This is a genomic window from Notoacmeibacter marinus (genome assembly GCF_002238045.1).
Classification (GTDB): domain Bacteria; phylum Pseudomonadota; class Alphaproteobacteria; order Rhizobiales; family Rhizobiaceae; genus Notoacmeibacter; species Notoacmeibacter marinus.
Genome location: NZ_NBYO01000002.1, coordinates 283,355 through 735,327, shown reverse-complemented (window position 1 = coordinate 735,327; position 451,973 = coordinate 283,355). Strand labels below are relative to the sequence as shown.

Sequence of the window (451,973 nt, the reverse complement as noted above, 5' to 3'; positions counted from 1 at the left end):
CGCTTCGCCGAAATCGGGATGGGGAACGCCGATGACGGCGCTTTCGACCACGCCATCGATCGCGTCGATCGCAAGCTCGATCTCCTTGGGATAGACGTTGTAGCCGCCTGTTATAATGAGATCCTTGCCGCGCCCGACAATGGAGACGTAGCCGTCCTTGTCGATCTCCCCGAGATCGCCGGTGATGAAGAACCCATCGTCGCGGAACTCCGAGGCGGTTTTCTCCGGCATGCGCCAATAGCCCTTGAAGACGTTCGGCCCCTTCACCTCGATCATGCCGATCTCGCCATCCGGCAGTCGGTTTCCGCTATCGGGATCGGTGATGCGCAGTTCGACATCCGGTAGCGGGAAGCCGACCGTGCCGGCGCGGCGCTCGCCGTCATAGGGGTTCGAGGTGTTCATGTTGGTCTCGGTCATGCCGTAGCGTTCGAGAATGCGTTGGCCGGTCCGCTCCTCGAAGGCGCGGTGGGTCTCCGCCAGAAGCGGGGCCGAACCGGATGTGAAGAGCCGCATATGGGCGGTGGCGTCACCCGTAAGGCGTTCATCGTCCAGCATGCGCGTATAGAAGGTCGGCACACCCATCATCGATGTCGCATCCGGCAGATGCGCGAAAACCGCATCCAGATCGAATTTCGGCAGGACGATCATCGATCCACCGGCGACCATCAGCGTGTTCGTCGCGACGAACAGGCCGTGCGTATGGAAGATCGGCAGGGCGTGGAGCAGAACATCGCGCTCCGTGAAGCGCCAGAAATCGGCCAGCATGATCGCGTTCGACAGGAGATTGTCATGCGTCAGCATCGCGCCTTTGGAACGACCGGTCGTGCCGGATGTGTAAAGGATCGCGGCCAGATCGTCCGGATCGCGCGCCACCGTTTCGAACCGTTCGGACGCGCATGCCGCCTTTTGCGCCAGCGATCCGTCGACGTGCCCTTCATTGCTGCCGACGCCAAGCGTCTCGACAATCGCGCCAGCCTCTGTAGCGACGGCCGAAAGCGTGTTGTCCTTCCCCGGCGCGCAGACGAAGAGGCGCGGTTCGGCATCGCCCAGAAAGTAGCCGATCTCGGCGGCGGTATAGGCCGTGTTGAGGGGCAGAAACACGCCGCCCGCCCGGATCGTCGCCAGATAGAGGATCAGCGCGTCGACGGACTTGTCCACTTGCGCGGCCACCCGATCGCCTGGTTCCAGTCCAAGGCCGATCAGCGCATTGGCATAGCGGGCAGCCGCCGCTTCCGTATCGCCGTAGCTCAACGAAAGGCCGCAGGCCGTTCTGACGAAATTGCGTTGCGGTTTTGCCAGTCCCGGCCCGGTCAGCCCGTTGAACAGATGGTTCGTCATTTCATACCCCTCGCATCGCCCGGTTGCCGAAGGCGGCGTCGGACGCAAAGGGTTACGATCGCAGGTCGTCTGTCAATGACGGACCGTCGGCGGCACGCGCATGCAAGGGGCTCTTGGCAATGGGGCGGGTGGAAAGGCCGGCGGACCGGCCTTCCCGAACCCGATCAGCTCATCTTCAGCACGTCTTCGGCGGTGGTGCTCGGCCCGTCGACCGATTCGATCACAGCCGGATGGGTCAGCTTGCCGTCGGCGACATTGAGGCCGGCCCGCAAATGCGCATTGGCGCGCAGCGCGTCCTTCCAGCCGAGATCGGCAATGGAAAGGGCGTGCGGCAGGGTGACGTTGTTCAGCGCATAGGTGCTGGTGCGCGCCACCGCGCCGGGCATGTTGGCCACGCAATAATGGACTACACCGTCGACCGTGAAGGTCGGGTCTTCATGGGTGGTCGCCTTGGAGGTTTCGAAGCAGCCGCCCTGATCGATGGCGACGTCGACCAGCACCGCGCCGCTCTTCATCGTGGAGAGGTGCTGGCGGGTGACGAGCTTGGGCGCGGCAGCGCCCGGAATGAGCACCGCGCCGATGACGAGATCCGCCTGGACCAGCTCGGCTTCCAGATTCATGCGGCTGGCGAAGCTGGTGGCGGCGCGCGATTCGAAATGCGAGGCGAGGCGCTCCAGCACGTCGGGGTTGCGATCGAGGATGGTGACGCGCGCGCCAAGGCCGGTCGCCATCTGCGCGGCGTTGAAGCCGACTACGCCGCCGCCGATGATCAGGACGCGCGCCGGCAGCACGCCGGGCACGCCGCCGAGCAGCACGCCGCGGCCGCCATTGGGCGTCTCGAGCGCCGTGGCGCCGGCCTGCACGGAAAGGCGGCCCGCCACCTGGCTCATCGGTTTCAGCAGCGGCAACCCGCCGCCGGGGCCGGTCACGGTCTCATAGGCGATGCAGGCGGCGCCCGAGGCCATCAGGTCTTTCGCCTGTTCGGGGTCCGGAGCCAGATGCAGATAGGTGTAGAGGATCTGGCCCTCGCGCAGCATCTTGCGCTCGTTCGCCTGCGGCTCCTTGACCTTCACGATCATATCGGCGGACGCGAAGATCTCGTCGGGCGTATCGGCGATCGTCGCGCCGGCTGTTCGGTAATCGTCGTCGGTCGCGCCGATGCCCATGCCCGCATTGGCCTGCACCGTGACCTGATGGCCGTGGCGCACGCATTCGGCGGCGCTCTCGGGCGTCAGGCCGACGCGGTATTCGTGGTTCTTGATTTCCTTCGGAACGCCAATGCGCATCGCCATCCTCCATCTGATGCATCGCAACTGAGGGTAAGAGTACGATAACACGGCCTGAAAGGGTTTGCTTTTTCTGCGTCAATCTGCCTTTGTATCGGAAAATCTTGCGTTATTTACGTTGAAGCGCAAAGAAGATGCAGATCGACCGGATCGACACGAAATTGTTGCGCATCTTGCAGACCGACAGCCAGCCGGGCATGCAGGAGCTGGGCGAGGCGGTCGGGCTCAGCGCGTCGGCCTGCCACCGCCGCATCAAGGCGATGGAGCGGGCGGGGATCATCGACGGCTATCGCGCGATGCTGAGCGCATCGGCGCTCGGCTTTTCGCTGATCTTCTTCGTCGAGGTGAGCCTGACGACACAGAGCGAAGCGGGCCTGCGCCAGTTCGAAGAGGCGGTGCGCAACGCGCCGGAGATCCTCGAATGCTTTCTGATGGCCGGCTCGGCCGATTACGTGCTGCGGATCGTGGCGCGCGATGCGGAGGATTTCGAGCGGGTGCACCGGAAGGTGCTGTCGAGCCTGCCAGGCGTGACGCGCCTGCAATCCAACATGATCATCCGCACGGTGAAGACCGATCCCGGCCTGCCGCTGTGACGGGCGGGCCGCCTGTGACGAGCGGAGGAGCCGCTTTGCGTTCAGCGTAAGCGAGTCCAGCCACCTTCGTTCATTACCTCCGCAAAGTTCATGCGGCCATCAACCGAATAAATTGATCGTCACCTGCCTTAGCATCAACAATTTTGCTTGAGACGGATGCAACTAAGCCCCTGTAATCGCCCAAGTCCTCCGTTTTAACTGCAAATCTATGCGGCGGATGCTCAATGTTTCTAAAGTCCTGAAATCTCATTACCACGCTTCCAACAGAAGCGTGATGCTTACGAATCGTTTCAAATACCGCTCTCGTGCCAGCGGACGACACTAGAACAGAAACCCTCCATCCTCGGCTTTGGCCAATAACATGGGCGTCCCGCTCAACCCTTGCATTGTCATAAACCTTCACCAAACGATGATAGAGGCGGTCACGGGATTCCTCAAAAGCTCTTTCAGATGCGCTGAGAATAGTCTTATCGACCGCCTGCTTTGAACAATTGGCAACGACCGTAATAGCGCGCGAAAGCGTTTCCGCCGTGGCTCGTGCCATGAACATTTCGCGACCATCAAATCCTATTCCTGCCTCGGCAGCCAACCCCTCGGCTTCTGATCTGAATTGTCGCTCAGTCCCCATCATCTCAGCTTCGTGGTACGCTCCACCTCGATCACTCACGAAAAACACATCGTTTTGCGAAGTGAGTTCCACGTTCACCGCAGCGCCGCTGGGGTACATTATTGGAATCGATACAATGGACCCGGCACGAAAATGCTCTGCGCGGAAAAGCCTTGATAGCGCCGCGTCTACATGTCCCGATATGTCTCTGCCAATAATATCAATCATTTGAACTTTGCCAGAACGCAGAGGCCTTAATCTCCGGCGGGAAAAGCCTCCAACCATCGAGAATCATACATGTATCTGATGCTAAAGCAAAGAAATCCGACAATACTCCAGGGTCAGGGTCAATATGGTAAGCGCAAGGTAAATTGCCGCCACGCATTCGCCCTTCGCTACTGAGAAAGTTCGCTTCGAATGGATGGAAGTGAGAGCCATAGATTTCCGCTGGGCCCTCACAACATGGCCTATTCAAGTGGAACCCAAAAGGCCGCCACTCCAATCTGATGAGTGGAATGCGAGAGCGCCGTGATTGGCCAAATTCCAATTGCACCAATGCGTCTCGATCAATGTGATCCTTCGATACCTTTACGCGCAAATAAAGCCCGCCCACAGTTATTCCGTCCACATCAAGGACCGGACAAACTGTCGCATACCTGGGATCAGAGTCGTAATCCCAAGGCGGCAGGTTTTGAATTGATTTGGGCTGTCCAACAAGGTCAGCAATGTTCTGCGGAAGAGGCTTTGCGTCGGCCATTTCCGCATTGGGCCTCAAAAAACGAGGTTGCGCAAGGGTATGGGAGGGACTCTCGAACCCTCGACCATCCCTTTAGCAGAGGGGTGCTCCGTCCAACTGAGCTACCATCGCATGCGGCATCAATCTCCCGATGCCAGCGAGGAAAACGTGAGGCGTAAAAATACATGGGTCAAGTGATTTGCCCCCTACTTGCTTGAGATGAACGCGAAACGCCGCGCTATTTCGTGCCGCGCTAGGGGCAAAGCCCCTCATTCGACTGCGACAAGCCGCCTCAGCCGGTAAGGGCGGCGAGGCCATGCTGTTCGAAACGGTCGAGCTGGTCCATCTCCGCTTCGGTCAGCGCGATGCCCTCTGCCAGCGATTTGGCGCGGGCGGCGAAGCGGCGCTGGGAGGGCAGGCGCGCGCCCTGCGCGCCGAAGGCGGTGAGCAGCTTCTCGCCCTCGGCCAGCGGATCGCGACCGCTGCGCGCGGCGAAGGTCGCCGGATCGAAGGCGACGATCAGCGCGCCATGGCGCGGCAGAAGCGCGCCGCCGCCCATGAAATCGAGCGCCTCCCTGCTCATGAATTCGCCCAGCATGGCGCCGGCCAGCAATTCGATCATGGTGGAGATGGCCGAGCCCTTATGGGCGCCAAAGGGCAGCATCGCGCCGGTGAGCGCGGCGTCCGGATCGGTGGTCGGCGCGCCGTCTTTATCGACGGCCCACCCTTCGGGAATGGGGGTGCCGGCGCGGCGGTGCAGCTCGATCTCACCGCGCGCGGCGACGGATGTTGCGAAATCGAAGACGTAAGGGTTTTGGCCCGGACGCGGCCAGCCGAAGGCCAGCGGATTGGTGCCGAGCAGCGGCTCCTTGCCGCCGGCGGGCGCGACGAACGCATAGCTCGGACATAGGGAGAGCGAGGCCAGGCCCATCTCCGCCAGGGCCTCCACATCGTGCCACAGCGCCGAGAAATGCAGGCAGTCGCGGATGACAAGGGCGGCAAGGCCGCTCTGCCGGGCGCGCTCGGCCAGCGCCGCCTTGCCCGCCTCGAAGGCCGGGTTGGAAAAGCCGCTGCCGGCGTCGACCTCGATCACCGCCTTGCCGCTATCGTGGAGCTGCGGCACCGCATCGGGCGAGACCTTGCCGGCAGCGAGCACCCGCAGGCAGCCTTCGATGCGGTAGATGCCGTGCGATTTGCAATGGTCGCGTTCGCCGGCGACGATGGTGCGCGCCACCGCCTCGGCGCTTTGCAGCCGCACGCCCGCCTTTTCGAAGATGTTGCGGACGCGCTCGAACAGCGCCTCGACGGAGAGGGTGGTCTCCTCGGTCATGGCTGCGGCTCCTTCGTTCCCAGATCGGTATAGGTGCAGGCCCAGAAGATCTTCGTTTCGGTGTCGTCGAGCGCCCGCAGCCCGTGTTTCAGCGTGCTGTCGAAATAGGCGCAATCGCCCGGCTCCAGCGTCACCGGCGCGTAGTGCTCGACCACCAGTTCGACGCGGCCGGTGAGGACATAGAGCGTCTCTTCGCCGTCATGGGCTTCCAGATCGGCTGGGATCAGCGGCGCGCGGCGTTCGACGAGGGTGACGAGCGGGATGATCTTCTTGTCCGCCAGCGCGTTGCACAGCACCTCATATTCGAAGTTGCGCGAGCGGACGATGCGGCCCTCGCCCGCTTTCGTCACCGTCATGCGGGTGGTCTGCGGGCTCTCATGATCGGCGGAAAAGAGGCGCTCCATGCCGATCTCATAGGCGCGGGCGATGCGCACCAGATTCTCATAGCTCGGCGAAACGCGCCCGTTCTCGATCTTGTGGATGGTGGAGAGGGCCAGGCCCGAGCGCTGCGCGGCCGCCTCCAGCGTCAGGCCGGCGGCTTGGCGCTCCGCCTTCATGCGGCCGCCCAGATCGGCGCGCAGCCGCTGGCGCTCGCTCTGCCAATCGGCGTCGGGGTGCCCGTCCCGCAAGTTTTCTGGCTGCGCCATATTTTTCTTTTCTTACCAATTTTCTTTCTTTAAGCATAGGTGCGATCAGGAGACAAGCTGCCTGGCCGGGCTCATGGCTCGAACGGAGCGATTGTCGCGCAGGGAGAAATCGCAATGAACAGGGACGTCTTCTTCGGCACCATTCCGGCGCTTCTTACGCCGTGCACGGCGGATCGCCAGCCCGATTTCGACGCTCTGGTGAGCAAGGGTCGGGAACTGGTGGATGCCGGCATGTCCGGCGTGGTCTATTGCGGCTCGTGCGGCGACTGGCCGCTTCTGTCGGATGCGCAGCGGATGGAGGGCGTGGAGCGGCTGACGAAAGCCGGCGTGCCGGTCGTGGTCGGCACTGGCGCGATCAACACCGCCTCCGCCGTCGCCCATGCCGCCCATGCCGAAAAGGTCGGCGCGGCGGGGCTGATGGTCATTCCGCGCGTCCTGTCGCGGGGGCTCTCCGCCGCCGCCCAGCGCAACCATTTCACGGCGATCCTCGACGCCGCGCCGAATGTACCGGCGATCATCTATAACAGCCCCTATTACGGCTATACGACGCGGGCCGATCTCTTCTTCGCGCTGCGCGATGCGCACCCCAATCTGGTCGGGTTCAAGGAGTTCGGCGGCAGCGCCGATCTCAGCTACGCGGCGGAGCACATCACCTCGCGCGACGATGAGGTGATCCTGATGGTCGGCGTCGACACCGAGGTCTATCACGGCTTCGTGCGCTGCGGCGCGGCTGGCGCGATTACCGGCATCGGCTCGATCTTCCCGAAGGAAACGCTGCTGCAGGTGGCGCTGTCGAAACGCGCGGCGGAAGGCTGCCCCGAAGCGGATCTGCGCGCCCGCGAACTGGCCGACGCCTTCTCTGTGCTCGCGAAATTCGACGAGGGCGTCGATCTGGTGCTCTATTTCAAACATCTCATGGTGCTGAAGGGCGAAGAGGAATACCGCCTCAACATCAACGAGACGGACGAGCTCTCGGCCTCGCAGGCACGGTTCTGCGAGGCGCAGTTCCACCGCTTCATCCGGTGGTTCGCTAACTGGTCGAAGCAGGGCGGGGTCATCGCCGAATGCATGTGATCGACAGCCATACGGGCGGTGAGCCGACGCGCGTCATCCTCGATGGCGGGCCGGATCTCGGCTCCGGCCCTCTGGCGAAGCGCGCGGCGCGGCTCGCGAGCGATCATCTGGAGTTCTGCCGCTCGGTGGTGCTGGAGCCGCGCGGACAGGTGGCGATGGTCTGCGCGCTTGTCGTCGAGCCGGTCGATCCGGACTGCGCGGCGGGCGTCATCCATTTCGATGCCGGCGCGGTGCTCGGCATGTGCGGCCACGGCACGATCGGCCTTGCGGTGACGCTGCACCGTCTCAGACGTATCGGCCTCGGTCGGCACCGGATCGAAACCCCCGCCGGCATCGTGACCGTCGATCTGCTGGACGCCAACACCGTCACCGTCACCAATATCGAAAGCCGGCGCATCGCGGCTGGCGTGACAGTGGAGATCGCCGGGGTCGGCACGGTTTCGGGCGATGTCGCCTATGGCGGCAACGCCTTCTTCATCGTCGATCCGAGCCCGGTTCCGGTGACGCCCTCGAACACCCATCAACTGACCGAAACCGCCATGGCGATCCGCGAGGCGGTTCTGGCGGCGGGCCACGACATCGATCACGTGATGCTGTGCGGCCCGGCCGACGACCCGGCGAACCATGGCCGCAATTTCGTTCTGTGCCCCGACGACGCCTATGACCGCTCGCCGTGCGGTACGGGCTGTTCGGCGCGGCTGGCCTGCCTCGCCGCAGACGGCCGGCTCGCCGAGGGCGAAGAGATCGTGCAGGAAAGCGTGATCGGCAGCACCTATCGGCTGCGCTACCGGAAGGGCGACCATGGCGGCGTGATCCCCTCCATCACCGGCAGTGCGTGGGTGATGGCCGAGAGCACGCTGATCTTCGACGAGAGCGACCCCTACCGGCGCGGCATCGCCGTCTGATCCGTCGCGCTGTGCGGCGTGTCGTCGCAGCAGAACGGCGTGTTTGTCCGCCCAGCCAGGAGGTTCGCCATGGCGCAACCGAAATCGAACGAGATCGTCGTCATCGGGGCCGGCATTATCGGCGTCACCGCGGCGCTTGCGCTGCAGGCGGAGGGCCTCACGGTCCGCATCGTGGACCGTGAGGGCGTGGCGGCGGAAACCTCCTTCGGCAATGCGGGCGCCTTTGCCTTTCCGGAGATCGAGCCGCTGGCGACGCCCGGGATCATGCGCAAGGCGCCGAAATGGCTGCTCGACCCGCTGGGGCCACTGTCGATTCCACCGGCCTATGCGCTTCGGATCGCGCCCTGGATGCTGCGTTTCTGGCGGGCGAGCCGGAAGGATCGCTACGTGGCTGCGGTGCAGGCGCAGTCCGATCTGATGCGGCTGTCGCAGGCGGCGCTGGAACGGTTGATCGCCAGGGTCGACGGCGAGCCCTTCATGCGGCGCGAAGGCCAATTGCAGCTCTATGAGGGGGAGGCCAGCTTCAAGGCCAGCCTGCCGTCATGGGAGGAAAGGCGGCGTCATGGGATCGCATTCGACCTTCTGGATAGCCGCGACGCCATTGCCGACATTCAACCGGGCCTCGATTGCCGCTTCACCCATGCGGGCTTCACGCCCGGCTGGATCAACACAGTCGATCCGGCCCGATGGACGGACCATCTCGCGGGGCGATTCACCGCAGCCGGCGGCGCGATCGAGACAATGGACGTTCGCGCCCTGCGACCCGTGGAAGGCGGCGTCGAGGTCGAAACGGGCAGGGGCGTGCTTCATGCAGGGCAGGTGGTCGTGGCCGCCGGGGCGTGGTCGCACCGTCTGGCCGCGACGCTGGGCGAGCGAATCCCGCTGGAGACCGAGCGCGGCTACAATACGACCTTTCCGCAAGCCGGTTTCGACCTGAGGACCCATCTGACCTTTAGCGATCACGGTTTCGTGGTGACGCGAATCGGCGAGGGGCTGCGTGTCGGCGGCGCGGTCGAACTCGGCGGGCTGTCCCTGCCGCCCAATTACAGGCGCGCCGATGTGCTTGTCCGCAAGGCCGCGCGCTTCCTGAACGGGTTCGAGCCGACGAGCGGGACGCGATGGATGGGGTTCCGTCCCTCGCTGCCCGACAGCCTGCCCGTCATCGGTCGCTCGTCCGCAGCGGATCGCGTGATCTACGCCTTCGGTCACGGCCATCTCGGACTGACGCAGTCGGCGGGCACGGCGGAACTGGTGGCGGCGCTTGCGGCGGGTCGCCCTCCGGCCGTGACGGTGACGGCGTTCGATCCAGGGCGATTCTGACAGCAGAAACGACGCCGGCCGTGGTTCGGGCGGCGCGATTTTGGCAGATCGGTCAGTCGTGGGGAACGGATGGTGGGCGTGACAGGGATTGAACCTGTGACCCCTTCGATGTCAACGAAGTGCTCTCCCGCTGAGCTACACGCCCATCCGTGAGGGCGGCATTAATCATGCCCGCCCGGAATCGTCAATGGCTAATCGCGCCGGTTTTTCCACCGATGCAGGGTGCGAAAGCCTCAGGCCGCCTGAAGCATTTTCTCCACCTCGTCGACGAGGTCGCGCAGATGGAACGGCTTGGACAGCACCTTGGCATCCTTCGGCGCGTTCGAATCGGGGTTCAGCGCGACGGCGGCGAAGCCGGTGATGAACATGACCTTCAGGTCGGGGTCGATCTCGGTGGCCTTGCGGGCCAGTTCGATCCCGTCCATTTCCGGCATCACGATATCGGTCAGCAGCAGATTGAACGGCTCTTCGCGCAAAATATCGTATGCGCTGGCGCCATTGTCGAAATCGATGACCGCATAGCCGGCCCGCTCGAGCGCGCGAACCAGGAAGCGGCGCATGTCGTTATCGTCTTCGGCGAGGAGAATTCGCTTCATCGCTTGTTCCAAAGCTGTGGCGGGCGAAAGCGCCCGGTGGAGGTTCCGACTTTGTTAACCATATGGATGGAACCGGGTAAAGAAGAGGTAAACGGTATGGCTGGACTGGACCTTTCGTCCATGACATTGTTCCGCGATCTGTTGAAGACAGTGGGTTCATGAGCGTTCATTCCGATTTCGAAACCGTGGTACCCTTTTCGGTTCGCATACCGGCCACGCAGACCATTCCTTTCCTCTTCAACTCGCCGCATAGCGGACGTCATTATCCGCGACGCTTCATCGCATCCAGCCGCCTCGACGCCAATGGGGTTCGTCGCAGCGAAGACGTTTTTGTGGATGAGCTGTTCACAAATGTCGTCGCGCTCGGCGCGCCGCTCATGATGGCGCATTTTCCGCGCGCCTATCTGGATGTAAATCGCGAGCCGTTCGAACTGGACCCGCGGATGTTTTCCGGCGATCTGCCGGCGGGCATCAACAGCCGCTCGCCGCGCGTGGCCGGCGGGCTCGGCACGGTGCCGCGCATCGTTGCAGAAGGGCAGCCGATCTATCGGGAAAAGCTGCCGGCCAGCGAGGCGCTGGAGCGGATCGAAGCGCTCTACATGCCCTATCACGATTGTCTGTCGGCGCTGATCGAAGAGACCTTCGACCGGTTCGGCCAAGCCATTCTCGTCGACTGTCATTCCATGCCCTCGACGACACGCTTTGCCGATGCCGGGCCGACGCCGGACATCATTGTGGGCGACCGCTTCGGCACGGCATGCCATCCGGCCCTTTCCGAACAAGCGATCCGGCTGCTGCGCGATGCCGGTTTCCGCGTGGCGCATAACCGGCCCTATGCCGGCGGCTTCATCACCGAGCGTTACGGCCGGCCGGCACATATGCGCCACGCCCTGCAGATCGAGATCAATCGCGCGCTCTATCTGGATGAGAAGACCTATCAGAGGACACGGGATTTCGATGCGCTCTGCGGGACCCTTACGGTGTTCGTGGAAGAATTGAGCCGCTTGCCAGCGGAATGGATGCGCGCTACGCCCGCCGCTGCCGAATAAACCGACACTTGCAGGCCCTTCCGATGAACAATGCGACCGATCCTGCTGAAATGGCAGCGTTTCTGCGTGAGCTGGCGCAGTGCGCCGCGCGCGAGACACTGCCGCGTTTTCGCGAGCCGATCGCCGTGGACAACAAGGAGCATGCGGCGTTCGATCCGGTCACGGAAGCGGACCGGGCGGCCGAGCGCGCCATCCGCCAAGCTATCGAAGAGCGTTTCCCGGATGACGGCATCGAGGGCGAAGAGTTCGGCACGGTCCGTGCCGATGCAGCCCGCCAATGGGTGATCGATCCGGTCGACGGCACGCGGTCCTTCATTTGCGGGGTACCGCTCTGGGGCACATTGGTCGGGCTGGTGGAGGATGGCACCGCCGTTGCGGGCCTTCTGGCGCAGCCCTATCTCGGCGAGACCTTCATCGCCGATGGCGAGCGCGCCTTCGTCGAAAGTCGATTCGGATCGCGCGATCTTCGCGTCAGCGATTGCCGGACACTTTCGGCCGCGCGTCTGTTCACCACCGATCCGCATCTTTGGCGCGGCGACGAGGCGGTGGGTTTCGAACGTCTGCTCGGAAGTATCAAGCTGCATCGCTATGGCGCGGATTGCTACGGTTTCGCCATGCTGGCGTCGGGGCAGGCCGATCTCGTGGTCGAACCGGGGCTGAACAGCTACGACATCATGGCGCTCATCCCGCTTGTCCGGCAGGCCGGCGGCACGATCGGACGCGCCGATGGCGGCCCGGCCGAAGACGCCGGCACGATCGTCGCAGCTGCAACCCCCGATTTATACGATGCGGCCTGCGAGCGTTTGCGCGGCGGCTAAGTCTGGCCGCGCGTCTCAATCGTCACGGAAGAAGGCGTCGATAGCGGCGAGAGCCTGCTCGCGGAACAGATCGGCTTCCTGAAGCAATTCGTGTTTCGCGCCGTCCACCGTGACCGACGCGGCAGAACGCATGACGCCCGCCAGCCGCGCGCCGGCCGGCGCGGACACCACGCGGTCGGAACCGGCGATCACGAACAGCGTCGGCGTCTTGATATGCGAATAATGAGATGGTGCATTGACCCTGGCAATGGCCCGGGCCGCGGCATCGACCCAGGCGACCGTCGGCCCACCCAGCGTCAGGTCGGGGCGCTCTTCGGCGATCTTTCTGTTTCGCGCATAGCGCGCCGCATCCGATGTCAGGCGATTGGTAACGAACGGTTTGGCGGCGTCGGGTTTGGCCTTGCCCCACATCGTGATCGAACCGAGACCGAGCGCGACCAGCCAGTGTGCGATGCGCCCCACCCAGTTCGGCGGCAGCGGCAGAGGCCCGAAACCGACAAATGGCGACAGCAGGACCATGCGTGAGACCCGTGTCAGGAGGTTCGGCCCGGCATAAAGGGCGGCGAGCGCGCCGGAGGAATGGGCGAGCAGATAGTAGGGGCCACGGCAGTCCGGCAGCACGACCTGCCGGAAGATCGCCTCGATGTCGTCCCGCCAGGTGTCGAAACTGTCCAGATAGCCCTTGTTCGGGTTGCGTAGCAGACGCGATGAGCCGCCCTGGCCACGCCAATCGAATGTCACGACATCGAAGCCAAAACCGCCCAGATCATTGATCGTTTCGAACAGCTTTTCGATGGTTTCGTTGCGGCCGCTCAACAGAACGATTGTGCCGCGTTTGGGCGCTTTGCGCGCCGCAAACCGAGCATAGCGAATGTGCTGATCGTCTTCGACCTGCAGATGACCGGCGTCGATCAGGGGCGGCATCGGGTTGCCATCCATCTGGAATAGAACGCCCTCGGGTCCGGCGTCCAGCAAGGGCCGTTCCTCGTGCCGATGTCGAAGCTCTGCCTGCGAGGCCATAGGTGCGTTCCGTCTTTCCTTGGTGCTCAAGGCATAATGACCCCATTCACGCAAGGCAACGCGTGAACGGGGTCGCAGAGGTCATCACTTAAAAAGAAGAAGGAGCCGGGCGGATCGGAGAAGGGACGGATCCGTCCACCCGGCGGCTCCGGTCCCTTCCGAGAGCCGAAGCTTGACCGGTTGTAACGGGGCCCGGTTGAACCCAGCCCGAAGAGAGCGTTCAGGCGGCATTCAGAGTTGCGGCGCAAATAAGGCAGGGTGTTTCGCACTATCATTTGAAAGTCTTGAACCGGAAAATTCGACTTCCCACATATGGTCCGCAGCCGCCCGAATTGGGGTTGCAATCGTCCTTCCCGCACGCCGGCCACCGGGTGCGCAAAGAAGGGCAGAACACGCAAACCATGTCGCTTTATGAAAGGACACAACCATGCGTCATGTCGATTTTTCCCCTCTCTACCGTTCCACGGTCGGCTTCGACCGTATGTTCACGCTGCTGGACAGTCTTGCTCAGCCGGAGAACACACCGTCCTACCCGCCTTATAATATCGAGCGGACGGCAGAAGATGCCTATCGGATCACGATGGCGGTCGCCGGCTTCGAAGAAGACGAACTGTCCGTCGAGGCGCATCGCAATGTGCTGACGGTCAAGGCTGCGAAGGCCGAGGATGAGGACGGCGAAGAGCGCCAGTTCCTGCATCGCGGTATCGCGACCCGCGCGTTCGAGCGCCGCTTCCAGCTGGCCGATCACGTCGAAGTCACGGCGGCCGGCCTGAAGAACGGCCTTCTGCATATCGATCTGAAGCGGAACGTGCCGGAAGAGATGAAGCCGCGCCGTATCGCAATCGGCTCCGCCAAGGAGACCGCGGCGCCGCAGATCGAAGGTCAGGCCGAATAAGCGTCTGAAACAACTGCATTCTGAAGGGGCGGCGCCATTTTGCGCCGCCCTTTTTGTTTGTCGCCCGCGTAGCCTTGCCTATGCCGGCGCTTGAAGCTGTCACGCAATTGTGCGATAAATTCAAATAGGACAGCAATGCTGTCTTATCCGACGGGGGTTCTGACGACCGGCTGGCGCGATTTTCCGGCCGGTTTTTTCGCGACAACGCCCAGATTCAGGGCGGTCGATGAAAAAGCCTTCGCTTGGTCTAATATATGGTGATATTCGCCCAGTATGCGGGCATGACGGAGGTAGGGCGATGACGGAACGGAGCAACGCAGCACATATAGCGGCTCTTCCGAAAACGGGTCTGCCTTCCCCGCGCGGTCTTTATGATCCGCGCAACGAACATGATGCATGCGGCGTCGGCTTCGTTGCCGACATGAAGAACCGCCATAGCCATCAGATGGTCAAGGATGGACTTTTCATTCTTGAGAACCTCACCCATCGCGGCGCCGTCGGCGCCGATCCGTTGATGGGCGACGGCGCTGGCATGCTGGTGCAGATACCCCATCGTTTCTTCCAGGAGGTCATGGCGGAAACCGGCGTCGATCTGCCGGATGCCGGACAGTACGGCGTTGGCCATTTCTTCATGCCGCAGGATGCCGATCTGCGCGCCCATATCGAGGACATCATCCGCGCCGCCGCGCATAGCGAGAACGTTCCGTTTCTCGGCTTCCGCGACGTGCCGGTCGACAATTCATCACTTTCGAAGGCGCCGGACATCGTCGCCTCCGAGCCTATTCACCGGCAGGCCTTCTTCGGCCGGCCCGAAGGGCTCGACAGCGACGACGAGTATGAGCGCCGGCTCTATATTCTGCGCAAGGTCGTCAGCCAGCGCATCCATGCCGAGACGGCTGGCCGCGACAATGGGTGGTATCCGGTTTCGCTCTCCAGCCGCACCATCGTCTATAAGGGCATGTTCCTGGCCTATCAGCTCGGTCGCTATTACAAGGATCTTGCCGATGAGCGCTTCGAAAGCGCTCTCGCGCTCGTCCATCAGCGCTTTTCGACCAACACCTTTCCGAGCTGGAAGCTCAGCCATCCCTACCGGCTGGTCGCCCATAATGGCGAGATCAACACGCTGCGCGGCAATGTGAACTGGATGGCGGCGCGGCAGGCTTCGGTCTCGTCCGACCTGTTCGGCGACGATATCCAGAAGCTGTGGCCCATTTCCTATGAAGGGCAGTCGGATACGGCCTGCTTCGACAATGCGCTCGAATTTCTCATGCAGGGCGGCTATTCGCTCACCCACGCCATGATGATGCTGATCCCGGAAGCCTGGGCCGGCAACAAGCTCATGGAAGAGGACCGCAAGGCCTTCTACGAATATCACGCCGCGCTGATGGAGCCTTGGGATGGGCCGGCCGCCGTGGCCTTCACCGATGGGCGCATTATCGGCGCGACGCTGGACCGCAACGGCCTGCGGCCGGCGCGCTATATCGTGACCAAGGACGACCGCGTCATCATGGCATCGGAAGCCGGCACGCTGCCGGTCGCCGATGAGGAGATCGTCACCAAATGGCGGCTCCAGCCCGGCAAGATGCTGATGATCGACCTTGGCAAGGGGCGGATCGTTTCCGATGCCGAGGTCAAGAGCGAACTGGCCGAACTGCACCCCTATCGCGAATGGCTGGACGGTACGCAGATCATTCTGGAAGACCAGGCGCCGGTGGAGCCGCGCGCCCTCCGCAAGGATGTCTCGCTCCTCGATCGCCAGCAGGCCTTCGGTTACAGCCAGGAGGACGTGCGCCTGCTGATGGCGCCGATGGCGACGACCGGTCAGGAAGCCATCGGCTCGATGGGCACCGATACGCCGATCAGCGCGATGAGCGACAAGTCCAAGCTGCTCTACACCTATTTCAAGCAGAACTTCGCGCAGGTGACGAACCCGCCGATCGACCCGATCCGCGAGGAGCTGGTGATGAGCCTCGTCTCGTTCATCGGGCCGCGGCCGAACCTGCTCGACCATGAGGGCGCGTCCAAGCGCAAGCGGCTGGAAGTGCGCCAGCCGATCCTGACCAATGCGGATCTGGAGAAGATCCGCAACATCGGCCATACGGACGACCGTTTCGACACCAAGACCCTCGACATCACCTATGATGGTCGGCAGGGCGCGGGCGGGCTGCCGGGTGCGGTTTCGCGGCTCTGCGAGATCGCCGAAAAGGCCGTTCATAACGGTTACAACATCATTATCCTGTCGGATCGTCAGATCGGGCCGGACCGGATCGCTATTCCCGCGCTACTGGCGACGGCCGCGGTTCATCATCACCTGATCCGCAAGGGGCTGCGGACCTCCGCCGGTCTGGTCGTGGAATCGGGCGAGCCGCGCGAAGTGCATCACTTCTGCTGCCTTGCCGGCTTCGGCGCCGAAGCGATCAACCCCTATCTCGCCTTCGACACGCTGCTGGACGAGCACAAGAACAGCGCCTTCCCGCCGGAGGTCGATGCGAGCGAGGTCGTCACACGCTACATCAAGGCCATCGGCAAGGGCATTTTGAAGGTCATGTCCAAAATGGGCATTTCGACCTACCAGTCCTATTGCGGCGCGCAGATCTTCGATGCGGTCGGTTTATCGACCGATTTCGTCGAGAAATACTTTACCGGTACGGCCACGACGATTGAAGGCGTCGGTATCGCCCAGATCGCCGAAGAGACAGCCATGCGCCACTATCTGGCGTTTTCCGACGATCCGGTGCTGCGCCGCAATCTCGATGTCGGCGGCGAATACGCCTATCGGATGCGCGGTGAAAAGCATGTCTGGACGCCCGATTCGGTGGCCTCGCTGCAACATGCGGTCCGTACATCAAGTTACGAGACATTCCGCGAGTTTTCCGAACAGGTGAACGAGGCGGCGAACGCCGCGCAGACCATTCGCGGGCTGTTCCAGATCAGAACCGCGGAAGAAGACGGCCGCGAGCCGGTCGACATTTCCGAGGTCGAGCCGGCCAGCGAACTGGTCAAACGCTTCTCCACGGGCGCGATGAGCTTCGGCTCGATCAGCCGCGAGGCGCATACCACGCTGGCGCGGGCCATGAACCAGATGGGCGGCAAGTCCAATACCGGCGAAGGTGGTGAAGAGCCCGATCGCTACAACCCGCTCGCCACGGGCGGGATGAACCCGGAGCGCTCGGCCATCAAGCAGGTGGCGTCGGGACGGTTCGGCGTGACGGCCGAATATCTGGTCAATTCCGACATGATGCAGATCAAGGTCGCGCAGGGCGCCAAGCCCGGCGAGGGCGGGCAGTTGCCCGGTCACAAGGTGGACGCGACCATCGCCAAGGTGCGCCATTCGACGCCGGGCGTCGGGCTGATCTCGCCGCCACCGCATCACGACATCTATTCGATCGAGGATCTGGCGCAGCTCATCTACGATCTGAAGAACGTCAATCCAGAGGCCGACGTGTCGGTCAAGCTGGTCTCGGAAGTCGGTGTCGGCACGGTGGCTGCCGGCGTCGCCAAGGCGCGCGCCGATCACATCACCATTTCCGGCTATGATGGCGGCACGGGCGCGTCGCCGCTCACCTCGCTGAAACATGCCGGCAGCCCGTGGGAGATGGGGCTTGCGGAAACGCATCAGACGCTGGTTCTGAACAATCTGCGTTCGCGCATTGCCCTGCAGGTCGATGGCGGATTGCGAACGGGCCGCGACGTGATCGTGGGCGCGTTGCTCGGCGCCGACGAGTTCGGCTTCTCGACCGCGCCGCTGATCGCCGCAGGCTGTATCATGATGCGCAAGTGCCACCTCAACACCTGCCCGGTGGGTGTCGCCACGCAGGACCCCGTGCTGCGCAAGCGCTTCAAGGGTGCGCCGGAGCATGTCGTCAATTACTTCTTCTATGTCGCCGAAGAGGTGCGTGAACTCATGGCCGCCATGGGCTTCCGCAAGCTCGACGAGATGATCGGGCGTTCCGATCTGCTCGGCAAGAAGGAGATGATCGACAGCTGGAAGGCCCAAGGCCTGGATTTCTCCAAGGTCTTCTTCAAGCCGCACGCCGCGCCGGAACAGATCCGCTGGACGGAACGGCAGGATCATCCGATCCACGAGATTCTGGATCGCAAGCTGATCGAAGAAGCCGAGCCGGCGCTGACCTCGCGCCAGCAGGTGCGGATCGAGACGGATATCCGTAATGTCGACCGCTCGGCGGGCGCCATGTTGTCGGGCCGGGTGGCCAAGGCGTTCGGCCATAAGGGTCTCGCCGACGATACGATCCACGTCACCCTGCGCGGCACGGCGGGCCAGAGCTTCGCGGCGTTTCTCGCCAAGGGCGTGACGTTCGACCTGATCGGCGACGGCAACGACTATGTCGGCAAGGGCCTGTCGGGCGGCCGGATCATCATCCGTCCGCCGGAAAACGCCGCCATCGAACCGTCGAAATCGATCATCGTCGGCAACACCGTTCTCTACGGCGCGATCGAGGGCGAATGTTATTTCCGCGGCGTTGCCGGCGAGCGTTTCGCGGTCCGCAATTCCGGCGCTGTCGCTGTGGTCGAAGGCGTCGGCGATCATGGCTGCGAATACATGACCGGCGGGGTCGTGGTGGTTCTGGGCGAAACGGGCCGCAACTTCGCGGCCGGCATGAGCGGTGGCGTCGCCTATGTTCTGGACGAGGACGACAGCTTCGCCGCGCGCTGCAACATGGCGATGGTCGAGCTGGAGCCGGTGCCGGAAGAGGACGACATGTTGGAGAAGCTGCACCATCACGGCGGCGATCTGATGCACAAGGGCCTCGTCGACGTGCTGGACGACATGACCAGCCATGACGAGGAGCGGCTCTATCAGCTCATCGCCAATCACAAGCGTCACACCGGCTCCGACCGGGCGGCGACCATTCTGGACAATTGGGTCGATTACCGGCCGAAATTCCGAAAGGTCATGCCGGTCGAATATCGACGCGCGCTGGAAGAGATGGAGCGCAACAAGATGGGAGTGGCCGCGGAATGATCATCACGACCACACCTAATGTCGAAGGCCGCCGCATCGTCGCCTATCACGGCGTCGTGACGGGCGAAGCCATTCTCGGCACCAATGTCTTCCGCGACTTCTTTGCATCGATCCGCGATATTGTGGGCGGGCGGTCTGGCTCCTACGAGAAGAGCCTGCGACAGGGCCGCGAACTGGCGCTTGGCGAAATGGGCGACGAGGCGCAGCGCCTCGGCGGCAATGCCGTCGTCGGCGTCGATCTGGATTATGAGAACATCACCTCGGGCAATGGGTCGTCTTCCATGCTGATGGTGGTGGCGTCGGGCACGGCGGTGACGCTGGAATAGTCGTCTCTCTTGCGGGGGCAAAGCCGCTTTCGCGACATTGAAGAACGATGATGGTGTGCGCTACAAGGCGCGCGAGCGCGGATGGCGCGCGGAAGACAGGGGTTGGATACCTATGGGCAAGGTCACGGGGTTCCTTGAGATCGACCGGCAGGAGCCGAAATATCAGCCGGCATCCGACCGCATTCGCCATTTCAAGGAATTCACCATTCCGATGGAAGAGGGCGAGGTGCGCAAGCAGGCCGCCCGCTGCATGGATTGCGGCATTCCCTTCTGCCACGGCCCGACCGGCTGTCCGATCCACAACCAGATCCCGGACTGGAACGATCTGATCTATAACGAGCAGTGGGAAGAGGCGATCGTCAATCTCTTCTCCACCAACAATTTTCCGGAGTTCACCGGTCGCATCTGCCCGGCGCCCTGCGAGGAAGCCTGCACGCTCAACCTCGAAGACGTGCCGGTCGCCATCAAGACGATCGAGCAGGCCATTGCCGACAAGGCCTATGAGACCGGCTATATCCGCCCGCGTCCGGCTGAGAAGCAGACCGGCAAGCGCGTTGCCATTATCGGTTCCGGCCCGGCGGGGCTCTCCGCCGCCCAGCAGCTTGCGCGTGCTGGCCACAAGGTCGATCTGTTCGAACGCGAGAGCAAGCCGGGCGGGCTGCTGCGCTACGGCATTCCCGACTTCAAGATGGAAAAGCATCTGATCGACCGGCGCGTGACCCAGATGGAAGGCGAAGGCGTGACCTTCCACTGCGATGTGGAGGTGGGCGTTGACCGCTCCGTCGATTCGCTGATCGAAGAATACGATTCCGTTCTGTTCTGCGGTGGATCCGAAACGCCGCGCGCAGCAGGCATTCCGGGCGCCGATTTCGATGGCGTCTACGATGCCATGCCGTTTCTGGTTCAACAGAACCGCCGCGTCGGCCGGGAAGACCCGCAATCGGTCGCCTGGGCGCTCGATCATGAAGTCAGCGCGGGCGGCAAGCGTGTCGTCGTCGTGGGTGGCGGCGATACGGCGTCGGATTGCGTCGGCACATCCTTCCGCCAGGGCGCCACGCGCGTCACCCAGCTCGATATCCGCCCGCAGCCGCCGGAGAAGGAAGACAAGCTGACCGTCTGGCCCTATTGGGCGACGAAGATGCGGACCTCCTCCAGCCAGGCCGAAGGCGCCGAGCGGGAGTTTCAGGTGGCGACGATCTCCTTCGTGGGCGAGGATGGCCGCCTGACCGGCGTCAAGGTCGCCAAGGTCGATGAAAAGCGCAACCCGATCGAGGGCACCGAGTTCGTTATTCCGGCCGATCTCGCCTTCATTGCCATCGGTTTCGCCGGCCCGTCGCAGCAGGGCGTCCTATCCGATCTCGGCGAGCGTCTGACGACCAACACCGACCGGCGCGGTTCGGTCAACGTGGTCGGCAACGATCGCGACTATCGCACCAATATCGACAAGCTCTTCGTTGCCGGTGACGTTCGCCGCGGCCAGAGCCTGGTCGTTTGGGCGATCCGCGAAGGTCGGCAGGCGGCGCGGGCTATCGATGAATCGTTGATGGGCGAAAGTCTCCTGCCGCGCTAAGGCGCAGCGCTCTCGATCACGATTGGATTATCAGAAATCGTCGTAGGGATATGTGCGGGAGGGCAGAGGTAGAGAGAGAAAGTTCCGGGACCTTGCATCTGTTAACGGAACCTGGAATGCCAGCAGAAATAGGCATTCCCGATCGACCAGACCGGAATTTCGCCGCGCCGCTCGAACCCTCGCAACTCCCAGATTGTCTTGATCTTCAAAATGCCGAACCCGAGATGAATGCGTCTGGCCATGTCGTTCGTAACCTCGGTTATTCTTCGGTTAAATAGGACATCTCGAATCTTACGTTACGTAAATCAATGAATAGACCAAGTCACGCAACCCAAGATTACATAAGAATATTCTTAAATCGGCGTTAAAGGGTTGTATTGCTGGTTTAGTTGGCTGAAACCGCCTCAGTCGAGGAACCGGTCGGGCCAAGGCTCGGTCGTACCGATACCTGTTGATCGGCCCCGTCGGCACGGCCTTCGTCCGGTAGTCTGGTTATCCCGCCGAAATCGGCCGCACGGCCATTTGGTGAGCGGGGCGGCAAGCCGCTCGTTACCGGCAGATCGTCATCTTCGCCATCGGCGACGACAGGAATGTCGAACAGGGCGTCCGCACCGTCCAGCTCGGGATCGTCGATCTTATAGACGGGAGTCCGCGTCAGCGATGTCACCTCGGGCAGGGCCAGTCCCTCGCTCGGAGCGGTGACGAGGGCCGGCTCTCCGGAAATCAGGCCGCCAAGCGCCTCATCCAGCGCCTTCTCCGTATAGAATGCCAGCTTCTCGTCGCCGGCGGCAGTCATGTTGATGCCGTCGCTGGCGCGCAGGCGCACCATCTGGCCCTTCACATCCGGGCCGGTGAAAACGAAATTGCCATCTTCGTCGACGAAACCCGACCAGACATCGACGAAGCGGTCCTGCTGCGCTTCGACCACGGTGCGGTAGGTCTCGTTGAAGGCCAGCATATCGGTGTTCATCGAACTGAATTTGTAGGAGGGCTGACCGACCCAGATGAGCGGAATGTCCGCCGTACCGGCAATGTCAGCGATGGCCTGCACACGCTCGCGATATTCAGCGTTCCATTCGCTCGAACGCACTTGCCGCGCACGTCCATCGACGCGCATGGCCTGGCGGTCATTCGCACCGACCATGACGATTAGAACGTCCGGCTTCTCTTCACCGACGATCCGGACCAGTTGCGTCGGCCAGTCGTAGTAATCGTCACGGACCAGGCCCGACGAGCCATTATCGCGGGCGACCATGAGAATGTCGGGGTTGTCGGAAAAGCGTTCGGAAAGGCCATCGGCCAGATTGCCTGCCATGAAATCCCCGACGACGAGAACTTTCTTGGCGTCTTGCGCCTTCTGTACGGTCTGCCGCTGCGGCTTTGCAGGTTTCTTGGCGATGACCGGTTTGCGCTTTTTCGGAACGGCCTTGCGCCGCTTTACGGCACGCGGTTTGGCGCGCTGAACCCGTTTCTTGCGAAGGGTCTGCCGGGTCTGGGCAGCGTTCTTGTCCTTGTCCCGGCCGAAGATTTTGGAAAAGAAGTTCTGCGCCTGCGCATCACCGGGCAAGAGCAGGCCATCGCCGCCAATGACGAAGGCCAGTCCCAGAAGGCCCGCCATCAGAAGGCGGGCGATCGGTGATATGGACCGGCGGATCGGCGCGGGCTTCATCGGCTCCTCCTATCCGCCAACCACGAGGTCAGCGGCGCAGTTTGTTCAGCACTTCCATGGAAGGGAAGCCGTTGACCGTCAAGCCAGTACGCGACTGAAAGGCGGTGATCGCCCCCATCGTGCCGCCGCCGATCTTGCCGTCGATCGCGCCATCGTAAAGCCCATGGCGGGCCAGATGCGACTGCAATTCGCGCTTCTCGCGCGAGTTAAGCGGCTCGAACGGCCGGTTCCAATCGGCATAGAGTTCGTCGTAGCCAGCGAGGCGATCGGACAGGATCGCGACCGAAAGCGCGTATTTGTCGGCGTTGTTGTAGCGTTTGAGAACCTGGAAGTTCTTGACTGCAAGGAATGCCGGCCCGTTGCGGCCGTCCGGCACCTTCAACGTGGCTTTGTCATTGATCGTGAACTGGCGGCCATGTGTACGCCGAATGCCAGCCTGTTCCCAGGCCCGCAGAGACTGCCAACCGCCGTAGAACTTCTTGCCGTTCTTCGGCAGCACGACCTCGTAGCCCCAGGTCCGACCGGTTTCCCAGCCATTGCGCTTGAGCAGATTGGCGGCGGTGGCAAGGGCATCGGGCACGCTGTTCCAGATGTCCTTTCTGCCGTCGCCGTCGAAATCGACGGCATAGGCGAGGTAGGAGGTCGGGATGAACTGGGTGTGGCCCATCGCGCCGGCCCAGGAGGACGCCAGATGGCGGCGGTCGATGTTGCCGGACTGAAGGATCTTCAGCGCGCCAATAAGCTGACCGCGCGCGAATTTGGCGCGGCGGCGGTCGGCGTAGGCCAGGGTTGCCAGTGCCTGCGGCGCGTAGTGCAGCCGGTCGGTCTTCTTCAGATACTCGCCGTACTGGCTCTCGATCGACCAGATGGCCAGAACGACTTCAGCCGGCACGCCGAAACGCTTTTCGATCCGGCTCAGGACCGAGCCGTATTTGCGTTTCATCGCCTTGCCCATGGCGATCGTGTCTTCATTGACCTGATTGTCGATATACTGCCAGATCGGAGCCTTGAACTCGGCCTGATTGTTGGCTTTGCGCAGAACCTCGCGATCCGGATCGGTCACGCCGCGAAACGCGAGATCATAGGTCGCGGGACGAATACCGTTGCGGAGCGCAACGGAGCGGAAATCCTTGATCCAGCGCTGAAAGCCTGCATCCGCATAACTTGGCGCGGAGACGAGAACCGGCACTGCGGCAATCGCGAGAACGGACAGGCCGCGCGCGAGGCGGCTGGCAAATCGGCGGAACGGCATCGGCATTACCCTCAAGTCGATTTCAATCATCCCCATATTGGGTCGCTACACTTAAGGAACCGTTTACCATCGATCCGCGCAGTCCAACCCGTATGCAAATTTGCATACCCTTAGAAAACGGCATGAAAATGGCCCGCCGCTGTGGCGCTTATGCGACTGTCAATGCTGAAGACGCAGGCCGAGGAAGGCGCTGTTGGCTCGGTAATCGCGACCGGGCAGGGTGCTTGTCTGGCGCTCATGGGCCAGCCTGCCGATAATGGCTGCCGACCGGTTCATCCAGTAGGTCGCACCGATTTCGGCCGAAAGGATCGTATCCTCATCGTCCGTGGCCACATAGTCACGCCGTTCTGCTGTCAATTCGGCGGAGAGCTCCAGATCGGCCCGCAAACGGCGCGATACTGTCAGGTCAACGCCGCGCAGAAGCGAGCCGGACGCGCCGAGTGTCGTCGCGCCTTCCACATCGGTCCGCAGACCAAGGGTGATGTCAGTGCCGCGCATGGGCGACCATGCGACCTGTCCCTCGACGCTCCAGCCGTCGACATCGGCCAGCCTGCTATCGTCGGGCCGCTCGGTCAGATAGCCCACCGCGATCTCGCCGCTCAGCTTGTCCGACAGGTCGAACCGGACGCCGCCGCGCAGCGCATACCGGTCCGCCGAATGCTCGAAACCATCAGCATCCACTTCATTGTCGTAGAAGCGGCGACCGACTTCCAGTTCCGCGAAGGGTATAAGAGCCGGCGAAATTTCATAACCGCCGCGCAGCCGAAGATTCAGCAAAGACGAGTTGCGGTCGTCCTGGGAAACCGTTCCGGTGGCAGTGTCGACATCGGAGTAGACGGTTCTGTCCGCTTCGCCGGTGATCGAGTAGCGAAGGGGCCCGGCATATTTCTCGATGCCGAGCGTACTGCCAAAGCTGTGTTCGAAACTGGATTCGGTAAAAGAGACGCCGGGTGAATAGGGAGCTTCGGCCCCTTCATAATCGCCCGCGTAGCGCACACTGCCATTGAGGCGCAGTTCCCGCGTCAGATTGTAGCTCGCTACCGCCTCTACGCCGCCTTCCGGTTCGGAGAGATCGGGACCCGATAGCGCTTTTTCATAGGTCAGAAAACCATCGATGGTCGCGATGCTTTCCGCGCCGTCCGCCTCAGCTTCGAGGCGTAGCGTCGTTTCGGACAGAACGGCGCTTTCCTTCTGCGGCGTCAGGTCGACATTGTCGGTAACGCGGATGCCGGTCTCGACGGAGGGGCGCAAAATGAGATTGCCGAACCGGATGCCCTCGGCCTCGTAAGGGTCGGTTTCGTCGCGGCGCTCACCTGCCGATTGCGCCAGCGCCGCACCAACCGGTTGGGCGCGCTCATAGTCCTCGGCGTCCGGCGTAAGGGTGCTTCCCTGACGAATGCCGCCTGTGGAAAGGGCTTCCTGCTCACGTTCGCGCTCTTCCTGGACGAGGCGTTCCTCTTCGTCCCGGCGCTCCTCGGCGTTGCGCTGGCGCGAGACGGCTGGATCTGCAGCTCTCGAAGGGCGGGCGGGCCGCGCCGATTGCTGCGCATCTGTCGGCCGCGATCGAAAGGAAGGGCGTTCCGGGCGGGCTTCGGTTTCACGTCCCGCAGCGATCGCACCTTCATCCGGCGTCGAGGTCCTGTCTTCACCAGTCGAACCGAATACGGGGCGGCGTCGCGGTGTCGGCACACCCGCGGGATCGAACAGCTCGGACTGGGTCCGTTGCTGCCGCTCGGCTTCGGCAATCGGATCGGGCAGAGGATCGCTGGCCAGGAGGTTCCGGTCGATAAGCTGCTGCTGCTCGTCCAGAAGATCGCGAAGCGAGCCGCGCGGTTCGACCTGCGCCAGGAGCCGATCGTTCGCCGTCTGCGGCCATGCATGCGTCGGCAGCGCAAGCGCGCCGATGAGCGACAGCACGAAGGCGGCATGACGGCGCAATATTGATGGACGCTTCGTGCGCACGCTGTCGGCACTCCATAGGCGGCAACCGGCCCAAGCCGGCCAATGGTGAACGAACCGTAAGCGCCTATGGTTAAGAAAGATTTGCCGCCGCTGCCGAAGGTGGTTGCGGTATCATGCCGCTTCGACGGTCAGATGGCCCTCAGCGGCGCTTAGAATGCGCACCTTGGCGCCAGCGGGCAGATCCGGTCCGGCCACCCGCCAGGAACTATCGTCGATCCGTGCGCGGCCATGACCGTTGACGATCGGCTCGATCAGCGTTGCCGTCCGTCCGACCAGCGCATCACCGCGACGATTGAGCGTTTCGCTTGCCTTGTCGCCCGGAGCGTTGGCGTAGCGGCGTCCCGTGATCGTAAAGACCGCGGAAAGGACCAGAAAGATCGCCACCTGCACCTGCCAGACCAGCCAGTCGGCGGCGGGCCCGATAGCGACAAGCGCAATAGCGCCGGTGGCCAGCGCCGCCAGACCGATCCAGAGCAGAAACACACCGGGAATCAGCAGTTCCAGCAGAAGCAGAACGAAACCGCCGATGATCCAGAGCCAGACGCCAAGCTGTTCGATCAGAAAACTCATTGCGTCATGTTAGCCGATTGGTCGCCCGGCCGCCATCAGGCTTCGTCCTGCGAACGGCCCGAGCGCGGCACGCGAAACCGCGGCGGCTGACTGGACGGCGCCGGCGCTTCCGAGGGTGGCGTTACCGGCGTATCGCCGAAGACTTCGCGCGCCAGTTGCCCGATGCCGCCGAGCGAGCCGATCAGCGAAGAGGCCTCCAGCGGCATCAGGATCAGTTTGGAATTGGGTGCGCTGCCGATATTCGTGACGGCCTCGGTGTATTTCTGCGCCACGAAATAGTTGAGCGCGGCGACATCGCCATTGGCGACGGCGACGGAAACCAGTTCGGTCGCCTTCGCTTCGGCTTCGGCGGAGCGCTCCCGCGCCTCGGCATCGAGGAAGGCGGCGTCGCGACGGCCCTGCGCCTGCAGAACCTCGGCCTGCTTGCGGCCCTCCGCCTCGAGAACGGCGCTCTGCTTGCGGCCTTCCGATTCCAGGATTTCTGCGCGCTTCAGGCGCTCGGCCTTCATCTGCCGGCCCATCGCCTCGACCAGATCGGTTGGCGGCGAGATGTCCTTGATCTCGATCCGCGTCATCTTCACGCCCCATGGCGAAGTCGCTTCGTCCACCACACGCAGCAGCTGGTCGTTGATGACGTCGCGATTGGAGAGAAGCTGATCGAGATCCATATTGCCCATGACCGAGCGGATATTGGTCATGGTCAGGTTCAGGATCGCATTTTCCAGCCCCGCCACCTCGTAGGACGCGGCGCTGGCGTTCAGCACCTGGTAGAAGGCCACCGCATCGACCATCACCGTCGCATTGTCGCGGGTGATGACTTCCTGGCTCGGAATGTCGAGCACCTGCTCCATCATGTTCATGCGGGAGCCGATCCGCTCGATATAGGGCGTCACCAGCGACAGGCCCGGCGAGAGGGTGCGAGTGTACCGCCCGAAGCGCTCCACCGTGTAGTTGTAGCCCTGCGGCACGATCGTCACCGCCATGTAAAGCGTCAGCAAGACAAGGACGGCCAGGACGATCAGCGCAATATCGAGAGGGGACATGATGGAGTTCCGATTTGAAAAAACTATCGAGCGAAGATCGTTAGATGCGCGTGGCTTTGCAAGGGCGAATTAAACGACCAACGCCCTCACGGAAAAATGGCATAAACTTCGTAATTTCCCAGCGGTATCAATTTTACTATTAGCCTAATTTAGCTCCTCTCGATGATTTAAAAATAACTTGAAAATTGGTAAAATCTTGTAAATATTTGGACGTGGGGGACGGCAATGAAAAAATTTTTATCACTAGCGCTTCTAATTTCTTTCTCCTCTTTGATCGGCGGTTGCGTCGGCAGTCAGCAATATAGGAAATATATATCATATAACTTATCGGATTGTTATTTCTATCTTAATTATGCTCCGACCTCGAAGGAGAATAGCACATCAAGACATTGTTCTATCCAGAAGAATATTATGCCGAACAGGGCTACAGGACCTGTCCGTGACCGTTACTACCTCTCATTTATCGAGATCGATGAAAATCCCAGTCGATTATTCGATTCGAAGCAGGTTGAATCTACGATTGATCTTATAAATTCTAAAAATAACGTCTTTGTTATCGTATATATTCATGGCTGGCGACACAATGCAGATGTGGCGGATAGTGACATTCAGAAATTTCGAACACTGCTTGCGTACTCGCGCGAGTTTTTAAATCAACGACCTGGTATTGATGGTTCTGAGACTGAGTTGATCGGTATTTACGTTGGGTGGCGTGGACGAACGCAAAGTAAGCTTCTCAATAGTGTTCTGTTCGCCCCGACCGTTTGGTCACGGAAGACGAAGTCTGATGAGCACGCTTCCCTACTTATCGACACCTTACGGCAGATTGAATCAACCACGATTACCAGAAGCGATAAGTCCGCTCACAGAAAAATGCTAACCTATGGGCATTCTTTCGGCGGTAACATGCTTCTGACGGGCTTATTGAATGAAGAGAAGGTTATTTCGCAAATTGCCGATCACAGCCATGGAAGGCAGTTTCCCCGGACACTCGGTGACCTTGTTCTCCTCATTAATCCGGCTTCCGAAGCTTCAAAGTGGATTGCTATTCAAGAAGCCATGAATGAGCGTGTGGATGCTGAACTATCGAGAGGGCGTTCAGAAAGGTTGGCGAGGCGTCGCTTGTTTCCGCTTGAACAAAAGCCGCGAATGATCGCAATGACGGCAACTTGCGATTGGTCTGAGGGGGAGTTGAAAAGAAAAAAATCCGCGCGATGCGACTCTGCCACTGATTTTTTCTTTCCGATGGCGTGGTTCTTTAAAAATAAGAGAGACAAAACCGCGGTAGGTCACTATAAGCCAAATTATGAACCTGGAGAAATATATTCTAGAACTGATCCTTATGGTGCGTCGCACGAGATAATACTAAATTATTCTGCGGGAAAACAAACGTCTTTATCCAACGTTAATAAGAAGGATTTGACGAAGTGCGACGTGGCTAACGGTTGGCTTCTTCGTGCCCGCGAAATCCCCGAATTGTGGGACAGCGGCTCGAACAAGAGAGTGCAATTCCGGCGCGGTCTTTCATTGCCGGGTGGGGGGGGCGGTACCAAGCGTTCGATCGTTCCTTACAACTCGCCGTTTTGGAATGCTCGTGTGCTGAACGCGGTCGAAAATCATGGCGACTATGTCAGCTACCCCACTTGGTGTGCGGTTAATCAACTGGTCCTGGATGATGTGACGGCGAAATGAACGCCTCCGCCACCTAGCCCTTCAAATCTCGCGCCGGACCAATTCTTCGATCACGGCCATGCCTTCGGGCGAATCGTTCAGGCACGGAATGTGCGAGAACTTCTCGCCACCGTGCTCGTGGAAGATTTCGCCGGCTTCGCCTGCGATCTCTTCCAGCGTTTCCAGGCAGTCGGCGACGAAACCGGGATTGAGAACGGCGATCCGTTTGATCCCATCATTCGCCAGCTTCTCGACCGTCTTGTCGGTATAGGGCTGGAGCCATTCCTCCGGGCCGAAACGGCTCTGGAAGCAGGTCATCAGCCGCCCCTTGTCCCAGCCAAGCCGCTGTTCGAGCAGGCGTGAGGTCTTCTGGCAATGGCAGTGATAGGGATCGCCATTCCGAAAATAGCTCTGCGGAATGCCATGATAGGAGGCAATCACCCTTTCCGGCTCCCAGTCGAGCGAAGCCAGATGCTGCTCGATGGAACGGGCCAGCGCCTCGATATAGACCGGTTCGTCATGCCAGGGGCCGATGGTCGTTATGGAGGGCAGCCAGCGCAACTTCATCAGCGCGCGGAAGAAATCGTCCTGCACAGTCGCCGTGGTCGACGCCGAATATTGCGGATAGAGCGGCATCATCACGATCTTCTGGCAGCCCTGCTCGAGAAGCCGGTTGGTCACGTCTTCGATGGAGGGCTGGCCATAGCGCATCGCCCAGTCGACGACGATATGCGGCTCGCCCGCCAGGGCTTCGGAAAGCTTTTCGCCCTGGCTGCGAGTGATGGTCCGCAGAGGGCTTTCGTTGCGCTCTGTGTTCCAGATGGAGGCATAGGCCGCGCCGCTCTTCTTCGGCCGCGTGTTCAGCACGATGCCGTAAAGGATCGGATACCAGAGCGCGCGCGGCCATTCGATGACCCTCTTGTCGGAGAGGAACTGACGCAGATAGCGCCGCATCGGCCAGTAGTCGGTACCGTCCGGCGTGCCCAGATTGACGAGAAGGACGCCTGTCTTCTTCGGTTTGACCGGCGGATGATCGGCTGGCAACGGGCCGATCTTCAGCGCTTCGTCGCGATCGAGCGGCGTATCGAGCAGATGGGCAGTGGGCGCGGCGGGAGTCATTGCATCCATGATAGGTCCGGTTGTCGGATTGGTGTTCGTCCTGCCGGTTCATGTAGGGACCGAAGATGCGAATGGGAGGGCCGATCTTTCGGTCTAGCCGCCTATGTGCCTGCGGCCGGCCCGTTCCGCCAGTTCCATCTGCCTTTGCCGCTGCCGATAGCGGGCACGGTCCGCTTCGGTCCGCACATCGATGCAATGCGGACAGGAGACACCCTCTTCATAGGTGGGTTCGGCGCGCTCCTCAGGCGTCAGGGGGTGGCGACAGGCGCGGCAGAGCGTTGCGTCCGACGGCGCGAGGCCGTGGCCGACAGCCACGCGCTCGTCGAAGACGAAGCAATCGCCCTGCCAGCGGCTCTCTTTCTCCGGCACCTCTTCCAGATAGGCCAGAATGCCGCCCTTGAGGTGATAGACCTCCTCATGGCCAAGCGCCTTCATATAGGCGGTGGCCTTTTCGCAGCGTATGCCGCCGGTGCAGAACATGGCCAGCTTCCTGCCGCGCAGCTCATTGTCGTGACGCGCTGCCCACTCCGGAAACTCACGGAATGTCGCGGTCGCGGGATCGATGGCCTTGTCGAAAGTGCCGAGCGCGGTCTCGTAATCGTTGCGGGTATCGATCACGACAGTTTCGGGATCGGCGAGCAGGGCGTTCCATTCCGCTGGCGACAGATGCGTGCCGGCGCCGTGAACGGGATCGAGATCGTCGACGCCCATCGTTACGATCTCCTTTTTCAGACGCACCTTGAGCCGATGAAACGGCATCGTCGCCTCCCGTGCGAACTTTATCTCGGCGCGCGAAAAATCAAGCGCGTCGTCCAGTTCCGCGAGAAGCGCATCGATGGCGTCGTCCGCTCCCGCGACCGTACCGTTGACGCCTTCCTTTGCGATGAGAAGCGTGCCGCGAATGCCCTGCGCCTCGCACAGCTTCAGAAGGCGTTCGCGCAGGATGGGCGCATCCTCCACCCTGGTGAAACAGTAGAGCGCGCAGATGCGAACGGGCAGCTCGGTGTCGTGTGTCATGGCGGCTGCTCTATCGAAAAACCGATAGCTTTTCCACGCTTCTCTCGAGCCACCGACAATGACCCCTCTTTACTGAAGAAGGATAGTACGATGGCTGTGCCGACATTGGAACCGTCGCTTCGTGATGCAATCGAGAAAGAGGCCAGGCGGCTGGACGTCCCGCCGGCCGCGCTCGCGGCGGTCGTCGCGGTGGAGAGCGGCGGTCGGCTTTCGGCGCAAATCGGCGGACGCGACGAGCCGCTGATCCGGTTCGAAGGCCATTATTTCGACCGGCGGCTGGCGGGGCGCGCCCGAACAATCGCCAGAGAGGCCGGTCTCGCCGATCCGCGCGCAGGGCGCATCAAAAACCCGCGCGGACAGGCGGCGCGTTGGGCAATGCTGAAGCGCGCCGCCGCGATCCATCATGTCGCGGCGCATGAAAGCTGCTCCTGGGGCTGTGGCCAGGTGATGGGATCGCACTGGCGCTGGCTCGGCTACCCCTCGGTCGATGCCCTGGTCGCGGATGCGCGAAACGGGCCCGGCGGGCAGGTCCGCCTGATGGGACGCTTTATCGAGAAGACCCGGCTGGATGAAGCGCTCAGGGCCCCAGATTTCCGGGCGTTTGCCAAAGGGTATAATGGGCCGGCCTATGCGAAGAACGCCTATGACCGCAAAATGGCGGACGCCTTTGCGGTCTATGACCCTCTCTTCGGCGGAACGCTTTCGTGTAAAGCGGTCCCGATCCTTCTGCGCATTGGCGCGAAAGGCGAGGCGGTTCGCCGATTGCAGGCCGACCTTACGAAACTCGGACACGATCTACAGATCGACGGCATTTTCGGTTCGCGGACCGAAACGGTCGTCCGACGCTTTCAGAACGATTGGGGTCTTCCGATAGATGGCGTCGCCGGGCAGCGAACGCGAGCGAAATTGACGCAGGTTCTAGCTGCGCGGAAGCAAAGCCCGACGAAAAACGACGCGCCGGGACAGGCTGCCACGGGCCGCTCTTCCGTCGGCTGGGCGTTTCTCACGCTCCTCTACGCCATTCTTCAAAGGGTTTTCGGTCGGGTTCGGTTGGACTGACGTAACGAAGACGAGTAAGTCGTTGGACGGAATCGACGAAAAGGGACGGTCGCAACGATGAAGATGCAGCAGAAGAACGAAGCGCTGTCGAAAGTGCTCAGAGGCCAGCCGGTCATTCCCGTCGTGCAAATCGCCAATCTGGCGCATGCCGTGCCGATGGCGAAGGCGCTTGTCGCGGGCGGCCTTCCTGCCATCGAGATCACCTTGCGGACGAACGATGCGCTCGATGCGATCCGTCTCGTGGCGAGCGAGGTGGAGGGCGCGATCGTCGGCGCCGGCACGGTCCTCAATCCCAAACAGTTCAAGGAAGCCGAAGCCGCAGGCTCGCAGTTCATCGTGTCGCCCGGAACGACCGTCGAACTGCTGAACGAAGCCAAGGATCATATGGTGCCCTATCTGCCGGGCGCGACCACGCCATCGGAGATTATGAGCATGGTCGAGGAAGGCTATTCGATTCTGAAATTCTTTCCGGCCGAGCAGAGCGGCGGCATTTCCTTTCTGAAATCGCTTTCCAGCCCAATATCGGGTGTCGCCTTTTGTCCGACCGGCGGCATTACGCCGCAAAGCGCGCCGGACTATCTGTCCTTGCCGAATGTCTTGTGCGTTGGCGGGTCCTGGATCACACCGAACGATCTGATGGATGCCGAAGACTGGGACGGGATCGAGCGGCTGGCGCGCGAGGCTCACGGTTTGGCAACTGTCTGACGGAATTCGGGCGCTTTTTTCAATCGCAAGACGTCGAACAACGCCTGCTGCGTTGACGATACTGTCTGCCTGCCAGCGTGATCGACGAAAACGCCCGCCAACGGGGTGCGTGGCGAGCGTCTAACGTTCTTGGTTCCCGATTGCGATGCTCAGCGTTCGAAGCGGGCCACGGTCTGGAAGTTGATCGCATTGCCGGCGAAAGCATCGGGTCGCTTGTTCTGCGGCTCCTGCGTGAAGGCCGTGATGACCATCTGCCGTGGCGGCGTGCGCAGTGAGCGGGTGGCTTCCGCTGTCTTCCGCTCGATCTTCGGCGATCCAATCTTGATGGCCCAGCGCGCCTGATCGATATCGTTCAGCCGGATCAGCGCTTCCCTGCGCTGCGCTTCGAGAGCGGCGACATCGGCCTTGCCGGGACGGTCGGCCGTGGCGGTCGTTCCTGTGACCGAGGGAGAGATCATATCGGCACGGATCCGCCGGCTTGTCGGAATATCCGTCATGGCCAGTTCGGTTGCGCCGCCATTGCTCAAGCGTCCGCCTCTCAGGCTACCGGTCGCACTTGCAAACGTCACAGCCTGGGGCTTTGGCGCGTCAGAAAGGGACAACGGATCTGACGGCGCGGACGCCACCTCGGTCCGGCGCGTCGGAAGGATTGGCGTGGGAACGTCGGGGCGCGAGCTGTCCAGTGCAGCCAGCAATGCGTTGGCGTCGCTCTGCGGACGTCTGACCGGAAGTGGGACAGCCATGCCTGCATTGGCTACGGCGTTGGCGGCTTCCAGCCCGCCATTGGAAGCGCCAGGCTCGGAAGCGAGCGCCAGAAGCGTCGACGAGGGTTCATCCACGCGCGGGCGAGCGGCGGGAAGCGGCACTTCCGCAGCGGCGATCAGCGCACCAACCTCGTCATTGCCATCGATCGGCGCTGCTGGAACTGCCACCGGCGCCGTTGGAACCGTTGCCGAGCCGGGAGCCGGCGCGGCCGGAATATCGGCTGGCGGTGTCGGTGCGCCTACGCGGCGCGGCGACACGAGAGGAAGCGGCACCGACGATGCGGGCAGCGCGGCAAGCAACTGGCCGGGGGTCGGCTCCGGTGCGCTGACAACGGCCTGCGGTACGGGGTTGGAGCGGCGGGCCGGCGCGCGGGCAACCGCGATTTCAGCGTTGTCCTCCGCCTCGTCATTGCCGCCACCGAAGAGCGCGGCAAGGAAGCCTCCGCCACCGCCGCCACCGGATGACTTGCTGCCGCCGGCATAGGCGATGCCCTTGGACTTGCGCTTCTTATAGGCCGACATCGCCGTCTGGTAGCCAGGCAGGGGTTTGCCGTCGGCAGGCAGGTGCAGCGTGTTGCCTTTCGGGAAAACGCGCGCCAGTTCCTTGCGGCTCATGCGCGGCCATGCGCGAACATTGCCGGTATCGAAATGAACGAAAGGCGAGCCGGAGCGCGGATAATAGCCGACGCCGCCGCCCTGCAGCTTGAAGCCGATTTCCCGCAGCTTCGACAGCTTGACGCCCGGAATGTAGAAATCCATGGCCTTGCCGAGCATGTGCTGGCTTTTCTTGGCCTGTCCGCCACGGGTGCGGCGAAGCATGGAGTTGGTCTTGGGCGACCGGTAACCGGAAATGATGTGGATGTGCTTGCGCGACCCCGTCTGACGGTATGCTTCCCAGACGATATCCAGAAGCTGCGGGTCCATTTTGGTCGGCTCGTTGCGGCGCCAGTCGCGCAGCATGTGGCTTATCTTGCGCAAGCCCTTGGAGTCATAGCGTCCGTTCCGCTTGTAGACGATCTCCGCCTTTTCCTTGGTATGGACATTGAAGAGCTTCAAAGAACGGTTGGCTGCTTCGGCATGGGTGGATGAGATCAGAAGGGCTGCGAAAACCGCCAGGACCGGCAGGCCGACCCGCAGAAGAGATGGCATCCGATGAAATTCGCCGATCAAACGGCGTAGACCCAGTCGATCATTCACGTTGCACCCGCCATTTTACTGGCGCCCCTGTCCCCTACCAATCCGACACGACAACGGCGTTTACTTTCCGTTCATCCTAAGGACAGACTGGTTAATGGGTGCTTAGTGCTGTGTAAATGCGGTGACAGTTTGACAATTTGGCGCTTCGGCGTTGCAAAGGCGAGAGCATGGTAAACAGAGAGTTAAGGGCCACCCCTGCCTTTCAGGCAGCCGCTCTCACCCTGCTTCGCGCATGGCGTCGGGGTCAATGCCATATTCCTTGAGTTTGCGATAGAGCGTCGATCGGCCGATGCCGAGACGTCGGGCCACTTCGCTCATCTGTCCGCCATAATGGTCGATCGCCAGCCGGATCATCTCTTCCTCGATCTCGGTAAGCGGTCGGATATGATCGTCACTGTCCAGTGCGGCCAGAAAGCCGTCCATCAACGCGTCGGACGCCGGGTCCGAGGTCGGATGCTGTTCGGCCTGGCGAAGGGCCGCGGCAGCGCGACGCAGCCCGCTCAGTTCGTTCGCGGCTTCGTCTGTCGGCGCGCGGCGGTCTTCCCGATCGGAAAGGTGCCGTTCGTGACCGGCCACAGGCGTGCCGAGCTGGGTTGCGATCTGTGGAAAATCGTTCTGCGTGAGCTGCGGCCCGTCGGCCAGGACCACGGCCCGGAAAATCGTGTTCTCCAACTGGCGGATATTGCCCGGCCAGTCGTAACGCATGAGAAGGTTCAGCGCGCTGCGGTCGATCCCCTTGATGTGGCCGGCATTCTCGCTGCGTGCGAAATTGCGCGTGAACTGCTCGGCCAGCGGCACGATGTCGTCGCGGCGCTCGCGTAGCGGCGGCATACGGATGGGAAAGACAGAGAGCCGGTAGAACAAATCCTCGCGAAAATGGCCAGCCTGAACCGCGGCCAGCAAATCGTGATGGGTGGCGGAGATGAAGCGCACATCGACCTGGCGGGTCTGGCGAGCGCCGACCGGATCGACCTCGCCCTCCTGCACGGCGCGCAGAAGCTTGACCTGGGCGTCCAACGGCAGATCGCCGATCTCGTCGAGAAACAGCGTACCGCCGTCCGCTTCGACGAACTTTCCGGTCTGCCGTTCGGTTGCACCGGTAAACGCGCCTTTTTCGTGCCCGAAGAGGATGCTTTCGACGAGATCCTTCGGGATCGCGCCGCAATTGACGGTGACGAATTTCTTGCGGGCGCGGTCGGACGCATTGGCGATGGCGCGCGCCAGCTTTTCCTTGCCGACGCCGCTCTCGCCTTCGATGATGATCGGAATGTTGGAAGCGGCGGCCTTCTTCGCCATCGTGATCACACGGGCCATTGCCTCGGACCGGCCGATGAGGTTGTCGAAGCTGATCGAGGCGTTCGAAGCACTGCCCTTGCGACGACGTGGGGTCTCGACCCTTTCCTTCACCTTGAGCGCGTCATGGACGGCGGCCCGCAGCCGCTCCGGCGCAACGGGTTTGACAACGTAGTCGAAAGCGCCGGCGCGCATGGCCGCGATGACGCTTTCCATGCCGCCCTTTGCCGTCAGCACGACGACCGGCTGGTCGAACTCCTTTTGCCGCATCACTTCCAGCGTCTCGAGACCGTCCATGCCCGGCATCATCAGATCGAGCAGGACGAGATCGATCGGACCGGCGCTTTCGTCGGAGAGAATGCGAAGCGCCGCTTCGCCATGTTCCGCCTCCACCACGCGGTAGCCGGCACGGGTCAGCGTTTCATTGGCCAGTCGGCGCTGGACGGGTTCGTCATCGACAGTCAAAATCGTGATCGGCATGGACCGGCTCGGACCTTCGCTTCGGGCAAACGTGGACCATCATCACGCAAGCCCCTAAATGGCACCCCAAGAAACGCGGTTAACAGGAGGTGATCGCCCGAGCCCGGCGATCGCCCTTCACAGAAATGATTGGATCAGCCTGATGCGTAACGCCCTTCAGCCGGCGCAATCCCAGCAAACGCCTGCCGCAGAGCCGGAGTCGTCGGCTCTCGGCGAATTGCCCGAATGGGACCTTTCCGACCTTTATTCGGGACCGGAGGATAAGGCACTGACGGCCGATGTCGCACGGTCGGCCGATCTGGCGAAGGCGTTTCAGGAGCGTTGGGCCGGCACTTTGGCGGAGGCGGCCGAAAAGACCGGCGATGACGGGCTGGGCGCGGCCATCGAAGCCTATGAGGCGATCGAGGAGCTGATGGGCCGGATCATGAGCTTTGCCGGCCTTCACTATTACGGCGATACGTCTGATGAAGCGCGCGGCAAGCTTTATGGCGATCTGGCCAGCAGGATCACCGACGCTTCATCGCATCTGCTGTTCTTTTCGCTGGAGATGAACCGGATCGACGAAACGATGATGGCGGAGGCGATGGAACGCGACGACCGGCTCGCTCACTACCGGCCCTGGGTTGAGGATCTGCGCAAGGACCGGCCGTTTCAGCTCGAAGACAGGCTGGAGCAGCTCTTCCTCGAAAAGAGCCAGACGGCAGCGGGCGCCTGGAGCCGCCTCTACGACGAAACGCTGACGCATATGCGTTTCGATGCAGGGCAGGGCGAGCCATTGCCGCTGGAGCCGGCGCTGAACCTTCTGATGGACGGCGATCCGCAGGTGCGCGCCGATGCGGCCGCCGGGCTCACGGGCGGTTTTCGGGCGCACATCCGCACCTTCACGCTCATCACCAACACGCTGGCCAAGGATCTGGAAATCTCCCAGCGCTGGCGCGGCTTCGAGGACATCGCCGATGGCCGCCATCTCGCCAACCGCGTCGAGAAGGAGGTGGTCGATGCGCTGGAAGAAGCGGTGGTCAACGCCTATCCGCGCCTGTCGTACCGCTATTACGCAATGAAGGCCAAATGGCTCGGCATGGACAGGCTGAACCATTGGGACCGCAACGCGCCGCTGCCGACCGCCTCGCGCGAAATCATCGGCTGGGAGACGGCGCGGCAGACCGTGCTCGACGCCTATGGCGGGTTCGATCCGCGCATGGCGGAAATCGCCAGCGATTTCTTCGACAAGAACTGGATCGATGCGCCGAGCCGGGCCGGCAAGGCGTCCGGCGCGTTTTCGCACCCGACCGTGCCGAGCGCCCATCCCTACGTTCTGCTCAACTATCAGGGCCGGCCGCGCGACGTGATGGTGCTGGCGCATGAGTTGGGCCACGGCGTCCATCAGGTGCTCGCCGCCAGGCAGGGCGCGCTGATGGCCGATACGCCACTGACGCTGGCTGAAACGGCCTCCGTCTTCGGCGAGATGCTGACCTTCCGCTCGCTGCTCGACCGAACGAGCGATCCGGCGCAGCGCAAGGCGATGCTGGCTGGCAAGGTCGAAGACATGATCAACACGGTCATCCGCCAGATCACCTTCTACCGCTTCGAGCGGAAGGTGCATACGGCGCGGCGCGAGGGTGAACTGACCAGCGATCAGATCGGCCGGTTCTGGATGGAGGTGCAGGCCGAGAGCCTCGGCCCGGCGGTGCAGCTGAACGAAGGCTATGAGGCCTGGTGGGCCTATGTGAAGCACTTCATCGCCTCGCCCTTCTATGTCTACGCCTATGCGTTCGGCGACTGCCTGGTGAACTCGCTCTATGCGGTCTATCAGAACGCTTCGGACGGCTTCGCCGACCGCTATCTCGACATGCTGGCCGCCGGCGGCACGAAGCACCATTCGGAACTGCTCGCGCCGTTCGGGCTCGATGCGTCCGATCCCGCCTTCTGGACCAAGGGGCTATCCATGCTGGAAGGGCTGATCGACGAGCTGGAGGCGGCGGATCGGGAGGCGTGAGCGCCCTACTGGGTTCGCAAACGGTCGATGGCGCCGCCTATGCCCTCGCGGATGGCGTCGTCGAAACTGACTTCATCAACGTGCCAGGCTTCGTCGTCGTCGAGCCGCCATGCGGCGTTCCAGTCGGCGCCATCGGCGTTGAGCGTCAACGTCCCGTATAGCGTCGGCATTGCGCCTTTCTTCCCGATCTGGCCGGTTTCGACGAACCTTGCGATGTCGCGGGCTTCACTTGCATGGTCTTCGTCGGTCGGCAGTCGGATGGGAAGACCGCGCTTAGTGGCGGTGTCGATCAGCGCGAGGCGTTGGCCGTAACCGTCCGCGCCCTCTCTCCGGACGATGTAGGCGGCGTTCGGGGTCTCGACGGCCAGGACGATCCGAACTTCCGGTCGCGGTTCCGGCCAGACATCGGAACCGGAGGCCCGCAGGAGGGCAGCCATTTTGTCCCGGTCGAAGCACACGCGCAGGAAATGCGGACGCTCGCGCGTGCCCTGCTCATCATGGACCGGAATGCCCTTCATCCGATCTTCCAGTTCGATGCGTTCGATGAGGGCAGCTGGGCCGTCGGGCGGTTCGGCGATCCGGTTTGAGGCAACGCCTTCTTCGTCGCCGCTCATCTTGACGGCCACCTCTTCGAACACTTCGACGATGCCGCGCGAGCGTTCCGGGTCTTCGGTGCCGGTGATGATGGTCGTCGCGCAGTTCAGCCCGATAAAGTCTTCCGGTGCAGCCATGGCGGGACCGGCTGAAATGGCCACGAGTACAGCCAAGAATAAAACGCGTTTCAGGCGAGGCAGAAGATGGCTGCGGTCAACGATCGTCGGCACGGCGCACAGGATGTTCATGGCTCCGCCTCCTTCCTGCGCGAACATAACCGATCGGCTCTTTCGGTTACAGATCGTTCAAAAGCAAAGCGTAGGCCTGCCTACCGATCCCGCTCGCGCAGCAGGCGCGTCAGTTCCTGCAACTCGGCGCGCATGGCCTTGACCTCTTCGGCCATCGCCGCCTGATTATCCTGCAGCGTATGGCGCTCCTCGGCGGCTTCGCCTTCATGCTCGGCCTGCATGGCCGACACGATGATGCCGATGAAGAGGTTCAGCACGGTAAAGGTCGTGCTCATGATGAAGGCGATGAAGAATATCCACGCCCAGGAATGCGCTTCCATGACCGGGCGGACGATGCCCATCGACCAGCTTTCCAGCGTCATGATCTGGAACAGCGAATAGGCGGACGCGCCGAGCCCACCGAACCAGTCGGGAAAGGTCTCACCGAACAGGCCGGTCGCCATGACCGAGAAGACGTAGAAGACCAGCGCCATCAGGACGACGATGGAGCCCATGCCGGGCAAGGCGGTGACGAGGCCGGTCACGACCTTTCTCAACGACGGAATGACTGAGATGAGGCGCAGAATCCGCAAGACGCGCAGCGCACGCAGCACTGCCAGGTCGCCGCTTGTCGGCACCAGCGCGATGCCAACGACGAAGAGGTCGAACACCCGCCAGCCATCATGAAAGAAACGGGCGCGGTGAACGAAGGCGCGCAGCGCCAGCTCCACGACGAAGACGGCGAGGATCGTTTTATCCAATGCCTTCAGAACCGGCCCGACCGCGCCCATCACGGTTGTGCTCGTTTCCAGACCGAGGATGATCGCATTCAGTACGACCAGGACGATAACCGTCCATTCGAACCGTTTGCTGGAGATGAGCCGCGCTGCGCGGGCGCGAAACGAGCGGTCGTGCGGCGGGAATCGGTCGAACGCCCAGCCCGAGCGATTCCCGTTCTCGTCAGATCGATCGTCGTCGGCTGTCGTTGTCTTCTGATCCATGATGCGGTTGATCTAGAGATGGGCGCGGCAAGGTTCAACAGAGATTTGCTCCGCTCTAACCCTTGTCGAGTTTGTCCTGCGTCTTCTTGTCGAAATCGTCCGCGGAATGGCGTTCGCGCAGCTGATATTTCGGATCGCCATTGACGTTGTTGACCATGCGTCCGCGCGAGACGGCGGCACGGGCATCGATCGCCTTGGCCCAGCGCATGACGTTTTCATATTCGTACACAGCCAGAAATTCGGCGGCGTCGTAGGCGCGCCCGAGGACAAGCTGTCCATACCAGGGCCAGGCGATGATGTCGGCGATGGTGTAATCGTCGCCGGCCAAATACGCCTTGTCCGCCAGTTCGCGATCCAGAACGTCGAGCTGGCGCTTAACCTCCATGGCGTAGCGGTTGATGGGGTATTCGTATTTCTCCGGCGCATAGGCGTAGAAATGGCCGAAACCGCCGCCGAGGAAGGGCGTCGCGCCCATCTGCCAGAACACCCAGTTCAGCACTTCGGTGCGGCCGGCGCGGTCGGTCGGCAGGAACGCGCCGAATTTTTCCGCCAGATACAACACGATGGCGCCGCTTTCGAACACGCGCTGCGGCGGGTTTTCGCTCCGGTCCAGCAGAGCCGGGATCTTCGAATTGGGATTGATGTCCACGAAGCCCGATCCGAACTGGTCGCCCTCGCCAATATCCATCAGCCAGGCGTCGTACTCAGCGTCCGAATGACCCGCTTCCAGCAGTTCCTCGAACATGACGGTGACCTTCACGCCGTTCGGCGTCGCCAGCGAATAGAGCTGGAAGGGATGGTCGCCGACCGGCAGGTCCTTATCGTGCGTCGGTCCTGCAATCGGCCGGTTGATGCTGGCGAAGCGGCCGCCGCTTTCCTTTTCCCAGGTCCAGACCTTCGGCAGGGTGTATTCATTGCTCATCGTGATGTCCCATCTGGTTTCGAAACGGGCACATAGGACAGCGATCGGCGGCGTCCCGTTTCCGATGCGCAAAACCCGTTCTTGATCCGTCGAAGAATGTGCTAGTTGCGCCAGAGAGGAACCGCGACAGCGCCGAGCAGTAGGAGACAAACGCCCATGGCCGAGCAGAACTGGCCCGTTCACGCCAAGATCACCGGACCCGTCATCATGATCGGTTTCGGCTCCATCGGCCGCGGCACGCTGCCGCTGATCGAACGGCATTTCGACTACGACAAGAGCCGGTTCAGGGTGATCGACCCGAAGGTGGCGGACGCCGACAAGTCTCTTCTGGCCGAGCGCGGCGTTCCACTGATCGAAGAGGCGGTGACGAAGGAAAACTATATCGACCTTCTGACGCCGCTGCTGACGGAAGGCGAGGGGCAGGGCTTCTGCGTCAATCTGTCGGTGGATACGTCCTCGCTCGCTCTGATGAAGCTATGCCGCGAACTCGGCGTTCTTTATATCGATACGGTGGTGGAGCCGTGGCTCGGCTATTATTTCGACGACAGTCTCGGCAATGCGGCGCGCACCAATTACGCGCTGCGCGAGACGGTGCGTTCGGAGAAGCGCGCCAATCCCGGCGGAACGACCGCCGTTTCGTGCTGCGGCGCCAATCCTGGCATGGTGTCCTGGTTCGTCAAGCAGGCACTGGTGAACGTTGCGAACGATATGGGCATGGATTTCGACGAACCGGCGGTCGACGACCGCGAAGGCTGGGCGCGGCTGATGCGCGATGCCGGTGTCAAGGGCGTCCACATCGCCGAGCGCGATACGCAGCGGACGAAGAATCCCAAGCCGATGGGCGAGTTCTGGAACACATGGAGCGTCGAGGGCTTCGTCGCCGAAGGTCTGCAGCCGGCGGAACTGGGCTGGGGCACGCATGAAAAATGGATGCCGGAAAACGCGAAAACCCAGGCCGATGGATCGGGCTGCCAGTCGGCGATCTTTCTGGAACAGCCGGGCGCCAATACGCGGGTGCGGACCTGGTGTCCAACGCCCGGCCCGCAATATGGCTATCTCGTCACCCATAATGAGAGCGTGTCGATCTCCGATTTCTTCACCATCGGCGAGGGGTTGAAGCCCGAATACCGACCGACGGTGCATTACGCCTATCACCCCGCCGACGATGCGGTGCTGTCGCTACACGAAATGTTCGGCAATGGCGGGCATATGCAGCCGAACTATCACGTGCTCGACGAGGACGAGATTGTGGACGGCGTCGATGAACTCGGCGTCCTGCTCTACGGTCATGACAAGAACGCCTACTGGTACGGATCGCGCCTGTCCATCGAGGAAACCCGCGACATCGCGCCCTATCAGAATGCGACAGGTCTGCAGGTCACATCCGCCGTGCTGGCCGGCATGGCCTGGGCTTTGGAGAACCCGGAGGCTGGGATCGTCGAGGCCGACGAGATGGACTACAGGCGCTGCCTCGAAATCCAGAACCCATATCTCGGCCCGGTCGAGGGTCATTACACGGACTGGACGCCGCTCCAGGATCGCAACAAATATTTCGTCGAAGCCATCGACGAGAGCGACCCATGGCAATTCCGCAACGTTCTGGTCGCATTTTAGCGCAATCCAGCATAAACTGAAGCGACGATAATCTATGTGCTTGTTGCGGCGGGCCGGACGGGCAAGACTGGCGCCGGTCGGCCTATGTCGGCGTGTTGCATTCGAAACGGGGGTTCCATTCATGCATTACCGTGCATTCACACTGTTGCTGGCTGCGGCGGCAATTGCCGGCTGCACCACCGGGCCCGGGTCCTCGGACCGCGCCTCCCTCAAGCCGTCCTCGCGTGTGGCGGGCCAATGGATGGCGACGGATGGCGTGGCGATGTCGAGCTTCAGCAATAGCGGACGGTTCTCGACCACGCTGCGGGCAACGGGCGAGACCGTGACCGAGGGCACCTATGTGGAATCAGGCGACCGGGTCGCGCTCGACTTCTACTCGGTTCGGCAGCAGCGCCAATCCAAGGCGACCTGCAACTTTGCCGGCCGCGGCCAGCTCAATTGCGTCAGCGATACGGGCGCGCAATTCACGCTCGTCCGCAACGCGGTCGGCTGAGACGGCGCAGTTCGGCGAGTGGGTATGGCATCCCATTTCATCGGGTGACAGCTCCAAAGGCGGGCGATAGTTTGCGATCATGCTCACGCGCCGCCCCACTCGCCGCACCGTTCTGGCCGGACTAACCGGCCTGACATTGTTCGGTCTGCAAACGCCGGTCCATGCCAAGTGGAACGGGCCGCTCGTCTTTGCCGCCGCTTCCATGACCGACGCTCTGAACGCGGTGGCCGAGCGATATCTCGCCGCTGGCGGGACGGCCCCGCGCTTTTCCTTTGCGGCATCCTCCATCCTTGCCAAGCAGATCGCGCAGGGCGCGCCGGCCGATCTGTTCGTATCCGCCAGCGCACAATGGATGGACTGGCTGGAAGAGAAGAACGCGATCGAGACCGATAGCCGGACCGACATCGCCCGCACCGATCTTGTCATTGCCGGTCCCGCCGACGCGGGAACAGCAGCGACAGCTGCCGCAGCGCTCGGCGAGAGCCGCTTCGCAATGGGCGATCCGGGCCATGTGCCGGCGGGGATCTACGCGCGCCAGGCGTTGGAGAATGCCGGGCTCTGGTCCGATCTTACGTCGCGCGCCGTCCTCGGTGAAAATGCGCGGATCGCGCTCGAACTGGTGCGGCGCGGCGAGGTGGCGCGCGCCATCGTCTACGCGTCCGATCTGGCTTCTGCGCCCGAACTTGCGGCGCTTTACACTTTCCCGCCGGCAAGCCACGATCCCATCGCCTATCCCGCCGCGCTGACCGGCACGGGGCAGGACGAAGACGGTGCGCGCGCTTTCCTCGATTTTCTCGTCGGACCGGAAGGGCAGACGGCCATGCAGAGCGCGGGCTTCCAACCCATCAAGCGCGGCCATGCGGACGGATGAGCGAGACTGAAATCCAGATCGTTCTGCTGTCGCTGCGGGTGGCCGGCATGGCGATCCTCGTTGCGCTGCCGCTGGCCTTCGCCGTAGCCTGGCTGTTTGCGCGGCATGATTTTCCCGGCAAATCCTTTGCGCAGGCGCTCGTCATGCTGCCGCTGGTCGTGCCGCCGGTCGTCACCGGCTACGGGCTTCTGGTACTGTTCGGCACGCAGGGGCCAATCGGCGGGCCGCTGCGCGAATGGCTCGGTTTCACCTTCGCCTTCCGCTGGACCGGCGCGGCGCTGGCCGCCGGCGTCATGGCGTTTCCGCTTCTCGTGCGGCCCATTCGCCTGTCGCTCGAGGCCATCGATCCGTCGCTGTCCGAGATGGCGCGAACGCTGGGTGTCGGGCGCCTGCGCCGGTTCCTGACGATCACGCTGCCGCTCGGCTTGCCCGGCCTCATCGCCGGCGGCATTCTGGGCTTCGCCAAGGCGCTCGGTGAGTTCGGCGCCACCATCACCTTCGTTTCCAACGTGCCGGGTGAAACGCAAACGCTCTCGCTGGCCATCTATTCGCTGCTGCAAAGCCCACAGGGCGACGCCGCGGCTTTGCGGCTGATCGGCTTTTCCGTGGTGCTGGCGCTTGGCGCGGTGATCGTATCCGAACTGGTGCAGCGGCGACTGGGTGCCGGGGCCGCTGGCCGATGAGCGAGATGCTGCATGTCGACATCGTCGTTCGTCAGGGCGCGTTCGAGACCGAATGCCGCTTCGATGCGGAGGCGGGCGTCACCGCACTCTTCGGCCCGTCCGGGGCGGGCAAGACCACGGCGCTGCGTGCGATTGCCGGGCTCGTTCCCGGCGCGAGTGGGACGATCCGACTGGGTGAGCGCATCCTCCTCGACAGCGCACGCGGCATCGGCGTTCCGGCGGAGAAGCGGCGGGTCGGTTTCGTCTTCCAGGAAGGGCGGCTTCTGCCGCATCTGACTGTCGCGTCCAATCTCACCTATGGCCGTCATGGCGGGCGGGGGCCGACCGATGAAGCGTTGCGGCACATGGCGGGCTTTCTCGGCATCGGGCATCTGCTAGACCGCAAACCGCGCACCCTTTCCGGCGGCGAGCGCCAGCGCGTCGCCATCGGGCGGGCGCTCCTGTCCGATCCGGCGCTGCTGTTGATGGACGAGCCGCTGGCCTCACTCGATCCGGCCCGGCGGGCGGAACTGCTGCCCATGATCGAGAGGGTGCGCGACGAAACCGATATTCCCATCGTCTTCGTCAGCCACAATGTCGGCGAGGTGGCGCGGCTAGCCGAGACGCTTGTCGTCATGGACGGTGGCAGAACGCTGGCGGCGGGGCCGGCGCTCGACATCTTTCCGCGCTTCGAGACTGATGCCGCGCTGGGCCAGGGGGAAGCCGGCGCGCTGGTCGAGGGCAAGGTGACGGCTATCGACTCCCAATTCGGTATCGCCACCGTCGATCTCGGCGGCGAAGCGCTGGAACTGACCCAGGGCGGGTTTTCCGTTGGGCAGATCGTGCGGCTGCGCATTCTGGCCGGCGATGTCAGCCTTGCGGTCGGCGATGCGGGCGCGATGGAGGGGCTGTCGATCCGAAACCGGCTCGTCACGACGATTGCGGCTATCGCGCCAGATCGTACAGGGCCATACGCTGAACTTCTTCTGGGGCTCGGACAGGTCAGGTTGCGCGCGCGCGTGACCCGCAAGAGTCTCTTCGAGATGGGACTGCATGAAGGCCAGCGCGTTACCGCCATGATCAAGGCGGTTTCCGTCGAGCGACGCCGCTAAATCACAACCAGAACCGTTCCTCGTGCGGCCCGGCTTGAAACTTGCGGCGATCTTGATACGTCCATGAAAGCGTGGACCGGCCGGTGGCTGCCGTCGGTTCGGGTGAGGGCGGTCCACCCTCCGCCATTCCATGGAGGTTTCATGCGTTTTACTGCCATCGCCATCGGACTGTTCGGCCTTATCCTGTCCGGTTGCGGCGGCGCGACGCTGTTGAACGCCGTGACCACCGAGAAGGGCCTGACCGTTGAGCGAGGCATCGCTTACGGGCAGCAGAAACGCCACCGCTACGATCTCTACCGACCGGCAGAGGCCGAACCGCAAGCGCTCGTCATTTTCTATTACGGCGGAAGCTGGAACAGCGGCCATCGCGGTATGTATGAATTCGTTGGCGCGGCTCTGGCGAGGGAAGGGTTCGCCGTCGCCATTCCCGATTACCGGCTGCATCCGAAGGTGCAATTTCCGACCTTCGTGGAGGATGCAGCGCTGGCCTTTTCGACGATCAAAAGGGATGCGGCGGGCGACCTGCCAATCTTCGTGATGGGCCATAGCGCCGGCGCGCACATTGGCGGTCTCGTCACCTTCGACGAACGTTATCTGCGCCCGCACGGGATCGATCCCTGCGGGACCGTTGCCGGCTTCATCGGCTTGGCGGGTCCGTACAATTTCGACATCACCAACAAATGGAAACCGGTCTTTCCGCCGCAAACGCGTGGCAGAAGCCAGGTCATCGATTTTGCCGACGGCCGCCATCCGCCGGCGCTTCTCGTGCACGGGCTGGACGACAGCACCGTTCACGCGCTGGACACGCGGCAAATGGATGAGGCGCTTCGCCGTGCTGGCAACCCGGTGACGATCGAACTTCTCGAAGGTGTCGGCCATATCGACATCGTGGCCGCTTTGTCGTGGCCGTTGCGCAAGGCGGCGCCGACCCTGGCCGTGGTGACGGACTTCGTACGTAAAAACAGCAAGATGGCACCGCGATGTGGCGCGTAAAAGGTAAGATGTCCGGGCGTATTACTTCGCTTGCAGCCGTCTTGCGCAAGCAATCGAGCGGCACGACTTGCGCGTTAAGACTTTTTTTACCAGTTTAACCCAGTATTGCTCCTACCAGCACATATCCTCCTCCCAAGGCTGGTCTCTAAAGGGCGCTCGAACTCCTCCCGAGCGCCCTCTCTTTTTGCGCTACCATGACAGGATTTCGGTTGAGATCGGGGGGCTATACTCCTACCGCGCTATGGTCTTTGTAGAGGACCATCCATCGTGACCGATGACAGCCTTGCCGATTGGACAGCCCGACCGTTCCCCGACCCCTCCCGGCTCGAGGGCGAACTGGTCACCCTGACCGCATTCGATACGGATCGCGACAGCCATGTGCTCTGGCAGGCGTTCGGAGAAACCGGCTTCAACCGGCTGGCGCGCTATTTCCCCATCGTCGATTTCGATGACGAGGCCGCGTTCCGCGAATGGCTCGTCAGCCATCAGGGCCAGTGGCACACGATGGTTTTCCGAGACCGGAGCAGCGGCGAACCGCTCGGCATGGCCTCTTATATGCGGATCGATGCTGCCAACGGTTCCTGCGAAACCGGCTCGGTGATGCATGCGATCTCGGCACAGCGAAGCGCTGCCGTCACCGAAGCCCATTTTTTGATGGCCCGGCACGTCTTCGACGATCTCGGATATCGGCGTTTCGAATGGAAGCTCGACAATCGCAATGCCGCCAGTCACGCCGCCGCCAAGCGCCTCGGCTTCACCTTCGAGGGCGTGTTCCGCAACCACATGGTTTCGCGAGGGCGGAACCGCGACACGGCATGGTATGCAATGATCGACCAGGACTGGCCGGCGATCAGGCGCGGGTTTGAACTCTGGCTGGATCCAGCGAATTTCAATGCGAACGGTCAGCAGAAATCATCGTTGGCCGATCTGCGGTCCGCCCCGCTCGTCGAGCGCTCGTGACGGTTCGAAGCGCGGGGCGTGTGGCCGGACGCAGCAAATGAATGCGGGCGCTCAAGGCTTGCTTCCGCCTGCCGCTTCGTGTGAAAGCCTGCGCATGACAAAAGAGACACGCCGGACGGCCCTGGCCGCCGCTGCCATTTTCCTGCTTTTTCTGGTCGGCTGGATCTTCATTCCCGGCCTGGTGCTTGCGGCGGCCGAGATCTCACCCTGGCTCGGCGTGGTCGTCGCGGCGCTCTTCGTCCTTACCTTCCCGGCGATCTTCTGGCTGCGCAGCCGGCACAATCGCCGCATCGAAGACAAGGTCGACTGAACGGGTCAGGCTGTGGCCAGCGCTCCAGCCAGAAGGACCATGCCAAGAACCACGATCAGGCCGGCGCCGAGCAGTTCGATGGCCAACTGAACCTGTCCTGCCAGGCGACTGCCGGGGCCGCCCGCGAACCGAACGGCGATGTTCTTGGCGGAAACGGCCAGCGTCGCCAGCGTCGCCACCGTGATGGCGGTGCCGAACGCCATAGCGAGCGCCGAACCGATACCCGCCAGCACCATGCCGTTGAGAAAGGCGAAGGTGAGAATGATCAGCGCGCCGGAACAGGGGCGCATACCCACGGCAGCAACCGCCGAGATCGCTTCCCTGGCGCGAAACCGCTCGCCGGAGAGGCGTTCTGGGCCCGGCATATGGGCGTGGCCACAGCTTGAGCAGACCTCGCCGGATGCGTGATCGTGGCCGTGGCCGTGATGGGGGGTGTGGATATGGACGTGCGCTTCGTGATGGTGGGCGTTGCGGGGATGCATATCCGGGCCGACAAGAGCGGCCACGCCACCGCCATTCACGGTCATCGCTGCCATGGCCGGCTGCCGCCGGAGGGCCGACCGCAGAAGCGGAACGAGTTTTCTTGTCAGGAGCCAGAGGCCGAAACCAGTCAGAAAGGCGTAGGACAGGACTTCAAGCGTAAACACCGTATCGGTCTGCGAGATCGCCGTGCCCCGTAAGATCAGGAACACCGCACTGATGACGACAATAGCCATGATTGCCTGGAGAAGCGCGGACACGAAGGCAAGCATAACACCGCGCCGCAGGGCGATTTCGTTGGCCACCATATAGGTCGAGATGACGGCCTTGCCGTGGCCCGGTCCGGCGGCGTGCAATATGCCGTAGAGAAACGACAGGCCGGCAAGCGTCCAGCCTGCCGTGGGGTTCTCGCGCATGGCGCGCAGAGCATCTGTCATGAGGGCGTAGAAGCGCCGCTGTTCCTCGAAAATATAACGGCTCATCTCGCCGAACAGGCCGCCCGAGACCGGCGACGCCGCCGGCTCGGCTGCGCCAATGCCAAGAGAGGATTGCGCTAGCGCGACATCACTTGCCGTCAGAAACGCGGCCACCCAGCAGAAAATGAGCGCGAGCGTGGGAGAATATCGAAACCGATCCATCATCCTTCGGCCTTGCTGCAGTTCAGTTCGAGGCGAGTGGCGAAAAGACCGTTCGGATCGGTCGTGTCGGTGGTGTCGTAGAAGAACTGATCGAGATTGTCGGCATAGTCCGCCATCAGCTGATCGGGATCGGGGCGAATGACGGAACGCTTGCAATGGGTCGGCAGTGCCTCGCTCACCATATCCTCGTCGCGCTGGAAATCGATAGCGGTATAGAATGTGGGATCGAACACACCGAAACTGAGTTTGCCGGTGAGCGGCATGGGCGGCATGGAACGGCTTTCGAAGAAGACCAGAAGACGACCGTCCTGCAGATCAGTCTGGATGACCGGCGGCGGCATCATCGGCGCGGCTTCGTCATTTTTCGTGACGCTCTGGAAATAGCCGAATTCGGCGGTGGATTCGCGGATCACGCTGCCGACCTCTTCCAGTTCATCGGAGTCGAGCGTGTTATCGGTGTTCCTGTCGAACTCCAGAATCACCGTGGCGGTAAAAATATCGTCGAACCGCCAGACATGCCGCAGTGCGGTCACGGCGTTGCCTTCGATCACCACCTCCATGCGCGCTTCGGCCCAGACATGGGGGTGAGCGTAAGCCGCTGCCGTTCCGCCCAGCGCGAACGCCAGCGTCGCAAGAGATCGTATCACTGCATATTTCAAAACGAATCCCGCCCTTTACCGAACGATGATCCCTTGGACGGTCAAGATGGCGTGAGTTTGGCGACCGGTTCGCCGTCAGGATTCGGCGCCATTCCGTTTGTGCCAGTCGGCCAGAAAATCGACGAGGGCGCGGACCCGCGCAGGCAGATAGCGACGGTGGGGATAGACGGCGTAAATGCCGCCGTCGCGCGCCATATAATCGTCCATAACCGAGACGAGCCGACCTGCGGACAGATCCTCGCGCACGGCAAATCGCGGTAGCATGCCAAAGCCCAGATGTTCGACCAGCGCTTTTCGGGCGACGACCGGGCTGTTGACCTCGATCGGGCCGGAGACCGGCACGGAGATCGTCTCTTCGTTGGGGCCGTAAAAGGGCCAATTGTTCCGCCAGCGGCCGTTCGTGTCGCAGATGCAGGGCTTCTTCGATAGATCTTCCGGTCGCTCCGGCAGGCCGAAGCGCTCGATCGCTTCGGGTGAGGCGCAAACGGTGAGCGTGAAATCGGCAAGCCGGCGCGCGATCATCGAAGAATCTTCGAGCCGCGCTATGCGGATCGCAAGGTCGAAGCCCTCCTCCACGAGATCGACGAAGCGGTCGTCCAGATGAACGTCGAGCCGGACATCGGGATAGGCCTTGGCAAAAGCGATCAAAGGCTCGCCGATCACCGCGTCGGCATAGGAGCGCGGGGCAGTGAGGCGGAGGCGACCGCCGATCTCACCGGATGCGTCGCGCACCGAATCGCGCAGGGAATCGATATCGCGGATGATTTCGAGCGCCCGACCATAATAGGCATGGCCGGCTTCCGTGAGCGAAAACTGGCGCGTCGTGCGGTTCAGCAAAAGCGCGCCGACCTCGTCTTCCAGTTCACGGACATATTTGCTGAGCAGCGCCTTCGATCGGCCGATCTTGCGCGCGGCGGCCGAAAAACCCTCCGCATCGACCACGTCGATAAAGGCGCGCATGCGGGTCAGTGTGTCCATGGCGGCTGGCGTCCCTCGATGCTGGTCCGGTCGCAAATGAGGCCGGACGATGAAAGTTCAAGCGATTGGCGCTTTTTGGCTTGCATTGGTGAGCTATCCTATCTATATCGCCGCTGCCCAAAGTCGCACGTGCCTGTGGGCGTCCGCCGAGCCCCCGTATGGTGGGGGCTACGGTAAGGTACCTGGAACTAACCGCTCCAGTCGTATCTCCGGCCTACCGGATTGATGCGAGGACGTCTTGAAGCAACGACACTAGCGGGCCTTTTCGATCTCTCCCGGCGTCCAAAACCGGGGTTCTAAGAGGCACATTACTGCGTTGCTCGATGTGCGGCGGGTTCATCCCTCCAAGCTGACGGCAAGACAAAGCGAACGAAAGCCGGCGCCGGTGCGTTGGTATTGCGTTCATCGCCGTAGATCGGCGTTACGCCGGATCCAGGGTCTCCAAAGGCTGGGTCTGGCATCGCCGATCTGCACTTTGTCGTCGGGTCGTATCCGCAAATGGTTGGCGGAACGGCGCGCAAAGCCGAAAGACCGGTCCTGCCGGCATATGGGGATGATGATGACCACCCAGCGTATTCACGATTTCTTCGCCACCCGACGTCCAGACGGTCCCTGCCTCGTCGTGGATACCGAAGTCGTTCGCGACAATTTCAATGCGTTCAAGCACGCGCTGCCGGACAGCCGCATCTTCTATGCTGTGAAGGCCAACCCGGCGCCGGAAATCCTGCGCCTGCTGGCCTCGCTCGGCTCGTCCTTCGACTGCGCGTCCGTCGCCGAAGTCGAAATGGCGCTCGAAGCCGGCGCGACCGCAGACCGCATTTCCTACGGCAACACGATCAAGAAGGAACGCGACATTGCCCGCGCCCGGGCGCTTGGCATCGATCTTTTCGCCGTGGACTGCCACGAGGAGGTGGACAAAATTTCGCGCGCCGCGCCGGGCGCTCGTGTGTTCTGCCGCGTGCTGACCGATGGCGAGGGCGCCGAATGGCCGCTGTCGCGCAAGTTCGGCTGCGTGCCGGTCATGGCCGTCGATGTGCTCGAGCATGCCGTCAATAACGGGCTCGAAGCCTATGGCGTGTCTTTTCATGTCGGCAGCCAGCAGACCGATCTGGACGCCTGGGACCGGGCGCTGGCCGACGCCAACGCGGTGTTCCGCGCCATGGCGGAGAAGGGCGTGACACTGCAGATGGTCAATATGGGCGGCGGTTTCCCGACCCGGTACCTGAAGGACGTGCCGGCGGCCGAAGCCTATGGCCGCGCCATCTTCTCGGCGCTGCGCAAGCATTTCGGCAACCGGCTGCCCGAGACGATCATCGAGCCGGGCCGCGGCATGGTCGGCAATGCAGGCGTCATCAAGAGCGAAGTCGTGCTGATCTCGCGCAAGAGCGCCGAGGACAAGACCCGCTGGGTCTATCTCGACATCGGCAAGTTCGGCGGTCTGGCCGAGACGATGGACGAATCCATCCGCTATCCGATCACCACGCCGCGCGACGGCGACGAGACCGAACCCTGCGTGCTGGCCGGCCCGACCTGCGACAGCGCCGATGTGATGTATGAGAAGAAGCCCTATCCGCTGCCGATCACGCTGACCATCGGCGACGAGGTTCTGATCGAAGGCACGGGCGCTTATACCACGACCTATGCTTCGGTCGCGTTCAATGGGTTCGAACCGCTCCGATCCTACGTCATCTGACGGACGGCTACCGCCCGTCAGTTCGAAACGCCGCCGGCTTGCCATGCGAGCCGGCGGGCTTCTGACGTTCGCCCTTTGGAAGACAGGGTTTGCCCATGCTCCCCATCGCCCCCCTGAATAGAACGGTTGCTCCCGTTGCTCTTGCGCCGGCCAATGACCGCGCGCCGATGCTTTATGCGATCACCGACGAACGGCCAGGCGATGTGCGCGCCCGCGAAGCATTGCTCGACCGGGCCATGGGGCCGCACCGCAGGCGCAAGAGTTCGGAGGCGATCCGCCGCGGTCGGTTGCCGGCGGACGGCTTGTCCTTCGTCGCGCGCTCGCTATCGGGCGCGGTCATCGGCACGGTGCGGCTCTGGCATGTCGATGCGGACGGTGCGGCTGCGTTGCTGCTCGGGCCGCTGGCCGTTGCGCCGGATGCCAAGGGCAGCGGCACCGGCTCGGCATTGATGATCCATGCCATCGACGCCGCAGAACGGCTCGGCCACAAGGCAATTTTCCTTGTTGGAGACGCGCCCTATTACGAACGGTTCGGCTTCGAGCCGGCGCCGGCCACACTCGCCATGCCCGGCCCGTTCGACCGTGAAAGGTTCCTCGCACTCACCCTGGAACCCGGCGCGCTGGACGGCGCTGCCGACATTCTGCGGCCGAGCGGCGCGAAGTGTTCGCGCATCCCGGCCATGCGAGCGCTCGCTGCCTAAGGTGGCTTGAAGCGCCCAACAGAAAGGCCCGCGACGCACGGGGCGTCGCGGGCCTTTCCTCAATGTCCCGGCGGCGAACGATCAGAACAGCTGCTGCAGCTTCATGGCCACGCTCATGTCGCCGTCGACCTTGAGCTTGCCGGACATGAAGGCCTGCGTGGCATCGAGATCGCCGGAAATCATGTCTTCCAGATCGCTCTTTTCCATGGTGATAGTGCAATCGGCCGGCTTGTCCTCCGTGCTGACCTCATTGCCGTCGATGACCATGACGCCGTCCGAACCGCAGTCGAACTTCACGGAGTCGGAGAAATCGCTCTCCTTGACGGCGGGGCGGATTTTCTCGGCAATATCGTCCATAGCCATAGTGCTGTCCTCTTCTGCTAGGCATTGGATTGTCTATAGCGCCTAGCCTTGCCTTTGATTGACGTAAACGTCAACAGTGTGATTTCTCTGTTGCAGAGGTGCCGCAGTTGCCTGAGGAAAGCGGCGCGTGCAAGCTGGTTGCGCGGGGATGGCCTTCGCTGCGCCGCAAATAGGCCGCAAGCATAGGATCGTTGCGGACGAGGGGTCTCCGAGCCGGGCCGGCGACCGGGGTTTTTGGAAGGTGGGAATGGGGCGTTACATCCGAATCGCGTTTGCCGGCGTTCTCTCGGCGGTTATCGGTGTGGCTGTTTCACCGCCTGCCGAGGCCATTACGCTGTTCGGTAAAACCTTCTTCGAGAAGGAGCCGCCCGAGATCATCGGCGAGCCTTGGCCGTATGAGGTGACATTCGACTATTCGGGAGATCCCGAACTGGAAGACGTGGCGCGGAACGTCAGCAGCCTGTGGAAAGGTCGCGACGAGCCGGCGAACGGTGTCTCCGGTTTGATCGTTACGGCGCGGGGCGATTACAAATCCATTCTCGGCGCTTTCTATAATCGCGGCTATTACGGGCCGGTGATCCGGATCACCATCGACGGGCGCGAAGTCTCCGATCTGCCGCCGGACGCCAGCCTTTCCAATCCGGCTCAGGTCCTGGTCTCGGTCGAAAGCGGACCGGTCTTCAACTTCTCCCGCGCGGAAATCCGCAATCAGGCGCCGCCGCCGCAGAGCCGTCGCGACGAAGTCGACGATCCGGCCGATGAGGGATTCGCCAGTGGCGAGGTCGCCAAGGCGGGCGTCATCAAGCAGGCCGGCGCGCTGGCGGTCGAAGCCTGGCGACAGCAGGGTTATGCCAAGGCGGAGGTGGTCGATCGGGTGCTGACGGCCGACCACGCCACCCAAACCTTCGATGCCACGATCGATGTCGATCCGGGCCGCTTCGCGGTCTATGGCGAAACGAGCGTCCGCGGCGTTCGCGACATCGATCCCGAATGGCTGGCCTTCATGGTCGGATTGCCGCGCGGCCAGGAGTTCGATCCTGACGATCTGGATCGGGCGACCGAACGGCTCGGCCGGCTGGACGTCTTCAAATCCTACTCGATCCGGGAAGGCGATGAGATCGGCCCTGGCGGCCTGCTGCCGATCACCGCCATCGTCAAGGAGAAGCCGAAGCGCCGGATCGGTTTCGGCACCACCTATTCGACCACGAATGGTTTTGGCGCGTCGGCATACTGGGTTCACCGCAACCTATGGGGCCGGGCTGAGCGCCTGCGTCTCGATGCGTCGGTCGAGGGCATCGACGGCACGGAATATCGCGATTTCGACTATCTGCTCGGCGCGGAATTCACCAAGCCCGGTATCTTGACGCCCGATACCAATTTCAACGCTGCTCTCAAGGCGCAACGGCAGGTCAATGACAGCTACGCCATCAATGAGGTGGAAGCATCAGCCGGTATCACCCAGATCGTGACTGAGGATTTGGAGCTGTCCTTCGGGTTCACCGGCTCGCTTGCGCAAACCGAGGACGATGTCTTCGGAGAGCGGGAGTTCGCAACCATCGGCGCTTACATCAGAGCGGTGTTCGATACGCGCGACGACCCCGCCGATGCGACGGAAGGTTTCTATGTCGATGGCCGGATCGCGCCCTATCAGGAATTTCTCTACGGCAACACCTTTGTGCGCGGTGTGCTCGATGCGCGCACCTATTTCGGACTGGCCGACGACCGCGTCGTTCTGGCTGGCCGGGTGAAGCTGGGCACGGTTCTCGATCCGCCCATCGAAGAGACGTCGCCCGATCTGTTGTTTTTCGCCGGTGGCGGTGGGTCCGTTCGCGGCTACGATTACCAGTCCATCGGTGTGGAGACGGCCTCCGGCACGATCGGCGGCCGCTCGCTGGCCGAGGCTTCCGGCGAAGTTCGTCTGCGCGTAACCGACGCCATCGGTTTGGTAGCGTTTGCCGATATCGCATCCGTGACCGCCGAATCCTATCCGAAATTTCAGGACTACCAGATCGGTGCAGGCGCCGGTCTGCGATACCGCACACCCATCGGTCCCATCCGTCTCGACTTCGCCGTTCCGATCAATAAGCGCGAAGGCGATCCGAATTTTGCGATCTATGCCGGCATAGGGCAGGCTTTCTGATGCGAACGATCCTGCGCCGTCTCTGTCTCGCTTTTCTGCTGCTGGCTGCACTGGCAGTGCCTGCCTACGCCCAGCTTTTCGGCATCTTCGGCGATTCCGATGCCTCGGCGGAAGACGAGAAGGGCGCGTTTCTAAGTTATGTGGAAGACAAGCTTTCCACGCCCAACCGCCGCATTTCCATCAGCAACATCAACGGCGTTCTGTCCAGCAAGGCGTCTATCGACCAGATCACCATTTCCGACGAGAAGGGCGTGTGGCTGACGGTCACAAATGCCGCTATCGACTGGAACCGCTCCGCGCTTCTTCGGGCTCGCCTGGAAATCGAGTCGCTCAGCGCCGAATCCATCGTCATGACGCGCAAGCCCGCTCCGGCGGAAGATACGGTTGACGCCGAAGCGACCCCGTTCGCACTGCCTGAACTGCCGGTAGCCGTGCGGATCGGCGAACTGGCTGTCCAGCGCGCCGAATTCGACGAAAGCGTTTTCGGGCTGGAATCGGTGCTCTCGCTGCAAGGCGCCCTGGCGTTGGAAGACGGTGCGCTCGATACGTCACTGCAAATTCAGCGGCTTGACGGCCCAGGCGGCGAGCTGGTGCTTCAGGCGGCCTATTCCAATCAAAACCGCCAGTTGGATGTCGACCTGCAACTCGACGAGCCGGAGAACGGCATCGTCGCCAACCTTCTGAACATCGAGGGCAAGCCGCCGGTGAGTCTGGCGCTGCAGGGCGCTGGCCCGCTATCCGATCTGACGCTGCAGCTGACCCTCGATGCCGACCGCGAGCGGGTTCTTTCGGGTACGTTCAATCTGGACGAGACCGAAGAGGGGCTCGCCTATCGCGCCAATCTGGAAGGGCCGCTCGGGCGGTTGGTCCCGGTGCAGTTCCGCGCCTTCTTCTCCGGGCAAAGCACGCTGCGACTGCGCGGTTCGGTGCCTGACGAGGGCGGCACGGTGGTCGATGAGCTTGCGCTGAGGTCCGGTCCCTTGCAACTCGAAGGCCGCGCGCGTGTTCTGTCCGGCGGGTTCTTGCGCACCCTTGTTCTCGATGGGCGGATCGACAGCGGCGATGGCAGGCCAGTTGTTCTTCCGGTGCCGGGCGGCGAAACCTCAGTCCGCCGCGCATCGATCGACATCGAATATGGCGTCGACGATTCCGGTCCCTGGAACGGGCGGATTCTACTGCAAGATCTCAACACCGGCACTTTCGCTGCCGAAAGCGTCCGTTTCGATCTCGGCGGTCGGATGACGGCGCTCGACGATGCTCAGCAACGCGCCGTCAGCTTCGATGTCGATGGCATTGCGGAAGGGATCACGGCAACACGTGCGGCGGTGGCCGATGCGTTGGGCGACCGGTTGGCCTTCACGCTCTCGGGCAAGACCGAAGCTGGCGAACCCATCACTATCGAGACGCTGAAGCTCGACGGCAAATCCGTCGATATCGCCACCAGCGGCACGCTCGACGGCGCGGTCTATCGCGGCAAAGCCAGTGTAGCGACGGCAAGCCTTGCGCCGTTTTCGACGATGGCGGGCCAGAAACTGACCGGTGCGCTGGACATCAGCGCCGACGGATCGGTGACGCTGAACTCCGGCGCATTCGACCTTACCGTCGATGGTTCGGCGACCAATATCTCGCTGGAGAATCCCACGCTTACCGGCCTTCTGGCCGGTGAAACCACGCTTTCGGGCGGTATCGCACGCGGTGAACAGGGCATCACCGCGAACGATTTCAAACTGGAAAACCCGCAGCTTCGCCTTGCGGCGAACGGTTCCTATGGCGGTGACAATACCGATATGAAGCTGAAAGGGCGATTATCGGATCTTGCCGCAGTGACCGATGAGGTTTCCGGCGCTGTAGAATTCGATGCTTCGCTCATCGGCGAAAACGATGCAATCTCCGTCAAGTCGACTCTCGCCATCGCGCAGGGCCGGTTGCAGGGCCGCAATCTTACCGATTTGGCGCTCGAACTGGTCGGTACGCTCGGAGACGGATTGTTCTCCGGACAGGTGAACGGTGAAGGCTTCTTCTCCGGCGAACGTCTGCTCATCGAATCCGATGCCGTCTACGGCGAAGGCGCGATCCGTCTGTCCGAACTCAATCTGGCCGTCGGCGGCAACCGCGTCGAGGGCGATTTCGAGCGCGACGAAAACGGGCTTCTGGCCGGCGATCTTTCCGTCGTCGCCCGCAATCTGAAGCTTATCGGCGCACTTGCATTGCAGGACATCGCCGGCGCGATCGATGCCGAGCTGGCCTTTTCGAACCTGAACGGCCGCCAGGACGCCACGGTCAAAGGCACGGTTTCCGGCTTCCAGTACGACACGGACACGCGGATCGGCGAGGCCACGCTCGACATCGCCGCGACCGATCTCTTCGGTGTGCCGCAGGCCAGCGGTTCGATCGATGGACGCACCATCAGCGCCGGGGGCGTCAGCTTCACCATTCTCAGCCTGACAGCCGAACGGCAGGAAAATGCCACCGACTTCGTGCTGACCGGCAAGTTGGAGCAAGGGACAGACATCGCTGCCGAAGGCACGCTGGCCCGTGTTCCGGATACCGATGTCGACCCTGCTTTCGATCTGGCGTTGCGCGAATTGTCCATCGTGGAGTCCGGTCGCCGCGCGCGTCTCGAAGCACCGACCGAAATTCGTGTCCGTGGCCAGGCCATCGCCATCGACGCGACGACGCTGTCCATCGGCGATGGAACGCTTCGCCTTCAGGGCGAGGTGGCGGAGCAGATCAATCTTTCAGTGGTTGCCGATGATGTTTCTCTCGATATCGCCAATGCGGTTCGGCCCGATCTCGCCGCGGCGGGCACGATCTCCGGCACAGCCGAGATTACCGGCCCGCGTTCGGCGCCGAGTGTCGCCTTCGACATCACCGGCGACGGACTGACCGTCGCGCAATTGCGCGACGCCGGCATCGCGCCGCTCGCCGTCCGGGCGCGCGGGCAGACCGATGGCCGGTCACTGGACGTCGATGCCGAACTCACCAACAGCCAGGGCGTGAACGCCACTATTGACGGGACGGTGCCGCTGGGCAGCGAAGGCCGGCTTAACCTGAAGGTCGATCTGAACGCCGTTCCGCTGGAACTGGCCAACACGGTGCGGCCGGACCTGGAGGCCGATGGCACCATCTCGGGAACCGCTACCGTGACCGGCGATCTGTCCAGTCCGAATGTGAATTTTCGACTAAGCGGCGACGCGATCACGGTGGCCCAATTGCGCCAGAACGGCATTGCGCCGCTGTCTCTCCGGGCGGATGGCGAAACGAACGGCCAGACGCTGACCATCGACGCCAATGCAACGAACAGTCAGGGTGTGCGCCTGGCGGCGAATGGCACCGTGCCGCTCGGCGAAGGCGGCAACCTTTCGGTCAATATCGATGTGAACGCGGTCCCGTTGTCGCTGGCCAATTCGGTTCGGCCCGATCTGGGCCTTTCCGGCACGCTCACGGGTTCGGCGCGCGTCACTGGATCGCTCTCTTCGCCGAATGCGGATTTCCAGCTGTCCGTTCCCAATCTCTATGCTGCGGCGTTGCAAGGGGTCGGGCCGCTCTCTGTCGATGCGCAGGGGCGTTTCTCCAACCAGGCCATACAGCTCAACCGCCTGAATATCGGCGGTCGGGACGGTATCGCGCTTTCGGCCTTTGGCACGATCCCGCTCTCCGGCAGCGGGCTCAACGTCGCGTTCGACGGCTCGGCGCCGCTTTCGGTCGTGAACCGCTTTCTCGGTTCTCGCGGTACGACGCTTGCCGGATCGGTTCGGTTTGCCGGAAGCGCGACCGGCGCTCTGGCCGATCCGAATATCGCCGTGTCGGTCGATACCGATAGCGCCAGTCTCTTCGACCCGCAGACCAATACGCGGCTGACGAATATCGACATCTCGGCGACGGCCACCCGCCAGCAGGTCGTCCTGCAAGGCGCGAGCGCCAGCCTTGCTGGCGGCGGATCGATTTCGGCATCCGGCACGATCGGCCTGACGAACGGTATTCCCGCCGATATCGCGATCCGTCTCAACCAGGCACGCTATGCCGATGGCGAGTTCATCGCCGCGACGGTGAACGGCACGATCACCATTACGGGATCGCTGACCAACGATCCACTGATCGCCGGCAATATCGATGTGGTTCGCGCGGAAATTACCGTGCCGGACAGTTTCGGCGCATCTGTCGATATTCAGGCGGTCAACCACATCAATGCGCCGGCAGATGTGCGCGCCACGCTGGCGCGGGCGTTCCCCGGGAGCGGCGGGCGTATTCCCGAGCCGGCGGCCCGTCCGTCGGTGCCGCGCCTCGACATAACCCTGAGCGCGCCGAACCAGATTTTCGTGCGCGGCCGCGGGCTGGACGCGGAACTTGGCGGGCGGCTTCGTCTGACGGGCAATACGCGTGACATTCAGCCTGTCGGCGGTTTCGAACTCATTCGCGGTCGGCTGGCCATCCTCGGCAAGCGGATCACCTTCGAGCGTGGCACCATCACCTTCGTCGGTGATCTCAACCCTTATCTGAATTTCGTCGCCAGCAGCAATGCGGACGGCACCACGATCTTCATCCGCGTGCAGGGCACGGTGGACGATCTCGACATTTCATTCTCGTCCGATTCACAATTGCCGGAAGACGAAGCGCTGGCCCTTCTGATCTTCGGCCGGGGTCTCGATCAGCTGTCGCCGCTGCAGCTTGCGCAATTGGCAGCGGCTGCCGCCGAACTGGCGGGCAACGGGCCGTCTGTCCTTTCCGGAGTACGGCAAGCGGCCGGGCTGGACAATCTGGACATCGTCACCGATAGCGACGGCAATGTCGCTGCCCGCGCCGGCACCTATGTGTCCGAAAACGTTTATGTCGGTGTGGAAGCCGGCAGCGAGAGCAAGGTCACGATCAATCTCGACGTGACGGACGAGATTACGGTGCGCGGCGCAGTCGGCACCGAGAGCAGCGTCGGCGTCTTCTACGAGAAGGATTACTGAGCCGTCGTCTTCGAGCGGCTCAGTCTTCCACTGCCCAATACAGTTCCACCATCGGATCGAACACGGTGACCGGTCCCGCGCCGGTTTCGACCGCCGGCGGATAGGCGACAGGTTCATCGCGTTTCGTCAGGGTGATGGTCTCCTCATTGACCGGAAGGCCGTACCAGTCTGCGCCATGGCGGGAGGCGAACCCTTCCAGCTGGCCGAGCGCGCCTTCCTCCTCGAAGACATGGGCCAGGCAGCTCATCGTGTTCGGCGCGGTGAAGATACCGGCACAGCCGCATGCGCTCTCCTTGGCGTCGGTCGGGTGTGGCGCGCTGTCGGTGCCGAGGAAGAAGCGCGGATCGCCCGAAATCGCAGCCTGCCGCAGTGCCAGCCGATGGCGTTCGCGCTTGGCGACCGGCAGGCAGTAATAATGCGGGCGGATGCCACCAGCGAGAATGGCATTGCGGTTGATCATCAGATGATGGGTGGTGATCGATGCGGCGATGTTGTCGTCGGCACCGGTGACATAATCGACGCCGTTCTTGGTGGTGATATGCTCCATCGTGACCCGAAGCTCCGGCAGGCGCTGGCGCAGCGGATCGAGCACCTCCTCGATGAAGACCGCCTCGCGGTCGAAAATGTCGACCTCAGGGTCCGTGACCTCGCCATGGACGCAGAGCGTCATGCCGATCTCGGCCATACGCTCCAGAACGCCCATCACCTTGTCAAGATCGCGGACGCCCGATTGCGAGTTGGTCGTCGCGCCGGCGGGATAGAGCTTGACGGCAAGGGCGACCTTCTCCTCGAACGCCGCGGCCACGTCTGCGGCGTCGGTCTCTTCCGTCAGATAGAGCGTCATCATTGGTTGGAAGCGGGACCCTGCCGGAAGAGCAGCCAAGATCCGCTCGCGGTACGCAACGGCATCGGCCTTCGTCACGACCGGCGGCACCAGATTGGGCATGACGATCGCGCGGCCGAAGTGCCGGGCGCTCTCCGGCGCAACGCCTTTCAGCATCTCGCCGTCGCGCAAATGGAGGTGCCAGTCGTCGGGGCGGATTATTGCAAGCTCTGTCGTCATCCCGTCGCTCACCTTTCGGACAGTCGGCGTTGCTTAGGTAAGAATAACAGGCTGCACAAGGCCCTGCCGGTTATCCGAGCGGTCGTATCGGCGGAACAAATGGGCCCGCTCGAGTAAGACAAGGTCTCCAGTCCATATTTTAGACTTAACTTAAATTTGGTGCGCGAGCCTGAACCATCGCCTCCGCCTTCCGTTGGGAACCTGTCGCTATCATTCTGTTGAGAGGTAATTACATGAACATTTTTGCGCGCTATGCACTTTCGACCGCGCTCGCCACTGTCCTCGTGGTGCCGGCCGTTGTCGCGCAGGACGCACCAGCCGACCCGAACAATGAAACCGAGGCGCCGACCACGAGCGAAGCCGCACCGAACGATGCGGAGGCCAGCCGTGCGGTCGTCGAGACCGGCGATGGCAAGGTGATTGTGGATCAGGCATCACCCGATGTAACGGTGACGCAGGACGATCCGCAGGTTTCTGTCGACCAGGCTGCGCCCGAAGTGACAGTCGAGCAGCCCCAGCCCCAGGTTACAGTGCGTCAAGCCAAGCCAACGGTAAACGTCAAACAGCAGGCGCCGATCATCACGGTGGAACAGGCGCAGCCGGAAGTCATCGTGAACATACCGCAGCCGATCGTTACGGTCAGGATGCCCGAGCCCGATGTCAACGTCGATGTCAGCCAGCCCGAGGTCCGGGTCGAGCAGCCGGAGCCGCAGATTCGGTTTGTCCGTCCGGAGCCGAAAATCGTCTTTGAGCGCGCGGAAGAAGCGCAGGTTGAGGTCGAGGAGGCGGAAGCGCAGGTCAATGTAACCTCCGCGGACGGGAACGCCGATGTCACCATTGAACAGGCCGATCCGGAGGTCGAAGTCGAGCAGGCTGGTGAAGCCGAAGTGAACGTAAGCCAGGCCGAAGCAGAGGTTCAGGTCAAGGAAAGCGAGGCCGCGGACGTCCAGGTCAACCAGAAAGAGGCTGCGGTGCGTGTCGAGGATGCTGAAGCGGGCGATACCGAACAGCAACCGGCGATGGCGGCTGACGCCAATGCCAATGCCGATAGCGACCAGGCGGCCTATTCGGAGACCGTCAGTCAGAGCCCGTTCTACGCAATGGCCGTCTCCGATTTGATCGGCGCTGAAGTTTTCGGCTCGGAGGGCGAAGAAATCGGCAATGTCGAGGATGTCGTTCGTCGGGGCGAGCGTCTTTACGCCGTCATGGGTGTCGGCGGTTTTCTCGGAATAGGCGAACGGACGATCGCCATGCCGTTCGAGAACCTCAGCCTTCAGGGCGACGATGTCTACGCCAAGAACGCCACCGCCGAAGAGCTGACCAATATGGAGCCGTACGATGATGACGGCGAACCGCTGGCGCGCGAAGGCACCGTTCAGCAGAGCTTCGAAGCACAGTAATCGGAACTGACGATCGATCAATAAAAACGGGGCGATGTGAAAACATCGCCCCGTTTCCTATCGATGATCGGGTGGTACGGTCAGCCCTGTTGCAGCGGCACCAGTTTGATCTCCACGCGGCGATTCTGAGCGCGGCCGCTTTCTGTGGCGTTGCTGGCGATCGGCTGGCTTTCGCCGAAGCCGACCGAATAGAAGCGCCGCGAATCCAGTCCCTGCGCCGTCAGATAACGCGTGACCGAATCCGCCCGACGGTTGGACAGGTCCAGATTGTAGGAATCGCCGCCCGTCGAATCGGTGTGACCGTAAACGTCGACCAGCGTGCGATTGAACTCCCGCAGCACCAGCGCGACGGAGTTCAGCGTCGAATAGAAGCTCGGCTGAATATCGGACTGATCGACGGCGAAGGTGATATTGGACGGCATGTTGAGAATGATCTCGTCGCCGTTTCGCGTCACGGAGACGCCGGTCCCACGAAGCTGCGCGCGCAGCTTGTCTTCCTGGCGGTCCATGTAAAGGCCGACGCCCCCGCCCGCCAGTGTGCCAAGGCCCGCGCCGAGCAGGATGGCCTTGCGGCGGTCGCTCCCGGAATCGCCAGCGGAGGCGATTGCGCCGATCAGCGCGCCGCCAGCTGCGCCGATGCCGGCGCCGCCCGCCGTGTTGGAAATACGCTGCTCACCGGTAAACGGATCGGTCGTGCAGCCCACCAGCACGAAAGCGCCGAGTGTCGACGCGATCACAAATTTCTTCATCTTCCCTCACTTGCCGGAGCCGAGTTCCGGTCTCTGTCGAATCGAAGCGGTCCCTCACATCAATTCGCCATTATGCACCGATCACGGCCAAAATCCGGCATTGCGGCGCGTTGCACAACTCTGCCGCGCGCCGCGGGATGTCCTCAGTTTTTGTCGGCCGGTTTGCCGGAAAGGCAATCGGCCAGCGATTGCGCGTTTGCGACCATAAGCGCTTCATACGCTCCGGCGCCCGGTTCGACGATGGCGCCGGCTGGGTCGAGTTCGGCGATCTGCGCGCCGGTCTGTTCTGCAAGGGTCTGCGAAAGCTTCGGCGAGAATTGCGGTTCGACCAGAATGCAGGCGACCTTATGGCTCGTCATCTCGTCGGCAAGTTCCTTGAGGCGCTTGGCGCCTGGCGCGATTTCCGGCGAAATCGTCAGCGAACCGAGACCGTTCAGACCGAACGCGTGTTCGAAATATTGAAAAGCGTCGTGAAAGGTCACGAAGGACTTCTCCTTGACCGGTCCGAGCGATTCTTCGATCCGGGCTTCCATATCGTCGATGGAGCGAATGGTCGCCTCAGCATTTTCGCGGTAGCGGTCGGCGTGATCGGGATCGACTGCAGCCAGATCACCGGCGATCGCGTTCACTATCGCTTTGGCATTGTCGGGGTCGAGCCAAATATGCGGGTCTTCGGGACCATGGTCGTGGTCGTGGTGGCCGGACGCTTCGCCGGCGTCATGAGCATCGCCATCATCATGAGCGTGTTCGTGACCATCCTCGCGAGCGTGATCGTGACCGTCTTCATGGCCTGCTTCTTTGTCATCATGATCTTCATGATCGTCGTGGCCGTCCTGATCCTTGTGATCATGGTCGTGATCCTCGGCATCGTCGAACAGGCCGGCTTTTCGTGTCGGAAGATGTTCGACACCTTCCGCCTCCATTAGATCCAGTATTCTGGCGTCGTCACCGAGGGTTGCAATCGGCTTGTCGAGAAAGCTCTCCAGTTCCGGGCCGATACGGATGATAAGGTCGGCTTCCTGCATGGAGCCGGCCTGGCTCGGTTTGAGTGCAAACCCGTGAGGCGAAGCGCTTGGCGGCACCAACAATTCCGGTTCTCCCACGCCATCCATGATCGAGGCGGCAAGAGAATGGATCGGCGTGAAGGAAACGATCACCTTCGGTCCTTCTTCGGCTATCGCCGATTGTGATGACAGGCCGAGGGCAGCTACGAGGGCGGCAACGGATATGGACGACAGGAAACTATGGGACGACATGAGAGCTCGCTTGTATAAGAGGGACACGGGAACCTTCGAAACGGGGTCTTGAAATCTGTTATAATGTAACATAACCCTTGTCGAGCCCATAAGGACACGATTTTTACCATGCTCGATCTGCCGCAACATTCGCCGCGCCGCTCCGCTGTCGGGCGCGAACCGCGGGCGCTGGCCCGAATGCGCCGTGCCGGCCTTTACGCGAACGGGCGCTGGCTGGTGCGTGGTATCGACCTTGCCATCGCACCCGGCGAGATCGTGACGCTGGTCGGGCCGAACGGCTCGGGTAAGTCGACAACCGTCAAACTGCTATTAGGCCTGGAACGTCCTAGCGAAGGGCAGGTGGCGCGCGCCCGCGACCTTCGTGTCGGTTACGTGCCGCAGCGTCTTGCCATCGATTCCAACCTGCCGCTCAAAGTGGCGCGCTTCATGCGGTTGACCCGTGCGCTTTCCCATTCCGACATGGTTGCGGCGCTTGACGAAACGGGTGTGGCCCACCTGACTGAAGCACCGATGCGCGCGCTTTCTGGCGGTGAAATGCAACGCGTCCTGATCGCCCGCGCCTTGTCTCTCAAGCCGCAATTGCTTGTCCTCGACGAGCCGGCCCAGGGGGTCGATATGGCGGGTGCGATCGCCATTTACGATCTCATCGCCGCTGCACGCCAGCGCCTCGGTTGCGGGGTGCTTCTCATCAGTCACGATCTTCACCTCGTCATGGCGCAGACCGATCGTGTCCTGTGCCTCAACGGCCATGTCTGTTGCGAGGGTACGCCGGAAGCCGTGAGTGAAATGCCGGCCTATCGCACACTGTTCGGCGGCGAGGCTCCGTCCGGCCTTGCGGTGTATCGTCACCAACACGATCACCGCCATCTGCCCGACGGTCGGGTTCTGCATAGCGATGGGACCGTTACCCAGACATGCGATACGCATGAATGCAGCCATCATCATCACGATCATGATTGTGCTCACCATCACGCGGATGATCAACAAGCTGGCAAGGTGCGGTGATGCTGGACGATTTTCTGGTCCGAGCGCTTATTGGCGGTTTGCTGGTCGCGGTCCTGGCGGCGCCGCTCGGCTGTGTGGTCGTCTGGCGGCGGCTGGCCTATTTCGGCGACACGCTTTCACACGCCGCCCTGTTGGGTATCGCTGTCGGTACGCTTTTGTCGATCTCGCTTCCGCTTGCCATTCTGCTGGTTTGCGTAGCGGTTGCGCTGATCCTCTTTGCACTGCGCAAGCATGGCGATCTGGCGAGCGACGCAATTCTCGGTCTTCTGGCGCATGGCAGCCTGGCCCTGGGCCTTGTCGCCATCGCGCTAGCTGGTCAGCGCATCGATCTGAATGGCCTGCTGTTCGGCGATATCTTCGCGATCAGCCGGTCGGACCTCTTCATTATGGGAGGCGGGGCGATCATCATTCTTCTGACGCTGGGCTCGATCTGGAACGATCTTCTGGCAGCGACGGTTTCACCGGAAATCGCAGCGGCAGAGGATGCCCGTCCGCAACGCGCCGAGATGATCTTCCTTCTGCTTCTGGCGCTGACCGTCGCCGTTGCGATCAAGGTCGTCGGCGTTCTACTCATCACCGCCATGCTGATCATTCCGGCCATCACCGCGCGCCGCTTCGCCGGCGGGCCAGAAACCATGGCCGTTCTCGCAATCGTGGCGGGGGGCGGAGCGATCTGCCTGGGTCTCTACGGCTCCTTCGTGTTCGATACGCCGGCGGGGCCATCCATCGTCGTCGGCGCGTGCGCCCTGTTCCTTCTGGCCAGGATCATCCCATATGGAGGACGGAGGCCCAATTCATGACGGTATGCTGCGATCACCATCCGCCGGAAGAGACACTGACCCGTAATCAGCGGCTCGTTCTGGAGACGCTGCGTTCGGAAGACAAGCCGCTGACCGCCTACAATCTTCTCGACCGGCTGCGGGACGATGGGCTGCGCGCTCCTCCCCAGATCTACCGTGCGCTCGACCGGCTGGTGAACGTAGGCGTGGTGCACCGGCTCGACCGGCTGAACGCCTTTATCAGCTGCAATCACAACCACTGCGGCGGGCAGGGCGTTCTGTTCGCGGTCTGCGACGCATGCGGATCGGTGGAAGAACTGAAGGCCGATACCGTCGAGAGCGCAATTCTTCCGACGACCGAAGCGATCGGCTTTCATGCGGTTCAGCTTGTCGGTGAGGTGCGCGGTCTTTGCGGGCCGTGCGAGCGGAAGAAAACGGACGGCTGATGCGCGTTGTCCTCGGCGGTCTCGGCCATGGCCACCTCCATGTTGTCGCGCATGCGCGGCAATTGGTCGAGGCCGGGGCGGAAGTCGTTCTCATCGACGACGGCGTCTTTCGCTACTCGTCCCTTGCTGCCGGCATTCTCGGCGGCCAATATTCGGCCGAGCAGGGGATGCTGGATTCCGGCGCTCTCGCTGCCGTATGCGGTGTCCGTCATATCGCGGCGACCATCGACCACGTCGACCCTGCGGACCGTAATGTTCATCTTCGAGATGGCGACCCGCTTTCCTATGACGTCATTTCCCTCAATCTCGGCTCGACCGTCATTGCGCCATTCCCTGTTGCCGAGGGCGCATCAGTGTTCCACGCCAAACCGCTCTCGCAACTGACGGCGCTGCGCGACGCGCTGTGTGCAATGATCGGCGCGCGCCAGACGCCCCGCCTCATCGTTGTCGGCGGCGGCCATTCCGGCTGCGAACTGGCGGCGAACGCCATGGCACTCGCACGGCGTCACGGCGCGGCGATAGATGTGACGCTGATTGCCCCGGAAGAACGCATCCTGGCCGATGGGCCAATGGCAGCCTCAGAAACGCTCTCCGTCATTCTCGACAGGCAAGGCATCGCGATACGTACGGGTGTCGCTTGTAAGAGCGTCGGCAAGACGGCTCTGGCTCTTTCGGATGGGTCCGACCTGCCTTTCGACCACGTTATCCTGGCGACGGGGTTGAAACCGTCTTCCGCCGCGATGCTTCCCGGGCTCGGTTTCAATCCGGCCGGCGGCCTGTGTGTCGGGCCCACCCTTCAGTCGGTTGACGACGAGCGGGTCTTCGCCATCGGCGATTGCGCGCATCTGGTCGATGATCCCCGGCCCAATGTCGGGGTCTTCGGCGTGCGTGCCGGCTCCATTCTTACACATAATCTGCTGGCGTCGGTAAAGAACGGGGCCATGAAGAGCTACGAGCCGCAGAAGCACTGGTTCGCCGCGCTCAATCTGGGTGACGGCACCGGGCTCGGTCTTTGGCGCGGCTATCACTGGCACGGTCGGTCCGCGCTTTTCGCCAAGGACTGGATCGACAAGCGGTTCATGGAAAGCTACCGCCGACTGTACGGTCGACAGCCGGTACGGACAGCGCCCGGTCTCGTCAGTCCGGACTAGTTCCGGGCTTACAGCCCGCCATTCTCTTTCAGCCAGGTCACGATTTCACCTGTTCCCTCGCCATGGCGCAGATCGGTGAAGACCGTCGGACGGTCGCCACGCGAGGCCTTCGCATCGGCCTTCATCCGCTCCAGGTCGGCGCCGACATGGGGCGCCAGATCGGCCTTGTTGACGATGAGCAGATCGGAGCGCGTGATGGCCGGCCCGCCCTTTCGCGGAATGTCGTCGCCCTGGCAGACGCTGATGACGTAAATCGTCAGATCGGCGAGGTCGGGTGAGAAGGTCGCCGCCAGATTGTCGCCGCCGCTTTCGATCAGCACGAGATCGAGATCGGCCTGCCGTTCGCGGAGGCGCTCGATGGCGCGCAGATTGATCGAGGCGTCCTCGCGGATCGCCGTATGCGGGCAGCCGCCTGTCTCGACGCCCTCGATCCGGTCGGAGGAGAGCGCCTGCATCCGCACCAGCGCATCGGCATCCTCGCGGGTATAAATATCATTCGTTACGACGCCGATGCTTATCTCATCGCGCAGCGCTTCGCAGAGCCGCGCCGTTAGCGTGGTCTTGCCGGAGCCGACGGGCCCGCCAATGCCGAGCCGCAAGGGGCCGTTGGGTGAGCGCGTGGTTTTGGTCTGCCGTTCGAGGGGGGCGTGTTCGGTCATGAAAGGAAAAGCCGTCCGGGAAGTGTTTCGTGACGAAGGGTATCGATTTCGGCGGCCAGAGTGCAGGTGCCGAGGTCAGCGATGTCGCTGACGCTCGCCCGCCGCGCCACCGCCCCAATTTCATTTTCCAGCCGGGCAAGGAGGCGGGCCGCGCCTGACTGACCGAGGATGGAAAGGCGGATAGCCGCCTGTAGCTGGGCCGACACGAAGGCGTGGAGGAATGCGCCCACGGTGTCCTGGACCGGCAGGCCATGGCGCGCCGCTGCCATACCGATGGCAACGGGCAGAGGCGCCTCCGGCGGCAATGTATCGGGGCGCCCGGCGAACCAGGGCTCGGCGGCGGCGCAAAAGGCCCGGCCCTGGTCCAGCGTTTCACGGAGGCGCTCCGCCGAGCCGCATAGTGCGCGGGCAAGGGTGGCGAGGTCGTCGATTGCGACCGCATCGTCCGCCGTCCGATGCGCCGCAGCCAGCAGAACGGCGTCGTTCCATGCCGCGCCATACTCGATGAGTGTCGCCAAGCGGTTTTCCAGCATCTCGGCAGTCGTCGTGCGACCTTCGACCGCCGCTGTCTCGAGGCCCGCCGAATAGGCGAAGCCGCCGGTCGGAAAAACCGGAGACAGCCAAGACAGAAGTGTAAGGAGCTGCGCCGTCAAAACATGCGCTCAATCGTGATGGTGGTGGTGATGCATATGGCCGTGACCGTCATGATCGTGGTGGTCGGAATGGGTGTCGCCATAGGCGCCGCCTTCCGGATCGAAAGGCGCTTCGACATGGGAGACCGTCGCGCCGAGACCCTTAAGCATCTCCTCGATCACATGGTCGCGCCGGATCAGAATGCGGTCCGCCCCGATCTGCGCGGGCAGGTGCCGATTGCCGATTTGCCAGGCAAGGGCAAGAAGATGGCGCGGGTCGCTGCCGCGCACCTCCATCAAGGCTTCCGGCGCGGCGCGCACTTCGATGACGCAGCCATCGTCGAGCAGCAGGCCCTCGCCGTGGCGTAGCAGCCGCGCCTTCGGCAGGTCGAGCAGAAATGCGATACCGCCATCCGAGGTCAGCTTCGCCCGCCGCCTGTGCCGCGCCGTCTCATCGAGCGTGATGGTGTCGGCAGGCGCCGTCACATTGGGCGTTGTGGAAGTGCAAATCGGTTGGGTCACTGAAACGATGTCCGATCCTGTTCGAGAGCGGCCAACAGATCGGACGCACCGTGCAGTACGCGCAGAACATCGACCCGACCTGCTGCGATCCGATAGACGATAAGATAGTCCCGCCAGACTCTCCTGCGATAGCCGTTCGTTTCGAAACCCGGCAGAAGTGCGAACCTTTCTGGCATCCGTTGCAGACCCATGCAGCGTTCACGAAGTTCGGCGATGATCTGGCGCGCTTTATGCGTTCCGGTATTCGTTTCGAGATATCGAAAGATTTCTCTCAGATCGTCTCGCGCCGGAACCGTTATTGCGACTTTCATTCAGCCGGCGTCTCCGTAAGAAACTCGTCAAACACCTCGTCGGTTTCGAGTAGCTCACCGCGCTCTGCTGCTTCGGCTCCCTCCTCGATCATCGCCCGAAAATGAGCCAGCTTCGCCTCGCGTTCCTGGACCAGCCGAACGCCTTCACGCAGAACCTCCGAGCGGGAGCGATAGCGTCCCGAAGTCACGAGCTTCTCGACGAACTCTTCGAGCGGTCGACCCAGATCGACGGACATGGCCATGGCTTGCTCCATATCAATAATTGTTATTGGCCAATATCTGCCTCCAACGGGCCGGTGTCCAGTATCAGAATAGGAAATACCGTTGCGCCATGGGCAGGACCGTCGCCGGCTCGCAGGTCAGAAGTTCGCCATCGGCGCGGACTTCATAGGTCTCCGGATCGACTGTTATGTCTGGCATGGCGTCGTTCAGCTTCATCGCCGCTTTGCCGATGCCACCGCGCGTGTTCTTCACGGCCAGCATCTTTTTCGCGGTGCCGAGGCGTTTGGCAAGACCGCCATCGAGCGCGGCCTGGCTGACGAAGGTGACCGACGAATTGGTTCGCGCCTTGCCGAAGGCGGCGAACATGGGGCGCATATGCACCGGCTGCGGCGTCGGGATGGAGGCGTTCGGGTCGCCCATCGGCGCGGCGGCGATGGAACCGCCGATCAGCACCATCTCCGGCTTGACGCCGAAAAAGGCCGGATGCCATAGCACCAGATCGGCGCGCTTGCCGACTTCCACCGAGCCGACCTCCTCGCTCAGGCCATGGGTGATGGCGGGGTTGATGGTGTATTTGGCGATGTATCGGCGAACCCGAAGATTGTCGTTCTCGCCTGCCTCTTCGGCAAGGCGGCCACGCTGGCGCTTCATCTTGTCGGCGGTCTGGAAGGTGCGGATGATGACCTCGCCGACCCGCCCCATGGCCTGGCTGTCGGACGCGATGATCGAGAAAGCGCCGAGATCGTGGAGAATGTCTTCCGCCGCGATGGTCTCTTTTCTGATCCGGCTTTCGGCGAAGGCGACGTCTTCGGGAATGTTGCCGTCGAGATGATGGCAGACCATCAGCATGTCGAGATGCTCGGCGATTGTGTTGCCGGTATAGGGTCGGGTCGGATTGGTCGAACTCGGAATAATGTTGGGCAGGCCTGCGACCTTGATGATGTCGGGCGCATGGCCGCCTCCCGCGCCCTCGGTGTGGAAGGCGTGGATCGTCCGCCCGGCAATCGCCTCGATCGTGCTTTCGACGAAACCGCTTTCGTTCAGCGTGTCGGTGTGGATCATCGCCTGCACGTCGTGATCGTCGCAGACCGACAGGCAGGTGCGGATCGCCTGCGGCGTGGTGCCCCAGTCCTCGTGCAGTTTCAGCGCCGCCGCGCCGCCCAGCACCATCTCTTCCAGCGCGGCCGGCTCGGAGGCGTTGCCCTTGCCGGCGAAGGCAAGATTCATCGGAAAGGCGTCGGCCGCCTCGATCATGCGGGCGATGTGCCAGGGTCCGGGCGTGCAGGTGGTGGCGAGCGTCCCATGCGCCGGGCCGGTGCCGCCGCCGATCATGGTGGTGACACCGCTCATGAGCGCCTCCTCTATCTGCTGGGGACAGATGAAGTGGATATGGCTGTCGATGCCGCCGGCCGTCAGGATGCGACCCTCCGCCGCGATCGCTTCCGTGCCTGGCCCGATGACGATATCAACGCCGGGCTGCGTGTCCGGGTTGCCGGCCTTGCCGATGGCGGCGATGCGACCGTCCTTCAGACCGATATCGGCCTTGTAGATACCGGTCCAGTCGACCACCAGCGCATTGGTGATGACGGTGTCGACCGCGCCATCGGCGCGGCTCGCCTGGCTCTGGCCCATGCCGTCGCGGATGACCTTGCCACCGCCGAACTTCACCTCCTCGCCATAGGTGGTGAAATCCTTCTCCACCTCGATGAAGAGTTCGGTATCGGCAAGGCGTACGCGGTCGCCGGTCGTCGGACCGTACATATCGGCATAGGCGGCGCGGGAGAGGGTGGCTGGCATTCTTGTTCCTCGATGTTCTTTGCTGCCGGGGGCGAACGCCCGGCACGCATATTTCAGCTGGCGGCCACCGTCATTCGCGGGCGCCGAGATCGCCTTCGGTCCTGTCCAGAACGGAGCGAAGAGTCTTGATGCGCGCGCGGGTCAGATCGGCGCGGCACTGGCTGCCGATCATGGGCTGCATGGTGCCGCCGAGCGCGTCATAGCTGCAGTACTCGCATTCCGCGTCGCGATAGGCGATCCAGGCCCGCTGGGCGCGGCGCAGCGTTTCTTCGGTGGTCGACAGTCCGCGGTCGGTAAAGAAATCGCCCATATCGGCATCGCGGCTTTGCGCTTCGGCTATGAGATCGGGCCAGAGCGCGTTCAGTTCGGCATCGGCCGCCTCGTAATCCATTCCGGCGCAAGCGGTCATTTCAGCCTGGGTCTGCGGATCGGCGCAGTTCGGCTCGACAGGTTGCGCCACGACGACCATCGGGGCCGCTGACAGTGTCAAGGCTATCAGGAGGATACGGCGCATAGTCAGACCTTTCCCATCGTGTCGCCGCGAAAGCCGACGATACGGCGCTTGCCCGAAACCGGAACGAGCGTCACTTTGCGCTCCTGGCCCGGCTCGAATCGGACCGCCGTGCCGGCGGCGATGTCGAGCCGCATGCCGCGCGCCCGGTCGCGGTCGAAGGCAAGGCCCGGATTGGTCTCGGCAAAATGATAATGGCTGCCGACCTGAACCGGGCGGTCGCCAGTATTGGCCACGGTGATCGTGATCGTCGCTGCGCCTTCGTTCAGCGTTATCTCGTCATCGGCGGTAACGATTTCTCCGGGGATCATCGGCCGCGTCCCTTGATGAAGAGAAAAAGTCCAGCCAGCGCCGCCAGAACGACCGCGCCGCCAATCAGCAGGCCGTTATCGGGATGCGGATGGCTGTGCGGCGCCAGCGCTTCATGGGCGAAAGCGGAACTGGAGGCCAGAACCATCGAAAGGAGGGGGAGTGGGCGAAAAAATCGACGCATCTTTGTTTTCTTCCTTGTCTATTCAGCGGATCGGTTCGTGGACGGTGACGAGCTTGGTGCCGTCGGGAAAAGTCGCTTCGACCTGGATGTCGTGGATCATCTCGGCGATGCCCTCCATCACCTGATCGCGGGTCAGCACCGTCGCGCCGGCTTCCATAAGCTCGGCGACGGAGCGGCCGTCGCGCGCGCCCTCGACCACGAAATCGGTAATGAGCGCGACCGCTTCGGGATGGTTGAGCTTCACGCCGCGTTCCAGCCGCCGGCGGGCGACCTGGGCGGCAATGGCGATCAGCAGTTTGTCCTTTTCGCGGGGGGTGAGCAGCATTGGGGCCTCGTTCGGTCAGCAGTGCCAGCAGCGCGGCAGGGCGTGGCCGCCACGCAGTGCGATGAGAAGGGGGATGAGTCGGCGGCGTAGCACCAGCGTATCGGAGGCGAGCAGACGGCAGACCAGCTTGCCGTCGAAGAAGGACGCGCCGCCCGCGTTTCCGATGATCGTGCGCGCCTCGTCAATCAGCGCCTCGGCGCGCGGCGCGAACAGCACAATCGTTGCGACGGCACGGCGGCCAGCAGCGATGGCTGGCTTCGACAGCCGGTCGGCGATGGCGTCGTCGATCCGAAGGGCCTCGGCATGGATCATCCGACCCTCGCGGCGGATGCGCCAGTCGTCGCGAAGCGCGCCGCCCTGAACGCTTTCGCCCATCGCGGCGCGACCGAAAGCAAGCGGCTCGCAGATGAGGAGTTCGGCGTCTTCCGAGAGGTCGGCAAGGATGGTGCGGCGAAGCGCGCCGCCATCGAACATGATCGTTTCCTGCGGCAGCCATTGCAATGTCGCGCCCGCCGCCGCGTGGAGCCGGACATCGACGCTCGCAGAGCCTTCCGGCGAGCGGTAGAGCCGTTCGGCGGTCTGGCTCGCCAGCGTGAGATGCGTACCCGTACCCGCCTCGGCCCGCCAGTGCAGCGTGTCGCCACCGGTCATGCCGCCGGAAGTGTTGAGCAGAACCGCTTCCAGCCGCCCGTCCGAATGGCTTTTCGGCAGGCGGATGCGCGCCGAACCCTCCTGAAACAGCCGGTCGAGACGTGTTTCGCCTGTCGGACCGAGCTTTGCCGCGATGCGGCCGCGTCCCGCGCTGCGCTGCATCCGCGATGGCGCGGGTCGTGGCGGTCTGTCGAATTGCCGGGCGGCGGGCAGGGCGGTCATGCGACGGACGAGGCCTCCAGGATGAGGCCGGCATCGCAGCACTGCACGCGGACAGCGTCAAGCCAAACCGTCTTATCGTTCCGCAAGGAGGCAGCCATGCTCAGACCGTCAGATGCGCACGGATATCGGGCCGGTCCAGATCTTCGGCGATGCCCTCATGGACCACCTCGCCGCGATCCAGGATCATGATGCTGTCAGCCAGTTCGCGGCAGAAATCCAGATATTGCTCGACCAGCAGGATCGCCATGCCGAACTCGTCGCGCAGGAAGGTGAGCGCCCGGCCGATATCCTTGATGATCGAGGGCTGGATGCCTTCGGTCGGCTCGTCGAGCGCCAGCAGTTTCGGGCGGGTGACGAGCGCCCGGCCGATGGCGAGCTGCTGCTGCTGGCCGCCGGACAGATCGCCGCCGCGCCGGTTCAGCATATCCTTCAGTACCGGGAAGAGTTCGAAGACGTAATCCGGGACGGCGCGTTCGGCGCGCGGCAGGCTGGAATAGCCGGTCTCCAGATTTTCGCGGACGGTCAGCAGAGGAAAGATTTCGCGGCCCTGCGGGACGAATCCGATGCCGGCGCGCGCGCGGTCATAGGACGGCTTTCTGCCGAAGGTCCGGCCCTCGAAGGCGACGCTGCCCGACGAGAGCGGATGATGGCCGACAATGGCCCGCATCAGCGAGGTCTTGCCAACGCCGTTCCGGCCCAGCACGCAGGTGATCTTGCCGGGTCCGGCCTCGAGCGAGACGCCGCGCAGCGCCTCTGCCGCGCCATAATGGAGATGAGCATTTTCGACGGTCAGCACGGTCATCTCCCCAGATAGACTTCGACGACCTTCGGGTCGCTCGAAACATTGTCGATGGAGCCTTCGGACAGGACCGAGCCTTCGTGCAGGCATGTCACCTTGACGCCGAGATCGCGGACGAAGCCCATATCGTGCTCGACCACGACGACGGAGTGGTCCCTGGCGATGTCGCGCAGAAGACGCGCGGTTTCCTCGGTCTCCGCATCGGTCATGCCGGCGACGGGTTCGTCGACGAGGAGCACCTTGGGATCCTGAGCCAGCAGCATCCCGATCTCCAGCCATTGCTTCTGGCCGTGGGAGAGGTTGGCCGCGGATGCATCACGCAAATGGGTCAGGCGGATCGTGTCGAGGATTTCTGCGATGCGCGCTTCTTCTTCGGCGTCGCGGCGATGGAAGATCGCGGCAAGGATCGAGCGCGAGCCGGCGAGGGCCAGCGCCAGATTGTCCTCCACCGTATGGCCTTCGAATACGGTCGGTTTCTGGAATTTCCGGCCGATTCCCATCGTCGCGATGGCCGGCTCGTCATGCTTCGTCAGATCGACCGTGCCGTTGAAGAAGACCTCGCCCTCATCGGGCCGGGTCTTGCCGGTAACGATGTCCATCATGGTGGTCTTGCCGGCGCCGTTCGGGCCGATAATGGCGCGCATTTCACCCTTTCCAAGCAGGAAGGAGAGATTGTTGATGGCCCTGAAACCGTCGAATGAGACCGAAACGCCGTCGAGATAGAGAATCGTCTCCTTACGGCGGCTTTCCTGCACCTCGCGCTCGGTCAACGCCGCATGCTGAGGGGCTTTGGCTGCCAGCGGCCGTTCTTCGATCATTGCCATGTCGTTCATTCCGCCGCCTCCGGTTGGGGTCCGGTCAGAGGTGCGTCTTCGCCCCGTTCGCGGCGCTTGCCGTCGCGCATCCGGCGCAGTCCGTCCCAGCCATCGATGGCGGTGCCGACAATGCCTTTCGGCAGGAACAGCGTGACCGCGACGAAGAGGCCGCCAAGGGCGAACAGCCAGAATTCCGGCGCAAAGCCAGTCAGCCAGCTCTTTCCGGCATTGACGAGGATCGCGCCGATGATCGGCCCGATAATGGTTCCGCGCCCCCCGACAGCCGTCCAGACGACGATTTCGATGGAATTGGCGGGGGCAAATTCACCCGGATTGATAATGCCTACCTGCGGCACGTATAGCGCGCCGGCAATGCCGGCCATCACGGCTGCGGCGACGAAGGCGAAGAGCTTCACATATTCCGGCCGGTAGCCGATGAAGCGCGTCCGGGCCTCGGCGTCTCGCACGGCGATCATCAGCTTGCCGTAGCGGCTGGCCCCGAGCGCGGAAACGAACAGGACACCTAGCGCCAGCGCCGCCGCAGACGCGAAGAAGAGCGCGGCGCGCGTTTCACCGGCCTGGACGGAATAGCCCAGAATGTCCTTGAAGTCGGTCAGGCCGTTATTGCCGCCGAACCCCATATTGTTGCGGAAGAAGGCGAGCATCAGCGCATAGGTCATCGCCTGGGTGATGATCGACAGATACACGCCGGTGACGCGGCTGCGGAAGGCGAACCAGCCGAAGATGAAGGCCAGCAGGCCCGGCACGACCATCACCATCAGGGCGGCGAACCAGAACCGGTCGAAACCGTACCAGAACCAGGGCAGTTCCTGCCAGTTCAGGAACACCATGAAATCCGGCAGGACGGGATCGCCATAGACGCCGCGCGGGCCGATCTGGCGCATCAGATACATGCCCATCGCATAGCCGCCGAGCGCAAAGAAGGCGCCATGGCCAAGCGACAGGATGCCGACATAGCCCCAGACCAGATCGAGGCTCAGCGCCAGCAGTGCATAGCAGAGATATTTGCCGAACAGCGCGACGATATAGGTCGGCACATGCAGGGGGTGAGTGACGGGCAGCAGCAGGTTGAGCGCGGGCACCGCGATGCCGATGGCGAGAATCACCGCGAGCGACAGGACGATCCAGCGGTTCAACCCGCGGCGCAGGAGATGGCCGACAATCATGCCTCCACCGCCCGGCCCTTGAGCGCGAATAGGCCGCGCGGGCGCTTTTGGATAAAGAGGATGATGAAGACGAGCACAAGGATCTTGCCGAGAACCGCGCCGGCGAAGGGCTCCAGAAATTTGTTGGCGATGCCGAGGCTGAATGCGCCGATCAGCGTGCCCCACAAATTGCCGACCCCGCCGAACACCACCACCATGAAGCTGTCGATGATGTACCCTTGGCCGAGATTGGGCGAAACATTGTCGATCTGGCTGAGCGCGACGCCTGCAATGCCGGCAATGCCGGAGCCGAGCGCGAAGGTGAGCGCATCGACCCAGGGCGTGCGGATGCCCATCGCGGCCGCCATGCGGCGGTTCTGCGTGACGGCGCGCATCTTCAGGCCGAGCGAGGTGCGGTTCATGGCGTAGAGCAGGACGGCGAAGACGACGAGGGCGAAGACGACGATCCAGAGGCGGTTCCAGGTGATCGACAGTTCGCCGAGCTGAAACGCGCCGCTCATGTAGGAGGGGTTGGAGACTTCCCGGTTGGTGGGGCCGAAAATGGTCCGGACGGTCTGCTGCAGGATCAGGCTGATGCCCCAGGTGGCCAGAAGCGTTTCCAGCGGGCGGCCATAGAGTAAGCGGATAACACCGCGCTCCATGGCGAAACCGACCGAGCCGGCGACGAGGAAGGCGAGCGGCAGCGCAATGGGTAGCGACCAGTCGAGCATCCCTGGAAAGCTGGTCCGCATGATTTCCTGGACCATGAAGGTGGTGTAGGCGCCGAGCATCACCATCTCGCCATGGGCCATGTTGATGACGCCCATGACGCCGAAGGTGATGGCAAGACCGATGGCCGCCAGAAGCAGGACCGAACCGAGCGACAGGCCGTACCAGACGTTCTGGCCGAGGCTCCAATATTGCAGACGTTTTTGAACCGATGCGATAGCCGCCTCGGTCGCATCGCGCATTTCCGCGCCAGCCGCGTTTCGGGCACGCACCAGCAGGCTGAGCGCTTCCTGACCGCCCATTTCGCGTATCGTTTCGATAGCCGCCACCTTGTCGGGCACCGCTGCGTCGGAGAGAAGAATCGCCGCTGCCCGCGCCTGTTCGAGCGCCGTTCGGACGTCGTCGTCGCCTTCCCGCTCGAGCGCGGTGGCGATAACGTCCAGACTGTCGGGATCCGGATTGTCAATCATCGTGCGAACGGCTGAAAGTCGGATATCGGGGTCTTTCGCGCCGAGCGTCAACGCGCCGATGGCGTCGCGGACGGTCCGCCGGACCGAATTGTTGACGCGCACTTTTTTGAGTTCGCTCTTGGCGATGGTCCCGACCTGCTCGCTGGTGACCGGATCGATCAGGTTCCGTTCCTTTCCGCGGCCTGAGACAATGAAGACGGCGCCATCGCCTTCGCGGCGATAAACGTCGCCCTCGGCCAGCGCGTCGAGAACGCGCGCGCCGCGAGGGTCGCCAGTCTCGACCACCACATCAATCGCCTGACGGAGTTTGGAATAACCTTTCTCGGCGCCGAGGCCCGAAATGGCCTGCCGAAGGGCGGAATCGTCCTCCTGGGCGCCAGCCGGCAGAGCCAGCAATGCCGTAAAGACAAGCAGAAAAATCGCAATAATCGTTCGAATGAAAACCATGCTTCGCCATTTCAGGTGAAGAAAAAGGCCGGCAGGACCAGATGGGAGGAAATCCGTTATCCCGCCGGCAACAATGGGGATCCGGGACCGCAAAACGATTCCGGATCCGATTATGGGCCTAGTTGGAGGTGGCCTCTTCTTCAGCCGGTTCGGCCATGGCGGTCTCGCCAAGGCACTTTTCGGCTTCGGTGTCGTAATTGCCGCATTTCAGATCGACCCAGTCGGCCTTCAGCTTCTTGCTTTCGGGCAGGAAGTCGGACCATGCGTCGCCCGGCACCAGCTCCTCGGTTTCGGAGACGACTTCGAACTGGCCATCCTCCTGGATTTCGCCGATCAGAACCGGTTTGGTGATGTGGTGGTTCGGCAGCATGGTGGAGGTGCCGCCGGTCAGGTTCGGCACTTCGGTGCCGGGAAGGGCGGCGATCACGGCTTCGGGATCGGTTGTGCCTGCCTTTTCGACCGCCTTCACCCACATGTTGAAACCGATATAGTGGGCCTCCATCGGGTCGTTCGTGACGCGATCTTCGTCACCGGTGAAGGCGTGCCACTGCTCGATGAATTTGGCGTTATCTTCGTTCTCGACGCTCTGGAAATAGTTCCACGCGGCCAGATGGCCGACGAGCGGGCCGGTATCGATGCCGGCCAGTTCCTCCTCGCCGACAGAGAAGGCGACGACCGGAATGTCCTCGGCCTTGATGCCCTGATTGGCCAATTCCTTGTAGAACGGCACATTGGCGTCGCCATTGACGGTGGAGACCACGGCCGTCTTCTTGCCCGCCGAGCCGAACTCCTTGATGCGGGCGACTTCCGTCTGCCAGTCGGAGAAGCCGAAGGGGGTGTAGTTGACGATGATGTCTTCGGGCGCGACGCCCTTGTCGAGAAGGTACTGCTCGAGGATCTTGTTGGTCGTGCGCGGATAGACGTAATCGGTGCCTTCCAGCACCCAGCGCTCCACGCCTTCCTCTTCCATCAGATAATCGACAGCGGGAATGGCCTGCTGGTTCGGCGCTGCGCCGGTGTAGAAGACATTCTTTTCGCTCTCCTCGCCCTCATATTGCACCGGGTAGAAGAGGATATTGTTGAGTTCGGCGAAGACCGGCAGCACGGATTTGCGCGACACGGACGTCCAGCAGCCGAAGACGGCGGCGACCTTGTCCTGCTCGATCAACTGGCGCGCCTTTTCGGCGAAGAGCGGCCAGTCGGATGCCGGATCGACCACGACGGCTTCGAGTTTCTTGCCGAGCAGGCCGCCCTTTTCGTTCTGTTGCTCGATGAGCATCAGCATGGCGTCTTTCAGCGTCGTCTCGGATATGGCCATCGTGCCGGAGAGCGAATGCAGAATGCCGACCTTGATCGTCTCATCCTGGGCGTGCGCACTGGTCATGGCGGTCGTGGCCGTCAGGGTCGCGCCGAGCGCGATAAAGCCAAACTTGCGGGCAATTCGGTTCATGTTTCGGAATTCCTCTGGAATCGGTTTGCACGAAAGATCCGTTGCATGTGCCGTGCCAGTTCGCTGCGATGCAGCGAACGGCGGGAGGAGTCCGTTTCCTAACAAGGTGTGAATGGACGTCGATCGCAATGTCGGAGGGCGGGCCATCTGGCGGTTGCGCTCAGAATGCTGCCCAGTTCCCAGTCCGATTGATTAAATAATAATCAGTGCCTTCAAATTGGTCGCGATTGGTAGGCGCTGGTCGGCGAATGGCTGGATCGGCTCAATCGGGCCTGGAATCATTGGCGGCGGCAACGGTGTTCTGCTGGCCGTCGATCGCATCGTTCAGACCGCCGATAAAAAGGTCGGCAACCATCTCGGCATAGGACTGACGAGTGATACCGCCGCCGCGTTTCCACAGATAGAACCAGTTGAGCATGCCGAACAGGCTCATCGTCATCGGTCGCAGCAGGCTGGGTTCCCTGTCGAAGCGATCGGGCGCCAAGGCGGCGACGACTTCCTCCATCCTATCGACGATTTGCCGCTGCAACTGGCGAAGGCGCTTCTGATCCTCTACCGGCAGGCGCGAAAGCGCGTTCAGCTGCAACTTATGCTCGGAATCGGCCTCGTGATAATTCTCCAATATGGAGGCCGTGGCTGCGCGCAGCCGTGATTTCGGCTCCAGATCGGAGGGCACCTCGCCAAGGGCGACCAGAAGCGCGTCCAGATGGTCGCCGATCACATCGGAGAGCAGAACTTCCTTGGATGGATAATAGTGATAGATCAGCGCCTTGCTGACCCCGCATGCGGTGGCGAGATCGCGCATGGATGTCGCGTCATAGCCGTGTTCGGCAAAGACCGACGCCGCTGTGCGCAGGATCGCACGACGTTTCTCTTCGTGATCGGCGGCCTTCGCCCGTGCCATCTAACCTCTCCTCGTATCGGAGATATATTCAGTCTTTCTCGCGCCTGTCGACAATTCGCGCAGCCTTTCCTTCGCTGCGCGCCACGCTGCCCATATCGGAGACGCGAACGGCGCAGCTGATCCCGATCACGTTCTTGATGCGCGAGCGCAGCGCATGGCCCAGCGCATCGCGTTCGTCCTCGCTGCTGTCCGCGCGGGCGATCTCGGCCTGCACGGCCATCGAATCCATGCGCCCGTCATTGGTCAGTTCGATCTGGAAATGCGGGGCAAGGCCTTCGACCGCCAGCAACTGCTCCTCGATCTGGGTGGGGAAGACATTGACGCCGCGCAGAATGATCATGTCGTCGGAGCGGCCGGTCACCTTTTCCATGCGGCGCATGGAGCGCGCCGTTCCAGGCAGCAACCGCGTCAGGTCGCGCGTGCGGTAGCGGACGATCGGGAAGGCTTCCTTGGTGAGCGAGGTGAAGACCAGTTCGCCCTCCTCACCGTCCGGTAGCACCTCGCCCGTCTCCGGATCGATGATCTCCGGGTAGAAGTGATCCTCCCAGATATGCAGACCGTCCTTGGTCTCGACGCACTCATTGGCAACGCCGGGTCCGATCACTTCCGACAGGCCGTAAATGTCGACCGCGTGAATGTCGAAGGCGTCCTCGATCTGCTTGCGCATCGCGTCGGTCCATGGCTCGGCGCCGAAGATGCCGACTTCGAGCGAACAGCTTCGCGGGTCGATGCCGCGCTTATGATATTCGTCCAGAATGTTCAGCATGTAGGACGGTGTGACGAGGATCGTGGTCGGCTGGAAGTCCTCGATCAGCGTGACCTGCCGGTTGGTCATTCCGCCGGAGATGGGCACGACCGTGCAGCCGAGCTTCTCCGCGCCGTAATGGGCGCCGAGGCCGCCGGTGAACAGGCCATAGCCATAGGCGACATGAACGATATCGCCGCTTTTCGTGCCGGACGCGCGAAGCGAACGCGCCACCACCTCCGCCCACATATCGATGTCGTTCTTCGTATAACCGACGACGGTGGGCTTGCCGGTCGTGCCGGACGAGGCGTGGATGCGGTTCACCTTTTCGCGCGGCACGGCGAACATGCCGAAGGGGTAATTGTCGCGCAGGTCGGCTTTGGTGGTGAAGGGAAATTTCGCCAGATCCGACAGATCGGTCAGATCGTCAGGGTGAATGCCGGCCTCGTCGAAGGCGGCCTTGTAGTGCGGCACGTTCTCATAGGCGTGCGCGAGCGACCATTTGAGCCGCTTCAACTGCAGGGCGGCGATCTCATCGCGCGAGGCGATTTCGATGGGGTCCAGTGTCGACCGGTCCGGCGTCAAATCTCTCATGGGGCAGTCCTCTCTCCCTTGCGTCCGGCTTCTTCCTCCTCGAAGAGCTGGCCGCCAATGGTCCGCGAATGTCCTCTGAAATGTGCGATCACGGCTCCGTCATTCCGCCGGACCGTGACATCGGTGATGCCGGATCGTCCCGTCCGGCTGATTTCTCTAGCTTCGGCGATCAGCCGGTCGCCGACACGGCCCGGTGCGACATAGGTGATCGAATTGTGCTGGGCGACGGTCGCGGCATTGTGGCTGTTGCAGGCAAAGGCAAAAGCGCTGTCGGCCAGCGCGAAGATCATGCCGCCATGGCAGATGCCGTGCCCATTGGCGTGGTGGCTGTCGATGGTCCAGGCCAGCGTCGCCTCGCCCGGGCCTACGCTCTCGATCGTGAACCCGAAATGCTGGCTGGCGCGGTCGTCCGCCCACATGGCCTCAGCGCTTCGCCGCGCGCGTTCTTCCGGCGTGATAGCGCTGGTCACGAAGGCTTTCCCGTGAATTTGGCCGGGCGCTTTTCCATGAAGGCCAGCACGCCCTCGGCATAATCGGACGAGCGACCGCATTCGCCCTGCAATTGCGCTTCCAGTTCGAGCTGCTCGGAGAAACTGTTGGTCGCGGCGGCCTGAATGGCGAGCTTGGTCTTGCCGAGACCGAAGGTCGGTCCGTCCGCCAATTGCCGTCCCAGTTCCGTCGCTTCCTCCATAAGCCGCTCGTCATCCACAGCCTTCCAGATCATGCCCCAAGATTCCGCCTGTTCTGCGGGCACCGGCACGGCGGTCATGGCGACCGCCTTGGCGCGCGCTTCGCCGATGAGGCGCGCCAGCGACCAGGAGCCGCCTGCGTCGGGGACTAGGCCGAGCTTGGCGAACGCCTGAATGAATTTGGCGCTTCTGGCCGCCAGAACGATGTCGCAGGCAAGCGCGATATTGGCGCCGGCGCCGGCGGCGACGCCGTTGACCGCGCAGATGACCGGCTTTTCCAGCGTGCGAATCAGGGTGAGGGTGGGGGCATAGAGATCGCGCAGCGTCGCCGAGAGATCCGGCGGTCCATCCATTTTGCGCGGGTCGCGATCGCCGAGGTCCTGCCCGGCGCAGAAGGCCCGTCCGGCGCCTGTCAACAGAACCGCGCGGATTGCGTCGTTTCGTGTCGCCTCTTCCAGCGCCTCACGTAGAGCGGCGTGCTGAGCCTCGTTGAAGCTGTTCAGCTTGTCCGGGCGATTGAGCGTCACAGTGAAAAGCCCGCCGTCCAAAGACGTCAGAACACTGGCTTCGTCGGCCATTCGGAACCTCCTCCCTGTTCCAGAACCTGTCGACACGATCCTATAGCGGCGCCGGTTCGATAATCCAGACTTGAATAAACCGACCGGGCGGTCAATAGTAATATCGAATAATTCGCGGCGGATCGGAAAAGAAGTCATGCCCGGTGCCGTGCCTTAAGGGAGGACGATCATGACGATGATGGAACTACGCAGCTTTGCGGCCGGCAAATGGGTGGATGCAGGCGATTCGGCGCGCGACATTCACAGCGCGGTGACCGGCGCGCTGATCGGTCGCGCCGGCGGTTCGCTGGATTTCGCGGCCATGCTCGATCACGGACGCGGCACCGGCAGCCCCGCGCTTCGCGCCATGACGTTCCATCAACGGGCGGCCGCCCTGAAGGCTTTGGCCCTCTATCTCTCCGAACGCAAGGATCGGCTGTATGAATTGTCGTTGCACGCCGGCTCGACGCGCGGCGATGCGATGATCGATGTCGATGGTGGGATCGGCACGCTGTTCGCGCTCGCATCGAAAGCCCGTCGGACGCTGCCGGACGATGTCGTGATGGCCGATGGCGATCTGGAGATCCTGTCGCGTGACGGCAGCTTCCTGGGGCATCACATCTATACGCCGCGGCAGGGCGTCGCCGTTCATATCAATGCGTTCAACTTTCCCGTCTGGGGCATGCTGGAAAAGCTCGGCCCGACCCTTCTCGGCGGCATGAGCGCCATCGTGAAACCGGCGACGGCCACCGCCTACATCACCGAGGCCTGCTTCCAGATGATGGTTAAGAGCGGCGCCTTTCCCGAAGGCTCGTTCCAGCTCATCACCGGCGGCACGGGCGATCTGCTGGACCGGCTCGGCCCGTCCGATTTCGTCTCCTTCACCGGCTCCGCCGACACCGCGCTGATGCTGCGGTCGAACAAGAACCTGATGGCGCGGTCCGTGCCCTTCATCGCCGAGCAGGACAGCCTCAACGCCTCGGTTCTCGGACCGGACGTTACCGCCGATGCGCCGGAATTCGCTCTCTTCGTCAAGGAGGTCGTTCGCGAGATGACCGCCAAGGCCGGGCAGAAATGCACGGCGATCCGCCGCATCATCGCGCCGCAGACCATGGTGGATGCGGTGATCGAGGCGGTTTCGGCGAAGCTGGCCAAGACGACCATCGGCGATCCGGCCGTCGAAGGGGTGCGGATGGGCGCGCTGGCCTCGGCGAGCCAGAAGAAAGATGTGCTGGAGAAGGCCGCGATCATCGGCTCCGAGGCGGAGCGCGTCTTCGGCACGGACACGCCGGAGCTTCAGGGCGAGGGCGTCGAGGATGGTGCCTTCGTCTCGCCCATGCTGTTTCACTGCGCCGATCCCGATGCGGCGGTGAAGGTGCACGAAACCGAGGCGTTCGGCCCGGTTTCCACCATCATGCCTTATCGCGATCTCGATCATGCCGTCGGCTTGATGAATCGCGGGCAGGGCAGCCTCGTCGCCTCTCTCATCACCCATGATCCGCGGGTGGCGCGGACCGTCGCGGTGGGCGCGGCGGCTTGGCATGGCCGCATCTACATCAACGATCGCGATTCCATGAAAAGCGCGACGGGCCATGGCTCGCCCCTGCCGCTTCTCGTCCATGGCGGGCCAGGCCGCGCCGGCGGCGGCGAGGAGCTTGGCGGCATGCGCGGCGTGAAGCACTACATGCAGCGGACGGCCATTCAGGGCAGCCCCGACATGATCGCGGCGATTATCGGCCAGTATGTGCCGGGTGCGGCAAAGACCGAGGCGACGGCGCACCCCTTCACCAAGACGTTCGACGATCTTCGGATCGGCGAGAGCATCACGGCGGGGCCGCGCACCATCACCCGGGAAGATGTGGAGCATTTCGCCGAATTTACCGGCGATAATTTCTACGCGCACATGGACGAGGAAGCGGCGAAGGCCAGTCCGTTCTTCGACGGGCGGGTGGCGCATGGCTATCTGCTGCTGGCCTTCGCCGCCGGCCTCTTCGTCCAGCCCGATCCCGGCCCGACGCTCGCCAATACCGGGCTGTCGGGGCTGCGTTTCACCAAGCCGGTCTATTTCGGGGAAGCGATCTCTGTCAGTCTGACGGTCAAGGAGAAGCGGCCGACCGGTAAGGATTATGGCGAGGTCCTCTGGGATGTCGCCATCACCGATGGCGAAGGCGAGCAGGTGGCGGGCTACACGCTCCATACGATGAACGCGTTGAACGCCACCTAAGGCCAGTCGCCGTGAGGCGCCGCGCGTCGCGGCCGTGGTGGCGTTCGTCTGCTGGGATCGCTAGGTAGGGATTTCGATCATCCTTGCGGGACCGGCCATGAGCGCGACGGACAAACGAGCCACGAAAGGCGGCGGGACACGGAAGAGCGCCGCCCGGCAAAGTTCGGGCCGGATCGAGGCGCTCGCTGTTCTGCCCGTCTTCATGAAGCTGCGCGGCCGCCGCGTCGTGGTGACCGGCGGCGATGCGCCCTCGGCCTGGAAAGCGGAGCTGGCCAGCGCGGCGGGGGCCCGTGTCACCGTTTTCGCCGAGACGATGAGCGAAGAGATGGAAGCGCTCGCCGCCCGGCCGGCGCGAGACGGGTTCGGGTCGGTCGAGCTGATGCGACGGCCGTGGAGCCTTGCGGACGTGTCGAATGCGGCGCTGCTGATCGGCGACGCGGCAACCGATGGCGAAGCCTGGGCACTGAAATGCGCCGGTCAGGCCGCCGGCGTGCCGGTCAACGTCATCGACAAACCGCAATGGTGCGAGTTCCAGTTCTCCACCATCGTCAACCGTTCGCCGGTGGTCATCGCCATTTCGACCGATGGCGCGGCGCCGATTGTCGGCCAGGCCGTCCGCCAGCGCGTCGAGGCGGTGCTCGGCCCGGCACTCGGCGCCTGGGCGAAACTGGCGCAGCGGATACGGCCGCTGGTCAATAAGCGGCTGGCAATGGGGCCGGAGCGGCGGGCCTTCTGGCAGAGCTTCGCCAAGCGGGTTTTCAGCGCGCCACCGCCCGTAGGGGTCGAAACCGATCTGGCCGACGCCATCGAGGCGATCCGCAGCGAGAAGCCGGCCGCGAAGATCCTGCTGATTGGTGCCGGGCCGCTTTCGGGATTGCAGACGGATGGCCTTACGCTGGGAGCGATCGCTGCGCTGCAATCCGCTGACCGCATACTCCACAGCGCCGAGATGCCGGCAGCGGTGCTGGAACTGGCGCGTCGCGAAGCGGAGCGTGACGCCCTATCATCCGCCGATCCAGAGTACCTCGTCGCTGCCGTGGCGCAATGGGCGGACGAGGGCGAAGCGGTCGCGGTGCTCCTGCCGGGCGATCCGGGCGGGCAATGGCCAGAACTGGTTGAAGCGTTGTCCGATTATGCGGACGAGAATGGGCTGTTGCTCGAGACGCCGCCCGCGATTGCCGATACCGAGGCGCGCGGCTAGGTCGCCGGCCATTCCGCTGCGCAGTTCGGCGTTTCCCAAACGACGACCTTTGCAAGGCGCGCGCGGCCTTCGCTGCGCTCGGCGATACGCGGCGCCAGCCGTTCGAACCAGTGCCGCGCAAGGTTCTCCGCCGTCGGCGGCGCGCCGATAACGTAGAGCTTCGTGCCGAGCGTCGTTTTGGTGGTCGCCGCAAAGCCGTCCTTTTCGACACTCTCCCGAAGTGCGTGGATAAAGTTCTCGACGGACACGCCGCCTGGCGCGAACATGGCGAGGCACTCGGAATCGGCGATCTCCGCGATGAAACCGTGATCGCAGGGCGCGTCGATCTCACCCATCATCTCGTCTTTCAGGAAGCTGAAATCGAGCACCATGCCGGCCTGCTCGCCGTCATGCGCGAGATGTTCCGCCTCGCACACAGCCTCGATCGTATAACGATGGCCGTGCAGATTGCGGCACTTGCTGCCATGGAGGCGAATGCGGTGGCCGGCGTCGATGCCGATGCGGCGGGCGATGCGGTAGGCGTTCGTCATCGAAGCTCCTTAGGCGATGCCGATGATCTTGTGGGTTTGCAGCGAGAGCCGCCATTTGGGCCTCGCCATCGCCGTTTCGACGCAAAGGCGCGTATTGGCCGCGACATACGGGCCATCCATCGGCTGAAGATAGAAGCGGTCGAAGGCGAGCGGCTCGAACTGTTCCAGCGCAAAGGGTGGTTGCGGCCAGACCAGCTTGAGTTCATGGCCAGCTTTCTGCACCAGTTCGCTACCGGCCTTGGGGCTGACGCAGATCCAGTCGATGCCGGCGGGCGCTTCGATGGTCCCGTTCGTTTCGACGGCGATCTCGAAACCGGCGGCGTGGAGCGCTGCGATCAATGGCGGATCGAGTTGCAGCAGCGGCTCGCCGCCGGTGCAGACGATGTAGGGCTGTCCGTTCTCGCCCGCCGCCGTCTCGTCCCACATCTGCCGGGCGCGGGCGGCCAGTTTGTCGGCGCTGGCGAAGCGTCCGCCACCGGGCCCGTCCATGCCGACGAAATCGGTGTCGCAGAACTGGCAGACCGCCTTATGCCGGTCCTGTTCGCGGCCGCTCCACAGATTGCAACCGGCAAAACGGCAGAACAGCGAGGCGCGTCCCGCCTGTGCGCCTTCGCCCTGCAAGGTGTAGAACATTTCCTTGACGGCGTAGCTCATCGCGAATCTGCCCGAAACTCGCGCCACCCATTGGCCCGCAATTCGCAGGCCGGGCAGTCGCCGCAGCCATAGCCCCATTCGTGGCGCTGGTCGCGTTCGCCGCGATAGCAGCTATGGCTGTTCTCGACGACGAGATCGAGAAACGCTTCGCCGCCCAGCTCCTCCGCCAGCGCAAAGGTCTGGCCCTTATCAAGCCACATCAGCGGCGTGTGGATGACCGAGCGCATGTCCATGCCGAGATTGAGCGTCACCTGCAGCGCTTTCAGCGTATCGTCCCGGCAGTCGGGGTAGCCGGAATAGTCCGTTTCGCACATGCCGCCGATCAGATGGCGGATGCCGCGCCGCCAGGCGATCGTCGCCGCATAGGTGAAGAAGAGAAGATTGCGGCCCGGCACGAAAGTGTTGGGCAGGCCCTGCTGGCCGGTCTCGAACGCGACCTCCTCTGTCATCGCCGTCTGCGAAAGGACGGCCAGTTCCTTCATCGGCACCATATGGTCGTCGCCGAGGCGTTTGGCCCATTGCGGAAAATCGCTTGCAATACGGCCCAGAATGGTCTGGCGGCATTCCAGTTCGACCGAATGGCGCTGGCCATAATCGAAGCCGACGGTCTCCACGCGCGCGAACCGGTCGAGCGCCCAGGCCAGGCAGGTGGTCGAATCCTGCCCACCGGAAAACAGCACGAGTGCGGAAGTGTCGGATTGCATGGTTCTACGTGCCCTGGTTCAACGTTGATGGCCGACGGGAAAGCGAGGCGTTCTAGTCCCGAATAACGGTTTTCGAAAGAGGCGATGTCCGCACCATCTTTTTTCACTGCCCTGGCAACCCTTATAGACCTGCGCCGTTTCAGGTGCGAATGGCTGCGGCCGCAAATATTCCGGACATTGAAATGAAACGGTTTTACTGCTCGTCCTGCGACGAGGAAGTTTATTTCGACAATCACTCCTGTGGTCACTGCCAGCGTCGTCTCGGCTTCGATCCGGCGACCACGCAGATGATCGCCATAGAAGAGGCCGGCGATCATGTCTTCGCCGCTGTCGGCGCCGCCACCGGCCAGTATCGGCTTTGTCGGAACCATTCGACAGCGGCCTGCAACTGGCTGATCGATGCATCGAGCGATCATGAACGGTGTACCTGTTGCCGGCACAATCGCACGATCCCCAATCTCAGCGTGGAGGGCAACCAGGTGCTCTGGTCCGCGCTGGAAAGCGGCAAGCGCGCATTGTTCTATTCGATCATGCGCTGGGGTCTGCCGCATCCGAACGCCCAATCCGATGCCAAAGAGCCGTTGATCTTCGATTTTCTGTCGGATGAGACGCTGCCGGACGGTACGGTCAACCGTGTTCTGACCGGCCACGACGAGGGCCTCATCACCATCAATATCGCGGAAGGCGACGATGCGGTGCGCGAAGCGAACCGCAAGGCGATGGGCGAGCCCTACCGCACGCTGATCGGCCATTTTCGCCATGAGGTCGGCCATTATTATTGGGATATTCTCGTCCGCGATGGCGGCCGGCTGGACGCCTTCCGGGAACTTTTTGGCGATGAGCGGGCGGATTACGGGCAAGCACTCCAGAAACACTACGAGGACGGCCCCCCGGCGGACTGGTCCGATCACTACATCTCGTCCTACGCCACAGCCCATCCGTGGGAGGATTTCGCCGAGACCTGGGCGCATTACCTTCATATGACCGATACCATCGAAACGGCGCGGTCCTACGGCATTATCGCCGCTGCGACGAAGGCCATTTCCGGCCAGAACGCCGCGCTGGACGATGTACGGGAGGGGTACGATGCAAAAAGCGTGGCGGCTCTCTGCGAAGCCTGGGTGCCGGTTACAATCGCTGCCAACGCCATCAACCGCTCGATGGGGCAGCCCGATCTCTATCCCTTCGTGTTGAACCGATCCGTCATGACGAAGCTCGGCTTCATGCATGATCTGATCCACGATGCGGCGCACTGACCAAATTTCTGCACCAAAGCTCGGGGTTCGGTTGTGATCGCCTCGACTTTCTGGCCGAATATTAACACAAAAACCGAAGGTTCTCCCCTATATTGGCTTGAGATGTAATAGAAAAACCATTCGGCCAAGCTCTTGCGATTTACCGGTTTCCTGAAACAGTTTCTGGCCTGCCTTGTCGTCGTGGCCATCGCGTTCGCCTTCTGGGTCCGGCTCGACCCGAATGCGCGCGATGTTCTGAACGAGAACGGACTTGACGTTTTGGCAGCCCTTGCGCCGGAAGCTGCCGATGAAGCCTCCGCCAGGGGGCAAGGCGGCGGCGCCGGCGGGCCTGGACGACGCGGCGGGTTCGGCAACCCACTCGTGACTGTCGCCGAGGTGGCCGAAGCGGCAATGGACCGGCAGTTCACAACCATCGGTACGGGACTGTCCCTGCGCTCGGTCACGCTTCGTCCGAACGAAGCGGGGCAGGTCGAATCCATCGCGGCGACGAGCGGCGCGACGGTCGAGGCCGGCGACCTGATCGTGCAGTTGCAGGACGATGCGCAGGGTCTGGCCGTGGAGCGAGCGCAGCTTGCCGTCGACCAGGCGCGGGAAAAGGTCGAGCGCTATGCGCGGCTCAGCAATCGCGGGACGATCTCGAATGTCGAGACCGACGATGCGGAGTCGGACCTCGCAACGGCGGAAGTCACATTGCGGGAAGCGCAATTCGCACTCTCGCAGAGGCGGATCGACGCGCCGATCGGCGGTACGGTGGGTATCGTCGAAGTCGATCTTGGAGAGATGCTCACGACAAGCACCGATATTGTGCGCATCGAGGACTACTCCTCCTTGCTGGTGACGTTCTACGTGCCTGAAAGGCTGGCGGCGGTCATGGCCATCGGCGCCGATTTCACGGCAAGCACCGAGGCGGTGCCCGGCGCCACATTCGACGGTGCGATCACCAGTATCGACAACCGTCTCGACGAAGCCAGCCGCACATTGCGCGTTCGCGGCGAAATCCCGAACGAGAACAATGTTCTTCGGCCGGGCATGAGTTTCCAGATCCAATTCGAACTGGAGGGCAGCCGCTATCTGGCCGTGCCGCCGCTCGCTGTCCAGTGGAGCAATGACGGCGCTTATGTCTGGACCCTCGGAGAAGACGGGACGGTTGCCAAAACGGCCATATCCGTCATTCAGCGCAATGCCGATCTCGTGCTGGTGGAAAGTGCCGAACTTTCGGCTGGCGCCGTGGTCGTCGAGGAGGGCGTGGCGAGCCTTCGCGAAGGCGGCGGCGTCCGCATCGCCGAGACGAGCGCTGCGGGCGAGTCCACTGCCTCCATCCGATCGGCGGGCGACAATGGGCGCGAAGAGCGGTGAGCGACGCGGCTCGAAGCGAAGAAGACCCCGCGCTGCCGCGCCCCTCGCCGGGGCAGATCGCGACGAGCGGCACGTCGCTCTTCATCCGCCGGCCGGTCTTCGCACTCGTCATCAGTCTGTTGATCATCGTGGCCGGACTGGCGGGCATTTATGGCGGTGAAATCCGCGAACTTCCCGATGTCGACCGGCCCATCGTCAGTATCAGCACCAGCTGGAGCGGAGCGGCGCCCGAAGCGGTCGACCGCGAAGTCACGGCGATCATCGAAGCTGCCGCCGCGCGGGTGTCCGGCCTGGAAACGGTCTCGTCATCGTCGTCCCAAGGCAATAGCCGCGTCACTGCGGAGTTCAGTTCCTCCACCGATATTTCGGTAGCTGCGGCCGATCTGCGCGATGCGGTCGCCCGGTCCGTCAACCAGTTGCCGGACGATGCCGACGAACCCCAGATCGTCAAGGCCGATTCCGATTCCCAGCCGGTGATGCGGATCGCTGTCACGTCGGACAATCTCGACGTCGCCGATCTGACCGTACTCATCGAAGACGAGATCATCGACCGACTGAACGCCGTGGCGGGGGTCGCCGATGTCGATATCTATGGCGAGCGGGAAAAAGTCTTTCTCGTCGATCTCAACCCGGATGCGCTTGCCGCGCGGGGCCTGTCGCCGGGCGATCTGACGAGCGCCTTCACATCGCTATCCTTCGACGTGCCGGCCGGTTCGCTGACCAGCGGGGGGCAGGACCTCGTCGTTCGCGCGCAAAGCGACGTCACGACGGCAGCCGATTTCGAGGCTATCGTTCTTGCCGACCGCGTCCGGCTCGGCGATATCGCAAGCGTGACGCTCGGCCCCGATATCGAAGGAGCCAATCTGCGCGCCAACGGCCAGACCGGTGTCGGCATGGGCATTATCCGCCAGGCCTCGTCCAATACTCTGGCGATCTCGGACGGCGTGCGCGCAGCTGTCGATGATATTCGGCCGCGGCTTCCCCAGGGGGTCTCGATCCAGGTGACGAGCGACGACGCCACCTTCGTTCGCGGGGCGATCACGGAAGTGCGCAATTCGCTGCTGATCGCGGTCGGCGTCGTGATCGTCGTCATCTTTCTGTTCCTGCTGGACTGGCGGGCGACCCTCATTCCCGTCGTGACCATTCCGGTCGCGCTGATCGGCACGTTCGCGGCGATCTGGCTCTCCGGCTTCTCCATCAATATTCTGACGCTGCTGGCGCTCGTCCTGGCGACGGGCATGGTGGTAGACGACGCCATCGTGGTGCTGGAAAATATAGTCCGAAAACGCAATGCCGGCTTCGGTCCACGCGCCGCCGCCGTTCTGGGCGTTCGGGAAGTCTTCTTCGCGGTGGTGGCCACGACGGCGACGCTGATCGCCGTCTTCGTGCCCGTGTCCTTTCTTCCGGGGCAGGCCGGCAGCCTGTTCGGCGAGTTCGGCTTCGTGCTGGCCTTCGCTGTCACGCTCTCCAGTCTCGTCGCGCTGACGCTCTGCCCGATGCTCGCCTCGCGTCTGCTGAAGGCCCGAACCGAGGGAGACGAGCGAAAACCCTCGATCTTCACGCGCTTCGGAACGCTTCTCGAACGCATTTATCGCAGGACATTGCGTGTCGCGCTTGCACTGCCCTTCGCCATTGTCATCGCGATGATCGCTTTTGCCGGTTCGGCGTGGATCGCCTTCCAGAATGTCGAACGCGAATTGCTGCCGCGCGAGGACCGCTCCGTGGCGCTGCTTTCGGTCAGCGTCGCATCGGGCGTCACGCCTGAATATACCGATGCGAAGCTGCAGGAGATCGAAGCGCTTCTGGAGCCGCTTCGCGAAAGCAGCGAAGTGCAGAACATCTTCTCCTTTTCCGGCTATCGCAGCAGCGGTGGCGGTTTCGTCGTGCTTACGCTGGCCCCATGGAACGAGCGGGAGCGTAGCCAGAACGACATTGTCGGCGAGATCAACGCCGCAGTCGGCAAGGTTGCCGGCGTGCGCGCCTTCGCCATACAGCCGAACTCGTTGGGCATTCGCGGCGCGGGACAGGGTCTGCGCGTCGCGCTGGTCGGCCCGAGCTACCGCGTGCTGGGCGAAACCGCCGAGCAGCTTGTTGATACGCTGAAAGCCGATCCGCGCTTCTCGAATGCGAGGCAGGACTATTCGGCCTCCACGCCGCAACTGTCCGTCGCGATCGATCGGGACCGCGCCTCCGATCTCGGCATCGACTTCTCCGGCCTCTCCACGGCCCTGCAAGCCATGCTCGATGGCCGTGAGGTCGGCAGTGTCTTCATCGCCGACCGCGCCTTTCCGGTCAAACTCGTTTCGACTGGTCAGCCCATCGACGATCCGACCGATCTGGAGAACGTTTATCTGAAAGCCAATGGCGGGCGCATGGTGCCGCTTTCGTCCATCGCCACGCTGACGGAAACCTCGGCGGCGTCCTCGCTGGGTCGCGAAGAGCAGCAGCGCGCCGTCACGGTGACGGTCTCGCCCAATGGGCTGGCGCTTGCCGCGGCGCTCGAAGAGTTGAGCGTCCTCGCAGAGCCTATCCTGCCGGAGGGCGTCAATATGATTCCGCTGTCGGAGGCTGCGGTTCTGGACAAATCGACGACCGATCTACTGGTGACGTTCGGCATCGCCATTCTCGTCGTGCTTTTCGTGCTCGCCGCGCAGTTCGAGAGCTTCCTGTCGGCGCTGATCATCATGGCCACCGTGCCGATTGGCCTAGCCTGCGCGATATGGGCGATGGCGCTGCTCGGTATCAGCTTCAACGTCTATAGCCAGATCGGGCTCGTGCTTCTGGTCGGCATCATGGCCAAGAACGGCATTCTCGTTGTCGAATTCGCCAATCAGCTTCGCAATGCCGGACGAAGCGTTCGCGAGGCGGCGGAAGAAGCGGCGATCCTGCGGCTGCGGCCCATCATGATGACGATGATCTCGACGATCTTCGGCGCGACGCCGCTGATCCTGTCGAGCGGCGCGGGCGCGGAAGCCCGCAACGCTCTCGGCTATGTGATCGTTGGCGGACTCGGCCTCTCCGCCATCGCAACGCTTTTTCTGACGCCTGTCGTCTATCTTCTGATCGCACGTTTCTCGACCCCGTCGGCCGAGGAAGCGGCTCGTCTGCAAGGTGAACTGACCCGCGCCGAAAAACTGGCGCCGGAGGAAGTGGTCTAAGCGCCGGACTTCATGGCCGCACGCCATTCGGCGACCAATGTCTCGACCAGCCGGGCGGCGGGTATGGAATGGCTTTTCGCATGGCCGGTACCAGCCCAGAACGCGCCGTAATCGTGGCAGTCATGCGCGCTGGCGACGCCGTGAAGCGCCTTGCCGACGCTGTAGGCGCGCGGATAGGCGGGGATGGCGCTCACGCCGGCCTTTTCGCCGATTTCGGTCAGGCGATTGGCGAATCCCCGTGCCGGACGGCCCGAGATCGCCCGCGTCATAACCGTTTCACGGTCGGGGTCGGCCAGCCATTCTCGCTGCGCGGCAGACGCCGAACTTTCCAGGCAGCCGACAAAGGCTGTTCCGAGCTGACACGCGCTGGCGCCTGCACTGAGAAAGCGAAAAATATCCGCGCCATTCATGATGCCCCCGGCGGCGACCACCGGCAGTTCGCTCGCGGAAAGGCACGCTGCAAGCAGGCGATCGGTCGGCAGTTTTTCGTCATTGGCGGACGGATCGAACACGCCGCGATGGCCACCGGCCTGCCAGCCCTGTGCGACGATGAAATCGAGCCCCGCCTTTTCGATAAAGCGCGCTTCGTCTGCATTTGTCGCGGTAGCGCCGAGACCGATGCCGGCCTCTTTCAGCGCGGCAATGTGGTTCTGATCCGGCAGGCCGAAATGGAACGTCAGCGCTGCCGGCCGCGTGTGCAGCATCAGCGTCTGCATTTCGAGGTCGTCCTGATAGGGCGTGTAAGGGGTGGTGAGATGCGCAGGGGCGGGCGCATCGAAGCGGGCAAATTCGTCTTTGAGCCGCGCCAGCCATTCCTGCTCGACATTTTCGTCGGAAGGTTCCTCCCGATGGCAGAACACATTGAGGATGAAGGGCTCCGCGGTTAGCGACCGGAGGTCGCGGATTGCGTTTGCGGCGGTGCCTGCATTCATCGCGCCGAGGCCGAGCGACCCGATTGCGCCGGCATTGCAAACCGCCGCCGCCAGGTCCGGCGTGGAAATACCGGCCATGGGCGCTTGAATGATTGGCTGCCGGCCTTCGAGAAGAGAAGAAAAACTGTCGTCATGCATGGTCGTGAACTCGCCTGCTGCGTTCTTTTCATGGTTCGTCGCGAGGGGGCGTTACGACATCACGGGAAGGGATAGCAGGCAGAGGTGCCCGCGAACAGGTCTGGCCAGCCGAGACATTGACGGATGATTTCGCTTCCGAAAAGGCTGTGGGGGTGCGTAGGATGGCGCACCGGACAGTCTGTTCGTTGCGAAGGAGAAGGAAAGACGATTGACCGATGGACCGACCATTCTGGTTCTCGGCGGTGCGCGATCCGGCAAGAGCCGCCATGCCGAAGCCATCGTGTCGGCGCTTCCGCCGCCTTGGCTGTATGTCGCGACAGCACAGAGTTTCGACGCGGAAATGGAAGAGCGCATCGCTATCCATCGCGCGCGGCGCAGCAGCGATTGGCAGACGGTCGAAGCACCGATCGATCTGTCGGCGACGCTGAAATCGCTGCCAGGGGACCGGCCCGTCCTGATCGACTGTCTGACCGTCTGGCTCAGCAATCTCGTTCTGGGCGAGCATGATGTCGAACGCGCGACCGATGCGCTTGAAGACGCGCTCCAGCGCCGCGATGCCGCGACTGTTCTGGTGTCGAGCGAAGTTGGCCTGTCCATCGTGCCGGACAATGCGCTCGCCCGCCGTTTTCGCGATGCGCAGGGCGTTCTGAACCAGAGGATCGCCGAGATCGCGGACAGGGTGGTTCTCGTGGCGGCGGGCCTTCCGCTGGTCCTGAAGCCGCAATAGGCCAGCATCTTGAAATCGTGGCGAAGTTTGCCGCGCCGGGCGTCTCGGTGACGGAAAAAGAATGGCTTTTGCCGCCGCTCTTGCCTACATGAACGTCCGTCCCTTCTTCCAACTGGAGATCGCGATGACCGATATGGCTGCCATGCAGGCCGAGCTTGCCAATCACTATGACCTGACGCCCTCCATGGCGCGGGCCAAAGAGATGGGCGAGATCTATGGACGCATGGACCGCGTGGTGCCGGAGGCCGATTTTGCGCTTCACGCCCCCTATATCGAAGCGATCAACCGCCTGAAGAGAGAGCGGAACGCCGTTATTCTGGCGCATAATTACATGACGCCGGACATCTATCACGGTGTGGCCGATTTCGTTGGCGACAGTCTTCAGCTGGCCATCGAGGCGACGCGGGTGGAAGAAGATGTCATCGTCCAGTGCGGCGTGCATTTCATGGCCGAGACGTCGAAGATTCTGAACCCGGACAAGACGGTGCTGATCCCGGATATGGGGGCGGGCTGCTCGCTGGCCGAAAGCATCACGGCGGAAGGGATCGAGGAGATGCGCGCAAAATATCCCGGCGCGCCGGTCGTCTCCTATGTGAACACCACCGCCGAGGTGAAAGCCGCGTCCGATATCTGCTGCACCTCCTCCAACGCGCTCTCCATCGTCGAGAGCATGGAAAGCGATACGGTCATCATGACGCCGGACCAGTTCCTGGCGCAGAATGTCGCGGCGCAGTCGACCAAGAATGTCGTCTACTGGCCAGGAAGCTGCATCGTCCACGAGCTTTATACGGCGGACGATATGAAGAGCTATCGGGAAGGCGATCCGGAACTGAAGATCATCGCCCATCCGGAATGCCCGCCGGATGTGGTGGCCGAAGCCGATTTCACCGGTTCGACATCGGGCATCATCGGCTGGGTGCGCGAGAACAAGCCGAAAAAGGCGATGCTGGTGACGGAATGCTCCATGGCGTCGAACATCTCCGACAGCCTGCCGGAGGTCGAGTTCGCCAAGCCGTGCAATATGTGCCCCTATATGAAGAAGATCACGCTGGAGAAGATCCTCTGGAGCCTGCACACCATGAGCCCGGAGGTTCATGTCGATCCGCAGATCGCCGAAAGGGCCCGGCAGAGCGTGCAGAAGATGATCGACCTTTCCTCTTCGCTCAAGAACTGACGGGCGGATCGTGGGAATGACAGCGAGGATTGTCGAAACCGAGCGCGTCATCATTGTCGGCGCCGGATTGGCCGCGCTCTATGCGGCGCTCAACCTCGCGCCGCGGCCGGTCGTGCTGATCTCGCCGGAAGCGCTCGGCGAGGGTGCGTCCTCCGGCTGGGCGCAGGGAGGCATCGCCGCCTCGCTCGGTGAGGACGATGCGCCATCGAAACATGCCAGTGACACGGAAATCGCCGGCGCCGGCACGGTCGATCCCATCGTCGCGGCCTTCGTCACCGCTGCCGCGCCGGAGCATGTCCGCCATCTCACCGCCCTCGGCACGCCGTTCGACCGGCACGACAACGCCTATGTTCTCGGATTGGAAGCCGCGCACAGCCACCCCCGCATCGCCAAGGTGAAGGGCGATCAGGCCGGCCGTGCCGTCATGGCGACGCTAATCGAGAAGGTCGGCCAGACGCCATCGATCCAGGTTCTGACGAACACGCTGGCGAGCGGACTCGAAGTTCAGGACGGTCGCGTGACCGGCATCTTTATCGAACGCGCGTCCGAGCCTTCCACCGAGCCGGTTCTGCTGCGCGGCGCGGCGCATCTTCTGGCGGGGGGAGGCTCGGCCGGCCTCTACGCGATCACCACCAATCCGCCGCGCATCCGCGGCCATGTCATCGGCATGGCGGCCCGGGCCGGCGCGGTGATCGGGGATCCGGAATTCGTGCAATTCCACCCGACCGCCATCGATGCCGGTATCGATCCAGCGCCATTGGCAACCGAAGCGCTGCGGGGTGAGGGTGCGATCCTGATCAACCGGCATGGCGAGCGCTTCATGGAGGGTATTCACCCCGACATGGAACTGGCGCCGCGCGACATCGTGGCGCGCGCCATCTTCAGCCAGAGCCAGCAGGGTCTGCGCCCCATGCTCGATACGCGAGCGGCTTTGGGCGCCGAAATCCTGACGCATTTTCCCGCCGTCGCCGAGGCCTGTCATGCGGCGGGCATCGATCCCGTTGCCGAGCCGATCCCGGTCAACGCTGCGGCGCATTACCATATGGGCGGCATCGCGGCGGATGTGAGCGGGCGGACATCTCTCGACGGCCTTTGGGTCGCGGGAGAGGTGGCGTCCACCGGTCTTCACGGGGCGAACCGGCTTGCCTCCAACGGTCTTCTGGAAGCGCTGGTCATCGCCTCCAGCGCGGCCGAGGACATGGCAAAAGCGCTCGGCATTGCCGGAGAAAACATTGCGGAAGTCGAACTGGACTTCGAAGAGGGCGGGGCGCTGGCCGATCAATCGGCCGTTGCCGAACTGCGGCGGATCATGACCGAACATGTCGGCGTGGTGCGCGACGCGGACGGCATGAAGGCCGCCCTCAGAAAGATCGATGGGCTGGAGCGGCAGACCGCTGAGTCCGATGCATTTGCCAACATGATCGCGACGGCGACGTTGATCGCGGCAGCGGCGCTAAAACGCGAGGAATCGCGTGGCGGCCACTACCGTTCCGATTTCCCGGTGCCCGATCCAAAGCTGGCCGAGCGAACAAAGATGACGCTCGACGAAGCGCTTGCCATCCGCCGCGCGGCGATCGAACAGACGGAGCCGGCACAGTGAGCGATCCCCATATGCATGTGCCCGATCTTGTTCTGGAACCGATGGTGCGCAACGCGCTGCTGGAGGATATGGGCGCTTATGGCGACGCCACAACGCGCGCCGTCATCCCGTCCGGTACGACATGGCGGGCCGAAATGCGCGCGCGAGAAGCAGGCCGCATCTCCGGCATGGCCATCGCCGCGCTGGCTTTTCGGCTGGTCGATCCGCAGCTTGCCGTTTCGGTGATCATCGAGGATGGGCAGGCCTGCGAACCGGGCCAGAGCGTGATGACGATCGAGGGCGAAGCGGCGTCCATTCTCATGGGAGAGCGCGTGGCGCTGAATTTCGCCGGGCGGATGAGCGGGATCGCAACCATGACAGCGGCGTTCGTGGCCGAAGCAACGGGGACCGCGACGCGGATTACCTGCACGCGCAAGACGACGCCGGGTCTGCGCATTGCCGAGAAACTGGCGGTGCTACATGGCGGCGGCTTCAACCACCGCTATTCGCTATCCGATGCGGTTCTCATCAAGGACAATCACATCGCTGCGGCTGGCGGTGTCCGACCCGTGCTGCAGGCTGTCAAGGCCAGCGCCAGCCACATGATGGCGGTCGAGATCGAGGTCGATACGCTCGATCAGCTCGGCGAGGTGCTGGAGGAGGGCGGGGCGCACAACGTCCTGCTCGACAATATGGACACGCCGACCCTTGCCGAAGCCGTGCGGCTGGTCGATGGACGAATCAAGACCGAAGCGTCCGGCAATATGCGGCTGGAGCGTATCGCCGAAGTGGCGGCAACGGGCGTCGACTATATTTCCGTCGGCGCGCTGACCCATTCGGTTCGGACGCTCGATCTGGGGCTCGATTTCTCCTAGGCGCCGTCGCGTTCGATCCGCACCGGGATCGACTTGCTGGCCGGGGTCTTGGACTTCTCGTCGCCATGATCGAGCGCGATCAGCACGTTGCATTCGGGATAGTAGCCGGCAATCGTGCCGCGCGGAATATCGTATGGCGTCAGCGTTAGCCCGCCAAGCCGGCGATTGCCGCCATCGGGCGTGTCGTCATCGGAGACCAGAGCGACCGTATCGCCCGGCTCCAGCCCGGCTTCCGCGATGTCCGCTTCATTCATCAGCACCACATCGCGCGTGCCTTCGATGCCGCGGAACCGGTCAGAATAGCCGTAGATCGTGGTGTTGAACTGGTCGTTGGAGCGCAGCGTCACGAGAATGTAGCGGCCGTCCTTCTCCTCGAAATTGCGCGAATGCAGTTGTCCGGGCGTCGTGATGACCGCCTTGCCGCTTTCAGTTTCCCAGATGCGCTCATGGGCGGAATTGCCACGCCAGAAACCACCGGGCTGGAACAGGCGTTTGTTGTAATCCTGGAAATCGTCGGGGTAGCAGGCTTCGATCAAGTCGCGGACGCGCCCGTAATCGGCTGTCCATTCACCCCATTTCACCTTTGGATTGTCGGGCAGCGTCGCCTTGGCGAGGCCGGCGACGATGGCCAGTTCGCTCTTCAGACGATCGGATGCGGGCGTGCGCTTGCCGATCGAGCCGTTGATTCCGGAAAAGCTGTCCTCGACCGAAACGGCCTGGTTGCCCGTTGCCTGGCGGTCGATCTCGGCCCGGCCGAGGCAGGGCAGGATCCAGGCGCTCTTGCCCGGGAAGAGGTGGCTGCGGTTTAGCTTGGTCGAAATCATGACGGTGAGGTCGAGATCACTCCACGCCTGTTCGACGCGGTCGCTCTCCGGCAGCGCGCGGCAGAGATTGCCGCCGAGGCTGACGATTGCCTTCACCTTGCCATCCATCGCCGCCTGCAAGGCTTCGGTGATGACATAGCCCTCTTCCATCGGCGGTTCGAAGCCGAACAGTTCACGCAGACGGTCGTTCGGGACGAGGCTCGGCTTCTCCGTGATGCCGACGGTCCGCTGACCCTGCACGTTGGAGTGGCCGCGCACGGGGCAGCAGCCCGCGCCGTCCTTGCCGATATTGCCGCGTAGCAGCAGCAGATTCACCAGCATGGCGATGTTGAGCGCGCCATGGCTGTGCTGCGTCAGGCCCATGCCATAGACGCCGATCACGCGCTCGGACGAGATGTAGATGTGGCCAGCTTCGCGCAGATCGCTCTCGGAAAGGCCGGATGCCTTTTCGATCTCCTCCCAGTCGGTCGCGCGGGCGAATGCGATGAATTCGTCGAAGCCCGTGGTGTGCTGCGCGATGAATTCATGGTCGATGATCGCCGTTCCGTGGCTGCGCCGCGCCTCGTCGTCCTTCTCGATCACATATTTGCAGAGGCCGAGAATGGCCGCGACATCGCCGCCGGATTTCAGCTGATAATAGCGGTCGGAGATCTTCGTTTCCGCGCCGGTCGCCATTTCGACCGGACTTTGCGGATTGACGAAGGACACAAGACCCTGTTCGCGGATCGGATTGAAGGTGACGATCTTCGCGCCACGCTTTTTCGCCTCGGCCAACGGATGCAGGAAGCGCGGCGCGTTGGTGCCGGGGTTCTGGCCGAAGAAGAAGAAGGCGTCGGCCTTCTCCAGATCATCCCAAATAATGGTCCCGACCGACGAGCCGATCACCTCCTTCAGGCCGACCGAGGTGGTTTCGTGGCACATGTTGGAGCTTTGCGGCAGATTGTTGTGGCCGTAGAGGCGGGCGTAAAGTCCGTAGAGAAATGATGCTTCCAGTCCGGCATGGCCGGATGCGTAGAAGACCGTCGATTTCGGATCGAGCGCCTTCAACCTGTCGCCGATGGCTGCGAAAGCCTCGTCCCAGCTTGCGCGGACATAGGTGTCGCTCCCCGCGTCATAGCGCATCGGCTCGGTCAACCGGCCGGTCATCTCCAGATCGTGATCGTTCCAGTCCCGCAACTCGGTGACGGTATGGCTTTCGAAGAACTCCGGCGTGCAACGATCCTTCGTCAGTTCCCAGATCGTGGCTTTGGCGCCATTCTCGCAAAACTCGAAGGCGTGGTAATTTTCCGGCTTCGGCCAGGCGCAGGACACGCACATTGTGCCGCCCGGCTTGTTGAGGCGGCGCAGCGTGTCGGCGACACCGAATTCCGGGTTTGCCTCTTCGGTGATTTCGGCGATGCCGCGCATCGAACCCCAGCCGCCGGCCGGAGCGTCGTAGCGTGGTTTGGCTCCGCGATCGGCAAGTTTCTTTGCATGTTCGGTCATCGCCTGTCTCCGCCGCCCTTAGCTGTGCGAAGAAGACTGGGGCAAGGGGCAGGCTGGACAAGGCGGTACGCCGAAAGTTAATCCACCCTCTGCGACCGGGCGTACTTAGCAAATCGGTGCCCGGGCGGCAGGAGCAATCCGTCGCGATCCGGGGTTTCATGATTACACTCGAACTGCTGGTGCTGCTCTTCGCCGCCTTTATCGTCGGTCTGTCGAAAGGCGGTATCGCGGCGGCGGCCACGCTCGCCGTGCCGCTCGTCGCTTTTTTCATGGACCCGCTCTCGGCGGCCGCGTTGCTATTGCCCATCTTCATCGTATCGGATGCGGTCGGCGTCTGGCTCTATCGCCGCGAATGGGATGGCTGGAACCTGAAAGTCCTCATTCCCGCCGGATTAATCGGCGTTCTGGTTGGCACACTGGTCGAGCCGTTCGTTCCGGTCGCGACCTTCACCCTGGCAACCGGGCTCATCGGTCTCGGCTACTGCATGCGCGCCTGGCTGGCCCGTTCGGCGACCGCGCATACGCCGCGTCCGCCATCTCTGCCGCGCGGCGTCTTCTGGGGCATTCTGACCGGGCTGACATCCTTTGTCAGCCATTCCGGCGCGCCGCCCTATCAGGCGTTCGTGCTGCCACAGAAGCTGCCCAAAATGGTCTTCGCCGGCACGACGACGATCACCTTCGCAGCGATCAATCTTTCGAAACTGCCGGCCTATCTGTCGCTGGGTCTGATGGATGCTGACGATACCGGGCTGGTTGCCATGCTCTGTATCGTCGCCATCGCTGGCACCTATGCCGGTCGCCGCCTCTCCCAATGGCTGAGTGAACGGAGCTACGTGCTGGTCATCCAGGTTCTGCTGTTCGTGCTTTCAGTGCAATTGAGCTGGACGGGCGCCCGCGCGCTTCTGTCCGGCATGGCCTAGCCGGACGTTCCCACGAACCTGGCCGAGTAGGATATGGGAAAAACGCCCCGCCGTTTTGAACAGCGAGGCGTTTTTCGTTTTCGTAAAAGATGGATCGTCTAATGACGGTATTGCTGAATGCGCGTGGTGCGCAGTCCCGCCAATCCATAATCGTCGATCGAGGCCTGCCAGGACAAATACTCTTCCATGGACAGGTGATAGCGCTGACACGCTTCCTCCAGCGAAAGAAGACCGCCGCGCACCGCGGCGACGACTTCGGCTTTTCGACGGATGACCCAGCGCCTGGTATTGGTCGGTGGAAGGTCGGCAATAGTCAAAGGGCTGCCATCGGGACCGATGACATATTTTACACGTGGGCGAGCCAGTTCGGTCATTGTACACTCTACACAAATTCAAGACCAATCCTGAGAAGAATATGCGCTGGCTCTTAAGAAGCGCCTAACCGGCCGATAAGCCTTTCTTTAGACTGGTAAACCGAATGTCTGAATTTCGGTAAGGATTGGACGGTCCCGACGTGCCATTGCGAGACGCCCGATTGGCGTTCGCGGATCAATTCGCCTATATCGCCCTCAGACGATTGCCGATCACCACAATGCGGGACGCGAGCGACATGAACAGCCTCGATCTGCCAAAAGCGCCGGAGGATACGCGCGTCGTCGTCGCCATGAGCGGCGGCGTCGATTCCTCCGTCGTGGCCGGCCTTCTCGCTGCTGAAGGCTATGATGTGATCGGCATCACGCTGCAGCTCTACGATCATGGCGAAGCAACCAAGCGCGCCGGCTCGTGCTGCGCCGGCCAGGATATCGACGATGCGCGCCGCGTCGCCGAGCATCTGGGCATTCCCTATTACGTGCTGGATTACGAGCGCCGCTTTCAGGAAGCGGTGATCGACACCTTCGCCCACAGCTACGTGTCCGGTGAAACGCCGGTGCCCTGCATCGCCTGCAACCAGACCGTCAAATTCGCCGACCTGCTGGCGACGGCCAAGGATCTCGGCGCCGATGCGCTGGCCACGGGCCATTACATTTCCAGTCGCCAGGAAGGCGCCCATCGCGCGCTCTACCGGCCCGTCGACGACAGCCGCGACCAGAGCTACTTTCTGTTCGCCACCACGCAGGAGCAGGTGGACTATCTGCGTTTCCCGCTCGGCGATCTGCCGAAGTCGCGGGTGCGTGAACTGGCCGACGAAATGGGTCTCGCCATCGCCGCCAAGCCGGACAGCCAGGATATCTGCTTCGTGCCACAGGGCCGATATTCCGACATTGTCGCCAAACTGCGCCCCGACGCCGCCGAACCGGGCGACATCGTCCATCTGGACGGCCGGGTGCTGGGTCGGCATGACGGCATCATCAATTATACGGTCGGTCAGCGCCGGGGCATTGGCGTGGCGACCGGCGAGCCGCTCTATGTCGTCGCGGTCGATGCCGAACGGGCGCGGCTGATCGTCGGCCCGAGCGAGGCGTTGGAAACGCACCGGGTCCATCTGCGCGACGTCAACTGGCTCGGCGATGCGCCAATCGAGGAAATGGCCGGCAAAGAGGGCATGAGCGTCGTCGCTCGCATTCGCTCCTCGCGCCCGCCCAAGCCGGCGCAGCTTCATGCCGGCGGCGATGGCGTCTATGTCGATCTGCAGGGCGAGGCAGGTGTCGCGCCAGGTCAGGCCTGTGTCATCTATGCCGATGACGGGCCGCGTGCGCGCGTTCTCGGTGGCGGCTTCATCCAGCGCGGCGAACGGAGCGCTGTTGCCGAAGAAGCGCTGGCGCGTCTGGCAGGCGAGACCGTCGCCGCGGAATAGGGCTATCGGCCTTCAGCCCGATCTTGCGAGCCGCTAGCGGTCCGTCCGGTCGTGGCTCACCGTACCCGCCGTCAGGATCTTCAGCACGTCGATTGCTTCATGACCGTCGGCGCGGGGCGCGTTGCGCGTGCGGACGCAGTCGATGAAATGCTCCAACTCGCGCGTCAGTGGCATGCCGGCCTCGACGGGCAGATATTCCGGCTCTTCCTGCGTCGCCGCCCAGGCCCCGTTGTCCTGCCAGAGCGTGTGACGGTAGAGCGCGAGCTTGCGGTGCTGCGGTTCGACATCGTCGAAGACCGCCATCGCCTTGGTGCCGACCACCGAAAGCCGGCGCTCGCGATAGGGGTTCAGGCGTGAGGCGAAAAGATGGCCCTTCAGCCGGTCGGAAAAGCGCATGTGCAGATGGGCGAAATCCGAAAGGTGGTCGAGCATGGCCGCGCCCTCGCCATGCACGTCGACCGGCGCCTGGCCAGTGAGCGCCAGGATCATCGACAGATCGTGCGGGGCCAGATCCCAGAGCGCGTCGTTCTCGGTATGGAACTTGCCGAGACCGACGCGATGGGAGTGAATGTAGCGCAGTTCGCCCAGAACACCGTCATCGACCAGCTTCTTCAACCCTTCGAACGCGGGGTGGAAACGTAGCACGTGACCGACCATGAAGATGCGGTCCGCTTCCCTGGCCAGCGCCACCGTCGCCTCGGCATCGGCCACCGAAAGGGCGATCGGCTTTTCCACCAGCACGTCCTTGCCGGTGCGGATGGCAGCCATGGCCGTCTCGGCATGGAATTGGGGGGGCAGAGCCAGCACCAACGCATCAAGCTCATCCGACTCGATAGCCTGCTGCGGCGTCAGGCCAGGAACGTCATATTCGCTGCCGAATCCTTCCGCCCGCGCCGCATTGATATCGGCGACCGCGGCCAGATGGCCGAGCGAGGCGAGGGTGCGGATGTGATTGCTGCCCCAATAGCCGCAGCCAATGACGCCGATGCGTGGTTTCATGTCGAGCGAAGGTCCTCAAAATATGAGGTGTTTCTATGCGGTGCCTCCCATCGGGGCAAGTCGCGGCGTCCAGTAGAGGGGCGCCTGGAAGATTTTTCCTAGGCAATTGACTATGCTGACGATTTCGGGACGTTGAAGGCAGGCTGGTCACGTCATCTGACACTCTGCCATAGGATGTGACCGGCACCATGTCGTTCGAAGATGCAACTGTCGCTGGCCTTGCGGAGCGGGCGGTTTGTACCTTCGGCCGGCGATCTTTTCGGCATCGTATCGCAGGCGCTTGACAGTGGAGGGAAGGCGCTTCTATATCCGCCGCACTTCGCGGCGCCGCGGTATGACCGACCGCGCGATTTTCAAGGCGTCCGGGGCGGAGTAGCTCAGTCGGTTAGAGCAGAGGAATCATAATCCTTGTGTCGGGGGTTCGAGTCCCTCCTCCGCTACCATCATTGCAGTGTTCGGCGGATCGCATGGCCTATGGATCACGGATCAGAGGCTTCGCTCGTTTGTTCCTGATGTCCGCGCTCCTTTTCCGCTTGCCTCGTGTCACGTGTCATTCGCGTCGGTCGACGGTAAACGATCGAGCATGCGCCATGCAGGGGATCGGTGAAGCAATAGCGTGAGTGATACTCGCGCCGCGCCATGTTGGACACCGCGGTCCATGCGCGTGGCGGTCGCTCATGCGAGTGGCCATCGCCTTCACAAGACAAGCAAACCGACGATCATCAACGGGTGATATCGCAACTGCCTTCCGCATACGCCTACGAACAAATGATTGACGTCTATCATTTTGCTCTCTAGCCTCATTTCGCAGTCGCTCGGAGAACCGTGTCCCAGGAGGATGGATGAGAACGCCGACGCTTCATGACGTCGCGCATCTGGCCGGCGTCAGCTATGCCACTGCCGATCGGGTGCTGAACCGGCGCGGCAATGTCGCCGAGAAATCCGTCCGCAAGGTCGAGGATGCTGTCCATCAGCTCGGCTATGTGCGCGACATCGCAGCCGCCAATCTTTCCCGGAAGCGGCGCCAGCGGCTCGCTTTCGTCCTGCCGCGCCGGAGCCATCCCTTTTTCGGACGCATGCACGAGCAATTGACCAGAGCGCTCCCGCATTTGCGCACGGCCCGGGTCGAGATCGACATCGTCGACTTCGAAGCGTTCGATGCCGCCTCCCTAGAAGCAGCAATATCGGGTCTCGCCGACCGGGGCTATCACGGCATTGCCGTTGCAGGTCACGGGCGGGCGGCGACGCAGATGCTGAAGGCCATGCGCGAAGCCGGAACCCGGATCGTCTCGCTCGTTTCAGACAGGCCCGAAGAGAGCCGCGACCATTACATCGGGATCGACAATGTGAAAGCAGGGCGAACGGTCGCGCGCCTTGTCGGGATGGCCCATGCGGGGCAGACGGGGCGCGTCGTGCTGGCTGCCGGATCGATGGGCGCGAGCGACCATGCCGACCGCATCGCGGGATTTCGGGACGTCATGGCGCGCGACTTCCCCTCGATCGCCATATCGGACGTCATCGAGACGCGCGACCGCTCCGATCTGATGCACACGCGGCTACGCGAAGCCCTGACCGAAGTCGACGCCACGGCGATCTACAATGTCGGGGCCGGCAATGAAGGGCTGATCGAAGTGGCGCGGACGGCCGAAGGACGCCGCCCCTTCACTGTCGTCCACGAACTTTCGGCTCCGTGCCGCGAGGCGCTGGAGGAAGGCACGGTCGATGTCGCCATCGACCAGCGTCCCGAAATCGAGACGAGTCGCGCCATCGCATGGCTCCGCGCCGTCGTCGACGATCTTCCTCCACCGCCCGCGCCGGAACTGATCCCCGCGATCTATGTCCGTGACAATCTTCCCGACGATTCTCTTCTTTAGGAAAGGCGCATCGATGACCGACTTCTTTCAGGACCTGAAACCATTGCGCTTCGACCCCGACGGGGCCGATCTTGCGTTCCGGCACTACGATCCGGACGAAACGCTAATGGGTAAGCGGATGGAAGACCATTTGCGCTTTGCTGTCGCCTACTGGCACTCCTTCGCCTGGCCCGGTGGCGACCCGTTCGGCGGGCAGACATTTCAACGGCCCTGGTTCGGCGACACGATGGAACTGGCCCGCCTCAAGGCCGACGTCGCTTTCGAGATGTTCGATCTGCTCGGCGTTCCGTTCTTCTGTTGGCACGACGCCGATATCCGCCCGGAAGGCGACAGTTTCGCAGAGAGCCGCCGCAATCTGGAGGAGATGACCGACTATCTCATGGATAAGATGGAAGGGCGGAAGACGAAGCTTCTCTGGGGCACGGCCAATCTGTTCTCGCACCGCCGTTTCATGGCCGGCGCGGCCACAAATCCCGACCCCGAGATCTTCGCCTGGTCTGCCGCCACAGTGAAGCTGTGCATGGATGCAACCCGAAAGATGGGGGGGCAGAACTACGTGCTCTGGGGCGGACGCGAGGGCTACGAGACGCTTCTCAACACCGACCTCAAGCGAGAACGCACGCAGGCCGGGCGCTTCCTCCAGATGGCCGTGGAGTACAAGCACAAGATCGGTTTTGAAGGCGCGATTCTGATCGAGCCGAAACCGCAGGAACCCACCAAGCATCAATATGATTACGACGTCGCGACCGTCTACGGCTTCCTCAAGGATTTCGGGCTAGAGAACGAGGTGAAAGTGAACGTCGAGCAAGGCCATGCGATCCTTGCGGGCCACTCCTTCGAACACGAGTTGGCGCTGGCCGCGGCTCTCGATATTTTCGGCTCGATCGACATGAACCGGAACGACTACCAGTCGGGCTGGGATACCGATCAGTTTCCGAACAACGTGCCGGAAGTCGCATTGGCCTATTACGAGGTCCTTAAGGCCGGTGGTTTCACGACGGGCGGCACCAATTTCGACGCCAGGCTTCGCCGGCAATCGCTGGATCCGGTCGATCTCGTCGCGGCCCACGCCGGCGCTATGGATGTCTGCGCGCGCGGGTTGAAGGCGGCAGCTGCCATGCTGGAGGACGGCACCCTCGAGACGATGCGCGCCGAACGGTACGCCGGGTGGGATGCGCCGGAAGGCAAGGCCCTTTTAGAGAGCGATCTGGAGAGCATCGCGGCTTCGGTCGAGGCGGACGGGATCGATCCGCAGCCGCGCTCGGGCCGTCAGGAGATTCTGGAGAGCATCGTCAACCGCTTCGTTTGAGAGCGGAATGGGGAGAATGGGAATAAGGACCATTACGGGATCGACTCCGTTTCCGGCGCAGTTCACGGGGCGATGAGAAGCCTTCCAATTCCTGGGATGCGATTACGACAGGGCGGCTGATTGCGGTCGCCGGCGGGACGGTCCACGCGTCGGCCATGCCGTCAACTGGCTGTCGGTCGAAGTGACCGAACCGTTCATTCGCGGCTGCCAGCCGGTATCGCCAGCCTGTCTCTGCCATGCGACCATGGGCCTTTCTTCGGTTTCGCCGAGGTCGTAGACCCGGCGGCCCGCAAAATCGTTCAAGATGACGGCGCTACGCCAGGCCGCCATCGAAAGCTGCGGGTCGATCACGCCATAGGAGCGTCGGCCTTGATTAAGGCCGTAGATGGGGTTTGCATCGGGTCCATCCCAGAGCGCCCGGTAACGATCGCCAAGCGCCAGCGCTCCATCCGGTTCCAGAGCAAGCCGTTCTGCCAGAGGATCGAGGCAGGAAGGGATAGCCGGACGATAGCCTGTCGCGAGAATCACCAGATCGGCCTGTGAGGTTTCGCGCTCGCCATTGGCGGTTTCCGAGACGACGGTCCGGCCATGGCCCGACGACTGGACGCGAACGACCTCGCGCCCCGGAAAGAGAGAAACATCGTGACGCCCATGCAGGTGGCGTCGCTGGTAAAGCAGGCGGTAGATCCCATCGGCAGTGGAAGGGGTCAGCCCGTCGCTGGCGAATTTCTGCGAGGCGAGGGCGCGCGCCTGCAGGTCCGGCGCCATGGTCCTGTAAGCCGCCAGATAATCCGGCGTGAAGAACTGATCGACGAGACCGCCTTCCTGCAAGGTCCAGAAGCCGTCGCGGCGGCTGAACCAGGATAGCGACGCCGGCGACCGGTCATAGTCCTGCTGAAGCAGGTGCAGAACGATCTCCGCGCCAGACTGGCCGCCGCCGATCACCGCGATGCGCCGTCCAGCGATATTTGGCTTTATGACAAGATATTGGCTGGCGTGAAAACAGTCCGGCCCGGTCGTCACACTCGGCGGAACCATCGGCTCGTGGCCGGTGCCGACCGCCAGTGCGCGGCAGAAGCAGTCGGGCCGGTTTGCGAATCGTAGTCGGAATTGCCCGTCGACGAAGTCGGCCTCCTCGACACCGGCATCGAGATGGGTGGAGCCGAGGCCGTCGGCGGCCCATGCCAGGTAATCGCTGAATTCCTGACGCGACACCGTATCGAACCGCGCCGCCATGAAATCGAAGAAGCGACCGTTCTCGACGAGATAGTTCAGAAAACTCCACGGGCTGGTCGGGCAGACCGGTGTAACGAGGTCTTTTAGCGGCGAGGTCTGCAGGACCGCATCCGAAAAGGTCAGTCCGGCATGCCAGGCCACGCTCGCGCGCCGTTCGAAGAAGGCGGAGGACAGGCCCTTAACGCCATCGGCCAGGGCAGCAAGGCTCAGATTGAAAGGGCCGAGCCCGATCCCCGCCAGATCAACCATAATGGTTCGTTCGTTCATGGTGCGCTTGTCCTCGTGAGTGATAAAAAGGGTAGTGCGACGATCATCGTCATGGCTGCCAGAACGATTGCGATGCCGGGGCCGGCCATCAAAGCCGCCGACCCGGCGAACGCGCCGGCAGCCAGCCCGGCGGTCGAAACGGTCGCATTCCAGGCCGCTTGGCCGATCCCGCGTTCGCCCACGCGAGTGACGGCGCAATGCAGATTGCAGGTCAGGAGCATCGCGCCGGCTGCACCGACACAGGTGGACAGACCGATGACAACCGTCGGCGTCGGCACCAATGCGATCGTGAGAAGCGCCGCGCCGCCGCCGATCGCCGCGATGCGCAGTCCGATGCGGTCCAGTCTGGCCGTCAGAAAACGATGGGCCAGAAGCAGGCCGATATTGGCCGCTGCCAATGCCAGGCCGGCAATCGTGGCTGCCGAAAGATCGTCATATCCCGGCTGAGACACCAGGAGCGGGGCAAGCGACACATGCGCAATGCCAAGGCTGGTCTGAACGATGAAGGGCAGTATCAAGGCCTGCCCATCGGGCGGCAGGAGAGCAGGCATTTGCCGCTCTGTCCTTGTAGCCTTTGTCTGCGGGGCGATCCTGGTAAAACTCCAGATCGCGCCGGCAATGGCCGGTATGACCGGCAGGACGATACTCACAGCCGCCAGCGGGCCGACACATGCGGCGCTTGCCGCCCGGCCGATGCCGCCGAAGGATTGGGTTCGTGCGAGGCGGTCGCGTGACCGGTTCTGGTCCGAGAGGCTGGCAACCTGTGCATGGATCAGCAATGTCGCGGCCGCTACACCCTGGCAGAACCGTAAGGCGAGCAGGGCGGCGAGTGCAACGAGCGGCGCGACCGGCTGAACGAAAAGAGCGGCCAGCCCGAACGAGCAGAGAATCGTTGCGAAAAGGGCAGGCCGGATCAGGCTCGCACTGCCTATCAGTCCCACCAGTGGAATAGCGAGCGTCGCAGCCACCATGCCGAACGCCACCGCCATCCCGACGGTCGAATGCGACAGGTCCAGATGCGCGGCGATCAGCGGCAGCATGGCTATGAGCGCCGTCTGCTGAAAGCCGTGTCCAATGAGCGCCGGGGCGAGTGGATTGTTCATGCGACGGAAAAATTCACACCCACCACCTGCCGTCAAGAAAAATCTTGACTCTAACTATCATATTTATATTTTGCCGATCATCCGCTGCCGAGAGAGGGCTGTTTTGCGATGCAGGAAATCGCCGATATTCCGTCTTTGAACGGGTTTCTGAACGCCGCGCTTCGGGAAGGCGCCCTTGCTCGCGTGTGCTTTGCCGGCGGGCAAATGCGCTTTGACGCACCTGGCGGCCTACCATGCACGGTCTGCGTGGAACGGCGCAGCCGATTCCGCTGCCGGTTCTCCGGGCCCGTCACCATCGACGCCTCCTCCGCAACGATCGAGGATCTGCTGCGTCACCTCACCCAGCAGGTCGATCCCGCCTTCCAGGGCCGGGTGATGGATAGTCTGAAGACGGTCCGCGACACGGCGGACGCTATCGGCGATCCGGAGGGGTGGAATTTCCAGGACTGCGAAACGGCTCTGCGGTTCGGCCATGTGCTGCACCCGAACCCGCGCAGCCGCGACGGTTTGAGCCGCAAGGAATCCGCGATCTACGCGCCGGAAGCGGAGGCATCGTTCGCGCTCTGCTGGTTCGCCGTCGATCCGGCTTCGGTGTATTCCGGCGGGATCGCCCATGAAGGTTTCGGCGCGCTTGCGAAAGCCGACCGGATCGACGTTCCGCCCGGCCGGTTCGCCTTTCCGTTTCATCCCTTGCAGCTTTCTCGGCTGATCGGAACGACGGCCTTCGGAGAACTGGCGGAGACCGGTGTGATCGCTCCGCTCGGGCCGGGGCGTGCGGAATGGAGCGCCACTGCCTCGATGCGGGCGGTTCACGCGTTTCATGCACCTTATATGGCGAAGTTCTCGCTGAGTGTTCGGCTGACCAACTCGCTGCGTCTGCTATCGCAGCGCGAGGTTCTACGCGGCCTACACGTCACCGATCTTCTAAAGAGCGAGATCGGCGCGCAGATCGCCGATGCCTTCCCCGATCTGACGATCCTCACCGAGCCGGCCTATGCGGCGTTGAGGAGCCCGAAAGGAAGGGTCCTTACCGAGAGCATCGCGGTGCTGCGCGACAATCCCTACCAGGACAGCGCACTGGCCGGGCCGATTGTTCTTGCCGCACTCTGCGAGACGCCGCGCCGTGGGCTGTCGCCGGCCGGGCGTATCGTCCGGCGGCTGGCAAGGGGCAACGATACAGCCGGTATCGCACTTCGCTGGTTCGACAAGTTTCTGGACCAAGCGATCCTGCCTGTCCTCGAAATGCGCGCGCGGTGGGGCCTTCTTTTCGGATCGCACCAGCAGAACATGATGCTGAAACTGCGCGATGGCTGGCCGTGCGGTGTCGTCATTCGCGACTGTCAGGGCACCGGCCACCTCGCAGCCTTTCACGATCGGCTCGCTGCGGTCTGCCCCGGCATCGGGGAAGGCGCGGAAAACATCGTTCATGAGGAGGAGGGCGACGGCCTTCTCACCTATTACGTGGTCGTGAATTCCGTGATGAACATGCTGGCGACCCTCACTCTCGACGGTCTGGCGGACGAAGAGGCGCTCTACGCTGTCTGGCAGCGTTTCCTGGAACGCGCCGCCAGAAAGACGCCCGGCGATCCGACGCTTTATCGGCGGCTGATCCAGCGGCCGGGCCTGACGGCAAAGGCCAATTTCGCCACCTCGCTGTCCGGCATCAACGAAGCCGACGGGGGAGCCGACGGCCAACTTGCCCAATTCATCGAACTGCAAAACCCCATCGCCCGAAGTGAGGCCGCATGACCGCCATTGACCTGCCTTCCGCCATCGCTACGCCGCCGATCTTCGATTTGTGGCTGCAGATCGACGCTCTCTTTGCCGAAACCGGAGAGGACCGCATCGAACTGTCGTTGGAGTGGCTAATGCGCGGCGACATCGCCCTGCACGATCTGCGTTGCGGCATTTCGAACGACTGCACGATCATCGTGGACCGGATCGACTTCTATCAATCGGCGGGCCTCTGGACGAACCGTCCGCCGGCCGTTCCGCCCGCCAGCGGTCTTGTGCCGGGACCTGACGGGCGCGATCATCCCCGGCGACCGGCCAAGCCCGTCGGACAATTCTACGAACGATACGACCGGGAGGCCCGCTGCGTCGTCAGTTTCGATGTGCTGACGATCGGTAGTCATCTTTCGCTATTCCATCGTTGGCAGAACGATCCGCGCGTCGCCCATTTCTGGGAAGAGGACAAATCGAAAGAGGACCTTGCCGCCTATCTGGCCGAACGCATCGCCAATCCGGGCGTATTGCCGGCCATTGCCAGTTTCGACGGCGACCCTGCCGGCTATCTGGAGTTCTACTGGGCCCGGGAGGATCGTCTGGGCGCCTATTACGACTCCCACCCCTGGGATCGCGGCTGGCACGGGCTGATCGGGGAGCGGCGGCATCTGGGCCGCATGAAGACGGCCGCCTGGCTGCGCTCGCTGACCCACTATCTCTTTGTGGACTGCCCGCTCACCGAGAAGATTGTCGGCGAGCCGCGCGCCGACAATGTCAAACTTCTGCGCTACACCGATCCGCTGGCCTACCGAAAGATCCGCGAGTTCGACTTCCCGCATAAGCGGGCCGCTCTGATGCATTGCTATCGCGACGAGTTCTTCGCCAAGGTGAGGTTCTGAGCGTGGACCATATCGTCACCTTCGAACGCTTCCAAAGGGTGGGGCGGCGCTGGCTCGCCAAGGCGGTCAGCGAACTGGCCTGGGAAGAGGTTTTCGGCTGCAGCGAAAGCCGGCTGGAGCTGACGTCGGGCGTTGTCTACACCTATCGCGCGGTCCGCCGCATCTGGGGCAATCTGGACATCGACGCGACGACCATTCGCCGCGATGGAGACGAGCCGGACCCGCTGCAATTCGTCATCGATGCGCGCGACGAACTGGGCATGAACCCGGCGACCGAAGCGATGTTTCTGCAGGAGTTGAAGAACACGCTGCGCCAGGATTGCGCCATCGATGTACGCTGGGGAAAACGGACCGCCGACGAACTGACCGATCTGCCGACGGACAGCCTTCACGCGGCACTCGAGGGCCATCCGAAAGCGGTGGCGAATAAAGGCCGGCTCGGATGGGGTGTGGACGATCTGGCGCGGTACGGGCCGGAAAACGGAGCGCCGATCCGCTTGGAATGGCTGGCGCTCGATCCGGGTCGGGTTCGGCAGGGCCGGGGTGCCGGCATCGAAAGTGAGTGCCTTCTGCGCTCCGCGCTCGGCGATGACCAGACGAGGCGTCTGCTGGCTGAAGCGGGCGGAACGGAGCGCGTATTCATGCCTGTTCACCCCTGGCAATGGGACCATTGCCTTGCGCAGAGCCTTGTCGCCGATATTGCGGAAAACCGCGTCGAGCGGCTCGGACCCTTCGGTCCGCCATTCGTCGCCTCTCCCAGTCTCCGAACGCTGGTCCCGAAAGATGGCGGGCCATATGAAATCAAGCTGGCGCTCGGCATTCTGAACACTTCGGCCTGGCGCGGCATGCCGGGCAAATATATCGAGCAGGGTGCGGCGATCTCCGACTGGGTCGCCGACATTGTCGCCGCCGATCCGGTCACGGCGCCGTTCGTGACCGTGCAAAAGGAAGTGCTGGGCCTGTGGTGGGACGACCCGCTGATGGCGCAGGCGCCCGACGCGCCCTATCGCTGGCATGAGACGCTCGGCGCGATATGGCGGCAGAACGGCGAATTTCTTCTGCCGGGCCGGCGCGTGCTGATGATGGCGGCGCTCTTCCACGAGGGTGCCGACAACGAACCTCTGGCTGCCGCCTTCGCCCGCAAGGCCGGCCTGCCGCTGGAAGAGTGGCTGCGCCGTCTGTTCGAAGTCAGCGTCGTGCCGCTCTGGCATATTCTCTGCCGTTACGGCCTTGCCTTCATCGCGCATGGCCAGAACATCAATGTCGTGCTGCACGCCAATGTGCCGGTCGGCATCACGGTGAAGGACTTTCAGGGCGACCTCGATCTGGTCGATCGGGACTTTCCCGAAGCGGAAAGCCTGCCGCCCGCGGCGCGCGCCGTGCTGCCCCGCAAGCCGCCGGCCTACATCGTGCACAACATCCAGACGGCGCACTTCGTAACCGTGCTGCGCTTCCTGTCGGCCGGTCTGGCGCGGCGTGGGCTTCTGCCCGAAGATCGGTTCTACGCGCTTTTGCGGCAGGTGCTCCACGCCTATATCGCCGCCCATCCCGAACTTTCAGATCGGTTCGCGCTTTTCGATCTCTTTCAGGCGAAGATGCCGCGCGTTGCGATCAACCGCGTGCGCTTCCAGATCGGCTATGAGGATTCGGCCGCCCGGCCGCTGCCGGCGCGCGGCACCGATCTGGACAATCCGCTCGCCGCACCGTTGGAGCCCGCTGCGGACTACGACGCGGTGTCATCGGCGGCCCAATAGGACGCGGCGCGAAATTCCGACCTGTTCAGACCGCGTGCGGGCAAGGCTCGGCGAACGAGTTCGACATCGGACCGTTCGCCGGCAAACCAGACAAAGCGATCGGAGGACGGAATATCCATCGCCTCGACGGCATCGGGCAAGGTCTGGCCGTTACCGCGCACCAGCCAGCGGATCGTCATGCCCGACGGCGCGGCAAGCCTCTGGATGTCGTCCTCGTGACCGATCATGATCGTGGCGGCGCCGCGCGTGTCATCGGGAGCGGAGGCCAGGATGCGGGCGATGGCTGGCAGAGCGGTTTCATCGCCGAAAAGGCCGAGCCATCGCGCTTCGGGATACCAGCCGCCGCCGGGCCCCATCAGTGCGAGGTGCTCGCCCGGATGCGCCGTTTCGCACCATGCGCTGACCCGTCCATTGTCATGGACCACAACATCGAATTCCATTTCGCCACGGTCCGGGTCGATCTGGCGGACTGTATAGACAGGCCGATGCCAGGCGCTTCTGCCTCCCGGCCATTGCGTTCGTCCGTCTTCGCCAATGGCCGGCCATTCTCCGATATGGTCGGATGGCGCGAAGAGAAGCCGGAAATGAAGACCGCCTCGAGAAAATCGCCCCAGAGATGGATCGGCGATCCGAACGCGAAAATAGGAGGGAGAGATACGCGATACCGCCAGGACGGTCGCAAAGGTTATATTGGCGGGAAGGGCGCCCGGCTCGGCCAGGGACCAGACCCGTTCGACCGCTTCGCCAAAGCGACCATCAATATTGCGCTCGACCGTTTCCTGCAGCGTATGAAGCGTCGCACGATCCGGGGCGCTGAGTGTCAGCCGAACCCCATCCCGTTCGCTGGATAGGACAATTCGACCGCTTGGCGTCGTCAGCGTCAGTCGCCCCTCGCCATCGATCATCGGCAGTCCGAGCTGGTGACCCTTTGACCGAAACAGTTCGAAGAGACTGCCTTGATGCCGCTCGATGAGCGTTGCCGTCTCGAATAGTTGGGCTGCCGCTCCGCTCACTGCCGTATCCGTAGTCACCGCTTCTGCTCCATCTTCGTTGCCGCCCGAGAGGTTCCGGCGGCGTCCCTGTTGCGCCGATGCAACAGCGCCGATGCCAGCGCGCTCCCTCGATTGATTATTCTTGACTCTGTAAGTCATAATTAGTCAAAGCTGACTACAGCAATCATGTTAATACGGCAAGCTGTTGGGTCTGCCGGTTGAGGGGAATCATGCGTTTTCAAGTCAGTGTTATCGCGATCTGCCTGAGCCTGAACGGCACCGCCGTATCGGCGCAGGCGCTGGAGGATGAAGCGGCGGGCGACGATGCCGCCATCGCGTCCTCGGGCGATACGACCCTGCTCGAGACGATCGTCGCCACGGCGGGACGGCGCCACAGCGAGATCGCCAATGTGGCGCAGAATGTCAGTGTCATCCAGCGCGAGGAGATCGAGCGGCTGACGGTCGGCTCCAACGATGCGGCGCACCTCGTTTCCAGGCTGGTGCCGGGCTATCAGCCGGACAACCAGACGATCAGCGGCGCGTCCGAAAGCTATCGGGGTCGCTCGATCCTGATCCTTGTCGACGGGGTGCCGCGCACCACGCCGTTGCGCAACAACACACGCATTCTCTCCCTGATCGATCTGGATACGGTCGAGCGGGTCGAGATCGTCAGCGGAGCATCGAGCCTCTACGGGGCGGGCGCGACGGGCGGCGTCATCAACTTCATCACCAAACGCGGCGAGGACGAGACGCCCCGCTGGACCGTCGAAACGCGCGTTGAAGCGCAGACGGCGGATCTGGCCGATTCCGCATCGCCGTCCACCACCGTCTCCGTCGAGGGCCGGCGCGATGCCTTCGACTACTTCCTCTCCGCTTCCGGCGACTGGTCGCGCCGGCTCTATGACGGCAAAGGCGATGAGTTGGCGTCTGACGGTCTGCTCGGTCAGGGCGGCGGCGACCGCACCGGCAAGGGCAATCTGTTCGGCCGTTTCGGCTATGAGGTGGATGCGCGCCGCTTCGACCTGTCCTTCGACTGGACCTACGCCGAACAGCGACCCGGCTTCTACACCGATTATTCCGGTACGCGCGTGCGGCCCGACTATTCCGACCCCTACACCGGCGAGCCGCTGGTCGAGGACAGCAAATATGTCACCGCCCGCTATACCGATGACGCCTTCGTGCTGGGCGGGCTGGAACTGACGGCGTTCTACAACGACATCGAGAAGCAGTCGCCCGAAACCCGCCTGAGCGCGGTCAATCCGTCCGTCCTTCTGACGGGACTGAACCAGACGGTCCTGGAAGGACAGCGCTTCGGTCTCGGCGCCACGGTGCGGACGCCGACGGATCGCATCGTCGAGGGCTCGCAGCTGATCTGGGGCGCCGACTACACTTTCGATCACATCACGCAGAGCCAGGTCGGCTCCGGCGACGATGTGGCCGCGCCGCTCAACCAGCACCAGCTCGGCCTGTTCAGTCAGGTGGCGGTGCCCGTGCATGACCGGCTCCGCCTGTCCGGCGGCGTCCGCTTCGATGCATTCTGGCTGGAGGTCGAGGACTTCACACGTCCGGCCTACACGGTCTCCGGCTTCGCGATTCCCCTGCCGGCCATCGATGTCGGTGGCGGCAATTTCGACTACCAGCAATTCACCTTCAATGCCGGCGCGGTCTTCGACGTCACCGAGGACGCCCAGCTCTACGGCAATTTCTCGCAGGGCTATGCGCTGGCCGATATCGGCGCCTTCACGCGGCGGGCCGGCGTCAATGGCGGCTTCTTCGGCGCCGAATTCTGCGACGCCTACGCGGCCTTCTGCCGTCTGGGGCCGTCCGACTTCTTCATCAGCTATGCCGACATCGCGCCCGAACCGCAGCTCGTGAACACGTTTGAAGGCGGCGTGCGCGGCGATTGGGGGCGCTTCCGCGCTTCCGCATCGGCCTTCCTGTCCCTGTCGGAGAACGGCCTGACCTACGATGCCGGCACCAACACCGTCACCCAGCAGAAGGAACGCATCTGGGGCGGCGAACTGACCGCCGCCTTCGATGTGACGAGCGCTTTCACGGTCGGCGGCACGGTCGGCTATGTCGAAGGGGAATACGATTCCGACGGCGATGGCAGGATCGACGAAGACCTGCCGAACAATCGCATCGCGAGCACCTGGAAGAGCAATCTCTTCGCCAGCTATGCCTTCGCCAACGGCATCGACACGCGGGCCGATGTGGAACTCTTTTCCGGTCGCGACCGGCTGAGCAACGACGAGATCGACGGCGCTGCCCTGCTGCACCTGTCGGCGCAAAAGACGTTCAACAACGGCCACAAGCTCAGCCTTGGCGTCTTCAATGTCCTCGATACCGATTACGCCAATCCGACGGCCACCGCCACGCGGGGCGCGGAGGTACCCGGCCTCGGGCGGACCATCGCCTTTTCCTACAAGGCGGTCTTCTAAAGGATGATGCGAAAGGCTTGCCCGGCTCTGCCGCCGTCGCAAGATGAGAGACCGGGAGAAAGGGGAGCGGCATGGCGGTGACGGTTGAGGCCGACAAACCGGCGAAGACGCGGCGAGGGCCGCTCTTCGCCACGCTTGCCGGCCTCTACATCGCGCAGGGCATTCCCACTTATTTGATCGCCGCTGCGCTTCCGCCGACATTGCGGGCGGCGGGGGTCTCGCGCAGCACCATCGGCCTGTTCTCGCTGCTGATGCTGCCGCTGGTGCTGAAATTCGCCTGGGCGCCACTGGTCGACCGGCTGAGCCCGCTGCCGCGCCTCGGCCATCGCCGCGGATGGATCGTGCCGACCCAGTTGCTAACGGTGGGCGGGATCGCGGCCATGGCCTTCATCGAGCCGACCGACATCATGGCCCTCTTCGTCATGTGCATGCTCATCGCGCTGGCGATGTCGACGCAGGACATCGCGACCGACGGATATGCGACGCGGCAATTGTCACCGGCCAACCGGGCCGTCGGCAATGCGATCCAGGGCGGCTCCGTGGCGTTCGGCGTCGTCATCGGCGGCACGCTGTCGCTGATCCTGTTCGAATATTTCGGCTGGCGGGCAACGCTGCTGACCGTCGCGGCGCTCTGCCTCATGCCGCTTCTGGTGCTGCCCTTCATGCGCGAGGAAGCAGATCGCGAGCGGGCGCAGCGCGCGCGTCCGTCGCTACGCGCCTTCTTCCGCCGCCCCGAAGCGCGCATGATCCTGATCGTCGCCCTCGTGTTCCGCGCCAGCGAAGGCCTGGTGAAGGCGATGGAAGGCCCATATCTCGTCGATATCGGCCTGCCGCTCTCCTGGATCGGCTATCTGTCCGGCTTTTCGGCCGCGACCGCCGGCCTGATCGGGTCCATCGTCGCCATCGGTCTGATCAAGACCCACGGCAACACCAGAGCGCTGATTTCTCTCGGCGCGCTGCGGACAATCTGCTTTGCGCTTTTTGCGTTTCACGCCACCGGCCTGGTGGAGCAGAACAGCCTGGTGATCGGCGCGGCGGCGTTCCAGACCTTCATTCGCTACATGGAGATCGTCGTGCTCTATTCGATCTATATGAGCGTGGCCTCGACCGACCAGCCGGGTACGGATTTCACCATTCTCGCCTGCGCGCAGATTCTCATCTATCTCCTCGGATCGAGCCTGTCGGGGCTGATCGCCGATCATGCCGGCTACGGGGTCCTCTTTACCCTGGCGACCGCGCTGTCCGCTCTGGCCGTCTTCATCGTCGCGCGCTTCCTGGCGGGCCGGCAGACGCCGGAAACGGTGTCCCCTTCCTGACATTTCTCATTGGCTCGTTGCTCCACCGGAGGACGGCGCGTCGCTTTGCGGCCGACAAGCGCGGGAAGTCTCAGCGGACCTTGATCGGGACCGTGAAGGACCAGGAGGATCGTCCCGCTTCGGACGGGATCGGCGGGAAGGGCGCGGCGCGGCGCACCGCATTCAGCGCGGCGCGGTCGGCGGCGGACGAGCCGGAACTTCTCGATATACGCGCGCCGTTCAGACCGCCGCCGCGGCCGACCGTGAAGGTGACGTGAACGGTTCCGCGCGCTCCCCCGGTCACCCGGCTGGCGATGCGTGAGCGGACGCGGCCCGGATAGCGGCGAACGGCCGACGAATTGCGTGAAGCTCTCTGGGTGGAGGCTTGCTGGCTTCGGTTGCCCTGACCTCTCCGTTCGGTCGTCCGCTGGCTCGCCGCGCGTCTGGTCTGGCGCGGCTCCGCCTTTGCGGTGCTCGCCTTTCGGGCGTCCGTCCTGCGGGTCGTCTTCGCCTGTCGGCTTTCTGCGGCGCGCTGTCGCGCCCGCTCCGCCGTCCGGCGCTCGGCGGAGCGCTGCTGGTCCGCTCGGGCGATTGCCTGGCGCGCGGCCTCCTGTGCTGCGGCGTCGTTTGGGCGGGTGATCGGCAACGGCATTTCCACCAGTTCGCCGAGATCCTCCGCAACAACGGTTTGGCTGACTGCCTCCGACGCGATCGCGGGTTGGACGTCTGCCGGCTCCATCGCCGCCAGAGTCTCGACAGGACCGGCATCCGGTGCGTCGTCCGATTGCGGAAGAAGGGTGTCGGCCTCGGCCATGACGGGTTCGGCGGGCTCCGTTTCCACCGCCTGGGCGGAATCGGTTTCGGCGGGGACGGCATCGACCGTCTCATCCGGCGGTGCGGTGTCTTCGACCTCTTCCACGGGCGCTTCAGCGCTGTCGTCTGCCGCCGCCTCGTTGCCGTCAGGATCGAGAGCTTCGCCGGACGGGGCAGGGGCGAACAGCGCTTCGGCCGTCTGGATCGTCGCGACCGAGGGTTCGCTTTCGGGAGGGGACGAGGCCGGTGCGGCGAAAAACAGCGCCAGATGAAGGAGGACGGAGGCAGCGAGGGCGCCGCCCAGACCAAGCCGACCGAGAGAGACAGTCACCATGGCGGCACGCTACTCGGACAGGCCGGATCGGGAGCCGGCAGTGCGCTCCGTCACCATGACGACATGGCCCGCTCCGGCCGCGCGCAAGGCCGCGACCACATCGATCAGATCGCGTGCCGGAAGGTCCCGGTTTACCGCGATGCGAACGGGTTTGGAAAGATCGGTCAGGGCAACGAAGCTGCCGACGGTCGTCACGGCGCCGCTCCTATAGAGCGTTCCGTCAGCGGCGATGGCCAGCGCGTCGGGCGGGGCGGCGGGTGGCGCGAACTCCGTCTGCGCCGTCTTCATCTCGCTCGGCAGCGGAGTGGCAAGCGTCCCGGCGATCAGAAAGAAGATCAGCATCAGAAAGACGATGTTGATCAGCGCGATGGTCGGCTCGACCTGCCGTCGCGGTGCGGGCGCGGCGAGGGCGAAGCGGCGCTTTGCGACAGCTCTCATCGCGCCACCATAACGTTCAGCCCCACCGAGCGGGCGACGTCCAGTGCGGTCACGAGCTGCTGTGAGGTCGCGTCGACGCCCACGAGGACGGTGGCGCGTTCCACCGCATCATTCCGATGGCGTTGCAGGACGGACCGCAGATCCTCGCCGGCTTCGATCCCGTTGACGAGGATGCCATCGCCACGAAGCGAGATCAGCAATTGCGGCGCGCCGTCATTTCCCGCCTGTGCGTTGGCGCCGCCACCGAGATCGACGCTCGCATAGCGCGTGAAGGTCGAGGACAGCATGAAGAACAGCAGCAGCAGAAAGATGACGTCGATCAGCGACGTCATCGACAGCGTGCGTCTGGATGGCGGTGGCAGATCAAGTCGCAAACCGTCCCTCCTCGTTCGGCATGTCCGGCGCCTGCTGCCCGGATGGCGTCATCGGCGCCGGGCGGCGGCCGATGACGACCTGCGACACAAGCCCTTCGATTGCCGCGCGCTCGTCATCCAGGCGGGATTCCAGCCAGGTGAGCGCCAGCGATGTCGGCATGGCGACCGCCAGACCCACCGCCGTCGTCAGAAGGGCGACCCAGATACCGCCGGCCAGAATGGACGGGTCGACCGCGTTGCCGGCCTCCTGCAGTTTCCGGAAGGCATCGATCATGCCGAGAACCGTGCCGAACAGGCCGAGGAGCGGTGCGATCTGGGCGACCGATTCCAGAACACGGAACCCGCTCTTCAGCTCGTGCAGTCTCTGATTGGCCTGCTGCGCGACCGCTTCTTCGATTTCCGCGATGGACAGGCGCGGATGCGTTGCGTTGCCTGCCATGGCGGATGCACTGGCGCGGATCAGGAACATGGCCCGGGCCACCGCCTGGGCGGAGGCGCTTCTGCCTTCGGCGGCATGGTCCACGGCCTCGGCCCTGCGACCGGCATCCCACAAGCCTATCGCCTTGCGCGCACGCTCGGGGCGGCCGATCCGGATGCTGGCGAACTGCACGGCCTTGAAGATGACGACGGCCAGCGCCACCACGGACAGGCACAGCAGCAGCGCGACGACCGGTCCGCCGAGCGCCAGGAAGCCGAACAGCGATGCCGCCGCCGATGAGAATGGGTCGAAAAGGGGCATGGCGATAATCCTAAAGGCCGAAGACGATGCCGGTTCGGTTCGCTGTCGTGAGCGCCTGTTCGCACGTTCGAGGCTCAGCCCCCTGGCAACGCGTCACGCCGTTGATGAGAATGCGGGAGACGGCGGCGCAATCGAGTTCGGGCATATTGAAACGGCGCACGATCGTTCTGCCCTGCGGCATTGGGCCAAAATCGAACTTCGTCATCCGCTCGATGCCGCCATCGGTTCCAAACAGAACCATCTCGTAAGCCAGAGCCGAAAGGTTGGAGGGCAAGCCGTTATGGGCCACGAAGGTGATGCGGCAGGCGCCGTCATCCCTGCGCAGTTCATTGAGCTCAAGCGTTAGTGCCGGCCCTTCGGGCTCTCCTGTCGTAGCGGAGGCAACGGTTTGCGTTGAAGATGACGCCTCCGCCGCGAGGGTGTTTCCCGCGACGGCTGGGGTAAGAGCGAGTGCGAGCAGAACGGCGGTAGCCGGCCGAAGAAAGCGAAACACAAGACCACCTCTATTTCTTGACTAAATAAGTCTTGTTATGTCGATAGCAGTCGATCCCTGGCTGCGCAATAGGCTGCGTTTGCGATCCCGAACGCTGTGAAGGGTGGCGCGATCAGTACGCGCCCCGGCCGGTCAAGACCGCACGAACCGTCAGCGCCAGCATGGCGAAATCGAGAAGGATGGATTTGGACCGCACATAGGCGACATCCATCTCGACCATCTTGTCGAAGCCGATTTCCGCGCGACCGGAAACCTGCCAAAGCCCTGTGAGACCGGGGCGTGCGGCCAGGCGTTCGTGCGCTTTTGGCGGGTAGGCCGCCACTTCATCGGACAGGGCCGGGCGCGGGCCGACAATGCTCATCTCACCCTTTAGAACATTGAAGAGCTGCGGCAATTCATCGAGTGAGTAGCGCCGCAGAAACCGACCGACCGGGGTAATCCTAGGATCGTTCTTCGCCTTGAAACAGATGCCCGCGCGATCCTTGAACGCAAGAACTTCGTCACGACGCTTCTCGGCATCGGCATACATGGTTCTGAACTTCAGAACCTCGAAAGGCTCGCCGCCCTGTCCGATGCGGATTTGCCGGAAGAGGACCGAACCGGGTGATCCGAGCCGGATGGCCAGTGCGATCAGCGCGAAGACCGGCAGGAGCGTTGCGATGGCCGTGCTGGCGAGCACAAGGTCGAGCGCCCGGGCGCGCCAGTCGGAGAACGGCCCTGCCATCCTATCCGATACGGCGCTCTTTACGGCGCGGCCCAGAAAGGCGGCGTTGCCGAGGATGTAACGCCTAGCAAGACGACGGGGCTCGACGGCTAGCCGCCACGCCCATTCGAGATGCATCTTGCGCAGTCTGACAGGTGCGCGCGGAATGCGCCCGGACCAGAAGTCGAATTGCGCGCCAACGCCCATGACGAGCGACGCATCGAGACGGTGGCGATGGCGGGCGATCCATATGTCCTGCGCCGGCACGCCGAGCGCGACAAGCACGATGTCCGCTCCAGACCGGTTGATCTCGGCGATAATGTCGTCATTGTCCGCTGCATCGAAATAGCCGTTGCGTGTTCCGGCGATTTTCAGTTCTGGAACGAGATAGGCGGCATGCTCGGCGGCGGCTTGCGCGACACCTTCCCGGCTGCCGAAGAAAAAGACGGACCGGCCCCGTTCGGCGGCTGCTCGGCAGAGCGGCACGAACAGATCGGTTCCGTTCAGATTTTCTTCGAATCCCAAGCCATGCATCCGCGCGGCCAGCGCCATGCCGATGCCGTCGGGCAGGATGTAATCGGCCTTGTCGAGCGCCCATCGATAATCGTGCGAGCGCGCCATGACGTTGATGCAATGCGCGTTGACGAATGCAGCCGTTCGGCGATAGCCGCGCATGTCCAGCATGGCGTCGATTGTTCGGTCCCGCCCCTCGCGGACGATATCGAGATTGAAGAGATTGCAGGTTTCTAGGTCTGTCACGGTCGCCTCCATTGCGTTTGCTGGAGACTGAACCGGCAAGGGCGCGATGTGCGGCTGTCATCGGGATAGGTCGTGCATTGGACGCATGGGTCGGCCATGCGTATCGACAGCAGATACCTATACGAAATAGATGCAATGCTACACATCGGGTTTACCCGGCGGCATAAACGGCATGTTATAGGATTATTTGCGTAGTTGGAGAGACGGTATGAAACTGTTGCTGGCGGACGATCACGAACTGGTTCGCGATACAATCTGCGCCTTCCTGCAGAATGAGAAGGATATGAGCGTGTCGGTGGCCGCCAATTTTCCCGAGGCGGCCGATCAGATGTCGTCGGCCGGACCGTTCGATCTGGTTTTGCTCGATTACACCATGCCGGGCATGGACGGGCTGGACGGCCTTAAACGCGCCATGGCTCTCAATTTCAAGAGTCCTGTCGCCATCATCTCAGGCACGATCGACCGCGCCACGGCGGAAGAGGCGCTGGCGATCGGCGCGGCAGGATTCCTGCCGAAAACCATTGCGGCGAAATCGATGATCCACGCCATTCGGTTCATGGCGGCGGGTGAGCAATATGCGCCGATCCAGTTCCTGACGGAGGCGGAAGAGCAGACCGCCCATCCGCTGGCACAGAAGCTGACCGAGCGCGAATTGCAGGTCCTTCATGGCCTCGTAAAGGGTCAGTCGAACAAGGAGATCGCCCGTGATCTCAGCCTCCAGGAAGTGACGATCAAGCTTCACGTCAAAACGCTCTGCCGCAAGCTGGAGGCCAAAAATCGAACCCAGGCGGCCATCATTGCCAAGGAGGAAGGGCTCTTCTGATCCGAACCGGCGTTCGTCTCGAACGGCTTTGTGAAGCGACCGACTATCCCTTCGAATAGGCGCTCCAGCCTTCCGAACCCATTCCTATCCGAGAATGCGCCGATCCTCTGCCCGCCAGGCGATATCCTGCCCGGCAAACGAGGACCGAGCCATGAACGCACCCATAAGATCATTCAGCGGCGAGCCGTTTGTCGAAGGCGCGCCGATGATGGATGCAACGGCGTCGCCCCCTTCGGCGAAGGGTAGGCGGCCATTCAATCCAGTCCGCCTGGCGCGCACTCCGCTGCGCCATCTGTCAGCGCGGCGCCTCATTTGTGGCGGCCGGGTCGGCGATGCCGGACGACTGCCGCGTTACGTCTTCACCATTGGCGGTCTCGTTGGCGCGATCTGGGTGCCCATCGCGCTTTATCTTCAGTTCGCACCGGTCAGCTATACGTCCAGCATCTCTCTTATTCTGCCTGGCACGGGGGTTTCGAGCTCGGTCAGCCTGTCAGAAATCGGCCAGGCGTCGACCTCGGCCAATTCGTCCTACTCCAGTTCGTCGATCAGCCCGACGGTGACTTATCAGAAGCTGGTGCAGTCCGGTCGTGTCATTCGGCGCGCCGCCGGCCTTTCCGGCATTGAGGAAGCCGCTTTCGGGCGGCCGCGCGTCAAGCTGGTCGATCAGACCAGTCTTATGGAAGTACAGATGAAGGGCCGCACACCCGATGCCGCGCGGCAACGCAGTGAAGCCGTATTGAGCGCCTTTCTCGCCGAACTGACCAGCCTGCGTGAAGACGAGATCCAGCGCCGCGAGGCTTCGACCACTGATACCGTCGGCAAGTATCAGGAAGGGGTGAACGCCATTCGCGACCGGATCAGCGCGCTTCAGTCGAAAACGGGCCTCAGCTCGAAGGAACAGTTCGACGGAATCGTCTTGGCCAAGGAAACCCTTCTGTCACAGGTGGCTGAGGGTGAAGCACAGCTGCGTGATACGGCCAGGACCGTTTCGACGCTGGCCCGCCTTCTCGGTATCACGCCAGACGCCGCCGCGCGCACGATCAAGCTTCATGTGGATCCGCAATACGCCATGCTTTCAAAAAGCCTGGCGGATGAAACCGCCAAACTCGCATCGCTCGCTAGACTGTACGGGCCACGACACCCGGAGATCGTTTCGGTTCGCGACCGTCATAGCGGTCTGCAAAGTCAACTCGTCGAGCGGGCCGTGCGGGTCACGGGCCTTCCTGCCGACCAACTCCGCGATCAGGTGGAACGGGCGGCCGACGGCGAGCGGGGCGCGCTGCTCTCCCGCCTCGTCTCGGAAGTCGCGAGGCGAGACGGGCAAAAGGCCCGCCTGGTCGCGCTCAGAACGGAGCTTGCCAACGCGCAAAGCCGGGTGATCGACCTGATCGGCGTGGCGTCCGAACTGGATAAGCTGAACCGCGACTACAAGGTCGCCGAAGCAGTCTTCACTTCGGCGCTGGCTCGGCTGAATGCGTCGAAGACCGATATTTTTGCGTCCTATCCCATGGTTCAGATCGCCGAACCGCCCAGCCTGCCGTTGGAGCCTTCGTCGCCCAATCGTCTGCTTGCCATTCTGGCGGGCATTGTGGCGACATTGTTCGCCACGATGGGACTGGTGCTGAGCTGGCTTCGCCGTCCGTTGATCGATCGGTTGACGGGGCGGTTGCGAAACGCCGGTCCGGCCACAGAACATGACGCGGAATAACCCGGCAGAGGCCTTTGTCTTCTGGGCCATAACGCTGACCTGGGCGTTCTACGCCTTCGGCGCTCTTTATCTTGTCGGTCCGATCGTGGCCTGGCTTCTTGCCGGGCTCGCCGCCGCCGCGCTCTATCTCGGTCCCGCCATGCGAAGGGACCTGCGCGCGACAGGTGGCGTGCCGGGTCTCGTTTGGCTCTGGGGCGCCGGTATGATCGCGATGCTGATTGCGCTTTGGGCCGGTCATTTCGACTGGGGCCTCGGCGTCGCCAAGACAGTCAAATCGTCGATCGGCTGGGCCAAGGGGTGGGCTCTTCTGTTTCTGCTTCCATTTGCGGGCGCGATTTTGCCGATCCGCCGGATCGTTCTGATCCGCTCCCAGAACATTGTCGGGCTTTGTACGCTTCTTCTGCTGCCGCTTTTCGTGCTCGCGCCCAGTCTCGGTCTGCCGGAGAAAGTCTTCGTTTCGCCCCTGAAGGCGGCGGGCGGGCCCGGTCCGGAATATTTCACCGTCTATCTCTATACGCTCGACCCGGCGAGTTGGACGCCGCGCTGGCAGTTCTACGCCCCGTGGTCGCCCTTTGCCGGGTTGTTGGGCGTCGTCATGGTCTGCTTCGCCCTCGAGGATCGCGATCGTCGCTGGATGGTCGCCGGTATTGTCGCCGGCCTCGCCATGATCCTTCTGTCGAAATCGCGCATGAGCCTCGTCGCGCTGGTGGTCTGCACGGTGACGCCGCGCATGATGCCGCTACTCGCCAGGGGCTTTGCCTGGCAATTGGCCGCCGGCCTCATGGCGTCCATGGCGATGATCGGCGGCGCGGTGCTGGACATGATCCTCAATGGCGTCAGCGCGTTCAAATCGGCCCGCGCTGACAGCACACGGGTCCGCGAAACTCTGCAGCGCATCGCCTATGAGCGCTGGCAAACCGAAGCGGTCTGGTTCGGTCACGGAACCGTGCAGCCCGGTCCGCATCTGGTCGAGTATATGCCGATCGGCAGCCATCACACCTGGTTCGGCCTTCTCTTCGTGAAGGGTCTGACCGGATTTCTGGCGTTCGCCATTCCCCTTGCGGTTCACATGCTGGCGGTGATTGCCGACAGCATTCACCATTTGCGGGGACGGTTGCCGCTGTCGATCATGCTGGCCGTCCTCATTCTGACATTCGGCGAGAATATCGAAATCGAGGCCTATCTTCTGTGGCCCGCTCTTATGCTGCTCGGCATTCACATGCGCGAGATGGCGAACGACACGGATGCCGGCTCAGCCAGCCACTAATCCACTTCCAGACGCAAAAAGGCCGCCGGCTCGGTGAAAGCCGGCGGCCCCTGCTTCTGATCGCCAGGGACGGTTAAGCGATCAGGCAGCCAGTGCGCGATCGGCATCGGCGCCGACCGCGTTCCAGAGGAGTTCGTTCCAGCCCAGCAGAAACTTGGCTTCCGAGAGCTTGGCGGTGCGACGAAGGCTGCGACCGCTTTCGGCAAGATCGACAATGTTCATTGCGTCCAGAAAGGCGGTCCAGCTTTCCACGCTGTTTTCGCCGATATCCGTCGCTTTATTACGGATGTGGTCGTTCAACCCGTCGGCCCGGCTGCAGAGAACGGGCCGGCCCGCAGCCATCGCCTCCAGCGCGACAAGACCGTAGGGCTCCCATCTGGACGGCATGGCGATGATATCGCACTGCGCCACGGCCTTCGACGTGTCGGCGAGATAGCCGTGAAAGGCGATGCGGGGATGGTCGGCCGCCTTGTCCATCAGGCGCTGCCGCTCCGGGCCATCGCCAAAGAGATCCAGACGCAGATCCTCGCGCTGGCTGCCGACAAAGGCGTCGATCAGAATGTCGAAGCCCTTCTGCTCGTCGAAGCGGCCAATAGCGCCGAGCGTGACGCTTTGGCGCGTCGGTCTGTCGGGGAGCGCAAAGAAAGACGACAGATCGACGCAAGGCGACAGAACTTCCAGATGCTGACCGGCGCAATATCCCCGGCGCCGCATCCAGGCACCCTGCGCCTCGCTTACGGCCACAATCTGATCGAACAGCGAGTAGCTGATCCTCAGCAGCGTTTCGAACCGCATGCGGTTCGAGACCTTCGCCGCTACGAAACGTTCGCAGTAGCTATGCTCGACATGGATGATCGGGTGGTTCGGGTAAATGGCCCGCAGCGCGGTCAGCAATGGCAGATTGGCCCAGCTGATCGACAGATGCGAAACAATGATGTCGGTGGTCAGCCCCGACAGGGAAAGCTGGCCGCGCGAGACGCGCTCGATACGGTGCTGATGATGGCAGCCCAAAGATGGCGAACTGGCCATATAATCGAGCATGCGGTTGACGCCCCCAAAGGAAGCATCGTCGACGAGATGGGTTACGGCACGGATCATGGTCGGCTCTCCTTCTTGACGGTTGGGTTCAGGCAGCCTGGCGGCGCAGCATGCTTCGCTCGGCAAACAGGTAGATTCCAGCGCCGAGCAGCTTCAGAGTGGCAGCGGCGCCGATGGTGACGGCGGTTTTGAGGGGTTCCTCGACCATCGGTCGCTTCGAGGCGCGGACGAACTGGACGCACAGCTCCCAGGCCAGATCGCCATCACGCATCGAGACGGCGCGCCGACAAAGGTAGCGAAGCTGATAGGCCGTGGCCGCACCGCCATGTTTTTCCACCAGGGCCGGGGCGATGCGCGCCATCTTCTCACGCATTTTGAGCCAGCTATCGAACTGGCGTTGTACATTTGCCGAAAGCGCCCCGGTATGAATTCGGTAGAGCGTCAGAAGGCCGGGAATGCCTTCGATCTTCCAGTCCTGGGTCAGGACGAAACGCAGCCAGCCTTCGATGTCGTCGGACTGGCGGTAATTTTCGTCGAACCACCAGTCGCGCTCGGTTTCGTGAACCGGGCGATAGGCAAACCCGTCCAGCGCGGCGCGGCGTATCACCGGGGTCGACCCGTTGCCGATCGGATTGCGCTTGAAGACATCCGCGGCCGTGATGTTTCGCAGTTTGGGCCGCTGGTCGATGCCGATGGGCTTGCCGTTCGCGTCGATCATGCGCGAGCCGGAAAAGCTGATCCCGACATCCGGGCTGGCCTTCAAATGGCGGATGTGGCGCTCCAGCTTTTCAGGCATCCACAAATCGTCGGCATCGCAAAAACCGATGAATTCGCCGCGCGCTTCATGAATGCCGGTATTGTGCGCGCCGGCCAGTCCACGGTTGCGCTGGGTGACCAGGCGCACCCGCCGATCGCCAAAGGCCTTCACGATTGTTTCGGTCCGGTCGCTCGATCCGTCGTCGACAATGATGATTTCGAAATCGGTAAAGGTCTGGGCCAATAGGGAGCGCAGGGTTTCGGCTATGGTCGCTTCGACGTTGAAGGCCGGCACGACGATGCTGGCGGTGGGGTTTCTGGTGAACATGACAGTCTCCTCTGGTCGGTGTTCAGTTGGCGAAGGCGCGGTCGTGAATGGCGCGCGGCAGCATGGGAGCGGCCAATGCGGCCGCGGCAGTCAGAACGCCCCGTTTGGGCTGAGAGAAAAATCCGGTCGGGCTCTTCAGAAGAGCGCTCGCCACAAGACGCAGGGCGCTCAGCGGCTCGGAGCGAACACGCAGCGCGCGGCGGGCGAGATAGCGAAGATGAATCGCCTCGGCGGCCGCGATTTCAGATGCAGGAAGGTTCGGATCGATGCGGCGGACCAGATCGAGGGTTCGCCGCCAGCCATCGTGCATGGCGTCCAGATTGGCGGATAGGCCGTCATCGCTGGCGCGATAGAACACCAGCAGGTCCTCGACGCCTTCCAACCTGGCGCCGGTACCGATCAGGCGGATCAGCCACTCGACGTCCTCGCCATAGCGCAGCGAATTGTTGAAGCCGCAGCTCTCCAGAAAGGCGCTGCGTCGCACTACGATGTTGGACATCGTGCAGACGGCGTTCTCACGCAGCAGATCGCGCGTTGTCAGAAAACCTGGTCCGACGGTGGATGCGGTGCGCATATTCTTTGGATCGGAACGAAAGAAACCGATCCGGGCGTAGAGCGCCTCCGGGCTGTCCGGTTCGCGGAATCGCGCGGCCATGCGCGCCAGCTTGTTGGGCGCCCAAAGATCGTCAGCGTCGAGAAACGCCAGATAATCGCCGGTCGCATGAACGAGTGCGCCGATATTGCGTGCACGGCTGGGACCGCCATTGGTGAGCTCGACCAGTATGGCGCGTTCATCGCTTGCTGCGAAACGGCGGGCGATCTCCAAAGTCCGGTCGGAGGAACCGTCATCGACGATGACGATCTCGAAATCGGCGAAAATCTGGCTCCGAAGGGACGCCAGCGTCTCCGGCAATGTGCGTTCGGCATTGAAGCAGGGGATGATGACGGAAAAGAACGGCATGGGATTACCTTTCCAGTTGCAGGTGGGAAGAGATGATGGGCCGACCGAGAACGGCAGCGGAGGCCGCCAACTGGGCCAGGGTCGACGAAACGAGAACCGCCCAGACGGTCGTGGTCAGCCCGTAAGGCGCGGCGACCACGATGGCGCCGGTGATGAAGGCGGCGATGAAAGCCGAGCAGACCAGTTCGACCTCGGCGCGGTTCGCCGCTCGCAGCCATTGCGCGGCAGTCGACCAGACGATCGCCGGCACGGCGGCGAAGCAGAGCACCGAGACGAGTGGCGCGACCTCCACCCATCGGCTTCCGAAGACAAGCGGCACATAGATCGGCGCGGCGACAGCCTGCAGGCAGACCAGCGGAAGGAGCACGCCGGCCGCCAGCTTCAGGGCGTTGCGCAGGGTTTTGCCGCGCTCCTTCGTGTTGCAGAACTGCGGGAACAGGACGATGGAAAAGGCGGTAGCGAAGGAATTGGCGATTCCGAGCCCGGCATTGATGGCGAAAAAATAGATGCCGAGCGTTTCGGGGCCCATCAGCGCGCCGACAATCAGCTTGTCGGCTTGCAAGCGCAGCACTTTCAGAAACTCGATGCCCAGGATCGACGATCCGAAACCCAGAAACGGCGCCATGGGAGCCGACCGATATTCACGGCTGGCCGTCCATGGCCGCAAACGCCGCATCCCAACCAGCCAGATCGGGGCACTTGCCAGGCGCGACGCAGCAACGGCGAGCGGGCTGGGCCAGACAAGGACCATGATGGCCAGTAGAAGGTTTGCCGCGACGTTCTGTGCGCCTGCCACGGCTGCGGTCCCGCTCAGACGCCCCTCGCGCATGGCAAGACCGCACTGGACGATGCCCGCCGGCATGAAGAGATATTCGCCGGCCATCAGAACGATAATGATCGGGCCGGCTGCCTCGCCGGTCCAAAGATAGAGGCCGAGCGCAATGAAGACCTGAAGGACCAGAAGACCCGCACACCATAGCGCGAAGAGCCGCCGTGCCGTTCGCGCGACCGACTGCAATTCGCTGGCCGGTGAGGCAATGATCTTCTGGACCACGCCGTTCTCGGTGAAGGCCTTCAGAAGCTCGGAGATTGCCATGGACGCGGCCACGATGCCGACATCCACTGGTGAAAGCATGCGCGCAAGTGCGATGACAGCGATCAGCCGGGTTGCCTTGCTGGCGAATTCCGACGCGCTGTAGGCGACGAAACCACGAACCAGCGGTGCCGCCATTGCGCGTTTCCAATATCCGGCCGCTGCCTTTGTCATCTTTATGCACCTCAGATGAGCGGCCAAATGCGCCGCGTCTTTGCATGAGGATTGATAGGCCTTGCCGCAGTCAGCGGGTGACGACGAAGGAACAGAGCGGGATGGAAGAAGAGCAGGATTGCTATCCGACAGCATAGTGCCGCTCACCGATGCGCCATGCCCGATCCTTTCGTGTTCGCGCGGGCGTTCATCGGCCATGGCAAACCATCTCCAGACAAAACGGGGAAGGATCCTGGAAATGAACGAGAGCAAACACCGTCAATTCGCCGGATGGCTCGCATCGAGCGCTTCTCTGCTTATCGCCGCATCGCTCGTCGGCGGCTGTGCATCGCTGGATGATGTCGACAATCGCGAGAGTGTGAGCGAGGGGCTGAGCTACCAGGCGCAATATCGTTCGCCGCGCCGCCAGAAAGGTCGCTGGACGCAGACCGCCACAAACCAGAATCTGCGCAAATGCACCGCATCGACGGCTTCGGCTCATTCTCCCGCGATCGCTCCGCAAATGCCCCGCGACGGGCTTTTGCTTTCGAGCGGCGATCTTCTGACGATTTCCGTCGGCAACGATCCCACCTTCAGCGGCTCCTACGAAGTTTCTCAGGACGGCACGGTCCGGCTGCCGCACCTTCCCGCAATTGCCGCAAAGGGCTCGAGCGTCGAAGCCATCGAACGCCGCATTGCGTCCGCGCTCATCTCCAATGCGATCTATTCGGCCGCGCCGCCGGTCTCCGTGCGGCTTCAGGATTTCGCGCCGGCGCGCGTCCATGTCTCGGGCGCCGTCTTTGATCCCGGTTCCGTGGATGTGGGAGGCGTATCGGCCAATGATCGCGACACGCTTCGCCAGAATGCGGGCGGCGGCACCGCCGAAGGGCGGCGGCTATCGCGCGCGCTGCAATCGGCCGGCGGCATTCGTCCCGATGCCGATCTGACGAATGTCCGCATCGTGCGGGGCGGCAGGAGCATCTCGGTGGATGCGCGCGGCGCGATGAAGGGGCTTCCCTTCAACGACATGCTGCTTCTGGCCGGGGACCGTATCGAGGTGGACAGTCGCGGCTGCTTTCAGGACGATCTCGTCGCGCCATCGCCTGTAACGACGCCTGGCGTGAAGGTCTTCATGTCGAACCTGACCCAGCCGGCCGCCGCCAACGCTCTTTCCGCCGTTGGCAAGGATTCGCGCGAACTGCGCTATGGCACGCGCTTTCTGGACGCCATTGTCGGCATGAACTGCCTTGGCGGAACGAAGTGGGTGAATGCTGACCGAACGGCGGCGCTGATCTCCCGAAACCCGCTAACCGGCGAATCCATCGTCATCGAGCGGAAAGTGGAGCGGTTGCTACGCGATCGCGACCGCGACGACTTCAACCCGTTCATGATGCCCGGCGACGCGCTGGCCTGCTACGATTCCAAACAGACCAATCTCATCGAGATCGCCAAGGGGTTCACAGCTGTAACGGGCGCGGCAAAGGCAACTCTATCCATGTGGGGGAACTAGGGCTCCGACCCAGGACACCGACGCTTAGCGGCTTCTGCTTCGGTGGGAGGCAATGGCCCGGAGTTTCGAAGGCGTGCGGGAAGCGGGACCGAAATCCGCCTTCGCATGCCAAAGCGATTCACCGTCTGAAGGAATGAACAGTCGAGGCCTGTTCTGTCGAGGGCGTCGACGGGCCGTGAAGGCAAGTTCCGGTTTCAGCCGAGCCTGTTCTTGGTTTCCAGAGCCTGGCGCTGATACTCAAACCAGCGTTCTTCATGGTTTGCGGCTCAGGACGCCTCGGTCGGAACGGGTCGTCGGGCGGCCCATCCCTCCGTTTCGAAAGCGGCGATCGTTTCCTGGCCCAACGCATCGACATCGTCGAGCAATTCGAGGATGGAAGCCATGTCGCCTGCCGCTGCCAGATCTTGAAAGTGCCGGAACGCCTCGGTCAGAGCCACCGCGCCGAACATGCCTGACGAACCGGTCAGATGGTGAGCATGTTTGAGCGCAGCCTGGCTATCGCGGCTCTCGCACAGCGTTTCGAACTGCGCCCGCAACGAGCCGACTTCCTCGATAAACCGCCCGAAAGACCGATTGAGGCGCTCCGGCGGCATCAGGGTTGCCAGCTCGTTCAGCAGCACCGGATCGATCAGAATATCCGTTTCGGGATCGCCGTCGTGCTCTTGGGCTCTGTCGTGTTTCAGAACCATGGAAAGGACATGCTGCAAGTTCTTTCGGCGTAGAGGCTTGATCAGGCAATCCGTGACCCCCGCTTCGTGCAGGGCATCCCGTGTCTCGGACATGGCATGGGCGGTCAGGCAGATGATCGGCACCGCCTTCGACGCGCCTGACCCGCTCCGGATCATACGCGCCGCTTCGATCCCATCAAGCCTCGGCATGCTGATATCCATGAGAATAAGGTCGAAGCGCTCTTCTTGAGCCTTGGCGACGCCTTCCTCGCCATCGACTGCCTCGACGACCGTGCAGCCCTCTTCTTCGAGCATCGCACGTGCGACGAAGCGGTTGGTCTCGTTATCCTCGACCATGAGGACGCGCAGAGAAACGCCGGACGGAACCGCCGCGCTCGTACTTTCCGGCCGCCGTTCTTCGGTCGTCTGTGTCTCTTCGGCTTCCGGAAGGGTGACGAGGAAGCTGCTGCCGACGCCTCTTTCGCTGCGCACGGTTATCTTGCCGCCCATCGCCGCGGCGATCCGGCGGCAGATCGCAAGGCCGAGACCATAGCCTTCCGCCTTGCGCTGGTATGACGGGTCGAGCGTGACGAAATCGCCGAAGATGCGCCCCAGATCCTCAGGCGCGATCCCGATCCCCGTATCCTTGACCTCGAAAGTCAGAACGCGCCGATCATCCGTATCGGCATGGCTGGCGGCGATAATATCGATGGTTCCGTCGTCGGTGAACTTGATGGCGTTGCTTACGAGGTTGAGAAGGATCTGGCGCAGCCGGTTCCGGTCCAGGCAAATCTGCGTTTCGTCCAGATCGATCTGAACAGACACCGCATCGCCCTTCTTGTCAGCGGCCAACTGAGTGCTTCGTTCGACTTCGGCGATCAGGTCGCGAATGTCGAACCGCTCCGCTTGCAGGTCGATCGCGCCAGCCTCGATCCGGGTCAGGTCCAGCACGTCATCGATATGGTGCTGGAGAATTTCGCCCGAGGTGATCGCCGTCTGGAGGAAATCGCGCTGGCGAGGCTTCAGTTCGGTCCGATCCAGAAGGTCCAGCGTCGCCATCACGGCGTTGAGCGGAGTGCGCATCTCATGGCTCATGACCGCGAGGAACTGGGACTTCGCCTTGTCCGCCGCCAGCGCCTTATCACGGGCATTGGTCAGTTCCACTTCGATCCGTTTTCGCTTCGAAATATCGCGAACATAGGCAATGAGAATGGGTTCGCCGTTTTCGCCTGCCGTCGCTCCTATCGACATTTCGACCGGAAAGATCGAACCGTTCGCATGCATCGCATCCAGTTCGAAGCGGCCTTTGCCGACCAGCTTGGACTTGCCGGACTGAAGATAGCGGCGCATGCCCTCCTTGTGCGCGGCATGCAGGGTCGGAGGCACGATCAGATCGGCCATATCGGCGCCGACCGCACGGGCGTGCGAATAGCCGAACGTCTTTTCGGCTGCCGGGTTGAAGTCGAGAATCGTGCCGTTGCCATCGGCCACGATGATGGCGTCCAGCGAGACGTTCACCGTATTGGCGAAGCGGGAACGGCTTTCGCGGACCTTCGCCGAACTGGCCTGGGCGATCTGGCGCTGGCGGTACAGGACCGCAAGGGCAAAGATCAGCGCGACGATGAGAACAAGCCCGACCCCGGCCGTCTGGAAGACCAGAAGTCCGAAATCGTGTCGCCGCTTATCGGACAGTTCGGCGAATTTCCGAATACCGATCAGCGACAATTGCCGGGTCGTCGGACGAATGGCCTGGAACTGCTCTTCGAGGTCGGGCAGACCGGTGAAAAGAGCGGGGTCGTCGCCGTCGATGAGGGGCAATTGGTCGTCGAGCGTCTGCCGGACCGCGCCGAGGGCCGTCGAAAACTGTTCGATGGTCCTCAAGTCCTGAAAGCCCTGGCTCCGGGCTATGGTTCTGTTCCGGCTGTAAAAAATGTCGAAGCGCTTGCGCAGTTCGGCCAGCCGGCGCGGATCGGCCTTGCCTGCGTCCTGCGCGGCTCTGAGTGTATCGAGCAGGGTCAGCAGTTCGATCTCGACCTGGGCCAGCGTCCACTGAACGTTGTCCTGAGGGGCCGACCGCAGCGCCGCCACCTCGCGGTACATCTGCGCCCCGAGCATCGAAAAGAGCAAGGCCAAGAGCAGAATGACCGCGGGAATGAGGCGGTAAAGACCCCAGCGTTTGAGCCATCCCTTCATGACATCAGGTCGCTCCTATCGAATATTCATGCGGTCGAGCTGCCAGATGGAGCGCGAATAGATCATCTCGGTCCGATAGTCGGCCTTGGCGTCATACGGATAAACGATCCAGAGCGGGCCTTTTTCGCGAACCGACATCTCGGCGCCATCCATCTCGTAGGCTACGATCGGACCACCATCGACAGCGTCGGCGGCGGGAATCTCCACGGCATAATCGTTCAGCGCTATCGCGTTTATCGTTCTGCCCTGGGCGCCGACCGCGTCCAGAAGATCGTCGAGCGCCACGCCCGTGAACCGATGAACGTCATCGGTCCAGATCGTCGATGTCCGAAAGCTGGTCGCCGGCAACGCTTTCAGCATGTCCATGTCGAAGACCGCGGTATCGCCTTCATTCGTGCGTTCGATCTGGCCGTTGACCGTCAGCACGGGATCGTTTTGCGGCGCGCCGATCTCGGCGGCCCGCACATTCGCTGCCACAAGAAGAAAGCCGATTGTGACGGCCAGCGAGATACAGGTTCGATGAGCGATCATCGTGTTGCCTCGTTCTTTCATCAAGTTCGAGCCTGCATCATAGCGCGCTCCCAAGTCTATCGGCGGACGCGCATGTATCGTTCTCCTATACCGAAGGATAGTCGAACCGTCTTGAGGGGAACCCGAAATATCTTCTTGCTTCCACCCAGTGTCGATCATCGCGCTTAAAACCATTTCGACAGGCCCGGAATATCGGGCAGTTGGCGAATATGGAGGAAGAGCACGATGGAAAGAATTCTCGTCACGGGCGGCGCCGGCTATCTCGGTTCGCATATCTGCTATTCACTGGCAAGAAAGGGCTATCTTCCCGTGGCCTACGACGATCTTTCCACGGGCCGTGCCGCCAACGTACGGTGGGGCCCGTTACAGATCGGCGACATTGGCGACAAAGCGCGTCTCGAAACCGCGCTTGCCCGCCACAAACCGCTGGCGGTCATTCATCTGGCCGATCGCGCCGTTGGTGGCGGGCAAGCGGGGGAAGGCTCGGGCAGCGCGTTTGACGATACGACAGCTCTTCTGTCCTTTCTGGCCGACCAGGGATTGAAGAAGGTCGTCCTTTCGGGATGGCCCAGCATAAGGGACGAGTCCGCCGGGCCGGGCGAAGCAAGTGGCCACGACCTGGCTTCGATCAACCGATTGCTCGACGATTCTCGGCGGCATTCCGGTATCCGGACGGTCATGCTGCGCCATCTGGAGACTGCCGGCTGCGAAGGCCAGTACCGGATCGAGCGATCGCGCAGCCGGCCATCCGATACTATCGGCCGCCTCGCCGAAGCCGTTGCCGGCACGCGCGATTGCTTCCGACTCTACGGATGCGATCATCCGACCCGGGATGGCACATTCGTCGGCGATCATCTTCACGTCATGGACGCCGCGGCGGCCTATGTCGAAGCCGTGGACTATCTGATTGAGGGGGGTGAAACAGTAGCGCTGGATCTGGGCACGGGCCGTGGCGCGAGCGTTCGCGACCTGATCGAACTGGTGCGCCGGATTTCCGGTTCGCATATCGAGATCGTTCCCATGCCGAACCGTTCGGACGATCGCACCGAGCTGGCCATCGACCCTACGCCCGCGCAGCGCATCCTCAACTGGTCGCCTTCGCATTCACTGCGCGAGACGGTGATGTCGGCCGTTCTGTGGTCGATCCGGCACCGTGGCGTGACGGCGACCGCGGCGTGACGGCGAATCCCAGGCCTGCGCGAGCGGCGCTATTTCACGAAGGACATAGCCTCTTCGGATGAGACGACATGGCAGTAGATCATGTTGATGATCTCCAGTTCGCGGCGGTGAAGATCGTCCGTCGCCGCCGCGCAGCAATCCTCGACCACCACCACGCCGAAGCTCTCGTCGCAGAGGGAGCGGACCGTCGAACTGACGCACTGGTCGGTGAAGATGCCGGCGACGATGACGTCTGTAATGCCGATATTGTGCAGCATGAGGCGCAGATTCGTGCCGGTCAGCACGCTGTCGGTCGTCTTCGTCACCGCAATCTCGTCGCCGCGCGGCGTCAGCGCATCGACGATCTGGCTGTCGGCGCGATCCTTGGGCAGCAACAGATAGTTGAAGCCGGGTTTTTTCTGGCTCAGCGAACGGTCGCGACCGTCCTCGGTCTGGCAGGCGATCCGCGCGAACATCACCTCGATGCCCTTTTCGCGCGCCCAGTCCAGCAGCTTCGCCGTGTTCGGGATGACGGTGCCGTTCATCCGCTCGAAGAAGGGCTGCCAGCGCTCCGCCTCGGCCGGATCGTCCGGCGTTTCCAGATAGGTGTTCTGGATGTCGATCACGAGCAGCGCCGTCTGCGCCGGTGACAGAACGATGTCGTCCGGCGCCTCGGCGTTCTCGTAATAGAAGCTGCGAAAGGCGGTTTTCCAGTTCATCGCACGGTCTCCAGCCATTGCTGCCCGAGCCGCGCCGTCGTCGCGGCGAAGCCGGGCGCCAGGGCCTGCGGTTCCGGCGCCTCGATATGGCTGCCGATCCAGGCCAGAAGCGCCATTCTGCGCAGCATGATGAAGGTGTCGATCTCCGCCTCGTCCGCTTCAGGCAGATCGCGCACCGAGCGGTAGCCCTTGAGCCACGCCTCTTTCAGCGCCGGGATTTGCGGGCTGTCCTCGATGAAACTGATGGCGGCGGCGAAGTCGTACATGAACCAGCCGAAGCCGCAATCGTCGAAATCGATCAGCCTGGTGCCGTTGTCGTCGATCAGCAGGTTGGCAAGGCGCATATCGGCGTGGATCAGATTGTACCGTTCCGGTGCCTTGCCGTAGCTGGCAAGGCGGGAGCGGATGGTCCGCTCGACCTCTTCCAGAGCGTCTTTCACCTCGTCGGTCACTTCCGGCGCGTCACGCCAGTCGCCCCAGGTCGGCTCGGCGCCGAAAACGGCCTCGACGTCCCATGTCAGGCGTTCGAAGGGTTCGGGCCTTTCCCAATGCATGGCGTGTTCGTGGCAGCGCGCCGCGATGACGCCCAGTTCCTCGAAGCCGTCGCGCATGTCGCCGGTCTCATCGGGGGCGGTGCCTGCGACGAAGTGGAACAGCACCATGAAGCGCGGATCGGGCAGACCGTCGATCCGCTCCTGCTGGATCGGATCGCCGTTCCTGCCGCGATAATAGCCGGGCGTGATGACGACCTTCTCCGCGCCGAGCGCATCGAGCCAGGCCAGCTCGCACTCGATGGCGCGGCGGGTGTGGTAGTTCTCCCGATGAATGCGCAGAATGGAGCGATAGCCGCCAGGCGCTTCGACCAGATAGGTCGCGTTCTCGGAGACGTTGATGAGGCGCACCGTCGCATCCTCCGGCACGTCCCACAGCGTCAGAGCCTTTTCCGCCAGCTTCTGGAGATGCTCCAGAAGCTGTTGCAGCGGCATGTCCGATCCAGCCATGCGAACCTCCCGTCCCGCTCAGATTTCGTCGAGCGCTTCGAGCGACTCCGGAATGATTTGACCGCCATCGACGACGATCTGCTGGCCGGTGATGTAGCCCGCCTCGTCGGAGGCGAAGAAGAGCGCGGCATTGCCGATATCCTCGACATCGCCGAGCCGCTTCAGCGGAATCGAGGCGGCCATGGTGTCCAGATAATCCTGGCCGAGATCCTGCAGGCCCTCGGTGTAGATATTGCCGGGCATGACGGCGTTGATCGTGGTGCCATAGCGCGACAGCTCCATCGCCGCCGTTTTCAGAAAGCCGAGTTGTCCGGCCTTCGACGCGCCGTAATGCGACCAGCCCGGAAAGCCGGTGATCGGCCCGGTGATGGACGATGTGAGGACCACGCGGCCCTTGCCGGCCTTGTCGAAATGCGGAATGGCCGCCTTCACGCACAGAAAAGCCGAGCGGAGGTTCGTCGCCATGACGCCATCCCATTCGTCGGGGTCCATGTCGACAATCTTGGTCTGCGGAAACGCGCCGGCATTGGCGCAGAGGACATCGAGCCCGCCCTGCGCTTCGACCGTGCTATCGACCATCGCCTTGACCGACTCCCAGTCGGAGACGTCGCAGATCTCGTAGCGCACATCGCCCTCGATCTCCGAGGCCGCCTTCTTCAGCGCGTCCTCGCCGCGCGCGGTGATCGTGACCCTGGCGCCCTGGCGGGCGAAGACGGTTGCGATACCGCGGCCGATTCCCTTGGAGCCACCGGTGACGATGACGCTCTTTCCATTCAGCGATGTGAGCATGGATGTTCTCCCTGTTTTCTAGTTCTGGACGGCCTTGCTTTCCCTGTTGGCGCGCATCAGCCATGCGACGGCGAGCGCCACCATGATAATCACGAAGGAGCCGGCGACGGACATGATGCCGAGCGTCGGCACCAGCGGCGAATAGCCGGAGACCATCTTGGCATAGAGCCATTCGGGCAGCGTGGAATCGGCGCCCGTGGTGAAGAGCGAGAGGGGAAAGTTGCCCCAACTCAGAAGGAAGGCGAAGAGACCGGCGGAGACGAGGCCCGGCAGCAGCAGAGGCAGGGTGATCAGCCGCAGGATCGTGCCGGTATTGGCGCCCATGTCGCGGGCCGCCTCTTCCAGAGCCGGGTCGAAGCTATAGGCGCGGATGGCGACGATGAGCGTGGCAATCGGCGCGATCCAGACAAGGTGGGCCACGACGGCGGTCTTCCAGGTCGGAATGATGCCGAGCGAGTTGAACCACATCAGAAGCGCCAGTCCGAGCACGGTCTGAGGAAAGAAGATCGGCAGCAGGATCAGCTTCTGGAAGGTCGTCCGGTAGCGCCAGTTGTATCGGGCGAAGGCAAGGGCGCCGAAGAAGGCGATCACCACGGACACGACGGTGACGATCGCCGCCACGGTCAGGGAGGTCCAGAAGAGGTCGGTCACCGTGCTGCTTTCCAGCGCGCTGGTGTACCATTTGGTGGAGTATTTGCGGATCGGAAAGCTGAGATAGCGCGCCCGCGAGACCGAGGCGAAGCCGACGGAAACGAGCGGCAGATAGAGCAGCGCGATGATCAGCAGGCCGTAGACGAACAGCACGATGCGGGTGGAGCGGGAGGCAGGCATCAGCGTTTCCTCCCCATGATCGCATCGAGATCGACGCGACTGACGCCGAAGAGCGCCAGCGCGCCGATAATGACGATCAGGATCATCGACAGGGCCGAGCCGAGCGGCCAGTTCTGGCCGAAGGTAAAGGCGGTCTCGATGTCGTCGGCGATGGCGATGACGGCCTGCCCGCCGAGAATCTTGCTTTCGGCCAGCGCGCCGGCGGCCAGAACGAAGCTGAGAAGCGAACCCACCACGATGCCGGGCGCGGCCAGCGGAATGTCGATCTTCGTCAGGATCTGCCAGCGCGTCGCGCCGAGATCGGCGGCGGCCTGGCGGGTGTCGTCCGGCACCATGGCGATGCCCTGCGCCAGCGGAAACAGCATGAAGGGCAGATAGACATAGACCAGGCCGAACACGATGACCGGCACGCCGTAGAGGGGGCTGTCGAAGCTGATCCCCGTCCATGCGCGCAGATGGCCCTCAATCAGCCCGCCCTTCATCAGGGTCAGCACCCAGCCGAAAAGGCGGATGTTCTCCGAGACGAAGAGGCTCATCACGACCGCGATGGTCAAAACGAGGGTGAAGCGTCCGAAGACCTTCGCCATGCCATAGGCGAGCGGCCAGCAAATCACGAGGAGGATGGCGGTCGAGGCGAGCGCCATGCCGAGCGACCAGAGCAGCGAGCGGTAATAGCCCTGATCGAAGAAGACCGCATAGGCCGAGAAATCGGGCGTATGGGTCAGGCTGAACACCTTCTGGGGCATGACGGAAAAGATCGCCACCACGACCATCGGCGCAACAAACGCCAGGAGCAGAACCGCCGTGAGCGGCAGCGCGGACAGCAGGCCGAGTTTGCGGTCGGTCCTCTCCATCAGCCGTTTCCGATCAGATGGGTCTTCTCGGCATTGAAGCCGAGGCGGACCTGCTTGCCGACGGCATCGTCCAGCCGGTTCTGTCGCAGCTTCTCCACCGTGATGCGCTTGTCCTGCGGCCCTTCGATCTCGTACTGGATGCGCGATCCGAGAATGTACTCCTCGCGCACGCGGCCCTGCAGGATGTAGTCGTACTGCTCGGAGGGAGCGGCGAACTGCACATATTCCGGGCGGACCATCAGCAGCGCCTCGCTTCCGGCCGGCAGACCCTCGGCGGTCAGGTCGCCGCGCGTGCTGAGGCCAGGCCCGGAGACCGCGCCATCGTGCCCGCACCGCACATTGAAGAGGTTCACCTCGCCCATGAATTCGGCGACGAACCGGCTGACGGGGCGACGATAGATTTCGTCGGCGGTGGCGATCTGTTCGATCCGCCCGTCCTTCATGATGGCGATCCGGTCGGACATCACCATAGCCTCTTCCAGCGAATGGGTGATGTAGACGAAGGTCTTGCCGGTGCGATGGTGGAGGTCCTTCAACTCCTTCTCCAGCGTCTTGCGCAGGCGATAGTCGAGGGCGGAGAGCGGCTCGTCGAAGAAGAGGATTTCGGGGTCGAAGGCGAGCGCCCGGGCGAGCGCGATCCGCTGGCGCTCGCCGCCGGAGCATTGCGAGATGCGCTTGTCGTAATAGCTGCGCGGCAGATGCAGCAGATCGAGCAGTTCGTTGACGCGCTCGCGCCGTTGGGCGGGCGGCTCCTTGCGGAGCTTCAGCGGAAATTCGATGTTCTGGCCGACAGACATATGCGGGAAAAGCGCCAGCGACTGGAAGACCATGCAGGTCGGGCGCAGATTGGCTGGCATCTGATCGATGCGCTCGTCGCGCAGATGGATTTGCCCTTCGGTCACGTCATCCATGCCGACGAGAAGGCGGATCATGGTCGATTTGCCGCTGCCCGACGGGCCGACAATAGTGAAGAACTCGCCCTCGCGAATATCGAGGTCGATCCCGTGCAGCGCCGTGAAGCTATGAAATTTCTTGACCACGCCGCGCAGGCGCAGGAAGGCGGTATCCGTCATTGTCTGCCTCGAATTGGCACGCCTGCGGCGATGACGCCGCAGGCGCTTATGGTCAGGAGCGGCGGGCCTTGGTGTAGATGTCGATCAGCTGGTCGTAGGATGTGACGACCTCGTAATCGAGCGAGCGCTCCATCTCTTCGGCGAGGCTGTCCATCTGGATGGCGTCCAGCTCCTCCTCGTCGAACTTCTCCATCACCTCCGGATTTCCCATCTGACTGACCGGGTTGTAGGTGCCCTCGGTAAAGGCGACAGCCTTGCTGGCTTCGGGTGTCTGGACATATTCCAGGAAGTCCTCGGCCAGGTTGCTGGGGTCGGGGTTGTTGACCAGCGAAGTCAGTTCGATCCAGACCACGCCGCCCTTGCCGTCGACCGGGCCGCTCTTCGGTGTGATGGCGCGCACATTGCTCGCCCCGTCATAGCGTGCGGGCGAAGCGGTGTAGGTGCCGCCGGTGAAGTAGGCGTCGATCTCGCCATTGATCAGGGCGGTGTTCATCGCCACCAAATCGTCGGTCAGAAGCTTCGATCCGCCGAAGATTGCCTCGGCCGTCGATTTGAAGGTTTCGAGGTCTTCGCCCTCGACCGGTGCGAACGGGTTGAGCCCGGCGGTCAGGCAGAGGTGGATGACGTTCCAGTTGTCATAGGTCAGAACGCCGTAGCGATCCTTCATCTTGGGATCGAGGAAGAGATTCCAGCCCTGATCCTCGGCCATTTCGCGGCTGATGACATCGGTGTTCACGACAAAGCTGAACGGGCCGTAGCGCTGCGGCATGCCGATCAGTTCGCCATCCTCGGCGAAGGCCAGCGGATAGTCTTTGAACTCCGGCAGCATCTGGTCGAAATAGGGAAGGAAGCGCTCCTTGTTCAGCGGCTTGATCAGCTTTTCCGGATAGAGCTGATCGCGCGCCCATGGCTGGTTCACATTGATCAGGTCCCAGACATTGACCTCGCCCGCCCGCAATTTGTTGATCATGTCAGGATCGGATGTACCGCTTTCGGCGCGGACGGTCGCGCCGGAGTGCATGTCGCGGAACGGGCCGAGCACCTGGTCGGAATTGTAGCCTTCCCAACAGAGGATGTTCAATTCGTCGGTTCGATCGGCAAAGGCGGGCCCTGCCAAAGGCCCGAGAGCTGCCGCTCCCGATAGCGCCGCGGTGCGATGGATGAACTGCCGTCTGGACATTTTGATCATGATCGATCTCCTTGCTGGGGTGGTGGTCTATGCTGCCTCGTTCATGCTGCCGCTACGATGAGCGGCCCTCTATCGTGCTAAGAATTTCACTGATGCGATCGCGCGCTATGGTCATGTCTTCGACGCTGCCGGACATGAAGATCCGGCCCGTGGCGCCCATCATCTGCACATCGTTGATCGTGAGACCGGGCGCCGCCTTCTCGGCCTCATTTGCTGCGACGCAGGCGAAAAGCGCCGGCGCCATCTCGTAGATCAGAAGCGCCACACCCGGCACCAGGATCGAGCCGTCGCGCGACCGGTTCAGAATGATGGCGTGCTGGTCCGACAAGTCTTCGATGATGTCGTGGTAGAGCACCTTCGGCGCCAATTGGTCGGTCGCCTTGGCGCCGATGCCCTTCAGGATGGCCCGGCCGGCGGCGTCCAGCTCTTCCATGGAATCGGCGTGCAGTTCCAGGAGGCCGAACTGACGCTCGGTGAACAGGATGCCCGGTTCCATATCCGGCGCGACCTTCAGCGCCAGATCGGTAATGCGGTGAATGCTGAGCGCCGGCGCGACCTCGATGATCAGCGAGTGCTGACCCCGAAAGGGCGGATAGGCGCGCGCCCGGGTCGGCGAGGACAGATAGGCCGCGAATTGCGGCTGCAGATCTTCGATGGGGAGATACACGCGAAGTTCCGTCATCCTATCCGTCCTCTTTACGGTCCGAGCTTACTTCGCCGCTTCGAAATGCTTGCCGAGATCGGCGTGGGGGCGCGGGATCACGTGTACGGCGGTGACGTCGCCGACCTGGCTCGCCGCCATCGCACCGGCCTCCGTCGCCGCCTTGACCGCGCCGACATCGCCCCGCACGACCACGGAGACGAGACCGCCGCCGACCTCGTTACGGGCCACGATCTCGACATTGGCCGCCTTGACCATCGCATCCGCAGCCGAGAGCGCGGGCACGTAGCCCTTGGTTTCGATCATTCCGATTGCCAGATTTGCCATTGGAGTTCTCCTCTCAAGATTTCTGTTTGGTGTTTTCGTCGATCGAGCCGATGATCAGGGCGTCGACCGGGGCGTTCTTGCCGTTGAAATAGGCGGCGGCGACGGAGCCCTGGGTCACCATCACTGCCTCTTCGTCGTCGCAGCCGAGCGGATCGAAGGCGATGATGCGCCCGCCCGCTTCGGTCTCCACTTCCAGAAGGGCGCCCGGCGGCAGCGTGCCGACATGGCGCGACGACCAGACCTTTCCCTTGACGCGACCCTTGATCATGTCTCGATCCTTTCGATCCGAATGCCCTTGCGCCGCGCTTCGTCCTTGGCTAGCGGGGTCAGCCTGCTGTGCTTGGCGAGACGGAGGGTTCCGGGGCCAAGGGCGGCGATGTCGATTTCGGTGACAAGCTTCTTGTCCAGCATGGGGCCCGCCGGCTTCGGCGGGCTACTGACGATGGCGCGCGCGGCGTAGGGCGTCGGTTTGCCGAGTTCGAACCGGATCTGCCCGGATGCGACCCGCGTCCGGAAGTCCGGCTCGTCCGCACGGGTGAGCAGATCGGCAACGAACCGGTTGAGATCGCCACTGGAATCGATGCGCACGGTTTCGACCACCGCCCCGGCGTCGCCGCGGAAAGCGGCCAGCTCTTCGCGCAAAATGGCCCGTATCTCGTCGCGCAATGCCGACATCAGACCGCTCCCGCTTCGCGCAGAGCGCTTTCGGCGGCGTTGCGCGCATTGCGCACATCGGCCTCGGTGCCAGCCAGATAGAGCCGGCCATTGGCGCCGATCATGCGCATGTCGATGAGCTTGATGTCGGCTTCCTTCTCCGCCTCGTTGCAGGCGAGAATGGCGTAGGCCGCCGACTGGCATTCGAGCAGATAGATGCTGTCGCCGCCGATCACCATCGATCCCAGCTTGTTGCGGTTCATCAGAAAGGCGTGCTGGTCGTCGACATTGGTGACGAGTTTGGAGGCGAGGATCTTCGGCGTGGCCACATCCTTCATGGTCTGGCCGAGCGCCTCCAGAATGGCGGCGGCGCCGGCGTGTACTTCCGCCGTGGAATGGGAATGGAACTGCAACGTGCCGAACTGGCGCTCGACCACGAGGAGACCGGCCCGCACGTCGGCGCTCTTCAGCACCGTGTCGGTCAGCGCCTCGATGTCGAGGCCCGGCGCGATCTCGACGATCTGCGCGGCCATGCGTAGGCGGGGCAGGGTGCCTCGCATCCAGGTGGCGATATAAGCCAGTGTCTGCGGCTGAAGCTGATCGATGAAGATGGAGGCGCGCAGATCGGTCATTGCGCGTCACCTTTCAGGCCCTTGAGCTCTTCGAGAATAAGGCGGCGCAGTTCATTTCTATCGACCGAAGGGGTAGCGGACGGCGATGGTGTTTGCGCCGCTGTTACCGAAGGCGCAGGCACCGCGCGGGGCTGCGATACCGTCGACAGATCGATACCCTCCAGGTCGGCATAGCTGTCGCGCTCGAAGGCAATCTTCGTCCAGTGGACGAGATGTTGCGGGCCGACGTTTTCGCCGACGGAAGACCGTCCCGCATAGCCGGTGCCGATCATGAAAGACGGCGGAAGATAGGTCGCAAACCCGGCTGCGCCCTGGCTGCACGGCGCATTGACCACTACGCGATAGACCGGCACGGCCTGCGAGAAGGCGACGAGGCGGTCGCGATCCTCGCCGTGAAACGCCGCCGAATGGCCCGCGCCTCGCTTCGACGCATGGCGGGCAAAGGTCACGGCCTGTTCGAAATCGACCGCCGCCGTCAGCGTCAGGACCGGGCATAGCTTTTCGCGGAACAGCAGATCGTCCTGCCCGGGACGACGGACGACAGGTACGAGAATTTTCGTCGCCGGATTAACGCGTATGCCGGCCTTGTCGGCGATCCACGCAGCTGATTTGCCAATGGCCTCGACGTTGAAGCCTTTGTCGGCCCAGAGGTAGTCGCGCAGGCGGTCGGTATCGGTCTCGTTGCAGATATGCGCGCCGGCGGTGCGCAGGGCACGCTCCACATTGCCGAAATTCTCTTCCAGCGTGAGGCAAATGCTTTCATTGGTGCAGAGGATCGAATTGTCGAAGCTCTTGCTTTCGACGAGGCATTTCGCGGCCCGATCGACATTGGCGGAGGGATCGACGAAAGCCACCGCATTGCCCGGACCGACGCCAATGGCCGGATTGCCGGACGAATAGGCGGCGCGGACCATCGCATTGCCGCCCGTTGCCATGATGACGTTGATCCGGTCGGACGACATGATGTCCTCGACCAGCGGCACGGAGGGGTTCTCGACGCACTGGATCAGGCCTGAGGGCGCGCCCGCCGCTTCTGCGGCCGCAGCCAGATGACGGGCGGCATCGGCGGAGCACTCCTTCGCCGCCGGATGCGGGCAAAGAACGATGGCGTTCCTGCTGAGAATCGCCAGCATCGCCTTGTAATAAACCGTGGCAACCGGGTTCGTGACAGGCGCCAGCGCGAAGATCACACCCGCCGGCTTGGGCAGTTCGACGATGTTGCGTTCTTCGTCGATGCGCGCGGAAACCAGGTCGAGATCGTGGTAGTAATCCAGCAGATCGTGGGTGCAGAGACGGTTCTTGACGGTCTTGTGTTCGACGACGCCATAACCGGTTTCTCGAACGGCCCATTCGGCATAATGCGGGGCCTTCTCATAGCCGGCCTTCGCAACGGCCCCTGCGATGCGCAGCACGGCGTCGCGGTCGAATGTCCGATAATATTTCGAGGCCCAGGCGGCGCGGTTGACCGCCATGCGGGCCGAGGACAGGTCGCGATCGGGCACATTCAGAAGCGCGGCATTACCCATTTACGCGGCCCTCTTCATGGTTTTCAGAAGCTGACGGGCGCGGGGCATGGATGCGTCGAACCGGTCCACGATCTCCTGGCAGAGTTCGACGTCCTTCAGCACGCCCGGCTTGAACTGGAGCACACGCTTGTCGAGCGAGGAGAAGATCGCCCAGACGCCGTTTTCGTAGAGCGCCCGCGAGACGGCGACCGCGCCTTCGGGATGGTCGAATTCCAATCCCAGCACGACGCCCCTTTGACGCACACCGACGAAAATATCGCTGTGGCGGGCCATCATCTCGGCGAGCGACTGAGCGAAGAAATTCGCCACGAAATCGATGTTGGAGATGACTTCCGGCCGCTGCAGCATTTCGATGACATGGTGGCCCATGAGGCAGCCGAGTTCGGACCCGCCCGCTGTCGAGATATGGGCCGCGCCATCCTCCACCTGCCACTGGCCGCACTCCTCGGTCACGAGGCAGGCGCTGATCGGGTAGAGACCGCCGCCGAGACCCTTGCCGCAGACGAAGATATCCGGCGTCAGGCCGTAGCCTTGCCAGCCCCACATCACGCCGGTGCGCATCAGCCCCGTCTGCACCTCGTCGGAAATGAACTTGGCGCCGTAGGCGTGGCAGAGGTCCTGGCAGGCCTTGAGATAGCCGTCATGCGGCATGGGGAAGCCGTAGGTCGCCGGAATGGTCTCGATGATGAAGGCGGCGACGTCGCCCTTCTTCAGTTCGCGTTCCAGAGCGTCCACATCGTTGAACGGCACCTGGGCGAATTCCTCCGGCCGGTCGGCAAGGAAGATTTTGGTGAAGCGTTCGTCGCCAGTCGCGACCGCCAGGCCCGAATGGCCGTGATAGCCTTTGATAATGGAGACAATTCTCTTGCGCTTGGTGGCATAGCGGGCGGTCTTGATGGCGATCTCGACCGCCTCCGCTCCGCCGGCGCCGAAGATGGCGTATTTCATGTGCGGAGCGGTCTTCACCAGCTTTTCGGCGAAGGCGGCGCGGGCGACGGATGGGAACCAGTGATTGCCCATGTCGAAGTAGTCGAGCCCCGACTTCAGAACCTCGACCAGTTCGGGATGGCGGTGGCCGAAATTGTAGGTGCCGCCGTTCAGGTGGAGGTCGATCAGGCGTTTGCCCGACATGTCATAAAGGAAGTAGCCTTCGCGCCGGTCGATCACCATCGGTGTCCCAGCTTCCTGCCAAAAGCTGACCTTGCCCGGATTCCAGTATTCCGCAGCTTTTTGAAGCAGCGCTTCCTTGGAATCGAAAGAGAAATAGCCGTAATCGAACACGTGATACCCTCTCTGGTTGCGCTACCCTTGCGCATTTCTGGCCGTCTGCCAACAAAAAATGTGGTATGTTGGTCAAAAAAGTTGGGAGTGGACGATTTCGGTGTCGGCGGTAGATTGCAGATCGGGAGGTCCACGGCGTTGAAAAGTCTATCGAAGAAGGCCCGGCGGCAGCAGCTCATCCTGGAGCAGCTGGAGATCAATCCGGCTATGCGAGTCGGCGAAATGGCGGATGAACTGGCGGTCTCCGCTGAAACGGTTCGGCGCGATCTCGCAGAACTCGACGCGTCCGGGCGGATCAGGCGCACCTACGGCGGCGCGGTACGGACGACGGTGTTCGAGCCGGTCCTTGCCGAGCGCCTGAAACAATATGTGCCCGAACGCGAGCGGATCGCGCGCCACGCCATGACGCTTATCGACAGTACGGAAAGTCTGTTCATCGGTGGCGGCGCGACGACGCTGCATTTCGCTCGCGCGCTGAAATCCGCGGACCGCAGGATCACGGTGCTGACGTCGTCATTGGGAATGGCGATCGAGCTGTCGGGCAATCCGCTGATCGAGGCGGTTTCGATGCCGGGCAAGGTCGAGCCGCGAGAAGGGATCGTCTACGGTCCGGAGACGCTGGAATATATCGACCGCTACCGCACCCCTCTCGCCATTATCGGTGCGTCCGCCATAGACGAGACCGGCGTCAGCGAGGCCCTTCGGAATGCGGCCCATGTCTATGAGGCGATGGTCGATGTGGCCGACCGGACCATCGTGTTGGCCGACCATTCCAAATTCGGCAACCGTTCCTTGCGGATGATCCTCGACTGGGGCCCGAATACGACTCTTGTCACGGATATTAGGCCCGAGCCCTGCATTCTCGCCGCGCTCGAGGAAAGCGGCGCAAAAGTGGAGATCGCGCCCGACAACGGCTGAAACGGCCCGCCGGTTCGAGGCATAATGCAGCCGACGTCTCCTAATTTCGGCGTTCGCTAGACCGTGCCGCCGAGGCTGCCTTCCAGTTCGACCAGTTCCTGGCCGCCGGCCATCATGTCCTGCAATTCGTCGGCGGTGATCTCGCCGCGTCTGGCCGTGCCGAAGGTCTGGCCGCGATTGAGAACGGTGAACCGGTCGCCGACGGCCATGGCATGACGGACATTGTGGGTGATGAACACCACGGCGATGCCCTGTTTGCGCACCTTGTCGATGGTCGCCAGCACATTGGCCGTCTGCCGGACACCGAGCGCGGATGTCGGCTCGTCCAGGATCAGCACCTTGGCGCCGAGATAGACCGCGCGGGCAATGGCGACGGTCTGGCGCTCGCCGCCGGAGAGGGTGCCCACGGCCTGGTCCGGCCCACGCAGACTGATGCCCATCTTGCGCATCTCATCCATGGTGATCTTATTGGCCTTCTCATGGTCGAAGAATTTGAGCGGTCCGATCCTTTTCAGCGGCTCATTGCCCATGAAGAAGTTCCGGCTGACCGACATGAGCGGGATCATGGCCAGATGCTGGTGGACGGTCGCGATACCTGCATCGATGGCGTCGCGCGGATCGTCGAAATTCATCGGCGCGCCGTCGAAATGGATTTCGCCGGCTGTCGGCGTGTAGACGCCCGACATGATCTTGATGAAGGTGGATTTGCCGGCTCCATTGTCGCCAAGCAGGCAATGGCACTCTCCCGGAAGGACATCGACCGACACGCCGGCAAGGGCGATCACCTTGCCGAAGTGCTTCTCGATGTTTTCCATGCGGATGATCGGTTCAGCCATTTCAGCGCTCCCCCGTGATCATGCGGCGGATGTAGGTGTTCAGAATAACCGCCGCGAGCAGAATGACGCCGAGGAAGACCCGGAAGAGCGAACTTTCGACGCCGGCGAAGAACAAGCCCTGCTGGACCACGCCGAAGATCAGCGCGCCGAGCGCGGCGCCGATCACCGAGCCGTAGCCGCCGGTCAGAAGCGCGCCGCCGATCACCACCGCGATGATGGCCTCGAACTCTTTCAAAAGGCCGCGATCGGCGCCGGCGGAGCCGAACTCCATCACCTGACATGTGGCGAAGACGGTGGCGCAGAAGGCGGTGAACATGAACATCAGCACCTTCACCCGGTTGACCGGCACGCCGGAATTGCGCGCCGCTTCGGCATCGCCGCCGGATGCAAAGATCCAGTTGCCGAACTTCGTTTTCGTCAGGAGGATATGGCCGAAGATCACCAGTGCGATGGCCCAGACGATCAGCATGGGAATACCGTCAACCACGGGCTGTCCCTCGCGTGCGCCGCGGGTGAAGGTTTCGATAATGTCCTGATCGCCGAGCCACTGGAAAAGCCCCTTGAACAGCGTGCCGCCGAACAGGAACGCCAGCCAGTCGCCCTCGGCTGCATCGGAAATGCCGCCGATGATTGTCTTCCGCTCGATGGTCTGCGGAAGGTAGATCGTGAAGCCGCGAAGGATGAAGAGGAAGGCGAGCGTGACGATGAAGCTCGGGAGCCCGGTGCGGACGACGATGAAGCCGTTCAACGCGCCGATCGCGATGCAAAGGGCGAATGTCAGGATAATCGACATCCAGACCGGCCAGCCGAGCGTCACCGAGAAGATGGCGATGATCATGCCGGCAAAGCCGATCATCGATCCGACGGAAAGGTCGAACTCGCCGGCGATCATCAGAAGGCAGGCGCCGACGGCGATGATCATGAACTGAGCCGAGACCTGACTCCAGTTCAGCACGCCCTGGCTGGAAAACATGCCGCTGTCGAAAGCGAAGAGAAGAAAGAGGGCGAAGACGACGGCCGTGCCGACGATGCCGCCAAGTTCCGGCCGAATGAGGGCTTCACGGAACCGCGACCGGGTTTTGATGCGTTCGTCGACTTCCGGCGTGACATTCGATGCGTCGGACATGACCGCCTCACGAATTCTGTTCGGATGGAAAAAGGGCGGCCATCACGAATGACGGCCGCCGCGCATTGTCTCGAATCAGCGGTATTCGCCGGCGAACTGCTCGATCTTTTCAAGACCGTCTGCGGTAACGAAGCCGGGACCGGAATTGATGTTGTTGCCGGGCAGCACGCCATAGCGGTGATAATTCGTCAGAATGACAACCGGCAGGTAGGCCTGCAGGAAGGGCTGCTGGTCGATGCCCCATTCGATCACGCCGTCCTTGATGCCTTTGACGATCTCCTCGCCCAGATCGAACGTGCCGAAATAGATGTCGCCGGCCATGCCGTTGTCCTGAAGGGCCAGCATGGTGGGATCGGCCGAAACCGGGCCGAGCGTCAGGACGGCGTCGGTATCAGGATTTGCCGAAAGATAGGCCTGAACCTTGTTCTTGATTTCCGCCGGGTCGGCGCCGCTATCCAGCATGGAGTTGCCAAGTTCGACACCGAGCCCGTCGGCAAAGCCCTGACAGCGATCGACGAGGGTCGGCTGCTGGATCGAGTGGTTCACGCACAAGAAAGATGTCACGCCGTCCTTCTTGGCACGCTCGCCGGCGGCCTTGCCGGCATCGTATTCGGGCTGGCCGACATACATCAGCGCGCCGACTTCGCTCGCCTGTTCGGCCGAGCCGGTGTTCATGATGATCACGTCGACGCCGCTGGCGATCGCGTTCTTGATCGGCTGCTGCAGAACGTCGTAATCGGCCAGCGTGGTGATGATGCCATCCGGCGCCGAAGCGGCGGCCTGTTCGATGATGCGCGCCATGTCGGCAATATCGCCGGTCGGCGGATTGCGGTATTCGACTTCGACGCCCATCTGCTCGCCGGCAAGCGCGATCCCGTTCTTGATCGTGTTCCACCAGCTGTCGCTGTCGGGTGCGTGGCTGACGAGGACATATTTCTCGCCTTCCGCGACGGCCTGCGTCGCCACCGCCATCGGCGTCGCGACGATCGCCGTTGCCAGAGCCAGTTTCTTCCATAGTGAGATCATGCGTTCCTCCCAAACTTGACCGTCCTCGGTCCGAAGAGTGGTCCTCCGACCGTCTTCGCCACAAGGATAAGCACACAGCCGATCACTTTGCAACCGGTTGCAAAAAAATCGTTCCAGTTTAAGGATGTATTGGTTAGAAGGTCTGCGAAATCGGCTTGGGGCCTGACCGAGAATGGTTGTCACGTTGAAGGATGTTGCAGAGCGGGCGGGCGTGTCGCGATCCGCGGTCTCGCGCACGTTCACCGATGGGGCGTCCGTTTCCATCAAAATGCGGCGCAAGGTCGAAAAGGCCGCGCGCGAACTCGGTTACAGTCCCAATGCATTGGCCTCTTCGCTAACGACGGGCCGGACCAAGCTGATCGGGCTTGTCTCCAACAATTTTCACAACCCGATCTTTCTGGAAGTGTTCGACCTCTTCACGCGCGGTTTGCAGGATCGCGGTCTTCGTCCGTTGCTGGTCAATCTGTCGGACGAAACCGATCCCGAAAATTCCGTGCGAATGCTGCGTCAATATTCGGTGGATGGCGTCGTGGTGGCATCGTCCACCCTGCCGCACGGGTTTGCGAAGGCGTTTCGCGATGCGGGTGTGCCGGTCGTCCACAGTTTCGGGCGCTACTCGTCCAACCCTCAGGTGCATGTCGTCGGGATCGACAATGTGGAATGCGGTCGGACGGCAGCCGCGACGCTGGTCGAGCGGGGCTATTCCAACGTCGCCTTTCTCGGCGGACCGGAAGCGGCAACCTCGACCCAGGACCGCTATGCGGGTTTCCTAAGCGAACTGGCCAAGCACCCGAATATAAAACTCAGCCATTCCTTCGCCAATGCCTATTCGTTCGACGCCGGCCGGGACGAAATGCTGCGTCTTTTGAAGAACGAGCCGGCCGAGGCCTATTTCTGCGGTGACGATGTGCTGTCCATCGGCGCGCTGTCCGCGATAAGGGAAAGCGGTCTATCCGTGCCGGGCGATATCGGGCTGATCGGGCTGAACGACATGGAAATGGCGCGCTGGCAGAATATCGACCTTACAACGATCCATCAGCCGATCCGGCAGATCGTCAACTCCTCCATCGAACTGATGGAAGCGACCCTGACCGAGCCGCAGCGCTATCCGGAAGCGCGCATCTTTCCCTGCACGGTGATCGAACGGGGCACGCTGCGCCCCGTTTCGACGAACGCCTAGCGCGTCCTAGCGAAACAAAGGCGGGCGGGCATCCACCCATTCGCCGTTCCGCTTGCCGCTTTCCGCAACCGCAAACACCGCCGCCATGGAGCGCAGCCCGTCCTCGGCGCGTGGGTAGAGGTCGGCGGCCGGGTCCATGTCGCGGCCGTCCTTTGCGGCGCGGATCGCTTCGGCCAGATCGCTGTAGATATTGGCGAAGGCGAGCGGCATGCCCTCTGCATGGCCGATGGTGACGCGCGTGCTGCGATCGGCTTCCGGCGACAAATTGGCTTCGCCGCGTTCGATGATCTGTAGTCGCTCGCCAAGCGGCATCCAGTAGAGCTGGTTCGGCTGTTCCTGCGCCCAGCGCAACCCGCCTTTCTCGCCGAAGACCTGCAGCGTCAGGCCGTGCTGACGGCCAATGGCGATGGACGAGGTCCAAAGCCGCCCGACCGTACCGCCATCGAAGCGCAGATTGACCATGGCATCGTCTTCAAGCGTCCGGCTATCAATGCAGGACACCGTGTCGGCGGAAAGACGCTCGGCGTTCTGGCCGATGACGAAACTGGCCATGTGCAAGGCGTGGATGCCGCAATCGGCGAACTGCGCCGACACGCCGGCCTGGGCCGGGTCGTAGCGCCAGCGCACACGCGGATTGTCCATATCGGCGGCATCGGCATGATGGCCATGGGCGAATTCGGCCACGACCAACCGGACGCGCCCAAGGTCTCCGCGCGCCACCATCGCCTTCATATGCCGGACAAGCGAGTAGCCGGTATAGCCGTAATTCACCGCGCAGATTCGGCCGGTCTTTTCCGAGAGGCGAACAATGTCCTCGCCTTCCTCGACAGTCATGGTCATCGGCTTTTCGCAGAGCACGTGAAAACCGTTCTCCAGAAAGGCCTTCGTGATCTCGAAATGCGTGGCGTTCGGTGTTGCGACCGTCACGAGATCGACGCGGTCGTCACGGCCTTTCTCGCCTTCCAGCATTTCGCGCCAATCGCCATAAGAGCGGTCCGGCGACAGACCCAGGCGCTGACCGTAGTCGCGGCCCGCTTCGGGCCGGTGATCGAGCGCACCGGCGGTGAATTCGAACAGACCGTCGAGGCCCGCGCCGAGACGGTGTGCCGGGCCGATCTGGCTGCCTTCGCCGCCACCGATCATGCCCCATTTCAGCTTTGCCATGTGAAGACGCTCTCAGTTGAAGCCGATGGATTGCAGATATTCGCGGTTCTTTTGCGCATCGCCGAGCGGGTCTGGATCGAGCGTCGGATCGCAATCCTGCTCGACCGTGCACCAGCCTTCGAAGCCGGCATCGAGCAGCACCTGGCGGACGGCCGGAAAGTCGACATCGCCTTCGCCGAGATTGCAGAAAATGCCCTGGCCGCAGGCCTCGTAGAAGCCGGTCCGGCTATCGACCGCCTGGGCCTTGATTGCCGGATCGATATCCTTGAAGTGCATGTAGGAAATGCGGTCTATATGCCGCTTCATGAACGCTACCGGATCGTAGCCCGCATAGGAGTGATGGCCGGTGTCGAAGCAGATCTTCAGAATTTTTTCGTCGACCTCTTCGAGCAGCCGCTCCAGTTCCGGCTCGAAATCCAGGAAGCCGCCCGCATGGGCGTGGATGCCGACCGTCAGGCCGTATTCCTCGGTGCCGATCCGGGCGCTTTCGGCGATCCGGTCGCGATAGGCCGCCCATTCGGCCTTGTCCATCTGTTCGGCCTCGTCGTTTCGCCCCGCCGTCGGCGCGCGGCGCGGCGAGATGGAATCGATCAACACCAGATGCTGCGCGCCATGCGCCTTGAGCGCCCTTGCCGTGCGGTGGGTGCCATCCAGCACGTGCAACCATTGATCGGGATCGTGATAGGCGCGGAACACCACGCCGCCGACAAGCTCAAGATCGTGCTCGGCGAGGCCATCCGCCAGCATGGCGGGATCTTCAGGCATGAAGCCGACCGGCCCAAGCTCGATACCCTTATAGCCCGCCTCTGCGCATTCCTTCAGCACGGTCTGCCATGCCGGGTTGCGCGGATCGCCAGCAAATTCCACACCCCAGGAGCAGGGCGCGTTGCCAATCCGGATCGTCATCTTTCCACCCTCAATGTCTAGAAATCTTCGATGTTTTTCCAGGCGCCGTCCTGCGACGAGGCCAGAACGGCCGCGACGATGCGATTGACCTCGTGGCCGTCCTCGAAGGTCGGCCAGACGTGTTCGCCCGTCTCGATCGCGCGCAGGAAATCGCGCGCTTCGATGATGATCTGATCCTGGTAGCCGGTGCCGTGGCCGGGTCCCTGACAGAACGGCTCATAGTCGGGATGGGCCGGGCCCGTCAGGATCTTGCGGAAACCGCGCTCGGCTTCGAGGTCGTCGGCGCGGTAGAACCAGAGCGCGTTCTGGTCTTCCTGATCAAAGCGGATCGCGCCCTTCGTGCCCGTAATCTCGTAGGCGTAGCCCATCTTCCGGCCCGTCGCGATGCGGGAGAAGTACATCTGCCCCATCGCGCCGTTTTCGAAACGGCACATCATCTGTGCGTGATCGTCATTGTCGACCGCGCCGCCCGGACGGGTTTCGTGAACGGTCTCGACAAGACCCATCACCTGGGCGATCGGGCCGATAAGCCCAAGGCTCGCATTGATCATATGCGGCGCCAGATCGCCCATCGTACCATTGGCCATGCCGGTGGTTCGCCACGATGTCGGCTTTTCGGGGTCGGCATAGAAATCCTCGGTGTGCTCGCCGCGAAACCAGGTGATGTCGCCGATCTGCCCCTCTGCGATGAGTCGGCGCGCATATTGGCTGGCGGGCGTACGGATATAGTTGAAGCCGACCATGTTCGGCACGCCGGACTTTTGCGCCGCCGCGACCATGGCCGCGCTGTCTTCGAGCGAAGCGCCGAGTGGTTTTTCGCAAAAGACGGGCTTGCCGAGCGCAAAGGCGGCTTCGGCGATGGCGCGATGCGTTTCCTGGGGGGTCGCGATGACGATGGCTTCGACGTCGGGGTTTCCGACAAGCGTGCGCCAATCGCCGGTCGCCTGAGTAAACCCATAGGCTTTGCGGTAGCGCTCGGCACTTTCGGGCGTCGAGGCGCAGATCATCTGTAGACGAGGCCGCAGCGCGGTGTCGAACACTGCGCCGACGGCGGCCATTGCTACGGAGTGCGCCTTTCCCATATAGCCGCCGCCCAAGACGCCAATCCCAATTTTCGACACCCCAAAACTCCCAAACCACGAAATTCAGTTTGCAACCGGTTGCAAACTTTGTATCCTGTCATTCCGACACTCGCAAGCAGCATTCGGCGCAGGGACGAAAAACCGAGAGGGCTCCTAGGGATATGACGAGCGACGAGACCATGACCCTGACCACGGCGCAAGCGATCATTCGCTGGCTAGCCAACCAGTATATCGAGATCGACGGCGAGGAGATGCGCCTTTGCGGCGGCGGGTTCGGCATTTTCGGTCATGGCAACGTCACCTGTCTCGGCGAAGCGCTCTACAATGTCCGCGAGGAACTGCCCCTTTATCGCGGACAGAACGAACAGAGCATGGGGTTCGCCGCCGCCGGCTATGCCAAGCAGTGGTTGCGTCAGCGTTTCATGTTCTGCACGGCGAGCGCCGGGCCGGGCACCTCCAATCTGTTGACTTCGGCGGCGCTTACCCATGCCAACCGCCTGCCAATGCTGCTGCTCTGCGGCGATACGTTCGTCACGCGACTGCCAGACCCCGTCTTGCAGCAGATGGAGAATTTCTACGATCCGACGCTCGGGGTGAACGACGCTTTCAGGCCGGTGGTGCGCTACTGGGACCGGATCACCCATCCGGCGCAGATCGTCCAGTCGCTTCCGAATGCCATCGCGACCATGCTCGATCCAGCCGATTGCGGCCCGGCCTTTCTCGGCCTGCCGCAGGACGTGCAGGGCTGGACATACGATTATCCCGCCGTCTTCTTCGAGAGAAAGGTGCATCGTATCCGCCGGCAGAGCCCGGACGATTTGGAAATCGCCGATGCGCTCGCCGCCCTGTCCAAGGCCCAGCGGCCGATGATCATTGCGGGCGGCGGCGTGCAGTATTCGCGGGCTGTCGACGAATTGACCGCCTTTGCCGAAACGCACCGGATCCCAGTCGTCGAAACCATTGCCGGGCGCGCCAACATGCTGGCGACCCATCCGCTCAATATCGGACCGGTCGGCGTGACCGGCTCCAACAGCGCCAATGCGATTGCCGAGAAGGCGGACGTCATTCTGGCCGTGGGCACGCGCCTTCAGGACTTCACGACCGGCTCATGGACGGCCTTTGCGAAGGAAGCGCAGATCGTTTCCATCAATGCGGCGCGGCACGATGCCGGCAAGCATCGGTCCTTGCCGGTGGTCGGCGATGCGAAGCTGTCGCTCGAAAAACTGGGCGAAGCGCTCGATTATCGCGCGCCGGACGACTGGGTATCGTTTGCGCGCGACCAGCGGAAAACATGGGACGCCTATGTCGCCGACAATGTCTCCCACGACGGCAATCGGCCGAACTCCTATGCTCAGGCCATCGGCGTCGTGAACGACCTGTGCGATTCGCGCGACCGGATCGTCGCGGCGGCAGGCGGCCTGCCGGCAGAAGTTACGGCCAACTGGCGGACGCTCGCCACCGGAACGGTCGATGTCGAATTCGGCTTTTCCTGCATGGGCTACGAGATTTCCGGGGCCTGGGGTGCGCGGATCGCGCAGAGCGAACGCGAGCCGGAGCGCGACACCATCGTCTTCATCGGCGACGGCTCGTACATGATGCTGAACTCGGACATCTATTCGTCGGTTCTGAGCCGCAAGAAGCTGATCGTCCTCGTGCTCGACAATGGCGGTTTCGCCGTCATCAACAAGCTGCAGAACAATACCGGCAATGAGAGCTTCAACAATCTGCTCGAACATTGCCCGACGATTCCCGAGCCCTTCGCGGTCGATTTCGAGGCGCATGCCACTTCGCAGGGCGCCATTGCCGAGACCGTTTCCAACCCCGCCGAGCTTGGTGAGGCGTTTGAGCGCGCCCAGCAAAGCGACCGCACCCATGTGATCGTCATGAAGGTCGATCCCTATGAGGGCTGGACGACCGAGGGCCATGCCTGGTGGGAGGTCGGCACCCCGCACATTACCGAAAGCGAGAGCGTGCGCAAAGCGCATCTCGAGACAGAAGCCAACCGAAGCAAGCAGAGGAGGGGTGTCTAATGAAGCGTTTCAAAGCAGAAACCGCGATTGTCAGTGAGATCGTGGAGGAACTGTTGCATGGCGGCGGTGCGGTGGGCATTTCCGGTCTCTTCACGCCCGAGGAGATCGCAGAAGCGCGGTCCATCGTTATGGAGTATTCGGAACAGGCAGCGGAGAAGGTCACGCATTTTCAGGGTGCCGCACAGGAAGAGGGCAAGCTCAATCTGCAGCGGCGCGTCTGGAACCTGCTGGCCAAGGGCGCGATCTTCGAGCGGATGGCCACCCATCCGAAACTGATGGAAATCCTGCGCGCCTTTCTTGGCACCGAATTCATCATGGGTTCGATCGCGGCGAACCGCATCCTTCCGGGCGGTCCCGGCCAGGAGCCTCACGTCGATTACCCCTATTGGGATTTCCACAAGCCCAATACCCATCCCGTTGGTCTCAACGCATCCTTTCCGATGAACGCGCAGGTTTCGATCCTGCTCGACCCCTTCACCGAGGAGAGCGGGGCAACTGGTTATCTTCCCGGATCGCAGAAGGAACTGCGCTATCCGACGTCGGAAGACCGGTTTTTCGAGCGCTGCGAACGGATGACGGGCGAGCCCGGCGATGTGGCCCTCTTTTACGGTGCGACCTGGCATTGCGCCATGCCGAACAGGGCCGATCACGACCGCAGCGCGATCCTGATCCAGTATCTGCCAAAATGGGTGAAGCCGATGGAGGACATGCCGGCAGCGCTGCCGCAGTCGGTCATCGACGAGGCGCATCCGGATCTGCGCCAGCTGCTGGGACTGAACTATCCCTATCCCGAGGTTCTGGACGCCGCGAAAGCCGGTAACACCGAAGGCCGTCAATGACCATATCGTCGCTTCTGGAAGGCATCGCCAAGCGTGACTTCCTGGTCATCGGCCGGGTCGGAATGGATCTGTCCCCAACGCCGCCCGGCACCCGCACGCAGGATGCGCAGACCATGATGGTGGCGATGGGGGGCAGTTCGGCCAATATCGCGGCCGGGCTGGTGAAATTGGGTTGCCGTGCGGCGCTGATGACATCGGTCTCCGACGATGCGGTGGGCTGGTACTGCGAGAATCAGCTCGATGCCTACGGGGTCGACCGAACGCATGTGAAGCGCATTCGCGGCGAGGAACGGACCTCTCTTGCCGTCTACGAGACGCGGATCGCGGAGCATCAGTCGGTCATCTACCGCAACAATGCCGCCGACTTTCAGATGAGCGTAGCCGATGTGGAAGCTGTCGATTACAGCCGCTACGGCGCGCTTATCACCGCCGGCACGGTTTTCGCTGCAGATCCTTCGCGTTCGGCGACGTTCCGGGCCTTCGAACTGGCGCGCAAGGCGGGCCTGCCAATCATTTTCGACATCGACTACCGCCCCTATAGCTGGCCATCGGCCGAATTCGCGGAAGATGTGCTGTCACGTGCCGGCGCATTGTCCGATATCATCGTCGGCAATGACGAGGAATTCGGCTTCATGGCCGGCAATATCGCCAAGGGGCGGGGCAAGGCCCGCGAACTTGCCGCTTCATCGGCCGGCATCGTCGTCTACAAAATGGGGCCCAAAGGCGCTGAGACCTTCGCCGATGGCGAAGCATTTCGCACCGGCATCTATCCGGTGGAAGCCATCAAGCCGACCGGTGCGGGCGACAGCTTCATGGCCGGTTTCCTTGCTTCTTTGTCGAAACGGCGCGCGATGAAGGAAGCCGTTCTGCGCGGTTCGGCCTGCGCATCGATCGTTGTCTCGAAACCAGGATGCGCCCCCGCCATGCCCGATGCCGAAGCGCTGGAAGCCTTTCTGGCGTCCCATCCCGGCCCAACAGAATCCTGAAAGGACGTCCCATGCATATCGCGCCCCACGAAAATCAGAATAAACCGATCGTCGATGCCGATCACGATCTGGTGCCGCTCAACTATTTCAACATCGTCAAGCTGAAGAAGGGCGAGACCTTCGATTATGCGGTGCCGGGCTACGAGACCTGCGTGGTACCGGCGACCGGCACGGTGAAGGTCGCAGTGGAAGGCGCCGTATACGACAATCTCGGCAACCGCACCGTCGATGTGTGGGACGGCGAGCCGGAAGGCGTCTACGTGCCGGTCGGTGCGAAGGTGACGATCACATGCCTGAGCGACGAAACCGAGACCTTCATCGCCGGCGCGAAATACGACAAGGTTCTGGAGCCCTTCGACGTGCGCGAGGCCGAACTCGATCTTGTGCAGTACGGCTCGGACGAAACGAAGACGCACCGCAAGATCAAGCATATTCTCGGCACGAAATATCACGACAAGGTGGGCCGTCTGCTCGTCAGCGAACTTTTCACCGTGGGGCAGGGCGGCTGGTCCGGCTTTCCGAGCCACAAGCACGATACCGACCGTAAGGGCGACGATGGCGAGATGATCGAAACCCGCCATGACGAGACCTACAATTTCCGGTTCCGGCCCAATTACGGCTCGGGTATGCAGATGCTCCAACGCCAGGACAACGAGCCGGGCGACGCCTATCACATCATGGACGGCTCCACGATTCTGATCGACAAGGGCTACCACCCCTGCGCCGCGTTACCGGGCTATGAAATGTACTACTTCACCATTCTCGGCGGGCTCAGCCAGCGCAGCCTTAAGCAATATTTCCAGCCGACGCATGACGCGCAGCTGCACACCATTCCGGGCATTCTGGACATGGTGGCGAAGTTCAAATGACGCTTGCGACGCTGGAAGAGGTGCTGCGGCCGGCGCTGTCGGACGGTTACGCCGTGGCGGGCCTTGTCACGCTCGGCTGGGAGGACATGCGCGCCTATGTGGCCGCGGCCGAGGCGGAGAACTGTCCGGTGATCCTGCAGGCTGGCCCGTCCTGCCGGGCGCACACGCCTTTGCCGATCCTCGGCAAGATGTACCGTCATCTGGCGGAAGGCGCGAGCGTGCCGGTCGTCGCCCATCTCGATCATGGCTACACGGCGGAGGAATGCCGCGAGGCGATCGACAGCGGCTTCACCTCGGTGATGTACGACGGATCGCGCAAGCCCTTGCCGCAGAACATCGACGAGACCGCTGCCATCGCCGAAATGGCGCATAGCGCCGGCGTCTCATGCGAGGGTGAGATCGGCTTCGTCGGCTATTCGGGGGGCGAAGGGTCCGACGGCACCGATCCCGACGAGGCCAGCCGCTTCGCGCGCGAGACGGGGGTGGACGCCATGGCGATCTCGGTCGGCAATGTCCATCTGCAGCAGGACCAGGAAGGCGGGCTCGATGAAGAGCGCATCCGCGCCATCGAGGCGGTGACGGACGTGCCGCTCGTCATCCATGGCGGATCGGGCGTGCCGGTGGCGCAGCGCCGGACGCTGGCGCACGGTTCCAGAATCTGCAAATTCAATATCGGCACCGAGCTGCGCATGGCGTTCGGCAATGCATTGCGCGAAGCTGTCGAGCGGGACGCGAGCCGGTTCGACCGGGTGGCGATCCTCAAGGAAACGCACGATCCTGTCGTCGCGGCGGCGCGAATTGTTTTGCAAGCATTCAAGAAGGACTGACATGCTGAAGATCGGACTATTGGGATGCGGCCGTATCGGACAGGTTCACGCCCGCTCGGTCGGACAGGTCGATGGCGCGGTCGTGACAGCGGTCGCGGATGCCTTCGCCGAACCGGCCGAAACGTTGGCAAGGAAGACCGGCGCGACGGTCATGGAAACCGAAGAGTTGATTGCGAGCGGCGATGTGGATGCCGTCGTTATCGGCACGCCGACCGATACCCATTATGAACTGATCCATGCCGCCGCCGCTGCCGGCAAACCCATTTTCTGCGAAAAGCCGGTCGATCTGTCGGTGGACCGCATTCGCGATTGCATTGCCGCCGTGGAAAAGGCCGGCGTGCCGTTTCTGTCCGCCTTCAACCGGCGGTTCGATCCGAATTTCGCCAATCTGCAGAGCCGGATCGTGGAAGACGAGATCGGCCATGTGGAGATCGTGACGATCCTGTCGCGCGACCCAAGCCCGCCGCCGATCGATTACATCAAAAGCTCCGGCGGGTTGTTTCGCGACATGATGATCCACGATTTCGACATGGCCCGCTTTCTGCTCGGCGAAGAGCCGGTCAGCGTCTATGCGGTCGGAGCCGCTCTGGTCGATCCGAATATCGGCGAAGCCGGCGATGTCGATACGGCCGCCGTGACGCTCACCACCGCCTCCGGAAAAATCTGTCAGATTTCCAATTCGCGGCGCGCCACCTATGGCTACGATCAGCGGATCGAGGTGCACGGTTCGCGTGGTATGCTTCGCGCGGCGAACGTTCTGGAAAATACGGTCGAGGTGGCGTCCGGGGCCGGTTTTCGCGCGGCGCCGGCGCAACATTTCTTTCTGGAGCGTTACGAAGCCGCCTATCGCGCCGAGATGGAACACTTCATCGAGGCCGTTCTCGATGGCACGCAGCCGACGCCCGGTATTCGCGACGGTCTGCGCGCACAGATGCTCGCCGATGCCGCTGCCCGTTCGCTCGCAGAAGGCCAGCCCATCGCGATCGCCGACGCATAGGGCGCCGATGCACCATCGGGCGACGTCAGGCGCTACGGTGTTTGTGCGCTTGCCATGGATGCGCGACGGTTGACCCAGGCAAGGCTCGCGGGAGCCCAGCCGAGAACGAGGAACGATCCCGCCCAGGACGACGAAAAGGAGCAGGCCCGGCAGGCGAAAGCGCCTGTCCAGCGCGACCGCGCCCAGGGCCCAACCATCGCCGGAGCGGCTCGCAGCGGTGTTGACCCACATCGCCCGGCCATCTCCCGATGGCGAGAAGGAGCCGTAGGACAGAAACACGGCTGCGAGGCAAAGAGTCACGGACAGGAGCGTAAAGGACAGGGCCCCGCCCAGGCCGATCATCACAATTGTCGCAGCTCCGTAAGGAACGAAAAGCGAGACGCCGCCGATCCAGCGCCATTTCCGCAGAATGTTGATCGTCAGACCGGCCATCGCGACCGTGCCGAAATAACCATGGAGCCAGAAGGGCGCGCTAGGCTCGCCGCCAACCAGAAACGGCGCGATGCTGGCGCCCAGTATGCCGACGGCGGCCAGCAAAGGACCGCAGAACCAGCCTCCTCCGTGGTCGGCTGTCCCCTGCCGATAGACGGTTTTGCGGCTGGAGCGGCGGGTTCGATAGGGGTAATCGGAGTTGCAGGTTCGGCAGGCTCGGCCGGTACCGCAGGTTCGGTCAGAGCGGGGCGCCCTCTCTCCTGCGCGCCGATCGTCGCTTTCCCTTGCACCAGAAGCGTCTCCAGCCGCCTTATGCGCGTGTTCTGTTTGGCGACCATCACGAACAGCACGGCGATGGATACCGGCACGAGCCAGTACGATCAAAACGAGACAGTTGAAGAACGGCATTGCGCGGACTACTGGAATCGAAAAGTCTGCCGATCCTGCACGATATTCGTAAACGGAACCGGCTTCCCTCAAACCCAATATTCTCCCGGGCCGCTACTGCGTATGCAGGGATATCCTCGAGCTCATGGCCATCCCCCGTGCTTTCAGGGCAGGGGTTCGACAATACGACAATCAACTGGACGCCAGACCGGGAACCACCATCAGGACTCAAGAATTTTACACGTGTAAATATTATGTTCGTCGGTTCGCTAATTTGACACGGTTCGTATCTGCGTAAAGGTACGGCGCCACTATGGAGCGGTAAGGCAGGCGATGAAAAAGCAGAAGATCGATACGATGAAGGAGTTGTCGGTGGCGATCGGCGTCTCCCGGCCCACCCTTTCGCGTTATTTTCAGGACCCGCAAAGCGTTCGCCGTTCTACTGCGGCGCGAATCCAGCGGGAGCTGGAAAAGATCGAATATGTGCCGAACTTCTTCGCCACGCGGATGAACCGGAAGACGACCGGGCTGATCGGCGTCATCATCCCCTATCTGAACGACCTCTTCTTCACCAAGCTTTTGCAGGCCATTGAGATCGCCGCGATGGATGCGGGGTTCACCGTCATTATGCAGTGCTCCCATTTCGATCCGGATATCGAAGCGCGGGCCGCCCAAACCTTTATGTCGATGAGCGTGGATGGCGCGCTCGTCGTGCCGCTCGGCAATCAGAGCGACCTGAAAACCTATGAACGACTGCAAGAACGGTTGCCCTTCGTTCTCGTGGACTCCCGGCCGACAACGATGCCGAATGTCGATTTTGTGGGCAGCGATCACTGGCAGAGCACGGGTCTGATCACCGAATATCTCTGCCGTGTCGGGCCGCCGCCCATATTCCTCGCCATGCCGCGCGTGAACTTCAACGCCATGGAGCGCGAACACGCCTATATCGAATGTATGGAACGGCTCGGCCATGAGCCGGAGGTCGTTGGCACCGAACTGATCGAGGATTTCTGGTATTTCGAGGAGCACGGCGAGGCGGTGATGAATGCCGCTTTCGCGCGTGGCCAATACATCGACCGATCCGTTCTTTGCGTCAACGACCGCGTCGCCATTGGCGCGTTGCGTGCGGCATCGCGTCACGGCCTCGTTCCCGGGCGTGGCGCGAAGGGCGGATTGCGGATCGCCGGCCATGACGATTATCCGCTCTGCCCCTTCACCGCGCCATCGCTGACGACCGTTGCGCAAAATGTCGATGCGATCGGCAAGGCCGCCGTGTCGCGACTGGTTCAGAAGATGCGGGGCGGCTTTGCCCCCGGCCAACCGGAAATTCAGCTGTTCGACGGAGCGTTAAAGCTTCGCGAGTCGGCCTAGCCCAAAACGGCGGTTGGCGTGCCACAATCGGCAGTCGCCGTTTTCAGTTGACGCGGCGCAACTTTCCTCCTTATATTTTCCCCGTGTAAAGTTTCTGGGAGGATACTATGATTTCGAAGCGCACCCTTTTGGGGTCCGCCGTGGGCTTTGGCCTTGTGGCGGGTCTTTCGACATCGGCCATGGCCGATACCATCACGGTGGCCACCGTGAACAATGGCGACATGATCCGGATGCAACAGCTCTCGCCGCAGTGGGAGAAAGAGACCGGCCACACCATCGAATGGGTGGTTCTGGAAGAAAACACGCTGCGCCAGCGCGTCACCCAGGACATCGCCACCAAGGGCGGCCAGTTCGACGTGATGACGATCGGCACCTACGAGGTTCCGATCTGGGCAAAGCAAGACTGGCTGGTGCCGCTTGAGAACATGCCCGACGGCTACGACGCCGACGATATCCTGCCCTCAATCGCCGGGGGGCTTTCGGTCGACGGCACGCTCTACGCCGCGCCATTCTACGGTGAAAGCTCAATGGTCATGTATCGCACGGACCTGATGGAAAAGGCCGGCATGGAAATGCCGGATGAGCCTACCTGGACGGATATCGCAAAGGCCGCCGAGGCGATGCATGATGGCGAGAACGAGATTTACGGGATCTGCCTGCGGGGCAAGCCCGGCTGGGGCGAGAACACCGCCTTCCTGACCACCATGGCCAATTCCTTCGGCGCGCGCTGGTTCGACATGGACTGGAAGCCGCAGTTCGACAGCCCAGAATGGAAGGAGAGCTTCACCACCTATCTCGACCTGATGAACAAATACGGTCCTCCGGGCGCGGCGTCGAACGGCTTCAACGAAAACCTGTCGCTGTTCCAGCAGGGCAAGTGCGGCATGTGGATCGACGCCACCGTCGCCGCCTCCTTCGTAACCAATCCCGATGACAGTCAGGTCGCCGACAGCGTCGGTTTCACGCTGGCGCCCAACAAGGAAGGCGTGGAGAAGCGCGCCAACTGGCTCTGGGCATGGTCGCTGGCGATTCCAGCGGGCACAGATGCCGAGCAGGCCGCCAAGGATTTCGTGGCGTGGGCGACTTCGAAGGACTACACCGAAATCGTGGCCGAGAAAGAGGGCTGGGCGAACGTGCCACCTGGCACCCGCACCTCACTTTATGAGAACCAGGATTATCTCGATGCGGCGCCCTTCGCCAAGATGACCCTGCAGTCGATCGAGCTTGCCGATCCGACCAGCCCGACTGTCGAGGAAGTGCCGTATACAGGGGTGCAGTTCGTTGCGATCCCCGAGTTTCAGGGCATCGGCACGGCAGTGGGGCAGGCGCTCTCGGCAGCGCTGGCCGGGCAGAGCTCGGCCGAGGAGGCGCTGGCGCAGGCCCAGTCCATCACCCAGCGCGAGATGAGCCGCGCGGGTTACGGCAAGTAATCTGCCGACAGGCGGGGTCGCTTCTGAAAGCGGCCCCGCATCTGCCGCCTGCCCGGGGAGGGAGGAGCCGCCATGGCGACCCAGCATTCCAAAGCCGCTGCGCGGCTCATGATCGCGCCTGCCGTGATCGTCCTGTTGCTGTGGATGATCGTGCCGCTGGTGCTGACGCTCTATTTCTCCACGTTGCGCTACAATCTGCTGATGCCCGGCGGCACCCCGTTTGTCGGTATGGAGAACTATCAATATTTCTTCACCGATCCGGCCTTCACGACGGCGCTTGTCAATACGCTGCTGCTCGTCGGCGGCGTTCTTCTGATCACCATAATCGGCGGTACGCTGCTGGCGCTTCTCCTCGACCAGCCAATGTTCGGGCAGGGGATCGTGCGTCTGCTCGTCATCGCCCCCTTCTTCGTCATGCCTACCGTGTCGGCGCTGGTCTGGAAGAATATGTTCATGAATCCGGTCAACGGGCTGTTCGCCCATCTGGCCCGCCTCATCGGGATACAACCTTTCGACTTTCTGGCGGTGGCGCCGCTCGCCTCGATCATTCTGATCGTCGCCTGGCAATGGCTGCCCTTCGCAACGCTGATTCTGCTGACGGCGATGCAGTCGCTCGACAGCGAGCAGATCGAGGCGGCAGAGATGGATGGCGCCGGCGCCCTTTCGCGCTTCTTCTACATCGTCGTGCCGCATCTTTCGCGCGCGGCCACGGTGGTCATTCTGATCCAGACCATCTTCCTCCTGTCGATTTTCGCGGAAATTCTGGTGACGACGGCGGGCGGGCCGGGCGTCGCCTCCACCAATCTGACCTATCTGGTCTATATCCAGTCGCTCCTTCAGTTCGATGTCGGGCTCGGCTCGGCCGGCGGCGTGGTCGCCATCATCCTCGCCAATATCGTTGCGATCTTCCTGATGCGGATGATCGGCAAGAATCTCGACGCGTGAGGAGGGCATAATGGCGCGCTCAGTCACAAGATCCCGCAAGATCGTGAACACGACGATCGCCTGGGCAATCGGCCTGATCATCTTCTTTCCGATTCTCTGGACGGTCCTGACCAGTTTCAAGACCGAGGCCGAAGCGATTTCGTCTCCACCTTCCTTCCTCTTCTTCGACTGGACGTTCCAGAACTACGAGGCGGTGCAGGAGCGGTCGAACTATTTCCGCCACTTCTGGAACTCGGTCGTCATCTCGGTCGGATCGACCATTCTGGGCCTTGCCATCGCCGTGCCCGCCGCATGGGCGATGGCGTTCGTGCCCGGCAAGCAGACCAAGAACATTCTGATGTGGATGCTGTCGACCAAGATGCTGCCAGCCGTCGGCGTTCTGGTGCCCATCTATCTTCTGTTCCGGGATATGGGGCTTCTGGACACCCGCACCGGATTGGTCGCGGTGCTGATGCTGATCAACCTGCCGATCATCGTGTGGATGCTCTATACCTATTTCAAGGAAATTCCCGGCGAGATCCTGGAGGCGGCTAGGATGGACGGCGCGACGCTGCGTTCGGAGGTCACCTACGTGCTGTTGCCGATGGCGGTGCCGGGTATCGCCTCCACCATGCTGCTCAATATCATCCTGGCGTGGAACGAGGCCTTCTGGACGCTCAATCTGACCGCCGCAAACGCCGCCCCCCTTACTGCTTTCATCGCAAGCTATTCGTCACCGGAAGGGCTGTTCTACGCAAAGCTTTCGGCGGCTTCGACCATGGCCATCGCGCCGATCCTCATCATGGGCTGGTTCAGCCAGAAGCAGCTGGTCCGCGGCCTGACCTTCGGCGCGGTGAAATAAGGAGACCTTCCCGTGGGACGCATCACCCTTGAGAACGTGCAGAAGAGTTTCGGCGATGTGGAGGTCATCCCGCCGCTCGACCTGACCATCGAAGACGGCGAATTCGTCGTCTTCGTCGGCCCGTCCGGCTGCGGCAAATCCACACTTCTGCGACTGATCGCCGGATTGGAAGACGTGTCCGGAGGCGAGATCCGCATCGATGGCAAGCCGGCGACCGATCTTCCGCCGGCCAAGCGCGGGCTCGCCATGGTCTTCCAGAGCTACGCGCTCTATCCGCATATGTCGGTCCGCAAGAACATCGCCTTTCCGATGAAGATGGCGAAGGTGCCCGAGGACGAACAGAAGCGGCGGATCGAGAGCGCTGCGCACGCGCTGAACCTCACCGATTATCTGGACCGCCGGCCGGGGCAGCTGTCCGGCGGACAACGCCAGCGAGTGGCCATCGGTCGCGCCATCGTCCGCGAGCCGGCTGCCTTCCTCTTCGATGAGCCGCTGTCGAATCTCGATGCGGCGCTGCGCGTCGGGATGCGCCTTGAAATCTCCGAACTGCACACGCGGCTTGCCACCACCATGGTGTATGTGACGCACGACCAGGTGGAAGCGATGACCATGGCCGACAAGATCGTGGTTCTGCGGGCGGGCCATATCGAGCAGGTCGGCAGCCCGCTCGAACTCTATCGCAGCCCGCGCAACCTGTTCGTCGCCGGTTTCATCGGTTCGCCGAAGATGAATTTGATCGACGGGCCGGAAGCGGCGCGGCGCGGCGCTCATACCATTGGCATCCGGCCCGAACATATCGATGTCTCCACAGAGGAAGGCGTCTGGCACGGCACGATCGGCGTGGCGGAACATCTCGGTTCGGACACGTTTTTCCACGTTCATGAGACCGGGCTTGCCGAAACCGTCACGATCCGGGCCGACGGCGAGATCGGTCTGCATCACGGCGACCGGGTCTATCTTACGCCGCATCCCGACAAGATTCATCGGTTCGACGAAGGTGGGCTCCTGATCGCATGAGGCGTCTCGAAGGCAAGTCGGCGCTGATTACCGGCGCGGCGCGGGGAATCGGCCTCGGTTTTGCGAAGGCCTATGTCCGCGAAGGCGCGACCGTCGCCATCGGCGACATCGATCTGGCCGCCGCGCAAGCGGCTGCGGTGGAAATCGGCGACGGCGCCTATGCGGTGGAGCTGGACGTGACGGCGCAGGCCAGCATCGATCTGACCGTTGCAACCGTGTCCGAACGGTCTGGCAAACTCGACATTCTGGTCAACAATGCGGCGGTGTTCGACGCGGACCCTATCGTCGATATCACCCGCCATAGCTATGAGCGGCTCTTTGCCGTGAATGTCGCCGGCACGCTCTTCACCATGCAGGCTGCGGCCAGGCAGATGATTGCGCAGGGCCATGGCGGCAAGATCATCAACATGGCCAGCCAGGCCGGGCGCAGGGGGGAAAGCCTCGTTGCGGTTTATTGTTCGACCAAAGCGGCGGTGATTTCCCTGACGCAATCGGCCGGGCTGAACCTCATCCGGCACGGCATCAATGTGAACGCCATCGCTCCTGGCGTCGTGGAAGGCGAACACTGGCAGCACGTCGACAGCCTGTTCGCCAGGCTGGAAGGCAAACCGGCGGGCCAGAAGAAGGCGGAGGTGGAGGCCGGCGTGCCGGCGGGCCGCTTTGCGACGCCCGACGATCTGACGGGCATGGCTGTCTTCCTCGCTTCGGATGAAGCGGACTATATCGTATCACAATGCTACAATGTCGATGGCGGACAGTGGATGAGCTGACGGGTCTTGCTCGCGAACAAATGACGCGGCATTCCGGATCGGCGCCAGACGCCGTAAATCGCCATCCGACGGATAGACGGCAAGCGCCGTCGGGCCTCGGTCAGGACGAGGCTCCGACGGCTGCCTTGATTGTCGCCTATTTAAACGGCTCTAGCCGATCATATGACGTCGATCGACCGTTTCGACCGGCCGCGAGCGCGCTTCGCGGGCATCCAGCATTTCAGCGCGTGACAGTTCCGCTTCCGCTTCCGCCAATGCTGCTTCCGCGGCATCGCGCTGGACCTTCAACTCGGCCTGTGACGTCAGCAGATTTTCGCGGCGAACCCGGGCTGCTTTGGCGAAGGTCGGATAGGCGAAATGGTCGACATCGGTGATGTTCGCCTTCTTCTCTTCCGATTCGATCTGCAGTTCCAGTTCGGCAGCCTTGCGGGTAAATTCGGCCATCATGGTCTCAAGCTGGTCCAGCTGACGCCGCTTTTCATTGACGTGAAACTGGTTGAGACGGACAAGGTTATCCCTCGATTTCATCGGTGTACTCCTGACACTCAAACGCGATGCACCCGGCGAAACTGGCTCCGGGACCCCCATTTCCGCCTTTTCTTCCCCGAATTGGCACCCCTTAAAAAAAGGTTGCGATTGCCGGGGTTTGGTAAGACTTCGTTTACGGGCGTCGTTAATCATAGTGACCGGTCATTAAGGTGCGGTAAAAAAATATGCGCCGCATCGAAATGACCCGGAAGGCGAGTCCGAAGAATCACTTGAAGGCGTTTCTTCGTGTCGGTCCATGTGGGCCTAAACCTCGATTTCTGTTGTAAGATCATCACGTTGCGATGAGGTTTTCATAGGTTCGAGGCAGACTTGCCATCCCGATTCGGACTTTGTTAACCATCTTCGTGGCAGGCTCTACGCCAAGGCAAATCAGCTGTCGCCCAAACGGGCAGGCTCGAAGCCTCGGCGGTGAAAGAGGGGAAGACTGAATGCGCGTTCTGCTCATTGAAGACGACAGTGCGGTGGCACAGAGCATCGAATTGATGCTCAAGTCGGAAAGCTTTTACGTCGACACGACCGATCTCGGCGAGGAGGGTGTCGATCTCGGCAAGCTCTACGATTACGACATCATTCTGCTGGACCTGAACCTGCCCGATATGAGCGGTTACGAGGTGCTGCGGACGCTGCGGCTCTCCAAGGTCAAGACGCCCATCCTGATCCTTTCCGGCATGGCCGGCATCGAGGACAAGGTGCGCGGTCTCGGTTTCGGCGCCGATGACTACATGACCAAGCCGTTCCACAAAGACGAGCTTGTGGCCCGCATTCACGCTATCGTCCGCCGCTCCAAGGGCCACGCCCAGTCGATCATCACCACCGGCGATCTGGTTGTGAACCTCGATACCAAGACGGTGGAAGTGGGCGGCCAGCGCGTGCATCTGACCGCCAAGGAATATCAGATGCTGGAGCTGCTCTCCCTGCGCAAGGGCACGACGCTCACCAAGGAAATGTTCCTCAACCATCTCTATGGCGGCATGGACGAACCGGAACTGAAGATCATCGACGTCTTCATCTGCAAGCTGCGCAAGAAGCTGGACATGGCGTCCGGCGGTCAGTCCTACATTGAGACGGTATGGGGTCGCGGTTACGTGCTGCGCGAGCCGGAAGAAGTCCGCGCCAGCGCCTGAGGGCCTGACCGGAACAAAACAATCGAAATTCTCAAGAGCCCGGCCGCCACGCCGGGCTTTTCTTCTTTCTGAATGAAAACCGGAACTCGAGGAATCCACGCCGCGGCTTTCTGAAATCTAGGCTGCGGCTTCTTCCTTCTCCGCATTTCTCCTGCGGCGGCGCATCGCTTTTTCGACGTTCTTTTCGATCGCCGACATCAGGAGAGGACGGTCGAAGGGCTTCAGGATCCAGCCTTCTGCTCCGGCCCGCTTGGCGCGCATGATCGGAACGGGGTCCACTTCGACCACCATCAGAAAGACCATCGGCATCGCGCCGGCCGTCATGCTCTGAAGGCTCTGCAGAAAATCGACGCTGCGCATATCGGGCAGCCAGTCGTCCAGAAGGATGATGTCCGGGCGCATGTCACTGAAAATGCTGAGGGCAGCGCTGCCGCTATCGGCCACCTCCACCTCCATGCCCTCGGAGGACAGGATGCGGGATGCGACTTTCCGGACGACCGGAGCATCGTCGATGACAAGACATCGGTTCATCACCAGCGGGGACCCTTGCTTTTTCCCTTCACGCGACGCGATTGCATGCGCCCGACGAAAGCCTATCGCCCGCGGGTTAAGGAACCTGAAATAGGCTGTTTCCGATTTGATGGAGATGGCAGGCGCGGTGCCGGCCGACCTAGCGCGCCGTCAGCGTCACCGCTTCGCCGGTGGTGGAAATGCCGATGTCCATCTTGGCTTCGCTGGCCATGAGGATGGTGTAGTAGGCCTGAATGGAATGGGCGTTGATCGGCTCTTCGCCGACCGATCCGCCGTGCAGTTCCAGGAAGTGCGGCGGGACGCGGATCATTCGCCCGGTGGCGGTGATCGTGAAGACGGGCGCCGTCTCCAGCGCGTCGAGCGATACCTTGATCTCGCCGCCGCGCGGAATGGCGGCATTGGCAATCAGGAGCAGGTTGAGCAGCAACTTGACCTTCTGTTTGGGCAACAGCGCGCGCTCGCCTTCCCAGATCAGTTCGGGCTTCTCATTGGCGATAAAGCTCTCGGCCACAGCCTTTGCGTCGCCCGTATCGATCTGGGAGCCCGCCGATCCCGCCGCGCCGAATGCGATCCGCGCAAATTGGAGCCGGGCGGACGCGTTGGTGGCCGAAGCGCGGATCAGCATCATGGCGTCTTCGTCGGCGCCACCCTCGTCCAGAAGTTCCAGACCATTATTGATCGCGCCCACGGGCGAGATGATGTCGTGGCAGACCTTGGAGCACAAAAGCGCCGCGAGGTCGCTTGCCGAAAGGGTCAGAACATTTGCCATGGTGTCGAAAATCCCCGTCTCTAGGTCCGGCCGCCGCCGGTCCATACGCCGAATCGTAAGCGTTTGCCTGCAGAACGGTTACCCCGCTAAAGGCCGCCGGGGCAAGCGAGAGGTCCTGCGCCCCAATGATGCTGCGCATTTGCCACAAAGTGAACGCAGGCGTGTCACCGTCTATTAAACTTAAGAAAAGGATTATCGACGATTATGACGGCAAATCGGCCCCCAATTCAGCCGGCGATCACGGCGGGAGCGGGCGCTTTGCCGACCATATGTCAGGAGTTTGCGGCCATGCTGAACCGGTTCCTCAAAATCGTCTTCGCGCGAATCTTCGCGCCCTTCCTAATCACGCTTTCGCTGGGCCTCGGTGCGGCTCAGGCGGCCGGCGAGGATTACTCCTCGCAGGAAATCGTCGATAATGGCCACCGCTTCTTCGGCTCCACTTCGGGCGGGCTTGCGCAGGCAATCGAGACGATCTTCGCAAAATACGGCCAGCCCAACGGTTATGTCCTGGGCGAGGAGGGATCGGGCGCCTTCATTGGCGGGCTCACCTATGGCGAAGGCGTTCTCTACACCAAGAATGCCGGCGACCATCCCGTCTTCTGGCAGGGTCCGTCGCTCGGTTTCGACTTCGGCGGCCAGGGCTCCCGCATCATGATGCTGGTCTATAATCTGGACAGCGTCTCTTCCCTCTACACCCGTTATGGCGGTGTGGCCGGCGCAGCGTATGTTCTGGCCGGCGTCGGCATCAATGTGCTGGAACGCAACAATGTGCTTCTCGTGCCGGTGCGAACCGGAATCGGCGCGCGGCTGGGCGTCAATGTCGGCTATCTGAAGCTGACGCCTTCGCCGACCTGGAACCCCTTCTGAGCGTCCCGCTTCGATCCACATCTCTTTTTGAGACTGCACAGACCGGCCCTCTTGCGTTACACCGACGCATGAGGGCCGTTTCGTCATTGTAAGGACGAGAAACAGGGTGAGTGGGCTGTGATCGAATTTGGTCTGATTTTCGCTGCGGGGTTTCTATCGGCGCTTCTTCTGGCGCTGTTGCTGGCGCCATTTCTCTGGAGCCGGGCCGTCAAGCTGACCGGATGGCGCATTGCCGCATCCGTCCCGACCACCGTTGCGGAAGCGCGGGCGGAAAAGGATCAGATCCGGGCCGATTACGCCATGCGCCTGCGCAAGCTTGAAATCGGCATGGACCGGTCGCGTGAGAAAGTGGCGTTGAGCGAAGCGGCCATCGGCCGAATCCGGGAAGAGAATCGCCTGATCGTTCGCGACAACACCCAGCAGACCGAAACGATCGAGACGCTGGAAGGTGAAATTCGCGAAGGCAATCACGCGGTCGCGCTTCGCGATGAAACGATCGCCGAACTGAAGGGCCATGTGGCCGTTCTGGAAAAGCGCCTCGCCAAGGCCGAAAGCAGCCTGAAGAAATCGCAGCAATCGGTGACCAGACTGGAAAGCGAGCGCGAGGATCTGCAGTCCGATCTCGAGGTCGACCGCGTTCGCGTGGAGGCGGGACGGCGGGAGCGGGAACGCCTCGTCGAACGTCTGGCTTTACAGGACGGCGAATTGCAAAGCCTACTCGAGCGCGTTTCGACCGGCACGCGCGAACTGAACCGCGAGCGCGAACGTCGCGCGGCTCTGGAAGAACAGCTCGAAGCGCTTGGCGAGAGCATTGAGCGATACGAACCCGTTTCGGACTTCGCGAACGCAAAGAGCGACGGCGATCATTCGGCGCCCGCCGCCCTGTCCGGGGTCGGCAGCGATAGCGGTCAGGCGGATGCGACGGCCTATGCCAGTGCGCTGCGCGCCGAGAACGAGTTGCTGCGCAGCCAACTGGAACAGCTTCGTTCGATGAACGGCGCCGGGGATAGCGAGCAGATGGCCGCCCTTCGCGAAGCGCTGGACCGGTTCGCTGAGGAGACCGTGGCTTCCGCGGCTGCAAAGGAAGGCGAAGACGGCACGATCCATCAATTGCTGGCCGAAGAAACGGACAGTCCGGGCCTGTCCGGCCGCCTCGCCGCACGAATTTCCGGGGAGCGTTAAGCGCCCGCCTAATCCGCCGTTTTGCGGAAATGGTGGAGAGCGATGGCCGATGCCGCTGCGACGTTCAGGCTGTCGAAATCGGCAGCCATACCGATACGCAGGCCGTCGGTTTCAGTCAGAATATCATCCGGCAGCCCGTCGCCCTCGGCACCGAAGAGCAGAGCCACCCGCTCGGCGCGTGGCGCGTCTTCCAGAACGAGACCGGCGCTCGGGGACGTGGCGTAGATCGTATAGGCTTCGGCCCTGAGGCGCGCGATCATTTCCGACGCAGGGCCGATCGTCATGGACGGCAGTTTCAGCGCGGCGCCCACCGATACGCGGATTGCCTTGCGGTAGAGTGGATCGCAACAGGTTTCATCCATCAGGATCGCGTCGACGCCAAACGCCGCCGCGTTTCGGAAGAGGCTGCCCATATTGTCATGGTTGGCGATGCCGACGAGGCCCATAACAAGGGATCGGCCGGCCGGGAAGGCGGGCGCGGTTTGGCCCGTCTCGCGATAACCGAGCGCCAGGACGCCGCGATGGATCGGAAAGCCGGCGACCTCGTCCATGATCGTCCGGTCCGCGACATAGACGGGCACGCCGTCCGGCACTTTCGCTAGCAGATCGGCGAGCCCCGCCAGCCGGTTTTCCAGCAGAAAAAGTGAATGGACGGCATGGCGGCCACTCGTCAGCAGAACGTTCAGAACCACCGTGCCTTCCGCGACGAACAGCTTTTGCCGGCCCGCAAGGTCGCGCTCCCGCACATTGCGGTAGGGCGCGATGGCGGGATCATCACAATGGGTGATGCGGATCAAATTGGCCATGATGCTGTCAGGATATGCCGCGCAGAGCGGGGCCTGCCAATGTCAGAGCTTGGTGCAGCGTTGATCCAGCAGTTCCAGCAACTCTTTGGCAAGGTTGGACTGCAGGCTGTAATAGATCGTCTGCCCGTCACGGCGTGTGCTGACAATTTCGCGGGCGCGCAGCTTGGACAGATGCTGGGACAGAGCCGACTGCGATAACTGCACCCGTTCGGCCAGCCTGCCGACATTCATTTCGCCGGCGTGCAGGATGCAAAGGATCTCCAGGCGCTTGGCGTTCGACAGGGCCGCCAGAAAATCGGCGCTCTGCGTGATCTTTTCGTTGAGGTGGCAAAATGTCAGATTCGGTCGGTCGGGTATGTCCCGAAATTGATCAGTTGCCAAAGTCATACAACGGCCTCGCCTAGAAGTTCCGCAAAACTTTGCGGTCGGATAGACGGCGATAGCGGCAATCGTCCGCAGCCGTCGCTCCCCTCAGGTCCGGGTGTATTACTTTTTTATCGTTGACGCAATGCTGCCATTGGGCTGACACATTTTCGCCAAATCTTAATTAATTCGCTCATGCCGTGTTCCCGCGCCGGCGTGGCAGATGCGCCACCACATTCTCGATCATTCTCATCCCGGCCTCTCCACCGAGGCTCATGATCGATTCCGGATGGAACTGAACGGCGGCGACAGGCTCACTCTTGTGTTCGATCGCCATGATCACGCCATCGTCCGTTTGCGCCGTCACCTCGAAATCGTCCGGCAGGCGGGCAAGATCGGCGAAGATGGAATGGTAGCGACCGACCGTGACCTCCTGCGGCAGCCCCGAGAAGATGGTGCGGTGGGCATCGACCCGAATGCGCGACGGTTTGCCGTGCACCGGAACGTGAAGGGTGCGCAGCGAACCGCCATAGGATTCCGCCAGCGCCTGGAGGCCGAGACAAACGCCGAAAACGGGCCGGTCGGCGTCGCGCGCCATCTTGATCGTGCGCTTGGTGTCGAAATCCTTGGGCATGCCGGGGCCGGGCGACAGCACCACGAGATCGGGATCGACCTCTTCGAAGAGCGCTTCCGGGACAGGCGTTCGAACGGTCGTCACTTCCGCGCCCGTCTGCCGGAAATAATTGGCCAGCGTGTGAACGAAGCTGTCCTCGTGATCGACTAGGAGGATGCGGATGCCGTCCCCCACCGGAGCAGCCGATCGCGCAGCCGCATTCGCATTGGACGATCCGGCTTCGCGCACCGCCGCTCGCAGCGCGGACGCCTTCAATTCGGTTTCAGCTTCCTCGTCTTCCGGCACGGAGTCGAAAAGAAGCGTCGCGCCGGCCCGAACCTCGGCGATGCCTTCCTTGATGCGGATGGTGCGCAGGGTCAGGCCGGTGTTCATATTGCCGTTGAAATGCACCATGCCGACGGCCCCGCCATACCAGGCGCGAGGGCTTTTCTCGTTCTCTTCCAGAAAACGCATCGCCCAGAGCTTCGGCGCACCGGTCACGGTGACGGCCCAGGCATGGGAGAGGAAGCCGTCATAGGCGTCCATATCGGCCCGCAAACGGCCTTCGATGTGGTCGACCGTATGGATCAACCGGGAATACATCTCGATCTGGCGACGGCCGACAACGCGCACCGAGCCCGGTTCGCAAACCCGGCTCTTATCGTTACGGTCGACATCCGAACACATTGTCAGTTCGCTCTCATCCTTTTTGGAATTGAGCAGTTTGAGGATCTGTTCGGCGTCCTCGATGGCGTCGGCGCCGCGCTTGATCGTACCGGAAATCGGGCAGGTTTCGATCCGCCGTCCATTGACGCGCACGAACATTTCGGGCGAGGCGCCGATCAGATATTCCTGTTCGCCCAGATTGATGAAGAAGGAATAGGGTGAGGGGTTGGTCTCCTTCAGCCGCCGACAAATTGCCGAGGGCGCTGTCTCGCACTTTTCGTAGAAGGTCTGGCCGGGCACGACCTCGAACAGATCCCCGCGGCGGAAATGCTCCTTGGCCCTACCGACGAGCCGCGCATATTCGCCCGGCTCATGGTCGCTACGCGGAGGATCGATGTCGGCGAAGCGGAACGGCTCGAGCCGGTTGTCGCGCGCGCGACCCTTCGTCGTCCATCCATCGCCGGAGAATGTATAATCCTCCGTCCAGGCCGACGCGGTATAATGATCGACGACCAGAATCTCGTCCGGTAGATAAAGCAGCAGATCGCGCTGCTCGTCCGGCCGGTCCAGACGCTGCGTCACCGGGTCGAACTGGAACGCCAGATCATAGCCGAACGCGCCGTAAAGGCCGAGATTTTCGTCTTCGTCTGTATGGAAACAATCGGTGATCGCACGCAGCACCGTGAAGACGCTGGGCATGCGCGAGCGATCTTCTTCGGTAAAGTGGCCCTTGGGTTCATCAATTTCGATGGCGACTTCATCTTCGCTCTGCGCTGTCATGCGAGCTGCGTCGGGGCTGGCCGCCAGGCCGGCCAGAAAGGGTAACATCGCTCGTCCGCGCTCGTTCAGCGCCCGGATGGAAAGTCGTCGTCCGTGCCCGGCGATCGCGATCGGCGGATCGACGATGGCCGTGTCCCAGCGCGTATAGCGTCCCGGATATTCGTAATTGGACGAGAAGACCGCGCCGCGACGGCTGTCCAGCGCATCGATCCAGCGTTCGATCGCACCCTCATATTCCACGGGAGTGCGTCCTCGTTCGATCGCCACGCCGCCGCGTGTCTGAATACGGAGGGGGGGGGATGTTCGATGCGTCGTCATGATCGTTCTGCCTGATCTGGCCAAGGATTGCCGGGCTCATAGCAAAAAGGCCGCCCCGGACATCTCCATGGCGACCTCTTCCAAATTGCCTGCATCAAGAATGCATGCGGATCGGCTCGCCTCTCAGAGGCGCCACCAGTTCCCAGTCTCGATGCGCGGCGTGTTCATGTCCTGCCTCATAGGCCGCGCGGTTGCACTTGTCTATCGGCTTTGAAGGACGGCTTGCCATTTGAAGCGAAAAAGGGGGTCCGCCCTAGTCATTGACCGGCAGACCCCCAGTCGAATAGCCGCGTGTTTGCTGCAGCCTGATCGGTCCGCGTGGAGGGTAAGAGGGCAGTTCCACGAGACCGGCTCACCGTGTGGCGCCAGATCGAACCATCGGTGAAGCAGGTTCCTTGTAAGTCGCACCCGGTAAAGTTTTCGTTTCTGACTTTTGCACCCTGAAGTTGTCATTGCGTGCCGAATGCCGTTCCTTTCTTGCATGAGGCAACAATTAGGGTGGCCCGGCGTTGGTCGGGACAATTCCTTGGAGGGTTCACGTATGACGTCTCGGATTTTCGGTTTTCTGGCGGCCGGTGTCGCTCTTGTTTCGCTGACCGGGCCTGCGGCCACTGCCGAACTTTCGATGCAGTCCGTCAACGAAGCGTCCTATAGCGGAGGGGCACTGCCGGAAGGCCAGAGCCCCATTACCACGCGCATACAGATCCTGCTCGACCGAAACGGTTCTTCGCCGGGTGTGATCGATGGCTATTCCGGCGGCAATGTTCGCGATGCGCTGACCGGTTTCGAGGAAATGAGCGGGTTCACCGTCGATGGGAAGATGGATGAGGAGATCTGGAACGCGCTGGAGAGCAAGGACCGACCGGCCATGATGGATTACACCATCCAGGCGTCCGATCTGGAACGGCTGAAGGAAAGCAATCCCGAAGATTACAAGGAGATGGCTGAAGAGGAGTGGCTCGGCTTCACCTCGGCGAGCGAGGCGCTGGCCGAGAAGTTCCACATGGACGAGGACTTTCTGAAAGCGGTCAATCCGGACCGCCGGTTCCAGGAGGGCGACACGATCGTTGTGGCTGATCCGGGCGCAAACAAGGGCGCTAGCGTCGCTCGCATTGTCGCCGATAAGGGGCGTTCGCGCATTCTGGCCTATGACGATCAGGACAGGATCGTCCTGTCCTATCCCACGACGATCGGTTCGGACGATACGCCCAGCCCATCGGGCACGGTGGAGGTGAATGCGGTGGCGATCGAACCGACCTACACGTTCGATCCGAAGAATATTCCCGAATCCGATATTGAAGAGACCTTCGCCATTCCCGCGGGGCCGAACGGACCTGTCGGTCTGGTGTGGATCGATCTGTCCAAGCCCACCTACGGGCTTCACGGCACCCCTTACCCTGCCGAGATCGGAAAGACGGCAAGCCATGGCTGCGTGCGCCTGACGAACTGGGACGCGCTGGAACTGGCTGAGGCCGTCGAGCAGGGCACCACGGTCGAATTCAAGGATTGATCCGGTATGAAACTTCTACGCGCACTGGCTCTCGGTAGCTGTCTCATGGTCGCCGGAGCGATGGCGCATCCATTGGTCGGTTTCGCCCAGGAAGGCACGCAGGCGGGTGACATCGATCCACCATTGCCGGAATCGCGGCCGACCGATGGAGATGATACGACTGACGAGACGGACGGTCGAGCCGACGCAGACAATGCGGCGGCGTCGGACAAGCCGGACGATAAGGCCAAACCGCCGCTTCCCCGCTCCCGACCGGATGACGCGCCGGACAATGACGCCGAGGAAGACAGCGCTCCGCCGAAAGATGACAGCGAATCCGAGGATGGCCCGGCTGACGATGCGAAGAATGATGCCGCCGCTCCTGCTCCACCGGTCGAAACCGTGCCGGAGGGCATGTCCGCTGTCGAAGTCACACGGTGCGAAAAAGACCTGAAAGCGCTCGGCGCCACGTTCGAGGTACTCGACCCGATCGCCGGCAAGAACGGTTGCGGCGTGGCGCGTCCCTACAATGTCTCCGAAATCGACGGGATCAAGATACGGCCGCGCACGCAGATGACCTGCGATGTGGCTTTGGCTCTGGCCCGTTGGGTGCGGGGCGTCGTGCAACCCAGTGCCGCTGCACTCGGCCCGGATGTTCGGCTGAGCGAAATCACCCATGCCTCCACCTATGTGTGCCGGCGGCGCAACAATCGGCCGACCGGCAAACTCAGCGAACACGCCAAAGGCCAGGCTATCGACATTATTCGCTTCGCTTTCGAAGGTCACAAGCCGCTGCCGATCATTCCGCGCGCCGGCAAGGGCACGATGCAGGAAGCCTTTCAGCGAACCGTGCAAGCGGGCGGGTGCCTTCACTTCACGACGGTGCTCGGGCCGGGTTCGGATGACTATCACGACGATCATCTGCATTTCGACGTCATCAAGCGCAGCAGCGGCTACCGCCTTTGCCAGTAGGCATCATGACGAAGGCGATTCGTCGTGTTAGGGACCGGCCATGGCGATCGGCGGGCAGTCCAGCAACGGTAGCGAAGAAGACGGCGTAAGGGCCGGCCGCGTGTGGGTGCGCCAGCTTGCCATCCTGTCATTGGTGACGGCCTTTGCGGTGATGGGACTGAAGTTTCTGGCCTGGTGGCTCACCGGTTCGGTCGCGCTTTTGTCCGATGCGCTGGAATCGATCGTCAATGTCGTGGCGGCCTGCGCCGCCCTCATGGCAATATCCATCGCTCACAAACCGGCTGATGAAGGTCATCCGTTCGGCCACCACAAGGCCGAATATTTCTCCGCCGTGCTGGAAGGCGTTCTGATCGTCCTGGCCGCGCTCCTGATCATATCGGAAGCCGTTCCGGCATTGTTCGAGCCGCGACCGCTCGACAATTCATCGGCCGGCATCGCGATCAATCTTCTCGCCACGATCATCAATGCTGTTCTGGCGATCACCCTCCTGCGCGAAGGCAAGCGCTACCGTTCGCCCGCACTCCAGGCCGATGGTCGGCATATTATGACCGATGTGTGGACGTCGGTTGGCGTGGTAGTCGCGCTCATTCTCAGCGGGTTGACCGGCTGGCTTTGGCTCGATCCTGTCATCGCCATACTCGTTGCGATCAATATTCTCTATCATGGGGCAAGGGTGGTAATGTCGTCGCTCGACCGGCTGATGGACCGCGCCGTCGATCCAGAAGAACAGGCGCTTATCGAACGGTCGATCCGGGAGGAAGCGGAAGGGGCCATCGAGGTTCACGACATACGGACCCGCATCGCCGGGCCGGCCCGCTTCATCGAATTTCACCTGGTCGTCGACCGGAACATGAGCGTGGCGGCAGCACACGATATTTGCGACCGCATCGAAACGGGTATCCGGCGCAAGGTCGAGGGCGCGCGGGTGACGATCCATGTCGAACCCGACCAGAAGAGCGAGCCGCACGGCCTGCCGCTCGCCTGACAACCCTCACAACGGGCTCGTGCCGCCATCGTCGTCCAACTGTCGCTCTTTTGTCAAAGAACGCGCGCAGGTCGCAATCCAGACCAGCATGACTGCGGCGAGGGCCCGTTCGACCAGGCCGTCGAAGGCCGTATCCATGAGATAGAAGATCGGCGCACCCAAGACCCACAGGGCCGCCAGGGCCACGAAGACGATGCGGATCGCCCGGTCGTGATCGGATCGGCGAGCAATGTCCCGTCGAAGCAGCAGCAGGCTTGCCGGAACCAGAGCCGCCATCAGATAAACCATCCGGTAGTGCAGAACCCAACCGCCTTCGTCCAGATCGCCATATTCGTCCCACCGTGCAATGAAGAAGACTAGGACGCCGGTGAGAATCATCGCCGCCGCCCCGGCGATCCAGCGAGCGCCGCTGCGACGGGCCAGAAGTAGGCCGATACCGGTCAGGACGACAGCGATAGCAAACGCTTCCATGGCGAAGTCCTGCCATATGGCATAACGCCCACCCGCCGCCAGATCGCTGATCGTATCGGAGATCGGCGAATAGTCCTTCTGCAGGAAAAAGCCGAGAATGAGATCGGTGGCGGCAACGAAAACGCAGCAGGCGAGTGCAAACCATCCGAGCATCTTCAAAACCCAGGGCTGCGTCAGTGTTCTGGTGCTTTGCCTGGCGTTGTCGTCCGAAGCCATCGTCCGATATTCCCGCTATTTCCATTGCCTGCCGTCGCGCCGGATTCCAATTGGGCTTGCCCGGCCAAACATCCAGGGTTAGTCTTGGTTCCATGATCATGATTTCGGCCCCTTTGTCGAAGCGCGCCACGCAGCTTCTCCTCCTCCTTCCTGGCGACCGTCGGGTCCGTTAAGGGGCGCCCGGCGGTCGATCGGCCGCCGCTGCCGTTTGCCCCGGATCACTTCAATGGAAATTTCCGGCCGAATGGCCGACAAGCCTGGAACGACCCGCCAACGTACAGATGCGCGGCTCGCCCGGCCAAAGCAAATGGATCAAGTTTATGACCGATACGACCTCTCCCGTTCGCCACCGGACGATGGACGATGCGGCCCGCAAATATCAGGCCTATCCCATGGTCGGGCTGACCGACAGGACATGGCCGTCCAGGCGGATCGAGGAGGCGCCGATCTGGTGCTCCGTCGATTTGCGCGACGGCAATCAGGCGCTGGTCGATCCGATGGGGCACGACCGCAAGGCGCGCATGTTCGCGCTGCTGCTGGATATGGGTTTCAGGGAAATCGAGATCGGTTTCCCTGCGGCCAGCCAGACCGATTTCGACTTCACCCGCTGGTGCATCGAGCAGGGCAATGTGCCGGAGGACGTGTCCCTTCAGGTGCTGGTGCAGTGCCGGCCCGAGCTGATCACGCGAACGTTCGAAGCACTTGAAGGGGCCAACCGGCCGATCGTCCATTTCTACAATTCGACATCCGAACTGCAGCGGCGCGTGGTGTTCGCCAAGGACGTTGCCGGCATCAAGCAGATCGCAACGGACGCAGCCAAGATGATCACAGACATGGCGGCGAAGGCCGGCGGCGGCTACCGTTTCCAGTATTCGCCCGAAAGCTTCACCGGCACAGAATTGGACGTGTCGCTGGAGATCTGCAACGCGGTGATCGAGATCGTCCAACCGACAGCGGACAACAAGTTGATCGTCAATCTGCCGGCGACGGTGGAGATGAGCACGCCGAACATCTATGCCGACCAGATCGAATGGATGAGCCGCAATCTCGACAATCGCGAGAACGTCATCCTGTCGCTGCATCCGCACAATGACCGGGGCACAGGCATTGCCGCGACCGAGATGGGGCTGATGGCGGGCGCCGACCGCGTGGAGGGCACGCTGTTCGGCAATGGCGAGCGGACCGGCAATGTCGATATCGTGACGCTGGCGCTGAACATGTACACGCAGGGCGTCGATCCCATGCTGGACGTGCGCGAGATCAATCGCATCAAGGATGTCTATGAATACTCCAACCAGATGACCATCCCGGAACGCCATCCTTATGTCGGCGAACTGGTCTATACCGCCTTTTCCGGCAGCCATCAGGACGCGATCAACAAGGGCATGAAGGCTATTTCGCAGGCCAACAAGGAATTGTGGGAAGTGCCGTATCTGCCGATCGATCCGCAGGATGTCGGCCGCACTTACGAGGCGATCATCCGCATCAACAGCCAGAGCGGCAAGGGCGGCATCGCCTATATCATGCAAGCCGATTACGGCATGAACCTGCCGCGCAATCTGCAGGTGGAATTCCGCGAGGATATCCAGCGCATTACCGATGAGGAAGGCGTCGAACTGCCGAGCGCGCGAATCCATGACCGCTTCATGGAGCATTATGTCGAGCAGCCGGACGGGCGGCTGACATTCGTCGATCACCACACCTTCCCCGATACGGTCAATCCAGGACGGCGCATGGTCGAGGCGACCATCGTCGATCAGGGTCAGGAGATGCGTATTGCCGGCGCGGGCACCGGACCGGTCGACGGGTTCATCGCCGCGCTTTCGGAGCACATTGCAACGCCCCTGTCGGTCGTCGATTATTCCGAGCATTCCATCGGCAAGGGCTCCGACGCCGCGGCGATCTGCTACATGGAGATCGAGCACCCGGGCGGGCGGCTCTTCGGCGTCGGCATCGACAAGAATATCGTCGCCGCTTCGCTGAAGGCGATCACCTCCGCCGCCAATCGCGTTCTGGCGGATGCTTCGGGCAAGGCGGACTGATGGCCGACGATCAGCCGCACCCTCTTCACGCCACGCAGTTCGGCGACGAGGACGGCTCGACCGTCCTCGTCCTGCTGCATGGTTTCGGCGGCACGCATCGCATCTGGCAGGCCGTCATCGACGCGCTTCTGGCGGAGTGTTCGTACCTTTCGATCCTCGCCTACGACCTGCCGGGCCATGGCGAAAATCTCGATGCGCCGGGCGCCGGCCCGCCGAAACGCGGGGCGGAGCTGATCGCCGCCGATCTGAAGCGGCGCGGCATCGAACGCTACCATCTGGCCGGCCATTCCATGGGCGGGGCGATCGCGACGCTGATCGCCTGCGCCGAACCGGATCCGGTCGCCTCGCTGACGCTCGTCGCGCCGGGCGGCTTCGGACCGGAGATCGCCATCGACGTTCTCAAGCTCTTTGCCGAGGCCGCGACGGCGGACGATCTTCGCCAATGCCTGTCGCGCATGAGCGGGCCGGGCGCGGACATTTCGGACGAGGATATCGAGGCGCTCGTTGCCATGCGCAAGCGACCGGGGCAGGTGCCGATGCTGCAGCGGATCGCCGACACCATGACTCGCGACGGCAAGCAGGGGCAATTGCCGGCGAAGTGGCTGGAAAAGCTCGCCATGCCAGTTGCGCTGATCTGGGGAACAGAGGACACCATTCTGCCTTATGATCAGACGCAGAATGCGCCCGGTAACTTTACCCTCCATACGGTTGATGGCGCTGGCCACATGCTGCCCGAAGAAAGCCCTTCCCGGGTCGCGCAGGTGATCGCAGAAGCGGTTCGCTAAACGATTGCCGTGGTTCTGCGACCGATGGATCGGTGCAAAATATCGCTGCAACTGCTAGATATCCGTCAGCGACGCAGAGGTTTCGGAACGGGTGAGATCGATGGACGAGCAGAATGAGGGGCGGGGACACGATCCGGTGCGCACGCGCCGCCTTTCCGACGCCATTCGCGAGGTGAAGAACGCCGTCGCCGACCGGTCCGACATTCTCGGCGATCTGCGGGAGGCGCGTCGGGCGCGGATCGATCTTCTGGTGCAGGAATTGCAGCCGCTCATCGACGATATTCCGGCGGAGGACGATCTGTTCGATCTGGCGGTGTCGTCGGGCGTGGAGCCCCGCTTCTGGATCGACGCCGTGTCCCATGTCCATATCGGGCGGGACGGGCGGAGCTATTGTTTCGTGCGCGATCTGCGACTGGGCCGAGAAGTCATCGCGGAAGCAAGCAATGTGCAGGAGATGGCGGAATACGTCACCTTCTACGTGGCCGAGCGGATGGTGGAGCGCGAGCGGCTGCAGATGGAGGGCACGTCGGCGTTCCGTCCGTCGCTGTCGCTTCCGCCGAAGGAACCGGACCGGCCGGCCGATAAGCTCGCCAGGGAAACGAGTGCGCCAACGCCGGAGCCTGAACAGGAATTGCCGCCGACGGCAGGGCGCGTTGAGATGACCGGTGAGCGACACCCGGAAAAATCGTCCGGCCGGAGCGGCTGGGTCACGGTTCTTCTCGCCCTGATTGTGATCCTGCTCGGTATGGCGGTCGGTTTCGTGGCAGTGGCGCTTTTCATTGCGCCCGACCTTCTGCAAACTCTGCTGCGACCGCTCGGCGCATAATTTCCCGTCGGACCGCATGAACTAACCGGTTCCGCTCCTACCGGGCGATCGCCATCCGGTTGTGCGCATCGCTCCAATCGGGATTTTCTATCGGCATGTCGAGCCGATCGAGCTGGGTTTCGGCGACGCATTCCAGCGGCGTCGTTTCGCCCGTCACCGCATAGCGCTGCAGATTGATCGTCCAGCCGCCATGATAGTCGGGCGTGATGTCGAAGCGGTTCCAGCTTCCGGCAGGCTTCTTGCCGCCAAGCTGCTGACCGGTCGCGCTGACGCCGACGACGGGCACCGGGCCATCCGTGCCTTGCACGCAGTGCAGCGTCGGCAGATGCGTATGGCCGTGCAGGATCAGTTCGGCGCCATGCTGGGAGACGACCCGCTGAAACAGGTTGATCCCGTTCAGGCGCTTGTGCTGCTGGGCCGCTTTGCGGACCGGCGGGTGATGAATCATGATCACGCGGAAGAGATTGCGGCGCTTCGCATCGTCGAGCATGAGCGCCAGCCTCTTGGCCTGACGGCGGCGAAAATAACCGGTCGCCATGAAGGGCGCGGAGGCCCTTGCGGTCGAAATGCCGATCAGCGCCAGCGGGCCGCGCGCCCGCATATAGGGAAAGGAGCGGCTGGTGATCGGCGTCTTCACGCCATCGCTGCCCATCCATTCGCTCCATGCGCGGCAGGCCTTGTCGAGAGCGCCGGGGACGTAAGCGTCGTGATTGCCGGGCACCAGCGAAACGAACTGCCCATCGCCGAAGCCCTCCAGCCATTGGCGGGCCGATTCGATTTCGCTTTCCAGCGCCAGATTGGTCATGTCGCCGGTAATGGCGACGTGATCGAGCGCGCTTTCCAGCATGTGTTCGGCCACGCGGTTCAGAACGTCGTCGCCGAGCGCGCTGCTACGCGAGCGATGCCAGTTGACGTATCCGGTGATACGTTTGTTCACCAGTTCGCGATACCGGATGTCCGGCAGCGGACCGAGATGGAGATCGGAAATGTGGCCTAGCGTATACATCGGCGCTCATCCTAACCAGCTTGAGACGGTTTTCCAGACCGGTTCGCCCCAATGAGACTGCCGTCGATCCTGCGCCCTTTGCGTAACAGGCTGCTGCAGACGTTTTTTCTTCTCACACGCCCGATGACACTTGGCGTTCGGATCATCGTACACGACCCTGCGGCGGGGACAGTGTTTCTGGTGCGCCATACCTATGTGGAAGGCTGGCATTTACCGGGCGGCGGCGTCGAGCGCGGCGAGACGGTCATGGAGGCCGTCCGAAAGGAACTGATGGAGGAGGGGCGTCTGAAGCTGGCGACCGAGCCGTTGTTTCTGGGCGTGCTGTTCAACCGGAGGGCGCGGCACAACCACATCCTCCTCTATCTGAGCGAGGACTGCGTGCAGACCGGCGATCCCGATCCGAACTGGGAGATCGCCGAAGCGCGCGCCTTCCCGCTCGACGGTCTGCCCGAGGATCTCAGCCCGGCAACGGCGCGGCGCATCGCCGAATGGCGCGCCGGTCAGCCGCCCGCCACTGAGTGGTAGCCGTCCCGTTTTTTCATCCACGTCCATGGGGCGCATTGAAATCCAGAGCCGGCCCCTTCGGCACCACGCCGGTCGGGTTCACGCCGGGATGGCTCGTGTAATAATGGCCCTTGATATGATCGAGATGAACCGTCTCCGCGATGCCGGGCATCTGGTAGATCTCGCGCATGAAGTCGGACAGGTTCGGCATCTCGTTCAGCCGGTTGCGGTTGCATTTGAAATGGTAGTGATAGACCGCGTCGAAGCGGATGAGCGTGGTGAACAGGCGGATATCGGCTTCGGTGAAGCGATCGCCCGTCAGATAGCGGTTTGAAGCGAGACGCTCTTCCAACTCGTCCAGCGCACCGAACAGATCGTCATAGGCGGCTTCGTACTTTTCCTGGTTCTTGGCGAAGCCGGCGCGATAGACGCCATTGTTCACATTCGGATAGACCAGATCGTTTACCGCATCGATCTCGCTTTTCAGATCGGCCGGATAATAGTCGGTTGTGTCGCTCGCCCATTCGGCGAAGGCCGAATTGAGCATGCGGATGATCTCGCTGCTCTCATTGTTGACGATCGTCTGGCGCTCCTTGTCCCAGAGCACCGGCACGGTCACCTTGCATGTCGCGTCCGGATCGGCCTTCTGGTAGATCTCGTGCAGCAAAGCCTTGCCGTAGAGATCGTCGCCGGTGGCGCCCTTCACATCGTCGTCGAAGCTCCAGCCCTTGTCACCCATATGCCAGTGGACGACCGAGACGGATATGATGTCCTCCAGCCCCTTGAGACGGCGCATCACCATCGTCCGGTGCGCCCAGGGGCAGGCGTGGGAGACATAGAGGTGGTAGCGGTTCGGCGCGGCGGGAAAGCCGCCTTCGCCGCTCGGACCGGCGCTGCCGTCCTTCGTTACCCAGTTGCGGAAGGTGGAATCCTGCCGTTCGAAGCCGCCATCCTTCGTGGTGGCGACATCGCCGCTCTTCCATTCGCCATCGACCAGCTGTCCCATGAAAACTCCTTTGTTCTGCCAAGGCAGTTAGGGCCGGGCCGAACGGCGGAACAGGGTGGCGCCGTGAACAGACCGTCTTCCCGATCGGGGCGCTCGCGTCCGAAACCCGGGACAAGTAGACAGGCGGGCCGCTATGCGATAGCTGATGGCTTTTCCGGCAGTGAGGGGCCGGAACCGAGGGATGAACCGATGATCTTCCGACGAGGACGACCGAAGCCACGGTAAACGGTGCTGCCGAATGCGCGGCGCCAGTTTCGACGCACGCCTTCCGGATCGCCACCATGTCCTTCACGCCATCGCCCAGCCAGTCTTCCAACATTCGTTTCACGCAGGAAACATCGGCAGACGACGCCGATATCGAAGCGCTTCATGACGAAGTTTTCGGGCCTGGCCGCTTCGTGCGCGCCGCCTCGGCCATTCGCGAGCAGGGGCCGCATGATCGGGCTCTGTCCTTCACGGCGCGGTTCGACGACGAGCTGATCGGCTCGGTGCGGCTGTCGCCGATTTCTGTCGGCCCTGCGCGGGGCCATCTCCTTGGGCCGCTTGCCGTTCTGCGCAACCGGCGAAAGGCCGGTATCGGCAAGCATCTGGTCAATCTCGGCGTCGAGGCGGCACGTGTGGCCGGTAGTCCTTTCGTTCTTCTCGTGGGTGACGCGCCCTATTACTGGCCGATGGGGTTTCGTCCCATATCGGCTGAGACGGTGCGGATGCCCCTGCCAGTCGCGCCGGACCGGCTGCTGGTCTGCGCGCTGGATACGGCCGTTTGCGAACGGCTGGAAGGGAACGTTCGTCATGCCTATTGCATTGAGCCTGTTTAGGAATCACTGATTTACAGGATCGCGCGGCAATGGCCCTTACCTTCGCAGTCGGAGACATTCATGGCGAACGCGCCAAGATGGACATGCTGCTGATGAAGATCGAAAGCCAAGCTGATGGCGGCACGGTCGTCTTCATTGGCGATTATGTCGATCGGGGACCCGACAGCGCGGGCGTTCTGCAAAGGCTGATCGAGGGCCCGCCATCCGGCTGGACGTGGATCGCGCTGAAAGGCAACCATGAGATCATGATGCTCGAAGGCGTATCCGATACCGCATCGGCCGATGAGGCAAAGCTTTGGCTGACCAATGGCGGCGAAGCGACGCAGGCGTCCTATCCGGACGGCAGGATTTCACAGGATCATCTGGACTATGTGCGGGGATTGCACTTTCTGCACCGGGACAAGCACCGCATTTACGGCCATGCCTTCTACGATGTCGATGTTCCTTACGAAGAGCAGGTCGCCGACACGGTGCTGTGGGAGCGCTGGTCGGCGTTCGATACGTTGAAGCAGATCGCGCCCTGGCATTTCGTGCATGGTCATACGCCGCGTTCGTCCAACCCGACGACGCGGGGCAACCGGACCAATATCGATAGCGGTGCGGTATTTGGCGGGCCTCTCTCGGCTGCCGTCTTCGACGATGACCGTTCCGGCCCGCCTGTCGATCTGATCCAGACGCAGTGACCGTGGGCCGGCTGCGGGGCTCAGCGCCCTTCGCGCCACCACATGCCGCCGAGCAGAAGAAGGATCGCGCCAAGGCCGGCGAAGCCCGCAAGGAGCGGCGTCCGGTCGACGCTGCGCAGGATCGTCTCGTCGGTTTCTCGCAGGCCGACGAAACGCTCCGATCCGGTCGTGCCGGGTTTGATCGGGGCAATGGCCGGCATGCCGTCCGACAGCCGCCGCACCGTGCCGCCGGTTTCACCGGCCAGGCCCATTAGCGTGTCGATGGTCGAGATGGTGTCGGCGAACTCCGGCGCATTGAGCGGACCGATATGGGCGATGGCGCTCATATCGCCGTTCTGAACGCGATGCAGACCGATATTCTTCATCTGCAAACGCGTCGAAAAGATGCCGGGCCCGTCCTCCGTCAGCGACGCCTCGATCCGTTCGCCATCGGGACCGGTCACGATCGCTGGCGGGATCTCCTCCGCCATGCTCTGCCGGACGATCTCCAGCACCATGCCGTCGCCGCTGGCGACCAGGCGCTCTTCCTCCAGCTCCGGCTGTTTCATCAGCCAGTGCGCCATGCGGCGATAAAGCTGGACATGCGGGCCGCCGCCCTCGAAACCGCGCGCCCAGAGCCAGCCCTGATCGGAGAGCAGCATTCCGACACGGCCTTCTCCGACCCGGTCCAGGATCAACAGCGGCGCCTCGTCCAGCCCATGCATGACGACCTGCCCGCGCGGTCGCTGCACGGCGATCTGGCGGAACCAGCGGCTCCAGGCCGGCGGCTCGACACTGGACCCGTCGAGATTCCGTGTAACGGGATGACGTTCGCCCAGTTCGCTCAAAACCGGGTGGAAGGCGGCATTCGACACCTCACCGGTCGGCAGGGCCGGCAGGGCCGGCAGAAGCGGCGTGCGTGAGATGGACTGTTCGGAGGCGTATTCCGGCCCGGCGGCTACGAGCAGCGCGCCGCCATTGCGCACATATTCGGCGATGTAATCATAATAGAGGATCGGCAGTACGTCGCGGTGCTGGTAGCGGTCGAAGATGATGAGATCGAACTCGTCGATCTTCTCGACGAAGAGTTCGCGGGTCGGAAAGGCGATCAGCGACAATTCGTTGATCGGCGTGCCATCCTGTTTTTCCGGCGGGCGCAGAATGGTAAAATGGACCAGATCCACCGCCGCATCGCTCTTCAGCAGGTTGCGCCAGGCGCGCTCGCCGGCATGCGGTTCGCCCGAGACGAGCAGAACGCGCAGATTTTCCCTGATGCCGTCAATATTGGCGATGGCGGTGTTGTTGGCCCTCGTCAGTTCGCCGTCGGCCTCCGCGACGTCCAGTTCGACGATGGCCCGTCCGGCATTCGGCAGTTCGACGGAAGCGGCGGTCTCTTCGCCGATGAAGGCGCGCTGGCGGGCCACCTCTTCGCCGTTCAGGCGGATAGTCACGTCAACGGCGCCGCGTTCGGGGCCACCCGCGCCGGCGGGTTTGCCGTCCGACAGGACGCGGTAGGTCAGTTCGACCGGTTGGCCGACAAGAGCGAAGCGGGGTGCGCGCTCCAGGCGGATGCGGCGATCGAATTCATCCGGCTCGCCCGTGATCAGACCGTGGACTGGCGCGGCAATACCGGCTTGCGCCGCGCCGTCCGGAACATCGTGGATTTGACCGTCGGTGATGAAGACGGCTCCCGCAACACGCGATGGCGCTACGTCGCCGAGAAGGGCGTTCAGGCTTTCGAACAGGCGTGTTCGTGTCCGGTCACTGTCATCGGAAGGGCCACCGGCTTCATCGACACGCAGTTCGAATTGCGGCAGCGCCCCTATGCGCTCGCGCAGTTCCGCCAGTGCTTCGTCGGTCTGGGCTCGGCGCTCGCCGATCTCCTGGCTCTGGCTGCGGTCCACCACGACAGCGACGATGCTTGTCAGCGGATCGCGTTCCTCGCGCAGCACCACAGGGTTCGTGACGGCAAGAAACAAAAGCGCGGCGGCAAGAGCGCGGATGAACGCGCCCCGCCGGCCCAGAACGAAGCCGAGCGCAATGAAGACGATCAGCGGCACGGCCAGAACGATCAGCCAGAGCATCGGCACGAGCGGCTCGAATGCGAGCGAGAACTGATCGGTCATTGGCCGAGCCTTTCGAGCAGGGTCGGCACATGCACCTGATCGGCCTTATAGTTGCCCGTCAGCATATACATCATGATGTTGGTGCCGACGCGGTAGGCGTATTCGCGCTGCCGCTCGCCCCCTGGCACCACGGGAAGCAGCGGTCGGCCCCTCTCGGAGATCGCCCAGGCGCCCGCCAGATCGTTGCTGGTGATCAGGATGGGTGAAACGCCGTCGGCGCGCCGGACGGGCCGAGAGGCATTGCCGTCGGCGGTCATCACCGCCTCTACCCAGAGCGGGCCGTTGGCGTAGCGCCCTGGAAAGCTTGGCAGGATATAGAAACTCTTGGTCAGGACGTGATCGGCCGGCACCGGCTCGAGCGGCGGCACGTTCAGCGTCGCCAGAATTTCGCGCAGCTTGCGCGTCGCCGGCGTCAATGTTCCGCTGCGCCGCAGATTTCTTGAGAACTCGTCCCTGGTATCGAAGAGGACGGTTCCGCCATTGGTCATATAGGCGTCGATGCGAGCCAATGTGGCGGGCGAAGGGGTTGGTGCTTCGGCGACGACCGGCCAGTAGAGCAGCGGATAGAAGGCCAGTTCGTCGGTTTCGATATCGACCCCGCGCGGCTCGCCCGGCTCCATGGCCGTCCGACCGATGAGCCATGCCGACAGGCCGCGCATTCCGGCGCGGCTGATCCGGTCGGTTTCGGCATCCCCCGTCAGCACGTAAGCGAGCCGGGTTCGGGTCAAGGCCTCAACCGCCTCGGTGTCGGCGATCTCGGACGACGATCCTGAAGGTGGCGGCTGGTCGGTGGCGTCCTGCGCCAGAAGAGGCGAGGGCGCGCCCATGGCGAGCGCGAGCACCAGGATGGCGGACGCCGCTGCGGCATGGCGTCCCATACGCCGGTTCCGACGCAGAGAGGAGAGCGCGCCTGCAAGCCATAGATTGACCAGCGTATCGATGGCCAGAAGCACCAGGGCAATGGCGAAGAGCGGGCCGCGCAGATCGACCTGTTCGCCGGCGCCATAACCGATCTGCCGGACGCCGCCCGTAAAGGCCGGCGTTTCGATAGTCGCCAGCCTGTCATCGGCGGTCATCAGATTGAGCGCGAAGACTGCTTCTTCATTGCCGTAAAGGCCGGGGGGATTGGCGAGGGTCACGCCGTCCGCGCCCGGTTCGAGCGGTCTGGCTTCCGGACCGGGCGTCACGAGCGCACCACTGGCGTCGAGCACCCGCCAGGGTGGGATCGCCGCCGCCTGCGCGGTCTCCGCATTGGCATCGAGGCGACCCTGATTGCGCGACAGCCGCGTCAATTGGCGCAACATATCGACGAAACTGCCGGAGAGCGGCAGGTTCGACCAGCTGGCTTCGGGCGTAATGTGAAAGAGGACCAGCGTGCCTTCGCCTTCGGTACGTCCGGTGACGAGCGGTGTGCCGTCTTCCAGCGTCGCCCATGAGCGGGCCGCCAGTTCCGGTGCGGGCTGGGCAAGCACCTGGCGCTCGACCTTGACGTCGCGGGGCGGGATAAGATTGGCGAACGGCCCATTCACCGGGAAATCGGCCACGGGTTGCGGTTCGGTGAAGGAAAGCGCGCCGCCGAGCGCCCGTTCGCCGCTTCGAAGCGCAACCGGCAAGAGCGGATCGCCATTTCCATCGGCGCCGGCGAGGCGCGGCCCGGCGAAGCGAACCAGCATCCCGCCATTACGGACCCAGCGTAGCAGCCCGCGCTCCACCGTTTCCGGCAGAACACCGACATCGGCCAACACGATCATGGCCGGTTTCTGCTCCAGCACGGTCGGCACCGCTTCGCTCAGATCTCCGGAGGTCGGTTCGACCAGATCGGCGAAGGGGGCCAGGGCGCGTCGGATATAGAAAAGCGGCGACAGCAAAGGCTGACTGCTGGCGTCAGCCCCGCGCCCGCCAACCAGGCCGACCCGCCTGCGCCGCGCATCGTCGTCGAGCAGGCGCACCGCACCCGCCTGTTCAGCGCCGTCGACGGCGATACGGACGATGTCGTTGCGCAGTTCGAACGGCACGCCGAAACTGGCCTGCGTTTCGCTTTCATCCATGCGGAAAAGCGCCTCGGTCTCGGCGATGCGCCGCCCACGCCCGTCATAAGCGCCGAGGGTGAAGAGTTCCGGGCCATCGTTTTCGTCCGCCCGCCTTAGCGTGACGACCATGGCATCGGCTTCGTTTTCGGCGGCAGTTGCAATAAGCGCCGGCAAACGGTCGGGCTTGCCGAGCACGATGCGCGCGGCACCGGCTTCGGCGATCGTGGCGAAGGCGTCGGCATCGTCCGCCGATGCCAGCCCATCCGACAGGAGCACGAAACTTGCCGCTTCGCCGGTTTCGCTTGCGGCCGTCGCCAGACGCTCGAAGGTCGCGGTGCGGTCGACGGGCACCGGGTAGGGGCGGGCCGCGGCAAGGCGTTGCAGGGCTTCTTCTTCGTTGAACGGGCCGATCTCGCTATTGGCGGGTTCGGCGGTGAAGGCGAGGAAGATGGGCCGCTCGGCCTTGGCCGCCTCGTCGATCAGACCGCTGGCCGTTTCGACACGTTCGTCCCAGTCCCGCGCACTCGCCCAGCCATTGTCGATGGCCAGCACCAGCGCGCCCGATTCCGAGATGACGGGCTCTCGCGGATTCCAGAGCGGACCGGCCAGCGCCAGAATGACGAAGGCGGCGATCAGGAGCCGCAGGGCGGTCAGCCACCAAGGGCTCTTCTGCGGTGTCTCTTCCGTCTTCAGAACGCGCGCCAGAATGCGCAGCGGCGGGAAGATTTCTTCCTTGGGACGGGGAGGTGTGGCGCGCAGCAACCACCAGATCACCGGCAGTGCGGCGAGGCCGGCGAGAAGCGCGGGGGCGGTGAAGGCGAGCGGCAGGCCGAACATCAGAGTGCGCTCCCATGCGGGGTCGTCATCGCCTGATGCACATGGACTAGCGCTTCGCTGGCCAGTTGATCGGTATGGTTGAGGGTAAAGCTCCAGCCGAGGCGGCGCACGTCGCGCGACAGTTCGGCCCGGCGCGCCCGATAGACATCGCGATAGGCGGCAGCGGCATCTTCTGCGCGGCCGGCGGTCAGCCGTTCGCCGGTCTCGGGATCGACGAAACGGGTTCGCCCATCATAGGGGAAGGTCTCCTCGGCCGGGTCGGCGATCTCGATCAGATGGCCGCGCGCGTCGCGCTGCGCCAGCGGCCGCCACATCTCTTCCAGCACTTCGGTCTCGTCCAGAAAATCGGAGATCAGCACCACGTCGCTGCGACCGTTGACGATCGAAAAATCCGGCTTTTCGGGAAGCGGCGACATCATCATTCGCGCGGCGATGCGCTCGGCTGCGTTGCGCGCGGAGATCGGCTCCAAAAGACCGAGCCAGCCGATCCGCTCGCCGGAACGGGCCAGAAGTTCCGCCAGCGCCAGGGCCAGCACGATGGCGCGGGATTCCTTCGACACGCTCGCGCCTTGCGACTGATAGAGCATGGAGGGCGAGGGATCGGCCCAGAGCCAGACCGTGTGCGCGCTCTGCCACTCATTGTCGCGAACATAGACATGATCGTCGCGCGCGCTGCGCCGCCAGTCGATGCGCGCCATCGTCTCGCCGGCCGTATAGGGGCGGTACTGCCAGAAATCCTCGCCGATGCCACGCCGCCGCCGACCATGCCAGCCCGAAAGGACGGCAGCGGCGATACGCCGCGCCTCCACCAGCAGATCGGGAACGAGGGCCGCACGTTCCCGCGCCCTTGCCAGAGCGTTCTGCGGCGCGACGGACGCGCTTATCGTGCCGATTGCGGCCAATCGTTTGTCCTACTGCAGACCCTTGGTCAGGCTCGCGATGACATCGCGTATTTTCGTGCCTTCGGCGCGCGCGGAGAAGCTCAGCGCCATGCGGTGCTGGAGCACGGGTTCGGCGAGCGCGATCACGTCGTCGACGGAGGGGGCGAGACGTCCATCGTAAAGCGCGCGGGCACGGGCGCACAGCGTCAGCGCCTGGCTGGCGCGCGGGCCAGGGCCCCACGCCACCTGCCGGTCGATCTCGTCGTTGCCGTGTCCGGGACGGGCCGAGCGGACCAGGGTCAGAATGGAGTCGACCACGGAAGCCGGCACCGGCATCCGCCGCACCAGGTCCTGGATCTCCATCAGCCTGTCGGCGGATACGACACCGTTTGCGCGCATATTCGCCGTACCCGTCGTGTCGGTGATGATCCGCCGCTCGGCCTCGATATCGGGGTAGTCGATATCGACCTGCATGAGGAAGCGGTCGAGCTGGGCTTCGGGCAGCGGGTAGGTGCCCTCCTGTTCCAGCGGGTTCTGTGTCGCCAAAACATGGAAGGGGCGAGGCAGATCGTAGCGCTGGCCGGCGACCGTCACATGATATTCCTGCATGGCCTGCAGCAGCGCGGACTGTGTGCGCGGGCTGGCGCGGTTGATCTCGTCGGCCATCAGCAACTGCGCGAAGACCGGGCCGGCGACGAAGCGGAAGACGCGCTTGCCGGCATCGTCCTCTTCGAGGATTTCGGTGCCGAGAATATCGCCGGGCATCAGGTCCGGCGTGAACTGGATGCGGCGGGCGTCCAGACCGAGCACGGTGCCGAGCGTCTCGACAAGCAAGGTCTTTGCAAGCCCCGGCACGCCGACCAGAAGCGTGTGTCCGCCGGCAAAAACGGCGACGAGGGTGCGTTCGACCACCGCCTCCTGGCCGAAAATGACTTCGCCGACCGCCTGCTTGATCCGCCCGATATCGGCTAATGCCGTTTCGGCGCTCGCCAGCATCTCCTCCTCGGTCATCGTGCGAGGCTCGGTCAGTGCGCTCATGGAGGGTCCGCCTTGGCTTTTTCTCAGAATCAGGGATCGCGCTTACGTCCGCTTCAAGCTTAAGGGAAGGAATAAGGCTGGCAAGCGCGCCCGGCATGACTATTTCGTAAGCCATGACCAAGCCGCAAACAGACGGGGCCGCCATGGCGGATGACAGGACCGAAGCGCTCGAAGCACTGATTTCCCGGTCGGTGCAGGATGGCCGAAAGCCCGCGCCGGTCGATCAATGGGAACCGCAGAACTGCCGCGATATCGGCCTTGAAATCGCGGCGGACGGAACCTGGACCTATAAGGGTTCGCCCATCACCCGCCAGCGTATGGTCCAGCTCTTCTCTTCGGTCCTGCGCAAGGACACAGACGGCAAGACCTATCTGGTCACGCCGGTCGAAAAGGTGCTGGTAAATGTGGCGGACGCCCATTTCATGGCGGTCGAATGCGCATCCAGCGGCAGCGGCAAAACGCGTGTCCTGACCTTCCGGACCAATGTCGGCGATCTGGTCGAGGCCGGCCCCGATCACCCGCTCCGCTTCGAAGGAGCGGAGGATGACGGCCCGCTCAAACCCTATCTGCGCGTTCGCGGACGGCTGACCGCGCTGGCGACCCGTGCCGTGACCTATCAGCTGATCGAGATGGCCGAGCCGATGACGGTCGGCGACGTCGAGGTGCTGGCGCTGCATAGCCGGGGCGCGGTGTTTCCCATCGCGCCGATGGACCGTATCGAGGCCATGGCCGAATGAGCCGGCTGCAGGAGCAGGCCAGGAGGCCGTCCGCGATCTATTCCATCGACGAGTTCCGCCAGCGTGCGGAACGGGAATCCGGGCCGTTCGACACGACGGACTGGGGCGACCACCGCTGGAATCTCGACATTGCCGAGCATTTCTTCCGCCGCAGGAAGCGCGAGGCTGCGGTGTTGATCGGCGTGGTCGAGCGGGCGGGCGGCGCGCATGTTCTCCTGACCCGGCGCACCGATCATCTGAAGACCCATTCGGGCCAGGTCGCCTTTCCGGGCGGGCGGATCGACCCTGGCGATGACGGGCCGGTCGGCGCGGCGCTGCGCGAAGCGCAGGAGGAGGTGGCACTGCCGATAGAGCGTGCCGAAGTAATCGGGCGATTGCCCGATTACGCCACCGGATCGGGCTTCAAGATCGTGCCTGTTCTGGCGCTCCTTCACCCGCCCTTCGATTTGCGGCCCGAACCGGGCGAGGTGGCCGACATCTTCGAGGTGCCGCTGTCCTTCCTGATGGAACAGGCCAACCACATCCAGGACAGCCGCATCTGGGAGGGCCAGCGCCGCTATTACTGGACCATGCCGTTTGACGACTGGCACATTTGGGGCGTAACCGCCGGCATCATTCGCATGATGCAGGAGCGACTCTACCCTTGAGCGAAACGGTTTCCATCGCCGGACGGGCGCCATGCCTGAAAGAGCCGGCGCTTCAGACCCTTCTGGCTGCCCTGTCGGACGGCGAGCATGAGGCGCGGATCGTCGGCGGCGCGGTGCGCAACGTCCTGCTCGACCTGCCGGTCGGCGATATCGACATCGCCACCACCACGCCGCCGGAAGAGACGGTGCGGCGTGTGGCCAAGGCCGGTTTCCGGGCGATCCCGACCGGGATCGAACATGGCACTGTGACGGCGGTGGCCGACGGCGCGGTCTTCGAAATCACGACCCTGCGCACCGATGTTACCACCGATGGCCGCCACGCCGATGTGCGGTTCGGGACCGATTGGCAGGCGGATGCACGCCGGCGGGACTTCACGATCAATGCGCTCTATGCCGATGCCGATGGCCGCGTTTACGACCCGGTCGGCGGCCTGCCCGACCTTGAAACGCGGACGATCCGCTTCATCGGCGAAGCGCGCGAGCGGATCGAGGAAGATTATCTGCGGATCCTGCGCTTCTTCCGCTTCTTCGCCTGGTACGGGCAGGGCCGGCCCGATGCGGACGGGCTGCGCGCCTGCGCTGCGATGAAGGGCGGCATGGACCGCCTGTCCGCCGAGCGGGTATGGAGCGAATTGCGCAAGCTGCTCGCCGCGCCCGATCCCCATCGCGCGCTGCTCTGGATGCGGACGGCGAGCGTGCTGACGACCATTCTGCCGGAAAGCGAGAAATGGGGGATCGATCTTGTCGGCCCGCTCGTAGAAACCGGCCAAAATGCCGGCTGGACGCCCGATCCGCTGCTTCGGCTGATGGCCATGTTGCCGCCGGACGAAGCGCGGATGAAGATGCTGGCCGATCGTCTTAGGCTTTCCAACGCCGAACGCGACCGCCTGCTGGCCTTTGCCTTCAATGCCGCGCCATCGGCCGAGATGACCGACAAGGCGCTGAAGGAATGGCTCTACCGCCAAGGCCGCCCGGCCGTGCTCGACCGCCTCAGACTATCGCTCGCTTCAGCGCGGGGACGCGCGACGAGCGATGACGCCGCGCTGGTCGAGGCCGGACGGTTCGCGGCAATGCTCGAAACGGCTGAGAATTGGGACATTCCGCAGTTTCCGCTGCGCGGCGCCGACCTTATCAGCGCCGGCATGGCTGCTGGGCCGCAGATCGGCGAGCGCCTGAAGGCTGCGGAAGAAGCGTGGATCGAAAGTGGTTTCCGGCTGAATCGCGACGATTTGCTGGCGAAAGCGTGCACCCAAACGAAATTCGATCCGGGGTGATTGACGGCGGCGCATAAAGACGGCATGGCGCGTTTTTGCCGGCGGAATCGGAGAGCGCCATGTTGAAGCTGGTCGCAAGCGTGTGGGCGCTTCTCCTCGGCGTCTTCCTGATCATGATCGGCAACGGCATGCAATCGACGCTGATGGGCATCCGCGGCGAGATCGAAGGGTTTTCCACCTTCGCGCTGTCGCTTGTCACCTCCGGCTACTTTCTCGGCTTTCTCATCGGTTCGCGGGTCACGCCGAAGCTGATCCGCCAGGTCGGCCATGTGCGCGCCTTCGCCGCGCTCGGCTCGCTCATGTCTGCGGTGCTGATCGCCTATCCGCTGCTCACCGATCCCTGGTCCTGGACGTTGCTGCGCATCGTACTGGGCTTTTGCATGTCCGGCATCTATGTCACAGCGGAAAGCTGGCTGAACGACCGCGCCACCAATGAGACGCGCGGTACGATGCTGTCATCCTACATGCTGGCGCAGATGGCCGGCCTGGTCGGCGCGCAGGGGCTGTTGAACGTCGGCGATGCGGCGGGCGCGTCGCTCTTCATCCTGGCGTCGATCTTCGTGTCGCTCGCCTTCACGCCGGTGCTTTTGTCCGCCGTGCCGCTGCCGGCGGTTGAGGCGGTCAAGCCAATGAGCCTGCGCGACCTCTATGAGCGCTCGCCCACGGCCACGGTCGGCACGGCCATCATTGGCGCCATCATCGCGGCGCAAATGGGCATGGCGGCGGTTTATGGCGCGAAGATCGGCCTCAATGTGCGCGACGTCTCGCTCTTCATCGCCTCCATCTTCGTCGGCTCGCTCATCTTCCAGTATCCGGTGGGGCGGCTGTCGGACCTGATGGACCGGCGCATTCTCATGATAAGCCTCGCCATCGTCGGCGCGCTGGCGAGCATTCTGCCCTTTTTCATCGAAGGCAGCTTCGCCGTTCTGCTCGTCGCGGGACTGATCGCCGGCGGGGTGGCGACGCCGCTCTATTCGCTGATGGTCGCCTACACCAACGATTATCTGGAGCGGGAGGAGATGCCGTCGGCGGCCAGCGGCATGATCTTCATCTACGGGCTCGGCGCCGTTACCGGGCCGGTCGTGATCGGCCAGACGATGGAGCTGACCGGCCCGGTCTCCTTCTGGGTTCTGCTGACCGTCCTGTTCGCGGTGATCGCCGCCTATATCGGCTGGCGCGTGACGCAGCGCGCCGCGCCGGCAGGCGACGATTCCGCCTATCTCGGCGTTCTGCCGAACTCCTCCGCCGTTGCCGTCGACGCGGCCTATGAATGGTATGAGGACGCGGCGCAGGATGCGGAGGAGGAGAGCGGCGAGGAGAACGCAGGGCGAGACGGAAGCGACTAGACGACCGTCACGGCCTTGCCGGCCTCATTCATTGCCAAAGCGGAAAAGGATCCTCCAGATGGCTCCATCGGTCCGCCTCGAATGTCTTTCCTTCACCGATCAGGGCGCTGTCGAGATCGGCGGTGATGGCGTCCCGATCCATGCCGGAACCGATGAAGACCAGTTCCTGACGCCGGTCTCCGAAGGGCGGCTGCCAGTGCTTTTCGATATACGCCATAGTCTGCGGATGGTCCGGCCATCTTTCGCGCGGTACCGAGGCCCACCACCGTCCCAACGGCTTGACGCTGCTCAACGCTCCCGCGAGTGAAAATTCCGTCACCCATTCGGGACGGGTCGCCACCCAGAAGTGGCCCTTGGCACGGATCACGCCGGGCAGGGTCCGATTGAGGACCTCGTGAATCTTCTGCGGATGGAACGGTCGTTTGGCGCGGTATACGAACGAGGTGACGCCGTACTCTTCCGTTTCGGGAATGTGATCGGCGAATCCGTAGAGTTCTTTTGCCCATAATGGATGGTTGTGAGCGGTTTCGAAATCGAAGAGGCCGGTGTCGAATATGCTTTCCTCCGCCACCCTGCCGTGGTCCGTCTCCACGATCCGGGCATCGGGGTTGAGCGATCTTACGATCTTGCGCGCTGCATCCAGCCTCTCGGGGCCGGCGTCGGTTATCTTGTTCAGAACGATGACGTCGGAGAATTCGATCTGGTCGACCAGAAGATCGACCAGCGTGCGCTCGTCGCCCTCGCCCAGGCTCTGGCCGCGTTGCTTCAGAAAATCATGGCTCGAATAATCCTTCAGAAGGTTGATCGTGTCGACGACCGTCACCATCGTATCGAGCCGCGCGACATCGGAGAGGCTTCTGCCCTCTTCATCCCGGAACTCGAATGTCGCTGCGACCGGCAGCGGTTCGGAAATCCCGGTGGATTCGATCAGAAGGTAATCGAACCGCCCTTCGCTCGCGAGATCTCGAACCTCGGCGAGAAGATCGTCGCGCAGGGTGCAGCAGATGCAGCCATTGCTCATCTCGACGAGCTTTTCGTCGGTGCGAGAGAGATTCGCGCCGCCATCGCGCACGAGATCGGCATCGATATTGATTTCGCTCATATCGTTGACGATCACGGCAACGCGACGGCCATCGCGATTGTTCAGCACATGGTTCAGAAGCGTCGTCTTGCCGGAACCGAGAAAGCCGGAAAGAACCGTGACGGGCAGGCGATTGTCGTGCAGGCGAGAAGGCAAAATCGTTCCAATCATTCGTTATGTTATAACATAACAATCGAATAGCTCCGCGGGGCCGTCCTTGTCAATCGTCGCGTCGGGTCTGCTCACGCCGTGGTCGCGACCGGTTCCGCCGTGCCCGCCATTTCAGCGAGCAACCAATCGCGGAACGCCTTGATCTTGGGGACGTTTCGGCGTCGTTCCGCATAGCAGAGCCAGTAGGACTGGCCCATCTCCTCCACCAGCGGGAAGGGCTGGATCAACTGTCCGGTTTCCAGCTCGCGGCGGTAGAACTCCGGGGTAAGGATGGCGGCGCCCATGCCGCCGAGCGCCACCTGCGCTTCGAGAAACTGATCGCCCATCGACGATTTCGGCCGCTTCATGATCTCGCTCGCATCGACGCCCGCGGCGGAAAACCAGGCCGACCACCAGGGATCGTGCGGATCGACCAGCGGCAATTTCAGCAGATCGGCGGGCTGGCGCAGCGGTCCGTGCCGTTCGGCAAGGGCGGGGCTGAGCATGGGCGTGAAGCGCGCCTTGAACAATTCATGGCATCGAAGGCCGGGCCATTGGCCGTTGCCGGAGCGAATGGCGACATCGACATCGTCACTGGCGAAATCCACCAAAGCCCGTGTCGCCGTGATGCGTGTGGCCAGATCCGGATGCGCGATCTGAAACCGCCCCAGGACGGGCGACAGCTTCTGGACGGCGAAGGTCGGGATCACATTGATCGACAGAACGCCCGAAGCTCTCTGCCGAACCGCCTCGAAAGCCGAATTGAGCTGATCGAGGACCTTGGACGCCGCCACCGCCAGCGTATCGCCGATGGCCGTCAGCTCCACCGCCCTCGGCCGGCGAATGAAGAGCGGCGCGCCAACGCGGTCCTCCAGCATCCTGATCTGATAGCTGACCGCCGCCTGTGTCATCCCCAGTTCGTCGGCCGCACGGGTGAAGCTCAAATGGCGGGCCGCGGCCTCGAAGACCCGGACGCTGGCGAGCGGCGGAAGATCATAGCGCGACATGCATAAAGCTACCTTATACCAAGCATCGGATATTCCGTTGGATTTAATCTCAGCGGTCGGGCTTTGTCGATTCTCTCTCATAAGGAGGATCGACCATGCGCCGACTCATTGACCTGTTGCGCCTTTGCTTTTCACGGCGTGGGAGTGCGGCGACCGCATCGAAGTGCTGTCCTGGCGGCAGGTCGAAGCGGACCATCGCGAGGATCGATCCGGCGACGGCGCCGAAGGATCGGCTGCGCGATATCGGCCTTCTGGATGGACGGCCCGGCCGACGGGGAAGGGCGGGCTGGGAGTAGGGGCCGTGGGGCGGGGGTGAAGGAGTTGGAGGTGCAGGGGCGATCCCGCCTATTTCAAAGTCCTGTCGAACTCCTCGCCCGTTGCCGTCGATGCCGCCCGTGAATGGTATGAGAATGCGGGCGTCGGACTAGGCGGGGAAGAAATTGAGGGGGATAGTCGGAATGAAATTTCGTTGCTATGATAATATAGAATTAAAATAGATATACTGGGAGCTAAAATTTGATGAAGGCAAGTTTCGAAGAAGAATGGCTTCAAATCAAAAACAAATTAGAGGGCGATAGCCCTGACGCGACAATATGGAAAGATGCTTGTGATCGTCTGCTTACAACTCGTTTAGATGATCGCTATTTTCAGCCGATTTCCTTAATACGGAGTGGTAGCAATTACCGCGGCGAAGGGTTCGCAATTCTGACGATTCAGTGTTCTCTGATAGAGTTCCTGGCAGCTTTACGGCTCGGATGGAATCATAAGGTCGGTGCTCAGCCGGGAAAAAATTTTCAGTATGGACGCAGCCAAGATCTTTACTGCGGTTTCCTTACTCAGCAGTCGCCTTTTTCAGGTTTATTTACTGACGAAGATCGTGCCTTGAATTTTTACAAGAATGTTCGTTGCGGTCTGGTCCACGAAGCACAAACCAAAAATGGATGGAAAATTTGGGCTGGCAGTGCCAACGACAAGGCAGTCGACTTTGAACATAAAGTAGTCAATCGAGATTTATTCGGCGATCTCATAAATCAATATGTTGAAATATATTCTAAAGATTTGATTTTCTGCCGCGACCTGCAGCAGGCTTTCATTAGAAAAATGCAGTATATCTACGATCATCATACCACTGCCAACTGAGCGTACCATGGATGACATCTGAAATAAAAAACCCCGCCGAGTTACCCCGGCGGGTTTCGTTTTCCTATCAGCCCTGCATCACGCCGGCTGGACGTCGCGGATGCGGCTCTTGATCTCGCTGACCATATTGGGGCGGACATGGGTCTCGCCATGGGCGGAGCGCAGATGCTCGCTGGCGCGGCGGACCACTTCCGCCTCATCCTCCGCCTGGGTGTGCCAGTGGCAGCCCGGAACCAGGGTTCCGCAATCGAAGCGTTTCATGGTGAACCTCCTTCTTTCGCGTTGATGTGCCGGAACAACGGGGAAAGGGCGTCAGAAGTTCAAATTTCGTGCGGATCGCCCGCACCGGATCAGCGGTAGATAATATCGACCCGTTCGAACGCTCCATCCTTGTGGTCCTCACGGAAGAATTCGTGATCGGCGGCGAGCCGGTCTGCCGCTTCCTCGGCGAAGCGGATAAGATCCTTGATGAACAGTTTGCGCGGTTTCGCCGCCTCAATGATTGAGGGCTCGACATCGTAATCGATCTGGCCGAGATCGTCCGACAGCGCATGAGCCTGCGCCAGGGCCGCACCGCAGACGCGGGCATAGTCCTTCCATGTGCCGTAGCTGAGATCGTCGAGGTCGATATCGTCGCGGAACGGCGCGCGTTCGCGGCTCATATAGCTCTCGCCATCGATCTTCACCGCGCCGTAGAAAATGTCGCCATGGGCAAGCTGCACGGACTGGCCGTGGGCGATGCGGTCCGCCTCTTCGCCGGCATGAAAATCGGTCGGCGGCGTCAGGCCTTCCAGCGCCGATCGGCGGGCCTTCTTGAATTCGATGATGATATCGTCGGTCGCGTCCCTGGATGGACCTTCGATCAGCACATAGAAGCGCGGCAGACCGAGCGATGCGGTGCCCTGGCCGTGGCGGACGCACACATCCTTGACCTTGAGTTCGCCCGCACGGTCTGGCGTCACTTCGATACCGTTGGACTTGGCGAGATCGTTGACCGCCTGCTGAAACTTGTCCAGTTCGCTGGAGATGGGCTGTAGCTCATCACTGGCGCGAAAGCCGCGTCCGGACGGTTTGAGGTAATCGGACCAGAGCCAGTCCTGCCGATCGGTCCACGCTTCCTCGAAAAGACGCCGGATGACGTTCGGCGAATTGTCCATGCGATAGTCATCATTGCTTTCGGTCGCGCGGTCGGCATAGTTCTGCATCGCCTCCAGATAGCCCTTGGCGAACTTCTTCACGATCTTGCGCCGTTTCTTGCGTTTCATACCGCCCGCTTCGCGCACGGCGATCCAGAAGCCGACCGCGCCGCGCTTCAAATCCCATGTGAACGGGGCGTATACCGCCTCGTCGAAATCATTGACCCCGAAGATCGGCGCGCCGTTCTTGTCCGGCATCACGCCGAAATTCTGCGGGTGGACGTCTCCGAGCGCCATGACGGAGGGCATGTCGGAATCCATGCCGACCATATCGCGATAGAAAAGCAGCGCCGTACCGCGATAGAACTTGAAGAAGTCCTTCGCCAATTCGTTGAACTTCACTTCCGCGGCGGGGTTGCGCTGCTCGATCCGGTCGGCGTGATCCTCGCGCAGGGTCGAGCGAACGTGCCTGCGCCTTGCCTGACCTGTCAGCAGGACAGGCGGGATGACCTCTTCGCCATTGGCGATACGCTCGGCCAATTTGCGGAATTCGTCGACCTTGCCGCCCGACTTCTCGTAAATCTTGGACGTCGTCTTCTGAAGTTCCGATTCTTGACCCTGATTTCCGTTTTCCGACATCGCACGTGTTCCGATATGCTGCCTTCTGATCCGCATTGCGCTCTATCGCAATTAGGTCCGTCCGGCGCATCGTCCAAAGATCACGTTTGATGCGGGTCATTTCACGGCCATTTCACCGTGGGCGGCATGGAGGACAGGATGGAGTGGACATTGCCGCCGGTCTTCAGGCCGAAGATCGTGCCGCGATCGTAGAGCAGGTTGAACTCGACATAGCGGCCGCGGCGGATGAGCTGTTCCTGCCGCATCGCATCGGTCCATGGCAGGCCGACATTCCTGCGCACCAGTTCCGGATAGACGTGCAGGAAGGCGCGTCCGACATCCTGCGTGAAGGCGAAATCCGCCGCCCAGCCGCCATCCTCGTCCGCCGAGTGCTGCCAGTCGTAGAAGATGCCGCCAATGCCGCGCGGCTCGTTCCGGTGGGCGAGGTGGAAATAGCTGTCGCACCAAGCCTTCATCTTCGGATAGTCGGCGACGGCATGGGCGCGGCAGGGTGCTTCCATCGCTTGGTGGAAGGCGATGGCGTCCGCATCGTCCTGCGTCCGGCGCGCATCGAGCACGGGGGTGAGGTCGGCGCCGCCGCCGAACCACCAGCTCGTCGTCACCACGAAGCGGGTGTTCATGTGCACCGCCGGCACGTTCGGGTTCCAGGGATGGGCGATCAGGCTGATGCCCGAAGCCCAGAAGCGCGGATCGTCCGCCGCGCCGGGGATCTGCTGGCGGAACTCCGGCGAGAACTCGCCATGGACGGTGGAGGTGTGGACGCCGACCTTCTCGAAGACGCGGCCGGCCATCATGCTCATCACGCCGCCGCCGCCCTTGCCCTCATCGCGCGCCCAGGGCGTCTGGACGAAGCGGCCCGGCTCGTCCGCGCCCCCGGCAAACGGGCCGTCCGCCTCGTCCTCCAGCGTCACGAAGGCGGCGCAGATCTGGTCGCGCAGCGTCTCGAACCATTGGCGCGCCGTCTTCTTCTTCGCCTCGATGTCGGCGGGTAGGCCCTGCGGCAGGGTGGGGCGCTCCATGATTTATCCTCGGCTGTTGCGGCTGGGGTCAAAATAAGGCGGCCCGGCGTTGCGGCCACCGATTCGCAATTTGCGCCGGCCATGCCTAATCTTACCGGTAAGGGCAAGCCCGGCAGGGCTCGCCTGAAACGAGTGGAGGCCATGATGGGTCCGCCAAAACGTCCTGCCCTGAAGGGGTTGTCGCAGCAGATCGCCGCTGGGCGCAACGGCGCGGGCGACAGTTTCGTGCGCGAGACCTTCCGCCTGCCACGGCCGCAGGCGCGGCAGACCGCGCGCGACTTTCTGGACCGCTGGCCGAAGGCGGCCTACTGGAGCGAGGTGGAAAGCTGGCGCATTGTCGGCGATGACGAGATCGAGTTCACCATGCGCCGCCTGAAAAGCGCCGATTAGTCAGGCTGATCTACCGTCGAGAGCGAATTGCCGCGCCATTTCGCCCGCCACCATGGCCGCGCTGACAGCCAGGTTCAGGCTCCGCGCATCGTCGCGCATGGGAATCGTCAGCCGTTCATCGGCGGCTTCGTGAACGTCATCCGGCACCCCGGCGCTCTCGCGGCCGAACAGGGCGACGTCGTCGCGCCGCCAGTCGAAGGCGTGATAGAATTTTTCGGCTTTGGTGGTCAGAAGGACCAGCCGGCGACCCTCGGCCTTTCGCCAGCCGTCGAAGGCGGCCCAGTCGTCGAAGCGGGTGAGCGCGGCCATCTCAAGATAATCCATGCCGGCTCGTTTGAGGGCGCGATCGGAGAGGTCGAAACCGGCCGGGCCGATCACCGCGACGGGCAGGTTCAGGCAGGCGCCCATGCGCAGAATCGTGCCGGTATTGCCGGGAATATCGGGCTGGTAGAGCGCGATCAGGGGCTGGCCATCCGGCGGGCTTTTATGATCCGTCATGATCGGCTCGTAAGCTGGGCGCGCAAGAAAGGCTGGCGGGCCGGCGTGGAAAAGTGCGTTCAGCCGCCTTATATCGTCCCGGCGTGATGCGCCATGCGCGCACGTCCTCCACAATCCATCTTTCACCATCGAGCGGGCGGGAGCACATGATCGATTCTCTATTCCGCCGCTTCGAACGGCTGACCGATCCCTTCCCGGAGGCGTCCGTCGAGCAGCCGCCGACGGGACTATGGGCGTTCATCTGGCATCATACGAAGCCGATCTGGCCGTTGGTGGCGGTGGGCGGCGTTCTGACGGCGCTGATCTCAGTGGCGCAGATCGTGATCTTCAGCTTCATGGGCGACATTGTCGACTGGCTGGCCGGGCGCCCGCCGGACGAATTCTTCAGCAATGAGTTCTGGACGCTCCTCGGCATGGGGGCGCTGATCCTCATCGCCATGCCGATTCTCGGTATCCTGCACGATCTGCTGCTGTTCCAGACGCTGGCCGGCAATTTTCCGATGATTATCCGCTGGCAGGGGCACAAATATCTGCTGCGGCAATCGGTCAGCTTTTTTGCCGACGAGTTCGCGGGCCGTGTCTCGACCAAGCTGATGCAGGGCGCGCTCGGCATTCGCGAGGTGGTGATGAAGACGGTCGACGTCTTCGCCTATGTCGCGATCTATTTCCTCGGCGCCGTCGTCCTGATGGCGACGTTCGATCCGGTGCTGATGATCCCGTTCATCGTCTGGATCGTCGCCTACACGGCCATTCTCGTCTTCTTTCTGCCGCGCCTGCGCAAAACATCCGAGGTGCAGGCGAATGCCCGAAGCGAGATGACGGGCCGTGTCGTCGACAGCTACACCAATATTGCGACGATCAAGCTGTTCGCCCATGCCGGTCGCGAAGAGCGCTATGCGCGCGATGCGATGGACCGGTTTCTGCATACGGTCTTTCCGCAGATGCGGCTGGTGACACTGCTGAACACCTGTCTGGGAATGGCCAATGCGCTGCTGCTGTTCGCCGTCGGCGCGCTCGGCCTGTGGTCCTGGTCGCTCGGCACGGCGTCGGTCGGCGCGCTGGCCGTCGGTCTCGGCCTCGTCATGCGGCTGGAAGGCATGAGCCATTGGGTGATGTGGGAACTGGCCGGCCTGTTCGAAAATCTCGGCATGGCCGAGGACGCCGCGACCATGCTCGCCAAGCCGCAGGCCGTGACCGACAGGCCGGGCGCCAAGCCGCTGGTGGTGCGCAAGGGCGCGGTTCATTTCGACAATGTCAGCTTCCATTATGGAAAGGGCGAGGGCGTGATCGGCCATCTCGATCTCTCCATCCGCCCCGGCGAGAAGATCGGCCTTGTCGGTCGCTCCGGCGCCGGCAAGTCGACGCTCGTCAATCTGCTGCTGCGCTTTCACGATGTCGAAGAGGGCCGCATCACGATCGACGGCACCGACATCGCCTCTGTCAGTCAGGACAGCCTGCGCGCCCATATCGGCGTGGTGACGCAGGATACGGCGCTGCTGCACCGCTCGGTCCGCGACAATATCCAGTATTCGCGGCCCGATGCCGCCATGGAGGAGATCGAGCGGGCGGCGCGCGAGGCCAAGGCCATCGACTTCATCGGCGATCTCAGCGATCCGACGGGGCGGACCGGTTTCGACGCCCATGTCGGCGAGCGCGGCGTCAAGCTGTCCGGCGGCCAGCGCCAGCGCATCGCCATCGCGCGCGTGATGCTGAAGGATGCGCCTATCCTGGTGCTGGACGAGGCGACTTCCGCGCTCGATTCGGAAGTGGAGGCCGCCATTCAGGACAGTCTCGACCAGTTGATGAAAGGCAAGACGGTTATTGCAATCGCACACCGGCTGTCGACCATCTCACAGATGGACCGGCTGGTGGTGATGGATCGGGGTGCGGTCGTCGAAGAGGGCACACATGACGATCTGATCGCGCAGAACGGCCTCTATGCGCGGCTCTGGGCGCGGCAATCGGGCGGGTTCCTGCATGTCGATGAAACGACGGACCGTGACGCGCCGGGGGTGGCGGCGCAGTGAGGCAGGCCGGCCAGTCCCCCGATCTGCCGACGCAGGCTGACGAGCTTCGCACCGATTACAACCGGCGCGAAACCGTTTCCGACCGCGTCTTCGGCGTCACCGAAAATTATATCGATCCGTTCGAGAAGGATGATGACGGCCTTCTGCCACGCGAGGCGATGGCGTTCATTCTGCATTTCGCAAAGCAGGCGAAGGGCCCGTTCGCGGCGATGCTGATCGTCGGCGGCCTGTCCGGCGCGGTGGATGCGGCGCTCTACTGGTCGGTCGGCTGGCTGGTCGATCTGATGGAGCGGGAAGGGCCGGCCGACTTCCTCGCCGAGAACTGGCTGTCGCTGACCGGTCTGCTCGTCCTGATCCTTATCGTCCGGGCGGCGGTGATGATCGGCCAGACCATGCTGGAGCAGCAGGTCATCTCGCCGCGCTTCATCGCAATGATTCGCTGGCAGGCGTTCCGCCGCGTGATCGAGCAGCCGCTGTCCTTCTACCAGAACGATTTCGCCGGCCGCATCGCGCAGAAGATCATTCAGGCCGGCGAGAGCACCACCGATCTCATCACCTCGATCATCGGCACGTTCTGGTCGTTCGCCACCTTCGTGGTGCTGACGGCTTCGATTCTCGTCGCCATGGACCCGATTCTCGGCGTGGTGGTGGCGGTCTGGGTGGTCTGCTACCTCGCCGTCGCACGGTTCCTGCTGCCCCGGGTGCGCAAGACCTCGAGACGCCGGGCCAATGCTCGCTCCATCCTGAGCGGCAGGCTCGTCGACGCTTTCACCAATATTCTGGCGGTCAAACTGTTCGACGATGGCCGGCGCGAACATGCCTTCGTGCGCGAGGGAGTGGAGCACCTGCTCTACGCAACGGCCCATGCGGCGCGCGCCATCACCACCGTGCGCGCCTCCGTCGCCATTCTGAACGGCGCGATGATGGCGGCGGTCGGCGTGGTGGCTGTTCGTGGCTGGATGGCCGGCGATGTCTCCACGGGCGCCGTCGCGGCAGCCATGGGACTGGTCTTCCGCCTCAACCAGATGAGCGGCTGGGTGATGTTCAACATCAACGGGATCGTGCGCAATTTCGCCACCGTGCAGGACGCCACCGCCACGATCTCCGTCCGCCCGGCGCTGCAGGATGCGCCGGACGCCATCGAGATCGACCGCGCCAATGGCGCGATCGCATTCGAGAACGTCTCGTTCGGTTACGGGCGCGACGATATGCCGGTTATCAGCGATCTTTCGTTCCGGATCGAGCCGGGCGAGAGGGTCGCCATTGTCGGGCCGTCCGGCGGCGGAAAGACGACCATTCTTTCGCTGCTGCTGCGCCTGTTCGACGTGGAGTCCGGACGGATCACGCTGGACGGGCACGACATTCGCGACCTGACCCAGAGCTCGCTGCGCCGACAGTTCGGCATGGTCAGTCAGGAGCCGATGCTGATGCACCGGTCGATCCGCGACAATATCGCCTATGGCCGGCCCGAAGCGAGCGACGCCGATATAAGGGAGGCGGCACGGCGCGCCGCCGCCGACGGCTTCATTCAGACGGTCGGCGATCATCGCGGGCGCAATGGCTATGACGCCCATGTCGGCGAGCGGGGCGTCAAGCTCTCCGGCGGCCAGCGCCAGCGTATCGCGGTGGCGCGCATGGTGCTGAAGGACGCGCCGATTCTGGTTCTCGACGAAGCGACCTCGGCGCTCGATTCGGAGATCGAGGCGGCGATCCAGGATTCGCTGGAGACGTTGATGGAAGGCCGCACCGTCATCGCCGTGGCGCACCGCCTCTCCACCATTGCGCGGCTCGACCGCATCATCGTGATCGATGAGGGCCGCATCGTCGAGCAGGGCAGTCACGACGATCTGCTCTCGCAGGACGGGCTTTATGCGCGGCTCTGGAAACGGCAGACCGGCGGGTTCCTGCCGCGGAACCTTGCCGCCGAATGAGGCCGATGACGCTCCGCCCGCCCTCCCGTTATCGCGAGCGCCTGACGGCTATCGAGGAAAGCTGCGATGCGCTCGGCTATGAGATCGCGGCGGAAAAGGCCAGCAGTCTCGGGCGGGCCGGCAAGGCTGTTGGCGAAGCCATGGACGCGCTGCGCGCCTTCGAGAGCGAACACGGCTCCAACAATGCTGACATGGGTGAAACCGCCCGGCGGGAAAGGACCCGTCTGCTCAAGCGTGCCGCCGCGGCCACGCATGCCTATTTCATCCAGCGCGAATTATGCGGCCTCAGGCGCCATCATGATGCCATCGCGCTGTTCGGCATTCCGCCCGCAGTGCTCGCTCGGCTTGGCGCGACCTGAAAGATCGGCATTCGCTCCACCGCTTTTGGACGAAAGTAATGTGCGGGTCACTGGACAAGGTTGCCTCTGGACAATAGAAGGGCGCGAAAAGACCGGGTAGTGGGGTATTCCGGCGGCATGGGCACGTATCTCGTTGCATGACAGCCGTCTGATCCGGCGGTGCTCTACCGAAGGCCGGTCTTCCAGCAGAGGATGGTGAACGTGAGCGGAAACGACACGATCGTACATGACGGCGAGGACGAGACGACCCGCCGCGATTTTCTCTACATTGCGACGGGTATGGCGGCGGTCGTCGGCACCGCAGGGGCGCTTTGGCCCTTTATCGACCAGATGCGCCCGGATGCGTCGACACTGGCGCTCGCGTCCATCGATGTGGACGTCTCGGCGATCGAGTCGGGCATGAGCCTGACCGCCAAATGGCGCGGCAAACCGGTCTTCATCCGCAACAGGACGGATGAGGAGATCGAGGAAGCCAATTCGGTCCCGCTCGACGATCTGAAGGATCCGATTGCCCGTAACGACAACATCGCCGTCGAGGCGGAAGCGACCGACTTCAACCGCTCGGCGGGCGAGGGCAAGGAGAACTGGATCGTCATGATCGGCTCCTGCACCCATCTGGGTTGCGTGCCGCTCGGCCAGGCCGGCGATTTCGACGGCTGGTTCTGTCCCTGTCACGGCAGTCACTACGATACGGCTGGCCGTATCCGCAGAGGTCCGGCGCCGACCAATCTCGCCATTCCGACCTTCGCCTTCACCTCTGATACGACCATTCGTATCGGCTGATTTTCCGGAAGGGGCCTTCTTCGATGAGCGGACATTCCACTTATACGCCGAATAGCGGGATCGAGAAATGGATCGACGCCCGCATGCCGCTGCCGCGGATGATGTATGACAGCTTCGTCTCCTATCCCGTGCCGCGCAATCTGAACTACGCCTACACGTTCGGCGGCATCCTGATGGTGATGCTGATCGTCCAGATCCTGTCGGGTGTGGTGCTTGCGATGCATTATGCGGCTGAGACCGGCGTCGCCTTCTCTTCGGTCGAGAAGATCATGCGCGACGTCAATTCCGGCTGGCTGCTGCGCTACATGCACGCCAACGGCGCATCGTTCTTCTTCATCGCCGTCTATCTGCACATGGCGCGCGGTCTCTATTACGGCTCCTACAAGGCGCCGCGCGAACTGCTCTGGATCCTCGGCGTTCTCATCCTCTTCCTGATGATGGCGACAGCCTTCATGGGTTATGTGCTGCCCTGGGGCCAGATGTCCTTCTGGGGCGCGACGGTCATCACCGGCTTCTTCACCGCCATACCGGTGATCGGCGAGTGGCTGCAGACCTTCCTGCTAGGCGGTTTCGCGGTCGACAATCCGACCCTCAACCGCTTCTTCTCGCTGCACTATCTGCTGCCCTTCATCATCACCGGCGTCGTGATCCTTCACGTCTGGGCGCTGCATGTGGTCGGCCAGACCAACCCGACCGGTATCGAGGTGAAGAGCAATACGGACACGCTGGCCTTCACGCCCTATGCGACCGTCAAGGACGGCCTCGCCATGGTCGTGTTCCTGCTGGTGTTTTGCTACTTCCTGTTCTACATGCCGAACTATCTGGGCCATCCGGACAACTACATTCCGGCCAACCCGCTCGTGACGCCATCCCACATCGTGCCCGAATGGTACTTCCTGCCGTTCTACGCGATCCTGCGCGCCATCACGTTCAATGTCGGTCCGATCGATTCCAAGCTTGGCGGCGTCATCGCCATGTTCGCCTCGATCGCGATCCTCTTCGTGGTGCCCTGGCTCGATACGTCGCGTGTGCGCTCGGCGGCCTACCGGCCTTGGTACAAGCTCTTCTTCTGGCTGTTCGTGGCCGACTGCATCTTCCTCGGCTGGCTCGGCTCGCGACCGGCGGAGGGCTGGTACGTGGTCGCCTCGCAGCTTGCAACGCTGTTCTACTTCGGCTTCTTCGTGGTCATCATGCCCTTGCTCGGTCTTCTCGAGACGCCAAGGCCGTTGCCGAATTCGATAACGGAAGCGGTGTTGAAGAAGAACGACGATGCGGTTGCCGCACAACCCGCCGAATGAGTGGCTCGGACCAGCGACAGGGAATGAAACTTATGAATACGCTTCTGAAAGGCCTGGTCGGCATCGGTTTCGGGCTTGGTGTCGCCACCACCGCCTATGCGCAGGATCAGGTCGAGGAACCGGCGGCGACCGAGCAGGCCGCGCCTGCTGAGCAGACCGAGGCCGAGACCGCCGCACCGGAAGGTGAAACGGCCGAACAGCCGGCGGTCGAGCCGACTGCTGACGGCGAAGAAACCGCCGCGCCGGCTGAGCCGGTCGATGAGACCCCGGACGCCGCACCGGCGGAAGAGGGCGACATGGCCTCCGCAGAAGAGGAAGGCGGCGACGAGGCCCATGCGGGCGATGACGGCCATGGCGAAGAAGATTCGCATACGCCGCACTATCCGCTCAAGAAGCCGCGTCACGCCGAATGGAGTTTCGCCGGTCCCTTCGGCCATTACGACGTCGCCCAGCTCCAGCGCGGTCTAAAGGTCTACAAGGAGGTCTGCTCGGCGTGTCACGGTCTCGACCGGGTGGCGTTCCGCGATCTCGAAGAACTTGGCTACTCCGAAGAGCAGGTGAAGACATTCGCCGCCGATTATGAGGTTGAAGACGGCCCGGACGCCGATGGAGAGATGTTCACCCGCGCGGCCGTCGGTTCGGATTATTTTCCGTCGCCCTTCCCGAACCAGGAAGCTGCCGCGGCTTCCAATAACGGGGCTGCGCCGCCGGACTTCTCGCTGCTGGCGAAGGCGCGGGCCGTGGAACGCGGCTTCCCCTGGTTCGTCTTCGATATCTTCACCGGCTATGCCGAGAACGGACCGGACTATATCTACAGCCTTCTGCTCGGCTATGACGAAGAAAAGCCGGAGCATATCGAGCTGCCGGACGGCGTTTATTACAACCCCTACTTCATCTCGTCGGCGGGACTGGCAATGGCCAAGCCGATCGATGACGACATGGTCGATTACGATGACGGCGCTCCCCAGACGCTGGAGCAGTATTCCAAGGATGTTTCCGCCTTCATGATGTGGGCGGCGGAACCGAAGCTGGAAGAGCGCAAGAAGATCGGCCTTCGCGTCATGCTCTTCCTGCTGCTGTTCGGCGCGCTGCTCTGGCTGACCAAGCGCAAGGTCTGGTCCGGCGTGAAGCACTGAGGCAGTCTTCTGCCGCTGCGAAATTTGGGGCGTCACCTTACGGGTGGCGCCCTTTGCTTTAGAGAGCGCTCTTGTCAGCCGGTCGTCCGCGCGGCAAAACGGGATCGCTATCATCCAAAGGACAATCCATGCCATCGACGATTGCCGATCCGGCGCTGGCCGAGCGCCTGCGCGCCGCCATCCGCACCATTCCGGATTATCCGAAGCCCGGCATTCTGTTTCGCGACATCACGACGCTCTTGTCCAACGGTCCGGCCTTTCAGGACGCCGTCAACGCGATTGCCGGCCGTTTCGCGGATGAACGAATCGACAGCGTGGCCGGCATCGAGGCGCGCGGATTCGTTCTGGGCGGCGCGGTGGCGCATGCCATGGGCGTCGGCTTCGTGCCGATCAGGAAAAGCGGCAAGCTGCCGCACCGGACCATCAGCCGCGAATATGCGCTGGAATACGGAACGGATCGGTTGGAAGTGCATATCGACGCACTGCCGGACAATGCGCGGGTGCTGGTCATCGACGATCTGATCGCGACCGGTGGCACGGCGCTGGCCGGCGTCGAACTGGTCGAGGAACTGGGCGGCCATGTCGTCGCGGCAGCGTTTGTGATCGACCTGCCGGATCTCGGTGGAGCGGCAAGGCTGGCCGCCCGCGACGTCCATGTCGAGATCCTGCTCAGTTTCGACGGTCACTGAGCGCCAGCGTCTTCCTAGCTATCTGGTGCTTATGAACACCGTCGATACGAAGCGCATAACGCTTTCATCGTTCTGGTTCGTCGCTTCGATTTCGGATTGCATCAGGCCCCAGCCCGGACGCGATTGCGATGCTCTCGCCGCAAGCAAAGTCGAACGGTAGGCCAGCGTATCGCCGGCATAGGTCGGGCGAAGCCATTTCAGATCGCGGAAGCCGGGGGATGGGCCGCGGTCCGGCATCGCTCCGGTCCAGCCCATGGCCTCACGAAGCGCCGTCTCCCCGTTCCGTACGTAGAGTTTCATAAACACTGCGCAGCAGTGCCAGCCGGAGGCGCAGAGCCGGCCGAAATGACTTTGCTCCGCCGCCGTTTCATCCAGGTGAAAGGGTTGCGGATCGAATTGCCGGGCAAAGGTCTTGATCGCTTCGGCTTCGAATGTGTAGCTGCCGAGCTCCAGACGCATGCCGGGCTGCAACCGCGAGAAGAACGTCTGCGTCATGCACCGGTCTCCGCGCTGGCATTGTCGGGGTCACGGAGCCGGACCATGGCTGGATAGCGCATCGTCGCAATCGTCTCGCCCTTCTGATTGTTCAAAACGGCATCGAAATAGACGAAGCCCCGACCGGGACGCGAATGCGAAACGCGTCGTTCGCCGACCGTCACCACGCCGGAAAGCGTATCGCCGGGTCGCAATGGCTTCATCCAACGCACTTCATCCACGCCGGGCGCGCCCTCGGACAGGCTGTTCAGGACAAAGACCTCACAGGCCATCGCCATGAAGAGGCTGCATATATGCCAGCCCGAAGCGATCAGCCCGCCGGTAAACTGCGCCTGCTGGCTGTCGCCGTCGAGATGAAATGGCTGCGGATCGAACTCCGCGGCGAAGGCAACGATCTCTGCCGCGCTGACCGTACGCGGTCCGAGCGCGAATTGTCGCCCGACCGTCATGTCCTCGAAGGCCAGCATCTGCTCGTTGCCACTCATCTCATCGTTCCGTCATTTCGCCCCGTCGCCAACATCAGGTGTTGAAGCGGAACAGCAGCACGTCGCCATCCTGCACGACATATTCCTTGCCTTCATCGCGGGCCTTGCCGGCTTCCTTGGCGCCCTGCTCGCCCTTCAGCGCGACATAATCGGGGTACGCAATGGTCTGGGCGCGGATGAAGCCGCGCTCGAAATCGGTATGAATCACACCGGCCGCGCCGGGCGCCTTGGTGCCGCGCGTCACGGTCCAGGCGCGAGTCTCCTTCGGACCGGCGGTGAAATAGGTGATGAGGTCGAGCAGTTCGTAACCGGCCCGGATCAGCCGGTCGAGACCAGGCTCCTCCAGTCCCATCGTTTCCATATATTCAGCGGCTTCCGCATCGTCGAGTTGGGCGATCTCCGCTTCGATGGCGGCGGAAATGACGACGGTCGATGCGCCCTGTTCGTCCGCCATCGCCTGGACGGCGGCGCTGTGATCGTTGCCCTTGGTGGCGTCTTCCTCGGCGACATTGCAGACATAGAGGACGGGCTTGCTGGTCAGGAGGTTCAGGCCGCGCAGGATTTTCAGGTCTTCGGCCGCGATGCCATCCAGCATCAGGCGAACGGGTTTGCCCTCCTGCAGCAGCGACAGCGCCCTCTCCATCATCGGCAATATGGTGATGGATTCCTTGTCCTTGCCGGTCGCCTTCTTGCGCGTGCCGACGATGCGCTTTTCCAGGCTGTCCAGATCGGCCAGCATCAGCTCGGTCTCGACCGTATTGGCATCGGCAACGGGGTCGATCCGCCCCTCCACATGGGTGATATCGCCATCCTCGAAGCAGCGCAGCACATGGACGATGGCGTCGACTTCGCGAATATTGGCGAGGAACTGGTTGCCGAGCCCTTCGCCTTTGCTTGCGCCGCGAACGAGGCCGGCAATATCGACGAAGGAGATACGCGTCGGGATGACTTCCTTGCTGCCGGCGATGCTCGCGATCGCCTTCATGCGGCTATCGGGTACGGCCACTTCGCCGGTGTTCGGCTCGATGGTGCAGAAGGGGTAGTTGGCGGCCTGCGCCGCGGCGGTCCTGGTCAGGGCGTTGAAGAGGGTCGACTTGCCGACATTGGGCAGTCCGACGATGCCGCATTTGAAACCCATGGGTGGATCGGTCCTTGGAAACGTGCTCGATTTTCCGGCAGGCTATGGGCGAGGGGAGGGCAGGCGTCAAGCGCTGCTCTAATATCGGTCTCGATCCGCCTGCAAACGAGGCTTGCCATGACTGACAGCCCGACCCTTCTTGATGATGCGCCGGAGATCGAGCGCGGAACGATCACCGAGCCCAAGGTGGAGAAACCGCGACTCTACAAGGTGATTCTACTGAACGACGATTACACGCCGCGCGATTTCGTCACCATGGTGCTGTGCGCCGTCTTCCGCATTCCGACCGACACCGCTCACCGGCTGATGATGACCGCGCATCGCATGGGAAGCTGTGTCGTCACGGTCGCGACGCGCGAGATCGCCGAGGAAAAGGCGAAGGAGGGCACAGACCTCGCCAAAAGCGAAGGTTTTCCGCTGATGTTCACCACCGAACCGGAGGAGTGAGATATTTATACCAATCAACCTGACAACAAATGCAGCACAGCATACTGAGAAAGTGCTTAATTGCTACTCATTTAAGAGTTTATAAACTCGTTCAGCCGTGTCCGTTAAAGCCTGTTCGCTTTCTTTGTATGAGATCGGTCCAGATACGCCATCGATAAAAATAATCTCTTCTGTCCTTATATCTTTTGGTCCGCCGAGCAGAGTAAAATCAACCGCTCTTTCTATTAGCTTGGCATTTCGTATATATCCGTCTTCGGCCAAAACTTGGAAATTCAGCAGTTCCCTTTCCATGACACTGCTCCCTCAACAAACCTGAATAAGAATATAGCGAGTCGCTACATGCTTTTCACCCCTTCCCCAGCAACTTCTTCAGCATTTCCGCCATCGGGCCGGTGGTGGGCGGGGCGATGGCAGGACCGTTCTGGCGGGCCTGATGGATATGGCTCTTGCCCTTTGGCGCCGGCTTTTTGTTGGGGGCGGCGCCTTCGCCGACCTTTGGCCGCGTGGGTTTTGCTGACGCCGCCTTGTTCTTCGGTGCCGGGGCCTTGCCCTGCATCGCCAGCGCGACCCTGTTCATGAAGTCGCTGTCCTTGCCTTCCGCAAGCATCGGCATGGCGTCGGCAATCGCGTCCAGCAGCGGCTCCAGCCACTCTGCGTCTGCCTTGGCGAAATCGCCGAGCACATGACGGGTGACGAGTTCCTTGCCGCCCGGATGGCCGATGCCGATGCGCACGCGCCGATAGTCCTTGCTGCAATGGGCGTCGATGGAGCGAATGCCGTTATGGCCGCCCGCGCCGCCGCCGGTCTTCACGCGCACCTTGCCCGGTGCAAGGTCCAGTTCATCGTAGAGGACGATGAGATCGGATGTCTCAAGCTTGTAGAAGCGCATGGCTTCGCCGACCGCGCGGCCGCTTTCGTTCATATAGGTCTGGGGCTTGAGGATCAGCGCTTTGTCGCCGCCAAGCCGGCCTTCCGCCAGTTCGCCCTGAAACTTTTTCGTGAACGGGCCGAAGCCGTGCCGCCGGGCGATCTTGTCGGCCGCCATGAAGCCGATATTGTGCCGGTTGCCCGCATATTTCGTCCCGGGATTGCCGAGACCGACGATCAGCAACATGACGTCACCTTTCCGTTTTGCCAGTTCCGCACTTGGCAAAGCACGGGCCAAAAGAAAAGGGGCGGATCGCTCCGCCCCTTCGTATCATTCTCATGGACCGGCTTTTGCCTCAGTCCTGATCGGGACGGTCCGTACCGGCTTCTTCGGTGGCGGATTCTTCGCCCTCGACCGTGTCGACATTCTGTTCGATCACTTCCGTCTCGGTCACTTCCTCGTCGTCGCTCTGCGAAGCCAGGGAATCGGCGGCGGCGATCGTTGCAATGGTGAAATCGCGGTCGGTGATGGTCGGCTCTACGCCTTTCGGCAGCTTGACGCTCGAAATGTGAAGCGACGCGCCCATCTCGGCGCCCGCAAGATCGAGCTCCAGCGCGTCCGGAATGGACGTTGCGGCGCAGACCACTTCCACTTCGTGGCGAACGACGTTCAGAACGCCCGGCACGATGGGATCGCCGTTCTCGTCTTCGCTTGCGGTTGGGTGGAGGCCTGGCGACTGCTCTTCATTGATGAAGTGCACGGGGATCGCCACCGTCACCTGCGTGTTCTTGCCGACCCGCAGGAAGTCCACATGCATGGTGAAGTCCTTCACCACATCGACCTGAAAATCCTTCGGCAGGACCTGGATCTTCTCGCCATCCACATCGATCGTCGCGATGGTGGTGAGGAAGCCGGGCGTGGTCGCCTTCAGGTGCACGTCCTTATAGGGCAGGGCGATGGACAGGGGGTCTTTCTTGTCGCCGTAAATCACGGCGGGGATCTTGTTTTCACGGCGCAGTGCGCGGGCGGACCCCTTACCGACCCGTTCGCGACGCTCGGCCGCGAGCTCGTAGCTCTCGCTCATAGCGTAGTTCCTTTCAAATTATGGAGTGACGTTTTCGCTGTGCCAAAACGCCGGAGGGCGAACCGACGGCTGCCCGTCCTTCGCCCCGACCACGGTGCCTCCAAGGGTGTCTGCGTGGCTGGCAGGGGCCTTATCGCATTGCGGGAGTAAGGGCAAGCGCCATGAAAATTCCCTGAAATGGCCATGGAACAGGAAACGCCGGCAGTCCGTTCTCTACCTGACGACGATCGCGCGATGATCATGCGATCGCTTCGACTTTTGGAGGACGATATGAACAAGCTTATTCTTACGACCGCAGCGGCTTTCGCACTTGGTGTTTCCGGCGCCTATGCGCAGGACAACAACGACAACGATCAGGCCAGTTCAGCAGCCATGATCGGCGTCGATAACGCAAAAGTCGAGGACGGCAAGATCACAGGCATCAGCGTCAACACCGATACGGCCGGTTATCTGGTCGTGCATGACGACGCAGAAGGCGCGGCTCCCGCCAATCTCGGTCACATTGCGGTCCAGCCCGGCAGCACCGATGATCTTTCCATCGAGTTGACCGGTACGCCGGGACCGGGTCTGTCGCTGATGCTTCATGACGAGACCAATGACAACACGACCTATGATTTCGGTCCGGGCTCGACCGATGTCGATACGCCGACCATGCGTAATGGCGAGCCGGTCGTGAAGGCCATCGACGGCATGTGATCGGTCCGGCCACGCGGCTTGAATGAGAAGGGGCGCCAATCGGCGCCCTTTTTGCTGGACTGCTTTGGAAAAAAACGCCGCGTTTCCGTTCAATCGAAGAGCGAAGAGACCGACTGCTCCAGCGCCGTGCGATTGATGGCTTCGCCGATCAGCTGATCGATCGAAAGAACGCGGATTTTCTCGGCGTTCTTGACCGCTTCGGTCGGCTGGATGGAATCGGTGATGACCAATTCCTTCAGCTTGGACGTTTCGATCCGCTCCACCGCCTTGCCCGACAGCACGCCATGGGTGATGTAGGCCGTGACGGATTTCGCGCCGCGATCCATGATGGTCGCGGCGGCATTGCAGAGCGTGCCACCGGAATCGATGATATCGTCGATCAGGATGCAATCCTTGCCGGTAACATCGCCGATCACGTTCATGACCTCGGATTCGCCGGGGCGGTCGCGTCGCTTGTCGACGATGGCAAGCAGTGCATCGAGACGTTTGGCTAAAGCCCGGGCGCGTACCACGCCACCCACATCGGGCGAAACGACCATGGTGTTGGAGAGGTCGTATTTGGCCTTCACGTCGCGCGAGATGACCGGCACCGCGTAGAGATTGTCGGTCGGAATGTCGAAGAAACCCTGAATTTGCCCGGCGTGAAGGTCCAGCGTCAGGACGCGGTCGGCTCCCGCCTCGGTAATCAGATTGGCGACGAGCTTGGCGGAGATGGGCGTACGCGCGGCAGGTTTGCGGTCCTGTCGGGCATAGCCGAAATAAGGAATGACCGCCGTGATGCGCTTTGCCGATGAACGACGGAACGCGTCGATCATGATCAGCAGTTCCATGAGGTGGTCGTTCGTCGGGAACGAGGTGGACTGCAGGACGAACACGTCCTCGCCACGCACATTCTCGTTGATCTCGACGAATATTTCCTGATCCGCGAAACGGCGGACCGAAGCCTTGCCAAGCGAAATATCAAGATAGCTGGCGACGGCGTCGGCCAGATGCGAATTGCTGTTACCCGCGAAGAGCTTCATCAAAAAAACGTTCCGGCCGATGTCCTGCCGCTGCCATAAGGGGCAGGGCCGCCCTTTGCAACCCGCGATGAGATGGGGAGGTGTGGAGAAGCTTAACGGGCCAGCATGATCGCGCTGATCTGTCGGCCGTAATCTCCTTCGCCGCGATGGGTGGTGCGGCGATAGGAGAAGAAGCGGTGCTCGTCCTCATAAGTGCAGAGCCCCAGCGTCTCGGCCTGTACGCCGAACTCTGCCAGCCTGTTCAGCGTAAAGCCCACGAGATCGAAAAGAGCATGACCCGTCTTCTGGGACGGGGCGAACCAGCGGTGGTTGTCTTCGTTCGCCATCAGAAAGCGTTCGACGAATTCGGGCCCGACCTCATAGGAGGGCTGGCTGATCGATGGGCCGAGGATAGCGACAATGCGCTGGCGTTCCGCGCCGAGCGCCTCCATTGCGTGGACGGTGTTTTCCAGAATACCGCTGAAGGCCCCGCGCCAGCCGGCATGGGCCGCGCCGATCACACCGGCGTCGGGATCGGCAAAGAGGACCGGCCCGCAATCGGCCGTCACCACGCCAATGGCGACGTCCGGCGTCTTCGTCACCAACGCATCGGATTTCGGACGCTCGCCGGAAAGCGGGGCGTCGATGGTAACGACATCGGGCGAGTGGATCTGCCAGGGTGTCGAGACCAGCGGATCGCTGCCGAGGGCGTCCGCCACGCGCCGGCGATTAGTCTCGACTTTGCCCGGCTCGTCATCGCTACCGGCGCCGATATTGAGCGAGTCGTAGATACCGTTCGAGACACCGCCCTGCCGGGTGAAAAAGCCGTGGCGAATGCCTTTCAAGGCATCGAGGGCGCCATGGCGAATGATGGGCGGCACTTCGCGCCCTTCTTTCATTTCGGTCTCAGACGTCATGGGCTGGTCGCTCTCCGGTGGTTTCGAGGCGGTCTGGACGACCTACATAGAACGGGAAAGCGCCAGAACAGTGCGCGGCCGAACCGGCAGGATCATGACAGAGCAATTTCCGACATTCCACAACAGCTATACCCAACTGCCAGAACGCTTCTACGCCCGGGTTGCCCCGGCAAGGCCCAAAGCGCCGGCGCTGCTGGCCTTGAACAAGGGGTTGGCCGAAGTGCTCGGTCTCGATGCCGCATGGCTCCGCAGCGAGGAAGGGCTCGCCATGCTGTCGGGCCAGCGCCTGCCGGAGGGAGCAGCCTCCATCGCCATGGCCTATGCCGGTCACCAGTTCGGCGGCTGGGTGCCGCAGCTCGGCGACGGACGCGCTATTTTGATCGGCGAAGTAACCGGCACGGACGGCGTCCGGCGCGATCTGCAATTGAAGGGCGGCGGGCCGACGCCGTTCAGCCGGGGCGGCGACGGGCTTGCCTGGCTCGGACCGGTGCTACGCGAATATGTCGTTTCCGAAGCGATGGCGGCGCTCGGCGTGCCGACCACGCGGTCGCTGGCGGCTGTTGCCACAGGCAATGAGGTGGTCCGCGAGACGGTTCTGCCGGGCGCGGTGCTGACGCGCGTCGCTCGATCCCATATCCGGGTCGGCACGTTCCAGTATTTCTCGGCGCGACGCGATGTGGAGGCTGTCAAAATGCTGGCCGATCATGTCATCGCCCGGCACTATCCCAAAGCGCGAGAGGCCGAGAACCCGTATCTCGCGATGCTGGAGGCGGTTATCGATGCGCAGGTCGCGCTGGTCAGCCACTGGCAGTCCATCGGCTTCATCCACGGCGTGATGAACACCGACAATATGACGCTATCGGGCGAAACCATCGATTACGGTCCCTGCGCCTTCATGGACGATTACCACCCCGATACGGTGTTCTCGTCGATCGACCGGGGCGGGCGCTACGCCTATTCCAACCAGCCGCCCATCGCCCAATGGAACCTAGCGATCCTGGCCTCGGCGCTTCTTCCGATCCTGAACGGGGACAAGGATCTGGCCATCGCCGATGCGCAGGCGCTGATCGACAGCGTGTCGCCGCGTTTCGATGCGGCCATTGTCGCGCGATTCCGCAGCAAGATCGGCCTTGCCGACGAACGGGAGGAGGGCGATCCGGCGCTGGTCGCCGACCTTCTGTCGCGCATGTCGGCCAATATGGTGGATTTCACCAATCTGTTCCGCGCTCTCGGCAAGCTGCCGAATGAGGGTGGGCCTTCTACCGACGCGCCAGCGCGCGATCTCTTTGCCGATCCGACCGTCTTTGACAAATGGGCGGAGGTCTGGCGGCGGCGTCTGGCTCGGCAGGGCATATCCGAAGCGGAGCGCCAGGCGGCAATGGATGCGGTCAACCCGGCCTTCATCCCCCGCAACCATCGGGTGGAGGCGATGATCGCGGCGGCGCTGAACGGTGATCTGACGCCAATGCACGAATTGATGGATGTGCTGTCGCGGCCCTATGAGAGCCGGCCGGACAAAGCCGATTATGCGGCTCCGCCGACCGATCAGCAGCGCGTGACCGCGACCTTCTGTGGGACGTAAGTCTTCAAAACCCGATTCGGATTGTCCGGCTAACTGACCTTGCGAAAAGGACAATTCGTCCGGCCTTCATTCCGTTTGAGAAGGCGTGATCTCGATCACCTTGAAGAGGTCGCCCATTTCGTCCGGCTCGTTGCCGGCGAGACGCTGCACTTCGCCGCGGAGATGATCCTGTGTCTGGTCGTCCTTGCCCGCGCCGAGCGCGCCGGCGCGTTCCAGAAGGCCATGGCGCAGCAGCCACTCGCCCTGCGTCGAGAGGGTGACGTTCAGATCGTGGCTTCGGGCGGTGGCGGCGAGCGCGGCAAAATCGACATGGGAGGTCAGATCGGCGCGGCCCGGCTCGGCCAGCGGGTCGGCATAGGCATGGCGAGCGACCGCCTGGAACGTGTCGCCGAAGCCGGGGTCAACGTGGCCGTAATCGAAGAAGAGCGCGGCACCGCCCTGCCGGGCGAGGCGATGGGCGATCTCATCCATCAGGGCTCCACGCTGCGGCGAGATTTCCAAAACAGCGCCGATGTCAGTTGCCTTTAGGCTGGGCGACAGCAGGGCATCGTCGATCGTGCCCGGCCCAATGCCGAAAGCCAGATCGTTTTCGTCGTCCAGCAGAACGACGCGTTCGCGCCAGCCCTTTTCCGTTCTGACGAATTGCTGGAAGGGCAGGGCATCGAACAATTCATTGCCGACAATGATCAGCGGGCTGTCCGGCGCGATGTCGTCGAGCGAAGCGACATGCCTTGCCGCGATGCCCGTTTCGGCAAGCCGCTCGGCCTGCAAGGTTTGCAGACGCGGGCTCGCCTCGATCAGCACGGCATCGGCGGCTTCCATCATATCCGGAGCGAGGGCGGCGACGGTGCGGCTCATATCGGCGAAAAGCGTGCCGCGGCCCGGCCCGATTTCCGCAAGCGTGAATGGGTGCGGGGCGCCGAGCCTGTTCCAGTGGCCGACCAGCGCCGCGCCGACCAGTTCGCCGAACATCTGGCTGATCTCCGGCGCGGTGGTAAAGTCGCCATCGGCGCCGAACGGCTCTTTCGTCGTGTAGTAGCCGTCCGCCGGATCGAACAGGCAGAGCGCCATGTAATCGGCAATGCGCATCGGCCCGTTCGCGGCGATCTGCGCGCTGATCCTGTCTTTCAGACTCATGCGGACGAAGCTGGTGCGCTCTCCGGCCGGCGGGCCGTCACCATTGCCCATGTGCCTGCCAGCACCATGGGAATCGACAGCACCATGCCCATCGTCAGCCAGCCGCCGAACAGATAGCCGAGCTGGGCATCCGGCACGCGGACGAACTCGACCAGAATGCGGCAGACGCCATAGCCTGCGACGAAGGCCCCGCCGACGAATTTCGGCCGTTTGAGCATCAGCCGGCTGTGGGTCAGCCAGCGCAGGATGAGAAACAGTACGATACCCTCGAGAAACGCCTCGTAGAGCTGGCTCGGATGGCGCGGCAGCCCTTCCGGGTCGGTCGGAAAGATCATCGCCCAGGGCAGGTCGGTCGGCGCGCCCCACAATTCGGCATTGATGAAATTGGCGATGCGGCCGAAGAACAGCCCGATCGGCACCGCCGCCGCGACGACATCGAGCATTGACCAGGTGGGAATGCCATGGCGGCGACTGTAGAGAATCATGGCGAGGATGGTGCCGAGCGCGCCGCCGTGAAAGCTCATGCCGCCCGACCAGATCTGAAGGATTGCCGCCGGCTCGGAGAGATAGCGCATCGGCTCGTAGAACAGCACATAGCCGAGACGTCCGCCGAGCACGACGCCAACCATTGCCCAAAGCAGAAAATCGTCGGTTTGCTGCGCCGTCATCGGCGCGTGGCCATGTGCCCATAGCCTGTTATTGCGCAGCAGGCGCTTGACGTAGAACCAGGCCAGCAGCAGGCTGACAATATAGGCGAGCCCGTACCAGCGGATGGCCAGCGGGCCGACCGAGAAGATGACCGGATCGATTTCGGGGTAGGGGATAAGGGCAAGGGGGCGCAGGGCGTCCAGCACGAAAGGGCTTCCTTCCATCGGTCGGGCGGGAATGGCGCGGACCATGCGCGGGCCGGCGTCCCCGGGTCAAGATGTCTCTTGCAACGCAGCAAAGTGACGTTAAATCCAATTGAGACCAATTTTGGAGCGTGCCATGCAGAACGACGATCGCAACCCCTTCGGTCAGGACGAATTCGCCGGGGGCAGCCATGGCGACCCCTATGGCACCGATCCCTACGGCACCGACCCGTTCGGTCGCGCCAGAACGAGCGGACGCGGCGGTGCTGCCGGTCCAGGCCGCTTCCTCGATGAGTTGGCCCGTCTCGTTACCGACGCGGCCGGCGTTGCCCAGGGGGCGCGGCGTGAGGTGGAGACGGCGGTTCGCACGCAGGCGGAACGGTTCACCGGATCGCTCGATCTGGTCAGCCGGGAGGAGTTCGAGGCCATGCGCGATGTGGCGTTACGCGCCCGCGCCGAAGCCAAGGCCCTTGGCGAGCGCGTTGCCGCACTCGAAGCCAAGCATGCCGGCGATGACAAAGAAGCAGGCGGCGATACCGACTAGCATCACAGCCTCATTCCGACATTCGACCGTTTTCACAGAAAGTTTTCAACAAAGTGACCGGTTCGAAAAAGCCAGATGGCGGAGTCACTTATCGGTGATCTCTGAATCAATTGATTCAACCTGAAGTGTCGTTGTTCACTACTCAAATCGCCTTGGGGCTTTCGCCCGGAGTCCGGATCAATAGACTGAATCTACAAGATGATTCGAGCCAAGGCCGTCCCGGCAGGCGAGGATCCGGGCGGAGGCGCTCCATGCGCGGCGGCATGGGGCGCACGAACAGGCGACGAGGAACAGCTTACATGGCGCTCCATTCCATTTTCGATCCGCGTGACGTTCATCCGGTGGATGTCATCGAATCGGTGGCCAATGACAATCGATGGAGCTTCGAGCGCACGACCGACGACGAGATCGCCATTTCGGTTGCGGGGCAGTGGGCGGATTATCATGTCAGCTATTCATGGCTGGACGAGCACGAGGCGCTGCATCTTGCCTGCGCCTTCGACATGACGGTGACGCGCCCGCGCCAGAGCGAGATCACCCGGCTTCTGTCCATCATCAACGAGCAGCTTCTGTTCGGCCATTTCGATCTGTGGGAAAGCGAAGGCGCGGTGATGTTTCGCCATTCGCTCATTCTGCCGGGCGGGCTGGAGCCGACAGCATTACAGGTCGAGCGTCTGCTGGCGGCGTCGCTGGAAAGCTGCGAGGCCTATTTCCAGGCGTTCCATTTCGTCGTCGAGGGTTCGCGCGCCGAAGACGCCATGGCGGCTGCGATCTTCGAAACCTTCGGCACGGCCTGATCGGGATGGGCAAGGGCGGCGCACCGGCGGTCGAAACGGATTTCGATACCTTTCTCAAGGTCGATATCCGGGTTGGCGTGATCGTCGCGGCGGAGCCGTTTCCCGAAGCGCGCAAACCGGCCTTCAAGCTGCGGATCGATTTCGGCGATCCGATTGGCGAGAAGAAAAGCAGCGCACAGATCACACGCCATTACCAGGCCGACAAGCTGGTCGGCCGTCAGGTCATGGCGGTGGTGAACTTCCCGCCACGCCAGATCGGGCCTTTCATGAGCGAAGTTCTGACGCTCGGCGTGCCGGACGAAGATGGCGAAGTGGTGCTGCTGGCCCCGGATCACAACGTTCCGATCGGCGGGCGTTTGTTCTGAGCAACCGGGCGGTTACAACGGCAGTCTGATCGTCACCTCCAGCCCGCCCATTCTGGATTTGTCGAGATGGATGTCGCCGCCATGGCTGCGCGCGATGTCGCGCGCGATGGACAGGCCCAGTCCCGTGCCGGACTGATCGAGATTGCGGGCGTCGTCCAGCCGCGTGAACGGACGGAAGATCACATCATACTGTTCCTTCGGCACGCCGGGGCCGTCATCGTCTATGCAGATGGTGATCGTCTTGTCCGTATGCGTGGCCGATAATGCGATCCTCTCGGCGTGTCGCATGGCATTGGCCACGATGTTATGCAGCATTCGCCCGAAGGCGATCGGCCGGACGATCAGTTCGGGGTCGCCTTCAATGTGCCATACCGCCTCGCGGCCCTTCAGCCTGGCTTCATCCGCCATGGTCTGGAAGAAGGTCGCCAGATCGAAAGGCGCAACGGCCTCTTCGCTGTCGCCACGCGCGAAGTCCAGATAGGCTTCCAGCATGGTCTGCATGTCCGCTACGTCGCGCTCCAGCGCGTCGGTGTCGGTTTCCTCGGCGGCCAGCGCCAGTTGCAGCTTGAACCTGGTCAGAATGGTGCGCAGATCGTGGCTGACGCCCGCCAGCATGGCGGTGCGCTGTTCGATCTGGCGTTCGATGCGGTTGCGCATCTGAATGAAGGCGAGGCTGGCGCGTCGCACCTCCTCGGCGCCGCGTGGCCGGAATTCCGCCGGCATGGGCTGGCCCTTGCCGAAGCTCTCAGCCGCGGCGGCAAGCTGCTGTATCGGGCGGATCTGCTGACGCAGGAAAATCACGGCGACGGCGATCAGAACGAGAGACGCGCCGACCATCCAGAAGATGAAGATCTCGCTATTGTTGGCATAGGCCTGGTTTCGGTTCGTCACGACGCGCAGCACCGCATCGTCCAGCGCAATCCGGATTTCGACGAAGCGCGACTGGCCGACCGTGTCGATCCAGAAGGGCAGGCCGATATTATCGTCGATCTGCTCCGTCAGCACGGTGTCGAGAAGCGAGAAGAAGGGCCGGCTGGTCGTGTTCGGCAAAGGCGTCGCGGGCAACAGTTCCACTTGCAGGTCGAACCGTTCGCGGGCGATCTGCGCGATCCTGTCCATATCGGCAATCCCGGGTTCGGCCTCGATCAGATCGATGATCGCCGCGATCTCCTGCGAAACGCGGTCCGAGAGCATCTCGGTGACGCGAGTCCAGTGCCGCTCCATGAAAACGAGCGCGATGACCGATTGCAGGATCAGCATCGGCGCGATCACGATGATGAGCGAGCGGGCATAGAGTCGTTTGGGCAGGCGGTGGAAGATCGGCTGCCAGAACCGGCGCCAGGCTTCGCGGACCGCCATGAATGCGGACAGGACAAGCGCGCCGGCGGAACGGCCGGAGAAGCGGCTTTCCTTTTCCTGTTCGGCGCCGGGTTCGATGCTCATCCGATGACGGGATTCAGCCGATAGCCGATGCCGCGCACCGTCTGGAGCCAGAGCGGATTGGCCGAGTCCGCTTCCAGCTTGCGGCGCAGTCGGTTGATCTGGACGTCGATTGTCCGTTCGCCGACTTCCACGCCATCGGCGACCAGTTCGTGGCGGGGCACCGTCTCTCCCAGTCTGGCAACGAAAATGCTCATCATGTCCTGCTCGCGGTCGGTCAGACGAACCGGCTCGCCGCCACGCTTCAGTTCACGCGTACCCGTCGCCCAGGTAAAGGGCCCGAAGGCGACAATGGCCGGCTCGTCTTTGCTTGGCGGCGCGGCGCGGCGCAGGATCGATTCGATGCGCAGCAGCAGTTCGCGCGGATCGAAAGGCTTGGGCAGGTAATCGTCGACGCCTGCCTCCAGCCCACCGATCCGGCTGTCGGTTTCGGCCTTCGCCGTCAGCATCAGGATCGGCACATTCATGGTTTCACGCAGCGATCTGGTCAGCGAGACGCCGTCTTCGCCCGGCATCATCCAGTCCAGGATGAGAAGATCGAAGGTCAGGCCCCGCAGGGCCCGGCGCGCGGTCGCCGCGTCTTCCGCAACCGTGACACGGAACCCGCGGCGGATCAGGAAAGTCTGCAACAATTCGCGAATGCGGCTGTCATCGTCGACGACGAGAATATGCATCTTCTCGTCGTCCGGGTGAGGCATGCCCGCCGGCGATGGCGTCTCTTCCAGTACGGACATGGGCCTCAATCTCCTTCCGGGCGGCGTCGGTGCTCTTCCAGCGCGCCAATCGCAAGGCGGCCATCCTCATCGATCATACGGCGCAAAAAGGCGACAATAGCGTCGTAATGCTCCGTGCCTGCCGCCTGCAAGGCCTCTTCGATCAACCGCCATTGCGGCGCAGAAAGGGCGGCCGCCAGGCTCTCGCCTTCCTTCGTGAGATAGAGTTCGCGCTGGCGGCGGTCCCGCACATTGGTTTTCTGCTCGATATGGCCGGCGTCGATCAACTGTTTCAGAACCCGGGCGAGCGATTGCTTGGTGATGCCGAGAATTTCCAGCAGATCGGCGACGGTGAGCCCCGGCCAGCGATGTACGAAATGCAGCACGCGGTGATGGGCGCGGCCAAAGCCGTAATCACTGAGGATCGCATCCGGGCCGGCGGTAAAATCCCGATAGGCGAAAAAGAGCAATTCCTGCATATTGGAGTAGCGGACCGCCCACTTCGCCGCGGCATTCTTCTCGGCCGATCCGTTCTCGGCAGCGGATGGGGCTTTTGCCATTCAGCAATCGGTCTCCGGGCCGAACTGGTCAGTCATGCTGACATATCATAGGCAAGCCGCGCGACGCGCACAAGAACCGGCGATGACTGCCTGTTCTTTGCCGGCTGGCCCGATTATGGTCCGCAGCCGTCCATTACGGAGTGTTTCATGGGTAAGCTATCAGTCGGCATCGTGCCGGTTACCGCCTTTCAGCAGAACTGCACCATCCTATTCGACGAAGACACGCGCGCCGGCGTCGTCGTCGATCCCGGCGGCGAGGTGGCGCGGATCATGGACGTCATCGAAAGCAACAATCTGACGATCGAAGCGATCTGGCTCACGCATGGCCATATCGATCATGCCGGTGGCGCGATGGACCTGAAGGACAAGCTGGACGGCCTGCCGATCGTCGGGCCGCATCGCGACGACGAGCCGCTCCTGGATCAGCTCGAACAACAGGCCAGAATGTTCGGCTCGTCCGACCCGGCCCGCAACTGTAAGCCCGACAAATGGCTGAGCGATGGCGATACTGTCTCGTTCGGCGGTCACAGCTTCGATGTCTACCATACGCCCGGTCACGCGCCGGGCCATGTGATCTTCCACAACAGGGAACACAAATTCGCGCAGGTCGGCGACACGCTGTTTCGGGGCTCGGTCGGTCGGACCGACCTTTGGGGCGGCGATGCGGAAACGCTGATCGAGTCGATTCGCAAGAAATTGCTGCCGCTCGGCGACGATGTTTCGTTCGTTTGCGGGCACGGGCCAGGCAGCACGTTCGGCGAAGAGCGGCGGACCAATCCCTTCATCGCATCGGGCGCTTGACGCAAAACGGCCCGGCGGATCGTCTTCCCCGGGCCATTTGTTCGTTTCAGATACGCCCGGCGTCAGGGACGGCAGAAATAGGTCTTGCCGTCATAGCCCCGCCAGAAGCCGGTGTTCTGGTTGAAGGACCGGTAGCGATTGCTGCACCAGCGGCGCCATTCGGGCGTCCAAGGCTCCAGACCGCCGACCCGGGTCGGCGCCCGCCGCGGCGCGGCGCGGTAGACCGGGCGGTTATCCTGTCGGGTCGCACCGGAGATGATGGCGGCCGTGGCCAGTCCGACCACCGCGCCGGCGATGAACTTCGTCGCATCATCGCGATCGCGCCGGCGTTCGGCCCTTCGTTCGGCGCGACGCCGTTCCGCACGGCGCTCCGCCCTTCGTTCAGCGCGACGGCGCTCTTCGAAGATCACGTCGCGGCGGTCCCAGCCCCCATCCCAGCCGTCGTCCTCATAGGTTTCGTAATATTCGTAGACGCTGTAGCGCGACTGCGCCTGTGCGGCGGAGGGCAGGGCAATGCCCGCAATCATCATGGCGCAAAGGGTGGTGTGGAAAAAGCGGCGAAACATCATCTCACTCCGAAATTGGATCGGCGGTTCTGCCCGCCGGTAGAGAGGAGACTGCCTGCCTCCACCTGAACGGTGGCTGAACGGCTCGTTCAGCGCCCGGCACAAATAAAGAAAGGCCGCCCGGGCAGGGCGACCTTTCGCATGTGATGATCGGCGAAGAGCGTCAGAGTGTGGTGAGGTTTACCGCTTTGGGCCCCTTGCCGCGGCGGTCCGGCTCGGTTTCGAAGCTGACCTTCTGCCCTTCTGACAAGGTATCGAGGCCGGATGCCTGCACGGCGGAGATATGCACGAAAACGTCCGAGCTGCCCTCCTCGGGGGTGATGAAGCCGAAGCCTTTTTCGGAATTGAAGAATTTGACGGTGCCGGTCTGGCTCATTCGAAGTCGTCCCTCCCCCTCTACGAAAGTCTGCTGAACCATGGTGGGGGAGCTCATGGGCAGCGGCGTGGAGACGGCTGCCAGGCAACCGTCATACGAATGACAGATCGGAGAACAGACGTCGCGGCGCGAAAGGGTCTATCCACCGAGCCCACCGCCCGTATAGACAGGATTATTGCCCGAACCTTCCGGTCCGGCAAGTAAAACTTCCGCTACAGCGGCACGGTTAGTCTTTGTTAGCCGCGGGTACCGGCGTCGGGCGCCCCTCCGCGTCCAGCGCAACCATCACGAATTCGGCGCTCGTGACCCGTTCCTGTTCATGCGTGTGATAGCGTTGCGCCCAAGCCTCGACCGATAAGGTCATCGATGTGCGCCCGACAGCCACGACATCCGTGTAAACCGCCACCGTGTCGCCGATCTTGACCGGTTTTTCGAACGCCATCTCCCTGACCGCCTTCGTGACGACCCGTCCGCCGGCCCTCTCGGCAGCGCGGATACCCGCCGCCAGATCCATCTGCGACATAACCCAGCCGCCGAAAATATCGCCGGCTGCATTGGCGTCGGCCGGCATGGCCGGTACGCGCATCGTGCTTTTGCGATCTCTCATCTACGCCACTATCCCATCCATCGCATCACTGAAGTCTGGCGCTGCATCTGTTGCAGACTGCCGATCCGTCAAATGAGAGGCGACCGAATTCATTTGGCGGCACATGCATTTGGCGTTTGACCTTGTCGTTTGCCGGCTTTAGAGGGCGCGTTCGGCCGGCGACAGGACCGCCGATCCGGCAAGGGAAAACTTCGCATGTTGCAATGGTTGTCGAACCATAGCGGCGCTATCAGCACCATTCTCAGCGCCATGATGCTTGCGGTGTGGATCACCTATCTGCAACTGCTCTTCATCCAGTTTCGGGCCGGTCGGCGTTCGTCGATCCTGATCACGCGAGCGGCCGGCAAGGGAATGCGCAGCCGGTGCCTCGTTACCAATATGAGCGCCCAGCCGCTTTACGTCACCAGTCTGATCGGCACGCTTCATATCGCGGAGAGACAGATCGAACTCAGCCTCACGGATTTGCGCGATCTGCCGGAAGATCTGGGACAGGACCCCCGTTCGAAAATGGCGCAGGGAAGCCTGAACACTGGAGAGTTCCTCGATATCGGCCATTTCGACGATATCGTCTCCGCTATGCTGGAAGCCAATGACGAGGAGGGTATCGACGTCGATCATGTCGACCAGCTCGATCTGACCGTCGTTGCGCTCTACGCACCGGAAAGCCTGCCAGTCGGGGCCTCACGGCGATTCCGCTTCGACCGGCAGATCGCCAAGGGGCCGAAGGTTATGCCGCTCAATGTTCGCACCGACCAGATCCGCTCCAAGCGGCGCCGGCGCGAACTGCTGGCCAAGGTGCGCGCCCACACCTGAGCGCGCTTCGATGAGCGACGGAAATCGTCGCTGATATTGCCGTAGAGGCAGCACGGAAAGAACGGCAATTTCATCGTGGCGTACAGACGAATTTGTCGTCTTTCATACCGCATCAGCATCGGCCGAGCGTGCCGGAGCCGGCGACATACTGCCGGTTCTCGATATAGGCGCCGTCATGGCGGCCGCCGGGGCAGGACGGCCGCGTGCCGGACTCTAGTTGGATGGCGAAACGCGATGCACGGCTCTGGAACTGATCGCGAAACGTCATGCGCGGCAAAAGATCTATGATTCCTCTGCCTGGGGGACGAGTCTTGACGCCATCGTTTCGCGGCTGCCAGCCGATGCGGATTTCGTGGTCGAGACGGTCGAGTATCATGCCGATGCGTCCGGCGATCCGCGGCCCTTCATCGTGGCCCGGCTTGCATATTGAACTGTCAGTAGTCCGCGCAAACAACCCTTTCCATCGCGCCCTCGCGGAACCATATTGGGCGCATGGGAAAACGATATCCGCCTCACCGAAAGGCCGAACCGTCCGACGGTTTCGGCGAAGCGCCGCAATCCGGTTTCGAAGCCGCGCCCTATGAGGGCGGGTCGATAACGGACTGGGCGAAGGATCTGGCGCGCGAAGCCGAAGAGGCGGAAGCCAAGGCCGCTCGCAAGGAAGAGAATCGCCGCCGCGCGTCCGAAGCCGGCAAGCACCGCAAGAAGGTCGAGCTTTCGGAAGCCGAGGACGTGCTGGCGGAGAAGAAGAAGCGCGCCGCCGAAGCCAAGAAGAAGCGCGATGCGAAGAAGGCCGCCTCCAACACGGTCGGCAACAAGCGTACGGGCGCGGGCATTCTGATCGGCGGCACCTCCGATCCGAAGGAACGCGCGGCTGCCGGCCTCAATCCGGTCGCCGGCTTGGACGTATCGTTGGAAGACGCCTCCAAGCTCGCCGCCACCGGCGCGGTGACCGCGACGGTCGATGCGCTGTCGCAACTGATCGAGCATGGCCGGCCCGAGATGAAGGACGGCACTTGGGCGCCGCATCGCCCGGCGCGTCCACCGAAATCAGAGGGCGGCGTCAAACTCGACATGGTGACGGCGTTCGAACCGTCGGGCGACCAGCCGACCGCCATTGCCGATCTCGTCGAGGCGGCCAATCAGAACGAGCGCACGCAGGTGCTGCTCGGCGTCACCGGTTCCGGCAAGACCTACACCATGGCCAAGGTGATCGAGGAGACGCAGCGTCCCGCCGTCATCCTTGCGCCGAACAAGACGCTCGCGGCCCAGCTCTATGGCGAGTTCAAGAAGTTCTTCCCGAACAATGCGGTGGAGTATTTCGTCTCCTATTACGATTACTATCAGCCCGAAGCCTACGTGCCGCGCACCGACACCTATATCGAGAAGGATTCGTCGATCAACGAGCAGATCGACCGGATGCGCCACAGCGCCACGCGCTCGCTGCTTGAGAAGGACGATGTCATCATCGTCGCCTCGGTCTCCTGCATCTACGGTATCGGCTCGGTCGAAACCTATACGGCCATGACGTTCCAGATCGCCATCGGCGACCGCATCGACCAGCGCCAGCTTCTCGCCGATCTCGTTGCCCAGCAATACAAGCGCCAGGACATCAATTTCGTGCGCGGCTCGTTCCGCGTGCGCGGCGATACGATCGAAATCTTCCCGGCTCACCTGGAAGATCAGGCCTGGCGCATCTCGCTGTTCGGCGACGAGGTGGAGAGCATCACCGAGTTCGATCCGCTGACCGGCAGGAAGACGGCTGATCTGAAAAGCGTCAAGATCTACGCCAACAGCCACTATGTCACCCCGAAGCCGACGCTCAACCAGGCGATGGAAAGCATCAAGGCCGAGCTGAAATGGCGGCTGGAGGAGCTGGAGCGGGCCGGGCGATTGCTCGAAGCGCAGCGGCTGGAACAGCGCACCCGCTTCGATCTGGAGATGATGGCGGCAACCGGCGCGTGCCCCGGCATCGAGAATTATTCGCGCTACCTGACCGGCAGGAAACCCGGCGAGCCGCCGCCGACGCTGTTCGAATACATCCCGGACAATGCGCTGCTCTTCATCGACGAGAGCCATGTCACCGTGCCGCAGATTGGCGCGATGTATCGCGGCGACTTCCGCCGCAAGGCGACGCTTGCCGAATACGGCTTCCGCCTGCCGTCCTGCATGGACAACCGGCCGCTGCGCTTCGAGGAGTGGGACGCGATGCGCCCGCCGACCGTCGCGGTGTCGGCCACGCCCAGCGACTGGGAGATGAACGAGGCGGGCGGCGTCTTCGCCGAACAGGTGATTCGCCCGACCGGGCTGATCGACCCGCCCGTCGAGGTGCGGCCCGCCAGCAGCCAGGTCGACGACGTGCTCGGCGAAATCCGCGCCACGGCGGAGGCCGGCTACCGCACGCTCTGCACCGTCCTGACCAAGCGCATGGCCGAGGACCTGACCGAATATCTGCACGAGCAGGGCGTGCGCGTCCGCTACATGCATTCCGACATCGACACGGTGGAGCGCATCGAGATCATCCGCGATCTGCGGCTCGGCGCGTTCGACGTGCTCGTCGGCATCAACCTCTTGCGCGAGGGGCTCGACATTCCCGAATGCGCCTTCGTCGCCATCCTCGACGCCGACAAGGAAGGGTTCCTCCGCTCAGAGACCTCGCTGATCCAGACCATCGGCCGCGCCGCGCGCAATGTCGACGGCAAGGTCATCCTCTATGCCGACAATGTCACCGGCTCGATGAAGCGCGCCATGGACGAGACCGCGCGCCGCCGCGAAAAGCAGAAGGCCTGGAACGAGGCGCAGGGCATCACGCCGGAAAGCGTGAAGAGCCACATCGCCGATATTCTGGAAAGCGTCTACGAGGCCGACCATGTGCGCGCCGACATTACCGGCGGCAAGGGCCGTAAGGGCGCGGCGAAGGATGAGGGCGCGCTCGTCGGCAACAATCTGAAGGCCCATCTCGACGCGCTGGAAAAGCAGATGCGCGATGCCGCCGCCGATCTGGACTTCGAGACCGCCGCGCGCCTGCGCGACGAGATCAAGCGCCTGCAGCAGACCGAGCTGGAGGTTCTCGCCGATCCGCTCGAACGGGATGCGGGCATCGAGAACACGCGCGACAGCCGCAAGCGTAAGGCACAAGGCAAGCCGGCCAGGCAGAAGGCGAACGCCCGTAGCGAAAGCGAAGGGCCGGGGAACGAGGGTGCGACCTCTGACGCCTCCTATTTCCGCAAGCCGGAGCTGGACGAGATGGGCGCACGGGGCGAAAGCTATTTCCGCAAGCCCGGCCTCGACGAGATGACCGTCGGCCGCACCGAAAAGATCGTCGGCAAGGGCGGCGCGCTGCCGGAAAAGCCGGTCCATACCAGCCGCGTCGTCCACCCCGCGCCGGAGGAGGTGCCCGGCCTCTCCGCCGCCGACCATGCCGGTGACGTCAAGCCGGTGCGCCGCGCGAAGATCGGCCTCGGCTCCTATGAGGATGAGGGCGATGCCCGCCGCAAGAAGCGGCTGACCAAAAGCGGCAAACCGGGGAAGTAGGGACCGTTCCTTCATCCCCGGCGGCGCGTCATCGAACGTCGGCTCGGCGGTCGGAGAATGCCCGGACGGTGACGGTGCGACACTCTCCATCCCCCACCCCGGACCCATGGTCCGACCCTCCCCACAATGGGGGAGGGTGCGCGCCGCGCTTCCCTCGCCCCGCGGGGGAGAGGGACAGGCAGGCACGGCGAGGCCCACCGAGCCGATGCCGCATTTTGGTGAGGTAAAACTCAGCACCGCGCCACTCTCGCCCCTTGGGGAGAGATGTCGGCGTAGCCGACAGAGAGGAGGCTGCCCTTATCCCCCTCATCCAACTTCGCCATCGATCCGCTTCAGACACGACGCCGCCCACCTCCCCCTCCGATGGGGGAGGTCGCGGCGCAGCCGCGGGTGGGGGTGACAATGCGACCGTGTCCATCCCCCACCCGGATCGTCTTCGCTTCGCTCGTCTCTCCGACCTCCCCTCAAGGGGGAGGTGAAACGCAGCCTTTCCCGTCAATTCCGGCCCAGCATCAGGGTCTCGTCGAAGCGCTCGTCCTTCTTCAGCGGGCGCGGCGAACGGCCCGTCATGCCTTCCTCCTGCCAGCGCAGATCGGCCAGCGTCGCCTCCATCATGCGCTCCCATTCGGCTTCGCGCGCGGCGCGCTCCATCGCGTCGTAGCGTTCCATGCGCCGGGCGGCGCGGAAATGGTGCAGCAGCGCGACGATCAGGCCCAGCGCGAAGGCCAGCGGCAGGATCAGCATCAGCGCCTTGATCGCGTCCGGCGCGGACTGGAACGTGTCGAGCAGATCGGCGCGGAAATTGTAGTCGTCCATCGGTCAACTCCCCTTGAGAAAAGGAAATCGGCCACCAGGCTTTGGGCTCTGGTGACCGGGGAGTTAGTAAACCGCGCAAGGCGGCCGCCCCGGCCTTTAGGCTTTCGCCTTGGACATGCACCGAGGCCTCCCCGGCCATAGCTGTCCGAGAAGGATATCGGCCGGCTTCGATACCGGCCACTTGCGCGGGGTTACTACGCCCCAGACCGGAATATTTTCCGACCCATGATGGTTATAGGGGAAAGGAGCGGATGGGGGAAGGGTGGATAACCATTATGCCGCAGGTTGGGCGGCAAGCGGCATCTCTATCGTTTCCATGATCCGATCAGTCTCGCTGAGAATTTTTATGATCTTTTGGTAGTGTCGCAAATCATCGAAGTTGAGTTCGCGGCCCTTCCTGTCCTTCAGCCATTTCTGCGCTGGCTGATAGCCGCCGATGAAAAACTCCCAGGCGATTGTCGGCACGTTCTTGAAATGCTGCCCGGGCGCCTTGGGCGTCCCGTTGATGGCGATAAGGCCAATACCATCGCCGGCCTCCACAAAGAACGGCTTGCCAACCACGCCATCCTCTCCCTCCGGCGCTTCGCCCTGAAATTGGTAAGGTGTATCGTTGACGGCGTCGTTCTCCATAAGATGCAGGCGGCGTAAGCGCCCGCCTTTCTCCGAGACATCCCAGAATACCTCTGGCGATGGTGGGTAGGGCACGCGCGGAAAGTCGATCTTCAGGAACTCGGCATAGGTCTCGCGATAGGCCGGGCAATGCAGGACGCCGTAGATATAGTCGAAGATCGCCACCTCGTCGGGTACATCGCCGCCTTCCAGCGTCCCGGCCTTCTCGATGGCATTGCGGATGGCGGGGTCGAAATTGACACTACGGTTCGCAATGCCTTCCGCTTGAATTTGATCGTCAGCGACATGCTTGAACAGGTAGAGTGGAAAGTTCATCGCGTTCGAGCCAGTCGTAGCCGAAAAAAAGATCGCCTCAGTGGGCTGTCGCGTCACGAATGAATGGGCGAATGTGGCATCGTTATGGGCTTTCGAACAGAGTAAGCCGATATTTTCACTTTCTAGATAGTGGCGCATTACATTAAATACAGGCCAGCCAACCACTCCTCGACTTCGACCTGAGTAGAAGATGTATCGATCATCGAAGAGTCTGTAGCCAATTTGCCGAACCGGAACATCAGGAGAATGCGCAAGCGCATCGTCCTGTGCCCATTCATATCGCCAGTCCCGCACATCTTTTGGAAGTCTGTATTTTCTCCGAACGTCAGCTTCGGAATCGCTAAGTAAAGCCGCTACCATCTCCTTAACTTCATTTGGTGTTCGATGAATATTTAGACAGTCGCGTTTTGTGACAATGCCATTCCCATGAACTGGGAAAAGGTTCTCTAAGGAAAACCCCAGATCGTATGTTTCGAGCAGGGCACCATCGACCTGATAGAACATTCGATAGCGGTTCTCGGTATCAAGTTCGTCCGAAGCGAGTTCGAGACCCGCTTTGGAAAGTAAAACGCCTTTCGCTTCTCGTGACCCCCAAACGTCTCCTCGCTTTATCTGCCCTACACCCTTCTCCGCATGCCTGCGTTTCACCGCCATGATCAGCGCTACGCCCTGCTGAATGTCGAAGACGTTCGTGTCGCGTGATCCGTCTGGCGACACTTCCTGCTTCTTCGCGTTCCCATGCAGGTCGATCACCCAAATCTTATCAAACGTCTTGAGCAGGTGCCACCGCATCCCGCGAAAGGTCGGGTTATCCAGATAGCCGTGATTGGTGATGAAGCCGAGCACACCCTCGCCGGTCTTCTCAATCATATGTTCGGCGAAGCGGATGAACTTGACGTAATCGTCATTGATCCACTTCGAATTGCGCTCCTTCAGCTTCCTATTGCTGCCCGGCTCTTTCTTGTAGGCCTCCATTAGGCGCATGATCCAATCGCCCTTGTTGGCGCTCTCGCCCGAATAGGGCGGGTTGCCAATCACGCACATGATGGGCGTGTTCTTCTTCACATCGTCGGCAAGCTGCGCTTCGTGGCTTAGCCATCGCGCCATGAACAGGTCCTGCCGCTCCGGCGAGGGTTCCTCCAGCGTGTTCGTCAGGTAGACATTCAAGCGCGGCGGATTACCCGTGGGTTTGTAGCCCATCTCGGTCAGCATCATGTCCAGCTTCATGTGGCACATGGCGTAGGAGGCCATCAACAACTCGAATCCGTGCAGGCGAGGGATCAGGTTTTCCTCGACATAGCGATGCCAGGCGGCGGGGGCGACATCCTTAATATGCGGCGCGATCTGTTTGACTACCTCCGCCAGAAAAGTGCCGGTTCCGGCGGCGGGGTCGAGAATCTGGACGCGATGCACGTCGCGTTTCTCGATTATCGGCTTGCCCTTGGCGTTTTGTTGCCCAGTATCCCAGTCCACAGTTATCTTGGACGTATCGGCCAAGCCGTCTTTTAAGCCGAACTCATCCTTGAGCACATCATCGACGGCCCGGACGATGAAGTTGACCACCGGCTCAGGTGTATACCAGACGCCGCGCGCCTTTCTCTTGGCCGGGTTGTATTCGGCCAGAAACGTTTCGTAGAAGTGGATGAACGGGTCGTTGCGCTGGGTGAACGAGCCGAAATTGGCGAACAGTTCTCCGAGGTCGGTGGCCTGGAAAATTTCGGCCAGTTCGTCGATGGTGCGCCGCAAACTTTCATTAAGGTTTGGTCCTGCCACGAAGCTGAAGAGGTTGCGCAGGAACGGGTTCGATTTCGGCAGCAGCGTTAGCGCTTCTTCGCGCGAGAAAGTCGATTTGGTCTCGTCGTGTAGCCGAGCAGCGAACATGCCATAGGCGATGGTCTCAGAGTAGATGTCGGCGAACTCGGCCACGTCGAGGTCATGAATGAGTTGGTCCTTAAATGCCTTGAACTGGCCGGCGAGATCGCTTGTCAGTTCTTCGTCGTCGCGCAAGGCCTTGAACAGAACGTCCTTCATGAGAAGGGCCTTGCCTGCCATCATCTTCGCGAGACTTTCGGCGGAGATGATCGTTTGCAGGCGTTCGGCGGCGAAGTCGCGTAGCTGGTGCCATAGCGTGTCGTAATTCTGAGGAAGTGGCTGGATGCCCATGACGAAATCGGCGATGCGGATTTCGGTTACGAGTTCAGCATTTTTGTAGAAGCGCCATTCCAACCCATTCGTGTAAACGAGGTTTGGTAGCGCGGCGCGATATCGCTCGAACTGTGCCTTGTTGGCGTCCTTCAATCCGCGAGGCGATATATCGAGCCCGATATCCTTTGCCTCGCAATGGCCAACCGTAATTTGAGTGCCGTCATTCTGGCCGCGGAGCAAAACGAAATCGGGTCGACCAGATCGTCCCTGCGTCGGCTCGTTGATGCTCGTCACATTGTCGTAAAGACTGTCGAAGAGTTGGCCCAACGCCGCCCGGTAGGAGTGCTCCGTGGCTTGGCCAGTCGCGTAAAGGCGCTGAACCTCCGCAACGAATTGCTCAATGTTCATAATAGTGTCCCCCTCTCTCCGAGATTGGAGAGAGCCTGCAAAGACTTGCGTCAAACGGCGAATGTCTTAACCAGTCTATATCGAGAAGTGGAGATATCCACCCCCTCTCAACCTCCCTTATCATCCTTGCCAGCCGCCTTTCGGAGCAACGGGATCGCGAACCGGAGATTCCTGGGAGGGCGGTGACGAGCGCAGCGCGCAGCCGGCGATCCGTGGCCGGTTGCGGTGGGGTGCAGCAATCCCCTTTGGCTGCGGGTCGTCGATAGCCGGGCTGCCTGCGCGCCGCGCAGGGTCTCGGCGGCGGGGTTCCGCCACGGGCATCCCTTTGCCCGGAAGGCCCCCCGTCTGAAAGGCGAACGCCACAAATCGTCAGCCGGCGGCCGGATGGTCGCGGTCTTACATTACCCAGGAGCGACGATCCGGCCGCCGGCTTGCTCACGTCCTTTTCAACGCTTCCGGCCCGCCGCGCCGGTGGCGCGTTTTGGCCTGCGCGGTCGGTTCGGCGCCTCCCGCACATTCGGGGCGGCAGTGGATTGTCGCCGGGCGCTTGGGTGTTTCGCGCCATTGCCCTACATTCTTCGCGACCGCGCGGCATCTGATCGCGCTCACCGCATCGGACCGGAGGATTTCCATGCGCCACTTTATCGTTCCCACATTGGCTATCGCCGCTGCGCTGGTCGGCGCGCCCCCTGTCGCGGAGGCCAAGACGATGACCGCCGCCGAAATCAAGCAGGAGATGGAGGGCAAGACCATCATCGCGCGGCGCTTCGGCATGAAGATCACCATGAATTACCGCCCCGACGGCACGGTGACGGCGCGCGCGCTGATCGGCTCGGTCGACGGCACCTGGCGCGCCAAGGGCAACCAGGTCTGCACCACCTTTCCGCGCGGCCCCGCCAAGGGCACCGAGTGCGTCACCTTCGAAAAGATCGGGCCGAACCAGTATCGCAATTCGATGGGCGTGAAGTTCCGCGTGCAGTGAGCGGCCGGAAGGGGTGACCGAAAGTCGAACATGCCGATTTGACTTCGATCAAGCGCGGCGCGGCGCGGGCGGCCTCTAATCGGCGTGGCGCCGGCCCCTGACCGAAACGACGGGAGAGGGCCGGCCAGTCGCAATTTGGAGGGTTCGATGATCCGTATGCCCCAATCCGTCCGGTCCGTGCTGGCCGGCTGTCTTCTCCTGACCGGCCTTTCCGCCGGGCCGGTTCTCGCCGAAGAGCCGGACGCCGCGCTGGTCGCCGAGGGCGAAGCCCTGTTCGACCGCGTCTGCCGCCGCTGTCACGCGGGCGCGGCGGATGTCGAGGAACGCGTCGGCTACGGGCCGACGCTGATCGGCGTGGTCGGTCGCGAGGCCGGCTCGGTCGAAGGGTTCGACTATTCCGAAGCGCTGGAACAGTCGGGCATCGTCTGGACCGAAGGGGCGCTGGCGGCGTGGATGGCCGATAATGACCACATGCTGCCGGGCACCAAGATGCGCCATGTCGGCGTGGAAGATCCTACCGAGCAGAAGGCGATCATAGCCTATCTGAAAGCGACCGAATAGGCGCGTCGGGGCGGGATCGCTTCGCGCGCGCTACCTGCAGACGCGGTGGCCGCTCGCCCGGTGCATCAGGTCGAAGTGGAAATGATCGCGGTGGGCGCGGTCGTAACCGGGGCCGAGCACCGTGTTGAAGTAGGGGCAGGCGTCTTCGCGCACCGCGTTCAGCAGGCCCTTCTGGCGGAAGGAAAAGAAGCCGGGCTTCCTGACATCGACGCTCTTGCCGTTCTTGAGCACGATTTCCATGATGTCGAGCGCGTTGCCGGAAGCGTGGGCGCTCCATTTGCCGTTTCCATTGATGCGGCGGCAGCTATAGCTCGATCCGTTGCGGATGTGGTCGACGCCGGAGAAGAAGCGCCAGCGGGCGGAGGGATTGAGTTCCTTCTTGGCCCATATGGCCGTTGCCAGCGCCATCTGGCACGTCACCGTCGCGGCGGGCCGGACCTCCACCTTGCCGGGCAGGCGGGTGAGTTGAACCGGCCATTCGATGCCGCAATTGGGGCCGTCATGGATGGGCGCGATGTCGGTGAACCGCACCTTCATTCGTTTCAGGCGCTTGCGGCATTCGACCTCCTGCCGGGGCATGGCGGCGGGCGCGCTGGCGCCGTCGATGGTCCGCCCGAGGCTTCCGGCGAAGCCGTAGGTGCGGCTCTTGCCATACTGGCTGCTGTCCCCGCCGCAGGCGGAGAGCATCAGCAAGGCGCCGGCAAGGGCGAGCGCGGACGGCAGGAAGAACGGACGGACCATGATACGCAACCCGTGACACAAAACGTGGACACGCCGGTCGAAACGCAACCGACGCCGCCATTTTAGCTGCGACAAATGAATCCAAAGTTAGCTTAGATTTTAAGAGGTCCGGCGCCTCTGCGGCCATTGCGCCAGAAGGATCGCCGCAAGGATAAGGCCGCATCCGATCAGCGCGATCGGCGCGAGGCGGTCGCCAAGCAGAAGCGCACCAAAGAGGGCAGCGAACAGCGCTTCCGACGACAAGAGGATGGCCGCCGGCCCGGGTTTGATGTAGCGCTGGCCGCGCGCCTGGAGCGAGAAGGCGAGGCCGCCGGCAAAGAGGCCCGTATAGAGGATCTCCGGCAGGGCCGCCTTAAACTGCCACAGTTCGGTGGTTTCGAAAACGAGGGTGATCGGCAGCGCAACAAGACAGGCCACGGCCATCTGCACTGCGGTTAACGTCATTGGCAGACCGGTCCGTTCGGCAAGACGGCCGGTCAGCGCCACCTGCAGTCCCCAGAACCCGGCGCACGTAATGGTCCACCAGTCGCCTTCGGTGAGTTCCCCGTGGATGCCGCCGGACAGAAGGAAGATGCCGACCAGCGCCATAAAGCTTGCAGGAAGGATGAGGAGCCGGGGCATTTCGCGAAAGAGAAGAAGGGCGATGAATGGTGTGAAGACGACATAGAGCCCGGTCAGAAAACCGGAATTGCTGACCGAGGTGGTCAGAAGGCCGATCTGCTGCGTCGCCATGCCGGCGAAGAAGGCGAGCCCGGCAAGCCCATAGCCCCGCCATTCGGGGATAAGGGTAGCGCCGCTCGTGTCGGCGAGCCTATCGCCAAGCGGCGATTTGGCGCGGCGCAGTTCGAACAAGGCGAAGGGCAGTAAGCCGATAAAGGCGACCGCGAAACGCGCTGCAATGAAGGCGAAGGGGCCGAGCGAATCCATCGCCGTCGATTGCGCTACAAAGCCGCCGCCCCAGATGCCGCCGGCGGCAAGCAGCATGAGCGCGGCTGTCAGGCGCCGGCGCATCGGCAGTTGCGCGTGAGACATCGTCAGCTCGGCCATTGGGATTGACCGAACCAGCGGCGAAGCCGGGCTTCATTGGCGCCGAGATCGCTGCGTCCGATCAGCGAGCGGCTCATGGCGCGCCAGCCTTCCGGCGACCATCGAATATCGACCGTATCGGGGAACCGTATCAGCGGCGTTCGGACGACATAGCGTCGATAGGCAGGATCGGCACCGTCATCGACGCGCTCGACATCGTCGGTTTCAGTGGCGATTCGGTGCGCGAGTTCGGCGAAGGCGGCCTGCGCATCTTCCGATGGCTTCGGCAAGATAATGTCGGGCTTTTCGCAAAGGCCTTCGGAGCAGGCGAGGGCGTCATTGTCGGTTGCCGAGCGCGGTGACGCAGCAAAATCGTAAGCGCCTTGATCGGCCGAGCGCGTGGCCGTTTCCCATCCTGTGGTCCGACCGTAGAGAACAAGGCCAAGAAATGCGACGATGGCGAGCACGGCGATGGCGGCGGCGATGAGAAACGCGATTTTCACGAAAGGCCTCTCGGCAGAATGTCCGAATTGAACGCTGCCCGTCGCGTGTCCGCGCTTCGAAGTCAAGACTACGCCCTGCTTTCACGGTTCTTGGCAGGCGATCCGGCTTCCGTTAAGCTTCACTCCGATTTGACGCCCGGTTGCCAGAAACGGCGGCTGGGGGTCTTCTTTTTTGGCCGGACGATAGTGAACCGTCGCCGGCTGTCGCGGACGAAACAAGCGGGAAGATACGATGCAAAAAGTTCCCATGACCGTTTCCGGTCACGCCAAATTGAAGGAAGAGCTCCGCTGGCGCCAACAGGACGAGCGGCCGCGCATTATCGACGCCATTTCGGAGGCGCGGGCCCATGGCGACCTGTCTGAGAATGCCGAGTATCATGCAGCCAAGGAAGCTCAGAGCCTGAACGAAGGTCGGATCAAGGAACTGGAGGATCTGACGACTCGCGCCGAGATCATCGACGTGTCAAAGATGAGCGGCGATACGATCAAATTCGGCGCCACGGTCAAACTGGTCGACGAAGATACCGAGGAAGAGAAGACCTATCAGATCGTCGGCGATCAGGAAGCGGATCCGAAGCAGGGCCGCATCTCGATTTCTTCGCCGATTTCTCGGGCGCTGATCGGCAAGACGGTGGGCGATTCCATTGAGGTGAAGGCTCCCGCAGGCAGCCGGTATTACGAAGTGCTGGGAGTGGCGTGGAAATGAATTCGATCACGAGGGCGCGTCGAAAAGCGCGTCGTTTGATCGGCGATCTGAAACGTTTGGCGGGCGTCAAAACGGTTCGCTTCGATGGCGTTGCCGTTCACGCGGCAAGAAACGAACTGCCCTTTGAAGTACGCCGGCTGCTTTTTCGAGGCATCTATGAAAACAAGGAACGTGAATTCGTTCGAAAGGCCGTAAAGCGGGGTGACCGGGTTCTGGAAGTGGGTTGCGGTATTGGCGCGGTTAGCCTTGTCGTAACCCGCATGGCCGGTGAAGGGCAGGTCTGGTCTCTTGAAGCCAACTCCATGCTAGAGCCAGTCATCAAACGAAATTATGCCCTTAACGGCTGGACGCCTAACCTTCGGATTGCGGCAGTTTCAAAGGTGTCGGGCAGGGTGTCGTTCGAGGTTGACGAAAATATCATCTCATCGTCGATGGCCTCGCGAGCGGGTCGTCGGCGGACGATCGAAATTGAAGCGGTCGCCATTTCCGAACTGGTCGATGAAATTCGACCTGACGTTATTATAGCGGACGTTGAGGGTGCGGAGATCGAGATCTTTGATGCCGACGCCCCACTGGATCGTGTCAGAACGATCGTTCTGGAACTTCACCCCAAGATCGTTGGGTTGCAGGCTACCGACCAGCTTGTCGACAGCCTTCTCGGTCGCGGCTTCGATTTGATCGGACGGCGCGGCAATGTTGTTTGGCTGGATCGCGCTGCTGTAACGGCCTCTCAACTTACCTAGTACAGATCGCCCATTCCGCGTCCGGCGCGCTGTCTCCGGTAGGAAATTGCTTTTCGTCTGACGCGAACAGTCGGGTGCATCTGACCGTCGTTATTGTACCGTCTATTCTCGCCTAGGCACCTTACGTCGATGCCGTTGCTATAGTATCACCGCTGCGAAGGGGTAGGCTCGTCTTCCTGCGATGACTGGACACCGTCTCCGCCCGTCGTGTTATGCCGAATGGAAATGATCGAGACGCCCGACATGACACGACATTTTTTCTATCCGTTCACGGAATCGCAGCCTACGCAGAGGAACGATCATCGGTCCGAGATCGCAGATTACGCATCGGCCTTCTGGCGCCGCCGCAAAAACAGCGTCCGCGCCAAACTGCAGCAGGTGTCGGGCGCGGGGCCTTGGGCCTGCCCGGACGACGCGTTAATCTGCGTTCTCGTCTGTCGAAACGAGCGCCGCTTCCTGCCTTCTCTTCTCAAGCACTATCGTGGATTGGGTGTCGACCGCTTCGTTGTGGTCGACGATCAGTCGGATGACGGTACCCCCGATTATCTGGCGGCCGAGAGCGATGTGGATCTTTGGCGATCCGAAAAGCGGTTTGCCGAGAGCGCTCGCGGCAAAATCTGGCGTGAGCGTTTGATGGCATTATACGGCTTTGGCCGCTGGTACATCAATATCGACAGCGATGAGTACCTTGTCCCGCCATGCGCCGGGATCACGGCACTGACAGACTATCTGCGCGTACTGAAAGAAAAGGGCGTTTGCCGCGTTGCGGCGCCTATGATCGATCTATACCCGGAAGGGGCCTTGTCAGAGGCAATATTCGACGGAAGAGATGGTCGTATGCCTTGGGAGATCGCACCGCTTTTCGACGCAGAGGGCTATTCGGGAATTTTCGAGGATAGCGGCGCCATTCTGCGCGGCGGCGTGCGCCAGCGTGTGTTCGGGACCGACATGCACCTGATGAAATACCCGCTTATATTCTGGGATCGCAGCTGCACACTCGGAGCATCAATTCATTGGCCTACACCGACGAGCCGGAATGTAACCAGCGAATGGGGCATCCTTCTGCATTTCAAGGTCTTCTCAGATATGGACGAACGGGCGGAGGCGATCATAGAAAACGGCCAGCACATGAACGACGCCGCCGTTTACAAGACCATTCGGGCTCATCTGAAGGACGAAGACGAACCTGTGCTGCATTACGACGGTAGCGTTCCCTTTTCCGGTCCCGCCGATCTACGCAGACGTGGCTTTCTGCAGAGCATTGTGACAAAGAACTGACAATGCGTGACGTTGCCGTGCTTCCCCTGTCAGCCTTTATCATCTGCAAAGATGAAGCCGGTTATCTTGGCGACTGCATCGAGAGTCTGACAAGTTGCGCGGAGATTGTCATCGTCGACTCCGGATCGATCGACGGGACGCTCGACCTGATTGAAAGCTACATAGCCCAAGATTTCCCTATTCGCCTCATAGAGCGAGGCTGGCCCGGCTATGCCGCGCAGAAGCAGTTCGCGCTAGAGCAGTGCACCCAGCCATGGTGCCTCAATATCGACGCGGATGAACGGCTCGACCGAGCGTTCGTCGAAGCGCTGCCGGCTCTACTCGACGCGCCGGATCATGTCGTCGGCTGGAAGATCGCTCGGCGACCGTTTCTGATTGGCTACGGCTATACGCCCGAACGGGCGCATGAGCGACGCAATCTTCGACTGATCCGCAAAGAGCGTGGGGCGTACGATCTTTCACTGAAGGTGCATGAGGGCATCGTGCCGGACGGCGAGGTTCGGCCATCGAAGAGAGGCAGCCTCCTCCATTTCCGCCCCTTGCCGCTCGACGAGCAGATCCTCAAGGAAAACAAGTATTCGTCGCTAAAGGCGGATATGCAGATGGAGAAAGGGCGCGAGCCCTGCTTGATCAAGTTGCTCTTCAGTCCGGCGACCTATTTTCTGCGCCTCTACTTTCGCACGGGCCTTTGGCGCTGTGGAGTGCCGGGCCTGATCCAGGCGATGACCGGCGCGGCCTATTCCTTCATGACCGAGGCCAAGAAATTCGAGCGGACGGCACTTCGCAATGGTCCGCCAGTCGAGACCGGATCGGAAATCTGGTGGCGTTCACCGCAGGCCGATCCAAACGAAACGACAAAGGACAAGGTGTGAAGGTCTTTCACTTTCATTTTGGCAAGGATGGCGGCGCGGAGCGGTTCTTCACCCATCTGGTCGGCGGACTGGCGGAGAGAGGCATCGAACAGACGGCGGTGATCCGTCCGAAACGCTTGTGGAAGCCGTCCATCGCACCTCACGCCACGATCATCGAAAGCCATTTTCGGGATCTTTCGATCGACAAGCTGCTGTTGCCGACCCGCATGAAATACCGGGTCGCGCGCGAGAAGCCGGACGCGGTGCTGGCCTGGATGCCAAAGGGCGCCAAGCTGATGCCGGACGATCCGAACACGCACAAGATCGCGCGACTTGGGGACTACCCCCTGCGGCTGAAGTATTTCGACCGGATCGACACGCTGGTCTGCAATGCACCCGGCATCGCGGAGCGGGTTCGCGACCTAGGCTGGGAACGCAATGTCGAAGTCATCACCAATTTTACGCCGGTCGAGCGTGTCGCGCCGGTCGATCGCGCGGTCTATGGCGCGGGTCCGGATGATTTCGTGGTATCGACAATGGGGAGGTTTGTGCCACGCAAGGGCTTCGCCGTTCTGATCGATGCGGCAGCACTGACGCCATCCATGCATTTGTGGATCATGGGCGATGGAGAACTGGCCGACGAATTGAAGGCGCAGGCCAAACAGCGCGGTGTCGAAGATCGGGTACGGTTTCTCGGCTGGCAAGCCGATACGCGCCCCTTTGTCGCGGCCAGTAATGCTTTTGCCATGGCGTCCAGCCACGAACCGCTTGGTAATGTGGCGCTGGAGGCCTGGGCGCAGGGCAAACCGGTCGTCTCCACCAGGTCGGAGGGGCCGTCCTGGTTCATGACCGATGAAAGTGATGCGTTGATGGTCGAGATCGGCGATACGGAGGGCTTTGCCGAAGCCTTTCGCCGTCTGCAGCAAGAGGATGGCCTGGCGGAACGCATCGCGGCTGGTGGTGTCGCTACCTTGACTGAGCGCTTTTCCAAAGACGCGATCTGCGATCAATATATCCGGCTTTTTCAGAAGAAACCCTGATGCCGCCCGACGTTCCTTTCGACGATACCGTCTCTTCCGAGCCGTTGCTGGCCGTTGCTCCAAATCTCAAAATGCGGCTCTCGGGCGTTACAGCGACCATTGCCAGACTGGTGCCACTTCAGGCAAGGCAAGCGCCGGTTGCGGCGTTTGGCGCAGGGCTGCCGGCAGGCGTGCCGCGGATCGGTGCGATACGACTTCTGCGCGAAGGTTATCGAACGCGCGACGGTCGGCCGGTTCTCCACGCCCGGCGCAATACCGAAATGCTGCTCGGTCTCGTTTTGCGCGATCTGCTTCGGGGCCGCTGGAAACTGCTGTTCACCTCGGCCTCCCAGAGGCAACATACACGCTGGAGCCGTTTTCTCATTTCCCGGATGGATCATGTCATTGCCACGTCGGCGGCAGGACAGGCTTATCTGAAAGCGCCGTCCGATGTCGTTCACCACGGCATCGATATTGTCGATTTTGCGCCTCCGGAGAGCCGCTCAGTGGTTCGTCAAGTACTCGGCCTGCCCGACCGGCCGACGATCGGCTGTTTCGGGCGTATTCGCCACCAGAAAGGTACAGACGTCTTCGTCAAGTCCATGATCGCACTTCTTGCCGAACGGCCGGCGTGGCAGGCGGTTGTGTTAGGCCGGGCAACGGAAGCGCATGAAGCGTTCTTGAGCGAATTGAAACGTCGGATCGACCTGGCCGGCTTGTCGGATCGTGTTCTCTTTCCGATCGAAGTACCGGTCGATGCGGTGCCGCAATGGTACAAAGCCTTGGATCTTTTCGTTGCACCGCAGCGGTGGGAGGGATTTGGTCTGACCGTTCTGGAAGCCCTTTCGACCGGCGTACCCACCGTCGCAACCCGCGTCGGCGCTTTTCCCGAACTGATCGCACAGAACGAAACAGGGTTTCTCATCGAGCCAGGAAATGAGAATGCCATGATTGGCCCGCTAGCACGTCTCATGGATGATGATAGCATGCGCGTAGCGATGGGCACGGCTGCCAGAACCTATGCCGAAAAGCATTTTTCGATTGAGAGGGAGGTTGAAACCCTCTTGTCCATTTACCGCCGGCTGAGCAATGAATCGTGGGTTTTGCGCGACTGACCTTGCGGTGGCCCAACCCCGTTGCTTATCTGCCGATAGTTCGCCGTTTTGCAAATTGAAGTTTTTGACCGGCCGCGTCGTCTCAGGAGAACATCCATGTCAGCGTCCCCCAAACATACGAGCGTTCTTGTTATCGGGTCCGGACCGGCCGGGTATACCGCAGCCATCTATGCTGCGCGCGCGCTTTTGAAGCCTGTCCTGATCGCCGGGCTCGAGCAGGGCGGCCAACTGATGATCACGACCGATGTAGAGAACTATCCGGGGTTTGCCGATCCGATCATGGGTCCGCAACTAATGGATCAGATGCGACAACAGGCCGAGAATGTCGGCTCGGAACTCGTCTCCGACATCGTGACGGACGTCAATCTCGATGTGCGCCCGTTCCGTGTAAGCTGCGATAGCGGCGCGGTCTGGACTGCGGACTCACTCATCATCGCGACCGGCGCTCAGGCCAAATGGCTCGGTCTTCCCAGTGAGGAAAAATTCAAGGGTTTTGGCATTTCGGCCTGCGCCACATGTGACGGGTTCTTTTACCGCGGAAAGCATGTGATGGTGATTGGCGGAGGAAATTCCGCCGTCGAGGAGGCGCTTTATCTGTCCAACATCGCCGAAAAGGTGACGGTCGTTCATCGGCGTGATGCATTCCGGGCCGAACGGATTTTGCAGGACCGACTGTTCAAGAAAGACAATGTCGAAATCCTCTGGGACACGGCAGTCGACGAGTTTCTCGGTACGGCAGCCAAACCGCCGCTCCCCGCCTCCCTTACCAGCGTTCGCCTCAAGAACACCAAATCCGGTGAGAAAAGCGAAATGGATATCGACGGTGCTTTTGTTGCCATCGGTCATGCTCCTGCCGTAACGCTCTTCGAAGGCAAGCTGAAGCAGAAGCCAAACGGTTATCTCTGGACGGAACAGGATTCGACGAAAACTTCGGTGCCTGGCGTTTTTGCGGCAGGGGATGTGACCGACGATATCTACCGGCAGGCGGTCACGGCAGCTGGGCTGGGTTGCATGGCGGCGTTGGAGTCGGAGCGCTATCTGGCGGGCATTGCGTCGGAGACAGAGGTTCAGGCCGCCGAATAGGCCACAACGCGGCGTCCATTGGATCGGCTGCAGGAGGAGGAGACGATGCCGGTCGATTGGGACAAATTGCGGGTTTTTCACGCGGCGGCGCAGGCCGGCTCGTTTACCCATGCGGCCGATACGCTCAATTTGTCGCAATCGGCGATCAGCCGACAAGTCAGCGCTCTGGAGCACGAGATAGGCGTTTCACTGTTCAATCGCCACGCTCGGGGACTGGTTCTCACCGAAGCCGGCGAAACGCTGTTCAAGACAGCGCAGGAGGTCCTGCTGAAGCTGGAAACCGTTCGTTCCAGCTTGACGGAATCTAAAGACAAACCCAGCGGCACGCTACGTGTCACCACCACGGTCGGGCTCGGAACCGGTTGGTTGGCGAAGCGCGTCGACGAGTTCATGAACCAGTATACGGATGTGCAGCTACAGCTTCTTTTCTCCAATGAGGAGTTGGATCTAACGATGCGCGAAGCCGATTGCGCAATTCGTCTTCGTCAGCCACAGCAGCCCGATCTCATTCAGCGCAAGCTCTTCACTGTGCATTTTCATTTCTGGGCGTCCGAGGATTATATTCGGCGAAACGGTCAGCCGCAGAGCCTCGAAGCCCTGAAGGGCCATCGTCTAATCACTTTCGGCGAGCCAGTGATTGCCTATCTGCGCAATCTGAACTGGCTTGAAACGGTGGAACTGTCAGATGGTGAGCATCTTCAGGCCAGCCTTCAGATGAACGACCTGAATTCGATCCGTAGCGCTGTTAAGCGCGGTCTAGGTATCGCTATGCTGCCAGACTACATCGTCGATCGCGATTCTGGCTTTGTTCACATTCTGCCGGAGGTCGAAGTTCCGACGTTCGACACGTTCTTCGTCTATTCCGAAGCCATGCGGAACCAGGCCAAACTGGAGGCCTTTCGCGATTTCATCTTCGCCAAGGCGCGCAGGTGGAACTTCTAATCGTGTGTTGATGCGCCTTCAACCTGCTTTGAGTTCGGCGGCGCTTTGGAGTTGGTCGTCAAAAGCCTCTAGCGTTGCGGGTCTGCCTAGCAACCATCCCTGTCCGAGATGAATGCCAACGGTTTTTAGCGCTTTCAATTCATTTTCAGTTTCGATCCCTTCTGCAACGATGACTGATTTGGACTGGTTGGCAAAATTGACGAGTGCGCTAGCCAGGGAGTGGCGCCTCTCGTGGCGGTCTATTTCCGTGACGAGCGAACGATCCAGCTTGATAATGTCAGGAGACAGGCTGACGATCTGCGCCAGGCCCGAATAGCCGGTTCCGACGTCATCGATCGCCAGCCGCACGCCCTTGAAACGAAGATTTTGAATTTCTCTCAACAGTATCTCACCGCTTTTGGCGACGGCCCGCTCGGTCAGTTCGACAACGATCCGTTCCGCCGGATAATCAGCTAGAACGTCAGCAAGTTTTCCCGACGAGATTGTTTCAGCCGCGGCGTTGACGGCGATATAGACCTCATCCGGAAGTTGCTGAAGGGCTGCAAGCGCAGCTTCGATTGCTGCGATTTCCAACTCTATTCCCAAACCGACCGACTCCGCTTCGTCGAACCAGATATCAGGCGGGCGGTAAGGCTCTGAATGAAAGCGGGCCAATGCTTCAAAACCAGCTGTCACGCCGGCGTCCAAGTTAAGGATCGGCTGATAGACCATATGAAATCCATTGTCGGTCAGGGCAGCCTGTGTGCGTGAGACGATCTCGTCACGCTTCTGACGCTCGGTGATCGCCTCGTTGATCTGGCCGGACGACAATTCGGCGAACATCTGCATGATTTTCAAATCGCGATCGTTGAGCGAAGTGTTTCTGCGGGAGCTTAGGCAGCAGAACATGCCGTAAACGCTGCCATCAGTGCGATAAATCGGCACACTGACATGACTGTTGATCGGCATGGCAGCCGTGATGGGCATTGCCGCCGCCAAGGGTTCAAGCATGACGTCCGGCATGAGATTCGGGAGGCGTCCCTCCAGAATGTGCTCGCAATAGACCTGATCGAGGGGGATGGAATCGTTTTCCCCGACCGGAATGGTCGTATCACCGCTGTCAATTGCACGGAAAACCGACTGTCCGTCCACGATTTCGGAAAGATAGGCGACTTCCATACCAAGATGTTCGCGCACGGCCTTCAACGAACGTCGGATAATCAAGTCGGGATCAATGTTCTGTTCGTCTTTCAGAAGTTCTCGAAGCTTTTCCACGCCGCTTCCCCCCTACAGTTCGCGAAAACCATAGCAAGGACACTTTAACTGTCCCTAAAGCGGCCTGGGAGCTCGGCCAAGGCGAGATTCAGCGGCCGCAGCCGATCTCCGCCATGATCGCCTGAACCTCGGCGCGGCTTGAGCAGACATTCTCGCAGGGAATGCCGTCATTATCGCCGTCGGCGCGTGCGTGTCGTCCGGCGCACCAGTTTTCGACCGCCTGCCGGCAATTCGCATAATCCGTGCAGCGCGCAGCCAACGCCGATGCCGGCGCGAACGCTACCGACAAGGCGAGCATCGGGATCAGATTGCCTATAGTCTTCATCGCTACCCTCCGTGAAGAGAGGATAGCGACAAGTTTCCTAGCCGCCAATAACCGGGCGCTTTATTTGCAGTTGCCGCAGAAACGCTGAATGCGGGTGCAGGCTTCCGTCAGTGCTTCTTCGCTGGTCGCGTAGCTGATCCGGAAGTTCGGACCAAGGCCGAATGCCGAGCCATGAACGACGGCAACGCCTTCGGCATCGAGCAGTTCGGTAACGAAATCCTCGTCGGTCTCGATCACCTTGCCGGACGGCGCTGTCTTTCCAATCAGTCCAGCGCAGGACGGGTAGACATAAAATGCCCCCTCCGGCGTTGGACAGGTCAGGCCGTTCGCTTGATTCAGCATCGAGACGACCAGATCCCGTCGACCCTGGAAGATTGCCTTGTTTTTCTCGATGAAATCCTGCGGACCGGTGAGCGCTTCGACAGCGGCCCACTGGCTGATCGAGGCCGGTCCCGACGTCTGCTGGCTCTGGATCGTCTCCATCGCTTTGACGAGGCTCTTGGGTCCCGCTGCATAGCCAATCCGCCACCCGGTCATGGAATAGGCTTTCGATACACCGTTCATGGTGAGGGTCCGGTCCTTGAGGCCCGGTTCGACTTGCGCAGGCGTATGGTAGACAAAGCCGCGATAGACAAGGTGTTCATACATGTCGTCGGTCAGCACCCAGATATTGGGATGCCGCATCAGCACATCGGTCAGCGCCTTGATCTCATCCTTGGTGTAAGCTGCGCCGGAAGGGTTCGATGGCGAGTTGAAAACCAGCCATTTGGTCTTGCCGGTGATCGCAGCTTCTAGGGCTTCGGGCCGAAGTTTGAAGTTGTCTTCCAGATGGGTCTCCGGAAAAACAGATTCGCCACCGCAGATGGCGACCATCTCCGGATAGGACACCCAGTACGGCGCCGGAATGATCACTTCGTCGCCGGGGTTGAGAGTCGCCATGAAGGCGTTGAACAGGATCTGCTTGCCGCCGGTTCCGACAATCACCTGTTGCCAATCGTAGTCCAGCCCGTTCTCGCGGCTGAACTTTTCAGCGATAGCCTTGCGTAGTTCGGGAATGCCGGCGACGGGTGTGTACTTGGTTTCACCTCGATCGATCGCAGCTTTCGCCGCGTCTTTGATATTGTCCGGCGTGTCGAAATCTGGCTCGCCAGCACCCAGGCTGATCACGTCGCGCCCCTGTGCTTTCAGTTCGCGCGCTTTTTGTGCAACCGCGATGGTTGCTGAGGGCTGCACACGTGAAAGAATATCGGCGAGAAATGCCATGGTAAATCAGGCTCCGTGAACTGGTGTCGGTTTGTAAGCTGACCGTTAGACGCAGGTCCCCGCTCCCATAGCCCCGCTGGCTATTGCGGGCAAGCCGATTGCTCGGGAGCAATCTGTATGGGTGACAGCAAAGGCATTGACCTCAAATGCTTCTCGGCTCGAAATATTGCCAATAGACCAGAAGGGGTGATTAGGCTGTGCTGTCTCTCTATTCCATGCCGAGTTCAGGTAATTCTCACAAGGTCCGCCTGCTTTTTAGAAAGCTCGGCATTGAATACCGGCATGTTGCCGCCGAGTATGGAAGCGGTGTCACAACTCGGCCGGAGTTCTTGCGAAAAAACCCCCATGGCCGCGTTCCTCTGGTGGAATGGGACGACGGTCGCATCCTATCGGAAAGCAACGCGATCCTCTTCCATTTCGGTGATGGCACGAAGTTCACGCCATCCGATCCGTTTTTGCGCTCCAAAATGCTGGAATGGATGTTCTGGGAACAGAATTCGCACGAAGCGTCGGTCGCTGTTCGCGCGGCTATTCTTAATTACGCCCATCGTGAAGCGGAACGCCGCACCGAAGTGCTCGATCCACTCTTTGACGCCGGTCAGCGCAATTTGGCTCGAATGAACGCGCAGTTGGAAACGACACCGTTTCTCGTGGGTGACGACATCACGCTGGCTGACATTTGCCTCTATCCCTATACGGCAACTGCCGAGAGCCGGGGCGGGTTCGATCTTTCCGAGATGCAGGCGGTAATTACGTGGCTCGCCCGGGTCGAAGCCGATCCGGGCCACGTTGCGCTGGAATGGCTGCCAGAACGGTCGCAGAACGGGCCCGGTTCAGGCTGATATTTGTTGGCCCGCACTTGATCGTGCCCCAAATGGGCTAGAATGCTAGAACGTGTGAAGAAGGGATGATCCTAGCGGGCGACGCGCCGGCATCGCCGATAGCGCCGGTCCAAGGTTGAGGTGATTCCTTATGAGAACTCTTTCGATCGTCGCGCTTTCAACTGCGGCCATCACGGCCGGCGCGCAATCCGCCTTCGCGGACCCCCGCATCGACATCGATGGCGAAAGCTGCCGCGAGGTACGGCGCATCGTGGCGGATACCGGCGCGGCGATCCTTCGCTACTCATCACGCCAATCCGACCGGATACTGTACGACCGGTTCGTTGCCAGCAGCTACTTCTGCCAGCCGGGTGAGGAAGCCTTGCCGGAGACCGTTTTCCGGCGCGAAGGAACCTGCCGGCTGCTGACCTGCCAAGTGCCTGACCATCAGAATCGATTCAGGCCCTGGATCATTCGCTAAGTTTGCTGATCCGGCGGGATGCCGAAGGTCAGTTGACGTAATCCTGCAGCGGACGAACCTCTAGATTGCCGGCGCGCAACGCAGCGATGGCGAGCGAAGCGGCTTCGGCTCCGGCCAGTGTCGTGTAATAGGGTGTCTTCTGCAGCAGGGCTGCGCGGCGCATCGATTTGGAATCGCTCACGGCCTTGGCGCCATCCGTGGTGTTGATAACCAGTTGAACCTGCCGGTTGCGGATCGCATCCTCGATATGCGGACGGCCTTCCAGCACCTTGTTGATCTTGGTCGTCTCAACGCCGTTGGCGTTTAGAAAACGGGCTGTGCCCGTCGTGGCTATGATCTCGAAGCCGCTCTCATTCAGCCGGCGGATGGCCGACAGAACCCGGTCCTTGTCTTCATCGCGCACGGAAACAAACACCGTGCCGCTGCGCGGCAGTTCCACGCCAGCACCGAGTTGGCTCTTCGCGAAAGCCAGAGCGTAGTCGCGGTCTAGGCCCATGACCTCGCCGGTAGAACGCATTTCCGGACCGAGCAGCGTGTCGACGCCGGGGAACCGAGCAAAAGGGAATACCGCTTCCTTCACCGCAATATGGTCCAGCGCATTCAAATCCGGTTTGTCGCCATAATCGGCGAACGCCTCGTCCAACGTTTCGCCAGCCATGATGCGCGCGGCGATCTTGGCGATAGGACGGCCGATCGTCTTGGCGACGAAGGGAACGGTTCGTGAGGCGCGAGGGTTCACTTCCAGAATAAAGACCGTGCCGTTCTTGATGGCGTATTGCACATTCATCAGACCGCCGACCTTGAGAGCGCGAGCCAGCGCCGCTGTCTGCTTTTCCAGTTCGCCGACGGTGTCTTCGCCAAGGGAGTGAACGGGTAGCGAGCAGGCGCTATCGCCGGAGTGAATGCCGGCTTCCTCGATATGTTCCAGAATACCGGATACGTAGACATTTTCGCCGTCGCACAGGCAGTCGACATCGACTTCGATAGCGCCAGCGAGATAGGTGTCGAACAGGAGTGGGTTTTTGCCGAGTAGGGTGTTGATCTGGCCGGTCTTGTCGTTCGGGTAGCGGGCCTTGATATCTTCGGGCACCAGTTCGGGAACAGTATCCAGCAAGTAGCTCTGCAACCCGCCTTCGTCCCGTATGATCTGCATGGCCCGGCCGCCCAGAACATATGACGGACGGACGACGAGCGGATAGCCGAGATCGCCAGCGACGAGGCGCGCCTGCTCGACCGAATAGGCAATTCCGTTCTTTGGCTGGGTCAAATCGAGTTTAACGAGCAGTTTTTGGAACCGGTCGCGATCTTCAGCAAGGTCGATCGCATCCGGGCTCGTGCCCAGAATGGGAATGCCGTTGCGCTCCAGCGCGTCGGCCAACTTCAGCGGCGTCTGCCCGCCGAACTGGACGATGACGCCGTGAAGGGTGCCGGCTTGCTGTTCGGCACGCAGAACTTCAAGCACGTCTTCAGCCGTGAGCGGTTCGAAATAGAGCCGGTCGGACGTGTCGTAATCGGTCGAAACCGTTTCCGGATTGCAGTTGACCATGATCGTCTCATAGCCGGCATCCGCCAATGCAAAGGCTGCATGGCAGCAGCAATAGTCGAATTCGATGCCTTGGCCGATCCGGTTCGGCCCGCCGCCCAGAATGACCACCTTCTTGCGATCCGAAACCTCGGCTTCGCTTGCCGGCTGACCAGCGAAGGGCCGCTCATAAGTCGAATACATGTAGGCGGTGGGGGAGGCGAACTCCGCCGCGCAGGTATCGATGCGCTTGAAGACCGGATGGACGCTGAGCCGTTCACGCAGCGCCTTGACGTTGTTCTCGTCCTGCCCTGTCAAACTTGCCAAACGAGCATCGGAAAATCCCATCGCCTTCAACATGTGAAGGTTGTCGGCGTCATCCGGCAGGCCGTGGTCGCGGATCTTCGCTTCCATATCGACAATCGCCTTCATCTGCCGAAGGAACCAGGGGTCGATGCCCGATGCCTCGTAGATGGCTTCGAGGCTCATATTGTGACGCATGGCCTGGGCGACGTGCCGCAAACGATCGGGCGTAGCCTTGCGGACAGCTGCAATCAACGCATTCTTGTCGTCGTCGTCACCAACCATGCCGGGAATTTCGATCTCGTCGAGACCGGTCAAGCCGGTTTCGAGGCCACGCAACGCCTTCTGCAGCGATTCCTGGAAGTTCCGGCCGATAGCCATGACTTCGCCGACGCTCTTCATCGCCGTGGTCAGGTTCGGCCTGGCGCCAGGAAATTTTTCGAAAGCAAAGCGCGGGATCTTCGTCACGACATAATCGATGGACGGCTCGAAGCTTGCCGGCGTCGCCCCGCCAGTAATGTCATTCTCCAGCTCGTCGAGCGTGTAGCCGACGGCCAATCGCGCGGCGACCTTGGCGATCGGAAATCCGGTGGCCTTGGACGCCAGAGCCGAAGAACGCGAAACGCGTGGGTTCATCTCGATGACAACGAGCCGGCCTGTCTGCGGGTTCACGGCGAACTGGACGTTCGAGCCGCCAGTTTCGACCCCGATCTCGCGGAGCACCGCAATCGAGGCGTTCCGCATGATCTGATATTCCTTGTCGGTCAGCGTCAGCGCCGGCGCGACCGTAATTGAATCACCCGTATGCACACCCATCGGGTCGACATTCTCGATGGAGCAAATGATGATGCAATTGTCCGCCCGGTCGCGGACAACCTCCATCTCATACTCTTTCCAACCGAGAACACTCTCATCGATCAACACTTCGGTGGTGGGTGAAGCGTCCAAGCCCTGCTGAACGATCTTGTTGAATTCTTCTTCATTGTAGGCGATGCCGCCACCGGTGCCGCCCAGCGTAAAGGATGGGCGGATGATGGCCGGCAGACCGATGTTTTCCAAGGCGATCGCGGACTGGGCCATGGCATGACGCATGTAGCGTTGCTTGCGGTCGCCCTCGCCACGGTTCCATTCCGCTTCCAGCTCGTCCAGCGCCGCGTCGAGCTCGTCGCCTGAAAGTGCCTGGCGCAGTTCGGCACGCCGCTTTTCGTGGCTCTCGCGGTCAGCGTCCTTCACTTCCGTTGCATTGACCAACATGGAGCGCGGCGTTTCCAGCCCGATCCGGTCCATCGCCTCGCGGAAGAGCTTCCGGTCCTCCGCCTTGTCGATCGCTTCGGCGTTAGCACCGATCATCTCGACCCCATAGCGTTCCAGAACGCCCATCCGCTTGAGCGAGAGCGCAGTGTTCAATGCGGTCTGACCGCCCATGGTCGGCAAAATGGCGTCCGGCCGTTCCTTGGCGACGATCTTGCTGACGACTTCAGGCGTGATCGGCTCGATATAGGTGGCGTCGGCCAGCTCCGGATCGGTCATGATCGTGGCTGGATTGGAGTTGACCAGAATGACGCGGTAACCCTCGGCTTTCAGGGCCTTGCAGGCCTGAGTTCCAGAGTAGTCGAACTCGCAGGCCTGACCGATGATGATGGGTCCCGCGCCGACCACGAGAATGGACTTAATATCTGTACGTTTCGGCATAATCGGTTCCGTTTGTCTGCGCGCGAAAGCGCGGGCGGGAAGTCCCGTCCGGGCAGCGAGGTCGTGTTGAAGGCTAAGTGGGGCTTATAGGCACAAAGAACTGTTTCGAACACCCCCGAAATCAGGTTCCCGTCCCGAATCCGCACGCGCTTTCCGGTGGCATGATCATAGATGGAGAGTAAGCCACTGAACATTTCCTAGAAGCCGGCCCCAATGCGCCTATAACCTCTCAGGACGATCAGACGCGATCAGACCGGAGAACGCATCATGCGCTGGAGAGGCCGCCGAGGCAGTAGCAATATCGAAGATCGCCGCGGCAGCGGCGGCGGATTTGGCGGCGGGATTGGGCGTGGTCGGCGTATGCGTATTCCCGGTGGCATACCCATCGGCGGGCGGGGCGGGCTTTCCATCGGTACGATCGTCATCCTGGTCGTCGTCTTCTTCGTGCTTCAAATGTGCGGGGTGCCGGTCGGCGACATGCTTTCGGGCGGCTCCGGCGGTTCGGCCGGTTTTCCGCAAACCCAGAGCCAAACGCGCCCGGCCGATGACGGCGCGAGCGACGAAATGCGCCAGTTCGTTTCCGTCGTCCTGGCAGAAACGGAAGATGTCTGGAACGGCATTTTTGAACAGCAGGGCAATGATTACCAGGAACCGACCCTTGTCCTGTTTTCGGGCGCTACGCAGGCTGCTTGCGGCTTTGCCAGTTCGGCGAGCGGTCCCTTCTATTGTCCGGCGGATCAGAAAATCTATCTCGATACCACCTTCTTCCAGACGCTCTCGCAGCGGTTCAACGCGGCCGGCGACTTTGCTGCGGCCTATGTCATCGCTCACGAGGTTGGCCACCACGTCCAGAACCTTATCGGTGTGCTGCCGAAGTTCAATGCAGCACGTCAAAGCATGAGCCAGCGTGACGCCAATGCGATGAGTGTGCGGATCGAACTCATGGCGGATTGTTTTGCCGGGGTGTGGGCCTACTACACTGATCAGAAAGGTCTTCTGGAACAGGGTGACATAGAGGAAGCGTTGAATGCAGCCGAGCAAATCGGCGACGATACGCTGCAGAAGCGGACGCAAGGCTATGTCGTGCCGGAAAGCTTCAACCACGGCACAAGCGAGCAACGTCGGACCTGGTTCGCCAAGGGGTTCGAGAGCGGCCGGATGAACAGCTGCAATACGCTGAACAATCCGGTCTGATGCATGCCGCCGCTTCGACCGCGTCGTGAGCGGGCCGTTGGCTATTGGCTAATGGCTCGCCACAGAACCTTTCCCTGGATACGGAATAACCAAACATGATCACCGTTCACTATCTTGAACATTCGCGTGCGCACCGCGTGCTCTGGCTGCTGGAAGAGCTGGGCCTAGCTTACGAGTTGAAAAGATATGAGCGGCGGCCGGACATGCTGGCGCCACGCAGCCTCAAAGAGGTTCACCCGCTCGGTAAGTCGCCAGTTATCGAGGACGATGGCGTCATCGTCGCCGAAAGCGGCGCCATCACTGAATATCTGGTGAGGAAGTATGATGGCGAAGGCGTTCTGAAGCCGTCGGATGAAGAGAACTTCCGCCGCTATACCTACTGGCTGCATTATGCCGAAGGGTCGGCCATGCCTGTTCTTCTGCTCAAGCTGATCTTTTCGGTTCTGCCGGAACGGACGCCGTTTCTGGTCAAGCCAGTGGCAAAAGCAATCTGCAAGGGCGCCACTGACAAACTGATCGATCCGCAAGTTAAAGATCATGTCGCCTTTTGGGAAACAGAGTTGCAGCGCGACGGTTATTTCGCCGGATCGGCTTTTTCCGCTGCCGACATCATGATGAGTTTTCCCGTCGAGGCCGGGATCGATCGTATCGAATATGACGGCGAGACCGGTGCTATTTCGCAGTGGATGGAGGCCATTCGTTCGCGGCCGGCCTATCAGCGAGCGCTGGAACGGGGCGGGGCTTACCGTTTTTCCCAATCCAGCGCCTGATCGTCTTCAGCTTACGGCCGCCTTTTCAGCGCCGGTGGCATTGCAGAGCACGTCCGGGGCGATCGGGAAGACATGGTGGGGTGTTCCGGCAGCCGCCCAGACCGTCTCGAACCGAAAGAGCGATTCGTCCATCAGATATCGGAGCGGATGGTTGCTGCCGAAGGGCGAGACGCCGCCGATCGCGAAGCCTGTCGTCTCGCGAACGAAATCCGCATCGGGCCGCCTGATTTTCTCGCCGATCAGCTGTGCGACAGCCTTCTCGTCGACGCGGCCATCACCGGCCATCATCACAATAAGTGCCTTGCCACTCTGCTTGCCCTGAAACACCAGCGTCTTGACGATCTGCCCAACATCCGCACCGACCGCCTCGGCGGCTTCCTGTGCGGAACGCGCCGATTTATCGGTTTTTACGATGGCGATCTCGACGCCGCGGGCTTGCGCGTCTTCTGCCACCTTGCGCACCGCTTTCGGTAGCAATTCGGGCTCCGTCATGACTTCCCTCCCTCAAATTCCGTTCCGGTTCATCGCAGCCCACTGGCTGGAAAGAAAGGCTTTTCTCTTGCCGCCAAGCCGCTATGGTCTGCGCGGTTTGCCATGGGAAAGCACCAATGCTCTATCGCAGTTTCTGGCTCGCGGCGGCTCTCGCCGCCGGCGTTACGGCTTCGCAGGCGCCCGAATACGCCCAGCAATACCGCCAGCGTCTCGGCGGTGCGCTAGAGGAATTGCGGGCCGTAATCGCCGATTTCGACCGTGATGCCCGCGAAAACGGTCTGTCGCGGGATGAGGCACTGGCCTCTTACGACCGCTCGGACGAACAGTTTCTGAATGCGCGAGGTGGCTCTATTCGCGAAACGCTGACAAGGCTCGAACGTCTGGAAACGCAGTCGGCCGCCTTTGCCGAGCAGCCATCGCTCGCTTGGCCGCTGATCGTCGCCCGCGATCCCGATCCGCGCCTGTCCGAGGGCGCATTGCGCGATTTCCGGCCGGCAGTCCCCGTCACGTCGGACGGGTTTGTCTATGCAGGAGCGGGCGGGCTTCTGATCGCGTTTCTGCTATCGCTGCTTCATCGGATCAGCCGGCCTCTGCGCGGCAAGCCGATGTTCGGCTCGCGCCGGGCGGCGATAGCCCATCGCCGCCGCTAGGAGGTTGCGGCGTGGCCCGCCTCAGGCGGCGACACCCGCCTTGTGTTCGCGAATTCTGTCGGCGAAGCGCTGGAACAGGTAATAGCTGTCCTGCGGACCGGGCGAGGCTTCGGGGTGATGCTGGACCGAGAAGACGGGCTTGCCCTTGAGCGCCAGGCCGCAATTGGTGCCGTCGAAAAGCGAGACATGGGTCGCTTCGACATCGTCCGGCAATGAGTCGGTATCGACGGCGAAACCGTGATTCATCGAAACGATCTCGACCTTGCCGGTCGTATGGTCCTTGACCGGATGGTTCGCGCCATGGTGGCCCTGGTGCATTTTCACCGTCTTGGCGCCGACCGCCAGGGCCAGCATCTGATGGCCCAGGCAGATACCGAAAATCGGAAGGCCACTATCGATCAGTGCGCGGATCACCGGTACGGAATAATTGCCGGTCGCGGACGGGTCGCCCGGTCCGTTAGACAGAAAGATGCCATCGGGCTTGAGCGCCAGAATATCGTCGGCGCTGCTACTGGCCGGCACCACCGTTACCTTGGCGCCGAGACCGGCCAGTAGCCGCAGGATGTTGCGCTTGACGCCGAAATCGACCGCGACGATATGCAGTTCGGCATTTTCACCGGCACCGCCATATCCCTCATCCCAAACCCATGGCCGTTCGGACCATTCGCGGCGTTCGGCCGTGGTGGCGTCCTTCGCCATATCGGCACCGACGATGCCGGACCAATTCGCGGCGCGCTTCCTGAGCGCATCGAGATCGAACCGGCCCTCCGGGTCGTGCGCGATAACGGCGTTCGGCATGCCATGTTCGCGGATCATCGCTGTCAGCGCGCGCGTGTCGATGCCGGAGAGGCCAATGATGCCGCGTTCCTTCAGCCAGTCGTCGAAGTGATCGCTCGAGCGGTAGTTGGACGGATCGGTGATGTCGGCGCGCATGATGGCGCCGACGGCCCGTTGCGGTTTTTCAGGATCGAGATCTTCGATATCTTCGCTGTTGGCCCCGACATTGCCGATATGGGGAAAGGTGAAGGTAACGATCTGGCCGGCGTAAGAGGGGTCTGTCAGGATCTCCTCATAACCGGTCAGCGCGGTATTGAAGCAGACTTCACCTTCAACGGCACCTGTCGCACCGCATCCTCGGCCTTCGATCACCGTGCCATCCGCCAGAACCATAACTGCCGTCGGCTTCGATGCTTTCCAGGCCGTGGACATGACACTCTCCCTTGATGTTTGGCAATGGCGCACGTGACCGGCGTCTAACGTGCATTCGCGGCAGTGCGTAACCATATATAGGCGGCCGAAACAAGATCAGAGCGGCTCTTGCGACCGTAAATCGGCTCAATGCCCGCATCCGATGTTCAATTCGAAGACCACCGGGAAACCTGCGTCCACTTTGAACGTTCTAGAATGGGTAGGTTATCGATCCGCTTGCGTGTGGAGCAGGAAAAATGACAACATGGTCCGATTATGGCGGAGCAATGGCTGTGGACAATGGACAGGATTTGCCCATGACGCAGACTGAGTCTAAAACACGCCGAGGTTCAACGGGGCACATCATATCCATGCGGGATCAGATCGGCGCGGCATTGAATGAAGCCGTGCAGAAGGAGAGGCGAAGCCGCGCCTGTATGTTGCGGCTCATCCAGACCGCGATCAATGATCGCGATGTGGCAAACCGGGCCGAAGGCAAGGACCCGATCTCGGACGCGGAGATCGGCGATATGCTTTTGAAAATGATTCATCAGCGTGAAGCATCCGCTGCCGAATACGAGGCCAGCGGGCGGCTATCCGAGGCGGAGGAAGAACGCGAGGAAATTCAGATCGTCCGCGATCTTCTGCCGCGCCAGCTTGACGAGAACGACACGCGGCGCGCCTGCGCTCAGGTGATCGAAGAAGTGGATGCTGGCGGTCTGCGCGATGTTGGGCGTTGCATGAATGCGCTTAAGCAGAAATTTCCCGGACAGATGGATTTCGGCCAGGCGTCCGGTATCGTCAAAACCATGTTGCGCTAGAGCATTTCGGAAGCCGGTAAGGGGGAGCGCTTCTCGACCTGCCAAGCTGACGGTATCTAGCGCAGCTTGAACGCTGATCAACCGATCAGAAGCCAGATAATCGGCACCAGGATCGCGGTTGCCAGCGCGTTGAGTCCCATCGCCAATCCCGAAAACGCCCCCTGAATATCGTTGTCTTCCAATGCACGGGCCGTTCCGATGCCGCCTGCCGCCGTTCCGAGCGCGACCCCGCGTGCCGTATCGCTTCTGATGCGAATGAGGTCGAGAAGCGCTGGTCCCAGCGCAGCACCTATAATGCCGGTCAGGATCACCAGAACCGCCGTCAACGACGGCAAGCCTCCGATCCGTTCCGCAACGGCCATGGCAATTGGCGTCGTCACGGATTTTGGAGCGGCCGTCGCCACGATATCTCTTCCAGCACCCAACAAAGCGGTAACGCCAATCGCGCTGACGGCTGCGGTTATCGCACCGCTGAGAATCGCGGCCAGAAGCGGAAACGCCGCTTGTTTGACACGGTTGAACTGCCGGTAGAGCGGGATCGCCAGCGCCACTGTCGCTGGTCCGAGCAAAAAATGAACGAACTGCGCGCCTTCGAAGTAAGTTTCGTATGAAGTACCTGTCAGCAAAAGCAGGCCGCCTAGAACCAGTATCGTCAGCAGAACAGGGTTGAGAAGCGATACCCGGCCGCTTCGCTCGTATGCCGCCTCCGCGACAGCATAGGCCGCAAGAGTGATCGTCAGGTGCAGCAGGGGGCTCGCGGCCAGATAGACCCAGATCGTCTCGACCGGGTTCATGGCTGAATATTCCCACCAGCCGGTCCTTCTTCCGGACTTCCACTGTCGGTCCTATCCAGCCATTTCACCAGAAGAGCGCTTACAATAATCGTCAGTAGCGTCGGCACAACGATTGCCGTGGCCAGAGGCAGCAAGCTGCTACGCAGGGCGCCGAGATGTGTAATGACGCCGACCCCGGCAGGTACGAAAAGAAGGGAGAGGTAGGATAGAAGCGTGCCGCCGACGCGCTCCAGATTGTCGCCTATCCTGCCGCGAACGAGTAGAACAACAAACAGAAGAACCATGCCAAGCACAGGGCCGGGAACAGGCAAGCCACCGGCGGCGGCAATGGTTTCTCCAACGAGCTGGCAAATCAGTATGGCCGTCAGTGCATGCAGCATCGATGCGTTCCATTCTTGTGTGTTCGGGTTCGGACTTTGTCACAGACATACCGCAAAATCGGAGGACTGTCGGAGCGAAGCTGTGGAATGCGGGCACCGGCGCTGTTGCACTTTGCACAGTTTGCTTCGGCACTGTAGCTAGAAGGTTTGCGATAGACAGCTATGGAAATCTGCGGGATCGGAGCGTGATGCGTTTTTCACCGAGCTTTCTTGATGAAATTCGGGACCGGGTGCCGATTTCCTCGGTCATCGGCCAGCGCGTGACGTTCGACCGGAAGAAAAGCAATCCGGGCAAGGGCGATCACTGGGCCTGCTGTCCGTTTCATGGCGAGAAGACGCCGAGCTTTCACTGCGAAGACCGCAAGGGCCGCTATCACTGTTTCGGATGCGGCGTATCCGGCGATCATTTCCGCTTCCTTACCGAACTGGATGGGATGCCGTTTCCCGAGGCGGTGGAGCGGATCGCTGAAATGGCCGGAGTGCCAATGCCGGCGCCCGATCCGCAGGCGGCGGCACGCGAGGAGAAGCGGGCGACGCTTTCCGATGTCATGGCAATGGCGGCGGCCTTCTACCAGCAGCAATTGCAGGGTGGGCAGGGTGCTCACGCCAGAGCCTATCTGCGCGAACGCGGCCTCGGTTCTGCCGTGCAGGCCCGGTTCGGCATGGGCTACGCACCCGACAGCCGAAATGCGCTGAAACTGCATCTAGCTGACCAGGGCGTCGATCAGGCGGCCATGGCAGCCTGCGGGCTTGTGGTTTCGGGTGAGGATATTGCAGTTTCTTACGATCGGTTCCGAGACCGCATCATGTTCCCGATCGAAGACACGCGCGGTCGCGTGATTGCCTTTGGCGGGCGGGCCATGAAGCCGGACGCGCTGGCCAAATATCTGAATTCGCCGGAAACGGACCTTTTCCACAAGAGCCGCGTGTTGTTCAATCACGGTCCGGCGCGCAAAGCCGCGCAAAATGCGCACACCGTCATCGCGGTCGAGGGTTATGTGGACGTGATTGCGCTCGCCCAGGCGGGGATCGAACATGCCGTGGCGCCGCTGGGCACGGCGCTCACCGAAGAACAACTTGATCTCTTGTGGCGGATAACGGGCGAGCCGATCCTGTGCTTCGATGGCGACGAGGCGGGGCGCAAGGCAGCCTATCGCGCGGCGGATATGGTTCTGCCGAAGATTGCGGCGGGTCGCTCGCTTCGCTTCGCGCTTCTGCCTGACGGCAAGGATCCGGATGATCTGATTCGCAGCGATGGCGTGGACGCTCTGAAGACGGAACTTGCCCGCGCCCTGCCGCTTGCCGACATTATCTTCATGAGGGAAACCGCCGGCGGTGCATTCACGACGCCGGAACGTCGCGCCGAACTGGAACGCAGCCTGTTTTCGCAGGTTGGGCGTATTGGCGACGAGACCGTCCGGCGGTTTTACGGGCAGGATATGCGCCGTCGGCTCAACTCGCTCTTCGGCGGTTCCAGCCGTTCGGGTGGGAGTGGCGGCAGCCAGTCTCAGGAACGACGATTCGGTAAACGCGGCAGCGATGTTGTCCAGAGAACCTCTCGATTGACCGTGTCGGACAGCTTGGCCCGTTCCCGTCTTCTGGCACGGCGTGGCGCTTCGATGGGGGTTCGGGAAGCCGCTATCGTCATGATTTTGGTCACACACCCCTTACTGGTCGGCGAGTATTTCGAAGCATTGGAACGGCTTGATCTCGGTCACGACGAACTGACTTCCCTTCTCTCTGCGCTGATGGAAGGGCTTGCGACGGGTGATTCTTCCGACGATGGCGAGGCCGCCCGCCAATCCCTCATCGAACGGGGCCTTGGCGATATTCTCGCTCAAACCGAAGAACTTGTGCGGCGTGCCCGGTTCTGGCCGGCAGAAGCGGATGCGGCGTTGGACGACGCTCGAGAAGCATTTCGCCAGGCGCTCCACTTGCACCAGGTTTCCCGATCCCTAAATAGGGAGCTGCGTGACGCGGAAGCCGAATTGGGCCGCGACCCGACCGACGCCAATTACCGGCATTTTCTTGAAATACAACGCCGGTTCCGCGACGCGAGAGCGACCGAGGCGCTGCTCGATGGTTTCGGATTGCAATCGGGCCGTGGCAAGGCGCAGGTGGAAAGCTAGGGCATTCTTCCTATCGGTCGGGGAATTTCTTGGAAAATGCCAATCGTTCAGGCTTGTCTTGCCCATCGGACGCCCAACGTAACAATTATGATTCGCGTTGTGTGACTTCGAATGATATGGCGCGGTCCTATCGATGTCCTGCCACGACTGTCCCGGATGCTTCGCAGAGCTTCCGGAACGGATCTCTTTGGCGGATAAGCAAGGTTAAGCACGCGTTAATCGTGGGTTGCTAGAGGCCGGGCCGGCTCTAGTTTCCGCGTGACGTATTCGGGCGACGTGCCGACAAGACATAGAATTGAACCGTTTCGTTAGCTGTTCGTTACGAAATGGTCAGAGGTCCGGAGAAGCATGTATGGCAACGAAGGCGAAGGAAGACGTCGAAGCCGAGCGGGAGAGCGCCACTGATGGCCCCTTGCTCGATCTTTCCGATGCCGCCGTCAAGAAGATGATCAAAGCCGCCAAGCAGCGCGGCTATGTCACCATGGATCAGCTTAATTCGGTTCTGCCGAGTGAGGAAGTCACGTCCGAGCAGATCGAAGACACGATGAGTATGTTGTCCGATATGGGCATAACCGTGGTGGAAGAAGGCGAAGAGGACGAGCAGGAAGCGCCGGCGGAAGACGATGCCGAGCAGAACGCCGATCCTAAGGCCAATGGCCGTGCGGTCGCCAAGCCAGCCGGCGGCGCTGTCAGCACTGGCAATACGCGCTCATCATCTGACCGGACTGACGATCCTGTGCGCATGTATCTGCGTGAAATGGGATCGGTAGAACTCCTGTCGCGCGAGGGCGAGATCGCTATTGCCAAGCGCATTGAGGCCGGTCGCGAGACCATGATTGCGGGCCTGTGCGAAAGCCCGCTCACCTTTCAGGCGCTGATCATCTGGCGCGACGAACTGAACGAAGGCGACATTTTGCTGCGCGAGATCATCGATCTCGAAGCGACCTATGCCGGGCCAGAGGCCAAGAAGGTCAACGTTCCGACGCCAGAAGAGATCGAACAACAGAAAAAAGAGCGCGAAGCCAAAGAAAAGGCAGCGCGCCAGCCGCGGCGCCGCAGCGACGACATCACCGATGTCGGAGGCGAAGGTCACGCCGAGGAGGAAGAAGAGGAAGAGGACGAACAGAACCTTTCTCTGGCCGCCATGGAAGCGGAACTGCGCCCTCAGGTGATGGAGACGCTGGACGATATCGCCACGCGCTATGCCGAATTGCGCAAATTGCAGGATCAGCAGGTCGAAAACCGGTTGGCCGCTTCTGGCGCGCTAACCGACAAAGAAAAGAAAGAAATCAAGGCGCTCAAGGATCGGGTGATCAAATCGGTCAAGAGCCTGGCTCTGAACAATGCCCGTATCGAGGCGCTTGTCGAGCAGCTTTACGACATCAACAAGCGGCTGGTGCGGCAGGAGGGTCAGCTTCTGCGTCTTGGCGAAAGCCATGGCGTGACGCGTGAGGATTTCCTGAAGAATTACTACGGTCACGAACTCGATCCCAACTGGCTCGAGGCGATGGCGATCAAGGGCGGCAAGGGCTGGGACAAATTCGCCGCCGATAAGCGAAAGGCGGAGCGTCTCCGCACAGAGATCCAGGTTCTCGCGCAGGAAACCGGTATTTCGATTTCCGAGTTTCGCCGGATCGTCAATCAGGTGCAGAAGGGCGAGCGCGAAGCAGCCATTGCCAAGAAGGAAATGGTCGAGGCCAATTTGCGGCTCGTGATCTCCATCGCCAAGAAATACACCAATCGCGGCCTGCAGTTCCTCGACCTTATCCAGGAGGGCAATATCGGCTTGATGAAGGCGGTCGACAAATTCGAGTATCGTCGCGGCTACAAGTTCTCCACCTATGCGACTTGGTGGATTCGCCAGGCGATCACCCGCTCGATTGCCGACCAGGCTCGTACCATCCGTATTCCGGTCCACATGATCGAGACGATCAACAAGATCGTCCGTACCAGCCGGCAGATGCTGCACGAGATCGGCCGCGAGCCGACGCCGGAAGAACTGGCCGAAAAGCTTGCCATGCCGCTCGACAAGGTGCGCAAGGTTTTGAAGATCGCCAAAGAGCCGATCAGCCTGGAGACGCCTGTGGGTGACGAAGACGATTCGCATCTCGGCGACTTCATCGAAGACAAGAACGCCGTGCTGCCGATTGAGGCTGCCATTCAGGCCAATCTTCGCGAGACGACCACCCGCGTGCTGGCTTCGCTGACACCGCGCGAGGAGCGCGTTCTACGTATGCGGTTCGGCATTGGCATGAATACCGACCACACGCTGGAAGAGGTCGGTCAGCAGTTTTCGGTCACGCGTGAGCGTATCCGCCAGATCGAGGCCAAGGCGTTACGCAAGCTCAAGCATCCGAGCCGCAGCCGCAAGCTGCGCAGCTTCCTCGATCAATGATCGGACAGAAGCAATAACGAAAGGCCGGCGGAAACGCCGGCCTTAGTTCTTGTCTAAACGCAACATGCCGACAATGCCGTCCGAGCCGCCATCCTTTGTGTGGTGCTGACCGTCATATACCGGCAAGGTTTCGAAATCGAACGGGCCGACACCGTCCAGGCAGGCGGCGTTGATCCCGTACTCGCCGGGGTGCGATCGGCGTCGATGATGGGTGTAGATGCCGCAGCAGCTGCAGAAATAATGCTGCGTAGCCCTCGTGTTGAACGTATAGAGCGTCAACGCCTCGCGTCCCTTTACGATCGCGAAATCGTCCATATTTGCAGTCAACGCCACTGCGCCCCGCATGGCGCAATAGGAACAGTTGCACCGCCGCGCCTGTTCGAAACCGCCCTTTAGCCGCACCTCAAAACGCACACTGCCGCAATGGCATCCACCCTTTAACGGCCAGGTCGGCTCCTGTTGGTCTGTCGGCATCGTCCGGTCCCCTCATCGTCTTTCTTGAAGATCGCATGCACCCTGCCATATGGGATGCGGCGAGCGTGAAGGAATTGGGCGACCGTGGAAACTGCAATCGAAGCCATCAATATCGAACCGGTGAATATCTTGCATGAGCAACTGACTGGCATGGCGCGAGCCGGCATAACGATGTTGCCGCAGATTGTCGTGGCGCTTCTCGTCATCGTCTTCACCGGACTTTTAGCCCATGGTGCGCGCTGGCTGCTGAAACGCGGCCTGAAACGGACGGGCCTTCGCCCCAGCCTGCAGGAACTGTTCGTGATGCTGCTCGGCATCGCGATCTGGGTGCTGGGCTTCATGGTTGCCGCTGTCGTGATGTTCCCCTCCTTGACGCCCGCATCCATGCTGGCGGGCCTCGGTATCGGCACGGTGGCCATCGGGTTTGCCTTCAAGGATATTTTCGAAAATTTCCTGGCCGGTATCATCATTCTCTTCAGGAAGGAGATGCGAACGGGCGACTTTATCGAATGCGAGGGCATCGAGGGACGTGTTCAGCGGATTTCCGTGCGCGAGACCCATATCCGGCGCACGGACGGCCAGTTGATCATCGTTCCGAACGCCATGCTGTTCACCAATCCGCTCCGCATCGTGACCGATCTGGAGTTACGCCGCATTACCGTCATCGCCGGTGTTGCCTATGGGGAGGACGTCGATGAAGCACGTGCGGTGATCCGCAAAGCGGTCGAGGGGTGCGAGACCGTCGTTCGCAATGCGGCGCGGCCAATCCAGATTTTCGCGCAGGAATTTGCCGATTCCGCCATCAACTTCGAGGTGACGTGGTGGACTGGCTCCAAGCCGGTGGACGAACGTAAAAGCCGTGACGAGGTGATCTCAGCCGTCAAGCGCGCGCTCGATAGCGCCGGTATCGAAATTCCGTTCCCTTATCGAACGCTCACTTTCAAAGAGCCGCTGCCATTGTTACGGGGCGAACGCTCCGAGGCCAGCGATGATTAAACTGCTGCTGATGACCTGTTTGCAGGATCACCGAGTCTTAGCGCTGGCTTATCGATCGCACCGGTTGTCCGTTTGATATTGTTCTAGCTGGACGAACAGGCGGCTAGAGCGTTTGCGCGCAGTTGCGACAGAACGGTGTCCAAGGGATGAGTTCCAACCGCTTCTCGTCGATCGGCGTGCCGCAATGCAGACACGTGCCATAGATGCCGATCTCGATCCGGTGCAATGCGGCGTCAATCGCCTTCAGTTCCGTTTCGCCGGTCACGCCCAGTTCGATTTGAACCTCGTCATCTTCGGCCTCGATAGCCGCTTCTTCACTGTCGGCGGGGGCCGGCTGGCTAAAAGAGGCGTCGATCTCGGACAGACGGACTTCCAGCTCGCGTTTGCGCTGGAGTAGAATCTCTTTCGCTGCTGCGGCTTTATCCTGCATCGGTATCCTGTCGCTCCTTTGAGAGAAGGGCGCACCCTTCAGCATGGCTACAACAAAATTTACGGAAACTTGGAATCCACCGTGTTGATCTTGATCAAGCGATATGGATTTGTGCTGCTAGACTTTGGGATGGCGGAAAGGTCGGCCGATCATGGCGTTGCAGCATCTGGACATCGCAACGAAGGGGCAGGGGCTCTACGAACTGACAGAGAGAGTGGCCGCCGCGTTGGATAAAGCCAAGGCCGGCAATGGGCTTCTGACAGTTTTCGTACGCCACACATCATGTTCGTTGTTAATTCAAGAGAATGCCGATCCAGACGTTACACTTGATCTGAAGTCGTTCTTTCATCGCCTTGCTCCACCCTCGGACGATCCGGCCATGCAGTGGATCCGTCATCGCTCCGAAGGTCCCGACGACATGCCGGCGCACATCAAATCGGCGTTGACAGCTGTATCATTGTCCATTCCGGTCGAAAACGGGATCATGCTGCTCGGCACGTGGCAGGGGATCTATCTCTTTGAACATCGTGATCGGCCGCATCGGCGACGGATCGTCTGCCATTTTTCCTCGGACGATCGGATGTAATCGCCAGCGGCGATCCGAAAGGAGCTAGTCGGCAGACGATATCGCTGGGACCTGCCGGTCGATTGGACTCGAATTAAATGATGTTGCCACCCGTTGCTCTTCGAGCGCGGGATCGACGACACCAACAAACCAGAGAAGTCCGAATACCAGCATGACGGAAAGAACGCCGGCGACAAACCAGATCGAGCCCCGGTCAGTCACGTGAGACACAAAGTGGTCGTGAGGGATATCGGCGGGCGGTTCGGTTGCCGGATCGAAGTTCTGATTATCCAGCATTTCGAAGTTCCTTGCGGTGTGACCGATCATAGCCAAACGAAAACGGCCAGCCGGATGCGTTGGTTCCGGCTGGCCGTATTTATCTTTGACAGGCCCGGCGAGCGCCGGACCCATCTGCATTATTGGGCGCTGGCCACATTCTCCGGCGATACGAGTGCCGTAATGCGGCGAACCGCAACACGCCGGTTTTCGCGGGCAGGGGCTTCCGTCCGCAATTTCAGATAACGCTCGCCATAACCCTGCGTTTCCAAATTTTCAGGCGGAATGCCGAAGACATTGGTCAGGGCTGAAGCGACGCTTTCGGCACGGGCGTCGGACAAGGCCAGATTGGCGGCGTCTGAGCCAACGGCATCGGTGTGACCCTCGATCAGGAACGTTTCGCCAGGGTTGCGCTTCAGAAGACGTTCCATCGCTTCGGCCAGCGACTGTAACTCGCTGATTTCGGAGTCGTTGATCGACGCCTTGCCGAACTCGAAGTTGACGGTGCCCAGATCGATACGGCGGACCTTGTCCCTGATCCGGGCGCTGCGCCGCACTTCGTTCACCGAATAGAGCCGTTCGACCTTTTCGACAGGCGGCTGGGCCAGGAAGTCGTAATAACGATCCTCATCAACCGGTTCGACAACATCGAAGATATACTCATCCCGCGGGATGCGAACGATAAGCGGCGGCAAGTCGTCGCCCGGATCGTAGTAAGGATCTCGCAGATCGTCCCAGCGGTCGCGTGGCACGTACACCAGGGTCCGTTCATTGCCATCGGGCGAAATGCGCGTTCTGCGAAGCACTTCGCCGAACTCGTTGTAGACGGTAACGAGTACGACGCCGTTTGGCCGCTCAACGGTTTCCCGATAGCGGCCATCACGCAACTCTTCGACAGTCACCCGTTCCGCGTCGCGGCGATAGCGCGGTACATAGTCGGGCCGGTCGTCATTAGCACTGCCGGCGTTCGCCGCCAGCGCAGCTACAGCAGCCACCACGAGCGCGCCGGTCGCCAACTGGACAATCTCACGATCACCGAATCGGCCGACGACACGTGCGCCTTCGCGCTCCTGCGGGCGGCGCACAACGGCGCGCGCGGCCGCAACGCCTGTGATTTCGGTGCCTTCCTCGGCTCGAATGGGCTCGAGATCTTCCGGAACGACCGCTGTCTGAGCCGCGGCATCGCTTTCCGGCATAGTTTCTCCCGTTACAATAACAGGCGCCGCTTGCGGCTCGTCGGACGCAGTAACAGCTTCTGATGCCTCACCGCTCTCAGCGGTCGCCGCTTCTTCCTCAGCGCTTACGCCAGCTTCCTTACCGCTATCGGTGAGCGAGGCCTCTTCGCCATCCATCGGGATCGGCAGAGGCTGGGGTGTTTCCGTAACTGGCGCTTCCGACGATGCCGGTTCTTCGGTGTCCGCTCCTTCTTCGGCTTGGCTGTCAACTGACGGATCGCCTTCCAAGGACTGTTCAGCATCCGGCTGCTCGGTCGCGTCGGTTTGCTCAGCTTCAGGCCGATCGGCGGCTGTCGGTTCATCCGCCGTATCCGGGGTGTCGGTTTGGACGTCCGCGGAGGTATCGGTCTCAGTGGGCGTTTCGTTCTGCGCCTCGACTTCCGCCTGCGGTTCCTCGTCGATGGCTGGCTGCTCTTCGGTAACGGCCGGCTGCTCGGCTACAGGTTCTGCTTCGGTCGGCTGCTCTTCGGTGACTGCCGGGTCTTCCGCAACATCGTCCTGCTGTGCGGGCGCTTCTTCCGGTACCGGGATCTGATCAGCCGGCGGCATCTCCTCGGAGATGGGCTGTTCATCGACCGGGGTTGGTTCTTCCACCGGCGCGTCAGGTGCTGTGGCCGGTTCCTCTACAACTGGCGCCTCGTCGGCAGTCGGTTCGGGCGGCGGCGCCGCCTCTTCTGCCTGGGGCGGACTTTCCACCGCAGGTTCGACTATTGGCGCTTCTTCAATGACAGGCTGCTCTTCGACCGGTGCTTCCTCGACGACAGGCGGCTCTTCGATCGGAGCCGGTGTTTCAGCGGCAGGCTCTTCGGTCGGAGCGGGCAGCACTTCCACGTCGATACAGGCTCCGCCCTCGCCAATTGGCGCCTGTCCTTCGGCGCAACCGCCATCCGCCTGGGCAAGGATCAGCGCACCGGCGGTTCCTCCAGCAAAATCCGGTGAAACACTCAACGGCCTTGCAATGGCTGTTTGGGCAACGACAAGGCTCAACGCCGTGCTCGCCACCAAGTTCAATCTATTGGTCTTCAAGGATCTCTCCCCAACATGCTACGGGCTGACGCCCAGCGAACCCTTCAACGACAGCAAACGCCTCGATTATGGCGGAGTTCCATCCTCTTGAAGGTTTTCCCATGACGATTGCCAACGCAGCCAGCCACTTGACCCGGCCGTCATGGCAACTGACAAGGCAGGTCGATATGAAGAAACAAGACAGCACGCCATTCTGGGTCGCCAAACCCCTCGAAGATCTGACTCCGGACGAATGGGAAAGCCTGTGCGACGGGTGCGGAAAATGCTGCCTTGCCAAGCTGGAAGACGAAGATAGCGGCGACATCTACTGGACCAGTGTCGGTTGCCGGCTCTTTGACGCAAGGGCCTGCCGCTGCAAGGACTATGACAATCGCCTTAGCTTGGTGCCGGACTGCGTGGATCTTACGCCAGAACAGGTGCGGGCGTTGCCCTGGTTGCCGTCGAGCTGCGCATATCGTCTGGTTGCCGAGGGCAAGGCGCTGCCATCTTGGCATCATCTGGTCTGCGGCGATCGCGAGCGCATTCACGAACGGGGCGAGAGCGTTCGCGGGCGGGTGAGAGCTTCCGAAACCGAACTCGGCAAGCCGGAGGACTATTTCCCCTTCGTATTGGATGAAGAGCCGTAATCGCTATTGAAACGCCGCTCCATCGGCGCACCTTTTCGCAAACGCGACGATCATAAGGGAGAAACAAGTCATGGGCGCTGAGCAGACACGTCGACTGGTGAAGAATTATCTGGATCGTTTCAACGCTTCCGACTGGGATGGCATGGCTGCGCTGGTCGGCGAAGAGGTGGTCCACGATATCAATCAGGGCGAACGGCAGATCGGGCGTGAAGCTTTTCATCGGTTTTTGGTCGAGAACAGCCGCTACTACGACGAAAAGCTCGGCGATATTGTCGTGATGACCGACGAGAGCGGTCTTCGCGCCGCTGCGGAAGTAACGGTTCGCGGCCGCTATATTGCCACCGCTCCGGGGCAACCGGAGGCGAGCGACCAGTCCTATTCGCTCGGCGCGGGCCTGTTTTTCGAAATCGACGATGGTGCGATCGGCCGCGTCACGACCTGTTACAATATGGCCGACTGGCAGCGGCAAGTCGGCGATGGGTGAACGACGGGGTGGCGCGATTCGACTTGCCGCCTATCGTGGATCGGAAGCACAAGCGCTTTTAAACGGCCTCGCGACCCTGCGGATCACGGTCTTCGCCGACTGGCCTTACCTCTATGAAGGCGACGAGGACTACGAAGCCCGCTATCTCGGACAATTCCTCGAAGGTGAGGGCGCATTCGTTGCTGCGGCATTCGATGGCGAGGCGCTGATCGGCGCAGCCACGGCTACTCCTCTTCTGCAGCATATGGACGATCTGGCCGAGCCTGTTCGTCAACTTGGCCTTGATCCCCAAGCAATTTTTTATCTCAGCGAATCGGTTCTGCTGTCCGACTATCGCGGCGCGGGGATCGGTCATCGCTTCTTCGACATGCGCGAAGACGAAGCCGTTCGGCAGGGTTTTGCGACCTGCTTTTTCTGCGCTGTGGATCGCGAAGCGGAGGATCCGCGTCGCCCCGCTGACACCCGTTCGCTGGAATCCTTCTGGCGAAGGCGCGGCTACCAGCCGCTCAACGGCCCAAAGGCGCATCTATCGTGGCGCGAAAGGGGACAGGCCGACGAAACGGATCACAGCCTTACGCTCTGGATGCATCATCTGAACGGAGAATGAACGACGGGTTCCGAGCCGGTTCAGTTAGGCGAGGCCATAAGGATCGACAAGCGGCGGCGGAAAAGTCGCCATGCAGAACCTGACCAAGGAGACCAGCCATGTTCAAGTCCATTCGCACCGCCGTCCTCTCCGCTCTAATCGCGCTTGGTACCGTCGCCGGCGTTTCGGCCCCTGCCAACGCCGGTGATCTTCGCGTTTACGCCGGTTCGGGCGGCATCTATTTCGGTTTCGGCGACCATTATAATCGCCGCGACGTTCGGCGGAACCGCCACTATAATCGCGGCATCTGCCGCAACAGGAAAGCAGTCCGGAAGGCGGCCCGCAGGCACGGTATCAACCGGGCCCGCGTTATCCGCCGGAACAACCGCGTGGTGAAGGTGGCCGGTCGCCGCGATGGCTACCGGACGGTCGTGACCTTCGCCAATGTTCGGGGTTGCCCGCGTATCCGGTGAACGCGAACGTCTTTGCGAGAGGAAAAGCCCGACCGTCGCGTCGGGCTTTTTTTGTCGTTAATCGGTGGGCTGATCGATCGCGATCTTGAGCGTCACATTGACCGTATATTCGTTCTCGCCGGCCTCGATCGGAACGGCCGATCCCTGATCTGCCATCGCCATCTCCATCCGCGCCATCGGAACCGGCGGGCGGGAGTAGCTCCCTTCGGAGAGTGACATGATCGGGCCGAGGGACACGCCAGCGGCCTCCGCCAAAGTCTTCGCTTTAGCCATGGCCTGCTCGACCGCGTCGCGACGCGCCTCGTCGATAATCGCCTGCGGTTCGGCAGTCGTAAGCTGGATATTGCCATCGGCGCTGACACCAAGTTCGACGGCTTTTGTCAGCACCTCTCCGGTCTTGGCGAGGTCGCGAATGCGAACCGTCAGCGTATTGGAAACGGCATAACCCGTAATTCGCGGGCCTTCCGGTTCGCTACCGTCGACCGGTTCGCGGCGCCGATGGTCGTAGATCGGCCGGACGTTGAAGCCAGCGGTTTGCAGATCCCGCTCGGCGATACCAAATCCTTTCATGGCTTCAATCACATCGGCCATGGCTTGGTTGGCGTCTTCCATCGCTTCCACCGTATCGGGTGCTTCCCGCAGCACGGTGAATTGCGTCACAGCCATATCGGGAACCACGGTGGCCGAGCCTTCGGCCGTGACGGCGATATGGGGCTTTTCGGACTCTTGCGACACCGCGGGGCCGGAAGTCGCTACCGCGAAACCCGCCGCCAAAACCAACGGCAAGGCCATGCGAGGCAGGGAAGGAAAGGTGGAGCGCAAAAGCATCATTGGCATATCCATCGGTTAAAAATCGGTGACTGATCTTTTGCTTGCCAGAAAGGCGGTATTGCGGCGGCATGCGGCACAATTGGATGCTTGCGGCGCACGGTTGAAATCTCTATGCGGATGGGCGGGTCGGGCCTGTAGCTCAATTGGTTAGAGCCGGCGGCTCATAACCGCTTGGTTGGGGGTTCGAGTCCCTCCGGGCCCACCAATCTTCCATTTTACGTGTTAATCTTCTATAATACGTTGAATAGCAAGTATTTTTGGGGTCGAAGTGGCTGTTTCACGGCAGTTGAAAGTCCGCCCCGTAAAGCCTAATCGTAGCACGATGTGGCGCAGGTTCTGATCGCCTGTCTGCCACGGCATAAGTGACAGCCAGATCGGCTGTTTCTCCGATCGCTTCCAGAACCCCAAGGGCGGCCAATGTCTGTCCCGGGTAGGCCTTCAGAGAAAGCTCGATGCCCGCATTCACGCCGGAGCTTATCGCTGCCGACAAGGGATCGCTGCCCGAACCGATCTGCGCCAGGCCTTCCAGCGGGTTGCCTTCGCCGACGATCGTCGAATATATGGCGCCAGCGCCTATGATAACGCCCGCGACACAAAGGCCCCCGCAAACGAAATTGTTCTGCGCCGCATTGCCGCCCGCGGAGGCTCCCGCATTGACGTCCCCGCCAAGAACGGCCGCCGCCAGACCGCCCGTCAATGTCGCCACATCAATGGCGTTACTGTCCAGTGCTGCGATCTCGAGGGCGAGCTGCTCGCGCGTCAGTTCGCCATTCCGGGCGCGCCGAAGCACCGACTTCGTCCAGTTCCGGACATGGAGTTCAGCGGCGACCTCCCCAACCACAGCGCCGCTAGCGCCGCTGGCGCAGGCGCCGGACGAGACAGCGCCCGTCGCGCAGCCCAGCGCCGCATGGGCGATCAGCTGCGTCGCCTTGTTGATCTGGCCCGTATGGTAGGAGCGGCCGATCTCCGTGGCGAGCGTGGCGCCAAGCGTGTCGGCGGCCGCCAGACGCAGGGCCGATACCAGGCTGTCATCGAGCGCACGGCCTTCGACCGTGCTCTGCACGCCGACCTTGATCGCTGCGCGAAGAAGGTTGCGCTGGGCCGCGTTGGCGAAGTTCTGACTGGCGCCGAGTTCGATCGATGTCGCCGGAATGTTGACCTTGTTCAGGACGCCCTGCGTCAGGCCGGCGGTGAGCATGGATCCGACCAACGTACGAATGGACTCTTCAGAGCCCAGCTCTTTCAGCGTGGCGCCGATATCGCCCTGATTGTTGATCAGGGAAATCGAAGTCTGGGTGGCCAGCGAGGTGAAGCCGGCCTCCATCGCCGCCGAGACGATGGTGCCCTGCGCAAAGCCAAGGCCGGAAGCGATGCTGCCACCGACACCGGACGTCACGGTCGACACGACCAGAGCGACCAGCGCCGCCCCCGCCTGTGTCAGCCCCTGATCCTCGTAATCCCAATCTTCCACTTTCGGCCGCACAGCGCGCCAATCGACATTCGGGCTGGATTTCAGATCGCCCATCCATTCCAGACCCTCATGGGTCGAAAGTTCCGCAACGGCGGCATCGAGATTGGCTTGCGCTTCGTATTCGACGACAACGCCGTCGCCCGCTTCGATACGGATGCCGCCGCCGGCCTTCATATGGGTGTGTTCGATGACCTCCCGGGAGAAGCCTTCATCGCTGCTGTTCCACCAGAACAGGTCTTCCTCGGCCTTCTTGTCCTGTTCGAATGTCCGGTCCGTCCGGGTTTCGATCGCCACATTGCCATACGGTAGCGAGTGAGCTGCAAGACGGCCGCCGGCGGCCGTGCTTTCATGCAGCGCGTTGTTAGCCGGCGACCATCGTCTCCGACCGGCAGATCCTGGCCGGTTAAGCTGCAATTCACGAATGCATGAGAATATTCCTTTCATTGAAAGCCGCACGTCCAGCTCGGCGCCGTCCGGCGTGGCAAGGTGATTGTATTGCGTATATTCAGACGCTTATTGCAAAAGTGGACTGAACTGGTTCAGCCCGGCAAGGCCGGAGCTGCCATCGCCATCGTCATCACCGTTGGCATCGGTCTTTTCGCCGAATACCAAAACCATGTCATATCCCGTCAGCAGGCCCGCGCCGCCGTCGGCGAACAGCTGGGCATGGTACGAATGCGGCTGGAAGGCAACATCAATAGCAATATCCAGCTGGTGCGCGGCCTCGTCGCGGTCATCGAGACCACACCTGATCTGGACGAAGCCCGTTTCGCCCAGATCGCCAGCAGGCTGATCGGCGAACATTCCCATCTGCGCCACATCGGCGCGGCGCCCGACCTCATCATTCGCTACGTTTACCCATTGAAGGGCAACGAGCAGGCCATCGGACTCGATTATACAAAGAACGAGATACAAAGAGAGGCGGCGCTGCGTGCCGTGGAGTCCCGCGACATGATCCTCGCGGGACCGATCGATCTCATTCAGGGCGGCAAGGGCTTCGTTGGTAGATACCCGGTTTTCACGAAGGCCCCGGATGGCACCAACCGTCTCTGGGGACTGGTGTCGGCGGTGGTCGATGCTCAGGAACTTTATGCCGATAGCGGCCTTCTAGACCCGTCTCTGCCTCTCGATCTGGCGATACGAGGGCAGGATACGAAAGTCGGCGACCGAACGGTGTTCTTCGGCGATCCGGCGACCTTTCGATCCGACCCTGTCATCGCCAGTCTTTCGCTGCCCAATGGCCAGTGGCGTATAGCAGCGATACCCAAAGGCGGGTGGGACCGGGCGATCGGCAATGTCTGGTTTTTTCGAATTCTCGTCATGGCGGTCATCATTCCGATTGCCGCTCTGGTGGCATTCGCTGGCCGTCTCTACGATCAGCGGCGCGGTTATGTCGGCGAGTTGAAGCGGAAACAGGCCCAACTGCACAAATTGTCCCACCGGTTGAACCTGGCGCTCGATACATCTCGGATCGGCGTTTGGGAGCTCGATCTGAACACGATGAGGCTCAAATGGGACGACCGCATGAAAGAGCTCTATGGGCTTTCTCCCGACGCCGCCGCCGATAGTCCTGAGGTTTGGGTCGCTGCTCTTCATCCCGACGATCGTGGGCGCGCCAGACAAACGTTCGAGATCGCTATTGCAACCGACTCCCCCTATTCGGATGAGTTTCGGCTTCTGCTTCGGAACGGCGCCACACGCTGGGTGCGTGCCATGGGCGCCGTTCATACCGAGGCCGATGGCCGAAGGTCGATCCTTGGCGTCAACTGGGATGCGACAGCGGACATCAAGCTCAAGAAGCGCCTGCTGGCGGCCAAGCAAAGTGCAGAGGCCAAGAATGATCAGCTCGAAGATGCCCGTGCGCAGATGGAATACAACTCGCTGCACGACAGTCTGACGGGTCTGCCGAACCGACGTTATCTCGATGAAAGAATGCTGGCCTCCCATGCAACGCCGATATCCGCAGCGTTTCTGCATGTGGATCTGGACCGCTTCAAGCATATCAACGACACGCTCGGCCATGCTGCCGGCGACGCAATGCTGGTGCATGCCGCTTCGATCCTGAAGGCGAATGTCGGGGAGAACGACATCGTCGCGCGTATCGGCGGCGATGAATTCGTCGTCGCCATGATGAATCTGACGGATGAAAAGCAGCTGTCCGCCATGGCAGAACGCATCATAGAGCAGATGCGTGAACCCGTACCCTACCGGCACCACGAATGCCGGTTCGGCGCCAGTATCGGCATTGCCGCAGCGCACTGCCGTTCGACTGATTGCATGGAGCGTCTGCTGATCGATGCGGATATCGCGCTCTATCGGGCCAAGAAGGAAGGGCGCAACCGTTATATCTTCTTCTCCGAAGCGCTGAAAGAGGAAGCCATTCGGAACAAGCGCGTCGCCGACGACATTCTCAACAGCCTGGAACGACGCGAATTCGTGCCGTATTTCCAGCCGCAATTCGATGCGAGAACACTCGATATTGTTGGCGTCGAGGCGCTGGCGCGTTGGCAGCACCCTTCAGAGGGCGTCCTGGCGCCGGCATCCTTTCTGCGTATCGCGGAAGAGCTGAACGTGGTGCCTCTGATCGACCGGATGATCCTTGAGCAGACGCTATGGTATTCAACGCAATGGCAGGCGAATAGCGTTTCCATTCCGCGCATGTCGGTGAATGTCTCGACGGGCCAGCTGAAATCGGAACAGCTCATCGAAAGCCTTTCCGACCTTGCCATACCAGCGGGTAAGCTCTCATTCGAATTGTTGGAATCGACCTTCCTGGATGACCAGGACGATCGGATCGTCGCCAATATCGAGCGATTGCGCGACATGGGCATCTCTATCGAGATCGACGATTTCGGAACCGGTCATGCCTCCATCGTCAGTCTGATCCGGGTTCATCCCTCGCGGTTGAAGATCGAGCGGCAACTGGTTTCGCCGATCCTGCAATCCGGCAGCCAGCGCCGGCTTGTGGCCTCCATCATCGAAATCGGCCATTCGCTAGGCATCGAGGTGCTGGCGGAAGGCGTGGAGACTATGGAGCATGCTGCGATTCTTCGGGATCTCGGTTGCGATTCGCTGCAGGGCTATGCCCTTGGTAGGCCAATGAATTCGGACCAGCTTATGGAATTCGTTCGGAACGAGATTTGGCGGCGGGCAGCCTGACCGGGTTCGCCCGTCGCCATTTCGCCGGCGTTGTCGCGATGCGTCAGATCAAATGGTGCGGTTCAATAACGCCGATCTTGTGGAGCCGGCGCCCCGGCGTAATCGATACAGAATGACCAACGCCGTCTCAGCTCTTCGAAGTATCGACCTCATGCTGCCGCGTCTCGGTTCGCCGCTTGTCGGGATGCAGTGACGTACCGAGAATATGATCGGCGCGATGGATCACGTGGCCGGCCTGGCCGACGATCAGCGGATCGGGTGCGTGAGCGATATGCCGGTCCTTGTCCGGATAATCCAGGCTGTCGAGGAAATGCAGCATGCAGTTGATGCGGGCGCGCTTCTTGTTGTCCGATTTGATGACCGTCCAGGGGGCGTCGGCAGTGTCGGTATAGAAGAACATCGCCTCCTTGGCTTCGGTATATTCGTTCCACTTATCGAGGCTGGCCCGATCGACGGGCGATAGCTTCCACTGTTTCAGCGGATCGGTCTGGCGCGCCTCGAAGCGTCGACGCTGTTCGTCTCGAGTAACCGAGAACCAGTATTTGTAAAGGCGTATTCCCGAACGTACGAGCATACGTTCCAGTTCGGGGGTCTGCCGCATGAATTCCAGATAATCGTTGGGCTCGCAGAAGCCCATCACCCGTTCGACACCGGCACGGTTGTACCAGGAGCGATCGTAGAAAACCATTTCTCCAGATGTCGGAAGATGATCGATATAGCGCTGGAAGAACCACTGACCCTTCTCTTCTTCGGTCGGCTTGTTCAGTGCCACCACGCGGGCTTCGCGCGGATTGAGGTGCTCCATGAAGCGCTTGATCGTGCCGCCTTTGCCTGCCGCGTCACGTCCTTCAAAGAGAATGACGATCTTCTGGCCGCTCTCCGCCACCCATTTCTGCACTTTCAGGAGCTCGGCCTGGAGCTTTGCCTTGTGGGCTTCGTAGACTGGACGCCGCAGTTTGGTCTTGTAGGGGTATTCGCCGGTCTCGAAGGCTTCGCGTATTTCGGCCTGTGTGGGCGCGCGGCGTGCGCGGCGAACCGGGTTCGTCGTGCTGGGCTGCTTCGTTTCGGTGGAAGCGGAGGCCGCACCCGCGCCATTTGTCGACTGTGTGATAACAGACGCATCGACCGGTTTGGATTCTGTCACGGTATCATTCATGGGCACTGTCCCCTCCGACAGGTGGAAAATTCAAGGACAATGATCTTTCCAGCCATGAACTGCACCCGCCTTGAGCTGTGTCAAAATCCTGTCATATAAGCCAAATGCTCCGATCAGGTTGGCGGGTCGTCTCTACCAAGGTCCCGCAACATGGAGGAGAGTTGTCCCAGCGTGACGGGTTCACCCGGGCGGAGGGCTTCCTATTCGGGCAGACGTATCTGCGTGCCCCAATCGTCGCAAAGTCTTGCAAGGTCCGGATCAACTGGTCGATCTGTGAAAAAGACGTCGATGTCGGCGAGGCTTCCAATACGGGCTGGCGCGCTGCGTTCGAATTTCGAGTGATCGGCCACCAGGATGTTCGTTCGCGCACGGGCGAGCGCCGTCTGGCTGACGCCCACTTCCTGGGTATCGAAATCGAGCATGTCGCCATCGGTGTCGAGCGCCGAGCAGCCGAGCACCGCATAGTCGAACTTGAACTGTTCCACGACGCGGTTGGTCATTCCGCCGACCAGTCCGCCATCGCTCCGCCGCAAAACGCCGCCTGCCACAATGATCTCGCAGCTTTCGTTGACGACGAGAATATTGGCGATGTTCAGATTGTTCGTCACGACAAGAAGGTTTCGATGAAGCCGCAATTCCCGCGCCACGGCCTCAGTGCTGGTGCCAATGTTCAGAAAAACCGAGGAATTCTCAGGGATAGCGGCTGCGCAGGTGCGGCCGATTTCCTGCTTCTCATCTTCGTTCAGGCTCCGCCGTTCTTCATAGCCGAAGTTGGCGACCCCGGAGACCGGCACTGCCCCGCCGTGCACGCGTTTGAGACGACCCGTCTCCGCCAGTTCGGAAAGGTCGCGGCGAATCGTCTGGACCGTCACGCCGAAATGGCCGGCGAGATCCTCTACCGTGACCTTGCCCTGCTGGCGCGCGAGCTCGAGAATTTCGGGATGCCTTAGCGTTTCGCTCATGATCGATCGTTACCGAAGCGCTCCCCCAGTTGGCGCTGGGCAATAGATCGCGTTTTGTGGAAACGCGCAAGGCAGGCGTTTCCCTTTTATGTTCCTTCTCGCATCTGCGAACAAATATCGCGCTGCAAACACATAAAAAGCGAAAATTTGCGAACATTCGAGTTGACGCTTCCATGGGACTGCGTTTAGTTGCCGGCTGAGAGATTGAACCAGACGACGTCGGGAGGGCGCATGGCAGACGATCTGCATCACGATAATGTGCAAGTTTTCGATCTGCTGGTCATCGGTGGCGGTGTGAATGGCTGTGGTATTGCCCGAGATGCCGTGGGCCGCGGTCTGTCTGTCGGTCTGGTGGAAATGGACGATCTGGCATCCGGCACATCGTCCGCCTCCACGAAGCTCTTCCATGGCGGCCTGCGCTATCTGGAATATTTCGAGATCAAGCTGGTTCGCGAAGCTCTATCGGAGCGGGAAGTTCTGTTGCGCGCGATGCCGCACATCTCCTGGCCGATGCGTTTCGTTCTGCCCTACACCGATACGATGCGCTTCGAGAACGATACGCCCACCTCGAAGTTGCTATCGACTTTTCTGCCGTGGATGAAGGGTCGGCGTCCGGCGTGGCTGATCCGGGCGGGCCTGTTCATGTACGACACGTTGGGCGGCAGGAAATTCCTCCCCGGAACCAAGTCGGTCGATCTGTCGGTGGATCCGGTCGGCAAGCCACTCAAGGATGAATTCGAAAAGGCGTTCGAATATTCCGATTGCTGGGTCGAGGATTCGCGCCTGGTGGCTTTGAACGCTCGCGATGCCGCCGAGCGCGGTGCGACGATCATGACGCGCACCAAGCTGATCGGCGCGGAACGCACTGGCGACGAATGGCTCGCATCGCTTGAGAATGTGGAAACGAACGAGCGCTTTACATGCCGCGCCAAGATGCTGGCCAATGCCGCAGGCCCCTGGGTTCGCGAACTGATCGATCGGACAGCGCGGTCCGATATGAGAACCGATGTGCGCCTGGTAAAGGGTAGCCACATCGTCACCCGCAAATTGTACGACCATGAGAAGGCCTATTTCCTGCAGGGGAAGGACGGCCGGATCATCTTCCTGATCCCGTATGAAAACGACTACACTCTGATCGGCACGACAGACGCCAAGCATGACGATCCCAACCAGTCCGTCACGATATCGGACGAGGAACGCGATTATCTTCTGGCCTTCGCCAACGAATATTTGAAGCAGAGAGTGACCGCCGACGATATTGTCTGGAGCTATTCCGGCGTGCGTCCGCTCTATGATGACGGTGCATCGTCGGCGACGGCCGCGACCCGCGAATATGTTCTGGTCATGGACGATGAGGGCGGCGCACCGGTTCTCAACGTCTTCGGTGGCAAGATCACGACCTATCGGCGGCTTGCCGAACAGGCGATCGACAGGCTGACGGAACGGGGCGGGCGCTTCGGCAAATCGTGGACGGCGGGCGTGCCGTTGCCGGGCGGCGATTTTCCGGTCGACGGCGTGGGCGACCTTATTTCGTCGCTCCGTGCCCGCTATGGGTTCCTGACCGACGAATGGGCGACGCGGCTCGTGCGAGCCTACGGAACCGACGCCGATGAGATGCTGAATGGCGCCATGTCGCAGAACGCTCTCGGTGAAATGTTCGGTGAGACGCTGAGCGCGCGCGAAGTGGAATGGCTGATGGACAAGGAATTCGCCCGCACCGCCGATGACGTGATCTGGCGACGGTCGAAACTGGGATTGCGCCTGTCGGACGAGGATGTCCGGCGGCTCGACGCTTTTATGGTAGAAAAGGGCGGTTTGTCGAATACGGCCCGACCCGTGAAAGCGGCCGAGTAGGAGGAAACGAATGACGCTTCAATTGGAGAATGTGTCGAAGGTCGTGAGCGGGCGGACCCATATCTACCCGACGGATCTGACGCTGCAGAACGGAACGATGAACGTCCTGCTCGGCCCGACGCTCGCCGGCAAGACCACCCTGATGCGCCTGATGGCCGGTCTCGACAAGCCGTCCAGCGGCCGCATTCGCTGGAATGGCGAGGATGTGACGAATGTGCGCGTCCAGGATCGCGGCGTCGCCATGGTCTACCAGCAGTTCATCAATTACCCCTCCATGACGGTTTACGACAATATCGCCAGTTCGATGCGGTTATCCGGTCGTCCGGCAGACGAGATCGACCGGCAGGTGCGCAAAACTGCCGAGTTGATGAAACTGACGCCGATGCTCGACCGCAAGCCGCTACAGCTCTCCGGTGGCCAGCAGCAGCGTTGTGCTCTGGCGCGGGCGCTAGTGAAGAATGCCGGCCTTGTGCTCTTGGACGAGCCGCTGGCCAATCTGGACTACAAGCTGCGCGAGGAACTGCGGATCGAGATTCCGAAAATCTTCGAGGAGAGCGGGTCGATCTTTGTTTACGCGACCACGGAGCCCGAAGAGGCGTTGCTGCTAGGCGGTAATACGGCGACACTGTGGGAGGGCCGGATCACGCAGTTCGGCCCGACGCTCGGTGTCTATCGCCAGCCGGTGGACGCAACGACCGCGCGTGTGTTTTCCGATCCACCCATGAACTTCCTGCCCTTCGAAAAGCGGGGCGGTCATGTGGTATTCGCCGACGGGCTCGATGTTAAGGCGACCGGCCAGTTCACCGCGCTTGCCGATGGCCGCTATTCGGCAGGTTTCCGTCCCAACCATCTGGCGCTGGAGCGACCGGGTCCGGAGGCGCTCGCCTTCGATACAACATTGAGCGTTTCGGAACTGACCGGCTCGGAAACCTTCATTCATCTGGATCATCATGGTCAGCGATGGGTTGGTCTGGTGCATGGCGTACACGAGTTCGAGCCGGGGCGTTCGCTCGACGTCTATCTGTCGCTGGCGCATATCTACATATTTGATGGTGATGGCCGGCTGGTCGCACCTGCTACTTACGCAGCGGCGGCCTGAGGGGAGGACGATGGCACAGATCACACTCAAAAATATCGCCCATTCCTATATGGATGCGCCCTCCGAGGAAGCCGATTACGCGCTGAAAGAGGTCGATCACGTCTGGCGAGACGGCGAGGCCTATGCACTGCTCGGCCCTTCAGGCTGCGGTAAGACGACGCTTCTGAACATCGTGTCGGGCCTGCTGCGCCCTTCCCATGGCCGCGTCCTGTTCGGTGGCGAAGACGTCACCGACATGCCCACCGCCGAGCGCAACATCGCGCAGGTTTTTCAGTTCCCGGTGGTCTATGACACGATGACCGTTCGCGAGAATCTCGCCTTTCCGCTTAAGAACCGAGGCATCGAAGCGCAAACCATCACGGAGCGTGTCCAGCGCGTCGCCGCCATGATCGGGATGGAGGACGAGTTGAACCGCAAGGCGCGTGGGCTGACCGCCGACGCCAAGCAGAAGATCAGCCTCGGACGCGGCATGGTGCGCGACGATGTCAACGCGCTTCTCTTCGATGAGCCGCTGACGGTGATCGACCCGCATATGAAGTGGGAATTGCGTACGCAGCTCAAGCGGCTTCACGGGCAGTTCGGCCACACCATGATCTACGTGACCCATGACCAGACCGAAGCGCTGACCTTCGCCGATCACGTCGTCGTCATGCATGACGGCCGCGTCGTGCAGATCGGTACGCCGGAAGAATTGTTCGAACGGCCGGCGCATACATTCGTCGGCTATTTCATCGGTTCGCCGGGCATGAACCTGTTGCCGGCGGAAGTGCGTGGAGACCGGGCCGTCATAGACGGCCATGAGGTCATGCTTGGCTCCGGCTATGACGATCTGTCAGGCAAGGTCGAGATCGGTATCCGTCCGGAATTCGTTCGTCTGACAGACGAGGGCGGATTGCCAGCGACCATCAAGCGTGTCGAAGATGTCGGTCGTCACCGCCTTGTCCGGGCGGAGGTACTGGGGCGACCGGTCAATGTCATCGCCGACGAAGGCGGGCCGCTGCCATCCGAGAATGCGCAGGTCGCATTCGATCCGGCCCGGATCAATGTCTATGCCAATGACTGGCGCGTCGAGGGGAGGGCGGCCTAATGGAGAAGACCGTCAATCACAAAGCCTGGTTCCTCGTGCTGCCGGTTCTGGTGCTGGTGGCGTTCTCCGCGGTCATTCCGCTGATGACCGTGGTGAATTACTCGGTCCAGGATACGTTCGGCAACAATGTCTTCTTCTGGACCGGGCTCGAATGGTTCGAGCAGATGCTGAAGTCCGATCGCATGTGGAACGCGCTCGGACGGCAGCTGGTCTTCTCGGCGATCATCCTGGCGATCGAGGTGCCGCTTGGCATTTTCGTCGCGCTGAACATGCCAAAGCGCGGTTTCTGGGCCTCGGTCTGCCTCGTCCTGATGAGCCTGCCGCTTCTCATTCCATGGAACGTGGTCGGCACGATCTGGCAGATTTTCGCGCGCGTCGATATCGGCCTTCTGGGCTACACGCTTCGCGCCCTCGGCGTGAACTACAATTACACGCAGGATTTCTTCGCCGCCTGGACCACCGTCATCGTGATGGATGTCTGGCATTGGACGAGCCTGGTGGCGCTCTTGGCCTATGCCGGCCTGCAGTCGATTCCGGATGCTTACTACCAGGCCGCCAAGATCGACCAGGCCAGCCGCTGGGCGGTCTTCCGCTACATCGAACTGCCGAAGATGGCGGGTGTTCTGATGATTGCGATTCTGCTGCGCTTCATGGACAGTTTCATGATCTACACCGAGCCGTTCGTCGTCACGGGCGGCGGACCTGGCAACGCCACGACCTTCCTGTCGATCGATCTGGTGAAGATGGCGCTCGGTCAGTTCGACCTCGGTCCCGCCGCTGCCTTCTCGATCATGTACTTCCTGGTGATCCTGGTGATTTCCTACGTGTTCTACACCGTGATGACCAATCTGGATAAAAGGGATGGCGTAGCATGAGCGATACGACCATGAAACCGACCGTTTCCGCGCCTGGCGCAGCCTCGATTCCAGGCGACGTTACAGCCGAACGCGCGACCGCCAATGCACGATTGAAGAGCCGCTTCCGGCCCACCGGATCGGCCTTCGTGATGGGGCTTTACCTGCTGTTTCTTCTGCTGCCGATCTATTGGCTGCTCAATATGAGCCTGAAGACCAATCAGGAGATCCTTTCGACCTTCAGCCTTATTCCCCTGCGGCCGACGCTTGAGAATTATCTGACGATCCTGACCGATCCGTCCTGGTATATGGGCTACGTCAATTCGCTGATCTACGTCGTCATGAACACGGTAATCTCGATCATGGTGGCGCTGCCAGCGGCCTACGCTTTCTCGCGCTATCAGTTCATGGGCGATAAGCATTTGTTCTTCTGGCTTCTGACCAATCGCATGGCGCCGCCGGCGGTGTTCGCGCTGCCCTTCTTCCAGCTTTATTCGTCGGTCGGCCTGTTCGACACGCATATCGCCGTGGCCTTGGCGCACTGCCTGTTCAATGTGCCGCTCGCGGTCTGGATTCTCGAAGGGTTCATGCGGGGCGTGCCGCGTGAGATCGACGAGACGGCCTATATCGATGGCTATTCCTTCCCGCGCTTCTTCGTGAAGATTTTCATGCCGTTGATCGCGAGCGGCATCGGTGTCGCCGCGTTCTTCTGCTTCATGTTTTCATGGGTCGAACTGCTGCTGAGCCGCACGCTCACCTCGGTCGATGCCAAGCCGATCGCTGCGACGATGACGCGCACCGTGTCCGCGTCCGGCCTCGACTGGGGCGTTCTGGCAGCGGCCGGTATTCTGACCATCGTGCCGGGCGCACTCGTGATCTGGTTCGTCCGCAACTACATCGCCAAGGGCTTCGCCCTCGGGCGCGTCTAGGCAGGAGGAGACTGACCATGCAATGGATGGCCTGGACAATGCCGACGGCGATCTTCTTCGTCGCCATCGCCACGCTGCTGGTGATCTTCACCGTGCTGGCGATCCGCTTTCCCGAAACGCCGCGTCACGGCGTGCTCGGCATGGAAACGACGCGCGGCGACCGCCTCTTCATCGTGCTTCTGGCCGCGGCCTTTCTCAATCTCGCCTGGCTGGGTCTGACCGATCTCAGTCAATGGTGGGGACTTCTCATCAGCCTCATTGTCGCCATTCCCATCTTTCGATGGGCATAGCATAGATGAGCAAAACCAATCGGCGCCGGATGGACTTTGGCGCCCGATAGACGTGAACTTCAACCTGGGAGGAAAGAATGAAAAACGCATTCAAGACGACCACGGCGCTAGCCTTTTTGGCTGGTGCGATGGCCAGTCCGGCTTTTGCCGGCATGGAGGAAGCAACGCAATTCCTCGACACTGAAATCGGCGATGTCTCCACGCTTTCGCGTGAGGAGCAGGAAGCTGAGATGCAGTGGTTCGTCGATGCCGCTGCGCCGATGGAAGGCATGGAGATCAAGGTCGTTTCCGAAACGATCACGACCCATGAGTATGAAAGCCAGGTTCTGGCTCCGGCCTTTACCGCGATTACCGGCATCAAAGTCACGCACGACCTGATCGGCGAAGGCGATGTCGTGGAGAAACTGCAGACGCAGATGCAGTCCGGCCAAAACATCTACGATGGTTACGTCAACGATTCCGACCTGATCGGCACGCACTGGCGATATCAGCAGGTCCGCAATCTGACCGACTGGATGGCAGGCGAAGGCAAGGACGTCACCAGCCCGACGCTCGATCTCGAGGATTTCATCGGCCTGAAATTCGTCACCGGGCCGGACGACAAGCTCTATCAGTTGCCCGACCAGCAGTTCGCGAACCTCTACTGGTTCCGCTACGACTGGTTCAACGACGAAAAGACCAAGGCGGACTTCCAGGAGAAATACGGCTACGAGCTGGGCGTGCCGGTCAACTGGAGCGCTTACGAGGACATCGCCGAGTTCTTCACCGGCCGCGACATGAGCTATATCGAGGGCGAACCGTCTTCCGGCGTCTATGGCAATATGGATTACGGCAAGAAGGATCCGTCACTTGGTTGGCGCTACACCGATGCGTGGATGTCGATGGCCGGCATGGGTGACAAGGGTGAGCCGAACGGCCTGCCTGTCGACGAATGGGGTATCCGCGTCAACGAAAATAGCCAGCCTGTCGGCTCGTGCACCGCACGTGGCGGCGCGACCAACTCGCCGGCGGCCGTCTATGCGGTTAACAAGGCTGTCGAGTGGCTGCAGCAGTATTCGCCGCCTTCCGCTGCGGGTATGACTTTCTCCGAGGCCGGCCCGATCCCGGCGCAGGGCAACATTGCCCAGCAGATGTTCTGGTACACCGCGTTCACCGCCGACATGGTCGGTGACGGTGCGGCAGCCGTGCTGAACGAGGACGGTACGCCGAAATGGCGCATGGCCCCGTCTCCGCATGGCGCATACTGGCAGGACGGCATGAAGGTCGGCTATCAGGATGCCGGTTCGTGGACTCTCATGGAATCGACCCCGGTGGATCGCGCCAAGGCGGCATGGCTCTACGCGCAGTTCGTTACGTCGAAGACGGTCGATCTGAAGAAGTCGATGGTCGGTCTCACCTTCATCCGCGAGAGCACCATCCAGTCGGAGCAGTTCACCGAACGCGCGCCGAAGCTGGGCGGCCTCGTCGAGTTCTACCGTTCGCCCGACCGCGTTCGCTGGAGCCCGACCGGAACCAACGTGCCGGACTATCCGAAGCTGGCGCAGCTCTGGTGGCAGAATATCGGCGATGCGATGAGCGGCGCGAAGAGCGCGCAGGAAGCGCTCGACAGCCTCTGCGAACAGCAGGAGCGGGTGCTTGAGCGTCTCGAGCGCGCCGGCGTGCAGGGCGATCTCGGTCCGAAGATGAACGAGGCGAAAGATCCGAGCGAGTGGCTCAGCCAGGACGGCGCGCCGAAAGCCAAGCTCGAAAATGAGGATCCGGAGCCGCAGACCATCGCCTATGACGATCTGATCCAGCGCTGGTCCTCCGATCAGTCGGCGACCACGATGGAAGCCGAGGGCGACAAGCCGATGGACGACGCTTCCATGAAGGACGATGCCGCCATGGAAAAGGATGGTGAAAGCCAGCCTGCGCAGTAAACCGTATAGCCCAGACGAAACGAAGAAGGCGGCCCGAGCGGTCGCCTTCTTCATGACAGACCCTATGCTGCCTACCCAGACCGGAGGAGTTTGGAGCCATGACCTATATTCTCGCGATCGACCAGGGAACGACGTCGAGCCGGGCGATTCTGTTCGATAAATCGATGACGCCGGTGGCGACGGCGCAGGAGGAGTTCCCCCAGCATTTTCCGCAGAGCGGATGGGTGGAGCACGATCCGGACGACATCTGGACCACCGTTGCGGGGACGTGCCGTCAGGTCATGGAACGCGCCAGTGCGCAAGCTGCGGACATTGTCGCGATCGGCATCACCAACCAGCGCGAGACCACATTGGTCTGGGACAAGGCGACAGGCAAGGCTATCCACAACGCCATTGTCTGGCAGGATCGGCGAACAGCTGTGAAATGTCGTGAACTTCGGGATGCCGGCCATGAAGCCATCGTGGCGAAGAAGACCGGTCTTCTCATCGATCCCTATTTCTCTGGCACGAAGCTCGCCTGGACTCTCGACAGGGTGGAAGGCGCTCGCGAGCGTGCCCGTGCCGGCGGACTCCTGTTCGGCACGGTCGACAGTTATCTGATCTGGAAGCTGACCGGCGGCCGCTCCCACGTGACCGACGCCACCAATGCGGCGCGCACGCTCCTTTACGATATCCGCAATGGTCGCTGGAGCAGCACCATGTGCGATCTGCTCGACATCCCGATGGAGATGCTTCCGGAAGTGCGCGATTGCGCCGGCGAATTCGGTATGGCGCGGGCCGATCTCTTCGGAGGCGATATTCCGATCATGGGCGTGGCGGGCGATCAGCAGGCGGCGACGGTCGGTCAGGCTTGTTTCGCGCCCGGCATGCTGAAGTCGACCTACGGCACGGGCTGCTTTGCCCTGATGAACACTGGCGACACGCCCGTCATGTCGCAGAACCGGCTTCTGACGACAATCGCCTATCAGCTCGACGGCAAGCCGACCTACGCGTTGGAGGGCTCGATCTTCATCGCCGGCGCGGTCGTGCAATGGCTGCGCGACGGGCTGAAGATGATCCGCGACGCCGCCGAAACGCAACCGCTGGCCGAAGCGGCGGACGCCTCGCAGGGCGTGGTCCTGGTGCCGGCCTTTACCGGCCTCGGCGCGCCGTACTGGGACGCGGAGTGCCGCGGCGCCATTTTCGGCCTGACGCGCAATACCGGCCCTGACGAACTGGCGCGAGCGGCGCTGGAAAGCGTCGGCTATCAGACGCGCGATCTCATGGAGGCGATGCGGGCCGACTGGCGCGCTTCGCTCGGCCCGGATGCCGCGACGGACGAAGAGGCCGTCCTGCGCGTCGATGGCGGCATGAGTGCATCCGATTGGACGATGCAGTTTCTGGCGGACATTCTCGGCGCATCGGTCGACCGGCCGAAAGTGCTGGAAACAACGGCGCAGGGTGCGGCCTGGCTGGCTGGCATGGCGGCCGGTTTCTATCCCAGTCAGGAAGAGTTCGCGAAAAGCTGGTCGCTCGAACGCCGGTTCGAGCCGCAGATGGAGAGCGAAGAGCGCGAACGGCGCTACCGGAAGTGGCAGAATGCGGTGGCGGGCACCATCCGCTTCACTGGCGGTTCATCGGAAAACTGAACCAGCTTGAACGACTACGTTTGAAGGTATTCACACGCCATCCGAATGACGGTCTCGACGTCCGACCCTTGCGGCACGTCGGGGAGCGGCGGGCGGTTCAACATATGAACCGGCAGGCCGAGCGCACGGGCGGCGCGCAGCTTGGCATAGGCTGCCGTGCCGCCGCTATTCTTGCAGACGACCGCATCGATCCGATGGTTTTGAAGGAGTTGGCGTTCGCCATCCAGCGCGAAGGGACCTCGATCCAGAATCGTCTCGTGCTTCGGTGGCAGCAGCGCAGCATCGACCGGATCGACCGAGCGAATGAGATAAAGGTGCTGCGGTGCCGTGGCGAGCGGCGCGATCTCCTTGCGGCCAAGCGCGACGAAGAGCCGCTTCGGCTCGGAGCCGATGATGGCAAGCGCGGCCTTCAGATCGCCCGCCTCATACCACATATCGCCAGCTTCGGGCCGCCATGGAGCGCGGCGGAGCGCGAGGATCGGCGTGTTGGATTTTGCCGCCGCGATCTCGGCGTTGCGCGAGATCGTCGTTGCATAGGGATGGGTCGCATCGATCAGCAGTTCGATGCGTTGCTCGTGAAGATGAACCGCAAGCCCATCCGCGCCGCCGAAGCCTCCCACGCGGGTCGGCACGCCCTGATCGCGCGGCGACAACGTTACGCCGGCAAGGCTAAGGGTCACATTCGTACCCTTTCCAGCGAGCGCAACCGCCAGCTTGCGCGCATCCGCCGTGCCACCGAGGATCAGGATGTTTCGATCCGAAAGCGTGGTCATTGACCTGCCGCTATCGGCGGGATGCGCCCACGAATGATCTTGCGGTAACGGGCGGGCCGATAATCCCATGGCAGCAGCCCGTCCTTGCTCCGGGCAAGGGCCGTAGCGCCCCAGAACAGGGCATCGCCATCGGCTTCCTTCAGGTGGCCGAGCAAATAGGTCCACGCGCCCGGTGCGGCGAGCGCGCCGGACGGCCCATGGTCGCAGGCCGCCATGCAATCGACCATCTGAACCTGAATGCCGGACTTCGCAGCACGCTTCTTCCACCGATCGACGACCGCGCCGCTTTCTTCCCAGCATAGGCGGCACAGCAACAGTGTGCCCTCTCGGTCGGCGTTGATGGAAGGATCGTTCGACATATCGGGGTTCCGTATCTGGTTTGGGGCGTTCGGCGGCTAGAGCGTCAAAAGCAGGGCAAGGGCTGCAATCAGGGCGATCAGCAGCCTGTCGGCATGGCGATAAAGGCGAAGCGCGCGGTCGATATCGTCGCCGGTGAGTTCATGCCGCCCATCGCGGTTCATCAACGCCGCATCGACGGTTTTGCCACCATAGACGCGCGGGCCGGCCAGGGTGACGCCGAGCGCGCCGGCCATGGCCGCTTCCGGCCAGCCGGCATTGGGCGAGGTGTGATGGCGCGCGTCCATCAGTACCGCGCAATATCCCGCGCGTAAATTGGCTGCCTTCATGAACGCGGCTGCTGCGAGGATCAGAATGGCGGACAGCCGACTCGCCGGCAAATTCACCAGATCGTCGAGCCGCGCCACGGCCTTGCCGAAGGCTTCGTGCCGTTCGTTGCGATGGCCGATCATGCTGTCCGCCGTGTTGATCGCCTTGTAGGCAAGGCCGCCGGGCAATCCGCCCACAACCAGCCAGAAGGCTGGCGCGACGACACCGTCGGAGTAGTTCTCGGCCAACGTTTCGAGGGCCGCTCTGGTGATCTGACTTTCATCGAGTGCGGCGGTATCGCGTCCAACGATCTTTGAAAGGGCGCGGCGGGCCCCGGCCAGATCGCCCCCTCTATTGCTCAGCGCATCGCGAACATCCGCTACATGGCTGTGCAGGCTGCGCTGCGCCAGAAGCGTGGATGCAAGGATGCCGAGCACGAGAACGGCCAGAAGGGGCGGCAGAACGTCGCCGGCCAGCCAATGGAGAAGCAGGCCGGCCGCCAGTGAAATCGTAACCAGCGCCACCGTCAGAAGGCCACCCAGAACGATGCGGGTGCGGCGCGACAGGTGCGGTCTGTTCCAGCGCCGGTCCAGCGTCTCGATCAGTCGCCCGATCCACGTCACTGGATGGCCGATGGCTATGAAGAGCCGGTTCGGATAGCCGAACGTGGCTTCGACAAGCAGAGCAGCCAAGGCGAGGGTGGCGAACAGGGTGCGGACCTTCGATGCGTCTAGCTGGCGCTTTCCGAAACGCCGGCCTCGGCAAAGGTCGCCATGCCGTTATGCGTTTCGATGGCTGCTCTCAGAATGAGAACGGCCACAGCGGCGCCGGACGCCTCGCCAAGCCGCATGCCGAGGTCGAGGAGCGGCGTCTGTCCGAACCGCGCCACCAGCCGCTGATGCGCCTGTTCGGCGGATTGATGGGCGAAGACGGCGTGATCGAGTCCATGCGGGTTCATGGCGAAAAGTGGCGCGACGGCTGCGGTTGAGACGTAACCATCGACCACCAGCGCTACGCTTTTGGTGCGGCAGGCGAGCGCAGCGCCGAACATGGCCGCCAATTCGCGTCCGCCGAAAGCGCGCAACGCGCCGAGCGAAGAATGGAGAAGATCGCGATTGGCCTCGTAACCTTCGTTCAGCACGTCGATCTTCCGCTGCAGGCCGGAATCGTCGACACCTGTGCCCCGCCCGGCCCAGTCCTCTGCGGCTCCTTCGAAAAGACCGTAGGCGACGCCCGCCGCAGCGGTGGTGTTGCCGATGCCCATCTCACCGATACAGACCAGATCGGCATCCTCCGGTACGGCGTCGTAGCCGGCGTTGACGGCTTCCAGAAACTGCCTTTCGGACAGGGAGGGGCCCTGCGTGAAATCGTCCGCCGGCTCGTCGAGCTGCAGCGCTATGACCTTCAGTTCGGAGCCGGCCAGGCGGCAAAGCTGGTTGATGGCCGCGCCGCCATGCTCGAAATTGGCGACCATCTGATTGGTGACATCAGGCGGGAACGCCGAGACGCCCCGCATGGCAACGCCGTGATTGCCGGCGAAAACCAGCGTTACCACCGTTTCAAGACGCGGTTTTTCGCTGCGCTGCCAGCCCGCCAGCCAGACAGCGAGATCTTCCAGGCGACCGAGACTACCCGCCGGCTTGGTCAGCTGCATCTGGCGTTCGGCGGCTTGCGCGGCAGCGCTTTGGTCGGTTTCGGGCAGGTTGCGAACGGCTTCGGCAATGGCATCGAGGTTTTCAAACATGGCCTACCTGTGAGCTAGACTAAAAGAGTTGCACAAAGCGTGAGGATTGCGGCCTCGCCGGTCTGTTGCAAAGTGCCGCAAACATCGCCGGTCTGGCCGCCGATCTGGCGATGGGCGAGGGTGGCGACGGCGATATAGGCGATGACGAGAATGACCAGGCCGAGCGGAACGGCGGGAAAACCGAGCGGCAGCAGAGCCGCCACGCCGATGCCGACGGCGGCAAGGACCGCCCCCTGGGAAGGGCGGCCGATCCGATGGGCGACCCCTTCTCCGCGAGCGTTCGGAAGATGGCGCAGCATGACTGGCATGAGCGCTCGCGCGGCGCCATGTGCGGCAACCAAAGCCAACGCGGCGAGGACCGGATCGGTCAGGGCAGCGATTGCAGTGACACGCAACATAAAAGACACGATCAGCGCCAACGTGCCGTAGGAGCCCAGAAGGCTGTCCTTCATGATGGCGAGCTTACGTTGCCGATCCGCTCCGCCGCCGAAACCGTCGGCGACATCGGCCAGGCCGTCCTCGTGAAGCGCACCCGTCAGCAGGATACCGCAGGCGACGACAAGGATGCCGCGCAGCAGATCGGGCACGTCCATGGCGTCGACCGCGCCATTGAGCGCCCCCAGCAGCAGCCCGATGACGACACCGGCCAAGGGGGCGGCCCATTGCACGTTCGAAAAATCCGTGGCCCGGTCCGGCGGCACCAGGCGCCAGCTCGGAAGGCGCGTGTAGAAGCCGAGGGCCACGAGCGCGTCGTTGGTCAACCGTTCGAGCCGTGCCACGCCGCTCATGCTGGCTCCCGCGCGATGGCGTGGAAGAAGGTGCCGGTGACGTGACCGCGCCGGCCGCCCGACGCCCCGCGATCGTTGCCGATGCCGTCCTGAAGATCGGCGAGCGGTTCGTCGGTTCCCGGCTCCGTGACGCGCGCATAGTGAAATTCGTGGCCGCGCACCACCGTGCCGGCGGAACCGATCGGACAGTCGGCGCTGAGGGTGGCGCGGCGATAGCCGAGATTCATCCTCCGCTTCGCATAGCTCGTTTCGTGCGACAGAAGGCCGAGCATTTCGTGGGTGACGCCATCTGCGTCCTCCAACGCGCGGCCGAGCGTCATGAACCCCCCGCATTCGCCATGGACCGGCCTTGTCCGCGCGTAGGCACGAAGCCCCGCCATGAAGGTGCCGGCGGCAGCGAGGCGTGCCGCGTGAAGTTCCGGGTAGCCGCCCGGCAGCCAGCAAAGATCGCAATCCTTCGGCGGCGCTTCGTCGGCTAGTGGCGAAAAGAAGCGCAGTTCGGCGCCTGCGGCCCGCCACTGGCGCAGCAAATGCGGGTAGATGAAGGAGAAGGCGTCGTCCTGCGCCATTGCGATGCGCTGGGCCGGTGGCGGCAAGGCGAGGGCCCGTCCGGCAGTATCGGCCGGGGTTCGGAGAGGCGTTGCCGCATCCCATATGGCATCGAGGTCGAGCGCGGCTTCCATGGTGTCGGCCATCTGCTCGATGAAATCGTCGAGCGCGGCATGCTCACGCGCCTGCACCAGACCGAGATGGCGTTCGGGCATGGCCGAGACGGCATTGCGTCGCACCGTCCCGAAAACCGGTAGCCCGGCTTTTCGCATGGCGTCCGCGATTTGCTGTTCGTGCCGGTCGGACGCGATCTGATTGAGTGCGACGCCCGCCACCCTCACATCCGGATCGAAGGACGCAAAGCCATGAGCGACAGCGGCGGCGCTGCGGGATTGACCGGAACAGTCCAGCACAAGCAGCACCGGAATGGCGAACCGGCGCGCCAGATCGGCGGCGGCGCCGCAGCGGCCTTCGCCGGCCTCGATCCCGTCGAACAGACCCATGGCGCTTTCGATGATCAGCAGATCGGTATCTTCGCCCTGCTCCGCCAGCATCGCTTCCAGCAGCGTCGGCTCCATGGCCCAGCTATCCAGGTTGACACCCGGCGCGTTGGTGGCGGCGGCATGGAAGCCGGGATCGATATAGTCAGGCCCGCTCTTGGCGCCGCGCACGCGCAATCCCCGCCGGGCAAACGCCCTGAGCAGGCCGGTTGTGACGGAGGTCTTGCCGGAGCCGGAACGCGGCGCGCCGACGATGATCGCCTTCGGTCCGATCATGCCATCTCCGCCGCCATCTGACGCAACGTTTCGCCGACCGGCACGACGCGTCCGATATAAACAAGCGATGGCGACTTCAGGCCTTCGCGCCGAACGTCCGCGGCGGCGTTCTTCAGGTCCGAGATCAGGATGCGTTCGTCCGGGCGGGTCCCATTCTGCACGATCGCGACAGGCATGGCGCCGTCCATGCCGCCATTCATCAACCGGCCGGCGATCTCGCCCAGATAGGTCAGGCCCATATAGATCACGATGGGCTGGTCGAGGCGGGCGAGGGCGTTGTAGTCGAGTTCGGTCACGCCATCCTTGTCGTGGCCGGTCATCAGGACGAGCGCATTGTTGACGCCGCGCATGGTGATCGGCATGCGGGCCGAAGCCGCCGCGCCGATAGCCGCCGTCACCCCGGACAGAACGCGGAACGGCACACCCGCCTCGTGCAGCGCCACGGCCTCCTCGCCGCCGCGCGCGAAGATGAAGGGATCGCCGCCCTTCAGGCGCAGCACGCGCAGATTGCGGCGCGCCAGTTCGACGATGCGGCGATTGATCTCGTCCTGGCTGGCGGAGGGCTGTCCGGCGCGCTTACCCATATAGACGCGTTCGGCGTCCGGCCTCGCATAGTCGAGAAGATCGGCATCGATCAAAGCATCGTAGACGATGACATCGGCTTCCATGACGGCGGCCAGGACGCCGACGGTCAGCATCTCCATGGAGCCGGGACCGGCGCCGGCCAGCCAGACGTGTCCCGGTTCGAAGGCGGGGCGCTTTTCGCGCAGTCTGTCGAGGGCTCTGTCGATCATTGTCTGTCCAGTTCGCTCCGGCCGCGAAAGCGTCGTTGATAGGCCGGGTCATAAAGGGCGCTTTCGCGGTGATCTTCGCTGCCGAGCGCATGCCCTACAAGGATGATGGCCGTGCGTTCGACGGGGTCGGCGGCAAAACGATGCTCAATATCGGCGAGCGTGCCGGTTATGATTCTCTGTTCCGGCCGGCTGGCATGAGCGACGATCCGTACCGGGCAGTCCGCGCCATAGAAGGGTGTCAGGCGGGCGACGATCTGGGGCAGGGCGTGAATGGCCAGATGGATCGCCAGCGTCGCGCCGCTTCTGGCGAAATTCTCCAGCGTCTCGCCTGACGGCATGGGCGACGCCCGCCCCTCGACGCGGGTCAGAACGAGGCTCTGCGCCTCGGCCGGAACCGTCAGTTCCTGCCCCAGCGCGGCCGCCGCGGCGGCGATGGCCGGTACACCCGGCACCATCTCATAGGCGATGCCGAGCCGCTTGAGGCGGCGGATCTGTTCGTTCACCGCGCTCCACATGGCCAGATCGCCGGAATGCAGGCGGGCGACATCGCGGCCCTGCTGCGCGGCGGTCGCGAAAACCGCTTCGATCTCGTCTAGGCTCATCGGCGCGCTGTCGATGATTTCGGCGTCCTGCGGGCACCAGGCGAGGAGGTCGCGCGGAACGATGGAGCCGGCATAGAGGCAGACGGGGCAGCGTTCGATCAGGGCCTTGCCGCGAAGGGTCATGAGGTCGGGTGCGCCGGGGCCGGCGCCGATGAAATAGACCGTCATGACGCGTGTCCTTCGGCTTCGGAACGCCCATGCGCGATTTCATCGGCCGAGGCCGAGCCGGCGAGGGCGCAGGTCACATGGCCGGAGACGATGCGGGCCAGCAGCAATTTCGGCTCTGACGACCCGCCCGCAGAGGCGACAGTGGCAAGCGCGGTGCATTCGGCGACCGATGGCAGGCCCGTCTCGGTTTCGGAACGGGCGGATGCCGTTGCGCACGATGCGCTGAACGCGGCCGCAAGACCGTGACCGACCGGCGCGATCGCAATCGCATGGGTCTCGGCGAAATGGCGGAACGCCCCGGTTTCGGCCTTGTCATCGAGTGTTGCGAGCGCCCCGATCCGATCCGCGCCGATCCCCGTCACGCGTAGCGCCTCGTCGAGGGCTGCCGCGAACTCGCCAGCGGATGCCCGGCTGCTGAATCCGAACCCGGCGGCGATCATGCTTCGTCCGCCTTGCAATAGCGCCACTGCGTGACGGGCATGGCGTTCCGCCAGCCCCGCATGGAACCGATGGGCGCAGCCTGTGCGAACTGGATGCGGGCGAGTGAGCCGCCGAGCCGTTTGTGAAGATCGGACAGCAGCGCTTCGGTTTCCAGCGTGACCGCATTGGCGACCAGTCGGCCCCGCGCCGAAAGACGGTCCAGCGCGGCCTGCATGACGCCGTCATCGCTCGCACCGCCGCCGACGAAGACGGCCTGCATGTGTCCGAGCCCCGCAAGGGCGTCAGGCGCATTGCCATGGACGACCTGGAGATCGGGAACGCCAAGCCGCTCCGCATTGCGCGCGATGCGCGATGCCCGCTCCGCATCGGCTTCGACGGCAATGGCGCGATTGCGCGGATGGGCGAGCATCCATTCGATGCCGATGGAACCGGAGCCGGCGCCGATGTCGAGCAGCGTTTCTCCGGGACGCGGCGCCAGGGCGGCAAGCGTGATCGCGCGCATATCGGCCTTCGTGATCTGGCCGTCATGGTCGAAATGGCTGTCCGGCAATCCCGGCGTCAGCGCAATGTCGGGTGCATCGGCCTCGGCATGAACGGTCAGCGCGACGACATTCAGCGGGTCGAAACGCTCATCGCTGTCCGCCAGAGCGTTCGCCCCGACTTCGCTGAGCGTTTCGCGATCTCCACCGAGGGCCTCCAAGATGGTCAACCGGCTGTCTCCCATGCCGAGACCGACGAGAAAACGCGCGATTTCGGCGGGCGAAGAACCGTCAGATGTCAGCAGGAGCAGCTGCGCGCCGTCATGGAGGTGGCGTCGAACCTTCGCGACCGGTTCGCCATGCAGCGACAGCGTTTCAACGTCCTGCAAGGCCCAGCCGAGGCGGGCAGCAGCCAGCGAAAAGGCGGAAGGATGCGGGATCACGCGCATGGCCGCCGGTTCGATCAGGCGCGCCAGCGTCACGCCGACGCCGAAATGAAATGGATCGCCGGATGCCAGGACGCAGGTCGGCTCCCCGGCACAGGCGCGGACGGCTTCCATCGAGGTGTCGAAAGGCGAGGGCCAAGGATGGCTGTCGCCTTCGATCAGCGATCGGGCGAGCGCCAGATGGCGTTTGCCGCCGAAGACGTGACGTGCATCGGCGATGGCCGCGCGCGCCGCAGGGGAGAGGCCATCCACGCCGTCCTCGCCGATCCCGACCACTTTCAGCCAGACCTCGCTCATTGCGCTGCCTCCGGCTCGGCCTGGCCGGTATCGGCATTCCAGAAGCGCGGCGTATAGATCAGCGGCTCGCGCCCCGGACGCTCGACGATCCGCGTCGTCACCGAGCCGACGATCACGCAGGTCGCCATGTCGGCCATCTCGCCCTTCGCCATCGAAAGGGGCACGGTTCGTATCTGCTGTTCGGGCCGGCCTGCCGCACGTCCGAAAATGACGGGCGTCGCCTTTGGCAGATAGAGCCGTGCGGTATCGAAGGCCGCATCGAGCTGCCAGGGCCGCGACCGGCTGATCGGATTGTAGAATGCCATGGCCATGCCGGTTTCGGCACAGGCGGCGACGCGCCTTTCGATGATCGCGAATGGCTTCAGATTGTCCGACAGATTGATGGCGCAGAAATCGTGACCGAGCGGCGCGCCGGCAGCAGCGGCGACGGCGAGCATCGCGGTGACGCCGGGTGTGACGACCAGTTCGACCGCGCGATAGGCGTCCGGTCCGTCGTCGATGGTCTCGCAAATGGCGGCCGCCATGGCGAAGACGCCGGGATCGCCGCCCGACACCATTGCGACATCCTCACCCCGCGCCGCCAGATCGAGCGCCGCGCGGGCGCGATCCAGCTCCTCGCGATTGTCCGAGCCGTGGACCGTCTGGTCCGGCCTCGGCGAAAGCCGTTCCACATAAGGGAAATAGCCGAAAATATGCGCCGCCCGCGCAACCTCGTCGCGCGCTTGCGGCGTGATCATGGCCTCCGATCCGGGGCCGAGGCCGATAATGGAAAGTCGGCCGGTCATGAGGTGGAAGTCTCCAGATCGGCCGGTGCGTTTGCCTTGTCCGCCTCAGCGGACGGGTCGGTCGCGGCGAGCCGTCCGGCCCAGCCCGGCACCAGCACCAGCGAGAAATAGGGCGCGTCGTCGTCGGTCTTGCGGTTCAGCGGCAGGTGCCGGCCCTCGGTCATCGTGCCGCGTTCCACATAGACGGCGCAATCGAGACGTCCGGCGCGGGCGAGCGCCCGGCGCACCTTCGGCAGGTTGCGGCCGATCTTCATCACGATGGCCGCTTCCGTTGCCGCCAGGCGCTGCGCCAGTTCCTCTTCGTCGAGCGTGCCGGGCAGAACGGTCAGCACGTCGTCGCCTTGCACGATGGGCAGGCCCGCCAGGCTCCAGCAGCCGCTCATCGCCGTGATGCCGGGCACGACCTCGGTCACAAATCGGCTGGCGAGCCGCACGTGAAGATGCATGTAGGAGCCGTAGAAGAGCGGATCGCCTTCCGACAGCGCCACCACATCGCGCCCGGCGGAAAGATGGCCGGCCAGTTCCGCCGCCATCTGATCGTAGAAGGCCGTGATGGCCTGCCGGTAGGCGTCGCCATGGCGATGGCTTTCGGTCGTCACTGGATAGAGCAGCGGCACCTCGATCACATCGTCGCGGCGATAGGCCTGGACGATCCGCAGGGCATTGGAGGCGTTTCCGGCCTTGGCGAAATAGGCGATGACGTCGGCTTGCCCCAGCAGACGCGCGGCCTTGAGCGTCAGCAGATCGGGATCGCCCGGCCCGGTGCCGACACCATAGAGACGGCCGCTGCACTGCGGGTGGAGGTCGCGTTCAGCCATCGTCAGATCCCGCTCCGGGCCAGCGCGTTGAGCGCGGCGGCGGTCATCGCGCTGCCGCCCATGCGGCCGCGAATGATGGCGAACGGAACGCCGCGCGGATCGCGCGCAAGCTCTTCCTTGGATTCCGCCGCGCCGACGAACCCGACCGGCATGCCGAGAATGGCAGCCGGTTTCGGCGCGCCCTCATCGATCATCTTCAGAAGGTGAAACAGAGCCGTCGGCGCGTTGCCGATGGCGACCACCGCGCCCGCTAGACGGTCGCGCCACAGTTCCAGCGCGGCGGCGGAGCGGGTGTTGCCGATCTGCCTTGCCAGATCGGGCACGCGCGGATCGCGCAGGGTGCAGATCACCTCATTGTCAGCCGGCAGGCGCGCCCGCGTGACGCCACGAGCCACCATCTCGGCATCGCAGAGAATGGGGGCGCCATCGCGCAGGGCAGCACTGGCCGCTTCGCAGACACCGGGCCCGAAGACGAAATGCTCCGCCGCCTCGACGACGCCGGATGCATGAATCATCCGCACCGCGACATCGGCCTCGGCTTCGGTGAAGTGCGACAGATCGGCTTCGGCGCGGATGATCGCGAAGCTCTTCTCGTAGATGGCCGTGCCATCGCGGATGTGGTCGTTCAGCGTGGCGGGTGCGTTCATGGCCGCCCTTCCTCGGATTGGGGGAGCCCCAGGACAAGCGGCAGCGTGTCGTCGGGGCGCGTATATTGCGCGATCACGGTTCCGGCCTCGTCCAGACAGTCCACGCCGGCGGTGGTGCCGACCACATGGAGCGCGGCGCTGGCCGGCCTGGCGCACTGCTTTTTGCAGCCGGAAAGATGGACCGGCTGTTCGCGGTTGCCCAACAAACCGTGAGAGACGAGAAGGTCCGCCAGTCCGTGCGTGTCGAAATAGGCCGATGCGCAGGCTGGATGGCCGGCGCAGCAGGCAATGGCGCGGCGCGGATCGTCCGGCTGCGCGATGAACCGCTTCGCCGCGGCTGTGCCAAGGAGCGCCTCGGCCCCATGGGCTGAAAGGCCGGTGACGACAAGGAGACGGTCCGGAACGGTATGAATGCGAATCCGGCTGGCGTTCGTCGCATCGGTGAGACTCGCCGCGGCCTCAATCAGCGACTGCAGATCGTCTGCCGTCATCGTTCCATAGGCCGGGCTGAGAATGGCGGCCATCGTGCCGCCGAGGCGCAATGCTCCGACGTCGGCGACGGTTTGGCGGTCCGCCGGACGAAAGGGCGATGCGTCGCCGACGGCGGGCACAAAGGAGGGCGCGACGCATGAGATCGCATCGCGCGCCTGGTCCGCCTGCATATCACGGCCACGCGCGTTCGGTACTATCGTGGCGATGACAGCGGCCAGAACGCAAGCGGCGATGGCGGCTTCGTCTGCCGCCAGATCGCCCAGATGGCGGCCGGTCGCCTCCGTGCCGCCGATCAGGATCGCCCAACGCTGCGTCTCCAGAAGGCGCAAACGGATATCGGCCTTCAGACCGGAATAATCGACCGGCCCGCCGGCATCGACAATCATCGAGAATTTCGGTGCAAGGCGCTGCTTCAGCCCGGTTTTCTCGGCCTCGTGCTCGATCCGCCCGACAATCGCTTTCGCTCGGCCGTTTTCGTTCGGATCGCGCGGGTCGAGCGGATCGGCATCGACGGTCAGGCCGAAGCGGAAATGATCTCGGAGCGGGTCGATCTTGTCGGAGAGTTGCGCCGCGCTGTCGTCGCTCAGGCCACGAATCTGCAGATTGCCGCGTGTCGAAATCTCCAGCAGGCCGTTGCCATGACGCCGTGCCATCTCGCACACCGCCTGGGCGGTCGCCAGTGTCAGGCCGCGGCGACTGGGCGTCAGCCGCACGAGCAGGCCGTCGCCGGTCCGCATCGGCTGGTCGAGCGAAGGACACGCGCCACGCCTGACCGCCGGGACGGGACCGGGGTGCCCGGTGCCGCCCACCGGTGCCGTCATCAAATCAGCGGAAGCGTTCATTCGGCGGCCTCGCTGACGGTCCCGCTCTCGATACCGAGCTGGCTGTCGGTTTGGGCCAGCAATTCGGCCAGAAGCGCCGGCGTGCTGTTGCGGCGTGGCTGCCAGAGCTGGCGACGAATGGCGTCGTTCAGGCGGCGGACGATGGCGCGCGCCGCGGCCGGGTTCTCGCGCATCAGAAAATCGCGGACCCTCTCGTCGTGGAGATAGGCATCGCACACCGCCTCGATCAGATCGGCGTCGATGGTGTTGGTGGTCTCGGCGAAGGCGACGAGCCGGTCAACCGTCTCGGCGAAATCCGACGCGCCGCGCGGTCCATGGCGCATCTGGCCATCGATATAGTCGCGGCGTGTGGCGCGGCCGCGAACGATACGGGCGACCGCCTGCGCGACGTCGCGGGCCTTCGGGCGCGACGGGTCCGTGGTGTCGAGGCAGACCAGATCGACCGCCTTGCCGAGGGCCGCGGCGGCGGCGGCGAACCCGCCTATATGGGCCGCATCCGCATTGCCTTCGAGCAGGTCCCGGCCCTTGTCGTCGCCGGTATGGACCAGCAGATCGGCGCTCGCGACGCGCTGGCGGAAGGCGTCGGAGGCGGGGCTCGCATCGCCCGCCGCATCGAAGCTGAACGCGGTCGCCGCGAGATAGGCCTCGCCGACAGTTTCGCGCTCGTTCCAGTCGCTCTTCTGCAGCATGTCCTCGACGCCGGCGCCATAGGTGCCGGGCGCGGTGCCGAAGATACGCGATGGCGTGCGGCCATCATGGGTGCTGGCGCGCAGCGGGTTCTCCATCGCGTCCTCGTCGCGTTCGGCGACGGCGCGAATCGCTTGATGGAGGAGTTCGATCTGCGAGGCGAACATGTCGCGGAAGAGGCCTGAAAGGCGAAAAGTGACGTCCACGCGGGGTCGGCCGATCAGCGCGGGCGGCAGCACCTCCACCGCCGTGACGCGCCCCGATGCGTGGTCCCAGACCGGCCGGCACCCCATCAGACAAAGGGCCTGCGCCAGTTCCTCGCCGCCGGTGCGCAGCGACGACGAGGCCCAGAGGTCCATGACGAGGCTCTTCGGCCAGTCGCCATGCTTCTGCAGATGGTAGCGCAGCACTTCGGCGGCGGCGGCGCGGCCCATCTCGAAGGCGGTCGGGGTCGGCATGGTGCGCGGATCGATGACCGTCAGGTTGCGTCCGGTCGGCAGAACGTCATGCCGCCCGCGATCCGGTGAGCCGGCGGGGCCGGGCGGGATGAAGCGGCCGTCCAGCGCGTCGATCAGGCGCGCGCTTTCGCTGGCGGCGGCCTGGCGTCGGGCGTCGGGCGCATCGGTTTCAGCGCGGCCATAGACGTGCTGGCCGTCCTTGACCGCCATCTCCTTCAGATCGCAGAGCCAGGCATCGATGGACAGAAGCCGCTCGTCGGGATCGCTTGTCGAGTCCCCGCCCGCGATCCGGTCGAACCCGGTGATTTCGGCCTTGCACAGAACGAGATCGCGCAGGCGTTCGCGGCGGCGCGGGTCCATGCCATCGGCCTGGACGAACTCATCGACCAGCCGTTCCAGTTCGGCCTGATCGTCCGTCAGTCCGGCGGTCTTGAGCGGCGGGGGAAGATGACCGAGGGTCACGGCGCCGATCCGTCTCTTGGCCTGCGCCGCTTCGCCAGGGTTGGAGACGATGAAGGGGTAGACGACTGGGACTTGCCGGGTGACGATTTCCGGGAAGCAGCTTTCGGACAGCGCCACCGCCTTGCCCGGCAGCCATTCCAGCGTGCCGTGCGCGCCCAGATGGACGATCGCATCGGCGGCGATCGTCTGGCGCATCCAGTGGCCGAAAGCCAGAAGATCGTGCGTCGGCGGAAGGGCCGGGTCGTGATAATCGGCCCGGCGTTCGGAAGCGCGGCCGCGATCGGGCGCGAAGCAGACGGTGACATTGCCGAACCGGGCATGGCGAAGATGGAGGTCGGTTCCGTCCGGCTCGCCCCACGCGCCGATCACGGCCTGTCGGGCCGGTTCGGGAAGATCGCCGAGGGCTCGTTTCCAGGCGCTGCCTGGCTGGGCGAACTGGGCGTTCCGAAGCCGCGCCAGAAGGTCCCGCGGCGCGTCCGGCACATCGCCGACCCGATAGCCGGCTTCCGCCAGATCGTTCAGAATGGCGAGGGCGGACGAGAAGACGTCGAGGCCGACCGCATAGCCCTCGCGTCCCTCCGCGCCGGGATAATCCGGCAGGATGACGACGATTCGGCGTTCGTTTCGCGGCGTTTTCTGAAGCGCCACGATACGGCGCGCCCGTTCGGCCAGCGCGGCAATGCGGCTGGGCTCTGCCATGTTCTGCTGCAAGGCCATCTGGATGGCGGCGTCGGGCTCGGCGAGCGCCTTGAACGCTATCGCTTCGCCCATGATCCGGCCGTCCAGTTCCGGCAGGACGCAGTGCATCGCCATGTCGGTCGCGCCTAAGCCGCGATCGCCTGCCGCCCAGGCTTCGCGCCGGGTCGTGGCAATGGCCGCGTGCAGGACGGGCACGTCCAGCCGTTCGAAGAGCGGCGTCGCTGGACGGCCATCGCCTTGCGCGACGCGGCTGTCGAGGGCTGCCGCAAAGCCGGTCGTCGCGATCAGCAGAGCCGGTCCGGTGTCCGCGACCAGCGCCTCCAGGAACGCGGCGACCTTGTCGTCCTTCAGCGAGGGGACGAAGACCGGAAGCGGCGCGAAGCGGCGTTCGGTCAGCGCGTCAAAGAGTTCGGCGACCGGTTCGGCGTCGTCGGCCAGCAGCAGCGAGCGATAGAAGAGGATCGGCACGCGCGGCATGGCCGGATCGAACGCCGCCAGAATGTCGTACTGCGACAAGACCGCGCCGGTGTGCGGCGACCAGAAGCCCATCCGTGGCAGGGGCTCGGCTTCGGAAAAGGAGACGGCCCCGTCTTTCGTTTCGGCGAATGCCGCCATGGCCTGCCGCAGCCGATCCATATTGTCCGGCCCGCCCTGCCGGAAGAAGGCCAGCAGGCTTTCGAGCCGATCCGCCGGGAGGCTCGACAGGGCCGTCAGCTTGTCGTCGCGTTCGCTGCATTCGCCGGGCAGAAGCGCCAGTGCGATGTCGTTCTGCCGGGCGATCTCGGCCAACAGGTCGCAGCCGTAGGGCCAGGCATCGTAGCCCCCGAGGATGCGAACCACGACGATCTTCGCTTTGGCCGCGACGGCATCGATCCACAGATCCACGCTCATCGGATGGCGGAGATCGCGCAGGCTGGCGAGGCGAAGGCCGGGACCGCCCGGCCGTGCCTCATCCGCTCTGCGCTGCGCGGCGGCGATGCCGCGAAGATCGGAGTCCGAAAAGGACAGAACCACCATCTCGGCCGCATCCTGACCGAGATCGAGCGGTTCGATCGATCCGTCCAGAGAAGCTGTCGAGATGGAAGGGATGTGCATGGCGCGCGTCCGTCCTCAGGCCGCCAGAGCATTGCGGACGGCTTCGGCGTCCAGATCGTGCAGGCCGATCACGACCAGCCGCGTGCCGCGCGTCTCATCGGTTTTCCAGGGCCGGTCGAAATGGCTTTGCACACGGCTGCCGACCGCCTGCACGACCAGACGCATCGGCTTGTCGCCGACCGCAGCAAATCCTTTGACCCGTAGAACATCGGGAATGGCGCAGGCCGCTTCGACCCGCGCGGTCAGCTCTTCCGGCGAGGCGACCGGCGGCAGATCGACGATGAAGCTCTCGAACTCGTCATGATCGTGATCGTGGCCGTCTTCGTGGTCCGCATCATGATGGGTATGGATGGCGTCGATACCCTCTTCGGTCGCAGCGTTGAGACCCAGCAGAATGGCCGGATCGAGCGCCCCGTTTCGCGACGGCACGATGCGGACGGGCCGGGTCAGTTCGCCCTGAAGTCGATTTTCGACGCGCTTGCGCTCTTCATCGGAAATGAGGTCTGTCTTTGACAGGATGACGAGGTCGGCGCAGGCGATCTGATCGTCGAACACCTCTTCGATGGGGTCGTCGTGATCGACGCTCTCATCGGCCTGCCGCTGCGCCGACAGCGCATCCATGTCCGTCGCGACCTGCCCGCCCGCCAGCGCCGCGCCATCGGCGACGGTGATGACGCCATCGACGGTCACGCGGCTGCGGATCGCGGGCCAGTTGAAGGCCTGGACGAGCGGCTTCGGCAGAGCCAAGCCGCTCGTTTCGATCAGAATGTGATCGACTGCCGGTTCGCGCTTCAGGATCGCATCGAGCGCCGGTTCGAAATCGTCGGCGACGGTGCAGCAGATGCAGCCATTGGCCAGTTCCACCACATCCTCCTCGCTGCAGTTCTCGACCCCGCAGCCGCGCAGGATTTCGCCGTCAATGCCGATATCGCCAAATTCGTTGACGATGATGGCGAAGCGGCGGCCTTTGGCGTTCTCGATCAGATTGCGGACGATCGTCGTTTTGCCGGAGCCGAGAAAGCCGGTGATGATGGTGCAGGGAATGCGGGCGGTCGATTGCATCAATGAGGACCTTTGTGAGCGGAGGAGAGGGCAGGCGTGGCCGGCCCGACGAGTTCTGCGCGAACCGGCTTGCCACCGACGGCCAGCGCGGCGTGATCGTTGCTGTTCAGCGTGACGGCAACTTCGGCGCCTGGCGGCAGGGCAGGAATGTGCATCCACGGCCCGTAAAGCCGTGCGATCTTTTCGCCGTTCACATAGACGTGGGCGTGACCCTCGCCGGGGCGGTCGCCTCTACCGGCATTCTCCGGCGCGAAGCGGAAATTGGCGGTTTGCAGATGCAGGTTGAAGCCCGACACCGGATCGGGCTCGAGCGTGACGTCCAGCGTCGGTGCCTCAGGGCCAGAGACATCGAGCATCCTGCCATGATCGTGGGCACCGGGCGTAGCCGTTGCGCCATGGGCGGCACCAGCGCCATGATCGTGGCCGTCAAAGCCGACATTGTTCGCAGCGGCCAGCGTGAAGCCAATACCGCCACCATAGATCAGGCCGAGCGCGAGCAGGGCCAGCGGCTGAATGCGAATCGCCATGATCTAGAACCGATCGAAATCGGTTCGCGGATACGATGTCGGGATCGCCGAAGCGACGTGCAGAAACATAGTCGGTCCTTCCTCGCCGTCCCACCGACAGCGCTCACGGTTTCATCGGTCTGGCAGGTCTCCTGGCTTGCGGCCGATCGCTCGATCCACCTTCCCCGGCGAAAAAGGGCCGAGTGGCTTATTGGATCTGCGCGGACCGCTTACAGTCGCGGGGGCGGCTACGGATTGGGCGGTTTTCCCGCCGCACCGTATTCCCTCTTCGCTTCCCTTCCGGGAAGAACCAGACGGCGCAATCTCTAACGGAGGCGGACAGACTTCGCAACAGTCGCCCGACCTTGCGTTCCGATCCCGAAATCGGGCAGGTGACGTTTCTCTTTCGAATGGAAGGCGAATGGAATGCAGAAGAACGAAGCCGAGCGGCACCGCGCAAAGATGGAAAAGCGCAAGGCGATTCAGGATGCCGAAGTCGCCTCCAAGACCGTCGAGAAGAAGGGCCTTCTTCTGGTCCATACGGGACCGGGAAAAGGCAAGAGCACGGCGGCATTCGGTCTCGTTTTGCGGATGCTTGGCTATGGAAAGCGCGTCGGCATTGTCCAGTTCGGCAAGGGCGCCTGGGAGACGGGCGAAGCCGAAGCGCTGAAACGGTTCGGAGATCAGATCGCGCTGCATATTCTGGGCGAGGGGTTCACCTGGGAAACCCAGGATCGCGGGCGGGACGTCGCCGCCGCCGAAGCCGCCTGGGCCAAGGCCAATGAACTGATGGCCGACCCATCCATCGCGCTTCTGGTCCTCGACGAACTCAATATCGCACTGCGCTACGACCATCTCGATCTGTCCGAAGTCGTCGGGACGCTCCGGAACCGGCGAGAGGATCTGCATATCGTCGTGACGGGGCGGAACGCCAAGCCGGAACTGATTGAGGCCGCCGATCTCGTCACGGAGATGGGGGCGGTAAAGCATCACTTCAAAGCCGGCGTGAAGGCGCAGGAAGGGATCGAGTTCTAGGGCCGATGAACGCTCGCTCGCAATCCGGGGCACCGACAGGCCGCGCCCTGATGTTTCAGGGGACGGGGTCGGATGTCGGCAAGAGCCTGATCGTTGCCGGCCTCTGCCGTGCACTGACGCGGCGCGGCCTCACCGTGCGCCCGTTCAAGCCGCAGAACATGAGCAACAATGCCGCCGTCACCGCCGATGGCGGCGAGATCGGCCGCGCTCAGGCGCTTCAGGCGCGGGCCTGCGGTGTCGCGCCACATACCGATTTCAATCCGGTTCTGCTGAAACCGCAGGGCGGCAACGGCTCGCAAATCGTCGTGCATGGCCGGGTGGAGGGCGTTGCGAAGGCCGCCGCCTATCAAGCGCTGAAACCGCAATTGATGTGCGATGTGATGGCGAGTTTCGAACGCCTTCGCGACGCGGCAGATATCGTACTGATAGAAGGCGCCGGCTCCGCCGCCGAGATCAATCTGCGCGCCGGCGACATCGCCAATATGGGCTTTGCGCGGCAGGCCGATGTGCCGGTTGTGCTGATCGGCGATATCGATCGCGGCGGGGTGATCGCTTCGCTTGTCGGAACGAAAGCCGTGGTCGATCCCGCCGACGCCGAACTGATCTGCGGGTTCTTGGTGAACCGGTTTCGCGGCGATCCATCCCTTTTCGAGACCGGTATGGCGGAGATCGAACGGCGTACCGGTTGGCCCTCCTTCGGTCTCGTGCTGCATTTCGAGGATGCGGCCAAGCTGCCGGCGGAAGATGCGCTGGCGTTGCGCGCAAGGCTGGCCGAAAGACCGGATGCCACGGTGTCCATCGCGATGATCGCGCTGCCGTCGGTCTCCAATTTCGACGATCTGGATCCGCTCGCGGCCGAACCGGATGTCAGGCTGATGCGGATCGGGCCACACGAGGTTCTGCCGGCGCATGTCGATTGCGTGATCCTGCCGGGCTCCAAGGCAACATTGGCCGATCTTGCCGTCCTGCATGAGAGCGGCCTGGCGCACGACATCATGGCACATCATCGGCGGGGTGGAACGGTGTTCGGTCTTTGTGGCGGCTATCAGATGCTCGGCCGGACCCTGGTCGATCCCGGCGGCATCGAAGGCGGGCCGGATCGGATGGACGGCCTTGGTCTTCTCGATGTCGAGACAACCATCGCTACCGAGAAGCGGCTCGTCGAAGTGGAGGTGACGACCGCTGGCGCGTCGCCATGCATGCTTAAGGGCTACGAAATGCATATGGGCGAGACACGCGGGCCGGACTGTTCGCGTCCCTTCGCGCATTTTGCCGATGGTTCGGCGGAAGGCGCGAGAAGCGGGGACGGCCGGACCGTCGGCACCTATTTGCACGGCGTCTTCGCAAATGACGTGTTTCGCCGGCAGTTTCTCGAAGGGCTCGGCGGTTCGGGCGGGGCGCAATCCTATGAAGCGGAGATCGAAACCGTTCTGGACGGTTTCGCCGATCATCTCGAAACCCATTGCGACATCGACGGACTGCTGAGCCATGCGCGCTGAACGGATCATCGTCGAAGAAGAAGCGCACCGTTCGATCGAAGATGGACCGGTCATGCCGCCTATCAGCCATGGCGGTGATCTGGACGATGCGCGGCGGCTGTTTCCCGACGCACCGACGCCGTGGATCGACCTTTCGACCGGCATCAGCCCCTTCGCCTATCCGGTGCCGGCCATAGCCGCGGAGAGCTGGACACGGCTGCCGGAGGCAGGCGATCTCGCCGCGCTTTGCCGGGCCGCCGCGTCCGCCTATGGCGCGGAGGCCGGGGAGATCGTCGCAGGCAGCGGCACCCAGCCGCTTATGGCGGCGGTTCTTCGCCTCTTGCCGCCCAGCCGCGCGGCCATTCTCGGCCCCACCTATGCCGAACACGAGCGCCTTTGCTGCCAGGCGGGCCATCGCGTTCAGCATGTAACCATGCCGGACCAGCTCGGTGAGGATGCGTGCATTGCCATCGTCGTCAATCCGAACAATCCGACCGGCACGCTGGTCGCCCGGACCGACCTTCTGGCGCTTGGCAGGCAGATGGCCCGGCGCGATGGTCTGTTGATCGTCGATGAGGCTTTCATGGACAGCCTTGGCGATGCGGGGCAATCCCTCGGCGGCCACGTCGACAATGGCGCCATCGTCGTGTTGCGTTCGGTCGGGAAATTCTATGGCCTTGCGGGTCTGCGGCTGAGCTTTGCTCTTGCGGCGCGACCCGTTGCAGAGAAGCTGGCTGCGGCGGTTGGCCCCTGGCCCGTCTCCGGCCCCGCCATCGCCGTTGGGCGTCAGGCGCTGGCCGACATTGACTGGCAGAGCGAGCAACGTGCGCGGCTTCATGAAGCAGGCAGGCGGATGGATGATCTTCTTGCGGAACGTGGCCTGGAGCCAAAGGGCGTCGGCCCGCTCTTTCGAACCTTACGCGGCCAAAGCGTGCCGGCGTTGTTCGAGAGCCTTGGCTGTGCGGGTATCTGGACGCGGCGTTTTGCGTTCGACCCGCCTCTGCTGCGGCTGGGCCTGCCGAGTGGCGAGATGGGATGGCGGCGTCTGCGCGAGGCTTTGAGCGGCTTCAGCTTCAAGTCCTGATTTCGTCTCCAAAGCCTGCTGCTCTTCCAATAAGGATAGGAGGTCAGCGGTCGTGCGCTCGATTGCGCGTCGCTCGCTTTCCAGTCGCTCTTCAAACGCGTTCAAGGCTTTCAAAGCGCCTAGGCTGACGATGGCGCCGACGGACAGGGTGAACAAAGCGAACCATAGGCTGCCCAGCAGGATGGAGGCGCTCGCCGCTCCTTCGGCCGCGAGCAGCCAGCGAAGAACATCCCACATGCCGATGAACGGGCCGGCTAGACCGAGCACCGGTGCGGCGCGAACCGCAAAATCCAGAAAGGGAAGGCCTGTTGCGTGGCTATGATGACGGTCGGTAACAAATCCGACGATTGCCTCTTCGATCTGGGGGCGGGAGAAGTCACCCTCATCATGTTTGGTTAGAATGAGCGCGAGCGCCTGTCCGGCTCCGCTCCGATCATCGCGGAGCTGCGTCCGCGCGCGCTGGATTTGACCTCTTCGAAAAAGCGAAACGGCTCGTTCCGCTTTTGTGGTTTGTCCGGTCGATGTGCGAACCATTGCGATTTGCCTGCCCGCGATCATCGTAAGGGTCGCAAGTGACAGACATGCCAGGACGGCGACAAGGCAAATGCCGCCTGCTGTCAGGCCGGGTAAGAGTTCCCAAAGCGATACGGCATCCATCCAGTAGGTCCTCTGCATTCGCAAACAGGCTTCACGAATGCCAGAGGATGGTTAATTTCCGGTTCGAGAATGCTGCGAAGAGAAGTCGTATTCGCTGTCAGGCGACTTCCAGGCCGAACAGTTCGGGAATCTCCGGCCGTTCCTTCACCAGGCCGGCGAGCGTATGCCGGCTCAGCACGTTGAGGAAGGCATTCAGCGCCTCGCGCAGGGCCGCATTCAGGCTGCAATGATCAACGAGCGGACAGGTCGTCTCGCCGTCCTCGAAGCAGTCCGCCATGAAGAAGCCCTCTTCCGTTACGCGAACGATATCGAACAGCGTGATTTCGGTGGCCGGCCTGGCCAGGCAAACACCACCTTTGCGTCCGCGGACTGTCTTCATCAAATTGGCGGCGACCAGCGGTTTGAGGATTTTAAAGAGATAGAGCTCCGGCACTTCCGCAGCCTTTGCGATATCGGGAATACGGCTCAGATCCTCGGGGTTCGAAGCGCAGTACATCATCATCCGGATTGCGTAATTTGTTTGCCGTGTCAGCCGCATAGATGCCTCCAGACTCCATCGTGCGTCCTGTGTGTAATACAGCCGGCAGATTAGAGCAATTCCAAACTAGACATTTTGACACCGCTTTCCGCAACGACTATTTTTCGAGGCCTTCAGGCTAAGGAACATGCCGTGCTCGTCTGCAGTTGTAACATGATATCGGCCCAGGAAATCCGGGACGTTATTACAGAGCTGCTGGATGCCGATCCCTGGCGGTTGATCGTGCCGGTTCAGGTTTATCACGCTATGGAAAAACGCGGTCGATGCTGCGGCTGTTTTCCCGGCGTGGTCGATATCATCGTGGAAACGACCGAAGCCTATCATCAGCGCCTTGCTACGCCACCCGCCGAAGTCATATGCTTCATCGATCGGCTGCGGTCCGAGCATAGCCGGCTGGAGCAGAAGCGCAAAGATGCGCGCGCCAGACTGTCTTCCGTTCGCGCGGCCTGAACAACCAATTGCGTCAAAGGAACATTTTATGAAGGGTCATGATCGTGTGATCGAGCGCCTCAACGAGGCGCTTTTTTTGGAATTGGGTGCGATCAACCAGTACTGGGTGCATTACCGTCTGCTGATGGATTGGGGCTTTACGAAGCTGGCCAAGAAGGAGCGTGAAGAGAGCATCGAAGAGATGAATCACGCCGACAAGCTGATCGACCGGATCATCTTCCTCGAGGGTCACCCGAACCTTCAGTCGGTCGCCCCGCTAAGGATCGGCCAGAACGTCAAGGAAGTGCTCGAAGCTGATCTGGCCGGTGAATTCGAAGCCATCAAGTCCTACAAGGAATCGCGGGAAATCTGCGATGAAGTGGGTGATTACGTTACGATGAAGCTGTTCGAGGAACTACTGAAGGACGAGGAAGGTCATGTCGACTTCCTGGAAACGCAGCTTCACCTCTACGAAAAGATCGGTCCGGAACAGTTCGGCGGTCTGAACGCCGACTCGTCGGACGACGCGCATTAAGCTGCGCTAAGCATTCGATCCGGTGCTACCGCGCCGGATCGAGCAGTGCGGTAGCAATTTCAGCGACGGCCAAAGCGGCAATCACTTCCGGGCGCTTGTCCTTCACTGCGTCGCCGCCGATAGGGCAGACAAGCCTCTCCATCGGTTCAGCTGCATTGCCTTCCCTGCGCCACCGGTTCTCGAAGGTCGCGCGCTTGGTTTTCGAACCGATCAGCCCGACATAAGCGAGATCGTTGCGCCGCAGCGCCTCGGACACGATCAGATAATCGAGCGCATGATCGTGGGTCAGGACGATGATGGCCGATCCGGCCGGCGCCGTTCTGACCTCCTGCTCCGGCATCGCCAGAACAGTGTGGGGAACCGGCAGATCGGCGGGCAGGACATCGGCCCGCGTTTCGATCATGCGTGTGCGGAAGGGCAGGGGCGCGAGCGCCCTTGCCAGCGCCGTGCCGACATGGCCGCCACCGAAGATCAGCACGATCGGCTGACCGCTCTGCCGCCGTGTCAGTTCCTCCCGCAGATCTTCGAGCATCGCCCGATCGCCCGTTCTGAGCGACAGGACAACACGCCCGCCGCAGCACTGGCCGATTTCCGGGCCGAGCGGCAGGTCCATCACCTGCTCATCCGCTGTTCCCGATGACAGCATCTGCCGCGCCTGATCAATCGCTCGAAACTCGAGTGCGCCGCCGCCGATCGTGCCGAGCGCGGAATTCTCCGTCACGATCATAAGGGCGCCAGCCTCGCGCGGCGTTGAGCCTTTCGTGTCCGCGACGGACACAAGAACCGCCCCCATGCCAGACGCAATAAGGGTGTCGAGATCGCGCGCGCGCATCAGTTTGCGGTCTTGGAGTCGGCCCGCAAACGCTCAATGGTCATCAGGATGTGTTCCGGCGTCGCCGGCGCGTCGAGGCGTGGACAGATTGTATAGTCGGCGACGGAGGCCACCGCGTCCGAAAGCGCATGAAGCACAGAGATGGCGAGCATGAAGGGCGGCTCGCCCACGGCCTTGCTGCGAAAGACGGTCGGCTCGTGTGCGCGTGACCATTCGGCCAGGGCGACGTTGAACTGGCGCGGCATGTCGGAGGCCAGCGGGATCTTGTAGGTCGATGGCGCGTGGGTTAGTAGGCGGCCCTTCTCGTCCCAGACCAGTTCTTCTGTGGTCAGCCATCCCATGCCCTGGGCGAAGCCGCCCTCGATCTGGCCGATGTCGATGGCCGGGTTCAGGCTGTTGCCGGTCTCGTGCAGAATATCGACCCGCTCAACAGTATATTCGCCGGTGAGCGTATCGATCTCCACCTCGGAGACGGCGGCGCCATAAGCGAAATAGTAGAAGGGGTGGCCGCGCCCGGATGCGCGGTCCCAGTGGATTTTCGGCGTGCGGTAATAGCCGGTCGAAGACAGCGAGATACGGGCGGTATAGGCCTCTTCCACCAACTCGGCGAAGCCGACCTCGCGATTGCCGATCTGCACCTGGCCATCGCGGAACACGACCTGCTCGGCGGGCACACCGTGTTCGGCCACGGCGAAATCGACCAGCCGCTGGCGAATGGTCTCCGCCGCCAGCTTGGCCGCCATGCCGTTGAGATCGGCGCCGGAGGAGGCGGCGGTGGCGGAGGTGTTCGGCACCTTGCCGGTCGAGGTCGCCGTGATCCGCACCTGCTCCAAGGGCACGCCGAACACGGCGGCGACGACCTGCGCGACCTTGGTGTTCAGGCCCTGGCCCATCTCGGTGCCGCCATGGTTCAGATGGATCGAGCCGTCGGTGTAGATATGGACCAGCGCGCCGGCCTGGTTGAGATGGCTGGCCGTGAACGAAATGCCGAACTTGACGGGCGTCAGCGCAATGCCGCGCCGCTTGAAACCGTTCGCGTCGCGGTTGGTCTGCCGTATCGCCTGCCGCCGCGCCTCGTAATCCGAACTTTCCAGCAGCTCGTCGACAATGCGCGGCAGGACGAAGTCCTCGACCGTCTGGTGATAGGGCGTCAGGTTTCGCTCGCCCTCGCCGTAGAAATTGCGGCGACGCACTTCCAGCGGATCGAGGCCGGTGGCGAAGGCGACTTCCTCGATCACGCGCTCGGCGCCGACCATGCCCTGCGGGCCGCCGAAGCCGCGAAAGGCGGTGTTGCTGACCGTGTTGGTGAAGAGCGGTTGCGAGACGGCCTTCACCGCTGGCCAGTAATAGGTGTTGTCGCAATGGAAGAGCGCGCGGTCCGTCACCGGACCGGAGAGGTCGGCGGAAAAACCGCAGCGCGCCGCATAGGTAAATTTGACACCGTGGATGCCGCCCTCATCGTCGAAGCCGATCTCGTAATCGGCGCGGAAATCATGGCGCTTGCCGGTCGCCACCATATCGTCATCGCGATCGGGGCGGATCTTTACCGGCGCGCCCAGCCGATCGGCGGCGAAGGCCGCAAGCGCGGCGAAGAGGTTGGCCTGCGATTCCTTGCCGCCGAACGCGCCGCCCATGCGGCGGACTTCCAATGTGACCATGGCAGCGGGGCGGTGCAGGGCGTGGGCGACCAGCATCTGCGTTTCCGAGGGATGCTGCGTGGAGGAATAAACAATCATGGTGCCGTCCTCGCCCGGCACGGCAAAGGCGATCTGACCTTCCAGGTAGAAATGGTCCTGCCCGCCGATCAACATCGTGCCGGACAGCGTGCGCGGCGCGTTCGCAAGGGCTGCATCGGCGTCGCCGCGCTCCAGCGTCATGCCGTCGATAACGGTGCGGCCGCCGGCCTCGCGCGCCTGATCGACATCGAGGATCGGGGTGTCCTCGGCATAGGCGATCTTCGCATGACGGCAGGCGCGGCGGGCGGCATTGCGGCTGGTCGCGACGACCATGAAGACCGGCTGTCCGAGAAAGCCGACCTTCCCGCTTGTCAGGAAGGGCTCGTCTCCGATCTGCCAGGCGCTGGCATCATTATGGCCCAGATCGTCGGCGGTGATGACCGCCTCCACGTCGGGTTGGGCCCGGACAGCCTCCAGATCGATCGATTCGATCCGGCCATTGGCGATGGTCGAAAGACCAAGATAGGCGTGCAGCGTGCCGGGCGGCTCGGGCAGATCGTCGGTGTAGGGCGCGCGGCCTGCCACGTGCAGATGCGCCGAATCGTGGCGTTTCGACTGATGCGCCGGCGCGTTCTCATGGCTCTGCGCATCGGCGCCATCCTTTTCAGGCAGGGCATCGTCGTCATGCTTGCGATCCGCGCCGCGGGCCAGAACCTCGTTCATTGGGCCGCCTCCGTCTGAATCGGATCGTCCTGCGTGTCCGCAAAGAAGCGGCGCAGCAGGTTCCTGGCGACGAGCATGCGGTAATCGGCGGAAGCGCGCATGTCGGAGAGCGGCGTGAAGTCTTCCTCGAAAGCGGCCAGGGCGCTTTCCACCGCGTCTTCGGTCCAGGGCCGTCCGATCAGCGCTTTCTCCACGGCGCTCGCCCGCTTCGGCACGCCGGCCATGCCGCCATAGGCTATGCGGATCGTGTCGACCGTGCCATCGTCGGTGAGCATCAGGTGAAAGGCGCCGAGACAGGCCGTGATGTCCTCGTCGCGCCGCTTGCTGATCTTGTGGAAGGCGATCTTGGCATCGGGCGAAGGCAGCGGCACGGACAGGGCCTCGACGAATTCGCCATCCCAGCGGTCCTGTTTGCCGTACTCGATGAAAAAGTCCTCGAGTGGCAGGTCGCGGCGAGCATCGCCTTTTCGCAGATGAAGCATCGCACCGAGCGCAATGAGAGGGGGCGGCATGTCGCCAATGGGCGAGCCGTTTGCGATATTGCCGCCGATGGTGCCCATATTGCGAATCTGATTGCCGCCAATGCGCCACAGGAGCGGTGCGAAGGCCGGAATACGCTCGGCGAGCGCATCGAGCGCGTCGGTATAGGAGACGTTCGCGCCGATCCTAAGCGCGCCGTCGCTCTCCTCCACGCCACGCAATTCGTCGAGATGGCCGATCGGGATGAGCGGTCCGACATCGCGCATGAATTTCGTGACCCAGAGACCGACATCGGTGGCGCCGGCGACGATGCGGCCAGCCGGATTGTCCTCGAAGAGTCGGGCCAGATCGGCGACGGAGGCGGGCCGGAGGATGCGATTGTCGGATGCGCCCTCGCTTTCCGAAACATCGCCTTCATAGGGAACGTCCGAGGGAAGGATCGTGGCGCCGCCAGGCTCGGCATTCCCGCTTGCCGCTTCGTGCCCGGACACTTCGAGACGCGAGCCGTCGCGCCATTCTGCCAGCCTTTTCGTGACGGTCGGCCGTTCGGCGAGAACCGGATCGTCGGTCCCGGAGAGCGCGGCGACGGAAAGGGCCGCGCGCACGATCGGCGCGTAGCCGGTGCAACGGCAAAGATTGCCCTGAAGCGCCCGTTCGACGGCCAGCCGGTCGGGCGTGGGCTGGCGCATCAGAAGGCCATAGAGGCTCATGACGAAACCCGGCGTACAAAAGCCGCACTGGCTGCCGTGATGATCGACCATCGCCTGCTGGATCGGGTGCAGCGGCCCGCCGCGCGGGCTGAGATGCTCGACGGTCACGATATGCGCGCCATCGATCATGCCCATTAACACGATGCAGGCATTGGCCGAGCGGTAGTGCAATCGGCCCTGCGCATCCAGCGTGCCGAGCAGAACCGTGCAGGCGCCGCAATCGCCTTCCGCGCAGCCTTCCTTCGTTCCGGTGAGCCGCTTTTCGATCCGCAGGAAATCCAGAAGCGTGTCGTCCGGCGCGACGCGATCCAGAAAGACGGGTCTGTCGTTGAGCAGAAACCGCATCGTCCGCCGGATCGGTGGCGGAAGCGCGGAATCGCTGGGGTCAGGGGCGTTGGCTGTCATGGTCCAAGGGTGCGCTGCAACCTGCGAACGCGCAAGAGCGGATCGTTCGCAAAGGGGGATAGGTCTTTCACATATTGAGAGAGGCCCGGCGAATGGCGAAAACGGTTATGCCTGAGACCGTCCTTCCGCCAATCAAGGTTCGCCATGCCCTCGTCCGATGCCGCCTTCCTTCACCGCCTGCTGGATGTCGTGACCGACGACATCGTGCCCTTGACCGAAACAGGGGTTCAGCGCGGCAACAAGGTGTTCGGCGCGGCGCTTCTGCGCAAAGGCGACCTGTCGCTCGTTCTGGCCGAAACCAACAACGAGATCGAAAACCCGCTCTGGCATGGTGAAATCCACTGCCTGAAGCGCTTCTACGAGATGCCCGCCGCCTCGCGGCCCGCGCCCTCGGAGATGATCTTCCTGTCGACGCATGAGCCGTGTTCGCTGTGCCTGTCGGCGATCACATGGGCCGGCTTCGACAATTTCCATTATCTCTTCAGTCATGAGGACAGCCGCGACAGCTTCGCCATTCCGCACGATCTGAACATTCTGCGGGAGGTGTTCGATGTGCAGCGAGGCGGCTACCGCAAGGAAAACGCCTACTGGACGGCGCGCAGCATCCGTTCCGCCATCGCCGAATTGCCCGCAGGCGAGCGGACGCCGCTGGAAGAGAAAGCGGAGACGATTGTTGGGATCTACGACCGGCTGTCAGCGCGATACCAGACAGGCAAGAGCGACAACGCCATCCCGCTTCGCTAGAACATCGTCTTCGTTCCGCCATCGGTCTGCGTGATTTCGCAAGGCTGTTACAAAGTCGCTTTAGTCGCCGGCGGAAGCAGGGAGGCAGCCTATCGGACCGGTTCCGTCCAGAAACGGAGATGACGTTTCCCTGCCCGATCTCGTGAAGGTCTGGGGCAGGATCGGCATCCTGTCCTTCGGCGGACCGGCCGCGCAGATCGCGCTGATCCACCGCGAGGTCGTGGACCGGCGAGGCTGGCTGAGCGAGGCGCAATATCTGAACGCGCTGTCGTTCTGCATGTTTCTCCCGGGTCCGGAGGCCATGCAGCTTGCCACCTATGGCGGCTGGCGGACAAACGGCGTCATCGGCGGCCTGATTGCCGGCTCGCTCTTCGTCCTGCCGGGCGCCGCGGTGATCCTCGCTCTGGCGGCGCTCTATGCATGGTACGGCGATGTGCCTCTGGTGGAGGCTGCTTTTCTCGGAATCAAGGCGGCGGTGCTGGTCATCGTGGTCGAAGCGCTTCTGCGCGTGGCGAAGCGGGCTCTGAAACTGCCGCTGCACTGGGCCGTCGCCGGTACGGCCTTTGCCGCGCTGTTCGCGTTCGACGCGCCCTATCCGCTGGTGATCGCGGCGGCCGGCCTTCTCGGCGCAACCGTGAATGTCAGGTCGGCGGATGCCGACATCCAGGACAGGGCGCCGGCCGGCGTCTCATGGACCGGACAGATGCGGATGGCGGCCATATGGCTGGCGATCTGGCTGCTGCCGCTGATGGCCATCGACCTTCTGCTGCCCGGTTCGGTCCTCGGCGAGATCGGCCGTTTCTTCTCGCTTTTGGCGACGGTCACCTTCGGCGGCGCCTATGCGGTGCTGGCCTATATGGGCCAGGAGGCGGTCGAAGCCTATGGCTGGCTGACGGCTTCCGAAATGATCGATGCGCTCGGCCTTGCCGAGACCACGCCCGGCCCGCTCATCCTGGTGACGCAATTCGTCGGCTTCCTGGCCGCCGCGCGGTCGGCGGGCGGCGTCGATTTCGGCATGGGCGTGGCCGGCGCCGCCGTCACGCTGTGGGCGACCTTCGCGCCCTGCTTCCTGTGGATCTTCGTCGGCGCGCCCTTCATCGATCAAATCCAGAAGATGCCGCGCCTTCGCGGCGCCTTGTCGGCGATCACGGCGGCGGTTGTGGGTGTGATCCTCAACCTGTCGGTCTGGTTTGCGCTTAGCGCCGCCTTCGTAACTGTCGAGCGGCGCGGGGTCGGGCCGTTCAAGCCTTGGATGCCGGACATTGCGACGCTCGACTGGCGCATGCCGCTGCTCGCCGTCGTGGCAGCCTATCTGCTGCTCGTGCGGCGCTGGGAGATCGTCCGGGTGCTGGCTGTCAGCGTCGGGCTCGGCCTTCTGCTTCATGCGGCCGGGTGGCACGGCTGACCGCCGGCGGGTTCGGACGGTCAGTTCGCGGAGGCGATCCGATACCATTGGGCCAGCGCCGCGCGCTCTTCCGGCGAAATCTGCGTGATGTTGGCCGGCGGCATGGCGTGGGTGATGCCGGCCTGCAGATAGATAACGCGGGCATGAGCCGCGATGTCGGCGTCAGTCTCCAGAAAGACGCCGTTCGGCGCCCAATGAATGCCTTCCCAGACCGGCTCGCGGGCGTGGCACATGCTGCAGCGGCTGCGCACGATATCGGCGGCCTCCGTGTAGCCAGCCGCTGAAACGAGCTGCTGCTGGGCCGGCGTCAGGCTCTGCTCGGCATCGTCGAAGCCGGCATCGGCGCGGCCGATCCAGGACAGCCAGACGATGACGAGGAAGATCATCGCCGTGGCGGCCCATGTCCACCAGGGTTCGCCGCCACCCGCATGGTGGGTGTTGAAGAAATGGCGGATGGTGACGCCCATCAGAAAGACCAGCGCCGCGATGATCCAGGCATGGTCCGTCGCAGAGGCCAGCGGGTAGTGGTTCGACAGCATCAGGAAGATGACCGGCAGCGTCAGATAATTGTTATGCGTCGAACGCAGCTTGGCGATCTTGCCATATTTCGGATCGGGAATGCGGCCTTCCTTCAGATCGGCGACCACGATCCGCTGGTTCGGCATGATGGTGAAGAAGACGTTGGCGCTCATGATCGTGGCGGTGAATGCGCCGAGATGGAGCAGGGCCGCGCGGCCGGTAAAGACCTGATTGTAGCCCCAGCTCATCGCGACCAGCAGGATGAACAGAAGGATCATCAATATCGTGGGGCGCTCGCCGAGGCCGGACTTGCAGAGATAATCGTAGACAAGCCAGCCAATCGTCAGCGAGGCGGCGGAGATCAGGATGGCCTGCCAGACGGCCAGATCGGCCCTGGCCGGATCGATCAGATAGAGTTCTGCGCCGGCCCAGTAGACGATCATCAGAAGGGCGGCGCCGGACAGCCATGTCGAATAGCTCTCCCATTTGAACCAGGTCAGATGCTCCGGCATATGCTGGGGTGCGACCATGTATTTGTTAATATGGTAAAAGCCGCCGCCATGGACCTGCCACTCCTCGCCGGAGACGCCATCCGGCAGCGCGCGGTCGCGCCGAAGACCAAAGTCAAGTGCGATGAAATAGAAGGATGATCCGATCCAGGCGATCGCCACGATGACGTGAGTCCATCGGACGGCAAAGGCTAGCCAGTCCCAGGCAATGGCGAGATCGATCATCGGTTCACTTTATTCTAGAGGCCCTGTCACACTATGCGGCTGGCGATGTTGTGATTATCCAGTTAATCCTGTTAGCGTCATCAATGAAAGCCGAAGAATGGCCTATCTGGATAATGTCCGCACCTTCACCCGGATTTACGAACTGGGCTCGATGAGCGCGGCGGCGCGCGATCTTCACATCTCGCCCGCCGTGGCGTCGGCCCGGATCTCTCAGCTCGAGCAGCATCTGGACGTGCGCCTGTTCCAGCGGACGACGCGGAGCCTTTCGCCGACCGAGCAGGGCCGCATCTTCTACGAGGGCGCAAGGCGCATCATCGAGGCGGTCGAAGATGCCGAAGCGGGTGTTTCCGCGGTGACGGGCGCGCCGGCCGGAACGCTCTTCGTCGCGACGCCGCTCGGTCTTGGCCGCCGGTTCGTTGCGCCGGCAATGGTGGATTTCCGTGCGTCTTTCCCGCGCATTTCCGTGCGTTTGCGACTTTCGGACCGGAAAGTCGATCTGGCGGCAGAGGGTCTCGACATCGCCTTCTTCCTAGGCCGTCCGCGCGACAGCAATCTGCGCATTCGCAATATTGCAGAATGCCCGCGCGTTCTGGTGGCCAGCCCTTCTTATATCGCTTCGCGGGGGCACCCTCTGAAAGGCGACGAGATCGCCGATGGACGGCACGATTGCCTCAATCTACGGTTTCCCGGCGCGTCCGAATATCGCTGGAGCCTTCAGGCCGAGGACGGCGAACACGCCTACAGCGTGCGCGGCCCGCTGGAATGCGACGATGGCGACGTTCTAACGGACTGGGCGCTGGCAGGGCTGGGCATCGCCATGAAGCCGCTTTTCGAAGTCGCCGACCATCTGGAAGAGGGCCGGCTGATCGAGGTTTGCGAGCAGACGCCGCCGGTGCCGGTCCAATTGGCATGCCTTTACATCCACCGCCGGCACCAGGACCCCAAGAGCCGGCTCTTCATGAATTTCATGATCGATCGCATTCTCGCTCAGATGCGTGATCCGGACGTGCCCTCCTAGCTGCCGCGATAAGTGCTGTAGCCATAAGGACTGAGCAGCAGCGGCACATGGTAATGCGTCTCGGCGTCTTCCATAAGGAACCGGATCGGAATCTCGTCCAGGAAAGGCAGGCTGTCCTGTGCTCCCGGTTGTCCGCGCAGGTAATCGCCGGCGGCGAAGACAAGCTCGTAAGTTCCTGTCTCGAAACGATCCTGCGGCAGGATCGGGCTGTCCGTCCGACCATCTTCATTGGTCGTCATCTCCGCCAATTGCGTGCGGTCTTCGCCGTCCAGCCGGTAAAGCCGGATCGAAAGGTCGGCGGCCGGGCAGCCATGCGCGGTATCCAGAACGTGGGTGGTCAGATAGCCTGCCATGATGTCCTCTTCTTCGGTGCTACTGCGCTGCAAGAATGGGCTATCGTGAGCCGTCATCCAGAGTGGATCGACATCTTTCAAGCCGACATGCCTTCTCCTGCGGGGCGAGCGACATATTCTGCAGGCTTGCCGGACGAATGGGGCGATTGATGGATAATTCGAAACAGGATGTGAAGCGCTACCCACGTAATATGATCGGCTATGGCGCGAATCCACCCGACCCGCAATGGCCGAACGGCGCTAGGATCGCCGTGCAGATCGTCGTCAATTACGAAGAGGGCGGCGAGAACAATATTCTGCATGGCGATGCGGCGTCCGAGGCCTTTCTGTCGGAGATCGTCGGCGCGGCTCCCTGGCCGGACCAGCGGCATTGGAACATGGAGAGCATCTACGAATATGGCGCGCGCGCCGGCTTTTGGCGTCTGCACCGCATCTTCACCGATGCCGGCGTGCCTCTGACGATCTATGGTGTGGCGACGGCTCTCGCCCGTTCGCCCGAACAGGTCGCGGCGATGAAGGCCGCTGGCTGGGAGATCGCTTCGCACGGGCTCAAATGGATCGAATACAAGGACGCGCCCGAAGAGGAGGAACGCGGGCATATCGCCGAAGCCGTGCGTCTTCATACCGAGGTGGTCGGCGAGCGTCCCAAGGGCCTCTATGTCGGCCGCGCCTCCATGCAATCGGTCCGGCTCGGCGTGGAGGAGGGCGGCTTCACCTATCTGGCCGACGCCTATGATGACGATCTGCCGCACTATGTGCGCTTCGGCGATCGCGATCAGTTGATCGTGCCCTACACGCTCGACGCCAACGATATGCGGTTCGCCACGCCGCAGGGCTTCAATTCCGGGGATCAGTTCTTCGCCTATCTGCGCGACAGTTTCGACATGCTGCTGGAAGAGGGACGGGCGGGAGCGCCAAAAATGATGAGCGTCGGTCTGCACTGCCGCTTGGCCGGGCGGCCAGGCCGGGCGATGGCGGTCAAGCGCTTTCTTGACTACGCCAAAAACCATGGCAATGAGGTCTGGTTCGCGACCCGGCTTGCCATAGCCGAGCACTGGCTGAAAACCCATCCGCCCGAAACGCGGGAGCGTCCGAGCGCGATGGACAAAGCCACGTTTGTCGAGCGGTTCGGCAGCATTTACGAGCATTCGTCCTGGGTGGCCGAACGCGCCTATGCGCTGGAACTCGGCGCGGCGCACGATACCGCTTCCGGCCTGGCCAATGCCATGGCCCGCGTCTTTCGTAGCGCCTCACCCGACGAGCGGCTGGCCGTTCTGAAGGCCCATCCCGATCTGGCCGGTAAGCTGGCCGCTGCCAAGCGACTGACTGCGGACTCGACATCGGAGCAGGCGTCGGCGGGTCTGGATGCCCTTACCGATGACGAGCGGTCGCGGTTCGAGCAGTTGAACGCGGCCTATGTCGAAAAGCACGGCTTTCCGTTCATCATCGCCGTGCGCGATCACGACAAGGCATCGATCCTAGAAGCATTCGAACGCCGGCTGGACAATGACACCGCGACCGAGAAGAAGACGGCGGAGCGCCAGGTCGAGCGGATCGGCGAATTGCGCCTGAAAGCGCTTCTGTCGTGAGCCCGTCCCGAACGCTGATCGCCGAGCCGCTATCCTCGGACGCCTTTGCACCGTTCGGTGACGTGCTCGAAGCGGCGGGCGAGCCGGCCCGTCTCATCAATGACGGCGCATGCGGGCGGTGGCACGATCTGGCCGCGCTGGATTTTACCGATGGGCGGGCTGGGATCAGCCTGTTCCGCGCCGATATCCGGTCGTTGCCCTATCGTTTCGATCTGGTCGAGCGCCACCCCAATGGCAGCCAGGCTTTCATTCCGATGGAGGCGGTGCCGTTTCTCGTTATCGTCGCACCGGGTGAGGGGGATCGACCGGGCGCGCCGCACGCCTTTGTCACCCGGCCCGGTGAGGCCATCAACTTCCATCGCGGTGTCTGGCACGGCGTCCTGACGCCGATTGCCGGCAACGGCCTGTTCGCCGTCATCGACCGGATCGGCGAGGGGGCAAATCTGGAAGAGTTCCGCTACGATGCGCCATTCACCGTCATGACCGAAGACGGAAGCGACTCCTCGTCCTAGCGGCCGAGACTGAGCGGCATGTGCCGATTGACGTTCTTGTAAAGCAGGTAACGGAACGGGCCGGGTCCGCCGGCATAGCAGGCCTGAGGGCAGAAGGAGCGGAGCCAGAGGAAATCGCCTGCCTCGACCTCGACCCAGTCGCCATTCAGACGATAAACCCCTTTGCCATGCAGCATATAGAGCCCGTGCTCCATGACGTGGGTTTCGGCGAAGGGAATCGACGCGCCGGGTTCGAAATTGACGATATTGACGTGCATGTCGTGCGAAAGATCGTCCGCATCCACAAAGCGCGTCGTCGACCATGCGCCGTCATAGCCGGGCATCGTGGTCGGCGCGACATCGCGATCGTTCGTCACGAATGAGCGCGGCGGCAATACCCCGTCAATGGGCTCGTAGCGCTTGCGAATCCAGACCGCTTTGAACGATCCCGGCGGTTCGGCGGAGACACTGACCGACCATTTGGCGCCAGGCGCAAGAAAGGCGTAGCTGCCATCCGCCAGTTCGTGGCTTTCATTTTCCAGCGTAAGCGTGGCAGTGCCGCAAAGGACGAACAGAACGGCTTCGGCCTCGCTGTCCGGTTCGGGATTTTGTGAGCCACCGCCGGGTTCGATCTCGAGGATCGATTCGCTGAAAGTTTCCGCAAATCCGGTCAGCGGGCGCGCCAGGACCCAGGCCCGCGTCTTCTCCCAACCCGGCAGCCGACTGGTCACGATGTCGGTCAGAACGCCGCGCGGAATGACAGCATAGGCATCGGTGAAGACGGCGCGACCGGTCAGCAGCTGATTGCGATCCGGCAATCCCCCGACCGGGCTGTAATAGTCTGGCATTATTCGGCTTCCGTGGCTGGTGATCGACGGCAATGGAACACACTGCGTCCGGGAAAGACACCTGATTTTCCCGAATGGATTTTTCGGCTTGTCGATAATGATCGGCAAGGTAGCGCGTGACGGTGGAGCAAGAACAAGGGTTCCGTTCTGCGAGCTTCCGGTTATCTTGCGCTGCAACCTTCCCTGATCTGACGGATCGCCAAGCTGCATGTCCACCGATCTTATCGAAGCCGTACCCGTTCCCATCATCATCGTGAATAGGGAACGACGGATCGTCAGCCTGAACGGTTTCGCTCGGTCGCTCTACGGCGCAGACATGGCGGGCCGGCATTACATGACGATCATACGCGAGCCTTTCTGCGTCCAGCAGATCGAAGCGGCGGTTACGGGCCGGCAGACTCACCCCGCGGAGTTGCGCCGCCGGGTCGATGAGAGAGAGCGCATATTTTCGTTGACTGCTGCACCTTGGAGCGAAGGTGGGGCGATCGTGACGCTGATCGACGAGACCGAAGCGCACGATGCCGAACGGATGCGCTCCGACTTCGTGGCCAATGTGAGCCATGAATTGAAGACGCCGCTGACGGCGCTGCGCGGTCTGATCGAAACCCTGTCGGGAGCGGCGCAGAACGATGCGGAGGCGAGGGTGCGGTTCCTGGCCATGATGGCCGAAGAAACGGAGCGGATGCACCGGCTCGTTTCGGACTTGCTCTCGCTCAACAGGTTGGAAGACGCCGACGTCGTGACGCGGAACGACAGGATCGATCTTTGCGAGATTATCGCGGCGGCGCGGCAGAGCCTCTCCGACAGCGCTGCCGCGCGAGGCATTTCGATTGTTCTCGAAGGATGCCACGAACCGGTTCCGTTGCACGGCGACAGCGATCAGCTTCGCCAGGTTTTCAACAATCTGGTGGAGAACGCGATCAAATACGGCGAAGAAAACGGGACGGTCACGATTGCCGTTTCGCACGAGAAATACGATCCGCTTCTGCGCGGTCCGGCAATCCGGGCGGCAGTTACGGATGACGGACGCGGCATCGGTCAGGAGCATCTGGCGCGGCTGACGGAGCGTTTCTACCGGGTGGATCGGCACCGTTCCCGGCAGATCGGCGGAACCGGGCTCGGCCTGGCAATCGTCAAACATATAGTGCGTCGTCACCGCGGTTGGTTCCGGATCGCGTCGCAGGTCGGGAAGGGCAGCACGTTCACGGTCCTTCTGCCAGCCGATTGAACGGGTCCGAACACCTCCCCCTGAACATCGGCGAATGTGTCACGCCATTGTTACAAACCCGCTCTAGGGAGTCCGCCTGCAAGGGGAGCGCATTCGAATGTGGCGCTGTCCCCCAAAGAGAAATCCACAGTGGAGCGACCCCAATGTCTATCGCTAAACTTACCGTACTGGCCGCGGCCGCGACGGCCCTTTCCGCAACGACCGCCATGGCGCGCGACCAGGTTCAGATCGCCGGTTCCTCGACCGTTCTGCCCTACGCTTCCATCGTCGCCGAAGCCTTCGGCGAGAACTTCGAGTTCCCGACCCCGGTCGTGGAATCGGGCGGCTCTTCGGCCGGCCTGAAGCGCTTTTGTGAAGGCGTTGGCGAGAACACCATCGATATCGCCAATGCGTCGCGCCAGATCCGCGAAAAAGAGATCAAGGCCTGTGCCGAAGCCGGTGTGAGCGAGATCATCGAAGTGCAGTTCGGCTATGACGGTATCGTGTTTGCCAGCCAGCAAGACGGCCCGGCCTTCACCGCTTTCGAGCCCGCCGACATCTACAACGCCCTGGCCGCCAAGGTCGTCAAGGACGGCGAAGTCGTCGACAACAGCTACAATAGCTGGTCGGAATTCAATTCCGAACTGCCGGACGCCCAGATCGCCGCCTTCATTCCCGGTACCAAGCACGGCACGCGCGAAGTCTTCGAAGAGAAGGTTCTGCTGAAGGGCTGTGAAGACACCGGTGCCATGAAGGCCTTCATGGATGGCGGCATGGATGAAGATGCGGCCGAAGACCAGTGCATGGCCGTGCGTACCGACGGCAAGTCGGTCGACATCGATGGCGATTACACAGAGACGCTCGCCCGTATCCAGTCCAACCCGGACGGTATCGGCGTGTTCGGCCTTTCCTTCTACGAAAACAATGCCGACAAGCTGAAAGTTGCCACCATGGGTGGCGTGGAGCCGAAGACCGAGACGATCGCTTCGGGCGAATATCCGGTCAGCCGTCCGCTCTTCTTCTACGTTAAGAAGGCGCATATCGGCACCATTCCGGGCCTGAAGGAATTCGCATCCTTCTTCGTGGCCGACGAGATCGCCGGCCCGGGCGGCCCGCTCGCTAATTACGGCCTGGTTCCGACGCCCGAACTGGCCGACGTTCAGGCGACGGTCGATGGCGAGACCACAATGGAGCCGGCCAGCAACTAAGCGTTGTTACGTCGCGACGTTGATTGGCGTTCGTAACGAACGCCTTCGCGGACCGGGTGTCGTCCCGGTCCGCCTTCTTTGAACGGGGAAGTGATGAGTTTCGGAACGCTCTTCCTGGCGGTTATCGCCATTGCCGCGGTCGCATTCGCGCTGTCGCGCCGCAAGGTTCTCGGCCTGGCACAAGGCGACCGGCGGCGCTTGCATTCCCTGCCGCATTACCACGGCATGCACGCCATGCTACTCGCAGCGGTTCCCGCACTGTTGCTGCTGTTCGGCTGGACCGTCCTGCAGCCGGTCGTCGTGGACCGAGTCGCCGTATCGCACTTCTCCGGCGAGAAATACGATACGTCGGGCGAGCGTTCGCTGGCCATGAGCGAAGTGCGCCGGGTCGCGGAATCGATCGACGCGCTCGTCAGGGGCGGCAAGCTCGGCACCAGTGAATTGGAGACACTGAGCGATGAGGATCTTGGCCGCGAACTCGACGATACCGGCATTCCGGTCCTGTCCGATCTTCCGCCGCAGATCATAGACTCCGCCCGAATTTACCGTTCCGTCTCTGCCACCGGCGATCTCATCAAGCTGGGGCTCGTTCTTCTTCTGGCGCTGGCTGGCGCAGCCTATGGCTATTCGGCTGCCCATCCTGATCTTCGTGCCCGTAACCGAACGGAAATGGGGGTGCGTGGCCTACTCGTCGCAGCCGCCTGCGTGGCCATCTTTACGACGTTCGGCATCGTTCTTTCGCTGCTGTTCAACACGATCGAATTCTTCCGGATTTATCCGGCCGGTGAGTTCTTCTTCAGCCTGACCTGGAGCCCGAGCTTCGGCGGCGGCTCCGAGCTCGGCATCATCCCGCTTCTGTGGGGCACGCTCTATATTTCTCTCATTGCGCTGCTCGTCGCCGTACCGCTCGGCCTGTTCTCCGCGATCTATCTTGCGGAATACGCCCATCCGAAATTCCGCTCGGCAGCCAAGCCTCTTCTGGAAGTTCTGACGGGCATACCGACCATCGTCTACGGGCTTTTCGCTCTCCTTATCGTCGGGCCGGCTCTGTCATCGGTGTTCGGGCGCGGCGGCATGGGATGGATGCCGAGCGACACGGCCGTCATCACCGCCGGCCTCGTCATGGGCATCATGCTCATTCCCTTCGTGTCGTCGCTTTCCGACGATGTCATCAACGCCGTGCCACAGGCCATGCGCGACGGATCATACGGTCTCGGCGCCACCAAGAGCGAAACGGTGCGCAAGGTGATCGTGCCAGCCGCGCTGCCGGGCATAGTCGGTGCGATCCTTCTGGCTGCATCGCGGGCGATCGGTGAGACGATGATCGTGGTGCTGGGCGCAGGCGCAGCCGCCAGAATGTCACTCAATCCGTTCGAGGCAATGACCACCGTGACCGCCAAGATCGTCAGTCAGCTAACGGGCGACGCCGATTTCGCCAGCCCTGAAGCGCTTGTCGCTTTCGCGCTGGGTATGACCCTCTTCATCGTGACCCTTGGGCTGAACATTGTGGCCCTTGCCATCGTCCGCCGTTACCGGGAGCAGTACGAATGAGCGACACGACCGTTCCATTGGAATCGCAGACCGGCCATCGCTCGCTGCTCCTGCCCGACGAAAAGCTGAAAAAGCGCCGCCGCAGCGAAACATGGTTCAAGATGCTCGGCCTTGGCGCCGTGATCACCGGCCTGTTCTTCCTGGTCATTCTGATTGCCTCCATCGTCTACAATGGCGTGCCGGCCTTCACGCAGACCTACCTTACGATTCCGGTCACGCTGCCAGCGGAGAAACTGGACAAGGTCGGCAACCGCAATCCCTCGGACATGCGCAAAGTGTCCACCTTCGGCTACAAGCCGCTTCTGGAGCAGGCGCTCATCGACACGCTTGCCGATCGCGGCATCGAGATGCCGTTCGACGATGCGGGTATCCTCGCCGACCTGTTATCGGACGGTGCGGCAGCAGGAGTACGCCGACAAGTCCTCGACAATCCCGACCTCGTCGGACAAACCGTCGAGTTCGACCTGCTCGCCTCCAGCCGGATCGACGGCTATTACAAGGGACGCGTCGACCGCGCTTCCGTCAATCGCGGCATGGTTCTGACCTCCGTCCACCTCGATGTGGCAGACGCGCTGAAAGAGGAAGGCCTGGTCGAGCGGCGGTTCAATCTGGACTTCATTATCGGCGCCGATGCATCGGATAATCGCCCGGAGCAGGCCGGGGTCGGGGTCGCGCTTCTTGGCTCGCTCTTCATGATCCTCGTCGTGGTGGCGCTGGCGGTGCCGATCGGCGTGGCAGCCGCCATCTATCTGGAAGAGTTCGCGCCGCAGAACCGCTTTACCGATTTGATCGAGGTGAACATCTCGAACCTGGCGGCCGTGCCGTCCATCGTTTTCGGTATTCTGGGTCTGGCCGCCTTCATTCAGTTCGCCAACCTGCCACAATCCGCGCCGCTGGTCGGCGGCCTGGTTCTGACCCTGATGAGCCTGCCGCAGATCATCATTCCGGCGCGCGCGGCCTTGAAGGCGGTTCCGCCTTCCATCCGCCAGGCGGCGCTCGGCATCGGCGCATCGCGCAATCAGATGGTCTTCCAGCATGTTCTGCCGCTTGCCATGCCGGGTATTCTCACGGGCGTCATCATCAGTCTGGCGCAGGCGTTGGGCGAGACAGCGCCGCTTCTTCTCATCGGCATGGTCGGCTATATAGCCTCCAACTATCCGGACGGCTTTCTGGACGGTTTCGTCTCGCCCAATTCGGCCTTGCCCGCGCAAATCTACGAATGGAGCAAGCGCGCCGATCCGGCCTTCTATGAACGGGCCTGGGGCGGTATCATCGTGCTGCTCGTCTTCATGCTCGCCGTCAATATTCTCGCGGTGGTGTTGCGACGCCGGTTCGAGCGCCGCTGGTAATTTCAAGGAACGGGAACGTCATGGACGCTATGGCTCACACGGACCAGATATCGATGTCTCAATCGGAAACGCTTACCGAGGCGAGCGACAACAAGATCGCCGCGCGCAGCGTGGATGTCTTCTACGGCAAGAACCACGCCATCAAGAATGTTGATGTCGATATTGACGACAAGACGGTCACCGCCTTCATCGGCCCGTCCGGCTGCGGCAAGTCGACTTTTCTGCGCTGCCTGAACCGTATGAACGACACGATCGACATTGCGCGTGTCGAGGGCGATATCCTTTTGGACGGTGAAGATATTTACGATAAGCGGGTCGATCCCGTGCAGCTTCGCGCTCGGGTCGGTATGGTTTTTCAGAAGCCCAACCCGTTTCCCAAATCGATCTATGACAATGTCGCCTACGGCCCGCGTATCCACGGGCTGACGCGGAACAAATCCGAACTGGACGATATTGTCGAAGCATCGCTCCGCCGTGCTGCGCTCTGGGACGAAGCGAAGGATCGGTTGAAGGAATCCGGCACAGGGATGTCGGGTGGCCAGCAGCAGCGCCTTTGCATCGCGCGGGCAGTGGCCACGCAACCGGAAGTCCTTCTGATGGACGAGCCGTGTTCTGCGCTCGACCCGATTGCAACAGCGCAGATCGAGGAACTGATCGACGAGTTGCGCCAGAATTTCTGCGTGGTGATCGTCACGCACTCCATGCAGCAGGCGGCGCGTGTCAGCCAGAAGACGGCGTTTTTCCATCTGGGCGAGATGGTCGAGTACGGCGACACCGAGAAGATCTTCAACTCGCCTGAAGACAAGCGCACCGAAAGCTACATTACCGGACGTATCGGATAGAGGCCTCGATCCCGAACCGAACGACGGCAGAATGGTTCGATCCTATCATAACAGGCTCCAAGCGAGGACGCTGTGAACGACAAACCCCATATCGCATCCGCCTTCGACCGCGATCTCGAAGCCATCCAGGCCAAGCTCATGCAGATGGGCGGCTATGTGGAGAACGCCATCCGCAACTCCGCCAACGCACTGCGCACCCGCGATCTCGAGCTTGCCGACCAGGTTCGCGAAGACGACCGGCAGATCGACGAGCTGGAAGCGGAGATCAACGAGGATTGCGCCCGGCTGGTCGCTCTTCGCCAGCCGGTCTCATCCGACCTTCGGTTGGCGCTTTCCGTCATGAAGATCGCCGGCAATCTGGAACGGGTCGGCGACTACGCAAAGAACATGGCCAAGCGCACCAATCTTCTGGCGCAGATGATGCCGGTTAATGGCGCGACGGGCTCGCTCCAGCGTATGGCCAATGAGGTGCTGTCCATGCTTACGGATGCGCTCGACTCCTATATCCGGCACGACCAGACGCTGGCGGAGAAAGTGCGCCACCGCGATCTTGAAGTCGACCAGATGTACAATGCCATCTTCCGCGAATTCCTGACCTTCATGATGGAAGATCCCCGGAACATCTCGGCCTGCATGCACCTGCATTTCATCGCCAAGAATATCGAACGGATGGGCGATCACGTCACGTCCATAGCCGAACAGGCGATCTATCTCGTGTCCGGCGAACTGCCGTCGGAAGATCGGCCCAAAGCCAATGCGACGGTGGACATGGCGGACGATGCCGTGTTGGGCCACTAATGGGCAGCCGCGCCTCCATTCTCGTCGTCGAAGACGAGCCGGCGCAGCGCGAAGTGCTGCGCTACAATCTGGTCGCCGAGGGTTTCGACGTCGTTCTGGCCGAAACCGGCGACGAGGCGCTCGAACATCTGGCGGAAAGCCAGCCCGATCTCGTCGTGCTGGACTGGATGCTGCCCGGCCCCTCAGGCATCGAAATCTGCCGTCAGATCAAATCGGGGCGCGACAGTCGCAACACGCCGGTCATCATGCTTTCGGCCCGGACAGAGGAGGGCGACCGTGTACGTGGCCTCGATATCGGCGCGGATGATTACATTACCAAGCCGTTTTCGGTAGCCGAACTGATCGCGCGCATCCGCAAGGAATTGCGCCGCACCCATCCGGTCGCAGTAGGCGAGCGGATCGAGCATGACGATCTGGTGCTCGATGCGGGCCGTCATCTGGTTGAGCGCGACGGTCAGCGCATTTCGCTCAGCACCACGGAGTTCCGCCTGCTGTCCGTGCTGATCGAGCGTCCCGGCCGAGTCTTCAGCCGCGAACAACTCTTGAACCGCGTCTGGGGGCACGATCTGGACGTGGAAACACGGACGGTCGATGTGCATGTCGGGCGGCTCCGCAAGGCCCTGCGCCGTCATGGCGGGGACGATCCTATCCGCACCGTGCGCGGTGAAGGCTACGCGCTCGGCTGATCCAGATCGGCTCCGTTCAGAAGACACCCATCGCAAGACCTGCGGCGAGCGTCTGACCGAGTTCCGCGCAGCGGTCGAGATCGGCTTTCGGGATCATCTTTTGGGCCAGGATCTTTTCTCTGGAATCAGCGTTCGTGCAGACGATCAGCGGTTCTGCGACGGGCTTGAGCCGCCAGCCCTTTGCGATCCGAGCCGTTTGGCGCGCAGCGTTTTCACCGTCGGTGCCGGCGCATACCATTTGCGCATAGGGTCGCCCTTCGATCTTCCCAAGGACCGGATAATAGCTCCGGTCGTAGAAATCCTTCATCATGCCGGCGATAGCCGCCAGATTTTCCGGTGTTGCGAAAAGATAGGCGTCGGCTTTCAAAAGATCGTCCGGACCGGCTTGTGCGGTCTGTTTGACGGTCAGTTCGACCTCTTCGCTGCCAGCCGCTTCGGTGGCTGCCTCGACCATCTGTCGGGTGCCACCCGTCTTCGAATGATAGACGATCAGAAGCGACGGCATGAGGCGCTCCGCTAGCCGTCCGCCAGAGCCAGAAGGGTAAGGATACGGCGCGCCGCCAGCTCGTAACCCTGCACCCCGCAACCGACGATGATGCCGTCCGCCCGACCGCTGATATAGGAATGGTGGCGAAAGGCCTCGCGCTTGTGAACGTTCGAAATATGCACCTCGAACACCAGCCCCTCATAGGCGTTAAAGGCATCGAGAAGCGCGATCGATGTATGGGTGAAGGCGCCGGGATTGACGATGATCGCAGCAATGCCGTCACGCGCCTCATGAACCCGGTCGATCAGTTCATATTCCCGGTTGGATTGCTCTGCCCGAAGGGTGTGACCGGCACTTTCGATCAGATCGCGTACCGAAGCTTCGACATCCGATAGCGTCTCATGGCCATAGACGTCCGGCTCGCGCGTGCCCAAGAGATTGAGGTTCGGGCCGTTTAGAAGAAGGATATTCGCCACGATTGTCTCCGGTATGCCAGCCATTGGTCCCTTGCCTTCAGCTATCGGCGAAGATCGTGCACACGGCAAGCCCTGGATGTTTTCAGGCAGGCGAAGGGCTGACACTATTCGTCCATACGGACAATCTGCCGTTGACGGCCGAGCCCTTCGACTTCCAGTTCCATCACGTCGCCCGGCTTCAGATAGACCGGCTCCGGCTTCATGCCCATACCAACGCCCGGTGGCGTGCCCGTCGCGATAATGTCGCCGGGATGAAGCGTGAAGAGTTCCGACAGATGCGCGATGATCCGGGCAATCGTGAAGACCATGGTCCGGGTCGAGCCGTCCTGCATGGTCCGGCCGTTGACCGCGCAGCGCAGGGAAAGGTTCTGCGGATCGGGGATTTCGTCGGCCGTCACCAGCCACGGGCCGACCGGGCCAAACGTGTCGCAACTTTTTCCCTTGGTCCATTGGCCGGAGAGCCTGCCCTGAAAGCGGCGCTCGGAGACGTCGTTGACGACGCAGTAGCCGGCGACATGCGAAAGGGCGTCGGTTTCGGAGACATATTTTGCGGGACTTCCGATCACGACGCCAAGTTCGACCTCCCAGTCGGATCGTCTGGAACCGCGCGGCAGAACCACATCGTCATTGGGTCCGTTGATCGCGCTGTTCGCTTTCATGAAAAGGATGGGATGTTCGGGAAGATCGAGCCCGGTTTCGGCGGCATGATCGGCATAGTTCAGACCGATACACATGAATTTACCGATTCTGCCGACGGGCGGGCCAAAGCGGGGCTCACCATTGACGAAAGGCAGGTCGCTTGCATCAAGGCCGGCAAGATGGCCAAGGCTCTCAGGCGAAAGCGTTGCGCCGGTAATGTCCTCCACCTCGCCGGAGAGATCGCGCAGCGTTCCTTCTTGGTCGATAAGGCCCGGTTTCTCCCTGCCCCGCTCGCCGTAGCGCACCAGTTTCATCGCGTATCGCCCTCAAAATTTTCGCTCTTGCACCATGAAGTAGAAAGAAGCAGGTGAGCGTCAAAACCCGCTGTCGTCCGTCGCCCGCGAGGGAACGGCAGGCGGAAGAGAACGAATGGAGGGGACTTTCATGGTCGGGCTGGCATCGAAAGCGCGCGAAGACCGTCTGACGCTTGCCATCGTGCTCATGCTGCTGGCTTATGCGACGTTCTCGATGGTGGACGCCAGCGCCAAATGGATGGGGCAGGCGGGACTCGCCGCTCTTCAGATCGCTTTCATGCGCTATGCGGTGCATCTTGTTCTCACGATTGGGCTGATCGGCCTTGGCGGGCTCAGTTTTGACCGGTTCGCATCCGACAAGATCGGGCTCGTCATTTTGCGCGCCCTTCTCCTGGTCGGCACGTCGGTGACGAATTTCATCGCCGTGAGATATCTGCCGCTCACCCTGACGGCGACGATCGGATTCTCCGCGCCGATCATCGTCTGCGCGCTGTCCTGGCCGATCCTCGGCGAACGGGTCGGTCCCTGGCGCTGGGCCGCGATCCTGGTCGGGTTCTTCGGTCTGCTCGTGGCCATCCGACCGTTTGGGGCGACGCTGCACTGGGCTGTCTTCATTTCGTTGGGCACCGCCATCTGCATGGCCTTCTATGCGTTACTCACGCGGCGATTGTCCGGCGCGGTCTCTCCGACGACCATGCAGTTCTACAGTGGTCTCGTCGGTACTGTCGTTCTAGCGCCATTCGCCTTTCTGTTCTGGCAGACGCCGGACACTGCGATGGAATGGGTTATGCTGTTCGCGATCGGTCTGCTCGGCTGGGCGGGTCACGAAGTGTTCGCACGCGCGCACGGCTTCGCCGAGGCAGGTGTCCTGACGCCCTTCTCCTACTCCTTTCTGGTCTGGATGACCCTGTGGAGCGCGCTTCTCTTCGGCCAGTATCCGGACGGTCTGACAGTGCTCGGCGCATCGATCGTTTCCGGAGCGGGGCTGTTCATCTGGGCGCGCGAACGGTGGCTTCGAAAAGCGCGGCGGATCGACTTCAACAGGTAAGATTGTCTTGTTTTGACGACAGGTTCTTCGCCTGCCAGTTTCCCCTTGACCGATCCTGGACAATGCGAAAGCCTAAACTCATTGTGCAGTTGCGGCATAAATCCGACACTTTGGGGAAGCGAACGGTCTTGCATTCGAACGGGAATGACCACCAAACCGCCATGCTCTCTGTCGAAGGGCTGACCAAACGCTTCGGCACACTCGTCGCCAACGATGCGGTCGACCTTGTCATCACGCCCGGTGAAATTCATGCGCTTCTCGGCGAGAACGGCGCTGGCAAATCCACCTTCGTCAAAATGCTGTTCGGCTCCCTCCGACCGGATGCCGGCATCATCCGCTGGGAGGGCCAGCCGGTTTCGATCCACACGCCAGCCGAGGCCCGGGCTCTCGGCATCGGCATGGTGTTCCAGCATTTTTCGCTCTTCGAAGCGTTGACGGCGGGCGAAAACATTGCGCTCGCCTTCGAGGGCGGCGGTACCGGCCACGGCGCTATCGGGCAAAAGGCGCGGGAGGTCTCGGAAACCTATGGCCTGCCGATCGATCCGGACGCGCTTGTCGGCGAGCTTTCGGTGGGCGAGCGGCAGAGAATCGAAATCGTTCGCTGCCTGATGCAGGATCCAAAGCTCATCATTCTGGACGAACCGACTTCGGTTCTGACGCCACAGGAGGCAGAAAAGCTGTTCGAGACGCTGGAGCGGCTGAAGGGCGAGGGGCGCAGCGTTCTCTATATTAGTCACCGGTTGGACGAGGTGCGCCGGCTGTGTGATCGGGCGACCGTCCTTCGCCATGGCAAGGTCGTGACCCATTGCACGCCGAGCGAAGAAACCGCATCCAGCCTCGCCGCGATGATGGTCGGCGAGGAGGTCGAAGGGTTTTCGCGCACCGCCTCGTCCAATCATGCGTCCGCCCGGGCCGTGCTCCGGTTGAACGGGTTGAGCCTGCCGGCAGCGTCACCCTTTGCGGTGCCGCTGAAAAATGTCGATCTGACTGTGCCAGCCGGTATGGTTATTGGCATTGCCGGGGTCGCCGGCAATGGACAGGGCGAACTTTTCGAGGCGGTCTCGGGCGAGGTTCTCCAAAACGATGCAGGCATGGTTGCGATCGACGGAACCGATGCCGGTCAGATGGATATCGAGGGGCGCCGCGCTCTTGGGGCAGCGTTCGTGCCGGAAGAGCGGCTCGGCCACGGCGCTGCGCCAGCCATGCCTCTCACGGACAATCTTTTCCTGTCGCGTCACGGCACCGATAGCGGCAGCTTCACCGGCACGCTCGGTAATATTCTGAAGGGCAAGCTGAAGACAGTGGCCGCTCACATCTCCGCCACCATGGATGTGCGTAAGGGGGCACCGGACCCGCACGCCTCCGCGCTTTCAGGCGGTAATCTGCAAAAATTTCTCGTCGGCCGCGAACTGGATCGTGAACCGCTTCTAATAGTCGTCAACCAACCGACCTGGGGCGTCGATGCTGGCGCTGCCGCACGAATACGGGGCGCGCTTGCAGAGGTGGCGCGACGAGGCGGGGCGGTGCTGGCGATCAGCCAGGACCTCGACGAACTATTCGAGATCGCCGATGCCATCGCCGTCATGCATCATGGACGCATGTCCAAACCGATCCCGATCGAAGACGCCACGCGAGAGAAAATCGGCCTTTTGATGGGCGGCGCCGATCCGGATCACACCGAATTGGACGAGGTGCAGATATAATGATCGCGCTGGATAAACGTCCAAATCCGTCTGCCCTTTACGCTACACTGTCGCCGTTCATTGCGCTGGCGCTGACCCTGATTGCCGGAGTGATCCTGTTCCTGGCGATCGGGAAAAGCCCCGCCGCCGCGCTCTATGCCTATTTCATCGAGCCGCTGACAGAGGGTTGGTCGCTCCACGAACTGGCGGTCAAGGCAACGCCGCTGATCCTGATCGGCGCGGGCCTCTGCATCGCGTTTCTATCGGGTAACTGGAATATCGGCGCGGAAGGCCAACTCGTCATGGGAGCGATTGCCGGGGCTCTGGTGCCGGTCCTGATGCCGGAATTCCGCAACATTCTTACCCTGCCGCTGATGCTATGTCTCGGCATGTTGGGCGGCGCCCTATGGGCGTCGGTTCCGGGCCTTCTCAAGGCAAAGTTCGGCACGAGCGAAATTCTGACCAGCCTGATGCTGGTCTATGTGGCGCAACTCTTTTTGGACTGGCTGGTGCGAGGGCCCTGGCGCGATCCCGCCGGTTATAATTTTCCGCAGACGGTGCGCTTTTCGCCCGAAGCGACAATGCCCGCGATCGACTATGCGTCGGGGCGCGCCCATTGGGGCTTCGGAATCGCGATCATCGTCGCGCTGGCGCTCTGGTATATGCTGGCGCGCACGCGCCGCGGCTTTTCCTTGCGGGTAACCGGGCAGAGCCCGCGCGCGGCGCGGTTCGGCGGGTTTTCACCGGGCCGGACGACCATGTTCGCCTTCCTTCTGTCCGGCGCGCTTGCTGGCCTTGCAGGTATCATCGAGGTGTCCGGCGCCATTGGGCAATTACGCCCGACCATCTCACCGGGCTACGGCTTCACCGCCATCATCGTGGCGTTTCTCGGCCGCCTGAACCCTGCCGGCGCCATTCTCGCCGGACTGGTTCTGGCACTCTCCTATCTCGGCGGAGAGGCAGCGCAGATCACCCTCGGCGTCTCCGACAAGATCGCACGGGTGTTCCAGGGCATGATTCTCTTCTTCGTGCTGGGTTGCGACACGCTTATCAATTACCGCATCCGGCTAAAGGGCGCGTCGGTGAGTGGGACGGCGGCCGTGACGCCGGCCGCCACGGTCGGTCCGGAGCAAAAGCGCGACATCGATGCGGCAGCCGGAGCAGTGCCGGAGGCGGGACGCCATGCTTGAAGCCATCCTGATCTCCATCGCCACCGCCGCGACGCCGCTCTTTCTGGCAGCCATCGGCGAACTCGTCTCCGAACGCGCCGGCGTTCTGAATCTCGGTGTCGAGGGCATGATGGCGATGGGCGCCGTCACAGGGTTCGGCATCGGGCTTGCGACAGGATCGCCGCTCATCGGAGCGCTGGCGGCGGTGATCGTCGGGGCCGTCTTCTCGCTGCTCTTTGCGTTTCTGACGCTGACGCTGGCCTCCAATCAGGTCGCGACAGGCCTGGCGCTGACGCTGCTCGGACTCGGCGTATCGGGCCAGATCGGCGAAGCCTATGTCGGCCAACCGGGCGTGCGTATGGGGCCGGTTTTTCTCGGGCTCGATCCGATCTTCTGGTTCTCACTCGTCCTGCTGGTCGTGGTGGCGTGGTTCCTGTTCCACACCAAGCCGGGCCTGAAGGTACGCGCGGTCGGCGACAGCCATGTCTCGGCTCACGCCCTCGGCGTGCCCGTTATCGCTATCCGCTATGCGGCGGTTGCCTTCGGTGGTGCATGTGCCGGCCTTGCCGGCGCATATCTCAGCCTTGTCTATACGCCGCAATGGGTGGAGGCGATGACCGCCGGACGCGGTTGGATCGCGCTAGCGCTCGTCGTCTTCGCCTCCTGGCGGCCCGTTCGCGTGCTGGTTGGAGCCTGGCTGTTCGGTGCAATTACCATCGGTCAGCTTCAGATACAGGCGATGAGCCTTTCGACTATCGCCGGGTTCGCCGCGCCGCTCGACAGCATTGTCGGTGCGCTCAAATCCGTGCCAAGCCAGTTTCTTTCGTCTCTTCCCTATCTTGCCACTGTCGTCGTTCTAGTGCTGATCTCCAGGAACCGCCGCCTGGCGCTGGTTAATACACCTGCTTGCCTTGGTCAGCCCTTTGTCCCGGACCGCTAGGTCCAGCCCTATCCGCAATCCAGAGAAAGGTCCGAACTCATGAAACGACTTACAACGCTTCTTGCGGCGTCCGCCGCGATGGTCTTCGCCTCAGCCGGCGGCGCATCCGCCCAGATGGACAAGGTGAAAGCCTGCTTCATCTATGTCGGCCCGGTCGGCGATTTCGGCTGGTCTTACCAGCACGATCAGGGCCGCAAGCAGGTCGAGGAAGAACTCGGCGACAAGGTCGAGACGGCCTTTCTGGAAAGCGTGCCGGAAGGCGCCGATGCAGAGCGCGCGATCGAACGCTTCGCACGGTCCGGCTGCAATATCATCTTCACGACCTCATTCGGCTATATGGACGCGACCAATGCCGTCGCAGGCCGCTTTCCGGACGTGAAGTTCGAACATGCGACGGGCTACAAGCGCGAGCATGACAATGTCTCGACCTATAATTCGAAGTTCTACGAAGGCCGCTACGTTCAGGGCGTGATCGCCGGACAGCTGACCGAGAGCAACACGATCGGCTACATCGCCTCCTTCCCGATCCCCGAAGTCGTGCGCGGCATCAACTCCTTCTATATCGGTGCGCAGAGCGTCAATCCCGACGTGAAGGTCAATGTGGTCTGGGCCAACACCTGGTTCGATCCGGGCAAGGAAGCCGATGCCGCCAAGGCGCTGATCGACCAGGGTGCCGACATCATTACCCAGCACACCGATTCCACGGCGCCGATGCAGGTTGCAGCCGAGCGGGGCATCAAGGCGTTCGGTCAGGCCTCCGACATGATCAATTTCGGTCCGGAAACGCAGTTGACGTCGATCATCGACGATTGGGGCCCGTATTATGTGGAGCGGATCAAAGCGCTGCTCGACGGCAATTACGAACAGTCGGATACCTGGCACGGCTTTGCCGAAGGCAATGTTCGCATGGCGCCCTATACGAACATGTCTGACGATGTGAAGGCCGATGCGGAAGAGGCGGAAAAGAAGATCACCAGCGACGAGTTGGAGCCGTTCAGCGGACCGCTCAAGAAGAAGGACGGCTCGGACTTCCTCGCCGAGGGTGAACGGGCCGATGATGGCGCCCTTCTCGGCATGAACTTCTATGTCGAAGGGATCGAAGGCGACCTGCCGAACTGATAGAGTTCTCCAAGAGTATCGAGAGAGCCGCCGGATTTTGTCCGGCGGCTCTTTCCGTGCAGAAAACCGCCCGCTTGCGGCGTATGTTAAAACTGCTAAATTAATATAGGTTACGAAAGGGCCGATATTGACCGGACCGACACATACCGCCTTGACCATCGCCGGATCGGATTCTGGTGGCGGCGCAGGTATTCAGGCTGATTTGAAGACGTTCAGCGCGCTCGGTGTCTATGGCGCGTCCGCCATTACCGCGATCACTGCCCAAAACACGCGCGCGGTCACGGCGGTCCGGACTCTCGATCCGGAGATCGTCGTTGCGCAGATCGAAGCGGTCCTGTCGGATATTGACGTCCACGCCATAAAGATCGGGATGCTGGGAACGAGCGAACTGACCCGCGCGGTCGCTCGCGCGATCGCCGGGTATGATGGGCCGATCGTGCTCGATCCCGTCATGGTCGCCAAGTCTGGCGATCGTCTGCTCGATGAGGATGCCGTCGCCGCTTTACGCGAACATCTTCTGCCGCGCGCAACGATTTTGACGCCTAATCTGCCGGAAGCGGCGGCCTTGACGGATGGTAGCGAAGCCACCGAACAAGATATGATGGAAAAGCAGGGTAGAGCGCTTCTGGCTTATGGCTGTCAGTCCGTTCTCGTCAAAGGCGGGCATGGAACCGGGCCGACCTGTACCGATCTTCTAATCGACGCCGGTGGCAGCGAGGCCTTCGTATCGAAACGGCTGGACACCGCGAATACTCATGGAACCGGCTGCACGTTCTCATCAGCTATAGCTGCTGAAATGGCCAAGGGCGCCGCGCCGCGGCGGGCCGTGGCCACCGCTCATAGCTGGCTGGTCCGCGCGATCGAAGGGGCCGACACGCTCACAATCGGTCACGGTCATGGGCCTGTTCACCATTTCATCGATTTATGGAATAGTTCGCGCATCGGACCGGGACGACCGATAAAAATATGAGGGGAATGGATATGTCGGCCCAGGTCGATGGCGGCAAAGATGCCGATGCGTGCAACGAGGATATCGCCCTCGCCGGGGTTGGACCCTACCTTCTGAATGGTCGTGACCACGGACAGTTGACGGAAGACGAAACCGAAATCCTGTCAGGGCGGATTCTGGAAGAACGTATGGTGCCGGCGCGCCAAACGCTGGTGCGCAACGGCGACACGCTGGATTTTTCGATGCTTTGCGTCGAAGGCATCATTTCGCGGTTTCTCGATGACGCCAGCGGTCGTCGCCAGCTTCTGTCCATCCATTTCGCCGGCGATTTTCTCGATCTGCACGCCTATCCGCTGAAATCGCTCGATCATGATGTCGGCACGCTCACCGATGTGCGGGTGGCGCTGATGCGGCACACCGATCTGGAAGCCTTGCAGCACGAACATCCTTCGATCATGCGCAAGCTGTGGTTCGCGACGCTTCTGGATGCGGCGCTCCATCGCAAATGGGTCTGGCGTCTCGGGCGGCTCCGGGCAGTATCACGCGTCGCACACTTCTTTTGCGAGTGCCATGCGCGCCTGACGGGCGTCGGCCTCTCCAAAGGCAACTCCTTCGATCTGGGGCTGACACAGGCGGACCTTGCCGATGTCTCGGGGCTGACCGTCGTTCACACCAACCGCGTGCTCCGGGAGCTTCGCGAGCGCGGCCTCGCCACATTCCGCGACAGCACCGTCGATATCGATGATCTGAGCGCCCTCTGGAAGCTCGGCCAATTCGACCCGGCCTATCTCTATCTCAGCGAGGAAGCCTTGAAACGTGTCTGGGGCCAAGGCGAAGGCGACCCCCTTACCAGCCGCTCCAATGTCGGCTTTTCCGACCGGAGCGGTCTCGATCCGGCCGGGTTCGACAAGCGTGCGAACGATTCGCGTCGAGACGTTTAGACAAACCCTTGCAACGATTGACGCTTAATGAAGCTTTGTTTCGGCCTTGCGGCCAATGCACGATCGATTAACGATGAAGTTCAAATCTGACGAACAAAAGGGAGTTCCAGTCTTATGGCAGTGGTCGAGACCCGGACGGACGGGGAAGTCGGTATAATCACGGTCAATCGGCCGGAGGCGCTGAACGCGGTCAATGACGAGGTGATCGACGGATTGGTCGAGGCGGTCGAGACATTCGACGCCGACGACAGGATCGGCGCCATGATCATCACAGGCGGAGGCGAGAAAGCCTTCATCGCCGGGGCCGACATCAAGGCCATGTCCGAACGCAGCTACATGGACATGTTCAAGGACAACAAGATGGGAGAACTGTCGCGCCTGACCCGGGTGCGCAAACCGATCATCGCCGCTGTCAATGGATTCGCTCTCGGCGGTGGCTGCGAGATCGCCATGATGTGCGACTTCATCATCGCTTCCGAGAAAGCCAAGTTCGGCCAGCCGGAAATCCGGCTCGGCGTCATTCCGGGCTGGGGTGGCACGCAGCGTCTGACGCGCGCCATCGGCAAGGCCAAAGCAATGGATCTGGTTCTGACCGGGCGTATGATGGACGCCGAGGAAGCCGAGCGCTCCGGCCTGGTTTCGCGGGTCGTGCCCGCTGGCAGCCTGATGGAAACGGCGTTGGAGGCGGCCCGGACGATTGCCGGCTTCAGCGCCCCGGCCGTCATGATCGCGAAGGAAGCAGTCGATCGGGCCATGGAAACGACATTGGCGGAGGGGCTCCTCTTCGAACAGCGGCTCTTCTATTCGCTTTTTGCGACCGAGGATCAGAAAGAGGGTATGGCCGCCTTCATCGAAAAGCGTCAGCCGAGCTTCAAGAACAAGTGAAACGAATGACAGTAGGCGGTCTTGTGTCGCCTGCTGTCGCCCTGCCGTGGTCTGAAAACCGAGGCTGCTACTACGCCGCCCCCAGCGCGGTGTTGTCTTCGCAGAACATGTTGTAGATGAGCTCGATCAAAGTCGACGTCTGCGGGTCGGCAATCGAATAGTAGATCATTCTTCCATCGCGGCGCGTATCCACCAGATCGTCGGCGCGCAATCGCGCCAATTGCTGGCTGACAGCCGCCTGAGGCATATTGAGGATCGTTTCGAGTTCCGAAACGGACTTCTCACCCTGCGACAGAATACACAGAATGATAAGGCGCGATTCATGCGAGAGCGCCTTGAGAAAGTCCGCCGCACGCCTCGCGTTTTTCAAGTAATCGGACTGCACATCCGCCGGTGTATCTGCACTCAGTTTGGGAAGGGGCATAGGGCAACCGTATCAGGGCACATAAAGTAAGGAACTATACCGGCACTCTTCGAAAGGTGCCAGTCACTGTCAGGATGCTTTCCATGTTTCCCCGGGTCGCGGCGCCACAAAACGCTTCGGATCGATGTCGCGGGCCTGCAGGGCTTCGGCAAGCAGGGCAGGAGGTTCATCGATCGGCTCGCCCGTCAGTTTGAACGTTCCCCAATGATAAGCGATGGCGTTCTCGGCTTCGAGATCACCAAAAGCGGCCACCGCTTCTTCCGGGTCCTGATGGGAGTAAGACATGAACCAGCGCGGATCATAGGCGCCGATGGGTAGCAGGGCGAGCCGGAACGGACCGGCTCCATCACGCGCCGCGCGGAAGTGGCTGCCATCGGCATAACCGGTATCCCCGGCGAAGTAGATATTGCCAGCCGGCGTCCGCAGCGAGAACGCGGCCCATAACGCCATTCGCCGGTCTCTTACGCCGCGCGCCGACCAGTGATGCGCCTGATGAAGCCGAATGGCGACGTCAGGCGATACGTCCGTTTCGTCGCCCCAATCGAAAGCGGAAACATCGATATCCGTGGCGAATGCGCGCAGGATGGTGTCATTGCCGAGCGGTACAATGAATCGGGGACGGTCACGCGCGACCAGACGTTTGATCGTGGTTTCGTCCATGTGATCGTAGTGATTGTGCGAGAGCAGAACCACATCGATCTTGGGCAGATCGTCAAATGCGATTCCCGGATCGTTCACCCGCTTCGGGCCAGTATATGAAATCGGCGAAGCCCGCTCGGACAAGACCGGGTCAGTCAGGATGTTCAACCCGGCGAGCTGGATCAGGAACGTGGCATGACCGACGAACGATACGCGCAGGTCCCTGCCGCCCACTCGGGGAGGTGGGCGATCCTTTTCACCGGATGGAAAAGACTGTGGCCACTCCGCGCTTTCATTGGTCAGTCGCATCTGGATGAAATCGATCAGGTTCGTCCGCATCGGGCTTCCCGGATTGAAGAAGCGCTCGCCGTCGAAATGGTCGGATTGTGGACCGTCATAATAAGGGTTGGGCCGCGCTGCGCCCCACCCGAAGGCGCCGGCCAGCACCGCTCCTGCTCCAGCCAGGAGAACCTTTCGTCTGGTCGATCTCACGCAACTTCCATTCGTGCTCGTGTCTCTTTGCGCAGCGAAATAGGACATGTCGGCCATCCGGCGAACGAATTGCAGAACGGCCACAGGGGAATCTGCAAGGCAGGCGGCTTTTCCGCGACGGGTTTGCCCCGGATGTGAGGAGGAATAATTGTCGAACAACGCGTCAGAAGCAAAGCGACTGGGCAAATGGCAACGGAACGATTTTCGCATCCGTACATTGCAGCCTAGTGTTTCATGAAAGGACACGTTCGGCTTGCCTTTATCACGACTCCAGCCGCACCGCTCTTCGGCGGTCATTGCGGTTCGTTCGGTTCGCGGTCTGCGCCGATAGCCTGGTCCTTTCATTCGAAGGCGAGTGAAACATTGGGCCGCCGCCGGCCCAAAGGAGTACAGCGTAGTCATGCAACCCTTGTCAGCGCGGGTGATCGATCGCTTGAACGACACGATGCGGCTCGATGTTGTCAGCCGCCGCACCCCCGCAATTCGCAACGATGATTCCGATCTGGCCGCCCTTTGCGAGGCGGCCGCACTGGCGCTGAATACCTGTTACGGCTTCTTCTCGTTCATTCACGCCGATCATCAAAGGTTGGTCGGCTGCTACGGCATGGACTGCCAGAATGTGCCGATCGAGCAGTCCATCTTCGTGCATGGGATGGGTGACGATGAGATCGGGCCCCTTATCATTCCCGACCTTGCGAAGGACCACCGCTTCCAGGACAGTCCATTGCTCAACCGTACGCTCAATCTGCGGTTCTACGCCGGTTTTCCGGTTTTGATCGAAGGCGAACTGGTGGGAACGCTGTGCGTCGCAGACCGTGCACCGCGAGAGGAGCAGCCCCATCGCATCGGGGCGATCATGGAGCGACTTTCGCAGGTTGCGAGCGCCCTGATCGCCAGCAAGGAAGCGGAGTTGCGTGCCGCACAGATGACGCTCAATCTGGTGCGTAGCCAGCGTCGCCACGATCTGGCGCTGCGCGCAGCTCGGGTTGCGACCTGGACCTGGAACCGGGAGACCAACACGGTGGAAGCGGATCGGCTGTTTCGCCGCATGCTGGATGTCGGCGAAGACACTGACCTAGCCATCGCAGATGTTGAAACTGCGATGAAGCCTGCGCATCGGAGCGCGTTGATTAAATCCATCGCCAACAGCCTGGACGACGACAGAGAATTCTCCGTCGAAGCGCCCTTGCTGAACGAGCGAACGGTCAGCCTTTTCGGTCGGGTTCTGGATCTGCCCGATCAGGCCCCGAATCAACAGATCGTTTACGGTGTTGCCATCGACGTAACCGATCGGCAATTGGCCGATGAAAAACGGCGTCAGCTCCTGCGTGAACTAAATCACCGGGTGCGCAACACGCTGGCCATGCTGCAGAGCCTCGCCGGACAGACCATGCGCAGGTCCGCCAGCGCCGAAGAGTTCAACGCCGCATTTTCGGGGCGGCTTCAGGCGCTGTCCAACGCCCATCACCTTCTGACGGAGCAGGATTGGGACGCGGTCGAGGTCCATGAACTGTTGCACCAACAGATGGATCCACTCCTCGGCGAGAAACGGCACAGGGTCGCCATTTCCGGCAATTCAGCCACGATCGGTGCGGAAGAGTCCGTTGGCCTCGCCCTGATCGTTCATGAACTGACCACGAATGCTCTGCGTCACGGGGCGCTCGCCGACGGTGAGGGCTCGGTCGCCGTTCAGACAGATATCGTTCGGCGGCCCGACCACGAAGAAGCCGAGACGATCTGCATCGATTGGCGCGAAAGTAGCGCGGCAGTGGCTTGCCTGGAAGAGACCGGCTTTGGACTGCTCCTCATCAAGCGTAGTCTGGACAAGGTAATCGGCGCGACCGTTGATGTTGAGCAGACGCCAGCCGGGGTCCACGCACATATCGCGATGCCGCTGAACAGGCCGCACCGCGCCGGTGGAATTTATTCTGGTTGAAATCGTTCTGCCTTGGAACCTTGAATTGGGTCTTACGTTATCAGGGCAACGGTCGATTATTCCATATTCAAAACCGAAGGGGCGGATCGCATGCCCCGACGACCGCATTGAAATTAGGAGGTATTTATGCTTCGCAAGATGTTTGCAACCACCGCTATTGCCGCGCTCATGACCGCTCCGGTGATGGCTCAGGACGCTACCGAACAGGACAAGGCCAAGGAGATGGAGGCCTCTTCCACGACGACGATGGAAGCGTCTTCCGACTCCATGAGCTCCGACATCAATGAAGAAGACATGCTTGCCTCGACCTTCATTGGCAAGACTGTCTACACATCCACGAATGACGATGCCGAAGCCATTGGCGATGTGGAGGATGTTGTTCTGGACAAGAGCGGCAAAGTCGACGCCGTCGTCGTATCGGTTGGCGGCTTCCTTGGTATCGGTGACAAATCAGTCGCGCTACCGTTCGATCGCCTCAGCATGGAGATGAAAGACGGGGAGCAGTGGATCGTCTCCGACGCTACAAGCGAAGAGCTGAATCAGATGGCCGAGTTCGATGCCGATATGCTGGCGCCGGAACAGCCGGAAGCAGCAATGACCGAAGCCGAAGGCGAGGCCGCTGAAGGTGCGGAAGAAGCTGAGCCGATGGCTGAGGAAGCCGGTCAGGAAACTGAGCAGGCTGCTGAGACCGCGGCGATGGAAACCGAGCAGGCTGCCGAGACTGCCGCAACCGAGACTGAGCAGGCTGCCGATGCGACGGCGAACGAAGCCGAGCAGGAAACCGAAGAGGCGGCTGCCGAAGTCGAGCAGGAGGGTGAGCAAATGGCCGAGCAGGGCCAGGATGCGACCGTCCCGGTTGTTCCCGCCGATGGCGAGCCTGCAGCAACCGAACAGCAGGCCATGGCTGAGCAGCCAAGCCTTCGTGAAAGCATGCAGCCGGCCGACATGGAATCGGTGTCCGTCGAGCAGTTGATCGGCACGACGGTCTATGGCCAGAGTGAGGAAAATCTCGGCGAAATCGGCGATGTGATCCTTGGCGATGACAAGTCCATCGAAGCCTACATCATCGACGTCGGTGGCTTCCTGGGTATTGGCGAAAAGCCGGTCGCCATTTCTCCCGATGCAATCGAATTGATGAAGCAGGCCGAGTCGGACGACTATGCGATCTTCACCAAGTTCACCGAGGAGCAGCTCGACCAGCAGGCCGAATATTCGCAGGAAGAATATGAAGCCAATCCCGACAGCGTCGTTCTGAAGTAAGTTCGGTTTCGACCAAACAATGTGGATTGGGAGAGCCGGCCATTCGTGGCCGGCTCTTTCCTTGCTATCAAAGAGAATGGCGGGAACCCCAGCGCTCGCCTCTCCGTTCACCAATGGGAAAAAAAGAAGGAGACTGTTTCCATGGCCAACACGACTGGCGGCTCGACCTCATCGACCACCAAGAAGCCCGCACACGCGCCCGCGACGACTGGCGATGTCGAAAAAGAAATTGCGCAGCTTCGCGCCGACGTCGCTTCACTGACTGAGACGCTGAAATCGGTTGGTGCTGCAACGGCTCGTGACCTGCAGGGCCGTGCATACGGCAAACGTGACGAGATTTCCGATCAATTGCGGGTCAAAGAAGAAGAGATCAAAGAGCGGGTTCGGGAAAACCCGTTGCAGGCTCTCGGCATTGCGGCGGGTGTCGGCTTTCTCGTTGGTGTGATCTGGCGGAGCTGACCGGCCCATGGGATCTTTCCTTGCTCTTCTCGCCAGCCTTTCGACCGAAGAGCTCAGTGTTCGCCTCGACCGTGCGAAGCGGCTTGGCGTTGCTTATGCAATTGCCGGTGTCCTGGGACTTCTGGCTCTGGCGTCGTTCCTGACAGCGGCCATTGTTTACATCGGGCAGATATACGGCCCGGTAACAGCGGCACTCGCCATTGCAGGGGCGTTGATCGTTCTGGCCCTTATCGTGGTCCTTACCGCTTCGCTGATGAACGCGTCCGCTCGCCGACGGCGCAAGGCCCAGCGCGCTGCGCGTCAGTCGGCGATGGTGGGGGCAGCCGTTCCGCTCGTGCCGGTCATCGTCAAGTCACGTATTCTATTGGGGCTGACCGCTGCTGCGGGTAGCGCTTTTCTTGCTGCGCGCTATTTCGAAATGGGACCGTTCCGCCGGGATCGTTAAGCATCCCGGTGGCGGAGAGATTATTGGTTATTGAGGATTATGATGTCTGAAAAGATGACACCGACCGAAGCACGTCAGGGTCGACGAGGACGTCCGATACTGATTGTCATGGTTATCAGTATCGCGCTGGCTCTTGTCGCATGGTTTTTCGTGGGAATCTACGGAGAAACGATCTCTCCGGACGATGGCAGCCCGGTCGCCTCCGAGAACGCCAATGTTTCCGATGATAACGATCTGAAAGACCAGACGCTTGACGACAAGCCGCCGTCACCAACCATCGAAGAGCCCGCTATTGCACCGGATGCGGCTACCGATGGCGAGACGCTGGAAACGGCGCCTGGCGGAACAACGGGTCAGTTGGAACCGGCGGAAAGCCGCGAACAGAACTGAGCCACTTAATATACTGGCAGAAATCATGGGGGCGCGGTGACGAAACCGCGCCCTTTTTTTCGTCAGTTAGAAGAGATCGATCTCAGGCAGCGGTAGCGCTACCCTTGTCGCTGGCATCGGCTGCTTCGCTCTGCGGGCAAAAAATCGCCCTGAGTTCGCCCGGATGGATGGTCACCACGGTCGGGTTGTTCGGTTCCAGCAATTCACCGTCGAGTGAAGCGCTCACATGATGGAGCTTGCCCTTGAAACGCAGCTTGACCCTATCCCCGGCCTCTTCCCGGAAATCCTGATTGCGCTTCCAGGAACCGAACAGCAGATCCTTCGTCAGCCGTATCGACCCGAACGTACTGAGCGGGCGGCTCCAATAGATACCGAGCTGTCCCGTCGTCAGCTTGTCCGCATAGGGCATGTGCCCTTCGCCATATGGATTGTTGGTCACGGTAATCACCGCAAAGCGGCCCTGCCTGATCCGGCGGCCGTCCACCGTCAGTTCCCCGCGGAACCAGGTCGGATGGAAAAAGACAGCCAGCGCGGCGCGCGTCGAAGCGATGATCTTTCCGATCCTGGAATTGTATTCGATCTCGCTTCGCTTGGCGACGATACGTGGCTGAAGGCCAACGGAAAACTGATGAACGAAGGTTTTGCCGTCCATATCCGCAATATCGCTCGGACGGATGTTCATCTGAGCGAGCGCCGTGGCCGCTTCGTTGATATCGAGAGGAAGGCCAAGCGACCGCGCGAACAAATTCATCGTGCCAGCGGGCAGAACGCCTAAAACTCGCCCCTGGTGCCAGGCGATGCCAGCAGCAGCCGAAACGGTTCCATCCCCGCCGCCCACCACCATAACCTCGCACTCATCCGCCGCGCTTTGCAGGGCCTCGGTAATTTCGGCCCCGCGAACCCGCCGGACCTCGATCTCATGGCCCTGCTTTTCGAACGCGCGACGCAGATGGTCCGAGAATGCGTCAAGATCGGTGGTTCGCAACGTACCGCCATCGACATTGAGCACCGCAATCGTCTTCATCTGGCAACCCTCGCAATCTGACGCCTGATCGCAAACGGGACAGCTTCGAAAAGCCATCCCGTTCGAGACCTGACCGTATTATCTGGCTTCGCTTAGTGAATGAAAGCCCGGGATGTCACTGCCGCATTGCCGGCGTCCGGCCCGTAATCCCCTTCGCCGGCGACGCCTAGCATCTCCTGAAGGCGTGTTCGCGCGCGGCTGACACGGCTCTTTATCGTGCCCACCGCGCAGCCACAGATTTCCGCCGCCTCTTCGTAAGCGAAGCCGGAAGCGCCAATCAGGATGATTGCTTCGCGCTGATCGGCGGGCAACTGGTCCAGAGCTTTGCGGAAATCCTTCAGATCCAGTGAACCATACTGCTCCGGATGGGTCGAAAGGCTCTCGGTATAGGTGCCTTCGCTATCCTGAATTTCGCGACCGCGCTTGCGCATCTGGCTGTAGAATTCATTGCGCAGGATCGTGAAAAGCCAGGCCTTGATATTCGTTCCGGCCTCGAAGCTTTCCTGCTTGGCCCAAGCCTTCATGATGGTTTCCTGAACCAGGTCGTCGGCCTTGTCGTGCCGACCGATCAGCGAAATCGCAAAGGCTCTGAGACTGGGAAGCGTGGCGAGCAAGTCGCGCTTGAAGGCGGAACTTTCCGAAACGGATTCCTCAGCGCCGGTCTTGTTCTTTGCCTTATCAGTGGTCATCGGACGTACTCCGAGACGCCTGCTCCGCTTGATCCAATTTCTCCAGAAGATCCAGGAATTTGTCTGGAATCGCTTCTTCTTGCACGGCTTCGTAGAGTGAGCGCAGTTTCTGTGAAATATCGCTGTTCTGCTCCGTTGGAGCCGGCTCTTTCATTTGCAAAAACATCCCTATCCCTTGTTACAGACCGGCGGCTGCCATACTTGCAGTCCGCGGCCCCTCCGGCATTGCCACTAAATGATGCGGAGGTCGAAAAGTTCCAGCCCGGCAGGGAACAATTCGGGGTGCTGTCGCGTTATGGCCGGCTCGTAGGGGAGTTTTAAAAGAATGTCTTTGTCCACACGCATTGCGGCTCATTTACCGCTGTTGCGCCGTTACGCCCGCGCCTTGACCGGATCGCAGGCATCAGGGGACGCCTATGTGGCAGCGGTCCTCGAAGCGCTTATTGAAGACGTGTCCATGTTTCCGGATGCCAGCGGCGACCGTGTCGCCGTTTATAAATTGTTCGCCAAACTTTTCAGCCAGATCAATGTGGAGATCGAGCCGCGTACATCGTCTCCCTTCGCCTGGGAGCAGAAGGCCGCCGCGAACCTTGCCAATGTCCCGCCCTTGCCGCGTCAGGCCTTTCTCCTGACCTCGGTGGAAAATTTCTCAATTCGCGAGACGGCGGAGATTTTGGAGAAGGGCGTGGAGGAAGTGAACACGCTTCTCGCCCAGGCGTCTGAAGAAATCAGCCGCCAGGTCGCAACCTCGATCATGATTATCGAGGACGAACCGCTGATCGCGATGGATATCGAGCAATTGGTCAGCGATCTCGGTCATCAGGTGACAGGGATTGCGCGAACCCACACAGAAGCAGTCAAGCTGTTCGAAGAGACAGGTCCGAAAATGGTTCTAGCCGATATTCAGCTGGCCGACGGATCGTCCGGTATCGATGCAGTCAATGAAATTCTGACGACGGCGGATGTGCCGGTCATCTTCATTACGGCGTTTCCGGAACGGCTTTTGACGGGCGAGCGGCCCGAACCGGCGTTTCTCGTGACCAAGCCATTCAATCCGGCCATGGTAAAGGCGCTGATCAGCCAGGCGCTGTTTTTCAACGACCGGGTCAGCCACGCCGCCTGAGTGGACTGCAAAATCGAGCGACAACATCTTAAATCCGGTGCGGCGACGCACCGGATTTTTCGTTCAGCCGAGACCCGCGTTCAAAAGGCGGTTCGCGCCCGGCCTCATCGGGTTCCTATGAGGTCTGATAGGCGTAGCCACATGTCGGTTCCTGACCGCATGCGCCCAGGGCCCAAATAAAAACCGGCCCCGCCGGGGATGGCGGAGCCGGTTTAACTCTCCTCGTGAGGGGAACGAAGGAGATCGCCGAGAGGGCCATTGGGGTGCGGGGATGTGGGGGCTGGCCGTCCCGGTCTGCTTTCGAAACGGGCCGGACGCCGATTGGTTGCATGGCGATTTCACTTTTTTCAGATTTTTATTTTCTGGTTCAGATGCCAGAGGTTCAGATGTCATTTGCGTCAGTCACGAGAACCGACGTCTCCATCTCTATGACTTCACTCAGTCCGTTTCCCGCAGCGATACCATCGCCGTACCCAACACGATCTGCGCAGCTCTACGTCGACTGCGTTCACCAGAGACGACGTAGCGATCACTTTTTCGTGAGGCGCTATCAAAGTCGGAACGTATTATTGACTGTTGTGAAATGACCACAGAGCCCACATCTGCGAGCTTTTCATGGAAATCTGTACGGCCTCCCATTCTTCACGCGTCGCGTCATCGGTTTCTTTAACCGAAAAGAAACGCTTTTAGGCCGGGAACCGATCTGCCTACTCTCCGTTGATGGGGCAAGGAGAGACGATGATGGAACAACTTGCAGCTATTATGCTTCTGATTTCTTGCTCGGATGACATGGCCATCTGTAATGAGGTCGAAGCACCCCAGGCCGCCTATGCAAATCAGCAGATGTGCGAAGCGCAGATTGGCAATGCCATTCGCGATAACGCTTCAGCGGCGCCGCTGGTTCTTGGGAAATGCGTGACCGTCAATGTCGATGAACTTCAGGAAGATGCCTGGATTACTTGGGACATCAACCCTGCTGGCGAACTCGTCGCATCCGTCGAATTCGACGATGACATCGAGATGGCCTCGACATCGCGATATGCACAAGCCGACACGTCTCTCATCACCAACTGATTTCATCATCCATCGTCTTCCGGCGTCCTCCAGCGCCGGTTGATCCAAAAAAACACCGCCAACGTCCCTTGGCGGTGTTTTTTTATGATCGGACGTTTCGCAATGTTGTGCTCATCGGCAATCCGGATGAACACGAAGCATCGATGCTATTAAAAGAAGGCCAGAGGCCCCAAAGCCCGTCTGATGCTTATTTGCGGCGAAGGCGGATTACGACATCGACATGAGCGATCTCGTAACCTTCCGGCGGGGTCGGCAGCCGCCCGAGTTCCATAGAGCCTTCGGGAATGTCGAATAGTTGCGCACCGCCCTCAACCAGAAAGTGGTGGTGGTCCGAGGTGTCCGTATCGAAATAGGTTTTGTTCGTCTCAATGGACAGCACACGCAAGAGACCTGCTTCGGTAAACTGGTGCAGCGTATTGTAGACTGTCGCCAACGAGACCGAGACGCCTTCGCCCAGCGCTTCGGCGTGGATCTCTTCCGCCGTCACGTGGCGATTGCCGCGCGTGAACAGAAGCGTCGCCAAGTGCATGCGTTGACGTGTCGGACGCAAACCATTCGCCCGCATGCGGTCGCGAAGGCGCGAGGCCCAACAGGGCGATCCCGATTGATGGAGCTGTTGGGCTGAAATCGCTGTCATTCTCTGCACAGGGATGCGTTGATGGTGCGTCTATCCAGTTTATATCTCGCCATTCCGAACCGGAAAATCAAGTCCTGCGGATCCAGAGCGTCGAGTGATCGACGCCGTTTCAGTGGCATCTGCCGAATGGGTGCCCAGCCTCCGGCAGGTCAGCCGATCATGGCTGAAACTAACGGCGAAATGTGACAGTTTTCATTGCGCTCGCCCGCGACCGAGGCAATGGAATGTTCGCCTATCGGTTCGTCTTGCGTTCGGTGCTCACGGCGCGGAACCACTCGATCAGTTCGGCCATCACCGCCTTTCGGTCGATTTCGTTGAGTGTTTCGTGGCGATGGTTTTCATCGATCCGTAACGTCACGTCGGTCATTCCCCGCTTTTCCATGCGGGCGTATAGTTCGCGTGTGGCCGTCGCCCCGCGGGTTGCGGGATCCTGCCCCCCGCCGATCAGGAGAACGGGCAGGTTTGCCGGCAGACGCTTCAGCCTCTCATCGTCGGCGCCGCCTTCGACGAAACGGAACAGATCGCGCCACATGGAGACCGTCGGAAGCCAGCCGCAGTCCGGATCGGCGATAAAGGCGTCGACCTGAGCGTGATCGCGCGAGAGCCAGTCGGCCTCGGTGCGGCTCTCGCCGACCTGTCTGTTCCAGGCATCGAAGGTAAGGCGTTTCATGATGGTCGCCTCGGCATCGGACCCTTTGCGGAACCGCTCCCAGGCAAGAAGCGCCCTTGCCGCCGCCACCAGCGGGCCGGCGCGGAAATCCGAATTGGCGACGACAAGGCCGGCCAGATCGTCCGGGTGATCCATGGCATGGTTGAGTGCGATAAGCCCGCCCATGGAGTGGCCGAACACGATGATTGGCTTACCGGAGTGGCGGGCGGCTGCCTCAGCGCGCACAGATGCAAGGTCGTCCAGAACTTTGCGCGCGCCTCCTTCTTGCGCGAAGGTCCGCGGCGCCGCATCCGGCGCTCTTGTTCGGCCGTGGCCGCGGTGGTCGTGCGCATAGGCGGCGATGCCGGCATCGGCGGCCGCCTGCATGAAGGGGGCGTAGCGCGCGGCGTGCTCCGACAGGCCATGGCTGATGACAAGCACCGCCCTTTCATCGCCGTCCGGTGTGGCGCTGTAGAGCTGCAGTTCCGCTCCGGTTGGCGAGGCAAGCGTTTCCTGTTTCAGCGCGGTCTGCATCGTGCGGCCCTCCCATGAAGGGCGACATTCATCCGGAATCGCGCCGAAGGTCAAACCCGATGCGCGATTGCGGCCCTGGCCACCGCCGGCGTTGAATGCCGGAGGCGCTGCGCTACTTCGCAGCGGTGACCACAAAACATCCCACGACATCGACCGAACCTGAAAACGACGCTGCCCGAGCCGACAGGCGCGACCTGACGCGCGCGCCCATGCCTGCCGTTCTTTTCCGCATGGCCTGGCCGATGGTGATCGGCATCGTCGCGACCATGAGCACGGCGCTGGCCGACGCCTATTTTCTCGGCCGGATCGGCACCGAAGAACTGGCTGCGATCTCATTCTCCTTTCCCGTCGTCCTGACGCTGATGAGCCTTTCCATCGGCCTTGGCGCTGGGACGGCCTCGGTGGTCAGCCGGGCCATCGGGAATGGCGACCAGGCGCGCGTGCGGCGTGTCTCGACCGATGCGCTGACACTCATCATGCTGGTCAGCATCGCTCTTGCCGCGATCGGCTATCTGCTGATCGATCCCGTCTTCCGCCTGCTGGGCGCATCGGGACGAACGCTCGATCTGGTCGGCGATTACATGAGCATCTTCTTCCTCGGCTTTCCGCTGCTGGCGTTGATGATGGGGACGAGCAATCTGCTGCGCGCCTCCGGCGATGCTTTCACCGTCGGAGCGGTGATGGTCGGCGCGGCCGTCATCAATGTGGTGCTCGATCCGATCCTGATTTTCGGTTGGGGGCCCGTGCCGGCTTATGGTGTCGAAGGCGCGGCCTGGGCCTCGCTGATCGGGCGGCTCGTGGCCGGTGCGATCATGCTGGCGCTGGTGGTGTTCCGCGACCGGCTCATCAGCTTCCGCCCGCCGCCCGTGAGACGACTTGCTGCGAGCTGGACCGAGGTCGGCAAGGTGGCGCTTCCGGCCGCTCTTGGCAATGCGGTCAACCCGTTCTGCATCTCCATCGTGACGGCTATCGTCGCCGCCTATGGCGATGCCGCCGTCGCCGCGTTCGGCACGGCGACGCGGATCGAAAGTTTCGTATCGGTGCCCATGCTGGCGCTGTCCGCCGCCATAGGCCCCATCGCTGGGCAGAATTACGGGCGCCAGCAATATGACCGAGTCTTCGCGGCGCATCGCCAGAGCTATTTCTTCAGCGCCGCGTGGAGCCTTGGCGTCGCCGTGCTGCTCTTCGTCTTCGCCGAGCCGCTGATGACGCTCTTCTCTGACGATGCCGAAGTCGTCGATACGGGCGCTCTCTATCTGACGATCGTGCCGATCACGCTGGCGGGCTACGGCATCACCGTCGTGGCATCCGGCGGCTTCAATGCAATCGATCGCGCGGTGACGGGGCTCGGCTTCTACCTTCTGCGCTCGGCGCTGCTTTATGTGCCGCTCGCCTATCTCGCCTCGCTCTTTCTGCCGCGATGGGGCCTGTTCGGCGGAATCGCGCTGGCCAACATTCTGGCTGGCGTTGCGATTGCGGCCCTCTCGCTATGGCTTCTCAAAGCGAGCCTTTCCGGCGGCAAGGACCGAAGCTTTACAGACGCCGGGCGGGTAGGGCGCTGCGGCGGCCCGTCCTCAGATTGGCTGCGGGGGATGGTGTATCCGCGTTGCAGCCAACGCGCCGAACGTCTATGTGAGGCGCAATTCCATTTTCCCTCGCAAAGACAGGACACGTCCGCCCCATGGCACGACAGTTCATCTATCACATGAGCGGCCTTTCGAAGGCCTATGGCGCTAAGAAGGTGCTGGAGAACATCCATCTTTCCTTCTACCCGGACGCCAAGATCGGCATTCTGGGGCCGAACGGCGCCGGCAAGTCCACCGTGCTGCGCGTCATGGCCGGGCTCGACACCGAATATACCGGCGAAGCGTGGGTCGCCGAGGGGGCGACGGTGGGTTACCTGCCGCAGGAGCCGCAGCTCGACGAGATGCTCGACGTCAGGGGCAACGTCATGGCCGGCGTTGCCGACAAGCAGGCAATCCTCGACCGCTATAACGAGTTGATGATGAACTATTCCGACGAGACGGCGGAAGAGGGCGCGAAACTCCAGGACCTGATCGACAGCCAGAACCTCTGGGATCTCGACAGCCAGGTCGAGATGGCGATGGACGCGCTGCGTTGCCCGCCCGGCGATTGGCCGGTGGATCAACTCTCCGGCGGCGAGAAGCGCCGCGTGGCGCTGTGCCAGCTTCTGTTGCGCCAGCCCGATCTTCTGCTGCTGGACGAGCCGACCAACCATCTGGACGCCGAGACCATTGCGTGGCTCGAAAAGCATCTGCGCGAATATCCGGGCGCTGTCCTGATGATTACCCATGATCGTTACTTCCTGGACAATGTCACCGGCTGGATCCTCGAACTCGACCGCGGCCGCGGCATTCCCTACGAGGGCAACTACACCGCCTATCTGGAAGCCAAGGCCAAACGCATGGCGCAGGAGGCCCGTGAGGAGAAGGGCCGCCAGCGGGCCATCAGCAGCGAAAGCGAATGGATTTCGTCGTCGCCCAAGGCGCGGCAGGCCAAGAGCAAGGCGCGCATCAAAGCCTATGACGAGCTGGTCAAGAGCGCGGCGGATCGTCGCCCCGGCGACGCACAGATCGTCATTCCGGTGGGCGAACGGCTCGGCCAGAACGTGATCGACGCCAACGGCCTGAAAAAGGGCTATGACGACAAGCTCTTGATCGACGATCTGGAATTCAAGCTGCCGCCCGGCGGCATTGTCGGCGTGATCGGCCCGAACGGCGCCGGCAAGACCACCCTGTTTCGTATGATCACAGGGCAGGAAGAGGCCGATGGCGGCGAAATCCGCGTCGGCGAGACGGTGGACCTCTCCTATGTCGACCAGAGCCGCGATGCGCTGGATCCCAACAAGACCGTGTGGGAAGAGGTTTCCGGCGGCAATGACATCATCAAGCTCGGCAAGCACGAGGTGAACAGCCGGGCCTATTGCTCGTCCTTCAACTTCAAGGGCGGCGACCAGCAGCAGAAGGTCGGCACGCTCTCGGGCGGGCAGCGCAACCGCGTGCATATGGCCAAGCTGCTGAAAGAGGGCGGCAACGTTCTGCTGCTCGATGAGCCGACCAACGATCTGGACACCGAGACGCTGGCGGCGCTGGAAGACGCGCTGGAGAACTTCGCCGGCTGCGCGGTCATCATCAGCCATGACCGCATGTTCCTCGACCGCCTCGCCACCCATATCCTCGCCTTCGAGGGCGACAGCCATGTCGAATGGTTCGAGGGCAACTTCCAGGAATACGAGGCCGACAAGATCCGCCGCCTCGGCCCGGATTCGGTCAATCCGAAGCGGGTGACATACAAACGGCTGACGCGGTAATTTTACATTGCCCCGAATTTCTGTAAATTCGGCTAGCCGCTGAAGTCTCCCGAGGTATCAGATATGGTTTCGCTGTCGGATATACCGAAAGAATCGTACGATTATTGGGAGGAACGGCTTCGGCGTTCGGCAGAGGATATTAACGAGATTGATATTTCTGATATTTCTGACATTTCTGATAGTAATGATAAAGAAATTTCAGGTTTAATGAAGTCATCAATCGCTAAAGAGTGTCTTTTGATAGCCGATAGTATATCGAATATATCTCAATCAAAATTACAATCGGGTGAAATCAACTCACGTGAAATATTGAATCCTTTAACATTGATTGCCACTTTAATTATTAAAATTGATGATTACGCTACGTTATCATATAATTCAAATAGATATGCGGGCCTTTCTGGAGCGATTTCGAAATTGTTCAAGCTTCTTAAAAATATTCAGTCTTGGTTGTTTAACATTTTGCAGGCGGCGACTGTGTTAAAGGGCTGGAAGATTAAAGGCTCTCTCGGGAATCAAATACTGGGACTGGCTCAGGCAGAAATTGAAATTTCTTTTGGGCAATAACATTTGACCACCATTCTCATCACCGGCGTGTCGCGCGGGATCGGGCGGGCGATGGCGGAAGAGGCGCTGGCGCGCGGGCATGACGTCATCGGCACGGCGCGCAGCGATGGCGATTTCGGCGATCTGAAGGGCCGGGACGGTTTCACGCCGCTCGTGCTCGACGTCACCCACCGCGACGGGTTGGCCAGGGCTGTGGGCGCGCTCGGCCAGCCGGTCGATATTCTCATCAACAATGCCGGCATCATGGGCCCGAAGGGCTCGGCGCTGTCGCTCGACGATATGGACGGCTTCCTGCAGACGCTGCAGGTCAACGCGCTCGGCCCGCTGATGGTGACGCAGGCCTTCCTGCCTGCCCTGCGCAAGAGCGAGCGGGGCCGCGTCCTGATTGTTTCGTCGCAAATGGGAAGCATGCACTACGCCAAGGCCGACAATATCGCCTACCGTTCATCGAAGACGGCGGTGAACAAGATCGGCCAGGCGCTGGCCACCGAACTGCGCGACGACGGCATCGCCGTCGCCAATCTGCATCCGGGCTGGGTGCGGACCGATATGGGCGGCTCGTCGGCCGATATTTCGCCCGAAGAGAGCGCGAAGGGCATTCTCGATCTCGCCCAGCGGCTCACCATCGACAAGACCGGGCGGTTCTGGAACTGGGACGGCAGTGAACGCGAAAGCTGGTAGGGCATTGGCCATGGCGGACTGGTCGAGCGCGCAATATCTGCAATTCGCCGGCGAGCGGACACGCCCGGCCGCCGATCTTCTGGCGCGTATCGGCTGCGAGACGCCGCGCGCCGTCGTCGATATCGGCTGCGGGCCGGGCAATTCCACCGAACTGCTCGCCACCCGCTGGCCAAAGGCGCGCATCGCCGGCATCGATACCTCGCCCGACATGCTGAAGGCGGCGCGCGAACGCCTGCCCGACGCGACCTTCGAGCAGGTATCGGCGGAGGACTGGACGCCCGCCCCGGAGGACGACGTTCTCTTTGCGAACGCCTCGCTGCACTGGACAGCCGATCCCGTGGCAACCATTCGCCGCCTGCATGCGGCGCAGCCGAAAGGCGGCTGGATCGCCGCGCAGATGCCGGACAATGTGAACGAGCCGTCGCACCGGCTGATGGAGGAGGCGGCTGCGGCGATGCCGTTTGCCGGAAAGATCGTCGGCACGGCGCGCGATCCGCTGGCGGGGCCGGTCGTCTTTTTCGATGCATTGTACGACATCGCCGATCACATCGATCTCTGGCATACGATCTATTATCACCGCATGGCGAGCCCGGACGCTATCGTCGACTGGGTCCGTTCGACGGGGCTGAAGCCCTATCTCGACAGGCTGTCGGAGGGTGAGGCGAAGACGTTCCTAACCGAATACCGATCACAGATCGACAAGGCCTATCCGGCGATGGGCAATGGCGAGCGGCTGCTGCGCTATCCGCGCTTCTTCCTCGTCGCGCGGCGGCGCTAGAGCTTGTTGCGACATTGAATCAACGGGCTTCAGCGATGTTTCCGTTCTGCCGACTAAAGCCTTGAAAATTAACGACTAGTCGTCCCGTTCCCGGTTGCTGCTTTTGGCCTTTCTGCGGCGCTCGGGCGAGGTATCGCTCGGAAAGACATCTTCTTCGGTCAGCGCTTCGGGGTCGAGCAGACGGGTGGCGCGCCAGCGTGTCAGCACCTCGTTGATGTCGTCCGCGATGAAGTGCAGCGCGCTTTCGCGATCGTAGCCGTCGTCGCGCAACGCATCGTAATCGGTATATTGGTGCCGGATATGGGCGAGCGCGGCCAGCCAAGCGGCGGCCTCTACGGGCAGGTCCCGCATGTGCGGGCGCGACGCTTCATCGTACAGCGTTTCGACATCGGCCAGCGGCGCGGCCGGAACCAGCAAACGCAGCGCCTCGCGCAGGGCTTTCTGGCGTCCGGTCCGCGCCACTAGTCGGCGGCCTCCGGGAATGCATCGATGGAGGAGAAATAGGGTTTGAGATCGAGGAGCGGTGTGCCGTCGAGCAGGTCGATGGCGTCGATCCCGATCTGACCGGCGTCCAAGTCGATGGCGACGATCTTCACCGTGTGCAGGCCGATCGGGTTGGGCCGGACCGGCGAGCGCAGCGCGAAGGTGCCGCGCGCCGCATCGGCATGACGGGGCCGCTGGGCGATCAGATCGCGCGGCGCGCGGTCGAACCAGCTCAGAACATGGAGATACTGGCCGGTCTCCAGACCGGCGAGGGCCGGCCGGTAGGGTGCGTCGACGATGAGGGATGCGGCTTGGCCGCGTTCGCGCGCCTGGCGGAGATTCTTCGGGCAGTCCTCACGCCTGGTCCAGGGCGAGCGAACCGTGCCGATGAAGACGAGACCCGCATCGGGGGGGCTTGCCGCCGGGTCGAAGGGCAGGTGCGTTTCGCCGTCGCGCTGTTCGAATTCGGCCATGCCTATGTCCTTCGGTTGCGAAAGTCGGGGTGTCCACATAAACCTATCCTTATATGAAAGGAGGCCGGTTTGCCGGACGATTCCCAGCTCAGTTTCCAACGATTGCTGGATACCGCCAAAGCGATGGCCGAATCCAGTCGGCTGCGCATTCTGCTGCTGTTGCGGCAGGGGGAAATGACGGTCTCGGACCTCACGGCCGTGCTGGAGCAGTCGCAGCCGCGCGTCTCGCGTCACCTCAAGCTGCTGATGGAGGCGGGTCTGATCGGCCGGTACCAGGAAGGCGCCTGGGCCTATTTTCATCTGGTCGAAGACGACGCGATGCGTTCGCTTTGCGACAGCTTGCTGGATCGGCTGTCACAGGCAGATATGCAGGCGCAGTCCGATCGGGAGCGGCTGGCGGAGGTCCGGGACGCCCATGCCTCGCGCGCCGCCAGCTACTTTGCCGCCAATGCAGCGGAATGGGACCGGATCCGTTCGCTTCACGCGCCCGACGAGGCCGTGGAAGAAGCGCTTTGCGCCGTGATCGGCGAACGCCAGGTCGAGACCCTATTGGATATCGGGACGGGAACAGGGCGAATGATCACCCTTCTCGCATCGCTCTGCCGCCGCGCCATCGGCATCGATCCGTCGCGGGAAATGCTGGCCATTGCGCGCTCCCGGCTGGAGGAGGCTGGGATCGCCAATGCGCAGTTGCGCCAAGCCAGCGTCTTCGATCTGCCGGTCGGGAAGGCGAGTGTCGATCTGGTGACGATCCATCAGGTGCTTCACTATCTGGACCAGCCAGCCCGGGCGGTGAAAGCGGTGGCGGCGGCGCTACGACCCGAAGGGAGGATGGCCATCATCGATTTCCAGTCACACGATCTGGAATTTCTGCGCAGCGAATATGCGCATTTGCGACTGGGCTTTTCCGATAGACAGATGACGGACTGGCTGCATGGGGAAGGGCTGATTGTCACCCATCGACGGACGATCGCGCCCGGTCATCGTGAACAGGGGCTTACGGTTCATATCTGGCTGGCCGAGAAGCCGGTTGAAGCTTCATAGCTCTTCGAATTTTTAGAGAGTATGACGATCGCGCCCCGTGTCTTACGGCAGAAGACCGATGATTGCGACGGCGAGGAAGACGAACACTGCGCCGATCACGACGCGATTGACCAAGCTGACCGAGATCATGATCATCTCCCTTCTCAAGTTTGGTGATCTGGAAAATAGTGGCCCATGGGCCATGAGCCTAGTGCGAAAATGTGCTGCACTGCGCACGGCTCATTATCTCGCAAGCTTATTCTCCGGCAAAGCCAGGTCAGGCAAAGGCCAGGTTATGGTGCAGTGCGGTAAAATTTCTTTTTGAATCAAACTGACCGGTCAATTTGGCTCGTCCGAAAGATGTCTACTGGTCGTGAAGCGCGGTTTCCAGTCGCGACGCCACCGCCAGCAGCATAGCGTCCTCGCCGAAACGCGCCGTCAGTTGAACGCCGAGGGGAAGCGAGTCGGCCCCATTGGCGCGGAAAGTCGCAGCCGGGCAACCCAGCAATGTCCAAAGCCGGTTGTGTTCGGCAGATCCTGTCGATGCGAGACCTGCCGGCGCGGCGCCGGTCGCCGCCGGCGACAAAACCAGATCGACTTCGCCGAAAAGATCGCGCGCGGCAAGCCGTGCTCTTCGGGCTGTTCGACGCGCTGAATCGTATTCGGACGGTTCGATTTCACTTGCCGCTTCGAGAGCGCTGCGCAGTTTTTCGCTCAACCGGTCGGGTGCGCTTCGCAATTCATGCGCCAGCGACAATGCGCCTTCATATTCCTGCAGGAGGGCATGGCAAAGGTCCGCCGCCACCATCGGTTCAGTTTCACGGACCGTTATCACGGTGTGGCCGTCTCGTTCGGCGATGCGCGCAATGCTTTCGACGGCGGCAACCATGTCGTCGCTGACCTCGCGTCGGTTGCCATCGTCCCAGATGCCGATGCGCAGCGGCTCGTTCGAACGTGGTCGGTCGAGCGGGCGCCCCGTCAGATCGGTGGCTGCAGCGGCGACATCTTCGATACTGACGGCGAAGAGGCCGAGCGTATCCAGCGTCCAGGAAAAGGTCTTCACGCCGACGGTCGGGATGAGCCGGAAGCTCGGCTTGTAGCCGGCGACGCCGCAAAAGCTGGCGGGCCGGATCACCGAACCGCCGGTCTGCGTGCCGATGGCAAGCGGAACCATGCCGGCCGCGACCGCAGCGGCTGAGCCGGAGGACGACCCACCCGGCGTATGGGCATGATCGTGCGGATTGACGGTCGGGCCAGGATGGAAGAAGGCGAATTCCGCGGTCACGGTCTTGCCGGCAATATGCGCGCCCGTGCTTCGCGCCATGGCGCAGATCGAGGCGTCGGCCGCGGGGCGGTGCCCGTTATAGATTTCACTGCCGTAGGATGTCGGCAGTTCCGCCGTATCGATGATGTCCTTCATGCCTATGGCAATGCCGGCAAGGGGACCGGTAGCAGCAGCATCGCGTTCCAGCATTGCCTCGTCGGCCAGTGCGGTGAACGCATGGATATGACCGTCCGCCATCGCGATGGCGTCGTGCGATGAGCGGATGGCTTCGGCGGGTGTCAGATCGTGCGAGGCAATGGCGTCGCGGATGGCGCGGTAGGACTGCGTTTTCATGGCACCGGCGTAACCCGCCGCGTTCGTTTTTTGAAGAGGCGACCGTCGATCATGAGGAGGCCGAAGGAGATGAGTGCGAAACCCATCCATCCATTGGCGGTCATCGTCTCGCCGAAGAGCACTATGCCCGCCAGAATCGCACTGACCGGAATGAGGATCGTGACGAGTGAGCCATTGGTCGCTCCGGCTTTCGCGATCAGGTTGAAATAGAGGAGATAAGCGCCGGCCGTCATTGCGGTGCCGATCGTGATGATCGATGCGATGGCCGCGCCGTCATCGCTGATCAGTCCGCCGGGTCCAACGGTGAGCAAGGCGGCGATCATGACGAGAACGCTGGAACAAAGGCACTGGCCGGTAGCGATCAGGACTGGCGGCAGATCACCAAGACCGCGCGCCAAATTGGCGCCGAACCCATAGGAGATTGCGGCGCCGACGAAGCAGGCCATCGCCCAGGGCGGCCCGCCCAACCCCGATAAGGCGGCCGGTCCGATCAGAACGGCGACGCCGAGGATACCCATTGATATGCCGGCGAGTTTCATGCCTTTCAACGTTTCATTGCCGAAGATGAAGGCGGCGATCAGCGCCGTCCACAGCGGGGTGGTGGAGTTGAAGATCGAAGCGAGGCCAGCGCCGATCACGGTCTGGCCGGTGCTTATCAGGAAAAACGGTACGGCGTTGTTAAGAACGGCAAGCAGAAGTAGGCGCGGGCCATGCGCGATCAGAGGATGCAACGAAAGCCCGAGCCAACCACAGATGACCAAGAGAGTGAGGGCGGCGATGGAAAGGCGCCACGCCACCAATGCAACCGGTGCAAAACCCTGCAGTGCCGGCACGGTCAGAATGAACGTTCCGCCCCACAAGATCGAAAGCAGAACAAGCTGGGCCCACTGACCGGTGGTCATCGTCGGGTCGGATGGTTGCATCGAGGGTCGTCTCACATGATCGGTTCGTGGTCTTCTTGCCTCTTGGCCGGCGCGGCGACCACCCGAAAGCCGATCGCGCAAAAATAGTGAGACAGGCATTGGCCCGCCATATCATCTTGCCGCGATCCGCGATAATTTGCGTTTATGGATGAACATCATACCGCTTTTCCGCTGATCGACGTCGCGTTGGTCATTGCCGTCGCCACGGTGCTCGGCCTTGGGCTTATGCGTATGCGCCAGCCGCCGCTGGTCGGCTTCATCCTTGCGGGCCTGCTGATGGGGCCGACGGCGCTCGGCTTCATCCGCACATCGGAATCGGTGAATGCGCTGGCCGAGATGGGTGTGTTGGTTCTGCTTTTCTTCATCGGCCTGGAGATATCGCTGAAGGCCTTCGTTTTGAGCCTGCGGCCTGCGGTTCTGATCGCTTCTGGGCAATTGGTCGCAGGCTTGCTTGTCGGTTTCATCATCGCCTGGGCGGGCGAAGCAACCACGGCGGAGGGCATCGTCCTCGGCTTCATCATCGCGCTGTCCTCGACCGTCGTTGCGATGAAGATGCTCGACGATATGGGCGAACTGCGCGGCGATGCCGGACGGATCGCCATCGCCATCCTGATCGCACAGGACATCGCCGTCGTGCCGATGCTCATCATTGTCGGTGCGCTCGGGCGGGGCGAGGCTTCTATCCTGCTTCTCATCGTCAAGGTGTTTGCGGCAGTGACCGTGCTGGCGCTCGTACTCTGGTATCTCGGCAAGCGCGGCAAGCTCCGCCTGCCGTTTTCGTCAGCCATCGAAGGCAATGTGGAGATGCTGGCCCTTGGCGCACTGGCGCTCTGTTTCGGCGGTGCAGCGGCTTCCGGTTACAGCGGTCTGTCGCCCGCCTACGGCGCGTTTCTGGCAGGTCTCCTGCTCGGCAATTCGACGCTCCGGGCGCGGGTGATTCCGGTGATCGAACCCATACAGAGCGTCTTGCTCGTCGTCTTCTTCCTGTCGATCGGCCTTCTCATCGATCTGAACTATATCTGGTCCAACCTCGCGCTCGTGGTCGGCACGTCGCTGGCCGTGATCGCGGCGAAGAGCTTGCTCAACATCAAGCTGCTGTCCCTGACGGGCCATAGTCGCGAGACCGCGCTCATCGCGGGACTGTCGACGGCCCAGATCGGCGAGTTCTCCTTCGTTCTGGCGACGGCAGGTCTGTCGGCCGGTGCGCTAGGCTACGATTTCTATCGTCTGGCGATTGCCGTCACCGCCGTCACGCTCCTGGTGTCGCCGGCCTGGACCTTCCTGATGAACCGGGTGGATAACATCGCTACGGAAGGTTACTGGCACTACCGTGAGGGTCTCCAGATGTTCCGGGCCGAGGAGCGGGCGCGTCGCGGTCGGCGGTTCTACGGCATGAAGGTGCGCTGGCGGGCCGGTCGCTATGCCGTCCGCAAGCGCCAGCGGGACTGGCGCGAAGCACGGGAATTGAAGCGGCAGGCTCGCACCAGCCAAGTATCGCACCATTCTGACCCCGAAGATCACGCATAGCAGCCATTCCGGGTTCATACAGACGTGACCTTCGAGGAAAGTTGAGCATATTGTGTGCAAACCCGATGGTTGACCAAGAAAAGCGCAGACTGGCAAAGCCTCTATGGACGAAGCGATAAGAACAGATCAGGCAAGTGACGCCGTGGATGATGAAACAGCCTATGACGCTTCGCTGAAGGCGTTTCCAACGCTGCTCGTGAAGCGGCTGGTCTATCATCTGTCCTTCATCTATCCGCGCCACGATGCCGACGATCTCACGCGCCAGGTTCTGGAGGCCTTTTGGCCTGCGGACAAGCGTGTTCTGTGCCGCCCGCAACGCCGTCGCCTCTCGGCACCGCCATGGAGCGAGCGCGATGCGATTCTTATCACCTATGGCAATTCTCTACAGGATTACGAGCATCCGCCCCTGCATATCCTTGACGACTTTCTGACCCGCCATCTTGGAAGCGTCATCAACAGCGTTCACGTGCTGCCCTTTTTTCCGTGGACCAGCGATGACGGCTTCGCGATCGTCGATTTCACACGCGTCCATTCCGAACTCGGCACGTGGGCAGACATGCGACGCATTGCCGGCCATCACAAATTGATGGCCGATCTCGTGCTCAACCATGTCTCGGCGCTGCATCCCTGGTTCGTGCAGTTCCGGCAGGGACAGGAGCCGGGCTGCAACTATTTTCGAACGGTAGAGCCTGGAACGGATGTGTCGGAGGTGGTGCGTCCCCGTCCGCAGCCGCTCTTGCAGGCTTTCGAGACCGCCGAGGGCGAAAAGCATGTCTGGTGCACCTTTTCGCGCGATCAGGTCGATATGAACTTCGCCAATCCGGACGTGCTTATCGAGTTTGTTCGGATCATCCGCCTGTTCATGGACCAGGGTGTGCGAACCGTGCGCCTCGATGCAGTGGCCTTCATCTGGAAGGAGATCGGCACGAAATGCGTCCATCTTCCCCAGACGCATGAGATCGTCCGTTTGATGCGCACGCTTGCCGATTACAGCCGCGAAGCGATGGTCATCATCACCGAGACCAATGTGCCGAACCGCGAGAACATCTCCTATTTCGGAGCCAGCAACGAGGCGCATGCGGTTTATAATTTCGCGCTGCCGCCATTGGCCCTGCACGCGCTGACGACAGGCGATGCCCGCCAGCTCACGCTCTGGCAGCGTCATCAGCCGCCGGCGCCGGCCGGCAGTTTCTACTTCAATTTCACCGCCAGCCATGACGGGATCGGTGTGCGCGCCGCCGAAGGCTATCTGACCGACGATCAGGTGGCGGAGATGATCGCCGCCGTTTCTGCCGTCGGCGGCCAGGTCTCGATGCGCGCCATGTCGGACGGCTCGGAACGACCCTACGAAATCAACGTATCGCTGTGGGATGCGATGAAGGCCGGGCCCGGAGGACACGCTTTCCGTTTCGAACGCTTCATGGTCAACCAGACGATACAGATGGCGCTGGAAGGCATTCCAGGAATCTACATTCATTCGCTCCTGGCGACGCCCAACGATGAAGAGCGGATGGAGAGGACCGGCACCAAGCGCGCGCTTAATCGGCATATCTGGGATTACCGCGACCTCGAAGACCGGCTCAGCCAGCCCGACAGCGATCAGTCGAAAGTATTCGCGGAGATGAAGCGCCGGCTCGCCATTCGCACCCGTCAGCCGGCCTTCCACCCCAATGCCACCCAAATGACGCTGGATCTCGGCCCGGGCCTGTTTTCGCTATGGCGTCAGTCACGCGATCGAACCCAGTCGATCCATGCCATCCATTCGGTCAGCAACGAGGTGCAGACAGTCGAACTGAATCGTCTCAATTTGATTATGGACGAACCGGTCCTCGATCTGCTGTCGGGCCGCCGCTATGCAGAAAGCGACGAGACGATCGAGCTTGCGCCGTACCAATGCGTGTGGCTGGCCAACCGACGGGGCTAGGGCCGTCGGCGCGACCATTGGCTAGACGTCGTCCATATCTTCCTTCACGGCCTCGGCAAGGTCGTGGAAGATATTGGGATAGGCCGATTTGATACGCCGCCAGTTCGGAATGAAGGGTGTCGATGAAGGGTCGCGCAGAAAGGTCTCTCCCGCTTCCATGATATTGCCAGCGAAAAGCTCGACGGCCTTTTCCTCGCGGTGGCGATCCACGCGCGCGCCGTTGAACAGCGCATCGGCGGCATAGGCTTCGATCATGTCGAGCGCGGTCCGGTAATAGCTGGCCTTCAGGGCTCGCAGCGTGCTGTCGCTGATGATCACGCCTTCGGTTGCCAGCTTGCGCAGCACGGCCTTGACGATATCAATGCTCATACGCGACAGGCCGCTGGTAGCGTCTTCCTCCGACAGGTCCTGATGCTTGTGATCGTAGATGTCTGCAATGTCGACCTGGGCGATCTGCGCCTGATTGGCATTGCGACGCACCTCCGACAAAAAGCCGATTTCCAGACCCCAGTCTGACGGGATACGGACCTCCGGCACGATGTCCATATTCATGGCGAACTCGCCGGATAGCGGATAGCGGAACGAGGAAAGGTAACGAGTGAATTTGTGCGGGCCGATCACCATATCGAGCGCCTGCAGAAGCGGTGTGACAAGCAACCGCACGACGCGCCCGTTCAGCTTGCCTTCCGCAACGCGCGCATAATAGCCTTTGGAGAAGACGAATTTGAAGTCCGGATTGATCACCGGGTAGAGAAGGCGCGCCAGTAAGGCCCGGTCGTAGGTGACGATATCGCAATCGTGCAGCACCAACACCTCGCTGCCACGCGGCACAGCCTGCGCGTAACCCATCAGATACCAGGCGTTTCGTCCTTTGCCGAGCTCGGTCGGGGCGACGTTCTCGCTCGCGAGTTTCTCGTGAATGGCCTGCATGCGCGGGCCGTCGTTCCACAGGACGCGGTGGTGCTGAGGCAGACGCGAGAAGAAGTTCTTGGCGTAGCGATACTGTTCTTCGCTGGCCCGATCGAGCCCGATATAAATGTTGTTGATCCACGGCATCTCGACGAGAGCGTCCACGATCTTTTCCAGCGCCGGGCCTTCCAGTTCGGAAAAGAGCGATGGCAGAACCAGGGTGACCGGGCGGAATTTTGCGAACCGCGCCACCTCATCGACGATACTGTCCTCGTCGCGCCGAGTGACATTGTGAAACGTGGTGATCGCACCCGTCTGGTGGAAATCGCTCAAAATCTGCACTCCTGTCCGGCCATCGGTTTTGGGCCTGCCGGAAACTTATGGGCCTTGTTCGTCCAGAATGGTCTGGATGGCTTCGTTCCAGCCCATAGGGCCGGGCTGTGACGTTCGAATGACCCGTCGATCCGCCGACTCCGCCACATCGATCCCGTCATGATCGGGATTGCGAACGATGATGGCGATATTGGCCGCTTCGAGCATAGCCCGGTCGTTGAGCGCATCGCCGAGCGCGACGAACGGCGGTTGCGCCTTCAATTCGTGGGCGATCTCGCTCATGCGATCAGCCTTGCTATGACGGCCATTGGCGAGAGTCAGAAACCGGCCTCCCTTTTTGGCCGAAATGCCGAGCCGGTTCAATGCGTCGAGGAAATCTCGCAATTCGTCCGCACTTCCGTCGAAAAGGCCTGGCTCGGTAAACTGCCGCTGGCCGGCGAGCCTAGCAGCCTCCGATGACAGACCGGTCGCTCGTGCAATGCCATCTTCGCCCATATCGGCAAAGCCGGTAAATTTCTTGCGCAGGGTCTCGGGTATCTGTTCGAGCCGTTCGCGGATGACAAGGTAATCCTCGCTCTGAGGCCCGGCCTGCGAACCGGCAATCACGCCGCCGCCATTCTCGACAATGGCCGGGCCGTCGAGGCCGATCCGCTCCATAAGCGGCACAACCTCCGCCGCCGTCTTCGACGTTGCCGGCACGATGGGAATAGCTGCCGCCCGCAACCGCCGTATCGCCGGCAACGCGGCATCGAACGCATAGCTCGAATGGTCGAGCAGCGTTCCATCGAGATCGGTGAAAACAATCATGGCCCGGATTATATCGTCGCAGGTTCCGCCTTCCAGACGACGCCCGACGATTTAACGCGCCGCGCACATGAAAGTCGCGCCACTCAGCTGTTTTTGACCATCCATTTGCGGAAGTCGGCAGGCGAACCCTGGAAGACGTTGATGTCGGCGGGTGTGCCGATGCCTGGCACCTTGCCCGTTCCGGTATATTGCCAGAAGGTCCAATGCTGGCCTGGATATTTCTCCGACGGATGGCCGGCGGTGGACCGCAGCCAGAACTGAACGCCCTTCATGCTGCCCAGATCGTTGTCGTGATAGAAGTCGACGGTTGTGTAGACGATCGGTACCTGACGGTAGTGCCGACTAACCTTTGCGATGAAATCCCGCAGCATTTTGCGAGCCTGCGCGGGTGGCACTTTCTTGGCGCATGTCGGGCTGTCCGGGTTCCACTCGGCATCGAGCACGGGTGGCATCGCCCCTTTCTCGCGAGGCACATTGCGTATGTACCAATCGGCCTGCTCGCTGCCCGAGCGGCACCAATAGAAGAAGTGATAGGCGCCGCGCGGCATGCCGACGGCCTTCGTCTTCGCCCAGTTCTCGCGAAACCGGTCGTCGAGCCGATCGCCGCCTTCCGTCGCCTTCAAAAAGGCAAAGCCGATCCCGGAACTTTTGACGCGCGGCCAGTCGATCGTGTTCTGGTATTTGGCGACATCCACCCCGTGAACCTGGTGATGCCAGGGCGTGGTGCCGGTAAAGTCGTAGGGATCGTGATCGCCGAACCGCAATCCTTTCGAGGAGCTGCGCGGCACCTCGGCCAGCGCAAGGACCCCCGCAGTGTCGGTCGACGAGCAGCCCCCCAGCGGGACCGAAAGCAGCAGGGTGCCGAGAAAGACCGCAAGGGCGCCGCGTCGTTTGCCGATCATGTGGAATATCCGCCGAAATGAGGTGAGCTGACGTTGGGTTTTACTTGCCGAGATGCACTTTGCCGGGTTTCCTGTCGACCGGAGTGAGGAAGACGCGGCGGCCATATCGAGGATTATGCTGCGCCGTCACGGTTAAGAGAAGGTAACGAATATGCGCCTGTTCGCAAAGATCGGGCTGGTTCTAACCGTGCTGTTGCTCGCCGGCATCGCCTTTGTGGCCATCCGCCCGCCGGACCTTCTGCGAATCGGTGGGGCCTATGTGGCCAAGATCACCTGCTCAAGCGTCTTCGTGGCCAATCGCGATCGGCAGGAGGTGGTCGATGTCGATATCTTCGCGCCGGAGAATCCGCTTCTGAACCTGATGCGGGTGACCATCGACGACGAAGCGCAGACCGTATCGGCCGCCATTTTGGGCTTTGTGGCCGAGCGGACCGCGGTTCACCGGCCGGGTTATGGCTGCACCGTTCTGAACCGGCAGACGGCGCAGACATTGAAGGACCGCCCACTGCCGCCGCGCCTTTCCATCGAGCGTGACGATGTGGCGGCCGAATGGCCGGCAGGCGAGCGCGTGGGATCCAATATCGATCCTGCGCTCTCTGCTTTGCTGAACGACGATGAGTTGGCGGGCGAGGGGATGCGCGCCCTGATCGTTGTTAAAAACGGGCGCATCGTCGCGGAGCGATATGCCGAGACGATTCGGCCGGGCACGCCGCTGATCGGCTGGTCGATGACGAAGTCGGTGACAGCGATCCTGACCGGGCTGATGGCGGACAGGGGACTGGTTTCCTACGATCAGGATAATCTGTTCGAATCGTGGGAAGGAGACGCCCGCGCGGCGATCACGCTTGGCGACCTTTCGGCCATGGTGCCCAGCCTTCGATGGGACGAGGGCTACGCCACCGTCTCCGATGTCACCCGGATGCTCTATCTGCGTGGCGACATGGCAGGGTTCGTTGCAGAACAATCTCTCGTGCCCGGTGCGCGTCCCGGCGATATATGGGAATATTCGACCGGTTTCTCCGTCGCCCTCATAACGGCTCTGATGAATGCGTGCGACAACCGCGACGAAGCGTTGTCCATGCCGGACCGGCTTCTGTTCGAACCGCTCGGTATCACGACTGCAACGTTGGAGCTTGACGAGGCCGATCATTTTGCCGGTGGCTCCTATCTTTACATGGCGCCGCGCGACTGGGCGCGGATTGGCTGGCTGCTTGCGGATCGCGGCCGGTGGAACGGCCGCCAGCTCCTGTCTCAGCGCGCGTTAAAGTGGCTATGGGAGCCTGTGTCGCAATCGAATGGCGACTATCGACAAGGCTCGATCTGGCGTGTCGGGGATGGTCAGATGGGCGACAATACGCCAGCACCGTCAAACGGGACCTTTCCCGATCTGCCGGACGATACGGCATGGATGCTCGGCCATGACGGGCAGTCCATGGCGATCGTGCCGTCAGAAGAACTGGTGGTTCTGCGGATGGGGCTGACGCCTTCCAGCCGGAACTATCGGCCGCAACACCTTGTGACCAGAATCATCGGTGCGCTGGACGATTAGTCTTTATCGCGACATCTGCGCAGACCGGTCTCGCACAGCATGCCGCGCCGCTTGGCGACGTAGTAATAGCCGGATGCGTAGAGCCGGACTGCGCGCTTTTCGCTGCCATTGGCGAGCAGCCACGCCCCGCGCAAATAGCGCCCGGCATATTCCATGTTGGTCGCAGGATCGAGAAGACCGGAAGCGGAGCCGCGGTAACCCATGGTCCGTGCGGTATCGTGGCGAATCTGCATCAAACCCCAATAGGGACCGTTGCGCGCCTTGGGCCTGTAGCGGCTTTCCCTCGTGACCACCCGATGGAGCAACGATTCCGGTATGTTGTGCTTGGCCGCGTAGTAGGCGATCAACGGCTCTAACGAGTCCCGTCCTGACGCGTTGTCGGCAAGCGCGGGCGGCACCTCGGCAACGCGAGTAGACATGCCCGGCGAACTCTGCCGTGCCGTATTCGTCGTGCATCCAAGAAGCACCGCCGACAGCAATGCCGCAACCAACGTTTCGCGCATCATTTAGAGGGCGTCTCCGCAGCCTGTTCCATGTGCGAGACAAAGGCTGCGATCGCGCCCTTTCTATGGCGAGGCGACGATGACGAACGGTGCGGGTCGCGGAGCGATCAACGGGCCGGCTGCCCGATCTCGTCCAGCATCGCGACGAACCATTCGACCGATGGGTCGAAGGCCTTGCCGCCTCCGATACGGGGAAATTCGATGGTGCGAAGGCGGCCATCGGCTTCCGTGTCATGGCCGACCACGCCGCTGACGCCATCGAGCGCCGAGGTGACGGCATGATCGACCATGCCCTTGATCAGCCGCAGATCGTCGGCATTGGCCGGGGCGGAGCGGGCGAAGTAGCCGCTCTTCTGGACCAGCACCTTGTCAGCGCCGATGGACGGGCCGAGCTGGTCGGCGAACCAGCCGCCGACATTGACCTTGTCGAGCCGGACATGGCCGAAGGCATCGCGCGGCAGATCGGCGCCGGCGGCTTCGCGCTCGGCGACGATCGTGTCCACCAGCGCGCCCTCGGACACGAAAACGGTGGCGAAGCGGTTGTCGGTCATCGCCTTCTTCAGACGCTCGGTTTCTGCCTCCAGATCGATGGCCATCTCCGGCACGTAGACGGCTTCCAGATCCTTCAGCGCGGTCCCCATCAGGAAGTTCGCCGGATAGGCGCGTCCGGCAATGCGCTTTCGATAGGCAAGGGCTGTCGCCGCGCAGAGCCAGCCCGAATGGCGGCCCATCACCTCGTGGACGACAAGGCAGCCCGGCTGGGCACTCTGCTCGTTGCCGACATGGTCGAAGAAGGCCGCGCCGGTTTCGGCGGCCGTCCAGGCGCCCAGCGACTGGCGGATCGGGACGATGTCGTTGTCGATGGTCTTCGGCAGGCCGACAACGGTCAGCTCATAGCCGTTCTCCTTCAGATAGGCGGCCAGATCGGCGGCGGCGGTGTTGGTGTCGTCTCCGCCGATGGTGTGGAGGATCGAGACGCCGTCTGCCTGAAGCTGCTTCGCCGCCACCGCCAGCGGGTTTTCGCCCTCTTCAACCAAGCCGCGCTTGGCGCAATCCTTCGTATTTGTCAGCTTAACGCGGGAATTGCCGATGGGCGAGCCGCCCATGCCATGGAGGAGAGGGGCGTCGCGGCGCATGGTCTCGTCGATGGCGATGCTTTCGCCCTTCAACAGGCCCTGATAGCCGGATGTGTAGGCCAGCAATTGCCGATCCGGTGCGATCTCCGTCCAGCGCTCGATCAGACCGCCCACCGCCGAAGACAGGCACGGCGCCAGTCCGCCCGCCGTCAACATCGCAACCTTGCCGCTCATCGTCTTTCCTCTCCTGTTTCGGGTTCGCGCCGACCATATCGCCATGGCCGGCGAATGAAAGGTCGCCCGGTCCGCGTCGTCCGTTAACTCAGCGGTTTTTCGCCGCCGCGCTCACGCCCCGTTTTTCGCGCCATAGCCGCCGGGTGTCGGGGTCATGACGACGACCGTTTCGCCGGCTGCCACCTGCGTCTGGTCCGACGCGGCCAGTGTCTCGACCGACCCGTCGCGGCGGTGAATTTCGGTCCGGCCGGGCTGGCCGTCGCCACCGCCGGACAGACCCTTTGGCGGGGCCGCGCGGTGCGACGACAGAATGGCCAGATCCATCGGCTCCCGGAACCGGATCGCCCGGCGTACGCCATCGCCGCCCCGGAACGCGCCATCACCGCCCGAACCGCGGCGGATCGAAAAATCCTCCTGCATGACCGGATAGCGCAATTCGAGGATTTCGGCGTCGGTCAGGCGGCTATTGGTCATATGCACCTGCACGGCATCGGTGCCGGCAAAGCCCGCGCCATCGTTGCGGCGGCCCGCCGGCGCGCCGGAGCAGATGGTCTCGTAATATTGCTTGTCCTCATTGCCGAAGGTCAGATTGTTCATCGTGCCCTGGCTGTTGGCCATCGCGCCGAGCGCCATGAACAGGGCGTTGGTGACGTGCTGGCTGGTCTCCACATTGCCGGCGACGACCGCCGCCGGATAAAGCGGCGCCAGCATGGAGCCCTGCGGCACAACGATATCGATGGGGTCCAGACAGCCGGCATTCATCGGAATCGGTTTCTCCACCATCACGCGGAACGCATAGAGGACGGCGGCGCGCGTGACCGGTTCCGGGGCGTTGAAATTGTCGGGCTGCTGGGGGCTCGTTCCGCTGAAATCCACCGTGGCGCGACGCTTGTCCCGGTCGACCGAGATGGTGACGGCAATCGTCGCGCCGGTGTCGGTCCTGTATTCGGCGGACGCCCGATCGGGCAGCGTGTCCAGCAGATCGCGCACCGCCTCCGCCGCGTTATCATGCAAAAAGCGCATATAGGCGTGCATGGTCGGCAGCCCGAACTGGCGGACCATGGCGCGCAATTCGCTGGCGCCTTTCTCGTTGGCAGCGATCTGGGCGCGCAGATCGGCGATATTCTGCTGGACGTTGCGGACGGGGTAGGGGTGGTCGGTCAGCGCCTTTTCCACCGCCTCGGTCCGGAACCGTCCCTCCGTGACGATACGCAGATTGTCGATCAGAACGCCTTCTTCCTCGATGGAGGTGGCGCGCGGTGTCATCGAACCGGGCGCCAGGCCGCCGACATCGGCATGGTGTCCACGCGCCGCGACCCAGAAGATGATCTCCTCGCCGGCCTCGTCGAAAACCGGCGTCACCACGGTGATGTCGGGCAGATGGGTGCCGCCATTGTACGGATCGTTCAGCGCGAACACATCGCCGGGTCTGATCGCGCCTTCATTGCGGGCGATGACGGTCTCGACCGAGCGGTCCATGGAGCCCAGATGAACCGGCATGTGCGGCGCATTGGCGACGAGGCGCCCGTCGGGATCGAAAACCGCGCAGGAGAAATCGAGACGCTCCTTGATATTCACCGAGGATGCGGTGTTGCGCAGCGCTTCGCCCATCTGGGTCGCGATCGCCATGAAAAGCCCGGCGAAGATCTCCAGCCGCGCAGGGTCCGATTCAAGCGGGACGCCATTTCGCCTCGCCGATGAATCGCTTGACGCATCGTCCTGATGCCGGATGAGAACATCGTCGCTTGCGGTGATCTCCGCGCGCCAGTGGGGCTCGACGACAATGGTCTGGTTCGGTTCGATGATGAGCGCGGGGCCGTCCACCGCCGCACCGGGCCGCAGATCGGAGCGGCGATAGATGCCGGTGTCGATGGTCCGGCCATCGAAGCGGACGGGCCGCTTCTCCGACGGTTCGGGCCGGTGCGGTTCGGCGGGCGCTTTCGATACCGACGTGTCTTCGTCGCCCATATCGATGGCCTCGACCGAGACCTGCTCGACGATGATGGTGCGGCCCTCGTCGAAAAAGCCGAAGCGGCCTTTGTGTTCGGCCTCGAAGGCTGCGCGAATAGCCACGGGATCGAAGCTCTCATCGGCGACCGGAAGGGTGGTGTCGGTGCCATCGTAGCGGCATTGCAGAATGGCTCGCCAGCCGACATTGTCTTTTTCGACACCCTGACTGGCGAGTTCATCCGTCACCGCTTCGACGAGGCGGTCGACGACCAAGCGGAGCGTCGCCGGCAGATTGTCGTCGACGGGCCTGATAAGCGCCTGCTGCCGGCTGGCGAAAAGCGCGGCCAGGCCCATGCCATAGGCCGACAGAAGACCCGACAGGCGGTGGATCAGGATGGTCTTCATGCCAAGCGCATCGGCCACGGCGCACGCATGCTGCCCGGCCGCGCCGCCAAACGCATTCAGGAGGCAGCCGGCCAGATCGTGCCCGCGCTGGACCGAGATCGTCTTGACGGCGTTCGCCATGTTCTGGATTGCGATGGCGAGGCAACCCTCGGCAGCGCTCATCGGATCGGTGCCGCCGTCGCGCGCCAGCGCTTCGAACTTCTCCCTCACGCTCGTCCTGTCCAGCGTCTCGCGGCCGCTTTCGCCGAAGATGGCCGGGAACAGATCGGGCTGGAGGCGACCGAGCAGCACGTTGATGTCGGTTACCGTCAGCGGTCCGCCGCGCCCGTAAGATGCCGGGCCGGGATCGGCGCCGGCGCTTTGCGGGCCGACCTGGTAGCGGCCCTGCTCGAAGCGGACGATGGAACCGCCGCCGGCGGCGACCGTATGGATCAGCATCATCGGCGCGCGGATGCGCACACCCGCGACCTCGGTGTCGAAGACCCGCTCGGGCCGGCCGGACGAATGGGCGACATCGGTGGAGGTGCCGCCCATGTCGAAGCCGATCACATTGTCGAAATCGAGCGCGCGGGCGGTTTCGACCATGGCGACCACGCCGCCAGCCGGGCCGGAGAGAATGGCATCCTTGCCCTGGAAGAGTTTGGCATCGGTCAGGCCGCCGGAACTCATCATGAAGCGCAGGTCCGGCCGCTCGGCCTCATCGAGAGCCTGAAGTCCAAGGGCGTTCTGAAAGCGCCCGATATACCGTTCGAGAATGGGCGTGAGGTAGGCGTCGACCACGGTCGTGTCGCCGCGCCCGACAAAGCGAACGAGGGGCGAGACTTCGTGGCTGACCGAAATCTGTTCGAAGCCGGTAGCCTTTGCCGCACTCATCGCCACATGCTCGTGGCTGCCGTTCAGCCAGGAATGCATGAAGACGATGGCGCAGGAGCGGAACCCGTGCGCGTGGGCCTTGCGTAACTCCGCTTCCAGCGGCTCGACCTCGATGACCTGTTCCGTTTCGCCATCGGCGCGCATGCGCTCGGTCACCTCGATCACGCGGTCATAGAGGATGTCCGGCCTGACGATGCTCTTGGCGAAAATGTCGGGTCTGGCCTGCGTGCCGATCTCGAGAACGTCGCGGTAGCCCTTCGTCGTGACAAGCAGCGTCGGCTCACCCTTCCTCTCCAGAAGTGCATTCGTCGCCACGGTCGTACCCATGCGGATCGATCCGACACGGCCCGCCGGCAGCGTATCGGTCTCGCCCAGTTCCAGGAATTCACGAATGGCGGCCACCGCCGCATCGTCATAGGCTTCGCTCTCGGACAGTTTCTTGCGCGCCAGCAGGCGGCCACCGGGATCGCGGGCAATGATGTCGGTGAACGTGCCGCCACGGTCGATCCAGAACTGCCAGAGATTTGTCATGCGAATGGGCTTCCAGTTGCGCGAAGGGTGCTCTGTTTGGCCATGATCGAGGCCGCCATGTCTAGTTCGTCAAGAACCAAATTCTGGCTTTCTGTTGAAACGAATTGTGGTGATGGGCGTTGGATGGCTGTCATTTGTGTATTTGAAGAAGGAAGACGCAATTATGAAAAAGATTTTGCTCGCATCGATCTCTGGTATCGCGCTTCTCGGCCTTGCCGCATGTGGTGACGATAATGACGAGGTCGTGGAAACCAACAATGTGGAAATCGAGCAGCCAGCAGAAGAAACGGCTGTTGAAACCGAAGCGGCTGTCGACGAAGCGGCCGAGGACGCAGCCGATGCCGCTGGCGAAGCAGAAGCCGCCGCATCCGACGCCGCGACTCAGGCCGAAGAGGCCGCCGACAGCGCGGCGCAGAGTGCCTCGGAAGCTGCTGACAATGCAGCCACTGCGACATCGAACGCTGTCGAGGACGCCGCCCAGTCCATTGAAAATGCCGGTCGGGACGCGGCCAACGAAATCAATGACGCTGCCAACGAGGCGGAAGTCGAATTGCGGAGAGAAGATGGCACTTCCAACGCCAACTGATCGTATGTGACGAGAGTAAGGTCCTCAATTCAAACCTTATCTCTGTATATTAGCATTTCGTGATTGAACGGATGGCCGGCCTTGGCGTTTTGCGCTGAGGCCGGCTTTTCGCTGGTCTGCGTGAAAAGCATAAGGACCCTTTCTCATGAAAAAGCTTCTTGTTCCCGGCGTTTGCGCCCTGGCTCTTCTCGGCCTTGCGGCATGCTCGGATTCCGATACCGATGAAGCCACGACGCAGAGCACCGTCGAGGGCACACAGCCAGCGGCGCCGACAGAGGATACGATGCAGGTCGCGCCGCCCGACAATAATGGGCAGGCGGAGATGCCTCCGCCGGACAATATAACGACGCCAAGCGATCTGACGACCGAGCCGCAGGATAGCGGTTCTACCGACAGGCTGGACGATCCGAATAGCCAGCCGGCAAACTGATCCCGCGCTTGCCGAAAACAAACAGAAAGCCGGCCGTATGGGCCGGCTTTTTTGTTACTGCCACATCTGATCCTTTGCGCTTTTCCGCTCCACGGCTACAAGGCGTTTCATGAATGTGTGGTCTTCCATCGGCGAACTGATACGGCGCATGCCTTCGCATGCGGAGAGCATCCTGCTGTTCATGACGGAGATGTTTCGCTCGTTCTTTGCCGGCGATCCCGAAAACCGGCGCAAGGTGGCGTTTTCCGTCGCCATGATCGCGCTGTCGGCAAAGATGGCCAAGGCCGACGGCGTGGTCACCCAGTCGGAGGTGACAGCCTTTCAGCAGATCTTCGAGATACCCGCGTCCGAAAGTCGCAATGTCTTTCGTCTCTATGAACTGGCGCAACAGGATGTCGCCGGGTTCGAGGCCTACGCGAAACAGATGGCTGAACTCTGCGGCGATGGCGGCCGGAACGATGGTGAAACCACTTGCCTGACCGAGGACGTGCTGGATGGCCTCTTTCATATCGCAAAGGCGGATGGCGTTCTTCACGAGCGTGAACTCGACTTCCTGCGGATCGTCGGTTCGATTTTCGGATTCTCCGATACGGTGTTCGATACGATCGCCGCGCGTCACGTTTCGCTCGGTGAGGCCGACCCCTATGCCATTCTGGGCCTCTCGGCCGACGCCTCAGATCGGGAAGTCCAGCAACGCTATCGCGAACTGGCCCGGCAGTGGCACCCTGACTACATGATCGCCAGGGGCGTGCCGGAAGAATTCATGGAAATCGCCAATCAACGCATGGCCGCGCTCAACGCAGCCATGGCGGCGATCCAAGAAGTGCGCGCGGTCCCGGAGAATCACCGGGCATGAGCTTTTCTGCCGATTACCGGGACGCCCGGGTGCGGGCATCGCCCAATTGCGGGCCCCGCCGAAACGCCATGCGGCCGGACATGCTGCTTCTACACTACACCGGCATGACGTCCGGCGAGGAAGCGGAGGCTCGGCTCTGCCACCCCCAAAGCGATGTGTCCTGTCACTATATCGTGCATGAGGATGGGGCGGTGCTGCAGATGGTTCCAGAAGCCATGCGAGCATGGCACGCCGGGGATTCCTGCTGGGAAGGCGAGCGCGATATCAATTCGCGGTCCATCGGCATCGAAATTGTGAATGGCGGCCATCCAGCCAATCTGCCGCCTTATCCGGTTCGGCAGATCGATGCCGTTATCGCGCTGTGCCGCGATCTGGTCGAGCGCCACAATATCCGGCCGAACCATGTGCTCGGCCATTCCGATGTGGCGCCGGGCCGCAAGATTGACCCCGGAGAGCACTTCCCGTGGAAGACGCTGGCCGGAGCGGGCATCGGCCTCTACGACGATGATCGCGGGACTGTCGGACCTCCTTTGCTCGGTCCGGGGGAACGGGGGCAGCCCGTCGAAGCCCTGCAAGCGCTCTTGTCACTCTATGGCTACGATGTGGCAGCGACGGGGGAATATGACGAGCGCACTCGCTTAGTGGTTGAGTCATTCCAGATGCACTATCGTCAAGGTTGTATTGACGGAAGGACAGACCGACAGACGTTGGATCGTCTCTATCGCTTGTCGCAGAAGGCACGGGCGTAAACGCCTTGGCGTCGTCTCAATAGCGGGTTCCATCAATGTGATCGCTGTTACATTTCGTGATCTTTAATGCCCAATTTCGGTGCATCTGCCCTGCGAAACATCTCCTCGTGATTGGCGGCACTGATTTGCCGCTGGATGTGGGGCAAAGCAGCAAACCGAAGCCGTGCCTGTGAAAACGGTTCTCCCAAGCGGAACGCTGCACAAGAAACGAACGAGAGATCATGTTGAAAATGACCGGTGTAACGGCGGCGTTCTTCGCTGCCGCGATGTTGAGCGCGCCTGTGAACGCGGAAACCTCTTCCAACAAGCTTCCGGGAGTCACACATTTCGCCGAGAAGGTAACGAGCACTTCGTCGCCGGCGACAGATTCGCTGGCCGCGACCCTGAAGAAGGGAATACGCGGGGGTTCGGACGAGCCGAAGGCAGCTCACAAGACCGCCAAGACCAAGGCTGCGAAGGCGCAAACCAAGACGGCGAAGGCCGATCCGAAGTTCGGCTCCATCATCAATAAGGAAGCCGAGAAGCACGGCGTTCCCGCCTCTCTGGTCAAGGCCGTTATTCAGGTCGAAAGCAGTTTCCGCCCGGACGTCACCGGCGCGGCTGGCGAAGTTGGCCTCATGCAGATCAAGCCGGCTACGGCTGCCATGATGGGCTTCAAGGGCAAAGCCAAGGATCTCTATGATCCAGCGACGAATATCCGCTACGGCGTTGCCTATCTGGCCAAGGCGCACAAGCTGGGCGGCGGTTCCACCTGCGGGACCATCCTGAAGTACAATGCTGGCCACGGCGCCAAGAAAATGAACCCGATTTCGAAGCGGTACTGCCAGAAGGTCAAGCGTCTGCTCGGCGCCTGATAGCAATTGCACGATCCGAAGAGAGGCCCGCTTCGCATCCGGCGAAGCGGGCTTTTTGCTGCGTGGACATCGTTGCTTCCACGTTCTACATGGGCAGCGTCAGTCGGCCAGGCGGCCGCACCGTCCAGCGCCGAAAGGCGGGCGGTGAGGAAAGTCCGGGCTCCACGGAAACACGGTGCCGGGTAACACCCGGCGGGGGCGACCCCAGGGACAGTGCCACAGAAAGCAGACCGCCCGACCGATCTTCGCTTCGGCGAAAGCCTTCGTTCGGGTAAGGGTGAAAGGGTGTGGCAAGAGCACACCGCGCGACCGGCAACGGAAGCGGCATGGTAAACCCCACCGGGAGCAAAACCGAATAGGGATGGCGCGGCGCTTCGGCACCAGGGCGTTTCCGCTCTTGTCATCCGGGTTGGTTGCTTGAGGCCGTTCGCAAGGACGGTCCCAGATGAATGGTCGCTGCAATGTCATCGCCAGATGGCGGCGTACAGAACCCGGCTTAACGGCCGACTGACACCTCTTCACTCATGGGTTCGTCTCCCACCGACACCCCGTGCCTTCATCAGGCTCGTTCCCGAGCATGGGCGAGGGAGTTCCAACTTGCCTTTCTTCATCATCGCACCACAGGTTGCGAGCTGCCCCTCCTACTAAGAATTCCTTAATCGACTTGGTTCATAAACCATGAACAACGAACGGTCGTCTTAAGTGAATGAATTCTAAAATAAGAGGGTAAGCCAGAGTGCTCCCATTGACGCCCATGAATGCCCATGCTAGCTCTCCTGCAGTATCAGAGTGATCGTTGGCGAGCGCAGGAAGGGGCACCTGCACTTTGTCGTAAGCTGCTGGTTCGATTGGGAATCGCGTTTTCATTCATTCGTGGAGCGACGTGTGTCTATGAGGCGCGCGGCGGTCGGAAAAGCACGATTTTCAGGCGGGGATTATGAGGGTGAGGTCGTTCGGTGGCAGAGCGCTTTCTTTCCAATGCCATCAACCGGATCGACGCCAAGGGGCGGGTTTCGGTGCCAGCGCATTTCCGCGCCGTTTTATCGTCTCGAAATACACAGGAACTTTACGCGCTACGGGCGCTCGACTGTGCCGCCATGGATGTTGGTGGACCGGATCTTCTGGATCGCTACGAGCAACGGATCGAGATGGAGGACCCGTTTCTGGGCAGTGCGGACGATATGAGTTTCTTCATTCATGGCGACGGGGCCTTTTTGAAGCTCGACAAGGAAGGGCGCATCGTCGTGACGGATTTCGTGAGGGAGCATACCGGTATCACCGACGAGGTGGCGTTTATCGGGCGGGGGCGTTTTTTCCAGATGTGGGATCCGAAGCAGGCCGAGGCGCATACGAGGGCGGTTCGGCAGCGGCTTTTGGCCATGCGGCAGGCGGCGCGCGGTCCGGAGCGGATGGAATGATGGCGGGCCACGGAGACGTTTCGTCTTCCGTTGGCGGACCGGCCCGTCACATTCCGGTCCTTCTCGACCGGGTTCTCGAAAAGCTGGCCCCGCAGCCCGGTGAAACCATTCTGGATGGCACATTCGGCGCCGGCGGTTACAGTCGCGCTATCCTGAATCGCGGCGCTGATCTGATTGCAATGGATCGTGACCCGGCCGTCGCGGCAACCGCCGCAGACTTTGCCGGTGAATATGGTGCGCGGTTCCGTTTCGCTCCTAGCAATTTTAGTGTTCTCGACAAGGTTGTGACCGAGCCGCTCGACGGAATTGTTCTGGATATCGGCGTATCGTCCATGCAGCTGGACCAGGCTGAGCGTGGCTTTTCTTTTAAGCAGGACGGTCCGCTCGACATGCGCATGGCACAGAGCGGCTTTTCCGCCGCCGATGTCGTGAACGAGGCCGACATCAAGGAGCTGACGCGCATCTTCGGTCTACTCGGTGAGGAAAAACAAGCCTCGCGGATCGCGCGGATGATCGGCCAGCGCCGTATGGAGCAACCGTTCACGAGAACAGGCGATCTGGCCAAGGCGATCGCCGATCTTATGCCGCGGCGGGCCGGCGAACGCATCCATCCGGCAACGCGCGCCTTTCAGGGCCTGCGCATTTTCGTCAATGACGAACTCGGCGAGCTGGTATCGGCGCTCGAAGCTGCCGAACGTGCGCTCAAGCCGCGCGGACGGCTCGTGGTCGTCACCTTTCACTCGCTCGAAGACCGTATCGTCAAGCGCTTCATGCAAAGCCGCTCGGAAGCAAAGGCCGTGTCTCGACACATGCCCGTGACGGACGGCCCGAGCCCGACATTCGAGCGCATGGGCGCTGCGGTGTCGGCTTCGGACGATGAAGCGGCGACCAATCCACGCGCCCGTTCGGCGCGGCTTCGCGCGGCGCGGCGGACCTATGCTCCCGCCCGCCCGATCGAGAACCGCAAGGCGCTCGGACTGCCGGACGTTCATGCTCTACGGATTGCAGGAGATCGGCGATGAAGATGTTTCGCCTTCGCGACATGCTGATGGTGGCGGTGATCGTTTCGGCGGTCGGATACACCTACACCGCCAAACACCAAACGGACACGACGCTTGAGGAGATCGCCCGGGCTGAACGTGAGATCCAGCGGCGAAAGGACGCCATCGAAATTCTGGAGACCGACTGGAGCCTGATGACGCAGCCGCACCGCCTGCAGTCGCATCTGAAGACGTTCCGTTCCCAGCTGCCATTGGAACCGCTGCGGCCCGACCAGTATGCGCGGGTCAGACAATTGCCGGAACGCCCGCTCGATGAGACGAGTGAGGAGGGCCTGGATGAAGCGCTCGCTATTCTGGGGCGTGACAGTCTGAGCCATGACGGCGTCATGACGGGCTCGATCCCGGAGGAGGCGGGGCAATGAGCGAAGCGGCGATCCATCTGGAGGGTCTTGGCAAGAAGGGCGGCGGTCGCACCCGTGGCCGGGTTGCGATGATGATGGGGCTTTTCGTTGCCGTTTATGCGGTCATGGGCGGGCGGATCGTCCAGCTTGCCGTGCAGAAAAGCGAGATCACCGGCTCCATTCCGCGCGCTGCTCAAATGGCACGACCGGATATTCTGGACCGGAACGGCCAGGTCCTGGCGACCGACATCAGAACGGCGTCGCTTTTCGCCGAACCGCACAGGGCCGGCGATCCCGACGAGGTGGTGGAGAAGCTGCGGACCGTTCTTCCCGATCTGAGCTATGAATCGACCCGGCGCCGGCTCAAGAGTTCGGCCAAATATATTCGCCTTCGCCGCGATCTGACACCGCGCCAGCAGGCGGCGATCCACGATCTCGGCCTTGCCGGCATCAAGTTCGAACCGGAGAAGAAACGGTTCTATCCGGGCGGCGCGACCGCCGCTCACGTATTGGGGCTCACCAGTGCTGACGGGCGCGGCATTGCCGGTTTTGAGAAATGGCTCGATGGCAACGGTCTGGAACAGCTCCGCTCGGCGGGTCTGGCCAAGGCGGAGAGCCTGGAGCCGGTGCGAACGTCACTCGACCTGCGCGTGCAACATGTTCTGCGCGATGCACTCAATCATGCGATGGAGCGTTATCGCTGCATTGGCGCTGCTGGCGTCGTCCTGGATGCGTTGACCGGCGAAATCGTCGCGCTGTCGTCCCTGCCGGACTACGATCTGAACGATCCGCATGACCAGCAGGCGCCAGACCGGCTCAACCGTATGACGTCGGGCGTCTATGAAATGGGATCGTCCTTCAAGGCGCTGACGCTCGCCATGGCGCTGGATTCTGGCATCGTCCATATGGGGTCGATCATTGACGCCAGCCAGAAGCTGCGGGTTGGTCGGCACGCTATCGGCGATTTTCACGGCAAGTACCGTCCGCTGACGCTGCCGGAGGTCTTCGTTTATTCCTCCAATATCGGCACAGCCAAACTCGCCGACCAACTCGGTATCGACCATCATCGAGGTTTCCTGAAGAAGATGGGCGTGATGGACGAGATGGAACTCGAATTGCCCGAAATCGGCAAGCCCCAATATCCGAAGGACTGGAAACGGATCAATTCGCTGACCATCGCCTTTGGCCACGGACTTTCGACGACACCGCTTCAGACCGCAGCCGCTGCTGCCGCGCTGATGAATGGCGGCCGTCTCATCAAGCCGACCTTCCGCCGCCAAAGCATCGACGAGGCTCTTCGCGACGCCAAGCAGGTCATCAAACCGGAAACCAGCGCAAACATGCGTTATCTCTTCCGGTTGAATGTGGAGAAAGGGTCTGGAAAACGAGCCGAAGTGCCGGGCTATCATGTTGGCGGCAAGACCGGCACGGCAGAGAAAGTGGTCAATGGCCGCTATTCCAAAACCAAGCGCTACAACGATTTTCTTGCGGCCTTTCCAATCGAAAATCCGCGTTACATCGTCTTCGTCACGCTGGACGAGCCAAAGGCGCCGCCGGAAGGGGGGGGTGTGACAGCCGGATCGAACGCTGCGCCGACGGTCGGTGAGATCATTCGACGCGCTGCGCCGCTTCTCGGCGTTGAGCCGGAATTCGGCCCTGAAAACGAGGCATTCTTGGCGGCGGATTGAGAATCACCATGGGCTTGCCTAGTGAAGAAGGGCAAGCCTGCAGGCTAAGGGGGCCGTATGCGACTCGCGGATATCGCTGATCTGGTGGACATTGGCGACGCCGATCCAAACAGCCCGGTAGCGGCTATTGCCAGCGATTCCCGTCAGGTCGCGGGGGAAACGCTATTTTTCGCCGTTCCCGGAACCAAGACCGATGGCGCGGCTTTCGCCGCGGATGCCGCAAGCGCCGGCGCGACGGCGGTGGTCGCCGATGGGGCGGCTGCCGTCAACGGACTTTCCATCCCGGTTTTTCGAACAGACAATGTCCGACGGGCGCTCGCATTGTCCGCCGCCCGCTTTTCCTGCGGTCAGCCGCAAACGATGGTGGCGGTGACGGGGACGGCGGGCAAGACGTCGGTCGTGTCCTTCGTTCGCCAGATTTGGCGTCATGCCGGTCTGCAAGCCGCATCCATCGGTACGACCGGCGTGAACGCGCCCGGCCGCGACGATTACGGGTCGCTGACGACACCGGACCCGATTTCCCTGCATGCGCTGCTGGCCGAACTTGCTGCTTCCGGTGTCACCCACGGCGCCATGGAAGCCTCGAGCCACGGTCTGGAAATGTATCGCCTCGATGGCGTCGAACTGGCGGCGGCCGGCTTCACCAATCTCGGGCGCGATCATCTGGATTTTCACGCCGATGCGGAGGACTACCATCGCGCCAAGATGCGGCTCTTTCGCCAATTGCTGCCAAAGGATGCGCCAGCCATTGTCTTTTCCGACGATCCGTGGAGCGAGCGGACGATTGCCGCGGCCGAGGAGGGCGGGTGTGAGATTCTGACCGTGGGGCGGCTTGGCACGTTTCTTCGACTGGAACGGTGCGAACAGTTGCAGGACGGTCAGCGCGCACAGATTCTTCACGCCGGCCATCACTACGAAGTCGATCTGCCGCTGGCCGGCGAGTTCCAGATGGCCAATGCGCTGGTTGCAGCGGGATTGGCAATATCAACCGGCAGCGAATCCGGATCGGTGTTTGCGGCACTGCGGCATCTGAAGGGCGCCAGCGGGCGCTTGGAGAAAGTGGGCGCAACCAAAGACGGTGCGGCTGTTTATGTCGACTACGCCCACAAGCCCGAAGCGCTGGAGAACGTTCTCAGGGCGGTTCGCCCCTTCACCACCGGCAAGGTCGTGGTCGTTTTCGGCTGCGGCGGGGACCGCGATCCCGGCAAACGGCCGATCATGGGTGAAATTGCGGGACGGCTGGCCGATACGATCATCGTAACCGACGACAATCCCCGTTCGGAAGAGCCGGCGCTTATTCGAGCGGCAATACTGGAAGCCGTATCCGACGCGATCGAAATCGGCGATCGTCGCCGTGCAATCGAGGTGGCCGTCGACATGTTGGGGCCAGGCGACACACTTGTCATCGCCGGCAAGGGGCACGAAACCGGCCAGACCATCAAAGGCGACACTCTGCCCTTTTCCGACCACGAAGAAGCGCGGCGCGCGCTGGCGGAACAGGAGAGCGATCCAGCAGCAGGGACAGCGTCATGAGCATTCTGTGGACCACGGATGACATGATCGCCGCCATGGATGGCCGGCCGGTCGGCGACATGCCGGAAGGAATCGGCGGCATTTCCATCGATAGCCGCACCGTCCAGCCCGACGAAGCATTTTTCGCGATCAAGGGAGAGCGATTCGACGGGCACGATTTCTGTACCAAAGCTGTGGCCAATGGCGCCTCGCTACTCATTGTTTCGGAAGACAAGCTACCCGCCATGGGTCGTCTCAGAACGCCGATGATCGTCGTCAATGACGTTCTCGAAGCGCTCGGTCGGCTGGGGCAGGCGGCACGGGCCCGCAGTCGCGCTCGAATCATTGCCGTGACCGGATCGTCCGGTAAAACGACGACCAAGGAGATGCTGCGGACGGCGCTCGAGCCGTCCGGGACCGTTCATGCGTCGGACAAGAGTTTCAACAATCATTGGGGCGTGCCGCTGACGCTGGCGCGGATGCCGGAAGCGACGCAGTTCGGCATCTTCGAGATCGGGATGAACCATCCGAACGAAATTCGGCCTCTCGTGAAGATGGTCCGGCCTCACATCGCGATCATCACGATAATCGCGCCAGCCCATATCGGGCATTTCTCGTCGATTGAGGAAATCGCTCACGCCAAGGCGGAGATATTCGAAGGCGTGGTGACGGGCGGCACGGCGCTGCTCAACCGTGACGACGCCCAGTTTCCGCTTCTGGAAGAGCTGGCGCGGCAGGCGGGCGTCGACCATGTTCTCGGTTTTGGCGAGCATCCACGTTCGGCATTTCAATTGCGCGAATATAAATCGGTCCGCGATGGCGGTGAACTGGCAATTAGCCTGTCCGATGACGCGATGGAACTGAAACTCGGCGTCGGCGGCCGCCATATGGCGCAGAACGCGCTGGCGGTGCTCGGCGCTGCCAAACTGACCGGCGCCGATGTCGGGAAGGCCTCCATCGCGCTGGCGACGCTGCGTGCCGGAACCGGACGCGGCGAGACCCACCGGATCGCCCTTGGCGATGGGGGATCGGCAACGCTGATCGACGAAAGCTATAACGCCAACCCTGCCTCAGTCGCCGCGACTTTGGAAAGTCTCGGCCAAATGAGCCTGAAAGAAGGTGGCCGGCGCATCGCCATTCTCGGCGATATGCGCGAACTTGGCGATAAGAGCGCTGGCTATCATGCCGGTCTGGTTCAGCCATTGAAGGCTGCGAATGTGGACATGGTGCTGAGCGTCGGCGATGAGATGGCGGCCCTGAAGAATGCGCTGCCTGACGATGTTTCGGGTCATCATTGCGCCGATGTCGACGATCTCATAACGCTGGCGCGGCAACAATTGCGCGACGGCGATGTGGCTCTGGTCAAGGGGTCGAACAGCATTGGACTGTCGCGGCTGGTGACTGCCTTACGCAAGAACGCCGAAACGGAATAAAGGCGCCGGAACACGCAAGCTGCGGCGCCGGGGACCAATGAAGAAGGAAACGATACGCTGTGCTGTATCTACTGGTTGATCTGAAAGAGACCGTCTCTTTCTTCAACGTCTTCCGTTACATTACTTTCCGTACCGGCGGCGCCATGGTCACCGCTGCGATGATCGTCTTTCTCTTCGGTCCGGCCATCATCAACACGATGCGCATCCGGCAGGGCAAGGGGCAGCCGATCCGCGCCGACGGGCCGCAGACCCATTTCAAAAAGGCTGGCACGCCGACAATGGGCGGGCTGATGATCCTCGTCGGTATTCTCGGATCGTCCATTCTGTGGGCCAATCCCTACTCGACGTATGTCTGGTGCGTTCTGCTGGTGACCATCGCCTTCGGGATCATCGGCTTTTACGACGACTATCTGAAGGTGACCAAACAGAGCCATCTCGGCTTTTCCGGCAAGTCGCGGCTCGCTGCCGAATTCATCATTGCCGTCATTGCATCTTGGACGATCATTCAGGCCGGACAAAAGCCGTTTTCGTCGTCGCTAACCTTTCCCTTCTTCAAGGATCTGATGATCCATATGGGCTGGTTCTTCGCGGTATTCGCATCCATCGTCATCGTTGGCTCGGCCAATGCGGTCAACCTCACCGACGGGCTGGACGGCCTGGCGACGGTGCCGGTCATGATCGCGGCGGCGAGCTTCGCTCTGATCGCCTATCTTTCCGGCAATGCGATCTTCGCCAATTATCTGCAGATCCACTTCGTTCCCGGCACGGGGGAACTGGCGGTCATATTGGGCGCGGTCGTCGGGGCCGGACTTGGGTTCCTCTGGTTCAACGCGCCGCCCGCGGCCATCTTTATGGGCGACACGGGCAGTCTTGCGCTCGGTGGACTGATCGGCACCGTCGCTGTGGCCACCAAGCACGAACTGGTGCTCGCCATCGTCGGCGGCCTGTTCGTCATGGAAGCGCTGTCGGTCATCATCCAGGTCGTCGTCTACAAGCAGACCGGCAAGCGTGTCTTCCTCATGGCGCCGATCCATCACCATTTCGAGAAGAAAGGGTGGACGGAAAGCCAGGTGGTGATCCGCTTCTGGATCATCGCGTTGATACTGGCGGCCATCGGTCTTTCCACACTGAAGGTCCGGTAAGTGATGATTCCGGTCCGCTCCTTTTCCGGCAAAAAGGTCGCAATCTTCGGGTTGGGCGGCTCCGGTCTCGCCACAGCGAAGGCGCTTTTGTCCGGTGGGGCGGAATTGACGGCTTTCGACGACAGTCCCGACAGCGTGGAAGATGCACGAGGGCAGGGCGTGCCGACCGCCGATCTTCGCAGCATCGAATGGACGGACCTGTCGGCGCTCGTCCTAGCGCCCGGTGTGCCGCTGACCCACCCGAAGCCACACTGGACGGCAACGCTTGCCAACGATGCGGGCGTTCCGATCATCGGCGATGTCGAACTGTTTGCTCGCGAGCGCCGCGCCTTCGGCCCGACCGCGCCCTTTATCGCAATTACCGGAACGAACGGAAAATCGACCACCACGGCACTGATCGCGCACATGCTGCGGCAAGCCGGCAAGGACGTTCAGATGGGCGGTAATATTGGCCGCGCCGTTCTGACGCTCGATCCACCAGTCGAGGGCCGGCATTATGTCGTCGAATGCTCATCCTACCAGATTGATCTGGCGCCGAGTCTCGATCCGACCATCGGCATTCATCTCAACGTCACGCCCGATCATCTGGACCGTCACGGCACAATCGAAAACTACGCCGCCATCAAGGCGCAGCTCGTTGCCGGAAGCGACTACGCCATCATCGGGGTCGACGACGATTACGGGCGACGCCTTGCCGATGCGCTTGTCGAAGAGGGCCGGGAGCCGCTACGGATTTCAACGACCCAGCATCTGGGCACCGGCCTGTTCGCCGATGGAAGCGACATCGTCCTTGCGCTCGGCCCGGACCGACGTGTCATCGCGTCTTTGGACGGCGTCGGCTCGCTGCGCGGCCTTCACAATGCACAGAACGCCATGGCCGCCATCGGGGTATGCCTGCGGCTCGGTCTCGACGAAGACACGATCCGCGAGGGTCTGATGAGTTTTCCCGGCCTCGCTCATCGTATGGAGCAAGTGGCGCGGATCGGCGAAACGCTGTTCATCAATGATTCCAAGGCGACCAATGCGGAGGCCGCGGCGCCGGCGCTGTCGTCCTTCGATCAGGTTCGCTGGATTGCTGGCGGGCTGCCCAAGGCGGGCGGCATCGACGCGCTTTCGCATCTCTTCGAACGGATCCAGAAGGCCTATCTGATCGGCGAGGCCGCGCCGATCTTCGCATCGGCTCTCGGCGATCAGGTGCGCTACGAAATCAGCGATACGCTGGACGTCGCGGTCCGTCATGCCGCACGCGACGCCGAAGAAGCGGGCGGAGGAATCGTGCTGCTTTCGCCGGCTTGCGCCAGCTTCGACCAATTCCGCAATTTCGAAGTGCGCGGCGATGCGTTCCGCGCAGCCGTGCAGGCGCTGCCCGGCGCCGAACCCATCGGAGGTGATGTCCCATGAACCTCAAGCGAACCGAACGCGGACCGATCTCGGACTGGTGGTGGACCATCGACCGCTGGCTGCTGGTCTCATCGCTCCTGCTGATGCTGTTCGGCATCACGCTGTCCTTTGCCGCCAGCCCGGCTGTGGCGGAGCGGATCGGGCTCGATCCCTATCACTTCGTCATCCGCCAGATCGTCTTCATGGTGCCGGCGGTGATCGCCCTTGTGGCCGTGTCCTTCCTGACGCCTCGCCAGGTGCGGCGGCTCGCGGCCATCCTGTTTCTTGTCACCCTAGTCATGATGGTGCTGGTTTTGTTTGTGGGTATGGAAATCAAGGGCTCGCGACGCTGGCTCCACATTCTCGGCTTTTCGATCCAGCCATCGGAATATATGAAACCCGCCTTTGTGGTGATGGCGGCCTGGCTGTTTTCGGAGCATATGAAGAAGCCCGAAATTCCAGGAAACATCTTTGCGATCGTTCTGTTTCTGCTGGTGTCCGCCCTTCTGGTGGGGCAGCCCGACCTCGGTCAGACCATGCTGGTCGCCGCCACATTCGGCGTGCTTTTCTTTCTGTCCGGCCTGGGATGGATGCTGATCGGTGGGCTTGGCGCGCTCAGCATTGGCGCGGCGGCTGCAGCCTATCTTTCGTTCGACCACGTTCAAAGCCGTATCAACCGCTTTCTTACGGGCGAAGGCGACAATTACCAGGTCATGCAGGCCATGCAGGCTATTCAGCATGGCGGCTGGTTCGGCGTCGGACCGGGCGAGGGGATCGTCAAGCGGTCACTTCCCGACAGCCATGCCGATTTCGTGTTCTCCGTCGCAGCAGAAGAGTTCGGTGCGATCTTTTGCCTGATCCTGTTGGCCGTCTTCACGGTCGTCGTGGTCCGCGGCCTTTGGCTCGCTTTCCGCGAACGGGACGAGTTCACGCGCCTTTCGACCTGCGGCCTGGTCACGATCTTCGGCCTTCAGGCGGTCATCAATATCGGCGTCAATCTTCAGTTGTTGCCGGCCAAGGGCATGACGCTGCCTTTCGTTTCGAGCGGCGGTTCGTCACTGGTCGCGACCGCCATCGGCATGGGTATGGTGCTGGCGCTGACACGGCACAGGCCGGAAAAGCGCGCCGGGCTGGAGTTCAACCTGTCATCGGCGCCGACGGGCGCACTGACGCCGGCGGCTTGAGGCATGGCGGTGACGAAAGGCGTGATGCTGCTGAGCGCAGGCGGCACGGGCGGTCATCTGTTTCCGGCAGAGGCTCTGGCGCATGAACTGATCGCACGGGGCTGGGACGTTCATCTAGCAACGGATGAGCGCGCCGAACGCTTTGCCGGGCGTTTTCCGGGCCCGATACATATCGTGCGTTCGGCGACCATTAGCGGGCGCAATCCGTTGTCGCTTCTGAAAGCTGCCTATGCTCTGTTCGGCGGCTATCGGGAGTCGATCGCTCTTCTTCAAAAGCTAAAACCTGCCGCCGTGATCGGTTTCGGCGGCTATCCGACTGTTCCGCCAGTCTTCGCGGCGTGCCGGCGTGGCGTTCCATCCATGATCCATGAGCAGAATGCTGTGATGGGGCGCGCGAACCGCGCGCTCGCTGCTCGTGTCACGCGGATCGCCGGCGGTTTTCTGACGCCGGAGACGAGCCCATTTTCAGACCGGACCGTCCAGACCGGCAACCCTGTCCGCCCGGCGGTTCTCGACGAAGTGGTCAGCGGCTATACCGCGCCGGCGGTTGGCGAACGTTTCCATCTGCTGATCTTTGGCGGTAGTCAGGGCGCGCAATATTTCGGCGAGGCGGTGCCGGCTGCCATCGCGCAGTTGCCAGGGCAATTGCGAGGCCGTCTGTCGGTTACCCAACAGGCCCGGAGCGACGACGAAGACCGGGTTCGAACCGCCTACCAGGAGCTTGACGTTCCAGCAGAGGTCTCGCCCTTCTTTTCCGACATGGCCGAACGGATCGCCCGCTCGCATCTGGTCATAAGCCGGGCGGGAGCGTCGACGGTCTCGGAACTGGCGGCGATCGGCAGACCGTCGATCCTCGTTCCCTATCCGCATGCGCTCGACCACGACCAGAGCGCCAATGCCGCGGCCCTGCAAACGGCGGGCGGCTGCTTGGTCCGCGAGCAGGACAGTCTGACAACCGAGCGCCTTGCCGCTCTCATTGCGGAACTGGCGAACGATTCCGCACGCCTTCAACGGATGGCCGAAGCCGCCCGTGCGACAGGGCGTCCGAACGCAGCCGCCTTGCTTGCCGACGAGGCAGAGGCTATTGCCTCGCGCTGAATTTCGCATCGCAAACGCTTCAGACGAAGAGAAAGGGCCATCCGCCCATGGCTATGCCCCAAACGATCGGCACCGTGCATTTCATTGGGATCGGCGGAATCGGTATGAGCGGCATAGCCGAGGTCCTGCACAATCTCGGCTATTCGGTTCAGGGTTCCGACCAGTCCGACAACGCCAATGTGAAGCGGTTGCGGGAGAAGGGAATCACTGTTTTCGTCGGCCAGAACGGCGATAATCTCGGCGACGCCGAGGTTGTGGTGGTCTCTACGGCGATCAAGCGCGACAACCCCGAACTGATGGCAGCGCGCGAGCGGACCCTGCCGATCGTCCGCCGCGCAGAAATGCTCGCCGAACTGATGCGCTTCCGCCAGGCCATCGCGGTCGGCGGTACGCATGGCAAGACGACCACAACCTCGATGATCGCCACGCTGCTGGAGGCGGGAGGGCTCGATCCGACCGTCATCAATGGCGGGATCATCAACGCCTATGGCACCAATGCGCGCATGGGCGCTGGCGAATGGATGGTTGTCGAAGCCGATGAGAGCGATGGCACCTTTCTGAAATTGCCGGCCGAAATCGCCGTCGTCACCAATATCGATCCTGAACATTTGGACCATTACGGCGATTTCGATGCGGTGCGCGCCGCCTTCCGCCGTTTCGTGGAGAACGTGCCGTTCTATGGGCTGGGCGTCATGTGCATCGATCATCCCGAGGTGCAGTCGCTCGTTTCCAAGATCGAGGACCGGCGCATCATCACCTATGGCGAGAACCCGCAGGCGGATGTCCGTTTCATGAATGCCCGCTTCGAGGCCGGCCATAGCTGCTTCGATGTGATGATCCGCCCGAAGAAGGGCAGCGAAGGCGTCCTGATCGATGGCCTGAAACTGCCGATGCCCGGCCGCCACAATATATCCAACGCGACAGCCGCTATCGCCGTTGCCCACGCGCTCGATATGGGCGGCGCCGATATTCGCGAAGGCATTGCGTCCTTCGGTGGCGTAAAGCGCCGCTTCACCCATACGGGCAACTGGAACGGCGTCGATATTTTTGACGATTACGGTCATCACCCGGTCGAGATCAAAGCCGTCCTGGCTGCGGCGCGCGATGCTGCGTCTGGCAAGGTGATCGCCATCGCCCAGCCGCATCGCTATTCGCGCCTCAACGATCTGTTCGACGATTTTGCGGGCTGCTTCAACGATGCGGACTGCGTCGCGATCCTACCGGTCTATGCCGCCGGCGAAGAACCGATCCAGGGCGTCAGCTCCGAAACCCTCGTTTCTTCCATTCGAGCAGGCGGCCACCGGGACGCACGCGTTCTGGAAGGTAAGGATGCGGTGCCGGCTTTCGTTCGCGAAGTGGCGGAGCCGGGCGATTTCGTTCTGATGCTTGGCGCCGGCTCCATCAGCCTATGGGCAAACAGCCTGCCGGACGAGCTGGCGGCGGGTGAAGTAGCGTGACCGGAAATTCGACGATCGATGGCGAGGCCTTGCTCGACCGGCTGGCCGACCGGATGCGGCATATTCGCGGGCGCCTGACGCCCGACTATCCGATGGCCAAGCTGACCTGGTTCCAGGTGGGCGGACCCGCCGAACTGCTCTTCCAGCCGGAGGACGAAGAAGATCTGGCGGCTTTTCTGGCAGCCCTTCCTGCTGAAATTCCGATCATGGTGGTGGGCGTCGGCTCCAACCTTCTGGTGCGCGATGGCGGGGTCAAAGGCGTTGTCATTCGCCTGGCGGCACGGGGCTTCGGCTCGGTCGAGCGAATCGGCGAGAACCGCCTGAAAGTGGGCGCCGCAATGCCGGACAAGCGCCTGGCGGCGGCCGCGCTGGATGCCGGTCTGGCCGGGTTCCATTTCTATCACGGCATACCCGGCGCCATTGGTGGCGCGCTACGCATGAATGCCGGCGCGAACGGCGTGGAGACCACGGATCGGGTTGTCGAAGTGGTCGCCTATGACCGGCAGGGTAAGCGCCATGTGCTCAGCCATGCCGATATGGGCTACGCCTATCGCCATTCCGATGCGCCGTCCGATTACATCTTCACCCATGCGGTCTTCGAGGGACCCGAGGGAGATCCTGCCGCCATTCAGGCCGCAATGGACGAGGTGCAGACCCATCGTGAGACGGTGCAGCCGATTCGCGAAAAAACCGGTGGGTCGACCTTCAAGAACCCGGATGGCACCAGCGCGTGGAAATGCGTCGACGCCGCCGGCTGCCGGGGCCTGATCGTCGGCGATGCGCAAATGAGCGAGATGCATTGCAATTTCATGATCAACCGCGGTGAAGCGACGGGGCACGATCTGGAAACGCTTGGCGAGACGGTTCGCCGCCGCGTCCGCGACGGTCAGGGCATCGAACTGCACTGGGAGATCAAGCGTATCGGCCGGTTCGAACCGGGCCGGGAGGTCGCGCCCTTTCTCGACGGGCAATGACACACGGCGCGAGCCGTCGAACGGACCTGTCCGTGGCCTCTCAGGAAAGGTTTCCGAAATCCTGACAAAATCTTTCCAGATCCTAAAATGCTAACCACTGATTAACCATCTGCCTCCTAGGGTGACGGCTGAAACACACTGCAATCTTGCCGCCTGTAAGGGGTGCCATGAGCCGCCACGTTGCCGTTTTAATGGGAGGATTTTCGTCGGAGAGGCCCGTCAGCCTCGATTCCGGCGAGGCCTGTGCTGCCGCTCTCGAAGAGGCAGGCTACCGGGTGAGCCGTGTCGATGTGGACCGCAACCTGCCGCTAACGCTGGCCGAGATGAAGCCGGATGTGGCTTTCAATGCGCTGCATGGGCCATTTGGCGAAGACGGCACGGTCCAGGGCGTTCTGGAATTTCTTGGCATACCCTACACCCATTCTGGCGTCCTTTCCTCGGCTCTCGCCATGGACAAGGAGGTCAGCAAGATCCTGGCCAGGAAGGCTGGCATCCCGGTGGCCGAATCCAAGGTGATGAATCGCTTCGACATCGGTTCGGCGCACCCCATTCCAGCGCCCTACGTCATCAAACCGGTTGCGGAAGGCTCGTCCTTCGGCGTTCTGATCGTCGATGGCGATCAGCCTCATCCGCCCCAGTCGGTTACCTCCGACGACTGGAGATATGGCGACATCGTCATGGTGGAGCGCTACATTGCAGGGCGCGAACTGACCTGTGCGGTCATGGGCGACGTCGCTATCGGCGTCACCGAAATCGTTCCGCACGGCGACAAATTCTACGATTACGACGAGAAATATTCCGAAAATGGCGCGACGCATGTCTGTCCGGCGGATCTGCCGGTGCATGTGACACGCAAGATTCAGGATTACTCGTTGCGCGCCCACAAAGCGATGAACTGCCGCGGCGTGACCCGCTCCGACTTCCGCTATGACGACCGCCGCTCCGAGGATGGCGAGATCATCTGGCTCGAAGTCAACACGCAGCCGGGCATGACCGAACAGTCGCTGGTGCCGGAACTGGCGGCCCATGCCGGCCATTCCATGGCGGAACTGGTCAGCTGGATGGTGGAGGATGCGTCATGCGGGCGCTGATCGACCATCTTTCCGTTCGCAGGGGCCTCGGTGTGCTGCCCAAGCCGCTGCGCCGACCGGCCCGGTTCTGCCGTCGTTTCTTCCTGGGGCAGGTGGCTGTTCCGGATACTGCGACGCCGGTCATCATCGGCGGGTTTTTCGCTGCATGGATCGTCTCTGGTGTGATAATGGGCGGCCATATTGCGGGCGTGACGGGCACTGTCGCCAATGCGACCGGCTTCGGTGTGGCCGAGCTGGCCGTCGCCGGCAACCGTTTCACCGATGAGAAGGCGATCGCCAATGCTATCGGTCTCGAGAATGACCGCGCGCTTCTCGGTCTGAACGTCGAGGATGCCCGCAGTGCGGTCGCCGCGCTGCCCTGGGTCAAGTCGGCGGAAGTGCGCAAAGCCTATCCGTCCGGCCTAACCGTCGAAATCGTCGAACATAAGCCGGCCGCCCTTTGGCAGGTGGGATCGTTCGTTCAGGTCATCGATCGGACGGGCATGGTGATTGCGCCCTATGAGGGCGTCGTTCTGTCCGGCCTACCGCTGGTCGTCGGCGAAGGTGCTGCCGATCATGCGCGGCAGATCAGCGACCTAGTGGCCGCCTATCCCACGGTAGAGGATCGGGTCCGAGCCTTCATCCGGGTCGGTCATCGCCGCTGGGATCTGCAACTGGACAATGGCGTAACGGTCAAACTGCCGGAGCGCCGCGCGGCCGAAGCGCTTGCGCGTCTGGAGGAGGGCAATCTGTTCTCCGAACTGGTCGCCCGTGACGTCAGCGCCATCGACATGCGCATCGAGGGCCAACTCGTGATCGCAACGTCCGACGAGGTGATGGAGGCGCGCCGCAAGGCGTTCGAGACCATCGAAAAGAATCTTCGACGGTCACTGCTGGAGGGGCGGACATGACCATTCTGCCTTTCCCGCGTCACCGCGGCGCGCGTGGCGGCGTCCTGACCGTCCTCGATATCGGATCCACCAAGCTGACCTGCATCATTGCCCGGCTGAAGCCGCGCGAGGAGAATGGCGAGGTCTTGAAGGGCCGTACTCACCAGATGCGCGTGATCGGCATCGGCCACTGCCGCAGCAACGGCGTCAAAGGCGGCGTCATCGTCGATCTCGACGCGGCCGAACGCTCGATCCGGAAAGTCGTTGAATCGGCTGAGCATATGGCCGGGCTCACGGTCGATTCCATCATCGTCAATCTTTCAGCGGGTCGCCTTAAGTCGGAAAGTTTCGTTGCCCATGTCGATCTGGCCGGACACGAGGTCGAGGCCGGCGATGTGTCGCGTGTGCTCGCGGCTGGCGCCCGGTTGTCGGAAGAGGCGGAACGGACGGTCCTCCACTCCCTGCCCACCGGCTTTTCGCTGGACGAAGAAGGCGGCATCACCGATCCGCGCGGCATGGTCGCCGATCGCCTTGGCGTCACGATGCATGTGCTGACCGGCGATGCCGGACCGCTGCGAAATCTCGAATTGGCGATCAATCGTTGCCATCTATCGGTCGAACGGATCGTCGCAACGCCTTATGCGTCCGGTCTTTCCACGCTGGTCGACGACGAGGTGTCGATGGGCGCGGCCTGTATCGATCTGGGTGGCGGCACCACGACCCTTTCGGTCTTTCAGAGCGGGCGGTTCATCCATGCCGACGCTTTGGCCGTGGGCGGCCAGCACGTGACGCTGGATCTCGCCCGTGGCATGTCGACCTCCATCGAGGAAGCCGAGCGGCTGAAGGTCATGCATGGCTCGGCTCTACCGAGCGCCGCCGATGACCGCGAACTGATCAGCGTGCCGGCCCTCTCCGGCGAGGAGAGCACGACGGTTCCGCGTTCGGTCGTAACCAAGATCATCCGAGCGCGAATCGAAGAGACGCTTGAACTGATTCGCGACCGGCTGAACGAGTCCGGCCATGCCGGTATCGTCGGAAAGCGGCTCGTTCTGACGGGCGGCGCTTCGCAATTGAACGGCATTCCGGAAGTCGCCCGGCGCATTCTCGGTCGCAATGTTCGCATCGGGCGGCCCCTCGGCGTTTCCGGTCTGCCGGAGATGGGCAAGGGACCGGCTTTCGCCACCGCGGTGGGGCTGCTGATCTATCCGCAGGTCGCCCGCTTCGAATCCCGCCAGCGTGGTGGGGCAGCAGGTTTCGCATTGCAGGCGGGGGGCCGTTTCGCACGGGTCGGCGCCTGGTTGCGGGAGAGTTTTTAGAAAACGGCAATGGCTGCCCCCGCAGCCATGTCACAATCAGTCGCAGGAGCCTCCCAGAGGGTAAAGGACGGGAAGACCATGAGTATCAATCTACAGAAGCCAGATATCACCGAACTAAAGCCCCGGATCACCGTGTTCGGCGTGGGTGGCGGCGGCGGCAATGCCGTGAACAACATGATCTCCGCTGGCCTCGAAGGTGTGGATTTCGTGGTGGCCAACACCGATGCCCAGGCGCTTGCGATGAGCAAGTCTGACCGGATCATCCAGCTCGGTGCGCACGTCACCGAAGGTCTCGGCGCGGGCAGCCAGCCAGAGGTCGGACGCGCCGCAGCCGAAGAATGCATCGATGAAATCGTGGATCATCTGTCCTCGACCCATATGTGCTTCGTCACCGCCGGCATGGGCGGCGGCACGGGCACGGGCGCGGCGCCTGTTGTGGCCAATGCGGCCCGCGAGAAGGGCATCCTAACGGTTGGCGTCGTCACCAAGCCTTTCGACTTCGAAGGCAAGCGCCGGATGCGGATTGCCGATCAGGGCATCGAAGACCTTCACAAGGCCGTCGATACGCTGATCGTGATTCCGAACCAGAACCTGTTCCGGATCGCCAACGACAAGACGACCTTCGCCGACGCGTTCGGCATGGCCGACCAGGTGCTGTTTTCGGGTGTCGCCTGCATTACCGACCTGATGGTCAAGGAAGGCTTGATCAATCTGGATTTCGCCGATGTTCGCTCGGTTATGCGCGAAATGGGCAAAGCCATGATGGGTACGGGCGAAGCGTCCGGCGAGGGCCGTGCCATGGCCGCCGCCGAAGCGGCGATCGCCAACCCGCTCCTCGACGAAAGCTCGATGAAGGGTGCCGATGGCCTTCTAATCTCCATCACCGGCGGCCGCGATCTGACGCTTTACGAAGTCGATGAGGCGGCGACCCGCATCCGCGAGGAAGTCGATCCGGACGCCAACATCATCCTCGGTGCGACCTTCGATGAAAGCCTCGAAGGCATCATCCGCGTCAGTGTCGTCGCCACCGGCATCGACCGCAATGCGTCGAGCCTGGAACAGCAGGTCCTGGAATCGCGACCTGTTACGGCACGCGCCGCGGCTCCGGTGGAGCCTGCACCCCGCCCGACGCCAGCCGCGCGCCCGGTTGAAATGTCGGCCCCGTCTCAGCCGGCCGCCCCGGCGCCGAAAGCTCGCCCCGCACCGGTCGAACCGGCTGCGCGCCCGACGAGCCAGATCTTCGGCGCCATGCCGCAGTCGGCGCCCGCCCCGGCGGCAGCGAGGCCAGCGCCCGTCGCACCACGGCGCGATATGGAGCCTCAGGCTTCCACGGCGGCTCAGCCGGCCCCCGTTCGCCAGCAGGCTCTGCCGCTGGATGAGCCGGCGATGATGGAGCCTGCCGCCGACGCGCGGTTCGCGGCCAAGCCTGCACCGACCGAACGCACCGAGCCGGTGGATGAAATGCCGCGCATGCCGAGCGTGGAAGATTTCCCGCCGCAGCTTCGCGCAGAGATCGCGCATCGCCACGATGGGCGGCATGAGGAGGCCGATCGTGGCCCGCTCGGCCTGATCAAGAAGCTGACGACCGGCCTCGGTCGCCGTGAGGACGATACCGCCCGCCCAAGCGAGGCGCCATCGGCCCATGCCGCGCCGCGTGCGCCGAAACTGCGTCCCGCAGCGCCGGCTGCTCCCGCAGCTGAACGCCGGCCGACGGCTCAGGACTCATCGGTCTACGCGCCGCGTCGCGGCCAGACGGACCAGGTCGGCCGTTTGAACCCGCAGGTTCGCAGTGAAGAGGAAGCACTGGAAATCCCGGCTTTCCTGCGGCGGCAGGCCAACTGACCTCACACAATCTTCACAATTTGAGGGCCGGCTCCGAAAGGGGCCGGCCCTTTGCTGTGCAAGGGATTGGGCGATTTTCTCCCGGGGCTTTTACGCAAACGTTACGATTCGTACGTTTCGGGTAAACAAGCGTGATTTCCTTCTTTTCGACCCGACGGTTAGACCGATGACGTACCCGATTGCCAATAGGGGAGGCGCGGGTGCTTCTGAAAGCCTGATCGGCACCCTTGGTGCCCATGGAAAACGGGGACGAAAGACGCGTGTCAGACCGCCAGACCACTTTGTGCGAAAGCGTTACGTTCGAAAGCGCAGGCGTACACTCCGGCCGTCTCGTCCGCATGGAGTGCCATCCGGCTGACGCCAATACGGGCATTGTCTTTCATCGTACGCTCGACGATGGCCGCATCGTTAGCCTGCCCGCCAAAGCATCTTCCGTTATTGCGACGTCGTTCGCCACGGTTCTCGGCGCGCCTTGCGGCACATCGATTGCGACGATCGAACATTTGATGGCAGCCGCCATGGGCTGCGGCATCGACAATATGGTCGTCGAGATCGACGAGGCCGAGGTGCCGATCATGGACGGCTCGTCGCGCGCTTTCGTTGAAGGTTTTCTGGAAGCTGGCATTCGCACATTGGCAACGCCGCGCCGCTACATGAAAATTTTGAAGCCGGTCCGCGTGCAGAGCGGGCTGTCCTATGCCGAGTTTCTGCCGTCGGACGGCACGCGGTTCGATGTCGCCATCGATTTCGCCAACCCGGTTATCGGTGCCCAGCACGCGGTGCTGGACCTGAAGGCGGAGACTTTTCAGCATGAATTCGCTTTCGCGCGAACCTTCGGTTTCATGAAGGATGTCGAAGGCCTTTGGGCAGCCGGCTTTGCGCTTGGCGCCTCGCTGGAAAACACCGTTGTGATCGGCGACGATGACCGAGTCGTCAATCCGGGCGGTCTTCGCGGCGCCGATGAATTCGTTCGCCACAAGCTGCTGGACGCCGTGGGCGATCTTGCGCTGGCAGGGATGCCGTTCATCGGCACGTTCCGGTCGTATCGCAGTGGCCACCGCATTAATGCCATGGCGCTGAAGGCATTGATGGACGACAGAACCGCCTGGCGCATCGAAACGGACATGGCCGGCTCCGCCGTTCGTGCGGGCGCCATGGCCATGGCGGTCGCCGCCGCACCGAGCCTTGCGCCAGAGTTCGACTGATATTTTCAGGTCACATCCTTCCGAAAGAGTGCCGGTGGGCAAGGGCGAAATCGGCGATTGCCCCAGCGTTGCCACAATGACAGCACACGACAGATGCGAGATTGCCGCCGGGCTTCGCTTCCTTTATGGCGATGTGCGGGTTTTGGGGTTTGAGGGTAGACAATGAGTGAGCGGATCGAACGCGTTCCAGCCGGAAAGTTCAAGATGATTGCAGGGGCGGCCATGCTGGCCGTGCTGCCGGTTCTCGGCGCATGCACCTCTACCGACGATGCCGATCTGGCCCTCTACGTCGAGAATATCGAACCGGCCGACCGCCTCTACAACCAAGGGCTCGCCAATCTCGAGGCGGGCCGGATGACGGAAGCCGGGCGCAAGTTCAAAGCCGTCGAAAACCAGCATCCCTACACCGATTTCGGCCGCAAGGCCCTGGTTATGCAAGCCTTCACTCAATACCGGCAGGGCCAGTTCGACGACGCCATCCAGACGGCCAAGCGGTACACGACACTTTACCCTGCAACCGACGATGCGGCTTACGCCACTTATATTGCCGGGCTCTCCTACTGGCGGCAGATCGAAGATGTGACGCGCGACCAGGAAGAAACCAAGCGGATGATCCAGGTAATGAACCAGGTCGTCACACGCTGGCCGGATAGCGAATATGTCGACGATGCCCAGTCTAAGATCCGGTTCGGTCGCGACCAGCTCGCCGGCAAGGAAATGCAGGTCGGTCGCTATTATCTGGAACGGCGCGAATATCTGGCGGCCATTCGCCGCTTTCGCTATGTGGTGGAGAACTATTCCAACACGCGCCATGTCGAAGAAGCCCTGGCGCGCCTGACCGAATCCTATCTTGCCATGGGGCTCGTGGACGAAGCGCAGAACTCGGCTGCCGTTCTCGGCTATAACTTCCCCGACAGCCAGTGGTATAAGGACGCCTATGCCCTGCTGACGGAAGGTGGCTACAAGCCGCAGCAGAGCTCCGGCGGATGGCTCAGCCGCGTCGGCTTCGGCAAGAAGTCGGAAGGCTGATCCGGGCCGGTCGGGCAGAACACGAAATCATCGGCGGGCTATGCTGGCTTCCCTCTCGATCCGTGACATTGTGCTGATCGAGCGGCTCGATCTTGACCTGTCCGCCGGATTGTCGGTTCTGACGGGCGAGACAGGCGCTGGCAAATCGATCCTTCTCGATGCGCTGGCACTTGCACTCGGCGCGCGCGGCGATGCCGGGCTGGTGCGGGCCGGCCAGAGCCAGGGCCAAGTCACGGCAGTGTTCGACATTCCCTCGGCCCATCCCGCCCGGCAAATCCTTCGCGACAACGATCTGGACGATGATGGCGATATCATTCTGCGGCGCGTGCAGAACGCCGATGGTCGAACGCGCGTCTTCGTCAACGACCGTGCGTCCTCCGTCGGGCTGATGCGCCAGCTCGGTATCGAACTCGTTGAAATACACGGCCAGCACGACGATCGCGCCCTGGTCGATCTGGCGGCGCATCGCGTGCTGCTCGACGCCTTTGGCGGTTTGCTCGGTGAAGTGCAAAGTCTCTCGCGTATTTACACCACCTGGCACAGGGCAGAAAGCAGTCTTGCGGCTCATCGTGCACGAATCGAGGAAGCAGCGCGAGAAACCGATTATCTGCGCGCCTCAGTCGAAGAGCTGACCGAACTCGACCCGCAACCTGGCGAGGAAGAGGAACTGGCCGAACGGCGCACGGCCATGCAGCGTGCGGAGAAGATCGCAGTTGAAATCGCCGATGCGCAGGAGGTGCTGTCCGGATCGGATGCACCGATGGGGCAGCTTGCCTCGCTAATGCGGCGGCTGGAACGTAAAAGCGCCGATCATCCCGAACTTCTTTCGGGGATCGTGACCTCTCTGGACGAAGCGATGATTGCGCTCGATGCCGTTCAGGCCGGGGTCGATGAGGCGCAGCGTGCGGCACAGTTCGATCCGCACGAGTTGGAGGCCGCAGAGGAGCGACTGTTTTCGCTAAGGGCGGCAAGCCGCAAATTCAACGTGCCCGTGGAAGCGCTGCCAGAGCTGCGGGACCGCATGGCCGACGATCTTGCCGATATCGATGCGGGCGAAGAACGTCTCGCCATGATGGAACAAGCTGCGCGGGAAGCGTTGGCCGAATACGACGAAGCAGCCGCGCTGCTGTCCGAAAAGCGCAAGGCGGCGGCGGAGGCTCTCGCCGATGCCGTGATGGCCGAGCTACCAGCGCTGAAACTGGATCGGGCGCGCTTCTTCGTTCATTTCGAAAGCGATCCTGCCGCCCGCAGCGCCGACGGAATTGATAGCGCCGAGTTCTGGGTGCAGACCAATCCCGGCACGCGCGGCGGGCCGATGATGAAGGTGGCGTCCGGGGGCGAACTCTCCCGCTTTCTGTTGGCGCTCAAGGTCGCGCTCGCCGATCGCGGATCGGCGCCGACGCTCGTCTTCGACGAGATCGATACCGGTGTTGGGGGCGCTGTGGCGGATGCGATCGGTGCGCGTCTGGCACGGCTGGCGGAGACTGTTCAGGTTCTCTCGGTCACTCATGCTCCGCAGGTGGCAGCGCGTGCCGCAACGCATTTCCTGATCGCCAAGAGCGGAGAAGACCGGATGGCGACTTCGGTATCGCCCATGGCGCGAAACGAACGGAGCGAAGAGATTGCGCGTATGCTGTCCGGCGCATCCGTCACGGACGAAGCGCGCGCGGCAGCGGAAAAGCTTCTCCATGCCGCAGAAACGGGATGACGCTTCGGATCGTGTGTCCGACGCAACTTCACGCTTGATCGCTGGTGGGACTGGCCGGTATCGCTACAGGCAGTTCTGAATGCGGAGTGCCCCATCGTGGCTGAAAACAGGCCGGTCGAAAAGCTGACGGAAGACGAGGCGCGCGCCGAGCTGGACCGCCTGGCCGCCGAGATTGCCGAGCACGACCGCCGCTATCATGGCGAGGATGCGCCCGCCATCTCGGATGCGGCCTATGACGAATTGCGTAAGCGCAACAGCGCGATCGAAGAACGCTTTCCCAAACTCGTCCTTGCCGATTCGCCGTCCAAACGAATCGGCGCGCCCGTATCGGAGAAATTTGAAAAGGTGCGGCATGCTGTGCCGATGCTCTCGCTCGACAATGCGTTTTCCGACGAGGATGTGCGCGAGTTCGCCGCGCGCGTCCGGCGGTTCCTCAAGATGGAGGCCGATGTCGAACTGGCGCTGACGGCGGAGCCGAAGATCGACGGCCTGTCGCTTTCGCTTCGCTATGAGAAGGGCCGGCTCGTTACCGCCGCGACACGCGGCGACGGCCGGGTTGGCGAGAACGTCACCGTCAATGCGCGGACCATCGATACCATTCCCACGGAATTGAAAGGTGACGTGCCGGATGTCGTGGAAGTGCGCGGCGAAGTCTATATGCGCCACGAGGAATTCGCGGCCTTGAACGCGCGGCAGGCGGAGGCGGGGAAAACCGTCTTCGCCAATCCGCGCAACGCTGCCGCCGGCTCGCTTCGCCAGCTCGATTCGTCCATCACGGCGGCGCGTCCGCTCGCCTTCTTTGCCTATGCCTGGGGCGAATTGTCGGAGCGGCCGCGCGACACGCAGGGCGCGATGGTGGGCTGGCTGGCGGAGATCGGCTTTTCGACGAATCCGCTGATGGAGCGCTTTACCGATCTCGATGCGCTGATCGCCCACTATCATCGGATCGAAGAGGATCGTGCTGGGTTGGGCTACGACATTGACGGCGTCGTCTACAAGGTCGACGGTCTGCGCTTGCAGGAGCGCCTTGGCTTCGTATCAAGGTCGCCGCGTTGGGCCATCGCCCACAAATTCCCCGCCGAAAAGGCCGTGACGGAACTTCTGGCCATCGACATTCAGGTCGGTCGCACGGGTGCGCATACGCCCGTCGCCCGTTTGACGCCTGTGACCGTCGGCGGCGTCGTTGTCACCAATGCGACGCTGCACAATCCCGATGAAATCGCACGGCTCGACGTCCGGCTTGGCGATTCGGTTGAAGTGCAGCGTGCAGGAGACGTTATTCCGCAAATACTACGCGCGTTTCCCGAAAGGCGACCGAAGGACACCGAGCCTTACGAATTTCCGTCCCAGTGTCTTTGCGAACTGAAAACGCCACTGGTGCGCGAAACAACCGCCGGGGGCGTCGAGGGGGTTGTGCGGCGCTGCACGGGCGAGTTCGCCTGCCCCTATCAGCGGCGTGAGCACCTGAAGCACCTGGTCGGGCGCAAAGGCTTCGACATCGATGGGCTCGGTGACAAGCAGATCGACTGGTTTTACGAACGCGAAGACGAGAACCTGCGAATCCGGGAGCCGGCGGATATCTTCACGCTACAGAAGCGTCAGGACAGGGCGCTGACCAAGCTGAAGAATTGCGACGGTTGGGGCGAAACGTCCGTGCGCAATCTGTTCGACGCCATCGAGGCCCGCCGGACGGTGCCGCTCGACCGGGTGATCTATTCGCTGGGCATTCGTCATGTCGGCGAAACCACGTCGCGCACGCTGGCGCGCGCTTATGGTTCATGGGCGTCGTTCGAGATAGTGGCCGCGAGGCTGGCGAAAGGCGACGAAGACGCCAAGCTGGAGATGGAAGCGCTGGACGATATCGGCGGGGCGGTAACCCAAGCGGTTGCCCGGTATTTTTCGCAGGATGAGAATTGCGCGATGGTCGACCGGCTGATCGGCGAACTGACCGTCGAGGAGGCCGAAGCGCCGGCAGCGAACGGTTCCCCCGTTACCGGAAAAACCATCGTCTTTACCGGCTCACTGGAACGGATGTCGCGTGACGAGGCGAAGGCGATGGCCGACCGGCTGGGCGCGAAGGCGGCCGGGTCGGTGTCGAAGAAAACCGATCTGGTGGTCGCGGGTCCGGGCGCGGGCAGCAAGCTGAAAAAGGCCGAGGAGCTTGGAATCGAGGTCATCACCGAGGACGAATGGTTCGACAGAGTGGGAGAAAGCGAATGAATACCGTTACCGATATCGCGCCTGCCGACTGGGCAGGGTTCGAAGAGGTGATGGGGCCAAAGGGCGGTTGCGGCGGATGCTGGTGCATGCTTTGGCGGCGCAGCGCCAAAGAGATGGATGCCGCCACTGGCGAAGAGAACAAGGCGGCGATACGCGCCCGGTTCGAGGCTGATCCGCCACCGGGGCTGATCGCCCGGATAGATGGTAAGCCGGCCGGGTGGATTTCCGTCGACAGGCGCGAAGTCTTTCCGCGCATGAAGTCATCCCGCATTTTCAAACCGGTCGACGACGCCGCGGTCTGGTCGGTCACCTGTTTCCTGGTGAAGAAGGAGTATCGGCGAACGGCGCTCTGCACCGCGCTGCTCAACGCCGCCGTGGAGTTTGTCGCGGCGCAGGGTGGTACGATCGTCGAGGGCTATCCTATCGATACGCCCAAGGAAAAATACCCGCCGCTCTACGCCTTTACCGGCTTTGTCGAGAGCTTTCGCCGCGCCAATTTCAAGGAAGTCGCGCGGCGCTCTCCGACCCGTCCGATCATGCGACGAAGCGTCGCCCCGTGACCGCACCGCCGCTTTCTCCCGCAGCCGGTTTTGTCGCCGGCATTGTCCGGTCCCTGCCGATCTGCGCGGCTATCGCGCCCTTCGGCCTTCTCTACGGCGCGCTGGCCGCCGATACCGGCCTTTCCGTTTTCGAAGCCACCTTCATGAGCGCGACGATCTTCGGTGGCGCCAGTCAGATGGTCGGCCTTCAGCTTTTCGACGGGCGGGTGCCGGGCTGGCTGATCGTTCTGTCGATCTTTGCGGTCAATTTCCGGCACATTCTCTATTCGGCGGCGCTTGGCCCGAAAATAATGCATTGGCGGCCCTGGCAGCGGCTGGTGGGCTGGTTTGTGCTCTCGGATCCGCAATTCGCCGAATCGATGAAAATGGCGGACAAACGGCCCGTTGCCTTTTCCTGGTATTTCGGGCTTGGCCTGACGATTTATGGTCTCTGGGTTCTGGAGAGCTATCTCGGCGCGCGTTTCGGGGCGCTGATCGAGGATCCTGAGGCGCTGGGTCTCGACTTCATGTTGCCCCTCTACTTTTTCGGGATGCTTTACGATTTTCGCTCCCGCAAGCCGTTCTTCCCGATCGTCGGGGCGAGCGCTGCCGGCTCGGTGCTGGCCATGCTGACCGTCGGTTCGCCCTGGCATGTCTCGATCGGCGCGATCTGCGGCATTGCGACCGCCATTCTGATCGGCGCGCCCGAAGCACCGCCGCCCATGCCGCCCGAAGCCAAGGAGCGGACGACATGAACGGCATGATCTGGGTGATTCTGTTCGGCGCGCTCGCAACTTATGGCACGCGCATCGGCGGCCATCTCATCCTCAGCCGCTTCGAGCGCATTCATCCGCGCGTCCAAGCGGGGCTGAATGCAGTGCCGGCCGCCGTTCTGACCACGCTGGTGGCACCGGCCATGATTACCGCCGGGCCGGCCGAATGGGCCGCCATCATCTTCGCCGCCTTTATTGGGCTGAGGGCAAAACTGACCGGCATGTTCTTCGCGTCGGCCGTTCTTCTCATCGTCCTGCGGCAGATCGGGTTCAGCTAGCTTCGCTTTTGTGTTGCAAGGGCGCACAGGCCTCATTTAGCCATTCCAGAACGTCGCCTGAAAGAAGCGGGCCGATTTCGCCTGCGACACGCCGATGATAGGCGTCCAGCCATTCGATCTCATCGGAGGTCATCAGTTCAGGACCGATCAGGCGGCGGTCGAAGGGACAGAGCGTCAAGGTTTCGAAACCGTGCATGGGCGTATCGCCGCCCGCAATATCAGAGGCCGGCTCCACCACGATGAGATTTTCAAGCCGGATGCCATAGGCCCCTTCGCGATAGTAACCGGGCTCGTTCGAGACGATCATGCCGGCGTGAAGCGGCACCTTGCCCGTCCGCGCGATCCGTTGCGGACCTTCATGAACGGCCAGGAACGATCCGACGCCATGGCCCGTGCCGTGCGCATAATCCATGCCGGCCATCCATAGCGGGCGCCGGGCGATCGGATCGAGTTCCGACCCCCAGGCCTTTTGCGGGAAGCGCGCAAGGGTGAGCGCGATCATGCCGCGAAGAACTATGGTGGCGTGGCGACGCATTTGTCCGATCGGCTCGCCAATAGCGACGGTGCGGGTGATGTCGGTGGTCCCATCCAGATACTGGCCGCCGGAATCGATGAGATAGAGTTCGCCTCCGCCCAGCGTCCGGTTGCTCGCTTCCGTGACCCGATAATGCATGATCGCGCCGTTCGGCCCGGAACCCGAAATCGTATCGAATGAGATATCCTGCAACTCGGAGCCATTCGCGATCGCCATTTCGATCCGGCAGGCTTCCAGCTTCTCGACGGCGGCGATCTCGGTCACGCTGCCCGGCGCCTGCCTCGAAAGCCAATGCAGGAATGTCACCATCGCGGCGCCGTCCCGGCGGTGGGCCGAACGTGCGCCTTCGATTTCGACATCGTTCTTGATCGCTCGCGGCAGGCGCGCAGGATCATCGAAGGGATCGACCGACCCGCCCGCTATCGTGATGGCATCGCCAATGCCGCGTGAGGCGAGGGCAGGATCGAGACCGACCCGCTTGTCAGCCCTGCCCAGTTGGGCCAAGGCTTCGGCGAAAGCGTCCGGCCCCTCGATCGTCACCATCTGGCGCAGATAGGCATGCGCCTCGCGATCGAGTTTCCGGCGATCCACGAACAGCACCGGTTCGTCCGTCGCGGGGACGATCATAAAGGCGAAGGTCAACGGATTGTGCGGCACGTCCGAGCCGCGAATGTTCAGCGTCCAGGCCACAGAAGCGGGATCGGTTAGAACCGTCGCGTCGAAACCGGCCTTGGCGATGGCCGCCTGCATGGTCTCGATCTTGTCGCTGGCCAGTCGGCCGGAATGCTCTTTCGCCTGAATACGGGTTTGGCCGAGAGGGGGAGGCGGCTGGTTCGGCCAGATGGCGTCTACCGGGTTCTCTTCCAGAAAGACGAGCGCGCCGCCCCTGCTGGACAAGGCCCGATCCAGCGCCTTGGTCTCGCCGATCGTGTGCAGCCAGGGATCGATGCCGAGACGGAGGGGGCCGTCTCGTTCCGCGATCCATGCCGAGGGCGGGTTCGAGACGAGGCTTTCGACGGTGAAGAGGGCAGGATCGACCTGTCCCTTCGCCTGAAGCGTGTAACGGCCATCGACAAATAGAACGGCTTCGTCAGCCAGAACGATCGCGGCGCCGGCGGAACCGGTGAAACCGGTCACGTAGGCAAGGCGTTCGGCGCGTTCCGGCAGATATTCGCTCTGATGCTCGTCGGCGTGAGGTATGAGGATCGCGTCGACATCGGCCGTGCGCATAAGCTTTCGCAGCGCAGACAGCCGTTCTGCCGCCGGCACTTTCTCCGCCGGAGCTGCAAAGGATTGATAATGCGCCATAATTTGTCTGTCCCATCGGAAATCACAAGCCGCCAAGCTAGGGGGCGCGATAGCCTGAGGCAAGCGGATAGCGCTGCAAGGAGAGTGAATAAAGGGTTAGGCATACGGTTTCTTCGCATATGCAAAAAGCGGAGGTTAGTCATGCGCATATGGTTCTGGTTCCGCAGGGCGACACACCTCATCTTGGTAGCAAGACATCAAGAGACAAACCGAAGGATCGAAACCGATGAGCAACAGAAACGTATTTCGCGGCATGTTCGACGCCCTGGTCGAAGCCCGTAGCCGTCAGGCCGCTGCCTATGTTCGCAACCACATGGAACTGATGGACGACAACGACCGCCGCCGTTCCGGTTTCCCGACCGGCGGTCGCCGCTTCTGAGCGGCTCGGCCAATAATCTAGCGTCTCAGGTGAAGCGTGGACCATCCTTCCCGATGGATGGTCCGGACGTGGCGGAATCCCTGCCCGGTATAGGCCGCAATGACGCTGCGCCGCTGTTCGTCCAGAATACCGGATAGCAGCACCGATCCATTGGCCGCCAGGTGCCGCGCCATTTCCGGTGCCAGTCGCCTGAGCGGTCCGGCCAGAATGTTCGCCACGATGAGATCGTACGGCTCTCCAACCCTGATGGCCGTGTGACCGAAACCAGTGGCCGTCCAACACCGAACCCGATCGTGTACGCCGTTGAGGCGAACATTGTGGCGGGCGACCTCCACGGCGACAGCGTCGATATCCGTTGCGATAACGTGAGCGGGCGACAGTCGCGCCGCTGCAATGGCCAGAACGGCGCTGCCCGTGCCGAGGTCCAGAATGGTCTGCGGCCGCTCGGCCTTTAAGATATCCTGCAACAAGATGAGGCAACCGGCCGTGGTGCCATGATGGCCGGTCCCGAAGGCTTGGCCGGCTTCGATCTCGATGCCGATTTGGCCAAGTCCCACCGCTGCGCGGTCATGCCGACCGTGAACGGTGATCCGCTTTGCCTGAACCGGTTTCAGTCCCTCAAGCGATTTCTCCACCCAATCGACATCGTGAAAAACTTCCCTACGGAGTTCTTCAGCCGGCGCATTTTCGGCGACCCACGCTCTGAATGCGTCGGCGACCCGTTCGGAGTCGCCAAGGGGGTAGACCGACGTTTCGAAAATGTCTCGATCTTCATCGATTTCTTGCAGAACGACGGCGTATCCATCGTCTTCGAAGAACTGACCGGCCCAATCGTAGGCAGCCCGCGCGACCGCACGGGTCGCGGTCAGATAGAACCGACAGTCTTCTTCGGTCATGGCAGGTTGGGCTTTGGCGGGTCGGACGGCTGCTTCTCCAACGGCACGGTGTCGCGTGTTTCACGCTCGTCGCTTGTTTCCCCATCCTTGCCGTTTCGCCATTCTTCATGCTCGCGTCGCCGGGTCTCCGCATCGCGCGGCGGCGGCCCGAAGCTGATCAGCTTGTGGCCTGGCGCTGGATTGTTCTCACGAGTCGTCGAGCGGAAGACGAGGTCCCCCCCCTGGGTGATCCAGAGCAGAAGGATCGTCTTGTCGGGGCGGCTTTCCTGATACTGTTCGTAGGTGAACTCATCGGTCAGCGTGGTGGATGTGAAGACGTAACCCCGATCGATCAACGCACGCAGATCGAAATAGGCTTGTTCAGGATCGCGTGTGAGGGGGCGTCCGCCCAGCGTGAAGTTCATCGTCTGGCTGTCAGGACGAGGCCGACCGTCACCGATCTGGAAGACACGGTCGCGCCCGACCTCGGGTCCGAAATCGGTGCAGACCAGCGTGTTATAGGCATCGTCCGCCGTCGCCGCGATAACCGTGGAGAAGCGGCTGACATCCAGGCGATGATGCGCTTCCTCGCTCAGCACCTCGCCGAACCAGGTGGGGATTTCCCTCAGACGGGCCTCGCGAAGCCTGTCATACTCCCGGTCGGTAATCAGCACCGGCACGCCGTCATCCTGCAGGCGAACGGCAAGATTGGTGGTAAAACGCGAACCGCCGACGATCAGGACGCCCGGCCGGGCCGTGGAGCGCAGGTCGAGCAGCCGGGCCAATGGCGTCAGCGTAAAGGCATGAGCAAGAATCGTCGCCGTGACCACCGCGAACGCATAGGCAACCATGACGGGACCATCGGCCACGCCATTGGCGGTCAGTGCCGCACCGAACAGGCCTGACACGGCCACCGCGACGATGCCGCGCGGCGCGATCCAGCCGACGAGAAGCCGTTCTTTCCAGGAAAGACCGGCGCCGATCGTGACAAGACCGATAATAACCGGGCGAATGACGAACATGACCATCACGACGAAGGCGAAAGCCTGCCAGCCGAGCTGCCTGATGACGTCCATATCCAGAGCCGCCGTCAACAGGATGAAGAGCGACGACACAAGAAGGACGGTCATCGCCTCCTTGAAGCGTCGCAGGTCTCCGAGGCTCGCCATGCGGCTGTTGGCGAGCGTGATGCCCATGACGGTCACGGTTAGAAGACCGGCCTCTTCCAGAATCACATTGGTCAGCGCAAAGCCGCTGATGACCACCGCGAAAAGAACGGGCACCTTGAGATACTCCGGCACGTGCCCGCGCGTGAAGGTGTAAGCGATGAAACGGCCCAACAGATAGCCTCCGCCAACCGCCACCACAGCCGCAAAAACGATGCTGAGAAGGAGGTTTCCGGCTTCGTGATGGCCAGACGTGACCATGTAGGTCTCAAAGGCGATGACCGCGAACAGCGCACCGAGCGCATCGTTGACGATCGCCTCCCAACGCAGCAGGGATGCAGGACGGCTGGCCAGTTGCGCATGACGCAGCATTGGCATGATGACGGTCGGGCCGGTCACAACGAGAATGGCGCCCAGCACCGCGGCGGTCGGCCATGACAGGCCGCCCACGTAATGCGCCGCAAGCGCTGTCGTCGCCCAGACGAGCGGGCCAGCGAAATAGATCAGTCGACGCACACCCATCGAAGTTTCGCGGATCTCCCGAAAATTGAGTGTCAGGCCACCTTCGAAGAGGATGATCGCGACCGCCAGCGAAACGACGGGCCGATAAACGTCACCGAAATCTCTGACCGGATTGATGAAATCGGTTAAAGGGCCGGCCACGAAGCCCGCTGCCAGCAAAAGGACGATAGCCGGTAGGTGAGTGCGCCACGCAATCCATTGGGCTGCGATGCCTGCCGCGCCGATAAAGGCCAGTTTCAATGCTATGTCGTGCAAAAGTTCCGCTCCGGCGGGTGGGCGCTAGGCCGTTGATCGTGGCAAAGATAGCCCAAAGATTGTGCGAGGCAATATCGGGCGGAAGCCGCTGGTGAAACTAGCGCGCCTGCTCGACTCTCAAAGACAGGTGATGCCGCTCGTGGTGAGCGTCTGATAAATCGCCAAGCCATGCATATGCCAGCCGCTCAGACTGACCAGGCCCGCTATGGCCACAACGCCGGTCAGAAGATAGAGAGCGGCGATAGTTCTGGCGTGGGATTGTCGCACCATCCATCCTATATGCCACTGCATGCCCCAAGCGTCCAGAAAGGTTTGAAACCATGTATTTGAAGAAACAATATGCGCTCGCCATGCTCGCCGGCTGTCTCGCCTTCGTTCAGCCTTCCACGGCAGAAGAAGTCGGCGAAGTCGATGTCGACTGGCTCGGCAACGATATCATCGTCGAAGCCATTGCCGATCCGAAGGTGAAGGGCGTGACCTGCCATGTCGCCTATTTCGAACGCGGCGTGATCGACCGCCTGCAGAAAGGCAACTGGTTCGAAGATCCCTCCAACAATTCCATTGCCTGCCGGCAGGTGTCCGAGAAGGTGGAGATCGGCGATATCGAGCTCGACGAGGAGGGTGAGCATGTCTTCTCGCAGCGCCAGTCGCTGATCTGGAAGAGCGTTCGCGTCACGCGGATATACGATGCCAAGAACAAGACGCTGGTCTATCTCGCCCATGCCCAGCAGGTGCAGGATGGCTCGGCGAAAATGAGCATTTCGACCGTGCCGCTATGGAGCGCCGATGTGGCATGGGAAAACGGTGAGCCCGGCCAGTGACGGATCGGCCTGAGGCTGCGTACGACGAGAACCGTGACGAAGAGCTGCGGTTTCTCGATCCCGAGCCACGCATCCACAGCACGGCGCGGCTGAAGGGCTGCCGGATCGGCCGCTATGCGGAGGTTGGCGAGCGGGTCATCCTCCGCGACGTTCATGTCGGCGACTTCACTTATTTCGAGCGGCAGGGCGAGGCGATCCATGCCGATATCGGCAAGTTCTGTTCGATTGCCGCCAATGCGCGGATCAATGCGCTCGATCATCCGATCGGGCGTCCGCTCGGTCACAAGATCACCTATCGGCCGAACGAGTATTTCCGTTGGCAGCCCCTCGATGCGCAATGGCGGGGCGAGCGTGCAGCCAAACGCGTGACAATCGGTCATGATGTCTGGATCGGCCATGGCGCCGTCATCATGCCTGGTGTCGTTGTCGGCAATGGCGCTGTGATCGGTGCAAATGCCGCCGTGACCGCCGATGTGCCGGCTTACACAATTGTCGGCGGGGTGCCGGCGCGGCCCATTCGCCGGCGCTTTTCCGAAGCGATTGCCGAAAGGCTGGAGCGTCTTGCGCTTTGGGACTGGCCGCTGGAGCGGCTATACGATGCCATATCGGATATGCAGAAACTCGATATTACGGCGTTTCTGGAAAGACATGAGACCGGTTCGGTATAAGGTCGATGCCGGTCGACCGTCAGCGGCGGCGGAAAGGTTTGCCGAGCCTGAGGCGGCCCAGCATCAAATCGACGATCGATGGACGCTGTGGCAACAGAAATAGATCGCCGACATCGATGATGCGCTGGCTTTTGCGGTTCAAGAGCGCAGCAAACCAGCCGTCGGAAAGTCTCCATCCATGACGTCGATCGATCATCATTTATCGATTATCCGATTAAAAGTTTAACGATCTGTTTACGTATGGTCTTCCTGGATCGCTGAACCACGCCGCCATGGACGAGCCTGCTATGAAAACGCAAAAAGGGCCGGCTTGCCCCCGAGCCGACCCCAGATCGCCCGCAGGAGCGGAGCGATCAGCCGGGCGACGCCGATGCGCCGCCCGGTTTTCAACATGATTACTCGGCGGCGAACTGATTCATGGTGTTGTCCTTGCCGCCCGCTTTGAGGGCAGCCTCGCCAGCGAAGTACTCCTTGTGGTCGTCGCCGATATCAGAGCCGGCCATGTTCTGGTGCTTGACGCAGGCGATGCCCTGGCGGATTTCCGCCCGCTGCACCGGCTCGACATAGCCCAGCATGCCTTCGTCGCCGAAATAACGCTTGGCCAGATTGTCGGTCGACAGTGCCGCCGTGTGGTAGGTCGGCAAGGTGATGAGGTGGTGGAAGATGCCTGCTTCACGCGCGGCATCCGCCTGGAAGGACTGGATGCGGCGATCGGCTTCGATGGCCAGATCCGTGCCGTCGTAATCCACGCTCATCAGCCTGTCGCGATCATAGGCAGACACATCCTTGCCCTCTTCGCTCCATGCATCGAAGACCTGCTGGCGGAAATTCAGCGTCCAGTTGAAGGACGGCGAATTGTTGTAGACCAGCTTGGCGTTCGGTATCACTTCGCGGATACGCTTCACCATGCCGCCGATCTGGCCGATATGCGGCTTCTCGGTTTCGATCCAGAGCAGGTCAGCGCCGTTCTGCAACGAGGTAATACAGTCGAGCACGCAGCGGTCTTCGCCGGTGCCCGGCTTAAACTGAAAAAGGTTGGACGGAAGGCGCTTCGGACGCATCAGCTTGCCGTCGCGCTTGATGACGACGTCGGAAGCGTTCAATTCCTCGACAGTGACTTCTTCGCAATCGAGGAAGGCGTTGTACTGGTCGCCGAGATCGCCCGGCTCTTTGGAGTAGGCGATCTGTTTGGTCAGACCCGCGCCGAGGCTGTCGGTGCGGGTAACGATCACGCCGTCCTCGATGCCGAGTTCCAGGAAGGCGTAGCGGCAGGCGCGCACCTTCTGCAGGAAGTCTTCATGCGGCACGGTGACCTTGCCGTCCTGGTGGCCGCACTGCTTTTCGTCGGAGACCTGGTTCTCGATCTGCAGCGCGCAGGCGCCGGCTTCGATCATCTTCTTGGCCAGGAGGTAGGTCGCTTCCGCATTGCCAAAGCCGGCGTCGATATCCGCAATGATCGGCACGACATGCGTTTCGTGATTGTCGATCTTGTGCTGCAGTTCGTTGGCGCGGTTGGTGTCGCCATTCTCACGCGCTTGATCCAGTTCGCGGAACAGCATGCCGAGTTCCCGGGCGTCGGCCTGGCGCAGGAAGGTGTAAAGCTCCTCGATCAGCGCGGGCACGGAGGTCTTCTCGTGCATGGACTGGTCGGGGAGAGGGCCGAATTCGCTGCGCAGGGCCGCAACCATCCAGCCGGAGAGATAGAGGTATCGGCGCTTGGTGGAGCCGAAATGCTTCTTGACGGAGATCATCTGCTGCTGGCCGATGAAGCCGTGCCAGGCGCCGAGACTCTGCGTATACTGGCTCGGATCGGCATCGTAGGCGGCCATGTCCTCGCGCATGATCTTCGCAGTATAGCGCGCAATGTCGAGGCCGGTCTTGAACTGGTTCTGCGCACGCATACGGGCGACCGCTTCCGGCTCGATATCGCCCCAGGTCTCGAACTTCTTCTTCAGGTCCTGAATATCCTGAATGGTTTGCTGATAAGCGCTCATTGCGGGGTCCTCGTCATTGACAATGTAAAAACCTGTAACGGTCTGTGGCGCGGCAGTGCGGCAGAAGAAGGCAACTGCCCGTAACTTCGGCCAACCGCTTGAGGCTGGATATGCGCCACCTCGTGCGATCTGTCACGGAAAAAGCGCCTTTGGCCTTGTCAAAAAGATGTCATTTTGTGCAGCGCAGAAGTGTTAAGGTCTGTGAATTTGTATGACTTTTTACAGGATTTACCCCTTCAATCCGTGTCTGGAGGATGGTTTGGACAGGGCCGACGTCAGTCCTCACGCCAACCGAAGCAGTCCGTCGGAGGATTGTGGATACACTTTGCCCAACATCAGTCAGAAACGTAGCAGCCAGCACGGGATGCGACAGCGAATGTCTGCGTGAACAATGCCGCCCGGCATGGAACTTGCGGGGCAGGGGGCAATTCGCGACCGGAGCGTCTCAATATGGCACAGCGCAACTTTCATTGGCTCGATTATGGGCGTTTTCTATCGGCTCTTGCCGTGATGCTCTTCCACTATTGCGACGATGGCGAGCTTGAGGGCGTTCTGCCGTTCGCCGTGGATCTCGGTCCGATGGGTAATCTGGCGGCGCGGCACGGCCACCTCGGCGTCGACGCCTTCTTCGTGGTATCCGGCTTTGCGATCGCACTGACGGTGGTTGGACAGAGCCCAGGGACGTTTGCGCGCAAGCGCTTCGTGCGGCTCTGGCCGACATTCTTTCTCTGCATGAGCGCGACAGCGTTTGTCCTGACGGTCCTTCCAGAGCCGTTCGGTCCCGTATCGACCGGGCAATATGTCGCAAATATCTCGATGGTGCCGGAAGTGTTCGGCTTTTCGCGTATAGACGATGTCTATTGGACGCTCGCCCGGGAACTGTTCTTCTACGCGCTTGTGTTCGGCCTTATCGTAGCCGGAAACGTCCACCGGCTCGAGGCAGCGGCGATCTGTGTTCTCGTTGCGCTTGCGGCTGGTGAATTCACGCCGCTGCGCCATACCAGTCTGACGGATTACTGGCCGCTATTCGCCGCCGGAATCCTGTTCGCCCGAGTTCAGATGACCGGCTGGTCGCCAATTCGTGTCGCAGCACTGATCCTCGCGCTCGGTGTCGCATTGGTTCAGGTCGTCGATCGCGCCGAAGAAATCAGCGAATTGCGGGGCGTCGTTCACGACCCGGTTATTGCTGCCTGGGTCACCGTAGCAATATTCGTGGCTTTCTGTGCCGCGACGACGCCGTCGGCGGCAAAGCTGAAGTTGCCGCACGCCCGTGCGCTGGGGCTTGCGACCTATCCGCTATATCTACTGCACAATGCCATCGGTCTGACGCTTCTGGCGCATTTCGCGCCAGCGACGTGGCCGCTCCTGTCCATAGGCTTTGTGGCCATCGCAATTATCGGACTTTCGCTTCTCGTTGTCGCCGTCTGGGAAAAGTGGCTAGCGCCCGTCTGGCTCTGGCTGGGCCGATTGCTGGTGGAACGGCCCATCGACAACGTCATCTTGAAGTCCCCGCCGGGCGGCTCACGCAGTTCCATACGCCAGAACGCCCAACCGGTTGACTGACAGGCCTTGTCAGGCGGCCAGATCGGCAGCATCTTCCGTTTCCCGCAAGGCTTGAAACGCGGCCAGCATAGCGTTGATGGCGTGGACTTCCGAGCTGAGCGAATCGCTTGCCGCCGACAGTTCTTCGGCGATGGCTGCATTCTGTTGGGTGGCGGTGTCGAGCGACAACACGGCAGCGTTGATTTCATCGAGGCCGGCCGACTGTTCGCGCGCTGAGTCCACCACCGCCAGCACATCCTGGCTGATCTGGCGCACGTCCTCGACCATGCGGGCCAGCGCCTCGCCGGTATCGGAGACCAGCTGTACGCCTGTCTTGACCTCTTTTCTCGATCCCTCGATGAGCTGTTTGATTTCCTTCGCCGCGCCAGCGGAGCGCTGCGCCAGAACGCGGACCTCGGAGGCGACCACGGCGAAGCCTCGGCCCGATTCGCCTGCGCGCGCGGCTTCCACACCGGCGTTCAACGCCAGAAGATTGGTCTGAAACGCGATCTCGTCGATCACGGCGATGATACTTGAGATGGCCTCGGAAGATGAATCGATCCGCCCCATTGCCTCCACGGCATCCGTCACGATCTGCCCGGAAGATTCCGCCTTCTGGCGCGTTTGCGCAACCATGTCTCCAGCCTTTTCGGCTCGTTCGAAAGACGATTTTACATTGGCTGTCATCTCTTCCAGCGCGGCGGCCGTTTCCTCAACGGATGCCGCTCCGATCTCGGCGCGACGCGATAGGTCGCTGGCTGCGGCATTGATTTCGACGGAACCGGACTGGATCTTTTCGGCAGACCCGCCGATCTCGTCCATCGTGGCAGCCAATTGCTGAAGGGCGGCATTGAAATCCGCCTTCACCGTAGCGTAGCCATCGGGGAGATCGGCGTCGATCTGGTAGGTCAAATCCTTTTTCGCGAGGGCCTGGATCGCATGTCGGAAGGCTCCCATCACCATGTTGCGTTCCGCATCCACCGCATCCTGCTCTGCCCTGCGGGCTGCTTCCACCTCTTCGATATAGACGGAAACCGACAGTTCCATATCGAGCAGAACGGCCTTTGTCAGGCTGACCAGACGATCGCTGAAGTCTTTAGCGGCACTCGGCGAGGCGGACCGGGACAGGCGCTTCTTCGGCCAGTATTCATCGACGATTCCGGCAATGAGCTGCGCCATCAGCAGGCTGTAGCCCCCAATGTACCAACTCGGCGCAAGACCGATCCGCGCATGGGCGTTGCCGATACGCTGGACCCGCCGGGTATAGTCGTTGTCGAAGCGGCCTTCGAGAATGGCCATCCAATGACCGATCTGCGCTTTCTGCGCGGACTTCATATGCTGGTCGGACGAAAAGAACTGTCGGGTTTCCGGCGTCTGGCGGATGACATCGTAAAAGCGTTCCAGCCCTTTTGGAAGATCGCGCGCGATCACCGGTCGCAATTCCCGCAACCGTTCCAGGCAGGCGTCATCCATGTTGAGAAAAGCAAGGCGGCCGGCAATATCGGTTGTCGTCTGCTTTTGCGTATCGGTTTGCATTTCAATCACTTTCGCCAAGTTCCGGACAGTGCGCGGGATACGAACTGCGTGTGCCCAGTGATGATCTTCCCAAAGGTTAGATTCGGTTAAAATTTGTCACAAATTGTTGCATATGCTCATAAGTCATTCGTCGAAATATCGGCGGGTTTCTTCATCGGACGAGGCCCTGGCCGCACCCTTCCTGTCGGCCGCACGGTCGAAGGTGGCCTTGGCTCCTCGCCGCTCTACAATCGCAGGCTTCTCACTATTCGTTGGCTCATGAGCAAAATCACTGCGCGCCGCCTTGCTATTAACGGCCAAAGCACCTACATCATCGGCATCGATCTTGATGGACGTTTCCCATCCCCGTGCTTCGGCACGCACTGTGAACTCTCTGAAATATCGATACTCACCATGCCCCGATCTGGGGCGTATCTTTGTACCGATTTTTCTTTGAGGAGATCGCCAAATGGCTACCGGTACCGTAAAATTCTTCAACACGACCAAAGGCTTCGGCTTCATTGAGCCGGACGATGGCGGCAAGGACGTTTTCGTTCATATCTCCGCTCTCGAGCGTAGCGGCATGGCTGCTCCGGCCGAAGGCGACAAGCTGAACTACGAAGTCGTCGCCGATCGCCGCACCGGCAAGAGCGCCGCCGAGAACCTCTCGGCCGCTTGATCGGATCAAGTTCGCCGGCCCGTTCCCGAGGGAGCAGGCCATGGCGGAACGGCTTTGGCGCGATGACCACGGATGTACTGGCATCGCTGACGAAGCCTTGGGAAGGCCGGCTTGCGCCGGCCTTTTTCATGTCCGGATTTTCGCTCGCCGCACGGTTTGCGACCCGGTTGAAGGGGGCCGCGGCGGTTTATCCGCCTGCCAGCCAGGCCCATGCCCATTTGGCGCCTTGCCAGAGCGAAGCGCCGAAGACGATGACGATCGCAATCTCGATCGCCACAGAAACCGCGAAGATAATCGCATGGGTTCGCTTGGAGAAGCCCAGAAGATGGGTCTTCTTCGGCGGTTCCTCAGGCGCGTTCTCGTCGGACATAGAGCAGATCCTCAACCCGGCGGGTTGAGAAAACTTTCCAGCACGCGCTTTTGGCCGGCCTTGTCGAATTCGACGGTCAGCTTGTTACCGTCGATGGCCACGACATTGCCATTGCCGAATTTGAGATGAAACACCCGGTCTCCCTTGGAAAAGCGGCCCGGTTCGTCGGTCACGCTCTTGGCCACCAGTTCGCCTTCGATCTGGCGGCCGCGCCGCCCGCCATCCGCTTCGCCATAGCCGATCCGCTCGACGCGGGACGACACGCCCATGCCGGAGCGCCCGCCCCAGTTCTCGCGGGTTGCGTCGGTGCGGTTCTTCTGCGCGCGCTGCCAACCGGGCGAGCCGTAGGACGAGCCGAACGGCTCCATCCTATCGAAGCGGGACGCGCCATAGCCGCCGCGCTCGCCGAACCCGCCCGCGCCATAGCCGCCATAGCTTGCCGGCGCTTCCATCACCTCGACATGCGCCTCCGGCAGTTCGTCGACGAACCGCGACGGGATCGTGCTCTGCCATAGGCCATGGATACGGCGGTTGGACGCGAACCAGACATGCAGATTGCGCCGGGCACGGGTGACACCGACATAGGCCAGGCGGCGTTCTTCCTCCAGACCGGCGCGGCCGCCCTCATCCATGCTGCGCTGGTGGGGGAACAGGCCCTCTTCCATACCGGGCAGGAAAACAGTGTCGAACTCCAGCCCCTTGGCGCTGTGCAGCGTCATGACCGAGACAGCATCGAGATCGCTATCGCCGCTATTGTCCATCACCAGCGCGACATGTTCGAGGAAGGCGCGCAGGCTGTCATATTCCCCCATCGCCTCGATCAGTTCCTTAAGATTGTCGAGGCGGCCCGCTGCGTCGGCGGATTTATCCGCCTTCCACATGTCGATATAGCCGCTTTCCTCAAGAATCGATTCAGCCAGTTCGACATGCGGAGTCGAATCAAGGGCTTCGCTCCATCGCCTGAAGTTTTCGACGACCTCGCGCAACGAGCTGCGGGTCTTGCCCTTGACCTCGTCAGTGCCGACCAGATCGGCCGCAGCCTGAAGCATGGGGCACTGCCGCGCGCGCGCCGTGTCGTGGATCAGGCGGACGCTCGTGTCGCCGATCCCACGCTTCGGCACATTGACGATCCGCTCAAAGGCCAGATCGTCAGCGGGATGCGCGACCACACGCAGATAGGCCATGGCGTCGCGGATTTCCTTGCGCTCATAGAAGCGCGGCCCGCCGATCACGCGATAGGGCAGGCCGAGCGTGACGAAGCGCTCCTCGAATTCGCGCATCTGAAACGAGGCACGGACAAGGATGGCGATATCGTTGAGTTTCCCGCCCTTCGTCTGGAGCGCCTCGATCTCCTCGCCGATAGCGCGGGCCTCTTCCTCGCTGTCCCAGGCATTGTGCACCTTGACGCGTTCGGCGTCCGGGTCGGTCAGATCGGTGAAAAGCGTCTTGCCGAGCCGGCTTTCATTATTGGCGATCAGCGCGGATGCGGCGGCCAGAATATGCTCGGTGGAGCGGTAATTGCGTTCCAGCCGGATCACGGTCGCGCCGGGAAAGTCCTTTTCGAACCGCAGGATGTTGTCGACCTCCGCGCCGCGCCAGCCATAGATGGACTGGTCGTCATCGCCGACGCAGCAGAGATTGACCGCGCCGCCGTCTGGCCGTTGCGCCAGAAGGCGCAGCCACAGATATTGCGCGACATTGGTATCCTGATACTCGTCAACGAGAATGTAGCGGAACCGGCGGTGATACTCCGCCAGCACATCGGCATGTTTGCGGAGGATCGCGATGGGATGCAGCAGAAGATCGCCGAAATCGGCGGCGTTCAGCTCGGTCAGACGGCGCTGATAGGCGCGGTAAAGCTCGCGCCCCTTGCCGTTGCCGAAGCTGCGCGCATCGCCTTCGGGGATCGCGTCCGGGCCGAGCGCCTTGTTCTTCCATCCGTCGATGAGGCCGGCGAGCGTCTTGGCCGTCCAGCGCTTGTCGTCCAGACCCTCGGCCTGGATCACCTGTTTGAGCAGGCGGATCTGGTCGTCGGTATCCAGAATGGTGAAGGTGCTCTTCAGCCCGACCAGTTCGGCGTGCTTGCGTAATATCTTTACGCCGATCGAGTGGAACGTACCGAGCCAGGGCATCCCTTCGATCTGCTCGCCGACGAGCAGGCCGATGCGCTCCTTCATCTCGCGGGCGGCCTTGTTGGTGAAGGTGACGGCGAGAATCTGGCTCGGCCAGGCTTTTCCGCTCGACAGGATGTGCGCGATGCGCGTGGTCAGCACGCGGGTCTTGCCCGTGCCTGCGCCAGCCAACACCAGAACCGGGCCCTCTGTCGTCTCAACCGCAAGGCGCTGTTCCGGGTTCAGGCCGGACAGGTAATCGGTAGACTGTCTCTGGCCGCGGGCGGCCATGGCGCGTGCGGCAATACCGCTCGGACGCGCGGGCGGGTTCTGGCCATCACCGGGCAGGGGCCAGTCGTCAGGTAGATCGATCATGGGACCAGATGTAGCGATTCGGCGCGCCGTTACCATACAAAACGGGAACGGGGACATGAAAAGTGATGGGAGAGCCGCCACGCCTTAGGTCATGATCTAGCGATGCTCTTCCTCGGATACGGAGATCAGCGCGCGGTTGAAGTGGGAGAGGGCGCGGATCTGCGTCAGATGGGCGATGATGGTTTCGCCATCGTTCGGATCGATGACCGGCAGGCGCGAGCGGCCGCTCATATCGAACTGGCGCAAGGCGGTTTCCAGCGTGTCGATTGGGCGGAGAGCCCATTCCTTCAACTCGTCCGTGACGGTTTCCGACTCCGCGTCCTCTTCCGGCATGGTCATGATATCCATGACCTTGGTGCGGGTTGCCAGATCGCGGTGCGGACCGGCCCGCAAATTGAGGCCACGGCCTTCGAGCTGCCACTGGAACCAGGAGCGGCCATGAAATGCATGGTTGACGCCATAGGCGACCGCGACGGTGAGAAGCAGGGCGATGGAGAGCGCATAACCGCCCGTCAGTTCGAATACGATCAGCGCCGTCGATACCGGTGCCCCGAGAACCGCGCCGGCCACCGCTCCCATGCCGAGGGCGGCATAGAGGCCGGTGCTGGACGCGTCGATCTCGACCGCCGAGGCGGCGATCTGCCCGAAGGCCGCGCCAGCGACCGCGCCGAGATAAAGGGCAGGCGAGAACACCCCGCCACCGAACCGGGAGGCCAGCGTGACCGATGTGGCAACGATCTTCAGCACCAGCAGGATCAGAAGCGTCATGATCGGGATTTCGCTGCGCAGCGCCTGGTCGGTCGTGCCGTAACCGACGCCAAGGACTTCCGGATAAAAGACGCCGATCGCACCGACAATCAGACCGCCGATGACAGGTCGCATCCAGAGCGGCATCGGTACGCCGCGCGCCATGTAATCGGCGGCGAAGAGACTGAACTGGAATGAAATGGCTACGATGGCGCAGACGATTCCGAGCAGTGCGAAGGCCGGAAATTCCCAATAGGTTGCGACAGCGAGCGGCGGCACGTTGAAGGCGGGTGCGTCGCCGCTCCAAAGTCGGGAGAGAACCGAACCGGCGGCGGACGCAATGACGATCGGCACGAAGGCACGGCGGGAATAATGGTTCAGGATGACTTCATGGGCGAAGAGGACGCCTGCAATGGGCGCGTTGAACGAGGCGGAGATCGCGCTCGCTGCGCCTGCTGCCAGAATGGTCCGGCGCGACCAGAGCGGCAGGTTCAGTTTGGAGACTAGCGCGGTGGCCAGCGTCGCGCCAAGATGGACGACCGGGCCTTCGCGCCCGGCGCTGGCGCCGCCGCCGAGCGAGATGACGGTGGCAAGCGCGCTCCAGGCGCCATCGGCCTTAGAGAGGCGCATCTTGGCGCTGGCGCGAACCTCGATCACATCGGCCACGCCAAAGGGGCGCCGAACGGAAATGCGCTCCAGAATGATGCCGACAAGAAGGCCGGCAATGGGCGGTCCTATGAAAATCTGCCATGCTGGCCGGGCGTGAATCCAAGGCACCAGCGACTCGCTTGGAATGCGCACCCAGATGTTCTGAACGAAGAAGATAGCTTCTCGAAAGGCAATGGCCGCAACGCCGGCGGCCAAGCCGCAGATCAATGCCATCAACCAGACCGTCGGCTGACGGCTGGCGACGAAGTCCCGCAAATTCGGACCGATCCAACCTGTCAGCCGGGCGAAAAAACGGTCGATATGGGCGCGTATCCAACCGGTCACGACTGTCCCCGCGCAGGCCCAGGCCGCCGGCTTATACCGATCTGTCCGCCGGCAGCGCCGGGCTGCGGCAGATCGGCCTGCCGCTCCGCAAGCTCGGCGATCGTTTTAGCAATATCGCGCGGAAAGGGAGCGACCCTTGGACCGCTCATATCGACATGGAGACACAGCCCTTCGCCGGTCGCTGCGATCCAGCCTTCGTCGGCCTGACGCACCTCCTGAAAGACGTGGAGGCGCTTCTCATCGTGATCCAGCAATTGCGTTGCGACGATCAGCGTCTCGCCCTCCATCACCTCCCTCAGGAAGCGGGTGTGGAACTCTGCCGTATAGATGGAGAGATTGCGCGTGTCTCTGTAGGCGGCGCCGATTCCGATATGATCGAAGAGATCGTCGACGCCCAGATCGCAGACCCGGTTGTAATAGGCCATGTTCATATGGCCGTTATAGTCGATCCATTCGCGAGGCACGGTGATCGGGCGCGAGCGGAACCAGCCCTCCTGATCGAAGGCCGGAAGTAAACCGCCCACATTGCGCCGTGTCATCGCCAGTCCTCCTGACCCTAGATTCCAGAGCCATAGAGCTTTCGCAAGCCATCGCGATGCTTATCCATTCCGTGTCCGATACCGACGGGCAGGGCGTTTTGTAGCGCATTCGCCGCCTCATAGAGCAGCATCAGCGAAGACGGACCTTGAACAGAGCGGCGTTTCGCGTTTTGTGTGACGGGACAACGGCACGGATCGTCTGGGAGAATCATTCTGGCCCGCCTACTGGTCTTCATCGGTGGATTACTGGTCCTCGTTCTGGCTGCAGCGGCCATCGTTCCGCCTTTCATCGACTGGACGGATTATCGCAGCCGCTTCGAGGCGCAGTCGTCGCAATTGCTCGGGCGCCCGGTTTCGGTGGATGGTCAGACAGCGGTTCGTCTCCTGCCGTTTCCATCCATCACGTTTCACGATGTGACCGTCGCGGACGATGAGGGCGAACCGATCTTCGTCGCCGAAACCTTTTCACTGGACGCCGAGCTTGGGCCGCTCCTGTCGGGCGAATTCCGCATTTTCGATATGCGGATGGATTCGCCGCTGCTTATGCTGACAGCGCATCGCGATGGCCGCATCGACTGGCCGTTCAAGCTGCGCATTCCCGATCAATTGCAGCAGATTACCGTCGAGAGCCTCGCCATAGAGGACGGCGCCATCTTCGTCACGCGCGGCGAGGGGCGGCCGGAGGTCAGGATCGACGATATCGATGCGCAATTGTCGGCGCGTTCCCTTGGCGGACCGTGGCAAGCGGAGGGTCAGGCAGTCTCCGAACCGTTCGGGTCTCTGGCCTTCACGCTCAGTACGGGGACCGGAAGGGCGGATGGCTCGGTCGGTCTTTCCGTGCGCCTGAAGCCGGCAAAGTACCCGGCATCTCTAGCGATCGATGGTGCGCTTCGCGCTGACAATGGGCTGCCGCGCCTGGATGGGACGTTCCGTCTGACCGCCGCTCAACAGGACAGCGAAGACGATGCGCCCGCGGCGATCCGCATCAACGGTACGCTGGCCGCAACGCCGAACAGTCTCAGCAGCGACAAGTTGCGTCTGGAAACGGGGGCCGCTGAAACACCCTATGCAGCGACAGGTTCCGGCGCATTCGATCTCGGCGACACGCCCAAATTCACCGTTCGATTGAAGGGCGACACAGTGGGTGGCGCCTTGTCTGAAAATCGTGGCGACGACGATGAGTTGCGAGGCACGATCGGCGATGGCGAAAACCGTTTCGGCCGCACCGATCCCATCTCGCCCGCCGAAATCCGCCAGCAGATACTGACATTTTTTCAAGCGCTTCCCGCTCCGCTCATCGATGGCCGGCTCGATCTTCGCCTGCCTGCCATCATCGATGGTGCCACCACGATCCGCGACGTCGTTCTGGAAGCCGAAGCGCGCGACCGGCAATGGCTGATAAACAAGCTGGCCGCCGATCTTCCCGGGCGCACCCGTCTCGAGGCCGAAGGCTCGCTAAGGACCGGCGATAGGCCGGGCTTCGACGGACGTGTCGTTCTGGCCGTCCGCCAGCCTGGCAATTTTCTCAGCTGGCTCGGTGTGGAACGCCATGAGGCGCTGGCCAGCCTGTCTGCCGCGGGGTTCGAAACCGATCTCTCGCTCGGACCGGACAGTTTGCGTTTATCCAATCTGGAACTGGCCATCGGCCCTTCGCGGCTGACCGGGGCGGTTGAGCGGACCGATGAAGGAAACATTGCCGCCGATCTGAGAACCGATGGTCTCGGCGAAACGGCGATCGATCTGTTTCTCGGTTTCATAGATGAGATACGGCGCGAAGGGCCCGTTGCGGCTTTGACACTCTCGCTGTCCGGTGGACCTTTCGTGCATTCGGGTCTCGCGGCGGACAACGGGAAGGTTGGGCTTACGGCTGGCGGCGGCTCGATCGACATCGCCGAATTGCGGCTCGACAATTTCGCGGGAAGCCAGGTCGAAGGCACGGGGCGGATCGAGAATGACGATACCGGTGCGCGTAGGATCGCACTCGACCTCACTGCTCTGTCGGAGGACTTCTCCGGCCTTTCAGCAGCGCTTCGCCGCGTACCGGCCTTCGAACGGCTTGCCGCTCTTGGAAATCGCCGCCTTCGCAATGCGCCCTCGCTTGGAAGGAACGGGCGTTTCGTCCTATCGATCACCGGCGATCCCGAAGCGGCATTGACGGTCGATTTCAACGGCGAAACAGCTGCCGCGGAACTGTCTGGAACGGCAGCGCTTCAGATGGACAGGGCTGGTCTGCCGCTTCGGTCCGGATCGGTATCGCTGCGGGCGGAGGGGCTTCGTCCGACCGTGGCGGCGCTCGGTCTCGAAGTGCTGCCGCTCGACACGGCGGGACGCTACGCCATCGACGCAACCCTCAGCGAAGACGGACAGGTGAACGTGCAGCTGCAGGGCGACGACGTCGTTGGGCAGGCCGATCTCATCTTGCGTGACGATGGCGTTTTGGCTGGTGGAGTTTCGTTACAGACCAGCAATATTCTACCGGTGACGCAACTCCTTGGCTGGGCCGCGCCGACCGACGCGCCTTCGCTTGCGTTCGGTCTGGAATCCGAAGTGGTTCGCGACGGCAACGCATTCGATCTTGCTTCCGTGACCGGCAATATCGGCGATACCGCCTATAGCGGTGCACTTACTGTCGATATCGGCGCCACCCCGCCGAATGTTGCTGGCCGGCTCAAAACCGACCGGCTCGATCTCGGCCCGCTCTTTGCAAGGTTGATGGGAGGGGAGCTGCCTCCAGCGCTTCAGCCTCCCGCGCTGGCCGGCGGTGAGGGCCTCACATTGGGCAGGGCAGCGGAGGATGGAACCGAAATGCGCGAACCGTCGTCCGTCCGGTTCGACGACACTGACTTCGCTCTGCCTCAGACATTGCCGTTCCACGGAGAGTTGTCGGTCGAAAGCGCCGAATTGCGGCTGGGGCGGCTCGCCGCGCAGGCCGCCAGGCTGACCATCGAAGCAACCGATGAAAGGCTGGCCTTTAGGGACGTCAGGGCGAACCGCGCCGGCGCGCCGATTGGCGGCTCGGCGACCTTCACCCGCAGCGGGCCGTCGCTTCTCACCGACATCGAGGCGAATATTTCAGCCCTGAAGCTGACCGACCATAGCGGCGGCTATCTCGACGGGGCGGTGGATCTGTCCTTGCAATTGACCGGGGGCGGACGCGACCCAGCCGGCCTGGTGCGTTCATTGAGCGGATCAGTGACCGTGACACCGGTCGAAGAGCATGTCGCCGTGCGCGGTTTCGCGACTGACATTCTTGGCCAGACGCTGGCGCGTGCCGACCGTGTCAGCATCGAGCAGCGCGATTCGAACGCTCCGGTCGATCCGACAGCTTCGATTGCGCCTGCCGTCGAACTGGCGCGCTCGCTCATCGGCAATGGCGAAGCAGTCGAACTTACAATCGAGCCATCGGTCTGGACGGTTGCAAGCGGTGTCGTTCGAAGTCCGCTTCTGAATTGGGTTGTGCCCGGTGGGTCTTTGTCTGGAACGATGACCTATCAGCTGGCGCTGCAACAGATCGATGCCGATCTGCGGCTTATTCTCGAACCGCTCGGCGAAACGGCGATGGCTTCGCTGAAGCCAGCGATCGGCATTCGCCTGTCCGGTCCGCCGGATGCTGTGGAAGCGAGCATCGACACCACCCTTCTGGAGCAATATCTGACGCTACGCGCGGTGGAACGCGAACAGGCGCGTCTCGAAGCGCTGGAAAAACGCATCGCCGAAGAGGCGGCTCGCCGCAAAGCAGAAGCCGAAGAGCGCCGCCGGCAGCAGGAGGCGGAGGCCAAACGGAGAGCCGAAGAAGAGGCGCGCCTGAAGGCCGAAGAGGAAGCCCGGCGCAAAGCGGAAGAGGAAGCGGCGCGGAAGCGTGCTGCGGAGGAGGAGGCCAGACGGCGTGCCGCTGAAGAAGAGGCAGAGCGTTTGCGGCAGGAACGGCAACGTCTGGAGGAAAAGGCGCGGGCGGCATCGCGCGAGCCATCATCGCCGGCCCTGGTGCCGGAGGATCGCCTTCAACTCGAAGGGCTCGTGCCCGATCTGCTGCCCGACGGCTGAGATGGCGCATCGCCCGGCACGGAGGTTGCGTTTTCCGTCGCCGCGTTACAACGGGCCTTCAAATCGTCGAGGACAGTCAGGCGCAACGCGCTTGAAAGGTTGGTGTCCGGCGGGCGTTTGGCGTCGATCGTCCGCACCAGCGCGGCAAACGATACGCCGCGACGATCCGCCAGGTTCTTCAGCTCCTCAAGGAAGGGATCTTCCAGCGAGAACGACGTGCGATGGCCGGCTATCGAGACCGATCTCTTGCGGATGGTCATCGACGAAGACGGGCGGACATATCGTAGAGCGCGCGGACAGTCATTCGTCCAGACGATGGCCGTCCAGGTGCCGGTCCTGGCGATCCTTTGTCAGCCGCGCCTCTTGCTTTTTCGACTTGTTCCGGCCGTGGAGCCGGCGATTTTCTTCGGCTCGCCTAGCCTCATCCTCCCGCTCCCGACATTTGCGATAGCGGCGAAGATTGACGACGTCGCCCGTCGTCACTTGTTCTTCCGAAAGGCATCCAGCGAGACGACATCGGCCGCCGGCTTCTGCTCAGCTTCGTCGTTCTGTGCGGGTTCGGCGTCCTTGGCCTTGGATTTTCTGGCCGTTTTCTTTTCCCCCGGCTCGCCTGTTGCCTTGGCGCCGGTTTTAGCTGCGGCGTCGTCCTTCACCGCCGCGACCGGCGCCGGCAGTGAGGTGACCTCGGCATCGCCGCTCGCCTCCTCATCCAGGCGCACATCGAACTCCAGCTCGAAATTCACGCTCGGATCATAGAAGCCGCGCACAGCGGCGTATGGCACTTCGAGTTTTTCGGGAATGTCGGAGAAGGAAAGGCCGACGGAAAAGCCCGTTTCCGTGACTGTCAGATCCCAATATTGATATTGCAACACGATCGTCATCTGCTCGGGGTATTTCTCCCGCAGACGTGATGAAATGCGCACACCCGGAAACTTCGTCAGGAAGGTGATGAAGAAGTGGTGGTTGCCTGGCAGACCGGCTTTCGTCACCTCGGTCAACACTTTACGCATGACACCGCGCAGCGCTTCCTGCGCCAAAATATCGTAGCGAATCTGGTCTTGCGTCATTGCGGGATCGTTCCTGTCGGCACCATGGCTTTGACCGTTTGGCGAACGGGTATAGCGCAGCACCAGGGCCGCGTCACGCATCCTTGGTCCGCAAAGCGTTAATAGATCGTCGAATGGCGCTCGAATAGGCGAAAAAAGTGGAGGCTTCTGTTGCCAGGCGCCTCCGGGCCCCGCCTGAAAGTGCTAACCCTCAGGACTTCAATTCGAGACTATCGCACTGCTTACGCAGCGAGACGTGCCTCAGCATAGTTGTCGTTTGCAACTATAGGTTCGACCCGATGACGGTGGTATCATGCCGGGCAAAAAGTCGATCTTTACACCCTCGTCGATCCTGTTTCGCCCCCAACACCAGCCGCCCTGACATATTCGCCGCCGGGCGGTTCGTGGTGGAGGCGCCGGGTACTGCCCCCGGGTCCGATAGGTTTATTACATCGCTCGTTTATCGCCATAGCCGATCCGAAAACCGGCAAGGCCAATATAGTGGCGGAACAGTCTTTATGGAAGAGCCGTGGAGGACGCTCTTTGCGCCCTTGCCGACAGCGGGGTTTTGGGTTGGACTGCTTCGGTCCGACGCTCAACCGAGAAGGAAGCCGGCATGGCAAAATATGCTGAACAGCTCAAAAGTTACGATAAGGACGCCGATATGGCGGTTCTCGAGACGATCGAGAAGCGCTATGCCTCGGTGCTGGCCCGACGTGAAACAAGAACAGTCGCCTGCAGCCAGAAGTCGGAGCGTGAGACCGTCGCCAAGAACTGGGCGCAGGACAAGCTGGGCGTTTCCTACGAAGATGGCATCAAGGCCGTCGAGGCGATGTGCGCCATGATGAAGGGCACCCGGGCCAAGAACCGGGCGGTCTTCTATTATCTCGTCGCCAAAAAGCTCGACAAGCTGGACACCGTTCGCAAGATGTGAGCCGGTGCGCCCGGCAATCGGGCATGCTAGCTTTCCGATAACGACTCGAAATGACCTCGGCGCACAGTGCCGGGGATGGTGGACGATGCGGCAATATCTCGATCTTCTGGACGATGTTCTGACCAATGGCGTGGACCGTGGAGACCGGACCGGAACCGGTACGCGCGGCGTTTTCGGCCGGCAGATGCGCTTCGATCTGACGGCGCATTTTCCGCTGCTTACGACCAAGAAGCTGCATTTGCGCTCCATCATCCACGAATTACTCTGGTTCCTGCAGGGCGACACGAATATCGGCTATCTGAGGGAAAACGGCGTTACCATCTGGGATGAATGGGCCGACGAGAATGGCGATCTCGGCCCGGTGTATGGTGCGCAGTGGCGTTCATGGCCGGATGGCGATGGTGGAACGATCGACCAGATCTCCCGCGTGGTCGAGCAGATCCGCACCAATCCGAATTCGCGACGGCTGATCGTGTCGGCCTGGAACCCGGCGCAGGTCGACGAGATGGCGCTGCCTCCGTGCCATTGCCTTTTCCAGTTCTACGTTGCGGACGGGCGGCTGTCGTGCCAGCTCTATCAGCGCAGCGCCGACATCTTTCTGGGCGTGCCGTTCAACATTGCCTCCTACGCGCTGCTGACCGCAATGGTGGCGCAGGTGACAGGGTTGAAACCGGGAGAATTCGTTCATACGCTGGGCGATGCGCACCTCTACCACAACCATTTCGAACAGGCGCAAGAGCAGTTGAAGCGCAAGCCGGGGCCGCTGCCCACGCTGTGGCTCAATCCCGAGGTCGATGCGATCGACGGCTTTTCCTTCGACGATATTCGTATCGACGATTATGTCGCGCAGCCGACGATCCGTGCCCCAATCGCGGTATGACAGGAATGAGCCAACGCGCCCCTGTCGAAATCGTTGTCGCCGCTGCCGAGAACGGCACCATCGGTCGGGATGGCGAAATGCCATGGCGGCTATCGAGCGATCTGAAGCGGTTCAAGCAGATCACCATGGGCTGCCCAATCATCATGGGCAGAAAGACTTTCGAGAGTATCGGCAGACCGCTGCCGGGCCGGCTCAATATCGTCGTCACGCGGAACTATGACTGGGAAGCTGACGGGGCACTGCGCGCCGGCTCGCTGGATGCCGCGCTCGATCTGGCGGCGGCGCATATCGAAAGCACGGAGCGTGCGGCGCGGGACGATGGCGATGACGATCCCGAGCTATCCATCTGTATTATTGGCGGCGGCCAGATCTACGAGCAGGCGCTACCCGCCGCCGACGTCATTCACATGACGCGTGTTCTGGTCCCAATCGACGGCGATACGGTGTTCCCGCCCTTACCCGCCAGCGCATTCGAGCGCATTCATTCCGAAGACGTCCCGGCCGGCCCGAAGGACAGCCATCCGACCCGTTACGAAATATGGCAGAGGCGACACGAGGCGCGAGCGCGGTCCTGAAAAATTCCTCCGATCCAATCTGAAGAATGGAAAGGCGGCCATGCGCGTTGAATTGCAGCACCCGGCTACCTATTAAGAGATGAATTCCTTTCCTTCGTGCTGGTGCGCGCGAGGAAACAACCAGCACAATTGGAGGCGCAATGCCCTGGAGCAATCAAGGCGGTGGCGGTGGCGGTGGCCCATGGGGCGGCGGCGACAAAGGCGGGGGCCGAAATAACGGGCCATGGGGCAATGGTCCCCAGCGGCCACGCGGCCCCCAGAACAGCGCGCCCGATCTGGAAGATATCATTCGCCGGGGACAGGACCGTATCCGTCGCATGGGCGGCGGCGGCCAGCGCGATGGCGGCGGCGGCGGCAATGGCGGCCTTGGCGCCGGAATGATCGCCGGAATTATAGCCGTCGGCGTTGCCGGCGTGGTGCTGTTCCAATCCTTCTATACCGTACAGCCGGATCAGATCGGCGTCGAACTCCTCTTCGGAAAGCCCAAGCAGGAATTTTCCGAGCCGGGCCTGCATTTCCATTTCTGGCCGCTCGAGACTGTCGACAAGGTAACGACAGCCGAGAAGCTGGTAACGATAGGGACGAACAATTCGTCCCGCGACACGTCCGGCCTGATGCTGTCGGGCGATCAGAACATCGTCGATGTCGTGTTCTCCATCGCTTATCAGGTCTCCGATCCCTCCAAATATCTGTTCGCGGTGTCCGATCCGGACGACATGCTGCGCCAGGTCGGCGAAAGCGCTATGCGTGAAGTGGTCGGACGTCGCCCCGCGCAGGACATCTTCCGCGATAACCGCGCGGAAATCGCCGAGCAGGTCCGCGAGACCGTTCAGGTTACGCTCGACGATTACAATTCGGGCCTCAGCGTGAACGCGATCTCGATCGAGGACGTGGCCCCGCCTTCGCAGGTCGCCGACGCCTTCGACGAGGTGCAGCGCGCCGAGCAGGACGAGGACCGTTTCGTTGAGGAAAGCAACCGCTACTCCAACCAGGTACTCGGCCAGGCGCGTGGTGAAGCGGCGCAGATTCTGGAAGGCGCCGCCGGTTACAAGAATCGCGTCGTTCAGGAAGCCATGGGTGAAGCCCAGCGCTTCTCCTCGATCTATGAGGAATACGCCAAGGCGCCGGAAGTCACGCGCAAGCGCCTTTTCCTGGAGACCATGGAGAACGTGTTCCGCAACTCCAACAAGGTGATTGTCGAACAGGGCGCTTCCGGCACGAATGGCGTGGTGCCGTACCTTCCGCTCAACGAACTGCAACGGTCGAACGACCGCCAGTCCGGAACCACGTCGAGCACCAATTCGCGGGCGCCGAACACCGGCAACCAGTCCGCGACCTCGGGAGGTAATCAGTGATGAACCGGATTACTCTGCTCCTTATCGCGGTCGCCGTGGTGATCGTGGCGGGTCTTTCCTCCATCTTCGTGGTCAATGAACGCCAGCAGGCCATCGTGCTGCGGTTCGGTGAGATCGTCGATGTTCAGGAAGAGCCGGGCCTTTATTTCAAACTGCCGGTGCTCGACAGCGTTCAACTGGTCGACGACCGGGTCCTCCGTTTCAATCTGGACGATATCCGCGTTCAGGTTTCCGGCGGTAAGTTCTATGTCGTGGATGCCTTCGTCGCCTACGAGATCGACAATCCGCGGCGGTTCCGACAGGCCGTTTCGGGTTCCGTGCAGCTGGCCGAGCAGCGCCTTCGCACCCGTTTGGATGCGGCCCTTCGCCGGGTCTATGGCGGCCGGGGCTTCGAAGCGGCGCTGTCCGAAGAACGCACGGAGATGATGCGCGAAGTGGCCGAACAGCTTCGCCCATCGGCCGAATCGCTTGGTCTTCGGATCGAGGATGTGCGCATTCGCCGCACCGATCTGACGACGGAAGTCAGCCAGCAGACCTATGACCGTATGTCGGCGGAACGTCTGGCCGAGGCCGAGCGGTTGCGTGCCCGTGGTCGCGAGGCGGCGCAACGTATCCGCGCTCGGGCCGACCGTGAGGTCGTGGAAATCCGGGCCGACGCGCAACGCCAATCGGAGATCCTGCGCGGTGAGGGCGATGCCGAGCGCAACAGCATTTTCGCCGAAAGCTATGGTGAAGATCCGGAATTCTTCGACTTCTACCGGTCTATGCAGGCTTACGCGCAGTCGTTGGACGATAGTGGATCGACACTGGTTCTTTCGCCGGATTCAGAGTTCTTCCGTTATTTCAGCCAGGCTGGTGGCGGCGATCTTTCGGCGGTTGCACCAATCGCGCGCCAGCCTTCGTCGGGTGACGAGCAATCCTCATCGACAACGCCGGTGGTCGATGATGCTCCAGCAGCCGAAGAAGAAACAGCGCCTGCGGCAGCTACCGAAGGCGATGCGGCTCCGACGGAAGAACCGTCGCCCGCGCCGGCGAACTGAAGCTGACGTCGACTTTACGACAAATAAGAGGGCGTGGATCGGATCCGCGCCCTCGTCGTATGAAAAGGCGGTAAGGTGCCTCGCTATCGCTCAAGTGCCAATCTATGATTCCGATGTGCTGCATATGCGTATCGGATGGGAGTTCGTAATGTCGAAACGCCGCCTGCCTTTTCCGGGAACGATCGTCCGGACACTTCTTGGCACTTCGTTGATTATCGCACTTCCGGCTTTTGCGCAGGATAGCCGACCAGAGCTTCCCCAGGGCCAGATCGCTCCGTCCCAGCCCGATAGTCCGGCTACACCCGTGGAACCGACGCCAGAAGTCGATCTGCCGCCCGCGCCTCCGGAACTCGATCTGGTGCCAGCGCCGGAGAGCGAAACGGGTTTGAACCTTACGGCGTCTCGACAGGGTGGGTTGTCGGGAGGACCGGAATCGGTGGCCGATCTGGCAGAAAAGCTGCTACCGGCTGTTGTGAACATCTCGTTGACGCAGCAACCTGATCGATCCGACCGCGGTGAGATTGCGCCACCCGATTTGCCGGAGGACTCCCCGTTCAAGGAGTATTTTGAGGACTTCTTCAACAAGCGGTCGGAGGATGGCCCTCCGCTTCCTGCCAGTTCGCTCGGCTCCGGCTTCGTGATCGATGCGGAGAACCGCTATGTCGTGACGAACAATCACGTTATCGAGGGCGGAGGGGACATTACCGCGGTTTTCCCGGACGGCACGCGTATCGGCGCGACCTTGCGCGGTACCGACGAGAAAACCGATCTGGCTGTTCTACAATTGGATGAAACGGACGAACGGCTGACGGACGTTAAATTCGGTCCATCCGAAGAGATGCGGATCGGTGACTGGGTTATGGCGATCGGTAATCCCTTCGGTCTGGGCAGCACGCTGACGGTGGGCATCGTCTCCGCCGTCAACCGCGATATCGAGGCCGGGCCCTATGACGATTTCATCCAGACGGATGCGGCCATCAATCGGGGCAATTCCGGCGGTCCGCTCTTCAACATGTTCGGCGAAGTGATCGGCATCAATACGGCGATCATATCGCCCTCGGGCGGGTCGATCGGTATCGGATTTTCCGTCCCGTCCGATCTGGCCCGCGGTGTGGTGAGCCAGCTTATTAATTATGGCGAGACCCGACGTGGCTGGCTTGGCGTGCGGATCGAACCGGTGACAGAATCCATCGCCGAAAGCCTCGATCTGGACAGCACGGAGGGGGCGCTTGTTGCGGCCATTATCGAGCCTGGTCCGGTCGACAATGGAGAGATTCTTCCAGGCGACATCATTACCGAATTTGATGGCCGCAAGGTAAAGCAATCGCGTGATCTGCCGCGCATCGTTGCCGATACGGCTGTGGGGAAGTCCGTTGAGGTCATCGTTATCCGGAAGGGCGAAGAGGTTACGGTTGAAGTCACGCTTGGCCGTCTCGAAGATGCCGACGCAGCCGAAAATGAGGCTGCAGACGAGTCCGGGACCGATCAGGAGCCGCCCGAAACGAACGACGAAAGCGGCGTCAGCCTGAGCGGCGTCGAACTGGCTGAGATCGACCGGGCGGCCCGCGCGCAATACGCCATATCGGACGATGTGAACGGCGTTCTTATCGCGTCCGTCGAAACCGGATCGGAAGCCGAAGAGCGTGGACTGGAGGCCGGCATGATCGTTATCGCCATCGCTCAGGAGCTGGTCGCCTCGCCGGAGGAGGCCTCGGAACGGTTGCAGGCCTTGAAGGAGAACGGTCGGCAGAACGCGTTTTTGCTGCTCTCACGTCCCGATGGCGAGACCTTTATCGAAACGCTGCCGATCAAATAGCGCTTATCTAGCTGACGAAATCGGTCTCTCGGTAGCCTTGCATGTAGAGAAGGGCTGTCAGATTGCCGTGATCGATACGGAACCGCGCCTTTTCGGCGACGGTCGGCTTGGCATGCAACGCTACGCCCGATCCGGCAATTTCGATCATGCCAAGATCATTGGCCCCATCCCCGACAGCAATAGCGTCGCCCGGCGTGACGCCCTTTGCGTGCGATACCTCCTGCAACGCGCTCACCTTGGCTTCTTTGCCAAGGATCGGTTCGACCACTTCACCAGCCAGTTTTCCTTCGTGCTCGACGAGACGATTGGCGCGATTTTCATCGAAGCCGAGCAATGCGGCAACGCGGCTGGTAAAGGCCGTGAAACCACCGGAGACAAGTGCGCAATAGCCACCATTGGCCCGCATGGTGGCGACCAGCTCGCGGCCGCCGGGCATCAAGGTGATCCGCGTGCGGATCACGTCGTCGATCACGGAAACGGGAAGGCCTTTCAGTAGTGCGACGCGCTCTCGAAGCGCCGGTTCGAAGGCGATCTCGCCGTTCATGGCGCGGGCGGTGATGGCCGCCACGCGATCCTTCATGCCAACCATATCCGCCAATTCATCGATGCATTCCTGCTGGATCATCGTGGAATCCATGTCCGCAATGAGTATGGCCTTGCGCCGAACGGCATCGTCCTGCACCACGACATCGACGGGTCTGTCGGATAGGAGGCCACGCAGCTGCCGGTCGGCATCCTGCGCCCGACTTTCGGCGGGTAGGGTAAGGTCGCAGGCTTCCGTGTTGGCCAGAATGCTGGCCTTGGCTGACATCGCCTCTTCGACCTGCTGGAGGACATCGGCGGTCAAAGCGGCCGAACCCGGCGCGGCGATCAGCGTTGCGACAAGCGGCATGGAAAGGATCTCGGCTTCGATGACAGGTGGAAAGAGGGCTCACGGCGCGGCTACTCTGATAGCTGGGCCGACGGCAAGCGGCAAGACGGCGCTGGCCGTCGAAATGGCAGTGAAGACGGGCGCGGTCATCATCAATGCGGACTCCATGCAGGTCTATGACGTGCTCGACCGGCTGACGGCACGCCCAAGCGCATCGGAACTCGCTGCCGCACCGCATCATCTGTTCGGCCATGTTTCTCCCGCTGACGCCTATTCCGTTGGCCAGTGGTCTCGCGATGTGGAGGTATTGCTGGCCGGCCCGCTTGCAGACCGCTCCGTGATTATTGTGGGCGGCACGGGGCTCTATTTCCGGGCCCTGGAAGGTGGGCTTTCCACCATGCCACCCGTTCCAGACATCATCCGCCAGAATCTTCGCGCACGCTGGCAGA

At 62.1% G+C, this 451,973-nt stretch carries 425 protein-coding genes, 3 tRNA genes, 2 other RNA genes, 2 pseudogenes and 1 riboswitch (2 of these 433 running past the window's edge); of the genes and pseudogenes, 222 read left to right on the top strand and 210 right to left on the bottom strand.

The window, feature by feature from the left end:
• Positions 1-1,338: the 5' portion of a malonate--CoA ligase gene (locus B7H23_RS11640; protein ID WP_094077544.1), read on the bottom strand. The gene continues 186 nt to the left of window position 1, outside the view; 1,338 of the gene's 1,524 nt are visible here — the first part of the coding sequence; its start codon is at positions 1,336-1,338; the stop codon falls past the left edge of the window.
• 164 nt (positions 1,339-1,502) lie between these two features.
• The gene (ald, locus tag B7H23_RS11635) at positions 1,503-2,624 is read right to left on the bottom strand and encodes an alanine dehydrogenase (RefSeq protein WP_094077543.1); all 1,122 of its coding nucleotides are present in this window, start codon (positions 2,622-2,624) and stop codon (positions 1,503-1,505) included.
• Between the two features lie 134 nt (positions 2,625-2,758).
• On the opposite strand from ald, the gene B7H23_RS11630 reads away from it, so the two are divergent.
• Positions 2,759-3,217, top strand: a complete 459-nt coding sequence (locus B7H23_RS11630) for an Lrp/AsnC family transcriptional regulator (protein WP_206608893.1) — start codon at positions 2,759-2,761, stop codon at positions 3,215-3,217.
• An 88-nt stretch (positions 3,218-3,305) separates the two neighbouring features.
• Here B7H23_RS11630 and B7H23_RS11625 read toward each other — a convergent pair whose 3' ends face one another.
• From B7H23_RS11625 to B7H23_RS11610, 3 genes are all read right to left on the bottom strand, one after another.
• Positions 3,306-4,052, bottom strand: coding sequence for a hypothetical protein (locus B7H23_RS11625; protein ID WP_094077542.1), 747 nt, complete (start codon positions 4,050-4,052; stop codon positions 3,306-3,308).
• An 800-nt stretch (positions 4,053-4,852) separates the two neighbouring features.
• A complete protein-coding gene (locus tag B7H23_RS11615) occupies positions 4,853-5,890 on the bottom strand; it encodes an Ldh family oxidoreductase (protein ID WP_094077541.1) in 1,038 nt (345 codons plus the stop codon).
• The gene (locus B7H23_RS11610) at positions 5,887-6,537 is read right to left on the bottom strand and encodes a helix-turn-helix domain-containing protein (protein WP_094077540.1); all 651 of its coding nucleotides are present in this window, start codon (positions 6,535-6,537) and stop codon (positions 5,887-5,889) included. Before B7H23_RS11610 ends, B7H23_RS11615 begins: the two co-directional genes overlap by 4 nt.
• A 114-nt stretch (positions 6,538-6,651) precedes the next feature.
• Between B7H23_RS11610 and B7H23_RS11605 the strand changes: the two genes are divergently transcribed.
• From B7H23_RS11605 to B7H23_RS11595, 3 genes are all read left to right on the top strand, one after another.
• Entirely contained in the window at positions 6,652-7,611 is a 960-nt protein-coding gene (locus tag B7H23_RS11605) for a dihydrodipicolinate synthase family protein (protein ID WP_094077539.1), read from the top strand.
• On the top strand, positions 7,602-8,516 hold the full coding sequence (locus tag B7H23_RS11600; protein WP_094077538.1) for a 4-hydroxyproline epimerase: 915 nt from the start codon (positions 7,602-7,604) through the stop codon (positions 8,514-8,516). Before B7H23_RS11605 ends, B7H23_RS11600 begins: the two co-directional genes overlap by 10 nt.
• A 69-nt stretch (positions 8,517-8,585) precedes the next feature.
• Entirely contained in the window at positions 8,586-9,836 is a 1,251-nt protein-coding gene (locus B7H23_RS11595; protein WP_094077537.1) for an NAD(P)/FAD-dependent oxidoreductase, read from the top strand.
• 70 nt (positions 9,837-9,906) lie between these two features.
• On the opposite strand, the gene B7H23_RS11590 is transcribed toward B7H23_RS11595, so the two are convergent.
• Positions 9,907-9,981 (bottom strand) — tRNA-Val (locus B7H23_RS11590).
• A gap of 88 nt (positions 9,982-10,069) precedes the next feature.
• Positions 10,070-10,432, bottom strand: a complete 363-nt coding sequence (cpdR, locus tag B7H23_RS11585; protein ID WP_094077769.1) for a cell cycle two-component system response regulator CpdR — start codon at positions 10,430-10,432, stop codon at positions 10,070-10,072.
• Positions 10,433-10,590: 158 nt separating this feature from the next.
• On the opposite strand from cpdR, the gene B7H23_RS11580 reads away from it, so the two are divergent.
• Both B7H23_RS11580 and hisN read left to right on the top strand, forming a co-directional pair.
• Positions 10,591-11,481, top strand: a complete 891-nt coding sequence (locus B7H23_RS11580; protein WP_094077536.1) for an N-formylglutamate amidohydrolase — start codon at positions 10,591-10,593, stop codon at positions 11,479-11,481.
• A gap of 23 nt (positions 11,482-11,504) precedes the next feature.
• Entirely contained in the window at positions 11,505-12,299 is a 795-nt protein-coding gene (gene hisN / locus B7H23_RS11575) for a histidinol-phosphatase (protein WP_240535079.1), read from the top strand.
• Positions 12,300-12,314: 15 nt separating this feature from the next.
• Here the strand turns inward: hisN and B7H23_RS11570 are convergent, their stop codons facing one another.
• The gene (locus B7H23_RS11570; RefSeq protein ID WP_240535078.1) at positions 12,315-13,319 is read right to left on the bottom strand and encodes an alpha/beta fold hydrolase; all 1,005 of its coding nucleotides are present in this window, start codon (positions 13,317-13,319) and stop codon (positions 12,315-12,317) included.
• A 427-nt stretch (positions 13,320-13,746) separates the two neighbouring features.
• Here B7H23_RS11570 and B7H23_RS11565 point away from each other — a divergent pair, with 427 nt between their 5' ends.
• The 4 genes from B7H23_RS11565 to B7H23_RS11550 all read left to right on the top strand — a co-directional run bounded on the left by B7H23_RS11565 (position 13,747) and on the right by B7H23_RS11550 (position 21,094).
• Positions 13,747-14,214, top strand: a complete 468-nt coding sequence (locus B7H23_RS11565; protein ID WP_094077535.1) for an Hsp20 family protein — start codon at positions 13,747-13,749, stop codon at positions 14,212-14,214.
• Positions 14,215-14,512: 298 nt separating this feature from the next.
• Entirely contained in the window at positions 14,513-19,198 is a 4,686-nt protein-coding gene (gltB, locus tag B7H23_RS11560; protein ID WP_094077534.1) for a glutamate synthase large subunit, read from the top strand.
• Positions 19,195-19,524: a heavy metal-binding domain-containing protein gene (locus tag B7H23_RS11555; protein ID WP_094077533.1), complete on the top strand. Its 330-nt coding sequence runs from the start codon at positions 19,195-19,197 to the stop codon at positions 19,522-19,524. Before gltB ends, B7H23_RS11555 begins: the two co-directional genes overlap by 4 nt.
• A 112-nt stretch (positions 19,525-19,636) precedes the next feature.
• A complete protein-coding gene (locus B7H23_RS11550; RefSeq protein WP_094077766.1) occupies positions 19,637-21,094 on the top strand; it encodes a glutamate synthase subunit beta in 1,458 nt (485 codons plus the stop codon).
• A 101-nt stretch (positions 21,095-21,195) separates the two neighbouring features.
• Here B7H23_RS11550 and B7H23_RS16060 read toward each other — a convergent pair whose 3' ends face one another.
• From B7H23_RS16060 to B7H23_RS11525, 6 genes are all read right to left on the bottom strand, one after another.
• Positions 21,196-21,336 (bottom strand): hypothetical protein, encoded by a 141-nt coding sequence (locus B7H23_RS16060; RefSeq protein ID WP_158215827.1) that lies wholly within the window; start codon positions 21,334-21,336, stop codon positions 21,196-21,198.
• A 143-nt stretch (positions 21,337-21,479) separates the two neighbouring features.
• On the bottom strand, positions 21,480-22,763 hold the full coding sequence (locus B7H23_RS11545; RefSeq protein ID WP_094077532.1) for an SGNH/GDSL hydrolase family protein: 1,284 nt from the start codon (positions 22,761-22,763) through the stop codon (positions 21,480-21,482).
• A gap of 28 nt (positions 22,764-22,791) precedes the next feature.
• Positions 22,792-24,015 (bottom strand): lytic murein transglycosylase, encoded by a 1,224-nt coding sequence (locus B7H23_RS11540; RefSeq protein ID WP_094077765.1) that lies wholly within the window; start codon positions 24,013-24,015, stop codon positions 22,792-22,794.
• 159 nt (positions 24,016-24,174) lie between these two features.
• A complete protein-coding gene (locus B7H23_RS11535) occupies positions 24,175-25,977 on the bottom strand; it encodes an outer membrane beta-barrel protein (RefSeq protein WP_158215826.1) in 1,803 nt (600 codons plus the stop codon).
• 111 nt (positions 25,978-26,088) lie between these two features.
• Positions 26,089-26,547, bottom strand: a complete 459-nt coding sequence (locus tag B7H23_RS11530) for an NfeD family protein (protein WP_094077530.1) — start codon at positions 26,545-26,547, stop codon at positions 26,089-26,091.
• A 35-nt stretch (positions 26,548-26,582) separates the two neighbouring features.
• On the bottom strand, positions 26,583-27,590 hold the full coding sequence (locus B7H23_RS11525; protein ID WP_094077529.1) for an SPFH domain-containing protein: 1,008 nt from the start codon (positions 27,588-27,590) through the stop codon (positions 26,583-26,585).
• Positions 27,591-27,815: 225 nt separating this feature from the next.
• Here B7H23_RS11525 and B7H23_RS11520 point away from each other — a divergent pair, with 225 nt between their 5' ends.
• Positions 27,816-29,282 (top strand): hypothetical protein, encoded by a 1,467-nt coding sequence (locus B7H23_RS11520; RefSeq protein ID WP_143534766.1) that lies wholly within the window; start codon positions 27,816-27,818, stop codon positions 29,280-29,282.
• 21 nt (positions 29,283-29,303) lie between these two features.
• On the opposite strand, the gene hemH is transcribed toward B7H23_RS11520, so the two are convergent.
• Together hemH and trhO are read right to left on the bottom strand one after the other, a co-directional pair.
• The gene (hemH, locus tag B7H23_RS11515; RefSeq protein WP_094077764.1) at positions 29,304-30,380 is read right to left on the bottom strand and encodes a ferrochelatase; all 1,077 of its coding nucleotides are present in this window, start codon (positions 30,378-30,380) and stop codon (positions 29,304-29,306) included.
• A gap of 93 nt (positions 30,381-30,473) precedes the next feature.
• Positions 30,474-31,397, bottom strand: coding sequence for an oxygen-dependent tRNA uridine(34) hydroxylase TrhO (gene trhO, locus B7H23_RS11510; protein WP_094077527.1), 924 nt, complete (start codon positions 31,395-31,397; stop codon positions 30,474-30,476).
• Between the two features lie 90 nt (positions 31,398-31,487).
• Here trhO and B7H23_RS11505 point away from each other — a divergent pair, with 90 nt between their 5' ends.
• Positions 31,488-32,456, top strand: coding sequence for an N-acetylmuramidase domain-containing protein (locus B7H23_RS11505; protein ID WP_094077526.1), 969 nt, complete (start codon positions 31,488-31,490; stop codon positions 32,454-32,456).
• A 63-nt stretch (positions 32,457-32,519) separates the two neighbouring features.
• A complete protein-coding gene (locus B7H23_RS11500) occupies positions 32,520-33,161 on the top strand; it encodes a 2-dehydro-3-deoxy-phosphogluconate aldolase (protein WP_094077763.1) in 642 nt (213 codons plus the stop codon).
• Between the two features lie 149 nt (positions 33,162-33,310).
• On the opposite strand, the gene B7H23_RS11495 is transcribed toward B7H23_RS11500, so the two are convergent.
• Together B7H23_RS11495 and B7H23_RS11490 are read right to left on the bottom strand one after the other, a co-directional pair.
• Positions 33,311-35,122, bottom strand: coding sequence for a peptidoglycan L,D-endopeptidase MepK (locus tag B7H23_RS11495; RefSeq protein ID WP_240535076.1), 1,812 nt, complete (start codon positions 35,120-35,122; stop codon positions 33,311-33,313).
• Between the two features lie 216 nt (positions 35,123-35,338).
• Positions 35,339-36,895: a sigma-54-dependent transcriptional regulator gene (locus tag B7H23_RS11490; RefSeq protein ID WP_094077524.1), complete on the bottom strand. Its 1,557-nt coding sequence runs from the start codon at positions 36,893-36,895 to the stop codon at positions 35,339-35,341.
• Between the two features lie 142 nt (positions 36,896-37,037).
• Between B7H23_RS11490 and B7H23_RS11485 the strand changes: the two genes are divergently transcribed.
• On the top strand, positions 37,038-38,891 hold the full coding sequence (locus tag B7H23_RS11485; protein WP_094077523.1) for a M3 family oligoendopeptidase: 1,854 nt from the start codon (positions 37,038-37,040) through the stop codon (positions 38,889-38,891).
• Between the two features lie 5 nt (positions 38,892-38,896).
• Here the strand turns inward: B7H23_RS11485 and B7H23_RS11480 are convergent, their stop codons facing one another.
• The 3 genes from B7H23_RS11480 to yghU form a co-directional block, all read right to left on the bottom strand.
• Entirely contained in the window at positions 38,897-39,733 is an 837-nt protein-coding gene (locus B7H23_RS11480) for a DUF2066 domain-containing protein (protein ID WP_158215825.1), read from the bottom strand.
• An 80-nt stretch (positions 39,734-39,813) separates the two neighbouring features.
• Positions 39,814-40,713 (bottom strand): ion transporter, encoded by a 900-nt coding sequence (locus B7H23_RS11475; RefSeq protein WP_094077521.1) that lies wholly within the window; start codon positions 40,711-40,713, stop codon positions 39,814-39,816.
• A gap of 55 nt (positions 40,714-40,768) precedes the next feature.
• On the bottom strand, positions 40,769-41,635 hold the full coding sequence (gene yghU, locus B7H23_RS11470) for a glutathione-dependent disulfide-bond oxidoreductase (protein WP_094077762.1): 867 nt from the start codon (positions 41,633-41,635) through the stop codon (positions 40,769-40,771).
• Positions 41,636-41,791: 156 nt separating this feature from the next.
• On the opposite strand from yghU, the gene B7H23_RS11465 reads away from it, so the two are divergent.
• The 8 genes from B7H23_RS11465 to B7H23_RS11430 all read left to right on the top strand — a co-directional run bounded on the left by B7H23_RS11465 (position 41,792) and on the right by B7H23_RS11430 (position 48,650).
• A complete protein-coding gene (locus B7H23_RS11465) occupies positions 41,792-43,249 on the top strand; it encodes a homospermidine synthase (protein WP_094077520.1) in 1,458 nt (485 codons plus the stop codon).
• Positions 43,250-43,370: 121 nt separating this feature from the next.
• Complete coding sequence (locus B7H23_RS11460; protein WP_094077519.1) at positions 43,371-43,742, top strand: Omp10 family outer membrane lipoprotein; 372 nt, start codon at positions 43,371-43,373, stop codon at positions 43,740-43,742.
• A 79-nt stretch (positions 43,743-43,821) separates the two neighbouring features.
• Positions 43,822-44,613: a molybdate ABC transporter substrate-binding protein gene (gene modA, locus B7H23_RS11455; protein ID WP_094077518.1), complete on the top strand. Its 792-nt coding sequence runs from the start codon at positions 43,822-43,824 to the stop codon at positions 44,611-44,613.
• Positions 44,610-45,296: a molybdate ABC transporter permease subunit gene (modB, locus tag B7H23_RS11450; RefSeq protein WP_094077517.1), complete on the top strand. Its 687-nt coding sequence runs from the start codon at positions 44,610-44,612 to the stop codon at positions 45,294-45,296. Before modA ends, modB begins: the two co-directional genes overlap by 4 nt.
• Positions 45,297-45,301: 5 nt before the next feature.
• Positions 45,302-46,387 carry a molybdenum ABC transporter ATP-binding protein gene (modC, locus tag B7H23_RS11445; protein WP_094077761.1) on the top strand — a complete coding sequence of 362 codons (1,086 nt, stop codon included), beginning with the start codon at positions 45,302-45,304 and terminating at the stop codon, positions 46,385-46,387.
• Positions 46,388-46,528: 141 nt separating this feature from the next.
• The gene (locus tag B7H23_RS11440; RefSeq protein WP_158215824.1) at positions 46,529-47,380 is read left to right on the top strand and encodes an alpha/beta hydrolase; all 852 of its coding nucleotides are present in this window, start codon (positions 46,529-46,531) and stop codon (positions 47,378-47,380) included.
• A gap of 267 nt (positions 47,381-47,647) precedes the next feature.
• Positions 47,648-48,340: a GNAT family N-acetyltransferase gene (locus B7H23_RS11435; RefSeq protein ID WP_094077515.1), complete on the top strand. Its 693-nt coding sequence runs from the start codon at positions 47,648-47,650 to the stop codon at positions 48,338-48,340.
• A gap of 94 nt (positions 48,341-48,434) precedes the next feature.
• On the top strand, positions 48,435-48,650 hold the full coding sequence (locus tag B7H23_RS11430) for a hypothetical protein (protein ID WP_094077760.1): 216 nt from the start codon (positions 48,435-48,437) through the stop codon (positions 48,648-48,650).
• Positions 48,651-48,655: 5 nt separating this feature from the next.
• On the opposite strand, the gene B7H23_RS11425 is transcribed toward B7H23_RS11430, so the two are convergent.
• The 3 genes from B7H23_RS11425 to B7H23_RS11415 all read right to left on the bottom strand — a co-directional run bounded on the left by B7H23_RS11425 (position 48,656) and on the right by B7H23_RS11415 (position 51,405).
• Entirely contained in the window at positions 48,656-49,771 is a 1,116-nt protein-coding gene (locus B7H23_RS11425) for a nickel/cobalt transporter (protein WP_420814481.1), read from the bottom strand.
• Complete coding sequence (locus B7H23_RS11420) at positions 49,768-50,415, bottom strand: DUF1007 family protein (RefSeq protein ID WP_158215823.1); 648 nt, start codon at positions 50,413-50,415, stop codon at positions 49,768-49,770. Before B7H23_RS11420 ends, B7H23_RS11425 begins: the two co-directional genes overlap by 4 nt.
• 87 nt (positions 50,416-50,502) lie before the next feature.
• Positions 50,503-51,405 carry a LysR family transcriptional regulator gene (locus tag B7H23_RS11415; RefSeq protein WP_094077512.1) on the bottom strand — a complete coding sequence of 301 codons (903 nt, stop codon included), beginning with the start codon at positions 51,403-51,405 and terminating at the stop codon, positions 50,503-50,505.
• A 559-nt stretch (positions 51,406-51,964) separates the two neighbouring features.
• On the opposite strand from B7H23_RS11415, the gene odc2 reads away from it, so the two are divergent.
• Positions 51,965-53,098: an ornithine/lysine decarboxylase gene (gene odc2 / locus B7H23_RS11410; RefSeq protein WP_094077759.1), complete on the top strand. Its 1,134-nt coding sequence runs from the start codon at positions 51,965-51,967 to the stop codon at positions 53,096-53,098.
• Between the two features lie 167 nt (positions 53,099-53,265).
• Positions 53,266-53,799 (top strand): GNAT family N-acetyltransferase, encoded by a 534-nt coding sequence (locus B7H23_RS11405; protein ID WP_094077758.1) that lies wholly within the window; start codon positions 53,266-53,268, stop codon positions 53,797-53,799.
• 81 nt (positions 53,800-53,880) lie between these two features.
• On the opposite strand, the gene B7H23_RS11400 is transcribed toward B7H23_RS11405, so the two are convergent.
• On the bottom strand, positions 53,881-54,162 hold the full coding sequence (locus tag B7H23_RS11400) for an SCP2 sterol-binding domain-containing protein (protein ID WP_094077511.1): 282 nt from the start codon (positions 54,160-54,162) through the stop codon (positions 53,881-53,883).
• Positions 54,163-54,409: 247 nt separating this feature from the next.
• Here B7H23_RS11400 and B7H23_RS11395 point away from each other — a divergent pair, with 247 nt between their 5' ends.
• Together B7H23_RS11395 and B7H23_RS11390 are read left to right on the top strand one after the other, a co-directional pair.
• Entirely contained in the window at positions 54,410-56,302 is a 1,893-nt protein-coding gene (locus B7H23_RS11395) for an autotransporter assembly complex protein TamA (RefSeq protein WP_094077510.1), read from the top strand.
• On the top strand, positions 56,302-61,257 hold the full coding sequence (locus B7H23_RS11390) for a translocation/assembly module TamB domain-containing protein (RefSeq protein WP_094077509.1): 4,956 nt from the start codon (positions 56,302-56,304) through the stop codon (positions 61,255-61,257). The genes B7H23_RS11395 and B7H23_RS11390 overlap by 1 nt, the downstream gene beginning before the upstream one ends.
• 19 nt (positions 61,258-61,276) lie before the next feature.
• Here the strand turns inward: B7H23_RS11390 and pyrC are convergent, their stop codons facing one another.
• The gene (gene pyrC, locus B7H23_RS11385; protein ID WP_094077508.1) at positions 61,277-62,320 is read right to left on the bottom strand and encodes a dihydroorotase; all 1,044 of its coding nucleotides are present in this window, start codon (positions 62,318-62,320) and stop codon (positions 61,277-61,279) included.
• A gap of 233 nt (positions 62,321-62,553) precedes the next feature.
• Here pyrC and B7H23_RS11380 point away from each other — a divergent pair, with 233 nt between their 5' ends.
• Positions 62,554-63,720, top strand: coding sequence for a PRC-barrel domain-containing protein (locus tag B7H23_RS11380; RefSeq protein WP_094077507.1), 1,167 nt, complete (start codon positions 62,554-62,556; stop codon positions 63,718-63,720).
• An 80-nt stretch (positions 63,721-63,800) separates the two neighbouring features.
• On the opposite strand, the gene B7H23_RS11375 is transcribed toward B7H23_RS11380, so the two are convergent.
• A complete protein-coding gene (locus B7H23_RS11375; protein WP_094077506.1) occupies positions 63,801-64,469 on the bottom strand; it encodes a YiaD family glycine zipper/OmpA-like lipoprotein in 669 nt (222 codons plus the stop codon).
• Between the two features lie 143 nt (positions 64,470-64,612).
• Complete coding sequence (locus B7H23_RS11370; protein WP_158215822.1) at positions 64,613-65,725, bottom strand: zinc ABC transporter substrate-binding protein; 1,113 nt, start codon at positions 65,723-65,725, stop codon at positions 64,613-64,615.
• A gap of 108 nt (positions 65,726-65,833) precedes the next feature.
• Between B7H23_RS11370 and znuC the strand changes: the two genes are divergently transcribed.
• The 4 genes from znuC to B7H23_RS11350 are packed head-to-tail and all read left to right on the top strand — an operon-like array spanning position 65,834 to position 69,106.
• Positions 65,834-66,730, top strand: a complete 897-nt coding sequence (gene znuC, locus B7H23_RS11365; protein ID WP_420814480.1) for a zinc ABC transporter ATP-binding protein ZnuC — start codon at positions 65,834-65,836, stop codon at positions 66,728-66,730.
• Entirely contained in the window at positions 66,730-67,530 is an 801-nt protein-coding gene (locus B7H23_RS11360; protein ID WP_094077503.1) for a metal ABC transporter permease, read from the top strand. Before znuC ends, B7H23_RS11360 begins: the two co-directional genes overlap by 1 nt.
• Positions 67,527-67,955, top strand: a complete 429-nt coding sequence (locus tag B7H23_RS11355; RefSeq protein WP_094077502.1) for a Fur family transcriptional regulator — start codon at positions 67,527-67,529, stop codon at positions 67,953-67,955. Before B7H23_RS11360 ends, B7H23_RS11355 begins: the two co-directional genes overlap by 4 nt.
• Entirely contained in the window at positions 67,955-69,106 is a 1,152-nt protein-coding gene (locus B7H23_RS11350; RefSeq protein ID WP_094077501.1) for an FAD-dependent oxidoreductase, read from the top strand. The genes B7H23_RS11355 and B7H23_RS11350 overlap by 1 nt, the downstream gene beginning before the upstream one ends.
• A gap of 8 nt (positions 69,107-69,114) precedes the next feature.
• Here B7H23_RS11350 and ureG read toward each other — a convergent pair whose 3' ends face one another.
• The 20 genes from ureG to paaG form a co-directional block, all read right to left on the bottom strand.
• Positions 69,115-69,765 (bottom strand): urease accessory protein UreG, encoded by a 651-nt coding sequence (ureG, locus tag B7H23_RS11345; protein WP_094077500.1) that lies wholly within the window; start codon positions 69,763-69,765, stop codon positions 69,115-69,117.
• Positions 69,762-70,418 (bottom strand): urease accessory protein UreF, encoded by a 657-nt coding sequence (locus B7H23_RS11340; protein WP_094077499.1) that lies wholly within the window; start codon positions 70,416-70,418, stop codon positions 69,762-69,764. Before B7H23_RS11340 ends, ureG begins: the two co-directional genes overlap by 4 nt.
• Positions 70,419-70,427: 9 nt before the next feature.
• Positions 70,428-70,919, bottom strand: a complete 492-nt coding sequence (locus B7H23_RS11335; protein ID WP_240535075.1) for an urease accessory protein UreE — start codon at positions 70,917-70,919, stop codon at positions 70,428-70,430.
• A complete protein-coding gene (locus B7H23_RS11330) occupies positions 70,916-71,230 on the bottom strand; it encodes a type II toxin-antitoxin system RelE/ParE family toxin (RefSeq protein WP_094077498.1) in 315 nt (104 codons plus the stop codon). Before B7H23_RS11330 ends, B7H23_RS11335 begins: the two co-directional genes overlap by 4 nt.
• Positions 71,227-71,472: a type II toxin-antitoxin system ParD family antitoxin gene (locus B7H23_RS11325; protein WP_094077756.1), complete on the bottom strand. Its 246-nt coding sequence runs from the start codon at positions 71,470-71,472 to the stop codon at positions 71,227-71,229. Before B7H23_RS11325 ends, B7H23_RS11330 begins: the two co-directional genes overlap by 4 nt.
• Positions 71,473-71,536: 64 nt before the next feature.
• Positions 71,537-73,249 carry an urease subunit alpha gene (gene ureC, locus B7H23_RS11320; RefSeq protein ID WP_094077497.1) on the bottom strand — a complete coding sequence of 571 codons (1,713 nt, stop codon included), beginning with the start codon at positions 73,247-73,249 and terminating at the stop codon, positions 71,537-71,539.
• 70 nt (positions 73,250-73,319) lie between these two features.
• A complete protein-coding gene (locus B7H23_RS11315; RefSeq protein ID WP_094077496.1) occupies positions 73,320-73,763 on the bottom strand; it encodes a lysozyme inhibitor LprI family protein in 444 nt (147 codons plus the stop codon).
• A gap of 2 nt (positions 73,764-73,765) precedes the next feature.
• Positions 73,766-74,071, bottom strand: coding sequence for an urease subunit beta (locus tag B7H23_RS11310; RefSeq protein ID WP_094077495.1), 306 nt, complete (start codon positions 74,069-74,071; stop codon positions 73,766-73,768).
• Positions 74,068-74,253, bottom strand: a complete 186-nt coding sequence (locus B7H23_RS15935) for a hypothetical protein (RefSeq protein WP_143534765.1) — start codon at positions 74,251-74,253, stop codon at positions 74,068-74,070. Before B7H23_RS15935 ends, B7H23_RS11310 begins: the two co-directional genes overlap by 4 nt.
• Before the next feature lie 22 nt (positions 74,254-74,275).
• Positions 74,276-74,578 carry an urease subunit gamma gene (locus tag B7H23_RS11305; protein ID WP_094077494.1) on the bottom strand — a complete coding sequence of 101 codons (303 nt, stop codon included), beginning with the start codon at positions 74,576-74,578 and terminating at the stop codon, positions 74,276-74,278.
• 15 nt (positions 74,579-74,593) lie between these two features.
• Positions 74,594-75,451 carry an urease accessory protein UreD gene (locus B7H23_RS11300; protein WP_240535074.1) on the bottom strand — a complete coding sequence of 286 codons (858 nt, stop codon included), beginning with the start codon at positions 75,449-75,451 and terminating at the stop codon, positions 74,594-74,596.
• A 100-nt stretch (positions 75,452-75,551) separates the two neighbouring features.
• Positions 75,552-76,247, bottom strand: a complete 696-nt coding sequence (urtE, locus tag B7H23_RS11295) for an urea ABC transporter ATP-binding subunit UrtE (protein WP_094077755.1) — start codon at positions 76,245-76,247, stop codon at positions 75,552-75,554.
• A 2-nt stretch (positions 76,248-76,249) separates the two neighbouring features.
• Entirely contained in the window at positions 76,250-77,074 is an 825-nt protein-coding gene (gene urtD, locus B7H23_RS11290) for an urea ABC transporter ATP-binding protein UrtD (RefSeq protein WP_173861911.1), read from the bottom strand.
• 5 nt (positions 77,075-77,079) lie between these two features.
• Positions 77,080-78,252, bottom strand: coding sequence for an urea ABC transporter permease subunit UrtC (urtC, locus tag B7H23_RS11285; protein WP_094077492.1), 1,173 nt, complete (start codon positions 78,250-78,252; stop codon positions 77,080-77,082).
• On the bottom strand, positions 78,249-79,877 hold the full coding sequence (gene urtB, locus B7H23_RS11280) for an urea ABC transporter permease subunit UrtB (RefSeq protein WP_094077491.1): 1,629 nt from the start codon (positions 79,875-79,877) through the stop codon (positions 78,249-78,251). The genes urtC and urtB overlap by 4 nt, the downstream gene beginning before the upstream one ends.
• Positions 79,878-79,995: 118 nt before the next feature.
• Positions 79,996-81,327 (bottom strand): urea ABC transporter substrate-binding protein, encoded by a 1,332-nt coding sequence (gene urtA / locus B7H23_RS11275; protein WP_173861902.1) that lies wholly within the window; start codon positions 81,325-81,327, stop codon positions 79,996-79,998.
• A gap of 262 nt (positions 81,328-81,589) precedes the next feature.
• The gene (locus B7H23_RS11270) at positions 81,590-82,231 is read right to left on the bottom strand and encodes a TetR/AcrR family transcriptional regulator (RefSeq protein WP_094077490.1); all 642 of its coding nucleotides are present in this window, start codon (positions 82,229-82,231) and stop codon (positions 81,590-81,592) included.
• A 28-nt stretch (positions 82,232-82,259) separates the two neighbouring features.
• The gene (gene paaK, locus B7H23_RS11265; RefSeq protein WP_094077489.1) at positions 82,260-83,570 is read right to left on the bottom strand and encodes a phenylacetate--CoA ligase PaaK; all 1,311 of its coding nucleotides are present in this window, start codon (positions 83,568-83,570) and stop codon (positions 82,260-82,262) included.
• Positions 83,567-83,989 carry a hydroxyphenylacetyl-CoA thioesterase PaaI gene (gene paaI / locus B7H23_RS11260; protein WP_240535095.1) on the bottom strand — a complete coding sequence of 141 codons (423 nt, stop codon included), beginning with the start codon at positions 83,987-83,989 and terminating at the stop codon, positions 83,567-83,569. Before paaI ends, paaK begins: the two co-directional genes overlap by 4 nt.
• 47 nt (positions 83,990-84,036) lie before the next feature.
• Positions 84,037-84,837, bottom strand: a complete 801-nt coding sequence (gene paaG, locus B7H23_RS11255; RefSeq protein WP_094077487.1) for a 2-(1,2-epoxy-1,2-dihydrophenyl)acetyl-CoA isomerase PaaG — start codon at positions 84,835-84,837, stop codon at positions 84,037-84,039.
• A 169-nt stretch (positions 84,838-85,006) separates the two neighbouring features.
• Between paaG and paaZ the strand changes: the two genes are divergently transcribed.
• Together paaZ and B7H23_RS11245 are read left to right on the top strand one after the other, a co-directional pair.
• Positions 85,007-87,040, top strand: a complete 2,034-nt coding sequence (gene paaZ / locus B7H23_RS11250; RefSeq protein WP_094077486.1) for a phenylacetic acid degradation bifunctional protein PaaZ — start codon at positions 85,007-85,009, stop codon at positions 87,038-87,040.
• 97 nt (positions 87,041-87,137) lie between these two features.
• Entirely contained in the window at positions 87,138-88,241 is a 1,104-nt protein-coding gene (locus tag B7H23_RS11245; protein WP_094077485.1) for a siroheme synthase, read from the top strand.
• Here the strand turns inward: B7H23_RS11245 and B7H23_RS11240 are convergent.
• Genes B7H23_RS11240 through queC form a run of 3 tightly spaced genes read right to left on the bottom strand, consistent with a single transcriptional unit; the run spans position 88,238 to position 90,129 of the window.
• Positions 88,238-88,771 carry a 6-carboxytetrahydropterin synthase gene (locus B7H23_RS11240; RefSeq protein WP_094077484.1) on the bottom strand — a complete coding sequence of 178 codons (534 nt, stop codon included), beginning with the start codon at positions 88,769-88,771 and terminating at the stop codon, positions 88,238-88,240. The genes B7H23_RS11245 and B7H23_RS11240 overlap by 4 nt on opposite strands.
• A 9-nt stretch (positions 88,772-88,780) precedes the next feature.
• On the bottom strand, positions 88,781-89,425 hold the full coding sequence (gene queE / locus B7H23_RS11235) for a 7-carboxy-7-deazaguanine synthase (RefSeq protein ID WP_094077483.1): 645 nt from the start codon (positions 89,423-89,425) through the stop codon (positions 88,781-88,783).
• Positions 89,422-90,129 carry a 7-cyano-7-deazaguanine synthase QueC gene (gene queC / locus B7H23_RS11230; RefSeq protein ID WP_094077482.1) on the bottom strand — a complete coding sequence of 236 codons (708 nt, stop codon included), beginning with the start codon at positions 90,127-90,129 and terminating at the stop codon, positions 89,422-89,424. Before queC ends, queE begins: the two co-directional genes overlap by 4 nt.
• Before the next feature lie 182 nt (positions 90,130-90,311).
• Here queC and B7H23_RS11225 point away from each other — a divergent pair, with 182 nt between their 5' ends.
• The 3 genes from B7H23_RS11225 to B7H23_RS11215 all read left to right on the top strand — a co-directional run bounded on the left by B7H23_RS11225 (position 90,312) and on the right by B7H23_RS11215 (position 95,899).
• Positions 90,312-91,385 (top strand): zinc-binding metallopeptidase family protein, encoded by a 1,074-nt coding sequence (locus B7H23_RS11225; protein ID WP_094077752.1) that lies wholly within the window; start codon positions 90,312-90,314, stop codon positions 91,383-91,385.
• A gap of 132 nt (positions 91,386-91,517) precedes the next feature.
• Complete coding sequence (locus tag B7H23_RS11220) at positions 91,518-92,741, top strand: efflux RND transporter periplasmic adaptor subunit (protein WP_094077481.1); 1,224 nt, start codon at positions 91,518-91,520, stop codon at positions 92,739-92,741.
• Between the two features lie 32 nt (positions 92,742-92,773).
• The gene (locus B7H23_RS11215; RefSeq protein WP_094077751.1) at positions 92,774-95,899 is read left to right on the top strand and encodes an efflux RND transporter permease subunit; all 3,126 of its coding nucleotides are present in this window, start codon (positions 92,774-92,776) and stop codon (positions 95,897-95,899) included.
• Here B7H23_RS11215 and B7H23_RS11210 read toward each other — a convergent pair.
• Entirely contained in the window at positions 95,896-96,969 is a 1,074-nt protein-coding gene (locus tag B7H23_RS11210) for an NAD(P)H-dependent flavin oxidoreductase (protein WP_094077480.1), read from the bottom strand. The two genes, B7H23_RS11215 and B7H23_RS11210, sit on opposite strands and share 4 nt — an antisense overlap.
• Before the next feature lie 208 nt (positions 96,970-97,177).
• Between B7H23_RS11210 and cobU the strand changes: the two genes are divergently transcribed.
• From cobU to nadC, 4 genes are all read left to right on the top strand, one after another.
• Positions 97,178-97,696 (top strand): bifunctional adenosylcobinamide kinase/adenosylcobinamide-phosphate guanylyltransferase, encoded by a 519-nt coding sequence (gene cobU / locus B7H23_RS11205; RefSeq protein ID WP_094077479.1) that lies wholly within the window; start codon positions 97,178-97,180, stop codon positions 97,694-97,696.
• Between the two features lie 124 nt (positions 97,697-97,820).
• A complete protein-coding gene (gene nadA / locus B7H23_RS11200) occupies positions 97,821-98,870 on the top strand; it encodes a quinolinate synthase NadA (protein WP_094077750.1) in 1,050 nt (349 codons plus the stop codon).
• A 16-nt stretch (positions 98,871-98,886) separates the two neighbouring features.
• Positions 98,887-100,470, top strand: coding sequence for an L-aspartate oxidase (locus B7H23_RS11195; protein ID WP_094077478.1), 1,584 nt, complete (start codon positions 98,887-98,889; stop codon positions 100,468-100,470).
• Positions 100,467-101,324: a carboxylating nicotinate-nucleotide diphosphorylase gene (gene nadC, locus B7H23_RS11190; RefSeq protein ID WP_338044352.1), complete on the top strand. Its 858-nt coding sequence runs from the start codon at positions 100,467-100,469 to the stop codon at positions 101,322-101,324. Before B7H23_RS11195 ends, nadC begins: the two co-directional genes overlap by 4 nt.
• Here the strand turns inward: nadC and B7H23_RS11185 are convergent.
• On the bottom strand, positions 101,321-103,633 hold the full coding sequence (locus B7H23_RS11185) for an FdhF/YdeP family oxidoreductase (RefSeq protein WP_094077476.1): 2,313 nt from the start codon (positions 103,631-103,633) through the stop codon (positions 101,321-101,323). The genes nadC and B7H23_RS11185 overlap by 4 nt on opposite strands.
• Positions 103,634-103,791: 158 nt before the next feature.
• Between B7H23_RS11185 and B7H23_RS11180 the strand changes: the two genes are divergently transcribed.
• On the top strand, positions 103,792-104,553 hold the full coding sequence (locus tag B7H23_RS11180) for a sulfite exporter TauE/SafE family protein (RefSeq protein WP_094077475.1): 762 nt from the start codon (positions 103,792-103,794) through the stop codon (positions 104,551-104,553).
• 98 nt (positions 104,554-104,651) lie between these two features.
• Here B7H23_RS11180 and sciP read toward each other — a convergent pair whose 3' ends face one another.
• Positions 104,652-104,927 (bottom strand): CtrA inhibitor SciP, encoded by a 276-nt coding sequence (sciP, locus tag B7H23_RS11175; protein ID WP_094077474.1) that lies wholly within the window; start codon positions 104,925-104,927, stop codon positions 104,652-104,654.
• Between the two features lie 236 nt (positions 104,928-105,163).
• On the opposite strand from sciP, the gene mnmA reads away from it, so the two are divergent.
• On the top strand, positions 105,164-106,348 hold the full coding sequence (gene mnmA, locus B7H23_RS11170) for a tRNA 2-thiouridine(34) synthase MnmA (RefSeq protein ID WP_094077749.1): 1,185 nt from the start codon (positions 105,164-105,166) through the stop codon (positions 106,346-106,348).
• 33 nt (positions 106,349-106,381) lie between these two features.
• Here the strand turns inward: mnmA and B7H23_RS11165 are convergent, their stop codons facing one another.
• Positions 106,382-107,347: a Gfo/Idh/MocA family protein gene (locus B7H23_RS11165; protein ID WP_094077473.1), complete on the bottom strand. Its 966-nt coding sequence runs from the start codon at positions 107,345-107,347 to the stop codon at positions 106,382-106,384.
• 366 nt (positions 107,348-107,713) lie between these two features.
• On the opposite strand from B7H23_RS11165, the gene B7H23_RS11160 reads away from it, so the two are divergent.
• From B7H23_RS11160 to xylA, 3 genes are all read left to right on the top strand, one after another.
• Positions 107,714-107,790: transfer RNA gene (locus tag B7H23_RS11160), tRNA-Met, on the top strand.
• A gap of 399 nt (positions 107,791-108,189) precedes the next feature.
• Positions 108,190-109,221 carry a LacI family DNA-binding transcriptional regulator gene (locus tag B7H23_RS11155; protein WP_094077472.1) on the top strand — a complete coding sequence of 344 codons (1,032 nt, stop codon included), beginning with the start codon at positions 108,190-108,192 and terminating at the stop codon, positions 109,219-109,221.
• A 13-nt stretch (positions 109,222-109,234) separates the two neighbouring features.
• Positions 109,235-110,530, top strand: coding sequence for a xylose isomerase (xylA, locus tag B7H23_RS11150; protein WP_094077471.1), 1,296 nt, complete (start codon positions 109,235-109,237; stop codon positions 110,528-110,530).
• 102 nt (positions 110,531-110,632) lie between these two features.
• Here the strand turns inward: xylA and B7H23_RS11145 are convergent, their stop codons facing one another.
• A complete protein-coding gene (locus B7H23_RS11145; protein WP_094077470.1) occupies positions 110,633-112,033 on the bottom strand; it encodes a lysine N(6)-hydroxylase/L-ornithine N(5)-oxygenase family protein in 1,401 nt (466 codons plus the stop codon).
• Positions 112,030-113,136 carry an MFS transporter gene (locus B7H23_RS11140; RefSeq protein WP_094077469.1) on the bottom strand — a complete coding sequence of 369 codons (1,107 nt, stop codon included), beginning with the start codon at positions 113,134-113,136 and terminating at the stop codon, positions 112,030-112,032. Before B7H23_RS11140 ends, B7H23_RS11145 begins: the two co-directional genes overlap by 4 nt.
• A 108-nt stretch (positions 113,137-113,244) precedes the next feature.
• Between B7H23_RS11140 and B7H23_RS11135 the strand changes: the two genes are divergently transcribed.
• Genes B7H23_RS11135 through B7H23_RS11125 form a run of 3 tightly spaced genes read left to right on the top strand, consistent with a single transcriptional unit; the run spans position 113,245 to position 117,514 of the window.
• A complete protein-coding gene (locus tag B7H23_RS11135) occupies positions 113,245-114,885 on the top strand; it encodes an IucA/IucC family protein (protein WP_094077468.1) in 1,641 nt (546 codons plus the stop codon).
• Positions 114,882-115,760, top strand: a complete 879-nt coding sequence (locus tag B7H23_RS11130; protein WP_094077467.1) for a GNAT family N-acetyltransferase — start codon at positions 114,882-114,884, stop codon at positions 115,758-115,760. The genes B7H23_RS11135 and B7H23_RS11130 overlap by 4 nt, the downstream gene beginning before the upstream one ends.
• Positions 115,761-115,762: 2 nt before the next feature.
• Positions 115,763-117,514, top strand: coding sequence for an IucA/IucC family protein (locus tag B7H23_RS11125; protein ID WP_094077466.1), 1,752 nt, complete (start codon positions 115,763-115,765; stop codon positions 117,512-117,514).
• On the opposite strand, the gene B7H23_RS11120 is transcribed toward B7H23_RS11125, so the two are convergent.
• Positions 117,484-118,545 carry a siderophore-interacting protein gene (locus B7H23_RS11120; RefSeq protein WP_158215821.1) on the bottom strand — a complete coding sequence of 354 codons (1,062 nt, stop codon included), beginning with the start codon at positions 118,543-118,545 and terminating at the stop codon, positions 117,484-117,486. The two genes, B7H23_RS11125 and B7H23_RS11120, sit on opposite strands and share 31 nt — an antisense overlap.
• 191 nt (positions 118,546-118,736) lie before the next feature.
• On the opposite strand from B7H23_RS11120, the gene B7H23_RS11115 reads away from it, so the two are divergent.
• Positions 118,737-120,947, top strand: a complete 2,211-nt coding sequence (locus tag B7H23_RS11115; RefSeq protein WP_094077464.1) for a TonB-dependent receptor — start codon at positions 118,737-118,739, stop codon at positions 120,945-120,947.
• Positions 120,948-121,018: 71 nt separating this feature from the next.
• The gene (locus B7H23_RS11110) at positions 121,019-122,263 is read left to right on the top strand and encodes an MFS transporter (protein WP_094077463.1); all 1,245 of its coding nucleotides are present in this window, start codon (positions 121,019-121,021) and stop codon (positions 122,261-122,263) included.
• Between the two features lie 70 nt (positions 122,264-122,333).
• Here the strand turns inward: B7H23_RS11110 and tolA are convergent, their stop codons facing one another.
• The 6 genes from tolA to B7H23_RS11080 all read right to left on the bottom strand — a co-directional run bounded on the left by tolA (position 122,334) and on the right by B7H23_RS11080 (position 126,895).
• Positions 122,334-123,389 (bottom strand): TonB family protein, encoded by a 1,056-nt coding sequence (gene tolA, locus B7H23_RS11105; RefSeq protein WP_094077462.1) that lies wholly within the window; start codon positions 123,387-123,389, stop codon positions 122,334-122,336.
• Between the two features lie 9 nt (positions 123,390-123,398).
• Complete coding sequence (locus tag B7H23_RS11100; RefSeq protein ID WP_094077461.1) at positions 123,399-123,827, bottom strand: ExbD/TolR family protein; 429 nt, start codon at positions 123,825-123,827, stop codon at positions 123,399-123,401.
• Positions 123,824-124,201: a biopolymer transporter ExbD gene (locus B7H23_RS11095; RefSeq protein ID WP_240535072.1), complete on the bottom strand. Its 378-nt coding sequence runs from the start codon at positions 124,199-124,201 to the stop codon at positions 123,824-123,826. The genes B7H23_RS11100 and B7H23_RS11095 overlap by 4 nt, the downstream gene beginning before the upstream one ends.
• Positions 124,191-124,940, bottom strand: coding sequence for a MotA/TolQ/ExbB proton channel family protein (locus B7H23_RS11090; protein WP_094077460.1), 750 nt, complete (start codon positions 124,938-124,940; stop codon positions 124,191-124,193). Before B7H23_RS11090 ends, B7H23_RS11095 begins: the two co-directional genes overlap by 11 nt.
• Positions 124,941-124,950: 10 nt before the next feature.
• A complete protein-coding gene (locus tag B7H23_RS11085) occupies positions 124,951-125,433 on the bottom strand; it encodes a hypothetical protein (protein ID WP_094077459.1) in 483 nt (160 codons plus the stop codon).
• Positions 125,434-125,545: 112 nt separating this feature from the next.
• The gene (locus B7H23_RS11080) at positions 125,546-126,895 is read right to left on the bottom strand and encodes a sugar transferase (RefSeq protein WP_206608892.1); all 1,350 of its coding nucleotides are present in this window, start codon (positions 126,893-126,895) and stop codon (positions 125,546-125,548) included.
• Between the two features lie 208 nt (positions 126,896-127,103).
• Between B7H23_RS11080 and B7H23_RS11075 the strand changes: the two genes are divergently transcribed.
• The 3 genes from B7H23_RS11075 to B7H23_RS11065 all read left to right on the top strand — a co-directional run bounded on the left by B7H23_RS11075 (position 127,104) and on the right by B7H23_RS11065 (position 130,693).
• Positions 127,104-127,718: a response regulator gene (locus tag B7H23_RS11075; RefSeq protein WP_094077457.1), complete on the top strand. Its 615-nt coding sequence runs from the start codon at positions 127,104-127,106 to the stop codon at positions 127,716-127,718.
• 151 nt (positions 127,719-127,869) lie between these two features.
• Complete coding sequence (locus tag B7H23_RS11070) at positions 127,870-129,426, top strand: GumC family protein (protein WP_094077456.1); 1,557 nt, start codon at positions 127,870-127,872, stop codon at positions 129,424-129,426.
• Positions 129,413-130,693 (top strand): capsular biosynthesis protein, encoded by a 1,281-nt coding sequence (locus B7H23_RS11065; protein ID WP_094077455.1) that lies wholly within the window; start codon positions 129,413-129,415, stop codon positions 130,691-130,693. Before B7H23_RS11070 ends, B7H23_RS11065 begins: the two co-directional genes overlap by 14 nt.
• An 81-nt stretch (positions 130,694-130,774) precedes the next feature.
• Here the strand turns inward: B7H23_RS11065 and B7H23_RS11060 are convergent, their stop codons facing one another.
• Genes B7H23_RS11060 through B7H23_RS11045 form a run of 4 tightly spaced genes read right to left on the bottom strand, consistent with a single transcriptional unit; the run spans position 130,775 to position 135,007 of the window.
• Complete coding sequence (locus tag B7H23_RS11060; RefSeq protein ID WP_094077454.1) at positions 130,775-131,791, bottom strand: glycosyltransferase family 4 protein; 1,017 nt, start codon at positions 131,789-131,791, stop codon at positions 130,775-130,777.
• A 28-nt stretch (positions 131,792-131,819) separates the two neighbouring features.
• Positions 131,820-132,815: a glycosyltransferase family 2 protein gene (locus B7H23_RS11055; protein WP_094077453.1), complete on the bottom strand. Its 996-nt coding sequence runs from the start codon at positions 132,813-132,815 to the stop codon at positions 131,820-131,822.
• Between the two features lie 22 nt (positions 132,816-132,837).
• Positions 132,838-133,776, bottom strand: a complete 939-nt coding sequence (locus B7H23_RS11050) for a glycosyltransferase family 2 protein (protein WP_094077452.1) — start codon at positions 133,774-133,776, stop codon at positions 132,838-132,840.
• A gap of 4 nt (positions 133,777-133,780) precedes the next feature.
• Positions 133,781-135,007, bottom strand: a complete 1,227-nt coding sequence (locus B7H23_RS11045; RefSeq protein ID WP_094077747.1) for an oligosaccharide flippase family protein — start codon at positions 135,005-135,007, stop codon at positions 133,781-133,783.
• 274 nt (positions 135,008-135,281) lie between these two features.
• Between B7H23_RS11045 and B7H23_RS11040 the strand changes: the two genes are divergently transcribed.
• Positions 135,282-136,532, top strand: a complete 1,251-nt coding sequence (locus B7H23_RS11040) for a polysaccharide biosynthesis/export family protein (protein ID WP_094077451.1) — start codon at positions 135,282-135,284, stop codon at positions 136,530-136,532.
• A gap of 266 nt (positions 136,533-136,798) precedes the next feature.
• Here the strand turns inward: B7H23_RS11040 and B7H23_RS11035 are convergent, their stop codons facing one another.
• Positions 136,799-139,393, bottom strand: a complete 2,595-nt coding sequence (locus tag B7H23_RS11035; protein ID WP_094077450.1) for a hybrid sensor histidine kinase/response regulator — start codon at positions 139,391-139,393, stop codon at positions 136,799-136,801.
• 15 nt (positions 139,394-139,408) lie between these two features.
• Positions 139,409-139,924 carry a putative pterin-binding protein gene (locus tag B7H23_RS11030; RefSeq protein WP_094077746.1) on the bottom strand — a complete coding sequence of 172 codons (516 nt, stop codon included), beginning with the start codon at positions 139,922-139,924 and terminating at the stop codon, positions 139,409-139,411.
• Between the two features lie 225 nt (positions 139,925-140,149).
• Between B7H23_RS11030 and B7H23_RS11025 the strand changes: the two genes are divergently transcribed.
• A complete protein-coding gene (locus B7H23_RS11025; protein ID WP_094077449.1) occupies positions 140,150-141,103 on the top strand; it encodes a GDP-mannose 4,6-dehydratase in 954 nt (317 codons plus the stop codon).
• Positions 141,104-141,132: 29 nt separating this feature from the next.
• Here B7H23_RS11025 and B7H23_RS11020 read toward each other — a convergent pair whose 3' ends face one another.
• The 14 genes from B7H23_RS11020 to B7H23_RS10955 are packed head-to-tail and all read right to left on the bottom strand — an operon-like array spanning position 141,133 to position 152,619.
• Positions 141,133-141,801 carry a cysteine hydrolase family protein gene (locus B7H23_RS11020; RefSeq protein WP_094077448.1) on the bottom strand — a complete coding sequence of 223 codons (669 nt, stop codon included), beginning with the start codon at positions 141,799-141,801 and terminating at the stop codon, positions 141,133-141,135.
• Positions 141,798-142,802, bottom strand: coding sequence for a phosphotransferase enzyme family protein (locus tag B7H23_RS11015; RefSeq protein WP_240535071.1), 1,005 nt, complete (start codon positions 142,800-142,802; stop codon positions 141,798-141,800). Before B7H23_RS11015 ends, B7H23_RS11020 begins: the two co-directional genes overlap by 4 nt.
• 18 nt (positions 142,803-142,820) lie before the next feature.
• Positions 142,821-143,591, bottom strand: coding sequence for a 3-oxoacyl-ACP reductase FabG (gene fabG / locus B7H23_RS11010; RefSeq protein WP_094077447.1), 771 nt, complete (start codon positions 143,589-143,591; stop codon positions 142,821-142,823).
• An 18-nt stretch (positions 143,592-143,609) separates the two neighbouring features.
• Positions 143,610-144,422: an ABC transporter permease gene (locus B7H23_RS11005; RefSeq protein WP_094077446.1), complete on the bottom strand. Its 813-nt coding sequence runs from the start codon at positions 144,420-144,422 to the stop codon at positions 143,610-143,612.
• Complete coding sequence (locus B7H23_RS11000; RefSeq protein ID WP_094077445.1) at positions 144,422-145,276, bottom strand: ABC transporter permease; 855 nt, start codon at positions 145,274-145,276, stop codon at positions 144,422-144,424. Before B7H23_RS11000 ends, B7H23_RS11005 begins: the two co-directional genes overlap by 1 nt.
• On the bottom strand, positions 145,276-146,349 hold the full coding sequence (locus B7H23_RS10995; RefSeq protein ID WP_094077444.1) for an ABC transporter ATP-binding protein: 1,074 nt from the start codon (positions 146,347-146,349) through the stop codon (positions 145,276-145,278). The genes B7H23_RS11000 and B7H23_RS10995 overlap by 1 nt, the downstream gene beginning before the upstream one ends.
• Before the next feature lie 52 nt (positions 146,350-146,401).
• Complete coding sequence (locus tag B7H23_RS10990) at positions 146,402-147,538, bottom strand: ABC transporter substrate-binding protein (protein ID WP_094077443.1); 1,137 nt, start codon at positions 147,536-147,538, stop codon at positions 146,402-146,404.
• A 52-nt stretch (positions 147,539-147,590) separates the two neighbouring features.
• Positions 147,591-148,220, bottom strand: coding sequence for a microcompartment protein (locus B7H23_RS10985; protein ID WP_094077442.1), 630 nt, complete (start codon positions 148,218-148,220; stop codon positions 147,591-147,593).
• Between the two features lie 27 nt (positions 148,221-148,247).
• Entirely contained in the window at positions 148,248-148,526 is a 279-nt protein-coding gene (locus tag B7H23_RS10980; RefSeq protein WP_094077441.1) for a BMC domain-containing protein, read from the bottom strand.
• Between the two features lie 13 nt (positions 148,527-148,539).
• Positions 148,540-148,794 carry a EutN/CcmL family microcompartment protein gene (locus B7H23_RS10975; RefSeq protein ID WP_094077440.1) on the bottom strand — a complete coding sequence of 85 codons (255 nt, stop codon included), beginning with the start codon at positions 148,792-148,794 and terminating at the stop codon, positions 148,540-148,542.
• Positions 148,791-149,201: a hypothetical protein gene (locus tag B7H23_RS10970; protein ID WP_094077439.1), complete on the bottom strand. Its 411-nt coding sequence runs from the start codon at positions 149,199-149,201 to the stop codon at positions 148,791-148,793. Before B7H23_RS10970 ends, B7H23_RS10975 begins: the two co-directional genes overlap by 4 nt.
• A complete protein-coding gene (locus tag B7H23_RS10965) occupies positions 149,201-149,812 on the bottom strand; it encodes a BMC domain-containing protein (protein WP_094077438.1) in 612 nt (203 codons plus the stop codon). Before B7H23_RS10965 ends, B7H23_RS10970 begins: the two co-directional genes overlap by 1 nt.
• A complete protein-coding gene (locus tag B7H23_RS10960; RefSeq protein WP_094077437.1) occupies positions 149,809-151,338 on the bottom strand; it encodes an aldehyde dehydrogenase family protein in 1,530 nt (509 codons plus the stop codon). The genes B7H23_RS10965 and B7H23_RS10960 overlap by 4 nt, the downstream gene beginning before the upstream one ends.
• The gene (locus B7H23_RS10955) at positions 151,339-152,619 is read right to left on the bottom strand and encodes a class-III pyridoxal-phosphate-dependent aminotransferase (protein ID WP_094077436.1); all 1,281 of its coding nucleotides are present in this window, start codon (positions 152,617-152,619) and stop codon (positions 151,339-151,341) included.
• Between the two features lie 138 nt (positions 152,620-152,757).
• Between B7H23_RS10955 and B7H23_RS10950 the strand changes: the two genes are divergently transcribed.
• Positions 152,758-153,537 carry a DeoR/GlpR family DNA-binding transcription regulator gene (locus tag B7H23_RS10950; RefSeq protein ID WP_143534764.1) on the top strand — a complete coding sequence of 260 codons (780 nt, stop codon included), beginning with the start codon at positions 152,758-152,760 and terminating at the stop codon, positions 153,535-153,537.
• A 56-nt stretch (positions 153,538-153,593) separates the two neighbouring features.
• Here the strand turns inward: B7H23_RS10950 and B7H23_RS10945 are convergent, their stop codons facing one another.
• The 3 genes from B7H23_RS10945 to B7H23_RS10935 form a co-directional block, all read right to left on the bottom strand.
• Entirely contained in the window at positions 153,594-154,373 is a 780-nt protein-coding gene (locus tag B7H23_RS10945) for an ATP-binding cassette domain-containing protein (protein WP_094077434.1), read from the bottom strand.
• A gap of 1 nt (position 154,374) precedes the next feature.
• Positions 154,375-155,499 carry an ABC transporter permease gene (locus B7H23_RS10940; protein WP_094077433.1) on the bottom strand — a complete coding sequence of 375 codons (1,125 nt, stop codon included), beginning with the start codon at positions 155,497-155,499 and terminating at the stop codon, positions 154,375-154,377.
• A gap of 75 nt (positions 155,500-155,574) precedes the next feature.
• Positions 155,575-156,525, bottom strand: a complete 951-nt coding sequence (locus B7H23_RS10935; protein ID WP_094077432.1) for a sugar ABC transporter substrate-binding protein — start codon at positions 156,523-156,525, stop codon at positions 155,575-155,577.
• Positions 156,526-156,709: 184 nt separating this feature from the next.
• Between B7H23_RS10935 and B7H23_RS10930 the strand changes: the two genes are divergently transcribed.
• On the top strand, positions 156,710-157,705 hold the full coding sequence (locus B7H23_RS10930; RefSeq protein WP_240535070.1) for a LacI family DNA-binding transcriptional regulator: 996 nt from the start codon (positions 156,710-156,712) through the stop codon (positions 157,703-157,705).
• Positions 157,706-157,711: 6 nt separating this feature from the next.
• Here B7H23_RS10930 and B7H23_RS10925 read toward each other — a convergent pair whose 3' ends face one another.
• Genes B7H23_RS10925 through B7H23_RS10915 form a run of 3 tightly spaced genes read right to left on the bottom strand, consistent with a single transcriptional unit; the run spans position 157,712 to position 160,896 of the window.
• Positions 157,712-158,869: a Gfo/Idh/MocA family protein gene (locus B7H23_RS10925; RefSeq protein WP_094077430.1), complete on the bottom strand. Its 1,158-nt coding sequence runs from the start codon at positions 158,867-158,869 to the stop codon at positions 157,712-157,714.
• Positions 158,870-158,881: 12 nt separating this feature from the next.
• Positions 158,882-159,775 carry a TIM barrel protein gene (locus tag B7H23_RS10920; protein WP_094077429.1) on the bottom strand — a complete coding sequence of 298 codons (894 nt, stop codon included), beginning with the start codon at positions 159,773-159,775 and terminating at the stop codon, positions 158,882-158,884.
• A 17-nt stretch (positions 159,776-159,792) separates the two neighbouring features.
• Complete coding sequence (locus tag B7H23_RS10915; protein WP_094077428.1) at positions 159,793-160,896, bottom strand: Gfo/Idh/MocA family protein; 1,104 nt, start codon at positions 160,894-160,896, stop codon at positions 159,793-159,795.
• Positions 160,897-161,036: 140 nt separating this feature from the next.
• On the opposite strand from B7H23_RS10915, the gene iolD reads away from it, so the two are divergent.
• From iolD to iolG, 6 genes are read left to right on the top strand one after another with little or no spacing between them, the layout of a single operon-like run.
• Entirely contained in the window at positions 161,037-162,887 is a 1,851-nt protein-coding gene (gene iolD / locus B7H23_RS10910; protein WP_240535068.1) for a 3D-(3,5/4)-trihydroxycyclohexane-1,2-dione acylhydrolase (decyclizing), read from the top strand.
• Positions 162,887-163,726, top strand: coding sequence for a phytanoyl-CoA dioxygenase family protein (locus tag B7H23_RS10905; RefSeq protein WP_094077426.1), 840 nt, complete (start codon positions 162,887-162,889; stop codon positions 163,724-163,726). The genes iolD and B7H23_RS10905 overlap by 1 nt, the downstream gene beginning before the upstream one ends.
• Positions 163,723-164,712: a 5-dehydro-2-deoxygluconokinase gene (iolC, locus tag B7H23_RS10900; protein ID WP_094077425.1), complete on the top strand. Its 990-nt coding sequence runs from the start codon at positions 163,723-163,725 to the stop codon at positions 164,710-164,712. The genes B7H23_RS10905 and iolC overlap by 4 nt, the downstream gene beginning before the upstream one ends.
• A gap of 11 nt (positions 164,713-164,723) precedes the next feature.
• Entirely contained in the window at positions 164,724-165,581 is an 858-nt protein-coding gene (locus B7H23_RS10895; protein ID WP_094077424.1) for a 5-deoxy-glucuronate isomerase, read from the top strand.
• On the top strand, positions 165,578-166,408 hold the full coding sequence (locus B7H23_RS10890; protein ID WP_094077423.1) for a class II fructose-bisphosphate aldolase: 831 nt from the start codon (positions 165,578-165,580) through the stop codon (positions 166,406-166,408). Before B7H23_RS10895 ends, B7H23_RS10890 begins: the two co-directional genes overlap by 4 nt.
• A gap of 1 nt (position 166,409) precedes the next feature.
• A complete protein-coding gene (gene iolG, locus B7H23_RS10885) occupies positions 166,410-167,405 on the top strand; it encodes an inositol 2-dehydrogenase (protein WP_094077422.1) in 996 nt (331 codons plus the stop codon).
• A gap of 162 nt (positions 167,406-167,567) precedes the next feature.
• Here the strand turns inward: iolG and B7H23_RS16350 are convergent.
• Positions 167,568-168,245 (bottom strand): annotated as a pseudogene (locus B7H23_RS16350) (hypothetical protein); the annotation flags it as partial.
• 312 nt (positions 168,246-168,557) lie between these two features.
• Here B7H23_RS16350 and B7H23_RS10880 point away from each other — a divergent pair.
• The 6 genes from B7H23_RS10880 (at position 168,558) to B7H23_RS10855 (ending at position 174,598) form a co-directional block, all read left to right on the top strand.
• Positions 168,558-169,595, top strand: a complete 1,038-nt coding sequence (locus B7H23_RS10880; protein ID WP_094077421.1) for a LacI family DNA-binding transcriptional regulator — start codon at positions 168,558-168,560, stop codon at positions 169,593-169,595.
• 110 nt (positions 169,596-169,705) lie between these two features.
• Positions 169,706-171,025 (top strand): ABC transporter substrate-binding protein, encoded by a 1,320-nt coding sequence (locus B7H23_RS10875; protein WP_476703827.1) that lies wholly within the window; start codon positions 169,706-169,708, stop codon positions 171,023-171,025.
• A gap of 72 nt (positions 171,026-171,097) precedes the next feature.
• Positions 171,098-171,970 (top strand): carbohydrate ABC transporter permease, encoded by an 873-nt coding sequence (locus B7H23_RS10870; protein WP_094077419.1) that lies wholly within the window; start codon positions 171,098-171,100, stop codon positions 171,968-171,970.
• A 10-nt stretch (positions 171,971-171,980) separates the two neighbouring features.
• Positions 171,981-172,811, top strand: coding sequence for a carbohydrate ABC transporter permease (locus tag B7H23_RS10865; protein WP_094077418.1), 831 nt, complete (start codon positions 171,981-171,983; stop codon positions 172,809-172,811).
• Between the two features lie 12 nt (positions 172,812-172,823).
• Positions 172,824-173,828, top strand: coding sequence for an ABC transporter ATP-binding protein (locus B7H23_RS10860; RefSeq protein ID WP_094077417.1), 1,005 nt, complete (start codon positions 172,824-172,826; stop codon positions 173,826-173,828).
• On the top strand, positions 173,825-174,598 hold the full coding sequence (locus B7H23_RS10855; RefSeq protein WP_094077416.1) for an L-iditol 2-dehydrogenase: 774 nt from the start codon (positions 173,825-173,827) through the stop codon (positions 174,596-174,598). Before B7H23_RS10860 ends, B7H23_RS10855 begins: the two co-directional genes overlap by 4 nt.
• A gap of 150 nt (positions 174,599-174,748) precedes the next feature.
• On the opposite strand, the gene B7H23_RS10850 is transcribed toward B7H23_RS10855, so the two are convergent.
• Entirely contained in the window at positions 174,749-175,126 is a 378-nt protein-coding gene (locus B7H23_RS10850; protein ID WP_094077415.1) for a flagellar export protein FliJ, read from the bottom strand.
• A 449-nt stretch (positions 175,127-175,575) separates the two neighbouring features.
• Here B7H23_RS10850 and ctrA point away from each other — a divergent pair, with 449 nt between their 5' ends.
• Positions 175,576-176,271, top strand: a complete 696-nt coding sequence (ctrA, locus tag B7H23_RS10845; protein ID WP_094077414.1) for a response regulator transcription factor CtrA — start codon at positions 175,576-175,578, stop codon at positions 176,269-176,271.
• Between the two features lie 117 nt (positions 176,272-176,388).
• Here ctrA and B7H23_RS10840 read toward each other — a convergent pair whose 3' ends face one another.
• A complete protein-coding gene (locus tag B7H23_RS10840) occupies positions 176,389-176,802 on the bottom strand; it encodes a response regulator (RefSeq protein WP_094077413.1) in 414 nt (137 codons plus the stop codon).
• A 139-nt stretch (positions 176,803-176,941) separates the two neighbouring features.
• The gene (gene chpT, locus B7H23_RS10835; protein WP_094077744.1) at positions 176,942-177,571 is read right to left on the bottom strand and encodes a histidine phosphotransferase ChpT; all 630 of its coding nucleotides are present in this window, start codon (positions 177,569-177,571) and stop codon (positions 176,942-176,944) included.
• Between the two features lie 288 nt (positions 177,572-177,859).
• On the opposite strand from chpT, the gene B7H23_RS10830 reads away from it, so the two are divergent.
• Both B7H23_RS10830 and B7H23_RS10825 read left to right on the top strand, forming a co-directional pair.
• Positions 177,860-178,438, top strand: a complete 579-nt coding sequence (locus B7H23_RS10830) for a DUF1134 domain-containing protein (protein WP_094077743.1) — start codon at positions 177,860-177,862, stop codon at positions 178,436-178,438.
• 117 nt (positions 178,439-178,555) lie between these two features.
• Positions 178,556-179,620, top strand: coding sequence for a coiled-coil domain-containing protein (locus B7H23_RS10825; protein WP_094077412.1), 1,065 nt, complete (start codon positions 178,556-178,558; stop codon positions 179,618-179,620).
• Between the two features lie 8 nt (positions 179,621-179,628).
• On the opposite strand, the gene B7H23_RS10820 is transcribed toward B7H23_RS10825, so the two are convergent.
• The 3 genes from B7H23_RS10820 to B7H23_RS10810 form a co-directional block, all read right to left on the bottom strand.
• Complete coding sequence (locus B7H23_RS10820) at positions 179,629-180,426, bottom strand: TrmH family RNA methyltransferase (protein WP_094077411.1); 798 nt, start codon at positions 180,424-180,426, stop codon at positions 179,629-179,631.
• A 42-nt stretch (positions 180,427-180,468) separates the two neighbouring features.
• Positions 180,469-180,813 carry an ArsR/SmtB family transcription factor gene (locus B7H23_RS10815; RefSeq protein WP_094077410.1) on the bottom strand — a complete coding sequence of 115 codons (345 nt, stop codon included), beginning with the start codon at positions 180,811-180,813 and terminating at the stop codon, positions 180,469-180,471.
• 169 nt (positions 180,814-180,982) lie between these two features.
• Complete coding sequence (locus B7H23_RS10810) at positions 180,983-183,166, bottom strand: anthranilate synthase (protein ID WP_094077409.1); 2,184 nt, start codon at positions 183,164-183,166, stop codon at positions 180,983-180,985.
• 541 nt (positions 183,167-183,707) lie between these two features.
• Here B7H23_RS10810 and B7H23_RS10800 point away from each other — a divergent pair.
• The 3 genes from B7H23_RS10800 to B7H23_RS10790 are packed head-to-tail and all read left to right on the top strand — an operon-like array spanning position 183,708 to position 186,612.
• A complete protein-coding gene (locus B7H23_RS10800) occupies positions 183,708-184,676 on the top strand; it encodes a L,D-transpeptidase family protein (protein WP_094077407.1) in 969 nt (322 codons plus the stop codon).
• Positions 184,677-184,682: 6 nt separating this feature from the next.
• Entirely contained in the window at positions 184,683-185,627 is a 945-nt protein-coding gene (locus B7H23_RS10795) for an extensin-like domain-containing protein (protein WP_094077406.1), read from the top strand.
• Positions 185,628-185,667: 40 nt separating this feature from the next.
• Entirely contained in the window at positions 185,668-186,612 is a 945-nt protein-coding gene (locus B7H23_RS10790; protein WP_094077405.1) for a cation diffusion facilitator family transporter, read from the top strand.
• A gap of 6 nt (positions 186,613-186,618) precedes the next feature.
• On the opposite strand, the gene B7H23_RS10785 is transcribed toward B7H23_RS10790, so the two are convergent.
• On the bottom strand, positions 186,619-187,299 hold the full coding sequence (locus B7H23_RS10785; RefSeq protein WP_094077404.1) for a DUF998 domain-containing protein: 681 nt from the start codon (positions 187,297-187,299) through the stop codon (positions 186,619-186,621).
• A 320-nt stretch (positions 187,300-187,619) separates the two neighbouring features.
• Here B7H23_RS10785 and leuA point away from each other — a divergent pair, with 320 nt between their 5' ends.
• The 3 genes from leuA (at position 187,620) to B7H23_RS10770 (ending at position 190,952) form a co-directional block, all read left to right on the top strand.
• Positions 187,620-189,341, top strand: coding sequence for a 2-isopropylmalate synthase (leuA, locus tag B7H23_RS10780; RefSeq protein WP_240535067.1), 1,722 nt, complete (start codon positions 187,620-187,622; stop codon positions 189,339-189,341).
• Positions 189,341-190,126, top strand: a complete 786-nt coding sequence (locus tag B7H23_RS10775) for an alpha/beta fold hydrolase (RefSeq protein ID WP_094077403.1) — start codon at positions 189,341-189,343, stop codon at positions 190,124-190,126. The genes leuA and B7H23_RS10775 overlap by 1 nt, the downstream gene beginning before the upstream one ends.
• 100 nt (positions 190,127-190,226) lie before the next feature.
• On the top strand, positions 190,227-190,952 hold the full coding sequence (locus B7H23_RS10770; RefSeq protein ID WP_094077402.1) for a hypothetical protein: 726 nt from the start codon (positions 190,227-190,229) through the stop codon (positions 190,950-190,952).
• 37 nt (positions 190,953-190,989) lie between these two features.
• Here the strand turns inward: B7H23_RS10770 and B7H23_RS10765 are convergent, their stop codons facing one another.
• Positions 190,990-191,958, bottom strand: a complete 969-nt coding sequence (locus tag B7H23_RS10765; RefSeq protein WP_094077401.1) for a metallophosphoesterase family protein — start codon at positions 191,956-191,958, stop codon at positions 190,990-190,992.
• A 51-nt stretch (positions 191,959-192,009) separates the two neighbouring features.
• On the opposite strand from B7H23_RS10765, the gene B7H23_RS10760 reads away from it, so the two are divergent.
• A complete protein-coding gene (locus B7H23_RS10760; protein WP_094077400.1) occupies positions 192,010-192,483 on the top strand; it encodes an NUDIX domain-containing protein in 474 nt (157 codons plus the stop codon).
• A gap of 13 nt (positions 192,484-192,496) precedes the next feature.
• Here the strand turns inward: B7H23_RS10760 and B7H23_RS10755 are convergent, their stop codons facing one another.
• Positions 192,497-193,468, bottom strand: a complete 972-nt coding sequence (locus B7H23_RS10755) for a glutathione S-transferase family protein (protein ID WP_094077399.1) — start codon at positions 193,466-193,468, stop codon at positions 192,497-192,499.
• 281 nt (positions 193,469-193,749) lie between these two features.
• Here B7H23_RS10755 and B7H23_RS10750 point away from each other — a divergent pair, with 281 nt between their 5' ends.
• The gene (locus B7H23_RS10750; RefSeq protein ID WP_094077398.1) at positions 193,750-194,286 is read left to right on the top strand and encodes a GNAT family N-acetyltransferase; all 537 of its coding nucleotides are present in this window, start codon (positions 193,750-193,752) and stop codon (positions 194,284-194,286) included.
• Between the two features lie 29 nt (positions 194,287-194,315).
• The gene (locus tag B7H23_RS10745) at positions 194,316-194,969 is read left to right on the top strand and encodes a metallophosphoesterase (RefSeq protein ID WP_094077397.1); all 654 of its coding nucleotides are present in this window, start codon (positions 194,316-194,318) and stop codon (positions 194,967-194,969) included.
• A 20-nt stretch (positions 194,970-194,989) separates the two neighbouring features.
• Here B7H23_RS10745 and B7H23_RS10740 read toward each other — a convergent pair whose 3' ends face one another.
• Genes B7H23_RS10740 through B7H23_RS10725 form a run of 4 tightly spaced genes read right to left on the bottom strand, consistent with a single transcriptional unit; the run spans position 194,990 to position 201,860 of the window.
• Entirely contained in the window at positions 194,990-197,074 is a 2,085-nt protein-coding gene (locus B7H23_RS10740; protein ID WP_094077396.1) for a hypothetical protein, read from the bottom strand.
• Positions 197,071-199,941, bottom strand: coding sequence for a DUF4159 domain-containing protein (locus B7H23_RS10735; RefSeq protein WP_094077395.1), 2,871 nt, complete (start codon positions 199,939-199,941; stop codon positions 197,071-197,073). The genes B7H23_RS10740 and B7H23_RS10735 overlap by 4 nt, the downstream gene beginning before the upstream one ends.
• Entirely contained in the window at positions 199,941-200,843 is a 903-nt protein-coding gene (locus B7H23_RS10730) for a DUF58 domain-containing protein (protein WP_094077394.1), read from the bottom strand. The genes B7H23_RS10735 and B7H23_RS10730 overlap by 1 nt, the downstream gene beginning before the upstream one ends.
• A gap of 9 nt (positions 200,844-200,852) precedes the next feature.
• On the bottom strand, positions 200,853-201,860 hold the full coding sequence (locus B7H23_RS10725) for an AAA family ATPase (RefSeq protein ID WP_094077393.1): 1,008 nt from the start codon (positions 201,858-201,860) through the stop codon (positions 200,853-200,855).
• A 143-nt stretch (positions 201,861-202,003) separates the two neighbouring features.
• Here B7H23_RS10725 and B7H23_RS10720 point away from each other — a divergent pair, with 143 nt between their 5' ends.
• From B7H23_RS10720 to B7H23_RS10705, 4 genes are read left to right on the top strand one after another with little or no spacing between them, the layout of a single operon-like run.
• The gene (locus B7H23_RS10720; protein WP_240535066.1) at positions 202,004-202,597 is read left to right on the top strand and encodes a DUF1285 domain-containing protein; all 594 of its coding nucleotides are present in this window, start codon (positions 202,004-202,006) and stop codon (positions 202,595-202,597) included.
• Entirely contained in the window at positions 202,594-203,244 is a 651-nt protein-coding gene (locus tag B7H23_RS10715; protein WP_094077391.1) for a CoA pyrophosphatase, read from the top strand. The genes B7H23_RS10720 and B7H23_RS10715 overlap by 4 nt, the downstream gene beginning before the upstream one ends.
• Entirely contained in the window at positions 203,241-204,518 is a 1,278-nt protein-coding gene (locus B7H23_RS10710) for a CCA tRNA nucleotidyltransferase (protein ID WP_094077390.1), read from the top strand. The genes B7H23_RS10715 and B7H23_RS10710 overlap by 4 nt, the downstream gene beginning before the upstream one ends.
• Positions 204,519-204,577: 59 nt before the next feature.
• Complete coding sequence (locus tag B7H23_RS10705) at positions 204,578-205,864, top strand: MFS transporter (RefSeq protein ID WP_094077389.1); 1,287 nt, start codon at positions 204,578-204,580, stop codon at positions 205,862-205,864.
• Positions 205,865-205,892: 28 nt separating this feature from the next.
• Here the strand turns inward: B7H23_RS10705 and zigA are convergent, their stop codons facing one another.
• Both zigA and B7H23_RS10695 read right to left on the bottom strand, forming a co-directional pair.
• The gene (zigA, locus tag B7H23_RS10700) at positions 205,893-207,101 is read right to left on the bottom strand and encodes a zinc metallochaperone GTPase ZigA (protein ID WP_240535065.1); all 1,209 of its coding nucleotides are present in this window, start codon (positions 207,099-207,101) and stop codon (positions 205,893-205,895) included.
• 86 nt (positions 207,102-207,187) lie between these two features.
• On the bottom strand, positions 207,188-208,102 hold the full coding sequence (locus tag B7H23_RS10695) for a LysR substrate-binding domain-containing protein (protein WP_094077387.1): 915 nt from the start codon (positions 208,100-208,102) through the stop codon (positions 207,188-207,190).
• A gap of 95 nt (positions 208,103-208,197) precedes the next feature.
• On the opposite strand from B7H23_RS10695, the gene B7H23_RS15920 reads away from it, so the two are divergent.
• Positions 208,198-208,398 (top strand): hypothetical protein, encoded by a 201-nt coding sequence (locus tag B7H23_RS15920; RefSeq protein ID WP_143534762.1) that lies wholly within the window; start codon positions 208,198-208,200, stop codon positions 208,396-208,398.
• Between the two features lie 220 nt (positions 208,399-208,618).
• The gene (locus tag B7H23_RS15915) at positions 208,619-209,242 is read left to right on the top strand and encodes a hypothetical protein (RefSeq protein WP_143534761.1); all 624 of its coding nucleotides are present in this window, start codon (positions 208,619-208,621) and stop codon (positions 209,240-209,242) included.
• A 78-nt stretch (positions 209,243-209,320) separates the two neighbouring features.
• Here B7H23_RS15915 and B7H23_RS10685 read toward each other — a convergent pair whose 3' ends face one another.
• The 3 genes from B7H23_RS10685 to hemF form a co-directional block, all read right to left on the bottom strand.
• The gene (locus B7H23_RS10685; RefSeq protein ID WP_094077385.1) at positions 209,321-209,503 is read right to left on the bottom strand and encodes a DUF1059 domain-containing protein; all 183 of its coding nucleotides are present in this window, start codon (positions 209,501-209,503) and stop codon (positions 209,321-209,323) included.
• Positions 209,504-209,592: 89 nt separating this feature from the next.
• Positions 209,593-211,017: a DUF2252 domain-containing protein gene (locus tag B7H23_RS10680; RefSeq protein ID WP_094077741.1), complete on the bottom strand. Its 1,425-nt coding sequence runs from the start codon at positions 211,015-211,017 to the stop codon at positions 209,593-209,595.
• Between the two features lie 101 nt (positions 211,018-211,118).
• Positions 211,119-212,036 (bottom strand): oxygen-dependent coproporphyrinogen oxidase, encoded by a 918-nt coding sequence (gene hemF / locus B7H23_RS10675; protein ID WP_094077384.1) that lies wholly within the window; start codon positions 212,034-212,036, stop codon positions 211,119-211,121.
• Positions 212,037-212,177: 141 nt separating this feature from the next.
• Between hemF and B7H23_RS10670 the strand changes: the two genes are divergently transcribed.
• Complete coding sequence (locus B7H23_RS10670) at positions 212,178-212,426, top strand: hypothetical protein (protein WP_094077740.1); 249 nt, start codon at positions 212,178-212,180, stop codon at positions 212,424-212,426.
• Here the strand turns inward: B7H23_RS10670 and B7H23_RS10665 are convergent, their stop codons facing one another.
• Positions 212,427-212,924: a tRNA (cytidine(34)-2'-O)-methyltransferase gene (locus B7H23_RS10665; RefSeq protein ID WP_094077739.1), complete on the bottom strand. Its 498-nt coding sequence runs from the start codon at positions 212,922-212,924 to the stop codon at positions 212,427-212,429.
• Between the two features lie 146 nt (positions 212,925-213,070).
• Between B7H23_RS10665 and B7H23_RS10660 the strand changes: the two genes are divergently transcribed.
• From B7H23_RS10660 to B7H23_RS10630, 7 genes are all read left to right on the top strand, one after another.
• Positions 213,071-214,951: an ABC transporter ATP-binding protein gene (locus B7H23_RS10660; RefSeq protein WP_094077383.1), complete on the top strand. Its 1,881-nt coding sequence runs from the start codon at positions 213,071-213,073 to the stop codon at positions 214,949-214,951.
• Positions 214,948-216,882, top strand: coding sequence for an ABC transporter ATP-binding protein (locus B7H23_RS10655; protein ID WP_240535064.1), 1,935 nt, complete (start codon positions 214,948-214,950; stop codon positions 216,880-216,882). The genes B7H23_RS10660 and B7H23_RS10655 overlap by 4 nt, the downstream gene beginning before the upstream one ends.
• A 5-nt stretch (positions 216,883-216,887) precedes the next feature.
• Entirely contained in the window at positions 216,888-217,241 is a 354-nt protein-coding gene (locus tag B7H23_RS10650; RefSeq protein WP_094077382.1) for a DUF6665 family protein, read from the top strand.
• A gap of 201 nt (positions 217,242-217,442) precedes the next feature.
• Complete coding sequence (petA, locus tag B7H23_RS10645) at positions 217,443-218,024, top strand: ubiquinol-cytochrome c reductase iron-sulfur subunit (RefSeq protein WP_240535063.1); 582 nt, start codon at positions 217,443-217,445, stop codon at positions 218,022-218,024.
• 23 nt (positions 218,025-218,047) lie between these two features.
• The gene (locus tag B7H23_RS10640) at positions 218,048-219,322 is read left to right on the top strand and encodes a cytochrome b (RefSeq protein ID WP_094077380.1); all 1,275 of its coding nucleotides are present in this window, start codon (positions 218,048-218,050) and stop codon (positions 219,320-219,322) included.
• A gap of 296 nt (positions 219,323-219,618) precedes the next feature.
• Positions 219,619-220,458, top strand: a complete 840-nt coding sequence (locus B7H23_RS10635; RefSeq protein ID WP_240535092.1) for a cytochrome c1 — start codon at positions 219,619-219,621, stop codon at positions 220,456-220,458.
• Positions 220,459-220,586: 128 nt separating this feature from the next.
• The gene (locus B7H23_RS10630; protein ID WP_094077379.1) at positions 220,587-221,147 is read left to right on the top strand and encodes an adenine phosphoribosyltransferase; all 561 of its coding nucleotides are present in this window, start codon (positions 220,587-220,589) and stop codon (positions 221,145-221,147) included.
• 18 nt (positions 221,148-221,165) lie between these two features.
• Here B7H23_RS10630 and B7H23_RS10625 read toward each other — a convergent pair whose 3' ends face one another.
• The 3 genes from B7H23_RS10625 to ychF are packed head-to-tail and all read right to left on the bottom strand — an operon-like array spanning position 221,166 to position 223,265.
• Complete coding sequence (locus B7H23_RS10625) at positions 221,166-221,642, bottom strand: MaoC family dehydratase (protein ID WP_094077378.1); 477 nt, start codon at positions 221,640-221,642, stop codon at positions 221,166-221,168.
• Positions 221,639-222,127 carry a MaoC family dehydratase gene (locus B7H23_RS10620; protein ID WP_094077377.1) on the bottom strand — a complete coding sequence of 163 codons (489 nt, stop codon included), beginning with the start codon at positions 222,125-222,127 and terminating at the stop codon, positions 221,639-221,641. The genes B7H23_RS10625 and B7H23_RS10620 overlap by 4 nt, the downstream gene beginning before the upstream one ends.
• A gap of 34 nt (positions 222,128-222,161) precedes the next feature.
• A complete protein-coding gene (ychF, locus tag B7H23_RS10615) occupies positions 222,162-223,265 on the bottom strand; it encodes a redox-regulated ATPase YchF (protein WP_094077376.1) in 1,104 nt (367 codons plus the stop codon).
• Between the two features lie 117 nt (positions 223,266-223,382).
• On the opposite strand from ychF, the gene B7H23_RS10610 reads away from it, so the two are divergent.
• Positions 223,383-223,712 carry an ATP-dependent Clp protease adaptor ClpS gene (locus tag B7H23_RS10610; protein WP_094077375.1) on the top strand — a complete coding sequence of 110 codons (330 nt, stop codon included), beginning with the start codon at positions 223,383-223,385 and terminating at the stop codon, positions 223,710-223,712.
• 63 nt (positions 223,713-223,775) lie between these two features.
• Here the strand turns inward: B7H23_RS10610 and B7H23_RS15910 are convergent, their stop codons facing one another.
• From B7H23_RS15910 to B7H23_RS10600, 3 genes are all read right to left on the bottom strand, one after another.
• Positions 223,776-224,003 carry a hypothetical protein gene (locus B7H23_RS15910; protein ID WP_143534760.1) on the bottom strand — a complete coding sequence of 76 codons (228 nt, stop codon included), beginning with the start codon at positions 224,001-224,003 and terminating at the stop codon, positions 223,776-223,778.
• 55 nt (positions 224,004-224,058) lie between these two features.
• Positions 224,059-224,826, bottom strand: a complete 768-nt coding sequence (gene pth, locus B7H23_RS10605; protein WP_094077374.1) for an aminoacyl-tRNA hydrolase — start codon at positions 224,824-224,826, stop codon at positions 224,059-224,061.
• Positions 224,827-224,935: 109 nt separating this feature from the next.
• Positions 224,936-225,664 (bottom strand): 50S ribosomal protein L25/general stress protein Ctc, encoded by a 729-nt coding sequence (locus B7H23_RS10600; protein WP_094077373.1) that lies wholly within the window; start codon positions 225,662-225,664, stop codon positions 224,936-224,938.
• Between the two features lie 270 nt (positions 225,665-225,934).
• On the opposite strand from B7H23_RS10600, the gene B7H23_RS10595 reads away from it, so the two are divergent.
• Positions 225,935-226,360, top strand: a complete 426-nt coding sequence (locus B7H23_RS10595; protein ID WP_139943859.1) for a DUF7282 domain-containing protein — start codon at positions 225,935-225,937, stop codon at positions 226,358-226,360.
• A gap of 89 nt (positions 226,361-226,449) precedes the next feature.
• Here B7H23_RS10595 and B7H23_RS10590 read toward each other — a convergent pair whose 3' ends face one another.
• Entirely contained in the window at positions 226,450-227,382 is a 933-nt protein-coding gene (locus B7H23_RS10590; RefSeq protein WP_094077371.1) for a ribose-phosphate pyrophosphokinase, read from the bottom strand.
• 92 nt (positions 227,383-227,474) lie between these two features.
• Positions 227,475-228,278: a peptidoglycan editing factor PgeF gene (gene pgeF / locus B7H23_RS10585; protein ID WP_420814479.1), complete on the bottom strand. Its 804-nt coding sequence runs from the start codon at positions 228,276-228,278 to the stop codon at positions 227,475-227,477.
• A gap of 94 nt (positions 228,279-228,372) precedes the next feature.
• On the opposite strand from pgeF, the gene B7H23_RS10580 reads away from it, so the two are divergent.
• The gene (locus B7H23_RS10580; RefSeq protein WP_094077736.1) at positions 228,373-229,860 is read left to right on the top strand and encodes a protein adenylyltransferase SelO; all 1,488 of its coding nucleotides are present in this window, start codon (positions 228,373-228,375) and stop codon (positions 229,858-229,860) included.
• 66 nt (positions 229,861-229,926) lie between these two features.
• On the opposite strand, the gene B7H23_RS10575 is transcribed toward B7H23_RS10580, so the two are convergent.
• Complete coding sequence (locus tag B7H23_RS10575) at positions 229,927-231,048, bottom strand: class I SAM-dependent methyltransferase (RefSeq protein ID WP_240535062.1); 1,122 nt, start codon at positions 231,046-231,048, stop codon at positions 229,927-229,929.
• On the bottom strand, positions 230,994-231,869 hold the full coding sequence (gene lgt / locus B7H23_RS10570; protein ID WP_094077734.1) for a prolipoprotein diacylglyceryl transferase: 876 nt from the start codon (positions 231,867-231,869) through the stop codon (positions 230,994-230,996). Before lgt ends, B7H23_RS10575 begins: the two co-directional genes overlap by 55 nt.
• Positions 231,870-231,984: 115 nt before the next feature.
• On the opposite strand from lgt, the gene B7H23_RS16240 reads away from it, so the two are divergent.
• The 3 genes from B7H23_RS16240 to B7H23_RS10555 all read left to right on the top strand — a co-directional run bounded on the left by B7H23_RS16240 (position 231,985) and on the right by B7H23_RS10555 (position 233,554).
• Complete coding sequence (locus B7H23_RS16240) at positions 231,985-232,392, top strand: accessory factor UbiK family protein (protein WP_094077369.1); 408 nt, start codon at positions 231,985-231,987, stop codon at positions 232,390-232,392.
• 299 nt (positions 232,393-232,691) lie between these two features.
• Positions 232,692-233,189: a type III secretion system chaperone family protein gene (locus B7H23_RS10560; RefSeq protein ID WP_094077368.1), complete on the top strand. Its 498-nt coding sequence runs from the start codon at positions 232,692-232,694 to the stop codon at positions 233,187-233,189.
• A gap of 5 nt (positions 233,190-233,194) precedes the next feature.
• Complete coding sequence (locus B7H23_RS10555; RefSeq protein ID WP_094077367.1) at positions 233,195-233,554, top strand: tRNA-binding protein; 360 nt, start codon at positions 233,195-233,197, stop codon at positions 233,552-233,554.
• A 12-nt stretch (positions 233,555-233,566) separates the two neighbouring features.
• Here B7H23_RS10555 and B7H23_RS10550 read toward each other — a convergent pair whose 3' ends face one another.
• The 3 genes from B7H23_RS10550 to B7H23_RS10540 all read right to left on the bottom strand — a co-directional run bounded on the left by B7H23_RS10550 (position 233,567) and on the right by B7H23_RS10540 (position 236,267).
• A complete protein-coding gene (locus tag B7H23_RS10550; protein ID WP_094077733.1) occupies positions 233,567-234,913 on the bottom strand; it encodes an ATP-binding protein in 1,347 nt (448 codons plus the stop codon).
• Positions 234,914-234,993: 80 nt separating this feature from the next.
• The gene (locus tag B7H23_RS10545) at positions 234,994-235,728 is read right to left on the bottom strand and encodes a response regulator (RefSeq protein ID WP_094077366.1); all 735 of its coding nucleotides are present in this window, start codon (positions 235,726-235,728) and stop codon (positions 234,994-234,996) included.
• Between the two features lie 5 nt (positions 235,729-235,733).
• On the bottom strand, positions 235,734-236,267 hold the full coding sequence (locus B7H23_RS10540; RefSeq protein ID WP_094077365.1) for a MarR family winged helix-turn-helix transcriptional regulator: 534 nt from the start codon (positions 236,265-236,267) through the stop codon (positions 235,734-235,736).
• A gap of 147 nt (positions 236,268-236,414) precedes the next feature.
• On the opposite strand from B7H23_RS10540, the gene B7H23_RS10535 reads away from it, so the two are divergent.
• On the top strand, positions 236,415-237,068 hold the full coding sequence (locus B7H23_RS10535) for an MBL fold metallo-hydrolase (protein WP_094077364.1): 654 nt from the start codon (positions 236,415-236,417) through the stop codon (positions 237,066-237,068).
• A 62-nt stretch (positions 237,069-237,130) separates the two neighbouring features.
• On the opposite strand, the gene B7H23_RS10530 is transcribed toward B7H23_RS10535, so the two are convergent.
• The 3 genes from B7H23_RS10530 to B7H23_RS10520 form a co-directional block, all read right to left on the bottom strand.
• Positions 237,131-237,637, bottom strand: coding sequence for a BA14K family protein (locus B7H23_RS10530; protein ID WP_094077363.1), 507 nt, complete (start codon positions 237,635-237,637; stop codon positions 237,131-237,133).
• A gap of 160 nt (positions 237,638-237,797) precedes the next feature.
• Positions 237,798-238,010 (bottom strand): cold-shock protein, encoded by a 213-nt coding sequence (locus B7H23_RS10525; RefSeq protein WP_094077362.1) that lies wholly within the window; start codon positions 238,008-238,010, stop codon positions 237,798-237,800.
• 226 nt (positions 238,011-238,236) lie between these two features.
• On the bottom strand, positions 238,237-238,617 hold the full coding sequence (locus B7H23_RS10520; protein ID WP_094077361.1) for an acyl-CoA thioesterase: 381 nt from the start codon (positions 238,615-238,617) through the stop codon (positions 238,237-238,239).
• A 195-nt stretch (positions 238,618-238,812) separates the two neighbouring features.
• On the opposite strand from B7H23_RS10520, the gene B7H23_RS10515 reads away from it, so the two are divergent.
• The gene (locus B7H23_RS10515; protein WP_094077360.1) at positions 238,813-239,430 is read left to right on the top strand and encodes a hypothetical protein; all 618 of its coding nucleotides are present in this window, start codon (positions 238,813-238,815) and stop codon (positions 239,428-239,430) included.
• 112 nt (positions 239,431-239,542) lie between these two features.
• On the opposite strand, the gene B7H23_RS16055 is transcribed toward B7H23_RS10515, so the two are convergent.
• Complete coding sequence (locus tag B7H23_RS16055; RefSeq protein WP_158215820.1) at positions 239,543-239,698, bottom strand: hypothetical protein; 156 nt, start codon at positions 239,696-239,698, stop codon at positions 239,543-239,545.
• A 224-nt stretch (positions 239,699-239,922) separates the two neighbouring features.
• Here B7H23_RS16055 and uvrB point away from each other — a divergent pair, with 224 nt between their 5' ends.
• Complete coding sequence (gene uvrB / locus B7H23_RS10505) at positions 239,923-242,964, top strand: excinuclease ABC subunit UvrB (RefSeq protein WP_094077358.1); 3,042 nt, start codon at positions 239,923-239,925, stop codon at positions 242,962-242,964.
• Between the two features lie 495 nt (positions 242,965-243,459).
• Here the strand turns inward: uvrB and B7H23_RS10500 are convergent, their stop codons facing one another.
• Positions 243,460-243,780 (bottom strand): hypothetical protein, encoded by a 321-nt coding sequence (locus B7H23_RS10500; RefSeq protein ID WP_094077357.1) that lies wholly within the window; start codon positions 243,778-243,780, stop codon positions 243,460-243,462.
• Positions 243,781-244,053: 273 nt separating this feature from the next.
• Entirely contained in the window at positions 244,054-247,278 is a 3,225-nt protein-coding gene (locus tag B7H23_RS10495) for a type ISP restriction/modification enzyme (protein WP_094077356.1), read from the bottom strand.
• Between the two features lie 631 nt (positions 247,279-247,909).
• Here B7H23_RS10495 and B7H23_RS10485 point away from each other — a divergent pair.
• On the top strand, positions 247,910-248,260 hold the full coding sequence (locus B7H23_RS10485; protein WP_094077354.1) for a hypothetical protein: 351 nt from the start codon (positions 247,910-247,912) through the stop codon (positions 248,258-248,260).
• A 147-nt stretch (positions 248,261-248,407) separates the two neighbouring features.
• The gene (locus tag B7H23_RS10480; RefSeq protein WP_206608891.1) at positions 248,408-248,821 is read left to right on the top strand and encodes a c-type cytochrome; all 414 of its coding nucleotides are present in this window, start codon (positions 248,408-248,410) and stop codon (positions 248,819-248,821) included.
• A gap of 30 nt (positions 248,822-248,851) precedes the next feature.
• Here the strand turns inward: B7H23_RS10480 and B7H23_RS10475 are convergent, their stop codons facing one another.
• The 3 genes from B7H23_RS10475 to B7H23_RS10465 form a co-directional block, all read right to left on the bottom strand.
• A complete protein-coding gene (locus B7H23_RS10475) occupies positions 248,852-249,562 on the bottom strand; it encodes an extensin-like domain-containing protein (protein ID WP_094077353.1) in 711 nt (236 codons plus the stop codon).
• A gap of 99 nt (positions 249,563-249,661) precedes the next feature.
• Complete coding sequence (locus B7H23_RS10470; protein ID WP_240535059.1) at positions 249,662-250,609, bottom strand: DMT family transporter; 948 nt, start codon at positions 250,607-250,609, stop codon at positions 249,662-249,664.
• A complete protein-coding gene (locus B7H23_RS10465) occupies positions 250,597-251,091 on the bottom strand; it encodes a DUF1499 domain-containing protein (protein WP_158215819.1) in 495 nt (164 codons plus the stop codon). The genes B7H23_RS10470 and B7H23_RS10465 overlap by 13 nt, the downstream gene beginning before the upstream one ends.
• Positions 251,092-251,323: 232 nt before the next feature.
• Here B7H23_RS10465 and greA point away from each other — a divergent pair, with 232 nt between their 5' ends.
• From greA to B7H23_RS10425, 8 genes are all read left to right on the top strand, one after another.
• Positions 251,324-251,797: a transcription elongation factor GreA gene (greA, locus tag B7H23_RS10460; protein WP_094077351.1), complete on the top strand. Its 474-nt coding sequence runs from the start codon at positions 251,324-251,326 to the stop codon at positions 251,795-251,797.
• A gap of 35 nt (positions 251,798-251,832) precedes the next feature.
• The gene (locus tag B7H23_RS10455) at positions 251,833-252,540 is read left to right on the top strand and encodes an FkbM family methyltransferase (protein WP_158215818.1); all 708 of its coding nucleotides are present in this window, start codon (positions 251,833-251,835) and stop codon (positions 252,538-252,540) included.
• Positions 252,541-252,783: 243 nt separating this feature from the next.
• Positions 252,784-253,818, top strand: a complete 1,035-nt coding sequence (locus tag B7H23_RS10450) for a glycosyltransferase family 2 protein (RefSeq protein WP_158215817.1) — start codon at positions 252,784-252,786, stop codon at positions 253,816-253,818.
• Positions 253,819-253,820: 2 nt separating this feature from the next.
• Positions 253,821-254,690: a glycosyltransferase family 2 protein gene (locus B7H23_RS10445; RefSeq protein ID WP_094077348.1), complete on the top strand. Its 870-nt coding sequence runs from the start codon at positions 253,821-253,823 to the stop codon at positions 254,688-254,690.
• Positions 254,687-255,709, top strand: a complete 1,023-nt coding sequence (locus B7H23_RS10440; RefSeq protein WP_094077347.1) for a glycosyltransferase — start codon at positions 254,687-254,689, stop codon at positions 255,707-255,709. Before B7H23_RS10445 ends, B7H23_RS10440 begins: the two co-directional genes overlap by 4 nt.
• Positions 255,709-256,803 (top strand): glycosyltransferase family 4 protein, encoded by a 1,095-nt coding sequence (locus B7H23_RS10435; RefSeq protein ID WP_094077346.1) that lies wholly within the window; start codon positions 255,709-255,711, stop codon positions 256,801-256,803. The genes B7H23_RS10440 and B7H23_RS10435 overlap by 1 nt, the downstream gene beginning before the upstream one ends.
• Positions 256,804-256,899: 96 nt before the next feature.
• The gene (gene trxB, locus B7H23_RS10430; protein WP_094077345.1) at positions 256,900-257,886 is read left to right on the top strand and encodes a thioredoxin-disulfide reductase; all 987 of its coding nucleotides are present in this window, start codon (positions 256,900-256,902) and stop codon (positions 257,884-257,886) included.
• Between the two features lie 45 nt (positions 257,887-257,931).
• Positions 257,932-258,828, top strand: a complete 897-nt coding sequence (locus B7H23_RS10425) for a LysR family transcriptional regulator (RefSeq protein WP_094077730.1) — start codon at positions 257,932-257,934, stop codon at positions 258,826-258,828.
• An 18-nt stretch (positions 258,829-258,846) separates the two neighbouring features.
• Here B7H23_RS10425 and B7H23_RS10420 read toward each other — a convergent pair whose 3' ends face one another.
• The 3 genes from B7H23_RS10420 to B7H23_RS10410 form a co-directional block, all read right to left on the bottom strand.
• Positions 258,847-260,082, bottom strand: a complete 1,236-nt coding sequence (locus B7H23_RS10420) for a sensor domain-containing phosphodiesterase (protein ID WP_094077344.1) — start codon at positions 260,080-260,082, stop codon at positions 258,847-258,849.
• Between the two features lie 88 nt (positions 260,083-260,170).
• Positions 260,171-260,407 carry a hypothetical protein gene (locus tag B7H23_RS10415; protein ID WP_240535058.1) on the bottom strand — a complete coding sequence of 79 codons (237 nt, stop codon included), beginning with the start codon at positions 260,405-260,407 and terminating at the stop codon, positions 260,171-260,173.
• Positions 260,408-260,467: 60 nt separating this feature from the next.
• Positions 260,468-261,670, bottom strand: coding sequence for a pyridoxal phosphate-dependent aminotransferase (locus B7H23_RS10410; RefSeq protein ID WP_094077343.1), 1,203 nt, complete (start codon positions 261,668-261,670; stop codon positions 260,468-260,470).
• A 197-nt stretch (positions 261,671-261,867) separates the two neighbouring features.
• Between B7H23_RS10410 and B7H23_RS10405 the strand changes: the two genes are divergently transcribed.
• Positions 261,868-262,512 carry a glutathione S-transferase family protein gene (locus tag B7H23_RS10405; protein WP_143534759.1) on the top strand — a complete coding sequence of 215 codons (645 nt, stop codon included), beginning with the start codon at positions 261,868-261,870 and terminating at the stop codon, positions 262,510-262,512.
• Positions 262,513-262,642: 130 nt separating this feature from the next.
• On the top strand, positions 262,643-262,972 hold the full coding sequence (locus B7H23_RS10400) for a hypothetical protein (protein WP_094077341.1): 330 nt from the start codon (positions 262,643-262,645) through the stop codon (positions 262,970-262,972).
• A 28-nt stretch (positions 262,973-263,000) separates the two neighbouring features.
• Here B7H23_RS10400 and carB read toward each other — a convergent pair whose 3' ends face one another.
• Complete coding sequence (carB, locus tag B7H23_RS10395; protein WP_094077340.1) at positions 263,001-266,489, bottom strand: carbamoyl-phosphate synthase large subunit; 3,489 nt, start codon at positions 266,487-266,489, stop codon at positions 263,001-263,003.
• A gap of 267 nt (positions 266,490-266,756) precedes the next feature.
• Here carB and ypfJ point away from each other — a divergent pair, with 267 nt between their 5' ends.
• Together ypfJ and B7H23_RS10385 are read left to right on the top strand one after the other, a co-directional pair.
• A complete protein-coding gene (ypfJ, locus tag B7H23_RS10390) occupies positions 266,757-267,683 on the top strand; it encodes a KPN_02809 family neutral zinc metallopeptidase (protein WP_094077339.1) in 927 nt (308 codons plus the stop codon).
• Positions 267,684-267,778: 95 nt separating this feature from the next.
• A complete protein-coding gene (locus B7H23_RS10385) occupies positions 267,779-268,453 on the top strand; it encodes a glutathione S-transferase family protein (RefSeq protein WP_094077338.1) in 675 nt (224 codons plus the stop codon).
• 6 nt (positions 268,454-268,459) lie between these two features.
• On the opposite strand, the gene B7H23_RS10380 is transcribed toward B7H23_RS10385, so the two are convergent.
• Positions 268,460-268,945 carry a YbaK/EbsC family protein gene (locus B7H23_RS10380; protein WP_094077337.1) on the bottom strand — a complete coding sequence of 162 codons (486 nt, stop codon included), beginning with the start codon at positions 268,943-268,945 and terminating at the stop codon, positions 268,460-268,462.
• Between the two features lie 116 nt (positions 268,946-269,061).
• Between B7H23_RS10380 and B7H23_RS10375 the strand changes: the two genes are divergently transcribed.
• Positions 269,062-269,595, top strand: a complete 534-nt coding sequence (locus tag B7H23_RS10375) for a DUF2937 family protein (RefSeq protein WP_158215816.1) — start codon at positions 269,062-269,064, stop codon at positions 269,593-269,595.
• 21 nt (positions 269,596-269,616) lie between these two features.
• Here B7H23_RS10375 and carA read toward each other — a convergent pair whose 3' ends face one another.
• The gene (gene carA, locus B7H23_RS10370) at positions 269,617-270,804 is read right to left on the bottom strand and encodes a glutamine-hydrolyzing carbamoyl-phosphate synthase small subunit (RefSeq protein WP_094077335.1); all 1,188 of its coding nucleotides are present in this window, start codon (positions 270,802-270,804) and stop codon (positions 269,617-269,619) included.
• 350 nt (positions 270,805-271,154) lie between these two features.
• Here carA and B7H23_RS10365 point away from each other — a divergent pair, with 350 nt between their 5' ends.
• A complete protein-coding gene (locus tag B7H23_RS10365) occupies positions 271,155-271,604 on the top strand; it encodes a GatB/YqeY domain-containing protein (RefSeq protein WP_094077334.1) in 450 nt (149 codons plus the stop codon).
• Positions 271,605-271,681: 77 nt separating this feature from the next.
• Here B7H23_RS10365 and B7H23_RS10360 read toward each other — a convergent pair whose 3' ends face one another.
• Complete coding sequence (locus tag B7H23_RS10360; RefSeq protein WP_094077333.1) at positions 271,682-272,398, bottom strand: LrgB family protein; 717 nt, start codon at positions 272,396-272,398, stop codon at positions 271,682-271,684.
• Entirely contained in the window at positions 272,395-272,778 is a 384-nt protein-coding gene (locus B7H23_RS10355) for a CidA/LrgA family protein (protein ID WP_094077332.1), read from the bottom strand. Before B7H23_RS10355 ends, B7H23_RS10360 begins: the two co-directional genes overlap by 4 nt.
• A gap of 188 nt (positions 272,779-272,966) precedes the next feature.
• Here B7H23_RS10355 and dnaG point away from each other — a divergent pair, with 188 nt between their 5' ends.
• On the top strand, positions 272,967-274,907 hold the full coding sequence (dnaG, locus tag B7H23_RS10350) for a DNA primase (RefSeq protein WP_094077331.1): 1,941 nt from the start codon (positions 272,967-272,969) through the stop codon (positions 274,905-274,907).
• 352 nt (positions 274,908-275,259) lie between these two features.
• Positions 275,260-277,302 carry an RNA polymerase sigma factor RpoD gene (rpoD, locus tag B7H23_RS10345; RefSeq protein ID WP_094077330.1) on the top strand — a complete coding sequence of 681 codons (2,043 nt, stop codon included), beginning with the start codon at positions 275,260-275,262 and terminating at the stop codon, positions 277,300-277,302.
• 42 nt (positions 277,303-277,344) lie between these two features.
• Here the strand turns inward: rpoD and B7H23_RS10340 are convergent, their stop codons facing one another.
• Positions 277,345-277,776 (bottom strand): GFA family protein, encoded by a 432-nt coding sequence (locus B7H23_RS10340; protein WP_094077329.1) that lies wholly within the window; start codon positions 277,774-277,776, stop codon positions 277,345-277,347.
• Positions 277,777-277,860: 84 nt separating this feature from the next.
• Between B7H23_RS10340 and B7H23_RS10335 the strand changes: the two genes are divergently transcribed.
• Complete coding sequence (locus B7H23_RS10335) at positions 277,861-278,772, top strand: mechanosensitive ion channel family protein (RefSeq protein WP_205320128.1); 912 nt, start codon at positions 277,861-277,863, stop codon at positions 278,770-278,772.
• A gap of 103 nt (positions 278,773-278,875) precedes the next feature.
• Here B7H23_RS10335 and B7H23_RS10330 read toward each other — a convergent pair whose 3' ends face one another.
• Complete coding sequence (locus B7H23_RS10330; protein WP_094077328.1) at positions 278,876-279,202, bottom strand: TraR/DksA family transcriptional regulator; 327 nt, start codon at positions 279,200-279,202, stop codon at positions 278,876-278,878.
• A 151-nt stretch (positions 279,203-279,353) separates the two neighbouring features.
• On the opposite strand from B7H23_RS10330, the gene B7H23_RS10325 reads away from it, so the two are divergent.
• On the top strand, positions 279,354-279,788 hold the full coding sequence (locus B7H23_RS10325; protein ID WP_094077327.1) for a secondary thiamine-phosphate synthase enzyme YjbQ: 435 nt from the start codon (positions 279,354-279,356) through the stop codon (positions 279,786-279,788).
• A gap of 24 nt (positions 279,789-279,812) precedes the next feature.
• Here the strand turns inward: B7H23_RS10325 and B7H23_RS10320 are convergent, their stop codons facing one another.
• Both B7H23_RS10320 and B7H23_RS10315 read right to left on the bottom strand, forming a co-directional pair.
• Entirely contained in the window at positions 279,813-280,184 is a 372-nt protein-coding gene (locus B7H23_RS10320; protein ID WP_094077326.1) for a hypothetical protein, read from the bottom strand.
• Positions 280,184-282,226 carry an OmpA family protein gene (locus tag B7H23_RS10315; protein WP_143534758.1) on the bottom strand — a complete coding sequence of 681 codons (2,043 nt, stop codon included), beginning with the start codon at positions 282,224-282,226 and terminating at the stop codon, positions 280,184-280,186. The genes B7H23_RS10320 and B7H23_RS10315 overlap by 1 nt, the downstream gene beginning before the upstream one ends.
• 10 nt (positions 282,227-282,236) lie before the next feature.
• Between B7H23_RS10315 and B7H23_RS16050 the strand changes: the two genes are divergently transcribed.
• From B7H23_RS16050 to B7H23_RS10295, 5 genes are all read left to right on the top strand, one after another.
• Positions 282,237-282,395 (top strand): hypothetical protein, encoded by a 159-nt coding sequence (locus tag B7H23_RS16050; RefSeq protein ID WP_158215815.1) that lies wholly within the window; start codon positions 282,237-282,239, stop codon positions 282,393-282,395.
• A 76-nt stretch (positions 282,396-282,471) separates the two neighbouring features.
• Complete coding sequence (locus B7H23_RS10310) at positions 282,472-282,930, top strand: YcgN family cysteine cluster protein (protein ID WP_094077727.1); 459 nt, start codon at positions 282,472-282,474, stop codon at positions 282,928-282,930.
• A 70-nt stretch (positions 282,931-283,000) separates the two neighbouring features.
• The gene (locus tag B7H23_RS10305; RefSeq protein ID WP_094077324.1) at positions 283,001-283,414 is read left to right on the top strand and encodes a ketosteroid isomerase-related protein; all 414 of its coding nucleotides are present in this window, start codon (positions 283,001-283,003) and stop codon (positions 283,412-283,414) included.
• Positions 283,407-284,021 carry a GNAT family N-acetyltransferase gene (locus tag B7H23_RS10300; protein ID WP_094077323.1) on the top strand — a complete coding sequence of 205 codons (615 nt, stop codon included), beginning with the start codon at positions 283,407-283,409 and terminating at the stop codon, positions 284,019-284,021. The genes B7H23_RS10305 and B7H23_RS10300 overlap by 8 nt, the downstream gene beginning before the upstream one ends.
• A 98-nt stretch (positions 284,022-284,119) precedes the next feature.
• Positions 284,120-284,473 (top strand): hypothetical protein, encoded by a 354-nt coding sequence (locus B7H23_RS10295; protein WP_094077322.1) that lies wholly within the window; start codon positions 284,120-284,122, stop codon positions 284,471-284,473.
• A 57-nt stretch (positions 284,474-284,530) separates the two neighbouring features.
• Here B7H23_RS10295 and B7H23_RS10290 read toward each other — a convergent pair whose 3' ends face one another.
• Positions 284,531-285,208: an SIMPL domain-containing protein gene (locus B7H23_RS10290; protein ID WP_240535057.1), complete on the bottom strand. Its 678-nt coding sequence runs from the start codon at positions 285,206-285,208 to the stop codon at positions 284,531-284,533.
• Positions 285,209-285,432: 224 nt separating this feature from the next.
• Between B7H23_RS10290 and B7H23_RS10285 the strand changes: the two genes are divergently transcribed.
• A tRNA-Ile gene (locus B7H23_RS10285) sits at positions 285,433-285,509 on the top strand.
• Positions 285,510-285,581: 72 nt separating this feature from the next.
• Here B7H23_RS10285 and B7H23_RS10280 read toward each other — a convergent pair.
• On the bottom strand, positions 285,582-287,069 hold the full coding sequence (locus B7H23_RS10280; protein ID WP_158215814.1) for a DUF637 domain-containing protein: 1,488 nt from the start codon (positions 287,067-287,069) through the stop codon (positions 285,582-285,584).
• Positions 287,070-287,291: 222 nt separating this feature from the next.
• On the opposite strand from B7H23_RS10280, the gene B7H23_RS10275 reads away from it, so the two are divergent.
• Positions 287,292-289,934 carry a bifunctional diguanylate cyclase/phosphodiesterase gene (locus B7H23_RS10275; protein WP_240535056.1) on the top strand — a complete coding sequence of 881 codons (2,643 nt, stop codon included), beginning with the start codon at positions 287,292-287,294 and terminating at the stop codon, positions 289,932-289,934.
• A gap of 127 nt (positions 289,935-290,061) precedes the next feature.
• Here the strand turns inward: B7H23_RS10275 and ppk2 are convergent, their stop codons facing one another.
• Together ppk2 and B7H23_RS10265 are read right to left on the bottom strand one after the other, a co-directional pair.
• The gene (ppk2, locus tag B7H23_RS10270; RefSeq protein WP_094077320.1) at positions 290,062-291,090 is read right to left on the bottom strand and encodes a polyphosphate kinase 2; all 1,029 of its coding nucleotides are present in this window, start codon (positions 291,088-291,090) and stop codon (positions 290,062-290,064) included.
• 200 nt (positions 291,091-291,290) lie between these two features.
• Positions 291,291-292,052, bottom strand: a complete 762-nt coding sequence (locus B7H23_RS10265; protein WP_094077319.1) for a DeoR/GlpR family DNA-binding transcription regulator — start codon at positions 292,050-292,052, stop codon at positions 291,291-291,293.
• Positions 292,053-292,283: 231 nt separating this feature from the next.
• On the opposite strand from B7H23_RS10265, the gene glpD reads away from it, so the two are divergent.
• The 8 genes from glpD (at position 292,284) to glpK (ending at position 301,712) form a co-directional block, all read left to right on the top strand.
• Positions 292,284-293,906, top strand: a complete 1,623-nt coding sequence (glpD, locus tag B7H23_RS10260; RefSeq protein WP_094077318.1) for a glycerol-3-phosphate dehydrogenase — start codon at positions 292,284-292,286, stop codon at positions 293,904-293,906.
• 10 nt (positions 293,907-293,916) lie between these two features.
• Positions 293,917-295,005, top strand: coding sequence for an ABC transporter ATP-binding protein (locus B7H23_RS10255; protein WP_094077317.1), 1,089 nt, complete (start codon positions 293,917-293,919; stop codon positions 295,003-295,005).
• Between the two features lie 10 nt (positions 295,006-295,015).
• A complete protein-coding gene (locus B7H23_RS10250) occupies positions 295,016-296,092 on the top strand; it encodes an ABC transporter ATP-binding protein (RefSeq protein WP_094077316.1) in 1,077 nt (358 codons plus the stop codon).
• Positions 296,092-296,967 (top strand): carbohydrate ABC transporter permease, encoded by an 876-nt coding sequence (locus B7H23_RS10245; protein WP_094077315.1) that lies wholly within the window; start codon positions 296,092-296,094, stop codon positions 296,965-296,967. Before B7H23_RS10250 ends, B7H23_RS10245 begins: the two co-directional genes overlap by 1 nt.
• Complete coding sequence (locus B7H23_RS10240; RefSeq protein ID WP_094077314.1) at positions 296,964-297,875, top strand: carbohydrate ABC transporter permease; 912 nt, start codon at positions 296,964-296,966, stop codon at positions 297,873-297,875. Before B7H23_RS10245 ends, B7H23_RS10240 begins: the two co-directional genes overlap by 4 nt.
• 17 nt (positions 297,876-297,892) lie before the next feature.
• The gene (locus B7H23_RS10235) at positions 297,893-298,165 is read left to right on the top strand and encodes a DUF2160 domain-containing protein (protein WP_094077313.1); all 273 of its coding nucleotides are present in this window, start codon (positions 297,893-297,895) and stop codon (positions 298,163-298,165) included.
• A 77-nt stretch (positions 298,166-298,242) separates the two neighbouring features.
• Positions 298,243-300,084 carry an ABC transporter substrate-binding protein gene (locus tag B7H23_RS10230; protein ID WP_240535055.1) on the top strand — a complete coding sequence of 614 codons (1,842 nt, stop codon included), beginning with the start codon at positions 298,243-298,245 and terminating at the stop codon, positions 300,082-300,084.
• Positions 300,085-300,182: 98 nt separating this feature from the next.
• On the top strand, positions 300,183-301,712 hold the full coding sequence (gene glpK, locus B7H23_RS10225; protein WP_094077312.1) for a glycerol kinase GlpK: 1,530 nt from the start codon (positions 300,183-300,185) through the stop codon (positions 301,710-301,712).
• 14 nt (positions 301,713-301,726) lie between these two features.
• Here the strand turns inward: glpK and B7H23_RS10220 are convergent, their stop codons facing one another.
• From B7H23_RS10220 to B7H23_RS10140, 17 genes are read right to left on the bottom strand one after another with little or no spacing between them, the layout of a single operon-like run.
• Complete coding sequence (locus tag B7H23_RS10220; RefSeq protein ID WP_094077311.1) at positions 301,727-302,485, bottom strand: cobalt-precorrin-6A reductase; 759 nt, start codon at positions 302,483-302,485, stop codon at positions 301,727-301,729.
• Positions 302,482-302,844 carry a DUF1636 family protein gene (locus tag B7H23_RS10215; RefSeq protein WP_094077310.1) on the bottom strand — a complete coding sequence of 121 codons (363 nt, stop codon included), beginning with the start codon at positions 302,842-302,844 and terminating at the stop codon, positions 302,482-302,484. The genes B7H23_RS10220 and B7H23_RS10215 overlap by 4 nt, the downstream gene beginning before the upstream one ends.
• Before the next feature lie 36 nt (positions 302,845-302,880).
• Positions 302,881-303,861, bottom strand: a complete 981-nt coding sequence (cbiB, locus tag B7H23_RS10210) for an adenosylcobinamide-phosphate synthase CbiB (RefSeq protein ID WP_094077309.1) — start codon at positions 303,859-303,861, stop codon at positions 302,881-302,883.
• Positions 303,862-303,881: 20 nt separating this feature from the next.
• On the bottom strand, positions 303,882-304,895 hold the full coding sequence (gene cobT / locus B7H23_RS10205) for a nicotinate-nucleotide--dimethylbenzimidazole phosphoribosyltransferase (protein ID WP_094077308.1): 1,014 nt from the start codon (positions 304,893-304,895) through the stop codon (positions 303,882-303,884).
• A 14-nt stretch (positions 304,896-304,909) separates the two neighbouring features.
• On the bottom strand, positions 304,910-305,683 hold the full coding sequence (gene cobS, locus B7H23_RS10200; protein ID WP_094077307.1) for an adenosylcobinamide-GDP ribazoletransferase: 774 nt from the start codon (positions 305,681-305,683) through the stop codon (positions 304,910-304,912).
• Complete coding sequence (locus B7H23_RS10195) at positions 305,680-307,008, bottom strand: cobyrinic acid a,c-diamide synthase CobB (protein ID WP_420814478.1); 1,329 nt, start codon at positions 307,006-307,008, stop codon at positions 305,680-305,682. The genes cobS and B7H23_RS10195 overlap by 4 nt, the downstream gene beginning before the upstream one ends.
• Positions 307,005-307,802 (bottom strand): uroporphyrinogen-III C-methyltransferase, encoded by a 798-nt coding sequence (gene cobA / locus B7H23_RS10190; RefSeq protein ID WP_094077306.1) that lies wholly within the window; start codon positions 307,800-307,802, stop codon positions 307,005-307,007. Before cobA ends, B7H23_RS10195 begins: the two co-directional genes overlap by 4 nt.
• Entirely contained in the window at positions 307,799-308,572 is a 774-nt protein-coding gene (cobM, locus tag B7H23_RS10185) for a precorrin-4 C(11)-methyltransferase (protein ID WP_094077305.1), read from the bottom strand. Before cobM ends, cobA begins: the two co-directional genes overlap by 4 nt.
• Positions 308,569-309,012, bottom strand: coding sequence for a cobalamin biosynthesis protein (locus tag B7H23_RS10180; protein WP_094077304.1), 444 nt, complete (start codon positions 309,010-309,012; stop codon positions 308,569-308,571). Before B7H23_RS10180 ends, cobM begins: the two co-directional genes overlap by 4 nt.
• A complete protein-coding gene (gene cbiE, locus B7H23_RS10175) occupies positions 309,009-310,235 on the bottom strand; it encodes a precorrin-6y C5,15-methyltransferase (decarboxylating) subunit CbiE (RefSeq protein WP_094077303.1) in 1,227 nt (408 codons plus the stop codon). The genes B7H23_RS10180 and cbiE overlap by 4 nt, the downstream gene beginning before the upstream one ends.
• A complete protein-coding gene (locus tag B7H23_RS10170; protein WP_094077302.1) occupies positions 310,232-311,020 on the bottom strand; it encodes a precorrin-3B C(17)-methyltransferase in 789 nt (262 codons plus the stop codon). The genes cbiE and B7H23_RS10170 overlap by 4 nt, the downstream gene beginning before the upstream one ends.
• Entirely contained in the window at positions 311,017-311,838 is an 822-nt protein-coding gene (locus B7H23_RS10165) for a precorrin-2 C(20)-methyltransferase (RefSeq protein WP_094077301.1), read from the bottom strand. Before B7H23_RS10165 ends, B7H23_RS10170 begins: the two co-directional genes overlap by 4 nt.
• Before the next feature lie 2 nt (positions 311,839-311,840).
• Positions 311,841-312,485 (bottom strand): precorrin-8X methylmutase, encoded by a 645-nt coding sequence (locus B7H23_RS10160; protein WP_094077300.1) that lies wholly within the window; start codon positions 312,483-312,485, stop codon positions 311,841-311,843.
• Positions 312,482-313,819, bottom strand: coding sequence for a precorrin-3B synthase (gene cobG / locus B7H23_RS10155; protein ID WP_094077299.1), 1,338 nt, complete (start codon positions 313,817-313,819; stop codon positions 312,482-312,484). Before cobG ends, B7H23_RS10160 begins: the two co-directional genes overlap by 4 nt.
• Positions 313,816-317,220, bottom strand: coding sequence for a cobaltochelatase subunit CobN (gene cobN / locus B7H23_RS10150; protein ID WP_094077298.1), 3,405 nt, complete (start codon positions 317,218-317,220; stop codon positions 313,816-313,818). Before cobN ends, cobG begins: the two co-directional genes overlap by 4 nt.
• Positions 317,221-317,235: 15 nt before the next feature.
• A complete protein-coding gene (cobW, locus tag B7H23_RS10145) occupies positions 317,236-318,282 on the bottom strand; it encodes a cobalamin biosynthesis protein CobW (protein WP_094077297.1) in 1,047 nt (348 codons plus the stop codon).
• A complete protein-coding gene (locus tag B7H23_RS10140; protein WP_094077296.1) occupies positions 318,282-318,809 on the bottom strand; it encodes a hypothetical protein in 528 nt (175 codons plus the stop codon). Before B7H23_RS10140 ends, cobW begins: the two co-directional genes overlap by 1 nt.
• A gap of 104 nt (positions 318,810-318,913) precedes the next feature.
• Positions 318,914-319,118: riboswitch (cobalamin riboswitch) on the bottom strand.
• 96 nt (positions 319,119-319,214) lie between these two features.
• On the opposite strand from B7H23_RS10140, the gene cobO reads away from it, so the two are divergent.
• From cobO to cobD, 3 genes are read left to right on the top strand one after another with little or no spacing between them, the layout of a single operon-like run.
• Complete coding sequence (gene cobO / locus B7H23_RS10135) at positions 319,215-319,823, top strand: cob(I)yrinic acid a,c-diamide adenosyltransferase (RefSeq protein ID WP_094077295.1); 609 nt, start codon at positions 319,215-319,217, stop codon at positions 319,821-319,823.
• A gap of 50 nt (positions 319,824-319,873) precedes the next feature.
• The gene (locus B7H23_RS10130) at positions 319,874-321,322 is read left to right on the top strand and encodes a cobyric acid synthase (RefSeq protein WP_240535054.1); all 1,449 of its coding nucleotides are present in this window, start codon (positions 319,874-319,876) and stop codon (positions 321,320-321,322) included.
• Positions 321,312-322,385 (top strand): threonine-phosphate decarboxylase CobD, encoded by a 1,074-nt coding sequence (gene cobD / locus B7H23_RS10125; RefSeq protein ID WP_240535053.1) that lies wholly within the window; start codon positions 321,312-321,314, stop codon positions 322,383-322,385. Before B7H23_RS10130 ends, cobD begins: the two co-directional genes overlap by 11 nt.
• 69 nt (positions 322,386-322,454) lie before the next feature.
• Here the strand turns inward: cobD and B7H23_RS16345 are convergent.
• Positions 322,455-322,919: pseudogene (locus B7H23_RS16345) on the bottom strand (MotA/TolQ/ExbB proton channel family protein); the annotation flags it as partial.
• A 220-nt stretch (positions 322,920-323,139) separates the two neighbouring features.
• Positions 323,140-323,580: an iron-responsive transcriptional regulator RirA gene (gene rirA / locus B7H23_RS10115; protein ID WP_094077292.1), complete on the bottom strand. Its 441-nt coding sequence runs from the start codon at positions 323,578-323,580 to the stop codon at positions 323,140-323,142.
• A gap of 132 nt (positions 323,581-323,712) precedes the next feature.
• On the opposite strand from rirA, the gene B7H23_RS15905 reads away from it, so the two are divergent.
• Together B7H23_RS15905 and bfr are read left to right on the top strand one after the other, a co-directional pair.
• The gene (locus B7H23_RS15905; protein WP_114390790.1) at positions 323,713-324,030 is read left to right on the top strand and encodes a (2Fe-2S)-binding protein; all 318 of its coding nucleotides are present in this window, start codon (positions 323,713-323,715) and stop codon (positions 324,028-324,030) included.
• 28 nt (positions 324,031-324,058) lie between these two features.
• Positions 324,059-324,544, top strand: a complete 486-nt coding sequence (bfr, locus tag B7H23_RS10105; protein ID WP_094077291.1) for a bacterioferritin — start codon at positions 324,059-324,061, stop codon at positions 324,542-324,544.
• A 25-nt stretch (positions 324,545-324,569) separates the two neighbouring features.
• On the opposite strand, the gene xdhC is transcribed toward bfr, so the two are convergent.
• The 3 genes from xdhC to xdhA are packed head-to-tail and all read right to left on the bottom strand — an operon-like array spanning position 324,570 to position 329,310.
• Positions 324,570-325,379 (bottom strand): xanthine dehydrogenase accessory protein XdhC, encoded by an 810-nt coding sequence (gene xdhC, locus B7H23_RS10100; protein WP_420814484.1) that lies wholly within the window; start codon positions 325,377-325,379, stop codon positions 324,570-324,572.
• Positions 325,376-327,775: a xanthine dehydrogenase molybdopterin binding subunit gene (gene xdhB / locus B7H23_RS10095; protein WP_094077289.1), complete on the bottom strand. Its 2,400-nt coding sequence runs from the start codon at positions 327,773-327,775 to the stop codon at positions 325,376-325,378. The genes xdhC and xdhB overlap by 4 nt, the downstream gene beginning before the upstream one ends.
• Positions 327,772-329,310: a xanthine dehydrogenase small subunit gene (gene xdhA / locus B7H23_RS10090; protein ID WP_240535052.1), complete on the bottom strand. Its 1,539-nt coding sequence runs from the start codon at positions 329,308-329,310 to the stop codon at positions 327,772-327,774. Before xdhA ends, xdhB begins: the two co-directional genes overlap by 4 nt.
• 204 nt (positions 329,311-329,514) lie before the next feature.
• On the opposite strand from xdhA, the gene B7H23_RS10085 reads away from it, so the two are divergent.
• Entirely contained in the window at positions 329,515-330,114 is a 600-nt protein-coding gene (locus B7H23_RS10085; protein WP_094077287.1) for a tRNA-specific adenosine deaminase, read from the top strand.
• A gap of 142 nt (positions 330,115-330,256) precedes the next feature.
• The gene (chrA, locus tag B7H23_RS10080; RefSeq protein ID WP_240535051.1) at positions 330,257-331,519 is read left to right on the top strand and encodes a chromate efflux transporter; all 1,263 of its coding nucleotides are present in this window, start codon (positions 330,257-330,259) and stop codon (positions 331,517-331,519) included.
• A gap of 20 nt (positions 331,520-331,539) precedes the next feature.
• On the opposite strand, the gene B7H23_RS10075 is transcribed toward chrA, so the two are convergent.
• Positions 331,540-332,772, bottom strand: a complete 1,233-nt coding sequence (locus B7H23_RS10075; protein ID WP_094077285.1) for a urate hydroxylase PuuD — start codon at positions 332,770-332,772, stop codon at positions 331,540-331,542.
• Between the two features lie 97 nt (positions 332,773-332,869).
• Between B7H23_RS10075 and B7H23_RS10070 the strand changes: the two genes are divergently transcribed.
• Complete coding sequence (locus tag B7H23_RS10070; protein ID WP_094077284.1) at positions 332,870-333,790, top strand: LysR family transcriptional regulator; 921 nt, start codon at positions 332,870-332,872, stop codon at positions 333,788-333,790.
• Here the strand turns inward: B7H23_RS10070 and uraH are convergent.
• Entirely contained in the window at positions 333,787-334,143 is a 357-nt protein-coding gene (gene uraH / locus B7H23_RS10065; RefSeq protein WP_094077722.1) for a hydroxyisourate hydrolase, read from the bottom strand. The genes B7H23_RS10070 and uraH overlap by 4 nt on opposite strands.
• 149 nt (positions 334,144-334,292) lie before the next feature.
• Between uraH and puuE the strand changes: the two genes are divergently transcribed.
• Positions 334,293-335,732 carry an allantoinase PuuE gene (gene puuE, locus B7H23_RS10060; RefSeq protein WP_240535050.1) on the top strand — a complete coding sequence of 480 codons (1,440 nt, stop codon included), beginning with the start codon at positions 334,293-334,295 and terminating at the stop codon, positions 335,730-335,732.
• A complete protein-coding gene (locus B7H23_RS10055) occupies positions 335,729-336,244 on the top strand; it encodes an ureidoglycolate lyase (protein WP_094077283.1) in 516 nt (171 codons plus the stop codon). Before puuE ends, B7H23_RS10055 begins: the two co-directional genes overlap by 4 nt.
• Here the strand turns inward: B7H23_RS10055 and B7H23_RS10050 are convergent.
• A complete protein-coding gene (locus B7H23_RS10050; protein WP_094077282.1) occupies positions 336,241-337,071 on the bottom strand; it encodes a bifunctional allantoicase/(S)-ureidoglycine aminohydrolase in 831 nt (276 codons plus the stop codon). The two genes, B7H23_RS10055 and B7H23_RS10050, sit on opposite strands and share 4 nt — an antisense overlap.
• Before the next feature lie 208 nt (positions 337,072-337,279).
• Between B7H23_RS10050 and B7H23_RS10045 the strand changes: the two genes are divergently transcribed.
• From B7H23_RS10045 to phoB, 7 genes are all read left to right on the top strand, one after another.
• Entirely contained in the window at positions 337,280-338,299 is a 1,020-nt protein-coding gene (locus B7H23_RS10045) for an ATP-binding protein (RefSeq protein WP_094077281.1), read from the top strand.
• Positions 338,300-338,442: 143 nt separating this feature from the next.
• Entirely contained in the window at positions 338,443-339,486 is a 1,044-nt protein-coding gene (locus B7H23_RS10040) for a substrate-binding domain-containing protein (protein WP_094077280.1), read from the top strand.
• 93 nt (positions 339,487-339,579) lie between these two features.
• Positions 339,580-341,037 carry a phosphate ABC transporter permease subunit PstC gene (gene pstC / locus B7H23_RS10035; protein ID WP_094077279.1) on the top strand — a complete coding sequence of 486 codons (1,458 nt, stop codon included), beginning with the start codon at positions 339,580-339,582 and terminating at the stop codon, positions 341,035-341,037.
• On the top strand, positions 341,034-342,386 hold the full coding sequence (gene pstA, locus B7H23_RS10030; RefSeq protein ID WP_094077278.1) for a phosphate ABC transporter permease PstA: 1,353 nt from the start codon (positions 341,034-341,036) through the stop codon (positions 342,384-342,386). The genes pstC and pstA overlap by 4 nt, the downstream gene beginning before the upstream one ends.
• Before the next feature lie 53 nt (positions 342,387-342,439).
• The gene (gene pstB, locus B7H23_RS10025; protein ID WP_094077720.1) at positions 342,440-343,228 is read left to right on the top strand and encodes a phosphate ABC transporter ATP-binding protein PstB; all 789 of its coding nucleotides are present in this window, start codon (positions 342,440-342,442) and stop codon (positions 343,226-343,228) included.
• Between the two features lie 72 nt (positions 343,229-343,300).
• Positions 343,301-344,026 carry a phosphate signaling complex protein PhoU gene (gene phoU, locus B7H23_RS10020; protein ID WP_094077277.1) on the top strand — a complete coding sequence of 242 codons (726 nt, stop codon included), beginning with the start codon at positions 343,301-343,303 and terminating at the stop codon, positions 344,024-344,026.
• Positions 344,026-344,712 (top strand): phosphate regulon transcriptional regulator PhoB, encoded by a 687-nt coding sequence (gene phoB, locus B7H23_RS10015; protein ID WP_094077276.1) that lies wholly within the window; start codon positions 344,026-344,028, stop codon positions 344,710-344,712. The genes phoU and phoB overlap by 1 nt, the downstream gene beginning before the upstream one ends.
• Before the next feature lie 16 nt (positions 344,713-344,728).
• On the opposite strand, the gene B7H23_RS10010 is transcribed toward phoB, so the two are convergent.
• From B7H23_RS10010 to B7H23_RS10000, 3 genes are all read right to left on the bottom strand, one after another.
• Positions 344,729-345,217 (bottom strand): flavodoxin family protein, encoded by a 489-nt coding sequence (locus B7H23_RS10010; RefSeq protein WP_094077275.1) that lies wholly within the window; start codon positions 345,215-345,217, stop codon positions 344,729-344,731.
• An 11-nt stretch (positions 345,218-345,228) separates the two neighbouring features.
• Complete coding sequence (aroQ, locus tag B7H23_RS10005; protein ID WP_420814477.1) at positions 345,229-345,699, bottom strand: type II 3-dehydroquinate dehydratase; 471 nt, start codon at positions 345,697-345,699, stop codon at positions 345,229-345,231.
• An 80-nt stretch (positions 345,700-345,779) separates the two neighbouring features.
• Positions 345,780-346,628 (bottom strand): fumarylacetoacetate hydrolase family protein, encoded by an 849-nt coding sequence (locus B7H23_RS10000; RefSeq protein ID WP_094077274.1) that lies wholly within the window; start codon positions 346,626-346,628, stop codon positions 345,780-345,782.
• A 115-nt stretch (positions 346,629-346,743) separates the two neighbouring features.
• On the opposite strand from B7H23_RS10000, the gene B7H23_RS09995 reads away from it, so the two are divergent.
• The 8 genes from B7H23_RS09995 (at position 346,744) to B7H23_RS09960 (ending at position 355,361) form a co-directional block, all read left to right on the top strand.
• Positions 346,744-347,676 (top strand): DMT family transporter, encoded by a 933-nt coding sequence (locus B7H23_RS09995; RefSeq protein WP_240535049.1) that lies wholly within the window; start codon positions 346,744-346,746, stop codon positions 347,674-347,676.
• Positions 347,677-347,837: 161 nt separating this feature from the next.
• Positions 347,838-349,379: an ABC transporter ATP-binding protein gene (locus B7H23_RS09990; RefSeq protein WP_094077718.1), complete on the top strand. Its 1,542-nt coding sequence runs from the start codon at positions 347,838-347,840 to the stop codon at positions 349,377-349,379.
• Positions 349,376-350,548: an ABC transporter permease gene (locus B7H23_RS09985; protein WP_094077272.1), complete on the top strand. Its 1,173-nt coding sequence runs from the start codon at positions 349,376-349,378 to the stop codon at positions 350,546-350,548. The genes B7H23_RS09990 and B7H23_RS09985 overlap by 4 nt, the downstream gene beginning before the upstream one ends.
• Entirely contained in the window at positions 350,541-351,467 is a 927-nt protein-coding gene (locus tag B7H23_RS09980) for an ABC transporter permease (protein WP_094077271.1), read from the top strand. Before B7H23_RS09985 ends, B7H23_RS09980 begins: the two co-directional genes overlap by 8 nt.
• A gap of 39 nt (positions 351,468-351,506) precedes the next feature.
• Positions 351,507-352,586: a BMP family ABC transporter substrate-binding protein gene (locus B7H23_RS09975; RefSeq protein WP_094077270.1), complete on the top strand. Its 1,080-nt coding sequence runs from the start codon at positions 351,507-351,509 to the stop codon at positions 352,584-352,586.
• Positions 352,587-352,713: 127 nt separating this feature from the next.
• Positions 352,714-353,556, top strand: coding sequence for a bifunctional hydroxymethylpyrimidine kinase/phosphomethylpyrimidine kinase (thiD, locus tag B7H23_RS09970; protein WP_206608889.1), 843 nt, complete (start codon positions 352,714-352,716; stop codon positions 353,554-353,556).
• A gap of 11 nt (positions 353,557-353,567) precedes the next feature.
• Positions 353,568-354,476, top strand: a complete 909-nt coding sequence (locus B7H23_RS09965) for a Crp/Fnr family transcriptional regulator (RefSeq protein WP_206608888.1) — start codon at positions 353,568-353,570, stop codon at positions 354,474-354,476.
• Positions 354,477-354,590: 114 nt separating this feature from the next.
• Positions 354,591-355,361, top strand: coding sequence for an enoyl-CoA hydratase (locus B7H23_RS09960; protein WP_094077269.1), 771 nt, complete (start codon positions 354,591-354,593; stop codon positions 355,359-355,361).
• A 70-nt stretch (positions 355,362-355,431) separates the two neighbouring features.
• Here the strand turns inward: B7H23_RS09960 and B7H23_RS09955 are convergent, their stop codons facing one another.
• Together B7H23_RS09955 and B7H23_RS09950 are read right to left on the bottom strand one after the other, a co-directional pair.
• On the bottom strand, positions 355,432-355,785 hold the full coding sequence (locus B7H23_RS09955) for an ArsR/SmtB family transcription factor (RefSeq protein ID WP_094077268.1): 354 nt from the start codon (positions 355,783-355,785) through the stop codon (positions 355,432-355,434).
• A gap of 69 nt (positions 355,786-355,854) precedes the next feature.
• Positions 355,855-356,916, bottom strand: coding sequence for an MBL fold metallo-hydrolase (locus B7H23_RS09950; protein ID WP_240535048.1), 1,062 nt, complete (start codon positions 356,914-356,916; stop codon positions 355,855-355,857).
• Between the two features lie 400 nt (positions 356,917-357,316).
• Here B7H23_RS09950 and B7H23_RS09945 point away from each other — a divergent pair, with 400 nt between their 5' ends.
• The 5 genes from B7H23_RS09945 (at position 357,317) to B7H23_RS09925 (ending at position 361,406) form a co-directional block, all read left to right on the top strand.
• Positions 357,317-358,852 (top strand): HWE histidine kinase domain-containing protein, encoded by a 1,536-nt coding sequence (locus tag B7H23_RS09945; protein ID WP_094077267.1) that lies wholly within the window; start codon positions 357,317-357,319, stop codon positions 358,850-358,852.
• A gap of 126 nt (positions 358,853-358,978) precedes the next feature.
• The gene (locus B7H23_RS09940) at positions 358,979-360,112 is read left to right on the top strand and encodes a PRC-barrel domain-containing protein (protein ID WP_094077266.1); all 1,134 of its coding nucleotides are present in this window, start codon (positions 358,979-358,981) and stop codon (positions 360,110-360,112) included.
• Positions 360,113-360,157: 45 nt separating this feature from the next.
• Entirely contained in the window at positions 360,158-360,571 is a 414-nt protein-coding gene (locus B7H23_RS09935) for an ElaB/YgaM/YqjD family protein (RefSeq protein ID WP_143534756.1), read from the top strand.
• Between the two features lie 7 nt (positions 360,572-360,578).
• On the top strand, positions 360,579-361,016 hold the full coding sequence (locus B7H23_RS09930; RefSeq protein WP_094077264.1) for a hypothetical protein: 438 nt from the start codon (positions 360,579-360,581) through the stop codon (positions 361,014-361,016).
• A gap of 108 nt (positions 361,017-361,124) precedes the next feature.
• On the top strand, positions 361,125-361,406 hold the full coding sequence (locus tag B7H23_RS09925; RefSeq protein WP_143534755.1) for a hypothetical protein: 282 nt from the start codon (positions 361,125-361,127) through the stop codon (positions 361,404-361,406).
• Between the two features lie 82 nt (positions 361,407-361,488).
• Here B7H23_RS09925 and B7H23_RS09920 read toward each other — a convergent pair whose 3' ends face one another.
• The 3 genes from B7H23_RS09920 to B7H23_RS16045 form a co-directional block, all read right to left on the bottom strand.
• The gene (locus B7H23_RS09920) at positions 361,489-362,430 is read right to left on the bottom strand and encodes a diacylglycerol/lipid kinase family protein (RefSeq protein ID WP_158215811.1); all 942 of its coding nucleotides are present in this window, start codon (positions 362,428-362,430) and stop codon (positions 361,489-361,491) included.
• Between the two features lie 92 nt (positions 362,431-362,522).
• Positions 362,523-363,119 carry an RNA polymerase sigma factor gene (locus B7H23_RS09915; protein WP_094077261.1) on the bottom strand — a complete coding sequence of 199 codons (597 nt, stop codon included), beginning with the start codon at positions 363,117-363,119 and terminating at the stop codon, positions 362,523-362,525.
• Positions 363,109-363,285, bottom strand: a complete 177-nt coding sequence (locus tag B7H23_RS16045; protein WP_158215810.1) for a NepR family anti-sigma factor — start codon at positions 363,283-363,285, stop codon at positions 363,109-363,111. The genes B7H23_RS09915 and B7H23_RS16045 overlap by 11 nt, the downstream gene beginning before the upstream one ends.
• 159 nt (positions 363,286-363,444) lie before the next feature.
• Between B7H23_RS16045 and B7H23_RS09905 the strand changes: the two genes are divergently transcribed.
• Together B7H23_RS09905 and B7H23_RS09900 are read left to right on the top strand one after the other, a co-directional pair.
• Positions 363,445-364,242, top strand: a complete 798-nt coding sequence (locus B7H23_RS09905; RefSeq protein ID WP_094077260.1) for a response regulator — start codon at positions 363,445-363,447, stop codon at positions 364,240-364,242.
• Between the two features lie 738 nt (positions 364,243-364,980).
• Entirely contained in the window at positions 364,981-365,316 is a 336-nt protein-coding gene (locus B7H23_RS09900; protein ID WP_114390811.1) for a hypothetical protein, read from the top strand.
• Between the two features lie 187 nt (positions 365,317-365,503).
• Here the strand turns inward: B7H23_RS09900 and irrA are convergent, their stop codons facing one another.
• Positions 365,504-365,953 (bottom strand): iron response transcriptional regulator IrrA, encoded by a 450-nt coding sequence (gene irrA, locus B7H23_RS09895; protein ID WP_094077258.1) that lies wholly within the window; start codon positions 365,951-365,953, stop codon positions 365,504-365,506.
• 232 nt (positions 365,954-366,185) lie between these two features.
• Positions 366,186-367,136, bottom strand: coding sequence for an alpha/beta fold hydrolase (locus B7H23_RS09890; RefSeq protein ID WP_094077713.1), 951 nt, complete (start codon positions 367,134-367,136; stop codon positions 366,186-366,188).
• Positions 367,137-367,231: 95 nt separating this feature from the next.
• Between B7H23_RS09890 and B7H23_RS09885 the strand changes: the two genes are divergently transcribed.
• The 5 genes from B7H23_RS09885 (at position 367,232) to tam (ending at position 372,493) form a co-directional block, all read left to right on the top strand.
• Positions 367,232-368,845, top strand: a complete 1,614-nt coding sequence (locus B7H23_RS09885; protein WP_094077257.1) for an MATE family efflux transporter — start codon at positions 367,232-367,234, stop codon at positions 368,843-368,845.
• Positions 368,818-370,467, top strand: coding sequence for an energy-dependent translational throttle protein EttA (gene ettA / locus B7H23_RS09880; RefSeq protein ID WP_094077256.1), 1,650 nt, complete (start codon positions 368,818-368,820; stop codon positions 370,465-370,467). The genes B7H23_RS09885 and ettA overlap by 28 nt, the downstream gene beginning before the upstream one ends.
• A gap of 63 nt (positions 370,468-370,530) precedes the next feature.
• A complete protein-coding gene (locus B7H23_RS15900; RefSeq protein ID WP_143534754.1) occupies positions 370,531-371,034 on the top strand; it encodes a hypothetical protein in 504 nt (167 codons plus the stop codon).
• A 3-nt stretch (positions 371,035-371,037) separates the two neighbouring features.
• Positions 371,038-371,715, top strand: a complete 678-nt coding sequence (locus tag B7H23_RS09875) for an SDR family oxidoreductase (protein ID WP_094077255.1) — start codon at positions 371,038-371,040, stop codon at positions 371,713-371,715.
• A 10-nt stretch (positions 371,716-371,725) separates the two neighbouring features.
• Positions 371,726-372,493, top strand: coding sequence for a trans-aconitate 2-methyltransferase (gene tam / locus B7H23_RS09870; protein WP_094077254.1), 768 nt, complete (start codon positions 371,726-371,728; stop codon positions 372,491-372,493).
• Between the two features lie 75 nt (positions 372,494-372,568).
• Here tam and B7H23_RS09865 read toward each other — a convergent pair whose 3' ends face one another.
• Together B7H23_RS09865 and tsaA are read right to left on the bottom strand one after the other, a co-directional pair.
• On the bottom strand, positions 372,569-372,955 hold the full coding sequence (locus B7H23_RS09865) for a DUF2293 domain-containing protein (RefSeq protein WP_420814476.1): 387 nt from the start codon (positions 372,953-372,955) through the stop codon (positions 372,569-372,571).
• On the bottom strand, positions 372,955-373,449 hold the full coding sequence (tsaA, locus tag B7H23_RS09860) for a tRNA (N6-threonylcarbamoyladenosine(37)-N6)-methyltransferase TrmO (RefSeq protein WP_094077252.1): 495 nt from the start codon (positions 373,447-373,449) through the stop codon (positions 372,955-372,957). Before tsaA ends, B7H23_RS09865 begins: the two co-directional genes overlap by 1 nt.
• A 69-nt stretch (positions 373,450-373,518) precedes the next feature.
• On the opposite strand from tsaA, the gene B7H23_RS09855 reads away from it, so the two are divergent.
• Positions 373,519-374,493 carry an ArsR/SmtB family transcription factor gene (locus B7H23_RS09855; RefSeq protein ID WP_240535046.1) on the top strand — a complete coding sequence of 325 codons (975 nt, stop codon included), beginning with the start codon at positions 373,519-373,521 and terminating at the stop codon, positions 374,491-374,493.
• Positions 374,494-374,836: 343 nt separating this feature from the next.
• Here B7H23_RS09855 and B7H23_RS09850 read toward each other — a convergent pair whose 3' ends face one another.
• Both B7H23_RS09850 and B7H23_RS09845 read right to left on the bottom strand, forming a co-directional pair.
• A complete protein-coding gene (locus B7H23_RS09850; protein WP_094077251.1) occupies positions 374,837-376,090 on the bottom strand; it encodes an amidase in 1,254 nt (417 codons plus the stop codon).
• Positions 376,087-377,013, bottom strand: coding sequence for a DMT family transporter (locus B7H23_RS09845; RefSeq protein WP_158215809.1), 927 nt, complete (start codon positions 377,011-377,013; stop codon positions 376,087-376,089). The genes B7H23_RS09850 and B7H23_RS09845 overlap by 4 nt, the downstream gene beginning before the upstream one ends.
• A gap of 144 nt (positions 377,014-377,157) precedes the next feature.
• On the opposite strand from B7H23_RS09845, the gene B7H23_RS09840 reads away from it, so the two are divergent.
• Positions 377,158-378,540 (top strand): cation:proton antiporter, encoded by a 1,383-nt coding sequence (locus B7H23_RS09840; RefSeq protein WP_094077249.1) that lies wholly within the window; start codon positions 377,158-377,160, stop codon positions 378,538-378,540.
• Positions 378,541-378,682: 142 nt separating this feature from the next.
• Complete coding sequence (locus tag B7H23_RS09835) at positions 378,683-380,464, top strand: sugar phosphorylase (protein WP_206608887.1); 1,782 nt, start codon at positions 378,683-378,685, stop codon at positions 380,462-380,464.
• 21 nt (positions 380,465-380,485) lie between these two features.
• Here the strand turns inward: B7H23_RS09835 and B7H23_RS09830 are convergent, their stop codons facing one another.
• The 3 genes from B7H23_RS09830 to B7H23_RS09820 form a co-directional block, all read right to left on the bottom strand.
• Positions 380,486-381,706 carry a glycosyltransferase family protein gene (locus tag B7H23_RS09830; protein ID WP_094077711.1) on the bottom strand — a complete coding sequence of 407 codons (1,221 nt, stop codon included), beginning with the start codon at positions 381,704-381,706 and terminating at the stop codon, positions 380,486-380,488.
• Positions 381,707-381,751: 45 nt separating this feature from the next.
• Positions 381,752-382,513 carry an HAD-IIB family hydrolase gene (locus B7H23_RS09825; RefSeq protein WP_094077247.1) on the bottom strand — a complete coding sequence of 254 codons (762 nt, stop codon included), beginning with the start codon at positions 382,511-382,513 and terminating at the stop codon, positions 381,752-381,754.
• Positions 382,514-382,596: 83 nt separating this feature from the next.
• Positions 382,597-383,415, bottom strand: a complete 819-nt coding sequence (locus B7H23_RS09820; RefSeq protein ID WP_094077246.1) for a glycoside hydrolase family 25 protein — start codon at positions 383,413-383,415, stop codon at positions 382,597-382,599.
• 151 nt (positions 383,416-383,566) lie between these two features.
• On the opposite strand from B7H23_RS09820, the gene B7H23_RS09815 reads away from it, so the two are divergent.
• A complete protein-coding gene (locus tag B7H23_RS09815; RefSeq protein ID WP_094077245.1) occupies positions 383,567-384,964 on the top strand; it encodes a serine hydrolase domain-containing protein in 1,398 nt (465 codons plus the stop codon).
• Here B7H23_RS09815 and B7H23_RS09810 read toward each other — a convergent pair.
• The 3 genes from B7H23_RS09810 to B7H23_RS09800 form a co-directional block, all read right to left on the bottom strand.
• Positions 384,961-385,470, bottom strand: a complete 510-nt coding sequence (locus tag B7H23_RS09810; protein WP_094077244.1) for a lytic transglycosylase domain-containing protein — start codon at positions 385,468-385,470, stop codon at positions 384,961-384,963. The two genes, B7H23_RS09815 and B7H23_RS09810, sit on opposite strands and share 4 nt — an antisense overlap.
• 104 nt (positions 385,471-385,574) lie before the next feature.
• Complete coding sequence (locus B7H23_RS09805) at positions 385,575-386,777, bottom strand: pyrophosphate--fructose-6-phosphate 1-phosphotransferase (RefSeq protein WP_094077243.1); 1,203 nt, start codon at positions 386,775-386,777, stop codon at positions 385,575-385,577.
• 111 nt (positions 386,778-386,888) lie between these two features.
• Entirely contained in the window at positions 386,889-390,536 is a 3,648-nt protein-coding gene (locus B7H23_RS09800) for a hydantoinase B/oxoprolinase family protein (protein WP_094077242.1), read from the bottom strand.
• 163 nt (positions 390,537-390,699) lie between these two features.
• Between B7H23_RS09800 and B7H23_RS09795 the strand changes: the two genes are divergently transcribed.
• The 29 genes from B7H23_RS09795 to B7H23_RS09655 all read left to right on the top strand — a co-directional run bounded on the left by B7H23_RS09795 (position 390,700) and on the right by B7H23_RS09655 (position 421,569).
• Positions 390,700-391,122: a hypothetical protein gene (locus tag B7H23_RS09795; protein WP_143534753.1), complete on the top strand. Its 423-nt coding sequence runs from the start codon at positions 390,700-390,702 to the stop codon at positions 391,120-391,122.
• Positions 391,123-391,267: 145 nt separating this feature from the next.
• Positions 391,268-391,552, top strand: coding sequence for a superantigen-like protein SSL4 (locus B7H23_RS09790; RefSeq protein WP_094077240.1), 285 nt, complete (start codon positions 391,268-391,270; stop codon positions 391,550-391,552).
• Positions 391,553-391,661: 109 nt separating this feature from the next.
• Positions 391,662-392,408, top strand: coding sequence for a J domain-containing protein (locus B7H23_RS09785; protein ID WP_094077239.1), 747 nt, complete (start codon positions 391,662-391,664; stop codon positions 392,406-392,408).
• A complete protein-coding gene (locus B7H23_RS09780; protein ID WP_094077238.1) occupies positions 392,405-393,157 on the top strand; it encodes a peptidoglycan recognition protein family protein in 753 nt (250 codons plus the stop codon). The genes B7H23_RS09785 and B7H23_RS09780 overlap by 4 nt, the downstream gene beginning before the upstream one ends.
• A 221-nt stretch (positions 393,158-393,378) precedes the next feature.
• On the top strand, positions 393,379-394,011 hold the full coding sequence (locus B7H23_RS09775) for a lytic transglycosylase domain-containing protein (protein ID WP_094077237.1): 633 nt from the start codon (positions 393,379-393,381) through the stop codon (positions 394,009-394,011).
• A 99-nt stretch (positions 394,012-394,110) separates the two neighbouring features.
• An RNA gene (gene rnpB / locus B7H23_RS09770) (RNase P RNA component class A) lies at positions 394,111-394,526 on the top strand.
• Between the two features lie 441 nt (positions 394,527-394,967).
• Positions 394,968-395,429, top strand: coding sequence for a division/cell wall cluster transcriptional repressor MraZ (mraZ, locus tag B7H23_RS09765; protein ID WP_094077236.1), 462 nt, complete (start codon positions 394,968-394,970; stop codon positions 395,427-395,429).
• The gene (gene rsmH, locus B7H23_RS09760) at positions 395,426-396,451 is read left to right on the top strand and encodes a 16S rRNA (cytosine(1402)-N(4))-methyltransferase RsmH (protein WP_094077235.1); all 1,026 of its coding nucleotides are present in this window, start codon (positions 395,426-395,428) and stop codon (positions 396,449-396,451) included. Before mraZ ends, rsmH begins: the two co-directional genes overlap by 4 nt.
• Positions 396,448-396,852, top strand: coding sequence for a cell division protein FtsL (gene ftsL / locus B7H23_RS09755; RefSeq protein WP_094077234.1), 405 nt, complete (start codon positions 396,448-396,450; stop codon positions 396,850-396,852). The genes rsmH and ftsL overlap by 4 nt, the downstream gene beginning before the upstream one ends.
• Positions 396,849-398,519: a peptidoglycan D,D-transpeptidase FtsI family protein gene (locus B7H23_RS09750; protein ID WP_094077233.1), complete on the top strand. Its 1,671-nt coding sequence runs from the start codon at positions 396,849-396,851 to the stop codon at positions 398,517-398,519. Before ftsL ends, B7H23_RS09750 begins: the two co-directional genes overlap by 4 nt.
• 57 nt (positions 398,520-398,576) lie before the next feature.
• Positions 398,577-400,052, top strand: coding sequence for a UDP-N-acetylmuramoyl-L-alanyl-D-glutamate--2,6-diaminopimelate ligase (locus B7H23_RS09745; protein ID WP_094077232.1), 1,476 nt, complete (start codon positions 398,577-398,579; stop codon positions 400,050-400,052).
• Positions 400,049-401,464 (top strand): UDP-N-acetylmuramoylalanyl-D-glutamyl-2,6-diaminopimelate--D-alanyl-D-alanine ligase, encoded by a 1,416-nt coding sequence (locus B7H23_RS09740; RefSeq protein WP_094077231.1) that lies wholly within the window; start codon positions 400,049-400,051, stop codon positions 401,462-401,464. Before B7H23_RS09745 ends, B7H23_RS09740 begins: the two co-directional genes overlap by 4 nt.
• A 59-nt stretch (positions 401,465-401,523) precedes the next feature.
• Positions 401,524-402,606 carry a phospho-N-acetylmuramoyl-pentapeptide-transferase gene (gene mraY, locus B7H23_RS09735; protein WP_094077230.1) on the top strand — a complete coding sequence of 361 codons (1,083 nt, stop codon included), beginning with the start codon at positions 401,524-401,526 and terminating at the stop codon, positions 402,604-402,606.
• A 3-nt stretch (positions 402,607-402,609) separates the two neighbouring features.
• Entirely contained in the window at positions 402,610-404,007 is a 1,398-nt protein-coding gene (gene murD / locus B7H23_RS09730; protein WP_094077229.1) for a UDP-N-acetylmuramoyl-L-alanine--D-glutamate ligase, read from the top strand.
• The gene (ftsW, locus tag B7H23_RS09725) at positions 404,004-405,170 is read left to right on the top strand and encodes a putative lipid II flippase FtsW (protein ID WP_094077228.1); all 1,167 of its coding nucleotides are present in this window, start codon (positions 404,004-404,006) and stop codon (positions 405,168-405,170) included. The genes murD and ftsW overlap by 4 nt, the downstream gene beginning before the upstream one ends.
• 9 nt (positions 405,171-405,179) lie before the next feature.
• Positions 405,180-406,268: an undecaprenyldiphospho-muramoylpentapeptide beta-N-acetylglucosaminyltransferase gene (murG, locus tag B7H23_RS09720; RefSeq protein WP_094077710.1), complete on the top strand. Its 1,089-nt coding sequence runs from the start codon at positions 405,180-405,182 to the stop codon at positions 406,266-406,268.
• A 47-nt stretch (positions 406,269-406,315) separates the two neighbouring features.
• Positions 406,316-407,725, top strand: a complete 1,410-nt coding sequence (gene murC, locus B7H23_RS09715) for a UDP-N-acetylmuramate--L-alanine ligase (protein WP_094077227.1) — start codon at positions 406,316-406,318, stop codon at positions 407,723-407,725.
• A gap of 53 nt (positions 407,726-407,778) precedes the next feature.
• Positions 407,779-408,699: a UDP-N-acetylmuramate dehydrogenase gene (murB, locus tag B7H23_RS09710; protein ID WP_094077709.1), complete on the top strand. Its 921-nt coding sequence runs from the start codon at positions 407,779-407,781 to the stop codon at positions 408,697-408,699.
• Between the two features lie 167 nt (positions 408,700-408,866).
• Complete coding sequence (locus B7H23_RS09705; protein ID WP_094077226.1) at positions 408,867-409,790, top strand: D-alanine--D-alanine ligase; 924 nt, start codon at positions 408,867-408,869, stop codon at positions 409,788-409,790.
• Positions 409,778-410,680, top strand: a complete 903-nt coding sequence (locus tag B7H23_RS09700; RefSeq protein WP_094077225.1) for a cell division protein FtsQ/DivIB — start codon at positions 409,778-409,780, stop codon at positions 410,678-410,680. Before B7H23_RS09705 ends, B7H23_RS09700 begins: the two co-directional genes overlap by 13 nt.
• Entirely contained in the window at positions 410,677-411,975 is a 1,299-nt protein-coding gene (gene ftsA, locus B7H23_RS09695) for a cell division protein FtsA (protein WP_094077224.1), read from the top strand. Before B7H23_RS09700 ends, ftsA begins: the two co-directional genes overlap by 4 nt.
• A gap of 78 nt (positions 411,976-412,053) precedes the next feature.
• The gene (gene ftsZ, locus B7H23_RS09690; protein WP_094077223.1) at positions 412,054-413,817 is read left to right on the top strand and encodes a cell division protein FtsZ; all 1,764 of its coding nucleotides are present in this window, start codon (positions 412,054-412,056) and stop codon (positions 413,815-413,817) included.
• Between the two features lie 260 nt (positions 413,818-414,077).
• Positions 414,078-415,022, top strand: a complete 945-nt coding sequence (gene lpxC, locus B7H23_RS09685) for a UDP-3-O-acyl-N-acetylglucosamine deacetylase (protein WP_240535045.1) — start codon at positions 414,078-414,080, stop codon at positions 415,020-415,022.
• Positions 415,023-415,226: 204 nt separating this feature from the next.
• Positions 415,227-416,051, top strand: a complete 825-nt coding sequence (locus B7H23_RS09680; protein ID WP_420814483.1) for an outer membrane protein assembly factor BamD — start codon at positions 415,227-415,229, stop codon at positions 416,049-416,051.
• A gap of 40 nt (positions 416,052-416,091) precedes the next feature.
• The gene (gene recN, locus B7H23_RS09675) at positions 416,092-417,759 is read left to right on the top strand and encodes a DNA repair protein RecN (RefSeq protein WP_094077220.1); all 1,668 of its coding nucleotides are present in this window, start codon (positions 416,092-416,094) and stop codon (positions 417,757-417,759) included.
• A 93-nt stretch (positions 417,760-417,852) separates the two neighbouring features.
• Positions 417,853-419,979: an NAD-dependent DNA ligase LigA gene (ligA, locus tag B7H23_RS09670; protein ID WP_094077219.1), complete on the top strand. Its 2,127-nt coding sequence runs from the start codon at positions 417,853-417,855 to the stop codon at positions 419,977-419,979.
• On the top strand, positions 419,976-420,539 hold the full coding sequence (locus B7H23_RS09665) for a GNAT family N-acetyltransferase (RefSeq protein ID WP_094077218.1): 564 nt from the start codon (positions 419,976-419,978) through the stop codon (positions 420,537-420,539). The genes ligA and B7H23_RS09665 overlap by 4 nt, the downstream gene beginning before the upstream one ends.
• The gene (locus tag B7H23_RS09660) at positions 420,536-421,273 is read left to right on the top strand and encodes an AzlC family ABC transporter permease (protein ID WP_094077217.1); all 738 of its coding nucleotides are present in this window, start codon (positions 420,536-420,538) and stop codon (positions 421,271-421,273) included. The genes B7H23_RS09665 and B7H23_RS09660 overlap by 4 nt, the downstream gene beginning before the upstream one ends.
• Positions 421,270-421,569: an AzlD family protein gene (locus tag B7H23_RS09655; protein ID WP_094077216.1), complete on the top strand. Its 300-nt coding sequence runs from the start codon at positions 421,270-421,272 to the stop codon at positions 421,567-421,569. Before B7H23_RS09660 ends, B7H23_RS09655 begins: the two co-directional genes overlap by 4 nt.
• On the opposite strand, the gene B7H23_RS09650 is transcribed toward B7H23_RS09655, so the two are convergent.
• Positions 421,562-423,412, bottom strand: a complete 1,851-nt coding sequence (locus B7H23_RS09650) for an aminopeptidase P family protein (RefSeq protein WP_094077215.1) — start codon at positions 423,410-423,412, stop codon at positions 421,562-421,564. The genes B7H23_RS09655 and B7H23_RS09650 overlap by 8 nt on opposite strands.
• A gap of 226 nt (positions 423,413-423,638) precedes the next feature.
• On the opposite strand from B7H23_RS09650, the gene B7H23_RS16040 reads away from it, so the two are divergent.
• A complete protein-coding gene (locus tag B7H23_RS16040; RefSeq protein WP_158215808.1) occupies positions 423,639-423,791 on the top strand; it encodes a hypothetical protein in 153 nt (50 codons plus the stop codon).
• A gap of 17 nt (positions 423,792-423,808) precedes the next feature.
• Here the strand turns inward: B7H23_RS16040 and B7H23_RS09645 are convergent, their stop codons facing one another.
• From B7H23_RS09645 to B7H23_RS16035, 3 genes are all read right to left on the bottom strand, one after another.
• Entirely contained in the window at positions 423,809-424,687 is an 879-nt protein-coding gene (locus tag B7H23_RS09645; RefSeq protein ID WP_094077214.1) for a 50S ribosomal protein L11 methyltransferase, read from the bottom strand.
• Entirely contained in the window at positions 424,684-426,609 is a 1,926-nt protein-coding gene (locus tag B7H23_RS09640) for a cation:proton antiporter (RefSeq protein WP_094077213.1), read from the bottom strand. Before B7H23_RS09640 ends, B7H23_RS09645 begins: the two co-directional genes overlap by 4 nt.
• Positions 426,610-426,726: 117 nt before the next feature.
• Positions 426,727-426,900, bottom strand: a complete 174-nt coding sequence (locus tag B7H23_RS16035) for a hypothetical protein (RefSeq protein WP_206608886.1) — start codon at positions 426,898-426,900, stop codon at positions 426,727-426,729.
• Between the two features lie 29 nt (positions 426,901-426,929).
• Here B7H23_RS16035 and B7H23_RS09635 point away from each other — a divergent pair, with 29 nt between their 5' ends.
• Positions 426,930-427,430 (top strand): CreA family protein, encoded by a 501-nt coding sequence (locus B7H23_RS09635; RefSeq protein ID WP_094077212.1) that lies wholly within the window; start codon positions 426,930-426,932, stop codon positions 427,428-427,430.
• Positions 427,427-428,098, top strand: a complete 672-nt coding sequence (locus tag B7H23_RS09630; protein WP_094077211.1) for a DapH/DapD/GlmU-related protein — start codon at positions 427,427-427,429, stop codon at positions 428,096-428,098. Before B7H23_RS09635 ends, B7H23_RS09630 begins: the two co-directional genes overlap by 4 nt.
• 19 nt (positions 428,099-428,117) lie before the next feature.
• Here the strand turns inward: B7H23_RS09630 and B7H23_RS09625 are convergent, their stop codons facing one another.
• Both B7H23_RS09625 and B7H23_RS09620 read right to left on the bottom strand, forming a co-directional pair.
• Positions 428,118-428,297, bottom strand: a complete 180-nt coding sequence (locus B7H23_RS09625; RefSeq protein WP_094077210.1) for a hypothetical protein — start codon at positions 428,295-428,297, stop codon at positions 428,118-428,120.
• 196 nt (positions 428,298-428,493) lie between these two features.
• Positions 428,494-430,092: an isocitrate lyase gene (locus tag B7H23_RS09620; RefSeq protein WP_094077209.1), complete on the bottom strand. Its 1,599-nt coding sequence runs from the start codon at positions 430,090-430,092 to the stop codon at positions 428,494-428,496.
• A gap of 450 nt (positions 430,093-430,542) precedes the next feature.
• On the opposite strand from B7H23_RS09620, the gene B7H23_RS09615 reads away from it, so the two are divergent.
• On the top strand, positions 430,543-431,655 hold the full coding sequence (locus B7H23_RS09615; protein ID WP_094077208.1) for an acyltransferase family protein: 1,113 nt from the start codon (positions 430,543-430,545) through the stop codon (positions 431,653-431,655).
• 9 nt (positions 431,656-431,664) lie between these two features.
• On the opposite strand, the gene B7H23_RS09610 is transcribed toward B7H23_RS09615, so the two are convergent.
• Positions 431,665-433,170 (bottom strand): globin-coupled sensor protein, encoded by a 1,506-nt coding sequence (locus B7H23_RS09610; protein WP_094077207.1) that lies wholly within the window; start codon positions 433,168-433,170, stop codon positions 431,665-431,667.
• A 123-nt stretch (positions 433,171-433,293) separates the two neighbouring features.
• Positions 433,294-433,533 (bottom strand): hypothetical protein, encoded by a 240-nt coding sequence (locus B7H23_RS15895; RefSeq protein WP_139943702.1) that lies wholly within the window; start codon positions 433,531-433,533, stop codon positions 433,294-433,296.
• An 85-nt stretch (positions 433,534-433,618) separates the two neighbouring features.
• Here B7H23_RS15895 and B7H23_RS09605 point away from each other — a divergent pair, with 85 nt between their 5' ends.
• Positions 433,619-433,828: a cold-shock protein gene (locus tag B7H23_RS09605; RefSeq protein WP_094077206.1), complete on the top strand. Its 210-nt coding sequence runs from the start codon at positions 433,619-433,621 to the stop codon at positions 433,826-433,828.
• Between the two features lie 187 nt (positions 433,829-434,015).
• Here B7H23_RS09605 and B7H23_RS09600 read toward each other — a convergent pair whose 3' ends face one another.
• The 4 genes from B7H23_RS09600 to B7H23_RS09585 form a co-directional block, all read right to left on the bottom strand.
• Positions 434,016-434,198 carry a hypothetical protein gene (locus B7H23_RS09600; RefSeq protein WP_094077205.1) on the bottom strand — a complete coding sequence of 61 codons (183 nt, stop codon included), beginning with the start codon at positions 434,196-434,198 and terminating at the stop codon, positions 434,016-434,018.
• 11 nt (positions 434,199-434,209) lie between these two features.
• Entirely contained in the window at positions 434,210-436,684 is a 2,475-nt protein-coding gene (locus B7H23_RS09595) for an ATP-dependent helicase (RefSeq protein ID WP_094077204.1), read from the bottom strand.
• A 96-nt stretch (positions 436,685-436,780) separates the two neighbouring features.
• Entirely contained in the window at positions 436,781-438,424 is a 1,644-nt protein-coding gene (locus B7H23_RS09590) for a chloride channel protein (protein ID WP_240535044.1), read from the bottom strand.
• Positions 438,421-438,963 (bottom strand): thioesterase family protein, encoded by a 543-nt coding sequence (locus tag B7H23_RS09585; protein ID WP_094077203.1) that lies wholly within the window; start codon positions 438,961-438,963, stop codon positions 438,421-438,423. Before B7H23_RS09585 ends, B7H23_RS09590 begins: the two co-directional genes overlap by 4 nt.
• 174 nt (positions 438,964-439,137) lie before the next feature.
• Here B7H23_RS09585 and B7H23_RS09580 point away from each other — a divergent pair, with 174 nt between their 5' ends.
• Positions 439,138-443,007 (top strand): AsmA family protein, encoded by a 3,870-nt coding sequence (locus B7H23_RS09580; RefSeq protein ID WP_094077202.1) that lies wholly within the window; start codon positions 439,138-439,140, stop codon positions 443,005-443,007.
• Here B7H23_RS09580 and B7H23_RS09575 read toward each other — a convergent pair.
• The 4 genes from B7H23_RS09575 to ssrA all read right to left on the bottom strand — a co-directional run bounded on the left by B7H23_RS09575 (position 442,965) and on the right by ssrA (position 444,581).
• Positions 442,965-443,267: a ribbon-helix-helix domain-containing protein gene (locus B7H23_RS09575; protein ID WP_094077201.1), complete on the bottom strand. Its 303-nt coding sequence runs from the start codon at positions 443,265-443,267 to the stop codon at positions 442,965-442,967. The genes B7H23_RS09580 and B7H23_RS09575 overlap by 43 nt on opposite strands.
• 40 nt (positions 443,268-443,307) lie before the next feature.
• A complete protein-coding gene (locus B7H23_RS09570) occupies positions 443,308-443,490 on the bottom strand; it encodes a DUF4169 family protein (protein ID WP_094077200.1) in 183 nt (60 codons plus the stop codon).
• Positions 443,487-444,074 carry an SspB family protein gene (locus tag B7H23_RS09565; protein WP_094077707.1) on the bottom strand — a complete coding sequence of 196 codons (588 nt, stop codon included), beginning with the start codon at positions 444,072-444,074 and terminating at the stop codon, positions 443,487-443,489. The genes B7H23_RS09570 and B7H23_RS09565 overlap by 4 nt, the downstream gene beginning before the upstream one ends.
• A gap of 136 nt (positions 444,075-444,210) precedes the next feature.
• Positions 444,211-444,581, bottom strand: a transfer-messenger RNA (tmRNA) gene (gene ssrA / locus B7H23_RS09560).
• Positions 444,582-444,669: 88 nt separating this feature from the next.
• Between ssrA and B7H23_RS09555 the strand changes: the two genes are divergently transcribed.
• The 6 genes from B7H23_RS09555 (at position 444,670) to B7H23_RS09530 (ending at position 450,653) form a co-directional block, all read left to right on the top strand.
• Positions 444,670-444,987, top strand: coding sequence for a DUF2853 family protein (locus B7H23_RS09555; RefSeq protein ID WP_094077199.1), 318 nt, complete (start codon positions 444,670-444,672; stop codon positions 444,985-444,987).
• An 85-nt stretch (positions 444,988-445,072) separates the two neighbouring features.
• A complete protein-coding gene (locus B7H23_RS09550; protein ID WP_094077198.1) occupies positions 445,073-445,867 on the top strand; it encodes a thymidylate synthase in 795 nt (264 codons plus the stop codon).
• Positions 445,868-445,872: 5 nt separating this feature from the next.
• The gene (locus B7H23_RS09545; protein ID WP_094077197.1) at positions 445,873-446,442 is read left to right on the top strand and encodes a dihydrofolate reductase; all 570 of its coding nucleotides are present in this window, start codon (positions 445,873-445,875) and stop codon (positions 446,440-446,442) included.
• 140 nt (positions 446,443-446,582) lie between these two features.
• On the top strand, positions 446,583-447,797 hold the full coding sequence (gene hflK, locus B7H23_RS09540) for an FtsH protease activity modulator HflK (protein WP_094077196.1): 1,215 nt from the start codon (positions 446,583-446,585) through the stop codon (positions 447,795-447,797).
• On the top strand, positions 447,797-448,837 hold the full coding sequence (gene hflC / locus B7H23_RS09535) for a protease modulator HflC (RefSeq protein WP_420814475.1): 1,041 nt from the start codon (positions 447,797-447,799) through the stop codon (positions 448,835-448,837). The genes hflK and hflC overlap by 1 nt, the downstream gene beginning before the upstream one ends.
• Before the next feature lie 148 nt (positions 448,838-448,985).
• Entirely contained in the window at positions 448,986-450,653 is a 1,668-nt protein-coding gene (locus B7H23_RS09530) for a Do family serine endopeptidase (protein WP_094077706.1), read from the top strand.
• Positions 450,654-450,660: 7 nt separating this feature from the next.
• Here the strand turns inward: B7H23_RS09530 and serB are convergent, their stop codons facing one another.
• Entirely contained in the window at positions 450,661-451,545 is an 885-nt protein-coding gene (gene serB / locus B7H23_RS09525) for a phosphoserine phosphatase SerB (RefSeq protein ID WP_094077194.1), read from the bottom strand.
• Between the two features lie 19 nt (positions 451,546-451,564).
• Here serB and miaA point away from each other — a divergent pair, with 19 nt between their 5' ends.
• A protein-coding gene (miaA, locus tag B7H23_RS09520) for a tRNA (adenosine(37)-N6)-dimethylallyltransferase MiaA (protein WP_094077705.1) crosses the window boundary here: on the top strand, positions 451,565-451,973 show its 5' portion. 509 nt of this gene lie beyond the right edge of the window; 409 of the gene's 918 nt are visible here — the first part of the coding sequence; the start codon lies at positions 451,565-451,567; its stop codon lies off the right edge, out of view.

What these genes read in the sequence shown, in the direction of transcription:
- ald (WP_094077543.1), bottom strand. Translation starts at nt 2,624, where the DNA reads ATGCGCATTGGCGTTCCGAAGGAAATCAAGAACCACGAATACCGCGTC.
- B7H23_RS11630 (WP_206608893.1), top strand. Translation starts at nt 2,759, where the DNA reads ATGCAGATCGACCGGATCGACACGAAATTGTTGCGCATCTTGCAGACC.
- B7H23_RS11625 (WP_094077542.1), bottom strand. Translation starts at nt 4,052, where the DNA reads ATGATTGATATTATTGGCAGAGACATATCGGGACATGTAGACGCGGCG.
- B7H23_RS11615 (WP_094077541.1), bottom strand. Translation starts at nt 5,890, where the DNA reads ATGACCGAGGAGACCACCCTCTCCGTCGAGGCGCTGTTCGAGCGCGTC.
- B7H23_RS11610 (WP_094077540.1), bottom strand. Translation starts at nt 6,537, where the DNA reads ATGGCGCAGCCAGAAAACTTGCGGGACGGGCACCCCGACGCCGATTGG.
- B7H23_RS11605 (WP_094077539.1), top strand. Translation starts at nt 6,652, where the DNA reads ATGAACAGGGACGTCTTCTTCGGCACCATTCCGGCGCTTCTTACGCCG.
- B7H23_RS11600 (WP_094077538.1), top strand. Translation starts at nt 7,602, where the DNA reads ATGCATGTGATCGACAGCCATACGGGCGGTGAGCCGACGCGCGTCATC.
- B7H23_RS11595 (WP_094077537.1), top strand. Translation starts at nt 8,586, where the DNA reads ATGGCGCAACCGAAATCGAACGAGATCGTCGTCATCGGGGCCGGCATT.
- cpdR (WP_094077769.1), bottom strand. Translation starts at nt 10,432, where the DNA reads ATGAAGCGAATTCTCCTCGCCGAAGACGATAACGACATGCGCCGCTTC.
- B7H23_RS11580 (WP_094077536.1), top strand. Translation starts at nt 10,591, where the DNA reads ATGAGCGTTCATTCCGATTTCGAAACCGTGGTACCCTTTTCGGTTCGC.
- hisN (WP_240535079.1), top strand. Translation starts at nt 11,505, where the DNA reads ATGAACAATGCGACCGATCCTGCTGAAATGGCAGCGTTTCTGCGTGAG.
- B7H23_RS11570 (WP_240535078.1), bottom strand. Translation starts at nt 13,319, where the DNA reads ATGGCCTCGCAGGCAGAGCTTCGACATCGGCACGAGGAACGGCCCTTG.
- B7H23_RS11565 (WP_094077535.1), top strand. Translation starts at nt 13,747, where the DNA reads ATGCGTCATGTCGATTTTTCCCCTCTCTACCGTTCCACGGTCGGCTTC.
- gltB (WP_094077534.1), top strand. Translation starts at nt 14,513, where the DNA reads ATGACGGAACGGAGCAACGCAGCACATATAGCGGCTCTTCCGAAAACG.
- B7H23_RS11555 (WP_094077533.1), top strand. Translation starts at nt 19,195, where the DNA reads ATGATCATCACGACCACACCTAATGTCGAAGGCCGCCGCATCGTCGCC.
- B7H23_RS11550 (WP_094077766.1), top strand. Translation starts at nt 19,637, where the DNA reads ATGGGCAAGGTCACGGGGTTCCTTGAGATCGACCGGCAGGAGCCGAAA.
- B7H23_RS16060 (WP_158215827.1), bottom strand. Translation starts at nt 21,336, where the DNA reads ATGGCCAGACGCATTCATCTCGGGTTCGGCATTTTGAAGATCAAGACA.
- B7H23_RS11545 (WP_094077532.1), bottom strand. Translation starts at nt 22,763, where the DNA reads ATGAAGCCCGCGCCGATCCGCCGGTCCATATCACCGATCGCCCGCCTT.
- B7H23_RS11540 (WP_094077765.1), bottom strand. Translation starts at nt 24,015, where the DNA reads ATGCCGTTCCGCCGATTTGCCAGCCGCCTCGCGCGCGGCCTGTCCGTT.
- B7H23_RS11530 (WP_094077530.1), bottom strand. Translation starts at nt 26,547, where the DNA reads ATGAGTTTTCTGATCGAACAGCTTGGCGTCTGGCTCTGGATCATCGGC.
- B7H23_RS11525 (WP_094077529.1), bottom strand. Translation starts at nt 27,590, where the DNA reads ATGTCCCCTCTCGATATTGCGCTGATCGTCCTGGCCGTCCTTGTCTTG.
- B7H23_RS11520 (WP_143534766.1), top strand. Translation starts at nt 27,816, where the DNA reads ATGAAAAAATTTTTATCACTAGCGCTTCTAATTTCTTTCTCCTCTTTG.
- hemH (WP_094077764.1), bottom strand. Translation starts at nt 30,380, where the DNA reads ATGACTCCCGCCGCGCCCACTGCCCATCTGCTCGATACGCCGCTCGAT.
- trhO (WP_094077527.1), bottom strand. Translation starts at nt 31,397, where the DNA reads ATGACACACGACACCGAGCTGCCCGTTCGCATCTGCGCGCTCTACTGT.
- B7H23_RS11505 (WP_094077526.1), top strand. Translation starts at nt 31,488, where the DNA reads ATGGCTGTGCCGACATTGGAACCGTCGCTTCGTGATGCAATCGAGAAA.
- B7H23_RS11500 (WP_094077763.1), top strand. Translation starts at nt 32,520, where the DNA reads ATGCAGCAGAAGAACGAAGCGCTGTCGAAAGTGCTCAGAGGCCAGCCG.
- B7H23_RS11490 (WP_094077524.1), bottom strand. Translation starts at nt 36,895, where the DNA reads ATGCCGATCACGATTTTGACTGTCGATGACGAACCCGTCCAGCGCCGA.
- B7H23_RS11485 (WP_094077523.1), top strand. Translation starts at nt 37,038, where the DNA reads ATGCGTAACGCCCTTCAGCCGGCGCAATCCCAGCAAACGCCTGCCGCA.
- B7H23_RS11480 (WP_158215825.1), bottom strand. Translation starts at nt 39,733, where the DNA reads ATGAACATCCTGTGCGCCGTGCCGACGATCGTTGACCGCAGCCATCTT.
- B7H23_RS11475 (WP_094077521.1), bottom strand. Translation starts at nt 40,713, where the DNA reads ATGGATCAGAAGACAACGACAGCCGACGACGATCGATCTGACGAGAAC.
- yghU (WP_094077762.1), bottom strand. Translation starts at nt 41,635, where the DNA reads ATGAGCAATGAATACACCCTGCCGAAGGTCTGGACCTGGGAAAAGGAA.
- B7H23_RS11465 (WP_094077520.1), top strand. Translation starts at nt 41,792, where the DNA reads ATGGCCGAGCAGAACTGGCCCGTTCACGCCAAGATCACCGGACCCGTC.
- B7H23_RS11460 (WP_094077519.1), top strand. Translation starts at nt 43,371, where the DNA reads ATGCATTACCGTGCATTCACACTGTTGCTGGCTGCGGCGGCAATTGCC.
- modA (WP_094077518.1), top strand. Translation starts at nt 43,822, where the DNA reads ATGCTCACGCGCCGCCCCACTCGCCGCACCGTTCTGGCCGGACTAACC.
- modB (WP_094077517.1), top strand. Translation starts at nt 44,610, where the DNA reads ATGAGCGAGACTGAAATCCAGATCGTTCTGCTGTCGCTGCGGGTGGCC.
- modC (WP_094077761.1), top strand. Translation starts at nt 45,302, where the DNA reads ATGCTGCATGTCGACATCGTCGTTCGTCAGGGCGCGTTCGAGACCGAA.
- B7H23_RS11440 (WP_158215824.1), top strand. Translation starts at nt 46,529, where the DNA reads ATGCGTTTTACTGCCATCGCCATCGGACTGTTCGGCCTTATCCTGTCC.
- B7H23_RS11430 (WP_094077760.1), top strand. Translation starts at nt 48,435, where the DNA reads ATGACAAAAGAGACACGCCGGACGGCCCTGGCCGCCGCTGCCATTTTC.
- B7H23_RS11425 (WP_420814481.1), bottom strand. Translation starts at nt 49,771, where the DNA reads ATGATGGATCGGTTTCGATATTCTCCCACGCTCGCGCTCATTTTCTGC.
- B7H23_RS11415 (WP_094077512.1), bottom strand. Translation starts at nt 51,405, where the DNA reads ATGGACACACTGACCCGCATGCGCGCCTTTATCGACGTGGTCGATGCG.
- odc2 (WP_094077759.1), top strand. Translation starts at nt 51,965, where the DNA reads ATGACCACCCAGCGTATTCACGATTTCTTCGCCACCCGACGTCCAGAC.
- B7H23_RS11405 (WP_094077758.1), top strand. Translation starts at nt 53,266, where the DNA reads ATGCTTTATGCGATCACCGACGAACGGCCAGGCGATGTGCGCGCCCGC.
- B7H23_RS11400 (WP_094077511.1), bottom strand. Translation starts at nt 54,162, where the DNA reads ATGGCTATGGACGATATTGCCGAGAAAATCCGCCCCGCCGTCAAGGAG.
- B7H23_RS11395 (WP_094077510.1), top strand. Translation starts at nt 54,410, where the DNA reads ATGGGGCGTTACATCCGAATCGCGTTTGCCGGCGTTCTCTCGGCGGTT.
- B7H23_RS11390 (WP_094077509.1), top strand. Translation starts at nt 56,302, where the DNA reads ATGCGAACGATCCTGCGCCGTCTCTGTCTCGCTTTTCTGCTGCTGGCT.
- pyrC (WP_094077508.1), bottom strand. Translation starts at nt 62,320, where the DNA reads ATGACGACAGAGCTTGCAATAATCCGCCCCGACGACTGGCACCTCCAT.
- B7H23_RS11380 (WP_094077507.1), top strand. Translation starts at nt 62,554, where the DNA reads ATGAACATTTTTGCGCGCTATGCACTTTCGACCGCGCTCGCCACTGTC.
- B7H23_RS11375 (WP_094077506.1), bottom strand. Translation starts at nt 64,469, where the DNA reads ATGAAGAAATTTGTGATCGCGTCGACACTCGGCGCTTTCGTGCTGGTG.
- B7H23_RS11370 (WP_158215822.1), bottom strand. Translation starts at nt 65,725, where the DNA reads ATGTCGTCCCATAGTTTCCTGTCGTCCATATCCGTTGCCGCCCTCGTA.
- znuC (WP_420814480.1), top strand. Translation starts at nt 65,834, where the DNA reads ATGCTCGATCTGCCGCAACATTCGCCGCGCCGCTCCGCTGTCGGGCGC.
- B7H23_RS11360 (WP_094077503.1), top strand. Translation starts at nt 66,730, where the DNA reads ATGCTGGACGATTTTCTGGTCCGAGCGCTTATTGGCGGTTTGCTGGTC.
- B7H23_RS11355 (WP_094077502.1), top strand. Translation starts at nt 67,527, where the DNA reads ATGACGGTATGCTGCGATCACCATCCGCCGGAAGAGACACTGACCCGT.
- B7H23_RS11350 (WP_094077501.1), top strand. Translation starts at nt 67,955, where the DNA reads ATGCGCGTTGTCCTCGGCGGTCTCGGCCATGGCCACCTCCATGTTGTC.
- ureG (WP_094077500.1), bottom strand. Translation starts at nt 69,765, where the DNA reads ATGACCGAACACGCCCCCCTCGAACGGCAGACCAAAACCACGCGCTCA.
- B7H23_RS11330 (WP_094077498.1), bottom strand. Translation starts at nt 71,230, where the DNA reads ATGAAAGTCGCAATAACGGTTCCGGCGCGAGACGATCTGAGAGAAATC.
- B7H23_RS11325 (WP_094077756.1), bottom strand. Translation starts at nt 71,472, where the DNA reads ATGGCCATGTCCGTCGATCTGGGTCGACCGCTCGAAGAGTTCGTCGAG.
- ureC (WP_094077497.1), bottom strand. Translation starts at nt 73,249, where the DNA reads ATGCCAGCCACCCTCTCCCGCGCCGCCTATGCCGATATGTACGGTCCG.
- B7H23_RS11315 (WP_094077496.1), bottom strand. Translation starts at nt 73,763, where the DNA reads ATGCGCCGTATCCTCCTGATAGCCTTGACACTGTCAGCGGCCCCGATG.
- B7H23_RS11310 (WP_094077495.1), bottom strand. Translation starts at nt 74,071, where the DNA reads ATGATCCCCGGAGAAATCGTTACCGCCGATGACGAGATAACGCTGAAC.
- B7H23_RS15935 (WP_143534765.1), bottom strand. Translation starts at nt 74,253, where the DNA reads ATGCGTCGATTTTTTCGCCCACTCCCCCTCCTTTCGATGGTTCTGGCC.
- B7H23_RS11305 (WP_094077494.1), bottom strand. Translation starts at nt 74,578, where the DNA reads ATGCTGCTCACCCCCCGCGAAAAGGACAAACTGCTGATCGCCATTGCC.
- B7H23_RS11300 (WP_240535074.1), bottom strand. Translation starts at nt 75,451, where the DNA reads ATGACCGCCCTGCCCGCCGCCCGGCAATTCGACAGACCGCCACGACCC.
- urtD (WP_173861911.1), bottom strand. Translation starts at nt 77,074, where the DNA reads ATGGCAATGATCGAAGAACGGCCGCTGGCAGCCAAAGCCCCTCAGCAT.
- urtC (WP_094077492.1), bottom strand. Translation starts at nt 78,252, where the DNA reads ATGATTGTCGGCCATCTCCTGCGCCGCGGGTTGAACCGCTGGATCGTC.
- urtB (WP_094077491.1), bottom strand. Translation starts at nt 79,877, where the DNA reads ATGGTTTTCATTCGAACGATTATTGCGATTTTTCTGCTTGTCTTTACG.
- urtA (WP_173861902.1), bottom strand. Translation starts at nt 81,327, where the DNA reads ATGAACCGAATTGCCCGCAAGTTTGGCTTTATCGCGCTCGGCGCGACC.
- B7H23_RS11270 (WP_094077490.1), bottom strand. Translation starts at nt 82,231, where the DNA reads ATGGCACGGGCGAAGGCCGCCGATCACGAAGAGAAACGTCGTGCGATC.
- paaK (WP_094077489.1), bottom strand. Translation starts at nt 83,570, where the DNA reads ATGAGAGATTTGACGCCGGACCGGTCGACACTGGACCCCATCGAAATC.
- paaI (WP_240535095.1), bottom strand. Translation starts at nt 83,989, where the DNA reads ATGTGGGCGGACGACCGCGCCAGCCAGCATTTCGGGTTCACGATCGAG.
- paaG (WP_094077487.1), bottom strand. Translation starts at nt 84,837, where the DNA reads ATGGCCGACGAAGCCAGTGTTCTGACGTCTTTGGACGGCGGGCTTTTC.
- paaZ (WP_094077486.1), top strand. Translation starts at nt 85,007, where the DNA reads ATGACGATGATGGAACTACGCAGCTTTGCGGCCGGCAAATGGGTGGAT.
- B7H23_RS11245 (WP_094077485.1), top strand. Translation starts at nt 87,138, where the DNA reads ATGAGCGCGACGGACAAACGAGCCACGAAAGGCGGCGGGACACGGAAG.
- B7H23_RS11240 (WP_094077484.1), bottom strand. Translation starts at nt 88,771, where the DNA reads ATGACGAACGCCTACCGCATCGCCCGCCGCATCGGCATCGACGCCGGC.
- queE (WP_094077483.1), bottom strand. Translation starts at nt 89,425, where the DNA reads ATGAGCTACGCCGTCAAGGAAATGTTCTACACCTTGCAGGGCGAAGGC.
- queC (WP_094077482.1), bottom strand. Translation starts at nt 90,129, where the DNA reads ATGCAATCCGACACTTCCGCACTCGTGCTGTTTTCCGGTGGGCAGGAT.
- B7H23_RS11225 (WP_094077752.1), top strand. Translation starts at nt 90,312, where the DNA reads ATGAAACGGTTTTACTGCTCGTCCTGCGACGAGGAAGTTTATTTCGAC.
- B7H23_RS11210 (WP_094077480.1), bottom strand. Translation starts at nt 96,969, where the DNA reads ATGCATGACGACAGTTTTTCTTCTCTTCTCGAAGGCCGGCAGCCAATC.
- nadA (WP_094077750.1), top strand. Translation starts at nt 97,821, where the DNA reads ATGACCGATATGGCTGCCATGCAGGCCGAGCTTGCCAATCACTATGAC.
- B7H23_RS11195 (WP_094077478.1), top strand. Translation starts at nt 98,887, where the DNA reads ATGACAGCGAGGATTGTCGAAACCGAGCGCGTCATCATTGTCGGCGCC.
- B7H23_RS11185 (WP_094077476.1), bottom strand. Translation starts at nt 103,633, where the DNA reads ATGACCGAACATGCAAAGAAACTTGCCGATCGCGGAGCCAAACCACGC.
- B7H23_RS11180 (WP_094077475.1), top strand. Translation starts at nt 103,792, where the DNA reads ATGATTACACTCGAACTGCTGGTGCTGCTCTTCGCCGCCTTTATCGTC.
- sciP (WP_094077474.1), bottom strand. Translation starts at nt 104,927, where the DNA reads ATGACCGAACTGGCTCGCCCACGTGTAAAATATGTCATCGGTCCCGAT.
- mnmA (WP_094077749.1), top strand. Translation starts at nt 105,164, where the DNA reads ATGAACAGCCTCGATCTGCCAAAAGCGCCGGAGGATACGCGCGTCGTC.
- B7H23_RS11165 (WP_094077473.1), bottom strand. Translation starts at nt 107,347, where the DNA reads ATGAAACCACGCATCGGCGTCATTGGCTGCGGCTATTGGGGCAGCAAT.
- B7H23_RS11155 (WP_094077472.1), top strand. Translation starts at nt 108,190, where the DNA reads ATGAGAACGCCGACGCTTCATGACGTCGCGCATCTGGCCGGCGTCAGC.
- xylA (WP_094077471.1), top strand. Translation starts at nt 109,235, where the DNA reads ATGACCGACTTCTTTCAGGACCTGAAACCATTGCGCTTCGACCCCGAC.
- B7H23_RS11145 (WP_094077470.1), bottom strand. Translation starts at nt 112,033, where the DNA reads ATGAACGAACGAACCATTATGGTTGATCTGGCGGGGATCGGGCTCGGC.
- B7H23_RS11140 (WP_094077469.1), bottom strand. Translation starts at nt 113,136, where the DNA reads ATGAACAATCCACTCGCCCCGGCGCTCATTGGACACGGCTTTCAGCAG.
- B7H23_RS11135 (WP_094077468.1), top strand. Translation starts at nt 113,245, where the DNA reads ATGCAGGAAATCGCCGATATTCCGTCTTTGAACGGGTTTCTGAACGCC.
- B7H23_RS11130 (WP_094077467.1), top strand. Translation starts at nt 114,882, where the DNA reads ATGACCGCCATTGACCTGCCTTCCGCCATCGCTACGCCGCCGATCTTC.
- B7H23_RS11115 (WP_094077464.1), top strand. Translation starts at nt 118,737, where the DNA reads ATGCGTTTTCAAGTCAGTGTTATCGCGATCTGCCTGAGCCTGAACGGC.
- B7H23_RS11110 (WP_094077463.1), top strand. Translation starts at nt 121,019, where the DNA reads ATGGCGGTGACGGTTGAGGCCGACAAACCGGCGAAGACGCGGCGAGGG.
- tolA (WP_094077462.1), bottom strand. Translation starts at nt 123,389, where the DNA reads ATGGTGACTGTCTCTCTCGGTCGGCTTGGTCTGGGCGGCGCCCTCGCT.
- B7H23_RS11100 (WP_094077461.1), bottom strand. Translation starts at nt 123,827, where the DNA reads ATGAGAGCTGTCGCAAAGCGCCGCTTCGCCCTCGCCGCGCCCGCACCG.
- B7H23_RS11090 (WP_094077460.1), bottom strand. Translation starts at nt 124,940, where the DNA reads ATGCCCCTTTTCGACCCATTCTCATCGGCGGCGGCATCGCTGTTCGGC.
- B7H23_RS11075 (WP_094077457.1), top strand. Translation starts at nt 127,104, where the DNA reads ATGAAACTGTTGCTGGCGGACGATCACGAACTGGTTCGCGATACAATC.
- B7H23_RS11070 (WP_094077456.1), top strand. Translation starts at nt 127,870, where the DNA reads ATGAACGCACCCATAAGATCATTCAGCGGCGAGCCGTTTGTCGAAGGC.
- B7H23_RS11065 (WP_094077455.1), top strand. Translation starts at nt 129,413, where the DNA reads ATGACGCGGAATAACCCGGCAGAGGCCTTTGTCTTCTGGGCCATAACG.
- B7H23_RS11060 (WP_094077454.1), bottom strand. Translation starts at nt 131,791, where the DNA reads ATGATCCGTGCCGTAACCCATCTCGTCGACGATGCTTCCTTTGGGGGC.
- B7H23_RS11055 (WP_094077453.1), bottom strand. Translation starts at nt 132,815, where the DNA reads ATGTTCACCAGAAACCCCACCGCCAGCATCGTCGTGCCGGCCTTCAAC.
- B7H23_RS11050 (WP_094077452.1), bottom strand. Translation starts at nt 133,776, where the DNA reads ATGCCGTTCTTTTCCGTCATCATCCCCTGCTTCAATGCCGAACGCACA.
- B7H23_RS11045 (WP_094077747.1), bottom strand. Translation starts at nt 135,007, where the DNA reads ATGGCGGCACCGCTGGTTCGTGGTTTCGTCGCCTACAGCGCGTCGGAA.
- B7H23_RS11040 (WP_094077451.1), top strand. Translation starts at nt 135,282, where the DNA reads ATGAACGAGAGCAAACACCGTCAATTCGCCGGATGGCTCGCATCGAGC.
- B7H23_RS11035 (WP_094077450.1), bottom strand. Translation starts at nt 139,393, where the DNA reads ATGAAGGGATGGCTCAAACGCTGGGGTCTTTACCGCCTCATTCCCGCG.
- B7H23_RS11030 (WP_094077746.1), bottom strand. Translation starts at nt 139,924, where the DNA reads ATGATCGCTCATCGAACCTGTATCTCGCTGGCCGTCACAATCGGCTTT.
- B7H23_RS11025 (WP_094077449.1), top strand. Translation starts at nt 140,150, where the DNA reads ATGGAAAGAATTCTCGTCACGGGCGGCGCCGGCTATCTCGGTTCGCAT.
- B7H23_RS11020 (WP_094077448.1), bottom strand. Translation starts at nt 141,801, where the DNA reads ATGAACTGGAAAACCGCCTTTCGCAGCTTCTATTACGAGAACGCCGAG.
- B7H23_RS11015 (WP_240535071.1), bottom strand. Translation starts at nt 142,802, where the DNA reads ATGGCTGGATCGGACATGCCGCTGCAACAGCTTCTGGAGCATCTCCAG.
- fabG (WP_094077447.1), bottom strand. Translation starts at nt 143,591, where the DNA reads ATGCTCACATCGCTGAATGGAAAGAGCGTCATCGTCACCGGTGGCTCC.
- B7H23_RS11005 (WP_094077446.1), bottom strand. Translation starts at nt 144,422, where the DNA reads ATGCCTGCCTCCCGCTCCACCCGCATCGTGCTGTTCGTCTACGGCCTG.
- B7H23_RS11000 (WP_094077445.1), bottom strand. Translation starts at nt 145,276, where the DNA reads ATGGAGAGGACCGACCGCAAACTCGGCCTGCTGTCCGCGCTGCCGCTC.
- B7H23_RS10995 (WP_094077444.1), bottom strand. Translation starts at nt 146,349, where the DNA reads ATGACGGATACCGCCTTCCTGCGCCTGCGCGGCGTGGTCAAGAAATTT.
- B7H23_RS10990 (WP_094077443.1), bottom strand. Translation starts at nt 147,538, where the DNA reads ATGATCAAAATGTCCAGACGGCAGTTCATCCATCGCACCGCGGCGCTA.
- B7H23_RS10985 (WP_094077442.1), bottom strand. Translation starts at nt 148,220, where the DNA reads ATGACGGAACTTCGCGTGTATCTCCCCATCGAAGATCTGCAGCCGCAA.
- B7H23_RS10980 (WP_094077441.1), bottom strand. Translation starts at nt 148,526, where the DNA reads ATGGCAAATCTGGCAATCGGAATGATCGAAACCAAGGGCTACGTGCCC.
- B7H23_RS10975 (WP_094077440.1), bottom strand. Translation starts at nt 148,794, where the DNA reads ATGATCAAGGGTCGCGTCAAGGGAAAGGTCTGGTCGTCGCGCCATGTC.
- B7H23_RS10970 (WP_094077439.1), bottom strand. Translation starts at nt 149,201, where the DNA reads ATGTCGGCATTGCGCGACGAGATACGGGCCATTTTGCGCGAAGAGCTG.
- B7H23_RS10965 (WP_094077438.1), bottom strand. Translation starts at nt 149,812, where the DNA reads ATGACCGATCTGCGCGCCTCCATCTTCATCGATCAGCTTCAGCCGCAG.
- B7H23_RS10960 (WP_094077437.1), bottom strand. Translation starts at nt 151,338, where the DNA reads ATGGGTAATGCCGCGCTTCTGAATGTGCCCGATCGCGACCTGTCCTCG.
- B7H23_RS10945 (WP_094077434.1), bottom strand. Translation starts at nt 154,373, where the DNA reads ATGGCTGAACCGATCATCCGCATGGAAAACATCGAGAAGCACTTCGGC.
- B7H23_RS10940 (WP_094077433.1), bottom strand. Translation starts at nt 155,499, where the DNA reads ATGTCCGACGCATCGAATGTCACGCCGGAAGTCGACGAACGCATCAAA.
- B7H23_RS10935 (WP_094077432.1), bottom strand. Translation starts at nt 156,525, where the DNA reads ATGATCTCACTATGGAAGAAACTGGCTCTGGCAACGGCGATCGTCGCG.
- B7H23_RS10925 (WP_094077430.1), bottom strand. Translation starts at nt 158,869, where the DNA reads ATGGCAAAGCTGAAATGGGGCATGATCGGTGGCGGCGAAGGCAGCCAG.
- B7H23_RS10920 (WP_094077429.1), bottom strand. Translation starts at nt 159,775, where the DNA reads ATGACGATCCGGATTGGCAACGCGCCCTGCTCCTGGGGTGTGGAATTT.
- iolD (WP_240535068.1), top strand. Translation starts at nt 161,037, where the DNA reads ATGACCCTGACCACGGCGCAAGCGATCATTCGCTGGCTAGCCAACCAG.
- B7H23_RS10905 (WP_094077426.1), top strand. Translation starts at nt 162,887, where the DNA reads ATGAAGCGTTTCAAAGCAGAAACCGCGATTGTCAGTGAGATCGTGGAG.
- iolC (WP_094077425.1), top strand. Translation starts at nt 163,723, where the DNA reads ATGACCATATCGTCGCTTCTGGAAGGCATCGCCAAGCGTGACTTCCTG.
- B7H23_RS10895 (WP_094077424.1), top strand. Translation starts at nt 164,724, where the DNA reads ATGCATATCGCGCCCCACGAAAATCAGAATAAACCGATCGTCGATGCC.
- B7H23_RS10890 (WP_094077423.1), top strand. Translation starts at nt 165,578, where the DNA reads ATGACGCTTGCGACGCTGGAAGAGGTGCTGCGGCCGGCGCTGTCGGAC.
- iolG (WP_094077422.1), top strand. Translation starts at nt 166,410, where the DNA reads ATGCTGAAGATCGGACTATTGGGATGCGGCCGTATCGGACAGGTTCAC.
- B7H23_RS10880 (WP_094077421.1), top strand. Translation starts at nt 168,558, where the DNA reads ATGAAAAAGCAGAAGATCGATACGATGAAGGAGTTGTCGGTGGCGATC.
- B7H23_RS10870 (WP_094077419.1), top strand. Translation starts at nt 171,098, where the DNA reads ATGGCGACCCAGCATTCCAAAGCCGCTGCGCGGCTCATGATCGCGCCT.
- B7H23_RS10865 (WP_094077418.1), top strand. Translation starts at nt 171,981, where the DNA reads ATGGCGCGCTCAGTCACAAGATCCCGCAAGATCGTGAACACGACGATC.
- B7H23_RS10855 (WP_094077416.1), top strand. Translation starts at nt 173,825, where the DNA reads ATGAGGCGTCTCGAAGGCAAGTCGGCGCTGATTACCGGCGCGGCGCGG.
- B7H23_RS10850 (WP_094077415.1), bottom strand. Translation starts at nt 175,126, where the DNA reads ATGAAATCGAGGGATAACCTTGTCCGTCTCAACCAGTTTCACGTCAAT.
- ctrA (WP_094077414.1), top strand. Translation starts at nt 175,576, where the DNA reads ATGCGCGTTCTGCTCATTGAAGACGACAGTGCGGTGGCACAGAGCATC.
- B7H23_RS10840 (WP_094077413.1), bottom strand. Translation starts at nt 176,802, where the DNA reads ATGAACCGATGTCTTGTCATCGACGATGCTCCGGTCGTCCGGAAAGTC.
- chpT (WP_094077744.1), bottom strand. Translation starts at nt 177,571, where the DNA reads ATGGCAAATGTTCTGACCCTTTCGGCAAGCGACCTCGCGGCGCTTTTG.
- B7H23_RS10830 (WP_094077743.1), top strand. Translation starts at nt 177,860, where the DNA reads ATGCTGAACCGGTTCCTCAAAATCGTCTTCGCGCGAATCTTCGCGCCC.
- B7H23_RS10820 (WP_094077411.1), bottom strand. Translation starts at nt 180,426, where the DNA reads ATGGCCAATTTGATCCGCATCACCCATTGTGATGATCCCGCCATCGCG.
- B7H23_RS10815 (WP_094077410.1), bottom strand. Translation starts at nt 180,813, where the DNA reads ATGACTTTGGCAACTGATCAATTTCGGGACATACCCGACCGACCGAAT.
- B7H23_RS10810 (WP_094077409.1), bottom strand. Translation starts at nt 183,166, where the DNA reads ATGACGACGCATCGAACATCCCCCCCCCTCCGTATTCAGACACGCGGC.
- B7H23_RS10800 (WP_094077407.1), top strand. Translation starts at nt 183,708, where the DNA reads ATGACGTCTCGGATTTTCGGTTTTCTGGCGGCCGGTGTCGCTCTTGTT.
- B7H23_RS10795 (WP_094077406.1), top strand. Translation starts at nt 184,683, where the DNA reads ATGAAACTTCTACGCGCACTGGCTCTCGGTAGCTGTCTCATGGTCGCC.
- B7H23_RS10790 (WP_094077405.1), top strand. Translation starts at nt 185,668, where the DNA reads ATGGCGATCGGCGGGCAGTCCAGCAACGGTAGCGAAGAAGACGGCGTA.
- B7H23_RS10785 (WP_094077404.1), bottom strand. Translation starts at nt 187,299, where the DNA reads ATGGCTTCGGACGACAACGCCAGGCAAAGCACCAGAACACTGACGCAG.
- leuA (WP_240535067.1), top strand. Translation starts at nt 187,620, where the DNA reads ATGACCGATACGACCTCTCCCGTTCGCCACCGGACGATGGACGATGCG.
- B7H23_RS10775 (WP_094077403.1), top strand. Translation starts at nt 189,341, where the DNA reads ATGGCCGACGATCAGCCGCACCCTCTTCACGCCACGCAGTTCGGCGAC.
- B7H23_RS10770 (WP_094077402.1), top strand. Translation starts at nt 190,227, where the DNA reads ATGGACGAGCAGAATGAGGGGCGGGGACACGATCCGGTGCGCACGCGC.
- B7H23_RS10765 (WP_094077401.1), bottom strand. Translation starts at nt 191,958, where the DNA reads ATGTATACGCTAGGCCACATTTCCGATCTCCATCTCGGTCCGCTGCCG.
- B7H23_RS10760 (WP_094077400.1), top strand. Translation starts at nt 192,010, where the DNA reads ATGAGACTGCCGTCGATCCTGCGCCCTTTGCGTAACAGGCTGCTGCAG.
- B7H23_RS10755 (WP_094077399.1), bottom strand. Translation starts at nt 193,468, where the DNA reads ATGGGACAGCTGGTCGATGGCGAATGGAAGAGCGGCGATGTCGCCACC.
- B7H23_RS10750 (WP_094077398.1), top strand. Translation starts at nt 193,750, where the DNA reads ATGTCCTTCACGCCATCGCCCAGCCAGTCTTCCAACATTCGTTTCACG.
- B7H23_RS10745 (WP_094077397.1), top strand. Translation starts at nt 194,316, where the DNA reads ATGGCCCTTACCTTCGCAGTCGGAGACATTCATGGCGAACGCGCCAAG.
- B7H23_RS10740 (WP_094077396.1), bottom strand. Translation starts at nt 197,074, where the DNA reads ATGACCGATCAGTTCTCGCTCGCATTCGAGCCGCTCGTGCCGATGCTC.
- B7H23_RS10735 (WP_094077395.1), bottom strand. Translation starts at nt 199,941, where the DNA reads ATGTTCGGCCTGCCGCTCGCCTTCACCGCCCCCGCGCTTCTCGCCGGC.
- B7H23_RS10725 (WP_094077393.1), bottom strand. Translation starts at nt 201,860, where the DNA reads ATGAGCGCACTGACCGAGCCTCGCACGATGACCGAGGAGGAGATGCTG.
- B7H23_RS10720 (WP_240535066.1), top strand. Translation starts at nt 202,004, where the DNA reads ATGGCGGATGACAGGACCGAAGCGCTCGAAGCACTGATTTCCCGGTCG.
- B7H23_RS10715 (WP_094077391.1), top strand. Translation starts at nt 202,594, where the DNA reads ATGAGCCGGCTGCAGGAGCAGGCCAGGAGGCCGTCCGCGATCTATTCC.
- B7H23_RS10705 (WP_094077389.1), top strand. Translation starts at nt 204,578, where the DNA reads ATGTTGAAGCTGGTCGCAAGCGTGTGGGCGCTTCTCCTCGGCGTCTTC.
- B7H23_RS10695 (WP_094077387.1), bottom strand. Translation starts at nt 208,102, where the DNA reads ATGTCGCGCTATGATCTTCCGCCGCTCGCCAGCGTCCGGGTCTTCGAG.
- B7H23_RS15920 (WP_143534762.1), top strand. Translation starts at nt 208,198, where the DNA reads ATGCGCCGACTCATTGACCTGTTGCGCCTTTGCTTTTCACGGCGTGGG.
- B7H23_RS10685 (WP_094077385.1), bottom strand. Translation starts at nt 209,503, where the DNA reads ATGAAACGCTTCGATTGCGGAACCCTGGTTCCGGGCTGCCACTGGCAC.
- B7H23_RS10680 (WP_094077741.1), bottom strand. Translation starts at nt 211,017, where the DNA reads ATGTCGGAAAACGGAAATCAGGGTCAAGAATCGGAACTTCAGAAGACG.
- hemF (WP_094077384.1), bottom strand. Translation starts at nt 212,036, where the DNA reads ATGGAGCGCCCCACCCTGCCGCAGGGCCTACCCGCCGACATCGAGGCG.
- B7H23_RS10670 (WP_094077740.1), top strand. Translation starts at nt 212,178, where the DNA reads ATGATGGGTCCGCCAAAACGTCCTGCCCTGAAGGGGTTGTCGCAGCAG.
- B7H23_RS10665 (WP_094077739.1), bottom strand. Translation starts at nt 212,924, where the DNA reads ATGACGGATCATAAAAGCCCGCCGGATGGCCAGCCCCTGATCGCGCTC.
- B7H23_RS10660 (WP_094077383.1), top strand. Translation starts at nt 213,071, where the DNA reads ATGATCGATTCTCTATTCCGCCGCTTCGAACGGCTGACCGATCCCTTC.
- B7H23_RS10650 (WP_094077382.1), top strand. Translation starts at nt 216,888, where the DNA reads ATGACGCTCCGCCCGCCCTCCCGTTATCGCGAGCGCCTGACGGCTATC.
- B7H23_RS10640 (WP_094077380.1), top strand. Translation starts at nt 218,048, where the DNA reads ATGAGCGGACATTCCACTTATACGCCGAATAGCGGGATCGAGAAATGG.
- B7H23_RS10635 (WP_240535092.1), top strand. Translation starts at nt 219,619, where the DNA reads ATGGCCTCCGCAGAAGAGGAAGGCGGCGACGAGGCCCATGCGGGCGAT.
- B7H23_RS10630 (WP_094077379.1), top strand. Translation starts at nt 220,587, where the DNA reads ATGCCATCGACGATTGCCGATCCGGCGCTGGCCGAGCGCCTGCGCGCC.
- B7H23_RS10625 (WP_094077378.1), bottom strand. Translation starts at nt 221,642, where the DNA reads ATGACGCAGACGTTCTTCTCGCGGTTGCAGCCCGGCATGCGTCTGGAG.
- B7H23_RS10620 (WP_094077377.1), bottom strand. Translation starts at nt 222,127, where the DNA reads ATGAGTGGCAACGAGCAGATGCTGGCCTTCGAGGACATGACGGTCGGG.
- ychF (WP_094077376.1), bottom strand. Translation starts at nt 223,265, where the DNA reads ATGGGTTTCAAATGCGGCATCGTCGGACTGCCCAATGTCGGCAAGTCG.
- B7H23_RS10610 (WP_094077375.1), top strand. Translation starts at nt 223,383, where the DNA reads ATGACTGACAGCCCGACCCTTCTTGATGATGCGCCGGAGATCGAGCGC.
- B7H23_RS15910 (WP_143534760.1), bottom strand. Translation starts at nt 224,003, where the DNA reads ATGGAAAGGGAACTGCTGAATTTCCAAGTTTTGGCCGAAGACGGATAT.
- pth (WP_094077374.1), bottom strand. Translation starts at nt 224,826, where the DNA reads ATGTTGCTGATCGTCGGTCTCGGCAATCCCGGGACGAAATATGCGGGC.
- B7H23_RS10600 (WP_094077373.1), bottom strand. Translation starts at nt 225,664, where the DNA reads ATGAGCGAGAGCTACGAGCTCGCGGCCGAGCGTCGCGAACGGGTCGGT.
- B7H23_RS10595 (WP_139943859.1), top strand. Translation starts at nt 225,935, where the DNA reads ATGAACAAGCTTATTCTTACGACCGCAGCGGCTTTCGCACTTGGTGTT.
- B7H23_RS10590 (WP_094077371.1), bottom strand. Translation starts at nt 227,382, where the DNA reads ATGAAGCTCTTCGCGGGTAACAGCAATTCGCATCTGGCCGACGCCGTC.
- pgeF (WP_420814479.1), bottom strand. Translation starts at nt 228,278, where the DNA reads ATGACGTCTGAGACCGAAATGAAAGAAGGGCGCGAAGTGCCGCCCATC.
- B7H23_RS10580 (WP_094077736.1), top strand. Translation starts at nt 228,373, where the DNA reads ATGACAGAGCAATTTCCGACATTCCACAACAGCTATACCCAACTGCCA.
- B7H23_RS10575 (WP_240535062.1), bottom strand. Translation starts at nt 231,048, where the DNA reads ATGGGCAATGGTGACGGCCCGCCGGCCGGAGAGCGCACCAGCTTCGTC.
- lgt (WP_094077734.1), bottom strand. Translation starts at nt 231,869, where the DNA reads ATGGAAGGAAGCCCTTTCGTGCTGGACGCCCTGCGCCCCCTTGCCCTT.
- B7H23_RS16240 (WP_094077369.1), top strand. Translation starts at nt 231,985, where the DNA reads ATGCAGAACGACGATCGCAACCCCTTCGGTCAGGACGAATTCGCCGGG.
- B7H23_RS10560 (WP_094077368.1), top strand. Translation starts at nt 232,692, where the DNA reads ATGGCGCTCCATTCCATTTTCGATCCGCGTGACGTTCATCCGGTGGAT.
- B7H23_RS10555 (WP_094077367.1), top strand. Translation starts at nt 233,195, where the DNA reads ATGGGCAAGGGCGGCGCACCGGCGGTCGAAACGGATTTCGATACCTTT.
- B7H23_RS10550 (WP_094077733.1), bottom strand. Translation starts at nt 234,913, where the DNA reads ATGGCGGTCCGCGAAGCCTGGCGCCGGTTCTGGCAGCCGATCTTCCAC.
- B7H23_RS10545 (WP_094077366.1), bottom strand. Translation starts at nt 235,728, where the DNA reads ATGTCCGTACTGGAAGAGACGCCATCGCCGGCGGGCATGCCTCACCCG.
- B7H23_RS10540 (WP_094077365.1), bottom strand. Translation starts at nt 236,267, where the DNA reads ATGGCAAAAGCCCCATCCGCTGCCGAGAACGGATCGGCCGAGAAGAAT.
- B7H23_RS10535 (WP_094077364.1), top strand. Translation starts at nt 236,415, where the DNA reads ATGGGTAAGCTATCAGTCGGCATCGTGCCGGTTACCGCCTTTCAGCAG.
- B7H23_RS10530 (WP_094077363.1), bottom strand. Translation starts at nt 237,637, where the DNA reads ATGATGTTTCGCCGCTTTTTCCACACCACCCTTTGCGCCATGATGATT.
- B7H23_RS10525 (WP_094077362.1), bottom strand. Translation starts at nt 238,010, where the DNA reads ATGAGCCAGACCGGCACCGTCAAATTCTTCAATTCCGAAAAAGGCTTC.
- B7H23_RS10520 (WP_094077361.1), bottom strand. Translation starts at nt 238,617, where the DNA reads ATGAGAGATCGCAAAAGCACGATGCGCGTACCGGCCATGCCGGCCGAC.
- B7H23_RS10515 (WP_094077360.1), top strand. Translation starts at nt 238,813, where the DNA reads ATGTTGCAATGGTTGTCGAACCATAGCGGCGCTATCAGCACCATTCTC.
- B7H23_RS16055 (WP_158215820.1), bottom strand. Translation starts at nt 239,698, where the DNA reads ATGACGTTTCGCGATCAGTTCCAGAGCCGTGCATCGCGTTTCGCCATC.
- uvrB (WP_094077358.1), top strand. Translation starts at nt 239,923, where the DNA reads ATGGGAAAACGATATCCGCCTCACCGAAAGGCCGAACCGTCCGACGGT.
- B7H23_RS10500 (WP_094077357.1), bottom strand. Translation starts at nt 243,780, where the DNA reads ATGGACGACTACAATTTCCGCGCCGATCTGCTCGACACGTTCCAGTCC.
- B7H23_RS10495 (WP_094077356.1), bottom strand. Translation starts at nt 247,278, where the DNA reads ATGAACATTGAGCAATTCGTTGCGGAGGTTCAGCGCCTTTACGCGACT.
- B7H23_RS10485 (WP_094077354.1), top strand. Translation starts at nt 247,910, where the DNA reads ATGCGCCACTTTATCGTTCCCACATTGGCTATCGCCGCTGCGCTGGTC.
- B7H23_RS10480 (WP_206608891.1), top strand. Translation starts at nt 248,408, where the DNA reads ATGATCCGTATGCCCCAATCCGTCCGGTCCGTGCTGGCCGGCTGTCTT.
- B7H23_RS10475 (WP_094077353.1), bottom strand. Translation starts at nt 249,562, where the DNA reads ATGGTCCGTCCGTTCTTCCTGCCGTCCGCGCTCGCCCTTGCCGGCGCC.
- B7H23_RS10470 (WP_240535059.1), bottom strand. Translation starts at nt 250,609, where the DNA reads ATGGCCGAGCTGACGATGTCTCACGCGCAACTGCCGATGCGCCGGCGC.
- greA (WP_094077351.1), top strand. Translation starts at nt 251,324, where the DNA reads ATGCAAAAAGTTCCCATGACCGTTTCCGGTCACGCCAAATTGAAGGAA.
- B7H23_RS10450 (WP_158215817.1), top strand. Translation starts at nt 252,784, where the DNA reads ATGACACGACATTTTTTCTATCCGTTCACGGAATCGCAGCCTACGCAG.
- B7H23_RS10445 (WP_094077348.1), top strand. Translation starts at nt 253,821, where the DNA reads ATGCGTGACGTTGCCGTGCTTCCCCTGTCAGCCTTTATCATCTGCAAA.
- B7H23_RS10435 (WP_094077346.1), top strand. Translation starts at nt 255,709, where the DNA reads ATGCCGCCCGACGTTCCTTTCGACGATACCGTCTCTTCCGAGCCGTTG.
- trxB (WP_094077345.1), top strand. Translation starts at nt 256,900, where the DNA reads ATGTCAGCGTCCCCCAAACATACGAGCGTTCTTGTTATCGGGTCCGGA.
- B7H23_RS10425 (WP_094077730.1), top strand. Translation starts at nt 257,932, where the DNA reads ATGCCGGTCGATTGGGACAAATTGCGGGTTTTTCACGCGGCGGCGCAG.
- B7H23_RS10415 (WP_240535058.1), bottom strand. Translation starts at nt 260,407, where the DNA reads ATGAAGACTATAGGCAATCTGATCCCGATGCTCGCCTTGTCGGTAGCG.
- B7H23_RS10410 (WP_094077343.1), bottom strand. Translation starts at nt 261,670, where the DNA reads ATGGCATTTCTCGCCGATATTCTTTCACGTGTGCAGCCCTCAGCAACC.
- B7H23_RS10400 (WP_094077341.1), top strand. Translation starts at nt 262,643, where the DNA reads ATGAGAACTCTTTCGATCGTCGCGCTTTCAACTGCGGCCATCACGGCC.
- carB (WP_094077340.1), bottom strand. Translation starts at nt 266,489, where the DNA reads ATGCCGAAACGTACAGATATTAAGTCCATTCTCGTGGTCGGCGCGGGA.
- ypfJ (WP_094077339.1), top strand. Translation starts at nt 266,757, where the DNA reads ATGCGCTGGAGAGGCCGCCGAGGCAGTAGCAATATCGAAGATCGCCGC.
- B7H23_RS10385 (WP_094077338.1), top strand. Translation starts at nt 267,779, where the DNA reads ATGATCACCGTTCACTATCTTGAACATTCGCGTGCGCACCGCGTGCTC.
- B7H23_RS10380 (WP_094077337.1), bottom strand. Translation starts at nt 268,945, where the DNA reads ATGACGGAGCCCGAATTGCTACCGAAAGCGGTGCGCAAGGTGGCAGAA.
- B7H23_RS10375 (WP_158215816.1), top strand. Translation starts at nt 269,062, where the DNA reads ATGCTCTATCGCAGTTTCTGGCTCGCGGCGGCTCTCGCCGCCGGCGTT.
- carA (WP_094077335.1), bottom strand. Translation starts at nt 270,804, where the DNA reads ATGTCCACGGCCTGGAAAGCATCGAAGCCGACGGCAGTTATGGTTCTG.
- B7H23_RS10365 (WP_094077334.1), top strand. Translation starts at nt 271,155, where the DNA reads ATGCGGGATCAGATCGGCGCGGCATTGAATGAAGCCGTGCAGAAGGAG.
- B7H23_RS10360 (WP_094077333.1), bottom strand. Translation starts at nt 272,398, where the DNA reads ATGAACCCGGTCGAGACGATCTGGGTCTATCTGGCCGCGAGCCCCCTG.
- B7H23_RS10355 (WP_094077332.1), bottom strand. Translation starts at nt 272,778, where the DNA reads ATGCTGCATGCACTGACGGCCATACTGATTTGCCAGCTCGTTGGAGAA.
- dnaG (WP_094077331.1), top strand. Translation starts at nt 272,967, where the DNA reads ATGCGTTTTTCACCGAGCTTTCTTGATGAAATTCGGGACCGGGTGCCG.
- rpoD (WP_094077330.1), top strand. Translation starts at nt 275,260, where the DNA reads ATGGCAACGAAGGCGAAGGAAGACGTCGAAGCCGAGCGGGAGAGCGCC.
- B7H23_RS10340 (WP_094077329.1), bottom strand. Translation starts at nt 277,776, where the DNA reads ATGCCGACAGACCAACAGGAGCCGACCTGGCCGTTAAAGGGTGGATGC.
- B7H23_RS10330 (WP_094077328.1), bottom strand. Translation starts at nt 279,202, where the DNA reads ATGCAGGATAAAGCCGCAGCAGCGAAAGAGATTCTACTCCAGCGCAAA.
- B7H23_RS10325 (WP_094077327.1), top strand. Translation starts at nt 279,354, where the DNA reads ATGGCGTTGCAGCATCTGGACATCGCAACGAAGGGGCAGGGGCTCTAC.
- B7H23_RS10320 (WP_094077326.1), bottom strand. Translation starts at nt 280,184, where the DNA reads ATGCAGATGGGTCCGGCGCTCGCCGGGCCTGTCAAAGATAAATACGGC.
- B7H23_RS16050 (WP_158215815.1), top strand. Translation starts at nt 282,237, where the DNA reads ATGGCTGTTTGGGCAACGACAAGGCTCAACGCCGTGCTCGCCACCAAG.
- B7H23_RS10310 (WP_094077727.1), top strand. Translation starts at nt 282,472, where the DNA reads ATGAAGAAACAAGACAGCACGCCATTCTGGGTCGCCAAACCCCTCGAA.
- B7H23_RS10305 (WP_094077324.1), top strand. Translation starts at nt 283,001, where the DNA reads ATGGGCGCTGAGCAGACACGTCGACTGGTGAAGAATTATCTGGATCGT.
- B7H23_RS10300 (WP_094077323.1), top strand. Translation starts at nt 283,407, where the DNA reads ATGGGTGAACGACGGGGTGGCGCGATTCGACTTGCCGCCTATCGTGGA.
- B7H23_RS10295 (WP_094077322.1), top strand. Translation starts at nt 284,120, where the DNA reads ATGTTCAAGTCCATTCGCACCGCCGTCCTCTCCGCTCTAATCGCGCTT.
- ppk2 (WP_094077320.1), bottom strand. Translation starts at nt 291,090, where the DNA reads ATGAATGATACCGTGACAGAATCCAAACCGGTCGATGCGTCTGTTATC.
- B7H23_RS10265 (WP_094077319.1), bottom strand. Translation starts at nt 292,052, where the DNA reads ATGAGCGAAACGCTAAGGCATCCCGAAATTCTCGAGCTCGCGCGCCAG.
- glpD (WP_094077318.1), top strand. Translation starts at nt 292,284, where the DNA reads ATGGCAGACGATCTGCATCACGATAATGTGCAAGTTTTCGATCTGCTG.
- B7H23_RS10255 (WP_094077317.1), top strand. Translation starts at nt 293,917, where the DNA reads ATGACGCTTCAATTGGAGAATGTGTCGAAGGTCGTGAGCGGGCGGACC.
- B7H23_RS10250 (WP_094077316.1), top strand. Translation starts at nt 295,016, where the DNA reads ATGGCACAGATCACACTCAAAAATATCGCCCATTCCTATATGGATGCG.
- B7H23_RS10245 (WP_094077315.1), top strand. Translation starts at nt 296,092, where the DNA reads ATGGAGAAGACCGTCAATCACAAAGCCTGGTTCCTCGTGCTGCCGGTT.
- B7H23_RS10240 (WP_094077314.1), top strand. Translation starts at nt 296,964, where the DNA reads ATGAGCGATACGACCATGAAACCGACCGTTTCCGCGCCTGGCGCAGCC.
- B7H23_RS10235 (WP_094077313.1), top strand. Translation starts at nt 297,893, where the DNA reads ATGCAATGGATGGCCTGGACAATGCCGACGGCGATCTTCTTCGTCGCC.
- B7H23_RS10230 (WP_240535055.1), top strand. Translation starts at nt 298,243, where the DNA reads ATGAAAAACGCATTCAAGACGACCACGGCGCTAGCCTTTTTGGCTGGT.
- glpK (WP_094077312.1), top strand. Translation starts at nt 300,183, where the DNA reads ATGACCTATATTCTCGCGATCGACCAGGGAACGACGTCGAGCCGGGCG.
- B7H23_RS10220 (WP_094077311.1), bottom strand. Translation starts at nt 302,485, where the DNA reads ATGACCACGCTTTCGGATCGAAACATCCTGATCCTCGGTGGCACGGCG.
- B7H23_RS10215 (WP_094077310.1), bottom strand. Translation starts at nt 302,844, where the DNA reads ATGTCGAACGATCCTTCCATCAACGCCGACCGAGAGGGCACACTGTTG.
- cobT (WP_094077308.1), bottom strand. Translation starts at nt 304,895, where the DNA reads ATGTTTGAAAACCTCGATGCCATTGCCGAAGCCGTTCGCAACCTGCCC.
- cobS (WP_094077307.1), bottom strand. Translation starts at nt 305,683, where the DNA reads ATGAGCGGCGTGGCACGGCTCGAACGGTTGACCAACGACGCGCTCGTG.
- B7H23_RS10195 (WP_420814478.1), bottom strand. Translation starts at nt 307,008, where the DNA reads ATGATCGGACCGAAGGCGATCATCGTCGGCGCGCCGCGTTCCGGCTCC.
- cobA (WP_094077306.1), bottom strand. Translation starts at nt 307,802, where the DNA reads ATGATCGACAGAGCCCTCGACAGACTGCGCGAAAAGCGCCCCGCCTTC.
- cobM (WP_094077305.1), bottom strand. Translation starts at nt 308,572, where the DNA reads ATGACGGTCTATTTCATCGGCGCCGGCCCCGGCGCACCCGACCTCATG.
- B7H23_RS10180 (WP_094077304.1), bottom strand. Translation starts at nt 309,012, where the DNA reads ATGATCGCCGCCGGGTTCGGATTCAGCAGCCGGGCATCCGCTGGCGAG.
- cbiE (WP_094077303.1), bottom strand. Translation starts at nt 310,235, where the DNA reads ATGAGCGAGGTCTGGCTGAAAGTGGTCGGGATCGGCGAGGACGGCGTG.
- B7H23_RS10170 (WP_094077302.1), bottom strand. Translation starts at nt 311,020, where the DNA reads ATGACCGGCCGACTTTCCATTATCGGCCTCGGCCCCGGATCGGAGGCC.
- B7H23_RS10165 (WP_094077301.1), bottom strand. Translation starts at nt 311,838, where the DNA reads ATGGCTGAACGCGACCTCCACCCGCAGTGCAGCGGCCGTCTCTATGGT.
- B7H23_RS10160 (WP_094077300.1), bottom strand. Translation starts at nt 312,485, where the DNA reads ATGAACGCACCCGCCACGCTGAACGACCACATCCGCGATGGCACGGCC.
- cobG (WP_094077299.1), bottom strand. Translation starts at nt 313,819, where the DNA reads ATGAACGCTTCCGCTGATTTGATGACGGCACCGGTGGGCGGCACCGGG.
- cobN (WP_094077298.1), bottom strand. Translation starts at nt 317,220, where the DNA reads ATGCACATCCCTTCCATCTCGACAGCTTCTCTGGACGGATCGATCGAA.
- cobW (WP_094077297.1), bottom strand. Translation starts at nt 318,282, where the DNA reads ATGCAATCGACCGCCCGCATTCCCTGCACCATCATCACCGGCTTTCTC.
- B7H23_RS10140 (WP_094077296.1), bottom strand. Translation starts at nt 318,809, where the DNA reads ATGGCGATTCGCATTCAGCCGCTGGCCCTGCTCGCGCTCGGCCTGATC.
- cobO (WP_094077295.1), top strand. Translation starts at nt 319,215, where the DNA reads ATGCAGAAGAACGAAGCCGAGCGGCACCGCGCAAAGATGGAAAAGCGC.
- B7H23_RS10130 (WP_240535054.1), top strand. Translation starts at nt 319,874, where the DNA reads ATGTTTCAGGGGACGGGGTCGGATGTCGGCAAGAGCCTGATCGTTGCC.
- cobD (WP_240535053.1), top strand. Translation starts at nt 321,312, where the DNA reads ATGCGCGCTGAACGGATCATCGTCGAAGAAGAAGCGCACCGTTCGATC.
- rirA (WP_094077292.1), bottom strand. Translation starts at nt 323,580, where the DNA reads ATGCGGCTGACACGGCAAACAAATTACGCAATCCGGATGATGATGTAC.
- bfr (WP_094077291.1), top strand. Translation starts at nt 324,059, where the DNA reads ATGAAGGGTCATGATCGTGTGATCGAGCGCCTCAACGAGGCGCTTTTT.
- xdhB (WP_094077289.1), bottom strand. Translation starts at nt 327,775, where the DNA reads ATGAACGAGGTTCTGGCCCGCGGCGCGGATCGCAAGCATGACGACGAT.
- xdhA (WP_240535052.1), bottom strand. Translation starts at nt 329,310, where the DNA reads ATGCGGTTTCTGCTCAACGACAGACCCGTCTTTCTGGATCGCGTCGCG.
- B7H23_RS10085 (WP_094077287.1), top strand. Translation starts at nt 329,515, where the DNA reads ATGCCCTCGTCCGATGCCGCCTTCCTTCACCGCCTGCTGGATGTCGTG.
- B7H23_RS10075 (WP_094077285.1), bottom strand. Translation starts at nt 332,772, where the DNA reads ATGATCGATCTCGCCATTGCCTGGGACTGGCTAGCCTTTGCCGTCCGA.
- B7H23_RS10070 (WP_094077284.1), top strand. Translation starts at nt 332,870, where the DNA reads ATGGCCTATCTGGATAATGTCCGCACCTTCACCCGGATTTACGAACTG.
- uraH (WP_094077722.1), bottom strand. Translation starts at nt 334,143, where the DNA reads ATGGCAGGCTATCTGACCACCCACGTTCTGGATACCGCGCATGGCTGC.
- puuE (WP_240535050.1), top strand. Translation starts at nt 334,293, where the DNA reads ATGGATAATTCGAAACAGGATGTGAAGCGCTACCCACGTAATATGATC.
- B7H23_RS10050 (WP_094077282.1), bottom strand. Translation starts at nt 337,071, where the DNA reads ATGCCAGACTATTACAGCCCGGTCGGGGGATTGCCGGATCGCAATCAG.
- B7H23_RS10045 (WP_094077281.1), top strand. Translation starts at nt 337,280, where the DNA reads ATGTCCACCGATCTTATCGAAGCCGTACCCGTTCCCATCATCATCGTG.
- B7H23_RS10040 (WP_094077280.1), top strand. Translation starts at nt 338,443, where the DNA reads ATGTCTATCGCTAAACTTACCGTACTGGCCGCGGCCGCGACGGCCCTT.
- pstC (WP_094077279.1), top strand. Translation starts at nt 339,580, where the DNA reads ATGAGTTTCGGAACGCTCTTCCTGGCGGTTATCGCCATTGCCGCGGTC.
- pstA (WP_094077278.1), top strand. Translation starts at nt 341,034, where the DNA reads ATGAGCGACACGACCGTTCCATTGGAATCGCAGACCGGCCATCGCTCG.
- pstB (WP_094077720.1), top strand. Translation starts at nt 342,440, where the DNA reads ATGTCTCAATCGGAAACGCTTACCGAGGCGAGCGACAACAAGATCGCC.
- phoB (WP_094077276.1), top strand. Translation starts at nt 344,026, where the DNA reads ATGGGCAGCCGCGCCTCCATTCTCGTCGTCGAAGACGAGCCGGCGCAG.
- B7H23_RS10010 (WP_094077275.1), bottom strand. Translation starts at nt 345,217, where the DNA reads ATGCCGTCGCTTCTGATCGTCTATCATTCGAAGACGGGTGGCACCCGA.
- aroQ (WP_420814477.1), bottom strand. Translation starts at nt 345,699, where the DNA reads ATGGCTGGCATACCGGAGACAATCGTGGCGAATATCCTTCTTCTAAAC.
- B7H23_RS10000 (WP_094077274.1), bottom strand. Translation starts at nt 346,628, where the DNA reads ATGAAACTGGTGCGCTACGGCGAGCGGGGCAGGGAGAAACCGGGCCTT.
- B7H23_RS09995 (WP_240535049.1), top strand. Translation starts at nt 346,744, where the DNA reads ATGGAGGGGACTTTCATGGTCGGGCTGGCATCGAAAGCGCGCGAAGAC.
- B7H23_RS09990 (WP_094077718.1), top strand. Translation starts at nt 347,838, where the DNA reads ATGCTCTCTGTCGAAGGGCTGACCAAACGCTTCGGCACACTCGTCGCC.
- B7H23_RS09980 (WP_094077271.1), top strand. Translation starts at nt 350,541, where the DNA reads ATGCTTGAAGCCATCCTGATCTCCATCGCCACCGCCGCGACGCCGCTC.
- B7H23_RS09975 (WP_094077270.1), top strand. Translation starts at nt 351,507, where the DNA reads ATGAAACGACTTACAACGCTTCTTGCGGCGTCCGCCGCGATGGTCTTC.
- B7H23_RS09965 (WP_206608888.1), top strand. Translation starts at nt 353,568, where the DNA reads ATGTCGGCCCAGGTCGATGGCGGCAAAGATGCCGATGCGTGCAACGAG.
- B7H23_RS09960 (WP_094077269.1), top strand. Translation starts at nt 354,591, where the DNA reads ATGGCAGTGGTCGAGACCCGGACGGACGGGGAAGTCGGTATAATCACG.
- B7H23_RS09955 (WP_094077268.1), bottom strand. Translation starts at nt 355,785, where the DNA reads ATGCCCCTTCCCAAACTGAGTGCAGATACACCGGCGGATGTGCAGTCC.
- B7H23_RS09945 (WP_094077267.1), top strand. Translation starts at nt 357,317, where the DNA reads ATGCAACCCTTGTCAGCGCGGGTGATCGATCGCTTGAACGACACGATG.
- B7H23_RS09940 (WP_094077266.1), top strand. Translation starts at nt 358,979, where the DNA reads ATGCTTCGCAAGATGTTTGCAACCACCGCTATTGCCGCGCTCATGACC.
- B7H23_RS09930 (WP_094077264.1), top strand. Translation starts at nt 360,579, where the DNA reads ATGGGATCTTTCCTTGCTCTTCTCGCCAGCCTTTCGACCGAAGAGCTC.
- B7H23_RS09925 (WP_143534755.1), top strand. Translation starts at nt 361,125, where the DNA reads ATGGTTATCAGTATCGCGCTGGCTCTTGTCGCATGGTTTTTCGTGGGA.
- B7H23_RS09920 (WP_158215811.1), bottom strand. Translation starts at nt 362,430, where the DNA reads ATGAAGACGATTGCGGTGCTCAATGTCGATGGCGGTACGTTGCGAACC.
- B7H23_RS09915 (WP_094077261.1), bottom strand. Translation starts at nt 363,119, where the DNA reads ATGACCACTGATAAGGCAAAGAACAAGACCGGCGCTGAGGAATCCGTT.
- B7H23_RS16045 (WP_158215810.1), bottom strand. Translation starts at nt 363,285, where the DNA reads ATGTTTTTGCAAATGAAAGAGCCGGCTCCAACGGAGCAGAACAGCGAT.
- B7H23_RS09905 (WP_094077260.1), top strand. Translation starts at nt 363,445, where the DNA reads ATGTCTTTGTCCACACGCATTGCGGCTCATTTACCGCTGTTGCGCCGT.
- B7H23_RS09900 (WP_114390811.1), top strand. Translation starts at nt 364,981, where the DNA reads ATGATGGAACAACTTGCAGCTATTATGCTTCTGATTTCTTGCTCGGAT.
- irrA (WP_094077258.1), bottom strand. Translation starts at nt 365,953, where the DNA reads ATGACAGCGATTTCAGCCCAACAGCTCCATCAATCGGGATCGCCCTGT.
- B7H23_RS09890 (WP_094077713.1), bottom strand. Translation starts at nt 367,136, where the DNA reads ATGCAGACCGCGCTGAAACAGGAAACGCTTGCCTCGCCAACCGGAGCG.
- B7H23_RS09885 (WP_094077257.1), top strand. Translation starts at nt 367,232, where the DNA reads ATGCCGGAGGCGCTGCGCTACTTCGCAGCGGTGACCACAAAACATCCC.
- ettA (WP_094077256.1), top strand. Translation starts at nt 368,818, where the DNA reads ATGGCACGACAGTTCATCTATCACATGAGCGGCCTTTCGAAGGCCTAT.
- B7H23_RS15900 (WP_143534754.1), top strand. Translation starts at nt 370,531, where the DNA reads ATGGTTTCGCTGTCGGATATACCGAAAGAATCGTACGATTATTGGGAG.
- tam (WP_094077254.1), top strand. Translation starts at nt 371,726, where the DNA reads ATGGCGGACTGGTCGAGCGCGCAATATCTGCAATTCGCCGGCGAGCGG.
- tsaA (WP_094077252.1), bottom strand. Translation starts at nt 373,449, where the DNA reads ATGGCCGAATTCGAACAGCGCGACGGCGAAACGCACCTGCCCTTCGAC.
- B7H23_RS09850 (WP_094077251.1), bottom strand. Translation starts at nt 376,090, where the DNA reads ATGAAAACGCAGTCCTACCGCGCCATCCGCGACGCCATTGCCTCGCAC.
- B7H23_RS09845 (WP_158215809.1), bottom strand. Translation starts at nt 377,013, where the DNA reads ATGCAACCATCCGACCCGACGATGACCACCGGTCAGTGGGCCCAGCTT.
- B7H23_RS09840 (WP_094077249.1), top strand. Translation starts at nt 377,158, where the DNA reads ATGGATGAACATCATACCGCTTTTCCGCTGATCGACGTCGCGTTGGTC.
- B7H23_RS09825 (WP_094077247.1), bottom strand. Translation starts at nt 382,513, where the DNA reads ATGATTGTTTTCACCGATCTCGATGGAACGCTGCTCGACCATTCGAGC.
- B7H23_RS09820 (WP_094077246.1), bottom strand. Translation starts at nt 383,415, where the DNA reads ATGATCGGCAAACGACGCGGCGCCCTTGCGGTCTTTCTCGGCACCCTG.
- B7H23_RS09815 (WP_094077245.1), top strand. Translation starts at nt 383,567, where the DNA reads ATGCGCCTGTTCGCAAAGATCGGGCTGGTTCTAACCGTGCTGTTGCTC.
- B7H23_RS09810 (WP_094077244.1), bottom strand. Translation starts at nt 385,470, where the DNA reads ATGATGCGCGAAACGTTGGTTGCGGCATTGCTGTCGGCGGTGCTTCTT.
- B7H23_RS09805 (WP_094077243.1), bottom strand. Translation starts at nt 386,777, where the DNA reads ATGAGCGGCAAGGTTGCGATGTTGACGGCGGGCGGACTGGCGCCGTGC.
- B7H23_RS09800 (WP_094077242.1), bottom strand. Translation starts at nt 390,536, where the DNA reads ATGACAAATCTCTGGCAGTTCTGGATCGACCGTGGCGGCACGTTCACC.
- B7H23_RS09795 (WP_143534753.1), top strand. Translation starts at nt 390,700, where the DNA reads ATGAAAAAGATTTTGCTCGCATCGATCTCTGGTATCGCGCTTCTCGGC.
- B7H23_RS09790 (WP_094077240.1), top strand. Translation starts at nt 391,268, where the DNA reads ATGAAAAAGCTTCTTGTTCCCGGCGTTTGCGCCCTGGCTCTTCTCGGC.
- B7H23_RS09785 (WP_094077239.1), top strand. Translation starts at nt 391,662, where the DNA reads ATGAATGTGTGGTCTTCCATCGGCGAACTGATACGGCGCATGCCTTCG.
- B7H23_RS09780 (WP_094077238.1), top strand. Translation starts at nt 392,405, where the DNA reads ATGAGCTTTTCTGCCGATTACCGGGACGCCCGGGTGCGGGCATCGCCC.
- B7H23_RS09775 (WP_094077237.1), top strand. Translation starts at nt 393,379, where the DNA reads ATGTTGAAAATGACCGGTGTAACGGCGGCGTTCTTCGCTGCCGCGATG.
- rsmH (WP_094077235.1), top strand. Translation starts at nt 395,426, where the DNA reads ATGATGGCGGGCCACGGAGACGTTTCGTCTTCCGTTGGCGGACCGGCC.
- ftsL (WP_094077234.1), top strand. Translation starts at nt 396,448, where the DNA reads ATGAAGATGTTTCGCCTTCGCGACATGCTGATGGTGGCGGTGATCGTT.
- B7H23_RS09750 (WP_094077233.1), top strand. Translation starts at nt 396,849, where the DNA reads ATGAGCGAAGCGGCGATCCATCTGGAGGGTCTTGGCAAGAAGGGCGGC.
- B7H23_RS09745 (WP_094077232.1), top strand. Translation starts at nt 398,577, where the DNA reads ATGCGACTCGCGGATATCGCTGATCTGGTGGACATTGGCGACGCCGAT.
- B7H23_RS09740 (WP_094077231.1), top strand. Translation starts at nt 400,049, where the DNA reads ATGAGCATTCTGTGGACCACGGATGACATGATCGCCGCCATGGATGGC.
- murD (WP_094077229.1), top strand. Translation starts at nt 402,610, where the DNA reads ATGATTCCGGTCCGCTCCTTTTCCGGCAAAAAGGTCGCAATCTTCGGG.
- ftsW (WP_094077228.1), top strand. Translation starts at nt 404,004, where the DNA reads ATGAACCTCAAGCGAACCGAACGCGGACCGATCTCGGACTGGTGGTGG.
- murC (WP_094077227.1), top strand. Translation starts at nt 406,316, where the DNA reads ATGGCTATGCCCCAAACGATCGGCACCGTGCATTTCATTGGGATCGGC.
- murB (WP_094077709.1), top strand. Translation starts at nt 407,779, where the DNA reads ATGCGGCATATTCGCGGGCGCCTGACGCCCGACTATCCGATGGCCAAG.
- B7H23_RS09705 (WP_094077226.1), top strand. Translation starts at nt 408,867, where the DNA reads ATGAGCCGCCACGTTGCCGTTTTAATGGGAGGATTTTCGTCGGAGAGG.
- B7H23_RS09700 (WP_094077225.1), top strand. Translation starts at nt 409,778, where the DNA reads ATGCGGGCGCTGATCGACCATCTTTCCGTTCGCAGGGGCCTCGGTGTG.
- ftsA (WP_094077224.1), top strand. Translation starts at nt 410,677, where the DNA reads ATGACCATTCTGCCTTTCCCGCGTCACCGCGGCGCGCGTGGCGGCGTC.
- ftsZ (WP_094077223.1), top strand. Translation starts at nt 412,054, where the DNA reads ATGAGTATCAATCTACAGAAGCCAGATATCACCGAACTAAAGCCCCGG.
- B7H23_RS09680 (WP_420814483.1), top strand. Translation starts at nt 415,227, where the DNA reads ATGATTGCAGGGGCGGCCATGCTGGCCGTGCTGCCGGTTCTCGGCGCA.
- recN (WP_094077220.1), top strand. Translation starts at nt 416,092, where the DNA reads ATGCTGGCTTCCCTCTCGATCCGTGACATTGTGCTGATCGAGCGGCTC.
- B7H23_RS09665 (WP_094077218.1), top strand. Translation starts at nt 419,976, where the DNA reads ATGAATACCGTTACCGATATCGCGCCTGCCGACTGGGCAGGGTTCGAA.
- B7H23_RS09655 (WP_094077216.1), top strand. Translation starts at nt 421,270, where the DNA reads ATGAACGGCATGATCTGGGTGATTCTGTTCGGCGCGCTCGCAACTTAT.
- B7H23_RS09650 (WP_094077215.1), bottom strand. Translation starts at nt 423,412, where the DNA reads ATGGCGCATTATCAATCCTTTGCAGCTCCGGCGGAGAAAGTGCCGGCG.
- B7H23_RS16040 (WP_158215808.1), top strand. Translation starts at nt 423,639, where the DNA reads ATGAGCAACAGAAACGTATTTCGCGGCATGTTCGACGCCCTGGTCGAA.
- B7H23_RS09645 (WP_094077214.1), bottom strand. Translation starts at nt 424,687, where the DNA reads ATGACCGAAGAAGACTGTCGGTTCTATCTGACCGCGACCCGTGCGGTC.
- B7H23_RS16035 (WP_206608886.1), bottom strand. Translation starts at nt 426,900, where the DNA reads ATGCAGTGGCATATAGGATGGATGGTGCGACAATCCCACGCCAGAACT.
- B7H23_RS09635 (WP_094077212.1), top strand. Translation starts at nt 426,930, where the DNA reads ATGTATTTGAAGAAACAATATGCGCTCGCCATGCTCGCCGGCTGTCTC.
- B7H23_RS09625 (WP_094077210.1), bottom strand. Translation starts at nt 428,297, where the DNA reads ATGATGATCGATCGACGTCATGGATGGAGACTTTCCGACGGCTGGTTT.
- B7H23_RS09620 (WP_094077209.1), bottom strand. Translation starts at nt 430,092, where the DNA reads ATGAGCGCTTATCAGCAAACCATTCAGGATATTCAGGACCTGAAGAAG.
- B7H23_RS09615 (WP_094077208.1), top strand. Translation starts at nt 430,543, where the DNA reads ATGGCACAGCGCAACTTTCATTGGCTCGATTATGGGCGTTTTCTATCG.
- B7H23_RS09610 (WP_094077207.1), bottom strand. Translation starts at nt 433,170, where the DNA reads ATGCAAACCGATACGCAAAAGCAGACGACAACCGATATTGCCGGCCGC.
- B7H23_RS09605 (WP_094077206.1), top strand. Translation starts at nt 433,619, where the DNA reads ATGGCTACCGGTACCGTAAAATTCTTCAACACGACCAAAGGCTTCGGC.
- B7H23_RS09600 (WP_094077205.1), bottom strand. Translation starts at nt 434,198, where the DNA reads ATGTCCGACGAGAACGCGCCTGAGGAACCGCCGAAGAAGACCCATCTT.
- B7H23_RS09595 (WP_094077204.1), bottom strand. Translation starts at nt 436,684, where the DNA reads ATGATCGATCTACCTGACGACTGGCCCCTGCCCGGTGATGGCCAGAAC.
- B7H23_RS09585 (WP_094077203.1), bottom strand. Translation starts at nt 438,963, where the DNA reads ATGACACGGCGCAATGTGGGCGGTTTACTTCCGGCCTTCGATCAGGAG.
- B7H23_RS09575 (WP_094077201.1), bottom strand. Translation starts at nt 443,267, where the DNA reads ATGACCATCCGCAAGAGATCGGTCTCGATAGCCGGCCATCGCACGTCG.
- B7H23_RS09565 (WP_094077707.1), bottom strand. Translation starts at nt 444,074, where the DNA reads ATGACGCAAGACCAGATTCGCTACGATATTTTGGCGCAGGAAGCGCTG.
- B7H23_RS09555 (WP_094077199.1), top strand. Translation starts at nt 444,670, where the DNA reads ATGGCAAAATATGCTGAACAGCTCAAAAGTTACGATAAGGACGCCGAT.
- B7H23_RS09550 (WP_094077198.1), top strand. Translation starts at nt 445,073, where the DNA reads ATGCGGCAATATCTCGATCTTCTGGACGATGTTCTGACCAATGGCGTG.
- B7H23_RS09545 (WP_094077197.1), top strand. Translation starts at nt 445,873, where the DNA reads ATGAGCCAACGCGCCCCTGTCGAAATCGTTGTCGCCGCTGCCGAGAAC.
- hflK (WP_094077196.1), top strand. Translation starts at nt 446,583, where the DNA reads ATGCCCTGGAGCAATCAAGGCGGTGGCGGTGGCGGTGGCCCATGGGGC.
- hflC (WP_420814475.1), top strand. Translation starts at nt 447,797, where the DNA reads ATGAACCGGATTACTCTGCTCCTTATCGCGGTCGCCGTGGTGATCGTG.
- B7H23_RS09530 (WP_094077706.1), top strand. Translation starts at nt 448,986, where the DNA reads ATGTCGAAACGCCGCCTGCCTTTTCCGGGAACGATCGTCCGGACACTT.
- serB (WP_094077194.1), bottom strand. Translation starts at nt 451,545, where the DNA reads ATGCCGCTTGTCGCAACGCTGATCGCCGCGCCGGGTTCGGCCGCTTTG.